The organism is Micromonospora sp. NBC_01412 (assembly GCF_045040215.1).
In the GTDB taxonomy this organism is placed as follows: domain Bacteria; phylum Actinomycetota; class Actinomycetes; order Mycobacteriales; family Micromonosporaceae; genus Micromonospora; species Micromonospora rubida.
The window spans coordinates 4,571,565-5,032,937 of record NZ_CP109528.1 but is presented as its reverse complement, the minus strand read 5'-3'; the positions used below and the strand labels follow the sequence as shown (position 1 = coordinate 5,032,937).

The following is a 461,373-nucleotide window of genomic DNA, read 5'->3' as shown; positions in this document are numbered from 1 at the left end:
CCCACTGCGCCAATCGCCCGCGGGCAGCCGGACCGGACATGCCGGGGCCGGCGGCGGTCGGCCCCGACGGGGCGGATCGCGAGCGGACGACGGGATTCGAACCCGCGACCCTCACCTTGGCAAGGTGATGCGCTACCAGCTGCGCTACGTCCGCGTGTCGCCGATACTCTCGGCGACGGGTGAACTGTACCCGACGACAAGATCGCCGGCGGCACCGGCCCACCGGCGTCCGACCGCCACCAGAAGGTACCGCCGCGGGAAGAGCTGCGCGGACCACCTCCCGGGTGGCCGGTTACGCGGTCCACCCACGGGGTACTTCCCTCCATCGACAGCACACTGCATCCCCCGAAGGAGGCTGTCGTGGGTATCGGTACAAGCATCTTCCTGATCGCGGTCGGCGCGATCCTCACGTTCGCGCTCGACGCCAACCTCGGCGGCGTCAACCTGGACGTCGTCGGCTGGATCCTGATGGCCGCCGGCGTGCTCGGCCTCGTCATGACCACGCTGGTCTGGGGCCGCCGCCGCGAGGTGGTCACCACCACCGAGCCGGTGGAGTACCGCCGGGTCGAGGAGCGCCGGGACGTCACCCCGCCGCTGTAGGTGGCGACCGGGCCCGCCCTCCGATGGCGCTTCTGCTCCCCATCGGACAACAGCTACCCCGAACAACCGCCCAGCTCAGGTGGGCAGGCAGGAGCTATCGCTACATCGCCGCAGGTGGATACAGGCTCCGTACAAGGTCGGTACAGGCCACTCCCAGGCCCGGCCGGCAGCCACCTTGGCCGCGCCACAGAGAGGCATTCCGGCGGGCCAGGACGACGGTCAGCGGCCTGCCGCCAGCAGGTCCCGGAGGCGCTCGCCCAGCACCTGCGCGCCGGCAGCCCGGTACGCGGCGACGGCCGCCGCGACCGTCGCCGGCGCCTCGTCGGCGTCGGTCGCGGCCAGGCAGCGGGCGAGCGCCGCCAGCGCATCCGCCTCGACCATCCGGAAGTCGTGCGTCGTCGCCAGCTCACGGGCCTCCGCCGCGCAGCCTCGGGCGAGCCCGTGCGCTCCCAGGCCCAGGTGCACGACGGCCAGCCCCACCTGTGCGCGCGCGGCGAAGTAGGGATAGCCGTTCTGGCGTGCCATGTCCAGCGCCTGCCGAAGGAAGCGCAGCGCCCCGGCGGGGTCGTCGCCGGCCCGACGTGCCTCCCCCAGCGTGCACAACAGCGCCGCCTGCGCCCGCTGGTCCCGGACGATCACCGCGAGGTCGTACCCCTGCTGGGCGGCGCTCAGTGCCCGCGCCGCGTCACCGCGCTGCGCGTAGAGCTGGCTCAGCTCGTCCAGGGTGGACAGCTCACCGTGCATGTTGGACCGGCGCCGGTAGCCGGCCAGCGCAGCCGTCAGGTGTTTCTCGGCCGCGCGTTCCTGACCGAGCTGGCGCAACACCATGCCCAGGTTGCCTCGGGTGGACAGCACCGACGCCGTCCGACCGGCGGCCGCGTTGATCCGCAGGGCGTCGCGCAGGCACTCCGCCGCCTCCGCCAGCTGGCCCTGGTCGGCGTACATGGCGCCGAGCCCGTTGAGCGCCAGCGCCCGCACCGCCGCCAGCTCGGTACGATCGCCGCACAGCCGCAGCGCCTCCCGGTACCCGCGTTCCGCCTCGTCCAGGCGCCCCTGCTCGGCCCGCACCACGCCGATGTTGTGCCACAGGTACGGGGCCGCCGCCGGCCAGTCCGAGCCCTGGGACAGCCGCTCGCCGGCCCGGTAGTCGGCCAACGCCTGCGCGTGCCGGCCCAACGCCCACATCGCCTGACCGCGACTGAGCAGCATCGCCGCCCGGCCGGCCCGGTCGGCCGCCGCGGTGGCCGCCCGCAGCCCGGCTTCGGCGGTACGCAGCCAGCGGTCGACGTGTCGACGGATCAGGAAGTACCCGCGTAGCTGGTCGGCGAGCAGCCAGCTCAGCTGCGGCCGAGCCCCGTCGGCCGCCTGCTCGACCAGCGCCAGCAGCGCCCCGGCCTCCGCGTCCAACCAGCGCAGCGCCGCCTCCTGGTCGGCGAAGGGTCCGCCGCCGGAGCTGGCGACCAGCCGCACCATGCCCGGGTTGAGCAGTTCGACCGCCTCCGTGGCCGTCCGCAGCGACCAGGAGTGCAGCCGGTTCCGGGCGGCGTCGGCGTCGGCCGGGTCCTCCTCCCCCAGCAGCCGCGCCGCGTACAGCCCGAGCAGGTCGTGGAAGCGGAATCGCTCGGCGGTGTACTGCAGCAGCATGTTGGCGTCCAGCAACTCGCCCAGCACCAGGTCAGCTTCCACCTGGTCCACGCCGAGCAGTTCCGCGGTGGCTTCGACGCCGAAGTCGTCCCCGGGATGCAGGGCACACAGCCGGAACGCCCGACGGACCGACTCGCTCAGGTCCTGGTAGCTGAGCTGGAAGCTGGCCAGCACGCTGGTATCACCCGCGCTCAGCTGGGTCAGCCGGTGGTTCTCGTCGCGCAGCCGGTGGGCCAGCTCCGACGTGGTCCAGGCCGGTCGGCTGGCCAGCCTTCCGGCGGCGATGCGCAGCGCCAGCGGCAACTGGCCGCAGGCGGCCGCCAACTCGCGGGCGGACTCCGGATCGGCCGACACCCGGCCCGCGCCCACGGTCGAGTCCATCAGCCGGACGGCGTCCGCCGTGGACAGGGTCGCCAGGTCGACGATCAGCCAGGGCGACAGGTCGGGCAGCCTGCGCCGGCTCGCCACCAGCGCGTCGCTGCCGCCCGGGCCCGGCAGGAGCGCCCGCACCTGCGCCGCATCGCGGGCGTTGTCCAGCACCAGCAGCATCCGGCGATCGGCCAGGGCGCTGCGCAGCAGCGCCGACGCCTCCTCCTCGTCCGGCCCTATCCGGCCGGCCGGCACCCCGAGCGCGCGCAGGAAGCGTCCCAGCACCTCCATCGGCGTCGCCGGCCCGCTGGTGCCGCTGCGCAGGTCGGCGTACAGCTGACCGTCCGGATACTCGTCGCGCAGCCGATGCGCCAGGGTCAGCGCCAGCGCCGTCTTGCCGACCCCGGCCGAGCCGCTGATCAGCACCACCCGCATCGACGCCGGGACGGAACGGGCCAGCGCCGCGCCGATCCGATCCAGTTCCCGCTCGCGGCCGACGAAATCGGACGGCCCCGCCGGCACCTGCCGGATCGGGGTCGGCCGAGGCGACGGGGCGACGGCCGGTGGCCACTGCTGCCGGAGCACCGCCTCGTACGCGTAGCGGAGCTGCGGCCCCGGATCGACGCCAAGCTGTTCGATCAGTGCCCGGCGGACCCGGTCGTACGCGGCCAGCGCCTCGGCCTGCCGTCCGGACGCCACCGCCGCCATGATCAGTTCAGCGTGCAACGGCTCGTGCAGCTCCAGCCGCTCCGCCAGCTCTCGCAGCAGCGGCAACACCTGCTCCTGCTCGCCCAGTTGGCGGCCGAGCGCGGCGGCCTGACACAGCAGCGTCGCGTACTGCTCGAACAGGGCGGCGACCAGCGGGGTGCCGCGCAGCTGCTCCACATCGGTCTCGCCGCGCCACAACCGGGCCGCCGCGAGCAGCTGCCCCAGCGCCCGCGCGGGATCGTCGGCGGTGTGGCCGGCCTCGGCCAGCTCACGGAAGCGCAGCAGGTCGAGATGGTCGGCGTCGAGCGCCAGCCGGTATCCGCTGCCGGCAGCGACCAGGACGCCTGTCCCCTCCGCCCCCCACAGGCGGCGCAGCCGGCCGACGTAGCTGTGCAGCAGGTTCAACGCGGACGGCGGGCGGTCCTCGCCCCACAGCAGGCCCATCAACTCGTCGCGTCCCACCACCTCACCCCCGGCCAGGGCCAGCCGGGCCAGCAGACAGCGGTGTCTCGCCGAACCGAGCCGCAGCTCGGTGCCGCCGTGCCGAAGGATCAGCGGGCCGAGCGCCGCCACGGTCAGGGGCCGGGCACCGGCCGGTTGTGGGGGCTGCGCCCTCCGCGACCGCGCCGCCGGGGCCGCCTGCCTCAGCGTGGCGGCGTCGTCCGCCCCCGCCGCGCTGAGGTAGTGGGCGAGCGCGTGCAGGGTGGCGGCGCGGGGCACCCGGGTGCGCCCCTGCTCCAGGTCACGGATCGCCGCGATGCTGACCTTCGCGGCCACCGCCAGGTCCCGCTGGGTGAGACCGAGTTGCTCGCGTAGACGGCGCAGTTGCGCCGAAACGGGCTCGGGCGCGTCGCCGCTCCCCTGACCAGCCATGTCGGACACCGGATCAGCGTCTGCGCCAGGCCGGATGGAGCGTTTCATCGAACACAGTGCAGACGGTACTTCAATCTGGCTGTCCCCATACCCGGCCGCCACGGCACCGGTGGTACGACGGGCCGCCGCCCCCGCCGACTTGGTTCACCGCTGGCACGCCGGGGTGCCGCTCGGCTCCGGAAAGCAGCGGCAGCTGCTGGCCACCCTGCTGCTGATGCCCAACGAGGTCATCGGGGCGGCGCAGCAGATCGCGGCGCTGTGGGTCGACGAGCCACCGGCCTCGGCCCTGGCCAACCTACGCACCTACGTGCTCGGCCTTCGCCGCCTGCTGGACGCCCCCGACACGCCACCGCGGATCGTCGCCGACGCGGGCGGTTACCTGCTGCGGGTGCGCCAGCAGGAGCGCGACGTGGATCGGTTCGATGCCGCCGCCTCCCGGGGACGAGCCTGCCTGGCCGTCGGAGACGCCGCGATGGCGCAGGCCGAGCTGACCGTGGCGGTCGACATGTGGCGCGGTGACCCGCTGGCCGACGTGCCGCTGTCCCCGCTGACGGCGGGTCGGGTCGCCGCGCTGACCGAGCGATACCTGCTGGCCGAGGAGGACCTGGCGGAGGCGACGTTGCAGCTCGGCACCCCGGCCGAGACGGTACGGCGGCTGCGCGCCCTGCTGCCCGTCCGGGTAGGTGACCAGCACGTTGCCGGCTCGCGGTCACACGCCGCGGTCGTCGCGCCCGCGATCCGCGAGGTGATCTCCGGCTGCGGCACGGAGGTGAGCAGCGTCGAGCCCGGCGACGACACCTCGTTGCCGCCGTTCTTGACGATCACCCGCCACTGGTAGGCCTTGCTCCAGTACAACCGGCCAGCTGGCACCGTCCAGGCCGTCCCGGCCCGGCGTGATCCTCCCGGCGGCGCGCCAGGAAGCGCTCCACCGGAGCGGGAGCGGGAAGCCCGGCTGGCGGGGGCGCTCACTCCCGGGAAACGACCACGAGCCCCGGGCCACGCCCTCGCGTAAACGACCCGGACAGCAAACGACCCGCTACCGGAACTCCAGTAACGGGTCGCACAGCCTGTCAACTACTGGTGGGCGATACTGGGTTTGAACCAGTGACCTCTTCCGTGTCAAGGAAGCGCGCTCCCACTGCGCCAATCGCCCTCGTCAACTTGCCGAGGTGGAGACGGGATTTGAACCCGTGTACACGGCTTTGCAGGCCGTTGCCTCGCCTCTCGGCCACTCCACCGAGGTTGCCTCCGACATGCATGGCGGCAGCTCCGAGCGGACGACGGGATTCGAACCCGCGACCCTCACCTTGGCAAGGTGATGCGCTACCAGCTGCGCTACGTCCGCTTGTCTCCGGCGTTAACCGGTGACGGATGAGAACTTTAGCCGAGTCCGCGAACGGTTGCCAACTCGGGGCCCACCCGGCGCGCCCCCGCAGCCCACCGCCCCACCCCGCACCCCGACCCCACGTCCTGCGCAGATTCCGGGAATTAGTGGCCTCGGCCAGTTGCGAGGCCACTAATTCCCGGAATCTGCACTCACCGCCCTAGGCCAGGGGCAGTGCGCAGGGGTGAGGCGAGAGTCCTGGTGCGTGAGCTTCCTAGGAGCCTGGACAGGAGTACTTGGGGCATGCCTGGCAAGAGGGAAAAACTGTCCGTCTTCCGACTCTCTTGGTGTGAATCAGCCGCAGCGGTAACTGTTTGTGCACGAACGGATAGGTTACGGTAGCGGCGTGACGAGACGTGCCGCCGAGATCCGCCTGGATGCCCTGTTGCGCACGGCCTGTGACGTGATCACGGAACGAGGGCTGGCCAACACCCGCACGGCCGACGTGGCACAGGCCGCCGGGGTCAGCCAGGCCCTGGTCTTCTACCACTTCGCCACCAAGGAACGGCTCCTCGCCCAGGCCTTCGAGTACGCGGTGGAACAGGACCTCGCCCGGCTCGACGCCGTGATCCGATCGTCCGGCTCCCCCCTGGTCAAGCTCCGCAGGATGCTCAAGCTCTACACCCCGACCGGCCGGTCGACCTCCTGGCCGATGTGGATCGACGGCTGGTCGGAGTCCCTGCGTGCCCCGGAGCTGGAGAAGCTCTCCCGCCGGCTGGACCTGCGCTGGCGGGAGGATCTCGCGGCGGTGATCAGCGACGGGGTGCGCGAGGGCACCTTCGAGTGCGCCGACCCGGCCGGCGCGGCCTGGCGGATCAACGCGGTGATGGACGGCCTCGCCGTTCAGCTCGCGGTCCACGAACGGGTGATCTCCCGCCGCCAGTTCGCCGAGTGGATCCGGCTGGTGACCGCCCGCGAGCTGGGGCTGGACCCGACCCAGCTCGACTGGTCCGCCCCGGCACAGGAGCGTTCCCGCCGGGCCGAGCAGCCCCAACCACAGCCCGACGGCGTGGGCTGACCGCACGCCGCAGCCCGACGGCCGAGGACCGCCGACGAAACCGCCGGACCGGCCGGCGCATCGCCCGGCCCTACCGGGCCCGCCCCGTGGCGGCCACCGGGTCGTACCAGGAGGCTGTCGGACCGACCGGCGTAGCCCGCCCGGACAGCGCCACGCGGCGGTCAGCGGGAGGCCGGCGCGGGCCCGGAGGTGCCAGGAGCACCGGGGGTACCGGGAGTGCCGGGGGTACCGGGAGTGCCGGGGGTACCGGGAGTGCCGGGGGTGCCAGAAGGTGGCCGGCCCAGGCGTTCCCGCAGCGGGGCCCGGGCCGGCGGGTGGACGTTGGTCAGGTCCAGGTCGCCGCCGTAGTGGGCGAGGACCCGGTGGTCCATCACCCGCCGCCACACGGGCGGCACCAGGGCGGCGACGACCATGGTGGCGTACCCGGCGGGGAGCTGCGGCGAGGAGTCGAAGCTGCGCAGCGTCTGGTAGCGGCGCAGCGGGTTGGCGTGGTGGTCGCTGTGCCGCTGGAGCTGGAAGAGGAAGACGTTGGTGACCGTCCGGTCGCTGTTCCAGCTGTGCCGGGGGTCGACCTTTTCGTACCGGCCGGCCCGGGTGCGCCGCTGGGCCAGACCGTAGTGCTCCAGGTAGTTGACCACCTCCAGCAGGGAGAACCCGAGGACGCCCTGGAACAGCAGGAAGGGCAGCACGCCCGGCCCGAACGCGGCGACCAGGACGGCGAACAGAACGAGGGTCATCGCCCAGGCGTTGAGGATGTCGTTGCGGTACGTCCACGGGCTGCGGCCCCGGATGCGGAACCGGGCCGTCTCCAGCCGCCAGGCCGACCGCAGGCCGCCCCAGACGGTACGCGGCCAGAACGCGTAGAAGCTCTCCCCGAGCCGGGAGCTGGCCGGGTCCGGCGGGGTGGCGACCCGGACGTGGTGGCCCCGGTTGTGCTCGACGTAGAAGTGCCCGTACCCGGTCGGGGCGAGGGCCACCTTGGACAGCCAGCGCTCCAACCGCTCCCGCTTGTGGCCCAGCTCGTGTGCGGTGTTGATGGCAATGCCGTCGACCACGCCGAGGGTGGCGACCAGCCCGGCCGCGCCGAGCGGGCGCAGGTCACCCGAGACCCAGAGCGCGCAGCCGAGAACCAGTCCGGCGTACTGGGCGGGAAGGTAGAGGAAGGTGAGCCAACGGTAGTAGCCGTCCCGGGCCAGGTCCGGCACCGCCTCCTCCGGCGGGTTGCGCCGGTCGTCGCCGATCAGCAGGTCGACCACGGGGATCACGCCGAAGACCGCCACCGGGGTGAGCCACCAGGCCCACGATCCAGCCCCGCCCCGCCAGGTCAGCCAGGCCAGGAAGGGCAGCGCCGGCACCACCAGCGCGAGCGGCCAGAGCGGCCTGCGCGGGTCGCGCCAGGCACCGGAGGGGGCTGGCGCCGCAGACGGGACTGTCGATTCGGCATGCGCGGCCATCGCCGACCTCCGATCTCCCGGGTACGCCCCGACTGTGGCACGGGCCATGACGTTTTACAAGAGAGGAGCTTTTGTAAAATCGATAGCCATCGCTTGATCGGTCCGATCGGCGGCCCGGCGGCCATCGAGCAAGGGGGCAGTCGAGCACGGGCGGCCGTGCGGCTGCTGGCCCCGACCGGGCGGCGGCCGGGCCGGCCCGGGACAATCGGCCCGTGTCCGAACTCTCCACGGCCTTCGTGAAGCTGCACGCGCGGCTCACCCCGGTGACCTTCGTCCCCGAGGTCCGCCTGCACCAGGCCGACGAGCCGATCGGGCTGTGGGAGCTCACCGAGGGTGAGTTCCGCAGCTCCCAACCGCCGCCGTTCTGGGCGTTCGCCTGGGCCGGTGGGCAGGGGCTCGCCCGGTACGTGACCGACCACCCCGAGCTGGTCGCCGGCCGCCGGGTGCTCGACCTCGCGTCCGGCTCCGGCCTGGTCGCCATCGCCGCCGCCCGCGCCGGCGCGGCGGCCGTGCGCGCCGTCGAGGTCGACGAGCGCGCGGTGGCCGCGGTCGCCCTCAACGCCAGCGCCAACGGGGTACGCGTCGACGCCGAGCTGGGCGACATCCTCGACGGCGACGCCGCCGACGCCGAGGTGGTGCTCGCCGGGGACGTCTTCTACAGCGAGGCGATGGCCCGGCGGATGCTGCGCTTCCTGCTCCGGGCCGCCCGGGCCGGTGCCCTGGTGCTGGTCGGCGACCCGGGCCGGGCGTTCCTGCCCCGGGAGCGGTTCCGCGAGCTGGCCGCCTACGACGTGCCGGTGCCGGAGGCCCTGGAGAGCGTACGGGTGAAGCGCACCACCGTGTGGGAGCTGAACCCGGCGCCGCCGGGGGCCGCCCGCTAGGTTGACGCCGTGCTGTTCCGGGGGTGGGGGGACGCCGTCGGCGGGCGGTGGCCGGACGTGGCGACGGTCGTCGACCACGTCGGCGTCGTACACCTGGTGGTGACCCGGCACTCGCTGGTCCGCCAGGTGCTCGCCGACCCGGTGACCTTCCGGCCCGACAACGCCCTGGACGCGGTCACCCCGCTGCCGGTGGCCGCGCTGCGGGTGCTCGCCGGGCACCGGTTCAGGCTGCCGCCGACCCTGGCCAACAACGGCGGGGCGAGCCACCCGGAGATCCGTGGCATCGTCGCCGACGCGCTGCACCCGACCCGGGTCGCCGCGCAGCAGCCCTGGCTGACCGGGCTGGTCCGCGAGCGGGTCGCCCGGCTGCGCGCGGCGCTCGACGCGGGCGTACCGGTCGACCTGCACGCCGACCTGGCCGCGGACCTGCCGCTGCTGGTGCTGGCCCGGCTGGTCGAGCTGCCGGACGCCCCGGTCGGCGCGGTGAAGGAGTTCGCCCGCGCGGCGCTGGAGCTGTTCTGGGCCCCGCTCGACGAGGCGCGGCAACGGGCGCTCGCCGCCGAGGTGGGCCGCTTCCACACCGTGCTGCGGGGGTTCGCCGCAACCGGGGGCGGCCTCGCCGCCCGGCTGCGGGCCGCCGGGCACTCGCCCGACGTGGTCGTCGGGGCGCTGTTCTTCCTGCTGGTCGCCGGCCAGGAGACCACCTCGCAGTTCCTCACCCTGCTGCTGCACCGGCTGATCGGCGAACCGACGGTGCGCGCCGGGCTGCGCGACGGCAGCGTCGCGGTCGCCGACGTGGTCGAGGAAGGGCTGCGGCTGGAGCCGCCCATCGTCACCTGGCGGCGGGTCGCCGCCGTGGACGCCACGCTGGGCGGGACGGCGGTGCCGGCGGGGACCGGCGTGGTGCTCTGGCTGGCCCGCGCCGGCCGGGACCCGGACGTGGTGCCCGCCCCGGACGAGTTCCGCCCGGGGCAGCGCGGCTCCCGCCGGCACCTGGCGTTCGGGGCGGGGGCGCACCGCTGCGTCGGCGCCCAGTTGGCCCGGCTGGAGGCCGCCGTGGTGGTCGCCGAGGCCGTGCCGCTGCTCGACGGGGTACGCGTCGTCCGCCCGCCCTGGTACCCGGACAACCTGACCTTCCGGATGCCGGACGCCTTCGTGATCGCCCGCCCCTGACCGCCCCGACCGCACTGACCGCACTGACCGCCCCGACCGCTCCTGACCGCTCCTGACCGCCCCCGCGAGCCGCCCCACCCACGCGCCGGGCTGGCCGGGGCCGGCCGGCGGACGCCCGGAGGCCGGCGCGGCGGGGCGGACCTGACGCGGGGTCGGGGCGGCGGACCTCACTGAGGTCGGGCGGGCGGACCTGACGAAGGTGGGGGTGGGTCGTCGCCGATCGGCAGCAGCGGGCGGGCCGCCCGGATCCCTACCGTCGATCCATGATCACACTACGTGGCCTGACGAAACGGTTCGGCCCGACGACCGCCGTCGACGACCTGACCGTCGACATCGCACCCGGCCGGGTCACCGGGTTCCTCGGCCCGAACGGCGCGGGCAAGTCCACCACCATGCGAATGATCCTCGGCCTGGACCGGCCCACCGCCGGCCGTGCCCTGGTCGACGGCCGGCCGTACCGGGAGCTGCGGCACCCGCTGCACACCGTCGGCGCGCTGCTCGACGCCGGGGCGATCCACCCGGCCCGGCCCGGGCGTGCCCACCTGCTGGCCACCGCGCGCAGCAACGGCATCGGCCGCCGCCGGGTCGACGAGGTGCTGGCCCTGGTCGGCCTGGACGACCGGGCCGCCGCGAAGCCCGGCCGGACCCTCTCCCTCGGCATGGGTCAGCGGCTCGGCATCGCCGGGGCGTTGCTCGGCGACCCGCCGGTCCTGCTGTTCGACGAGCCGGTCAACGGCCTCGACCCGGACGGGGTGCGCTGGATCCGGCAGCTCACCCGCTCGCTCGCCGCGCAGGGCCGGACGGTGCTGGTCTCCAGCCACCTGATGAGCGAGATGCAGCAGACCGCCGACCACCTCGTGGTGATCGGCCGGGGCCGGCTCATCGCCGACGCGCCCACCGCCGAGGTGATCGCGGGCGGCTCCGCCGCCGCCTCGGTGCGGGTACGCGGCCCGCAGCCGGCCGGCCTGGCGACGCTGGCCCGGCGGCTGGCCGGCGACGGAGGCGTCGTCGAGGCCGACGGACCGCACGGGCTGACCGTCACCGGGCTGACCGCCGACCGGGTCGGCGACCTCGCGTACGAGCTGGGGGTGGCCCTGCACGAGCTGACCCCGGTGGCCGCGTCGCTGGAGCAGGCGTTCATGGCGCTCACCGACGGCAGCGTCGAGTACGCCGCCGCCCCGGCCGACTCCCCCACCACCCACCACCGGATCGAGGCCCGATGAACGCGCAGCCCGCCACCCGCACCACACCGGCTGCCGGCCCGCTCGCCGGGGCGGTCGCCGCCGAGTGGACCAAGCTGTGGTCGGTGCGGTCCACCTGGTGGACCCTGCTGTCGGCGGTGCTGCTGTCGGCCGCCGCCGCCGGCCAGCTCGCCATCTACGCCGCCAACGACAACACCAACGACGACCCGACCGACGACCGGGGGATGGTCACCCTCGGCAGCGTCGTCATCGGCTCCCTGGAACTCACCCAGTACGCCGTGCTGGCCATCGGCCTGCTCGCGGTCACCGCCGAGTTCGGCACCGGCACGCTGCGGACCACCCTGCGCTGCACGCCGTCGCGCGGTCGCGTACTGCTGGCGAAGGCCGTGGTGAGCGGGGCGGTGACCTTCGGGTCGGGGCTGCTGCTCGGCGGGGTCGGCGCGTTGGTCGCTGGCGCGGTGCTCGGCGAGTGGGGCGACGCCCCGCTCGGCGGCACGGTCCGCGACGTGCTGGCCTCGGCGGCCTACCTGGCGCTGGTCGGGGTGCTGGCGCTCGGCCTCGGCGCGGTGCTGCGCAGCGCGGTGCTGACGGTGATCGTCCTGATCGCGGTGCTGATGATCGTGCCGCTGTCGCTCCAGGAACCGGGCATCGCCGTGCTGACCCGGATCGCCGACGGCTTCCCGGGCGTCGCCGGGGGCCACTTCCTAGCCGGGGACGCCGACCCGTACCCGCCGGTGGTGGGGCTGCTGCTGCTCGCCGGCTGGGCCGCCGCCGCGCTGGCCGCCGGCCGGGCCGCCCTGCGCCGCCGCGACGCCTGAGGATCACGGCCCGCCGCCGCGACGCCTGAGGGTCACGTCTCGACGAGGCCGGCCTCGTGGGCGAGGATCGCCGCCTGCACCCGGTTGCGCACCTCCAGGCGGGTGAAGATGCTGGTCAGATAGCTCTTCACGGTGCCCTCGACGAGGTGCAGGCGGCGGGCGATCTCGGCGTTGGACAGGCCCGCGCCGACCAGGGCGAGCACCTCCCGCTCCCGGTCGGTCAGCCCGGCGGCGCGTTCCCGGGCCGCCGGGCGGCGGGCCAGCCGGGCGCCGTTCAGTTCGATCACCCGCCGGGCGATCTGCGGCGACAGGTACGCCCCGCCGCCGGCCACCGCCCGTACCCCGGCGATCAGCTCCCGCGGGTCGCCGGCCTTGAGCAGGAAGCCGCTCGCGCCGTGCCCGAGGGCCCGGGCCACATGGTCGTCCTCGCCGAACGTGGTGAGCATGACCGTGGCCGTGCCCGGCGCCAGCCGGCGGATCTCGGCGGCGGCGGCCAGCCCGTCCAGGCGGGGCATCCGGATGTCCAGCAGCGCCACGTCCGGCCGGTGCGCCCGGACCAACTCGACGGCCGCCACGCCGTCGCCGGCCTCGCCGACCACCTCGATGCCGGGGTCCGCGCCGAGGATCGCCCGGATCCCGGCCCGGATCATCGCCTCGTCGTCGGCGAGCACCACCCGCACCGGCCGGGCCGCCCCCGGCCCGTCGTCCCATCGGTCCATCATCCGTCGATCCGCTCCTTGCCCACGAGTCGCCCGTCCGAGAAGCAGAGCCGCCAGGTGGCCTGCGCGAGCGGGAAGTTGCCGTCGGTGTAGTACTCGCAGCCGGGGCGCGCCCTGGCCGGCGGCTCCACCTGGCGGCGCGGCAGGCCGGTCAGCTCCTGCCGGGCGGCGCCCAGCGGCAGCCGGTCGAAAGTCACGGCGTCGAGGACCGCGCCCGCCGTGGCGAACGGGTAGTAGACCAGGGTCAGCACCAGCCCGAGGACCAGCGGGGCGCCGAGCGCCGCGGCCAGGCTGCGCCGGACCCGGCGACGGGCCTCGCGCAGCCGCCGCTCCGCATCCGCCGACCGTCCCTCGCCCGACCGTCCCTCCGCCAGCCGCCCATCGACCGGCCATTCCTCGACCGGCTGTGCCGGCGGGGGGTCGAGCGGCGCGGTGGGCGCGAGTGGGAGGCGGGCCAGCACGGTGAAGCCGCCGGCCGCCCCCGGGCCCGCGGTCAACGTGCCGCCGGCCAGGCGTACCCGCTCCCGGAGGGCGAGCAGGCCCGAGCCGCTGGACGGCGGACCGGGCAGCGGGCCGGCCGGCGGCGGGGCGTTGGCCACACCGACCTCGACCCGGCCGCCGAGGCGGGCCAGGGTGACGGTGACCGGTGCGCCGGGGGCGTACCGGGCTGCGTTGGTCAACGCCTCCCGGACCACCCGGTGCGCCGCGTGCCCGGCCATCGCGGGCAGGTCGAGGGGGTCGCCGTCCAGCCGCACCGCCATCCCCGCCTCCCGGGCCCGGTCGACCAGCTCCGCGACGCTCTCCCCGGCCGGCAGGGTGGACGCCGGGCCGGCGCCCTCCTCCCGGAGCACCCCGATGATCTCGTGCAGCCGCTCGGTGGCCCCGGCGACGCTGACGCGCAGCTCCCCGGCCGCCGTCCGGTGCCGGGCCGGCAGGTCGTCGGCCAGTTCGAGGGCGGCGGCGCGCAGCGCGATCAGGCTCAGCTCGTGGCCGAGGGAGTCGTGCATCTCCTGGGCGATCCGGGCCCGCTCCCGCAGCCGGATCCGCTCGGCCGCGCCGCGACGTTCCCGGGCCACCGCCTCGGCGTGCCGGTCCCCCGCCACCACCAGCTCCCGCTGCTGCCGCCAGTACCGGCCGACCAGCCAGGGGAACACCCCGGCGAAGGGCAGCACCGAGGCGAGCAGGAACCAGGTGGTGGCGTCGGTGCCGAGCAGTCCCAGGTTCAGGATGGTGCCCCCGACGGCGATCACCCCGAACACCGCCGCGGCGGGGGCCGTCCCAGGGCTGCGCCGTCCGGCCAGGTAGCTGAACACCGGGATGGCGAAGACGAAGTTGCCGTCGAACAGGGAACCGAGCACCACCAGCATCAGCGCGGTCAGCGGCCGGCGGTGGCCCAGCCGGACGGCGACGGCGAGCAGCAGCAGGGCGCCGAGCCCCAGCGGGACGGTGTGCCTGTCGTACGGCGGCGTGAGCTGGGCGAAGCCGATCGGCGCCGCTACCACCGCCCAGAGCAGCCCGTCCCGCAGGAGCCCGCGCCCCAGGAGCCCGTCCCGCAACAGCCCACCGCGCAACAGTCCGCCCCCCGGCGGCCGGAACCGTGCCGGCCCGCCCGGTGAGGGTCGGGACCGCGCCGGCCCGCCCCGGACGCCGCCACGCCATCGCTCCCATCGCTCCCACCGCACGTCGGCCAGGCTACCGACGGTGGTCGGGCCCGGGCACCGACGAAAGTCAGGTGGCCGCCGACGGACCGTGCGTGCCCGTCAGGCGGCGGTCAGCTGCTGTCCTCGGCCCAGGCGCGCCAGTCGTCGAGCACCCCGTACAGCGCCGGGGTGAGCCAGCCCGAGGCGGACCGGCGGAACACCCCCGGGTCCATCGCCCCGGCGCCCGCCGGAAGCGCGCCGAACAGGTTGGGCACCAGGTCGGTCAGGTTCGCCCAGTGCACCAGCTCCGGCGTCGCCGGCCAGGCGCCGATCACCACTCCGGCCGGCACCGCACGCCGCTGGAGCGCCTCGAGGGTCAGCGCGGTGTGGTTGAGGGTGCCCAGCCCGGCGCGGGCCACCACCACGGCGGGGGCGCCGAGCGCCACCGCCAGGTCGGCCACCGTCCAGGGCTCCCCCGAGGGTCGCAGCCCCATCGGTACGAGCAGCCCGCCGGCCCCCTCGATCAGCACCAGGTCGTGCTTGTCGGCCTCCTCGCGGACGGCGTCGACGACGTCGTACAGCTCCAGCGGCTCCAGCCGCGCCACCCGGGCGGCGGCGAGCGGGGCGAGCGGGTCGGGGAAACTGGCCAGGGTCCGGCCGGTGAGCGGGGCGGCCAGCCGGGTCACCGAGTCGATGTCGCCCGGGTCGCCGGTGGCCGTACCCGTCTGACCGGGTTTGACCACGGCGACCCGCAGGCCGGCGGCCTGCGCGGCGGCCGTCACCGCCGCGGTCACCACCGTCTTGCCGACCCCGGTGTCGGTGCCGGTGACCAGCACCGGCCCGGTCCACGCCCCGCTCACGACGTCACCTCCACCCGTTCCGGCGGGGCGTGCCGGCCCCGCCCCCTGTCCCGTGCCCCCGGCGCCGCGCCGCCCGCCACGGCGGCCCCGGCGCGGCGCGGCCCACCGGCGACGGGACGGCCCCCAAACCCACCGGTCACGGGGCGGCGCGGCCCACCGCGACCGGGGCGGCCGGTCACGGGGCGCACTCCACGATCACGTCGAGGGCCCGCTCGAATTCCGCCCGGGGCACCCCGGCGCTGATCGTCAGCCGCAGCCGGGACCGGCTGTCCGGGGTGGACGGCGGGCGGAAGCAGCCGACGGCCACCCCCCGGTCGGCGCAGCCGGCGGCCCAGGCGGTCGCCGCCTCCGGGCCCGGGGCGGTCACCGACACCACGGCGGCGTCCGGCGCGGAGACGGTCAGCCCGGCGGCGCGCAGCCGGCGTACGGTCTCCGCGGCCCGCTCGGCCAGCTCGGCGCGCAGGTGGTCGCCGGCGCGGGCCAGGTCCAGCGCGGCGCGGACCCCGGCGGCCACGGCCGGCGGCAGGGCGGTGTCGAAGATAAAGGTCCGGCCGGTCTCCACCAGGTGCCGGACGAACTCGGCCGGCCCGGCGACCACGCCCCCCGCGCCGCCCAGCGCCTTGGACAGGGTCGCGGTGACCACCACGTCCGGCTCGCCGGCGAGCCCCGCGGCGGCCACCCCGCCCGCGCCGGACGGGCCGGTGACGCCGAGCGCGTGCGCGTCGTCGACCAGCAGCAGGGCGCCGTGCCGGCGGGCCACGGCGTGCAGCTCCGCCAGCGGGGCGAGGTCACCGTCGACGGAGAAGACCGACTCGGTGATCACCACGGCCGGACGGCCGGGCGCGGCGGACAGCGCGGCGGCCACCGCCGCCGGGTCGGCGTGCGGGGTGACCACGGTCTCCGCGCCGGAGATCCGGCAGCCGTCGATCAGCGAGGCATGGTTGTGGGCGTCCGAGACGAGCAGGGTACGCGGCTGCGCCAGCGCCCGGACCGCGCCGAGGTTCGCCAGATAGCCGGAGGAGAAGACCAGGCTGCCGTCGGTGCCGAGCCAGTCCGCGAGGGCGGCCTCCAGCCCGTGGTGGACGTCGGTGGACCCGCGTACCAGCCGGGAGCCGGTCGCGCCCAGCCCGTACGCCGCGAGGGCCCGTCCGGCCGCGGCGGTGACCTCGGGGTGGGTGGCCAGGCCGAGGTAGTCGTTGCCCGCGAGGTCGACCACGGCGTCCTCGGCGGCCCGGGGGCGCAGCCGGCGGGTCAGTCCCGCCTTCGCCCGCAGCTCGGCACGGCGGTGCAGCGCCGCCAGCCAGTCCGCCACGCCACGCTCCCCACGTCCGCCGGTCCCGGCCGTCCGCCACGGCCGCCTACGCCCGGGCGAAGTTACCACCCGCGGCCCGCGGCCCGGCGTGGCGCGGCCCGGCGCGCGGGACCGCCAGTGGTCCCAGGCGGGGCGGATCCGGAGGCACATACGGGGGGCGGGTACGGGGGACATACGGGAGCGGGCAGGGGCTGGTCGGGGCCCACCCGGGCGGGCGGGCTCGGGCGCTTCTCCAGGCCGGGGTGGCCTTGTAGGGTACGAGCCATGCCAGAGATCCTCGACCAGGCCCGGAAGCAGGTGCTGGAGAACGGCGTCGGCCTCGACGAGGCCGGTGTCCTCGCCGTGCTGAACCTGCCCGACGAGCACCTCCCCGCCGCCCTCCAGCTCGCGCACGAGGTGCGGATGCGCTGGTGCGGGCCGGAGGTCGAGGTCGAGGGCATCGTCTCGCTCAAGACCGGCGGCTGTCCGGAGGACTGCCACTTCTGCTCGCAGTCCGGGCTGTTCACCTCGCCGGTCCGCTCGGTCCTGCTGGACATCCCCTCCCTGGTGAAGGCTGCGAAGCAGACCGCGGCGACCGGGGCGACCGAGTTCTGCATCGTGGCCGCCGTGCGCGGCCCCGACGCCCGGCTGATGAAGCAGCTGCGCGAGGGCGTCGCCGCGATCAGGGCGGAGGTCGACATCCAGATCGCCGCGTCGCTCGGCATGCTGAGCCAGGAGCAGGTCGACGAGCTGGTCGACATGGGCGTGCACCGCTACAACCACAACCTGGAGACCTGCCGCTCCTACTTCCCGAACGTCGTCACCACCCACTCCTGGGAGGAGCGGTGGGAGACGCTGAGGATGGTCCGCGAGTCCGGCATGGAGGTCTGCTGCGGCGGCATCCTCGGCCTCGGCGAGACGGTGGAGCAGCGCGCGGAGTTCGCCGCGCAGCTCGCCGCGCTGGACCCGCACGAGGTCCCGCTGAACTTCCTCAACCCGCGCCCGGGCACCCCGCTGGGCGACCAACCGGTGGTCGAGGGCAAGGACGCGCTGCGCGCCATCGCCGCGTTCCGGCTGGCCATGCCGCGCACCATCCTCCGGTACGCGGGCGGCCGGGAGCTCACTCTCGGCGACCTGGGCACCCGGGAAGGCCTGCTCGGCGGCATCAACGCGGTCATCGTCGGCAACTACCTGACCACGCTGGGCCGGCCGGCGACCGACGACCTGGCGCTGCTGGACGATCTGAAGATGCCGGTCAAGGCGCTCTCCGCGACGCTGTGACGCCGACGCCGATGACCACGACGCAGGTGTGGTGCGACCGGTGCGGGGAGCCGGCGGACGCCGGGGGCCACTCGGCGTGCCGGGCGGCGCGGGAGCTGGAACCGCCCCGGTTCTGCGCGGGCTGCCGGCGGCGGATGAAGGTGCAGGTGCTGCCGGTGGGTTGGGCGGCGGTCTGCGTCGAGCACGGCGAGCTGCGGGGCTGAGCGCGGTGCCGACGCTACGGGGCAGGGCGGTCACGCTTCGACCGGCGACGGACGCCGACGTTCCGGTCCTCGCGGCGATCCGGTCCACGCCCGAGGTGCGGCGCTGGTGGCGCGGCGGCGACGACCTGACCGGGGCCGTCCGCGCCGACCTGGCCGACGACGTGCTGACCGTGTACGCGATCGAGCACGACGGCCGGGTCGTCGGCGCCATCCAGTGGTACGCCGAGGTCGACCCCGACTACCGGCACGCCAGCCTCGACCTCTTCCTCGACCCGGAGGTACGCGGCAGCGGGCTGGGCGGGGACGCCGTCCGCACCCTGGCCCGGCACCTGATCGACGACCACGGCCACCACCGGCTCACCATCGACCCGGCGGCGGCCAACACCGCCGCGATCCGCGCGTACGCGAAGGTGGGCTTCCGCCCGGTCGGGGTGCTGCGCCGCTACGAGCGCGGCGAGGACGGCCGCTGGCACGACGGCCTGCTGATGGACCTGCTCGCCGACGACCTGGCCGACTGACGCCCGGCCGCCGTTCGTCCCGCCACCGGGATCGGTGCCGGCCGCCGGTGCCGGCCGCCGGTGCGACGGAGCGCCCGACCAAACCCCGGTAGCGGCAGGACCCGCCGCGCCGCCCCGGGGACACGCCGTTCTTGGACACCTACCGTCGCCGGGGAACAGCAGGTGTCCAAGAATCGGACGGGAACACCCAGCACGGCCGGACGGGGCGGACGGTTGGGCGCGGGGCGGGCAGGGTCACGGGATGGTGCTCACGATTCCCGACGACGGCGAGGATCCGCTCGGCTGGCTGGCGTTCGCGCAGTCCGGCGTCCTCACCACCGCCCAGGCGACGGGCCTGCTCGGCCCCGGCGTCGTCCGGGGGCGGGTCCGATCCGGCCGGTGGCGCTCGGTCTGCCGGGGCGTCCTGCTCACCGGCAACGGCCGGCTGACCCGGGACCAGCAACTGTGGGTGGCGGTGCTCGCCACCGGTCCCCACGCGGTGCTGGCCGAGCCACCGCGGCGGCCGAGGCCGGTGTCCGGGGGCTGCGACGGGAGCCGTTGCACGTCCTGGTGCCGGCGACCCGTCGGGCCGGCCGGACGGTGCTGCGGCGGTTGCCGGTCGACATGGCGGCGGTGACGGTGCACCGCACGTCGGTGCTGCCGCGGGCGCATCTCCAGCTCGCCCGGCCACCCCGGACGACGACAGCCCGCGCCCTGGTCGACGCCGCCGGCTGGGCGCGTACCGTCGACGAGGCCCAGGCGGTGCTGGCCGCCGGCTGTCAGCAGCGGCGGGTGTCGCCGGAGGAGATTCGGGCGGTGGTCGACGCGCTCCCCCGGGCGCACCGGCGTCACCTCGTCCGCCGGACCGTCGACGACATCGCCGGGGGCGCGGAGGCCCTGTCGGAGATCAGTTTTCTGGGGCTGTGCCGGCGGCACGGCCTGCCCCGACCGGATCTCCAGCACCGGCGCACCGACGCGGGCGGGCGGACCCGCTGGCTGGACGCGTACTGGCGGGAGTGGGGGGTGCACGTGGAGATCGACGGCGCGCACCACACGGACGTACGCGAGTGGGCGGCCGACATGCGGCGGCAGAACGACGTGTGGACGGCGGGCGACCGGATCCTGCGCTTCCCCGCCTGGCTCGTCCGCGCCCGCCCCGACGAGGTCGCGGCCACCCTCCGCCGCGCTCTGCTGGCGGCGGGCTGGCACCCCGCAGCATGAATCTTGGACGGTTACCGTCCCGTGGGAACGGTAACCGTCCAAGGTCTCAATGGGGCGGGAGCGGCGTCAGGCGACCGTGCAGGGGGAGCCGTTCAGGGTGAACGCGGTGGGCTTCGGGTTGGTGCCGGTGTGGGTGCCGTTGAAGCCGAAGCTGGTGGACGCCCCCGGCGCGAGCGCCCCGTTGTAGGAGAGGTTCGAGGCGGTCACGGCGGTGCCGGTCTGGGTGACGTTCGCCGACCACGCCTGGCCCGCCTGCTGCCCGGCGTTGGGGAAGGCGAACGCCAGGCTCCAGCCGGTGAGCGCCGTCGTGCCGGTGTTGGTGATCGTGATGTTGGCGGTGAACCCCGTGCTCCAGTCGCTGGTCGCGTACCCGACCCTGCAGGAACCGGTCGGCGTGGGCGTCGGGGTGGGCGTCCCCGTGGTGGTCACCGTGACGGTGGGCGACGGGGTCGACGGGTTGCCGGCGGCGTCCAGCGCGACGACGTAGAACCCGTGGGCGGTGCCGGCGGTCAGGCCGGTCACCGCGTACGTGGTGCCGGTGACCGTGGCGAGAGCGGTGTCCACCGGCCACGTCTTCTTGTAGACGCGGTAGCCGGTGACCCCGACGTCGTCCGTGGACGGGCCCCAGGTGAGGGTGAGCCCGTTGGGGCCGACGGCCGATGCGGTCGGGGCGCCGGGCGCGGTCGGCGGGGTGGTGTCCGGGCCGCCCCCGGCGGGGGTGGCCACCGCGATCGTCGGCGAGGATGTCGAGCGGTTGCCGGCGCCGTCGCGGGCGTTCACCCAGAACCGGTAGTTGCGGGCCGGGGCGAGCGACGAGACGGTCAGGCTGTTGGTGCCGCTGCGGTGCAGCACCAGCGCGTCGCTGCCGACGGTCTCCTGGGTGATCTCGTAGCCGGCCAGGCCGCTGCCCCCGGTGTCGGTCGACGCGGGCCAGGTCAGGGTGACGCCGGTGGGGGTGAGCGCGGACGCGACCGGCGTGCCGGGCGCGGTGGGCGGGGTGGTGTCCGTGGGCGTCGAGGTCGGCTCCTCGCCCCAGACCCGGGTGGTTCCGGCGTACAGCGGCACCTTGCGGTTCGGCCCGGCGGTCACCTGGTACGACGGGTCGTTGGTCGGGTCCCAGGTGCCGCCCTCCGGCACGCCGACCTTGAACTGGACCTCCATCCGGTGCTGCGACTGGCCGGCCGGGGCGATGGTGTGCCCGGTGCAGTCGACCTCGACGTACCAGATGTCGCCGCTGTACTGCTTGGCCGTGGCCGGCGACGGGCAGCCCTGGGTGTAGCCGGGGGTGACCTGCACCGGGCCGGTGCCGTCGGGACGGAAGTAGTAGCGGAACTTCCCGTTGGTCAGCGCCCGGGCCGGGAACGCCGATTTGTTGTAGATCATCGCCTTCAGCCCGGTGGCCCGGGGCTCGGCCTGCATCACCGTGGTCTCCACGGTCAGCTCGTCGAGGTCGGGCGTCTCGGTGCCCGGGAAGCCGGCGAGCGGGCTGCCGCCGTATTCGGAGGAGAGCCGGGCCAGCGCGGAGGTGAAGCCGGCGTTGTAGTCGGTGGCGACCTCGTTCATCACGTAGTCGGACCGGCTGTCGGTGTACGCGTCGTTGGCCGAGGACGGGCCGCCGACCAGCGCGCCGTGGAGCACGTGCCGGGTCTCGGTGGGCACGGTCTGGCTGTCCCACCAGGAGCCGTGCGCGGTGCGGTGGTGCGGGTTGCGCGGCGGGTTGGCCCCGAACCCGATCACGTAGCTGGAGTTGCGCGGGTTGTCGCCGAGCGCGTAGTTGATCTGCCGGACGGCGAAGTCGTGGTAGCGCGCCTTGCGGGTGGCGTCGGTGGTCCTGTCGCTGTAGACCAGCGCGGCGAAGGAGGTGTTCGCGGCGTAGCGCAGCGCCCCCCAGGAGTCCAGCACGGCCATCCCGCCGGGCGAGTAGCTGACCTTGGACCCGTTCACCCCGACGGTCCACCAGTCCAGCCAGCGGTTGGCGTCGTCGACGTACTTCTGCTTGCCGGTCAGGTTGGCCAGCAGCACGTACGCCCCGAACTGCTTGTTGTCCCAGGCGATGGTCCACTTGTAGGACCGGGTGGTGGTCTGGTTCTCGGTGCCGAGCTTGTCGTACTCGCTCTCGGCCTTGGCCAGGTAGCTCGCGTCGCCGGTGGCCCGGTGGAGCCAGATCGCGCCCCAGACCAGCTCGTCCTGGTAGCCGCTCCACGAGCGGTAGAAGCTGGTCGCATCGGTGATGCACTCGTGGTAGCTCCTACGCACCGTGTCGGCGAACGTGTAGAGCTGCTTCGCGTGCGCGAGCAGCTTGTCGGCGTAGGCGGCGTCGGTGGGCCGGAACACCATCGACGACGCGGCCATCGCAGCCGCCGTCTCCCCCGCCAGGTCCGCGCCGCCGCAGCTGGCGTCGATCTTGTACGCGGGCCGCGCCATCGGCATGACCTCGGCCGGACCCCACCACTTGTGGTCGTCGTCGCCCTTGCCGACCTGCCCGTAGAGGACGTTCGGGGCGGGGTGCGCCTTGACGAGGTAGTCGTTGACGAAGCGCAGGTTGTTGAGCAGGTGGCTGAGCTGCCCGGAGGCGACGTACCCGGCGCGGTACTCGACCGCGCCCCAGGCCAGCATGGTGGTGCTGAACGCCATCGGGAAGCCGAACTTCACGTGGTCGCCGGCGTCGTACCAGCCGCCGGTGAGGTCCACGCCGACGTCGGAGCCGTCGGTGAGCGCGGAGTCGCCACGCCAGGAGACCCGGTTCCATGCCGGCTTCCTCCCGGACTGCTGGGCCTCGTAGAAGAACAGCGACTTCTGCAACGCCTCGGCGTAGTTGAAGGCGGGCGCGGCGGCGACGGGGGCGGCCTGCGGCGCGGCTACGCCCATGGTGAGGCCGCTGGCCAGGGCGGCGGCGGCAGCGAGCAGTCGACGCAGCCGGGGTCGGGCGCGGCGGGTGCGCCTCGGCGGCTCGTCGGCGGGGCACGGCGGCCGGGACGGCGGGATCGGGTGGCGCATGTGGATGCTCCTGACGGGAGGTGCCCCGGCGGACCCCGACCGGACGCGGGGACGGCGTCGGGTGGGTCGGAGCCGCCGGCGGCGGGTGGTGGGGTGCCCGAGGAGGCGCGGGAGCGCTCCCATGGATGCTCGACAATGTATCCAGCGGATTGCGTCGTTGGGAAGACCCGGCGACGTGGCGAGCGTCGGCGGGGCCGAAAGCGCTACCCCGACACGCCGCCCGGCGACGGCAATCTCCCCCTGAGAGTGGGATTCGACGCGGCGTCGCCGCAGCTCAGACCATTCGCCCGATGCCCGCGGCCGGCACGCCGCATGCGATCATGTGACGACCCCTCGTCTTTCACCGGAGGAATCCCCATGCCTCAGCGTCGGCGCCTGGCGCGCGCGGCCCTGTCCACGACCGCCGCCGCGGCCTGCCTCGCCCTCGCCACCCCGGCGTGGGCGTCGAGCACCATCGGCCTCAACCCGGCCCACGAGGGACGGACGGCGGCCCACTTCAACCAGGTCTGCGACGACGAGCGCTTCGCCGGCCTCCCGGCCGGCGACGACGGCTGGCACTTCGTGCTGCCGGGCAAGGAGTACGGTGACTTCGAGAGCCTGACGCTGACCTTCAACGACGGCACGGCCGCCGTCACGGTCACGATCCCGGACGGCTCGGATGCGTACCCCGACTTCTTCTACTCCACCGGCGGCCGCAACCCCCGGCAGATCCACGCCTACCTGTTCACCCCGGCGGGGTGGACGCTGGTCGGCGGGTCCGCCACGGTCAGCGGGACCGGCACCAAGTTCAACGTGAGCCACACCTGCGCCGGCGAGGCGCCGACGAAGTCCCCCTCGCCGTCGCCGTCCCCGTCCACCTCGGAGTCGCCGCAGCCGTCGGAGTCGCCGTCGGCCTCGGAGTCGCCGTCGGGCTCCCCGTCGGCGTCGGAGTCGCCCGTGCCGTCGGGCTCGGCGTCCCCCTCGGAGTCGGCGACCGTCCCCGCCTCCCCGTCGGGCGGCGAGGACCTGCCGCTGACCGGCGTGGCCGTCACCGGCATGGCGCTCACCGGCGTCGCGCTGGTCGGTGGCGGCGCCGCCCTGATGGTGCTGCGGCGCCGCCGGGACCGGATCACCTTCACCAGCTGACCCTCGGGCAGCGCCCGCGACCGGCCGCCGGACCTCCGTCCGGCGGCCGGTCCGCGTGCCCGGGAGTGCCAGGGTCGCCCCTGGGCCCGCCGCGCCGGGTCGCCCCGCGCGGCCACCCCAGGCCGTCCAGGCATCGATCCGCCGAGGCGCAAGAGCGACCAACGCCACTCCGAACGGGATCACATTATCGATTAGTCTCGATTCCCTGGCCGCGTACCCGCTGTTCAGGGCCGGTTGGCACGGCCCGGCGGGCGCGCGGCCGGCGGCCGGGAGGCCGACTCGCGTCCTGAGATACGAACGTACTGTTGCCGCCCGCGCATCGGCACGAGACAGTACGGCCATCAGCGGTGCCGTCGACGCCGCCGCTCCCCGGTTCACCCTGAGGAGACCCGATGGCTCTACGACTCGCCGACGGAACCGCCTGGACCGAGACCCTCGCCCGCGCGGTGGCCGCCACGCCCGAGGCCTTCGGGCCCGAGGCGGACGGCGTGACCACCCTGCGCAACCTCGTCGAGGGCGACTGGCGGGCGGTCGGCATGCCGCACCCCGTTCGCACTCCGGTCGACAACACGGTCCTGGTCAACCTGCCCCGGCTGGACGCCGACGCCGCCCGCGCCGCCGTCGCCTTCGCCGCCGTCGCGCACCGCGACTGGGCACGGACCCCCCTCACCGAACGCAAGGCCCGGGTCGCCGACGCCCTGGACGCCCTCACCGCCCACCGCGACCTGCTCGCCCTGCTGCTGGTCTGGGAGATCGGCAAGCCGTGGCGGCTGGCCTGCGCCGACGTGGACCGGGCCCTCGACGGGGTCCGCTGGTACGTCGGTGAGATCGACCGAATGCTGGCCGACGGCCGGGAGCCGCTGCCCGGCCCGGTCAGCAACATCGCCAGCTGGAACTACCCGATGAGCGTGCTGGTGCACGCCGAGCTGGTGCAGCTGCTCGCCGGGAACGCGGTGATCGCGAAGACCCCGTCCCAGGGCGGCGCCGTCTGCCTCACCGTCGCGCACGCGCTGATGCGCCGCGCCGGGCTGCCCGCCACCCTGGTCTCCGGCGGCGGCGAGGAGCTGTCCGAAGTGCTGGTGCGCGCCCCGGAGATCGGCGCGGTGGCGTTCGTCGGCGGGCGGTCCAACGGCGGGAAGGTCGCCGCCGCGCTGCTCGACTCCGACAAGCGGCACTTCATCGAGCAGGAGGGCCTCAACGCCTGGGGCATCTGGGACTTCTCCCAGTGGGACCTGCTCGCCGGGCACCTGCGCAAGGGCTTCGAGTACGGCAAGCAGCGGTGCACGGCGTACCCCCGGTTCGTGGTCCAGCGCGACCTGGTCGACGAGTTCCTCGACATGTACCTGCCGGTGGTCCGCTCGATCCGGTTCGGCCATCCACTCGCGGTGGACGAGAACTGGCGGGCCGGCGACCCGCTGCCCGAGCTGGACTTCGGCCCGCTGATCAGCGGGGCGAAGGCCGACGAGCTGCGCCGCAAGGTAGACGAGGCGGTCCGCGGCGGCGCGGTCCCGCTGCACCGGGGCAAGCTGGCCGGGGCGCCGTTCCTCGACGGCCAGGACACCTCGGCGTACGTCGCCCCGTCGGTGCTGCTCGCCCCGCCCGGCCGGTCCCGGCTGATGCACGCCGAGCCGTTCGGCCCGGTCGACACCATCGTGGTGGTGGACACCACCGACGAACTGCTGGCCGCGATGAACGCCTCCAACGGCGCGCTGGTCGCCAGCCTCGCCTGCGACGACGAGGAGCTGGCCGGCAAGCTCGCGGTCGACCTCCAAGCGTTCAAGGTCGGCATCAACAGGCCGCGCTCGCGCGGCGACCGGGACGAGCCGTTCGGCGGCCGGGGCGCCTCCTGGAAGGGCGCCTTCGTCGGCGGCGACCTGCTGGTGCAGGCGGTCACCCAGGGCGGGGACAGCCGACTCTACGGCAACTTCCCCGACTGGACGGCACTACCGCCGAACGTCTAGTGCCTCGTCCTTGGACGTTGATCGGGCAGTCCGCCCTCTGGCGCCACAGCGGCCCTGGGCTCGCAGTACGCGGCTCGGAACACCGGCGCGCGGCTACCGAGCGAGGCCGGGAGATCCCCTTGCTCGGCACCGCCGCCGCGAAGGCGTGCGCCCGATCCCATGAGGTGGCATGGGAGCCACGGCATCCGGATTCCGGCACCACCCACCTGGTCGCGGGACGCTGATCTGCTCCAACCGCCTCATTTCCGACCCTCGGGCCGCAGGCCGTGGACAAGTAGGCACAGCAGACCTCATGCTATGCACGCAGAGAGAGCAACACATCACCATGCGTATGCCCGGCCTGACATCAGACGCATGCCGGTCAGACCCCTAAAAGGATCCCCATGCCGCCAGTTCTGTTCTACGCAGCTGACCTCGTAGCGATTGGGCTACTGACCTTCGGCGTCTACCTTCCCCGTCACCGTCGTCGCGACCTGGCAGTCGCGTACCTGGGGGTCAACGTCGGAGTGCTCGCTGTCGCCGCCTCGCTGGCGACCAGCACCGTAGGTGCCGGCCTGGGCCTGGGACTCTTTGGCGTGCTGTCCATCATCCGGCTTCGCTCTGCCGAACTGGACCAGGAGGAGGTGGCCTACTACTTCTCCGCGTTGGCGCTGGGTCTGCTCGGCGGACTGGGCGCGGAGGTCGGCACGTTGGCCTTCGTGCTGATGGGCCTGGTCATCGCCGTCATGTACCTCGCCGGGCACCCGCGACTGCTTCGTCGCCACCGCCAGCAGACGATGATGCTCGACTCGGCGTTCACCGATGAACCAACACTCATTCGGCACCTCGAAGGCCTGCTCGGCGCTGCCGTGCGAAAAGTGACCGTCCAACGCGTCGACCTCGTCAACGACACCACCCTGGTCGACGTACGGTTCACAGTGGCCAAGGGCCAGCGGACCGCGACCGGCGACCACGACAAGGTGGCTGATGCCACCGTGCCCGGCGCGCTGCGTGGTGCTCGACCGTGAGCGGCATCGACGCAGCCACCGCGTTCCCTGCGCTTGCCACGCTCCACCCGATCGACCTCGAAGAACTCCTTTGCCGAGCGACGCTGCAGACGCGGGTCGACCGCAAGTACGTGCTACCCCTGGCATCGGCCGGGGTGCTCCTTGCCGGGATGGCTCGTACGGCTCGCATCCTTGAAATCGACAAGCAACGCTGCTTCGGGTATGAGTCGCTCTACTACGACACCCCGGAGCTGACCACCTATCTTCTGGCTACGCAAGGGCGACGGAGACGGTTCAAGGTCCGACGACGCGTCTACCTGGACTCCGGCGTCTCCTACCTTGAGGTGAAGACCTGCGGCATCCGTGGCAACACGGTGAAGCAGCGACGGCCGTACGATGCCACCGCCTCGGACGAGCTGACGGGCGAGGACCGCTCCTTCGTCGCTGAGGTGCTGCGCAAGGCGGGCATCAAGGACGCGCGCTACGACGCGTTCTGCCCGACCCTCAGGACCAGCTATCGCCGCAGCACGCTCTATCTGCCCGACTCGAACAGCCGGATCACCGTCGACACCGACGTGACATGGGCGCTGCGCGACGGCACGCGACTGAATCTCGAGGGGGTTTCGATCATCGAGACCAAAGCCGCAGGCTCCGCCTCGGTAGCCGACCGCCAACTGTGGGCCCTTGGGCATCGCCCCTGCCGGATATCCAAGTACTGCACCGGGCTCGCCGCGTTCCGTGACGACCTGCCATCGAACAAGTGGCGGGCCATCATGCGCCGACACCCGGCCCTTCGCCCGCCTGACGGATAGACCCCATGCTGACGAACGCCCCACGCACGCCACAGCTGAGCAGGCCTCAACCGGCCGCACTCGCGCGAGTACAGCAGCTACCCCGCCACCTGAGCGCGGTCACGGCCACCCGTCGGGCCGGTCGCGGGCTACCGAACCGGGGCCGGCACCACGGGCGACACCGTCCCGGCCCGGCCACGCTCCCGCCGGCCCGGGGTCAGCGGCGCTGGGCGGGCACCACCCCGGGCACCTGGGCGGCGACGAGCGGCACGGTGACGGTGACCACGCAGCCGTCCCGCTCCGCCGTCGTCGGGCGGGCGAGCCGGGCCAGCGTACGCAGCATCGGCGTGTTCTCCGCCTGGACGTGCAGTTGCAGGGCCGCGAGGCCGGCCCGCTCGGCGTGGCCCACCAGCCGGCGCAGCAGGGCCGTGCCGAGCCCCCGCCGCTGCCAGTCGTCGCGGACCAGCAGCGCCACCTCGGCCTCGTCCCCTTCGGCGAGCAGGTTCGCCATCGCGACTACCGGCTCCGCCGCCCCGCCCGAGCCGGTCGTGGTCGCGACGAGGGTCAGGCCCTGGGCCGGCTCCAGCAGCCGGCGCAGCCAGGACGGCGCGGGAAGTGCCGCCCCGCTGAGATACCGGCGCTGCCGGGTCCGCGCCGAGCAGCGCTGGTGCAGCTCCAGCACGCCGGCCAGGTCGTCGGCGCCAGCCGGGCGGACGACCAGCTCGGCGCCGTCCGGCAGGACCAGGGTGACCTGGTCGGCGGTCCGGCGGGCCGCGGTCGCCGCGAGTTCGGCGAGCGCCTGGGCCCGGGCGTACTCGGCCGGGGTGAAGATCGGCGCGACCCGGCTCAGCTCGTACGACCCACCGGTCGGGTCGGGCAGCGCCATCGTGGTGCCGGTGACGCCGCCGCTGACCGGAGTGGGTCGCCAGGTGACCTCGTCGGCGCCGAGCAGGGTGCGCAGCACCTCCCCCGTCGCGTCCGGGTCCCGGACCAGCCGGGTGGCCAAACCGAGCACCCGGGTGGGCTGGTCGGCCAGGCCACGCGCCTCGCTGCGCGCCACCCAGCAGTCCCGCCCCCGGCCCCGTTCCACGGCGGCGACCAGCTCCGCCTCGTCGAGCGAGTCGGGTGCGTCGACGAGAAAGTCGTCGACCGCGCCCACCTCGGTGGTGTGCACCTGCACGGTGAGGATGTTGACCCCACGCAACGCGAGGCTCGCCGTGAGCACCGACAGGTAACCCGGCCGGTCGTCCACGGTGGCTCGAATCCGCCACAGCGCCATGATTGTCTCCCTTCCCCGTCCACGACGATCCCGGGCCGCTGTTGCCGGGCCGTTGCCCGGCGGTGACGACCCGGGAACCGCCGCATGACCCTCACCACAGGCCGTGACCACCGCCACGGGAGCGGCTGGTCGCCGGCCCCGACGCGGTGCGGACCCGGCCGGCTCGGCCGGGTCCGCACCGTTTCCGCCGGATCCGCGTCCCGCATCGGGACCCGGAACGGCCGACGGGCCCCCCACCGGGGCCCGGTCGCTCAACCGCCGGCCACCACCGGCGGGGCATCCACCAGGTCCAGCCGGTCGCCGAGGATCACCGCGCTGGCCCGGACCAGTTGGGCGAGGCGGTCCACCTCGGTGGAGTGGAACGCGGCGGGGTTCAACATCCCGGTCTGGTCCCGGGCCACCACGAGCACCAGGCCGGCCCGGCCGAACGGCGCGATCGCGTAGTGGGTGCCGTCGGTGCTGGTCAGCGCGCGGGCCCGCAACGGGGTGACCTCGGGCAGCGCGGGCGGCACGGGCGTCCGCCAGCTCGCGTGCGCAACGGTGGCGTCGCCGCTGCCGGCGCCGCTGCCGGCACCGGTGCGCGACGCCCAGTCCAGCGGGACCACCGCCGCCACCGCCCAGTCCGCGGCGAGCAGCCCGGGCCCGGCGTCGACCAGGGTGGCCAGCCCGTCGGCCGGGTTGCCGGCGACCTGGGCCAGCAGCTCGGCGTCCTGCCCGGTGGTGGTCGGCGCGCCGATCGCCCGCCAGACGCCGTCGACCCGGACCCCCGGGATGGCGGCCAGGCCGGCCAGCAGCCGCTCCACCCGGGCGGCCCCCGGCCAGACCACGGTGAAGTCGTCGACCGCCCGCCCGCCGAGCCGTTCCAGGACGACGACCTGGACGATGTCGGCACCGGAGACGCCGAGTGTGCGGGCCACCTGGCCGAGTGTGCCGGGACGGTCCGGCAGGGTCACCCGAACTCTCAGCAACATGGTCGTCCCTCCGCTGGACGGGCCGGCACGTGACGGCCGGCAGGCTGGGCACCAGCCTGCCTGTTGACCATTTCGCCCCTGTTGCCGCAGCATGTCCCCGGGGAAAAACCCGCCTTGACAGGACGGCTGAGGTGCCATCAACTATTCGGATGACCGACCCGGCCGACGCCGACGCGGGCGGCGGTGCCGGCGCGGGAGCTCCGAGAGGGCTTGACCTCGACCGGCTCGCCGCGTACCTGGCCGCGCGCCGGCCCGAGCTGGCCGCCGCGCCGTTGCGGGCCCGGCTGATCGCCGGCGGCAAGTCCAACCTGACCTACCTGCTCCGCTCCGGCGGGCACGAGGTGGTGCTGCGCCGGCCCCCGCTCGGGCACGTGCTGGCCACCGCGCACGACATGGCCCGGGAACATCGGATCATCTCCGCGCTCGCACCGACCGCCGTGCCGGTCCCCGAGGCGCTGCTGTTCTGCCCCGACACCGACGTGATCGGCGCGCCCTTCTACCTGATGGAGAAGGTCGACGGGGAGGTGTTCCGCAGCCGGTCGCAGACCGACCCGCTGACCGACGGGCAGCGGCGCGACCTGGCGACGGCGATGATGGACACCCTGGCCGCCCTGCACGCGGTCGAGCCCGCCGCGGTCGGGCTGGCCGACTTCGGCCGCCCCGAGGGCTTCCTGGGCCGGCAGGTCCGGCGCTGGGCCGGCCAGCTCGACCAGTCCCGCAGCCGCCCGCTGCCGGGCGTCGACGAGCTGCGCGACGCGCTCGCCGGCTCCGTCCCCGAGGGCGCGAACGCGGGCCGGATCGTGCACGGCGACTACCGGCTGGACAACCTCCTCGCCACCGTCGGAACCGGCGCGACCGCACCCCGCCCGGCCGCACCCGGCGCGACCGCACCCGGCCAGGGAGCCCCCGGGGCCGCGACCGGCACAGACCCCGCCGGGGCCGCGACCGGCACCCTCGGGGCCACCGGGGCCGGGGTGTCGGTGCGGGCCGTGCTGGACTGGGAGATGGCCACCCTCGGCGACCCGCTGGCCGACCTCGGGCTCCTGCTGACGTACTGGTCCGTGCTCGGCGACAGCGACGCGGCCGTCGACAATCCGGTCGCCGACGGGCTCGGCCCGCGCGCCGGCTTCCCCTCAGGGGCCGAGCTGATCGACCGGTACGCCGGGCGCAGCGACGTCGACGTCGGCCCGCTGCACTGGCACGTCGCCCTGGGCTGCTTCAAGCTCGCGGTGATCTGCGAGGGTATCCACTACCGGCACACCCTCGGGCAGACGCTCGGCGGGGGCTTCGACCGGATCGGCGAGTTGGTGGCGCCGCTGGTCGAGCACGGGCTGCGCGCAGTCAGGGAGAAGTGATGAACTTCCAGTTCGACGCCCGCACCGAGAAGCTGCGCGCGCGGCTGACCGCGTTCCTCGATGAGTGCGTGTACCCGGCCGAGGCGGTGCACGCCGAGCAGGTCGCGGCGGCCGGCGACCCGTGGTCGCGGTCGCCCGTGCTGGAGGAGCTGAAGGCCGAGGCGCGCCGGCGCGACCTGTGGAACCTCTTCCTCCCCGACCCGCGCTACGGCGCCGGGCTGACCAACCTCCAGTACGCGCCGCTGGCGGAGCTGACCGGGCGCAGCCCGCACCTGGCCCCGGAGGCGGTCAACTGCGCCGCCCCGGACACCGGCAACATGGAGCTGCTGGCAGAGTTCGGCTCCGAGGCGCAGCGGGAGCGCTGGCTGAGGCCGCTGCTCGACGGCGAGATCCGCTCGGCGTTCTGCATGACCGAGCCGGAGGTGGCCTCCTCCGACGCCACCAACATCGCCACCCGGATCACCCGCGACGGCGAGGAGTACCTGGTCGACGGCCGCAAGTGGTGGTCGTCCGGGGCGATGGACCCGCGCTGCGAGCTTCTCATCGTGATGGGCAAGACCGACCCCGACGCCGACCGGCACCGCCAGCAGAGCATGATCCTGGTGCCCCGGGACACCCCGGGGGTGACCGTGCGGCGCGGGATGACGGTGTTCGGCTACAGCGACGCGTCGCACGGCGGGCACGCGGAGATCGACTTCACGGGCGTCCGGGTGCCGGCGGAGAACCTGGTCGGGGCCGAGGGCACCGGCTTCGCCATCGCCCAGGCCCGCCTCGGCCCGGGCCGCATCCACCACTGCATGCGGCTGATCGGCATGGCCGAGCGGGCCCTGGAGCTGCTGTGCCGCCGGGCCAACCAGCGGATCGCGTTCGGCCGGCCGCTGGCCGAGCAGGGCGTGGTCCGGGAGTGGATCGCCGAGTCCCGGGTCCGCATCGAACAGGCCCGGCTGCTGGTGCTCAAGACCGCCTGGCTGATGGACACCGTCGGCAACAAGGGCGCGCACACCGAGATCCAGGCCATCAAGATCGCCACTCCGGCGATGGCGGAGTGGGTGATCGACAAGGCCATTCAGGGGTACGGCGGCGCGGGCGTCAGCCAGGACACCCCGCTCGCCGCCCTCTGGGCCCAGGCCCGCACCCTGCGCCTGGCCGACGGCCCCGACGAGGTCCACCGCTCGTCCCTGGCCAAGCACGAACTCCGCCGCTGGCTCTGAACCCCAACACCCGCCCAGGGAGGGCGGGTGGCGAGGCGAGGGGTCAGGCCGAGGCGCGGCGGACCATGTGGGTGTCGAGGAGGATGTGGTTGGCCGGCAGCTCGTCGCCGCGGATGCGGGCCACCAGCAGGCGGGCCATCTGCCGGCCCATCTCCTCGACCGGCTGGAAGACCGTGGTCAGCGGCGGATCGGCCTGCCGGGCCACCGGGGCGTCGTCGAAGCCGATCACCGCCACGTCCTCCGGCACCCGCCGGCCGGCCTCGCGCAGCGTCCGCAGCGCGCCGAAGGCCATCAGGTCGGAGGCGACGAAGACCGCGTCGAGGTCAGGGCAGACCTCCAGCAGCCGGCGCATGCAGGCCGCCCCGCTGCCCTCGCTGAAGTCGCCGTACGAGATCAGGTCAGGGTTGAGCCCGGCCCCGGTGGCCTGGACCGCCTCCCGGTAACCGGTCAGGCGGGCCAAGCCGGCGCCCATGTCCTGGGTGCCGGCGATGGTGGCGATCCGCCGCCGCCCACAGGCGAAGAGGTATTCCACGGCGTGCCGGGCGCCGCCGACGTTGTCCACGTCGACGTAGTGCGCCGGCTGCGCGCCCGGTTGCAGCATCCGGGCCGGCCGGCCGCCGAGCACGGTCGGCAGGCCGCGCTCCTCCAGCAGGGTGGGCAGCGGGTCGGCGTCGTGCAGGGAGAGCAGCAGTACGCCGTCGACGTGCTGGTTGGTCAGGTGGTGCTCGACCCGCTCCCGCTCGATCGGGGACTGCACCATGGCCAGCCAGAGCTGCAGGGGCGTCTCCAGCAGGCCGGAGCTGACCCCCCGGACGATTCCGGCGAAGAAGGGCTCGGTGAAGACCCGGTCACCGGACTCGGAGACGACCAGCGCCACCGAGTCGGTCCGCTGGGTGACCAGTGCCCGGGCCGCCCGGTTGGGCACGTACCCCAGTTCCGCGATGGCCTGCTGCACCGCGGCCCGGGCCTCGGGGCTCACCTGGGGCGAGCCGTTCACCACCCGGGAGACCGTGCCGCGCCCGACGCCGGCGCGGGCGGCCACCGCGTCCAGGGTCGGACGCCCGAGCGACCGCGTGCGCTGCGTTGTCATTTCTGCTCCTCCGACATCGGGCGACCCGACGCGCCCCGCCGTCGGGGGTGCGCCGGGTCCGCCCGTCACTGGCTGGCCCCGCCTATTGTGCGGCCAGACCGTTGCGTCGGATCACCTCGGCGTACCACCTGGCGCTGGACTTGGGGATGCGGGTCTGGCTGTCGTAGTCCACGTACACCATGCCGAAGCGCTTGGTGTACCCCCAGGCCCACTCGAAATTATCCAACAGCGACCAGGCGAAGTAGCCCCGCAGGGGCACCCCGGAGTCGATCGCGGCGTGCGCCGCCCGCAGGTGGGAGTCGAAGTAGGCCAACCGGTCGGCGTCGTCGACCCGACCGTCGACCACCGCGTCGACGAACGCCGACCCGTTCTCGGTCACGTAGAGCGGCAGGTCGGTGTACTCGCGGTGCACCCGCTCCAGGGTCTCCAGCAGCCCGGGGGCGTCGATCTCCCAGTCCATGTCGGTCACCGGGACCCCCCGGGTGACGAACCGGACGTCCTCGCTGCCCGGCCAGCAGGTCGACGCCCGCCAGTAGTCCTGCGGCGGCTCCCCCTCGACCGGGGCGGCCACCACGTGGCGGCTGTAGTAGTTGATCCCGACCAGGTCGAGCGGGGTCGAGATGGTCGCCAGGTCGCCGTCGCGCACGTGACCGAAGTCGGTGACCGCCGCCAGGTCCGCCCGCAGATCTTCGGGGTACGCCCCGCGCAGCACCGGGTCGAGGAAGAACCGGTTGGCCAGCCCGTCGATCCGCCGGGCCGCGTCCACGTCGGCGGGCGCGGTGCTGGCGGGGTCGACCGGGTAGAGGTTCACCGTGATGCCGAGCTGGGCGTCGGGGCGGGTCGCCCGCAGCGCCTGGACGGCCAGCCCGTGCCCGAGCATCAGGTGGTGCCCGGCCCGGACCGCGTCCGCCCCGTCGGTGCGCCCGGGCGCGTGCACGCCCGAGCCGTACCCGAGGAACGCCGAGCACCACGGCTCGTTGAGGGTGGTCCAGTAGCGCACCCGGTCGCCGAGCGCGTCCGCGACGAGCCGCGCGTAGTCGGCGAACCGGGCCGCGGTGTCCCGGGCCGGCCAGCCGCCGGCGTCCTCCAGCGGCTGGGGCAGGTCCCAGTGGTAGAGGGTCAGCCAGGGCTCGATGCCGTGGCCCAGCAGCTCGTCGACCAGCCGCCGGTAGAAGTCCAGCCCTTCGGGGTTGGCCGCCCCCGAGCCGCCGGGCTGCACCCGGGGCCAGGACACCGAGAACCGGTACGACTTCAGGCCGAGGTCGGCCATCAGGCGCACGTCGTCGGGCATCCGGTGGTAGTGGTCGCAGGCGACGTCGCCGGTGTGCCCCGCAACGGTCCGCCCCTGGGTGTGGCTGAAGGTGTCCCAGATCGACGGGGCGCGTCCGCCCTCGGTGGCCGCGCCCTCGATCTGGTAAGCGGCGGTCGCGGCCCCCCACAGGAAGCCGGGCGGGAAGGTCGGCGCCGGGCCCTGGTCGAGGACGCCGACGGCGGGCGGACGGATCGGATCGTTCACGACTTGACGGCACCTTCCATGATCCCGCCGATGATCTGGCGGCCGAACAGGACGAACACGATGAACAGCGGGAGCGTGGCGATCAACGTACCCGCGAAGATCTGCGAGTTGTCGGCGAAGTACGCCGTGTTGAGGCTGCGCAGCGAGATCTGCACGGTCGGGTTGGCCGGGTCGGCGAGCACCACGAACGGCCAGAAGAACTGGTTCCACTGCTCCATGAAGGTGAGCAGGCCGAGCACGGCCGCCGCCGGCCGCAGCGCGGGGACGACGACGTGCCAGTAGACCCGCCAGGTCGAGCAGCCGTCCACCCGGGCCGCCTCGATCAGCTCGTTCGGGACGGCCTGCTCGGCGTACTGGCGCATCATGAAGATGCCGAAGCCGCCGATGAGGAACGGCACGGTGACCGACGGCATGGTGTTCAGCCAGTCGAGCTTGGCCATCAGGATGTACAGCGGCAGCACGCCGAGCTGGATCGGCACCATCATCGAGGCGAGGATGACCAGCAGCATCGCGTTCTTGCCTCGGAAGCGCAGCTTGGCGAACGCGAAGCCGGCCAGGGAGCCGAAGAAGACCGTGGCGATGGTGATCGTCCCGGAGACCAGGAACGAGTTCATCAGCCCCTTGACGATGTTGGCGTCACCGTTCTCCAGCACCCGCTGGATGTTCTCGCCGAGCTTGCCGCCGGGCAGGAACGGCGGCGGCCAGGAGTTGGCGGCGTCGTTCGTCCGGGACGCGATGACGATCATCCAGTAGAACGGGAAGAGGGAGAGGATCACGCCGAGGACCAGCCCGACCCAGGTCAGCGGGGTGGCCTTCCAGAGCCGGTCGGCCTTGTGGGTGTCGCGCGGCGTCTTGGGGGTCCGGCGTACGGGTGGGCGGAGCGTCGTGGTCGTCATCTGGCGCAACCCTCACTTGTCGGAACTGATGCGACGGGCGAGCAGGTAGTTCACCAGCGACACCAGCGCGATGAGCAGGAACAGCACGAGCGCCACGGCGCCGGCGTACCCCCAGCGGAACCGGGTGTTCATCACGTCGAGCAGGTACATGGTGATGGTCTGGAACTGCCCCTCGGAGCCGCCGGAGATGCCCCCGGAGCCGCTGGTGAACAGCAGCGGCTCGGTGAAGAGCTGCAACCCGCCGATGGTCGAGACGATCAGCGTGAAGATGATCGTCGGGCGGAGCTGCGGGATGGTGATCGACCAGAACTGGCGGCGGCGGGACGCGCCGTCCAGCGCCGCGGCCTCGTACATGTCCTTGCTGATCGACTGCATGGCGGCCAGGTAGATCAGGGCGTTGTAGCCGACCCAGCGCCAGTCGACCATGGTCGAGATGGCGAACCAGGAGGCGAGGCGGTTCGCCCGCCAGTCGATCGGGCCGAGGCCGACCAGGTCGAGCAGCCAGTTGACCAGGCCGAATTCCTTCGCGTAGAGCATCGAGAAGATCAGCGCCACCACGGCGGTGGAGGTGATGATCGGCATCGCGATGGCCATCCGGAAGAAGGTCTGCGCGCGCAGCTTCCGGTTCAGCGCGTTGGCCAGCACCAGTGCCAGCAGCAGCTGCGGCACGGTGGAGAGCACGAACATGCCGAACGTGTTGACCACCGCGTTCCAGAACTGCGGGTCCTCGGTCAACAGCTCGACGAAGTTGTCCAGGCCGACGAAGCTGATCGTGGCGTTCAGCGGCGACCGGTCGGTGAGCGCGATCCAGACGGTGTAGCCGATCGGGTACGCGCTGAAGACGGCGAAGATCGCGAAGAACGGCAGGACGTACAGGTACGGGGAGTACTTCAGGTCCAGCCGGGTGAGGGAGGCCTTGCGACGGTGCGCGGCACGGGCCGGGTGGGCGGGGTCACCGCCCCCGCCGGGGGGCGCTGCGGTGTGGAGGTCCAGGCTCATCGACGGTCCTTCTCGTCGGTCGGCGCGACCCGTCGCGCGGGCGGCGCCGGGGCTTACCGGGCACCGCGGGCGGCGCCGACAGTCGCACTGCCGGCGCCCCCCGTGGTCGGTTCGGCCGGTCACTTACCGGCGGCCGCGCCGTTCTTCAGCGCCGACTGCCACTGCTCGTCGGCGGACTTGCCCTGCTCGACGGCGCGCAGGGTGTTCTCCACGGCCGTGCGGACCGCGTTGTTCTTCGGGCCGAGGTAGACCGGCTTCAGGTCGGTCGCGCCGGCGGCGAAGATCTTGCCGACCGGGGCCTTGCTGAAGTACTCGTTGGTCGAGTCGGCCACGGCCGGGTCGGCTAGGGCCTGCGGCGACGAGGGCAGGTTGCCGACCTTCTTGAACGCCTCGGTCTGGCCCTTGGCGCTGGTAAGGAACTTCGCCAGCTCGGCGGCCTCCTTGGCGTGCTTGCTGGACTTCGGCACGGCCAGGAAGGAGCCGCCCCAGTTGCCGCCGTTGCCCGGGGCCTTGGCGACGTCCCACTTGCCGGCCGCCGCGTCACCGGCCTGGCCCTTGATGACACCGGTCATCCAGGCGGGGCAGGCGATGGTGGCGAAGGTGCCGTTCTTGAAGCCGGCGTTCCACTCGTTCGAGAACGACTGGAGGTTGTTCGACAGGCCGGCGGAGATCATCTTGGTGGTCAGGTCGTACGCGGTCCTGACGTCCGCGTTCTCGCCGACGACCAGCTTGTTGCTCTTGTCGTAGTAGGTGTAGCCGGTGCCGGAGCCGGCGATCTGCATCAGCACGACGTTGTAGAAGTTGGTCGCCGAGTCGACGAACTTGTGCTTCTTGTCGGCGGCGGAGAACTTCTGGCCGGTGGCGATGAACTCGTCCCAGGTCGGCCAGAGGGCGGCGACCTGCTCGCGGTCGGTCGGCAGGCCGGCGGCCTTGAACAGGTCGCTGCGGTAGCACAGCGCCATCGAGCCGACGTCGGTGCCGAGGCCGAGGACCTTGCCGTCCGGGGTGGTGCCCTGCTCCCACTTCCACGGCAGGAAGTTGCCCTTGAGGTCGTTCGCGCCGTGGTCGGCCAGGTTCACGAACTTGTCGGACTGGGCGTAGAACTGCACGATCGTGCCCTCTTCGAGGGCGACCACGTCGCCGGCGCCGGAGCCCGCGGTGATCTGCTGGGTCAGCCGGGTGTTGTAGTCACCGAGGCCGAGGCCCTTGCCTCGCTCCTGGATCTTGACGTTCGGGTGCTCCGCTTCGTACTGCTTGTAGAGCTCGTCGTAGCCGAAGCCCTGGTCGCCGAAGACGTCGACGACCAGGGTGACCGGGCCGTCGCCGCTGCTCGTTTCCGACGAGTCGTCGCCGCAGGCGGAGGCGGTGGCGATCACCGCGACGGACGCGAGCGCGATGGCCGCGAGCCGCCGACGACGGATTGGGACGCTCATCCGAGACCCCTCTTTCAGTGGTGAGGCTGTGTCGTGTGGTGGGGGTGCTGTGCACTCGCGCGCCGCCGGGGACTGGGCCCGCGGAGGACACCCGGCGTGCTCGGGAAGGAGATCCGCGACACATACCGGGAGCGCTCCCATGAGATTGCCGGCGGGCCCCAGAGGTGTCAATAACTCTATGGGAGCGTTCCCATATCGTTACCGCCGTGTGTCGAACCCCCACCGCTGGGTCGCCGGCACGCCCTGCCCGGTTGTCGGCGCCGCCCCTTCGTCCACCTACTGGGACGGTTGGAGGATCTGCCGGGCCAGGCGCTGTCCCGTCCTTCCCCGGCATAGGCTGCCGGCATGATCTGCCGAGCCTGCCGGGAGCGGCGGCACGACGACTGCCCGGGCCGGAAATGGTGCGACTGCCAGCACCGCACCCCCGAGCCCACCCCTCCGGCCACCGGTCCGGCCGGCGAATGAGCGCCGGAAGCCCGATCTCCCGGCTGTGGCCGGCCCCGTCGCCGACGCCGCTGGACGACACGGAACTGGCCGCCCTCTACGGCCGGGCCGTCGGCCCCCACCTGCGGGTGAACTTCGTGACCAGCGTCGACGGCGCGGTCACCGTGGACGGCTACTCCGCCGGGCTCTCCGGCGAGCCGGACAAGCGGGTGTTCGGCCTGCTGCGGATGCTCTGCGACAGCCTGTTGGTGGGCGCCGGCACCCTGCGCCACGAGGGCTACAACGCGGTACGGCTCAGCGGGCCACGCCGGGCCTGGCGCCGCGCGCAGGGGCTGGCCGAGTACCCGACCCTGGTCGTGGTCTCCGGCTCGCTGGCCCTGGACCCGGCGCAGGCCGCGTTCGCCGACGCGCCGGTGCGGCCGGTCGTGCTCACCCATGCCGCCGCCGAGGCGCCCCCCGGCCTGGCCGAGGTCGCCGACCTGGTGCGCTGCGGGACCGACCGGGTGGACCTGGCCGCCGGTCTCGCCGAGCTGCGCCGGCGAGGCCTCGGCCAACTCCTCTGCGAGGGCGGGCCGCACCTGTTCGGCGCGCTCACCGCCGCCGACCTGGTCGACGAGGTCTGTCTCACCATCGCGCCGCTGCTCGCCGGGGCGGGCCCGGGTCGGATCACCGCGGGGGACCCCGGCCCGCACCGGGAGCTGCCGCTGCGGCACGTGCTGGCCGCCGCGGACGGCGCGCTGATGCTCCGGTACGCCCGGGACGGCGCACCCGCCCCCGCCGCGTAGCCCCGGCGGTGTCCACGGTGCCTCGGCGGCGTCCGGCGCGCAGCCCGGCGGTACCGGCGGTGTCGGCGGGGGTGGTGCCTCAGCCGGGGCGCTGGTTGCCGGGTCGGCGGCCACGCTGGGCGGGGGTGGGCCCGGTCGGGCGGTTCATCCTCCGGATGCACTCCCTGAGGACGAACAGTTCCCGCCCCTCGCCGCCGACCCGCGCCACCCGTGGGAACGACCGGCCCCACCCGGACGGCTCACCCCAGCCCGCATCCGCCGCGGATTCCGTCACCTCCGCAGGACAACCACCTGCCCCGCCGGCGCACCGAAACCCACCCAGCCAGGCCCGGGACGGCCACCCGGACGACCCAACCGCCAACCCACCCGCCGCCACGACGTCCACATCGTCACCAGCAGCGACACCACGAACCCGAAATCCAGCAAGAAGAAATCAACGAATCCCCGACCACGCCGCACAGGTTAAAGATCAAGCTAGGGCCTGGGTTGAAGTCATCGACGCAGCCACCCTTTGGTGGCGACGATGTGCACGGTGGCGTCGGGGTGCAGGGCAGCCTGTGGTCGCGTGATCGTTTGCTGATTTGTGAGACGACACGCCGGGCGGGTTCTCCAAAATCAGCAGACGATCGTGAAGTCCGTCCCACCCATGGGCAGGGCGGGAACGTCGACGCTGACGTCGACGCCGACCGGCGGGCAACCCCGCAGCGCCCCCTTTGCTCTGCTGCCCCCGGTGCAACGCTCGCGGAGCGTGACGGTTCTGCCGACCTCTCGTGCCGGCACCCGACGCGAAGCGGCTGCGCGGTGCTGGTGCTGGTGCTGGTGCTGCGCGGCGGTGCTGGTCGTTGCACGGCGGTACTGGTGTTGCGGTGGCGGCAGCAGTGCAAAGGGACGAGGTGGCATTACCCGCCTGGCACCCCGGCCGCTTGGACGGCCGGCCCGCTGTCCCACCTCACGCCCACCCACATCGGCCAGGGCCTACAACCTGGTCAGGGTTTTCGCCGCAATCTATCGATCAAACCGCAGCTACCGCACTTACCCCCACGACGGTGGATGTCGCTACGGGGCCCGAGACCCACTTGCCTGCTCCCTACAGTCGACCCGTGGACGCGTCGACAGCGCAACTGGCAGCGGCAGGCATCGCGGCCAACCTCGGCAGCGGACGGCTCGTTCGCCACCATCCGTGCCTGGACGGACGCGGTGCGCCACGATGTCGGGGGTGATGGGTGTCGTCCGACGCGTCGCATGGCAACCTGTCGCATCCCTCGGGCAGGATGCACCCCGTGGGCCCTGACCGAGACGACCAGCTGACCGGAGCGCGCGGATGACCGACGACGAGTTCGACGGCCCCGGCGAGGGGGTCGGCCGGGTGCTCGGCACCGCCGACGCCACCCCGCTGACGTTCTGGACAGCCGTGGCCCCCGGCAGCTACCTCCAGCTCGACGACGTGGTGGTGACCCGCCGGGAGCTGCCCGACCGGGAGCCGGTGACCATCGCCGGGGTGGTGACCCAGGTGCGGGCCCGGCACGAGGGCGCCCAGTTCGACTCGGACGTGTTCGCCATCGCCGACGGCACCCTGCCGGCGATGGTGCAGGAGGCGGCCGAGATCACCACCACCCGGGTCGACCCGGAGCTCTACGTCCCGCCGACCCCGGGCGCGGTCGTGCACCGGGCCGAGGGCGCGGCCCGAGACCGGGCGCTGCACTTCGACCGGATGGAGCGGCGGATCCCGATGGGGATGGGCCGCGACGGGGTGCCGGTCTACCTCAACGCCGACTTCCTCGACGGCAGCCGGGGCGCGCACGTCTCCATCTCCGGCATCTCCGGGGTGGCCACCAAGACCAGCTTCGCCACCTTCCTGCTCTACTCGGTCTTCCGGTCCGGGGTGCTCGGCGGGGACGCCGTCAACGCCAAGGCGCTGATCTTCAACGTCAAGGGCGAGGACCTGCTGTTCCTCGACCACCCCAACACCCGCCTCGACGATGCCACCCGGGCCGGCTACGCGAAGCTCGGGCTGGACGCCGGCGCCTTCCCCGACGTGCGGGTCTACGCCCCGCCCCGGGCCGGCGACTCCTCCGGCACGCCGGACGTGAGCAGCCGGCTGACCGGGGTGGACAGCTTCTACTGGACGCTGAGCGAGTTCTGCGCCGACCGCCTCCTGCCGTACGTCTTCGCCGACGCCGACGACGAGCGCCAGCAGTACACGATGGTGGTCCACTCGGTCGCCGCCCACCTGGCCCGCTACGCCCAGCCCGCCGACGGCGGGGTGAGCGTCGACGGGGTCCGGCTCGGCTCGTACACCGACCTGGTCGACCACATCGTCGAGCAGCTCAACGACGACGAGACCCGGGGCGACTGGGCGGGCAGCGCGGTCGGCCTGGGCACGGTCAACGCGTTCGCCCGGCGGCTGATCGGCAGCAAGAAGGACCTGGGCCGGCTGATCCGGGGCGACCTGGCCACCCGCCGCCCGCACTCGATCAACACCACGGAGAGCGCCCAGGTCACCGTCGTCGACCTGCACAACCTGCCCGACCGGGCGCAGCGGTTCGTGGTCGGCGTGACGCTCAAGAGCGAGTTCGAGCGCAAGGAGAAGGCCGGCACGGCCAAGCCGCTGCTCTTCGTCGTCCTCGACGAGCTGAACAAGTACGCCCCCCGGGAGGGTTCCTCCCCGATCAAGGAGGTGCTGCTGGACATCGCCGAGCGGGGCCGCTCGCTCGGGGTGATCCTGATCGGCGCGCAGCAGACGGCGAGCGAGGTGGAACGGCGGATCGTCACCAACTCGGCGATCCGGGTGGTCGGCCGGCTCGACCCGGCCGAGGCGTCCCGCCCGGAGTACGGCTTCCTCCCGCCCGCCCAGCGGCAGCGGGCGCTGCTGGCCAAGCCGGGCACCATGTTCGTCAACCAGCCGGACATCCCGGTCCCGCTCTGCCTGGAGTTCCCGTTCCCGGCGTGGGCCACCCGCGTCTCCGAGGCAGGCCGGGCGCCCTCGGAGACGCTACGGTCGATCACCGGGACGGTCGATCCGTTCGCGGTGGTCGGCTCAGGCGGCGGCGCCGACGACGACATCCCGTTCTAGGGGGGCGAAAGACCCGTGAGCGCGAGGAACGCCCGAGCGAAGCGAGGAAGTCCCGCAGTCGCGAACGAAGGGCCCGCACGGTGAAGATCCTGCACACCTCGGACTGGCACGTCGGCAAGGTGCTCAAGGGGCAGTCCCGGGCCGAGGAGCACAAGCAGGTCCTCGCCGGGGTGATCGACGTCGCCCGGGAGGAGCAGCCGGACCTGGTGATCGTCGCCGGGGACCTGTACGACACGGCCGCCCCCACCCCGGAGGCGACCCGGCTGGTCACCCGGGCGCTGACCGCGCTGCGCCGCACCGGCGCGGACGTGGTGGCCATCGGCGGAAACCACGACAACGGCCAGGCCCTCGACGCGCTGCGGCCGTGGGCCGAGGCGGCCGGCATCACCCTGCGCGGCGGGGTCCGGGAGAACCCGGACGAGCACGTGATCGACGGGGTCACCGCGAGCGGCGAGCGGTGGCGGGTGGCCGCGCTGCCGTTCCTGTCCCAGCGGTACGCCGTCCGCGCCGTGGAGATGTACGAGCTGACCGCCGCCGAGGCCACCCAGACGTACGCCGACCACCTCGGCCGGGTGCTCGGCCGGCTGACCGAGGGCTTCGCCGAGCCGGACCGGGTGCACCTGGTCACCGCCCACCTCACCGTGGTCGGGGCGACCACCGGCGGCGGCGAGCGGGACGCGCACACCGTCCTCGGGTACGCCGTACCGGCGACGGTGTTCCCGGGCACCGCGCACTACGTGGCGCTGGGCCACCTGCACCGGTCGCAGCGGGTGTCCGGCCCCTGCCCTATTCGCTACAGCGGCAGCCCCCTCGCCGTGGACTTCGGCGAGCAGGAGAACATCCCGTCGGTCACCATGGTCGAGGTGACGGCGACGAGCGCGGCGCGCATCCGCGAGGTGCCGGTCCCGGCGGCCGTGCCGCTGCGCACGGTGCGCGGCACCCTGGCCCAGCTCGCCGAGGCCACCCCGCCGGAGGGCTGGCTGCGGGTGTTCGTCCGGGAGCAGCCCCGGGCCGGGCTGCGCGAGGAGGTGCAGGAGCTGCTTCCCCGGGCCCTGGAGATCCGAATCGACCCGGAGCTGGTGCCGGCCCCCGGCAGCGGGACACGCACCGCCCAGCGGGCCGGCCGGTCGCCCCGCGACCTGTTCGCCGACTACCTGGACAGCCGGGGGCACGCCGACTCCGACGTCCGGGAGCTGTTCGACGAGCTGTTCGAGGAGGCGGACCGCTGATGCGCCCGATGCGGCTGGACATGGCGGGCTTCACCGTCTTCCGCGACGAGACGACCGTGGACTTCACCGACGCCGACTTCTTCGCCCTGGTCGGCCCGACCGGCTCCGGCAAGTCGACGGTGCTGGACGCGATCTGCTTCGCCCTCTACGGCACGGTGCCCCGGTGGGGCGGGACGCGGGGGCTGGCCAACGCGCTCGCCCCGTCGGCCACCGAGGCCCGGGTCCGGCTGGTCTTCGAGTCGGCCGGGGATCGCTACGTGGCGACCCGGGTGGTCCGCCGGGACGGCCGGGGCAACGTCAAGACGGCCAACGCCGGGTTGCAGCTCATGCCGGCCGGGTTCGACGTCACCAAGCTGGACACCGGGCTCAGCCCGGAGGATCTCGGCGAGGTGGTGGCCGGCACCCCGGCCGAGATGGAGCGGGCGGTGCTGGAGGCGGTCGGGCTGCCGTACGAGCAGTTCACCAGCTGCGTGGTGCTGCCGCAGGGGCAGTTCGCCGATTTCCTGCACGCCCGGCCGGCGACCCGGCAGCAGATCCTGGTCAACCTGCTCGGCCTCGGCGTCTACGAGAACGTGCAGAAGCGGGCCACCGAGCGGGCCGGGCAGGCCGAGGCGAGGCTGGAGGCGGTCGACCGGATGCTCGGCGGGCTCGCCGACATCGACGACGCGGCGCTGGCCGACGCGCAGGCCCAGGTCGGCCGGGCGCACGAGCTGGCCGGGGCGGTCGCGACGGCCGTACCGGAGCGGGAGCGGGCCCGGGCGGCGGCGCGGGACGCGCACGCGGCGCTGGCCGCCCTCGACGCCGAGCTGGCCGGGCTCGGCGCGGTGCGGGCGCCCGACGGGGTGGCCGAGGTGGCCCGGGCGGTGGCCGCCGCGCGGTCCGGCGCCGACGAGGCTGCGGCCGGGGTGGCGCTGGCCGAGGAACGCGAGGAGAAGCTGCGCGGGGAGCTGGCCGGCGCGAGCGACGAGAGCGCCCTGCGGCTGCTGCTCAAGGCGCACGCCGACCGGGACCGGCTGGCCGGCGAGGTCGGGTCGGTGGCCACGGCGGTGACCGTGGCGCAGCGCGAGCACGACGCGGCGGTGGCCGCGCTGGTCGCGGCGCGGGCGGCGGCCGGGCGGGCCGAGGTCGAGCTGGAGGCCGCGTTCCGGGCGCACGAGGAGGCGAAGGCCACCGACCAGGCGGTGGCGCTGCGGGCGCACCTGGTCGACGGGGCGGCCTGCCCGGTCTGCGAGCAGGTGGTGCCCCGGGTGCCGGCGGTGCCCGCCGGGTCGGCGGTGGCCAGGGCCACCGCCGCCGGGAAGGCGGCCCGGGCGGCGACCCAGGAGGCGCAGCAGGCGGTGCAGGAGCGCGACGCGGCGGCCCGGGACCTGGAGCGGGTGCTGCTGCGCGCCCGGGCCCAGCACGACCAGCTCCGGGGCCGGCTGGCCGAGCTGGACGACCAGCTCACCGGGGCCGCCGCCCCGGAGGCGCTGAGGCACGACCTGGCCGAGCACACCCGGCTGCGCCGGGAGCTGGACGAGGCGGCGGGCGGGGTGCGGGCCGGCCGGGACGCCGCCCGGCGGGCCCGGGCCGCGCTGGAGGCAGCCGAGGAGCGGCTGCGCGCCGCGTGGCGGGACTTCGACGCGACCCGGGACGGGCTGGCCCGGTTCGGCCCGCCGGCCGCCGACCGCGACGACGTGGCCGCGGCCTGGACGACGCTGACCGGGTGGGCCGATGCGGAGGCGCGGCGACGGCGGGCGGACCGGGTGGGGCTGGCCGAGGCGGTCGCCGGGGCGGAGGCCGCCGCCTCGGCCGTGGAGGAGCGGATCGGCGGGGTCTTCGCCGCCGCCGGGCTGGCCGCCGGGGACGACCCGGTGCGGGCGGCCACCGTCGCCGTGGAACGCGCCGAGGCGGCCCACCGGCGGCTGGTGGAGCGCCGCGAGCAGGCCGCCGAGCTGCGCGGGCAGCGGGCCGGCCACGAGCAGCAGGCCCGGGTGGCCCGGGCCCTCGCCGGGCACCTGCGGGCCAACAACTTCGAGCGCTGGCTGCTGGCCGAGGCGCTGGACCTGCTGGTCGACGGCGCGTCGGGGATTCTGCGCGAGCTGTCCAGCGGCCAGTATGACCTGGTCCACGACAAGGGCGAGTTCTTCGTGATCGACCACCACGACGCGGGGCTGCGGCGCGGGGTGCGCACGCTGTCCGGCGGGGAGACGTTCCAGGCGTCGCTGGCCCTGGCCCTGGCCCTGTCGGAGCAGCTCGCCGGGATGTCCACCACGGCGGCGAGCCTGGAGTCGATCGTCCTGGACGAGGGGTTCGGCACCCTGGACGCGGCCACCCTGGACACGGTGGCGGCCACCCTGGAGAGCCTGGCCGCCCGGGGCGACCGGATGGTCGGGGTGGTCACCCACGTGCCGGCCCTCGCCGAGCGCATCCCGGTCCGGTACGAGGTACGCAAGGACGCCCGCTCCGCCCGCGTGGAACGGACCGGCCTGTGACGGGGCCGGCGGGGCCGGCCGGGGCGGGGCCGGGCGGGCCGGCGGCCCAGGGCCCGGCCCCGGAGCTGTTCGTCGACGCCTGGGACCCGGGCTACGGCGCGTCCTTCGAGGCGGTGCCGGGCGGGCCGGCCGCGCCGAGCCGCCAGCAGGTCGACGCCGAGGTGGAGCTGCCGGCGGTGGACTGGCGGGCCATCGACGTCCGGCCCGGGGTCCAGGCGCCGGACGTGGTGCTACTGGTCGACGGGGTCCGCCGGATCGACGCCAGCGTGTGGACGGCCGAGTCCGACGGGGCGTCGTTCCCCGGCGTGGCCGCCTCGTACGCCGCCGGGGTGGTCCGCTGCGACCTGGTGCGGGGCGCGGCGCGGCTCGCCGGCACCCAGGTGCGGCGGGGGCTGTTCACCGCCAGCCCGTCCGCCCGGGAGGTGCGGGCCGGGACGGTGCGCTACCCGGTGCACCGGGTCAGCGGCACCGGCGAGCTGAACAAGCTCCAGGCGGCCGTGCAGGGGCCGCTGACCGCGCTGGAGGTGGAGGTCTCCGGGGCGGCCCGGATCGACGGGGACCTGCTGGTGGTCGACGGCCCGCTGCGCAGCCGCCGGCAGCTCCCCCGCACCCTCGGCTACGTCAAGACCCAGCACAGCCAGTACCTCGACGCCCGACTGACCGCCGTGGTGACCGGGCTGCGGGCCGGCCAGCGCTCCCCCGTGTTCCGGCTCGTCACCGCCTGGGGCGGATACTCCTGGTACCTGCGGCTGCCGATCTCCGGCGGCGCGCCGTGGGCCGGCATCGTCCGGGTGGAATGCTCGGCCGAGCTGCCCGAGTCCGAGGCGATCGCGCTGGCCGACCTGTCGCTGGTCACCCTCCCCCGGTTCGCGTCCACCCCGTACAAGGACCCGCGCGCCCCGCAGAACCTCATTCCGATCGCCGGCCTGGAGCGCCGCCTGCGGGCGCTGCTCGGCGACGCCCGCCTGCTGCACCGGGCGCTGACCGCCGCGGCCCGGGGCCGCCGCCCCCTCCGCTGATGGGGCGCCGCCGGGGCACCGACCGGGTCGTCGCGCGGGTGGACACCGGCGAGGCCGAGCTGGTCCCGGACGCGGACCGGCCGCGCTCGTTCACCCTGCTGCTCGACGGCGCGCCGCAGTCGCACGTAGACCTCGCCGACCCCACCCACCTGGAGTTCGAGTACGTCCGGCGGCTCGCCGCCGCCCTCGACCTGATCGCGCCGGCCAGCGCGCCGCTGCGGGTGCTGCACCTGGGCGGGGGCGCGCTGACCCTGCCCCGGTACGTGCAGGCCACCCGGCCGGGCTCCACCCAGCGGGTCTGCGAGGTGGACGCCGCCCTGGTCGACCTGGTCCGCCGGGAGCTGCCCTGGCCGGCCGACCCCCGGCTGCGGGTGCGGGTCGCCGACGCCCGCGCCACCCTGGAGTCGACCCGGGACGGCAGCTACGACGTGGTGGTCGCCGACGTCTTCGCCGGTGCCCGCACCCCGGCCCACTTGACCAGCGTCGAGTACGCGGCGGAGGTGGCCCGGGTGCTCCACCCCGGCGGCTGGTACCTGGCCAACGTCGCCGACGGCCCGCCGCTGCGGCACGCCCGCGCGCAGGTCGCCACGGTCCGCGCGGTGCTGCCCCGGGCCTGCCTGATCGGCGACGCGGCGGTGCTGCGCGGGCGGCGCTACGGCAACCTGGTGCTGGTCGCGGGCCGGGTCGAGCCGCCCGTGCCGGAGCTGACCCGCCGGGCGGCCGGGGACTGGTTCCCCGGCCGGGTGCTGGCCGGCGACGAGCTGGACCGGTTCGCCTCGGGGGCGGCCGTGGTCCGCGACGCCGACGCCACCGACTCCACCCCGCCGCCGCCGGGAATCTTCTCGGTCCGCCGCTGAGCCGGTGACGCGGTGGCTCCGTACCATCGGGCGGCCTGGCCCGTGAGAGGGCGGGCTGGTGTCGTCGGACACCCGGAGGCCTGCGTGCATGCGGTGGCGTCCGTCCCGGCCGGGTGCCGTGGCAGAGTGTCGGGGGTGACCGAACCCGCCGCCCGCCGGACGCTGCGCCCGCCGGCCGGCTACCGGCTGGCCGCGTCGGTCCGGTCACTCACGTTCAGCACGTACGACCCGTGCGCCCGGATCGCCGCCGGCACGTTCTGGTGGGCCACCCGCACCCCCGCCGGCCCGGCCACCCTGGCGCTGCGCCCGGCCGGCGGCGGGGACCTGATCGCCGAGGGGTACGGTCCCGGCGCCGACTGGGCGGTCCAGCAGGCCGAGGCGGTCGCCGGGCTGCGCGACGACCTCACCGGCTTCGCCGAGTTGGCTGGCGCGCACCCGCTGGTGGCCCGGCTGGCCGCGCGGCACGCCGGGCTGCGGATGCCGGCCACCGGCCAACTCTTCCCGCGCGTGCTGCGGGCGATCCTGGAGCAGAAGGTCACCGGCACGGAGGCGTACCGGGCGTACTCGGCGACCGTGCGCCACTTCGGCGAGCCGGCGCCGGGTCCGTTGCAGCCGCTGCTGCTGCCGCCCGAGCCGGCGGCGGTGGCCGCCGCGCCGTACTGGGTCTTCCACCCGTTCGGGGTGGAGCAGAAGCGGGCCGACACGCTGCGCCGGGCCGCCGCCGAGGCCGCTCGGCTGGAACGCTGTGTCGACTCCGCCGAGGCCACCCGCCGGCTCACCGCGATCCCGGGCATCGGCTTGTGGACGGCCGCCGAGGTGGTGCGGATCGTGTACGGGGACCCGGACGCGGTCAGCGTCGGCGACTACCACGTGCCGAACACGGTGGCCTGGGCGCTGGCCGGGGAGCCGCGCGGCGACGACGCCCGGATGCTGGCGCTGCTGGAGCCGTTCCGGGGCCACCGCGGCCGGGTCTGCCTGCTGCTCGCCGCCGAGGGCGTGCACGCCCCGAGGTACGGGCCGAGGATGCCGATCCGCTCCTTCGCCCGGTACTGACACGCCTCCTGCGGCCCGCCGCCCCGGTCGGCGCGCGCCGCAGGTCCGGGTCAGGGTCTGGCGCAGAGCCGGCGCAGGGTCCGGCCGAGCCACCAGGCGTACCCGCGTTGGAAGGCCCGGCCCGCCGGCCCGGCCGCGCGCATGAACCAGCGGTCCGGCCGGCTGAACGCGCGCACCTCGAACCAGACGGCTCCGGTGTCGTCCCGGCTCACCACGAACGCCTCCTCGCCCCGGGCCGGATGGCCGGGCAGCGTGCCGTACCCGAAGCCGGCTCGGCGGGCGTCGTCGGCGGCCCAGACCACCGCGCACGGCGCGGCCAGCCGCAGCGGGCCGACGCCCAACCGGGAGACGACGGTGACCCCGGGCGCGGCCCGGGACGCGTCGGCGTCGATCCGGACCCCGGCTGCCCGGTGCAGCCGCCAGCCGAGCACCGCCGCGCCGGCCGTGGCGAAGCAGCCGTCCGGCAGCCGCACCCGGTGCCGGACGTGCCGCCAGCCCGCAGGCAGCTCGCCGGTGCCGGTGGCTCCGACGTGCGGGTAGGTCAGCTCGGGCACGATCGCCGCCTCTCCTGGGGGTCCGCGACACCGCCAGGGTACGGCCCCGCGCGCCGGCTGCCGGCGGTGTGGTGAGCTGGGGTCGTGACCACGCCACCACTGATCATCCCGGCCACCCCCGCCGACGCAGGCGAGATCCTCACCGTGCAGCGGGCCGCCTACGTGACCGAGGCCCAGCAGTACGCCGACCCGTTGCTGCCGCCGCTCACCGAGACTCTCGAAGAGATCCTGGCCGCGCTGGCCGGCCCGGAGACGGTGCTGGTCGCCCGGGCCGGTCACCGGCTGATCGGCTCGGTCCGGGCGCGGGTCGCCGACGACACCGCCCATGTCGGTCGGCTGGCCGTGGCCCCGGACCAGCAGGGCCGGGGGATCGGGCCCCTGCTGCTGCGCGCGGTGGAGGCGGCCTGCGCCGACCGGGTGTCCCGCTTCGTGCTGTTCACCGGGGCCGCCAGCGAACGGAATCTGCGGCTGTACCGGCGGCACGGCTACGAGATCGTCGGCAACCGGCCGGACGCCAACGGCATCTCCCTCGCAGTGCTGGAGAAGCGGCTGGTCAAGGCCGCTCACAGCGGCGCCTGAGGCCGTCGGCCTCCAGCCGGAGGTACCGGCGGGTCAGCCCGCCGTAGAGCCGGCCCACGACGGCGGCGAGCGGGCCCGACTGCTCCAGCGTCAGCTCGACCCGGGCCCGGCCGTCCGGCAGTGGGACGATCCGGTGGTCACCCCGGCTGCGGACGCCCGGGGCGTGCGACACCCAGACGAAGCGGTACGGGGCCTCGACCTCGATGACCCGCCACACCGCGGGACGTAGCCGCGGCTGCTCCAGCCGCGCGGTCGAGCCGACCGTCAACGGCCCCGGTTCCAGCCGCCGGGCGCGGGACACCGAGGCGGTCCACTCGGGCCACCGGTCGATGTCGGACTGCACCCTCCAGACCCGCTCGACGTCGGCGTCGATCTCCGTGACTGCCTCGAAGCGCATGGTCCCTCCCCCGTCGTCGAACCTACCGCCCGACGGTCCTCGTCGGCGGCCCCCGGCGGCCCGCACCACGACGACTGGCCTCCGTCCCTTCGGCCACCGACGCGCCGCACAGCTTCACCGGACCGGTGTGGTCCCACGCCCGGGACACCGCGCCTCGGCGACCCGGTGCGACGGGCCGCCGCCACGACGCGCCGCCGCCACGACGACGAGCCGGTGCACCCAATCGTGACCGGACACGACGGCCCGGCCGGCCTCGATGCAAACCCTGGACAGTTTCCGCTCCGCACGAACGGAAACTGTCCAAGGTCCGGTGCCGCGCGGCAGAGCACGACGCCGCGGCGCGGCGCGCAGCAGGACCGTTGAACAGGGAGCGCGGGGTAACCCAGCAGGGCCGCGCGGCGCAACAGGGCAGAGCGACGCGCGGTGGGGAGCGACGCGGCGCGGTAGGGAGCGACGCGGCGCGGGTGGCGGGGTGGGTCAGGCCGGGTTGGTCTCGTGCAGGTCGGCGAGGGTGAGCGGGGTGCGGCGGCGCAGCAGGTCGTCCAGCTCGGCGACCGTGCCGACCTCGCCGAGCACGTCCTTGCCGCCGCCGAACCGGGCCGGGTAGCGGCGCACCAGGCGGTAGCGGTACCGGCCGTGGATCAGCTCGACGCTGACCCGCCAGCGCCCGCAGCACCCGCAGATCCACTCCCGCATCCGGCGAAACTAGCTCCGAGCTGCGGAAACACCATCCGGCCCCCGGGGCACGATCGGGACGGCCCGGGACAGGTCACCCCCTCACCCCCGGTGATCCGCCTCACGACTGTCGGTGGCGTCTGGTTGACTGTCGCCGTGGACCTGCCGATCAACCCGCCGGTCGAACCGATGCTGGCCAAGGCCGTGTCGCGATTGCCCACCGACCCCGGCACGACGTACGAGCCGAAGTGGGACGGCTTCCGCTGCATCGTGTTCCGCGACGGCGACGAGGTGGAGCTGGCCAGCCGGGGCGGCAAGACGATGACGCGCTACTTCCCCGAGGTGGTCGAGCAGGCGCTGCGGCAGCTCCCCGAGCGCTGCGCCGTCGACGGCGAGCTGATCGTGATCCGGCGCGACGGCCCTGACGGCCAGCCCCGGCTCGACTTCGAGCTGCTCGCCCAGCGCATCCACCCCGCCGCGTCCCGGGTGAAGCTGCTGGCCGAGACCACCCCGGCCGACTTCGTCGCCTTCGACCTGCTCGCCCTCGACGACGAGCTGCTGACCGACCGGCCGTACCCGCAGCGCCGGGCCCGGCTGGAGCAGGCCCTGGCCGGGGTCCACCCGCCGGTGCACGTCACCCAGGTCACCACGGACCCGGAGACGGCCCGCCGCTGGTTCGACGTGTTCGAGGGCGCGGGGCTCGACGGGCTCATCGTCAAGCCGGCCGACCTGCCGTACGAGCCGGGCAAACGGCTCATGTTCAAGGTCAAGCACGCCCGCACGGCCGACGTGGTGGTGGCCGGCTTCCGCTGGCACAAGACCGGGCCGGTGGTCGGCTCGCTGCTGCTCGGCCTCTACGACGAGGCCGGCGTCCTGCACCACATCGGGGTCAGCTCCTCGTTCACGGCGGCCCGCCGCGAGGAGCTGCTGGACGAGCTGGCCCCGTACCGGGACGTCGGCGACGAGCACCCCTGGGCGCACGGCGACCACGAGCGCGGCCAGCGCATCCCCGGCGGGGTGAGCCGGTGGACGGGGACGAAGAACCTGGAGTGGGAGCCGCTGCGCCCGGAGCTGGTGGCCGAGGTGGGCTACGACGCGATGGAGGGCGACCGGCTCCGGCACACCGCCCGGTTCGTCCGCTGGCGGCCCGACCGCGACCCCCGGTCCTGCGGCTACGACCAGCTCGACCGCCCGATCAGGTACGACGTCGACCAGGTCCTGCGCGGCGATCCGGCAGCGACCGCCGAGGCCGTCCCCGGCCGGGCGTAGCCTGAGCCGTCGACCCGACCACGAGAGGCGCGCCGGTGACCCGCTTTCCCGACCGGATCCGCCGGGTCCGGCTGACCCTCGCCGGGCTCGTCTCGGCAGCGGTGGTCGCCGCCGGCTGCACGATGCCGGCATTCGCCCCGCGCACCGAGACCGAGGGCGAGGCCGCGCCGACGGGTGTCGCGCCGACCTGGCGGGCCTGCCCGGAGGTGGCCGACGAGCTGGTGGGCCAGGGCGCACCGGACATGCGGTACGAGTGCACGCGGATCGCCGTGCCGCGCAACTGGGGTTCCGGCACCGGCGCCACGGCCGGCCCGGGCACCGGGGAGACCTTCGAGATCGCCCTGCTACGGGCCCGGTCCACGAAGCAGCGGGACCGGATCGGCTCGCTCGTGATCAACCCGGGCGGCCCCGGTGGCTCCGGGGTGGACACGGCCGTCTACCTCTCCTTCGGCCCGGCGTTCGGGGGGCTTCCCCCGTCGGTCACCGAGCGGTTCGACATCGTCGGGTTCGACCCACGCGGGGTGGCCCGGTCCAGCCCGGTGAAGTGCATCCCCGACGCCGACCTGGACGCCAGCTTCGGCTACGACCCGGACCCGGAGTCCCAGGCGTCCTTCGACGGGTTCGTCACGCTGAACCAGCGGATCGGGCGCGGCTGCGGCGACAAGTACGGCGATCAGCTCCCGCTCTACGGCACCGAGCAGGCCGCCCGGGACATGGACGCGGTGCGCGCGGCGGTCGGCGACGAGAAGCTGACCTACCTCGGCTACTCCTACGGCACCCTGCTCGGGGCGACGTACGCCCAGCTCTACCCGCAGCGGGTCCGGGCCCTGGTGCTCGACGGCGCGGTGGACCCGACGCAGGACCTGGTGGCGGGCTCGGAGAGCCAGGCGAAGGGCTTCGAGCGGGCGTTCGACAACTTCACCCGGTGGTGCACGGCCAACACCGGGCGCTGCCCGCTCGCCCCGGACGCCCGGGCCGCGGTGACCTCGGCGATCGACAAGGCCAAGGTCTCCCCGGTGAAGGCGGCGGACGGCCGGGAGGCCACCGCGGGCTGGGTCTTCTACGCGGTCATCTCCTCGCTCTACACCGAGTCGGGCTGGCAGGAGCTGGCCCAGGCGATCGACCGGCTCGACGGCGGCGACCCGGCCGAGGTGTTCAAGCTGGCCGACGCGTACGCGGGGCGGGAGGACGACGGGCGCTACTCGAACCTGTTCGACGCCAACCTCGCGGTCAACTGCACCGACGAGTCGGAGAAGCCGACCCTGCAGCGGGTCCGTCAGCTCCAGTCGCAGTGGCGGGAGAAGTACCCGCTGTTCGGCCCGGCGTTGGCCGTGGGCATGCTCGGCTGCGTCGAGTGGCCGGGTGGGCGGGACCCGTACCCGACCGGCAAGGCCGTCGGCGCGCCGCCCATCGTGGTGGTGGGCACGACCGGCGACCCGGCGACGCCGTACGAGCAGACTCCGAAGCTGGCCTCGATGCTGGGCGTGGGCCGGGTGCTGACCTGGGAGGGCGAGGGGCACACGGCGTACCCGCAGACGAGCTGCGTGACGGACGCGGTGGACGCGTACCTGATCTCGCTGACGGTGCCCCGGGAGGGGCTGCGCTGCCCGGCCCGCTGACGGCTCACCCGAAGCGGCGGCCCCGGCCACGCCTTCCGGCCGCCTGCGGCGGGGCGGGCGAGGGGGCCGGCTCGGCCGGCAGGACGATCCCGTGCCGGGTCGCCAACTCCTCCAACAGCGCCCGCATCCGCCGCACGTCGGCCTTCAGCTCCTCCTGCTCGGCGTGCTCGAAGGCGTCGTCGTCCACGATCAACTGGCTGGCGAAGTGCGCGGTGATCAGCGGGATGACCAGCAGCACCATGGTCGAGATGAGCAGAGCCGCGAGGACGCGTCCCGCGCCGGTGGTCGGCGAGATGTCGCCGTACCCGACGGTGGAGGCGGTCACCACCGCCCACCACACTGAGTCGGTGGCGCTCTTGTGCTCCACGTGGCTGTAGATGACCCCGGCCACCATGATCATCAACAGGTACGACGCGATCAGCGTCCGGGGCGAGTTGGCGAACCAGACCAGCCCCCGGTAGACCCAGCGGAACGGCAGCAGCAGGACGTCCATGCCGCATCATGTTGCCCCCTGCCGGCAACCGGTACGCCGGGGCATCGCCCCGGGTCGCTGTGCCAGGCTGACGCCATGCGTACTGTGATCTTCCGGGAGGCGGTCCGGGCCGACCTGCCGGCCGTCATCGCCCTGCTGGCCGACGACATGCTGGGCAAGGCCCGCGACTTCACCGAGGTCGACGAGGCGTACGAGAGGGCGTTCGCGGACATCTCCGCCGACCCCCGCAACCACCTCGTGGTGGCCGACGAGGAGGGAGCGCTGGTGGGCTGCATGCAGATCACCTACATCCCCGGGCTCGGCCGGCACGGGGCCGAGCGGTCGCTCATCGAGGCGGTGCGGGTGCGCTCGGACCGCCGCGGGCAGGGGCTGGGGCGGGAGATGATGCGCTGGGCGATCGACCAGGCCGAGCGGCGCGGCTGCGCGCTGGTGCAGCTCACCACGGACAAGAGCCGCACGGACGCGCACCGTTTCTACCGCGACCTCGGCTTCACCGCCACCCACGAGGGCATGAAACTCGCCCTCTGACCCCAAACCCAAACCCCACCCCACAGCTCCCGCGATCTTGCAGTTAGGGCCGGGAAAAACCGGGCAAAGCGTCCGTCCGGGGGGCCGGAAGTGCAAGATCGCGGGGTGCCGAGGGGGTGGGGTCAGGTGGGGAGGAGGTGACCGTCGCGGAGGGTCAGGGTGCGGTCGGCCAGCTCGATGAGGGCCGGGTCGTGGGTGGCGACCAGGGCCGTCATGCCGCGCGCGTGCACCAGCGCCCGGAGCAGGTCCATGATCGACCGGCCGGTCTCCGAGTCGAGCTGGCCGGTGGGTTCGTCGGCGATCAGCAGGTCCGGCTCGTTGGCCAGGGCCCGGGCCAGCGCCACCCGCTGCTGCTGCCCGCCGGAGAGCTCGTACGGGCGCTGCGCGGCGTGCCCGCCCAGCCCGACCAGTTCCAGCAGCACCGACACCCGCTCCTCCCGCTCTGCGGCGGGCACCTTCGCCAGCCGCAGCGGCACCCCGACGTTCTCGGCGGCGGAGAGGATCGGGATCAGCCCGAAGGTCTGGAAGACGAAGCCGACGGTGCCCCGGCGCAGCCGCAGCAGCTCCCGCTCGCCGGCCGCGCCGAGGTCGTGCCCGGCCACCCGGACCTGCCCGGAGTCCGGCCGGTCCAGGCCGCCGACCAGGTTCAGCAGGGTGGTCTTGCCGGCCCCCGACCTCCCCTGCACGGCGACCAGCTCGCCCTTGCCGGCGGTGAACGAGACGTCCCGGACGGCGTGCACGGCACGCTCGCCCCGGCCGAAGGTGCGGCTCAACCCGGTCACCCGCACCACCTCCTCGGTGGTGACGGTGGCCGTCGGACGTGAAAACGGCTGCTCGGTCATGCATCACTCCGTTCGGCGTCGGCCCGGTCGCCCGGCCGCACCTCGACGTGGTCGGGTTCCAGGTTGAGTCGTACCCGGTCGCGCAGGGCCAGCGTGTCCACGAAGGACGCCGGAAGCTGCATCCGGCCGGCGCGGTCGAGCACCGCGTACTCCTCGCTGACCAGCTCGGTGGCACCGTCCGCGCCGATTCGGGCGGTGCGGCGTACCTCGGAGGAGGTCCGGCCGTCGCGGATCGCGACGGTCCGGCGGACCTGGGTGGCCACGGCGTGGTCGTGGGTCACCACCACCACCGTCACCCCCAGCTCCGCGTTGATCTGCCGCAGCGCGGCGAAGACCTCGGCGCCGGTGGCCTCGTCCAGCTCCCCGGTCGGCTCGTCGGCGAAGAGCACCTCCGGGTCGTTGGCCACCGCCACCGCGATCGCGCAGCGCTGCTGCTCCCCGCCGCTGAGCTGCCCCGGCCGCCGGTCGGCGAGGTGGCCCACGCCGACCAGGTCGAGCAGCTCCCGGGCCCGACCCCGGCGGACCCGCCGCCCGCGCCGCCCGGCCAGCTTCATCGGCAGCTCGACGTTCTCCAGGGCGGTCAGGTACGGCAGTAGGTTGCGCCCGGTCTGCTGCCAGACGAAACCGGCCATCTCCCGCCGGTAGCTGAGCCTGCGGCGCGCGGAGAGGGCGAGCAGGTCGTACTCGGCGACCCGGGCGATGCCGGCGGTCGGGGTGTCCAGCCCGGACAGGATGTTCAGCAGGGTCGACTTGCCCGACCCGGACGCCCCGACGATCGCGACCAGCTCGCCCCGGTCGATGACCAGGTCGAGGCCCTGCAACGCGACCACCTCGATGCCGTCGGACTTGAAGATCCGTACCAGGCCGTCGCAGACGATGTGCCCGCGCAGCCGGTCCTGTCCGCCGGCCCGCTCGGCCGCGCGTTGCGCGGCCCGCTGCTGCAGGGCGGCCAGGTCCGGTACGGCGGACGCCTCCACGGTGGCTGTCATCTCAGCTCTCCTCTCCGAGCCGCAGCACCTCACCGAGGCGCAGCCGGCGGTTGTTCAGCGTCTCCACGGTCACCGCGAGGGCCAGCGCCACCGCGCCGACCACGAGCACGGCGCCGACCAGCCCGGGTGAGAACGCGACCCGGACCGGTGTGCCCCCGGTGAACGCGGCCAGCCCGAGCACCGGGGTGAGTAGCAGGGGCAGCAGCGCGCCCGTCACCGCGCCGGTGAGCAGCGCGACGGCGACCAGCGGCGTCAACTCGACCAGCAGCAGCGCGCGCCACTGGCGACGGGACAGGCCGAGGGTGCGCAGCCGGGACAGCACCTGCCCCCGGGCGCGCGCCCCGGCGAGCACCGCGAAGGCGATCGCCAGCAGGCCGAGGACGGCCCCGCCGCCCGCGCCGGCGGCGAACCCGAAGAACAGCAGGCCGTTCGCGCCGCCCCCGCCGAGGGAGTCGCGGGCGCCCCGCCAGGTGGTCACCTCGGCGCCGCGAGGTCGCTCCCCCGCGACGACGGTGCCGTCGGTCTGGTAGCGGCGCTGCCCCTCGTCGCCCGCCTGCCGCAGCGCCTCCACGTCGAACCCGTCGCCGGAGACCAGGAAGGCCGTCGGCACCGGGCCGGTCGGCACCTGGGCGGGCAGCGCCTGCCAGGGCAGCACCACGAACCGGTCGGTGGCGGACGGGACGAGCGGAAAGCCGTCCGCAGTGCCGGCCACCCGGAACAGGTAGCCGCGTCCCTGCACGGACACCAGGGCCGAGCCGTCGAGACCCTTGCGGGCCAGGTCGGCGGCGAGCGCCGGGGAGACCAGCGCGGGTGCCGGCCCCTGGGCGGGGCCGCCCCGAAGCTGCGGGGGCACCGACACCGTCAGCCCGGCGTCCCGGGCCGCCTCGGCGAGCCCGGGCCCGTCGACCAGCAACACGGTGACGGCGGCGAGCCCCGCGTCGGCGCCGCGCGGGTGGGCGATCCGCAGCGCGGTGTCCCGCACGACCGGGGTGGCCCGCCGGACGCCGGGCAGCGCCCGGAGCGCGGCACCGGTGTCGGGGGCGAGCCGCTCGCCGTCGACCAGCGCGGACGCCGGCACGGCCAGTGTCGCCGTCCGGTCCCGACCGGCCTCGATACCGGTGGCCACCACGGCGCAGAACGCCGCCGTCGCGATCGCCACCACCACGACGACCACCGGCGCGGTGGCGGCCGACCGGCTCGCCCGGGCGGCGCCGAGGAACGTCACGCTGCCCCGCAGCCGGGCGGCGACCCGGCTCAGCAGCCGCAGCGGCCAGGGATAGAGCCGCAGCGTGAGCACCGCCGCCGCGACGGCCAGCAGCACCGGCACCGAGATCAGCAGCGGATCGACCGACCCCGGGGTCAGGCCCCGGCGCCGCAGCAGCACGACGGCCAGCACGGCCAGCACCACGACCAGCAGTTCCACGGTCAGCCGGCGGCCACCCGGGCGGGCGGTCACCAGGTCGCGCCGGCCGCCCGGGACGGCTGAAGCGGCCGAGACGCCCAGCGTGGCCAGCGGCAGGGCCAGGGTGGCCAGGGCCGCCGTGGCCAGGGCCAGCCAGACCACCCCGCCGCCGGAGCCGGGCAGCAGCCGGCCGAGCAGCCAGCCCAGCGCCGCGGCCGGCGGGACGACCAGCAGCGACTCGGCGAGGCTGCGCAGCGCGCCGCTGGCCGGTGCGGCGCCCCGGGCGACCAGCAGGGCGAACTCGGTCTCCCGGCGGCGGGCCGCGAGCCGGGCGGCGAGCCCGATCAACCCGGCCAGGGTGGCGAGCACCCCGGCGGCGATCACCGCGAGCAGCGTCCGCGCGGCGGAGACGGCGTCGAGGAACTGCTGCAACGGGACGTCCACCGCCTGGGTGACGCTCAGCCCCGGCGGGGACTCGCGGACCAGCCGCCGCACGCCGTCGATGACGCCGCGCAGATCGGCGACGTCCATGCCGTCGCCGCCCAGCCGGTACCGCCAGGAGAACCGGACCGGCCCGCCGGTGGCGGCCACCGCGTCCAGGCCGGCGTCGCCGGTCACCGCCACCATCTCGTACGGCTGCCCGTCGCCGGCCGGTTCGGTCACCCGTAGGACCGGCGGCAGCCCGTCCCAGATCCCGTCCGCCGGTCGGGTCGGCTCGAAGACCCCGACCACGAGCAGCGACAGCGGTGTGGCCCCCTGCTCCTCGGCCCAGCCCAGGCGGCTGCCGGCACGCAGGTTCACCTTCCGCGCCGTGTCGGCGGCCAGCGCGACCTCGACCGGCCGGCCCGGCCCGGGCGCCTCGGCCGGCCAGCGCCCCTCGACCAGGGTCGCCGCCTCCGCGACGCCGGGCATCACGCGCAGCCGGGAGACGACGAAGAGATTCTTCGCCGCCAGATCCGGCCCCCTCAGCCTGCCGAACGCGGTCTCCGCGACGTACCAGCGGCTCTCCACGGCGGCCCGGACCGGGGGCGGCATGGCCGCCTCGAACGCGTCGAGGTCGCGGCCCCACGCCGCGCTGATCGGCCCCTGGCCCCCCTCGATCGATACCTCCGCGGTGCTCCGAGTCAGGTCCCGCTCGGCGACCGGACGGCCGGCCACATACTCCCGAAGGCCCTGTTGCACGAGCCGGTCGGCGACGCGGGGGATCCCGGTGACCAACAGCACGGCCACCAGGGCCAGCACGCCCAGCAGCAGGAACTGCCCGCCGAAGGCCCGCACCCGGCGGGCGGCCCCGGTCATCGGCTGCCCGCCCCGGGACGCACGGTCACTGCACTCACTGCTCTCCCCCGATCCGTGGCCGCGCCGCCGCGGCCCACCGGCCCGCGCCGGACCGCCACCGCGCCGACGCCGTTGACTGATCTCCGCCGGCCGGCGACCACGCCGGCGCCCTCCACCGGCACACGCCGGACCGCGACCACGCCCTCCACCGGACCACGCCGGACCACGCCGACGCACTCCGCCGGCCAACGCCAGACCGCGACCATGCCGCCGACGTCCGCCACCGGCACACGCCGGACGGCGACCACGCCGATGCTCCTCACTGGTCACCGCCGAACCGCAGTTGCGCCGCCGCCAGCCGCTGGCGGATGCCGGTGGCGATCGCCGTGCTGAACGCGAGCGCCGCCAGCAGCAGGCCGAGGGCGGTGCCGACGACCGGCAGCCAGGGCAGCGCGAAGGCCGCCTCCGGCACCGGTCGGTCCGCCGCCCGGGTGAGCACCACGAGCGGGGCCATGGTGGCGCTCACCCCGGCGCCGACCAGCAGCCCGACGGCGACGCCGATCCCGGCCAGGAAGGCCTGTTCGGCGAGCAGGGCGCGGGCCAGCAGCCGTGGCGTGGCGCCCAGCGTGTGCAGGACGGTCAGCTCCCCGATCCGTCGACGCGCGGTGGCCCAGACGTCCACGCCCAGCCCGACCAGGGCGAGCAGGAGGGAGCCCAGCGCCGCCGCGAGCAGGCCGGTGCGGGTGCCGAGCCAGTACGGGTCGCGGTCGGCCTCCGCCGCCGTCGCCCGCCGGTCCAGCACGGTGACCCCGGGCAGGTCGGCGACCGCCCGTGCCGCCTCCGGGTACCCGCCGGGGTCGGTGCGCACCCACCACTCCGAGACCGGCCGGACCGCGCCCTTGGCGCGGATCAGCCAGTCGACCGCGGCGGGCAGGTCCAGCAGCATGCCGGCGGCCGATCCGGTGGCCGGCACCGCCTCGACCTCGCCCACCACCTGGACCGACAGGGTGGCCCCGGAGAGGCTGACCTGCATCGTGTCGCCCCGGCCGACGCTCAGCGCCCGGGCCACCTGCGGGGTGATCAACGCCGGCACCGGCGGATTGTCCCCGACCGGCACGACGGCGAAGCGGCTGGACGGCTGCGACGCGAACCGGCCGCCCTCGACGATCGCGACCCACCGGCCGGTGCGCAGCCCGCCGTCGTCGTCGAGCCGGACCGGCTCCGCCTGCTCCGGCTCGTCCACCCGGGTCACCCAGTCGCCGGTGAGCCGCACCGGGCTCGTCGTCCCGGCGGCATCCACCGCGCGCAGCCCGGTCACCTCCAGCCCGTAGTTGGAGCCCAGCGCCGGGCCGCCGGTGGCCTCGAAGCCGGCCAGCCGGTAGACCCGGCCACCGGTGTCGGGCAGGTCCACCGCCACCGGGACCGGCCGGCCGTCGCTGCCCCCGGTGGCCAGCGGCAGCGTCCAGGCGCCGCCGTCGGCGGTGGTGAGCAGCACGGACACCGCGACCCGGTGCGGGCGCAGGAGCCCGGTGACCGGGGTGCGGACGGTGCCGGTGAGCCGTCGGGTGCCGGCGGGCAGCTCGACGCCGGCGGGCGCGACCCGGCCGCGTACCTGCCGGTCGAACAGTGCCCGGGCCGGCTCGTCGAGGAGCCGATCATCGAACCGGACCACGCCCGGCGCCGCCGCCGCGTCGACGCTCAGCACGCTGACCGGCAGGTCCTCGCGCCCCACCCGGATGTCGTCGCGCCAGGCGGGCAGCGCCCGGTCGACGCCGGGTGCCCCGGCCAGCCGGCCCGCCCGGTCGGCCGGGGCGGCCCCGGAGCGCTCGACCAGCCGCAGGTCGGCGCCGACGCTGTGGTCGGCCTGGTCGACGTGCGACCGTTCCCCGGTGGTGACCAGCGACCAGGCCAGGGTGCTGCCGCCCACGGCGAGCGCGAGCAGCAGCACCGGGCCGGCGTGCGGGCGCCGGCCGGCCTGCCACATGCCCAGCATCGTGGCGGTCCAGGGCCGGGCGTCCACGAACCGCTCGGCGAACCGGGTGGCCGGCGGCAGCAGGCGCAACGCGAGCACGGCGCCGGCCAGCACGCCCAGCGTCGGCGCCGCCACCAGCAGCGGGTCGATGCCGAGCCGGCCGCCCGCGCCGGCCAGCGGGGAGGAGTACTGCCGCAGCTGGACCCAGGCGAGCACGGCCAGGCCGACCAGGGCCAGGTCGGCGCTGGCCCGCTGGGCCGTGGCGGCCCGGCTCGGCCGGGACAGGGCCGCCAGGTCGGCGACGTACGTGCCGGCCCGGCGCATCGCCGGCAGCACCATGGCCACCAGGCAACCGGCGGCAGTGGCGGCGGCGACCGCCCAGGTGAGCGTGCTGCCCGCAACCGACGGGTCGGACCACGCCTGGTCCCGGCCGACGTGGCGCAGGGCCTCGGCGGCGAGCGGCGGCCCGAGCAGCGCGGCCGGGAGGACCACCAGGGCCGCCTCCCGGGCTGCCAGGCCGGCGATCTGCCGTCGGGCCGCACCCCGGGCGCGCAGCAGCGCCGTCTGCGCGCGGCGATCCTCGTTCAACAGGGCGGCCACCAGCACCAGCGCGTAGCCGCCGAGAACCAGGATGAGCAGCAGCGGGGTGAGCAGCGAGGAACGGCCTACCAGGTCGGCGCGACTGAGCCGGTCGATCAGCCGGTCCATCGTGGTGACGCTCCGGGCGGACGAGCCGAGCCCGGTCGCCTCGGGCAGCTCCGCGACCTCGGCGGCGACGGCCCGCTTCACGGCCCCCAGCCGGCTCGGCTCGACGGCGGCCAGATCGGGTTCGACCAGCCAGGACGCCGACGTGGTGGCGGGAAAGGTCCGGTCGAAGTCGGCCGGGTCGAGCAGGAACGGCCCGTACGACGTGGCGGAGCCGGCGGCGACGGCGCCCGGCGCGAGCCTCCAGTACGAACCGGCCGGGTCCCGGGGCCGGAAGATCCCGACCACCTCCACCTGGCTGGTCCGTTCGGTGGCCCGGTCCCGCAGCGGCACCCGCTCGCCGACGGTCAGGCCGAGCAGTCCGGCGACCCGTTCGGGCAGCAGCGCCTGCATCGGCTCGGCCCCGCGCTCGGGCTGCCGCCCGGCGACCAGGTCGGCGTGGCCGGTCAGGTCCTCCAGGGTGGTCAGCTCGGCGAAGACCGGATCGGTGCCGACCCGGGCCGCCCCGAGGTCGCCGGTCAGCTCGCGTCCGGTTCCGTAGCGGGCCCCGCGCACCGCAACGGACGCCCCGCCGAGCCCGTCGGCGAAGCGGGCCCGGACGGCCCGGTCCCGGGCGGCGTGGGCGGCCCGGTCCGCGCCACCGGAGCCGCTGACCAGCAGGCTCCGCTCCTGCGCGGGGGACGCGGCGAGCACCGCCCGCTGCCCCGCGTCGACGGCCCGCCTGTTGTAGTCGGCCAACCCGGTGACTAGGGCGATCGCCACCAGGGCCGCCGCCACCGCGGCGAGCAGCAGCCCTCGGGCCGCCCGGGCCCGCCTCCACACCATCGCCATCGCGCCGCCTTCCTGGGCCCAGCGGGCCGACGATCACAATGACTCGCTGCGGGTCCGGAAAGGTTCGCGCCCGTTATCCGACCGTTATGGCGGCCGCCCGGATCGTCGGCCCGCCCTGCCCCGTCCGTGGCCGCCGGTCAGGGCGTCGACATGCTTGGATGGCGGTCATGGACATCATCCTCACCGTGCTGACCATCGTTGTCGTGCTGCTGTTGGTCGCCCAGCTCGCCGGGCCGCGGCAGGACCGGAACACGCCACGACGGCTGGCCGAGATCGAGCGGCGCCTGCAACTGGTGATGGACCACCTCGGGGTGGTGGACGAGCGGCCGATGCCGCCCGGGGTCCGCGAGCACCTGGCCCGGGGCGAGAAGCTCAAGGCGATCAGGGCGTACCGGGATGCGACTGGCGTGGACCTGCGGACGGCCACGGAGGCCGTGGCGGCGATGATGGGCCCGCGCCGCTGAGCCGGAGGGCCGGGCGACGCGAGCGCCGGGCGACCGGCCGGGCGACGTGAACGGCCCGGCTGCTCAGCGCGGGCGGTCAGCGCAGGCGGTCAGCGCAGGCGGTCGCGGTCCTTTGAGGGCTGGACCCGCTTCGGCTCGCCCGGCATCTTGGGGTGGTCCGGCGGGTACGGCATGTCACCCTGGCCCGCGGCGGCGTCCCGGTCGGCCCACTCCAGCAGCGGCGTGATGTCCCACGGGGCGTCGTCGATGCCGGCGTGCGGGTCGCCCCGCTCGGCCAGTCGGGCCGGGACGCTGCCCAGGTGGAACTCGTCCGGGTCCACGTCGGGCAGCTCGTCCCAGGTGACCGGGGTGGACACGGTGGCCCGGGCGTTGGCCCGCAGCGAGTACGCGCAGGCGATCGTGCGGTCCCGGGCCATCTGGTTGTAGTCGACGAAGACCCGCTCGCCCCGCTGTTCCTTCCACCAGGCGGTGGTGACCAGGTCGGGGCGGCGGCGCTCCAGCTCCCGGGCCAGCGCGATGGTGGCCCGGCGCACCTCGGTGAACGTCCACCGGGGCGCGATCCGCAGGTAGACGTGCACGCCCCGGCCGCCGGAGGTCTTCGGCCAGCCGGTCGCGCCCAGCTCGTCGAGCAGGGCCCGCACCTCGCCGGCGGCCGTCGCCGCGTCGGCGAAGTCGGTGCCCGGCTGCGGGTCGAGGTCGATCCGCAGCTCGTCGGGATGGTCGACGTGGTCGGCGCGCACCGGCCACGGGTGGAACACGACGGTGCCCATCTGGGCGGCCCAGGCCACGTGGGCGAGGTTGGCCGGGCAGAGCTCGTCGGCCGTCCGGCCGCTGGGGAAGCTGATCCGGGCGGTGCGCACCCACGGCGGCACGCCCCGGGTGGGCACCCGCTTCTGGAAGAACATCTCCCCGGCGATGCCGTCGGGGAAGCGTTGCAGCGTGGTCGGGCGGTCCCGCAGGGCGCGCAGGATGCCCTCGCCCACGGCGGCGTAATAGCCGAAGACATGCGCCTTGGTGAAGCCCCGCTCCGGGAAGATCACCCGGTCCGGGCTGGTCAGTCGAACCATGTGGCCGGCCACCTCGATCTCCGTGGCCGTTGCCTTCGTGGTGCCGCCCATCCCGAGACCATATGCCACGGCACCGACACCCGACGTACCGTTGTGGGGTGAGTCTTGACGAGAACGAACTGCCCCGCACCGAGGACGAGTGGCGGGTCCGGCTGAGCCCGGAGGAGTTCCGGGTGCTGCGCGAGGCCGGCACCGAGCCCGCATGGACCGGCGAGTACGTGGACACGAAGACGCCCGGCGTCTACCACTGCCGCGCCTGCGGGGCGCAGCTGTACCCCAGTGACACGAAGTTCGACTCGCACTGCGGCTGGCCGAGCTTCGACGACGCGATCCCGGGCGCGGTGCGGGAGATCGAGGACAACAGCCACGGCATGCGGCGTACGGAGATCCGCTGCGCGCGCTGCGACAGTCACCTCGGCCACGTCTTCCGGGGCGAGGGGTTCACCCCGAAGGACGCCCGGCACTGCGTGAACTCGATCTCCGTCCGGCTGGAGCCGGCACAGGGCTGAGGCGCGGGGCGCCCGACACGCCGGCCCGACACGCCGCCGCGACGGTCGGCTTCGGCCGTTCCGGCCTCCCGGATCGGGCCGCTGCCGCACGCTGTGGGGCACGTGTTCCTTTTCTCGGGGGGTCCGGCCATGGCGACGTGCGAGGTCTGCGGCAACGACTACTGGATGGCGTTCGAGGTGCGCACGGTCAGCGGAGACGTGCACACCTTCGACTGCTTCGAATGCGCGGCGCACCGGCTGGCGCCGATCTGCGAGCACTGCCAGGTCAAGATCGTCGGCCACGGGGTCGAGGTCTCGGGGCGCTTCTTCTGTTGCGCCCACTGCGCCCGGCAGGAGGCGGGCGACCGGGGCGCGGAGATCCGCGACGCCGTCGGCGCCCGCCCTCGCTGATCGGTGACAGCGGACGCCCCCGCCGCCGAGCGGGGACGGTAGGCGTCCGCGCCCGCCGACACCGAGGACGCCGGCCGCTCGGAAGGGCCACCGCGTCCCGGCTGGCGCGGGCGCCTACCATCGCCGGATGTCGCCACAGACCGTCGAGGCCCGACTCGCCTCCTTTGCCGAGCTGGACGTTCGCACCTTCCACGACCTGCTCCGACTCCGCATCGACGTGTTCGTGGTGGAGCAGGCGTGTCCGTACCCGGAACTGGACGGCCGGGACGTCGAACCGGGCACCCGGCATCTCTGGCTGACCCGCGACGGCACCGTCCTGGCGTACCTGCGAATTCTGGCCGACCCCGGCGGCGTGGCGCGGATCGGCCGGGTGGTGGTGGCGCCGGACGCCCGGCGCGGCGGGTACGCCGGCTGGCTGATGGCCGAGGCCCTGGCCGTGGTGGGCGACCGGCCGTGCGTGCTGGAGGCGCAGTCCCACCTGGCCGGCTTCTACGCCCGGCACGGCTTCGCCGTCAGCGGGCCCGAGTACGTCGAGGACGGCATCCCGCACACCCCGATGCGCCGGGAAAGCGCTGTCCATTGACATAGGCGAATGGGTGTGGAAATCTGCGCAGGCAGGAGCCGCCGCGGGATCAGCACGAGCCGGCACGGGAGGGGCAACTCCCGCCGTCCGGGCGTCGTCGCAGTCCGACCTCTCACCCGGAGGCTCCCATGTCCACCCTCATCCGCAGGCGTTCCACGCCGCGCCTGGCAGCCTGGCTGCTCGCCGTCGGCGCGGTCGTCGCGCTGCTGCTCACCACCGCCCTGGCGAACTCCGTCTCCGCCCACGGCTCGGTCGTCGACCCCGCGTCCCGCAACTACGGCTGCTGGCAGCGCTGGGGCAGCGACTTCCAGAACCCGAACATGGCCACCCTGGACCCGATGTGCTGGCAGGCCTGGCAGGCCGACCCGAACGCCATGTGGAACTGGAACGGCCTGTTCCGCGAGGGCGTCGCCGGCAACCACCAGGCCGCCATCCCGGACGGCCAGCTGTGCAGCGCCGGCCACACTTCCAGCGGCCGGTACAACGCGCTCGACACCGTCGGCGCGTGGAAGACCTCGCCGGTGACGAACAGTTTCCGCATCAAATTCTACGACCAGGCCAGCCACGGCGCCGACTACATCCGGGTGTACGTGACGAAGCAGGGCTTCAACGCGCTCACCAAGCCGCTCGCCTGGAGCGACCTGGAACTGGCCGGCCAGATCGGCAACACCCCGGCGTCACAGTGGACGCCGGAGGCGCAGGGCGTGTCGATCCAGGTGCCGGCGAACGCGCCGGGCCGCACCGGCCGGCACATCGTCTACACCATCTGGCAGGCCAGCCACCTGGACCAGTCGTACTACCTGTGCAGCGACGTGGACTTCGGCGGTGGTGGCCCGACCACGCCGCCGACCACCACCCCGCCCACCACGCCCCCGCCGACCACCACCCCGCCGACGACGACCCCGCCCACCACGCCCCCGGCGACGGGTGGCTGCGCGGCGACCTACCGGGTCACCAATTCCTGGACCGGCGGGTTCCAGGGCGAGGTCGAGGTGACCGCCGGCGCGTCGGCGATCAAGAGCTGGACGGTGACCTGGACGTACGCCAACGGCCAGCAGGTCAGCTCGTCGTGGAACGCCACCGTGACCAGCAGCGGATCCACGGTGACCGCCCGCAACGTCGCGTACAACGGGACGCTGGCCGCCGGGGCGAAGACCGCCTTCGGCTTCCTCGGCTCCTCGACCGGCACCAACACCGCGCCGACGCCGACCTGCACGGCGACCGTCTGACCCCCATCGGAACCGGTCAAGGTGAACTCGCGCAGCTCTTCTGAGCGCTGCGCATACCCGCCGACCTCATGAGCTTGCCCGTACCGCTCGGCAAGCTGCGTGGCGGCCGAGCACGGAGACGCGCACGGCACTGATCATCCATGCGCGTGGGTTGGCGGGCGCGGCGACGAGGCCGCCCCACCCTTCTCGGGTGGGGCGGCCTCGTTGCAGGTGCAGTCAGGCCCGGTCTCGTCTATGAAACAAACGTGTCCTCGCAACCGGCCTGCCACCGCTTGCGCCAGCCGACGGCTTCCGTGTTTCCAGAAGCTGCCGCAGTACCATCCAATGCGGCCAACCACGTGTCTCCGCGATGACAGGCGAAAGCACAGGCCAAGGTCAGATTTGCAATTAAGCCGACTAAAGATCCTTCAAGCTGATCCCAAATCCTGACACCCCATCACACGGAAGCGCAAAATAGGAATCACTGACAATCCTCCAGATCGAACCAACCAGGCTCCAGTCTGCAAAATGCCCAGTCAAGGTAATTGTTACGACGGCGTCAGACTGCCCAACTCGCCCAGAGCTGTCCTCCGGGATAACCTCCGCAACCATCTCCCGCATCAACTCGGAGTCGGTGCGAACTTCGACCAGCATCGACCCGTCCTGGTCCCCGGGCGTAGCAACCCAACCGGCGATCCAGGAGTCACCACGGCTCTCATCTACGATTCGAGCGCCGGGTACTCGGGACCGAACCCCTTGGAAGATCGAGGACGCCAACTCCTCGACACCGACACCGCCAGTCTGAACGAATAGATTAATTCCGTAAGTCACAAATGAGCACCCCGCACTGTCACTCGTCGCTTCACCTTCAACGACGCCTGACGCCGCCACCGCCAAGCAGCTCACGGTCGACGCCGAGCCCCGCCCCGGGCAAGATCGCGCCTAAAACACGGAATTAGTGGCCTCCCTCGGCCGGGAGGCCACTAATTCCGTGTTTTTGCGCCGACCGCGACGGGGCGCGACGGGGGCGGGGCGGCACGGCGGGGGCGGCGTCAGGCGGCGGGATGGGGGCCGTCCGCTCAGAGCAGGCAGCGGGCAGCGGGCCAAGGTTCTTCGCTCAGACCAGGCAGGAGACGATGTCGGCGATCGGACGGCGGCGGCCGGTGTAGAAGGGGATCTCCTCCCGGACGTGCCGGCGGGCCCGGGATGCCCGCAGGTCGCGCATCAGGTCGACGATCCGGTGCAGTTCGTCGGCCTCGAAGGCGAGCATCCACTCGTAGTCGCCGAGGGCGAACGAGGCGACCGTGTTGGCCCGCACGTCCGGGTAGCCCCGGGCCATCTTGCCGTGCTCGGCCAGCAACTCGCGCCGCTCGGCGTCCGGCAGCAGGTACCACTCGTACGAGCGGACGAACGGGTAGACGCACGTGTACGCCCGGGCCTCCTCGCCGGCCAGGAACGCCGGGATGTGGCTCTTGTTGAACTCCGCCGGCCGGTGCAGCGCCATCTGCGACCAGACCGGGGTCATCGCCCGACCCAGCGTCGTGCGGCGGAACCGCAGGTACGCGTCCTGGAGCGCGTCGCTGGACGACGAGTGCCACCAGATCATCAGGTCGGCGTCGGCGCGCAGCCCGGCCACGTCGTACGTGCCGCGGACCGTCACGTCCTTGCCGGCCAGCTCCTCGAAGAGGGCCTCGACCTCGCCGGTGACGTTCTCGCGCAGCGACGGCAGCGGGCTGGTGGCCCGGTACACCGACCACATCGTGTAGCGGATGCTGTCGTTGAGCTCCCGCAGCCGGGTCGCGTTGCTCTGCTCGGTCATGCTGCCGATCCTCCCAGTGCTGTGATGATCTCTTCGGCCGCCGTCGCGCCGGAGCGGACGCAGACCGGGATGCCGACGCCGTCGTAGCCGGCGCCGGCCAGGGCCAGCGTCGGGTGCGCGCCGCGCAGCGCCGCCCGGGCGGCGGCCACCCGGTCGAGGTGCCCCGGGGTGTACTGCGGCAGCGCCCCGCCCCACCGCTGCACGTGGCTGGCCACCGGCGCTGGCAGCGGCGCGGCCAGCACCTTCGACAGCTCCCGGTGCACCGCCGCCACCAGGTCGGCGTCGGTGACCTGGAGGGACGCCTCCTCGCCGTACCGGCCGACCGAGGCGCGCACCAGGGCCAGCCCGTCCGGCCGGGCCAGGTGCCCCCACTTGGTGGTGAAGAACGTCGACGCCTTGATCAGCAGCCCTTCGGTGGCCGGCACCAGGAACCCGGACAGCGCCGGCAGCTCCGGCTCGGGCAGGGCCAGGGTGACCAGCGCGACGCTGGCGTAGTCCAGCGCGCCGACGGTCGCGGCGGCCTCCGGCGCGATCCCGGCCAGCAGCCGGGCTGCGGGGCGGGCCGGCACGGCCAGCACCACGGCGTCCACCTCCACCGACTCCGGGTCGCGGGTCGGGCCGACGGTCAGCCGCCAGCCGGTCGCCGTCGGGGTCAGCTCGCGTACCGCCGCGTCCCGGCGGATCGTCGCCCCGCTGGCCGTGGCGGCGGCCTCGACCAGCCGGCTCAGCCCGCCGGCCAGGGTGCCGAAGACCGGGGCGCCGGGGGCGCGCGGCGCGGCGGCCTGCGCGGCCCGGACCGCGCCGACCAGGGTGTGCTCGGTGCGGGCCGCGCGGGCCAGCGCCGGCATCGTGGTGACCAGGGACAGGTCGTCGGCCCGGCCGGCGTAGACGCCGCCGAGCATCGGGTCCACCAGCCGGTCCACCACCTGGTCGCCGAGCCGGGAGCGGACCAGCGCCCCGACGGAGACGTCCGCGCCGGGGGCCAGCAGCGGCCGGCCGGCGTCGCGGTCGGCGTCCGCGGCCGGCTGCGCGACCGTCGTCACCTTCGCCAGATCCCCGGGTACGCCCACCAGCGTCCCGCCCGGGATCGGGCGCAGCCCGCCGTCGACCGCGAGGGCGGCCTGCCCGACGGTGGGGTGCACGATCTCGTCGGCCAGCCCGAGCCGGCGGGCCAGGGCTACGGCGGCGGACTCCCCGCCGGCCGGGTCGCGCATCAGGAACGACTCGGCGCCGAACTCCACCGGCTGCCCGGCCAGCTCGCCGGTGCGCAGCTTGCCGCCGAGGGCACCGGACTGTTCGTACACGGTGATCTCGGTGCCGGCGGGCGCGCGGTCCCGCAGCCGGACGGCGGCGGCCAGCCCGGTGATCCCGCCCCCGACGATCGCCACCCGCCACGGTTGCCGCACGGTCACTCCCTCACTCCGCCGGACGCGCGGACACCTCGTGCACCAGCGCGACCACCCTGGTCAACACGTCCGGATCGGTCTCCGGCAGCACGCCGTGACCGAGGTTGAACACGTGGCCGGGGGTGGCCCGGCCCTCGGCGAGGATCCGCCGCACCTCGGCCTCCACCACCGGCCACGGCGCGAGCAGCACCGCCGGGTCCAGGTTGCCCTGCACGGCCCGGTCGGCGCCGATCCGGCGGGTCGCCACGTCCAGCGGGGTACGCCAGTCCACCCCGACCACGTCGGCCCCGGCCTCGCCCATCGCGCCGAGCAGCTCGGCGGTGCCCACCCCGAAGTGGATCCGGGGCACCCCGGCGTCGGCCACCCCGGCCAGCACCTTCGTCGAGTGCGGCAGGACGTACCGCCGGTAGTCGGCCTCGGACAGCGCGCCGGCCCACGAGTCGAACAGCTGCACCGCGGACACCCCGGCGTCGACCTGAATCCGCAGGAACGCGCATGCCACGTCGGCCAGCCGGTCGCAGAGCGCGTGCCACAGCTCCGGCTCGCCGTACATCAGGGCCTTGGTCTTCGCGTGGGTCCGCGACGGGCCGCCCTCGACCAGGTAGCTGGCCAGGGTGAACGGGGCGCCGGCGAAGCCGATCAGCGGGGTGTCGCCCAGCTCCGCGACGAGCAGCCGGACCGCGGAGTCCACGTAGGAGACGTCGTCGCGGGTGATCGGCCGGATCCGCTCGACGTCGGCGGCGGTGCGCACCGGCTCGGCCACCACCGGCCCGGTGCCCGGGACGATGTCCAGGTCCACCCCGGCGGCGGCGACCGGGACCACGATGTCGCTGAACAGGATCGCCGCGTCGACCCGGTGTCGGCGCACCGGCTGGAGGGTGATCTCGGCGACCAGCTCGGGGCGACGGCAGGACTCCAGCATCCCCACGTTCTTGCGGATCTCGCGGTACTCCGGCAGCGACCGGCCGGCCTGGCGCATGAACCAGACCGGGGTGCGCGGGCCGTCCTCGCGCCGGCACGCCCGGACGAACGGGGAGTCGGCCGGCCCGCCGCGGCGGGGTTCTCCGTCTCGGGCGGCAGTGCCCGTGGTGTCGGTGCTCATCGCGGCAATCGTGCCACGCCCCCGACGCCCGTCTCCCACCCCCGCCACCTTTTGTGACCCACCCCCGCCCGACGGGGCGGGCTGTCGGCGTGCCGTTTCCGGCAGCCGGGCGGCAGGCGGCATAGGCTGCCCTCATGGCCCCCCCGATCGCGCTCCCGGAGACCTTCGCCCGCGCGGTCGCCGGGCTGCGGTCGGCCGCGCCCCGGTCGGAGATCGTCCTGGAGGAGGTCGGCGCGCCGCAGCGGCTCGCGCCGTACGCGTTCGCGCTCTCCGCGACGGTGTTGCGCGACGACGACGAGGTCGCCACCGGGCGGTTGATCCTGCTGCACGACCCGGCTGGGCACGAGGCCTGGCAGGGCACCCTGCGGCTGGTCACCTACGTCACGGCGGAGCTGGAGTCCGACCTGGCCACCGACCCGTTGCTGCCCGGGGTGGGCTGGACCTGGCTGACTGACGCGCTGGACGCGCAGGACGCCCCGCACCGGGCGATCGGGGGCACGATCACCCAGACGATGTCGACCCGGTTCGGTGGCCTGGCCGGGTCGCCGACCGTCGCCGACATCGAGATCCGGGCCTCCTGGACGCCGCTCGGCGAGGACCTGACCCCGCACCTGCTGGCCTGGTGCGCGCTGCTCGCCTCGACGGCGGGCCTGCCGCCGCCCGGGGTGACCGCCCTCCCGGAGCGCCGCCCGGCCGGCGCCGCCTGACCCGCCGATTCGGCACGGCGGGCCCGTCCCGCGGCAGGGACGGCAACGGAGACGACGCAGGCCGCGTCCACCGGACCGGAATCCGGTGGACGCGGCCCGGACGGGCGCATCCGTCAGAGGTAGTCCTCGGCCTCGTCGCAGACCTTGTTCATCCCCTGGGTGGCCTTGTCGTACGCGGCCTTGTTGTTCGCCGCCGCCGCGGTCAGCGCACTGGTGAGCTTGTCCAGGCAGGTGGCGATGACCTTCTTCTGCCGGGCCTGCTCGTCGCGGTCGTTGCGGGTGCCGGTGAGGTCCTGCTCGGTGTTCGAGAGCTTGTCCCGCACGCCCTGCAGGTCCTTCTTGAGCTTCTCGATCTCGGTCTTGTTCGCCGTGATCGCCCCGTCGCGCTCGCTGACCTGGGCGGTCAGCCGCTTCTCCGTGCGGTCCAGCTCGTTGCCTTTGGTCACGTAGAGGCCGGTCATCACGCCGCCGAGGACGAAGAGCAACCCGGCCACCAGGGCCAGCACCAGCACGCTGCGCCGGCCCTTGCCGGCGGCGGGCGCCGCCGGGCCGTACGGCGGCACGCCGGGCGGGCCGGACATCGGGTGGCCGAAGCCCGGACCGGAGGCCGGGGGCACCGACATCGGCTGGGCGTACCCCGGGGCGGAGACCGGCGGGGTGGAGACCGGCTGCCCGAACGGCGGGGCCGACTGGGGCGGCTGCTGACCGTACGCCGGGGCGGGCGGGCCCGACTGCAGCGGCTGCTGGCCGTACGCCGGCGCAGGCGGAGCCGACTGCGGCGGCTGCTGGCCGTAGGTCGGGGCGGGCGGAGCCGACTGCGGCGGCTGCTGACCATAGGCCGACGCGGGCGGGGCCGACTGCGGCTGCTGGCCGTAGGTTGGGGCGGGCGGGGCGGACTGGGGGGCGCCGTACTGGCCCGGCTGCGGGGCGCCGTACTGGCCGAACTGCTGCGTCGGCTCCGCCGGGGGCTGCGGGCTGCCGTACTGGCCGGGGGCGAACTGCCGGGTCGGCTCGACCGGCTGACCGGTCGGGCCGTACTGCTGGGGCACGGGCTGGCCGGGGTCGGCCGGCGGCGGGTAGGGCGGCTGGCCCCCGGACCCGCTCGGTGGCTGGGACATGTTTCTCATCCTCCAGATGACTGGCCCGCGGTCGGACGACGGCGACGGACCGGGCTGGTACGAGGCAGCAACGGCCGGTTCAGCAGATCCGGAAGCCGTCGCAGGCGACCTTGATGGGTACGGCGAGGCCGATGCCCTCGGCATCGCGGGCCTTGGCGGTGGCGATCCCGACGACCTGCTTCTGGCCGTTGATCACGGGACCACCCGAGTTTCCGGGGTTGATCGGTGCGTCGAACTGGATGACGGGCCCCGAGCCCTGCTCGGCCTCGCGGAAGGCGCTGACCACGCCGGTGGTGACGCTGTCCTGGAGGCCGAGCGGCGCGCCGACCACGACGATCTGCTGGCCGGACTTGACCGCGGCGGACGCCGTCACCAGGCCGGTGAACTTGCTGTTGGTGCGCAGCTGTGCGACGTCGTTCGCCTCGTCGACCTTGACGATGGTGGCCGGGTACCGCTGGTCGGTGCGTTCCAGGAAGACCTCCCTACCGCCGCCCTGCCAGACCGACTCCACCACGTGGAAGTTGGTGAACAGGTTCGTCCCGCCGCCGGTGGCCGGCTTGCCGACCGCGAAGGCGGTGCCGGTGAACTGCCCGGCCCGGACCCGGAACACGCTGGGCAGCACGGCGCTGGCCACCGCCTCGGGGTTGAACTGGGCCCCCGCCTGCTTCTCCAGGACCTGGGCCCGCTGGTCGAGGTCGTCGAGCCGGGTGCCGTCGCCCTGCTGCGCGGCGGCCAGCCGTTGGTCGGTCGCGGCGAGCCGGCCGGAGAGCTGGTGGATCTGGTACGCCTGCACGCCCGCCACCAGGGCCAGCACCACGGCCAACCCGAGCGCGACCATGGTGAGCGCGCGGCCCCGGGCGCGTGGGGTCGGGGCGGCGGCCGGGGCCGGCGCGGCGGGCCAGGCCGGCCCGGGAGACGACATGCCCTGCGGCGGGTACGCCGCGCCGGGGGCCGGGGGCTGCCCGGCCGGACCGCCGGACGGGGCCGGCTGCTGCCCGTGCGCCGGCGGGTACTGCCCGGCGGCCGGCGCCGGCCCGGCCCACTGGCCGGCGTTCGGCGGCGGAGCCCAGGCGGCCTGACCGGGAACAGGGGCCTGGCCGGGGAAGGGGGCCTGACCAGGGACGGGGGCCTGGCCGGGAACAGGGGCCTGACCAGAGACAGGCGCCTGACCAGGGACGGGGGCCTGACCAGGGACGGGGGCCTGACCGGGAACGGGGGCCTGACCCGGGATTGCGGGCGGCGGGTACGGGGCGACGGCGCCCCGGGGCGGGACGATCCGTGGCGGCAGCGGGCCGGGCCGGGCCTGGCCTGGCCACGCCTCGGTGGTGCGGGCCGGGTCTTGCCAGCCGTCCCCGGAACCCTCGTCGGGTCCCTGCCCCGTGCCTGTCGGGCCGTACCCAGCCGTCGTCATCGCCACGTCCTCCCCGTAGACGCCCCCGATGCCCCCGCCGACGCGGGTTCGTCACCGGTCGGCGGCCCGAAGGACCGTACCTGCGCTGTCGCGCTTTGTCTCCCCCGGTGTCCGACCCTGCCATGGCGGGTCAAGTCGCCGGCGCCGTCGCCGACACACGCCGTACCCGGCTGCGCGCGCCGGATCCTCCGGCGCACTAGGGTTGTCAGGTGACCGACGAACCACCCCTGCGCCGTCGGGCCGCCGAAAGCCGTATCGGAGACGCGCCGCACCACCCGCCGTCGGCCGCGCCGGAGCCGGTGGACGCGGTGCCCGAACCGACCGGCAGCGAGCCCGTGCCGCTGACCGCCCCCCGCGACGGCACCCCCCTGCCTGCGGCCACCGAGGCCGAGCTCGCCGAGGTGGTGGCCCGGTTCGCGGCCGGCACCGGCCCGGTGGCCCTCGACGCCGAGCGCGCCTCGGGGTACCGCTACAGCCAGCGCGCCTATCTCGTCCAGCTACGGCGGGCCGGTGCGGGCACAGCGCTGATCGACCCACTGCCGCTGCCCGACCTGAGCACCCTGGACGCGGCGATCGCCGACGTCGAGTGGGTGCTGCACGCCGCCAGCCAGGACCTGCCCTGCCTGGCCGAGGTGGGGCTGCGCCCACGGCGGCTGTTCGACACGGAACTGGCCGCTCGGCTGGCCGGATTCGAGCGGGTCGGCCTGGCCGCGCTGACCGAGCAGCTACTCGGGTTCACCCTGGAGAAGCACCACTCGGCCGCGGACTGGTCGAGCCGGCCGCTGCCGGAGTCGTGGCTCACCTACGCCGCCCTTGACGTGGAGATGCTGACCGACCTGCGCGACGCCCTCGACGCGGAGCTGGCCCGGCAGGGCAAGTCGGCGTGGGCGGCGGAGGAGTTCGCCGCCCTGGTGCGCAACGGCGCCCGCCCGCCCCGGGTCCGCGCGGAGCCGTGGCGGCGCACCTCGGGCATCCACCGGGTGCGTGGCGCCCGTGCCCAGGCCCGCGTCCGTTCCCTCTGGTACGCCCGGGACCAGATCGCCGCCCGCCGGGACGCCGCGCCTGGCCGGGTGCTGCCGGACTCGGCGATCGTGGCCGCCGCGGAGCTGGACCCGGGGGACGAGAAGACCCTGCTCACCCTGCCAGGGTTCGGTGGCCGGTCGGTGCGCCGACTGGCCCGCACCTGGCTGGCGGCCCTCGACGACGCCCGGCAGCTGCCGGAGGACGCGCTGCCGGTCACCCCGGCGGTGGAGGGGCCTCCCCCGCCGCACCGTTGGGCGGAGCGGGATCCGGTGGCCGCCGGCCGGCTGGCCCGGTGCCGGGAGGTGGTGGTCCGCATCGCCGGCGCGCACGCCCTGCCACCGGAGAACCTGATCACCCCGGACTCGGTCCGCCGCCTCGCCTGGACCCCGCCGGACGAGGTCACCGAGGACACGGTGGCCGAGACGCTGCGCGGCTTCGGCGCCCGCGAGTGGCAGATCACCCTCCTGACCAACGACCTGACCCCGGCCCTAACCTCCCCAACCCCCTGACCCCCCAACCCCACCCCGCTGCCCCCACCCTTTCCCCGTTGATCAAGAAGTTTGCGTCAGGGGTAGCCACTCCACAGACACAAACTTCTTGATCAACGCGGCGGGGGCCGGTGGGGGTGGGGCAGGGGCGGGTGTGGGGTGGGACACAGTGGGGTGGGTGCCGGGGGTGGTTACTGGCGAGTAGCATCCGAGAGGCCACGCCCGTGCCGGCGACCTTCATCCGGTCTGAAGTGCCGCCTGTCGGCGCGGAGGCCGAATTTTGGTCGATAAGGAGGCTCCAGTGCCCCGTGAAGTCCGGGATGTCGTCTTCGTCGACGGCGTCCGCACCCCGTTCGGCAAGGCGGGTGGCATGTACGCCAACACCCGCGCCGACGACCTCGTGATCCGCTGCATCCGCGAGCTGCTGCGCCGCAACCCGCAGCTTCCGCCGGAGCGGGTCGAGGAGGTCGCCATCGCCGCCACCACCCAGATCGGCGACCAGGGCCTGACCATCGGCCGCACCGCGGCCCTGCTGGCCGGCCTGCCCAAGACCGTCCCCGGCTTCGCCATCGACCGGATGTGCGCCGGGGCAATGACCGCCGTCACCACCGTGGCCGGCGGCATCGCCATGGGCGCGTACGACATCGCGATCGCCGGCGGCGTCGAGCACATGGGCCGGCACCCGATGGGCGAGGGCGTCGACCCCAACCCGCGGATCGTCGCGGAGAAGCTGGTCGACCCGTCCGCGCTGGTCATGGGTGCCACCGCGGAGAACCTGCACGACCGGGTCCCGCAGGTCACCAAGGACCGCGCCGACGCGTTCGCGCTCGCCTCGCAGCAGAAGACGGCGAAGGCGTACGCCAACGACAAGCTCCAGGGCGACCTGGTGCCGATGGCGATCCGCGACGCCGACGGCGGCTGGGGGCTGGCCACCGTCGACGAGGCTCCCCGGGACACCTCGCTGGAGAAGCTCGCCACCCTCAAGACCCCGTTCCGCCCGCACGGCAAGGTCACCGCGGGCAACGCCGCCGGCCTCAACGACGGCGCCACCGCGAGCCTGATCGCCGCCGAGGACACCGCCCGCGAGCTTGGCCTGCCGATCGCCATGCGGCTGGTGTCGTACGGCTTCGTCGGCGTCGAGCCCGAGGTGATGGGCGTCGGCCCGATCCCGTCGACCGAGAAGGCGCTGCGCATCGCCGGCCTGAGCATCGACGACATCGGCCTGTTCGAGCTGAACGAGGCGTTCGCCGTGCAGGTGCTCGCCTTCCTCGACCACTTCGGCATCGCCGACGACGACTCCCGGGTCAACCCGTGGGGCGGCGCGATCGCCGTCGGCCACCCGCTCGCCTCCTCGGGCGTGCGGCTGATGACCCAGCTCGCCCGGCAGTTCGCCGAGCATCCCGAGGTCCGCTACGGCCTCACCGCCATGTGCATCGGCATCGGCATGGGTGGCACGGTCATCTGGGAGAACCCGAACTGGACCGGTTCCGCCGCCGAGGCTGGACAGGAGGGCAACAAGTGAGCGCGCTCGCCGCACCGAACGAGGTGGTCACCAGGGCGCTGCTGCGTCAGGTGAACGTGCCGGGGCTGGACCGGCCGGCCGCCCTGATCACCCTGGACAACGGCTTCGACCACACCAAGCCGAACAGCTTCGGCCCGGGCGGGCTGACCAGCCTGGACGAGGCGATCACCGCCGCCCTCGCCGCCGACCCGGCGTTCGTCGCGGTCACCGGGAAGCCGTACATCTTCTGCGTCGGGGCGGACCTCACCAGCCTGCCGCAGCTCGCCGACCGGAAGCAGGCCCTGGAGATCGGCCGGCTCGGCCACCGGGTCTTCGCCCGGCTCAAGGACAGCCAGGTCCCGACGTTCGCCTTCGTCAACGGCGCGGCGATGGGCGGTGGCCTGGAGCTGGCCCTGCACTGCCACTACCGGACCCTGTCCGGCGGGGCCTCCGCGCTCGCGCTGCCCGAGGTCTCCCTCGGGCTGGTCCCCGGCTGGGGCGGCACCCAGCTCCTGCCGAACCTGATCGGCATCCCGGCCGCGACCCAGGTGATCCTGCAGAACCCGCTGATGCAGAACAAGATGCTCAGGCCGAAGCAGGCCGCCGAGCTGGGCATCGCCGACGTGCTGCTGGAGCCGGCGGACTTCCTGGAGCGGTCCCTGGAGTGGGCCGCCGGCGTGGTCCGCGGCGAGGTCACCGTGACCCGGCCCGAGGTCGACAAGGACATGTGGGCCGGCGTGCTGTACTTCGCCCGGCAGACGCTGGACCAGCGGCTGCACGGCGCGGTCCCGGCCGCGTACCGGGCGCTGGACCTGCTGGAGACAGCGAAGGACGCGGACTTCGCGACCGGCACCGCCGCCGAGGACGAGGCGCTGGCGGACCTGATCTTCTCGGAGGAGCTGCGCAGCGGGCTGTACGCGTTCGACCTGGTACAGCGGCGGGCCAAGCGGCCGGCCGGCGCGCCGGACAAGGGCCTGGCCCGCCCGGTCACCAAGGTCGGCATCGTCGGCGCCGGCCTGATGGCCAGCCAGCTCGCGCTGCTGTTCGCCCGCCGCCTCCAGGTGCCGGTCGTCATGACCGACCTGGACCAGGGCCGGGTCGACAAGGGCGTCGCCTACGTGCACACCCAGATCGAGAAGGCCGTCAGCAAGGGCCGGATGGACAAGGGCACGGCCGCCAAGCTGTACGGCCTGGTCAGCGGATCGGTCGACAAGGCCGCGTTCGCCGACGCCGACTTCGTCATCGAGGCCGTGTTCGAGGACCTGAACGTCAAGAAGCAGGTCTGGGCCGAGCTGGAGAAGATCGTCTCCCCGGAGGCGGTGCTCGCCACCAACACCTCCAGCCTGTCGATCAGCGCGATGGCCGCGGAGCTGGAGCACCCGGAGCGGGTGGTCGGCTTCCACTTCTTCAACCCGGTCGCCGTGCTGCCGCTGCTGGAGATCGTCCGGGGCGAACGTACCGACGACGCCACCCTGGCCACCGCGTTCGCGGTCGGCAAGCAGCTGAAGAAGTCGTCGGTGCTGGTCTCCGACGCCCCGGCGTTCGTGGTGAACCGGCTGCTCACCCGCTTCCTCGGCACCGTCTTCGCCGCCGTGGACGCGGGCACCCCGCTGGACGTGGCGAACGCCGCGCTGGACCCGCTGGGCCTGCCGATGCGCCCGCTCGCCCTGCTCCAGCTCGTCGGCCCGGCCGTGGCGCACCACGTGGGCGGCACGCTGCACGCGGCGTTCCCGGACCGGTTCGTCGTCAGCGAGAACCTGAAGCGGATCGCCGAGGCGGGCCAGCCGATCGTGGTCGACGACCAGATCAACGACGAGGTGGCCAGGCTGCTGGTGGTCGGCGACGCGCCGCTGACCGCCGAGCAACTGCGGCAGAACGCGCTCGACGCGCTGGCGCAGGAGATCCGGCTCATGCTCGACGAGGGCGTCGTCGCCGAGGCGCAGGACATCGACCTGTGCATGATCCTCGGCGCCGGCTGGCCGTTCCACCTGGGCGGCGTCACGCCGTACCTGGACCGGACCGGCACCAGCGAGCGGGTCACCGGCCGGCGGTTCCTGCCGCGCGGCGCGGCGAGCCTGCCCGCCTGACCCACCCCGCTCCCCCGCGACCGCGGTGGCACGGGCGTCCCCCGGGGCGCTCCGGCCACCGCGGTCGTCGTTTCAGCCGGCGGGCAGGGCAGCGGCTGTCGGACCGGCTGGCTACGATCACCGCTCCTGATCGACTATCTGGAGCTGACTGAACATGTCCCAGCCGGGCAACCCTTACCCGAACCAGCCGCAGCAGCCGTACGGCGAGCAGCCCGCCCCGCAGCAGGGCGGCCACGCGCCGTACGGCCAGCCATACGGCCAGCCGTACGGCGCGCCGGAGGCCGCGCCGCTGCCGCCGGCGCCGAAGAAGTCCAAGACCGGCAAGATCGTGCTGATCGTCCTGGCCGTGGTACTGGTGCTCTGCTGCGGCGGCGGGGCGATCACCTGGTTCGCCGTCAAGGACGACGTGAGCGACGCGGTCGAGGCCACCAACACCCGGGTGACCGCCCCGGCCACGCTCGCCGGCCGACCGAAGGCCACCCAGCCCGAGCTCCAAGCGGCGGTGCAGGGGATGATCGCCGAGATGAAGTCCACGGTGCAGAACGAGACCAGCACCGCCGGGGCGGTCTACGGCGACCCGGCCAAGAAGGACCTGGTGATGATCGCCGCAGCGTCCGGCCTGCTGACCGACCCGAAGAAGGAGCTGGACGACGCGTTCAGCGGCACCGAGCTGACCATGAGCAACGTCGCCGTGGTAGACGCGGGTCCGCTGGGCGGCGAGGCGCGCTGCGCCGACGGCAAGAGCGAGGGCGTCAAGCTGGGCATCTGCGCCTGGGCCGACAAGGGCAGCGTCGGCATGATCGTGATGTACTTCAAGACCGGCGCCCAGGCGAAGGCCGAGTTCGTCACCATGCGCGGCCAGATCGAGCAGCGCTCCTGAGCCACGCGTGACACGGGCCCCCTCCGCCGTCGCGGCGGAGGGGGCCCGTCCCGTCGGGCGGGTTACACCGTCGCGGCCCGCTCGCTCCGGGTTCCATACACCCACTCGTTCACGGAAAGAGTGGTCATTCCGGCGGGAATGGCCACTCTTTCCGTGAAATGCCGTCAGGCCGTCATGCCGTCGCGGCCCGCTCGGCGGCGCTGCGCAGCACGCAGAACTCGTTGCCCTCCGGGTCGGCGAGCACCACCCAGCCGGTGCCGTCCGGCCGCCGCCGGTCGTCGACCTGGGTGGCGCCGAGGGCGAGCAGCCGCTCGACCTCGGTATCCCGGTCCCGGTCGGCGGGCTCCAGGCACAGGTGGACCCGGTTCTTCACCGTCTTGTCCTCCGGCACCTGGAGGAACAGCACGGTCGATCCGTCCGGGGTGAGCACCATCGCCTCCGGGTCACCGGGGAAGTCGTCGGGCTGCCGCTCGGAGCCGAACACCTCCGCCCAGAAGCCGGCCAGCGTGTAGGTGTCGTGGCAGTCGAAGCTGATGTTCCTGATCCGTGCGCTCACGGTGTTCCTCCATGAAGGAGTGGAGCGCCCCGCGTGATCGGCAGAGGTCAGCGGCGGGTGAGGCGGGGCGCGGGACTGGTCGTGGACATCAACCGCACCTCCCTCCGGTCGTCGGGCTGACAGGGCTGATCTTGTCAGCCTCCGCCGGTCCGGGCAACGCCTTTTCGGCGTACCCGGGAACGGGCCCGGCCCGGCCCCGCGCGGACGCGGAACCGGGCCGGGACACCCCGTGGTGCGACGGGGGTCTACGGGCCGACGAAGACGGCCTTGGCGCGCCAGTCGACCCCGTCCACGGCGGGGCCGCTGACGGTGGTGAACACGCCGGTGGGCACGCCGCCGGCCCACGCGGTCGAGGCGAGCGCGCCGGTCGAGCGGCTGACCCGGTACAGGGTGCCGCCGGCCAGGAAGACCGATCCGGTGTCGGCGAATCCGGTCACCCCCGCGACGGTGAACTTGTCGGCGCCGACCGCGCCGCTGTCCGGGGTGAACCAGCGCCAGTACAGCCCGCCCTGGCCGGCGAGGGTGTAGTAGAGCCGGCCCGCGGTGTAGAACATGCCGGTGACGTTCGCGATCTCGGGGTAGAAGCTGCTGTTCACCCCGACGTAGGTCTGGCCGGCCGGCCCGGAGTCGGTCTCCACCGTGTCCCAGTACACGTCGTGGTACGGGTCGACGAGGCTGGTCGCGCCAAAGGTGGTCCCGTCGAAGGTACGCCGCTGGAGCGCGCCGTTCATCCCGTAGAACAGGGTGCCGCCCACCCAGAACGCGCCCTTGGCCGTGGACCACGTGGTGTTGTCCGGGTTGGCCACCGGCGTCGCCGCGCCGACCGTGACCGCCCCGTCGTACGAACGGGTCTGCACCTCGTCGCCCGTGCCGGTTGGCGGCGGACCGGTCTTGACGATCTCGATCGCGTTGACGAGCGGGTTCTCCACCACGTGCCCGAAGTCGATGTCGACGCTGCCGTCGCTGACGATCGTGAACGACCGCATGGTGCCGATGTCGTGCCCGGGCGTGGCCGACAGGTCGAGGTTGTCCAGGACGAGCGTGCCGTCGAGGGTCACGTCGAACACCCGCTGGCCGGGGGCCGAGGTGCCGGCGTACCGGTTGGCGAGGTAGAGACGGACCTCCACCTCGGTGCCGGCCGGCACCGGGAGGTCCCACTGCATCTCCGGGGCGGACGCGGAGTCGTACCGCTCGGTGTTGAACAGCCCGGCCGGAGTGCCGACCGGGACGGTGGCGTCCAGGCTGCCGACGGCGGCGAAGCCCGAGGTGCTGCTGCCGGCGTTGTGGTACGGGCTGGGGTTGCCGGAGTCGTCGGCGCTCCAGTCCGGCCCGCCGGTGGTGGACGCGACGGCGGGGCCGCCGGCGTTCACCCGGTGCAGCACGTTGGTGGGCACCGGAATCCCGGCCTGGTACACGCTGCCGGGCAGGCCGGCGGTGGTGGTCGGGTGCGGGGCGTTGCCGCCGGTCAGCGGGAAGAACGCGATCCGTTCCCGGCGGTAGGAGAAGTTGCCGATCCAGGACTGGTCGGACCCGAGCCAGATGCCCTCCGGGGTGACCAGCAGCTCGGCCACGCCGTAGCCGCGCGGGTGCCGGCCGGGGTTCCAGGACAGCGGCAGCCCGTTGCCCGGGTCGAGGGCGGCGATGCTGGCCCGGCCGATGGCCCCGGCCTGCGCGGAGTCGCCGCCGAAGCTGTTGTTCAGCCAGCGCAGGTGCCCGCCGACGTAGACGGCCTGCTCGCTGATCCCGACGGAGAGGAAGGTGTCGCCGCCGGAGTAGTCGGTCCAGGTGGGCTGCTGGGCGTCGCCGGTCGCGGCGGCCTCCCAGCGGGCGGCGCTGTCGCACAGCGATCCGCCGTGCGTCCCGCCGGTGGTGACCACCACGAAGTAGCTGCCGTCCGGGGAGAAGGCCACGTCCCGCATGTACGAGTCGAATGCCCCGTACGAGCAGCGCGGGGTGTAGCGGCTGGTGTTCCAGTCGGCGACGGTGGCGGCGGTGGCGCCGAGGTCCAGCCTCAGGATCTGGTCGTGCAGCACCCCGTCGGCCTTTTTGAAGTTGCCGATCACCACGAGCTGGGTGCCGTCCGGGGAGAGCGCGAGCTTCTCCGCGCCGACGCCGGCCTTGGCGCCGCTCACCCCGTCGTAGTTGTGGTTCTCGGTGAGGGTGGTGGTGAGGTAGCCGTCCAGCGCGCCGGTGGTGGCGTTGAGTGAGGCGAGCCCGCCGCGCGGGTTGGCGTTGCCGGCGGTGGTGAAGATGCCGCCGACGAGCAGCCGGTTGCCGGTCAGGGCGACGTCGTCGACGAGGCCGTTGAACGCCGGCCCGGCGAAGCTGGTGACCGTGGCCCCGGTGGAGACGTCGACGAGGGCCAGCTTGCGCCGGGTGACGCCGTTGACCGTGTTGAACTTGCCGGCCAGGTAGACGGTGCCGGCGGTCGGGCCGGCCGCCACGGCGCTCACCTCGTTGTCGACGGTCGGCGCGAACGCGGTGTCGACCGCTCCGGTGGCCTTGTCGAAGGCGAGCACGTAGTTGCGGGTAATGTCCACGTCGGAGTTGCGGTTGCGCACCTTGCTGAACGACCCCGCCGCGATGATCTTCGTACCGGCGTCGTGGATGGCGAACACCGTGCCGTCCTGGATGTTCGGCGACGCGGCCGACGGGACGGTGGAGACCACGGTGGGGTGGCCGGGCGCGGCGCTCGCCGGGCCGGCGACGGCGAGGCCGGCGGCGGTCAGTGCGGCGGCGGTGAGCGCCGCCAGGGTTCGGCGGGCCAGGGCCGAGGGGTGGGTCACGGGCAACTCCCGGAGCACGTCGGACGGGGGGCCGCGGGCGCCGGACGGCCTGAGGCGCGGCCGGTCCTGGGCGCACCGCGTGGGACATGGCGCCACCACACCTTGGCCTATCGTCCGGCGGCCGTCCAGCACGGACGACGCATTGTGCCCGACCGCACGGCGGCTCTGCCCGACCGCGTGGCCCCGCCGGCCGAGCGCCCGGCGCGGCCCGGCCACCTGACCTGCCCGGCCCCGCCCACCCGGCACGCGCCACGCCGGGTCAGCCAGGCCGGGCACACGAAAAGCTGAGCGCCGGGCGGGCCCGGCGACGTGCCGCCGTCCTGGCGGGACGTGGTGTGGACCGGCGCGCGGGGCGCCGGCCCCCGCCGGCCCGCCGGCGTGCCGCCCGGGCGGGGCGTCACCGGTCGGTCGTGAGCCGCCCGTTGCCGTGGGCCGGGCCGGTCAGCACCGGCGTGACGTCGGCGGCGGGCAGGGTCACCGTGACCTCAAGGCCGCCGCCGGGCTGGGCGACGACCCGCACGGTCCCGCCGTGCGCGTCGCAGACCGCCCGGACGATGGACAGTCCCAGCCCGGAACCCCGGGCCCCGGTGCGTTCCTGTCCGCCCCGGCGGAACGGCTCGAACAGCCCCGGCACGTCGGCCTGGCTGACCTCGAACCCGGTGTTGGCGACGACCAGCCAGGACGAGTGGCCGTCCGTGCCGGTGCGCACCCGGATCAGGCCGTGCAGGTGGTTGTAGCGGACCGCGTTCTCGATCAGGTTGCCGGCCAGCCGGTCCAGCAGCCCGGGGTCGCCGACGACCGGGGCCGGCTCCAGGGACGTCTGCACCCGCAGCCCGATCCGCTCCACCTCCCGGCGCACGGCCGAAAGCGCGTTCACGGTGCCGGTGGCCAGGTCGCACTCGGCGCGCCGGCCCAGCCGCCGGCCGGCCTGGGCCTCGCTGCGGGCGAGCACCAGCAGCGCGTCGACCAGCCCGTTGGCCCGCTCGGAGGCGTCCCGGACCACGGTGGCCATCCGGCGGTACTCGGCGGCGTCCGCCTCGTCGTCGCTGAGCGTCACGTCGATCTCGGTCCGCATCACCGCCAACGGGGTGCGCAGCTCGTGCGAGGCGTTGGCCACGAAGCGCTTCTGCGCCTCGAACGCGGCGGCGATCCGGTCCAGCATGGCGTCGAACGTCTTGGCCAGCTCGGCCACCTCGTCGTCCGCCCCGGACCAGCCGATCCGCTGGTCGAGGGTGGCCTCGCCGAGCCGCTGGGCGGTCGCGGTGACCTGGTGCAGCGGGCGCAGCGCCCGCCCGGCCACCGCGTACGCGCCGGCCACCCCGACCACGCTGATCGCCAGGAGCGCCACCAGGCCCTTGGCCAGCAGCTCGTTCGACGCCGCGTCGACGAGTTGCTGCTGCCACTGCCCGGCGTCGAGCAGCCGGCCGTCGGCCAGCAGCACGGTGGTGCCGGGCACCAACTCGTCGGTGGGGCGCAGCGCGTCGCGGACCAGCAGCCAGGCCAGCAGCACCAGGATCGCCCCGGCGCCCACCAGCAGCACCCCGTTGAGCAGGGTGAGCCGCAGCCGCAGGGTGGGCCGCAGCCGGACGACCGGGCGGCGCAGCGCCGGCCAGGGCAGGGTGCGGCGGCGGGCGGCGGGCCGGGTCGGGGCGCTCACGCCGACCCCTCGGCGGTGCGGTAGCCGGCACCGACGACCGTCTCGATCAGCGGTGGGTCGCCCAGCTTCTTGCGCAGGGTCATCACGGTGACCCGGACGATGGTGGTGAACGGGTCCGTGTTGGCGTCCCAGACCCGTTCCAGCAGCTCCTCGCTGGAGACCACCGCCCCGCGCGCCTTGAGCAGCTCGGCCAGCACCCCGAACTCCTTGTTCGTCAGGTCGACCGGCACGCCGCCCCGGGTCACCAGCCGGCGGGCCGGGTCGAGCTCCAGGTCGGCGACGACGAGCACCGGCGGGGCCGCCGGCGTGGCCCGCCGGCCGAGCGCCTGCACCCGGGCCACCAGCTCGTCGAAGGCGAACGGCTTCGGCAGGTAGTCGTCCGCGCCGAGCTGCAACCCCTCGACCCGGTCGGCGACCGTGCCGCTGGCGGTGAGCATGAGCACCCGGGTCAGGGTGCCGGAGGCGGCCAGCTCGGCGCAGATCTGGTCGCCGTGCATGCCGGGCAGGTCCCGGTCCAGCACCACCACGTCGTACCGGGTGACGAAGGCCATCTCGTGGCCCGAGTTCCCGTCGTAGGTGACGTCGACCGCCATGCCGCGCTTGCGCAGCCCGCGCGCGATCGCGTCGGCGAGGTTGCGCTCGTCCTCGACCACCAGTACCCGCATGCCCGACCTCCTCGCCGCCTGACCTGCCGACAAACCTAGTGCCGGCCACCAAACCGGTGTCGCGCCGCCCGCACCGCCGACCGTCGGCCCCGGTGGCGTTGCAAAAAACCTTCGGGTACGGGATGCTTCCCGGCGCTGATCTGCGGCGGAAGGAGCGGCGATGACCGGACCGGCCCCGACCACCCTGCGGGACGTCGTCCACCGGCGCTTCCGGCTCCCGGCCGACCTGGCCGCCGGGGCCGGCAACGGGGTCCGCGCGGACGCCGCCGGCGCGGTGCTCGCCGCCCCCACCGGCCAGCTCGCCCACCCCGACGACCCCACCCGCCGGTACGACGCGGCGAGCTGGACCTCGCCGCCGGTGTCCACCGGGTTCGCCGTCGCCGATGTGGTCCCCTCCTGGGCCGCCGACACCCCCGACGGCTGCGGCGTCCTCGTCGAGCTGCGCGGCTGGCACGCCGACGCCCCGGCCACCGGCTGGTACGCGCTGGCCCGCTGGGCCGCCGACGACGAGCCCTTCGGCCGCACCTCCGTGCCCGGCCAGCAGGACGCCGACGCCCGGGTGGACACGGACACCCTGGTCTTCACCGGCGCGACGGTCACCGGCTGGCAGGCCCGGGTGACGCTGCTGCGCCCGGCCGGTGGCACCGCCACCCCGGTGCTGCGCGCGCTCGGCGCGGTCGCCTCCGGCCCGCGGCCGGCCACCCCGGTCGGCACGCACCGGGCCACCGAGGGCGACCGGGCCGGCTGGGGCCGGGTGCTGGACGTGCCCCGGTACTCGCAGCGGCTGCACGGCGGGCACGAGGGGCGCTGGGGCGGCGGCGGGGACTCCTGGTGCAGCCCGACCAGCGTCTCGATGGTGCTGGACCACTGGGGTGCCGGCCCGGCCCCCGACCGGTACGCCTGGGTCGCGCCACCCGGCCCTCGGCCGGCGGTGGTGCACGCCGCCCGGCACTGCTACGACCCGGCCTTCGACGGGGCGGGCAACTGGTCGTTCAACACGGCGTACGCCGGCGGGCACGGGATGGACGCGTTCGTCACCCGGCTGCGGTCGCTGGCCGAGGCCGGCGCGTTCGTGGCCGCCGGGCTGCCGCTGGTGCTCGCCGCCGCGTACCGCCGGGGCGACGTGCCGGGGCTGGACTACGACACCAAGGGGCACCTCGTGGTGCTGGTCGGGTTCACCGCCGACGGCGACCCGGTGCTCAACGACCCGTACGCCCCGGACGACGCGGGCGTGCGCCGGACCGTGGACCGGCACCGGTTCGAGGCGGCCTGGCTGGGCAGCAGCGGCGGGATCGTCTACGTCATCCGGCCGCCCGACGTGCCGCTGCCCCCGCCGCCCGCCCAGCCCAACTGGTGACCCGGGCCCCGCGCCGGGGCGTCACCGGGGCAGCCGCCACCAGCCGTACGCCCCGCTCTGGCGGCGGCAGAGCAGGTCCCGGCCGCTGGAGAGGCATTCCCCCATCACGTCGGGCAGCACGTCGAGCCACCGGGCCACCGCCCGCGCCGGGTCCAGCTCGGCGACGAGCAGCCCGCCCTCCCGGGTGCGCCGGGTGCCGAACAGCGGCTCGTCCGGGCCCTGGTTGAGCACCGGCTCCCAACCCCCCAGCTCGGCGACCGTCCGCCCGGTGGCGGCGTCCAGCACGGCGAGCTCCATGCCCCCCACGCGGGCTCTGCTGGCCACGAGGAGCCGGTCGCCCCGGGCCGCGAAGATCCACTGCCAGCGCGGGTTGACCCACCTGGGCCGGTGCGTCGCCGGGTCGAGCGCCGACAGCCCGGCTTCCCGGCCTCCGACGCAGAGCAGGTGGCCGCACTCCTCCAGGTACTCGTTCGGGGACAGGTCGAGTTCCCAGCGCCGGTCCAGCGCGTCCAGCCCGTACGCGGTGACCCGGTGGCCGCCCGCCACCCCGTTGGCGGCACTCACCAGCAGCAGGTCCCCGGCAAGGCCGGCGCCCTGGTACCCCGGCGCTCCGCCGGGACGCGAATCGCCGGTGAGAAGGACCGCCCCGGACCCGGCGTCCCGCACCTCGATCCGCCCGGACTCGGGGATCAGCACGATCTGGTCAATCTCCGCGCCCCGGTGGCGGTAGGCCATCCGGCCCCGGTCCACCGGCGCCGACCACCGGGGCCGCCCCGACGACAGGTCGACCACGCGCACGGGGTCCGTCGTCTCGTCGCCGCCCCCGAAAAGAAGCAGCCCGCCGCCGACGGTGGGAACCGGGTAGCCGGGAAGCCGCCACCGTTGCCGCCCGGTCGCCGTATCCAGTGCGACCGTCTCGGCCCAGCCGTCCCGGCGCCCGATGATCAGCACGAACCCGCCCTGCTCCAGCACCTCGATCTGACCCTCCCCGCCGGGTCCCGAGGCGCGCCACAGCGGTCGCAGGGCGCCACCCGCGCCGCTCGGGGTCGCGTAGGCGGTCACCTCGCGCGTCCCGCCCGAGGACGTCTCCGGGTCCGCCACGTACAGCCGGCCGCCGGCGACTCGGACCTCGGCGCCGGGCCGGCCGGCGACGACCGCCGAGGCCGGCCGCGCGACCGGCGTGGACGAGGCCAGGGTGAGCAGGGCGACGGCCCCGGCCAGCGCCACCCGCAGCGGCCGGCCCACCGCCAGGGGCGGGCGGGGCGGCGGGTCCGGCGCGACGTCACCGCGCAGCTCGCCGAGGTCGATGACGGTCACTGGTGTCCCTCCCCGAGCTGGGTGCCGGCCCGCCCGGGCGGCGCCGGGCACACCGGCCGGCCGGCACCACACGGCGGCGTCTGTACGATGGCCCGTCGTGGCTGTGCCGGTGGTAGACCCCTCGCTGAACTCCGACTCCGTACCCGTCGCGGCGCAGGCCGCCCCGGCCGGACCCGACGGGGCGGGCACAGGCACACCGCGCCGGCCCCGGCGGCGACCGACCCGCGCCGACGCCCTGGCCATCGGAGCCTATGTGCTGCTCGGCGTTCTCGTGTGCCTGAACTACTGGGGGGACGTCCAGCACCGGGTGTCGTCGCACCTGCCGACCGACCACAGCTGGTTCGAGTGGCTCTTCTCGCACGGCGCGTACTCGCTGCGCCACCTGGAGAACCCGCTGTTCTCCATGCGGCAGAACGCCCCGGACGGGGTGAACATGATGGCGAACACGTCGGTGCTCGGCGCCACCCTGCCGCTGGCACCGGTGACGTGGCTGTTCGGGCCGCAGGTGACGTACGCCCTCTACCTCGGCGGGGCGCTCGCGGCGACGGCCGGCACGTCGTACTGGATGCTGTCGCGGCATCTGGTGCGCTCGCGCGCGGCGGCGTTCGTCGGCGGCGCGTTCCTCGGCTTCGCGCCCGGCATCGTGCACCACGCCAACGGGCAGCCGAACTTCGTCTCGAACTACCTGCTGCCGGTGATCGTGGCCCGGGTGCTGCGGCTCGGCGAGCCGGGGCGGAGCTGGCGGCGCGACGGGGTGGTGCTCGGCCTGCTGGTGGCGTACCAGATCTTCATCAACGAGGAGATGCTGCTGCTGACCGCGCTGGGCTTGCTGGTGGTGGTGGCCGCGTACGCGGTGCAGCGTCCCCGGGCGGCGTGGCAGCGGGTCGGCGGCTTCCTGGCCGCGCTCGGCCTCGGCGGCGGGCTGACGCTGCTGCTCACGGCGTACCCGATCTGGTTCCAGTTCAATGGCCCGCAGTCCTACCGGGGCCTGCAGGGCGGGGTGTTCCACAACTGGGGCGAGGACCTGATGGCCTTCGTGACGTTCGCCCGGGACACCGCCGCCGGGGACGAGGCGGTGGAGAAGACCATCGGCCTGACCGAGCAGAACACCTGGTTCGGCTGGCCGCTGGTGCTGGTGGCGCTGGTCGCCCTGGTGCTGCTAGTCCGCCGGTCGCTGGCGGCCCGGATCGTCGCCGTGCTGGTGGTGGTCTTCACCGTCGCCTCGATCGGCCCGGTGGTGCGCTTCGACGGCGCGGAGACCACGGTCGACGGCCCCTGGGCGTACATCCCGGACGACCTGCCGCTGGTGGAGATGATGATGCCCACCCGGCTGGCCCTGGTGGTGGCCGCCGCCCTCGGCGTGCTGCTCGCCCTGGCCTGGGACGCCCTGGCCCGCACCGCGCAGGCCCCCGCGCCGGTGGTGCCGGCCCCCCGTTCGTCCGCTGGCACCACCGGCGCGGCGGCCCCGCCGCAGGCCGCCGGGGCCCGGACCGGCTCCACGGCCGGCCCCACCGCCGGGCAGGCCCGGGCGCGCCGCTGGCTCCGCCCGGTCGGGTACGCCGCCGTCGCGCTCGCCGTGCTGCCGCTGGTGCCCCGGCCGCTGCCGGCCCAGCAGATCGACCCGCCGCCGCGCTTCATCACGGCCGGCGGTTGGCGGCCCTACGTGCCGGCGGGCCGGACCCTGGTGCCGGTGCCGATCCCCAGCAACGTGCACGGCCTGCCCACCCTGCGGTGGAGCGCGCTGACCGGGCACGCGTTCCCGATCCCCGGCGGCTACTTCATCGGCCCGAACGCCGACGGCGAGGGCGTCTTCGGCGCCCCGAACCGACCGACCAGCACCCTGGTCTACTCCACGATGGACGCCGGCACGCTGCCGCCGCTCACCGACGAGAACCGTCGCCAGGCGGTCGAGGACCTGCGCTACTGGAAGGCGTCGGTGGTCGTCCTCGGCGCGCACCCCCGCGAGGCGGTCCTGCGCGACCTGATGACCGCCCTGCTCGGCCCGGCGCGGCGGGTCGACGACGTCTGGCTCTGGGACGTCCGCCCGCTGGTCGGGTGAGCCGCCCACCGACGGCCGGCGGTCCGTGCCCCGGATGGGGGACGGGTCGCCGGCCGGGTGAGGCGTGAGCTCAGCCGCAGTGGTCGTCCCACTCGATCATGCGGATGTACTTGTCGCCGACGATGCCGCCCCAGTCGACGCAGTCGTTCGGGGCGTACGCGTAGACCGGGCCGGCGTACTGGCTGTAGGTGCCCTCGTCCCTGACCCAGTTCGCGCCGGAGCGCTCCACCATCGCCGACATGAACTGCTTGGTGCCGGGGGTGTTGGTGACGGTGACGACGCAGTTCCAGCCGCTGTTGTACGTCAGGAAGATGGTTCCCCGGCCGTTGCCGGCGTCCATCTTGTCGATCACGGTGTAGCCGCTGCCGCAGGCGCCGTTGTAGGCGGCGGCCTGGGCCGGGGCGCCGGTGACGGCGACCGCGGTGGCGGCCAGCGCGGCGACCGTGCCGACGCTCGCCAGCCTGTGGGTGACGCTCATGAAGTCCTCTCGTCGGATCAGGGTGCGGGGGCGGGCCGGGGCGCGGTCGGGCGCGCCCCGGCCGGGGACGACGTCAGCAGACCGTGCTGGTCGAGCCGCCCGTGGAGTTGAGGTAGCCGGTCACGTGCGTGCAGTGCGCGGCGGTGTTGGCCGGCGCGCCCCACAGCTCCGACCGGGTGGTGTTGTTGACCTCGCCCACCCCGTAGTCCGAGCCGCTGTCCGTGTGGTCGATCACGTGGACGTACAGGTCCCAGTTCGAGTGGGTGTTGCGGTACTGCTCCCACACGTAGATGTAGGCGTAGTTGTAGCCGCAGCCGTAGTACTGCTTGACCGACGCGGCCTGCATGCCGCCCACCGTCAGCACCCGGGTGGTGCCGATCTGGCGGACGCTGGAGCAGCTGGCCGGAGTGCTGGCCAGCGCCGGCGACGCGTTGACCAGCACCCCGGCGCCCGCGGCGGCGATCGCGGCGGAGACGGCGAGGGCTCGGCGGAGGATAGCCATCATGTCCTGCTTTCTCTGGTGGACCATCGTCGTCCGCCAGGTAACCAGGTGCCGGGCCGCGCTGACAGGTGGCGAAGGGGTCACCTTTTCCTCCCCCCACGCCCCGGGAGGCGGCCCCGCCGGGGGGCGTCAGCCCACCAGGCGGCGCACGTCCCACACCCAGGCGCCGTCGATCTCGCGGCCGGGGCCGACGAGCTGGTCGACGGTGCGGCGGACCGGGTCGCCCCGGTCCAGGCCGCCCTGCACCAGCACGGCGGCCCGCCAGTGCCGCAGGTCCACCGCCGCCTGCCGGCGGTCCTCGTCGGTCAGCACCGGCACCTGTCCGGTCTCGGCCACCCGGCGCAGCAGCAGGGCCGTCGGACGGTCCGGGGCGCCCCAGCGGGCGGTCGGGTCGTCGGCGGCGCGGGGGCCGATGAAGTAACCGCCCGGGGCGGTGAACGCCAGCCGGGTCCGGGCCGACCAGAACGTCGCCGGGCTGACCCCGGCCCCGGTGACCGGCGGCACGGGCACCAGCGTCCGGCCGGCCGGCACGTACGCCCGCCAGCCGCCGTCGGCCACGAAGGCCGGCACCGGCCACACCGGCACGGTGCGGATCGGGGTGGGCGCGAGCGGGAGCAGCGCGGCGGCCACCGCGCCGCCCCAGAGCAGCCGCACCGGCACCGCCGGCCCGCCGGCCCGGCCGTCGCCTGGGGCGACGGCTGCCGACCGGATCCGGTCCAGGGACAGGGCGACCAGCACCCCCAGCACCGGTACGCAGACCAGCGCGAACCGGGCCGGCACCACCAGGTCGAGCAGCGGCACCCCGGCGACGAGCCGGTACGGCCCGGGCAACCCGGTCGACACCCCGTCCACCCGGACGACCGTGCCGAGGGAGAACAGGGCGGCCCCGAGCCCGACCACCGCCAGCGCCCGGACCAGCGGACGACGCCACAGCCAGATCACGATCACCACGGCGAGCACCAGCAGGCCCGGCCCGAAGAACGAGTTCTCCTCGGTCGGGTTCGGAGCCAGCAGGCCGGGCAGGTGATCGTCGCCGAGCACCGTCTGCCGGGCCGAGGCGGTGAACGAGGCGGCGTCGAGCCGGAACCCCGGCGCGTCGAACGGCATCCCCCGGTAGTGGCCCGGCCCGGCGAACTGGAACCACAGCGGGTACGCCAGCAGCGCCCCCGCCACCAGCGCGCCCACCCCGATCCGGCCGAGGAATGCTGGCGCCAGCCGGCGGGCCGCCGCCCGGTCGGCGAGACCGTACGCGACGGCCAGCACGCCGGCGGCGAGCGCCAGGAACACCAGCACCTCCTCGCCGAGGAAGACCTGGTACGCCACCAGCAGCCCGAGCGCCACCCCGCGCCGGCCGACCCGGCCGGAGTCCGGCCGGAACACCAGCGCCAGGATCGGCGGCACCAGGAACTGAGCGGCCATGTGCAGGTGCGCCCCGGCCTGGGCCACCATGCCGGGGGCGAAGCCGCAGACCAGGCCGCCGACGGCGGCGGCGACCCGGGAGCCGACGAGCCGGCGGGCCAGCAGGACGTACCAGGCGGTGGCGGTGCCGGCGAGGCAGGCGACCACCGCCACCAGGAACGCCGGCTGGGTGCCGAGCAGGAGCGTCACCGGGGTCAGCGGCACGCCCAGCCCGAGCACCGAGGTGTTGGCCATCAGGTTGACCCCGTCCGGCGCGTTCAGGGCCGTGCTGTGCAGCGGGTTCTCCGGCCCGGTGACGGCACGGGCCGCCCGGGCCAGCATCCACTCGAACAGCATCTGGTCGTTGTCCTGGTGGAACAGCCGATCGGGGCGCCCCCACTGCCCGCCGGTGAGCAGCACCGCCAGGCCGAGGTAGCCGGCGATCACCGCGACGTCGAAGCCCCGCACCCGCCGGGGACGGCGGCCGGCCGACGCGCCGCCGGGGATGGGCCCACCGGCCGGCTTCGCGTTCCGGGCCGGCTTCGCGTTCCGGGCCGGCTTCGGCCCGCCGGCCCCCTCCGGGTCGCCGGCGGCGGGCGCGACCGGGGCTGCCATCAGGCCGTCGGGGCCGTCAGCGTCCGGACGTCCCAGACCCACACGTCCAGCTCACGGCGCCCGGGGCCGACCAGCTCCTCGACGGTACGCCGCAGCGGCTCCGCGTTGTGCTGGCCGACGGGGAGCACCAGGACGGCGGCCCGCCAGTGCCGCAGCTCGTCGAGGGAGCGGCGGCGCTGCCGGTCGTCCAGCTCCGGCGTCCGGCCTGTGGTGGCCACCTCCTCCAGCAGCTTGCCGACCCCGCTGGGCCGGCCGCCGAAGCGTCCCGGGTCGCCCGTGTTGCCGTTGCGCGGGGCGAGGAAGTAGCCCCCGGGGATCTTGAAGTCGAGGTTGGTGGACGCGGCCCACCGCATCCCGTGGGTGTTGCCCATGCTGGGCACCGGGATCGGCACCAGGGTCTGGTCCGCCCCGACGTACTCCCGCCACCGGTCGGCGGTGATGAACTTCGGCACCGCCGGGCGCGAGGTGACCTTCAGCGGCATCGGCGTGATCGGCAGCAGCGCCAGCGCCAGCGCGCCGACGCCGAGGGTACGCACGGTCCGGGCCTCGGCCGGCCGCAGCGACCAGATCCGCTCGACGGCGAGCGCCAGCAGTACGCCGATCACCGCCGTGGTGATCATCCCGAACCGGGTCGGCACCACCGCGTCCAGCAGCGGCACCCCCACCAGCAGCTCCCACGGGCCGGTGAACAGCTCCCGGTCCCACCAGGAGACCCGCTCGCCGAGGGAGAGCACCGCGAAGAACGCCCCGGTCGCGGCGAGCGCCCGGACCACCGGCTCGCGGCGCAGCCAGAACACGATGCCGACGGACAGCAGCGCGAGGCTCCAGCCGAAGAAGGCGTTCTCCTCGGAGTAGTTCGGGGCCAGGTTGACGTTGGCCCGCTCGTTGCCGCCGAGGGTGGGCGAGCCCGGGGCGAAGAAGGCGGCGATGTCGTTGCCGTAGTCCCGGACCGCGTCGCTGAGCCCGTGGTACGCCATCGGCCCGGCGAACTGCACGTAGAGCGGGTACGCCAGCAGCGCCCCGGCCAGCACGGCGCACACCGCCACCGCGACGCCCAACGGCCGCCACGCCGCCGACCAGAGCGCGGGCCGCTGCACCAGCATGGCGATCAGGAACACCCCGCAGGCCATCGCGGTGAAGAGCAGGATCTCCTCGTTGATGAACGCCTGCACGGCCACCAGCAGGGCCAGCAGCGCCCCGTCCCGGACCGGCCGGCGCGACCGGGTGATCACCAGCACCCGCCAGACGATGAACGGCAGCAGGAACTGGCTGATGATGTTCGGGTGCCAGCTGGCGTGCGAGAGCATCGCCGGGGAGAAGCCGCAGAACCAGCCGCCGACGGCGGCGGCCAGCGGGGTGCGCACCACGTGCCGGGAGAGCACCCGGTACCAGGCCGCGGCGGTGCCGGCGAGGCCGAGGGTGACCAGCACCACGAATGACACGGCCGGCCCGAAGAGCAGGGTCACCGGCACCATCGGGATGCCGAGCGCCAGGATGGCCGTGTTGGCCATCAGGTTGACCCCGTCGGGGAAGTTGAACTGGTCGGTGTAGAACGGGAACTCCCCGTGCAGCACCACCCGCACGCTGTGGGCGAGGAAGAACTGCACCTGCGCCGGGTCGCTGCTGTACAGCGACGCGACCCGGCCCGCCGGGTCGACCCAGATCCGGCCGGTCACCCAGAGCGCGGCGAGCAGGAAGAGGCCGTACACGGCGAGGTCCCGCCGCCGGGTCGTCCACCGCCGGCCCCGCTTGCGGGCCCCGCCCGGCTCCGCCGTGACCCGGGCCACATCCTCGGGCACGGCATCGGCATCTGCATCGGCGGCGGCCGGGGCGGCCGGCGCATCGGCGGGGGCCGGCTGGTCGGTGGCCACCGGCCGCGGGGCGGCCGACGGCTCGGCGGTCCCCACCGTTGTCCGGGCGGCGGGCCCCACGGGAGCGTCGGGAACCGGGGGGAAGTCTCCACGGGGCTCGGCAGGGGTCACAGTCGGCGGAGTCTACCGGAGCCGGCGAAGGCCCCGAAATCACCGGGCGGTCCTATGTGGTCGGTCCCGCCGCAGCTCACGGGACAGCGCGAGGTGCCGGTCCGCGCGGTCCGGGCGTCTCGTACCATGTGGGGCGCGAACACGACCGGGCGACGCGATCGGGGGCGTACAGGTGGCTTCAGCCCGCCGGCGCGGCATGACGGCCACCGCACTGCTCACCCTGCTGCTGGCCGGCACGGCCTGCGGGCCGGTGGCCGAGCGGAAACCGGACGTCCTCCCCGTCGGCTACGACAGCCTGGACGGGACGCTGCGGGTGTGGCCCGCGCGGGGACGGCTGGCCGGCGACAGCGCCGCGACGGCTGCGGTCACCGAGGCGGTCCGGTCCTGGCGGACGCCGGCCGACGACCGCGCGCACCTACCCTCGTCCGGGATCCTGTGGTCCGGTGAGGTGGACGGCGCCCCGCTGGCCCTGGTGGCCGCCGACGTTCCCGGCGAGAGCGCCTCCTGGCTGCTCCAGCTGACCCGCGACGGCGACCGGTACGTGGTCGACCGGGCCAGCGAGTACACCGAGCCCGGCTACCTCGTCTACTCCGACGTGCTGCCCGTGCAGACCGACGACGGGCGTCGCTACCTGCTCTCCGGGCGGGTGGAACGGCTGCTCGGCCCCAAGGGCCGGGCGCTGTCCAGCCGCGACGGGCTGACCGACCCGGTGGACGTGCCGGCCTGCCGGGCCGTGGCGCTGACCGCGACGCTGCGGGTCACCCGGTCGCTGCCGCGCGGCCGGGCCGCCGACCGCCTGCTCGACCTCGGTACGGCCACCACGGACCCGCGGTACCCCCTGGTCCGGGACGAGACCGGCTCGGGCCGGCGGGCGCTGGACGGCCTGGACACCTGCGTGCTCGCCGACGAGCAGGGCCCGTTCGGCAGCGTCCCCCGCCGGATCGGCGACCGGGACGCGCCCCGCTCGGTGCCGGAGTCCTGGCCGATGGCGAAGGTGAGCGTCCGCGCCCTGGGCGAGGTGGCGCTGGGCGGGGGTGACCCGGCCGACCTGGAGCAGCTGAGCTGGGAGACCGACGCGGGCACCATGACCGCGGTGGTGTACCGGCCGGCCGACGGCGGCGACCCGGTGTTCTCGCCGGCCGACCGGGCCAACACCCTGCAGGCGTACGTGCTGCCCGTGCCGGGCCAGCCGCTGGTGGTGCTGAGCTGGCGGTCCAGCCGGTACAGCTCGCTGTCGGTGCCGCCGGGCACCCCCCGGCTGGTCAACCGCCCCGGGCTGGTGGTGGTGCCACAGCCGGTGAGCAAGGCCACCTTCAGCCTGGCCGGCGCGGAGAAGACCTACTACCGCTCGGTCGGCGGTCGCTGACGCCGGCCCGCAGCGGGGCCGGCGCCGGCGCGGCCGGTCAGGCGGCGGACGCCGCCGGCAGCTCGCCGAGGAGCGGGGCCCGGTCGTGGGGGTGGGCGTTCATGGTCGGTGCTCTCCAGTCGGTGCGGTGCGGCTCGACGGGCTCGGGGTCGCCGGTCACGACTCGCGGTACAGCACGAGGTGCTCGTGGTAGAGAACCCCGTCGCGGATGTCGCCGGTGGCGGTGAAGCCGGTGTCGTCGACGTAGTCGAGGTGGTTGCCGGTCACCGTGTAGCGGCCGGTGTACGCGCTGGTCCGGCGGCGCCCGCGTTCGTGGCCAACCGGACGCTCGACGTGCTGGCCACGAACACGCTGGCCGACGCCCTGTTCGCGCCGTTCGGCGCGGTGGACAACCTGGCCAGGATGGCCTTCCTCGACCCGGGCCCCGGCGCCGAGCCCCGCCCCGCCCCGGCGAGCTTCGGCACCGGGACGGGTGAGCAGGGGCCCTTCTTTCAGTTTCCGCCGGTCGGCAGGTGCACCGGCTCGACCTGCTGGTCGTCCAGGCGGGAGATCCACCCGGTGACGTCCCGGGCGATGTCCTGGGCGGTGAGGCCCAGGTCGGCGAGGATCTGCGCGCGGGTGCCGTGCGGGTGCCAGTCGGCCGGCACGCCCAGGTCGCGCAGCGGCACCCGGACGTCGGCGTCCCGCATCGCCTGGGCGAGGGCGTCGCCGACCCCGCCGACCCGGACCCCGTCCTCGACGGTGACGACGAGGCGGTGGGCGGCGGCCAGCTCGACCAGCTCGGCGGGGATGGGCCGGACCCAGCGCGGGTCGACCACGGTCACCCCGTAGCCCTGCTCGGCGAGCCGGGTGGCGACCTCCATGCCGAGGTGCCCGAAGGAGCCGATCGCGACCAGCAGCACATCGGCGCGGGCCGACTCGGTCAGCACGTCGACCGGGCCCACCCGGCGCACGGCCGGCAGGGCGGCGGCGACGGTGCCGGTCGGGAACCGGACGATGGTCGGGCCGTCGTCCACGGCGACCGCCTCGCGCAGTTCCTCGCGCAGGGTCGCGGCGTCCCGGGGTGCGGCGATGCGCAGGCCCGGCACCACCCCGAAGACGGCCATGTCCCACATGCCGTAGTGGCTCGGCCCGTCCGGGCCGGTGATCCCGGCCCGGTCCAGCACGAACGTCACCGGCAGCTTGTGCATCGCCACGTCGAGCAGGACCTGGTCGAAGGCCCGGTTGAGGAAGGTCGCGTAGACCGCCACCACCGGGTGCAGCCCGCCCAGGGCCAGCCCGGCGGCCGAGGTGACGGCGTGCTGCTCGGCGATGCCGACGTCGTACACCCGCCCGGGGTGCTTGCGGGCCAGCTTGGCGATGCCGGTGGGCTCGGCCATCGCGGCGGTGATGCCCACCACGTCGGGCCGGGAGTCGGCGATCGCGACCAGCTCGTCGGCGAAGACGTGGGTCCACTTCACCGAGGGGGCGGCGACCAGCTTGCCGGTCTCCACGTCGAACGCGCCGCCGGGGCCGTGCAGGCGGTCCGCCTCGTCCTCCTCGGCGGGGCGGTAGCCGTAGCCCTTGCGGGTGACCGCGTGCACGATCACCGGGCCGCCGAAGTTCTTCGCGGCCCGCAGCGCGGACTCGACCGCCTCCAGGTCGTGGCCGTCGACCGGGCCGACGTACTTGATGCCCAGGTCCTCGAACATCGCCTGCGGGGCGACCGCGTCCTTGATGCCCTTCTTGACCGCGTGCAGCACCTCGTACATCGGCCGGCCGACCAGCGGGGTCGAGCCGAGGGCGTCCTTGACGGTGTCGAGGATCCTCTCGTAGCCGGGGTTGAGCCGCAGCGAGGAGAGGTGGTCGGCCAGGCCGCCGATGGTCGGCGCGTACGACCGGCCGTTGTCGTTGACCACGATGACGAGGGGGTTGCCGGCGGTGGCGATGTTGTTCAGCGCCTCCCAGCACATGCCGCCGGTCAGCGCGCCGTCGCCGACCATGGCGACCACGCTGCGCTGCTCGCCCCGCAGCGCGTACGCCTTGGCCAGGCCGTCGGCGTAGGACAGGGCGGTGGAGGCGTGCGAGTTCTCGACCAGGTCGTGCTCGCTCTCGGCCTGGCTCGGGTAGCCGGAGAGGCCGCCGCGCTGGCGCAGCTTGTCGAAGCCGTCCTGCCGGCCGGTGAGGATCTTGTGCACGTACGCCTGGTGGCCGGTGTCGAACAGGAGCCGGTCCCGGGGGGAGTCGAAGACCCGGTGCATCGCCAGGGTCAGCTCCACCACGCCCAGGTTGGGCCCGACGTGTCCACCGGTGCGGGAGACCTTGGCGATCAGGAAGTCGCGGATCTCGGCGGCGAGGATGTCCAGCTGCTCGGCGGTCATCCGCTTCACGTCCTGCGGACCCCGCACCGTGCCCAGCAGCCGGCCGTGGTTGGCCGTGTCCTCTTCAACGCTCATGAGCGAAGAGTCTATCGGCCGTCCGGTAGTCCGCAGCCCGGCCGGCGACCACCCCCCTGACCGGGGGGACAGTCAGCCCGTGATCACCAGCCGCCGGGGCGGGGCGACCGGTGGCGCGGAGCGGGCCGGCCCGGACGGCGTCCAGGAGCCCAGCACGGCCGCCTCCCGGGCCCCGGTGACCGACGGGATCGCCCCTGGCAGGCCGTGCCAGGAGAGCCAACCGAGCAGGGCGAAGGCGTACGCCTCCTTGGCCTGGGTCGGCACCCCCAGCTCGTCGCTGGCGCGCAGCCGCCACCGGCCCTCGCCGAGCGCGGCCAGCCGGCCCCGGAGTGTGGGATTGCGCACCCCGCCCCCGGCGGCCACCACCTCGGCCACCCCGTGCCGGTCGCACTCGGCGGCGACCGTCCGGGCGGTCAGCTCGGTCAGCGTGGCGAGCACGTCGTCGGCGGCCACCGGCCCGTCGAGCGCGGCGAGCCGGTCGTCCAGGTAGCCGGCGTGGAACAGCTCCTTGCCGGTGGACTTCGGCGGCGGCGCGGCGTAGTACGGCTCGGCGAGCAGCAGCTCCAGCAGCCCGGGATGCACCCGGCCGGCCGCCGCCCGGGCCCCGTCGAGGTCGCAGGGGCGGCCGAGGAACCGCCGGGCCGCCGCGTCGAGCAGGGCGTTGGCCGGGCCCACGTCGTACCCGAGGACCGGGGCGCCCGGCGCGACCACGGTGAGGTTGGCGATGCCGCCCAGGTTCAGCGCCGCCCGGGGCGGCCCGGCACGGCCGCCCAGCAGCAGCGCGTCGAAGGCCGGCACCAGGGGCGCGCCCTGCCCGCCGGCCGCGACGTCCGCCGACCGCAGGTCCGACAGCACCGGTACGCCCACCCGCGCGGCCACCCGGGCCGGCGTGCCGAGTTGGAGGGTGCCCCGCGCCCGGCCCCCGTCGACCCAGTGGAACACGGTCTGCCCGGGCGAGACGACCGCGTCGACCCGCCCGCCGGCCAGCTCCACCCCGTGCGCCGCCGCCTCGGCGAACACCTCGCCGAGGCGGTTGTCCAGCCGGCAGACCGCCTCGATCGTGGTCGGGTTCGGCGGCAGCAGCGCCCCGATCTCCGCCCGCAGCCCGTCGTCGAGGTCCAGGCTGGCGAACCCCAACGGACGCAGCCGCAGGGTGTCCCCGTCGACCGTGAACTCCGCCGCGGCCACGTCCACCCCGTCGTACGACGTTCCCGACATCAGCCCGACGATCCGCACGACCGGCTACCTCCCGGCGGCCGGCGGCAGCAGCAGCCCGACCACCTCGACGTGCTGGGTCATCGGGAACAGGTCGAAGCCGCGCAGTTCCGCCAGCCGCCACCCCGCCTCGGCGAACGTCCGCACGTCCCGGGCGAAGGCGGCCGGGTCGCAGGACACATACGCCACGGCGCGCGGGGAGGCGGTCACCACGTCCCGCACCACCTGCGCGCCCGCCCCGGTGCGCGGCGGGTCCAGCACCACCAGGTCCACCGGCCCGATGATCCGGCGGCGGGCCAGCGCGGTCTCCACCCGGGCCGCCACCACCTCGACCCGGGGCAGGTCCCGCAGGTTCTCCCGGGCGGCGGCGACGCTCGGCGCGGCGGACTCGACGACGGTGACCCGGGAGTCCGGGCCGACCCGCCCGACAAGCGCGGCGGCGAACAGCCCCGACCCGCCGTAGAGGTCCCAGGCCGACTCGCCCGGCTTCGGGTCGAGCAGGTCGAGCACGGCGTCGACCAGGGTGTCCGCCGCGGCCGGGTGCACCTGCCAGAAGCCGGACGCGGGCAGCGTCCAGTCCCGGCCGGCGGCCACCTCACGGACCGTCGGCGGCCCGTCGACCGGGGTGGGCACCCCGTCGGCCAGGGCGGTGACGGTGACGTCGCCGCCGGTGGAGGCCACGGTCTCCACCGCGTCCGCCTCGGGCCAGCGGGCCCCACTCGGGGTGAGCACCGGCAGCTCCTGGATCGCCGGGTGGGCGATCAGGCAGCGGTCGATCGGCACCACCTCGTGCGAGCGGTGCTTGAGCAGCCCGGCCCGGCCGGCGGCGTCGACCGCGTAGCGGACCCGGGAGCGCCAGCCGAGCGGCCCGCCGGGCAGCGCCACGACCGCAACGCCGAGCCGGTCGATCTCGGAGTCGGTGAGGCCGGCGAGGCGGCTGAGCTGCTCGCGCACCACCGACGTCTTCCAGCCGAGCTGGGCCTGGGGCGCGACGTGCTGGAGGTCGCAGCCGCCGCAACGGCCGGGCCCCGCGTACGGGCAGGGCGGCTCGACGCGCTCCGGGGCGGCGTCGAGCACCGTTACCGCGTCGGCCCGGACGAACCCCCGGTGCACCTCGGTGACCTCGGCGACCACCCGCTCGCCGGGCAGCGCGTGCCGGACGAAGACCACCTGGCCGTCCACCCGGGCCACGCAGTGCCCGCCGGGGGCGACCGCGTCGACGGTCAGCTCGACCCGCTCGGCCTCCTCCAGCCCGCGCCGCTCCCCGTCGCCAGGCTCGGCGTCCGGTAGCCCGGCGTCCGGCAGCCCGGCGTCCGGCAGCCCGGCGTCCGGCGGCCCGTGCCGGTCGCCGTCGCCCACGTCCACTGCGGTCATCGTTGATCTCCCTCGATCGGGGTGCTCTCGGCGGGCGGGGTGGAGGCCACCGGCGGGGCCGGCGGCGGCAGGGTGCTGCGCGGGGCGACCCGGGGGCCCCGGGCGGGGCCCCGGCTCAGGGTCGCGTCCAGCCGGTCGAGGTTCTTGCCTGCGGTCGAGGCGAGCTGCCACGGCACGCTGGTCACCATCACACCCGGCTCGAACAGCAGCCGCCCCTTCAGGCGCAGCGCGCTCTGGTTGTGCAACAGGTTCTCCCACCAGCGCCCGACGACGTACTCGGGGATGAAGACCGTGACCACGTCGCGCGGCGACTCCCGGCGGGTGTTGGCCACGAAGTCGAGGATCGGCCGGGTGATCTCCCGGTACGGCGAGTCGATCACGGTCAGCGGCACCGGCAGCTCCCGGCGCTCCCAGTCGGCCTGAAGGTACCGGGTGTCCTTCTCGTCGACGTTCACCGTCACCGCCGTCAGCGTGTCCGGCCGGGTGGCCCGGGCGTACGCGATAGCCCGCAGGGTCGGCTGGTGCAGCTTGCTGACCAGCACGATGGCGTGGTTGCGGGCGGGCAGCACACCTCGGGCCTCGGTCGGCTCCAGCTCGGCGGCGACCCGGTCGTAGTGCCGCCGGATGGCCAGCATCAGCACGTAGAGCAGCGCCATCGCGACGATGGCGATCCAGGCCCCGAGCAGGAACTTGGTGATCAGCACGACGACCAGCACCGCGCCCGTCATCGCCATGCCGAAGGTGTTGATCGCCCGGGACCGGATCATGCGGCGCCGGGCCTGGACGTCCCGCTCGGTGCGCAGGTGCCGGTTCCAGTGCCGGATCATGCCGGCCTGGGAGAGCGTGAACGAGACGAAGACGCCGACGATGTAGAGCTGGATCAGCCTCGTCACCTCGGCCTGGAAGCCGACGATCAGCACCACCGCGAAGACGCCCAGCAGGATGATTCCGTTGGAGAACGCCAGCCGGTCGCCCCGGGTGTGCAACTGCCGGGGCAGGTAGCGGTCCTGGGCGAGGATCGAACCGAGCACCGGGAAACCGTTGAACGCGGTGTTCGCGGCCAGGAAGAGGATCAGCGCGGTCACCCCGGCGACCACGTACAGCAGGATCGACCCGGAGCCGAACACCGTCTCGCCGAGCTGGGCGGTGACGGTCTTCTGCACGTACCCGTCGGGGCCGGAGAGGATCTGCCGCGCCGGGTCCTCGACGAACTGGAGCCCGGTCAGCCGGGCCAGCCAGATGATGCCGACCAGCATGCTCACCGAGATGGTGCCGAGCAGCAGCAGGGTGGTGGCGGCGTTGCGGCTCTTCGGCGTCTTGAACGCCGGCACCCCGTTGGAGATCGCCTCCACCCCGGTGAGCGCGGCGCAGCCGGAGGAAAAGGTGCGCAGCAGCAGGAAGACCAGGGCGAACCCGGTGACGCTGTGCTCGGCCTGGATCTCCAGTCCGGCGCTCGGGGCGTTCAGGTCGTGGCCGAGGATGAACACCCGGATCAGACCGGTGAGGATCATCCCGCCCATCACGATCACGAAGCCGTACGTCGGGATGGCGAAAGCGGTGCCGGACTCGCGCAGGCCGCGCAGGTTCACCGCGGTGAGCAACGCCACCGCGGTGACCGCGATGAGCACCTTGTGGGTGGCCACGAACGGCACCACCGAGCCCAGGTTGGCCACCCCGGAGGAGACCGACACGGCGACGGTGAGCACGTAGTCGACCAGCAGGGCGCTGGCCACCGCGACGCCGGCCCGGGGGCCGAGGTTGACCGTGGCCACCTCGTAGTCGCCGCCGCCGGAGGGGTAGGCGTGCACGTTCTGCCGGTAGCTGGCCACCACCGTCAGCATCACCACGACCACCGCCAGGGCGATCCACGGCGAGAAGAAGAACGCCGACGCGCCCGCGATGGACAGCGTCAGCAGGATCTCGTCCGGGGCGTACGCGACGCTGGACAGCGCGTCGGAGGCGAAGACGGGCAGCGCGATGCGCTTCGGCAAGAGGGTGTGCTCGAGCCGGTCGGACCGGAACGGTCGACCGACGAGCAGCCGCTTCAGCAGCGAGGTGGGACTGGCCACAAGCGCTAAGGGTACGACCACCGCCCCGCGGTCGCCGGGGGTGGCGGAGCGTGGGGTCGTGGGGAGGCGCGGTACCGTCGTCCCCCGCCGGCGACCAGGACGTGGCAGGCTCGCAGTCGAACAGGTCACCGGCGAGGCCGGGCGGGTGCGCGCACCTTTGGGAGGGACACCGTGCATGTCGTGATCATGGGCTGCGGCCGGGTCGGCTCGACGCTGGCCCAGACTCTGGAGTCCCGGGGGCACTCGGTGGCGGTCATCGACCAGGACGCCGACGCGTTCCGCCGGCTCAGCCCGCACTTCGCCGGCGTCACCGTCACCGGCGCCGGCTTCGACGGCGAGGTGCTGCGACAGGCCGGCATCGAGCGGGCGGACGCCTTCGCCGCGGTCTCCAGCGGCGACAACTCGAACATCATCTCGGCCCGGCTGGCCCGCGAGACCTTCGGCGTCTCCCGGGTGGCCGCCCGGATCTACGACCAGCGCCGGGCGCAGGTCTACGAGCGGCTGGGCATCCCCACCGTGGCCACCGTCCGGTGGACAGCCGACCGGATGCTGCGGCACCTGGTCCCCGAGGGCAACGTCGAGATCTTCCGGGACCCGACCAGCACCGTGTCGATCATCGAGGTGCCGGTGCACAAGGACTGGATCGGCCGGCCGCTGCGGGCCGTCGAGGCGGCGGCCGGCGCCCGGGTGGCGTACCTGTCCCGCTTCGGCATCGGCACGCTGCCCACCGGGTCCACCGTCGTGCAGGAGGGCGACCAGGTCTTCATGCTGGTCACCGACGACATCATGGCGTCGGTCACGTCGGCGGCGGGGAGCCCGCCGGAAGGAGCGCACTGAAGATGCGGATCGCCATCGCCGGCGCCGGCAACGTGGGCCGCTCGATCGCCCAGGAGTTGATCGACAACGGCCACCAGGTGATGCTGATCGAGCGTCAGCCCCGGATGCTGCGGCCGGACCGGGTGCCCGCCGCCGACTGGGTGCTCGCCGACGCGTGCGAGCTGGCCAGCCTGGAGGAGGCCAACATCGCCGGCTGCGACGTGGTGGTCGCGGCAACCGGGGACGACAAGGTCAACCTGGTGGTGTCGCTGCTGGCCAAGACCGAGTTCGCGGTGCCCCGGGTGGTGGCCCGGGTCAACCGGGCCGAGAACGAGTGGCTGTTCACCGAGCAGTGGGGCGTCGACGTCTCGGTGAGCAAGCCACGGGTGATGGCGGCCCTGGTCGAGGAGGCGGTCACCGTCGGCGATCTGGTGCGGCTCATGACGTTCCGTCAGGGCGAGGCGAACCTGGTGGAGATCACCCTGCCGCCGACCGCCCCGTACGTGGGGCAGCCGATCCACGCGGTGCCACTCCCCCGGGACGCCGCCCTGGTGGCGATCCTGCGTGGCAAGCGGGTGCTGGTGCCCAGCCCGGACGACCCGATCGAGGCCGGCGACGAGCTGGTCTTCGTCTGCACCGCCGAGGTGGAGGACGAGGTCCGCACGGTGATCCTGGGCCCGGACAGCGTCGAGCGGACCCGCGGCGCACGCTGAGCAGGCTTCCCCGGCCGGGCGAGGGCCGGGCGGGGGGCGCCGGGCAGCGGGGCGCACGCCGGTCGCGGGCGTGGGCGGCTCAGGCCCCGGGCAGCGGCTCCGGGGCGGCGGCCTCGCGGGTCACCCGGCGCACCGTCCACACCGTGATCAGCAGCAGCAGCGCGTACGGCGGGTAGCCCAGGGCCAGCCGGGCGACGCCGAGGGCGGTGTCCTGGTGGGCGAGGTAGAGCCCGGCCTGCACGCCGACCTTCGCCAGCCACACCACGCCCCAGAGCACGGTCAGCTGGGTGAAGGTGCGCACCAGGCGCGGGTCGTCCCGCCACTCCGAGCGCCCCTTGGCCACCAGCACCGACCAGATCCAGCCCACCAGGGGCTGCCGGATCGCCGCCGACACGAGCAGGGCCAGCCCGTACCCGATGCCGTAGAGGATGCCCGGGAGGTAGAAGTCGCGTTCGTCGCCGGTGCGCCAGGCGATCGCCGCGCCGAAGCCGATGCCGACCAGGCCGTTGACCGCGTGCCGCACCGGCCGGCGCTGGGCCAGCCGCAGCCCGGCGATGAGCAGGCCCACGGCCACCGAGGCGATCACCGCAGGTCGCAGCTCGCCGAGGATGTTGGCGATCACGAAGACGACCACCGGGATGCTGGACTCGACCAACCCGCGCCAGCCGCCGAGCTGGTCGGCCATCTGCTCGGCGAGGCTCGGCAGCCGCTCGGAGTCCTCCGGGCCGGTCCCCGGTTCGGTCGTCCGGTGCTGTCCGGTGGTCATCGCGTCTCTTCTCCCGTTCCCGGCGTTCGCGCCGTCACTTCGGCGACTCCAGCTCGTAGTACGGGTTGTAGATGACCTTGCGGTCGTCCCGCACCGCCACCCGTCCTCGGGCCGTCAGGTGACGCCCCGGCTCGATGCCGGCGATGTGCCGCCGGCCGAGCCAGACCAGGGTCACCACGTCGCTGCCGTCGTACAGGTCGGCCTCCAGCGTGGGAAGGTTGGTTCGAGGAGTGTAGACCACGGTACGCAACCTTCCGGTGACCGAGACCACCTGGCCGCGCATGCACTGCCGTGCCGGCGTGCCGCCGGACTGCGCGCTCTCCCGGCGCAGCTCCTGCGCCTCGATCTCGGCCTCGCTCGCGGTGAGCCGGTGCAGGAGTCGCCGCAGCGACACCCTGCTGCCCTCGTCGGTCGTCATGACCTCCGCGTCACCCTCTCCTCCGCCGGCCGGCCGCGCCGGCGGCCGGTGCGGCCCCGCGCGTGCCGGGCCGTCCCGCCAGCGTACGCCGAGCGGCGGACAGGGCAGGCCACCCGGCCGCCCGGCCGCCCGGCCGCCCGGCCGCCCGGCCGCCCGGCCGCCCGGCCGCCCGGCCGCCCGGGACGGGCCGTTGGCGCGGAGCGCCGACGGCCCGTCCCGGGCCACGGGCGGATGCCGGGTCAGACCTCGATCGGGCCCGGGGCCTCGGAGGCACCCTCGCCGGCCTGATCGGCGACCTCGCGGGGCAGCCGCAGCGGCAGCGGCTCGCGCACCGGCTTGGCCTCCTGGCCACGGTCGACGACCAGCCCGTCCAGGCACTCGGCCAGCGGGCCGGCGGCGGCCGGGTCGGTGGCGGCGGCGCCCTGGAAGACGCCGCGGACCATCCAGCGGGGGCCGTCGACGCCGACGAACCGCAGGTCGGTCAGGCCGTCCGGGGTGCGCACCCGAGCGCGCAGCTCGGGGCCGTACTCGCCCTGCACCTCCTGGGCGGCGACGCCGTCGTTGAACAGGGACTGGCGGATCTCCTCGCGCACCTCGTCCCAGATGCCGTCGGAGCGGGGCGCGGCGAAGACGCCGAGCTGCAACGCGCTCTCGCCGTGCACGAGGACGACCTGCTGGATCACGCCCTGCGGGTCGGCCTGCACGCGCACCTCGACGTCGGCCACCGCCGGGATGTGGAGGCTGCCCAGGTCGAGCCGCTGCACCCCGTCAGGGGCCGCGTCGACGTCGTACGGGCCGCGCTCCGGCCCCTCGTCGACCTGCCCGTCCAGGACCTCGGTGGCCCGCTCGTCACGGTCCTGCCGACCGCCACCGGCCCGCTTTCGGGAGAAGATCACTGCGCCCACCCTCCGCTGTTCGCGCTCACCCTGCCACCTCTTCCGACTGGCCGCTGGCCCGGTCCGCCGACGGCGGGACGAGCCCGGCGTGTCCACCGGTCGAGCCGTGCCCGCCGGCGCCCCGCCGGGACGGCGGCAGCTCGGCCACCGGCCGGAAATCGACCCGCTCCACCCGCTGGACAACGAGCTGCGCGATCCGATCGCCACGGGAGATCTTCGCCTGCGCCTCCCGATCATGGTTGATCAGGTTGACGAGGATCTCACCCCGGTAGCCGGCGTCGACCGTACCGGGCGCGTTGAGCACCGTCACGCCGAGCCTGGCCGCCAGACCGGACCGGGGGTGCACCAGGCCGACGTACCCCTCCGGGAGGGCGATCGCCACGCCGGTGGGGACCAGGGCCCGCCCGCCGGGGGGCAGTTCCACGTCCGCGGCGGCCATCAGGTCGGCCCCGGCGTCGCCGGGATGGGCGTACGCCGGCAGCGGCAGCCCATGGTCAAGCAGCCGTACGGGCACGGGTACGTCGTCGGTCACGGTCTTCCTCTTCCGTCCGGTTCACGGGGTGACCCTGCCATCCTGCCGGGTCGACCGCCCGTCGTGCGCCGTACCCTTGCAGGAGTGAGCAGATCGCCGTCCTCGCCGCCCGCCACCGCCGTGACCACCGCCTACGCGGAGCGGCTCAGCCTGCCCTGGTGGGCCTGGCTGGCCGGCCTGGCGCTCGGCGGCTTCTTCGCCGTGGAGCTGTGGATGGGCGCCGAGGGGGTGCGCGGCTGGCTGCCGTTCGTGGTGCTGCCGCCGGCGGCGGTCGCCGCCCTGTGGTGGCTGGGACGGATCCGGGTCGCGGTGGCCGACGGGGAGCTGCGGGTCGACGACGCCCGGCTGCCGGTGCGGTTCGTGGCCGACGCCGTCCCGCTGGACGCCGCGGGCCGCCGCGAGGTGCTCGGCGTCGGGGCCGACCCGCTCGCCTTCGTGGTCCAGCGTCCGTGGATCGCCGGGGCGGTGCAGGTGGTGCTCGACGACCCCGCCGACCCCACCCCGTTCTGGGTGGTCAGCACCCGTGACCCGGTACGCCTCGCCGCGGCGCTCCTCGCCGCCCGGTGCCCAGGCCACCACGAGGCCGGCCAGCGCCAGCACGACGCCGCCTCCTGACCCTGCCGGGGCCGGCTCAGGGCAGCGCGGGCGGGTTGCCGCCGCCGGGCAACGTCCGGCGCTGCCTGCGCAGGTCGGCACGGAGCTGGTCGGCGAGGGACCGGGTGGCCCGCCGGTTGAGGTAGCTGGCCACCGCCGCCCCGGTCAGGAACGGGCCGAGGGTGGTCAGGTTTCGACCGAAGCGCTTGAGCAGGGTGTCCCGCAGTTCCTTGCGAGCCGCCGTGCCGAGCACCGCGCCGACGCCCACCCCCGGCAGCATCGGATTGATCCCGCGCTGGCCGGCCCAGGACTGGACCACGGCCACGGTCCGCTGGCTGCCGCCGGTGGGCAGCGGGGCGCCGTACACCTCGTGCAGCTCGCCGATCATCTTCAGCTCGACGGCCACGACCGCGACCGTCTCGGCGGCCAACAGCACCGGCGCGGAGAGGAGCGTGGGGGCGACCGTCCACTCCACGGCCGCGACCCCACCGCCGGCCGCGCCGATCCCGGCGGTCGTCCGGGCGGCGTTACGGATCAGCCGGTCGGCCAGCGCCTCGTCGTCCAAGCCCGGGAAGTGCCGGCGCAGGGTGGCCAGGTCACGGACGGGCACGTGCGGGGCGACCTCGGCGACGGCGTCGGTCATCCAGCGCACGGCGGCCCTCGGCTTGAACAGGTCGGCGAGCCCTCGGACGCGCACCTGCCCGACGAGCCGGGTCAGCAACTGCCGCCGCCGGGCCGGCTCGATGTCGTCGGCGGTCAGCGCGATCACGGTGGCGCCGAGCTCGGTCCGGCCGTCGTCCGGCACGCCGCTCCCGGCCCCGTCGCCCCGGTCGGCACCGGGCGTCGTCCCGCCGGACCTGACCGCATCGTGCTCGGCCCCGGCGCGCTCAGCGGCGTCGGGCATGGTCGGACCGCCGGTGACCGGGCATCCGCCCGTGCCGTCGTCGCTGCGCTCGCCCATGCGCCGACCTCCCCGATGGGTGTGGGTGGAAGCTGCTGTGACGAGTCAAGCAGCTCCCCGCCACCGGCGCACGGCGGCGCCACGGGTCGGTGAGGCTCCGGCGGGGTCGGCGCCGGCAGGCTGGCGGGAATTGCCAGCTCCCGGAGCGGCGGCCTCGTCTGAGAGGCCGCCGCCATTGTCCCGAGTCAGGGTCAGACGCACTCTCGGCAGATCAGCTCGCCATTGCGCTCGACCGCCAACTGGCTACGGTGGTGGACGAGGAAGCAGCGGGCACACCTGAACTCGTCCTGCTGCATCGGCAGCACCTTGACCGTGAGTTCCTCGTCGGCCAGGTCAGCGCCGGGCAGCTCGAAGCTCTCGGCGACCTCGGCCTCGTCGACGTCCACGGCGCCCGACTGTGAATCGACGCGTCGGGCCTTGAGTTCTTCCAGGCTGTCCTCGCCGAGGTCGACCTCGTCGCGACGCGGGGCGTCGTAGTCGGTGGCCATCGGTTTCACTCTCCCATATCGATATGGTCGCTTCCGGGTGTAACGCCGGGCGACGCTGTTTCGGTTCCGCTGGCCGGCCACCATTTTGTGTCGGTCACCCGACCCGACGGCCGGTCAGGTCAGGGCCGCCAGAGAAGCACCCCAGCGAGCGCGGTACCTTACCCCCCTCTGGCGAGGCATGTATACCGCCCTCGTGGCTCAGATGTACGCCCCAGCCGTCGAAGTTGGTCCCAATGTGACTCAGGCGACACGAAGATAGGGGTAGTAGTACCCGCTTCCCGGTTGGCGCGCCGGCATGTCGGACTGTTTCCACGCGACGGCCGGACAACCGTTAACCTCAGCGGCGTACTCGACGGCCGGCGGGGCGGCCTGACCGCCGACGGCCGCCGCCACCCACCCATCGTCCGGGGAGCGCCCAGATGAGTTTTGCGCGAGTGCGAGCACTCGTTGTCGTCGGTCTGCTGGCGGTCGTCGCCCTGGTCTTCGTGGTCGTCGCCCTGGTTCGCGACACCCAGGGCGAGGCCGGGCTGGCCGGCGGCTGCCCCGAGGACGCCCCGCTGGCGGACGTGAAGCTGCGCGAACGCAAGGACGTGAAGATCAACGTGCTCAACAGCACGGACCGGCCCGGCCTCGCCTCCCAGGTCGCCGACGAGTTCAGCAACCGGCAGTTCCAGGTCAAGAAGACCGCCAACGAGAAGAAGCAGATCGACGACGTCGCGGTGCTGCGGTACGGCCCGAAGGGCGTCGGCTCCGCGCACCTGCTGCGCGCGTACTTCCTCAACAACGCCAAGGACGGGTACGACGCCAAACGCAAGGACGACACCGTCGACGTGGTGTTGGGCAACAGCTTCCAGCAGTTGGCCACCACCACCGAGGTGAATCAGGCCCTCGGCGACCTGGGCGCCCCGGTCGCGCCGCCCGGCTCGTGCCCGATGCCCATCGACAAGTGACCCGGCGGCCGGGGCGCTGACCCGGTGACCCCGGCGACCTGGTGACCCCGGCCGGCCCAGATGGGTCCGGCCGGGTCTGCCCACCCGGCGCCCACCGGCCACCCGACACGGACCGGACGGGCCGTCCGGATGGCCCGTCGGGGTGCCGGGAGCGGCCCGGCGGTCAGGGCCCGCCCGAGGCGTCCAGGTCGGCCAGCCGGTCGTGCAGTGGCGCGAACAGGGCCGACGGTGCGGCGATCACCAGGTCGGGCCCGGCCGGCCGGCCGCCCAGCCCGCCGACCCGCAGCCCGGCCTCGGCGGCGACCAGCGCCCCGGCCGCCTGGTCCCAGGCGGCCAGCCCCTTCTCGTAGTACGCGTCCACCCGGCCCTCGGCGGCCAGGCAGAGGTCCAGCGCGGCGGCGCCCTGCCGGCGGATGTCCCGCACGTGCGGGATCAGCTCGGCGAGCACCCGGGCCTGGTGCGCCCGCCGCCCCGGGGCGTAGCCGAACCCGGTGGCGACCAGCGCCTGGCCGAGGTCGGTCTCGGTCGAGCAGCGCAGCCGCTCCCCCGCACGCCAGGCGCCGCCGCCGACGGTGGCCGTCCACTCCTCGCCGGTGAAGAGGTTGCGCACCACCCCGGCGACCACCTCGCCGTCGACCTCGGCTGCCAGCGAGACCGCGCAGTACGGCAGTCCGTACAGGTAGTTGACGGTGCCGTCGATCGGGTCGAGGATCCATCGCACCCCGCTGCCCGCCTCGCCGGCCGCGTCCCCGCCGTATTCCTCGCCGAGCACCGAGTCCTCGGGGCGGAGCGTGGCCAGCGCGTCGAGGACCTGCCGCTCGACCGCCCGGTCGGCGGCGGTGACCACGTCGGTGACGGTGGTCTTGGTCGCGGCGACGAAGACCCCCTCGGCGCGCATCCGGTACGCGGTGTCCGCCGCGTCCCGGGCCACGTCGATCGCGATCTTGAGAAGTTCCTGCGGCGTCAGCGCCGAGCTGGTCATGGTTCGCTCTCTTCCCGCACGCCGGCTCATCATTGACCATTCCCGCCGTGACGCCGAACGCCGGCCCGGCGGGACTGGACGACGACACGGTCTTGAGTCTCACGCGGTTGGCGACGCGGCGACACCCGGTCACTCTGCTCGCCGGGACCGACGAACAATAGGCGGACCACCCCCCATGCCAGCGTCGAGCTGCGACCACGGTCGGACCGAACACCGTTCCGGGTGCCTGACCACCGCCACCGACATGGACTTGCCCACGCCGCAATGACACCGATTCGCGCACCGACGCACTCAAGTGTTAACAGTACGGTCTCGATCATCTCCTGTTGATGCCTGACTCCGCGGGGAAGAGGACTGCTCTCGGCGCCGGAGTGGCCCTGGCTGCGGCCCTCGGAACGTGGTCCGCCGCACCCGCCGCCACAACGCACCAGTACGCGTACTACGGCAGCCAGACCAGGATTGATGGTGAGGCGTGGTTCAACAGCGGCGCTTGCTGCATCCCCCGGCGCGGCTCCTTCACCGTCAAGGACCGGGGCGCGAATGGCACCCGGATCAGGGTCCACCGGAGTGGTGCCCGGACCGGAAATCACACTCTGCCGGGCGGGCGGGAAGCGATGAGACCACCTTCAGCATCGATTCCGACAACGTCGCAAGCGCCGTTGTCCATTCATTGGAAGGCCTGCAGCCTGGCGAGCGGTGGCGTCGAATGGTGCAACAGCCTGATGAAGTGATCGTCGGCGCGGTCACTGTCCTGGGAACGGGTGCAGTGGCCGCGCCGTCGCCCTTCCGCGCAACCTTGAGGGCAGAGTTTGACCGGCACGTCCGGTTGCAGTTGGTATTGTCCGCTAAGTGCCCAGCTCCCCGTCCGTGGCGTCCGCGCCCGCCGCCGCCACCGCGGCCCACCCGCGACCGTCGCGCCGACCTGCCGGACGGGGTCACCTTCGCGATCACCACGTCTGCCGCCCCCTGCGCACCGCAGACGTACCTGATCGGGCCGCCGGCGACCCTCCTGGCGATCCTCGCCGCCACCATGCTGGCCTGATGCGGGCTGCCCAACCGGCGGTTCGGGCGCAGCCCGCTCGCCGGCGGCCCCGGCAGGCGGGATCCCCCGCTTCGCGCGCCGGTATCATCGTTACAAAGTCCACATCTACGCTGAATCGGCGGTCCCAACCGCCGGTACGCAGTGCGGCGCAGAGTGATCGTCGCAGACGGCGTTACAATTCACCCCTGCCCACGCGCCACGGACCGCCGACGACCGGCCGGCCCGGGACACGGGGGTCCCTCAACCACATCGTCCGGCACCGTGCCCCACGCTGTGCCGGACAACCCGGCCGTGCTCGCTCTTCGCCTCCGGAAGGTCATTCGTGACAGAACCCCGCCAGCCCGGCGCCGACGTTCGCTCGCTCACCGACACCCTGATCGCCCACGCGCAGAGCGCCGGTGGCCAGCTCACGTCGGCCCAGCTCGCGCGTACCGTCGAGTCCGCCGAGGTGACTCCGGCCCAGGCCAAGAAGATCCTGCGGGCGCTCGCGGAAGCGGGGGTGACCGTGGTCGTGGACGGCTCGGTCCCCCGCCGCCGGGTCGCCGCCGCCCGGTCGGCCACCCCGGCGTCCAGGGCCACCACCGCCAAGACCACGAAGAAGGCCGCCGCGCCGGCCCAGAAGCAGGCCTCCGCCGCCGACGAGGCCGCCCCGGCGCCCCGCAAGGTCGCCGCGCGCAAGGCCACCACCGAGGCGGTCGCCAAGGCGGCCGTCCCGGCGAAGGCCACGAAGTCCACCCGGGCCACCAAGGCGACCGTCGCCGCGGCCGGCGGCAAGCCCGCCGGCAAGGCCAAGGGCGAGGGCGAGATCGACCCGGAGGAACTCGCCGCCGCAATCGAGGACGTGGTGGTCGAGGAGCCGGTCGAGCTGGCCCGGGCCGCCGCCTCCGACGCCGCGAGCTCCGCCACCGACAACGACTTCGAGTGGGACGACGAGGAGTCCGAGGCGCTCAAGCAGGCGCGCCGCGACGCCGAGCTGACCGCCTCCGCCGACTCCGTCCGGGCGTACCTCAAGCAGATCGGCAAGGTGCCCCTGCTCAACGCCGAGCAGGAGGTGGAGCTCGCCAAGCGGATCGAGGCGGGCCTCTACGCCGCCGAGCGGCTGCGCGCCGCCGAGGAGGGCGAGGAGAAGCTCGTCCGCGACATGGTCCGCGACCTCGGCTGGATCTCCCGGGACGGCGAGCGGGCGAAGAACCACCTGCTGGAGGCCAACCTCCGGCTGGTGGTGTCGCTGGCCAAGCGCTACACGGGCCGCGGAATGGCGTTCCTGGACCTGATCCAGGAGGGCAACCTGGGTCTGATCCGGGCGGTCGAGAAGTTCGACTACACCAAGGGCTACAAGTTCTCCACGTACGCCACCTGGTGGATCCGGCAGGCGATCACCCGGGCGATGGCCGACCAGGCCCGCACCATCCGCATCCCGGTGCACATGGTCGAGGTCATCAACAAACTCGGCCGCATCCAGCGCGAACTGCTCCAGGACCTGGGCCGCGAGCCCACCCCGGAGGAGCTGGCCAAGGAGATGGACATCACACCGGAAAAAGTGCTGGAGATCCAGCAGTACGCCCGGGAGCCCATCTCGCTCGACCAGACCATCGGTGACGAGGGCGACAGCCAGCTCGGCGACTTCATCGAGGACTCGGAGGCTGTCGTCGCGGTCGACGCCGTCTCCTTCTCACTGCTGCAGGACCAGCTCCAGCAGGTGCTCCAGACGCTCTCCGAACGCGAGGCGGGCGTGGTCCGGCTCCGCTTCGGCCTGACCGACGGCCAGCCGCGCACGCTGGACGAGATCGGCCAGGTCTACGGGGTGACCCGGGAGCGGATCCGGCAGATCGAGTCCAAGACGATGTCGAAGCTGCGTCACCCGTCCCGTTCACAGGTGCTCCGTGACTACCTGGACTGAGCCCGCTTCGTCAACCAACCGTGTCGGTTTGATCACCAGACGTACAACACCTGATGGTGATCGTCCGGTTGCACGATTGTGATCGTTGACGTGGCACCCTTGGTGCACGGCACACTGTTGCCGCCATGTGTGACCTCGGTCCCCCGCGGGCACACAGGGAAGGCAAGGCCCGAGTTGGGTGTTGCACGATAGGTGAGCAACGACCGAAGAGATTGTTCATCGGTGACGACCAGAGGAGGAAGGCGATGACCCCGACCCTCACGCCGCCGCACGAGACGGTGGCTCCCCCAGCCGCCGATGAACGGTGCGACCGCTGCAACGCTGCCGGCAAGCTCCGTATCACTCTGGCGGGCGGGAGCGAGCTGGTGTTCTGTGGGCACCACGCGAACAAGTACGCGGAGGATCTCGTGAAGATCACCGTGCGGTTCGCGACGGACCCCGAGTTCACCTGGCGTGGCGCCGATCTTATGGCGAACTGAGACCGTGTAGACCCCATAACGACATCGCCGGCCGGAGGCGCCCCACAGGGGCCCTCCGGCCGGCTTTTCGGCACTTCGGGCACCGCTTCCGCCCAGCCCACCCACCGGCCCCACCGGCACGAAGCCCACCGACCGGTTCATCGGCCCCACCGGCACCATCCGCGCCGGGCCCATCGGCACCGGCCACCAACCGACGAACCCGGCCCGCGCCCACCGGCGCTCCGGCGTGACGAAGGTGTTCGTGTTCGGCGCCGGGCGTCGCGAACCTCTTGGTCGCGGCGAAGCCCCTGTGCTGGCCGGGGTCGGTCAGAGGGTCTGGACCGTGGCTATGCGTTCCTCCAGCTGCTCGATGGTGGCCTGGGCACTCGGAGGGCCGCCGCAGAGGCGGCGCAGCTCGGCGTGGATCTTGCCGTGCGGCAGGCCCGTGCGGTGGTGCCGGGCGGCCACCAGGGCGTTCAGCTGCCGTCGTAGCGCCACCCGACGCTGGGCCGCACTCATCGGCGGCGGGGGCGCCACCGTGGCCACAGAGGCCGGCTCAGCGGCCCGGTCGGCGGCCCGGCGGCGCTGGGCGGCCAGCTGGTCGGCCTGCCGCTTGGTGAGCAGCAGGGAGACCTGGTCGGCGGTGAGCAGCCCGGGCAGGCCCAGGTACTCCTCCTCCTCGGGGGTGCCGGCCTGGGCGGCGGTGCCGAAGGACGCGCCGTCGAAGATCACCTGGTCCAGCTCGGCCGTGGCGGACAGGGCGGCGAAGCGCTTCTCCAACTCCCCACTGGCCTGGTCGTCGCGCTGCGCGCGCTCCAGCAGGTCGTCGTCGAAGCCCTCGCGGTCCTTCGGCTTGCCGAGCACGTGGTCCCGCTCGGCCTCCATCTCGCTGGCCAGCCCGAGCAGGTGCGGCACGCTGGGCAGGAAGACCGATGCGGTCTCCCCGGGGCGACGGGCCCGGACAAACCGCCCGATGGCCTGCGCGAAGTAGAGCGGCGTGCTGGCGCTGGTGGCGTAGACACCGACCGCCAGCCGGGGGATGTCGACGCCCTCGGAGACCATCCGGACCGCGACCATCCACCGCTGCCCGGACTCCGCGAACGTCGCGATCCGGGCGGACGCGCCCTGGTCGTCGGAGAGCACCACCGTGGCCTTCTCGCCGGTCGTCTTCTCGATGAGGCGCGCGTACGAGCGGGCGGTCTGCTGGTCACTGGCGATGATCAAACCGCCGGCGTCGGTCATTCCGGCGCTGCGCAGCACGGTCAGCCGGGCATCGGCGGCCCGCAGCACCTGCGGCATCCAGTCGCCGGCCGGGTCCAGGGCGGTGCGCCAGGCCTGCGCGATCAGGTCCTGGGTCATCGGCTCGCCCAGCCGGGCGGACAGTTCGTCGCCCGCGTTCGTCCGCCACCGGGTCTCGCCCGAGTACGCCAGGAAGAGCACCGGCCGGACCACGCTGTCACGCAGCGCGTCGGAGTAGCCGTACACGACGTCGGCGCGGGAGCGGAGCAGGCCGTCGCCGCCCCGCTCGTAGGTGACGAAGGGGATCGGGTTGTCGTCGGAGCGGAACGGCGTGCCGGTCAGCATCAGCCGGCGTACGGCGGGCTCGAACGACGCCTTCACGCCGTCGCCCCAGGTCCGGGAATCGCCTGCGTGGTGGATCTCGTCCAGGATGACCAGGGTGCGGCGGGTCATGGTGCGCCGCCGGTGCACCTGGGGCGCCATCCCGACCTGCGCATACGTGACGACGGCCCCGTGGAAGTCGGCGGAGGAGTGCAGATCGGCGTTGCGGAACGCCGCGTCGAGCTGGATGCCGACCCTGGCCGCGGCCTCGGACCACTGGCTCTTCAGGTGCTCGGTGGGAGCGACCACGGTGACCGCCTCGACGGTGCCGTCGGCGAGCAGTTCGGCGGCGATCCGCAGGGCGAAGGTGGTCTTACCGGCCCCGGGGGTGGCGACCGCCGTGAAGTCCTCGGTGCGTCGTCGCAGGTACTCCACCAGCGCCTTGCGCTGCCAGGCGCGCAGTGGTGGAAACGTCTCGAGCGCTGGCGTCCGGGCTGCCACGCGTCAGGCTCCTCTCCGACTGCTACGACGGCGGACCCCGGCCGAGGGCCACGGGTACCGCCGCCCATGAAAAAGGCCCTCGCGCATCGTTGCCGCGAAGGCCGAGTCAGCATAACCAGCGCGCGCCGGTCCGCCCAGGCGACACCACGCTGGTGACATCCACACCGCCCGGCACCCCCACCGACGGCACCCACACCATCGCCGTGAGTCAGGGGTGGGTGCCGCGGATGCCGGCGCGGGGCGGGCGGAGCGTGGCCACCGGGGCGGACCAGCGCCGCCGCAGCGCCACCAGGCGCAGCGCGAAGACGAACACCGCCGCTGCGGTCAGCCCCGCGGCGCCGGCGTGCCCGGACGCGTCGAGCGCCGCCACGGCGATCGAGCCGGCGAGGGCTGCCACCGCGTAGATCTCCCGGCGCAGCACCACGGGGATCTCGCCGGTGAGCAGGTCCCGGGCGAGCCCACCGCCGATGGCGGTGAGCATGCCGATGAGGCAGGCCCCGACCGGCGGCACCTGGGCGTCGAGCGCCTTGAGCGTGCCGGTGACGGTGAACAGCCCGAGGCCGGCGGCGTCGAGGACCAGCACGGTGGTACGCAGCCGGGCGAGCTGGGGGTGCAGCCAGAACACGGCGGCGGCGGTGACCGCGGCGGTGGCGGCGTACCGCCAGTCGGCGAAGGCCAGCGGGGGCACCTCGTCGATGACCAGGTCGCGGAAGATCCCGCCGCCGAGCGCGGCGACGAAGCCGACAAAGGCGACGCCGAACAGGTCGAGCCGCTTGACCACCGCTGCGGAGGCGCCGGAGGCGGCGAAGACCGCCACCCCGGTCAGGTCGGCGAGGAGCAGAGGGGTGGAGGTGGTCACCGACGAAAGGTTACGCGGGCGGCCGTCCCGGCCGCCCACGGTCACTCACGCCAGGACTCGTAGATCTCCTTGCACTTCGGGCAGACCGGCGAGCCCGGTTTGGCCGCTTTGGTCACCGGAAACTTCTCCCCGCACAGTGCGACGACGAAGGTGCCCATGACGGCACTTTCGGCGATCTTCTCCTTGCGGACGTAGTGGAACATCTCGGGACCGGTGTCGGCGTCCTTCAGTTCCGGACGCTCAAGAACCTCTGTGCTCACGACTGCACCTCCAACTTTTCAGTCTGACAGGTCGCCCTGACGGGGTCCACCGCAGGCCACCCGCGCGAGGGCCGTAACGTAGCGGACGTGAATAACTTCCACGTCCGTCTCGGCACCGAGGTGGCAGACGCCCTGCGTGAGCACCGCCCGGTGGTCGCCCTGGAGAGCACCATTGTGTCGCACGGCCTTCCCCGGCCGGACAACCTGCGGGTGGCCCGCGAGATCGAGCAGACGGTACGCGACGCCGGCGCGGTCCCGGCGACCATCGGCATGGTCAGCGGCCAGCTGGTGGTGGGGCTGGACGACGCGGAGCTGACCCGGCTCGCCACCGTCGACGGGGTGAGCAAGCTCTCCGTCCGCGATCTGGCGGTGGCCGCCGCGACCGGGGCGGACGGAGCCACCACGGTCGCCGCCACCAGCGCGGTGGCCGCCGCCGCGGGAATCGGGGTCTTCGCCACCGGCGGGCTGGGCGGGGTGCACCGGGAGGCCGCGCACACCTTCGACGAGTCCGCCGACCTGGGCACCCTGGCCCGGACTCCGATCGCGGTGGTCTGCGCCGGGGTCAAGTCGATCCTCGACGTGGGGGCCACCCTGGAGCGGCTGGAGACCCTCGGCGTCGCCTTCGTCGGCTACCGCACCCGGCGATTCCCCGGCTTCTACCTCACCGACGCCGGGTTCGACCTGGACTGGTCGGTCGACTCCCCGGAGCAGGTCGCCGACGTGCTGGCCGCCCGGGCCGGGCACGGCGTGCACCCCGGCGGGCTGCTCGTGGCCAACCCGCTCCCGATCGACGAGCAGCTCGACCCGGCCCTGCACGACCGGACGCTCACCGAGGGCCTGGCCCGGCTGGAGCGCGACGGGGTGACCGGCAAGGCCGTGACGCCGTACCTGCTGGCCCACTTCCACTCCGCCACCGCCGGCGCCAGCCTCGCGGTGAACGTGCGGATCATCCTGCGCAACGCCGACCTCGCCGCCCGGATCGCGGTCGCCGCCGCACGCCGCGGCGACTCCGCCGCATGACCGCTCCGGCCCGCGTCGTCGTCGTCGGCGACCTGATCACCGACGTGGTCGCGGTGCTCGGCGGGCCGCTGGCGACCGGCTCGGACACCCCGGCCGCCATCCAGATCGGCGGCGGCGGGCAGGCGGCCAACTCCGCCGCCTGGCTCGCCGCCCAGGGCGTCCCGGTGACCATGGTCGGCGCGGTCGGGGACGACGACGCGGGACGCGACCGGGTGGCCGAACTGGAGCGCGCCGGCGTGGACTGCGCGGTCGAGCGGCACCCGGGCCGCGCCACCGGCACCGTCATCGTGCTCACCGGCGACGGGGAGCGCACGATGATCACCGAGCGGGGCGCGAACCTGTGGCTCACCGCCGGGCACGTGGAGCGGGCCCTGGCCGGGGCGCCGGACGCGCGGCACCTGCACCTGTCCGCGTACTCCCTGCTCGACGACGGATCGCGCGGGGCCGGGTTGCGCGCGCTGGCCGCGGCGCGCGAGCGCGGGCTCAGCACCAGCGTCGACGCGGCGTCCGCGGCGCCGCTACGACGGGTCGGCGCGTCGGCCTTCCTGGCCTGGGTACGCGACGTCGACCTGCTCCTGGTCAACGCCGACGAGGCGGCCGTGCTGGCCGGCGGGCTGGACCCGGCGGCACAGGCCAGAGCGCTGTCGGCGACGGCGAGGCGGGTGGTCGTCAAGCGGGGCGCGGCCGGGGCGGTCTGGGCCGACCGGACGGCGACGGTCAGCGTCGCCCCGGCGCGGCGGGTGGCCGTGGCCGACGTCACCGGGGCCGGGGATGCCTTCGCCGCCGGGCTGCTGTCCGCCTGGCTGGCCGGGGCCCGGCCCCGGGAGGCGCTGGACCGGGCCGGCGACCTCGGCGCGCTGGCCGTCTCCACGGTCGGCGCCCGCCCCGCCTCCTGAGCCGCACCCTGGCCGGCCCCGCCTCGTGACCCGGACGCGGCCGGCCCCGCCTCGTGACCCGCACCCTGGCCAGCCCTGCCTCGTGACCCGGACGCGGCCGGCCCCGACGGGACGGGTCCCGGCCGGCCCGGTCAGGGCTCGGCGTCGATGACCTTGTACGGCCGCTCCTCGGCGGTCAGGCTCATCGGCGGGGTCTCGTCCCGGTTGCGAGGGTGGAACCGGTTGGCCAGCCGGTGCTGCTCCTTCGGCGGCCGGTCGTTGGCCAGCAGCACCGCCAGCCACGGGATGAGCACCATCCCGAGGCCGCACAGCGGCAGCCAGAGCCAGAGCATGGGGGCCTGCGCGCCGACCAGGATCGCGCCGACGATCACGCACGCCACCCGGACCGCCATCATCACGATGTAGCGCCGCTGCCGGCTGTTGAGCTGATCGCCCTGGCTGCGGGCCGCGTCGGTGATCAGGATCGGTTCGTACGCCTGACGCTTCACCAGGACCTCCAAGAGGGACTGCCCCCATCCTGTCACTCCCAGCCGCTGATCAGCGAAAATCGACTCATTCCGGTGCGTGTTACGCACGTGGTACGCTCCGCCTCGTGGGCAGCCGGTTCAGCTTCACCGACGAGGCGCTGGCCAACCTGCGCGTCTACGGCGTCACGCCTGGCGAGGTCTGGGAGGCGCTGCACAGCCCGCGCCGGGTCATCCGGCACCTCGGCGACGACGTGATGGTGGTCTACGCCGCGGCCCGCCACGGGCGGCGGCTGGCGGTACTGCTCGCCGAGGCCGACGGCGCCGACAACGACTGGGACGTCCTGTCCGCCCGGGAGTTGAGCGACATTGAGGCCAAGCGCTACGACGAGGCCGTTCGCAGATCCCGTCGATGAGGAGGCGTGACGATGAACCGCAACGACGCGACCAAGCAGTTCCACAGCGGCGACGACCGGCTCGCCGAGCTGATCGACTCCAGCCAGCCGGTGGAACTGCCCACCCCCGACACCGACGTGCCGATGGTCAGCCGCTCGGTGCGGCTGCCGCTGGAGACGTACGAGCGGGTTCGGGCCGCCGCCGACGCCCGCGGCATCGGGGTGACCACCCTGATGCGGCAGTGGATCGAGGCCGGCCTGACCGAGTTGGACGACTCGGCGACGGTCTCGCTGGCCGATGTCCGGCGCGCCCTCGCCGCGCTCTCCCGACCCACCGCCGCCTGAGTCGTCCGTCGCCGCGCCTCAGCCCATGAGCTGCCCGAAGGCGGCCCGCTCCGCGTCGCGCACGTACGTCCGCCCGGACGGGTACGTCAGCGTGGCGTGCAGGTCGCAGTCGCCCCGGTAGAACCATTCGACGTACGGCACGTCGGGCTGCGCCCGCAGGTGGGCCATGTTGTCCCGCATGGCCTGCGCGCAGACGGCCCCGTCCGGGTCGTACGGCGTCCCGTCGTCGAGGGTGGGCTTGCGCCTGATCCCCCACTCCGGGACCACCAGCGGCCTGCCGGCCCGCCTCGCCTGGGCGAGCGCGAACTCGTTGCGCTCGACCGGGGTGCGGTACCGCTCGTAGCCGGTGTCGTAGATGTCGAACCCCACCGCGTCCACCCCTGGGTAGCCGGCGACCACCCCGAAGTCTGCCCACCAGGACGCCTGCCGTCGGGCGGCGTACTCGGTGAACACCGGCACCAGCCAGACCTCGCGGCGGCGGGGGTGCCCGGCGAGCGCGCCGACCAGTTCCTGCCACTGCTGCCGGAACGCCGCCGGAGCCGGATCGCCCCCGGACTGCTGCTCCGGCTCGTGGTCGAGCGTCACCAGGTCCACCACCCGGCGACGGCTGGCCGGCCGGGCCGAGAGCCAGTCGCGGACGGCCGCCGCCGAGGTGCCGGCGGCCCAGTCCTTGAAGCTGTAGTGCAGCGCGCAGTCGACGGGTACCTGGGCGAGGAGCCCCGACCAGGACTCCAGGCCGACGCCGGGGCCGGAGTAGAGCCGCACCATCCTCGGGCGCGGGTACCGGGCGAGCATCGCCTGGATCGCGGCGACCGAGCTCTCCGGAGGTGTCCAGCCCAGGGCCGTCGGCGCCTCCACCCTGACCGCCGTGCTGACGGTGGTGGTGTTGCCCGCCGCGTCCGCCACCCGCGCGGTCAGGGCGACCGTACGGGTGAACATCAGACCCGGACCGAGAAGCGACCGGGCGCCGCCGGGTCGGCGACGATCGTCACGGCCGGATCGGTCGCGGTCAGCTCGAACTTCAGCGGGTCGCCGACGGTCAGCGTGGTGGTGGCGGTCGCCACGTGCCCGGCCACGTCGGTGACCTTCCCGGTCACGGTGACCGTACGGGCGTCCGGGTCGTAGGCGTCGATCACCACCTGGGCGGTCTGGCCGGGCTGAAGCGTGCTGGGGGTTGCGGTGATGGACCGGATGACGGGATTGGCCATGATGCCCTCCGGGGGCGGCTGCGGGCCTGAGCCCAGGCGATCGGGATCAGCCGCGGGCCGCCCACCATTCCCGGTGGACGCACCCGATCGGCAGGCCCGTGCCGTCGCGCGCCGGACGACCACCCGCTGCGCCGTTGCGGCGGGATGGGCGTCGCCCGATGCCCGCTGCTCTGGTTGCAGAATGCCACGTCAGCGCCCCTACGGGTAGCCACCGACGGGACGGGCCCACCCGGCCCCGCCCCGCCCACGCCCGGCCCCGCCCGTCGCCGCCATCGCACGGGCCGACGAGCCGGCGGCGGGGTTGCGTCAACCCTTCGCAGCCTTCGCCTCCGCCTTCATCCGCTGCTTGTACTCCCGCACCCGGCGCAGCGACTCCGGGTCGGTGACGTCGGCGACCGACCGGTACGCGTCGGCGTCGCCGTACCCGCCGGCCGCCTCTCGCCAGCCGTCCGGGGTGACGCCGAACCGCTTGCCGAGCAGGGCGAGGAAGATCTGCGCCTTCTGCCGGCCGAACCCGGGCAGCCCGGCGATCCGGGCCAGCAGCTCCCGCCCGTCGGTGGCGTCGGCCCAGAGCCGGGCGGCGTCCCCGTCGTACCGGTCCACCAGGGTTCGGCACACCTCCTGCACCCGGGCCGCCATCGCCTTCGGGAACCGGTGCAGGGCCGGTGGCCGGGCGAAGAGCGCCACCAGCTCGTCCGGGTCGTACCCGGCCAGCTCGCGGGCGTCCGGCTCGTGCCCGAGCCGCTGCACCAGCACGTACGGCGAGGAGAACGCCTTCTCCATGGGGACCTGCTGGTCGAGCACCATGCCGAGCAGCAGGGCCAGCGGGCTGCGCTCCAGCAGCCGGTTGGCCTCGGGGTCGATGGGGAGCGAAACCGTCATGCCGTCCATCCTCCCCGCTGCGGGCCCGGGGACGACGGCGACTCCCCGGGACGCGTCGCGAGGCCGGCGCCCGAGCCGCGCCCGCTCCACTGCGGGCGGATTTGCGGGCGGCGGTGACGGGTCGCCCGGGCGCGGAGGGCAGGATGGGCAACGTGGACGAACACGACATGCTGCTCTCCCCCGCCGGCGTCGAGGCGCTCCGGACGGCGCTGACCCGCGCCGCGTACACCTCGAACGGGATCGCCGACCGGCTCGGCCCGCAGGCCACCGGCGGGGCGGCCCGAAACGACTTCCGGGCCGCGCTGCGGGCCACCGAGGACCGCGACCCGCTCAGCACGCTGATCCGGGTGTTCATCTGCGACCAGACGGAGCCGGAGGCCGCGGTGGCCGCCGCGCTCGCCCCGCTGACCGTCGCGGAGGCGCTGACCGGGGGCCTGGTCGAGCGGCACGGCGACGGCCTGCGCGCCGGCGTGGACCTGGAGCCGTACGGGGACGACTGGTGGGTCCTCGCCGACCTGCCGGCCAGTTCCCGGCCGGGCCGGCCGCTGCACTCCGAGCACGTGCTCGGCATCGGCGGGGCGACCCAGACGCTGATCGGGGCGGCCGTGCGGCGGCCGGTGGAGACCGCGCTCGACCTGGGCACCGGCTCCGGGGTGCAGGCGCTGCACCTGTCGACCCACGCCCGCCGGGTCACCGCCACCGACCTCTCGCGGCGGGCGCTGCGCTTCGCCGCCACCACCGCCGCGCTCAACGGCCAGGACTGGGAGCTGCTGCGCGGCGACATGGTCGCCCCGGTCGCCGGGCGCCGGTTCGACCTGGTGGTCAGCAACCCGCCGTTCGTGGTCGGCCCCGGCACCACCACCCACATCTACCGGGACTCCGGCCGGGCCGGCGACGCGATCGGGTCCGAGCTGGCCGCCGCCGCCCCGGGCCTGCTCACCGAGGGCGGCACCATGCAGTACCTCGCCAACTGGGTGCACGTGACGGGCGAGGACTGGGGCGAGCGGGTGTCCGGCTGGTTCGCCGGCACCGGCCTGGACGCCTGGGTCGTCCAGCGCGAGGTCGCCGACCCGATGGCGTACGTGAACCTGTGGCTGACCGACGTGGGCGAGGCGGCCGACCCGCACCGGATGGCAGCCTGGCTGGACTGGTTCGACGCGCACAAGGTGGAGGCGGTCGGCTTCGGCATCGTCTCGCTGCGCCGCGCCGGGCACGCCGACCCGGTGGTCCGGGTCGAAGACCTGCGGCAGCGGGTGGAGCCGCCGATGGGCGACCGGATCGCCGCCTGGTTCGACCGCCAGGACTGGCTGCGGACACGCGACACCGAAGGGCTGCTCGCCGAGCGCTACCGGGCCGCCGAAGGGCTCCAGCTCCGCCAGGAGGCCACCATGGGCGACGAGGGCTGGGCCGTGGACCGGCAGGTCCTCGCCATGCCGCACGGGCTGCGCTGGACCGAGGAGATCGACCCGTTGGTGCTGGCCCTGGTCGGCGGCGCGAACGGCCGGTTGTCGCTGCGTGACCAGCTCGCGCTGCTCGCCGCCGCGCACGACGTGGCGGCGGAGGAACTGGCCGAGGCTGCCGGCCCGATCGTGGCACACCTGGTGGAGCGCGGCATCATCGAGCCGGTCACCGCCTGATGCGGGCGGTGGTGCAGACGGTCGGCCGGGCCAGCGTCACGGTCGACGGCGAGGTCGTCGGCGAGGTCACCGACGGGCTGCTGGTGCTGCTCGGGGTGACCCACACCGACACCCCGGAGACCGCGCGGACCATGGCCCGAAAGGTCCACGAACTGCGCATCCTGGACGACGAGCGCAGCGCGGCGGACACCGGTGCCGGCATCCTGGTGGTCAGCCAGTTCACCCTCTACGGCGACGCCCGCCGGGGCCGCCGGCCGAGCTGGACCGCCGCCGCCCCGGCAGAGGTGGCGGAACCCCTGGTAACGGCGGTCGTCGAGGCGCTACGCGAGCGCGGCGCCCCGGTAGCAACGGGCCGCTTCCGCACCCACATGCTGGTGGAAAGCCTCAACATAGGCCCCCGCACCCTCCTCCTAGACCTCTAACCCACCCAACCCTCACCCCACCCAACCCTCACCCCACCCACCCCGCTCCCACCCCGCCCACCCCGTTGATCAAGAGGTTTGCGTCGTCCGGAGCCCGGAGCCTGACGTAAACCTCTTGATCAACTGTGCGCCAGGGCGGGTCCGGGGGTGGGGGTGGGGGTGGGGGTCAGAAGAATAGGCCGCGGCGTTGGATGGACTGGCGGAGCCAGCCGTCGAGCTGGGCGGCCCAGTCCGTGTTGTGTGCCGTGGCGTGGGGGACGGTGAAGCGGCCGAAGGCATCCCGGCCCTCGGTGAGGACGCCGCCCCGCTTGTCGATCTCCAGCACCACCTGCACCTGCTGCGGGTCGGTGACGAAGGTGACCTCCAGCTGGTTGATCGCCCGGGCGTACTGCGGCGCCGGGTAGAACTCGATCTCCTGGTAGAACGGCAGGGTCTGCCGTACCCCGTAGATGTGGCCCCGCTCGTTGTCGGCGCGGGCGAACCGGAAGCCCAGCCGCAGCAACGCCTCCAGCAGCGCCTCCTGGGCCGGCAGCGGGTGCACCGCCACCGCGTCCAGGTCGCCCTTGTCCACCGCGCGGGCCACCTCCAGCTCGGTGCGCAGGCCCATCGTCATCCCGTGCAGGTGCTGCCCGTACAGCTCGGTCAGCGGCGTCTCCCACGGCACGTCGAAGCGGAAGGGCACGTCGTAGCGCTGCCCCGGCTCCAGCCGGAACGCCCCCGTCAGTTGGCGGCGCTGGAACTCCTGGGTGGTCTCGTAGTCGTTGTCACCGCTCTCCACCTCGACCCGGGTGACCAGGCCCAGCGCGACATACTCGACGTCCACCGGGTGCTCGCCGCCGGCCACGTGGACGGTGCCCTCCAACTGCCCGCCGGGGCGGCAGTTCGGGTTCGCCAGGATCGTCTCCACCGACGGGCCGCCCACACCCATCGCCTGCATGAGCCGCTTGAAGACCACGACACCCTCCAGTCTCTCGGCGGTCGGTCGCCGCAGCGACCGACCGTGTGACCGGCCAGGACGGCCGACCGCTGGCACGGTAACCGGGGTCGGCAAGCCGCAGGCGCGCGGACACCCCTATTATCCGTGTCGGTTCCCCGATCGCCTCACTCCCGTTTCACGCCCGACTTGCCAGAGTGTGTGTCACCGGCGCCACTGGGCCGGCAAGACGGCACCGACGTGGACACGGGAGAACAGAGATGGTCCTGCAGATGACCGAGAACCAGATCGGCCCGGCCGTCACCACCGACGCCGAGTTCGGCACCGACACCCTGACCGACCTGGACGCCACCGACGAGCGCGGCATCTCCACGGACCTGGTCCGGGCCTACCTCAACGGCATCGGGCGCACCAAGCTGCTCACCGCCGCGCAGGAGGTCGAGCTGTCCCGCCGGATCGAGGCCGGGCTCTTCGCCGAGGAGAAGCTGGCAACCTGCACGCCGGTGTCCACCGAGCTGCGGTCCGACCTGGAGCTGATCGTCTCCGAGGGCCGCGCGGCCAAGGACCACCTGCTCGAGGCGAACCTGCGCCTCGTCGTCAGCATCGCCAAGCGGTACACCGGCCGGGGGATGGCGTTCCTGGACCTGATCCAGGAGGGCAACCTGGGCCTGATCCGGGCGGTCGAGAAGTTCGACTACACCAAGGGTTTCAAGTTCTCCACGTACGCCACCTGGTGGATCCGGCAGGCGATCACCCGGGCGATGGCCGACCAGGCCCGCACCATCCGCATCCCGGTGCACATGGTCGAGCAGGTCAACCGGATGGTCCGGGCCCGCCGCGAGTTGGCCGTCACGCTGGGCCGCGAGCCCACCGTCGCCGAGGTCGCCAGGGCCATGGGCGTCCCCGAGTTCCAGGTCATCGAGCTGATCTCGTACGACCGGGAGCCGGTCAGCCTCGACCAGGCCGTCGGCGAGGACGGCGAGAGTGCCCTCGGCGACTTCGTCGCCGCCGTGGACCCGTCCGCCCGGCCGGGTGAGGCCGCCGCCGACGGCGAGCTGCGCAACGAGGTCCGGATCGTGCTGGCCACCCTGTCCCAGCGGGAGCAGGCCGTGATCCGGCTCCGGTTCGGCCTGGACGACGGTCGGCAGCGCACCCTGGACGAGGTGGGCAGGGAGTTCGGCCTGTCCCGGGAGCGGATCCGGCAGATCGAGAAGGTGACGCTGCTGAAGCTGCGCGCCCCGGAGCGGGCACAGCGCCTGGAGGCGTTCGCCTGCTGAGCGGTCGCGTCGCAAGGAGGGGCCCTGGCGGTTCGCCGGGGCCCCTCGCGCGTGGGCGGCGCCGCCGATTCCCCACCTGACGGCCCGTCATGCTCAACCGGCCCCTCGCGTATGGCCGGCGCCCGCCCGGACCCCGGCGACGCTGCCCCTCACAGCCGGCGGGGGCCGGTGTCGGGGCGGGCGCCGGCGGTGCCGGTACGGACGGTGGCGTGCAGCACGGAGACTCCGTCCGGGCGGGCCAGCACCGGGTTGAGGGTGAGGGAGCGGACCCGGGGCTGCTCGTCGGCGAGCCGACCGACCCGCAGCAGCAGCTCCGCCAGGGCCGCCCGGTCCACCGGGGCCGCCCCGCGGTACCCGCGCAGCAGCGGCGCGGCCCGGGGCGCGTCGACCAGCTCGGCGGCGTCGGAGTCGGTCAGCGGCACCGCCCGCCAGGCCCGGTCGCCGAGCAGCTCGGTGGCGACGCCGCCGAGGCCGAACCCGACCACCGGCCCGAACGCCGGGTCCTCCACCAGCTCCACCACACAGGGCACTCCGGACGGGACCATCGCCTGCACCAGGACGTCCGCGCCGAAGGCCGCCGCCATCTCCGCGTACGCCCGGCGGAGGGCCGGCTCGTCGGCCAGGTCGAGGCGGACCGCGCCCAGGTCGAGGCGGTGCCGCAGCCCGGCGGCGGCGGCCTTCAGCGCCACCGGCCAGCCGAGCGTCCCGGCGGCGGCCACCGCCTCGTCGGCCGAGCGCGCCGGCGCGGAGGGCACCACGTCGATCCCGTACGCGCCGAGCAGGCCTGCCGGGTCGGCGCCGTCGGCCCGCAGCGCGGCCTGGGCGGCGGCGGGATCGATCCGGGGCAGCTCGGGCAACACGCCGGGCGGGCGACGCAGCCACTCGGCGTACGTCGTGACCCGGCCCAGGGCACGCACCGCCTCCTCCACGCTCGGGTACGCCGGCACCCCGGACGGGGGCCGACCGGTGAGGAACGTGGCCACCACCGGCCGGCCTGCGCCGAGCGCGCCGGGCAGGGCGGCTGCGAAGTCGGCCTCGGGGTCGGTGAGCTGCCCGGGCAGCGGCGGGGCGAAGACCACGACGAGGGCGTCCACGCCGTCGTCGGCGGCGGCGACGCCGAGCGCTGCGGCGAACTCGGCCGCCCCGGCCTGGGGCCCCACGTCGGACGGATAGCCGGCGGCCACGGTCAGCCCCTGCGCGGCGCACGCCGTGGCGGCCAGGCCGGTCAGCGCCGAGGAGTTGCCCACCACACCGACCCGCCGGCCGGCCGGCAGCGGCTGGTGGGCCAGCAGCACGCCGACGTCGAGCAGCTCGGCGACGGTGTCCACCCGGATCACCCCGGACTGGGTGAACAGGGCGCTGACCGCGACCGCGTCCGGGCCGGGGGCGTCGGCGTTCAGCCCGGGCGGGCGGGCCGGGGAGGCCAGCGCCACCACCGGCTTGTCCCGGCCGATCCGCCGGGCCAGCCGGGCGAACTTGCGCGGGTTGCCGAACGTCTCCAGGTACAACATGATCACGTCGGTGCCGGAGTCGTCCTGCCAGTACTGGAGCAGGTCGTTGCCGGAGACGTCGGCCCGGTTGCCGGCCGAGACGAAGCTCGAAACGCCCAGGCCCCGCCGGTGCGCCTCGGCTAGCAGGGCCACCCCGAACGCCCCGGACTGGCTGAAGATGCCCACCCGGCCGGGCGCCGGCAGCGCCGGGGCGAGGGTCGCGTTGAGGCGCACCGCCTCGTCGGTGTTGGCCACGCCGAGGCAGTTCGGGCCGATGACCCGCATGCCGGCGGCGTGCGCCGCGCGGACCAGGGCCCGCTGGGCCGCCGCGCCAGCCGCGCCTGCCTCGGCGAAGCCGGCGGAGATCACCACCAGGCCGTGCGCGCCGGCCGCCGCCGCGTCGGCCACCACCGCGCCGACCGCCTCCGGGGCCACCGCGACCACCGCCAGGTCGATCGCCGGGCCGGCGTCGACCGCCGAGGGGTACGCGGGCAGCCCCGCGACCGTCGCCGCGCTCGGGTGCACGGGCACCACCGCCCCGGTGAACCCGCCGTCGCGCAGGTGCCCGAGCAGCGCCGCGCCGACACCCTGGCCGGTGGCGCTGGCCCCGTACACGGCGACGCCCCGGGGGGCGAGCAGCCGGGCGATGGAACGCGCCTCGGTGCGGTGCTCCCGGCCGCGCTGCACCTCCAGCGTCTGTTCCGTCGGGGCGATCGGGAAGCTCAGGTGCACAACGCCGTCGGCGTACTGGCGCTGGACCTGGTAGCCGAAGTCGGCGAAGACCCTCAGCATCGCCCCGTTGGCCGGGAGCACCTCAGCGACGAAGCGCACGATCCCGGCCCGCCGGGCGGCGTCGGCCAGGTGCTCCAGCAGCACCGAGCCGATCCCCCGGCCCTGGTAGGCGTCCTCCACCACGAACGCCACCTCGGCCTCGGGGGCCTGCGGGCCGAGCCGCTCGTACCGGCCGACGGCGACGATCCGGTCGGCGGCCAGCACCACGAACGCCTCCCGGTCCCGGTGGTCGACCACCACGAACCGCCGCAGGTCCCGCTCCGGGATCCGCGGGTACGGCGAGAAGTAGCGCAGGTAGCGGGTGCGCTCGGAGAACCGCGAGTGCATCGCCACGATGCCCGGCGCGTCGTCCGGGCGGATCGGCCGCAGCCCGACGGTCGCGCCGTCGCTGAGCAGCACGTCCACCGGCTGGTCGACAGTGGTCACGCCTTCGGTCCCTCCCCGGGTGCGTCGGCTCAGTCGCGCGGGTCGTACGGATCGAGCCCGAGCAACGGGAACACCGCCTTGCGGGTCGCCGCGACGGCCCGGTCCACCGAGTTCGGCTCGCCCGTCGGCTGCCACGGCTCGTACGCCGGGTCGACGTCGTCGGTCATCCGCAGCGGCACCTCCCGCCCGGGGCGGCGCTCGGCGGCCAGCCGCCGCCAGCCCGGCGGGGTCGGCGTGGCCGGGTCGACCGGGTCGCCGGTGGCCACCGCCAACAGGTGGGTCCACGCCCGTGGCACCACCTCGACCAGGGCGTACCCGCCGCCGCCGGTGGCCACCCAGCGGCCCTCGCACAGCTCGTCGGCGAGCGCCCGCAGGGCGACGTAGGTGGCCCGCTGCCCGTCGACGGAGAGGAGCAGGTCGGCGAGGGGGTCGATCCGGTGCCCGTCGGCGCCGCACTGGGTCACCAGGATCTGCGGCCGGAACGCGCGCAGCACCGACGGCACGATCGCGTGGAACGCGCGCTGCCAGCCGGTGTCGTCGACGCCGGGCGGCAGCGGCACGTTGACGGCGCTGCCCTCCGCGCCAGGGCCGCCGGTCTCGTCGGGGAAGCCGGTGCCGGGGAACAGGGCCAGCGGGGTCTCGTGCAGGCTGACCGTGAGCACCCGGGGATCGTGGTAGAAGATCTCCTGCACGCCGTCGCCGTGGTGCACGTCCACGTCCACGTACGCGACCCGCTGCGCACCGAGGTCGAGCAGTCGGGCGATCGCGACCGCGGGGTCGTTGTAGACGCAGAAGCCGGCGGCCCGGTCCGGCATGGCGTGGTGCAGCCCCCCGGCCACGTTGACCGCGCGTCGTGCCTCGCCCCGCCAGACCGCCTCGGCGGCGGCAACGGTGGCCCCGGCGATCAGCGCGCTGGACTCGTGCATCCCGGCGAAGACCGGGTTGTCGGAGGTGCCCAGCCCGTAGCCGGCGAAGAGCGGGTCGCGGGGGGCGATCCGCACCGCGTCCAGGTAGCGCGGGTCGTGCACCCGGGTCAGCAGGGCGTCGTCGGCCGGCTGGGGGGCGACCAGTCGAACCCCTGGCCGGTCGAGGACGCCCAGCTCACGGGCGAGCGCGACGGTCAGCTCCACCCGGACCGGATCGAGCGGATGGTCACCCATGTCGTAGGCGAGCAGGGCCTCATCCCACACCACCACAGTGTCCTCGGACATGGGCCCATCGTCGCACGAGCACCGGCGGTCGCCCATCGAACGCGCTGCCCCTGCGGCCGGTGTCGGCCGAGGTGGGAGCGACGACCCGGGGCGGGCAGACAGCCCGGGCGGTCAGCCGCCGGTGGCGACGGGGCGGGACGGGTCGGCGACCCAGTTGCTCCACGACCCCACGTAGAGCGCGGCGTCCGGGCGGCCGGCGAGGTGCAGGGCGAGCACGGCCTGCGCGGCGGTCACCCCGGACCCGCAGTACGCCCCGACCGGTGCGGCGTCGGTGACCCCGGCTGCGGCGAACCGGTCCCGCAGCACGGCTGCGGCGGGGAACCGCCCGTCCGGGTCGACGTATCCGCCGGCGGGCAGGCTCACCGCGCCCGGGACGTGCCCGGCGACGGGGTCGATCGGCTCGGTCTCGCCCCGGTAGCGCGCCGCGGCCCGCACGTCGAGCAACACCCCGGAGCCGGCGGCGGCGAGCGCGGCGGCGGCGCCGGTGTCCAGCACCGGCAGCTCCCCCGGCCGGACCGGCACGTCGCCGGGCGACGGGGCGGGGACCTCCGTGGACACGGGCAGGCCGGCGGCCACCCAGGCCGGGAAGCCGCCGTGCAGCAGCCGCACCGGCCGGTGCCCGGCCCAGCGGAGCGTCCACCACGCCCGGGCGGCGGCCACCCCGTCGCCGCCGTCGTACACCACGACGGGGTGACCGGCGCGGACCCCGGCGGCCCGCAGCGCGGCCTGGAGGGCGGCGGGGTCGGGCAGCGGGTGCCGACCGGCGGCGCCGGGCGGCCCGCACAGGTCGGTGTCGAGGTCGACGAAGACGGCACCGGGAAGGTGACCGGCGGCGTAGTCGTCGCGGCCGGGCGGGCCGGCGAGCCGCCAGCGGACGTCGAGCAGGGTGGGCGGATCGGCGTGATCGAGCTCGGCGGCGAGCCGGTCGGCCTCGACCAGCGGTTCCTCGGTACCGGACATGACGTCCAGTCAACACCATCCGGGCGGCCACCTCGCGATTCGCCGGAGAGCGTTGTCCACGGCGCGGGGTAGCATCGACCTCCTGGAGGTCCGCTGACGTGAATGACCTGGTCGACACGACCGAGATGTACCTTCGCACCATCCTTGAACTCGAAGAGGAGGGTGTGCCGCCGCTGCGTGCCCGCATTGCCGAACGGTTGAGCCAGAGCGGCCCCACCGTCAGCCAGACCGTCGCGCGGATGGAGCGCGACGGGCTGCTCACCGTCGAGGGTGACCGGCACCTGACGCTGACCGCGCTGGGCCGCAACGCCGCCGTTTCCGTGATGCGCAAGCACCGGCTCGCCGAGCTGCTGCTGGTCAACGTCATCGGGATGCCCTACGAGGAGGCCCACGAGGAGGCCTGCCGGTGGGAGCACGTGATGAGCGACGCGGTGGAGAAGCGGGTCTACGACCTGCTCAACCGACCGACCCGCTCGCCGTACGGCAACCCCATCCCGGGCCTGGAGGAGCTGGGCACCCCGGAGACGCCGGCCGACGGCACCGAGGGCGAGCGCAACCTGGCCTTCCCCGGGCTGTCCGGCCCGGTGGTGGTGCGGCGCATCTGCGAGAGTGTGCAGACCGACTCCGACGTGCTGCGCCAGCTGCACGCCGCCGGGGTCGACCCGGGCGCCACGGTGACCGTGGCCCAGGAGCGCGACGGCGTCTTCATCAACCGCTCCGGCGATCGGATCCGGCTGCCCCGCGAGGTCGCCTCCCGGGTGTTCGTCGCCGGTCGCTGACGCCCCAGCCCCAGCCCTGACCCTGACGCGCCCGGTCGGTGTCCGGTCGGCCCCACGCCGCCGGCCCGCCCGGGCTCACAGCGCCCGGGTGTCGACCGTCTGCGCCAGGCCGACGAGCCGTTCCGCCAGCTCGTCGGCGGCGGCGCGGTCGGTGCCCTTCGGCAGCGTCCAGCGCAACGTGGCGAGCCGGTCGTCGGCGGCCAGCCAGCCGACCTCGGCGACCGGCCCGTGGCCGTCGGCGGCGGAGGCGGTCCGCCGGTAGCCGGCCTGGCCCAGCTTGCTGACCTTCCGGGCCCCGCCCGGCCGCACGTCGGCGGTGAAGCCCGCCACGTCGATCGAGGTGTCGCTGACGGTGAGCGCCAGCTCGGGCAGCAGCGCGCGCTCCGCCCGGACCACGCAGGTGTGCGTGTCGCCGCGCGAGCTGGACGCCGCCACGTCGAACCGTTCCCCGGTGTGCTCCTCGATCACCGCGAAGTCGAGCAGCCGGCACGCGCCGCCCGAGGAGGCCGCCGGCACGTCGAGCACGACCGGCTCGACCCGGGGCACCGCCACCGGCTCGGGATCCTGGGCGGCGCACCCCGACACCACCAGCGCCGCAACGCCCGCGAGGCAGATCCGACCGCGCACGCCCCACCTCCACCATCCCCGGCGGGCTCCCGCCGGTTGTCGTCGGACACCGTACGGGCTGCCCGCGTCGGACGGAAGCCCTCAGTCGGTCACGTACGGGCAGTGTCGGCAGCCGCGCCCGCAACAGGTGCCCCGGCGGGCCAGGAAGCCGGCGGTGAGCACGAACAGCCCGGTGTCCGGGTCGGGGTAGCCGGCCTCCCCCGTGGCCAGCGCGGCGGCGTGCGCGGCGAGGATCCGCTCCCGGTGCGGGTGCTCCGGCGACAGCCGCGACGGGTGCGGCTCGGTCAACGGCCGGGCCGCCAACGGCCGCCGCTCTGCACTCACCGCGCCAGTGTAGGTACGTCGCCTACCGACCGACCCCCTACGGACCGCCCCGGCCTCCCGGCCGCCCGGCCAGCCGGCGGTCGGGTTCAGCCGGCCACCCGCCGGTCCGGGTTCAGCCGCGCCGGGCGAACTCGGCGGCGATCCCCGCCCGGTCCGCGCCCGCCGCGAGCAGCACCCGCAGCAGCACCTTCGCCTTGTACGGGTCGAGCAGCCCGCCGTTGACCAGCCCACGCCGCTGGAGGTCGGTCTCCGACCCCACCGCCCCGTACGTGTGCCGCAGCACCGCCCCGGCCCCGGTGCGCGAGGTGAGTACCACCGGCACCCGCTCCGCCAGTTCTCCGAGCACCGGGGCGAGCGCAGGCGGGACGTGTCCGACGCCGAACCCGGCCACGACCACCCCGTCCCGGCCCCGGAACAGGTTGGTGACGAGGTCGGTGTCCTCGTCGAGGGTGACGGTGTGCAGGGCCACCCGGACCGCGTCGAGCCGGTCGGCTTCCACCCCGGGCACCGGGGGCAGCCGACGCGGCCGGGTCAGCACCCGCACCTCCCCCTCGACGACGTGCCCGAGCGGCCCGGTGTTCGGCGAGACGAATGCCCCGGTGCTGGTGCTGTGCGTCTTGCGGACCCAGCGGGCGGCGTGCACCTCGTCGTGACACACGACCAGTGCCCCCAGGTCGCGGGCGGCCGGGGCGGCGGCCACCCGGGCTGCCGCGAGCAGATTCGCCGGGCCGTCCGCACCGGCGAGGGTGGGGTTGCGCATCGCGCCGGTGAAGACGAGCGGCTCCGGGTGTGGCCAGAGCAGGTCGGCCAGGAACACCGTCTCCTCCAGCGTATCGGTGCCCTGGGTCACCACCACCCCGGCCGCGCCGCCGGCCACCGCCGACGATGCCGCGTCGACCAGGTCCAGGATCTGCCGGTACGTGAGGTCCGCGCTGGGCACCGCCCGCGCGTCGCGTACGTCGATCGGATGGCCGAGGTCGGCGAGGCCCGGCACGGCGGCGACCAGGTCGGCCCCGACGAGCCGGGCGACCACCCCGCCCTCGGCGGACCCGGCCATCGCGATGGTTCCGCCGAGGGTGAACAGGACGACGGTCACCGCCCGGCCTCCCCACCGGGCCGGCGGACCAGCAGGTACGCCTGCGGGCCGCGCTCGTACCCCTCGGGCTCGCGGAGCAGGCGGGCGTGCACGGCGAACCCGGCCTCGGCGAGCTGCGCGGCGACCCGGTCCGGCGGCAGCCAGTGCACATCGTAGGAGACGGTGTGGCCGTACGCCTGCTCAAGGCGGATGCGCTCGTCGCCGGCCTTGAACGCGAGCAGCAGCTCACCGCCCGGGGCGAGCACCCGGTGGAACTCGGCGAAGACGCCGGGGAGCAGCTCCGGCGGCAGGTGGATGATCGAGTACCAGGCGACCAGGCCGGCGAGGCTGCCATCGGGCAACGGCAGGTCGGTCATCGACCCGACGGCGAAGCGCAGCCCAGGCCAGGTGTCCCGGGCGACCGCGACCATCCCCGGGGAGAGGTCGAGCCCCGCGACGTCCAGCCCCAGGTCGCGCAGGTGGGCGGTGATCCGGCCGGTGCCGCAGCCGACCTCGACGACCGGCCCCGCGTTGCCGACCAGCTCGGCGAAGGTGTCCAGCAGCGCCCGTTCCAGCGGCTTGCCCGCCAGCTCGCCGTGCACCAGTCGGGCGTAGTCGACGGCCACCGTGTCGTACGCGGCGCGGGTCTCCCGCAGCCATCCCGGTTCCCCCATGACCGGCCACCCTAGCGCGGCGGAACCGCCGTGGGGGCACCGGCGCGGGTCAGTCGGTCAGCACCAGCCACGTCCGGCCGTCGATCAGCTCCCGGGCGGCGTCGAGGTGCCCGGCGTGGCAGGCGGTCTCGGTGATCACGTGCAGGACCGTCCGGCGCAGGGTGTGCGGCGGCAGGCCCGGGAAGACCTCCTCCGGCCACCAGGCCGGGTCGGCGTCCAGGTCGGTGCCGGCGATCACCGCGTCGGCCAGCTCCGCCTCCCGCCGGTACAGGTCGAACACCGCTGCGGCCGGCGTCTCCGCGTCGACCCGCCAGGCGTCGGCCCCGGACTCCAGGTCGACGCGCTCGCCGGCGACGACGGCCCGGAACCAGAACCGCTCGACGTCGAGGGCGAGGTGGCGGACCAGCCCCAGACAGGACCAGCCGGACGGCAGCACCGGCCGGCGCAGGGCCTCCTCGGGAAGACCGTCCAGGGTGCCGAGCACGTGGTGACGCTGGGAGCGAAGCGCCGCCAGCAGCGCCGCCCGTTCCTCACCGTGGGACATCCGGGGCCTCCGTTTCCGCGGGTACGCGCGCCGTCAGCTCGACGAACGGGCCGGACCGCCCAGCCTGGGCGAACCAGGTGATCGCCTGCCCGTGCGAGCGGGTCCAGGCCAGCGGCGTGCCGTCCAGCGCGAGCACGTTGTGCAGCGCGCCGTCCGGCGGGTCGGGCAGGCCGTCGTACCCCAGCACGTCCGGCGCCTCGTTCGAGATCCAGTGCCCGGGCAGCCCGCGTACCACCTCGACGAACGCCTCCCGGCGCGGCGGCGACACCTGGTAGAGCACGGAGGTGTGGAACACCACCAGCGTCGCGCCGGCCGGCGCCCGCGCGGCCAGGGCCGGCAGGTCGTCCACCAGGTCGCCGCGTACCAGCAGCGGCGGGTCGGACGCGGCGACGGACGCGGCGGCCCGCAGCCGGGCGCGGCGGTGCGTGTGCTCCGGCCAGACGAGCGCGTCCAGCCAGGCGACGTCGGCCGGGTCGGTGACGTCGAGCGGGTTCAGGTCCAGGCCGGCCCGCCACACCACCTCGGGCCGGCGGTCGGGCGGCATCGTCCCGGTGAGCGCGCAGTCGAGGACCGGCTCGCCCGCGCCGAGCAAATGGTCGCCGTAGCGGTAGGCGTACCGGTCCGGGTGGAGGCAGAGCCCGGCGGACGCTCCGACCTCCAGCAGGGCGAGCGGCTGCGGCAGCGCGGCGAGCACCGGCAGCAGCACGGCGCACCGCCCGGCCTCGTTGGTCTGGGTGGCTCGGATGCGCAGCTCCGCCTCGATCGCCGGCCAGTGCGCCACCGCGAAGTCGCGGAACGCGGCCGGGTCCTCGACCGGGCCGCCGAGGAACCGTACGACGCCGAACAGCAGGTTGGGCTGCCGCCTGGCCGGCGGGAGCGTGTCGAGCAGCGCGAGCACCCCGACGTCACGGGAGACCGCCAGGGCCAGGCGCTCGTACGCGGGCGACACGCCGTGCGCCTCGCGGGCGGCGAACTCGGCGTAGCCGGCGGCGGTCGATGGGGCTTCCTGGATCACCGGGACAGCGTAGGGATGCGCGATGCCATTGACATGGCGCCTTCGTTCCCTCCGGTCTGATCCCGGCTCACGAGCCCCGGGCGCGTCAACGCCCGGGGCTCGTTGCCTTCTGTCAGCTGCAGCCGCTGGTGGAGCCGCAGCCCTCGCAGACGTAGCAGCTGCCGGCCGGGCGCATCTTCGTACCGCAGGTGAAGCAGAGCGGCGCGTCGGCGGCCTTGCCGATCACGGCCTCCAGCAGCTCAGTGCTGGAGCCGACCGACGGGGCCGGCCTGGCGGCGGCGACGTCGGCGGTCTCCGGCGCCTCGACCGGGGCGGAGGAGGCCATCGCGGTCAGCTCCGCACCGCTGACCAACGCGCTCTCCGCCTCCGCCTCGGCCCGCAGCTGGGCGGCCCGCTCCTTGGCGGTGAAGATGCCCAGCTCGGCGCGGCCCTCGTACGGCAGGAAGTCCAGGGCCAGGCGACGGAAGATGTAGTCCATCACCGAGGCGGCCATCCGCACGTCCGGGTCGTCGGTCATGCCGGCCGGCTCGAAGCGCATGTTGGTGAACTTGCTGACGTACGTCTCCAGCGGAACTCCGTACTGGAGGCCGATGGAGATGGCCACCGAGAAGGCATCCATCACGCCGGCCAGGGTCGAGCCCTGCTTCGACATCTTGAGGAAGACCTCGCCGAGGCCGTCGTCCGGGTAGGACGACGCGGTGAGGTACCCCTCGGCGCCGCCGACGGAGAAGCTGACCGTCTGCGACGGGCGCTTCTTCGGCAGCCGCTTGCGCACCGGGCGGTACTCGACGACCTTCTCCACCACCGGCGCGACGGCGGTGGTCGCGGCCGGGGCCGCGGTCTTGTTCGGCTTGGCCACGGACAGCGGCTGGCCGACCTTGCAGTTGTCCCGGTAGATGGCCAGCGCCTTGAGGCCGAGCTTCCAGCCCTCGAAGTAGATCTTCTCGACGTCGGCGACGGTGGCCTGCTCCGGCATGTTGACCGTCTTGGAGATCGCGCCGGAGATGAACGGCTGGACGGCCGCCATCATCCGCACGTGCCCCATCGGCGCGATGGACCGCTCGCCCATGGCGCAGTCGAAGACCGGGTAGTGCTCCGGCTTGAGGCCGGGGGCGTCCACCACGTGGCCGTGGTCGGCGATGTGCTCGACGATCGCCTCGACCTGCTCCTCGGGGTAGCCGAGGCTGCGCAGGGCGCGCGGGACGGTCTGGTTGACGATCTGCATCGACCCGCCGCCGACCAGCTTCTTGAACTTGACCAGCGCCAGGTCCGGCTCGACGCCGGTGGTGTCGCAGTCCATCATCAGGCCGATGGTGCCGGTCGGAGCCAACACTGCGGCCTGCGAGTTGCGCCAGCCGAACTTGTCGCCGATCTTGTTGCCCTGGGTCCACTGCTTGGTCGCCTCGCGGACGATCGCGGTGGCCACCGTGCTGGTGGGCTTGATCTCGTCGTTGGCGGCGGCGTGCTTGCGCATGACCCGCTTGTGCGGCTCGGCGTTGCGGGCGTAGCCGTCGTACGGGCCGACGATGCCGGCCAGCTCGGCCGAGCGGCGGTACGCCGTGCCGGTCATCAGCGAGGTGATCGAGGCGGCGACCGAGCGGCCCTGCTCCGAGTCGTACGGCTGACCGGTGGCCATCAGCAGGGCGCCGAGGTTGGCGTACCCGATGCCGAGCTGCCGGTAGGCGCGGGTGGTCTCGCCGATCTTCTCGGTCGGGAAGTCGGCGAAGCAGATCGAGATGTCCATCGCGGTGATGACGAACTCGACGGACCTGACGAACTTCTCCACCTCGAAGCCACCGTCCGCGCGGAGGAACTTCATCAGGTTGAGCGAGGCCAGGTTGCACGAGGAGTTGTCCAGGTGCAGGTACTCCGAGCACGGGTTCGACGCGGTGATCCGGCCGGTCTCCGGGCAGGTGTGCCAGTCGTTGATGGTGTCGTCGTACTGCAGGCCGGGGTCGGCGCACTCCCAGGCGGCGGTCGAGATGGCACGGAACAGCTTCTTCGCGTTGATCGTCTCGATCGTCGCCCCGTCGAGTCGACCCCGCAGGTCGAAACCGCCGTCGTTCTCCACCGCCGTCATGAACTCGTCGGAGACCCGGACCGAGTTGTTGGCGTTCTGGTACTGCACGCTGACGATGTCGGCTCCGCCGAGGTCCATGTCGAACCCGGCGTCGCGCAGCGCGCGGATCTTGTCCTCCTCGCGCGCCTTGGTGACCACGAACTCCTGGATGTCCGGGTGGTCCACGTCGAGGATGACCATCTTGGCCGCGCGCCGGGTGGCGCCGCCGGACTTGATGGTGCCGGCGGAGGCGTCCGCGCCGCGCATGAAGCTGACCGGGCCGGAGGCGTTGCCGCCGGAGGAGAGCAACTCCCGGGAGGAACGGATCCGGGACAGGTTGACCCCGGAGCCGGAGCCGCCCTTGAAGATCAGCCCCTCCTCCTTGTACCAGTCGAGGATCGAGTCCATCGAATCATCCACAGAAAGGATGAAACACGCCGATACCTGCTGGGGCGACGGCGTGCCGACGTTGAACCAGACCGGCGAGTTGAAGCTGAACACCTGGTGCAGCAGCATCCAGGTCAGCTCGTGGGCGAACACCTCGGCGTCGGCCGGGGTGGCGAAGTAGCCGTGCTCCTCGCCCGCCTTGCGGTAGGTGCTGACCACCCGGTCGATGAGCTGCCGCAGCGACCACTCCCGATCCGGGGTACCCACCGCGCCCCGGAAGTACTTGGTGGTCACGATGTTGGCCGCGTTCACGCTCCAGGACACGGGGAACTCGACCCCGCGCTGCTCGAAGTTGATCGAGCCGTCCCGCCAGTTCGTCATCACGACGTCGCGACGCTCCCACGCCACCTCGTCGTAGGGGTGGACCCCGTCGGTCGTCCACACCCGCTCGATCTTGAGGCCCGCGCCGGCCTTCGTCCGCGTCCGGCTGGCTGTCACGCCGTCCCCCGCCATCTCATCCGCCCCCTCGTCTGCGCGGTCACCCGCCGCGCGTCGCACTGTCAGCAATTCAGGAAAAGCTCAAACGGTACGGTCGGCGGCCCCCGCCGCCGCCCCGGCGTCGCCGTCCGCCCCGACGCCCCTCCGGGCGCGGGCGGCGGCGCGCAGCGTCTCGATCTCGCGCTCGAAGTCGGTCAGCGAGTCGAACGAGCGGTAGACGCTGGCGAAGCGGAGGTACGCCACCTCGTCCAGGTCCCGCAGCGGGCCGAGGATCGCCAGCCCCACGTCGTGGCTGGGGATCTCGGCGGCCCCCTTGGCCCGGATGGCCTCCTCGACCTTCTGGGCGAGCAGGGCGATGGAGTCCTCGTCGACCGGCCGCCCCTGGCACGCCTTGCGCACCCCACCGCCGATCTTGGTACGACTGAACGGCTCGGTCACCCCGCTGCGCTTGACCACCGCGAGCACCGCCTCCTCGACGGTGGTGAACCGCTTGCCGCACTCCGGGCAGGACCGCCGTCGGCGGATCAACTGGCCGTCGTCGGCCTCCCGCGAGTCGACGACCCGGGAGTCGGCGTGCCGGCAGTACGGGCACCGCATCGCCTGACCTCCTTCGTCAACGGCGGGCACACCGGGCACCCCACCCCCGGACGCGCACACAACCGCGGCGCCGGCCCCGCAGGGGGCCGCCACCGGGTGCGGCAGCTGAGAGTGCGGTCGGTAGTTGAACCCAACCTGTAGGCGACTTACGCCCATGTGACTACTACATCTAGGGGTCGACCGTATGCGCCCGGCGGACCGAAATCAAGTTCGCCGACCCGCCCGGCGCGTCATCAGGATCACGTCCCGCACTCCCCCTCCCCGGCTCGCCGAAAGCCCCAACGCGGGACCGCTCCCCCCGGTCACGGCCGACCGGCCGAGGGCGGGAAACCGCGGGCAGGGAACGCCGGAACTCGAACTGGTGTTCGAGGGCCGCGTACCATTTACCAGAACAGGCGTTCGGATTTCCCGCTTTCTCGCTCCGACACGCCGGCGAAGGTCGTACAGATGTTTGAAAATGACCGATCCCACCTATACGGTCAAGAACAACCGGACGTGGCGGGTTCCGCCCCGCCCCGGTTGCCACACGCACCACGAGCCGCCGAGGCACCCAGCGCCGACCAGGGAGGACGGACGTGACCGAGGACCGGGCCAGCCGGCCGAAGAACCCGCAGCAGATCGCCGAGGCGGGTCCACCGGCCACTCGGCGCCCCCGCGCCGCGCGCAGCCGGACCGGGCAGCCGGCCGTGCGAGCGGTCACCCCGGTGGTCAGCAGCTTCCCCGACCCGGCCACGGTCGACCTCACCGCCCGGCAGCGTCGCATCCTGGAGTTCATCCGCACCTGGGTCGATCGGCACGGATACCCGCCGAGCGTGCGGGAGATCGGCGAGGCCGTCGGTCTCGTCTCCCCGTCCAGCGTCGCCTACCAGCTCAAGGAGCTGGAGAAGAAGGGCTTCCTGCGCCGCGACCCGAACCGGCCGCGCGCGGTGGACGTCCGGGCCCCCAGCGACATGATCGACGATGAGGCGTCCCGCTCGCAGCGGCCCACCCCGGCGTACGTGCCGATGCTGGGCCGGATCGCCGCCGGTGGGCCGATCCTCGCCGAGCAGGCGGTGGAGGACATCTTCCCCCTCCCCCGCGAGCTGGTGGGCGAGGGCGAGGTCTTCATGCTCCAGGTCAAGGGCGACTCGATGCTCGACGCCGCGATCTGCGACGGGGACTGGGTGGTGGTCCGGCAGCAGCCGACCGCCGACTCCGGCGAGATCGTCGCGGCGATGCTCGACGGCGAGGCGACGGTGAAGACCTACCGCCACCGGGACGGCCACGTCTGGCTGATGCCGCAGAACCCAGCCTTCGACCCGATCCCCGGCGACGACGCCACCATCATGGGCCGGGTCGTCGCCGTCCTGCGCCGGATCTGACCGCTGGCGGGCAGCGGTCGCCACGGCGGCCGTTGCCCGGGGGATCACCGCCCCGGCGAGGGATCGTCGACCACGCCGCTGGTGACCGGTGCCCAGTCGGGACCGGTAGCAGGTCGATCGGTCAGTACGCCGATCGGTCAGTAGCGGTCGCCGCGGTACTCACGACCGCTGCCGGGCCCCTGGCCGCCGTAGCCGCCCCGCCCGTCGTCGGGCCCGCCCTCGCCGCGCCGGCCCGCGCGGGGGTCGCGCGGGTCCCGGGTGTCCCGCCCCCGTCGGGGCGGCTCGGCCCGCCCGCCGCCGTACACCCCGCCGCGCACCGGCCGGCTGTCCCTGCCGGGCTGGCCCCCGCCCGGAGGCTGCCCGCCGGCGGGCTGGTCGCCGCCGTACCCGCCACCGGCCGGTCGGCCACCGCCGTAGACCTCGCCGCCCTGAGGACGGGCACCGCGACCGCCGGGACGGCCACCGCCGCCACCGCCGTAGACCTCACGGGAAGGGGCCTGGGGCGGGCCGCCGGCCGCCGGCCCCTCGCCGTACACACCGCCGGCTGCCGGCACGCCGCCGTAGACCCCGCCGCGCGAACGGTCCCCGCCCGGCGGTGGGCCCTCGGCGGGGCGGCCGTGGCCGGGCTCGCCCGGGCCGTCGTCCAGCGGGAACTCGTCCCGCTCCGGCACGTCCGGGCCGAACTTCGGGGCGCCGGCCGGCGCTGGGCGCTTCCGCGCCCGCACGATGCCGAGGATGCCCGCGCCGACCATCAGCGCGCCGATCACGCCGACCGCGGCGATCAGGTACGTGATCTGGTCGAGGCTCAGCCCATCCATCCAGGACTTCCCCGCCGCAGGCTTGGGCGAGCCGGCGGCGTCACCGGTCAGCGCCTCGGCGCCGGTGGTGGAGGGGGCGTAGCCCAGGATGTCGATCGGATCGTCCGGGGCCAGCTCACCGCCGTCGGAGACCGTGACGAACGACTTGCCGTCCGGGGTGTAGGAGATCGCCTCGCCGAACGGGTCCGTCAGCGGGGTCACCCGGGGCTTGCCGCCGGTCAGCGCCCCGACGATGTCGCCGTTCGACACGTCGTACTCGAAGGCGTCCGCGTACGTGCGCAGCACCACCTTCGTGCCGTCGGGCGAGCGGGCGGCACCGGTGACGGCGACCCGGCCGATCGTGTTCAGCACGTTCGGGGTGTTCGTCTTCGGCAGCGACACCTCGCCGGCCCTGGTCATCGGCACCGGTTCGGTGTCGCCGGTCTTGAGCTTGCCCGACGGGGTGAAGATCTCGGCCTTGCCGCTGGCCACCTTGGTGATGATCAGCGGCTTGCCGTCGTCGCCGATCAGCAGCGCCTCGGCGTCGTGCGGCTTGCCCTCGGGGTAGGAGAGCCGGTGCAGCACCGGCTTGGCCGACCCATCGGCCGGCATGCTCCACACCGCCACCCGCTCGCGCCGCTGGGCGCTGGTGATGTTGTCGCCGATGTCGGCGATCCACAGCTTCTCGCCGTCCGGCGAGAGCGCCAGGTCCTCGGTGTCGAGCGGACCCTTCCCCGAGTAGCGCACCGGCTCCCCCGCCAGCTTGCACTTGGTGTCGAGGAAGAACACCCGCTTGTGGCTCTCGACGTCGGTGCCGTCGTTGATCACCACGTACCCGCTCTTCGTGGCCACCAGGCCGGAGAGCTCCCGCAGCCGCTCGTCGACGACGGTGCAGCGTTTCTTGCCGGGAGTCGGCTGAGGTGCGGCGGCCCCGGGGGCGGGCGCGGCCAGGGCGGCTCCGGAGAGCGCCACGGTCGCCCCGAGCAGGCCGAGGGCAACCGTGACCGAGGAAACAGCGCGGCGCATGGGGTCAGTGTCGCATGCCCGCATGTATGCCAGGGTGACGCCGGCACGCTGACGTTGAGTCGCCACTCACGACCGGACGGCACGGACCCGTGCCAGCAGGCGCCGCCCGGCGACGCCGATCCGGCACACACCGGCTGGGACGTCGCCCCGCCGGAAGCGCCGCGATCCCCGGGGCCGGCGTACCGGCCCCGGGGTGTCACTCACCGGGCGCGGGCGGCGACGGGTGCCTCCTCCGCCGCGTACGGGGTGAGCTCGGCGGCGAGCGCCTCACCGACCCGCACGTGCAGCAGCGTGCCCTCGGGCAGGTGGGCGGTGCTGAGCACCTCGCCCTGCCGGTGCACCCGGGCCACCAGGTCGCCCCGGTCGTACGGGAGCACCGCTCGGACCTCCACCGCCGGGCTGGGCAGCCGCTGCTCGATGGCAGCCCGGACCTCGTCGATCCCCCGCCCCGAGCGGGCCGAGGCGAAGATGGCGTCCGGCCAGAGCCGCTTGAGCCGCAGCAGCGTCTCCTCGTCGGCCGCGTCGGTCTTGTTGACCACCAGCAGCTCGGGCAGCCGGTCGGCGCCCACCTCGGCGAGCACCTCGCGGACCGCCCGGACCTGCTCCTCCGGGTCCGGATGGGCGCCGTCGACGACGTGCACCACCAGATCGGACTCGGCGACCTCCTCCAGGGTCGAGCGGAACGCCTCGACGATCTGGTGCGGCAGGTGCCGGACGAAGCCGACCGTGTCGGAGAGGGTGTAGAGCCGCCCGTCGGCGGCGGTGGCCTTGCGGGTGGTCGGGTCCAGGGTGGCGAACAGCGCGTTCTCCACCAGCACTCCGGCCCCGGTCAGCCGGTTGAGCAGGCTGGACTTGCCGGCGTTGGTGTAGCCGGCGATCGCCACGGCCGGGACGGCGTTGCGGGAGCGACGGGCGCGCTTGGTCTGGCGTACCGTCTTCATGGCCTTGATCTCCCGACGCAGCCGGGAGATGCGGTGCCGGATGCGCCGCCGGTCGGTCTCCAGCTTGGTCTCACCGGGACCGCGCACGCCCACGCCGCCGCCCGCGCCGCCGCCGCGACCGGAACCACCGGTCTGCCGGGACAGCGTCTCGCCCCAACCGCGCAGCCGGGGCAGCAGGTATTCGAGCTGGGCCAGCTCGACCTGCGCCCGGCCCTCCTTGCTCTTGGCGTGCTGGGCGAAGATGTCCAGGATCAGCGCGGTGCGGTCGACCACCTTGACCTTGGTGCGCTGCTCCAGGTTGCGGAGCTGGGACGGGGACAGCTCGCCGTCGCAGATCACCGTGTCGGCGCCGGAGGAGAGCACCATCGACCCGAGGTCGTCGACCTTGCCCCGGCCGATGTACGTCGCCGGGTCGGGGCGGTGGCGACGCTGGATCAACCCCTCGAGCACCTGCGAGCCGGCCGTCTCGGCCAGCGCCGCCAGCTCGGTGAGGGAGTTCTCGGCGTCGGTCTGGCTGCCCTCGGTCCAGACCCCGACGAGGACGACCCGCTCCAGCCGGAGCTGGCGGTACTCGACCTCGGTGACGTCGGTGAGCTCGGTGGAGAGGCCAGGGACCCGCCGCAGCGCCTGCCGCTCCGACAGCTCGAACCCCCCGGTGGTGGCGTCGATCTCGTCGTCTGAGAGGGGTACGTAGGTCTCCTGGTCGCGCAAGTGCGCCTCCCTGTCCGTTCTGTAGCGAAGCGACGGCTTTCTGTCGCGTACGAGCAATCCTGACATGTGACAACGCCGGACGCACCCGCTATATGCCCGTCGCCTGGACCACCAAAAGTGGGGGCGAATGCGACGCGACCGGCGCGGGCGAGTAGAAATGCGGGGCGACATACGTTCGGCCGATCAGCGTTGACGGAGGCATTCCCGTGGCCATCACCCGACTTCCGAGTGCCGGGTTCTCGATCACCATCCGGATCGCCGTGCCCGCGGACGCCTCCTCGATCGGCCGGCTGACCACCTCGGTCGGCGAGGCCGGGGCGATCGTCACCGCGCTGGACGTGGTCGACTCCGACCCGACCAGCGTGCTCGTCGACCTGACCTGCGACACCGCCGACGCCGGCCACGCCGACCAGGTGGTCGACGCGCTCACCGCGCTCGACGGAGTGGACGTCCGCAAGGTCTCCGACCGCACGTTCCTCCTGCACCTCGGTGGCAAGATCGAGGTCAGCTCGAAGGTGGCGCTGCGCAACCGTGACGAGCTGTCCCGGGCGTACACCCCGGGGGTGGCCCGGGTCTGCATGGCGATCGCCGAGAACCCGGCGGACGCCCGCCGGCTGACCATCAAGCGCAACACGGTCGCGGTGGTCAGCGACGGCTCGGCCGTGCTCGGCCTGGGCAACCTCGGGCCGGCCGCGTCGCTGCCCGTGATGGAGGGCAAGGCGGCGCTGTTCAAGCGCTTCGGCGGGGTGGACGCGTGGCCGGTGGTGCTGGACACCCAGGACACCGACGAGATCGTGGCGATCGTCAAGGCGATCGCGCCCGCGTACGGCGGGATCAACCTGGAGGACATCGCCGCACCGCGCTGCTTCGAGATCGAGGCCCGGCTGCGCGAACTGCTCGACATCCCGGTCTTCCACGACGACCAGCACGGCACCGCGATCTGCGTGCTGGCCGCGCTGACCAACGCGCTGCGCGTGGTGGGCAAGCAGCTCGCGGACGTCCGGGTGGTCGTCTCTGGGGCCGGCGCGGCCGGCACCGCGATCATGAAGCTGCTGCTGCGCCAGGGCGTCGGCGACATCGTCGCGTGCGACCGGCAGGGCGCCCTGCACCCCGGCCTGGCCGGGCTCAACCCGGCCTGGCAGTGGCTGGCGGATAACACCAACAAGGAGAACTACTCCGGCGACCTGGCCGGGGCGATCCGCGGCGCGGACGTCTTCATCGGGGTGAGCGCGCCGAACCTGCTCACCGGCGACGACATCGCCACCATGGCCAAGGACTCGATCGTCTTCGCGCTGGCCAACCCGGACCCGGAAGTCGACCCCCGGGAGGCGCGCAAGCACGCTGCGGTCGTCGCCACCGGCCGGTCCGACCAGCCGAACCAGATCAACAACGTGCTCGCCTTCCCGGGCGTGTTCCGGGGCATGCTGGACGCGCACGCCGAGGCGTTCACCGAGGAGATGGCGATCGCCGCCGCCCGGGCGATCGCGGACGTGGTCGGCGAGGACAAGATCAACCCGACGGTCATCGTCCCCAGCGTCTTCGACTCCCGGGTCGCCCCGGCGGTCGCCGCCGCCGTCCGCGCCGCCGCCCAGTCCCCGGCCCCACCCCCGGCCGCCGACCCGGGCCCGCCCGACCTCCCAGAGATCGCCGCCACCGCCAGCGCCACCCCCTAACGCCCGGCTCTCCCCCTGAGGGCGGCTTGATCAAGGAGTTTGCGTCGGCCGGGTTGCCGGATCTGACGCAAACCTCTTGATCAACCCGGGTTTTCCCCGGGGTGAGGGCACCCGGGGGTCAGGGGGTGGGGAGGGTTACCGTGCCGGTGGCGATCAGGAGGGCTGGGCCGGCGAGCCAGCAGGAGTCGTCCGTCACCGTGACCGTGAGGCGGCCGCCGGGGACGTCGACCGTCGCCGTGCCGGTGTCCCGGCCGGCGTCGCGCAGGGCGACCGCGGCGACCGCGCACGCGCCGGTTCCGCAGGACAGCGTCTCGGCGGAACCCCGCTCGTAGACCCGCATGAGCACGTGGACGTCGGTGTCGCTGACCGGGTCGCCGGGCGCGGTGAACTCGACGTTCACCCCGGAGGGGAAGACCCCGGTGTCGAACACCGGTGCCCTGGTCAGGTCCAGGCCGGCCAGGTCCAGGCTGCCGGGGAGGGCGCAGACCAGGTGCGGGTTGCCGACGTCCACGGCGGTGCCCGACAGGGTCAGCCCGCCCAGGGCGGCGGTCGCCACGTCGTACAGCTGGGGGCGGCGCATCTCGACCGAGACCGTGTCGCCCTCGACCAGCGCGCGCACGACGCCGGCCCGGGTGGCCACCGGCAGCGCCGCACCGGACGGCGTGGCCAGCCCGGTCTCCAGCAGGTAGCGGACGAAGACGCGGGCACCGTTGCCGCACATCTCGGCCACCGACCCGTCGGCGTTGCGGTAGTCCATGAACCACTCGGCGTCTCCGGCCAGGGCGGCGCCCTCGGGGTGCTTGGCGGCCCGCACCACCCGCAGGACGCCGTCCGCGCCGAGGCCCCGCCGCCGGTCGCACAGCGCGGCGACCAGCCCCGGGGTCAGGTCGAGCGCGCCGTCCGGGTCGGGGAGGATGACGAAGTCGTTGCCGGTGCCGTGCCCCTTGGTGAACTCCACGCCCCCCATCATCGCGCAGCGGCGGGGACGAGACGCAGGGCGTCGGCGACCAGCCCCGGGGCGGCGGAGTCCAGCCAGTGGATCCGTTGGTCGCGGCGGAACCAGGAGCGCTGCCGGCGGACGAAACGGCGGGTGGCCCGGACCGTCTCGTCGTGCGCCCCGGTCTCGGTCAGCTCCCCGGCGAACAGGCGCAGCACCTGCTGGTAGCCGAGCGCCCGGCTGGCCGTGCGGCCCTCGGGCAGACCGCGCCCGACCAGGGCCCGGGTCTCGGCGACCAGGCCGTCGGCCCACATCCGGTCCACCCGCAGCGCGATCCGCTCGTCCAGCGTCGTGGTGTCCAGGTCCACCCCGAGCTGCACGGACGGGTAGTGCGGGGTGGGCTCGGGCAGGGACGCGGTGAACGGCGCCCCGGTCAGCTCGATCACCTCCAGGGCGCGGACGATCCGCCGGCCGTTGCCGGGCAGGATGCCCTCGGCCGCGGCCGGGTCCGCCGCGCGCAGCCGCGCGTGCAGGGGGGCGGGGCCGGCCTCGGCCAGCTCCGCCTCCAGCCGCTCCCGCACGGCCGGGTCGGTGCCGGGGAACTCGAACCGCTCCAGCACCGCCCGCACGTACAGGCCGGAGCCGCCGACCAGCAGCGGCACCCGGCCCCGGGCCAGGACGTCGTCGACCGCCGCGCGGGCCAGCCGCTGGTACTCGGCGACGCTGGCCGGCTCGGTCACCTCCCAGATGTCGAGCAGGTGGTGCGGCACGCCCTCCCGCTCGGCCGGCGTGAGCTTCGCGGTGCCGATGTCCATCCCCCGGTAGAGCTGCATCGAGTCGGCGTTGACCACCTCCCCGCCCAGGGCGTGCGCGAGGGCGATGCTCAGCGCCGACTTTCCGGCGGCGGTCGGCCCGACCACCGCCACCACCGTGCCGGGCGGGACGCCGCCCGCGTCCGCCGCGCTCACGCCGGCTCCCAGTTCGCCACGAAGTAGGAGACCCCGTAGGGAGCCTGGTGGTAGCCCAGCGCGCCGCGCCAGTCCCCGCCCGCCGCCCGGGCCGCGCCGGCCAGCACCTGCCAGGGCGCCCGCCCGGCGACCCGCAGCTCGGCCGACAACACCGGGTCGAGGCCGAGCAGGGCGTCGGCGTCCGCGTCGGCCAGGGCCCGGGCCACCCCGTCGTCGTACGCCTGCGCGCGCGGGTCGTCGTAGCCGGGCGCCTTCGTCCCCCGGCAGGCCGACCCGTCCCCCATCACCAGCAGCGCCCACGGCTGGTCCGACCCGATCCGGGCCCCTCCGGCGGCGCAGCTCTCGACCGGCTCGTCGTATGCGACGCTCACCATGCGCCAGCTGATCGGGCCCGACCTCGGCCCCACCCGATTCAGCAGCCAGGCACCCATGAGCAGGCTCAACGGGAGGCCGTCCGTACCGATGGCACCGCTCGGCGCCCGACCGAGCCGGACCTCCAGCGACAGCCCCCACGGCACGAAGCTGCCCCGGTACGGATAGTCCAGGTCGGCAGTGCGGTCGCCGGCGCCGAGCACCACGAGCCTGCGGGCGCCGGCGGCGAGCAACCGGGCCACGGCGGCGTCACAGGCCGTACGGAGTTCGTCCAGCTCAGCGGCAGCGGCACCGGCCAGCTCGGGCACGATCAGGGGCGGGTGGGGGCAGACGGCGGCGGCGACCAGAGGCACCCGTCCACCGTAGCCGGACCCGCCGGTGCGTCCCCGCGCCGATCCGGTCATCCGGGCTCTAGGACACCGTATGGTCACGGTCGACGACAGGCGCTCGACGCGGACGGGGGCGGACCTGTGACAATGCCGGGAGTAACCTGCTGCGCCGTGGCGGCGATCACGGGCTTGTCCCGTCGACGCCGGGAGAACGAGGATGGGCACATGAGCGACTGGACGGCCTTCGGACGGGTGGACGCTGACGGCACCGTGTACGTCAAGACCGCCGAGGGCGAGCGGGTGGTCGGATCCTGGCAGGCGGGAGCCCCGGAGGAGGGGCTGGCCCATTTCGCCCGCCGCTTCGCGGACCTGGTAACCGAGGTGGACCTGACCGAAGCACGGCTCAAGTCGGGCGCGGCTGACGCCGGCGGATCGCTGACCACCATCCGCCGGATCCGCGCCTCGCTCGCCGAGGCGCACGTCGTCGGCGACATCGACGCGCTGGTCGCGCGGCTGGACAAGCTCGCGGCGGTCGCCGAGGAGAAGGCGGGCGAGGCCCGCGCCGCCAAGGACGCGGCCCGGGTCGAGGCGCTGGCCCGCAAGACCGCCCTGGTGGAGGAGGCGGAGAAGCTGGCCGCCGAGTCAACCGGCTGGAAGACCGCCGGCGACCGGCTCAAGGAGATCCTCGACGAGTGGAAGACCGTCCGCGGGGTCGACAAGAAGGCCGACGGTGAGCTGTGGAAACGCTTCGCCGCCGCGCGGGACGCCTTCACCCGCCGCCGGGGCGCCCACTTCGCCACCCTGGATGCCGAGCGCAAGCAGGCGCAGCAGGTCAAGGAGGATCTGGTCGCCGAGGCTGACAAGCTGAAGGAGTCCACCGACTGGGCGGCCACAGCCAACCAGCTCAAGGACCTGATGACCCAGTGGAAGGCGGCCCCGCGCGCCTCCAAGGAAGCCGAGCAGAAGCTCTGGGAACGGTTCCGGGCGGCTCAGGACGCCTTCTTCACCCGGCGCAGCGAGGTCTTCTCGGCCCGGGACGACGAGCAGCGGTCCAACCTGGAGCGCAAGCAGGCGCTGCTCGCCGAGGCGGAGGCGCTGAACGTCGACAGCGACCCGAAGAGTGCCCAGGCCAGGCTGCGGGACATCCAGGCGCAGTGGCACGAGGCCGGCCGGGTGCCTCGGGAGGCGGCGGCCGGGCTGGAGCGCCGGCTGCGTGTGATCGACGACAAGGTCCGCGAGGTGATGGACTCCGCGTGGCGGCGGACCACCAAGGAGGACAACCCGCTGCTGGCCCAGATGCGGGTGCAGGTCACCGAGGCCGAGGAGCGGCTGGCCCGGGCCCAGGCCGCCGGCGACGCCCGCCGGATCAAGGACGCCGAACAGGCGCTCGCCTCGAAGCGCCAGTTCCTCCAGCTCGCCGAGCGGGCCGGCTGAGCCCAGCAACTCCGGGAGCCCCCGGTCCCACCACGGGACCGGGGGCTCCCGCCTGTCCGCGCTCCCGTCTGTCCGCCACCCCGCGCCCGCGCCCGCCGCCCCGCGCCCGGCTCCCGGCGGCCGTCGGCCCTTCCGGGCAGCTCGGGGACATTGCCGGGCCCGAACTTTACATCGATGGACATCTGTGTTTACATCAGGAAAGCGCTTACCTACATCGATGGTGGCGCCAGCACGGGAGCCGCTTCTCACTCCAGGGGCAGTCCACACCGGCGGGGCACGGGTCACCGTCCCCGGCCGACCCCGGCGCCACCGGGTAGGCGCCAGGCGATCGGCCGACGGCCCGCGCACCCCGAACCACCGAAGGGAAGCACCATGCGCATCACGTCACGACGTCGCACGACACTGCTCGCCGCAGCCGCCACCGCCTCGGTCCTCGTCGCCGGAGCCCTCGCCGCCGCCACCGCGCCGGCCTCGGCCGCACCGACCGACCTGGTCGGCTGGGCCACTCAGAACGGGGGCACCACCGGCGGCGGCAGCGCCGCGACCACCACGGTCACCAGCGCCTCCGCGCTGACCGCCGCAGTCGGCTCCAGCAGTGCGGCGGTGATCCGGGTCTCCGGCACCATCACCTGCTCCGGCATGCTGCGGGTCCGGTCGAACAAGACCATCCTCGGCAACCCGGCGGCGACCATCTCCGGCTGCGGATTCAACATCAACGGCGACCGCAACGTCATCATCCGGAACATCACGTTCAAGAACTGGAACGACGACGCGATCAACGTTCAGGAGTCGGCGACCAACCTCTGGATCGACCACAACACCTTCACCGGCGGCTACGACGGCGCGGTCGACATCAAGCGGGGCTCGGACTTCATCACCGTGTCGTGGAACCGGGTCTACAACCACGACAAGTCGATGCTGCTCGGCCACAGCGACGACAACGCCAGCCAGGACACCGGCCACCTGCGGGTGACCTACCACCACAACTGGTTCGACGCGAGCACCCAGCGCCACCCCCGGGTCCGCTTCGGCAACCCGGTGCACGTCTACAACAACTACTACTACAAGAACAGCGGCTACGGCGTGGCCTCCACGGAGGGCGCCGGCGTGCTCGTCGAGGGCAACTACTTCGACGGCGTCAGCGACCCGTACCACCTGGGTGAGGGCAGCTCCGGGCCGGGCACCCTGGTCGCCCGGAACAACCACCTCGTGGGCTCCGGCAGCGGCCAGACCGGCGGCAGCGTGAAGAGCATCCCGTACTCGTACACCCTCGACAGCGCGAGCAGCGTCAAGTCGATCGTGACGGGCGGCGCGGGCGCCGGCAAGATCTCGGTCTGACCGTCGAAGGCCGGTCGGGGCCCGCCGGTGCGGCGGGCCCCGATCGCGTCAGTGGGCGGCGCAGCCGCCCGTCGGCGCGGGGGCCGCGGCCGGCGCGCCGATCGTGGGCAGGCCGAGCAACACCCCGGGGGTACGCGGGGAGCGGCCCGCCTCGGCGGCGTCGCCGGCCCGGGTGCGGCGGTGCGACAGCGGCTCGCCGTCTGCGTTGAGGTGGTGCGGGGCGGCGTACGTGACCGTGGTGTGCACGATGTCCCCGGGGCGGATCCGCCCGGCGAGGGCCCCCGCGTCGCCGGACTGGCTGTTCGCTCCGGCCGAGCCCGTCGCACCGAGCTGGCCGTTCGCTCCGGCCACGCCCGTCGCACCGAGCTGGCTGTTCGCTCCGGCCACGCCCGTCGCACCGAGCTGGCTGTTCGCTCCGGCCACGCCCGTCGCGAAGTGCACGAGGCGGCCGTCGCGGGCCCGGCCGGACATCCGGCCGGTGCGCTCGTCCTTGCGGCCCTCGCCGACGGCGACCAGCACTTCGAGGGTCTCGCCGACCAGCCGCTTGTTCTCCGCCCAGGTGATCTCCTCGACCGTGGCGATCAGCCGCTCGTACCGCTCCTGGACCACCTGCTTGGGGAGCTGGCCGTCCATCGTCGCGGCCGGGGTGCCGGGGCGCTTGGAGTACTGGAAGGTGAACGCCGAGGAGAACCGGGCCTCGCGGACCACGTCCAGGGTGCGCTGGAAGTCCGCCTCCGTCTCGCCGGGGAAGCCGACGATGATGTCGGTGGTGATCGCCGCGTCCGGCATGGCCGCCCGGACCTTGGAGATGATCCCCAGGTACTTCTCCGACCGGTACGACCGGCGCATCGCCTTCAGCACGTCGTCCGAGCCGGACTGCAACGGCATGTGCAGCGAGGGGCAGACGTTCGGGGTCTCGGCCATCGCGGCGATCACGTCGTCGGTGAAGTCCTTCGGGTGCGGGCTGGTGAACCGGACCCGCTCCAGCCCGTCGATGTCCCCGCAGGCCCGCAGCAGCTTGCCGAACGCGTACCGGTCGCCGAACTCGACGCCGTAGGAGTTGACGTTCTGCCCGAGCAGGGTCACCTCCAGCACGCCCTCGTCGACCAGGGCGCGGACCTCGGAGAGGACGTCGCCGGGGCGGCGGTCCTTCTCCTTGCCGCGCAGGGAGGGCACGATGCAGAACGTGCACGTGTTGTTGCAGCCCACCGAGATCGACACCCAGCCGGCGTACGTCGACTCGCGCCGCGCCGGCAACGTCGAGGGGAAGACGTCGAGGGATTCGAGGATCTCCACCTCGGCGGCGGCGTTGTGCCGGGCCCGCTCCAGCAGCACCGGCAGCGAGCCGATGTTGTGCGTGCCGAACACCACGTCCACCCAGGGGGCCTTGCGGACGATGTCGCTGCGGTCCTTCTGGGCGAGGCAGCCGCCGACGGCGATCTGCATCCCGGGATGCCTGTCCTTCACGGGGCGCAGGTGACCCAGGTTGCCGTAGAGCCGGTTGTCGGCGTTCTCCCGGACGGCGCAGGTGTTGAACACCACCACGTCGGGGTTGTCGTCAGCCTCGGCGGCGCGCAGGTAGCCGGCCTGTTCCAGCAGGCCGGAGATGCGCTCGGAGTCGTGCACGTTCATCTGGCAGCCGTACGTGCGCACCTGGTAGGTGCGCGGGCTGCCCACGGCTGCGGTAGTCATGACCCGGACAGCGTATCCGGGCGAGCCGATCAACTCGAATCTCGAATGAGGAGGAGCCGTGTGCCGAAGCATCAAGACCTTGCGTGAGCCGTACGTGCCGGAGGTGACCCGGGCCGACGTCGAGGCGGCGGCGTTGCAGTATGTCCGGAAGATCTCCGGATTCCGGGCGCCGGCCGCGCACAACGCGGCGGCGTTCGACGCGGCGGTGGCCGCCGTCGCCGAAGCCACCGCGACCCTGCTGGACCAGCTGGTGGTCCGCGGCGGGGGCCAGCAGCCGGCCGCCCGGACCTGAGCCGTACGCCCGGACCCGAGCCGGGCCGGGCCGGGCCGGGCCGGGCCGGAGTGGCGACACAGCGTCGTCTCCCGGCACACGCGGGACCCGGCAACCCGCCCCACCCTCCTCTCCCCCTGCGCGGTCCCGGCGTTCCGGTGCGCGCACTTTCACGGAATGTGTGGTCATGGCGCGCGCCGACGCCACGCATTCCGTGAAAGTGCCCGCAGGGGTGGGGTGGGGTGGGGTGGTCGTGTGGGGTCACCAGCCGCACTGGGAGGGCCAGCCGGGTCAGGCTGCGGCCAGGGCCGGGACGATCGAGTCCGGGGCCCACCTGGAGCGGTGGCACCGGGACCAGCCCCGGCAGCCGGGGTGGGCCAGCGTGCAGAGACGCTGGTTGCCCAGCACCTCGCCGTCGTCGGTCTCGGCGACGTCGAAGTGCACCGGACGGATCGTGCCGTCGGGCGCGACCAGCAGGTGCCGGCCGGCGTCGAGGGTGTCGTCGCGCAGCAGGCAGTTGCGGCCGAGCAGCCGGGCCAGCGCGGCGATGCCGGGCAGCTCGGGCAGGCTCTCGGGCACCCCGTAACAGTCCACGATCGTGCCGAACTCCCCCGGCGCCTGCCAGACGTCGCAGATCACCGCGTGCGTGGGCAGCCGTGCGGGGTCAGCCACCGCGAGCGGCATCACCACCCGCCCCAGGGCCTCGGCCAGCGCCGGGTAGACCTCCACCGGGGGTACCCCGTCGATTCTCCAGTTCCACAGCTCGGTCATGCCGCCTCCTCGCTGCGTTCGTCCCACCGGCCTCCGGATCGGGCCTTAATGACGATGGTGGGGGGCATTTGACCTCAGCCGGGCGCAAGTTACCGGTCTGTGACCATTCCGGGCAAAATTTCCTGACCCGGCGTTGCGGTGAGTGACGGAAAGATGACAGTTTATCGGGTATGGTGGTCCATCCGGTGCCCTGACACCCGCCCGGTCGGCGGGTCGACTCAAGGCCTCGGCTCGGCGCAAGGCCACGACTCGGCTCGACTCAAGGCCATGGGCCGGGTCGGGTCGGGTCCGCTCGGCGCCACGACCCGGCTCAGCGCAGCACGACGAGGTGCTCGCCGCGCGGCAGCAGCTCGCCGATCACCGTGGCCCCCGGCAGCTCGCCGGCGACCAGCAGCCCGCCCGAGGTCTGGGCGTCGGCCAGCAGGAGCCGCTCCGCCTCGCCCGCCGCGCCGAAGTCGGTCCACGGGGTGACCCAGTCCAGGTTGCGGCGGGTGCCACCGCTGACGTACCCGTCGCGGACGGCCTCCCGCGCGCCCGGAAGGTACGGCACCCGGGCCGCGTCGATCGCCACCGTCAGCCGGCTGGCCCGGGCCAGCTTCGAGGCGTGCCCGAGCAGCCCGAAGCCGGTCACGTCGGTGCCGCAGCGGACCCCGGCGGCGACCGCCGCGCGGGCCGCGTCCCGGTTCAGCGCCGCCATCGAGGCGACCACCTCGGCGAACCACTCCCCGGTGGCCTTGTGCCGGGTGTTGAGCACCCCCACGCCGAGCGGCTTGGTCAGCGACAACGGCAGCCCGGCCCGCCCGGCGTCCAGTGTGATCAGCTCCTCCGGCCGGACGACGCCGGTGACCGCGAGGCCGTACTTCGGGCCGTCGTCGTCGACGCTGTGCCCGCCGGACAGGTGGCAGCCGGCCTCGCGGGCCACGTCCTGGCCTCCACGCAGCACCTCCCGGGCCAGCTCCAGCGGAAGCTTCTCGCGGGGCCAGCAGAGCAGGTTGAGCCCGACGAGGGGGGTGCCGCCCATGGCGTACACGTCGGAGAGCGCGTTCGCGGCGGCGATCCGCCCCCAGTCGTACGCGTCGTCGACGACCGGGGTGAAGAAGTCGGCGGTGCTGACCAGGCCGGTGCGCTCGTCGAGGCGGACCACCGCGGCGTCGTCGCCGTGGTCGAGGCCGACCAGCAGCTCGGCCGTGCCGCTGGCGGGGCCGAGGCCGGCGACCAGCGCCTCCAGCTCGCCGGGCGGGATCTTGCATGCGCATCCGCCACCGCGGGCGTATTCGGTCAGGCGCACCGGTTCGGTCATCCCCCCATGGTCTCGGAAGGGGATGGACCTCGCCACCCCACCGGCCGGCCGGCCCCGGAATTCGGACTCCTGGAGCGGATCGTTACCGGTGTTACCGCACCGTGACCAGATGAGTTGCGTTCCGCCATGACAGCCCGCCTAAAGTTGCCAAACCGGGGGTCATCCGACTCCCTGGCGTACACGACGACAGGGACGGTGGACGACGTGACGACGGGCGAACCGCTCATCGTGCTGGACTCGGTCAACAAGTGGTTCGGGCCGCTGCACGTGCTGGACGACGTCTCGCTCTCCGTCGGCAAGGGCGAGGTGGTCGTGGTGATCGGCCCGTCCGGCTCCGGGAAGTCGACCCTCTGCCGCACGATCAACCGGCTGGAGCCGATCAGCTCCGGCAGCATCACCTTCGACGGCCAGCCGTTGCCGGCCGAGGGGAAGGCACTGGCGAAGCTGCGCAGCGAGGTCGGCATGGTGTTCCAGTCGTTCAACCTCTTCGCGCACAAGACCATCCTGGAGAACGTCACCCTGGGGCCTGTCAAGGTCCGCAAGGAGAAGGCTGCGAGCGCGCGCGAGCGCGGGCTGGCCCTGCTGGACCGGGTGGGCATCGCCAACCAGGCCGACAAGTTCCCCGCCCAGCTCTCCGGCGGCCAGCAGCAGCGGGTGGCGATCGCCCGCGCGCTGGCCATGCAGCCCAAGGCGATGCTCTTCGACGAGCCGACCAGCGCGCTGGACCCGGAGATGGTGGGCGAGGTGCTGGACGTGATGACCTCGCTGGCCAGCGAGGGCATGACCATGGTCGTGGTCACCCACGAGATGGGCTTCGCCCGACACGCGGCCAAACGGGTCATCTTCATGGCCGACGGCAAGCTGGTCGAGGACGCTTCCCCGACGGAGTTCTTCGGCAACCCGCGCAGCGAGCGGGCCAGGGACTTCCTCTCCAAGATCCTCACGCACTAGGCGACCGTACCGGAGCACTCCGCCCCCGGGCGGGCTCCGTCGAGAAGGAGATGAGTATGCGTATCAAGCGCGTGGCGGCAGTAGCTGCGGCGGCCGCCCTTGCACTGGGAATGACCGCCTGCGGAGGCGACGACGGCGGCGACAGCGGCTCGGGCAGCAAGGGCCTTGTCGGCAAGGCGCAGAGCCAGAAGAAGCTGGTCATCGGCGTCAAGGCCGACCAGCCGGGGCTGGGCCTGCAGACCGGCAGCACCTACGAGGGCTTCGACGTCGAGATCGCCAAGATCGTCGCCAAGGGCCTGGGCGTCGAGGCCGCCAACATCGAGTGGAAGACCACGGTCTCCGCCAACCGCGAGCCCTTCATCCAGCAGGGCACCGTGGACCTGGTCATCGCGACGTACACGATCAACGACGAGCGCAAGCAGAAGATCAACTTCGCCGGGCCGTACTTCATCGCCGGCCAGGACCTGCTGGTCAAGGCGGACTCGACCCTCGCTGGTCCGGAGGCGCTGGACGGCAAGACGGTCTGCTCGGTGACCGGGTCCACCCCGGCCAAGCGGATCCAGCAGGAGCACCCGAAGGCCAAGCTGCAGCAGTTCGACTCGTACTCGAAGTGCCTGCCGCTGCTGGAGAACGGCAAGGTCGACGCCGTCACCACCGACGACATCATCCTCGCCGGCTACGCCGCGCAGACCCAGTACGCCGGCAAGTTCAAGGTGGTGGGTAAGCCCTTCTCCTCCGAGCCCTACGGCATCGGCCTGAAGAAGGACGACAAGGAAGGCTGCGAGAAGGTCAACGAGATCCTCAAGGCCGCCGCCTCGGACGGCACCTACAAGACCGCCTGGGACGCCACGCTGGGCAAGAGCGGCAAGGCCGCGCCCGAGCTGGACACCACCAAGCTGACCAACTGCGGCAGCGTCTGACTGGTTCCGGGGCCGGCACCGGTGACGGTGTCGGCCCCGGTCTGTCACGACGCCGACAACGTGCCCCGGGAGTCGACGCATGCACGTATTCGCTGACCAGGCCAACTTCGACGCGTATGTGTCGGGCTTTCTCTGGATCCTCAAGCTGACCGGTGCGGCAGCGGTCCTCGCGTTGCTGCTCGGCGTGCTGCTCGCCGCGTTCCGGGTCTCCCCCGTACCGGTGCTGCGCGGCCTCGGCACGGCCTGGGTCAACATCTTCCGCAACACCCCGCTGACCCTGATCATCTTCTTCTGCTACTTCGGCCTCTTCTCCACCCTGGGGCTCAGCCTGGCCGAGGACCTGGACCTGAACAACTACTGGCTCGGTGTCGTCGGCCTCTCCGTCTACACCGCGTCGTTCGTCTGTGAAGCCGTTCGTTCCGGCATCAACACGGTGCCGAACGGACAGGCGGAGGCCGCCCGAGCGATCGGGCTCAGCTTCTTCCAAACCCTGCGGATCGTGGTGCTGCCCCAGGCCGGCCGGGCCGTCGTGGCCCCGCTGGGCAGCGTCCTCATCGCGCTCTGCAAGAACGCCACGATCGTCGGCACGATCGGGCTGATGGAGTCCTCCAGCGTGATGAAGGACCTGATCAACAGCAACGGTGACGCGGTCATCGCGATCTTCGCGGTCTTCGCCGGCACGTTCGCCGCGCTCCTGATTCCCACCGGCTACTTCTTCGGCTGGCTGGCCAACCGACTGGCGGTGAAGCGCTGATGAGCGCCAGCAACGTCCTCTACGACCACCCGGGGCCGCGGGCCCGCGCCCGCAACGCGGTCCTCAGCGTGGTCTTCGGCGTCGGTCTGGTCGCGCTGCTCTGGTGGATCTACCGCAAGTTCGACGAGGCCGGCCAGTGGGAAGCCCACCTCTGGAAGCCGTTCACCGAGGCGTCGACCTGGACCGAGTTCATCGTCCCGGGCCTCCAGCAGACCCTGCTCGCGGCCAGCACCGGAATGGTCCTGTCCCTCGCCTTCGGCATCGTCTTCGCCGTGGGCCGGCTCTCCGACCACCGGTGGATCCGGGTGCCCTCGGGTGCGGTCGTGGAGTTCTTCCGCGCCGTGCCGCTGCTTCTGATGATCTTCTTCATCTTCTACGGCGTACCGTTCCTCATCCAGGGCCCGGTCTCGGCGTTCTGGTCCGTGGTCATCGGTCTGACGTTGTACAACGGATCGGTCCTCGCCGAGGCGTTCCGCGCCGGCATCCGGTCGATCCCAGGGGGCCAGGCCGAGGCGGCGTACGCGGTGGGTATGCGCAAGGCCCAGGTGATGCGCCTGATCCTGATTCCCCAGGCGGCCCGGGCGATGCTGCCGGTGATCGTCAGCCAGCTCGTGGTGCTGCTGAAGGACACCGCGCTCGGCTACATCGTGGCCTTCCCCGAGCTGCTGCAACGCGGCGTGAACGACCTCTCCGCCAACTACGGCAACGTGGTCGCCGCCGCGATGGTTGTCGCCGCGATCTACATCGTGATCAATACGCTGCTCACCCTGCTGGCGAACTGGCTGGACGGGCGGACCCGGCGACGGGCGTCCCGGGCGCCGAAGCGGGCAGCCCCGAGCTCGAACCAGATGGGCGGACCAGCCGTGGTCGAGCCGCAGGGCTGAGGGACATCTTCAGCAGCACGAGGGCGACGCGGCAGGACTCGCGTCGCCCTCGTTGCCCCGGAGGCTGGTCGGCCCAGGCGCGCTCGGGGCACCCCCTGACTGCACAGGGGTGCCCCGAGTAACTCCACCCCGCCGAGGCCGCCGCACGGATCAGCGGACGGGGCAGCGAAGCCTGAGGGCAGGAGTCCCTCGCCGTTCCGCTCTCAGCGGGCGATCTCGGTGACCCGGGACTCGCGCACCACGGTCACCCGGATCTGACCCGGATAGGTCAGTTCCTCCTCGATCTGCTTGGCCACATCCCGGGCCAGGACCGCCGCGCCGATGTCGTCGACGTCGTCGGGCTTGACCATCACCCGGACCTCCCGGCCCGCCTGCATGGCGAAGACCTTCTCGACGCCGATCTTCCCGGCCGCGATCTCCTCGATCCGCTCCAGCCGCTTGACGTACGCCTCCAGGCTCTCCCGCCGCGCCCCCGGCCGGCCGCCGGAGCAGGCGTCGGACGCCTGGGTGAGGACGGCCTCGATGGTCTGCGGCGGCACCTCGTTGTGGTGCGCCTCGATGGCGTGGACGACGTCCTCGCTCTCGCCGTACTTGCGGGCGAGGTCGGCGCCGATGATGGCGTGGCTGCCCTCCACCTCGTGGGTGAGAGCTTTGCCGATGTCGTGCAGGAACGCCGACCGCTTGATCGTCGGCACGTCCAGCCGCAGCTCGGCGGCCATGATCCCGGCGATGTGCGCGGTCTCGACGAGGTGCTTCAGCACGTTCTGGCCGTACGAGGTGCGGTAGCGCAGCCGGCCGAGCAGGGTGACCATCTCGTCGTGGATCTCGGTGATGCCGACCTCGACGAGGGCGTCCTCGGCGGCCCGGCGGCAGAGCTGCTCCACCTCCTGCCGGGCCAGGTCATAGACCTCCTCGATCCGGTGCGGGTGGATCCGGCCGTCGAGCACCAGCTTCTCCAGGGTGACCCGGCCGACCTCGCGCCGCACCGGGTCGAAGCAGGAGAGCAGCACCGCCTCGGGGGTGTCGTCGATGATCAGGTTGACCCCGGTGACCGACTCGAAGGCGCGGATGTTGCGCCCCTCCCGGCCGATGATCCGCCCCTTCATCTCGTCCCCGGGCAGGTGCAGGACGCTGACCACGCTCTCTGCGGTCTGCTCGCTGGCCACCCGCTGGATGGCGTCCACCACGATGTGCCGGGCGCGCTGCTCGGCGGTGCTGCGGGCGTCCGACTCGATGTCCCGGACCAGCAGCGCGGCCTCCCGCTTGGCCTGCGTCTCGATCGCCTCGATCAGCTCCGTGCGGGCGGCGTCGGCGGTCAGCCCGGCGACGCGCTCCAGCTCCCGCCGGCCCTGCTCCTCCGCCTCGGTAAGGGCCCGTTCCCGCTCGACCAGCCCGGACTCCCGGACGGCCAGGGCGGCGCTGGCGGCGGTGAGCTGCCGCTCCCGGCCGGCGAACCGCTCCACCTCCTCGGTGTGCAACCGCTCCCGCTCGTCCATCCGGGCGGCCCGCCGCTCCACCTCGGCGGCCTGTTCCCGGGTGGTCGCGGCGAGCACCGCCACCTCGCGTTCGCCGCTGCGCCGGGCCGCCGTGCGCAGTTGCTCGGCGTCCGCCTCGGCCTGCTTGTGGGCCCGCTCCAGAACGGTGTCCGCCTCGGCGCGGGCGCCGTCGAGCACCCGGCCGGCCTCCGAACGGGCCGCCTTCGCCTCGGCCTTCGCGGCGGCGGCCTCGGTGCGCGCCGCAGCGGCGGCGGACTTGGCGACGTCGATGGTGCTGTTCGCCTCGTCGGCGGCGGTCCGCAGCGCGGCCAGGGACTGTTCCTGGCGGTCCTTCTCGGCCATGAAGGCCGGGTCCTCGGGGCGGGGGGCGGTGCTGATCCGGCGCATCGTGCGCAGCCCCACCAGCACCGCGCCGACGACCACAACGGCCAGCACCAGGACCACGGCGAGGATGACGACGTCGAAGGCGGTCACGGCCGCACCGCCACGGCGACGCGAGCCGAAACGAGCCGGCGGACCGAAACGAGGCAGCGGGTCGGAACGAGCGGGCCGGCCGGGACAAGCGAGCGGGTCCGGCCGCCGCCGGTGGCGGTGGCGGTGGCGGTGGCGGTGGCGGAACTGCGGCGTGCCACCCGGGAGTCTTCCGGGCAGGAGCCAGGGCCTCCGGCTCGGGCGCCGCCGGGTCGGAGGCCACGGTGCGCGTCACCGCAGCCGATCCCGTCGCCCGTCGGTGCGCCGCGACCGACGACCGTCCCGCCGGGACCACCGGTGTACCTGTGCCACCCCGCCATGGCCGCCTCCCCTGAACGTCGGCGCCGCAGTGCTCGTGCCATGGGCACGCGCGCTGCGGCTCTGAGACGCCCGACCTGAGCGGCTGGCCATGGGTAGCTCTCACCACCGGCGGTGCCCGCGGGCACCGTCGGCAGCCGGGTGCAGTTGTCGCACCAGCTCCGGACCGGCCGGTCCGGAGCTGGCACCGCAGGCCGGCGAGCCGGCCAAAGTGATGCCGTTCTGTTACGCGATCTATGTTGTGCGCACAGCCTGCGCTGGTCGGGCAATGTGAGCCTGTATGGCGAGGCTAGGTCTCCGGGGGCCGTCTGGTCAAGGACTCATGATCAAACCCCCCGAACGGAGCGAAGTTGGAGGGTCACCGAACGCCGATCCGACGCCGGACACCGCCGGACAAAGGAGGCGTGGCGCGTCCGCCGTCGGGGCATCGGCGCTGCTCGGCTCAGTCGGCTCCACCCGCGAGAGCCACGGCGACCAGCGCGGCGTTGTCGGCGGCCGGCGCGCCGCCCGGCAGCACGAGGGTGTCCTCCAGCCCGATCCTGGTGTCGAGCCCGCGACCGACTGCCTCGGCGAGCACCGACCACACCGCCGGGCCCTCGGCGTGCAGCAGCACCGGCGGGCCGCCGGACGGCAGTGCGGCGAGGATGCCGGCAGCGTCGACCAGCGCGTCCGCCGGATCGGGGGCCATGCACTCGACGAGGACCCGCAGGACCGGCACCCGCCAGCCCCGGTACGCCCGGACGGCGTCCAGGGTCCAGACGCCGGCCTCGACGGCCACGCCCCGCTCGACCAGCGCCGCCGCCACCTGCTCCGCGCCGATCTCGTGCGCGTTGACCGACGCGAAGTCGGGCGGCACCCGCCAGGCCCGCACGGCGGCCACCCGGGCGGCCGGGTCCGGCTCGATCCACGCGCCGGTGCTCACGCCGACCGGCAGCCCGGGGCAGGCGGCGCGCAGCGCGGCGACCGCCGCGTCCACCGCCGCCGGGTCGAGCGACTCCGCGCCGTCGGCGTCGCGTGGGTGGACGTGTACCGCCGTGACCCCGAGGGCGGCACAGCGGGCCGCGTCGGCGGCCAACTCGGCCGGGGTGACCGGCACGGCGGGGTGTTCGGCCCGGCTCCGGCCGCCGTTGAGACACGCCTTCAACATCGATGCCGCCTCCCCGCCGATCACCTCTTGACGGACCCCACCCCACGGGGGCACCCGCCTTCTCCGCCGAACATCCCGCACGGCCGGCCGCGCCGGTCAGTCGAGGCTACGGCTGTCCCGGTCGATGTCGCCCTCCGCGTCGGCGAGCGCGTCGGCGTCGATCCGGTCGGCGAACTCCGCCGCCTCGGCGCTCTGCGCGGCGAGCGCGTCCTTCACCGCCCGGATCGCCACGCCGGGCGGGTAGCCCTTGCGGGCGAGCATGCCGACCAGCCGACGGAACACCGCGTCGGGCTCCCCCCGGGCGGTGCGCAGCTTCCGCTCGACCAGCACCCGGGCCGTCTCGGCCTCGGTCTCCTCGTCGAGCTCGCCGAGCGCCTCGCTGGCCACCTCGCCGTCCACGCCGCGCCGGCGCAGCTCGTTGGCGAGCGCCCGACGGGCCAGCCCCCGGCCGGTGTGCCGGCTGGACACCCAGGCCCGGGCGAAGGCCGCGTCGTCGATGATGCCGACCTCGTCGTACCGGTCGAGCACTCCGGCGGAGACCTCCTCGGGGATTCCCCGCTTGGCGAGCGCGGCGGCCAGCTCCGCCCGGGTGCGCGGGCGCAGGGCGAGCTGGCGCAGGCAGATCTCCCGCGCCACCTCGGCCTCGTCCCGGGGCGGGGACTGCCCGCCGGCCTCCGGGTCGGTCGCCGGATCGGGGCGGCCACGCCGGGGACGGGGCGGAGTGTCGGCGTCGCCCGACCGGGGCGGGCTGGCATCCCAGCCACGCCCCGTGCGAGCGCGTCGTCCTGCCACTGGTCAGCTACCGGTCAGAAGTCGACCGGCGGCAGCTCCGGGCCGCCGGCGGCATCGCCCACGCCGACCCCGACGCCGAGCTTTTCCAGGATCTTCTTCTCGATCTCGGCCGCCACGTCCGGGTTTTCCTTGAGGAACTCCCGGGCCTTCTCCTTGCCCTGGCCGAGCTGGTCGCCGTCGTACGTGTACCAGGCGCCGGACTTGCGGATGATCGCCTGCTCCACGCCGACGTCGATCAGCGAGCCCTCGCGGGAGATGCCCTTGCCGTACATGATGTCGAACTCGGCCTGCTTGAACGGCGCGGCGACCTTGTTCTTCACGACCTTGACCCGGGTGCGGTTACCGACCACGTCGGTGCCGTCCTTGAGGCTCTCGATGCGACGCACGTCGAGCCGGACCGAGGCGTAGAACTTCAGCGCCCGGCCGCCGGTGGTGGTCTCGGGCGAACCGAACATGACCCCGATCTTCTCGCGGAGCTGGTTGATGAAGATCGCCGTGGTGCCGGTGTTGCTGAGCACACCGGTGATCTTCCGCAGCGCCTGGCTCATCAGCCGGGCCTGGAGGCCCACGTGGCTGTCGCCCATCTCACCCTCGATCTCGGCGCGCGGCACCAGGGCCGCCACCGAGTCGATCACGATGACGTCGATCGCGCCGGAGCGGATCAGCATGTCCGCGATCTCCAGCGCCTGCTCGCCGGTGTCCGGCTGGGACACCAGCATCGCGTCGGTGTCGACCCCGAGGGCCTTCGCGTAATCCGGGTCGAGCGCGTGCTCGGCGTCGATGAAGGCCGCGATGCCGCCGAGCCGCTGGGCGTTGGCCACCGCGTGCAGGGCCACCGTCGTCTTACCACTGGATTCCGGGCCGTAGATCTCGACGACCCGGCCGCGCGGCAGACCGCCCACGCCGAGTGCCACGTCGAGGGCGATGGACCCGGTCGGAATGACCGAGGTCTGGACGACCGGCCGATCCCCCAGCCGCATCACCGAGCCCTTGCCGAACTGCTTGTCGATCTGGGCGAGAGCAAGGTCGAGCGCCTTCTCCCGGTCAGGACCTGTCGCCATCGTTGCCATCCCTGCCTTCGCCGGCGTCTTTGCTGCTGAGCTTCTCGTCACGCGGACACGCTAGGCGCTGGGTCCGACAGAACACCAGCCGACCGGCCGTGACCTGTGGACGAGCCCCCCGCTGTGGACAATAGCCGAACAGGTGTACGACTCGGCAGGCGACACGCGGACCGGAAGAAATGGCTGCTCAGCGTAGACGCGCAGGCACCCGGTCGGGGTACGCGGCGACCACCGCCCGCCACACCACGTGGGTCTGCTCACCCGATCTCAGCGCCTGCTCGATGGTCCGCCCGTCGAGCTGGGACAGCACCTGGTCCGAGGCGATGCTGGCCGCGTAGCCCGACCCGAACACCTCCTCCAGCCGCGTCCAGAAGTCGGTCAGCCGCACTGTCGGTCCTCCTCGTCCGGCGCCGGTACGGACGCCGGACGCAACGCTAGCGCCAGCAGGGGCACCGTCGCGATCGCCGCCAGCAGGGTGAGCGTCGGATACCCGGCCACCTGCATGACGAACCCGCTCAGCGCGCCGGCGGCGGCCCCGGCCAGGCCCATCGTCAGGTCGGAGAGCCCCTGCACGCTGGGCCGCACGGCGGCCGGCACCGACTCCGACAGCAGGGTGGAGCCGGCCACCATCGTCCCGGACCAGCCCAGCCCCAGCAGGACCAGACCGACCGAGAGCCCCGGCGTGTGGTGCCCGGAGACGCCCGCCACCGCGCAGGCGGCCAGCAGCACCGCCAGGCCGCCGAGGATCACCGGGCGTCGGCCGAGCCGGTCGGTGAGCCAGCCGACCACCGGGGAGAGGGCGTACATCCCGGCGATGTGCAGGCTGAGCACGACCCCGACCACCCCGAGCACGGCGGCGTCGGAGTGGTACTCGCCGAGGCGTACCGGGGTCATCGACATCACCGCGACCATCACCAGGTGGCCGACCGCGACGGCGGCGATGCCCAGCCTGGCCGCCGGCCGCGCGCGGACCACCCGCCAGGCCACCCGCATGCCCGCCCCGCGCCCGCCGGTCGCCGCCGGCCCTCCCGCAGCCTCGGGGGCCTCGGCCGCTGCGAGCCGGCGCGCGGTGAGCAGCGGGTCGGGCCGCAACAGCGCCAGCAGTACGCCGGCGGCGAGCGTGAACGCCACGGCGCTGAACGCGAACGGGCCGGCCAGCGGCGGCAGCCCCCAGCCGCGGGTGGTCCGGTCGGCGAGCGCGGCGAAGTTCGGCGCGGCCACCGCCCCGACCGTGGTGGCCCAGACGACCACGGAGAGTTGGCGGCCCCGACGGGCTGGCTCTGCGAGGTCGACGGCCGTGTAGCGGGCCTGGAGGTTGGCGGCCGTACCGCCGCCGAACAGCAGCATGCCGAGGAAGAGCAGGGGCACCTGGCGGGTCACCGCGGCGAGCACCACCAACACGCCCCCGGCCGCCCCGACCAGGTACGCGGTGACCAGGCCGGGCCGGCGGCCGTATCCCATCATGATTCGGGTGACCGGGACGGCGAGCAGCGCGCCGCCCACCACCCCGGCGCTCTGCGCCAGTCCGGCGACCGCCGTGCCGGCGATCCGGGCGGCGAGCAGCGCCCCGACCGTGACACCGATGGTGACGCCGACGCCCCCGATGATCTGGGTCACGAAGAGCAGCCGCACCGTCCGGCGCTGGATCGGGGCGACGTCGATCCGGCTCGGGGCCGGCGCGGTGAGGTCGGTGGCCATCGAGGCTCCTCGGGAAGGGGCGGTGGGCTGCCGGGTAAGGGGCGGTGGGCTGCCCCATCCTTGCGCAGCCCTGCCCACGCCGGCACCCGGGTCTGCCACAGGCCGAACGTCCGATCGCCGTCACCAAGTCGCCGTCACCAGGTCGCCGTCACCAGGTCGCCGGGGCAGAAGCTGGGCGGCCACCGCTCACGCCGGGCGGCGGCGGTCGGCTTGGTGACGTACGGGAGCCTCCGCCGCTCCACCACCTACGGCTTCGCCCCCGCTCCCCCGACCGGGTCTCGGCGGACGACACCGCTCACGCCCAGCGGCACCAGCTGCCGCGTCAGCCGGCGGGCCCGGGCCAGGCCCAGCCCGCCGACAACGAGGACAGCGGCCAGCACCAGCCCGAACCAGGCCCCCGCAGCTCCTCGGCGTCGGCGACGAGCCGCTGGTGGTGGCGGTGGCAGGGCGCTGGTGGTGGCGGTGGCAGGGCGCTGGTGGTGGCGGTGGCAGGGCGCTGGTGGTGGCGGTGGCGGGGCCCACGACCGGGGCGAGCGCCGCCGGCCGTGCCGACCAGCGCGCCCCGGCGCACCACCCGCAGGCACGCCGCCGGCGCGGACCGGGCGCGCCGAGCCGGATCAACGGGAACGCCCCGGACGCGCTCGCGTGTCATGGCCGTCCCGATACCCAGCCCGTCGACAATCCCGGATGGACAGTCGCCGGATCTTGGACAGCTACCGGTCCCCGAGAACGACAACTGTCCACGATCGACCCGAAGAACCGCCTGGGTGGGTGGGTTGGTCAGGCGGAGAGGGCGTCGGCGGCGATGGTGAGGTCGGCGACCAGGCCGGCGTACGCGGTGTCCTGGTCGTCGGCGCGCAGCACGGCCGACGGGTGGATGGTGGCCAGCATCCGGGCCGCCGGGGCGTCGGCCACCTTCCCGGCGGAGTCGACCGGCACCCGGGCGAAGTCCTCCGGGCGCTGGGCCGAGGCTGGCCACGGCATCAACGTGCCCCGCTGCCGGGTGACCCGGAACGCGGGGCCGAGCAGCGCCTTCGCGGCGGTCGCGCCGAGCACCACCACGACCTCCGGGCGCAGCCGGGCGAACTCGGCCACCAGCCAGGGCCGGCACGCGGTGACGTGCACCCGGTCCGGGGTCTGGTGGATACGCCGCCTGCCGCGCAGCTCGAAACGGAAGTGCTTGACGGCGTTCGTCAGGTAGAGCTGGCTCGGGTCGAGCCCGGCGTCGTCGACCGCCCGGCGCAGCAGCCGGCCGGCCGGCCCGACGAACGGTAGCCCTCTCTGGTCCTCCATGTCGCCGGGCTGTTCGCCGACCAGCACCACCCGGGCGTCCTCGCCGCCGCGACCGAAGACGGTCTGGGTGGCGTCCCGGTACAGCTCACAGCCCCGGCAGCCGCCCGCGGCGGCGCGCAGTTCGTCGATGGTGTCGGCCTGCGGCGGGATGAACTGCTGGGCCCCGGGCGCGGCCTCGGTCTCGGACATGACGATCTTCCTACCCGCCCCCACCCACCCAAGCGAACACCCCACCCCGGCGTGTCCCCAACCCCAACCCCCACCCCGTCCCCACGCCCACGCCCACCCCCACCCCTCTCGCGGTTGATCAAGAGGTTTGCGTCATGGATCCGGCCTGACGTGACGCAAACCTCTTGATCAACCGGGCTGGCGGGGCGGGCGGGGCGGGTGGGGTGGGGTGGGTGGGGGTGGGGGTGGGCGTGGGCGTGGGGACGGGGTGGGGGGTTGGGGGTGGGGGTTAGGCGGTGAAGGTGGGGGGGTGGGTGGGGTGGGTGGCGGTGGTCAGGGCGGCGGCCAGCATCGGGATGTCGGCGGTGGTGAGCGGGCCGACCGTGATCCGCAGACCGGGCTCGGCGGCGATCCGGAACAACGCACCGGGGGCCACTGCCCAGCCGGCGTCGCGCAGCGCGGTGATGGCGCTGGTCTCGTCCGGCACGGGGAGCCAGACGTTGAGGCCGGTGCGGCCGTGGCCGGTCAGGCCGTGGGCGGCCAGGGCGGCGAGCAGGTCGCCCCGGCGGCGTTCGTAGCTCTCGCCGGCCCGGTCCACCAGCGCGGCGGTGGCCGGGTCGCGCCAGAGCGCCAGCACGAGGCGTTGCAGCACGGTGGATACCCAGCCGGCGCCGACCTGGGCCCGGCCGGCGACCCGGGCCACGGTGGCCTCGTCGCCGGCCAGCACCGCGAGCCGCAGGTCGGGGCCGTACGGCTTGCTGACCGACCGGACGAAGGCCCAGGTCGGGGTGCCCCCGGCGAGCGGGTGCAGCGGCACCCGGGCCAGCTCGGCGGCGTGGTCGTCCTCGATCAGCAGCAGGTCGTCGCGGCCGGTGAGCAGGGCGCGCAGCGCGGCGGCCCGGTCGGCGGAGACGGCCGCCCCGGTCGGGTTCTGCGCCCGGCTGGTCACCACCAGGGCCCGGGCCCCGGCGGCCAGGGCGGCCCGCACCCCGGCCTCGACCGGCCCGTCGTCGTCCACGGGGACCCCGATGGGGCGCAGCCCGAGCGCGGCGACCAGGTCCAGCAGGTTGGCCCAGCCCGGGTCCTCCACGGCTACCGCGTCGCCGGGGCGCAGGTGGGCGGCGAGCAGCCGTTCGATGCCGTCGAGCGCACCCCCGGTCACGGTGACCTCGTCGGCGGGCACCCCGTCGGCGGCGAGCCGTTCCCGGGCCGCGTCGGCCAGCTCGGGCAGGACGCCGACCGAGGCGTACCCGACGGGGGCGGCGAACTCGGCGGCGAGGGCGGCCAGGTGCGGGCCGAGCGGTGGGAGCAGCCGGGTGTCGGGCTCGCCGCGGGACAGGTCGCGGGCGCCGAGGGCGGGGCTCGGACGCAACGCCCGGCGGGTGGCCACCGGCGGCCGGGGGCGTACCCGGGTGCCGTGCCGGCCGGCGGTGGCGAGCAGGCCGCGCCGGGACAGCTCCTGGTACGCGCGGGCGACCGTGGCCGGGCTGACCGCCAGCTCGGCGGCGAGGGCTCGCACCGGCGGCAGCGCGGCCCCGGCCGACAGCTCGCCCGACCTGATGCCCGATTCCACGCTGGCCGAGATCTCGGCGGCCGTCCCGCCGCTCACCTGATAATGTGCTGACACAATTTTTCTATTGTACTAGAACAAAGGCGGGCTGCCGCATGTACCCACCCACGCCCCGGACCACCGCCACCCGCACCCCCGACCGGATGAGCTACGACCGGGACGCCGCGCACGCGGTGCTCGACGAGGCGTACCACTGCGTGCTCGGGTTCACCGTGGACGGCGGGCCCCGGCTGCTGCCCACCCTGCACGTCCGGGTCGGCGACACCCTCTACCTGCACGGCTCCACCGGCAGCCGGCCGCTGCTCGCCGCCCGGGGCGACGGCCTGCCGATCTGTGTCGCGGTGACCCTGCTCGACGGGCTGGTCTACGCCCGCTCGCAGTTCCACCACAGCGCCAACTACCGGTCCGTGGTCGCGCACGGCACCGCGCACCTGGTCACCGACGCCGGGGAGAAGGCCGCCGCGATGACCGCCCTGGTGGAGAAGGCCGCCCCCGGGCGCAGCGGGGACGCCCGCCCGCCGAGCCGCCGGGAGATGGCCGAGACGGCCGTGCTGGCGCTGCCGCTGCGCGAGGTGTCCGTCCGGTCCCGCGCCGGCGGGGTACGCGACGACGAGGCCGACCTGCACCTGCCGCACTGGGCCGGGGTGGTGCCGCTGGCGCTGACCGCCGGGCCGGCCGAGCCGGACGCCGGGGTGACCGCGCCGTTGCCGGCGTACCTGCGGGCTGAGCGGTCACCGTGGCTGGAGCCGGTGGTGCTGCGGGGCGCGCACGTCGTGCTCGAACCGCTCGACCTCGCGCACGCCGACGAGCTGCACGCCGCCACCGCCGATCCGGAGGTGTGGCGGAACCTGGGCAGCCCGCAGCCGGCCGACCCCACCGGGACGGCCGAGCTGATCCGGGTGGCGCTCGCGGCCCACCACCAGGGCGAGCGGGTGCCCTGGGTCCAGCGGTGCGCGGTCACCGGGGCGGTGGTCGGCACCACCTCGTTCTACGAGGTCGACCCGGCGCTGCGGGCGGTGGCGATCGGGTACACGTACCTGGGCCAGCCCTGGTGGCGGACCGGGATCAACACCGAGGCGAAGCTGCTGCTGCTCGCCCGCGCCTTCGAGGAGTTGGGCGCGGAGCGGGTGGTGTGGCACACCGACCTGCGCAACGAACGCTCGCAGCGGGCCATCGAGCGGCTGGGCGCCACCCGGGAGGGGGTGCTGCGCCGGCACCGCATCCGGCCCGACGGCTCCTGGCGGGACACCGTCCAGTACTCGCTGATCGCCGACGAGTGGCCGAACGCACAGGCCATGCTGCGGGAACGGCTTCCCCCCGCGCCGGCCCCGGCGCGATGATGTCGGGCGTGCTGGGCATCACCGACATCTGGACGTACCTGCTGGGGACCGTGGCGATCGTCCTGCTCCCCGGCCCGAACTCACTCTTCGTGCTCTCCACCGCCGCCAAACGCGGGGTACGGACCGGCTACCGGGCCGCCGCCGGGGTGTTCGTCGGCGACTCGGTGCTGATGGTCCTCTCCGCCGCCGGGGTGGCGTCGCTGCTCCAGGCGTACCCGCCGCTGTTCCTGGTGGTGAAGTACGTCGGCGCGGCGTACCTGGGCTGGGTCGGGCTGGCGATGCTGCGCGGCGCGGTGCGGCGCTGGCGGGACCGCAACGACCCGGCCGCGCCGCGCCTGATCGACGCCGCCGAGCCGGCGGAGCTGCGCAGCCCGTTCCGGCGGGCGCTGGTGATCAGCCTGCTCAACCCGAAGGCGATCCTGTTCTTCATCTCGTTCTTCATCCAGTTCGTCGACCCCGGGTACGCCTGGCCGGCGCTGTCGTTCCTGCTGCTCGGGCTGATCGCCCAGGCTGCCAGCGTGCTGTACCTGACGATGCTGATCTTCGCGGGGACGTACCTGGCCGCCCAGTTCCGTCAACGCCGCCGGCTGGCCGCCGGGGCGACCACCGGGGTGGCCGCGCTCTTCCTCGGCTTCAGCATCAAGCTCGCCACCGCCTCGGTGTAGGAAGACAAGCCCCTGCGGCGGGCGGCGGCGACACCACCCGGGGCGGCGCTCCGGCTCAGGTGCCGTCGCCGCCGCCCCCACCCCCGCCGATGCCCGCGCCGCCGGCGGTGCCGCCCAGGCCGTAGCCCGGCCGGACCGGCTGGTCCGGCCGGCGGCTCACGTGCGCCGACTCGCTGATCCGGGCCGACCAGTGGCCGTGCGCCGCCGCCGCGGCGTGCCGGTTGATCGCGTGGCGCAGCCAGCCGTCCACCACGGCGACCCAGTCGGCCCGGTCCGCGCCGGCATGCCAGACCCGGAACCGGCTGATGCTCTGGTGGGTGACCCCGGCCAGGGAGAGTCGACGGTCGGCCCAGAGGATCACCTCCAGGCCGGCGGAGTTGGCCACGAAGATCACCTCCAGCTCGGTGATCGGGCCGGCGTAGAGCGGCGCGACCCACCAGCCGAGCCGCTGGTGCAGCGGCAGCGCCTGCTCCACCCCGGGCAGCCGGTCGGCGGCCAGGCCGGCCTGGCGCAGGCTGAACCCGAGCGTGTCCAGGGCGGCGAGGATGTGCTGCTGGGTCGGCAGGGGGTGCACGAAGATCGGGACCATCGCGCCCTGCTCCAGGTCGACGTCGACCGACGCCTCGGTGCGCAGGCCCATCCGCAGGCTCATCAGCGGCACCCCGCCGAAGATCGTGACCGGGGTCTCCCAGGGCAGCGGCAGCGCGAAGTCCACCGCCCGCCGCCGCCCGGCCGGCACCACGAACGCCCCGGCGATCGACACCTGGTGGAACTGCACGAGCCGGCGGGGGGCACCCGGGTCGTCCGGCTCGACCTGGGTGACCAGGCCGAGCCGGAGCCGCCGGACGGGGACGTCGTCGCGGCCGGCGTGCAGCGTCACCCGCCCGGGCAGCCGCAGCCCGGGGCGGGTGCTCGGGTTCGCCAGCGTGGTGTGCACCGCGAGCCCGGTCCGCCCGGACTCCGGCGACACCCCGGTCAGCCGCACGCCGCTCCCCCCGTACCCCCTCGGTGGTGGCACGGCTTTCCCGGTCGGTGGCCGGACAGTCCTGCCGGAGCGGCGCGGACGCCGGGGGCCGGCCCGGCTGGTCGCCGGACCGGCCCCCGGTCGGACCTCAGCGCAGCCGGCGGCCCCGGGCGCTCCTCAACGCAGCCGGCGGCCCCGGCCGGCCCTCAACGCAGCCGGCGGCCCCTGGGCACCGGGTCGGTCTCGTCGTCGAACTCGCCGATGACCTCCTCCAGCAGGTCCTCCAGCGCCACGAAACCGATCGGGCGGGTCGGGCCGCCGCCGTTGCGGACCAGGGCGAGCTGGGCCTGTTGGCCCTGCATCGCGGCCACCGCCTCCGTCACCGACGCCGTCCCCGGCAGCGTGAACGCGGCGCTCATCAGCTCGCCGGCGGTGGCCGCCCGGCCGGCGGTGGTGGCCCGCACGGCCTCCCGGACGTGCACCAGGCCGCACACCTCGCCGCCGGAGTCCAGCACCGCCAGCCGGGACCGGCCGCTGTCCCGGGAGACCTGCTCGATCTGCTCCGCCGGATCGTCCCGGCGAACCGTGACGATCTGGTCGAACGGCTCCATCACCTGGGCGACCGTGGTGCCCTGGAGCTCCAGCATGCTGGTGAGCAACTGGTGCTGCTCGGCGCCGAGCAGCCCGTGCTCGCGGGACTGTTCCAGCAGGATGCGCAGCTCGGCCGGGCCGTGCACCTGGGCGAGCTGGTCCTGCGGGTTCACCCGGACCAGCCGCAGGATCGCGTTGGCCAGGGCGTTGAGCAGCGACAGCACCGGCCGGGCCACCCGGGCGAAGGCCCGGAACGGCAGCGCCAGCAGGGTTGCCGAGCGCTCCGCGTCGGTGATCGCCCAGGACTTCGGGGCCATCTCGCCGACCACCAGGTGCAGGAAGGTGACCAGGGTCAGGGCGAACACCAGGGCGACGATGTGACTGGCCGCCGCAGGCAGGCCCACGGCGTGCAGCAGCGGGCTGAGCAGGCCCTCGATCGCCGGCTCGGCCAGCGCGCCCAGGCCCAGCGTGCACAGCGTGATGCCGAGCTGTGCGCCGGCCAGCATCAGGGACAGCTCGCGTACGCCGTCCAGGGCCGCACGGGCCCCCCGGCCGCCACCACCGGCGACGGCCTGTTCCAGCCGGTACCGCTTGCTGGCCACCAGCGCGAACTCGGCGGCCACGAAGAACGCGTTCAGCGCCAGCAGCACCACGGAGACGAGGAGCGCCACTACCGGGCTCATGCCGCCTCCCCCTTGCCGCGCCGGCCGCCCGCCGCGCCGGCGGTGGCCTCGGTGAGCCGGAGCCGCACCGAGTCGGCGACGTGCCGGTCCACCGCGAGAACCTCGACCAGGGCGCGCCGCTCGGTCTGGGCGTCGCCGTCGGCCACCAGGGCGATCTCCAGCCGGTCGCCCACCTCGGGCACCCGGCCCAGCTCGCGCATGACGAGCCCGGAGAGGGTGTCGTACTCGGGGGCCTCGGGCAGGGCGATGCCGGTGCTGTCGGCGACCTCGTCGATCCGCCAGCGGGCCGGCACCACCCAGGAGCCGTCGTCCTGCCGGGCGGGGGCGCGATCCGGCGGATCGTCCTCGTCCCGGATCGGGCCGACCAGCTCCTCGGCGATGTCCTCCAGCGTGATCACGCCGGCGAAGCCGCCGTACTCGTCGACCACGCAGGCGAGCTGCCGGTGCCCGACCCGGAGCCGGTCCAGCACCGTCGGCAGGGGCAGCGTCTCCGGCACCAGCAGCGGGGGCCCGACCACCGCGCTGACCGGGGTGGTCGCGCGCTCGGCCGGGGGCACGGCCAGTACGTCGGCGATGCCGACGACGCCGACCAGGTCGTCGACGCCCTCGGTGCCGCGGACGGGGAACCGGGAGTGCCCGGTGTCGAGCAGCTCCACCACCCGGCTCAGCGGCTCGTGCGCCCGGACGGTGTGCACGTCGACCCGGGGCACCATGGCCTCCCCGGCGGTCAGCGTCCGGAAGTCGAGCCCCCGGTCGAGCAGGTCGGACATCTCGGCGTTCAGGTGCCCCTCTTCCCGGGACTCGGCGATGATCTGTTCCAGGTCCTTCGGGGTGGCGCCGCTGGGCAGCTCCTCGATCGGCTCGATGCCGACCCGGCGCAGCAGCCGGACGGCGGCCTTGTCGAAGAGCGTGATCACCGGCCCGGCGACCTTCAGGTACATCAGGGTGGACCGGCTCAACGCCAGGGCCAGTTGCTCGGCACGGGCGATGGCCAGGTTCTTCGGGGCCAGCTCGCCGAGGACCATCTGCACGACGGTCGCGATGAGCAGGGCCAGCGCGAGGGACAGCGGCAGGGCGACGGTGGTGGGCACCCCGGCCACGTCGAGCAGCTCGGCAAGCCCCGCGCCCAGGTAGGGCTCGGCGGCGTAACCGACCAGCAGGGCGGTCACCGTGATGCCGAGCTGCGCGCCGGAGAGCATGAAGGAGAGCCGGCCGGTCACCTCAAGGGCCCGGGCGGCGGCCTGGTCGCCGTTGGTGGCGAGCTGTTTGAGCCGCCCCCGGTCCACGGCGACGTAACCGAACTCCTGGGCCACGAAGTAACCCGTGGCGGCGGTGAGAACGATGATGAGGACGAGTCCTACGACGATCAGCACGGGTCGCTCAGGGCTCCCGGGATCGTCGGGACGGGGAGATGCCGGGCACGACCCGGCTGGGTACTACTGCCCTCCTGGGCAGAAGAGTCGATCATGTGGCCCATTTTATCGGCGTCGGCTGAGTGCCCGCTGAGGGATGTCCTCACCGCTCCTCGGCGAGTTCGTCGACGTCGAGCAGGGAGCGGTCGACCCGGCCCGAGCGGTACGCGGCCCGGCCGATCATCTGGGCGGCGACCGGCGCGGTGGTCAACTGGAAGACCGCGACCAGGACGATCATGCCGATGTCGGACGTCGTGCGCAGCCGCAACGCCACCCCGGCGAGCATCAGCAGCACGCCGAGCACCTGCGGCTTGGTGGCCGCGTGCATCCGGTCGAGCACGTCCGGGAAGCGCAGCACACCGATCCCGGCGGCGAGGCTGAGCAGTCCGCCGGCGACCAGGCAGGCCGCGCCCAGCCAGTCGGCGACCGCGCCCGCGCTCACGACTCCTCCCGGACGGCGAAGCGGACCAGGGCCACCGCGCCGACGAAGCCGAGCAGGGACAGCACCACGAGCACGGGCAGGGTGGTGGCGTGCCGGTTGACCGCCGCCTCCGCCCCGACCGCCCCGGCCATCGTATTGAGCAGCACGTCAGCCGCGACCACGCGGTCCAGCAGCGAGGGGCCGCGGTACAGCCGGGTCAGCGCGAGCAGCGCGGTCACCGAGAAGAGCACGGTGAGCACGGCAGCGAGCAGCAAGGTCACTGGTCTGGCCCCCTGTCGGTGGGAGGGTCGGGATCTGCGGCGGCGGGGACGGGAATGTCCGGGGCCGGGGTGTCCAGCAGGCGGAGTTCGGCGGCGGAACCGATCGCGCGGACGATCCGGGCCTCGGTGGCGAGGGTCCGTTCCCGGCTGGCGGTCAGGTCCGCCGGGCCGCGTACGTCGAGCACGTGCACGTAGAGCAGGCCGCGCTCCCGGTCGACATCGATGATCAGGGTGCCGGGGACCAGCGAGATCGCCTCTGCGGTCAGCGCCAGGTTCAGGTCGGTGCGCACCCGCAGGCGTACCGCGATGATGGCGCCCCGGGGCAGGTAGCCGGGCTGCACGGCGACGCGGGCCACGTGGATGCTGGCGCTGACCAGTTCCGTGACGAACCGGCCCGCCAGCACGAGCAGCGCCCGGGGCCGCAGCCGGCCGCCGAAGGTGACCGGCGGCAACGGGAAGAACACCAGCACGGCCAGGCCGACCAGCAGCCCGCCCAGCAGGTTGCCCCAGGAGATCCGGCCCCAGAGCAGGTTCCAGACCCCGACCATCCAGGCGAGGGCCGTCAGCCGGTCCCGCCACCGCACGGCCCGGTTCCGGCCCCGGGCCGCCGGCCCGTCGGGGCGGTCGGGGCGGTCGGGGCCGGGGGCCGGCCGCGGGTCGCCGGGGGAGGCCGGGCTGCGGGCCCCGGTCACGGGGAGCCGCCGGGGAAGACGGCCCGCACGTACGGGGTGCGGGCCCGCAGGTCGGTGGCCGCGTCGGTGCTGACCCCGAACAGCGGACCGGCGGCGACGGTGAACACGAGGCCCAGCACCACCAGGGCGGCGGTGGCGCCGACCATCAGGGCGGGCAGCTGGACCGTCGGCTCGGTGGTGGCCAGCCGGGGCTCCCGCCAGAACGCGATGCTCCACACCCGGGACGCGGCGTAGAGGGTGACCAGGCTGGTGGCGGTGCCGGCGGCGACCAGCACCCAGGGCAGCGGGCCGCCGACCGCCACCCCGGCCTGGAGCAGGCCCAGCTTGCCGAGGAACCCGGAGAACGGCGGGATGCCGGCGAGGTTCATCGCGGGCACGAAGAAGAGCACCGCGAGCAGCGGGGCGACCCGGGCCAGCCCGCCGAGCCGGCGCAGGTCGGTGCTGCCGGCCCGCTCCTCGACCAGCCCGGCGACCAGGAACAGGGTGGTCTGGATGGTGATGTGGTGCGCCACGTAGAAGATCGCCCCGGCCAGCCCGGCGACGGTGCTCAGCGCCACCCCGAAGATCATGTAGCCGATGTGGCTGACCAGCGTGAACGAGAAGATCCGCTTGATGTCCGACTGGGCGACCGCGCCGAGGATGCCGACCACCATGGACAGCCCGGCCACCACCATCAGCAGCCCGGAGACCTGGCCACCGGGGAAGAGCAGGGTCTCGGTGCGGATGATCGCGTACACGCCGACCTTGGTGAGCAGGCCGGCGAAGACCGCGGTGACCGGCGCGGGCGCGGTCGGGTAGCTGTCCGGCAGCCAGGCCGACAGCGGGAACACCGCCGCCTTGATCCCGAACGCCAGCAGCAGCATGAGCTGGAGGCAGAGCCGTACGTTGTCCGGCAGAGCGTCAAGCCGCTGGGCGAGCTGGGCCATGTTGAGGGTGCCGGTGGCCGCGTACACCAGGCCCACCCCGGCCAAGAAGATCATCGAGGACAGAATGCTGACCACCACGTACATCGACCCGGTCCGGATCCGGACCTCCGTGCCGCCGAGCGTGATCAGCACGAAGCTCGCGGCCAGCAGGATCTCGAAGCCGACGAAGAGGTTGAACAGGTCGCCGGCGAGGAAGGCGTTGGTCACGCCGGCGGTGAGCACCAGGTAGGTGGGGTGGTAGATGGTCAACGGGGCCGACTCGCCGGTCTCCCCCTGCCCCTGGCCGATCGAGTAGAGCAGCACGCACAGCGTCACCGCCGAGGAGACCACCACCATCAGCGCGGCGAGTTGGTCGGCCACCAGCACGATCCCCACCGGTGGGGGCCACCCGCCGATCCGCACCACCACCGGCCCATGCTGGTACGCCTCGACCAGCAGCACCACGGCGACCACCAGGCTGGTGCTCAGCCCGATCACGCTGACGTCGCGTTGCAGCCGGGGCCGGTTGGCCAGCAGCAGGGTGAGCGCGGCGCCCAACAGGGGCACCACCACCGGCAGCGGCACGAGCGCCTGGTGACCCGTCACGGCTCCTCCGTCCGCCTCAGGCGGCGCAGGTGCGGCTCCGGGGCGACCTGCTCCGGGTCCTCGTCCGGCCCCTCGCCGCCGAGGTCGGGCGCGGGCAGCTCCTTGCGAGCGGCCAGCTCGGCGACCTGGCGGTCCTCCAGGTCGTCCTGCACCTCGTCGTTGCCCTCCAGGTACCAGCTGCGGTACGCGACCGCGAGCAGGAACGCGGTGAGCCCGAAGGTGATCACGATGGCCGTGAGCACCATCGCCTGCGTCAGCGAGTCGCTCATCCGGTCGACCGGGCCCGTGCCGACCACCGGGGCCCCACCGGACCGGCCACCGAGCAGGACCAGCAGGTTCACCCCGTTGCCGAGCAGGATGACGCCGAGCAGGATGCGGGTCAGGCTGCGTTCCAGCAGCAGGGTGACGCCGGCGCCGGCGAGCACACCGACGACCACCACCAGCACCACGGTCGTCCCGGTTCCGTTCACGGCCGTTTCCCCTCCGGGTCGACGACCAGCCCGCCCTCGCGCTTGCCGGCCGCCTCGATGTGCCGGTCGATCTCCGCGCCGAGGCTGCGCAGGATGTCCAGCATCAGGCCGACCACGACCAGATAGACGCCGATGTCGAAGAGGAGCGACGAGACGACGTGGAGGTCTCCGACGCCGGGCAGCGCGAGGTCGACCTTCACGCTCTCCAGCACGGACCGGCCGGCGACGAGGGCGGCCACGCCGGTGCCCACCGACACCGCCAGGCCCGCGCCGAGGATCGTGCCGGCGGAGACGGGGGCCGCCTCGGCCAGCTCGTACCGGCCACCGGCCAGGTAGCGCACGACCAGGGCGAGGCTGGCCACCAGGCCGCCGGAGAAGCCGCCGCCCGGCGCGTTGTGGCCGGAGAAGAGCAGGAACAGGGAGAACAGCACGATGGTGTGGAAGAGCAGCCGGGTGACCACCTCGAAGACGATCGACCGGCGGTGCTCCCGCAGGGTCGGCCCGCCGCGCAGCCAGACCGGCCGCTGCGGCCCCGGGTGGCGGGGCACCTCGGGGCGTCGGGGGCGGCGCGGGCGGGGACCGGTCCGGGAGCGCTCGAAGATCAGGCTGGCCACCCCGGTCGCGGCCACCACCAGCACCGAGATCTCGCCCATGGTGTCCCAGGCCCGGATGTCGACCAGGGTCACGTCGACGACGTTGCGCCCGTACCCGGCGGCGACCGCCAGGTCCGGGAAGGCCAGCGAGATCGGCGGCGCGGTCCGGGCCCCGGCCGCGACCAGGGAGAACCCGCCGAGCACCACGCCGACGGCCACGCCGATCGAGCGGCGTACCCAGCGACTGCGGCGCAGCGGACGGGCGGAGAACCGCTCGGGCAGCCGGCGCAGCACCAGCACGAAGACCGCGATGGTGGCGCTCTCCACCAGGAACTGGGTCAGCGCCAGGTCCGGCGCGCCGTGCAGGACGAACAGCATCGCGATGCCGTAGCCGGTGACCCCGACCAGCAGCATCGCGGTGAGCCGGCGGCGGGCGCCGACGGCCACCAGCGCGGCCACCGCGATGACCAGCCCCACCACCAGTTGCAACGGGTTGTCCCAGAGGGCGATCCCCTGCCGCCAGGGGCGGACGGTCAGCATCGCCCCGCCGGGAACGACCACCAGGATGATCAGGATGGTGCCGAGGTACTGGGGCAGGGACCCGCGCTGGGTGACGCTGGTGACCTCGATGGCGAGCCGGTCGAACTGGTGGGTCAGCCATTCGTACCCCCGGGCGCCGTCCACCGGCGCGCGGACCCGCTCCACCACGGGGGCGAGCGGGCCGCGCAGCGCGAACAGCACCGCGCCGCCGCCGAGGGCCAGGGCGGAGAGGCCGAGCGCGGCGGTCGGGCCGTGCCACAGCGCGAGGCTCTCGTCGACCGGGCCGAGCAGTTCGGCGTACGGGCGCAGCAGGCCGCCCAGCGGGCCGGCGAGCAGCCCGACGACGAGCCCGGCGACGGCCAGCAGGGCCGGCGGCCCCAGCATGGCGGCGGGGACCGGGTCCGGTTCGACGGGCGCGACGGGCGGCCGGTCGGCGAACGCGCCCCAGACGAAGCGCGCGCTGTAGGCGACGGTCAGCACGGTCCCGGCGACCAGCCCGGCGAGGACCAGCGGATGGTCGGTGAACGCCGCGAGCACCGCCTCCTTGGCGACGAAGCCGACCAGCGGGGGCACGCCGGCCATCGAGGCCGCGGCGAGCGTCCCGACCGTGGCCAGCAGTGGGGCGTGCCTGCGGAGCCCGGACAGCTCCCGCAGGTCCCGGGTGCCGGTGGTGTGGTCGATCGCGCCGACGACGAGGAAGAGCGCCGCCTTGAACAGCGCGTGGGCGAACAGCATGGCCGTGCCGGCGAGCGCGGCCTGCGGGGTGCCCGCCCCGAGGACCACGGTGAGCAGTCCGAGCTGGCTGACCGTGCCGTACGCCAGCAGCAGCTTCAGGTCGGTCTGGCGCAGCGCCGCCCACCCGCCGGCCAGCATGGTGAGCAGCCCGGCGGTGACCACCACGGGGCGCCACGGGCCGACCGCCGCGAGCACCGGGGCGAGCAGCCCGAGCAGGTAGACGCCGGCCTTCACCATCGCCGCCGCGTGCAGGTACGCGCTGACCGGCGTGGGCGCGGCCATCGCCGCCGGCAGCCAGGAGCTGAACGGCAGCACCGCCGACTTGGTCAGCGCCCCGGCCAGCACCAGCAGCACTGCCGTGGCCAGGTAGCCGCCGTGCGGCAGGTCGGCCGCCGTGAGGGCGGACCAGCGGTACCCGTCGGCGTGCCGGCCGAGCATCAGGAATCCGACCAGCATGGCCAGCCCGCCGAGGGTGGTCACCATGAGCGCCTGGGCGGCGGCCCAGCGGCTGGGCCGCCGCTCGGTGCTGTGCCCGATCAGCAGGTAGGAGAAGATCGTGGTCAGCTCCCAGCAGACGTAGAGCAGCAGCAGGTCGTCGGAGAGCACCAGGCCGAGCATCGCGCCGGCGAACGCGACCAGCACGGCGGCGAACCGGGCCAGCCCCGCCGACCTGGCGGAGAAGTACCGGGCGGAGTAGACCAGCACCAGCGCCCCCACGCCGCCGACGAGCAGGGTCATCAGCCAGGACAGGGTGGTCATCCGGAAGGCCAGCTCCAGCCGTAGCTGCGGCACCCAGGGGTACGTCTCGACCACCGCGCCGCCGTCGCGCACCGCGGGCGTGCGGGCCAGCGCCCAGCCGAACGCGGCGGCCGGCGCGAGCGCCAGCGGATAGCAGGCCCGCGGCCCCCACCACCGGACCAGCAGCGGCGCGACGAGCGCCGCCACGAGGTGGAGGATCAGCAGTACGAGCACCCGCGCTCCCGGTCGAGGTGGCAGCCGTGCGCGCCGAGGGAAGCGCCTATGAGCGATCAGACGCCAGTTCACGGCCCTATGGGCGGTTTTGCCGGAATTCAGGGAGCGTTGGCGGGCGTTCGGTGCCGCGTGACTGGCGCGTCGGGGACAGCCAGCCGAGGAACCGGGCGTGCATCGCGGCGGGGTCGGGGCGTCCGCCGAGCCGGTACATGTCGTCCATGGCCTCGTGCATCAGGGCGGCCAGGTAGAAGGCGAGCGCGACGGTGTGGCCGTGGAACTCGGTGGGCAGGTCGAGCTGCGCCGCCGGGCAGGGCCACTGCGCGGCGCAGACCCGGCACAGCCAGGCGGGCCGCATCGGCAGGTGTCGGCGGGGCATCAGGACACCCGGATGGGGCTCGCACCCCGGGCCGGCGCGGCTTGCCGCAGGGTCGCGGCGAGCCGGTGCAGCCCTTCGCGCAGCACGAACAGCTCGCGTTTCGCGACCGCGTCACCTGCGGCGTTCAGCTCGTACGCCTCGACCCATGTCCAGCCGTGGTACGTGTGCTGGTTCTTCATCTCGCGGATGACCCGCACGGTGATCGGCCTGACGAACTGCGGGCTCGCGGCGCGGGTCAGGCGCAGCACGTCGCCCGGGTGGATCGGTCGGGCGCTCACCGCGATCCTCCGGGGCGACGTCCTTCTCGGTGCGGCATGACGGCCCCCTGTCCGTGGAGATTGGAGAGGGGGCCACCCGCTCGGGTGTGTCGGAAGGACCGGGCGACCCCCTCGACGAACGCGGGCCGGGGCACACTCCTCGCCTGCCAACCCACGCTGTCCTGACGACAGCCTGCCGAGGGTTGCCAAACAATCACACAGCGTTAGATTATTTCCTTCGGACGTTCTGTTTGCTCTTGAAGGGACTCAGGCATGAACCATGCGTTCGTCGCAGCCCTCGCCGAGGCGTGCGAGACCTCCGAAAGCTTGGCCGGTCGCATAGGGATTCACCCGAAGACCGTCGCCCGCTGGGCCAACCCGGGGCGCATTCCACAGACCCGGCACCGTGCCGAGATCGCGAAGATACTCGGAAAGGACGTTGCCGAGCTGTGGCCGGATGCTCTGCGCCGCGAACCGGTGTGGTTCCGGCCGTGGGTCGACATCGAGCGCGAGGCGGTCGCCCTGCGTGCCTTCCAACTGGCCTGGGTGCCGGGCCTGCTACAGACCGAAGCGTACGCACGCGCCACGTTCCATGGGCAGCCACTATCGCCGGCCGAGGTCGACGACCTGGTCGGGGCCCGTATCGACCGGCAGGCGATCCTCACCTGCGACCGGGCGCCCATGACCGTCGTTGTCATCGACGAGCAGGTGATCCGCCGGGCGGCGGCCGGAGAGCGGGCGATCATGACGGCCCAGCTCGCCCACCTGGTGACCTGCGCGGAGCTTCCGACCGTCCAACTGCACATCGTTCCCCGCGATGCCCCGACCTATCCGGGGCTCGACGGCCCCTTCACGATCGCCGAGCTTCCCGGCGGGGCGCGGGTGGCACATGTGGACAGCCAGGCCCAGGCGCACATCATCGATCAGGCGTCCCAACTTGCTACGCTCGAACGACGGTGGGAACGCATCCGAGGCGAGGCCCTGTCTCGGTCGCAGTCCCTTGACCTCCTGAGGGAAGCGGCAGCAGCATGGACATGACCGGCGCGCAGTGGCGCAAGAGCACCAAGAGCGGCGGCAACGGCGGCGACTGCGTCGAGGTCGCCGACAATCTGCCCGGCGTCGTCCTCGTCCGTGACACGAAGGACCGCGACGGCGGAACCCTCTCCTTCTCGCCGGCCGCGTGGCGCGGCCTCGTCGACCTGGCGAAGAGCGTCGGCTGACCTCGCTCGACCCGCAGGCCCTCGGCATACGCCGGGGGCCTGTTTCGTGGCCGACGCGGGACGGCCGGCGGGTTCGGCGGCGGGTTCGGCGGCGGGTTCGCTGACGCGGCGGGCGGGCCACATCGCGGAGGCGGCCTTACCCGCTCCCCGACCGGCTTACCGTTAGAGCCTGTGTCGAAGTCGGCCTGCCTCGGCTCGGCCCGGCGCTGGCGGCTCGGCTCGGCCCGGCGCTGGCGGCTCGGCGTGGGTGAGAGCGGAATGGGGCTCGCCGGGCCCGCCGCTCCAGGGCGATTGCGAAGTCGGGCGGGAGCGCTTCGATCAGGAGGTCTGGGGTTCCTGGCGTGGGCGCCGCTCCACGGCAGGTATGCCTCTCGGCGCCTATGGAGCTGAGTCGGATACGACATCAGCCACGCTCGACGCGCTCGACGCGCTCGACGACCGTAAGCGACGATCCGACGGGGGTGGGTAACCCGACGGGGCGTTGGGTAACGCGACGGCGGTGGCCCGACCGGCGGTGATGACGTAAACGACTCAGCTCCATAGGCGCCGCCCCACGGCATCGACCGCCCCGCCCACAGCTCCGCCCCGGGCCACGATCCCCGGGCCACGGTCCCCGGGCCAGCCAGAGACCGCACCCCCGACAACGCAACGACCCTGCCTCTTACTCCGGCGTCCAGGCTTGCTCCCTGAGCGGGCGAGCCCCTGGCGTGGTCCGGGCCCGTACGAGCACACAAGAGCGCACACGATCGCGCTGGATCGCGCCGGGTCAGGGAACAAGGTCGTGCTCGATCAGGGAAAGTGTGGCTTCGTTACGAGTAGGAGGCCACACTTTCCGGGATCGAGCACGATCTTGCACGCCTGGCCGATCAACGGCGGTTCCCGGGAGCCGCCCGGCCCCGGAACGCTCCGGAACTGGTGGATCTCCGCTGATCGTCAGGACAGCGGTCGGTTTCGGTTGGCGGCGATCGCGCTTGCCTGCCGCCGGAGACGTGGCCGTGTGTCTCCCGCACCTCGACACATGCCTTAGGCGCCGGCTGGCCCGGTTGGGAACCACTTTTCCTGCACGGCCGCGAAGCCGTCGTGAGGTTGCCCATCCGCGATGGGCTCAGAGAACTCCCAGACATACCCAAACGGATCGATGCATTCGAACACGCGATCGCCCCATGCCTCATCCATCGGTTCACAGGTGATGGTGCATCCGGAGCTTCGGCAGTACTCGTAACTCGCCTCAAGGTCATCCACGCCAAGACCGATCGCCACGCCGAGACCTCGTGGCCCGGCCTGGGTCTGCCGCTCTCGCTCGCTATCGGCAAACGGCATACCCCGCAGGGCGTCGACGATCAGGTGAACCTCTCCTCGTTGAAGGATCGTCATCACCGGACGGCCCTGCGGGTCTGGCACGGTCCCTACCTCGCCAAACCCGAAGCCGCGGTAGAACCGCGCGGCGCTCTCAACGTCGGTTACCCGCAGGCCCACCCGGAATGCTGCTGCGACCATGTCGCCCTCCCGTCTCATGACAGGTGTGGGGGGGTCACACCCAAACCACTTTGGGTACGCCGTACGCAAAGTGGTTTGGGTACGGTATACGCAAACAGGGGAGATGTCCATGACCGCTGCACCCCGGGACCGCAGCAACCTGCTACGGACCTTCGAACTGCTGTGGGACCTGCGAACGCACTCCGGCCTCGGCCGCAAGCCGGGGCTCAGCGCCGACCAGATCACGTCGGCCGCGATCGAGGTCGCCGATGCACAAGGGCTGGACGGCCTGTCGATGCGAAGCGTCGCGGATCGACTCGGCGTCGGCACCATGTCGCTGTATCGGCATGTGCCCGGCAAGGAGGAACTGCTCGACATCATGGTCGACCGGACCAGCGCCGAGGTCCACCACGACAACAGTCACGGCGACTGGCGCTCACGCCTGGAGCAGGTCGCCCGATCCAACCGCTCGATGTTCGAACGTCACCCCTGGCTACTGAAACTCTTTCCCAGGCGACCGCCGCAGGGGCCAGGCGTGATCGCGAAGTACGACGCCGAACTGCGAACCATCGAGGGGATCGGGCTGACCGACGTCGAGATGGACTCAGCCCTCGCCCTCGTCCTCGGATATGTCCGGGACGCGACCGCGAGCCTCCTGGAGTGGAAGACAATCTCCGAGCGGACCGGGCAGAGCGACGACGAGTGGTGGACCACACTCGCGCCCCTCCTGGACCGGGTGCTCGACCGAGAGCGTTACTCCATCGCCGTGCGGGTCGGCACCTCGGCCACCACGCACTACAACGCGGTCCACGACCCCGAGCACGCATTCGAGTTTGGCCTCCAACGCGTTCTCGACGGGATCGAGGCATTCGTGAATAGCAGCGGCCGCCACTCCAGCTAACCACTTTGGACGCCAACTCGACCCAGCCTGGCGATGTGCTCGACCATCACATCGAAGAGTTCACCAGTTCGCACAATGGTGCGGTCGGTGCTCGGGGCGGGTCTCGAACCGCAGGCGGGGGCTGCCCTCCAGCAGCGGGTCGCGGCGGGTCTCCACCAGCAGGTCTGGGCGGCCGAGCTGGAGCACCACCTTGTTGACCACGCGCTGGGCGGCGGCGAGGGACCGCACGGGAAGCAGCCGCCCACGGCTCTCCCGGCGCAGGACGAAGTAGTGCACGGCGGCGCGGACCTGCCCCCGGTCGGCCGCGCTGGACTGGGCGGTCTGCCGGACCAGCTCCCGAAGGCAGCTCGCGAGCTGCTCGGCCAGCTCCAGCTCGGGGCCGTGCAGGCCGGCGCGGAGTGCGGCAAGATGGCTGTCGACCTTGCGAATGAGCACGTCGGTGCCGAACTCGGCGCCTCGTTCCTCGACGGCCATCCGCTCTCCTCACCCCTAGCACTGTGAGTGAAGTTACTTTAGGTTGCGGCTCACAAGCAAGCAGTTAAGTAAGACTTAACAGAAGAAAGCGCACTTTCTGCACGCATTTCGCCGCACTCAAACAGCCACCCGGACTGGTCGGGCGTGGGCCGCCTCTCTGGGCCGGGGCGGATGTCCCACCTCCGGGGCAGGATGGGGGCGTGGCGAAGGTGACGGCCGGCTTCGGCGCGGTGGAGGCGCAACGGGTTCTCGCGGGCTTCGGCCCGGCGACCCGGGAGTGGTTCACCGCGGCCTTCGCCGCGCCCACCGCCGCCCAGGTCGGCGCCTGGCGTTCCGTGTCGGCAGGCCGAAACGCCCTGGTCGTCGCGCCCACCGGCTCCGGCAAGACCCTCGCGGCGTTCCTCTGGTCGCTGGACCGGCTCGCCGGGTCACCGCCGCCGGCCGAGGCCCGGCAGCGCTGCCGGGTGCTCTACGTCAGCCCGCTCAAGGCGCTCGCCGTCGACGTCGAGCGCAACCTGCGCGCCCCGCTCGCGGGCATCCGGCAGGCCGCCACCCGGCTGGGCGTGGCCCCGCCGGAGATCACCGTGGGGATGCGCACCGGGGACACCCCCGCCGACGAGCGGCGGGCCTTCGCCCGCACCCCGCCGGACATCCTCATCACCACCCCCGAGTCGCTGTTCCTGCTGCTCACCTCCGCCGCGCGGGACTCGCTGCGCGGCGTGCAGACGGTCATCGTGGACGAGGTTCACGCGGTCGCCGGGTCCAAGCGCGGCGCGCACCTCGCGCTCTCCCTGGAACGCCTCGACGAGCTGCTGCCCGCCCCCGCCCAGCGGATCGGCCTGTCCGCCACCGTCCGGCCGGTCGACGCCTGCGCCCGGTTCCTCGGCGGGGCCCGCCCGGTCGACGTGGTGCAGCCGCCCAGCGCCAAGACCATCGAGGTGAGCGTCCAGGTCCCGGTGGAGGACATGACCCGCCTCGACGAGCGGGAACAGCCCGCCGACGACCTCGGCGGCCCCGGCCCGCGCCGGGCCTCGATCTGGCCGGCCGTGGAGGAGCGGGTCTTCGCCCTCATCCGGGCGCACCGCTCGACGATCGTCTTCACCAACTCCCGGCGCAGCGCCGAGCGGCTCTGCGCCCGGCTCAACGAGCTGGCCGCCGAGGAGCTGGGCCTCGTACCCCCGGAGAGATCCCCCGCCCGGCCGCCGGCCGAGGTGATGGCCCAGTCCGGCGCGGCGGCCGGGGCGGCCCCGGTGATCGCCCGCGCCCACCACGGCAGCGTCTCCCGGGAGGAGCGCAAGCACATCGAGGAGGCGCTCAAGTCCGGCCAGCTCCCCGCAGTGGTGGCCACCTCCAGCCTTGAGCTGGGCATCGACATGGGCGCGGTCGACCTGGTGGTGCAGATCGAGGCCCCGCCCAGCGTCGCCGCCGGCCTGCAACGCGTCGGCCGGGCCGGGCACCAGGTCGGCGCGGTCTCCCGGGGCGTGGTCTTCCCGAAGCACCGGGGCGACCTGCTGTCCTGCGCGGTGGTCGCCGGGCGGATGGCCGACGGCGCCATCGAGGAGCTGCACCACCCGCGCAACCCCCTCGACGTGCTGGCCCAGCAGATCGTCGCGATGGTCGCCCTCGATCCGTGGCGGGTCGGCGACCTCGCCGTCCTGGTCCGCCGGGCCGCACCCTTCGCCGAGCTGCCCGACTCCGCGCTGCACGCCGTGCTGGACATGCTCTCCGGCCGGTACCCGTCGACCGCGTTCGCGGAGCTGCGGCCCCGGCTGGTCTGGGACCGGGCCGCCGACGTGCTCACCGGCCGGCCCGGCGCGCAGCGACTCGCCGTCACCAGCGGCGGCACCATCCCCGACCGGGGCCTGTTCGGGGTCTTCCTCGCCGGCGCGGAGCGGGCCGCCCGGGTGGGCGAGCTGGACGAGGAGATGGTCTACGAGTCGCGCATCGGCGACGTGTTCCTGCTCGGCTCGTCGTCGTGGCGGATCGAGGAGATCACCCCCGACCGGGTGCTGGTGTCGCCCGCCCCCGGGCAGGCCGCGCGGATGCCGTTCTGGAAGGGCGACCAGCTCGGCCGGCCCGTGGAGCTGGGCCGGGCCATCGGCGCCCGGGTGCGCGCCCTGGTGCGCCACGGCGACGAGGAGGCGGTGGCCGCGCTGCGCGCCGGAGGGCTGGACGACTGGGCCGCCGGCAACCTGATGGCGTACCTGCGGGAGCAGCAGGCCGCCACCCGGTCCCTGCCGGACGACCGGACGGTGCTGGTCGAGCGGTTCCGCGACGAGCTGGGCGACTGGCGGCTCGCCGTGCACTCGGTGCTCGGCGCCCGGGTCAACGGCCCCTGGGCGCTGGCCATCGGCCGCCGGCTGGCCGAACGGTACGGCGTCGACGCCCAGGTCATGCCGTCGGACGACGGGATCGTGGTGCGGCTGCCGGACACCGCCGAGGAGCCGCCCGGCGCCGATGTGGTCGTCTTCGAGCCCGACGAGATCACCCAGCTCGTCGAGGAGTCGGTCGGCACGTCCACGCTGTTCGCGTCCCGGTTCCGGGAGTGCGCGGCCCGGTCGCTGCTGCTGCCCCGCCGCGACCCGCGCCGCCGGCAGCCGCTGTGGCAGCAGCGCCAGCGCGCCGCCCAACTCCTCGACGTGGCCCGCGAGTACGCCGACTTCCCGGTCACCCTGGAGGCCGCCCGGGAATGCCTCCAGGACGTCTTCGACCAGCCCGCGCTGGCCGGGCTGATGCGCGACCTGGCCACCCGCAAGGTCCGCCTGGTGGAGGTGGAGACGACCCAGCCGTCGCCGTTCGCCCGGTCACTGCTGTTCGGGTACGTCGGCGCGTTCCTCTACGAGGGCGACGCCCCCCTCGCCGAGCGGCGGGCCGCCGCCCTGGCGCTGGACTCGACGCTGCTCGGCGAGCTGCTCGGCCGGGTCGACCTGCGCGAGCTTCTCGACCCGGCGGTGCTCGCCGAGACCGAGCGGCAACTGCGCTGGCGCACTGAGCAGCGCCGGCCCCGCGACGCCGAGGACGTCGTCGAGCTGCTGCGCACCCTCGGCGACCTGTCCGAGCCGGAGCTGGCCGAGCGCGGGGCGCCCGTCGACTGGCTCACCGAGCTGGCGGCAGCCCGCCGGGTGCTGCGGGTGCGCGTCGCCGGCGAGGACCGCTGGGTGATCGTCGAGGACGCCGCCCGGCTGCGCGACGCGCTGGGCGTGGCGCTGCCGGTCGGGGTGGCCGAGGCGTACCTCGCCCCGGTGGCCGACCCGCTCGGCGACCTGGTCGCCCGGTACGCCCGCACCCACGGCCCGTTCGCCACGGCCACCTGCGCCGCCCGGTTCGGCCTCGGGGCGTTCGTGGTGGAGCAGGCGCTGCGCCGGCTCGCCGCGACCGGGCGGGTGGTGTCCGGCGAGTTCGCCCCCGACAGCGTGGGCACCCAATGGTGCGACGCCGAGGTGCTGCGGCTGCTGCGCCGCCGGTCCCTGGCCGCGCTGCGCCGGGAGATCGAGCCGGTGCCGCCCCGGGCGCTCGCGGCGTTCCTGCCCCGCTGGCAGCAGGTCGGCTCGTCGGCCCGGGGGGTGGAGGCCCTCGCCGCCGCCGTCGAGCAGTTGCAGGGGGCGGCGGTGCCGGCGTCCGCGCTGGAACGCCTGGTGCTGCCCGGCCGGGTCGCCGACTACTCCCCCGCCCAGCTCGACGAGCTGTGCGCCAGCGGCGAGGTGCTGTGGGCCGGCTCCGGGGCGATCTCCGGCGGCGACGGCTGGGTCACCCTCGCGTACGCCGACGCCGCGCCGCTGCTGCTCCCGCCGCCCGACGACGCGTTGACCCGTACCCCGCTGCACGACGCCGTGCTGGACGCGCTCGCCGACGGGCAGGCGCTGTTCTTCCGGTCGCTGTCCGACCGGGTGGAATCCACCGACGACGCCGCGCTGACGGCCGCGCTCTGGGACCTGGTGTGGGCCGGGTACCTCACCAACGACACGCTCGCCCCGCTGCGGGCGGCGCTCGGCGGCGGCGGGGCGCACCGGTCCCGGCCGACCGCGCCGCGCACCCGGTACCGCCGTCCGGGCCGGGTCGCGCTGCCCAGCCGCACCGGGCCGCCCACCGTCGCCGGCCGCTGGTCCCGGCTGCCGGAACGGGACCTCGACCCCACCCGGCGGGCCGCCGCCCTGGCCGACGTGCTGCTGGAGCGGCACGGCGTGGTCACCCGGGGGGCGGTCGTCGCCGAGCAGGTGACCGGCGGCTTCGCCGCGGTGTACCCGGTGCTGTCGGCGCTGGAGGAGCGCGGGGCGGCCCGGCGGGGCTACTTCGTGGAGGGGCTGGGCGCGGCCCAGTTCGCGGTGCCCGGCGCGGTGGACCGGATCCGCGCCCTCGCCGACCCGGCCGGGCCTGACCGGGGCCGGGGCGGGGCGGCCCTCGTGCTCGCCGCCACCGACCCCGCCAACCCGTACGGCGCGGCGCTGCCCTGGCCCGAGCGCGTGGTCGACTCGGGCGACGGGGCGGCCCCGGCCACCGGGCACCGGGCCGGCCGCAAGGCGGGCGCGGTGGTCGTGCTGGTCGGCGGCGACCTGGTGCTCTACGTCGAGCGGGGCGGGCGGACGATCCTCTCCTTCGCCGACGACCTGGACGCCCTCGCTGCAGCCGGCAAGGCGCTGGCCGACGCGGTGCACTCCGGGGCGCTCGGCGCGATGTCGGTGGAGCGGGCCGACGGGGAGGCGGTGGGCTCGTCCCCGCTGAGCGAGACGCTGACCGCCGCCGGTTTCCGGGCCACCCCCCGCGGCCTGCGCCTGCGCGGCTGACCCCGGCGGTGCCAGACAATCCGCACTCAGATGGTGAAGTCCCGAGGTGCATTCTCGCCCACCCGGCCGTCCACCGCCTCGCGGAGGAGATCCGCGTGGCCCGTGTGTCGCGCGTACTCCTCGACCATGTCCAAGAGCATGGCCCGAACGCTGGGTGTGCGGCCGTCCGGCCAGGTGAAGGACGCGGGTCCGTCGAGACCGCGCTCCTCGATGACTTCAGCCACGGCCTTGCGCGACCGCTCGACGGCGTTCCGCCACAGGGCGTAGACATCTTCCGGAGAGTCCCGGGCCCCGGTGCGCCAGTCCCAGTCAGGGTCGGTGTCGAAATCCATGGTGTCCCACGGGGCGCCGTGCTCCTGCCCGGCGAGCTTGACTGCCAACCAGTCCGCCTCGACCAGGGCCATGTGCTTCACGAGGCCGCCGAGCGTCATCGCGCTGGCCGCCGTGGTCGCGCGCAGACCCTTATCGTCGAGCCCTTCTGTCTTCCAGGCGAAGGTGCGCCGGTTACGCTCGAGCACTGACAGCAGGGAGTCGACCTCGGCGGAAGCCGCCAGCGGGAAAGGTTGCGCGGCTGTTTCGCTCATCACCGAAGCATAGTCAGCCACCTTTATCGATTACTGTCCTGTGCCTGCACTTACGTCCGCCCCGGCATTCCGGTTCGGATCTGGGCCAGGCTGAGAAACGGCACGGGCGGCGGCTTAGGCGGGGAGCTTGTAGAGCTGATCATCTCTAGCATGGCGGCATGCTGGTTGAGTTGGCGTCATCCTGGTGTGCGACAGATCTCGGGGTTCACCGCCCATGCCGGGCCACCTACGAGCGGTACCCGCTCGACAGCGTGCCACCTGTGCTCGACGCTCTCGACGGCTTCCGGTGGCTCGGCGATCGGGGCAACGCCACGCCGGCAACATCGACCTGCTGACTCGCCTCGGCACCAGCCTCAACGCCGTCGGTGTGACGCTGCCGGAGGACTTCGTCGAGTTCTACTCCTGGGACGGTTGGGCCGACGAGCTGGACCGCGGGTCCGTGACCGGATGCTGGACCAGCCTCGGCCCGCTGCCCACGTTCAGTCCCGTCGAACCCGGCGCGTTCCTGGTTAGGTTCCTCTCCGACCAACAGGACTGCGTCGTCTGGTACCTATACCTGCGCCAGGGGGAACCGGCATGCGTCGTGCACGCGTTCGACCTCGAATCCGACTACGGGCACGACCAGGAATCCGGGGTGATCTACCAGTGCGCGTCCACGTTCGAGGAGTTCGCCTACCGGTTCTGGGCAGAGAACCGCATCTGGCATCACCTGCATGATTCAAACCCCGGAGAGCTACCGCCGCGGTTCGCTTCGTACCTAGCGCACTATCCGCAGCCGTCGGCGCCAAATCCGGCCCTCTAACACCTCCCCTACCCACCCCGAGCACCCTCTGCCGCCGCCGCACGCCACCCCCTCCTCCGCGATCTTGCACTTGAGGCCCGGACCAATGCGGTAAACCGGTCATCTTTGGGGCCGTAACTGCAAGATCGCGGGGGGAAGTGGGGGGAGGGTGAGTCGCTGTCCCCATCTTGGGGTCCAGACGTCGGTGTCGGGTTCCTAGGGAGTCGAGGTAACAGGCGGTGGTGGATCGCCGCCGGTCCGGTTGTTTGATTCGCCTTCCCCGGCCCTGCTTTGCTCAACGCGATCAACGGCGGGAGGGGAGCGTGCGGGCCAGACAATCCCTGGGTCGGCAGTTCGGGTGGCTGTGGACGGCCTACGCGGTCAGCGCCTACGGCACCGGGCTGGGGTTTGGTGCGTTGCCGCTGATCGCCGTGCTGGTGTTGGATGCCAGCCCCGCTCAGGTGTCCGCGTTGTCCGCGGTGGGGCCGGCGGTGGGCGCGCTGATCGCGTTGCCGCTCGGGCCGTGGGTGGAGTTCCGGCGCAAGCGGCCGGTGATGATCGCGATGGACCTGGCCCGGTTCGCGGCGCTGATGACGATCCCGATCGCGTACGCCTTCGGCCGGCTCAGCTTCGTCCAACTGCTGGCCGTCTCGGCCGTGGTCGCCGCCCCAAGATCGCCTTCAACGGGGCCGCCGGCGCCTACCTCAAGGCCCTCGTCCGGCCGGACGACCTGCTCGTGGCCAACGCGAGGTTCGAGTCGACGACGTGGAGTTCCATCGCGGTCGGGCCGCCACTGGGCGGGGCTACGATCGGCCTGTTCGGGCCGATCACCACCGTGCTGGCCGATGCGCTCAGCTATCTGCTCTCCGCGTTGGCGGTCACCGCCATCCGTAGCCGGGAGGAACCCCTGCGGCGCACCGACAAAGGCCGGGTCCGGGCCGGCGAGTTGCTCGACGGCTGGCGGCACCTCCTGACCCATCCCGGCCTGCGGGCGCTCTACCTCAACCAGCTGGTCGTCAATGGACTGATCATGGCCACCGAACCGCTGTTGGTCATGTTGCTGCTCCGCCAGCTCGGATTCCCGCCCCGGCAGTACGGCCTCGCCTTCGCCGTACCCTGCCTCGGCGGGCTGCTCGGCTCACGGCTGGCCAACCGGGTCGTCGCGCGGTACGGCCAACACCGGATCCTGCGTACGGTCGGCACGCTGCGCGCGATCTGGCTGATCGGCCTCGCCTTCGTCCAGCCCGGTGTCGCCGGCCTCGCCGCCGTGATCGCCGTCGAGTTCGCGATCATCATCAGCATGAGCCTGTACAACCCGGTGCTGGCCACCTATCGACTGGAGCACACGCCCGGCGACCGCGTCGTGCGTACCCTGTTGGCCTGGTCGATCGGCAGCGGCGCCGCCATCGCCATCCTCAGCGCGCGGCGGGCCGCTAGTCGGCGCCACCAGCCCTCGCACGGCCATCACGGTCGCGGGGCTGCTGATCCTCGCCAGCCCGCTGCTGCTTTCCCGCCGCCCGGGTTCCGCTCCGACTCCGCCAGCTCGGACATGCGATCCAGCGCCGCGGTGTAATGGGTCACGGCCGACCGCTGCTCTGCGATCTCCTCGGCGATGACGTTCTGGGCTCGGATCTCGGCTTCGCGCCGCTTAGTCCTCCCCCTCATCGCCGCCTGCACGGCAACCGCGCGGGCCCCCGAGGTGCTGGCGGCATAGGTGGGTGCCACCTGCTCCGCCTGCTCCCGGAGCTCCCGCGCCCGTTGCTGCTGCGCGGCCTTCATGGCCTCGGCCCGCTTGAGTCTCAGTTGCGAGACCGAAAGGAGCGGCTCCCGATCCGAGTCGCACCAGGAGTTCAACCGCTGCCGCAGCCAGGAATGGACGCGATCCGCGGGATCGTGCGGCTGCGGCCCCACTCCGGGAAACGCGCCGTCCGGCTCGTGACCCAGCGCGTAGGTGATGTCATTCGGCGACCAGCCCGAGTTGAAGAACTTCCGGGTCAGCTCACGGACCGCCTTCGCGTCGACCTTCCTCAGCCCGAGGTTCGAATAACGCAGCCAGTCGATCGCCTCGATCTGGTCGATACGCCCCTCCGGGGCGGCCGCCGGGTTGACGTCGAAGGGCTTCTGATTCCAGAAGGGGTGGCAGTTCCGACACCGTTCCACATATTTTCCGCGATCGATTAGACGTGTGCGCGAGTCACAGTTCCGACACCAGGAGGGGAGGAGATCCTCATCCATCATTTCGTGAGGCCACCCACACCCTCGACCAGATCTTCGTCTCGACACGTGGCACCACAGTGCGAACCAGCACCTCTCTGGGCAACGCTCGCTCTCCGTCGAGGTTGACGACAGCAGCGTACCGCCGCCGCACCGCACCGCGCTCCGCCACCGGGGCCTCGCCGGATCGCAGGGCTCCAGGGACGGAAGCTCCGGCAGCACCCACCGCCGGCCGCGTCGCCGTGCCGGGCGTGACGGGCATTGCAGTAATGCCGCTCGCTGCGCTGATGCCCGCTGCATCACCCGCAGCGTCCGGTTTCTCAGCCGACCCGAGGTGTGAGCATGAACAAAATCGACGCCGCAGTGCCTCATGGCGTAGCCTCCCCCTCCGGACAGTCAGGGTGCCGGCCGAGCGCCGCCCCGGCGGGTCGCGAGCGCGGTGAGCGCGAGCGCCACCGCAGCCGTGCCGACCGCGCACCACAGGATCGCCGTGAAGGTGTGCGGCACCACCCACTCGGCGACCACGATCAGGCCGACCGTCGCCGCCCAGAGCGGCGCCGACGGCCACCGCGCACCCGCCGCCACCTGGGCGTTGACCAGCACGAACACCAGCGCGTACAAGGCACCGGTGGCGGCGAAGACCGGCGCGTAGCGGCCGAGGCCGACGTAGTCCGCGCCGCCCGCCAGGCGGAACGCGAGCCCACCGGCGAACGCCGACGCCGCCACCAGCACCGCACCGCAGCCGGCCACCAGGCCGAGGGCGACCATGAGCGCCCGCCGGTTGCCCTGCGCCAGGCGCGGGAGCGCCAGCACCGTGACCACCTGCGGCGCCCACAGCGCCCCCTTGGTGAGCACGGCCCCGACCGCGTACCCGCCCGAGGCGTCCGCGGGCAGCAGGTGGCGGACCAGGATCAGGTCGGCGTACGAGACGACGAGCATCGCGAGCGTCGCCGAGCAGGCGGTGAGGACCTGCCGGGCGGTGATGCCATGGCCGCCCGGCGCGTCGACCCGTGAACGGGCCAGGTGGGCCAGGACCGGCGGGATCAGCAGCGCGACGGCCGTACCCGCCAGGACCGACCCGGTCAGGCCGGCGCCGAGCAACAGGCCCGCGATCAGGCCCCCGTACCGGCAGACGGCCAGCACCGCCATGCCGAGTGCCAGGCGCAGGAAGCGCTCGTCACCCTGCAGCTCGCCCAGCCACCTGCCGGCCACCACCACGGCACCGGTGTAGACCGCGAGCAGTAACGTCACGGCCGGCGGAAGGTCCAGCAGCGCGCTCGCCACCGGCGTCAGGACGACCATGGCGCCGGCACAGACGGCCGCGGTCAGCCAGCCGATCCGACCGCTCGCCGCGCCGGGTGTGCGGGCCCGGTGGATCGCGACCGCGATCTGCAGCCCCACCCCGGGAACGCCGGCGATCGCCGCGATCGCGAGGACGGTGGCCAGCGCGCCCAGGTCGCCGGGGCCGAGCTGTCGGGCGCCGAGGACGGGCACGAGGTAGCCGAGCCCGTTGGTCAGCGCGCCCGCCACGGCCACCGCCGCCCCCGACATTCCGATCCGCCGCCGGGCGGAGGTCGTCACGGTCATCGCACCAACTGTCTAGGAGAGGGCTCGCGGTGCCCGAGACCGGCGACTTCCTGGTGCTGACCCGCCGCGCCGGGCCAGGCGCCGTCGGGCGCGACTCAGAGACGGCCGTCATGCGCCGCTCAGAGGCGGCCGTCGTGCACGGCCCGGGTCACCCATGGGATCACCTCGTCGAGCATGGCGTCGAGGCCGGTCGTCGCGGTGAAGCCGAGCACCTCGCGGGCCTTCGCGACGTCCGGCACCCGCTTGGTCACGTCGTGCTCGAACGGCTCGTCGCTGACGTACCGGAACGGCACGTCCGGGCCCTTGATCTTGCGCCAGATCAGCTCGGCCAGCTCCAGCACCGTGGTCGAATCGGCGGTCGAGAGGTTGAAGTCCTCGTTGCGCGCCGCCTCGTGCTCGATGGCCACCGCGATCCCGCGCGCCAGGTCGCCGCCGTAGGTGTAGTGGCGCACCTGCTCGCCGGTGCCGAGGATGTGCAGCGGGTCCTGCCCCTTGACGATCTTCTGCACCAGGTCGGGGACCACATGCGACATCGCCAGCTTGACGTTGCCGGAGAGCACCTCCGCCTCGCCGAGCGCGCGCCCCTCGCCGACACCGACGCAGTTGAACGGCCGCACGATCGTGTACGGCAGCCGGTACTGGTCCCAGGCCGCCCGCGCGTAGTACTCGACCGCCAGCTTCTGGAAGCCGTACGAGGACAGCGGCGGCGGGATCCGCCGCTCGTCGCCCTCCCGGCTCGGCCAGCGGTCGGTCGACTCGTACACCATCGACGACGAGATGTAGGTGACCTTGCGCAGCCGGCCGGCCCGGTGCGCCGCGATCGCCGCGTCGCAGGACGCCGCCATGATCCGCTCGTTGGTGGCGAGGAGGTCGTACGCGTACGCGTGGAAGTAGGAGATCCCGCCGATCATCGCGGCACCGGCGACGAAGTGATCGCAGCCGGCGAGCAGGTCGGCGAGGAGCGCGGCGTCGCGGGCGTCGCCCTCGACGAACCGGTAGCGGGGATGATCGTCGTAGCTGTGCGCCACCGGGCCGTACTTCGAGTGGTTGTCGAGCCCGACCACCTCGTGCCCGCGGCCGAGCAGCTCCTCCACCAGGTATCCGCCGATGAACCCCGCCGAGCCGGTGACCAACACCGTCGCCATCCGTGCCTCCTCTACCGCGCCACGTCGTCGGTCGCCACGTCTTCGGTCGCCACAGCCGGCGCGGGTGCGGCCGGCGCCGGGCGCCGGGCCTCCCACCGCGCGGCGAGCTGCTGCGCGGTCAGCCGCCGACCGAACGCGAAAAAGTACCAGCGCAGATAGCTGGGCAGGAACCGACCCACGTCGAAGTGCGACTCGCCGAGCTGCCGATCCAGCCAGATCGTCGGGATCTCGGCGACCGGGCGGCGCAGCCGGGTCGCCTTCGCGGTCAGCTCGATGCCGATCTCGAACCCGGTCCGGGACTCGATGCCGACCTCGCGGACGAAGTCGGTGTCGTACGCCTTGAAGCTGTTGGTCGCGTCGCGGGTGCCGACCCTCGCCAGCAGCCGCAGGCTGCGCCCGGCCCACCGGGAGGCCATCCGCTTGAATCGCGGCCCACCGACCTGCTGCCCACCGGGCATGTAGCGGGACGCGGCGGCGACCACCACGCCACGGTCGACGAGCCGGGCCAGGTCGTCGATCTGCCGTGGGTCGTCACAACCGTCGGCCATGGTCACCACGGCGACCGGCGCCTGCGCCGCGTCGATGCCGAACCGGATCGCGTTGGCCGGCCCGGGCCCGTACGTGTTGAGCACCGGGCGGACCCGCGGATCGCGGCGGGCGACCTCCCAGGCGTACGGGACGGTGGTGTCCTCCGGCATGTCGTGCACGATGAGCACCTCGGCCGGCAGCAGCACCTCACGCAGGATGCGGTCGAGGCAGCGGACGACGTCCGCGCCCTCGTTGTAGACCGGGATGACCACCGTGACCCGGGGGCTCACACCAGCACGCCCCGCCCGGTCAGGCCCCACATGTCGATCAGCGGCTGGTCGGTGTCGAGGTCGGCGTAGTCGGCGTGCGGCGCGGCGATCACCAGCAGGTCGGCACGCCGGAGCACCTCGTCGAGCGGGATGAGCCGGTCGTCGACCACGTACGGGTCGGTGCAGAGAGTCTCCCCCGCCTTGAGCGTCAGGATCTTGCGCAGCTTGTACGCCAGGCTGCTGCGGGTGTCGTCGCTGCCGCCCTTGAACGCCATGCCCAGGATGCCGACGGTCATCGTGGCGAGGTCGAACCGGTCCTCCAGCCGGGAGACCAGGTACAGCGGCAGGCCCTCGTTGATCAACATCGCCGAGTGGCCGAGCACGAAGTTGTTCCGGTTGAACGCGGCCAGCTGCATGGTGTCCTTGAGCAGGCACGGCCCGGCGGCGAAGCCGGGCATCGGCAGGTCGGCCGCGCGCGGGTAGTCGAACGCGACGGCGTGCCGGATGCGGGCGAAGTCGAGGCCGAAGTCGTTGGCCATCATCCAGAACTGGTTGGCGGTGGCGAACTTGACGTACCGCCAGGTGTTGGTGAACAGCTTCGCGAGCTCGGCCTCCTCCGGCTCCAGCGCGACGATCGAGTCGGTGAGCCGGCGGAAGAGCCGCTCCGCCCGTTCCATGGCCTGCGGCGTCCGGGCCGCGACGATCTGCGGCAGGGTGAACAACTCGGTCATCGCCCGGCCCTCGGCGATCCGCTCCGGGCAGAACGCCACGTCGACCGTGAGGCCCCTGCTCGCCAGCAGCTTCTCGGTCAGCGCCGTCACGCCCGGGTAGACCGTGCTGCGCAGGACCACCAGCTGCCCGTCGTGCAGGTGCTCGGCGCAGCGTTCCAGCGCCCGGGGCACCGCGCTGAGGTCGGGGTTGAGGTGTTCGTCGACCGGGGTGCCGACGACCACGACCAGGGTGTCGGCCAGGCCGACGCTCGTCGCCTCGGTGCTCGCGCGCAACCGGCCGGCGGCCAGCGCCGAGGTCAGCAGCTCCGCGGCGCCCTCCTCGGCGAAGGGCAGCGCACCGGAGTTGACCCGGTCGACCGCGGCGGCGTCGATGTCGTACAGCACGACGCTCAGGCCGCGGGAGGCCAGCGCGATGCCCAGCGGCAGGCCGACCCGCCCGCAGCCGCCCACGACGCAGACGTCGACCGTCGCCGCACCGTCCGCCTGTGTCATCGCCGCACCCTTCCGCCGGCCCGGCGGGGAAATCGCCCGCCGGCCAGTGCAGGTTACTGGCGAGGAAACCTCGGGTCTACCCATCCGTAGGTAAGGGACTAAGGTTCCACACCATGGCCGGCACGCTGTCCACGGAACTGAGTTCGCGGTTCGCCGCCAGGCTCCCGCCCCGCGCCGTCGGGGCCGCCGTTCGGCTCGCCTATCCGCGGGTCGAACCGGAACTCGCCCGGCTGCCCTCCTACGCGCCACGCGGCGGCACCGCGCTGGACGTCGGCGCCTGGTACGGACCGTGGACCCGTGGCCTGCGGCGGCTGGCCGACCGGGTCGTGTCGGTGGAGCCGGCGGCCGAGCTGGCGCGGTGCGTGGCCGCCGCCTACCCGGACGTGCGGGTCATCGAGGCGGTGGCCTCCGACCGGCCGGGTACGGCGGAGCTGTTCGTTCCCGCCGGTGGTCCCGGTATCGGCACCTCGTCGGTGGAGCATGGCGACGGCCCGTCGGTCACCGTCGACCGGATCACCGTGGACGGTCTCGGGCTCACCGACGTGCGGTTCGTCAAGCTCGACGTCGAGGGCCACGAGCTGCCGGCGCTACGCGGCGCCGAACGCACCATCCGGCGGGACGGCCCCCTTCTGCTCATCGAGCTCGAGGAGCGGATCCAGCCGATCGACCCGGTGCTCGCGCTGCTCGACGGGTGGGGTTACCGGCCGCACGTCATGCCGGACGACCGCTGGGTGCCGCTGGCCGGCTTCGACCTGATCGCGCACCAGCGGGCGGCGGTCGGCCGGGTGGCGCAGAGCTTCGCCCGGCGGGTCGTCAACCCGCGGCCGCGCTACGTCAACATGGTTCTGTTCCGACGCGAGGAGCCGCCCCGATGACGAAGCCTGGCAGCACGGCCGAGCAGGGCAACACGGCCTCGCCGAACACCACGGCCGCCAGGCCCGTCGACCCGATCCACCTCGCCGCCGTCGTGCTGATCACCGCGAGCGTGCTCTGGCGGGCGTCGATCACCACGCGTGGGTACCTCACCAGCGACGACTTCCCGATCATCGGCCAGGCCGACGCCGGTGGCCTGGATCCGGGGCACCTGTTCGGGCTCTACAACAACCACTTCATGCCGGCCGCCCGGCTGCTCACCTGGGTCACCCACCGGCTGACCGAGTACGAGTACTGGCCGTACGCCACGCTCATGGTGATCGGTCAGGTGGCCGTCAGCGTCGCCTTCTACCGGCTGCTGCGCCTCCTGCTCCCGGCGGGCTGGGCGTTGCTGGTGCCGCTGTGCCTGTTCGTGTTCAACCCGCTGACGCTGGAGGACAGCGCGTGGTGGGCGGTGGCGATCAACCTGCTGCCGATGCAGCTGGCCATGATCGTGGCCATCGGGGCCCAGGTGCGTTACATCCGTACCCGTCGGTGCCGCCACCTGGTCACGCTCGGCACGTCGGTCGTCGTCGCCCTGCTCTTCTTCGAGAAGGCGCTGCTGGTGGTCGCGGCGGTTTTCCTGCTGACGCTCTGCCTCTACGCACCGGGTGGGCCGCTGCGGGCGGTGGTGACGACGATCCGCCGCTGGTGGCCCGCCTGGCTGGTGCTCGGCGGGATCTCCGTGGTGTACCTGGCCGGCTACCTGTCGGTGTCGACGTCGACGCTACGCGCGCCGATCTCGGCGGGTGAGGTGGGCGCGTTCCTCCAGCAGTTCTACGGGCAGTCCCTCCCCGCCGGCCTGGTGGGCGGCCCGTGGACCTGGCTCGACGCCTCGGACGGCCCCGCCGTCGTCGCCCTGACCCGGACCGCCCAGTGGGTCTCGTGGGCGATCGTGGCGGCGTTCATCGGTTGCACGGTGTGGCTGCGCCGCGTGGTGGCGGTCCGGGCGTGGATCCTGCTGGCGCTCTACTCCGGACTGGGCGCCGGGCTGATCGGCGCCACCCGGCTCGGGTCCGGGTTCAGCGGGGTGGCCGGCCTGGTGCCGCGCTACTTCGGCGACGTGCTGCTGGTCGCGGCCCTCTGCGCCGGCGTGGCGCTCTGCGGCCTGCGCCGGGCGGAGCCCGCCGACGCCACAGAGCCCGCCGACGCCACAGAGCCGGGGCCGGTCCGCCGGCACCCCCAGCAGTTCGCCACCGCGCTCGCCGCCGGCCTGGTCGTGCTGATCGCCAGCAGCGTCTACAGCGGCGTCGACTTCGGCACCGACTGGCGGTCCAAGGCCGGGCGCGACTACCTGAACACGGCCCGCGCCGGCCTGGCCACCGCCGAGCCGGGAACCGTGTTCATGGACCAGCCGGTGCCCGACGCGGTGGTCCCCGCGTTGTCCAACCCGTGGAACCTGCAGTCGCGGTTCTTCGCGCCGCTCGACGACGAACCGGTCTTCGTGACCAAGGCCCGCAAGCTGTGGGTCTTCGACTCCTCCGGCCACGTCCGCCCGGCCTGGGTCAAGGGCGTCAGTGCGGCGCCCGGGCCGGCACCGGGCTGCGGCTACCAGGTCACGGGTGGACGGACGGCGCGGATCCCGCTGAAGGCCACGGTCGTCAACTACTGGCAGGCTGTGCGGATCGGGTACATCAGCGACCGGGACACCACCGCCACGTTCCGGCTCGGCGACGGCGAGGCGGTGCCGTTCGACGTGCACCGCGGGCTCAACGCGATGTTCCTGCTCGTGTCCGGGGGCGGCGACGAGGCCCAGCTCGCGGTGAGCGACCCGGCTGCCACGTTCTGCACCGACGAGATCAAGATCGGCGCGCTGGTGCCACAGCCGGTCGGGTAGCCGGTGCGCCATCGGCTGATCCCGCACGCCGCGCCGCACGCCGTCGCGGCGGCGATCACCGCCGTGGTGCTCGCCCCGCTGGCCCTGCCCGGTTACGTGCTGCGCTACGACATGGTCTTCGTGCCCCGTCAGCCGCTGAGCTGGGAGATGGTCGCGCCGGCCGACGCGCTGCCCCGCGCCGTGCCGCTGGACGCGCTGGTGTCGGCCGCCAACCTCGTCGCGCCGGGCTGGTTGGTGCAGCGGATCGCGCTGGTCGCGATCGTCTACCTGGCGGCGCTCGGCATGGCCCGGCTGATGCCGACCGGACGGACGCTCACCCGCGTGGCCGGCGCGTTCGCCTATGCCTGGACGCCGTACCTCGCCGAGCGGCTGCTGCTCGGGCAGTGGGGCCTCCTGCTGGCGTACGCGGCCCTGCCCTGGCTGGTCGCCGCGGTGCGGGACGTGCGCACCGGCCGGCCCGGCGGGCTGGCCCGCCTGGTGCTGGCGGCGGCGCCGGCCGCGGTGACCCCGACCGGCGGCGTGATCGCGCTGTGCACCGTGGCCGTGCTCCTGCCCGGTGGCTTCGCGGGCTGGCGCCGGGCGACGGCCACCGCCCTCGGCGCGGTCGCCGCGCTCAACGCGCCCTGGCTCGTCGCGGCCGCGACGAGTGCCGCCGACGGCCGGTCGGACCCGGAAGGCGTCGCCGCGTTCGCCGCGCGGGCCGAGAACTGGGGCGGCGCGTGGACCGCGCTGGCCGGCACCGGCGGCATCTGGAACGCGCAGACCGTTCCCGGCAGCCGGTCCTCGCCGCTCGTGCCGGTCGCGACGCTGGTGCTGCTCGCGGTTGCCGTGGTGGGTGTGCGGGAACTGCGTCGGCGGTGGCCGGGCGGGACCGGGCGACTGGGGCTGCTCGCGGCCGGCGCGTTCCTGCTCGCGGCGGCGGGCACCGCGCCCGGTGCGCCGGCCCTGGAACGGCTCATCGACACGGTTCCGGGCGCCGGGCTGCTGCGCGACGGCCAGAAGCTCCTGATCCCGTACGCGGTCCTGCTGGCCCTGGGGGTGGCCCTCGGCGCCGAGGTGCTCGCGGGCAGGTTGGCTCGCCGTTTCGACGCCGGGGCGGGCCGGGTCGTGCTTGTCGCGGCCGCGCTGCTGCCGGTGGCGATCCTGCCCGACCTGGCCTTCGGCGCCGCCGGGCAGCTCCGGCCGGTGCGCTACCCGGCCGACTGGGACGCGGTGGCGGCGCGGGTGGCCGCCACGCCCGGCGAGGTGCTCTCGCTGCCGTTCGAGGGCTACCAGCGTTACGGCTGGGCCCACGACACTGTGGTGCGTGACCCCGCGCCGCGCTACCTGGACGCGCCGGTGTTGATGAACGACGCGCTGCGGGTCGGCGACGTGACGGTCGACGGCGAGAACCCACGGGCGGCGCGGGTCCGCGCCGTTCTCGACGCGGACGGCCCGCTCGCCGAGTTGGGGGTCCGGTGGGTGCTGGTCCGGCGTGAACCCGGCGTCGAGCCGCCCGCGACGGCCCTCGCCGGACTGCGTCCGGTCTTCGCCGGTCCGCACCTTGAGCTGTGGGAGAACCCGGCCGCCGCCCCGCCGCCATCCGCCGCCCGGCGGTGGCCCGCAGCCGCCGCGCACCTGGTCGCCGCAGCGATCGTGGTTCTCGCTCTCCTGGCCCTGCTGCTCAGCGGACAAAGATCGTGGTATATTCCGCGCACTCACGAACCCGGGGAGGTAGAACCATGGCCAAGCTGGCCACGTTCGCCGTCGCTGCTGTCCTCGGCGCGGCGCTGGGCATCATCGGCCTCGTCGCGACGGTCGGAGCGGTGAGTCCGTCCGCCGACCACGTCGCCGAAGAGACCACCGACACCCCTGTCACCAAGGTCTACGGCAACCGCTGATCCGCTAGCTGCGGCGTGGTCGCCGGCAACTGCCCGGCGACCACATCGGCGAACGCCGTCCCCGACACCAACCAGGTGAAGCGCCGCGCATAGGCCGCGGCAGCCGTGCCCATCTCCGCGCGCCGGTCCGGGTCCAGCAGCAACGCCCGGACCGCCTGGAAGAACTGGAACTCGTCGTCGACCAGCATGCCGGTCTGCCCGTCGGCCATCGCCTCGGCGACCCCGCCGGCGGCGCGGAACGCGACGGACGGGGTGCCCCGGGCACCGGCTTCCACGATGGTCAGCCCCCAGCCCTCCTTGAGCGACGGCACCAACGACACCCACGAGCTGCACAGCAACTCGTGCTTGCGCTCCTCCGGGACGAACCCGGTGAACCGGACGCGGTCGGTGATGTCGAGGTCGGCGGCGAGCCGCCGCAGCGGCTCGTCCCACCAGCCCTGGCCGGCCACCACCAGCTCGAGCTCCGGCAGCTCCGTGGCGAGCAGTGCGGTGGCGCGCAGCGCCAGCTCCACCCGCTTGTGCGGAACGAGCCGGCCGAGCACCACCAGGCTCGGGTGGGCGGTACGCGGCACCGGCGGGCCGACGACGGCCGGCGTCCCGTTGTGGATGACCGCGATCCGGACCGGGTCGACGCCGAGCCCGGCGAGCTCACTGCGGGTCGACTCGGACACCGTCACGTACCGGCAGGTCCGGTAGACCCGGACCGCCAGCCGCGACTCGATCCACCAGCCGATCCGGGCCATCCACGGGCCGAAGACCACCGGCCACTGCTCACGGTGCACGTGGTGGACCAGCGCGATGACCGGGCGGCGGGCGTAGACCCGGCTGAGGAACGGCATGCCGTTGCACACGTCGACGATCACGTCCGGCCGGCCGAGCCGCCGACGGGCGAGCGGACCGATGCCGAAGGCGCCGGCCAGGTAGACCAGGGCCGCGTACAGGTAGACCGTGTGGCGGCCGCCGCGGCGCAGGATGCGGATCCCCTCGGGCATCGTCTCCAGGGCGGGACCGTCGGCGTGTGCCTGGCAGAACAGGGTCACCCGGTAGCCGCGCGTGACCAACTCGGCGCCGACCCGTTCGAGGAAGACCTCCGAGCCGCCGCCCTCCGGGTGGCGGGTGTCCCGCCAGCTGAGGAAGAGGACATGAGGACCAGAGCTATGGGTCATGGCCTACTCATCCACCCCTACTTGCGAGTACGGTTCGCGGTTGCGTCACACTAGGACGCTTCTGCAGAGTTCCGCAACGGTGACGTCACAGAGGAGGAAGTGTGGCGAACGGCGGCCTGCGGACCCGGCCGGAGTTCTGGCCGGTCCTGCTGCTCAGCGTCGCGCTGGTCGCGGTGCTCGGCGGTTGGGGTGCGACCAGCTACCTCGATCGGACTCGGCATGAGCCGCCGTGTACACAACGGATCGAGCTGCGGATCGCGGTGGCGCCGAGCGTCGAACCGCCCGCCCGGCAGGTCGCGCGCGACCTGGCCGCCCGGGAACGCTGCCTCGACGTGGTGATGGAGGCGCGCGAGTCCGCGGACGTGCTGCGCGACCTCACCCGTCCGGTGGCCAGCGGCGCGGGGGCCAGCACGGCGACGGGTCCGCCGCCCGCGACAACGGCTACGACCGCGGCTCCCACCGCTCCCCCCGACGCCTGGTTGCCGGAGTCGACGCTGTGGCTGCGCCGTGCCCGCGCCGCCGGCGCCTTCCAGGTGCCGGCGGAGGGCGTCTCCGTGGCGAGCACCCCGGTCGTGTTGTCGCTCGACGAGCGGTCGGCCGCGCGGCTGAGGCGCGACGGCACCCTCGGGTGGACCGGTCTGGTCGCCGACGAACGACCACCGCTGCCCGTCGTGCTGCCCGACCCGACGGCCAGCCCGCTCGGCTTCGGCGCGCTGGTGGGCATCCGGGCGCTCGCCGACTCCGCCCAACCGGCGGCGGGTGCGGCCGGTGCGGCGGCGATCATGCGTCGACTGGCGGCCCGCACGTCGCCGCTCTCCGGTGCGGCCCCCGCACCCACCGGCCCCGGTGCGGCCGAATCCGCGGTCGTCAGCACCGAGCAGGCGATCCTCCTGGCCGCCGTCGGCGGCGGTACGCGCCAGGTCGCCGTCTACCCGCCGGCGCCCGTACCCGGCCCGGACTACCCGTACGCGATCCTCGCCTCCGATGCGCGCCGCGAGGGTGCCGCCGCCTTCCTGCGCGGGATGCTCGCCGCCGAGGGCGCGGTGGCGTTGACCGGCCATGGCCTGCGTACCCCGAGCGGCGGGCCGCCCGCCGGCATCCCCGCCGGCAGCGGGATCCGCACCGGGGGATACCCGCCGGCGTCCCTACCCGCCGAGACGGACGCGACCGCGCTGCTCAACGCGTGGGGCGGGGTGCACATCAGCGCCCGGATGCTCGCGGTCCTGGACATCTCCGGATCGATGGCCGCGCAGTTGCCGGGATCGACGGAGACCCGGCTCTCCGCCATGATCAAGGCCGCCCAGGGCGGCGCGGAGCTGCTCCTGGGCACCACCGAGCTCGGCATCTGGGAGTTCTCCACCGACCTGGACGGCGAGCGTGACTACCGCGAGGTGATACCGGTGGGTCCGGTCGGCCCGCGCCGCGCGGAGATCGTGGACGCGCTCGACCGGGTACGGGTCAAGCCGAACGGCGCGACCGGGCTCTACGACACCACGCTCGCCGCGTACCGCGACGCGACCCGGAACTGGACCGTCGGGCGGATCAACATGGTGCTGGTCCTGACCGACGGCAAGGACGACAACGCCAGCGGGATCAGCCGCGCGAAGCTGCTGGACGAGCTGGCCGAGTTGCGCGACAAGCGCCGTCCGGTGCCGATCCTGTTCATCGGCGTCGGCCCGGACATCGATCCGGACGAGCTCAAACAGATCGCCCGGGCCACCGGCGGACGGGTCGCGCTGACCCCACGACCGTCCGGCATCCAGCGGATCTTCTTCTCCGCGCTGGCCGAGTTCAGCTGCCTGCCGCCGAAGTGCCGCCGATGACGGCCACCACGCGGGACCGCGTTTCCGGGCCGACCGCCGCCCGGCCGGTGGGCGCGGCCGGCGGCACCGATGCGGTGGACCGTCGGCGGCGGCGCCTCGCCACCTGGGCGGGCGCGCTCCTGCTCGTGGTGGCCGCCGTGCTGCAGCGCCCCGGACGGACCACCTTCGACACCAAGCTGGACCTGGCCGTCGACCCGATCGGGTTCATGGCCCGGGCGCTGCACCTGTGGAACCCGGAGGCGGCCTCGGGGGAACTGCAGCAGCAGGCGTACGGCTATCTGTTCCCGATGGGCCCGTTCTTCGCCGTCGGTGACCTGCTCGGCCTGCCCCCGTGGGTGACCCAGCGAGCCTGGAGCGCGCTCCTGCTCTGCGTCGGGTACCTCGGCGTGGTGCTGCTCGCCCGGGCGCTGCGGATCGGCGCCGAGCCCGGGCGGCTGCTGGCCGGGCTGGCCTACGCGCTCGCGCCCCGGATGCTGACCGAGATCGGCCCGCTCTCCGCGGAGATGCTGCCCGTGGTCGTGCTGCCGTGGGTGCTGCTGCCGTTGGCTGCGGTGCGCCGCATCGGCTCGGCCCGGCGCGCGGCGGCCCTCTCCGGGCTCGCCGTGCTCTTCATGGGCGGGATCAACGCCGCCGCCACCGTGATGGCGCTGGTGCTGCCCGCGCTCTGGCTGGCGACCCGGCGCTGGGACCGGCAACTGGCCGTGCTCGCCGCCTGGTGGTGCGTCTTCGTGGCGGGCGCGACCCTCTGGTGGGTCGCGCCGCTGCTGCTCTTCGGGCAGTACAGCCTGCCGTTCCTGGACTACATCGAGTCGTCGGCGACGACCACTGCGGTGACCTCGCTCTTCCAGGCCGTACGCGGCACCAACCAGTGGGTCGGCTACGTCGTCCAGGGCGAACCATGGTGGCCGGCCGGCTGGGTGCTCATCGACAACCCGGCGCTGATGGCCGCGACCGCGCTGGTCGCGTTGGTCGGCCTGGTGGGGCTCGCGCTGCGCGACCTGCCCGAGCGCCGGTTTCTCGTACTCGGGGTGCTGACCGGGCTGACCCTGCTGACCACCGGCTATCTCGGCACGCTGGACAGCCCGCTCGCCCCGTTCGTCCGCGACCTGCTCGACGGGCCACTCGCGCCGCTGCGCAACGTGCACAAGTTCGAGCCGGTGCTGCGGCTGCCGCTCCTACTCGGCCTCGCCCACGCGGCCAGCCGCCTGGTCGCCCGGCGCCGGGTGCGGATCCACGCGGCACCGGTCGTGGCGGGCCTGCTGCTCGTCGCGTCCGCGCCCGCGTGGTTGCTCATGCTGCGGCCGGGTCCGGGGTGGACGGACCTGCCCACACACTGGCGGCAGGCGGCCGGCTGGCTCGCCGCGCAGGATCCGCAGGCCCGCACTCTGGTCGTCCCCGGGTCCGGGTTCGCGCAGCACACCTGGGGCCGGACGGTGGACGAGCCGCTTCAGCCGCTGGCCGGCGCCCCCTGGGCCACCCGGCACCAGATCCCGCTCGGCTCCGAAGGCAACATCCGGGTGATGGACACCGTCGAGACGATCCTGGCGCAGGGCCGTGGCTCACCGGCTCTCGCCGACTTCCTCGCCCGCTCCGGCTACCGCTACCTGCTGGTCCGCCACGACATCGACCGGACGGCCAGCGGCGCCCCACCGGTCGCGGTCATCCGGCAGGCGATCGCGGGCTCCCCGGGGCTGCGGCCGGCCGCGTCGTTCGGTCCCGAGGTGAGCGTCGACGATCCGCAGCGCAGCCCGGTCGACGCGGCGGAGTCCGTACCGGCGATCGAGATCTTCGCGGTCGACCGCGTGGTGCCCACCGTGTCGGCGTCTGCCCGCGCCGACGTGCCGGTGGTCAGCGGCGGACCGGAGTCGCTGCTCGGGGTGCTCGAGCAGGGCCTGCTCGACCCTCGGCAGCCGGTCCTGCTGACCGGCGACGCGGAACCGGCCGACGCGGCCGGTCCGCGGATCGTCACCGACGGGCTGCGTCGGCGCGAGCTGAACGTGGGCCGGATGCGCGACAACGTCAGCCACACCCTGACCTCCGACGAGGCGACCCGGCAGGGACGGATCCGCAGCGACCTGCTCCCGTTCGCCGCCGATGGGCATCAGACCGTCGCCGCGTACCAGGGCATCCGATCGGTGGACGCGTCCAGCGGCGCCAGCTTCGCCGACTCCGGCAGCGGCACCGAGCCGTCCTACCTCCCGTTCGCCGCGCTCGACGGCGACCCGGCCACCGCCTGGCGCTCCGACCCGTTCCAACCGGCCTCGGGCCAGTGGCTGGAGGTCACCCTCGACACGCCGCGCCGCGTCACCGAGGTCACCGTGGACTTCTCCGACGACCTGCGGGTGGCGCTCCCGGTCGGGCTGGTGCGGATCAGCACCGACCAGGGTGCGGTCGACCGGGCAGTGCCCGACACTCCCGGGCCGCACCGGCTCGAGACGCTCCCCGGCCTGACCACGACCGTACGGGTGACGGTGCTCGCCCTCCGCCAGGGCTACAGCGGCGGCGCGGTGGCGCTACGCGAGCTCGACGTTCCGGGGCTGGCCGCCCAGCGCGGGCTGCGCGCGCCGGCGGACCTGAGCGGGGGGCCGGCGCCGGCGTACGCGTTCAGCCGCGCCCCGCAGGACCGCGGTGCCTGCTTCACCGGCCCGGACGGACTCCGCTGCGACCAGTTCCTGGCCCGTACGGGCGAGGAGCCGCTGGGCGTGGACCGGTTCTTCGCGACGCCGGTGGACGCGACGTACAACCTGCGCCTGACCGCGCGACCCCGCACGGGCGGGTCGATGCCGGTGGACCGCCCGGTGACCGCCTCGGCGTCGTCGGTGCTCGCCGGGGACCTCACGGTCGCCGCCGACGCGGCGGTGGACGGCGATCCGGCCACGGCATGGCTCGCGGAACCGATCGACGACCGTCCGACGCTGCGCCTGCGGTGGGGGCAGCGCCGGACGATCGACCGGGTACGACTGGTCGCGCCGACGGCGCCGCTCTCCGCCCGGCCACGGCAGGTCGTGCTGCGAACCCGGTCCGGTTCGACCACCGCGCCGGTCGACGCGGACGGCTGGATCCGCTTCCCGAAGCTGACCACCGACCGGCTGGACATCGCGGTGACCGCGTTCGACCGCGCGGTGGCCGACCCGCGCGGCAACGCGTGGCCGGCGCCGGTCGGCGTCGCCGAGGTCGAGGTCCCCGCGCTCGCCGACCTCCTGCGGCCGGCCGGTGCCGGCACGCCGGTGGCGGTGCCGTGCGGCAGTGGGCCGACGGTGACGCTCGACGGCGTCGGGTACCCGACCGCGGTCTCCGGAACCCTGGCGGACCTGCGCGCCGGCCGGTCGTTGGCGGTGACCGTGTGCGACGACTTCGCGAGCGAGGGGGTGCAGCTCCCCGCGGGCGAACACCGCCTGCGCACGGTGCCGTCGACCGCGTTCGTCGTGGACTCGGCAGCGCTCGTGCCGGACGGGACCAGCCCGGCGGCGCCGACGCGGTCGCGCGACGTGAAGGTCGACCGGTGGGCCGCCACCGACCGGACGGTCACGATCGGCGCGGGCGAGGCGGCGCTGCTCGTCGTGACGGAGAACTTCAACGCCGGCTGGACCGCGACGCTGGGCGGCCAGCAACTGCGGGCCGAGCGGGTCGACGGATGGCAGCAGGCGTTCGAGGTGCCGGCCGGCAGCGGCGGCACCGTGACGCTCCGCTTCACCCCTGACCAGCCCTATCGGACCGGGCTGGTGGCGGGCGCTGTCGCCGTTTTCGTCGTCGGAATCGCCGCGCTCGTGCCGGCTCGGCGCCGCCGACCGGTCGAGGGCCCGGCGACGGACCAGCCGTCCCGTACCGGCGGCGAGTGGTGGGTCGTGGTGCCGCTGATGGCGCTCGCGGTCGCCCTCGGCGGCGTGGCCGCGGCCGCGCTGCTGCTCGCCGCCATGCTGATGCGCCTGCTGCGGCCGGGTGCACTGCCGGGGATCGCCTTCGTCGCCGGTGCCGGCGGCATCTCGGTGGCCGTCCTGGGCCGCCTGCTGGGGCACGGGCAGGAATGGGTGTACGGGGCCGTCGTGCAAGCGGCGATGCTCGCGGCGGTGTGCGCCGTCGCGGCGACCGTGGTGCCGGCCGCCCGCCGCCCGCCCGAGGCCGAGGCCGACACGGAGCAGTCGCCGGAGCCGTCGCCCACGCCACCGCACGAGGAGCGGTACCGGGCGACGCTCGGTCGGTCGGTCGCGCTGTTCCGTGGCTTCCTGCACGAACAGTCCGACCCCGACCGGTTCTACTCGCTGCTCGCCGACGACTCCGTACGCCAACTGCGGTCCTACGTGGACCTCGCCGGTGCGCGGGTCCTCGACGTGGGTGGCGGCCCCGGCTACTTCGCCACCGAGTTCCGGGAGTCCGGCGCGACGTACATCGGTCTGGACCCGGCCGTCGGTGACTTCGCCGCGGCCGGTGCCGCGGTGTCGGGCATGGTGCGGGGCAGCGGGACCGCGCTGCCCGTACGGTCCGGTGGGGTGGAGGTCTGCTATTCGTCCAACGTGCTCGAACACGTCGCCGAACCCGAGGCGATGCTGGACGAGATGGTCCGGGTGACCCGCGCCGGCGGCACCGTGTTCGTGTCGTTCACCCCGTGGCTGTCCCCGTGGGGCGGCCACGAGACCTCCCCGTGGCACTTCCTGGGTGGCGAGCGGGCCCGGCGGCGCTACCTGCGCCGTAACGGCCGAGAGCCGAAGAACCGGTTCGGGCACACCCTGTTCCCGGTCAGCGCCGCGCGGGCGATGCGGTGGGCCAGGGCGGCCCGGCGCGCCGGCGCCATCGACATCGTTGACGTGCTGCCCCGGTACCACCCGGGGTGGGCGCGGTGGGTGGCCCGGGTCCCGGCGCTACGGGAAACGCTCACCTGGAACTTCACAATGGTTCTCCGGAAAACGGCGGAACCCGATGATTGAGCGTATGAAGATGCGGCTCAGGGGTCGCTTCCGGATGTAACTCGGTAGTAACCTCTGGCAGCCGGCAGCAGTCCGCCTGCCGAACTACCCGTCCCTCAATACGTGGAGGCACTATGAGGTCTCGCGTCATCGGCGCCGCGCTGTTCGGCGTCGGTGTCCTCGCGTTGGTCTTCGCCGGCGGTCTCGCGTTCGTCGTGGCACCCCAGGCGGAACGTCTGCCGTACGACCTGGAGCGTACCCAGTCAGTCGCCGAGGCACCCAACGCCCGCTTCATGCAGATCACCAACGGCAAGGCGGAGGTGAACCAGGCCACCCTGCGTTCGACCATCACCGTGCAGCCGGACGCCAAGGAAACCGCCAAGCTGGACGGCTCGCTCGACGGCAACGCCGTCGTGTGGCTGGTCGGGCAGGAGGTCATCCGCACCGACACCAAGGCCCTGATCAGCGCCTACAGCACGTCGCTGGCACTCGACCGGAAGTCCGGCGCCGCCCAGCAGTGGGACAAGCAGTGGCTCGACACCGGCAGCAACCGGCAGAGCGTCAACTACTCGGGCCAGATCTACAAGTTCCCGTTCGGCACCGAGAAGAAGACCTACGAGATCTTCGACCGGGACATCAACACCACCCAGCCGGCGCGCTTCGTCAAGACCGAGCAGATCAACGGGCTGGAGACCTACCAGTTCACCCAGGAGATCCGCGACGCGACGCAGCCGTTGCCGGCCGACCGCCTGCAGCTCCTGGTGGGCCAGCTCGTGCCCGGTGCCACCACCGGCCGGGTCAGCTACAGCAACACCCGCAAGGTGTGGGTCGAGCCGACCACCGGCCAGTTCGTCAAGGTGGAGGAGACCCAGAGCAAGAAGCTCGTCGGCGACAACGGGCAGGAGACCGTCATCCTCGACGCGGTCTTCACCTACACCGACGACGCGATCGCGCGCAGCGCCGACACGGCAGGCTCCAACCGGCAGTTGCTCCAGATGGTCAACCTGTGGGGTCCGCTCGCACTCGCGGTCATCGGCCTGGTGCTGGTGATCGTCGGTCTCCTCATGGCACTGCGCCGTCCCCGCGTGGCGACGGTCGGCGGCAGCGTCCCGGAGCCCCGCCGGGGCTCCGGCCGCCACGCCGACACGGGTCCGGCGGGGGACGCGGACCCGGGACGCGACGGGCCGCAGAAGGCCGACAGGTAGGCCGACCAGCTCGGCGGATGTGACCTGAGGTGCCGGCCGGTCGGGCCGGCACCTCAGGTCAGCCCCGATCTTCGGGACGTGCCGGTATCAGTTCGCCGCCACGCGCTCCGCCAACGCCGCGAGGAGCACATCCCGATGCTCGTCACCGGTGAGAGCCGGTTCTGAGTCCAGCGGACCAGCGCGCGCACAACGGACCATTCCGCGCAGCGGAAGAGCATGGCCGAGGCGATCGTGGGCCGCTACGCGCCGGACCGGCGCTATCCGACCGTCAGGTGCCGCTCGGCGAGACGTTTTCCGTGCAGATGGCGCCGGACCGCGATGACCACCGTCAACACGGCACCGACCAGCACGCTGAGGGATGCCAGAGCCGAGGCGGCCAGCGCCGCCAGCGCCCTCGAACGCGCATCGTGGAACCGGGGAGGATCCCCGATCGAGAAGGACGAGGTGACGTGCTCGTCCGAGACCGTGCAGGTCAGCGTGTACGTGCCGACCGGTTTGACGTACATCATCTGTAGGCCGCGCCAACGCTCGCCGTCCACCTCCAAGGTGAGACCGTCGGAGAGCATCGAAACCAGAACCGACTCTCCGAGCTTCTGGGTGTCCGCCTCGGAGTATTGGCAGGCTGGGACATACTGCTCGCCCTTGACCCACACCATCTTCCCGGCCTCGGGCATATGCACGGTGAGCGGCTGCCCGGGCGTGACGCGCTGCCCGAGGTCACCCCCGAAGGGAACCAGGAACAGCATCGCGGCGGCGGCCAGCACGCCGCCGGCGGCGATCAGCGCCGCGACGACGTACCAGATCCGGCGGGGCAGTAGCGGGTCGGCAGCGACGGACGCCGGAGCAGGATCCATGGAGGCATGATCGCTTGCGGCCTGTGGCCGTGCCAGTACCCGTTCGGCCACGGGACCGGTGGGCCCTCCAGCCGCGACGCGCGGCACCTTGCGTTCTCGCGCGCAACCAACATCGCCGCCGCCAGCCGCCACCACGCCCGCGACAGCAGCCGCTGGCACTACCGGGCATCACCTGACGACAGAGATGATGTTCGTGAGCGCCTCCCGGCGGGGTCTGACCCACCTGACGACTGACTTCGGGTCCTTCAAAGATTTGTCGGCCCTGTCCGGAAGGCGCTCGTGCACGCACCGGACGTGGCGTTGTGACTTCATAGGAGCCTGGCCAGAGGCCCCATCTCTGTCTTGTCCGCGTTGCCCGGCTGGTGCGTGCCGCCCTGCCCCACTGCGACGAGCGACAGGACGACGATGTCTCCCATTACACGTGATGAAGCCGAGATCGAGGTCGTCGGTGGGGTCGACACTCACCAGGACACCCACACCGCGGCGGTGATCGACCTGGTCGGGCGGGTGCTGGGCACCGAGCAGTTCCCCGCGACGGCGTCCGGCTACGCCGCCCTGCTGGCCTGGATGCACGGACACGGCCGGCTAAGCCGGGTCGGAGTCGAGGGCACCGGCGCCTACGGCGCGGGACTGGTCCGCCTGCTGCGTGACGAGCAGATGCAGGTGATCGAGGTCGATCGGCCGGACCGCAAGACCCGCCGGTTCCAGGGCAAGTCCGATCCGATCGACGCGATCCAGGCCGCCCGGGCCGCGCTGGCAGGCGAACGCACCGGCACCCCCAAGCAGCGCGACGGCCGGGTCGAGGCCCTGCGCAACCTGCGGGTGGCCCGACGCAGCGCCGTTGACCAGCGCGCCGAGACCCAACGGCAGATGAAGGCCCTGATCGTCACCGCCCCCGACGAACTACGCGCCCGGTTGCGCGGCCTGAACATCACGAAACTGATCGCCACCTGCGCGAATCTGCAACCCGACCAAGCCGACGCGTCCATCCCAGCCGTCGCCGTCGCCGTCGCGCTTCGCTCGCTGGCCCGCCGCCACCAGAACCTATCCACCGAGATCGCCAACCTCGGCGAACTACTCGAACCACTGGTCGCCGCCATCAACCCGGCCCTGCTGGCCGCGAACGGCGTCGGACCCGACGTTGCCGGGCAGCTGTTGGTTAGCGCCGGCGAGAACCACGACCGGCTCGCCTCCGAAGCCGCGTTCGCCATGCTCTGCGGGGCCGCTCCGATCCCGGCCAGCTCCGGCAAGACCACCCGGCACCGGCTCAACCGCGGCGGCGACAGACAGGCCAACGCCGCGCTCTACCGCGTCGTACTCGTCCGGCTGCGATGGGACCCACGCACCCGTGACTACATGCAGCGACGCACCAAGGAAGGCATGTCCAAGAAAGAAATCATCCGCTGCCTCAAGCGCTACGTCGCCCGCGAGCTCTACCAGCTCATCACAGCAAACGATCTTCAACTCGCGGCTTGACATCTATAGGAGCATCTTTGCCGGGCCCTCGCCCCGGCCAACCGGGAGGGCCGGCCGCTGTCGCATCGCTGTCAGAGCCACCAATCAAATAGATGAATCTCTATAGTTTTCATTGTTACCGGCACCGTCGCCCATGCCTGCCGTTCCGCCACGGAGGTGGCCCGTGTCCCCCACCCACGCCCTGCCCACGTTCCGCCGCCGTCGTCCGTCGACCCTGCTCCTGGTGCTCGGCCTGGCGCTGAGCCTGGTCGCCCCCACGCTGGTCACGACACCCGCGTCGGCTCGGCTCGCCCCGCAGGCTGCCCACATCCTCTGCTACGCCGGCGGGTTCAGCGAGCCGCCGGGCCCCGGTCGCCCGGTCGCCCTGACCTGGTCGCACATCGGCAGCCGGTCCAACGGCAGCTACACCTACCGATACTGGATGGTGCAGGAGGTGAGCGGGTCGACGCTGTACTACCGGAACAGCTACGTGGCCAAATGCTCCGGCGACTCGCTGGTCTCCACCACGGAGATCACGCCGACCGACGGATTCGGCACTGCGGCCTGCACCAGCACCGTCGACCGCTACCCGACGTCGTCGGACGCCGAGCGGTTCGCCGGGCAACGCACCTCCTGGGAGCGGCCGTTCCTCACGACCCGCACGTTCCGGTACTGGCACCGGGAGTGGCTCTCGGTCAGCACCCTGCAGTGGGTCTACGGGTCCAGTTACGCGGTGAGGTGCTGAGGCACCGTTTCGCCCTCGACGTCGGCGACCATCCCCAGCCTGCCGCCGAGTGCCACGACGTACCGTTTCTCTCCTCCGCGAGGAGGGTCGATGGCGGTGGGCATTACACCTAGGGGACGGTCAATCGGGCGATCAGGTCCTCCGCCAGCGGCCACGGGCCGTACCCGTCGGCGGTGGTCACGTGCCCGGCGTCGCCGAGGTCGACCAGCTCCGCGTCCCACCGCCCGGCGTAGTGCGCCGCCCGCTCGTAAGCCATCATCGGGTCGCTGCGACTCGCGGCCAGGATCGACGGGAACGGCAGCGGGTCGTCGGGCAGCGCCGGCATCGAGGATTCGCCATCCGTCCACGGCTCGGCGATGTCGGGCGGGGCGACCAGCAGCGCCCCCCGCACCGGGCCGGGGCCGCCACGCGCCCAGAGCGCCACGGTGAGGCAACCGGCGCTGTGCGCCACCAGCACGGTCGGCTCGGCCGTCTCGCCCAGCGCGGCGGTGAGGGCGGCCAGCCGGTCCTCGGCCACGTACCGGCCGCGCCGCGCGTGGCGGACCCAGCGGTGCTCCGGGTTCCGGCCGCGCAGCCACTCCTGCCAGTGCTCGGGCAGCGGCTCGTTCCGGCCGGGCACCAGCAGCACACGGGTCACGGCCGAGAGACTAGCGTCGAGCCGGCAGCCGCGCCGCCCCCGCGCCGCGGGTGGCATGGGAGACACCCGAGTACGAGGAGGATGCCCGTGGCGTGGATCTCGCTGACCACCGACTACGGCCTCGGCGACGGGTTCGTGGCCGCCTGCCACGGGGTGATCGGGCGGCTCGCCCCGGCCGCCCGGGTGATCGACGTTACCCACCTGGTCCCGCCGGCCGACGTGCGCCGGGGTGCCGCCGTGCTCGCCCAGACGGTGCCGTACCTACCGGTCGGGGTGCACGTCGCGGTGGTCGACCCGGGGGTGGGCACCGCCCGGCGCGGGATCGCCCTGGCCACCCCGGGCGGGCTGCTGGTCGGGCCGGACAACGGGCTGCTGTTGGACGCCGCCGAGGCGCTGGGCGGCGTCACTGCCGCCGTCGAGCTGACCAACCCGGGGTGGCTGGCTCCCGAGGTCTCCCGCACCTTCCACGGCCGGGACGTCTTCGCCCCGGTCGCGGCCCGGCTGGCGCTGGGCGCCCCGCTTTCCGACGCCGGCCCGGCCGTCGACCCCGCCGACCTGGTCCGGCTTCCCGAGCCGGTGGTCCGGCCGGAGCCGGACGGCTTCACCGCCGAGGTGTTGACCGTGGACCACTTCGGCAACGTGCAGCTCGCCGCGCCGGGCGACCTGCTGGCCACGCTGCCGGCCCGGGTGTGGGTGGCCGGGCGGGCGGCGGCACACGGGCGGGCCTTCGGCGACGCCCCTCCCGGCGAGCTGGTGGTCCACGTGGACTCCGCCGGCCTGGTCGCGGCGGCGGTGAACGGCGGCCGGGCCGTCGACGTGCTCGCGGTCGGCCCGGGTGACCTGGTGTCCGTCACCGCGTACGCCTGAGCCGTCGGGAACCGTTCGGTGGGTGACGAAATCGGACCACCGCCGGACTGATGCCCGGTGGCCGCTTGTGGAATGCTCTTCCGGTGGGTGAACAATGGGTTCCGTCGGCATGCCCCTGCTGCGTATCCAAAACCGGGGGCGGCACCTGCCCGGTCTGCTTCTGGACCGACGACGGCCAGGGTGACGCCGACGCGGACGTGGTGCGGGGCGGCCCGAACGGCGACCTGAGCCTGTCCCTCGCGCGGCTCAACTTCGCCATCTACGGCGCCAGCCACCCCCGCTACCAGGACATCGTGCGCCCGGCGCGCCCCGAGGAACGCCCCTGACCCGCCCCCGGTCGTGGGGACGGGCCGGGGCGACGCCGGGCGCAGCGCCGACGCGGGACCGGGCGAGGGGCCAGGACACGAACGCCCCGGCCCCGGCGGGTGGCGGTCAGCAGCGCGGGGCGGCGCCGCCGTACACGGCGGAGATGTACGCGTGGCTGACGTACTGCCCGCTGGCGAGGCGGTTCCACCGGTTCGTGGTCCGGTAGGGGCCGCTGACGGTCTGACCGGTGACGTAGCACTGGATCGGCACGTGGGCGTGCGTGGCGGCGAGGCCACGGACGGCGTACCCGGTGCCGGGGCCGGTGCGGAGGTTGAGCGGGCCGGAGCCGATCACGCCGTGCGGGCCGGTGCCGGTCCACAGGTACGCGACGTCCACCCAGGCGTTGTCGGTGAGTTGGAGGCCGTCCCAGAAGGTGCCGTCGGCGAGGTCGACGCCGCCCGGGTTCAGCACGGTCCGGCCGAACTGGTCCCGCCCGCCGTTGTAGCCGGACTGGTACGCCGCCTGCGCCTCGGGCCTGCCCTGGGGGAGGTCCTTCCAGTTCTCCCGGACGGCGGCGGGGTTCCAGTAGTCGTCCCGGGTGTTCCACGGCCCGACGTCCCAGACCGGGGCGTACTCGCAGCGGCTGCCGCTGGTGGTGCAGACCCGGACGGTGTAGTCGCCGGTGCCGAGTGGGGAGAGCGAGCGCCGGGTCGGCAGCGCCGCGAAGTGGTCGCGGGACGTGACGACGTGCCCGTTGGCAGTGGTCCCGCCGACCAGGCCGATCCGGGTGGCGTAGACCCGGTAGACCCGGCCGGGGGTGGACGCGGCGGCGACGGCCACCCGGTCGGCGGTGAGCCGGACGGCGCGTACCGCCGGGGTGGTTCCGGCGGCGCGGGCGGTGAGCAGCACCCGGGCCTGGACCCGGGTGACCGGCTGGTCGAAGAGGGCGGCCGGGCCGGCCGTGCGCCACTCGGTCCAGCCGGCGGCGTGCCAGCCGCGCACCTGGACCTCCACTGCGGCGTCCGGGCCGGCGTCCGCGTCCACCTCGGCGCGGACCCGGGTGGCGGGTCGGGTCAGGGCGTGCTCCGGGCTCAGGTACGCGCCCTCGGCGACCGGCGTGTGCCGGTCCAGGGCGGCGGAGGTGACGGCGTGCGGGGTCCGGTCGGCCAGCCGGAGCCCGCCGTCGGCCCAGCGGGCGTTGAGGCCGCCGGCGCGGGAGAGGTCGGCGTCCCACCGCTCGGCCGGCGCGACCGCGTCGGCGGCGCGGGGAGACGCGGCGACGGCCGCCGGCAGCAGGGCGGGGGCGGGCGGGACGGGGGCGGCGGCCGGGTGGAGCGCGACGACGAAGGCGACTGCGACGGCGAGCAGCGGGGAGAGGACGAGGCGACGGGTGCGAGTACGTGGACGATTCACGTTGTTCCTCCTCAGAACCCCCTGATCGTTGCGTTTTATCAGATAGATGGGAACCTCCATACAAATGGCGATACATACGAATCCCGCTCGGGGAGGGAGAATGGCGGGGTGCCCGAAGGCGACACCGTCTGGAACACCGCCCGCGTCCTGCACCGCGCCCTCGGCGGGGCCCGGCTCACCGGCTCCGACCTGCGGGTGCCCCGGCTGGCCACCACCGACCTGACCGGCTGGACGGTGCGCGAGTCGGCCAGCCGGGGCAAGCACCTGCTGCTCCGGCTCGCCGCCCCGGAGCCGGTCGACACCCCGGCCCCGGGTGACGATCGGGCCGGCGGGACGACCCACTGGACGTTGCACTCACACCTGCGGATGGACGGGGCCTGGCGGGCGTACGCGCCGGGCGAACGCTGGACGGCCCGGCCCGCGCACCTGATCCGGGCGGTGCTGCGCGGCGCCGAGGCGGTGGCCGTCGGGTACCACCTGCACGAGCTGGCGCTGGTGCCGACGGCCGAGGAGGGTGCGCTGGTGGGGCACCTCGGGCCGGACCTGCTCGGCACCGACTGGGACCCGGCCGAGGCGGTCCGCCGGCTCGCCGCGCACCCTGAGGCGGCGATCGGGGAGGCGCTACTCGACCAGCGCAACCTGGCCGGCGTGGGCAACCTGTACAAGTGCGAGGTGCTGTTCCTGCGCGGGATCTCGCCGTGGACCCCGGCCGGCGCGGTGCCCGACCTGGCCGGCACGGTGACGCTCGCGCAGAAGCTGCTGGCGGCCAACCGGGGGCGGTGGACCCAGAGCACCACCGGCTCGCTGCACCGGGGGCGGACCAGCTACGTGTACGGCCGGCGGGCCCAGCCCTGCCGCCGCTGCGGCACCGCGATCCGCAAGGAGGAGCTGGGCGAACGGGTCACCTACTGGTGCCCGGCCTGCCAACCCGCCCCGCCGGGCGCCGCGCCGCCCCGACCGGCGCCTTCCTGACCCCGGCAGACGGGCCGGTCGACACCACTGACCTGCCCAGACGCGCCCGTCCCAGGGTCCGGGACATCCGCAGATACGGACGATTGGGTAATTCCTAACCCGGGGTCCGGCGTCGCATGCTGCGGTTGAATGCTCACCGATCGTCAACAGGCGCAGCCGGCCGCCCCGAGGGAGTGGCGGTCGGCCCGCCTCGATCCCGGGGAGAGCCATCGTGCTGTTCCGCAGACTGCGCCCCAACCTCACCGGCCGGGCCGTCCGCACCGGCCGGGAGGGCGGGCCGACCGTGCCGGCGGCCCGGGCCGCCGAGGAGGCCGCCCCCGCCCCGGCCAGCCTCGACCCGGCCGCGGTCCCCCGCTGCTTCGGGCCGGTGCCCAACTTCGCCGCCAGCCCGCTTCCGGTCCCCGACGGGCGGGGCGGGACGATCCCCGGCACCGGCCTGCGCAAGTTCGTCGACGCGCTGCCGGGCCCGGGCGAGGCGGGCCGCACCGAGCTGGGCGGGTACCTGCCGGTGGCCGTACCCGACACCATCACCTGGCCGGGCTGCGACTACTACGAGATCGGCCTCCAGGAGTACGCCCAGCGCCTGCACCGCGACCTGCCCGCCACCCGGCTGCGCGGCTACCGGCAGCTCAACCTGGGCACCGACGGCTCCGGGCACAACACGGTCGCCCCGCCCGACCGGCCGTACCTGCTCGGGCCGGTGATCGTGGCCCGGCGGGGCCGGCCGGTACGGATCAAGTTCATCAACCAGCTCCCCACCGGGCGGGCCGGCGACCTGTTCCTGCCCGTCGATCCGACCCTCGACGGGGCGGGGGCCGGGCCGCTGGACGGGCCGGCGCCGTACCCGCAGAACCGGGCCGTGCCGCACCTGTACGGCGGGCAGACCGGCTGGATCAGCGCCGGCAACCCGTGGCAGTGGGTGACCCCGGCCGGCGAGATCACCCCGTACCCGACGGGGGTGGGGCTGACCCACGTGCCGGACATGCCGCCGCCCGGCCACGGGGCGACGACCCTGTACTACCCGAACGAGCAGAGCGGCCGGCTGATGTGGCTGCACGACAACACGCTCGGCCTGTCCCGGCTCACCGTCCACTCCGGTCAGCTCGCGCTCTACCTGCTCACCGACCCGGCCGAGGAGCGCCTCGTCGCCGACGGGGTGCTGCCCGCCGAGCAGTTGCCGCTGGTGATCCAGGACCGCACCTTCGTGCCGGACGACACCCAGCTCGCCGCCCAGGACCCGACCTGGGACCGGGACCGCTGGGGGGCCCGGGGCAGCCTGTGGCACCCGCACGTCTACCAGCCCCGGCAGAACCCGTACCGGGCCTCGGGCGGCAACCCGACCGGCCGCTGGGACTACGGCCCGTGGACCGGCCCGCCGCCGGGCCGGGAGGCGGCGGCCCGACCGGGGCCGGACCCGGAGACCGACGGCCGTCCGGCCGGGCCGGCGCCGAACCCGCACCACGACCCGGTCGCCGCCCCCGACGAGCCGCCGCTGGCCCCGGGCGTGCCGCACCCGTCGGCGGTGCCGGAGGCGTACGGCGACACCCCGCTGGTCAACGGCCTCGCCTACCCGTACCTGACGGTGGCGCCGAGGGCGTACCGGTTCCGGATCCTCAACGCCTGCGCGGACCGCGGCCTGAACCTCCAGCTCTACCGGGCCCGCTCGGACGGCCCGATGTGGGGCCCGGACGGCGAGCTGAGCGACGCGGGCGCGGGCGAGGTGCCGATGGTGGAGGCGGTCCGCTCCCCCGGCCGCCCGGCGCACTGGCCCACGGACGGCCGCGACGGCGGGGTGCCGGATCCCGCCGCGGCCGGGCCGGAGTTCGTCCAGGTCGGCAACGAGTGCGGGTTGCTGCCCGCCCCCGTGGTGCTGCCCAACCGCCCGGTGGGCTACCGGTACGACCGGCAGGACCCGACTGTGCTGAACGTCGACGGGCACACCCTGCTGCTCGCCCCCGGGGAACGGGCCGACGTGGTGGTCGACTTCTCCGCCGTCCCGCCCGGGGCCACGGTGATCCTGTACAACGACTGCCCGGCCCCGCTGCCCCGGTTCGACCCCCGCTACGACCACCACACCGACGCGCCGGACCGCACCGCCGTCGGCGGGATCGACGGCACCCGCCCCGGGTACGGGCCGAACACCCGAACCCTGCTCCAGTTCCGGGTGGCCGGCGAGCCCGCCGAGCCGTTCGACCTGGCCCGGCTCGCCGACCGGCTGCCCGCCGCGTACGCGGCCAGCCAGCGCCCGCCGATCGTGCCCCAGCCGGCGTACGACGCCGCGTTCGGCACCCGCACGGCCGGGGACACCGTGGTCACGGCGCACGCCACCTCGGTCAGCTTCACCCCGGCCGGGGCCGCCGTCCCGGTGACCCTGCCGCTGGCGGTCAAGGCGGTGGGGCAGGTGTTCGAGCCGGCGTACGGGCGGGTGGCCGGCCGGCTCGGGGTCGCCCACCCGAACGCCGGCCCGCTCGGCCCGGTGACCCTGCCGCTCGGGCCGGTCGACCCGGCCACCGAGACCCTGGTGATCGCCGACCCGACGGTCCCGATCGGCGCCCCCGCCGACGGCACCCAGCTCTGGCGGATCATCGGGGACGCCGGGCAGACCCACCCCGTGCACGTCGCCGGCTGCGACGTGCAGCTCGTCAACCGTGTCGGCCGGGACGGCACGATCCGCCTGCCGGAGGCCAACGAGCTGGGCTGGAAGGAGACGGTCCGGGTCAACCCCCGGGAGGACGTGATCGTGGCGCTGCGCCCCGTCGCACCCGTCCTGCCGTTCAAGCTCGGCGACAGCGTCCGGCTGCTCGACCCGACGCGCCCGGCCGGCGCCCGGATCGGCTCGACCCCGGTCAGCCCGCTCGACGGCCGGCCGGCGGCGGTGGTGAACCAGCTGGTCAACATGGGCTGGGAGTACCGCTGGCACAGCCAGCTCGGCGGCCACCGGGATCAGGGCATGAGCCGCCCGCTGGTGCTGCGGGTCGCCCCGAAGGCCCCGACCGGGCTGACGGCCACGCCGGTGGCCGGATCGGCGACCGTGCTGCCGGCGATCGCGCTGACCTGGACCGGCAACGGCAGCCACCCGCAGGCCCGCAGCCACCTGCTCCAGCGGGCCACCGACATCGCGTTCACCGAGGGGGTCACCGCGATAACGGTGGCCGCCGCCGCCAGCCGGTACACCGACGCGACGGTCACCCCGGGGGTGACGTACCACTACCGGATCCGGGCGGAGAACGAGGTGAGCTGCTCGGCCTGGTCCAACGGGGTGCCGGCGACGGTCCGGCTCGCCGCCCCGGCCGGGCTGGTCGCGGCGATCCCGCCGGCAGCGCCGCCGCGGGTGGCGCTGCGCTGGGCGAACCGCTCCTTCGCCACCGGCGTGGACGTGCAGCGGGCCACCAACCCCACGTTCACCAGCGGGCCGGTGACCACCGCGATCGGGGTGGACGGGCAGCACGTGGACGCCGTGGTCGCCCCGGAGACCACCTACTACTACCGGGTGCGGACCACCTACCTGGGGACGGCGTCGCCGTGGTCGACGGTCGCCACCGTCACCACCCCGCCCCGCCCCGCGCCGCCCACGGCGCTGGCCGGCGCCGCGAGCGCCCCCGCACCCGACACGGCGGCGGTGGCGCTGACCTGGGCGGCGGGGCCGCCGGGCGGGCCGGGGGCGGGTTTCGTGGTGCAGCGGGCCCTCGACCCGGCGTTCGAGCGGGAGGTCGTCGCGTTCACGGTGCACGGGCGGGGGTTCACCAACACCGGGCTGGCCCGGGGCGTGACGTATCACTACCGGGTGCGGTCGTTCAACGTGGTCGGCAGCTCGCCGTTCACCCCGGCGGTGGCGGTGAGCACCCCCAAGTGAACGGTCAGCGGGTGGGGGCGCGCAGGGGGTCGCCGACCGCGCGCAGCTCGGCCAGTGCCGAGGCCACCCCGTGCAGCAGGTCGGTCGCCTCGGCGAGCCGGGACGCGGCGGCGTGCTCGCTGGTGGGGCGGGCGTCCTCGGCCAGGTAGCCGGCGGCGGCCACCACCAGCCGCTCGTACGCGGCCACCCCGCTCTCGAGCTGCCCGGACAGTTCCCGGTGGGCCTCGGCGAGCGGGGCCCGGGCGTCGGCCGGGGCGAGCCGCAGGGCCCGCTCGACGCTGGCCGTCCGCCCGGCCAGCTCGCGCAGCGAGCGGTCGGCGGCGGCGGCCTCCAGCACGGCCGGCTCGGCCAGCCCGGTCAGCCGGCCGGTCATCCCGCCGAGGGTCAGCGCGGCCCGGTCCAGCCGGGCCCACGGCTCGGCCACGCTGGTGCCCCGCAGGGCCAGCCGGGACCGGGCCCGGCGCACCTCGGCCACTATCCCCTGCCCGGCCGGGAGCCGTTCCACGGCGGCGACCAGCCGGGCCCGGGACCGGGCGGCGGCCTCGGCGGGGTCGAGTGCCGGGGGCGCGGGGCGGGCCGCGAGGGCCCGCAGGTCGATCCAGCGCCAGGCGGCCAGGGCCACCGCGCTGCCCGCGGCGCCGGCCCAGGCCGCGTCGGGCAGCCCGAGCCCGGCGTACGGGGTCAGCACGGCCGCCGCCCCGGTCAGACCGCCGCCCAGGACGCTCCACCGGCGCGCGGCCCGCCGCAGCCGGCGCAGCTCGCGGAAGTAGCGTGCTCGCTCGTCTGCCATGCGTGCCTCCTCACTCCGGCCGCCCGGCCGACGACGCTGACGCCGCCCGGCCCGACCGCCCCTGGTGCCGCCCGACCAGCGGCGCTGGTGCCGCTCAGCTGGCGGCGGTGGTGTCCCCGGTGCCGCGCTCCTGGCCCATGCTGGCCCGGATCTGGTCGAGCCGGGCCGCGGCGGCCGGGTCGGCGGTCGGAGCGGCCTGCCCCTGCCCCGCCGCCGAGCCGTCCTGCCGGCCGGCGAGCTGCTCGCCGGCCATGCTGGAACGGATCTGCTCCAGCCGGGACGAGCCGGCCGAGTCCAGGGACGCCTTCTGGATCTCCAGCATCCGACCCTCGACGGAGTTGCCGGCCAGCTCGGCGCGGCCCATCGCGGTGGCGTAGCGCTGCTCGATCCGGTCCCGCACCTCGTCCAGCGAGGGGGTGCTGCCGGAGGCCGTCAGCGAGGACATCGACTCCAGCGAGCGCGCCACGCTCTCCTGCATCTTGGCCTGCTCCAGCTGGCTGAGCAGCTTGGTGCGCTCGGCCAGCTTCTGCTGGAGGATCATGGAGTTGTTCTCCACCGCCCGGCGGGCCTGCGCGGCGGCGCCGAGCGCCTGGTCGTGCAGGGTCTTCAGGTCCTCCGTGGCCTGCTCGGCCGAGACGAGCTGGGTGGCCAGCATCTGGGCGGTCTGCTCGTACTTGCCGGCCTCCGCCTCGTCGCCGCGGGCCCGGGCCTGGTCGGCGAGGACCAGGGCCTGCCGGGCGTTGCCCTGGAGCCGCTCGACCTCGGACATCTGCCGGGACAGCTTCAGCTCCAGCTGACGCTGGTTGCCGATCACCGCCGCCGCCTGCTGGACCAGCGCCTGGTGCTGACGCTGCGCCTCCTCGACGGCCTGCTGAATCTGCACCTTGGGGTCGGCGTGCTCGTCGATCCGGGCACCGAAGAGCGCCATCAGGTATTTCCAGCCCTTGACGAACGGGTTCGCCATCTCCGCGGTATCCCCTCAGTAGAGTCGCGCCGCCCCGACCGTGCCGGGCGGTCCGGCCGGCGGTCGCACGCGGCAGTGAAGCCATGGTCCCAGCCGGGCGCCAGCCCGGCATCCGTACAGCCACGAGCGGCACGCGCCGCCGTCTGATCAACAGTACGCGGCGCGGGAAAGCCCGGCCACGTCGTCGGGTGGCCGGGGTCGCACCTGCCGCGCGGGCGGGCGGGTGGCGTCGGGGCCCCGCAACGAGGCGATCCTGGGCGCGGTCGGCGTCCGGGGTGGGCCGCGCGGCGGGCTGTCGATCAGGCGGTGGGCCGGATCAGGCGGCGCAGACGACGTCGCGGTCGCGGTCGCGGTCGGCGGGGCGCACCCGCGTGCTGCGCAGGGTGGCCTTCAGCGGCGAGTCCTGGTGCACCGCGACCGACACCGAGCCGCCCGTGGAGACCTGGCGCATCCCTCGGCCGGCGGCGTTGCGGACGGAAGCGCGGCCCACCGGTGTCTGCTCGACGGGCTCGTCCTGCACCGGCATCAGCACCCCCGGGAGCTGCTCGGCGAGCGCCACCGTGTCGCTGACCTCGCGGAGCAGCTCGGAGAGGCGGGCACCGAGGGCGGCGCAGATGGCGGCCAGCAGCTCGCTGGAGGGCTCCTTCTGGCCGCGCTCGATCTCGGACAGGTAGCCCAGGCTCACGTTCGCTGCGGAGGAGACCTCGCGCAGGGTGCGCTGCTGCCCCTGCCGGCGCGCCCGCAGTGCGTCACCGATCACCCGGCGTAGCAGGACCATCGCACCTCCCCTGACTGGTCTCACCCCTCCGACGGCGGTCGTTCCCGGCGCGGTGTACCGCGCCGGTGCCGACGACACGCGTCGGAGCCTTCCCGCAACCGTACCCGCTGCCGGCCCCGGTGACATCCCACCCCGCCCCACCATCTCCAGCGGCGGCCGCTCAGCGCCCACCCGTCGCGGCGGTCGCGGGATCGCCGTCGGCGGCGGCCTGCGTGCCTGGCACCGTCGCCGCATCCGCCGCGTGGATCCGCTGGGCGAGCAGCCGCAGCGCCTCGATCACCGTGGCGGAGCGGATGTGGTCCCGGCCGCCGTCCAGGTCGAGCCGGGTGACCTCGGCGCCGCCCGGCCCGGCGACGGCGACGTAGACCAGCCCGACCGGCTTGCCGCCCTGCGGCTGCGGCCCGGCCACGCCGGTGGTGGCCAGCCCCCAGTCGGCCCCGCAGCGCCGCCGGCCGCCCTCGGCCAGGGCGAGGGCCACGTCCGGGTCGACCGGTCCGCGGTCGGCCAGCAGGTCCTCCGGTACGCCGGCCAGCCACGCCTTCAGTTCGGTGGCGTACACGATCAACCCGCCCCGGTAGACGCCGCTCACCCCGGCGATCTCCACGATCGAGGCGGAGAGCAGCCCGCCGGTGAGCGACTCCACGGTCGCCAGCGTCTCGTGCCGCTGGGCGAGGCGGTGCACCACCCCGGCCGCCGGGCTGCCGACCGGCCGCCGCCCGTTCGCATCCGTCCCCATGCCCACGTTCCTTTCCCCGCCGCTGCCGCCCTACGCCACCCCGTCCACGCATCCTCCCGCCCACCACCGTGATCATGTGGTGGTCGCCCGGACACGCCGGGCGGGCCGCCGGCCACCCGGTGACCAACGGGCTCCGGGAAGGCCGGGGCCGGCTGGCTGGGTCAGGGGCGGGGCCGACGGAGCCGGAGGGCCTGGGCGATGTAGTCGAAGCCGGTGACCACCGTGACGACCACCGCAGCGGCCATGATCCAGGGGCCGACGGCGGCGAGGGCCAACGGCATCGGCCAGAGGTACCAGGTGATCGCGAGGATCTGGAGCGCGGTCTTGATCTTGCCGCCTCGGCTGGCCGCGATGACGCCGTGCCGGATCACCCAGAACCGCAAGGCCGTGATGCCCAGCTCGCGGACCAGGATCAGCGCGGTCACCCACCAGGGCAGCAGGTCGTACCAGGACAGCAGCACCAGGGCCGCGCCGGTGAGCGCCTTGTCGGCGATCGGGTCGGCAACCTGGCCCACGGAGGTGACCAGGCCGAAGCGGCGGGCGATCCAGCCGTCCACCAGGTCGGTGGCCGAGGCGAAGACGAAGATCAGGCAGGCCACGATCCGCCACCCGGAGTGGCTCATCGCCGACACCACGACCATCGCCACGAAGACCGGCACCAGCACCAGCCGCAGCAGGGTCAGCAGGTTGGCCGCGTTGAGCACCGGCACCCGGGCGACCACCGGCGACGGCGTCGACTCCGCCGCCGGAGTCACCGGCGTGCCCCGACCGGGCCGCCGTGGCGTACCTGGCACCGCACCACGTGGCTCCCCCGCTCTCTCAGGGCCCGCCGTCACCGTGCCGCGCCGGGCGCCGCCGAGATCATCTCATCCGGGACGGCGACCAGGTCCACCCCTTCGGTGGCGGTGACCGTCGCCCGCACCAGGTCGCCGGGGCGCAGCGCGGCCAGGTCCACGCCACCCTCGCCCGGGGCGACCAGGGTGGTCGAGCCGTCGACCTCGGGGGCCTGGTGCGCCGCCCGGCCCTCGATCACGCCGTCGTCGACCGAGTCGACCAGCACCTCGACCGTGGAGCCGAGCCGCTCCTCGGCGCGCTGCGAGCACAGCTCGTCGGCGAGCGCGCTGAGCCTGTCGTACCGGCGCTTGATCGTGGCGGCGGAGACCTTGCCGGGCAGGCCGGCGGCCTCGGTGCCATCCTCGTCGCTGTAGTCGAACATGCCGATCGCGTCGAGCCGGGCCTCGGTGAAGAACCGGACCAGCTCGTCGATGTCGGCGCGGGTCTCGCCGGGGAAGCCGACGATGAAGTTGCTCCGCGCACCGGCCTGCGGGGCCAGGGCGCGGGCGGAGGCCAGCAGCTCCAGGAACCGGTCGGTGGAGCCGAAACGGCGCATCCGGCGCAGCACCGACTCGCTGGAGTGCTGGAACGACAGGTCGAAGTACGGCGCGACGCCCGGCGTGCCGGCGATCGCCTCGACCAGCCCGGGCCGGGTCTCGGCGGGCTGGAGGTAGCTCACCCGGACCCGGACGATGCCGGACACGGCGGCGAGCTGCGGCAGAAGCTTCTCCAGCGCCCGGGGGTCGCCCAGGTCCTTGCCGTACGACGTCGAGTTCTCGCTGACCAGCACCAGCTCCCGGACGCCGCTGCGGGCCAACCACTCCGCCTCGGCGAGCAGCTCGTCGGGCGTACGCGAGACGAAGGCGCCCCGGAAGGCCGGGATGGCGCAGAACGCGCAGCGCCGGTCGCAGCCGCTGGCCAGCTTCAGCGACGCCACCGGGCCGGTGTCGAGCCGGTGTCGCAGCACCTGGCGCAGGTGGGCCGGGGTGTGCTCGTCGGTCTGCACGACCGCCCGCGGGGTGCCGTGGCCGGGCAGCGAGACCGCGCTGTCCCGCCGGGCGACCGGGGTCAGCGGCAGCAGCTCGCGCCGGTCGCGCGGGGTGTGCGCGTCGAACGCCTCGCCGGCCACGACCGCGTCGAGCCGGGCGGCGATGTCCGGGTAGTCGTCGAAGCTCAGCACCGCCTGCGCCTCGGGCAGGCTGTCGGCCAGCTCCCGGCCGTACCGCTCGGCCATGCAGCCGGCGGCGACCACCTTCGCGCCGGTGTCGGCGGCGGCCAGCAGCGTCTGGATCGAGTCCTGCTTGGCCTTCTCCACGAAGCCGCAGGTGTTGACGACCACCACGTCGGCGCCCTCGCCGTCGGTGGTCACCTCCCAGCCGTCGGCGTGCAGCCGGGCAGCCAACTCCTCCGAGTCGACCTCGTTACGGGCGCAGCCCAGCGTCAGCAGGGCGACGCGGCGGCCGGTGGCGGCGGACGACGGCTCCAGGTCGCGGCGCGGCGCCAGGCGCGCCGAGCTGGAGTGGTCGGAAGGGGAGGTGGCAGACACCCTCCGAGGGTACCGGGCGTGCGGAGGCCGCCCGGCAACGGCGGTCGCCACCCACGGCGCCGACTGCCGGGGGCCGGGGGCCGGCCCGCCGTCAGAGCCGGGCCGCGCCGACCCGGACCAGGCGGTCGAGCAGGAAGACCTCCGTGCCGGCCAGGCCGGTGGAGCAGAACACCGACACCTGGTCCGCGCCGGTCCGCCCCGGGGCCGCCCCGGCCAGCACCGCGCCCAGGTCGGCCAGCCGCCCCACGTACGGGGGCAGCGCGGCGAGCATCGGCGGGTCGTACGCCATCGCCTGGGCCGGCGAGTCCGTGACCAGGACGTCGGCGGCGGCCAGCAGATCGGTGCCGAACTCGGCCCGGCCGCGCTGCTTGAAGCCGACCGCGTTGACGTGCGCGCCCGGGGCCAGGTCGGCGGCGGCCAGCACCGGCGTGTGGCTGGTGGTGGCGAGCACCACGACGTCCCTGCCGGCCACGGCGGCCCGGGCAGTGGCCACGGCGCGGGCCGGGATGCCCAGCTCGGCGCGGACCCGGGCGGCGAACGCCTCCCGGCGGGCCGCCGAGCGGCTGTGCACGGTCACCTCGCGCAGCGGGCGCACGGCGGCGGCGGCCCAGACCTGGGTCCACGCCTGCCCGCCTGAGCCGATCACGCCGAGGGTGGCCGCGTCCGGTCGGGCCAGCGCGTCGACCGCCACCCCGCCCAGCCCTCCGGTGCGCCGGGAGCCCAGCTCCTCGCCGACGGCGACCGCCCGCACGGCCCCGGTCCGCCCGTCGTGCAGGACGACGAGCTGCTCACCCTGCGGATGGCCGAACGTGTCGTACGTGCGGTAGCCGTACCACTCGTCGGTGAGCTGCCCGGCGGTGAGGACCATCCGGCCGCCGCCCAGCGGGGCGGACGCCCGGGGCGGCGCGACCAGCCGGCCGGCGTGGGCGGCGAGCAGGGCGTCCCGCATCGCGGCCACGGTGGTGGACGCGTCGAGGACGGCGGCGACCTCCCGGTCGGAGACGAGCAGAGCCATGCCGGCAATACTGATACTTGAACTCAACTTCATGTCAATCGCCGTGCCCGACCTCACCCCCTACCCGCCGATACATGAGGGGGTGACCCGCGCAACGGGCATTGTCACCCTCTCGCCTGTCACGACTGCGTGATCGGCGGGGTGGGCGGGACATGGTGCTAGCGTCGGGGGCGGTGGCCGAGGCACGACAACGGCCGTCCCGGACGAGGGTGGGCGTACCCGGTAAGGCCAAGACGCCCGCGAGTTGTGCCCACTCGTCCCGGTCCCCGGCGGTCCGGGCCCCCGCAAAGGTGACGTCTCATGGCCTGGATCGTGTTGGTGGTCTCCGGAATCCTGGAGACGGCGTGGGCGATCGCCCTCGACCGCAGCGCCGGCTTCAGCCGCCCCCTCCCCTCGCTCGTCTTCGCCGTCACGCTGGTGCTCAGCATGCTGGGGCTGGCGTACGCGCTGCGGGAGATCCCCGTCGGCACCGGCTACGCGGTCTGGGTCGGCATCGGCGCGGTCGGCACCGCGCTGGTCGGGATGCTGGCGCTGGGCGAGTCGACCAACCTGCCCCGGATCCTCTGCCTGCTGCTGGTGGTGGCCGGGGTGGTCGGCCTGAAGGTCTTCCACTGACGCCGTGGGATCCCCGTCCCGTCGGCGCGGTCAGTCCCCCGCGCCGCGCAGGCCGGCCAGGACCTCCTCCAGCTCGTCCGGCTTGACCAGCACGTCACGGGCCTTGGAACCCTCCGACGGGCCGACCACGCCCCGGGTCTCCATCAGATCCATCAGCCGGCCCGCCTTGGCGAAGCCGACCCGCAGCTTGCGCTGGAGCATCGAGGTCGAGCCGAACTGCGAGGTGACCACCAGCTCGACCGCCTGCACCAGCAGGTCCAGGTCGTCGCCGATCTCCTCGTCGACCTTCTTCCGGGTGTCCTGCGCCGGGGCCAGCACGTCCGGGCGGAACTCCGGCTCGCGCTGGTCCTTGCAGAACTTCACCACGTCGGCGATCTCGCGCTCCGTGACCCAGGCGCCCTGGATCCGGACCGGCTTCGACGCGCCCATCGGCAGGAACAGGCCGTCGCCTCGGCCGAGCAGCTTCTCCGCGCCCGGCTGGTCCAGGATGACCCGCGAGTCGGCCAGCGACGAGGTGGCGAACGCCAGCCGGGACGGCACGTTGGCCTTGATCAGGCCGGTCACCACGTCGACCGAGGGGCGCTGGGTGGCCAGCACCAGGTGGATGCCGGCCGCGCGGGCGAGCTGGGTGATCCGGACGACCGAGTCCTCCACGTCCCGAGGGGCGACCATCATCAGGTCGGCCAGCTCGTCGACGATCACCAGCAGGTACGGGTACGGCCGCATCTCCCGCTCGCTGCCCGGCGGGGCTGTGATCTCCCCACTGCGCACCTTGCGGTTAAAGTCGTCGAGGTGCCGGACCCCGTTGGCGGCGAGGTCGTCGTAGCGCATGTCCATCTCGCGGACGACCCACTCCAGCGAGTCGGCCGCCTTCTTCGCGTTGGTCACGATCGGGGTGACCAGGTGCGGGATGCCCTCGTAGCCGGTCATCTCGACCCGCTTCGGGTCGATCAGCAGCAGCCGCACCTCGTCCGGAGTCGCCCGGGTGAGGATGGACACCAGCAGGGTGTTGAGGCATGAGGATTTCCCGGCCCCGGTGGCGCCCGCGATCAGAATGTGAGGCATCTTCGCGAGGTTGGCCACCACGTACCCGCCCTCGATGTCCTTGCCGAGGGCCACCACCATCGGATGGTGGTCGCTGGTGGCCACCCGCGAGCGCAGCACGTCACCGAGGGCCACGTTCTCCGGGTCGGTGTTCGGGATCTCCACGCCGACCGCGCTCTTGCCCGGGATCGGGCTGAGGATCCGCACGTCCGGCGACTTCACCGCGTACGCGATGTTGCGGGAGAGCTGGGTGATCCGCTCGACCTTGACGCCCGACCCCAGCTCGACCTCGTACCGGGTGACCGTCGGGCCCCGGGTGAAGCCGGTGACCGCGGCGTCCACCCCGAACTGGTCGAACACCCCGGTCAGCGCCGCGATCACCTCGTCGTTGGCCTTGCTCCGGGTCTTCGGCGCGGCACCGCCGCTGAGGATGTTGGCCGGCGGCAGCATGTAGTCGCCGGACAGGCCGCTGAGCGCGAGCTGCTCGGCCCGGGTGGGCGCGGGCGAGTGCTCCGGCGGCTCGACCGGCTTACGGGTGGCGGGCACCTTCGCCGGGGGCTTGCGGGGCAGCACCACCGTCTCCTGGAGGTCGACCCCCTCGTACCCCTCCTCGAAGTCGTCCGGGTCAGGCAGCGGCGGCGCGGCGCGCTTGGCCGGGCGGCGGCGGGCCGGCTTCTTCTCGACCACCTCCACCACCTCGACCTCGTCGACGGCCGGCGGCGTGCCGACCACCGCCCCGGCGAGCAGCCCGAGCCGCTCCGGGATCTTGTTGATCGGGGTGGCGGTGACCACCAGCAGGCCGAAGACCAGCAGGAGGAGCAGCAGCGGCACGGCCACCCAGGCGGTGACGGCGCTCTCCAGCAGGTCGCCGATGCCCGCGCCGATCAGGCCGCCGGCGTAGTCGCGCTGGACCGAGTCCACCGGGTTCTGTCCGATGTGCAGCATCGCCGCCGTGGCGACCAGCATGGACCCCCAGCCGACCAGGCCCCGACCGCGGTGCTCCGGATCGGCCTGCGTGCGCATCAACCGCCACGCGCCGATCGACAGCAGCACCGGCACGACGACCGAGATCGCCCCGAGGAAGAGCCGGACCGAGTCCGCGAGCCGGGCGCCCAGCGGACCGGCCCCGGAGAACCAGATGGCCACCGCGCTGAGCAGGGCGAGGCCGAGCAGCAGCAGGCCGCCACCGTCGCGGCGGTGTTCCGGGTCGAGGTCGCGGGCCGAGGCGGCCTGCCGGCCGGCGGCCCGCACCGCCCAGCCGACGCCGTGCGCCAGCCCCATCCACACCGTGCCGATCGCGCGGCCCACGTGGTGTGCCCGGCCGGGCCGCGCGGCGGTGCGCCGCCGGGGCGCCGCCTTGGTGGTCTTCTTCGCCGGCTGACGGGCACGACTGTTCGTGGTGCCACGCGGCGACGCGCCGCGTCGCCGACTCGCCTGAGAGGTACGGCCCGCCATAGAGTCACCGTAACGGCGGGACCCGGCGGATCGCCGCTTTTCCGGGTCGTGTCCGCGCGTCGCAGCACTGACGGCGCCGCCTGTTGTGTTATTCGCCTCAGAAGGGATGCCCGATGGCGTCGCCGGATTTCGAGGACGGCCCGGACGGCCCCCTGGCCGGGCCTGGCCGGGAGCTGCGCCCGTTGACCGGCGAGCTGATCGCCGCCGTGCTGCGCACCCGGGGGTACGCGGTCTCGGTGGACCCGCAGGGCCGGCTGCTCGGCCGCTGGGACGACAGTCTCATCTGGTTCCTGCGGATGGGCGCCGCCGGTGAGATCCTCCAGGTGCGCACCGTCGCCGGGCCGACCTTCCCCATCGAGTACGTGTCGACCCTGCACGCCTTCTGCAACTCCTGGAACCACGACCGCTACTGGCCCAAGGCGTTCGTGCACGTCGACGACGACGGACGCGCCCTGGTCTGCGGCGAGGTGATCACCGACCTGGAACGCGGGGTGACCCCCCACCAGCTCGACCAGCTGCTCGACTGCGGCATCTCGACCGGCTGCCAGCTCGCCGCCGCCGTCGGGCAGCTGGCGAGCGGGGCCCGGCAGTGACCGCAACGCCAGGGCAGCCACGCCCCTGGGAAGGCCGACTCGGGGGCCGCGGGGAGGGCCGGTCCCGGGGGCCGGCGGGCGGCGACCGAAGCCCGGCCGAGGCGCTGGCCGCCGCGCGGGACCTGCCCGACTCCGAGCCGCACGCCGCCGAACTGGAACGGGTCGCCGCCGACGCCGAGGCTGCCGGCGACCTGCGCACCGGCCTGGACGCCCGGTTCGCGCTGATCGACGCGTACCTGCGGCAGGGCGAGCGGTGGCGGCTGTTCGAGCCGGTCCGGCGCTGCCGGCAGCTCCTCGACCGGGTGCCCGGGCCGGCCGGCGAGCGGGGCGTCGAGCTGCGCCGCTACCAGCGCTTCGCGGTGGAGGCGGTGTTCGCCACCCCCCGGGTCGGGCTGGACCAGGCCCGGGCCGAGCTGGACGACCTCGCCCGCTCCCCCGGCGGGCCGGGCGACGCGGGTAACGCGGGTGACCTGGGCGACGCGGATGACGCGCCGGGCGACCTGGTGGCCGAGCTGCGCTGCCGGCTCGCCGACCACCTCGGCGACGAGCCGGCGGCCCGCCGCTGGTACGACCGCTGGCGCACCGCCCCCGCCGACCCGGCCGCCGGCTGTCCGGGCTGCGCCCCATCCCGCCGGGCCGAACTGCTCACCGGCTGGGGCGACTGGGCGGCGGCCCTGGCCGAGCTGCGCCCGCTGTTCGACGAGCCGGCGCGGGGCTCGGCGTACTGCACCGACCAGCCCGAGCGGGCGCTGGCCGGGGCGCTGCTGCCGCTGCTACGCGCCGGTGAGCCGGAGCGGGCCGGCCGGGCGCACGTCGAGGCGTACCGGCGGCACCGGCGGGAACGGGCGGCCTTCCCGTACCTCGCCGCGCACCTGCGGTTCTGCGCGCTGGGCGGGCACCTGGACCGGGGCCTGGACATCCTCGCCGAGCAGGTGTCCCGGCTGGGCCACCCGGCCGACGACATGGCGACGATGGAGTTCGCCGCCGCCGGGGCGCTGCTGTGCGCCCTCGCCACCGAGGCCGGGCGGGGCGACCGGCGGATGCCCGAACCGCCCCCCACGGGCCGGGCGGGCGGGGACGTCGACGTGGCCCGGCTCGGCGGGCTGCTGGCCGAGCTGGCGACCGGGCTCGCGGGCAGCTTTGACGCCCGCAACGGCACGGGTCACCAGTCCGGCCGGATCGCCGCCCGGCTGGCCGAACGGCCGGTCGCCGGCCCGGTCCCGCTGCCCGCCGAGGAGACGGACGGCGACGGCACGGACGGCGACGGCACGGACGACGGACACGACGGGCTGGCCGAGGACGAGCCCCAGGCGCTGACCGTCGCCCTCGTCACGGCCGCCCTGGACCGGCGCGGGGACGCCTGGACGGTGCGGGCCGGCGGGGCCGTGGTCGGGCGGTGGGACCCGGCGGTGATCGAGTTCCGGCAGGCCGGGGAGCGGGGCGAGATCCTGCACGTACGGGTGCTGGCCACCCGGCGCCTGCCGGCGGACCGACGTGCCGAGGCGTACGCGTTCTGCAACGTCTGGAACCACGACCGGCTGCTGCCCAAGGCGTACGCGCACGACGACGGCGGGGAGCTGGTGCTGGCCGGCGACGTCACCACCGACCTGGCCCACGGGGTGGCCCCGGCGCAGCTCGACGTGCTGGTCACCGCAGCGGTCGCCACCGGCGTCGCGTACGCGGAGGCGGTCGCCGCGCTCCCCTGACCCGGGACGGGTGTCCGAGTGCCCCGGATGGGCGGGGACGCCGACGCCGGCCCGCCCCGAGGGGCTGGCCGGCGTCGGAACGCGCGGTGAGGCGCAGGCCGTCAGACCTCGACGACCGTCGGGACGATCATCGGCCGGCGCCGGTACTTGTCGTTGACCCAGCGCCCGACGGTGCGCCGGACGATCTGCTGGAGCTGGTGCGGGTCGGTGATGCCGTCCGCCGCGGCCCGGTTCAGCGCCTCGGTGACCAGCGGGACCACCGGGTTGAACGCCTCCGGGTCCTCGGAGAAGCCCTTCGCCGAGAGGGTCGGGCCGCCGACCACCTTGCCGGTGACCGAGTCGACCACCACGGTGGTGGCGATGAACCCGCCGTCGCCGAGGATCCGCCGCTCGGTGAGCAGCGACTCGCTGACGTCGCCGACGGCCAGGCCGTCGACGTAGACGTACCGGCTCTTCACGTGACCGACCAGGGTGGCGCGGCCCTCGACGAGGTCGACCACGTCGCCGTCCTCGCAGAGCACCACCCGGTCCGGGGCGACCCCGGACTCGATGCCGAGCCGGGCGTGCGCCCGCAGGTGCCGCCACTCGCCGTGCACCGGCATGAGGTTGCTCGGGCGGACCACGTTGAGCAGGTAGAGCAGCTCGCCGGCGGGGGCGTGGCCGGAGACGTGCACCTTCGCCACGTCCTTGTGCACCACCACCGCGCCGGCCCGGGCCAGCCGGTTGATCACCCGGTACACCGAGGTCTCGTTGCCGGGCACCAGCGAGGACGCCAGCACCACCGTGTCGCCGGGGGCGATGGTGATGTGCCGGTGGTCGCCGCTGGCCATCCGACCCAGCGCGCTCATCGGCTCACCCTGCGAGCCGGTGGACATCAGCAGAAGCTGCTCGGGCGGCAGCGTGGTCGCCTCCTCGATGCCGACCACGAGGCCGGCCGGGATGTTGAGCAGGCCGAGGTCCCGGGCGATGCCCATGTTGCGGACCATCGAGCGGCCGATCAGCGCGACCTTGCGGCCGTGCTCGGCGGCCGAGTCGAAGACCTGCTGCACCCGGTGCACGTGCGAGGCGAACGAGGCGACGATGATCCGCCCCTTCGCCTTCGCGAAGATCGAGTCGAGCACCGGCCCGATCTCCCGCTCCGGGGTGACGAAGCCGGGGATCTCCGCGTTGGTGGAGTCCGACAGCAGCAGGTCGACGCCCTCGGCGCCGAGCCGGGCGAAGCCGGCCAGGTCGGTGATCCGGCCGTCCAGCGGGAGCTGGTCCATCTTGAAGTCGCCGGTGTGCAGCACCAGGCCGGCCGGGGTGCGGATGGCCACCGCGAGTGCGTCCGGGATCGAGTGGTTGACCGCGAAGAACTCGCACTCGAACGGGCCGAGCCGCTCCCGACCGCCCTCCCGCACGGTCAGCGTGTAGGGCTGGATCCGCCGCTCGGCCAGCTTCGCCTCGACCAAGGCGAGGGTGAACTGGGAGCCGACGAGTGGAATGTCTGGTTTGTGGGCGAGCAGGTACGGCACCGCGCCGATGTGGTCCTCGTGGCCGTGGGTGAGCACGATCGCCTGCACGTCGGCGAGCCGGTCCAGGATCGGGCCGAAGTCGGGCAGGATCAGGTCCACGCCCGGCTGCTCGACGTCGGGGAAGAGCACCCCGCAGTCGACGATCAGCAGCTTGCCGTCGTATTCGAAGACGGTCATGTTCCGACCGATGGCACCGAGCCCGCCGAGCGGGATGATCCGCAGGCCGCCCTCCGGCAGCGGCGGGGGCAGCTCCCCCTCGTTGTGCGCCTCGGTCACGCGTCCACCTCATTCTGCGACGCCGTAACTCGGCGTCCGTCGTGTCGTTCGTTCATCAGGGGAGCTCCAGACCCGCCGCCGCGCAGTCCGCGCGCAGCTGGGCGATCTCGTCGTCGGTGGCATCCACCAGCGGGGGTCGTACCGGGCCGGCCGGCAGGCCCTTGGCTGCCAGGCCCGCCTTGACCAGGATGGTGCCCTGGGTACGGAAAATGCCGGTGAACAGGGGCAGCAGCCGCCGGTGCAGCGCCAACGCGGTGCCGGTGTCGCCCGCGTCGTACGCCTCGATCATCCGCTTCGTCAGCGCGCCGGTGAAGTGGGTCGAGGTGCCGACCACGCCGACGCAGCCGACCGCCAGGGCGGGCAGCGTGAGCGAGTCCTCGCCACTGTAGTACGCCAGTTCGGTGCGGCTGGTCACCCACGAGGTGGCGGTGAGGTCGCCCTTGGCGTCCTTGACCGCGACGATGCGGCCGTGTTCGGCGAGGCACACGAGGGTCTCGGTGGCGATCGGCACCCCGGCGCGGTGCGGGATGTCGTAGAGCATGATCGGCAGTCCGGTGGCGTCCGCGACTGCGGTGAAGTGCCGGATCAGCCCGCTCTGCGGCGGCTTGTTGTAGTACGGGGTCACCACGAGCAGGCCGTGCGCGCCGGCTTTCTCGGCCGCCGCGGCCAGCTCGATGGTGTGCCGGGTGTCGTTGGTGCCGACCCCGGCGACCACCCTGGCCCGGTCGCCGATCGCCTCCGCCACCGCCCGGATCAGGCGTTCCTTCTCCGCGTCGGTGGTGGTGGGCGATTCACCGGTGGTGCCGTTGAGCACGAGCGCGTCGTTGCCCTGCTCGTCGACAAGGTGGTTCGCGAGCCGTACGGCGCCGTCGAGGTCGAGGGAGCCGTCGGCGTTGAACGGGGTCACCATGGCCGTAAGCAGTCGGCCGAACGGGCGAGACACCGCCCGCTCGGTGGCAACTGGGTGGTCGTGCGTCATGTTCACAACCTAGCGGACGACCACCGGGGGGCCGGCGGGGAAGGGCTCAGGACTCACTCGCCGTGCGGGCTCACCGCGACCTGCGTACCGTCTGGCAGGGTGGTGACGACGAAGTCGGCGAAGACGTTCGGGGCGACCCCCTGCAACTGGCGCAGGCACTCCACCGCCACCTCCCGGATCTCCACATCAGCGTGCTCGGTGGCCCGCATCGCGATGAAGTGCCGCCAGGCCCGGTAGTTGCCGGTGACCACGATCCGGGTCTCGGTGGCGTTGGGCAGCACCGCGCGGGCCGCCTGCCGGGCCTGCTTGCGGCGCAGCGTCGGGTTGGGCTCGTCGGCGAACCGCTCCTCGAGGCCCTCCAGCAGCTCCGTGTACGCCCGCACGCCGGCCTCGGCGGCCTCGACGAACCGCTTGTGCAGCTCCGGGTCCTCGGCGATCGCCCGGGGCTCGACCATGGCGGCGTCACGCTCCGGGACGTACCGCTGGGAGAGCTGGGAGTACGAGAAGTGCCGGTGCCGGATCAGCTCGTGGGTGAAGGAGCGGGACACCCCGGTGAAGTAGAAACTCACCGAGCCGTGCTCCAGCACCGACAGGTGCCCGACCTCCAGGATGTGCGCCAGGTAGCCGGCGTTGGTGGCGGTGACCGGGTTCGGCTTCTTCCAGCTCTGGTAGCAGGCCCGGCCGGCGAACTCGGCGAGCGCCTGGCCACCGTCGGCGTCGGTCGACCACGGCACGTCGTCCGGGGCCTGGAACTGGGTCCACGCGATCAGCTTGACCTGGGGCTGCACCATCTCCGGCATTCCTGGGACTGTAGTGGCCACCCGCCGGGGCGCCCAAGCCAGGCTCGCCCGGTGCAACATCGGTCACCCAGCCGGGGTGCCGCCGGCGGCGACGGTGCAGGGGTGCCAGCCAGATGGAGATGACGCGAACGATTCAGCTCCAAAGGACCCAGGGAACCCGACCCGAGGCGTCCGCCGGCCGGGCCCGGTCTGCGGGCGTCAGACGTAGAGGGAGGTGAAGGGGGCCCAGGGGAGGTTGCGAGCCACCGAGAAGACCAGCCATAGGGCCAGGAACCCGCCGATCAGCTTCGAGCTGATCTGCGGCTCCGGCAGCCGCCAGCCGAACGCCTGCTTCCCGGCCCAGGCCACGAAGAGGTACGTCAGGAAGGGCAGCGCGAAGACGAAGAGGAAGTGGTGCCGGGCGGCGGCCGGCACGTCGCCGTGCAGCACGTACCAGAGCGCGCGGGTGCCGCCGCAGCCCGGGCAGTCCAGCCCCGTGGTGAGCTTCAGCAGGCAGCTCGGGGCGGCGTCCGGCGCGGCCCGGGTCGGGTCGCTGAGCAGCGCGTACGCCACGCCGAGGCCGACGCAGCCGAGCGCGGCCAGGGGCACCGCCCAACGCGGCGAGCGGTCGTAGACCCGCATGACGAAGCGGGTCAACCGGTCCGGCTCGGCCACCGGGTACGCCCCCGGCTGCCACTCGCCCGGCGCTACCGGAGGCTGCTGCGGATCCGGCTCCGGATGCTGCTGCTGCGGATGCGGATGCGGATGCGGACCGGCCGGGCCGTCAACGCTCGTCACGCCGATCACGGTACACCGGGCCCGCTCCTCAGCGCGGCGGCCAGCGGGACGGCGAGGTCGCCGGCGGCGGGCGGGGCGACCGCGTCCAGCCCGAGCCAGCCGGCCAGCCGGTACAGCTCGGCGGCCAGGGCGACCGCCGTCTCCCCCGGGTCGATGCCCGGCTCCGCCCAGGCGGCCGGGACCAGCAGCACGCGGGCCCTCCGATCGGCCTTCAGGTCGACCCGGGCGGTGAACCGCTCGCCCTGGAGGAACGGCAGCACGTAGTAGCCGTACACCCGCTGCGGGACTGGCACGTAGATCTCGATGCGGTAGCTGAGGCCGAACAGCCGCTCGGTGCGACCACGCTCCCAGACCAGCGGGTCGAACGGGCTGACCAGCGTGTTTCCCCGCGCCCAGCGGGGCAGCCGGGCGGTGGCGTGCAGCCAGGCCGGCTGTCGCCAGCCGCGCACCGTCACCGGGGTCAGCTCGCCGGCCTCGGCCAGCTCGGCGATCGCCTGCCGGGCGCCGAGCACCGGGAGGCGGAAGTAGTCGCGCAGCTCCGGCTCGGCGGCCACCCCGAGCGACCGGGCGGCGATCCCGACCAGCGCCCGGTACGCCTCCGCGTCGGTCGGGGTGGGCGCGGCCAGCACGGCCGGGGGCAGCACCCGCTCCGCCAGGTCGTAACGGCGGGCGAAGGAGGTGGTGCGGTCGGCGGCGGCCACCTCGCCGGCCCAGAACAGGAACTCCAGGGCCATCTTCACGGCCGACCAGTTCCACCCCCAGTTGCCGGTCTCCCGGGGAGCGTCGTGCTCGATCTCGGCGGCGGTCAGCGGCCCCCGGGCGGCCACCTCGTCGCGCACCCAGGCGACCAGGCCCGGCTGCTCCCGGGCGATGCGGCGCATCCCGCCCCAGGCGTCGTCGTGCGCCCGGGCCATCCGCCAGCGCAGCGCGGGGTGCAGCCCGACCGGGACCAGCGACGCCTCGTGCCCCCAGTATTCGAACAACTCCCGGGGGCGGTGGTAGGTCGCCGCGTCGAGCAGCGTCGTCGGGTACGACCCGAGCCGGCTGTAGAGCGGCAGGTAGTGCGCGCGTTGCAGCACGTTGACCGAGTCCATCTGGATCAGCCCGACCCGGTCAAGCACCCGGCGCAGGTGCCGGCGGGTGGGCACCCCGGCGGGCGCCGGGTCGGCGAAGCCCTGGGCGGCCAGCGCCACCCGCCGGGCCTGGGCGAGCGAGAGTGCTTCCGGTGTGACCATCGTGGGCACCCTAATCGAGGTGTACGACACCGGTGCGGCTCGCTGGACGACGCGCCTACCGGGGCATAGAACGGACGCATGCTGATCATCCGCCCCGAAGAGCCGGACGACGCCGAGGCGGTCGCCCGGGTGCACGTGCACGGCTGGCAGGACGGCTACGTCGGGTTCATGCCGGACGAGGTGCTGGACCGGCTCAACGTGGCCGCCTGGGCGCAACGGCGGCGGGACACCGGCACGGCCGACCCGGAGCACCCGTTCACCACCCTGCTGGCCGAGCGGGACGGGGCGGTCGTCGGGTTCACCACGTTCGGGCCGTACCGGAACAACCAGGACCGGGCCGACCTGGACCACACCCTCGGCGAGGTGCTGACCATGTACGTCGAGAAGGCGTACTGGGGAGACGGGACGAGCGGGCGGCTGCTGACCGCGGCGAAGGAGCGGCTGGCCGGGCAGGGCTGGGGCGCGTACCGGCTCTGGGTGCTCCGGGACAACCGGCGGGCCCGCCGCTTCTACGAGCGGGCCGGGTTGTCACCGGACGGCGAGCGGACGACCTACCGCGTGCCGCTGGCCGGCGGAGCGCCCCCGCTCGGTCTGGTCGAGCTGCGCTACGCCGGACGCCTCGACGGCTGACCCGGCCGGCGGCGGCCCCCCGGCCGACCCGAGCCCGGACGGCGCGGCCCACCTCCGGACCGGCAGGAACAGCAGCAGGGCCAGGCTGATCCAGACGTAGGTGTTGCTGCCAAGGAAGCCGTCCACGCCGGTGAAGTCCTTCTCCCAGGCCCAGACGATCCGGCTGATCAGGAAGCCGTACCCGATCGCGGCGAAGGCCAGCAGGACACGGCGTCGGCGGCTGCGGGCGGGGGCCGCCACGCCGTTGTCGACCAGCAGGATCAGCCCCGGCAGCAGCCAGACCAGGTGGTGCACCCAGGTGACGGGGCTGATCAGGCACATCACCGCACCGGTCAGCGCCAGGCCGGTGGCCTCGTCGCCGGCCGCCGCGGCGGCCCGGGACCGCCACGCCCAGACCGCGAGGGTGGCGAGCACCAGCACCGCCCAGGCCAGGGTGCTGGGATGTTCGGGGTTCAGCCGGGCCACCACGCCGCGCAACGACTGGTTGGACACGAACGCCAGCTCGCCGACCCGGCCGGTGTTCCACAGCGCCGAGGTCCAGAACTCCCGGGACGCGTCGGGGAAGAGCGCGGCAGCGACCAGGGTGGCCGTGGCGGCGGTGCCGACGGCGGTCAGCGCGGCCCGCCAGCGCCCGGTGACCAGCAGGTAGACGACGAAGATCCCCGGCGTCAGCTTGATCGCGGCGGCCAGGCCGATGCCCACCCCGGCCCACCGGTTGCCGGCCGGCAGCAGCCGCAGCAGGTCCACCGCGACCAGGAACAGCAGCAGCATGTTGACCTGGCCGAAGTTGACCGTCTCACGCATCGGCTCGAACGCGGCGGCCAGCAGGAGCGCCAGGGCGAGGGCGTACCAGCGGGTCCAGCCGCCGCGGCGGGCGATCGGGTCGACCAGCCACCAGATCAGCACGGCGCTGACCAGCACGGACGCGGCCACGCTCACCACGATCGCCGCCGTCCAGGGCAGCGCCGCCATCGGCAGCATCGCCAGGGCGGCGAACGGCGGGTAGGTGAAGCCGTACTGGGTGCCGGGCTTGAGGAAGTCGTAGATCTCCCCGCCGTCGTGCACCCAGAAGTTCAGCGCGCCGTAGTAGACCTTGAGGTCGAAGAAGCCGTGCCGCACGGCCGCCACCGACAGGAACAGGGCCACCGCGACGGCGAGGCAGCAGACGCTGACGACTTGGCCGATCGTCCGTTTGGCACCCTGCGCCACCATCGCCTCCCTCGCCCTGCGTAGGCTCACGTCCCATGGCTCTCGGGTACGTCCGCCCGGCGCGTCCGGAAGACGCCGGCGAGATCGCACACATCCAGCTCGCGACCTGGCGGGTCGCCTATCGCCGGATCCTGCCCCGGCACGTGCTCGACAACCTGGACGAGGCGTACCTCGCCCGGCGGTGGAGCGCGGCCGTGCAGGAGCCGCCCTCGGGCGCGCACCGGGTGCTGGTCGCCGTCGAACAGGCTGAGCAATCGTATCTGGTGGGGTTCGTCGCCTCGGGTCCGGCCGACGCCGAGTCACTCGCCCCGAACGAGCCGGCCGAGGCGCTCGGGCCCGACGTGGTGGCGGTGACGGACCTGCTGGTCGAACCGCGCTGGGGCCGACGCGGGCACGGCAGCCGGCTGCTCGCCGCCAGCGTGGACCTGTGGCGGGAGGACGGTTTCGGCCGCGCGGTGGCGTGGGCGTTCGATGCCGATCCGGCGACCCGGAAGTTCCTCACCACCGCCGGCTGGGAGCCCGACGGGGCGGCCCGGGCCCTCGACGTGGACGACATGCTGGTCAACCAGCTTCGACTGCACGTCGCGGTGCCCCCCGACGCCCCCTCCGCCGGCTGACCGGCCCGCCGGCCCGCCACCCCGGGGCAGCGGGCGGTGGCGTCACTGCCGTCGGGGCGGGTCGGCGAGTTCGGCGACCAGTTCGTCGTCCTCCACCGCACCCGTCGGGGCGAAGCCCAGGCGGGGGTAGAGGGCGACGGCGGCCAGGTTCTCCGGGTGGTACGACAGGCGGACGGCCGGGCGGCCCGGCTGGGCGCGCAGCCAGGTGGCCAGAGTCGTCACGGTGGCGGCACCCACCCCCCGGCCCTGCTCGGCGGCGTCGACGACCATGCCGCCGATCCACCGCGAGCCGTCGTCGTCGGCGCCCCACATGACGTGCCCGACGACGACCTCGTCGGCGTACACCGCCAGGGAGGTCCAGACGTCGCCGCGCGCGCTGAGCAGCAGGTAGCGGGCCGCCATCGGGTACACCCAGGCCCGCTGGTCGTCGCGGGGCACCACGTCGGCGACGGCCCGCCAGTTGTCGTCGTCGACCGGGCGCAGGGTGACGTGCCGCCCGGCGCGGTCACGGAGGTTCGAGTCGATCATCCGGCGAGCCTAGGGCCGACCCGCCCGCCCGGCGACCGCTTTCCGGACGCTCCTATGGCGCGTCAAGTGGCTGGGGTGGGTTTTCAAGGCGTCGGTAGAGGTCTCGGGCGACGTAACGTTTGAGGCAGCGTTTGATCTCCCGGTCGGTCTTGCCTTGGGTTCGGCGGCGGTCGGCGTAGGCGCGGGTGTGTTCGTCGCGTTGTAGCCGGGTCAGGACGACGGTGTGTAGGGCGTGGTTGAGTTGGCGGTCGCCTGAGCGGTTGAGGCGGTAGCGGACGGTTTTGCCCGATGATGCGGGGATCGGGGCCACGCCGGCGAGCATGGCGAACGCGGCGTCGTCGCGGCAGCGTCCGGGGTGGGACCATGCGGTGAGCACGGTGGCCGCGACGATCGGGCCGACGCCGGTGAGGTCGAGCAGGTCCGGTCGCCAGGAGCGCACGATCGTCCGGATCGCCTTCTCGTGGGCGGTGGCTTCGGCTTCGAGGAAGCGGACGCGGCGGTCGAGGTCCCGCAACACGGTCAGGCAGGTGAACACCTCTACGCCGGCGTTGGTGGTGGGGCGTAGCCGGGTGGCGGTGGTGAGCATGGTCCGGGTGCTGTGACCACGGAACCGGGCCCGCACCACCTCCGGAGCGATGATCACCATGGCGTGCAGTTGCCGCTGGGCATCGGCGCTGGCTTCCACGGCCGCACGGCGGGCGGTCAGGCGCATCTGCAGCGCGGCCCGCTCGGGTCCGGTCTTGGGCTGCGCCAGCCTGGTGCGGGCCAGAGCATCGCGGGCGGCACGTTCGGCATCGATCGCATCGGACTTCGCCCCGCCACGGCGGGCCGGGCGTGACGGCCGGTCCAGCTCGACGACCATCTCACCCGCGTCGGCCAGGTGCCGGGCCAGGCCGGCGCCGTAGCCGCCGGAGCCCTCCAGCGCCCAGGCCCGCAGCCCCGAGTGCTGCTCGGCCAGGGCCACCAACTCGACATAACCGTCGGGATCGGTACTCACCGTGATTCTGGCCAGGACTCCGCCTGTGCGGGTGTCGAGCACCGCGGCGGTGTGGGTGTCCTTGTGCGTGTCGACGCCGATGACGACTTCGACCAGTTCTGCCAGCATGGACATGCGTTCTCTCCTCACCGTGGGGACGCAAGGGTCCGGTCCGGTGCGGAGATGGCAGGACTGTGATGAGACACGCCAGCCGCTAACTGGCGGTCAAGCTCCTGATCAGGCCAAACGTCTCCCGCCGGGCCGGCGCCGGCAGCAGCGGACGGACAAGTCCACACAAAGGCACGAAGCCAGTCAGACGAAGAGTCACACCCACTGCTGCCGACATCAGCCCATCACCTGCGGACCGACCAGGCCAGCCTCACAGTCAGACGAGCAGCGGGTCCAGGCCGATGGTGAGGCCGGGGCGGTTGCGCACCGCGCGGACGGCCAGCAGCACGCCCGGCATGAACGACGCCCGGTCGTACGAGTCGTGCCGGATGGTCAGCGTCTCGCCGGTGGTGCCGAACAGCACCTCCTGGTGGGCGACCAGGCCGGTGGCGCGCACGGCGTGCACACGTACCCCGTCGATGTCGGCGCCCCGGGCGCCCGCCACCTCGTCCTTCGTGGCGTCCGGAACCGGGCCGAGGCCGGCCTCGGCCCGCGCCTGCGCGATCCGCCGGGCGGTGTGGGTGGCGGTGCCGCTGGGGGCGTCGAGCTTGCGCGGGTGGTGCTGCTCGATGATCTCGACGGACTCGAAGTGCCGGGCCGCCCGGGCCGCGAACTGCATCATCAGCACCGCGCCGATGCCGAAGTTGGGGGCGATCACCACGCCGACCCCGGGATTGTCGGCCAGCCAGCCGCGCACCCGCTCGATCCGCTGCTCGGTGAAGCCGGTGGTGCCGACCACGGCGCTGATCCCATGGTCGATGCACCAGTGCAGGTTGTCCATGACGACGTCGGGGGTGGTGAAGTCGACGACCACCTCGGCACCGGCGTCGGCGGCGGCAAACAGGCCGTCGCCCTGGTCGACCGTCGCCACCAGCTCCAGGTCGGACGCCGCGTCGACCGCCTTGCACACCTCGATGCCCATCCGGCCCCGCGCGCCCAGCACACCGACCCGGATCAGCTCCCCGGGGTCCTTCTCCAGCTCGTCAGTCACGGGGCACAACCTATCCCAGCCGGGACGCCCACACCGGGCCGACCGCCGGGCGTCCCACGTGCCGCCGCCGGCGGGGCGTCGCGGCGGTCAGGAGGTGAAGTCGCGCTCGCCGAACGGGCCGACGACCGCGAGGGACATCGGCCGGGCGAGCAGCTCGGCGGCGAGGGTGTTCACGTCGTCCACGGTCACCGCGTCGACCCGGGCCAGCAGCTCGTCCACCGGCATCAGGTCGCCGTAGAGCAGCTCCCCCTTGGCGAGCCGGCTCATCCGGGAGCCGGTGTCCTCCAGGCCGAGCACGAACGACCCCTTGCTCATCCCCTTGCCCCGGGCCACCTCGGCCTCGGTCAGCCCGTCGGCGGCCACCCGGGCCAACTCGGCGCGGGTCAGCTTCAGCACCTCGTCCACCTTCCCGGGGGCGCAGCCGGCGTAGACGGCGAACAGGCCGCTGTCGGCGTACTGGCTGGCGTAGGAGTAGACCGAGTAGGCCAGGCCGCGCCGCTCCCGGATCTCCTGGAACAGCCGGCTGGACATGCCGCCGCCGAGTACGTTGTTGAGCACCCCGAGGGCGAAGCGCCGCTCGTCGATGCGGTCGATGCCGGGGCAGCCGAGGATGATGTGCGCCTGCTCGGTCTCCTTCGGCTCGACCAGGGTGGTGGCCGGCTTCACGCGTACCGCCGGGGTGTCCGGACGGTGCGGGGCCGGCACGGCCGGGTCGGTGTCCAGCGGGGTCCCGGCCAGCACCTGGCGGACCAGCTTGACCACGGTGGCGTGGTCGAGGTTGCCGGCGGCGGCGATGACGATCTGCGCCGGGGTGTAGTGGCGGCGGTAGAAGCCCTGGATCTGCCGCCGCGTCATCGGGGTGACCGTCTCCTCGGTGCCGGAGATCAGCCGGCCGAGGGGGTGTTCGCCGTAGACGGCGCGGGCGAACAGGTCGTGCACCTCGTCGCCGGGCTCGTCGTCGTGCATGGCGATCTCTTCGAGGATGACGCCGCGCTCGGTCTCCACGTCGGCCGGCTCCAGCAGCGAGTCGGCTACCGCGTCACACATCACGTCGATGGCCAGCGGCAGGTCCTCGTCCAGCACGCGGGCGTAGTAGCAGGTGTATTCCTTCGTGGTGAAGGCGTTCGTCTCGCCGCCCACCGCCTCGATCTCAGAGGAGATCTCCAGCGCGGTGCGCTTGTGGGTGCCCTTGAAGAGCAGGTGCTCCAGGAAGTGCGCGGCCCCGGCCTGCGGGCCGGTCTCGTCCCGGGAGCCGACGGAGACCCAGATGCCGAACGAGACGCTGCGCATCGCCGGGATCGCCTCGGTGAGCACGCGAAGCCCGCTGGGCAGCACGGTACGGCGTACCGTGCCGCCCAGCGGGTCGTCACTCAGCGTGCGGGTGACCGCCCGGGTCGACCCGCCGGCTCGCCCGGGCTGTGCCCCGGTGGCGTGCCGGACGGCCCCGGACGGCGCCACCCCCCGTCGACCCGCAGGAAAAGACGCGCGCTGGGCCCGACTCACGGAAACCTGCTCTCAGTTCGACGAGGGGTGGGTGGTGCTGGGGTGAACGTCAGCTGTGCCGGGTGCGGCGGCGCGGACGCTCGCCGCCCTCGCCACCTTCGCCGCCCTCGCCGCCGCCCTCGCTGCCGCCCGGGGCGCCGCCGCCCGGGCCACGACCGCCCCGGTCGCCGCCGCGCTCGCGGTCACCGCGGTCACGCGGGCCCCGGTCGCCGCCCCGGCTGGCCGGACGCTCGCCGCCGGCGACCTCGCCGGTGGCGGCCGGCGCCTCGGTGCCCTCCGGGCGGACCTTGTCGAGGTAGATCTTGCCGCGGGCGTCGATGTCCGCGATCTCCACCTCGACCCTGTCGCCGACGTTGAGGAAGTCCTCGACCCGCTCGACCCGCTTGCCGTCGCCCACCTTGGAGATGTGCAGCAGGCCGTCGCGGCCCGGCAGCAGGGAGACGAACGCGCCGAACGCGGCCGTCTTGACCACCGTGCCGAGGAACCGCTCCCCCGCCTTCGGCAGGGTCGGGTTGGCGATGCCGTTGATCCGGTCCACCGCGGCCTGGGCCGACGGGCCGTTGGTCGCGCCGACGTAGATGGTGCCGTCGTCCTCGATGGAGATCTCGGCGCCGGTCTCGTCCTGGATGGCGTTGATGGTCTGGCCCTTCGGGCCGATCACCATGCCGATCTTGTCGACCGGGATCTTCACGGTGGTGACCCGCGGGGCGTACTCCGACATCTCGGCCGGCCCCTCGATGGCCCGCTGCATCACGCCGAGGATGGTCTGCCGGGCCTCGTACGCCTGCTGGAGCGCGGCGGCCAGCACGTCCGACGGGATGCCGTTGAGCTTGGTGTCGAGCTGGAGGGCGGTGACGAACTCCGGCGTGCCGGCGACCTTGAAGTCCATGTCGCCGAACGCGTCCTCGGCGCCGAGGATGTCGGTCAGCGTCACGTACCGGGTCTTGCCGTCGACCTCGTCCGAGATGAGGCCCATGGCGATGCCGGCGACCGGCGCCTTCAGCGGCACACCGGCCGACAGCAGGCCCAGCGTCGAGGCGCAGACCGAGCCCATCGAGGTGGAGCCGTTGGAGCTGAGCGCCTCGGAGACCTGCCGGATGGCGTAGGGGAACTCCTCGCGCGACGGCAGCACCGGGAGCAGGGCCCGCTCGGCGAGCGCGCCGTGGCCGATCTCGCGCCGCTTCGGCGAGCCGACCCGGCCGGTCTCACCGGTCGAGTACGGCGGGAAGTTGTAGTTGTGCATGTAGCGCTTGCGGTTCTCCGGCGAGAGGGTGTCCACCATCTGCTCCATGCGCAGCATGTTCAGGGTGGTCACGCCCAGGATCTGGGTCTCGCCCCGCTCGAACAGCGCCGAGCCGTGGACCCGGGGCAGCACGCCGACCTCGGCGGTCAGCGCGCGGATGTCGCGCGGGCCGCGGCCGTCCATGCGGACCTGCTCGCGCAGCACCCGGTTGCGGACCTCGGACTTGGTCAGCGACCGGAAGGCTGCGGACAGCTCCTTCTCCCGGCCCTCGAACCGACCGCCCAGCTCCTCGGCGACCCGGGCCTTGACCCGGTCCAGGGCCTCCTCGCGGTCTGCCTTGCCGGCGATGGTGATCGCCTCGGCCACCTCGGTGCGGACCAGCTCGGCCACCGCGTCGTACACGTCGGCCTGGTAGTCCAGGAAGACCGGGAACTCGGCGACCGGCTTGGCGGCCACCTCGGCCAGCTCGCTCTGGGCGCGGCACAGCTCGCGGATGGCGGGCTTGGCGGCCTCCAGGCCGCTGGCGACGATCTCCTCGGTCGGGGCGGTGGCGCCGCCCGCGATCAGGGCCACGGCGTTCGGGGTGGCCTCGGCCTCGACCATCATGATCGCGACGTCACCGTCGGCGAGGGTGCGGCCGGCCACGACCATGTCGAAGGTGGCCCGGGCCAGCTCCTCCAGGGTCGGGAAGGCGACCCACTGGCCGTCGATGTGCGCGACCCGGGTCGCCCCGATCGGGCCGGAGAACGGCAGGCCGGAGAGCTTGGTCGACATCGACGCGGCGTTGATCGCGACCACGTCGTACGGGTGCTGCGGGTCGAGCGCGAGGATGGTCTCGACGACCTGGACCTCGTTGCGCAGGCCCTTGACGAACGACGGGCGCAGCGGCCGGTCGATCAGCCGGCAGGTGAGGATCGCGTCCTCGCTGGGGCGGCCCTCGCGGCGGAAGAACGAGCCGGGGATCCGGCCCGCGGCGTACATCCGCTCCTCGACGTCGACGGTCAGCGGGAAGAAGTCGAACTGCTCCTTCGGGTGCTTGCCGGCGGTGGTGGCGGACAGGACGACCGTCTCGCCGAGCTGGGCGACGACGGAGCCGGCGGCCTGACGGGCCAGCCGGCCGGTGGAGAAGGTGATCTCACGGGTGCCGAAGGACCCGTTGTCGATCACGGCGGTGCGGGATTCGGTGCCGAGGTTTTGCCCGGTCATGGTTCGGTGGTGCTCCTTCGCATCGGGGGGCCCACGACGCGGGGAGCTGCTCAGACGGCCGGTCTTCGATCGAAGCGCCCGGGGTGCCGGCGAGCTGCCGGGGTTCCCGGGGGCCACTACCGGAGACCGGTACGCTGACCGGCTCCCTGTCGGGTGGTCGCGCGGCCCCTGTTTTTCGTCAGGTGGTGGACGCCGATCGGGGGAGCGACCCGCTGGGTCGCTCCCCCGTCACGTCAACGGCGCAGGCCGAGCCGCTCGATGAGCGACCGGTAGCGGCTGATGTCCTTCTTCTGGACGTAGTTGAGCAGCCGACGGCGACGGCCGACCAGCAGCAGCAGCCCACGACGGCTGTGGTGGTCGTGCTTGTGCACCTTCAGGTGCTCGGTGAGCTCGGCGATCCGCTTCGTGAGGACCGCGACCTGCACCTCCGGCGAACCGGTGTCGCCCTCGGCGGTCGCGTACTCCGCGCGGATCTTGGCCTTGGCTTCCTGGTCGAGCGCCATGTTCTCCCTGTTTCGATGGGTTGATCACTGATGCCCGTCGTGTCGGTCGGTGGACCGGGACGGACCGGCACCTCGCACCCGCGGCGTCGTGCAGGCACGCGAGGCCCCACGTCGGTCAGTCGACGTCCCCGCCAGACTACCAGCCCTAGCCGGAACCACCCGCCAAGGGCGTCCGACGAGGCGATCCGACGTTGCGCCCGACGAGGCGGCCAGGGTGGCGGCCGGGGTGGCGGGCCAGGGTGACGGGCCGGCTCAGTCGAGGGCTCGGCGGGTCCGCTCGACGTCCTCGGCGATCTGGGCGATCAGCGGCTCGACCGCGTCGTAGCGCACCTGGCCGCGCAGGTGGGTGACGAAGTCCAGGGCCAGCCGCTCGCCGTACAGGTCCCCGGAGAAGTCCAGCGCGTACGCCTCGACCCGCCGCTCCAGGCCGGAGAACGTCGGGTTGGTGCCGACCGAGACGGCCGCGGCCAGCCACTTCCGGTGCCCCCGACGGACCAGCCGGGCGGCGTAGACGCCGTCGGCGGGCACCGCCACGTACCGGTGGCAGAGCAGGTTGGCGGTGGGAAAGCCCAGCTCCCGGCCGCGCTGGTCGCCCCGGACCACCACCCCCTCGACCCGGTGCGGACGGCCCAGCGCGGCGGCCGCCGCGGCGACGTCACCGGCGTCGACGCACGCCCGGATATAGGTGGAGGAGAACACGGTGCTGTCCTCGGCGACCAGCGGCGCCCCCTCGACCGAGAAACCGAAGGTCCGGCCGAGCCGCTCCAGCAGCGCCACGTCGCCGGCCGCCCGGTGCCCGAACCGGAAGTTCTCCCCCACCACGACCAGGGCGGCGTGCAGGTGCTGGACCAGGATGTCGTGCACGAACGCCTCGGCCGGCACCCGGGAGAACTCCGGGGTGAACGGCACCACGCAGAGCACGTCGACGCCGAGCGCCTCGATCAGCTCGGCCTTGCGGGCGGGCTCGGTGAGCACCGCCGGATGGGAACCGGGGCGCACCACCTCGGCCGGGTGCGGGTCGAAGGTCACCACCACCGACTGCACGCCCAGCTCCCGCGCCCGGGCCACGGCGTGCCCGATGGTCGCCTGGTGCCCCTTGTGCACGCCGTCGAAGACGCCGATGGTGACGACCGAACGGCCCCAGCCGCCGGGCGCCGCGTCGTACCCCCGCCACCGCTGCATGACGATCCTCCCCTGCCTTCCGCGACCGGCCGCGCCGGCGGCCGTACCCCCGCCCGCCGTCAGGCAGGGGCGAGCACGATCTCCGCGCGGGCCCGGCCGTCCCGCTCGCTGACGATAGCGATCAGGCCGCCGTCGGGGCCGAAGACGGCGTACGGCCCGGCGAGGCCGGCCGGATCGAGCGGGCCCCCGTGGGAGAGCACCTTCGCCTCGTCGGCGGTGGCCTCCCGGCGCGGGAAGAACCGGTCGGCCGCCGCGTCGAGCGGCAGGTTCACCACCTCGGGCGCGCGCTGCTCCAGCTCGTCGAGGGTCGCCGCCTCGGCCAGGGCGAAGCCGCCGACCGCGGTGCGGCGCAGCGCGGTCAGGTGGCCGCCGACCGAGAGCGTCAGGCCCGCGTCCCGGGCCAGCGCCCGGATGTACGTCCCGGACGAGCAGGTCACGTCGACGTCCACGTCCACCACGTCGGGGGTGTCCCGGCGGATGGCCAGCACGTCGAGGCGGCTCACGGTGACCCGGCGGGCGGGCAGCTCGACGCTCTCCCCCTCGCGCACCCGCTTGTACGCCCGCTGGCCGTCGATCTTGATGGCGCTGACCGCGCTCGGCACCTGGTCGATCTCGCCGGTCAGCGCCGCGAACGCCGACCGGATCGCCTCGTCGGTGACCGTCCCGGCCGGGGTGGTGGCCAGCACGTCGCCCTCGGCGTCGTCGGTGACGGTGGCCTGCCCGAGCCGGACGGTGGCCGCGTAGCTCTTGCCGGCGCCGATGACGTAGGTCAGCAGCCGGGTGGCCCGGCCGACGCCGATCACCAGCACGCCGGTGGCCATCGGATCGAGCGTGCCGCCGTGCCCGACCCGGCGGGTCCGGGCCAGCCGGCGGATCCGCGCCACCACGTCGTGCGACGTCATGCCGCCGGGCTTGTCGACCACGATCAGACCGTCTGTGCTCACGACCGCCAAGCCTGCCAGACGGGCTCGCGCCGCCCGCCACCGCACGGCACAATGCGGCACGCCCCTCCTCAGACCTCCCCCGGAGCCCCCATGAGCACCCCGCCCCCGCAGGAGCACCACGCCCGGGTCGACCTGCCCGAGTGGATGCGCAACCCCGAGCCGCCCCGGCGGACCCTCGGCCGACGCCTGTCCGAGCTGGTGGACGCCACACCGGGCCTGCGGGAGGCGCGGCGGGCGCTGTGGCGCTGGTGGGAACGGAGCCGGTTCAGCGAGCCACCATGGGGTGAGCGGGAAGCCCTTCTCCACTAGGGCGTGCCCTTCCGTTCCGCTCAGCGGACGGCGCCGACCACGGCCCAGCCGCCGGAGCGCAGCCGCAGCAGCAGGGCCGCCAGCCGGAGCAGCACGAACAGGAACAGACCGGCCCAGATGCCGCCGAGGCCCAGGTCGAACGCGTACGACAGCCAGATCGCCGGCAGGAAGCCGCCGAACGCCGCGACGATCGTGAGATTGCGCAGGTAGCGGACGTCACCCGCGCCGATCAGCACCCCGTCGAGGGCGAACACCACGCCGCCGACCGGCTGCAACGCCACCAGCCAGGGCCAGGCGACCATGGCCTGGTCGCGTACCTGCTCGTCGGAGCTGAACAGCGCCGGCACGACGCCGGCCCCGACGGCGATGAGCACCGCGAACGCCACGCCGCAGCCGGCGCCGAGCAGCGCGACCCGCCGGGCCAGGGCGCGGGCGCCGGCGTCGTCGCCGGCACCGAGCGCCGCGCCGATCAGCGCCTGCGCGGCGATCGCGAGGGCGTCGAGCACCAGGGCGGTGAAGAACCACAGTTGTACGGCGATCTGATGCGCGCCGACCGCAGCCGCCCCGAACCGGGCCGCGACGGCGGTGGCGGACAGGAAGCTGGCCTGGAAGGCGACGCCCCGGACCAGCAGGTCCCGGCTGAGCACGAGCTGCTGGCGGATCACCCCCGGGCGGGGGCGCAGCGCCACCCGCTCGCTCACCAGCGCGGCGGCGAACAGCCCGCCGGAGATGGTCTGGGCCACCACGTTGGCCACCGCCGAGCCGGTGAGTCCCCACCCGACGGGGTAGACCAGCAACGGGCAGAGCAGCGCGGAGAGCAGGTTGGGGCCGAGCACGAACCACAGCGGCCGACGGGTGTTCTGCACGCCGCGCAGCCAGCCGTTGCCCGCCGCGGCGAGCAGCAGCCCGGGGGCCCCGAGCGCCGCGACCCGCAGCCACCGCCCGGCCGCGTCGGCGACCTCGCCGGGCCCGGCGAGCGCTTCGACCAGCGGGCCGGCGCCGAGCTGCATGGCGAGCGCGACCAGCACCCCGACCCCGAGCGCCAGCCAGGACGCCTGCACGCCCTCGGCCACGGCGGCGGCCCGGTCGCCGGAGCCGAACCGGCGGGCGGCCCGCCCGGTGATCCCGTACGCCAGCACGGTGCCCAGCCACGCGATCAGGGTCATCACGGTGCCGGCGACGGCCAGCGCGGCGAGCGGCAGCCGGCCGAGGTGCCCGACCACAGCCGTGTCGACCAGGACGTAGAGCGGCTCGGCGGCGAGCACCACGAGTGCCGGCAGGGCCAGGGTGGCGATCCGTCGCGGCGAGGCGACGGCGGACGGGGCGAGGGAGGACCGGATCATCGCCACCGATCCTGACACGGCAAAGGTAAGGACTGCAAGAATGACTATTCCTTACCCGCCACGTGGGCACCGGTGGCGGCACCTCCCAGCGGAGCCCTGCGGGGCGGACCCGCACGGGTGCAGGGCCGGTCCCCCAGGTGACAACCAGCCCGCGCCGGATCGCCCTCCCTGCGCCGACCGAGGCCGGCACACCGACCGACGGCCCGCCCCCAGAGCACGACCTGGACCAGAACACAACACACGCGCCAAGCCGCGTCGACAGCCCCAAGAACGCGCATTTTCAGAGAAAGAGTGGCCTCCCGGGCTGCCTGAGGCACTCTTTCTCTGAAAATGCACCAGCGTTGGGCTCGGGGTGCGGGTGGGGGGCATCAACGCCGGGGGGCTGGGTTACTGGCGGGTGTCCATCGACGTTTGGAGCGCCCGGCGGGCCTGCTCGCGCGCCTCGTCGGCGTTCTCAGTCTTGGGCTTGCTCGACATGATTCGGTCCTTCCAGGGTGCGGGCCACGGCGACGTGGTGGCCCGGCGGCCGGTCGTGCTGGCGCCCGACGGGCGGCCCGGGGTCACCGGAGCGGCCGGTCTGGGTGTGCGCCCGGGTCGGTCGGACCCTGGAGGGAGGCGATGCCGGGTGCGGCGCCACCACCGTCGACCAGCACCGCGGGACACGACACCGGTCGATTCCCAAGTTATCGTTCAGGTCCACATGTTGCCCACTCTTCCCGCCATCTGGACAGGGTGAGATTCCCGCCAGGGCCGGCCGGAGGGTCAGGGACCGAGGTGGGTGCCTTTCAGCGGGCCAGGAAGTGCCAGCCGAGCCACCACCAGAAGCCGAACAGGCCGATCCGGCCGACGGGCACCGGGCCCACCTCGTAGCGCATCACGTAGGCGCAGACGTCGGCCAGCGACGGGATCCGGGAGCCCGGGCGGCGGGCGGCCCACTCGACCGCGACGAAGAGCGCCAGGGCGGTGACGAAGCCACCGATGGCGAGTGCCCGCATCATCGCCGCACCAGCCCCCAGAACGCGGCGAGCCAGGCGAACCATGCCGCCGAGCGGACCAGTTCGTCCTCCAGCAACGGATCGGCCAGCCGGGAGAGGGTGGGGAAATCGTCGCCGGCGTGCAGGACGAAGGTGGTCCCCTCGAACACGCCGAACACGGCCACCGGGACCAGCCACCAGACCGCGCCCACGCCGAGCCGGCGGGGCGCCGGCCGGCGCGGCACCCGGGCACCCAGGCCCAGCCAGATCAACGCGCCCCCGGTGCCGAGCGTGTAGAGGTTCGCCGCGGCGGAGAACGAGGGCAGTTGCCCGCCGACGAGGGAGAGACAGACCAGCACCGGCACGGAGACCACGGGACGGTCCCAGACCCGGGGCTCCGTGACGATGAGCTCGCGCGGGTGATCCATCCCGCAATTCTCCCCGCCGCGACGGAGCGCGGGAAGACCAACACCCCCCGGAGTCGTCCCTGATCTATGCCTCGATCAACGCCTTGTCCAGCTCGGTGCGGATGCCGGCCACCACGTCCTCGACGGTGCCGCGACCGGTGAAACCGGCCGCGAGCCGATGACCGCCACCGCCGAGGGCGACCGCGACGCGGCTCACGTCCACCGCACCCTTGCTGCGCATCGACACCGCCCACTCCGCCGGGCGGACCTGCTTGACCACGCAGCTCACGTCGGCCTCGGCGGTGCACCGGACCGAGTCGATCAGGGCCTCCAGCACGTACGGTCGCTGGTCGTGCCGGGCCAGGTCGTCGAGCGTGGCGTACGTCCAGACGAGGCCGTGGCCGCCGGCCGCCAGCGGCTCCAGGCGGGCCCGGCAGAGCACCTCGCCGAACAGCCGCACCGCGCCGAAGGGCCGGGTGTCGAAGACCCGGCGGGAGATGTCACCGGGCCGGATTCCGGTGGCCAGCAGCCGGGCCGCCAGCTCGTGCACCGCCGGGGTGGTCGCCTCGAACCGGAACGACCCGGTGTCGGTGGTCAGCGCGACGTAGAGGCACTCGGCGATCGCCGCGTCCAGGGTCACCCCGAGCCGGGTCAGCAGCTCCTCGGCCAGCACCGAGGTGGCCGCCGCCCGGGGGTCGACCAGGTTGATCCCGCCGAACCGGGTGTTCGAGGCGTGGTGGTCGAGCACCAGCGCGGCCCCGGCGGTCTCCAGCCGGTCCACCAGGCCGCCGAGCCGCGACTCGCTCGCCGCGTCGAAGCAGACGACCAGCTCCGGCGCCGGGTCGGCGTCCGCCTCCGGGACCAGCAGGTCCATCCCGGGCAGGCCGCGGATCGGCTCCGGCACCTCCGGCGGGCCGGGGAAGGTCGCCTGCAACCGGCGTACGCCGAGCTGCCGCAGGCCCAGCCCGAAGCCGAGCATGCTGCCCAGCGCGTCCCCGTCGGGGTTGACGTGGCAGATCAGCAGGACCCGGGCGTCGGCCGGCAGGCCGCGCACCGCCGCGACGGCGGCGGCCCAGTCGGCCTCGCCCGGGCCGGGCCCGACGGCGGGCAGGGCGACGGCAGGGCCGGTGTCGGCGGGCCCGGCGGCGACCCCTGTCATGGCCGGTCCGCGCCGCGCGGGGTCTGCTCGTCGGCGGCCCCCTCGTCGGCGGAGTCCCCGTCCTCGTCCTCGTCGTCCACCCGGTACGGCTGGGCCTCGCCCGCGTACCGGGCGCCGGCGGCGAGGCGCTGCACCTCGGCGTCGGCGGTGCGGGCCTGGACCAGCAGGTCGTCGATCTGCTTGACCTGGTCCTGCACGTCGTCGAGGACGAAGGTCAGCGACGGCGAGTGGCGCAGCCCGAGAGCCTTGCCGACCGTGCTGCGCAGCATCCCCTTGGCGCTCTCCAGCGCCGCCGCCGTGCTGGTCTGCTCCGCCGCGTCGCCGAGGACGGTGTAGAAGACCGTCGCGTCGCGCAGATCGGCGGTGATCCGGGCGTCTGTGATAGTGATCATGCCGAGCCGGGGGTCCTTGATCTGGCTCCGCACCACCGACGCGACCAGTTCGCGAATCCGCTCCGCGTGCCGGCGTACCTTGGCCGGATCCGTCATCTCGCCCACCTCCACGGCGTCCTACTCCCGGCCGGTCCGGGGGCACGGTGCGCCGCCGGATCCGACCAGCCAACAATTCGAACACTACCTTCACAGGCGGGTCGACCGCCGGGCACGGGCGTCACCGCCCGGCGCCGGTCAGTCGTCGCCGTCGCCGTACAGGTGGCGACGCACCGAGAGCAGCTCGACCTCGGGACGGCCCGCGACCAGGTGCTCGCACGAGTCGAGCACATCGCGCACGTGCGCGCCTTCCGCAGCCACCACGGCCACGGCTATCTCCGCCCGACCGTGCAGGTCGAGCGCTCCCACCTCGGCGGCCGACACCTCGAAGCGGCGCAGCGCCGCCACGATCGGCCGTACATATGATCTCTTGGCTTTGAGCGACCGGGAGTCGCCCGGCAGCAGCAGGTCGAAGACCGCGGTTCCGGTGAACATCGCCTCGGACGATACCCGCAGTGACCCCCACATGATCAAGGGGTTTACGCCCGCAACGGCGTAAACCCCTTGATCACTGTGTCGAACGGGTCAGGCGCGCGGCTTCTCCCGCATCTCGAAGGTCTCGATGATGTCGCCGACCTGAACGTTGTTGTACCCGGTCAGGGTCAGACCGCACTCGAAGCCCTCGCGGACCTCCGTCGCGTCGTCCTTGAACCGCTTGAGCGAGCTGATGGTGAGGTTGTCCGCCACCACCTGCCCGTCCCGCAGCAGCCGCGCCTTGGCGTTGCGGCGCAGGATCCCGGACCGGACGATACAGCCGGAGATGTTGCCGACCTTGGACGAGCGGAACACGTCGCGGATCTCCGCGCTGCCCAGCTCGACCTCCTCGTACTCCGGCTTGAGCAGCCCCTTGAGCGCGGCGTCGATCTCCTCGATGGCCTGGTAGATGACCGTGTAGTACCGGATCTCCACGCCCTCGCGGTCGGCGATCTCGCGGACCTTGTTGGCGGCCCGCACGTTGAAGCCGATGATCGTGACCGCCTCGGACGAGGCACTCGCGAGCATGACGTCGCTCTCGGTGATCGCACCCACGCCCCGGTGGATGATCCTGAGCTGGACCTCCTCCGGGATGTCCAGGTTGAACAGGGCGTCCTCGAGGGCCTCCACGGAACCGGAGACGTCGCCCTTGAGCACCAGGTTGAGCGAGGTCTTCTCGCCCTCCTTGAGCTGCTCCATGAGCGTCTCGAGGGTGGCCCGGCCACGGGAGTTGGCGAAGGACGCCGCCCGCCGCCGTGCCTGCCGCTGCTCGGCGATCTGACGCACCGTGCGGTCGTCCGCCGCAGCGAGGAAGGTGTCGCCCGCCCCGGGGACCGCGGTGAGACCGAGCACCAGCACCGGACGGGCCGGACCCGCCTCGGCGACCTGGTTGCCGTTCTCGTCGAGCATCGCCCGGACCCGGCCGTGCGCCCCGCCGGCGACGATGGAGTCGCCCGCCCGCAGGGTGCCCTTCTGCACCAGCACCGTCGCCACCGCACCGCGACCCTTGTCGAGGTGCGCCTCGATGGCCACACCCTGCGCCGGCCCGTCGATCGGAGCGGTCAGCTCCAGCGACGCGTCGGCGGTCAGCAGGACCGCCTCCAGCAGCTCCTCGATGCCGATGCCCGGCTTCGCGGCCACGTTGACGAACATCGTCTCGCCGCCATACTCCTCGGCGACGAGCCCGTACTCGGTCAGCTGCTGGCGGACCTTGTCCGGGTTGGCGTCCGGCTTGTCGATCTTGTTGACCGCGACCACGATCGGCACGTCGGCCGCCTTGGCGTGGTTCAACGCCTCGATCGTCTGCGGCATCACGCCGTCGTCGGCCGCGACCACCAGCACCACGATGTCGGTGACCTGGGCGCCACGGGCACGCATGGCGGTGAACGCCTCGTGGCCCGGGGTGTCGATGAAGGTCACCGCCCGGTCCACGCCGTCGTGCGGGACGTGGACCTGGTAGGCACCGATGTGCTGGGTGATGCCACCCGCCTCGCCGGCCACGACGTTCGCCTTGCGGATCGCGTCGAGCAGCTTGGTCTTACCGTGGTCGACGTGACCCATGACGGTCACGACCGGCGCACGACTGACCAGGCGGTCCTCCGCGACCTCGGCGTCGAGGTCGATGTTGAACTGCGCGAGCAGCTCGCGGTCCTCGTCCTCCGGGCTGACGATCTGCACGTCGAAGCCGAGGTGCTCACCCAGCAGCAGCAGGGTCTCGTCAGAGCAGGACTGGGTCGCCGTGACCATCTCGCCCAGGTTGAACATCTCCTGGACCAGCGAACCCGGGTTGGCGTTGATCCTGTCGGCGAAGTCCGACAGCGAGGCGCCACGGGAGAGCCTGACGACCTGACCCTGACCCCGGGGGGCACCCGAGCTCATGGTCGGGGCCGACAGGTTGTCGAACTCCTGTCTGCGCTGCTTCTTGGACTTGCGGCCACGGGTCGGCCTACCGCCCGGACGCCCGAAGGCACCCGCGGCGCCGCCGCCACGGCCACGGCCGCCACCACCCGGACGACCACCGCCACCGGCCGGGGCACCCGGGCGGAAACCGCCGCCGGGAGCACCACCGCCGCCACCGGGACCGCCACGGTAGCCGCCGCCACCAGCACCGGCACCGGCACCGCCGGGACCGCCGCGGAAGCCACCGCCACCGCCGCCGCCACCGGGACCGCCACGGAAGCCACCGCCGCCACCGGCGGGACGACCCGCGCCACCGCCGCCACCGGGACGACCCGCGCCAGGGCCGCCAGCGGGACGACCGGGGCGCTGGCTCGGCATGGAGGCCGGGCTGGGCCGAGGCGGCATGGAGGCCGGACTCGGCCGAGGCGGCATCGCCGACGGGTTCGGGCGGGGACCGCCACCACCGGCGGCCGGGGGCCGCTGCTGCTGACCGCCCTGGATACCGAACGGGTTGTTACCAGCGCTGCGCGCCGGCGGACGACCGCCCGGACGGGCACCCGGGCCCGGGGCCGGCGTGCCGGGGCGACCGGCGGCCGGGGAGCCCGGCCGGGGCGGCATCGCACCCGGACCCGTGCCCGGACCCGTGTTCGGGCGCGGGCCGGGACGGGGACCACCCTCGGCGGGTGGCTCCCGACGGACGTTCTCTCGCTGCTGCTGCCGGGCGGCCTGGGCGGCCTTGACCGCGGCCTCCTGCTCGGCCTTCAGCGCGGCGGCGCGCGCCTCGGCGGCCGCCACCTCGATGTCGTGGGCACTCGCCGGCTTGGCGACCGGGGTCGCCGGCTGCGGCAGGCCGGGAACTGGCCCCTTGGGCTTCGGGCCGGGGGTCGGCGGGCCGGGCCGCCGCGGCGGCATCGGCTTCGCCGCGACCCGGGGTGCACCCGGGGACGGGGACGGGGAAGGAGTCGGGGTCGACGTCGCACTCGGGGCGGCCGCCGGAGGGGCGGACGGCGCCGGGGAACCGGCGGAGGCGACAAATGCGTTGCGCAGCCGCCGGGCGACGGGCGCCTCGACGGTGCTGGACGCGGACTTCACGAACTCGCCCATTTCCTTCAGCTTGGCGAGAACGGTCTTGCTTTCGACCCCGAGCTCTTTAGCAAGCTCGTGTACGCGGGCCTTACCTGCCACTGCACTCCTCACTCCGAGGTCGTGCGGGCAGCACCCGCAACAACCTCACTCGTGCACTTGAAGCCTGGTCATTTCAGGAACTTCATCGTGTGCTCATGTCGGTCGTCCTACCTTGCTAGCGACCCTCGCCTGGTCGGGATGACCTGACGTAGTGGTTGGCGCATCGAGATGCTCGGCCAGCTCACCGTGATCGACGACCCCGGTGACCCGCAGCGCACGCCCGAAGGCACGCCGCCGCACCGCCAGCGCGAAGCAGGCCGGATCCGGGTGCATGTTCGCTCCCCGACCCGGCAGCCTGCGAGCCGGGTCGGGACGGAGGCTGTGACCAGCCTCGTTGCCGACCGCGACCATTCGCAGCAATTCGCTGGCCGGCGCACGTCGCCGGCAACCCACACAGGTGCGCTCCGGCAGCGCGCGTCGTACCACCGGAAGAAGTCTACCCCTAGCTTCCCGAGATCGCTCCGCCCGGCTCCCGGACGTGATCAGCCCCGCTCCGCGCGGACGTGGTGGCCTGCTCCGCATCCGACCGGATGTCGATCCGCCAACCGGTCATTCGGGCCGCAAGTCGGGCGTTCTGCCCCTCCCGGCCGATCGCCAGCGAGAGCTGGAAGTCCGGCACGGTCACCCGGGCGGTGCGGGTGGCCAGGTCGACCACCTCGACCCGCAGCGCCTTGGCCGGCGACAGCGCGTTGCCGACGAAGGTGGCCGGGTCGTCCGACCAGTCGATGATGTCGATCTTCTCACCGTGCAGCTCGCTCATCACCGCGCGGACGCGCTGGCCCATCGGGCCGATGCAGGCGCCCTTGGCGTTCACGCCCGGTGTGGTGGAACGCACCGCGATCTTCGTGCGGTGGCCGGCCTCGCGGGCGATGGCGCCGATCTCCACGGTGCCGTCGGCAATCTCCGGGACCTCCAGCGCGAACAGCTTCTTCACCAGCGCCGGGTGGGACCGGGAGAGGGTGATCTGCGGGCCGCGCATCCCCTTGGCGACGTGCACCACGACGCAGCGGATCCGCTCGCCGTGCGTGTACCGCTCGCCGGGGACCTGCTCGGACTGCGGCAGCACGCCCTCCAGCTTGCCGAGGTCGACGCTGACGATGCCCTTCTCGGAACGCGCCTCGTGCGCCTGCACCACGCCGGTGACCAGGTCACCGTCGCGGCCGACGTACTCGCCGAAGTGCACCTCGTCGGTGGCCTCCCGCAGCCGCTGGAGGATCACCTGTTTGGCGGTCATGGCCGCGATCCGGCCGAAGTCGTGCGGGGTGTCGTCCCGCTCCCGCACCACGCTGCCGTCTTCGTCCAGCTCCTGGGCGTAGACCAGCGCCGCGCCGGTCTTCCGGTCGATCTCCACCCGGGCGTGCGATTCGGCCCCGTCGGTGTGCCGGTAGGCGGTCAGCAGCGCGGTCTCGATCGCCGCGAGAATCGTGTCGAACGGGATCTCCCGCTCGCGCTCGAGTGCGCGCAGCGCCGCGAGGTCGATGTTCACCTCTCCTCGTCCTCCACATCATCTTCGTCGTCGATGTCGTCAATGTCCTCGTTGTCGCCGAGCTCGTCGTCGCCCACCTCGTCGAGGCGGCTGAACTCGACCTGAACCCGGCCGGGGCCGAGCTCCGCGTGGCGGAACTCCGCGCGGCCGGAGTCGGTCTCCAGCACCACGCGCTCGTCGTCGGCCTCGACCACCCGGCCGGTGACCTGGCGGTCGCCGGCGGGCTGCTCGGCGGGTTGGTCGGCGCGCTGCCCGGGCAGCCCGCCCCGGGCGGTCACCTTCACCAGCCGGCCGACGTTACGCCGCCAGTGCCGGGGCAGGGTGAGCGGCCGGTCCACCCCGGGGGAGCTGACCTCCAGCTGGTACTCGCCGGCCAGGATGTCGCCGCCGGCCTCCTCGGCCGCGTCGAGCGCGGCGGAGACGGCCCGGGAGACGTCCGCCACCGCGTCCAGGCTGATCCCGCCGTCTGCGTCCACGATCACCCGCACCACGTGCCGGCGGCCGGCTGGGGAGACGGTGACGTCCTCCAGGTCGTACCCGGCCTCGTTGACGACCGGCTCGATCACCGCGCGCAACCGGGCCCGCCGGGCCGCGAGGTCGCCCCGGGGGCTGCCGACGCGGTCACCGCCCCGGGGGCCGTCGGCGCGTCGGGGTTTCCCCGTCGGCCCCGTCGACCTGGTGGCACGGCCACGCTGCGTCATCTGGCGCACCTTTCGTGATCGACGGCGCCCGGTCGGACGCCATGCCGGCGCACCACCGGGGCAGAGCACCGGTGGTTGCGCAGAGCGTAACGCGCTCACCGCGCGGCGGGCCGGGCGGCGCACCGACGTCGGTCGCCCACGTCCGCGCTCGAATAGTGTTGACTTGCCCGGTGGCGAAGGGCAGAACGACACAGCGCGACCGGGGACCAGGACATTCCCGGCGAAACCTGCTGCGGGTCAGCGCGCTGCTGACACTCGGCGGTGCCACCGGGGTGCTGACCGGCTGTGATCTTTTCGACGGTGACGAGCCGGACCCGGCCCCCGACCCGCTCGAACCCCTCGCCGCCGAGGCACGCGAGCTGGCCGCCCGGCACCGCGCCGCGCTGGCCGCCGACCCGGGCCTGGCCGGAATGCTCACCCCGATCGCCGAGGCCCACGAGGCGCACGCCGCCGAACTGGCGAAGCTGTTCGGCCGCCCGGTGTCCGCGTCCTCGGGCCCGCCGTCGGCCGGGGCCAGCGCCGGCGGCGACCGGACGGCGACGCTGACCGGCCTGCGCCAGGCGGAGCAGCGCGGGCGCGAGTCGGCCGCGAAGCTCTGCGCCGGGGCGCCGGCCGAGCGGGCGGCGCTGCTCGGCTCGATCGCCGCCGCCCGGGCCACCCACGTGGAGGCGCTGAAGTGATCCGCCGACAGACACCGTCCGGGCCGGCCCAGGCGCTCGCCGACGCGCTCGCCGCCGAATACGCCGCGATCTTCGCGTACGCGCCGATCGGGGTCCGGCTCACCGACGCCGCCCGCACGGCCGCCCGCCGGGCCGAGGCGGCGCACCGGGCCCGGCGCGACGCGCTGGTGCTCCAGCTCAGCGCGGCCGGCGACCCGGTCCCAGCCGACAAGGCCGGGTACGCGCTGCCCTTCCCGGTCACCGACGCGGCCAGCGCGCTGCGGCTGGCGGTCGAGGTGGAGGAACGCACCGCCGCGTTCTGGCGGGCGGCGCTGCCGCACACCACCGGCGCGGACCGTAACCGGGCCCTCGCGGCGCTGACCGACTGCGCGGTGCGGGCCACCCGCTGGCGGCGCACCGCGGGGGTGACTCCGGTCACCGTCGCGTTCCCCGGTCGGCCCGACTGACCGGCCACGAGCGTTTCGCCGCTCACCGTGCGACCGCCGGCCGCCGTCCCCGGTTGCGGGTGGCATACCAGGTATGCATACTCCGGAGCCATGTCCATCCGTCACGGCCTGCTCGCGCTGCTCGAACGCGGCCAGATGTACGGCTACCAGCTCCGGGCCGCGTTCGAGGAGTCGACCGGCTCGACGTGGCCGCTGAACATCGGGCAGGTCTACACCACCCTGTCCCGGCTGGAACGGGACGGGCTGGTGCGCCCGCTGCCGGAGAACGAGGGCGGGCAGCGGCCGTACGAGATCACCGACGCCGGGCGGACGGACCTCGCGCTGTGGTTCGCGACCCCGCTCAGCCGGACCGACCGGCCCCGCGACGAGCTGGCCATCAAGCTGGCCCTCGCGCTGACCACGCCGGGCGTGGACGTGCGATCGGTGGTGCAGACCCAGCGCACCGCCACCATGCGGACCTTGCAGGAGTTGACCCGGTTGAAGTACGCCAGCGACCGCCCCGAGGACCTGCCCTGGCGGCTGGTGCTGGACGCGATGGTGTTCCAGGCCGAGGCGGAGGTCCGCTGGCTGGACCACTGCGAGACGAGCCTCGTGCGGTACCGGCCGGCAGCGGGGCCCGGCAGCCGGTCGACGGACACAGCGGGTCGGGACGGCGAGGAGGCACGGCGGTGAGCGGACCGGACGACGCGCCGGGAGCCCGCCCCACCGCACCCGGAGCGGCGGTGCTGGACCTGCGCGACGTCCACCGCACCCACGGCAGCGGCGAGGCCGCCGTGCACGCCCTGCGCGGGGTCAGCCTCACCGTCGGCCCCGGCGAACTGGTCGCGGTGATGGGGCCCTCCGGCTCCGGCAAGTCCACCCTGCTCGCCCTGGCCGGCGGGCTCGACGGGCCGACCGCGGGCGAGATCCTCGTCGAGGGGCAGCCGCTGGGCGCGCTCGACCGCCGCGCGCTGGCCCGGGTACGCCGCCGGCGGATCGGCTACATCTTCCAGAACCTCAACCTGCTGGGCAGCCTCACCGCCGCCGAGAACGTCGCGCTCCCCCTCGAACTGGACGGCGTCGGCGTCCGCCAGTCGCGGCGGGCGGCCCAGGTCGCGCTCGACGAGGTGGGGCTGACCGAGCTGGGCGGACGCTTCCCGGACCAGTTGTCCGGCGGGCAGCAGCAGCGGGTGGCCATCGCCCGGGCCCTGGTCGGCGAGCGGCGCCTCGTCCTCGCCGACGAGCCGACCGGCGCGCTGGACTCGCAGACCGGCGAGGCGGTGCTGCGCCTGCTGCGCCGCCGGGTCGACGCGGGTGCCGCCGCCGTGCTGGTCACCCACGAGGCCCGGCACGCCGCCTGGGCCGACCGGGTGGTGTTCCTGCGCGACGGAGTCATGGTGGACTCGACGGCGCCGCTGGGCGGCGTCGAGCAGTTCCTGGCCGGCAGCGGCCGGTGAGCCCGAAGCGGGCGGCCACCGTCCCGCCGCGGCGGGACCGGCGCCCGGCCGACGTGCCGCGGCCGGCCCCGGCGGGCGGGACCGACGACAGCGCCCGGCAGCGGCGGATCGTGGCGGCGCTGCGCTCCTGGCGGGCCGCGCTGCGCATCGCGCGGCGGGAGGCCGGGCGGGCCCGGGGTCGCACCGCTCTGGTGCTCGCGATGATCACCCTGCCCGTGCTGGCGCTGGCCTTCGCCGCCGTCAGCTACGACATGTCCCGGCTGACCCGGGCCGAGCGGATCGACCGCCAGCTCGGCACCGCCGACGCGGAGCTGCGCTGGCTGGCCGACGGCCCACTGGTGCAGGACGCCTGGGGCGACAACGGCTACCCGCGCGAGGGCGTCCGGCACCGGAACCGGCCGGTCACCGCCGCCGAGCTGACCGCCCAACTCCCGGCCGGCACCCGGGTCGGCAAGGTGCAGTGGTGGGTGCCGTTCGAGGCGCGCGTCGGCAACCGGCGCAAGACGTTCGACGGCCGGCAGCTCGACCTCACCGACCCGCTGCTGCGCGGGCAGGCCCGGCAGCTCGCCGGCCGCCCGCCGACGGCCGCCGACGAGATCGGGCTGAACCAGGCGGCGCTGCGCCAGCTGCACGTCCGGCTCGGCGACCGGGTCGCCCCGGCCGACGGCTCGGGCGACCGGACCGTGGTCGGGGTGGTGGAGTTCCCCGACGGACTGGGCCCCACGGTGGCCCTGCCACCGGCGCCCGGCACCCCGGTCGAGTCGCGGGGCCAGACGAGGTGGTTCGTCGACCTGCCGGACGGCGTCGACCCCGGCCTGACCGACCGGCTCAACGCGCGCGGGATCGTGGTGGTCGCCCGCACCCCGGCGCCCCACCCCGGCGTCGACGCCGGGCTGCTCGACGCGCCGGTGAGCGCCGAGGAGGCCGGCAACGCGGTGTTGATCGGCGGCCTCGGCCTGCTGGAGGTCGTGCTGCTGGTGGGGCCGGCGTTCGCCGTCGGGGTACGCCGCCGACGCCGGGACCTCGCCCTGGTCGCCGTGGCCGGCGGGGACGCCGCCCACCTGCGCCGCATCGTGCTGGCCGGCGGGGTGGTGCTGGGCTGCGCCGGGGCCGCCGCCGGGCTGGCGCTGGGCGTCGCCGCCGCGCTCGCCGCCCGGCCCCTGACCGAGGAGTACGTCTTCCAGGCGCGCTTCGGGGCGTACCGGATCTTTCCGGCCGCGCTGGCGGCGATCGCCGCGGTCGCGGTGCTGGCCGGGGTGCTCGCGGCGCTCGCGCCGGCCTGGACCGCCGCCCGGCAGGACGTGGTGGCCGGGCTGGCGGGCCGGCGCACCACGCCACCGCACCGGCGGCGCTGGCCGCTGATCGGGGCGGTGCTGACGGTGGGCGGCGCGGCGGTGGCCGCGCTCGGCGCCGCCCAGAGCACGACGGTGCTCTTCGCCGGCCTGGTGCTCGGCGAGCTGGGGCTGGTCTTCGCCACCCCGACGCTGGTCGGGTTGCTCGCCCGGGCCGGCCGATGGCTGCCGCTGGCCCCCCGGGTCGCGCTGCGGGACGCGAGCCGCAACCGCGCCTCGGCCGCACCGGCCATCTCGGCGGTGATGGCCGCGGTCGCCGGCAGCGTCGCCCTCGGCGTGTACGTGGCCAGCGACGACGCGCGGACGACAGCCACCTACCGGCCGGGCCTGCCGTACGGCCACGTCCTGGTCGTCGGCTCCGGCGCCGCGACCGGGACGCTGCCGCCGGTGGCCCGGGTCGCCGAGGTCGCGGCCGCCGAGCTGCCGCCCAACGCGGTGGCCCGGATCGACACACCGGCCTGCGCCACGCCCGCCACGCCAGCCGCCCCCGCCCCCGCCCCCGCCGGAGAATGGTGCGACGTCCAGGCGGAGCTGCCGCCCGGACAGCTCTGCCCGTACGAGGCGCCGCAGCTCCAGGACGCCGCCGTCCGGCTGCGCGTCCGGGCCGACCCACGCTGCTCCGAATGGCTGTCGGGCGTACGCAACGGCTACTCGCTGTCGTCGGTGGTGGACGAGGGTGACGCGTTGCCCGCGCTCACCGGCGCCGCCCCGCAGGAGATCGCCGCTGCCCGCCGGGTGCTGCGGGCCGGCGGTGCCGTGGTGACCGACCCGCGCTACGTCCTCGACGGCCGGGTCACCCTCGTGGCGACGCGGGCACGCGACGAACCGGAGTCGACGGGAACCGTCCGGGCCACCGTGCCCGGGTACGTGCTGCGCGGCGAGGTCGAGGTGGACCAGCTCGTGCTGTCCCACGCCGCCGCCGCCCGGGTCGGGCTCGCCGCGCGCCAGCACGGCTACATCCTGGCCACCGACGCGGCGCCGGCCCCCGACCAGCAGGACCGCTTCGACGCCGAGCTGCAGCGCCTCGCCCCGCTGCAGGTGGTCGTCGAGCGCGGGCACCCGGAAACCGACCAGCGGCCGGTCCTGCTGCTGCTGGCCATCGCCTCCGGCCTGATCACCGTCGGCGCGGCGGCCGTCGCCACCGGCCTCGCCGCGGCCGAGGGACGGGCCGACCTGTCCACCCTGGCGGCCGTGGGCGCCAGCCCCCGGGTACGCCGGGTGCTGTCGCTCTGCCAGGCCGGGGTGATCGCCGGGCTCGGCTCGGCCCTGGGCATCACGGCCGGGCTGGGCACCGCCGTGATCGTCCTGGTCGCCACGAACCGCCGGTACGCCGAGTCCTGGCCGGTGGAGGAGCCGTACCCGATCGTGGTGCCCTGGCTCACCCTGGGGGTGCTGGTGGTGGTGCCGCTGGTGGCGATGCTCGGCGCGGGTCTGTTCACCCGGTCCCGGCTGGCCGTCGAGCGCCGCCTCGACTGACGCCCGGGACGGCGTTCGGGCTGACGGCCGGGGCGTTCCCGCGCCCACCTCGGGTCTCGGGGGTGCCGCCCCCGGGCCGGAGGCCGCAGACTGGTCGGGTGCCCGCTCTCGGAAACCTCACCCGTCGCCTCGGCCACCACCGCTGGTTCGGCGCGGCGGCCCGGCTGCTCGTCCCCGCCGACCGGGTGGTCGGCCGGCTCACCCGGGGCCGGGTGGTCGCGCTCGGCCTGATCCCCTCGCTCGTCATCACCACCACCGGCCGCCGCTCCGGCGTGCCGCGCAGCAACCCCCTGCTGTACGTCCCGGACGGCGACGCCTACGTGGTGATCGGCTCCAACTGGGGGCAGCAGCACCAGCCCGGCTGGGCGATGAACCTGCTCGCGCGCCCCGAGGCGGAGGTGGACGTCAAGGGCCGGCGGGTGGCGGTCCGGGCCGAGATGGCCACCGGCGCGGAACGCGACCGGCTCTGGACGCTGCTGGTCACCGAGTGGCCGGCGTACCGGACGTATGTGGAGCGGGCCGGCGGGCGGGAGATCCGCGTTTTCCGGCTGGTGCCGGCCGGGCGCGGCGGTCCGGGCGGCACCGGCGACCGGTGACTAGGGTGGAGCCGACGTCGCGGCGGCCCTCCCGGCGGCCGGTCGCCGGACGGTCGGCGAGGCAGAGGTGGGTTCGTGGACTCGTACCAGGACGATCCCAGGTGGTCGGTGGCGGAGCGGGTCGCGGACGCCGCGAGGCGGCGCTTCCCGGCCGATGTCCTCGCGGTCGCGGTGCACGGCCCGCTGGCCCACGGTGACGACGACGGCGGCGGGGACGGCGAGGTCGGGCTGCTGATCGCCACGTACCGGCCCGGCGCCGGCCCGGCCTCGGCGACCCGCCGGGTAGACGGCGTCCTGGTCGACCTGAGCGTCGCCGCTGCCGACGAGCACCTCCGCCGGGCTCGGGCGATCACCGCGCTGTGGCCGCTCACCGCGGACCGGTACGTCACCACCCGGCCGCTGCACGACCCGACCGGCTGGCTTCCGGCGCTGCGCGACGAGCACCTGGCCCGGCTGGCCCGGGCCCGGCCGGCGGAGTTCACCGATCCCGCCCGCCAGGCGTGGTACCGGGGCTGCGCCGCGCACTCCCGGGCCGCCCGGCTCGCCGGGTGGTACGAGACGGACCAGGCGCTGCTGATGCTCGGCGAGGCCCGGCTGTCCGCGGCCACGGTGAACGGGCTGCTCAGCCGCACCTACTTCCGCGACCCGGGGGACGCGGTCCGGCGTACCGGCCTGGCCGGGGCGGACATGACCGAGGTCGGCGCGGTGCTGGCCCGGCAGGCCGAGGAGCTGACCGCCCGGGGCCGGCCCGTCGACGGCACGATCGACGACCTGTTCGCCGGCTGACCCGCCGCTGCCCGAAGTGGCCGGCGGGCCGGTGGGGCCGCCGGTTACAGGCCGCCGCCCTGGATGCCGATCAGGCTGCCGACCAGGTACGTCGCGCCGGCCGCCGCCGCGCCGAGCAGGAGCTGCCGCAGGCCGCTGGACCACCAGGGACGCTTGGTGAACCGGGCCACGACCGCGCCGGCCACGAACAGCCCGACCCCGCCGACGGCCAGCGCCAGCGCCAGGCTGGTCGAGCCGAACAGGTATGTCAGCAGCGGGACCAGCGCCCCGACCGAGAAGAACAGGAACGACGAGATCGCCGCCGCCCACGGGCTCGGCTGCTCGTCCGGGTCGACGCCCAGTTCCTCCTGGACGTGCACCCGCAGCGCCTCCTCCGGGTTGCGCCGCACCGCCTCGGCGACCTGGGTGGCCAGGTCGCGGGGCAGGCCCCGGGCCACCCACGCGTCGGCCAGCTCGCGGGCCTCCGCCTCCGGATGCCGTTCCAGCTCCCGGCGTTCCTTGGCCACCTCGGCCGCCACCTGCTCGTTGGCCGACCGGACGCTGGTGTACTCGCCGAGGCCCATCGAGATGGCCCCGGCGACCAGGCCGGCGGTGCCGGTGAGCACGATGCTGCGCGGCGACACCCCGCCACCGCCGACGCCCGCGATCAGGGCGATGTTGGTGACCAGGCCGTCCATCGCGCCGAACACGGCCGGCCGCAGCCAGCCGCCGGACACGTCCGCGTGGTGCGCCTCGCGCAGGGCCGCGGGGACGTCGGTCACGGCAGGGTCAGGATCTCGTGACCGTCCTCGGTCACGAGGATCGTGTGCTCGAACTGGGCCGTCCACCTGCGGTCCTTGGTGACCACCGTCCAGCCGTCGTCCCACATGTCGTACTGGTACGTGCCGAGGGTGATCATCGGCTCGATGGTGAAGGTCATCCCCGGCTCCATCACGTCCGTGGGGCGGGGGCTGTCGTAGTGCGGCACGTAGAGCCCGCTGTGGAAGGACTCCCCGATGCCGTGGCCGGTGAAGTCGCGGACCACGCCGTAGCCGAACCGCTTGGCGTACGACTCGATGACCCGGCCGATCACGTTGATCTGCCGGCCCGGAACGACCGCCTTGATCCCCCGCATCGTCGCCTGGTGGGTCCGCTCGACCAGCAGCCGGGCCTCCTCGCTGACCTCCCCCACGCAGAAGGTCGCGTCGGTGTCGCCGTGCACCCCGTCGAGATACGCGGTGACGTCGACGTTGATGATGTCGCCGTCGGCCAGGACCGTCGAGTCCGGGATGCCGTGGCAGATCACCTCGTTGAGGCTGGTGCAGCAGGATTTCGGGAAGCCCTTGTAGCCGAGCGTCGACGGGTAGGCCCCGTGGTCGCAGAGGAACTCGTGCACCACCCGGTCGATCTCGTCGGTGGTGACGCCGGGCTTGCAGTGCTCCCCGGCGAGCTGGGTGGCCTGGGCGGCGAGCCGGCCGGCGACCCGCATCCTCTCGATGGTCTCCGGGGTCTGCACGTGCGAGCCGCGCCACTCCTGGGGACGCTGCTTGCCGACGTACTCCGGTCGGACGATGTGACCCGGCACCGGTCGCATCGGGGAGAGCGTGCCGGGGGTCAGCGGCGCACGGACGGTCATGGCGCAAGCCTATCGCCGGCCCGGCTCGCGGCACGCCGGCGCGGTGCCCGGCGGCGGCGGTGACCTCCACCACGGCGCCGGCCGGGCGGTTGTTGCCGGGCAACCTCCGCTGTGCCATCGTGTTCTCCGTGGATCAAGGGGGAGCGACTCCCGTCTTCTCCGCCCGGGCGGAGACAGACGGCGACCACGTCCGCGTGGTGGTCTCCGGCGAGGTGGACATGGCCACGGCCGACACGATGCTCCAGACCGTTCTGCGCGAGCCGGCCGGGCGGGTCACCCTCGACCTGCTGGCGGTCACCTTCTTCGATTCCGCCGCGATCCACGCCGTGGCCCAGCTCTCCCGGCGGTACCCGGACGCGCTGACCGTGCTGCCGTCCCGTCAGGTCCGGCGGGTGCTGGAGATCTCCGGCCTGGCCGACCAGGCCTGGGTCGCGCCGGCCTGAGCCCACCGGGCCCCACCGTCCCACCTGGCCCATCGGGCACCCATCCGGGCACACCGGGCACCCATCCGGGCCGACATCTGGGCACACATCCCGGCACCTATCCGGGCACATCGGGGCCGAGCCATCGGTCCGCCCGCCCGACGGGCCGGGTCGGTCAGTCCTGGAGTCGCCGGCGCAGCGTCACCGCTGTCCCCTCGGCGGTCCGGCTGACCGTCAGGTCGCCCAGCGCCTTGATCAGCTCCAGCCCTCGGCCACGGAAGCCCGCGCCGGTCGACTCCCGCCACTGCCCGCTGTCCAGGACGGTGGCCACCACGGTGCGGTCGGCGATCGTCACCTCCACGCCGATGGTCGGCTCGGCCGGCTCGACCGGGTGCTCGATGGCGTTGGCGGCGGCCTCCGAGACCGCCACGGTCAGGTCGAACAGGTCGGTCTCGCCGACCCGGTGGGCGACGAGGAAGTCCTCCAGCCGCCGGCGCAGCACGCTGAGCCGGGTCGGGTCGGCCGGCAGCCGCAGCTCGAACCGGTGCGGCTCGGTCACCTCCAGCGCGAGGACCGCGACGTCGTCGCGGCGCGGCTGGGAGGCCACCCGCTCGACGACCGCGTCGACCAGGTCGGCGACGTGCCCGGCGTGCCGGGCGGCGTCCTCGCGCAACTGCCCGAGGGCGGCGTCGATGCCGAGCTGGCGGTCCTCGATCAGGCCGTCGGTGTAGAGCAGCAGCCGGGCCCCGGGGGCCAGCTCGTCCTCCACCGTCCGATATGACGCGCCGGGAATGGCGCCGACCGGTGGCCCGAGCGCGCCGTCGTGCAGGAAACCCACGTCGTCTCCTCTGATCAGCAGCGGGGACGGATGCCCGGCACTGGCGTAACGCAGCCGCCCCGTGCGGGGGGAGAACCGGAGGCAGACCACCGTCGCGAAGGAGGGTTCCTCGGTCGAGCCGACCAGCCGGTTGAGCCGGGTCAGCGCCTTGCCCGGGTCGTAGCCCTCCAGGACGTACGCCCGCAGCGCGTTGCGGAGCTGGCCCATCGCGGCGGCGGCCCGGACGCCCTTGCCGACCACGTCGCCGATGACCAGGACGAGTTCGTCGTCGTCGAGCTCGATGACGTCGTACCAGTCGCCGCCGACCTCCACCTCGGCGCTGCCGGGCAGGTAGCGGCTCGCCACCACCGCGCCGGGCAGCCGGGGCAGCGTGCGGGGCAGCAGGCTGTGCTGGAGGGTGGTGGCGATGCGGTGCTCGGCCTCGTAGAGCTGGGCGTTCTCCAGCCGTACGCCGATCAGCCGGGCGAGCTGGGTCAGCGCGGCCTGGACGGTGTCGGTGGCGCCCTTCCCGCGCCCCCAGACCCGCAGCTCGCCGAGCTGCTCCCCGGCGGTGCCGGTCAGCGGCAGCACGACGGACGGTTCGACGGCGGCCGTGCCGCCGCCGTCGGCCTCGGAGCGGGCCCCGGTTGCGGTGACCACCACCCGGACGGCCTCGGCGAGGCCGAGCGCGTGCCGGGCGGCCACCTGGAGCACCTCGGCGGTGGTGCGGGCGGTGTTCACCGCGACGGCGGCGTCGGCCAGCGCGCGCAGCCGCCGGATGATCTGCCCGCGAAGCTGACCCAGCTCGACGTTCGCCCGGACCCGGGCGATCAGCTCCTCGCTGGAGAACGGCTTGGTCAGGTAGTCGTCCGCGCCGACCGACAGGCCGGCGACCGCCTCGGCCGAGCCGGCCCGGGCGGAGAGCAACACGATCGGCACATGCCGGGTACGCGGGTCCGCGCGCAGCGCGGTGACCAGGCCGAACCCGTCCAGCCGGGGCATCATCACGTCGGTCAGCACCAGGTCGAACGGGGTCCGCACGGCCTGGCGCAGCGCCTCGACGCCGTCCGGCACGGCCACCACCTCCCAGGACGGGGAGAGCAGCCGGGCGACGTGTTCGCGCAGGTCCGCGTTGTCGTCGGCGAGCAGGATGCGGCCGGCCGGCACCCGGTCGGCGGGCACGGCGGACGAGGTGACCGGGGCCGGCGCCGCGGACGAGGTGACCGGGGCCGGCGCCGCGGACGAGGTGACCGGGGCCGCGTCGGCGAACAGTACGTTCTCGGCGGCGAAGAGCCGGGCCTGCGCCGGCTCGACAGGAGCGCCAAGGGCGGCCGGGACCTCGGTCGAGACCCGGTCGGTGGGCAGGTGGGCGGAGCCGAACGGGAGAGTCACGGTGAAGGTGCTGCCCGCATCGACCCGGCTGCGTGCCTCGACCCGCCCGCCGTGCATCTCCACCAGCTCGCGGACCAGCGCGAGCCCGATCCCGGTGCCCTCGTGGCTGCGGGAGCGGACGTCGGGAACCCGGTGGAACCGCTCGAAGACGCGCGACAGCTCCTCCGGTGGGATGCCGACGCCGGTGTCGGTGACCTCCAGCCGGGCCGCGCCGTCGACCGCCCGGATCCGGACCCGGACCTCGCCGTAGAAGGTGAACTTCACCGCGTTGGCCACCAGGTTGAGGACGATCTTCTCCCACATGTCCCGGTCGACGAAGACCGGACCGGGCAGCGGCGGGCAGTCGACCGCCAGGCGCAGGCCGACGCGTTCGGCGGCCGAGCGAAAGGTGCTGGCCAGCCGGGAGGTGTAGTCGGCCAGGTCGGTGGGCTCGTAGCGGGCGGCCAGCCGGCCGGACTCCAGCCGGGAGAAGTCCAGCACCGTGTTGACCAGCTTGAGCAGGCGCAGCGTGTTCCGGTGCATCATGGTGAGCTGGTCGGTGTAGGGCGCCGGCAGCGCCGGGTCGGCGAGCAGGTCCTCCAGGGGCCCCAGCACCAGGGTCAGCGGGGTGCGGAACTCGTGGCTGATGTTGGCGAAGAAGTCGGTCTTGGCCCGGTCCAGCGCGGCCAGCTCGGCGGCCCGGGCCCGTTCCTGCTCGTGCGCCCGCTGCCGGCCCAGCGTGCGGGAGAGCTGGGCGGCGATCAGGTCGAAGAACGTGCGGTACTCGTCGGTGAGCGGCAGCCGGGCGGACACCCCCACCACGAGGGCCCCCGCGGGCTCGTTGGTGGCGGTGAGCGGCAGCACCAGCGCCTGCCCGGCGACCCTGTCGGGCACCTCGGCCAGCAGGTCGGCGACGTCGACCGTGGCGGCGACCCCACTGTCGGCGACCCGGCTCACCGCGGCCGGGGCGGCCCCGCCGAGCGGCGGCGCGTCGGCCGCCGCGACACCGCTGGGGCCGCTGCGCCCGGCGAGGGTGAGCCGGCCGGCGGCGTCGCGCAGGTAGACCAGGCCGAACGGGACGTCGGCCCGGTGCCGGTCGAGCATCCGGGCGACGGCCGTCGCCAGCTCGCCGGACTGCTCCGCCTCGGCCAGGCCGGCCCCCAGCTCGGCCAGGGCCCGCAGCCGGCGTTCGCCGAGCACCCGGCCGGTGGTCTCGCTCACGATGCAGAAGATCCCGTTGATGCCGCCGTCGGCGTCCAGGATCGGGTCGTAGGAGACGTCGAAGTAGACGTCCTCCAGGAAGCCGTGCCGATCGAGCACGAAGGGGTGGTTCTCACCCCGGTAGGGCTCGCCGGTCTCCCGGACCGAGGCGAGCAGCGGCCCGAGCACGTCCCAGGTCTCCACCCAGTGCTCCCGGCCGGGCTGGCCGATCGCGTGCGGGTGCTTGGCCCCGATGGTCGGCAGGTAGGCGTCGTTGTAGAAGGCGCGGTGCTCCGGCCCCCAGAACATGACGATCTGCGCCCGGGAGGAGAGCATCGTGGCGACCGCGTGGCACAGCGCCGCCGGCCAGCCGGCAGGGAGGCCGAGCGGACTGGTGGCCCAGTCGAACCCGCCCAGCCGCTCCCCCATCTCGCCACCGGCGGCGAACGCGGCCGTGAGCAGCGGCGGGATCGTCTCGTCGACGGTCCCGACGGACGGGCGCAGCCCGTCCTCGCCCCCCTGGGCCGAGCTCATGCACCCTCCTGCACCGGCCGTTCCCGCGACGACCGCAATGATCGTCCCGCCGTGCCCCGCCTTCTACCCAGACGGACCAGCAACGTAACGCATCCGCTCGCGGCGACGCTGGTAACCCGGGTCTCACCCACCCGGGGCAGGGGTCAGAAGACCGGCAGGCCGTCGATGCTCGCGGCGTTCTTCGTGGCCCGGTAGGTGACCAGGTCCTCGGCGGTGCGCCGGGAGTGTGACCTGACCAACAGGTCCCGGTCACCCTGATAGTCCATGAGGGGCACCGCGTACCCGCAGGAGTCGCTGACCCGGTCGACCTCGACGGTGATCACCGCGCGGGCGGAGTGCAGGTCCGGCGGGTCGGGGAAGTCACCGAGCCGGTCGGCGAAGCCGGCGTCCTCCACCGTCACCGCCGTGCCCCGCCCGTGCAGCCGGACGATGTTCGGCGGGCCGGTGAAGGCGCAGAACATCAGCGTGATCCGGCCGTTCTGCCGCAGGTGGGCGATGGTCTCCGCGCCGCTGCCATGGAAGTCGAGCCAGGCCACCCGGTGCGGGCCGAGAATGACGAAGGTGCCCCGCATCCCCTTCGGCGAGAGGTTGACGTGCCCGTCGGCGCCGGAGGGCGCGGTGGCCACGAAGAAGACGGACTGCTCCTCGATGAAGTCGCGCAGCCGCCCGTCGATGGCCGGATAGACCTTCCCCATGCCGCCATCCTCGCACCATCTCCCGGAAGGTGGCATGGCCCTCCCGTCAGCCGGAACGGGCGGCGGCCCGGACCCGGGCGGTCACCTGGCCCCGATCAGCGGCCGCGTCACAGCGGGGTGACGTACGCGCCGGTGATCCCGCCGTCGACGACGAACTGCGCGGCGGTCATGAACGAGGAGTCGTCGCTGGCCAGGAAGGCCACCGCCGCGGCGATCTCCTCCGGCTGGCCGAACCGCCCCATCGGCACGTGCACCAGCCGGCGGGCGGCCCGCTCCGGGTCGGCGGCGAACAGCTCCAGCAGCAGCGGGGTGGCCACCGGGCCGGGGCAGAGCGCGTTGACCCGGATGCCCTCCCGGGCGAACTGCACGCCCAGCTCCCGGGTCATCGCCAGCACCCCGCCCTTGCTCGCCGTGTACGCGATCTGCGAGGTGGCCGCCCCCATCAGCGCCACGAACGACGCGGTGTTGATGATCGACCCCTTGCCCTGCCGGCGCATGTGCGGGATGACGTGTTTGCAGCACAGGTAGACGCTGGTCGTGTTGACCCGCAGCACCCGCTCCCAGGCGTCCAGGCCGGTCTCCAGGATCGAGTCGTCCTCGGGCGGGGAGATGCCGGCGTTGTTGAACGCCACATCCACCCGGCCGTGCCGGTCGACCACCCCGTCGAACAGGTCCCGCACCGCCGCCTCGTCGGCCACGTCGCAGGCGACGAACTCCCCGCCGACCTCCTCGGCGGCCTTCCCGCCCGCCGCCGCGTCGATGTCGACGCAGACCACCCGCGCCCCCTCGGCGGCGAACCGCCGCACCGTGGCCAACCCGATCCCGCTGCCCGCCCCGGTGACCACCGCGACGCGCCCCTCCAACCGACCCTGCACCTTGTCACTCCTCCGTGGCGATGAAGACGTTCTTGACGTCGGTGAAGGCGTGCAGCGCGTCGGGGCCCAGCTCGCGGCCGAGCCCGGAACGCTTCATCCCACCGAACGGGGTCCAGTACCGCACCGAGGAGTGCGAGTTGACGCTCAGGTTGCCCGCCTCCACCGCCCGGGCCACCCGGATCGCCCGGCCGACGTCCCGGGTCCAGACCGAGCCGGACAGGCCGTACTCGGTGTCGTTGGCCAGCCGGACCGCGTCCGCCTCGTCGTCGAACGGGAGCACCGACACCACCGGCCCGAAGACCTCCTCCCGCCAGTGCCGGTCGGCCGGCGAGTCGGCGAGCAGCACCGTCGGGGCGTACCAGAAGCCGGGGCCCTCCGGGCAGGAGCCGGTGAAGGCCACCTTCGCCCCGTCGACGTACCCGGCGACCCGGTCGCGCTGGCCGGCGGAGATCAGCGGGCCCATCTCGGCGGTGTCCAGCGCCGGGTCCTCCACCCGGAACCCGCGCACTGCCGGCTCCAGCAGCTCCAGGAACCGGTCGTACACCGGGCGCTGGACCAGGATCCGGGACCGGGCGCAGCAGTCCTGGCCGGCGTTGTCGAAGACCGCGTACGGCGCGGTGGCCGCCGCCTTCTCCAGGTCGGCGTCGGCGAAGACCACGTTGGCGCTCTTGCCGCCCAACTCCAGGGTGACCCGCTTCACCTGCGCGGCGCAGCCGGCCATGATCCGGGTGCCGACCTCGGTGGAGCCGGTGAAGCAGACCTTGCGTACGGCCGGGTGGGTGACGAACCGCTCCCCCACCACCGACCCTTCGCCGGGCAGCACGGTGAACACGTCTTCGGGCAGCCCGGCCTCGCGGCCCAGCTCGGCCAGGCGCAGCGCGGTCAGCGGGGTCAGCTCGGCCGGTTTGAGCAGCACCGTGTTGCCGGCGGCGAGCGCCGGGGCGAAGCCCCACGCGGCGATCGGCATCGGGAAGTTCCACGGCACGATCACCCCGACCACGCCCAGCGGCTCGTGGAAGGTGACGTCCAGTCCGCCGGGCACGGGGATCTGCCGGCCGGTCAGCCGCTCGGGCGCGCCCGCGTAGTAGTCGAGCACGTCCCGGACGTTGCCCGCCTCCCACCGCGCGTTACCGATGGTGTGCCCGGAGTTGCGCACCTCCAGCGACGCCAACTCCTCCAGGTGCGCGTCGACGAGGCCGGCGAGCCGCCGCAACACCCGCGCCCGCTCCCCCGGTCCCACCTTCCGCCACGACTCGAACGCCCGCTCCGCCCGCCCAACGGCCGCATCGACCTCCGCCAGCGAGGTGGCCGCCACCTCCCCCACCACAACCCCGCTAGCGGGATTCACCACCTGCGTCACGCCACCCACCCACCCTCCCTCGGACGTCCCTTCCCACTCCCCCGCCACTCCCTACTCCCCGCACTCCCTACTCCCCGCACTCCCTACTCCCCGCACTCCCTGCCCCCCGCACCGCCCCGCGCCCGCTCCCGCCGCACCCCGCGCCGCGCACCCCGCGCCCACCCACACCCCGCCCCCGCCCCCGCGATCATGGACTTTCGGCCCCGACGAATGCCGCATAAGGTCCACATCGAGGGCCCAAAGTGCAAGATCGCGGAGGTGACGGGGGACGGCGGGGGCGGGGCGGGTGGGGGGCGTGGGGGTCAGAGGCGTTCGAAGCCACGGGTCAGCTCCCAGTCCGTGACTGCGGCGTCGAAGGCTTTCAGCTCCACGCGGGCCTGGTTGGCGTAGTGGGCGTGGACCTCGTCGCCGAAGACGGCCCTCGCGATCGTCGAGGACTCCCAGAGGGACAGGGCGTCGCGCAGGGTGGCCGGCACCCGCTCGGCGGCCGGATCGTCGTACGCGTTGCCGGTGCACTCCGCGCCCAGCTCCAGCTCCCGCTCGATGCCGTGCACCGCGCCGGCCACCAGCGCGGCGATCGCCAGGTACGGGTTGACGTCCGCGCCCGGCACCCGGTTCTCCACCCGCATCCCCTCCCCGTGGCCGACCAGCCGCAGCGCGCAGGTGCGGTTGTCGGTGCCCCAGCGCAGCGCGGTCGGGGCGAACGAGCCGGGCTGGTACCGCTTGTACGAGTTGATGTTCGGCGCGAACAGCAGGCTGAACTCGCGCATGGTGTCCAGCAGCCCGGCCAGCACCCGCTGCCCGGTGACGCTGAGGTGCGCCGGGCCGTCGCCGAGCATGGCGGAACGGCCGTCGGCGTCACGCAGCGAGAAGTGGATGTGGCAGGAGTTGCCCTCCCGCTCGTTCGGCTTGGCCATGAAGGTGATCGACATGCCCTCCTGGGCGGCGATCTCCTTCGCCCCGTTCTTGTAGATCACGTGGTGGTCGGCGCAGGCCACCGCCTCGTCGTAGCGGAAGGCGATCTCGTGCTGGCCGAGGTTGCACTCGCCCTTGGCGCTCTCCGGGGTCAGGCCCGCGCCGGCCATCTCGTTGCGGATGCGGCGCAGCAGCGGCTCGACCCGGGCGGTGCCGAGCAGCGAATAATCCACGTTGTACTGGTTCGCCGGGGTCAGCTCGCGGTAGCCGCGCCGCCAGGCGTCCTCGTACGAGTCGCGGTAGAGGACGAACTCCAGCTCCGTGCCCGCGTACGCGGTCAGCCCGTGCTCGGCGAGCCGGTCGAGCTGGCGGCGCAGGATCTGCCGGGGCGAGGCGACCACCGGCCCGGACCCGTCCGGCCACGCCAGGTCTGCCAGCAGCATCGCCGTCCCCGGCTGCCACGGCACCCGGCGCAGGGTCTCCATGTCGGGCACCATGGCGAGGTCGCCGTAGCCGCGCTCCCAGCTCGACATCGCGTACCCGTCGACGGTGTTCATGTCGACGTCCACGGCGAGCAGGTAGTTGCACCCCTCGCTGCCGTTCTCGACCACCTGGTCGAGGAAGAACGGCGCGTGGAGCCGCTTGCCCTGCAACCGGCCCTGCATGTCGACCAGGGCGAGCACCACCGTGTCGAGCTTGCCGGCGGCGACGGCGGCCCGTAACTCTTCGAGGGACAGGGGTGCTCTGCTCATGCGCGGGCCTCCATCACCAAGGTCTACTGCCTGACCGGATCACCGTCAATGCCCCGCCGCGACGCGCCGGCAAACACCGCGCGGCGGTTCACCCGTCGCGGCCCCGGCCGTACACCAGGGTGGCGAGCAACCGGGCGAGTTGCTCGCGTTCCGGCGGGGTCAGGGATGCGAGCACCTCGTCCTCCACGTCGGCGAGCAACCCGTCCAGCTTGCGGAGCTGACGGAGGCCCGGCCCGGTGAGGGTGACGACGTTGCGGCGACGGTCGGCGGCATCGGGCGCGCGTTCCACCAGGCCTCGGTCGGCCAACTCGTTGAGCACCGCGACCATGTCGCTGCGATAGATGCCGGTGCGGCTGCTCAGCTCCGCCTGGCTCGCGGGGCCGGCCTCGTCCAGGGCCGCGAGCACCGCGTAGTGCCACTTGCGGGCGTCCACGCGGGCCAACTCCTCGTTCACCCGACGGTCGGAGTGGATCGCCGCCAGGGACAGCAGCCGCGTCGGCAGGTTGCGCAGCCGCGCCGGGGCGGCCGGCCGGTCGTCGGCGCGCGTCGGCTCGGATCGACTGTCGCTCACGCCACGAGCATACCCCTTGCGTTAGTCAGACTAACGAATTAGCTTGGCGGGCAGAACCGTTAGTGAGACGAACGATTGAGAGGGCCCGCCATGCCGGAGACGACCGTCCTGGACTCGACGATGTACCACGAGGAGGCCGGCAGCGGCCCGGCCTTCGTGTTCCTGCACGGCAACCCCGGCTCGTCCCGGCTGTGGCGCAACGTGCTGCCCGCGCTCGACCTGCCCGCCCGGCTGCTCGCCCCCGATCTGATCGGGATGGGCCGCTCCGGCAAGCCCGACCTGCCGTACCGCTTCGCCGACCACGCCCGCTACCTCGACGCCTGGTTCGACCGGCTGGGCCTGGACGAGGTGGTGCTCGTCGGCCACGACTGGGGCGGCTCGCTCGCCTTCGACCGGGCGGCCCGGCACCCCGACCGGGTGCGCGGCGTGGCCTTCCTGGAGACGATCGTGCGGCCGATGTCCTGGGCCGAGCTGGGCGAGGGGCCCCGGGCGCGCGCCGAGGCCATGCGCGGGCCGCAGGGCGAGGCCCTGGTGCTCGACAGCGACTTCTTCCTGGACTCGGCCTACACCGGCGGCGTGCTGCACCCGCTGGCCGAGGCGGACCTGGACGCCTACCGGGCGCCGTACCCGACCCGGAAGAGCCGCCGCCCGCTGCTGGAGTGGGCCCGCTCGCTGCCGCTCGACGGCGAGCCGGCCGACGTCGCCGAGCGGGTGTCCGGGTACGGAAACTGGCTGGCCACGAGCGACGTGCCGAAGCTGTTGCTCACCTTCGACTCCTCGCCCACCCTGCTGATCGGACCGGAGCAGGCCGAGTGGTGCGCGGCGCACCTGGCGGCCCTGGAGACGGAGCACTGCGGCCCGGCCGGCCACCACGCGCCCGAGGACCGGCCCGACGCCATCGCCTCGGCGATCACCCGGTGGGCACGACGGCACGCACTGGGGGGCGACCCGGCGCGCTGACCACGCCCCGGCGGCTGGCGGCTTCCTCAATGCCTGCCGGTCACGCTGGGCCGCCGGGCGGCACCAGGAGCGCCCGGAGACGCTGCCGGTGGGCTCGGAGCGGAGGTCAGCCACCGCAGTCCCGCCGGCTGGACGTAGATCGAACGGCGGGCCACGGCATCGCCCTTGGCGTCGACCTCGTAGCCGTCCAACCACAGCCACCCGTGGTAGGTGTGCCAGTCGTCGTGGACGCGGATGACGCGGAAGACGATGGGCCGGACGAACTGGACACTGGCGGCCCGGGTGACATGCAGGAGATCCCCGCACCGCGGCTTCCTGGGCCCGGCCTCAGGCATCGCCGTTCCGCTGCTCGCCCTGCGCCGGCAGGACCATGTCGAGCCACCCCAGGTGCCGCAGCTCCATGCCCGGGTCGGGCGACAGGCCACGTCGCTTCCGCTCATCAACCCCCAGGCGGTACCAGTCACCCAGGTACGCAACGAGCAGTTCCCCCCGGCCGGCGAACTCGACGAGACTCGCCAACTGACGCTCGAAGCACGGCCACGGCCTACCGCAGGTGAGACACGGGCCGCCGGCATGCCTCGGCGGGTGGCGGCCCGTCACAGCTCCCGAGCCCCCGGCTCCAGCCGGGCCGGCGGATCGTCGATGATCGCCTGCACCCGGACCATGACGACGCGCTCCCGCCACGGCGTGCCGTCGGGGCGCAGCTCCAACCCCTCCAGCCGCACCCACCGAGATGCCAGGAAGTTCGCGTACCGGGGGACGTACGTGACCTTCAGCCACAGCACCGTCTGCCCGATGCAGTAGTCGCATGGCTGAAGGATCAGCACGTCGCCCGTGACCACCAGCGGGTTCACTCCCAACCCCCGCCGATCCTCGGAAAGATCGGGGGCGGCACCAGCGGCCCGATAGGGCCGGGGATGTACGGCGCGGGCTCGGATGGCTGACCCGGCTTCGGCCTCGTGTCCGGCTTCGGCTTCGGCCTCGGTTGGCGGGACTGGTGCCAACCTCCATGGTGTCCGCTCATTCTCTCCCCCTCCTCGCCGCACAAGGTGGGGGTCGCCGGCTCTTGGAAGGACCGGGCGACCCCCCGGCGCAGAACCCGCCTCCGCCTTAGGGCCAGAAGCGGGTCCGCGTAGTGACAGTCTGGTGAGGACGCCGTTACTGTCGATACGCGCTCACCCGGTCCGCGCAGGTCAAAGGGCTGGTCGAGCGACCAAGCGAGACACACCCGACGAGGCTGAGCAAAAATTGGGGGACTGATGGGTACGGCCACAAACTATGTGCTCGGAGAGCTACGACTGTTCCGCGCGTCGCTCGGGGCCAGCCAGGAGGAATTCGGCCGGGCCATCGGCTACTCCGGCTCCCATGTCAGTTCCGTCGAGACGGGCGGTCGCCCGCCGACGAAGGAGTACATGAAGGCGATCGACAGCCATTACCACCTCGATGACCGGTTCGGCCGGATGCTCCGCGAGCTGGCCAAGCTGGACGCCGAGCCGGCCTGGCTGCGGGAGTGGATCGAGTTCGAGCGCGAGGCGACCACGCTGCGGTGGTTCGAGCTGTCGTACCTCCCCGGTTTGCTCCAGACCGAGCGGTACGCGCGGGCGACGCTGGCGGGCGGCCGGTTCACCGCCGACGAGGTCGAGCGGATCGTGGCATCCAGGCTGGAGCGGCAGGAGGTCCTGGAGCGCGACCGCCCGCCGCAGCTCATCGCCGTCCTGGACGAGAGCGTGCTGCGCCGGCCGGTGCTCGATCAGCCGGGGCTCATGGCGGAGCAGCTCGACCACCTCGCCGGGCAGGCGCTGCGGGAACACGTCCAGGTGCACGTCGTGCCCGTGGACGCCGGGATGTACCTGGGGCTGGCCGGGCAGTTCATCATCGCCGAGTTGCCCGACGGCGCACGGGTGGCGTACGCGGACAACCAGCTCAGCGCGCAGATCGTCGATGCGCCCGCCGATGTTGCTAGGCTGGCGAAGACGTGGGAGATCGTGCGGAACGAGGCGCTCCCCCGCCGCCAGTCCATCGAGCTGATCAAGGAAGTGGCGAAGTCATGGAATCGATGACCCCACAGTGGCGGAAGTCGACCAGGTCCGGCGGCAACGGCGGGGCCTGCGTCGAGGTCGCGGACAACATGCCGGGCGTCGTGCTGGTACGCGACACCAAGGACCGAGACGGCGGCACCCTCCACCTCACCCCCGGAATCTGGCAGTCCTTCGTCGACCTGGCGAAGAAAATCGGCCCCGTGGGCTGATCCTCCAAACGCAGAGAAATCCCCCAGCGCGAAGCGAAGCTGGGGGACTTCTTCGTTCGAGGCCCCCGGCGCAACGAGTGGCTGCGCCGGGGTCGCCGGCCTTGAAGTACCTACGGGCCGATCACCTCGACCCAGGTCGCATGGTCACCGGTCGATTCCGAAGTAGCGGGCGACATGCACGATGATCTCTTGGGTGTACGGGGTGAGCCGGTACAGCTTCTTGGTGAGCACCTCGGTGGTGGCGGCGGTCAGATTGGCGAGGTTGGCGACGTTCGCCGGGCTGCTCTTGATGTCGGATTCGAGGGTCTGGATCAGGTCGTAGATGCTGCTGAAGCCTTCGCCCTGCAGGGCCTTGGCCAGGGATGGCGGGGCGCTGGGAGAGGCGGTGGCGGGGTCGAGCAGGCGGCTGACGAAGGTGACCCGGTGGAAGACCCGCCAGCAGGGTGGTTTCTGGTCGGCCTGATTGGCTTGGCGTAGGGCGGCTGCCTGGGGCGAGGTGGCGAGCCAGAGCGGGTCGACGATCTTGCCGTAGAAGTCTTCGAAGTTGTCCTTGGTGACGTCGAGGTAGAAGGTCATGAACCGGTAGGCGTCGACCCTGCCGGGGCTGGTGACGGGCTGGTTGGTGGTGGGGTCGTAAACGGGGGTCTCGCCGTTGGTGTAGCGCTGGAGGTCCCGGCCGCCGGTGCAGGCGACATCGAGCCCGAACGTCCTGCTGGAGGACTTGGACCTGGTGCGGGTGACGCTGGTGCCGCCGGCGATGCTGGCTTCGAAGCCCATCTTCGTGCCGCCGGCGGCTCCGGAGAGTTCGAACATGCCGCCGCCGCTGAGGGTGCCCTTGATCGAGTAGGAGCCGCCGGTGGTTTCGGTCACCGAATCGGTGGATTCGGTGGATTCGGCGAAGAAGCCGCCGCCGGCGGTCCAGACGTAGGTGTTGGCCAGGTTGCGGCGGGCCGACGACCTGTTGGCGACTTCCTTGGCCTTCTCTGCGGTCCGGTCCGGAGCGTGGGTCTCCGTGGACACCGAGTCGTAGTAGCTCTGCAACTGTTGGGCCTGGCGCTCGACGCGGCGTTTGAGGGCGTACGCCTCGCGGGGTTTGAAGTAGCTGTATTCGGCGCCGTCACCGGCGGTCGGGTAGTGGGCGGGGTCGGGGAAGGGGCCGGCCAGCCCGTAGCCGACCAGCCCGTCGAGGGTGCCCTGCTTCGTGTACAGGGGGTTGATCTGGAACTCGATGATGTTCCAGTCTCGGGGGATGTCGGGGTTGGGCATCATCCGGTAGGCGACCAGCGCCCCGGTGTGTTCGAGGCGCAGCGCGAAGACGTCTGCGGTCTCGGACTGGACCAGGGCGTAGCCGGTGTTGGCCGGTACCCATCGCTGGCCGGCGGCCGGGTTGAGCGGGCGGTTCGGGTCCTCCCACGCGCCGCTGAGCGCGACGGTGCTCGTGCGGGTGGTGTTGCTGCCTTCGGACACCTCGGCGTCGCTGGTCCAGCCGTTGGAGTAGTCGAGGCCGAACTCCAGGTTTCCCTCCATGGAGAGTTTGGCGAGCGGTTGAGCCGTGCCGACACCGAGGGGGGCGGTGATCGACAGGATGTCGGCCGAGACCTCCCAGGAGAACTTCAGCTTCGCCGAGACGTCCATGCTGGTCTCTTTGCTGGACGACAGCGTGTTGGTGACCTCCTCGGCCTGGACGAAGGAGACGGTGGCGGCGTCGATGTAGTCGTCGGTGCCCGGACGCTTGACGAGGTTCTCCGAGGGCACCGGCGGTGCCCCCTCGATGTAGCCGACGAGTTGCGGGTCGAACTGGGCCTGACCGACCCACTTGCTGACCAGGTTGCCGACCTTGTAACCGGTGATGAGGTACCAGCGTCCGGCCTGCTGGTAGGTGTAGGAGCGTTTCATCACGCCCTGCATGCCGCAGTGCGGGATCCGTTGGACGTCGGCGTATTCGGCGACGGCGGGAGAGTTGCCGATGAAATCGTGGAAGGCGGTCCGGATGCCGGTCAGCGCCGAGCGGACCTCCGCGGTGTCGGTGGAGACGGGTGCCGTGGAGAGCACGATGGTGGGCTCGCTGCCGGTGGCGGTGATCAGGTTGTTCCCGCGCGGTCCGGCGTCGAGGATCGGTGCGCCGGTGGCGGTGGAGGCGGCGTCGAACGGGTAGTAGCAGACGAGGTCCTCGGTCTCGCCGCGCAGTCGGGTGAAGGCGTTGTCGAGGATCTGTTCGCCGGTCCGTGGGGTCTGCCACACCCGGATCTCGTCGAGGGTGCCGGCGTAGGCGTCGCGCAGGATGTTGCCGGTGGTCGTGTAGCCGCCGATGGTGAACTGTTCGGGTCCGTAGCCGGCGGTGACGAGGGCGTCGGTGGCCGGGATCGGGTCGGCGGGGGTCGCGTCGCCGTTGCAGTAGAGCCGGAACCGGTTGCCGTTCGGGTCCGGTGTCTTGACCCAGGCGGCGCCGTGCAGCCTGCCGGGGTAGGCGCCGGTGACGTCGGCGGTGGTGTTCCCGGCGTCCTCCGGGAACGTCCACTGGGCGACCAATCCGGGCGTGCTCTCGCTGACCGCCACACCGATCTTCGCCGCCTCCCGGGCGATGTTCCACAGCCGTGCCTCGCTGAGCACGCCGCGCAGCCCGTACCCGGTCTGGCCGCTGCGGTAGCGGCCGATTTCGAGGAGCCCGTCGTTGCCCGTCGGCGTCGGGCCGGTGAGGGTGGTGCCGCCCGCGTGCACGCCGTTGACGTAGAACGCGATGTCCTGCGCGTTCGAGTTGCCCGGGGCGGTTTTGCGGACGACCGCGACCCGGGTGAACACGCCTGCCTGCAGCTTGGTCGTGGAGACGGCGGTGCCCGGCTGGGTGGCCGCGGTGTTCTCGTAGGTGAAGGCCAGCGCCCCGTCGGGCTGCACGTAGAAGGCGTACGGCACCGTGCCGCCGGCGCCGTCGGCGAGCCCGCCCTTGCAGACGAGTCCGTGGGTGTGGCCCAACGCGTCGAGCTGAAGGGACAACTCGATCGTCAGGTCGCCCGTGACGTCGAGGGCGTCGGCCCGGCCGGTGTCGAGCCACGCGGCGCCGTCGAAGCGCAGCGCCCAGTCCTGCTCGAAGACCGCCGCCAGGTGGCCCCACTGACCGGCCGGGTAGACGTCCCGGCTGCGCACGAGCTGATCGCCCACTCCGGCGAGGATCTTGTAGCCGGGGAACTGGGAGCCGACCACCCTGGGGTTTCCGGCGATGGTGGCGTCGTTACCCCGTCCGGTCAGGTCCGTGGTCCGGCGGCCGGTGAAGTTCCAGTAGCCGAGCAGGCCGGTCTCCCGCCCGGTCAGCCGACGGTCCTTGTCCGCCGTCAACTCCTCCGCGGTACGGACGCGACCCCAGATCCGCACCTCGTCGAACTGGGCGTACGCCCTGACGTCCCAGTACTGGGTGACGATCCGGCCGAGCATGAGTTTGCCGGTGCCGGTGAAGTGCCCGCTGGCGGTGCGGCGTCCGACTTCCACGCCGTCCCGGTAGATGATCTGGAGACGGTTGGTGCCCTCCCGGTCGTACACGCAGGCCCAGTGGTGCCAGTTCAGATCGCTGTAGGAGGAAGGGAGGTTCAGGCTGTCGGAGTAGAAATCCATCGCGAAGGTGTTGTTGGAGCGGAACCCGATGTGCAGGTACTGGTCCGTCGCGCCCGAGGAGCCGAGGCCGACGACGAAGTCGTCCCGGCCGGTTGTCAGGCGCTTGGCCCAGAACTCCACGGTGAAGGAGGTGCCGGTCAGGTCGATGCCGGTGCCGCAGTCCAGGTAGTCGCCGCTCCCGTTGAACTCCAGCGCCGAGGGGTAGGACGCGCCGGACACGCCGAGGGTGTACCGGGTGGTGGGGCTGCCGGGCAGGTTGGCGTGCACGATGCGGCTCTGCGTGCCGGCCGGGTTGGCCCAGGCTTCCAGGGTGAGATCGCCGGCCATCGCCGCCCGAGGCTGTTGGGCGGCCGGGAGAGCGAGCCGCTTGGTGCCGTCGAACGCGAACGCACGCCCGGGGGCGTGGCCCTGCCAGCGGTTGCCCCGCCCCGCTACGACATCGGCGGCCGTGCCGTTGGGCACCGCGCCGGTGGCCGCACCGGCGTCGACCGCGACGATCAGCGAGCCGCCGCCCAGCCGCGTCCCGGGGCGGCTGGACGTGGCCGAGGCGTAGTCGTAGACGACCGTCCGCACCTGTGCGCCCGCCGCCACCGGGCCCGGGCTCGTGGTCAAAGTGAAGGTGGAGACGGCGGGCACGGAGTCCCGCAGCTGGTAGACCGACCCGGCCACGCTGACCTTGGTGCCCGCCGCCAGTGCTGCGGCCAGCGGTGCGGTGAGGGTGACGGTGCTGGCCTGGACCGAGGCCACCGTCCCCAGCAGGTCCCCGGTCGGGGTGCCGTTGAGGACGGCCGCGAACTGATCAGCGCGCCGGGGCACCGCGTTGAACGTCTCGGTGTGGGTCGTGTTGTTCGCCGTACGGGTGACCACCACCGCGCAGTGATCGGCGTCCGAACCCGCCGACACGGTGAAACCCAGCTCGGGCAGAGCGACCCCGGTGTCCCGGCTGGTCAGCGCCAGCCGACCGGACGGGAGCGTGATCTGCTTGGCCGCCCGGGAAGCGGTGACGTCGTAGTAGACGGAGAAGAACTGCCCGTCTACACCGCGGAAGTACAGCACCACCTCGCCGGTCGCGCTGTCGAGCAGAACCGGGGCGTTCCGGCTCCACGCGAACGCCAGCACCGCGCCGAAGATGCTCAGCCCGGCGTTGTCGACGGCAACCGTCGGCATCGCCAACACCACGTCGTCGCCGCCCTGCAACCCTCCGCTCAGCGCGGCCAGCGCGGCCTGCCGGTCCGCCAGCAGCGTCTGGTCCCGGGCCAGTTGCGCCTTCGCGTCCTCCTGTGACCGGAGGGCGGCGTTGTGGACCGAGGATGCCGAATTCAGCGACGCCAGCAGGCTGTTCGCCCGACCCGAACGATCGTGGGGCCAGACGAACCCTCCCTCGTCGTAGCAGTAGCCGGAGTTCACGAAGGCCCAGTACCTGTCGTTCCAGTACCGGTACCCCGGGTACGCGTCCCGTACTGCCTGGTCTGCCTGGTCAAGGAGATGCTGGTCGAGAACCAGCTTCGCCTGCGTGGCCGTGACCGCGTCCTGGGCCGCGCTGAGCACGTCCATGTCCTTGGTCGGGTCGGGACGCCCGATGGTGGACAGCGTGACCGACCGGGGCACCTGCGCCAGCCGGCCGTCCGCGGCGAGGGCGAGGTCGAGGGTCGCGAGCAGCGGATTGCCGCCCGGGGCGGCGTCGTCGACCGTCGGGCACGCCAACAGGACCCGCGCCTGCCTCTTCGCCGGGCTGGGCTGCTCGGCGTAGCCGGCGGCGGTCTCTTCCTGCTGGAAGTACAGTGCTGCGGCCACCCCGGCGGTGAGCGACCGGCCCGCGAACCCGAACGTCTCCCGGGACAGCCCCGGGCTGTCGCCCACCGGCGCGCCCGAGGTCACCCACGCCGCGCTGCCCCTCACGGTGCCGTTGAACCCGTTGTCGGTGTGGTCGGCGACGCTGGTCCCACCGCCCTCGTCGAAGCGGTAGTAGGCGACGAGGCCGGGCTCGACGCCGGCGAGGCGGCGGCGGAAATTACGGGCCAGGTCGGCGGCCGTCCGCGCCTGGCTCCAGATACGCACCTCGTCGACATCACCACGGAAGAACTCGGCGGCGTTGGTCCCCGACCGCCGGGCACCGACATACGTCACCACCCCGGCGGTCGGGGAGGGAGTGAACGACATCGAGCCGTTGGCCACCTCGACGCCGTCGACGTACAACCGGCCCTTGGCCCCGGTGCCGCCGGTGAACACCGCCGCGACGTGAGCGAAGCGACTGGTCGACACCACCGCATCCGGCGAGGTGACCGTGTTGCCCGTACCGGGATGGGTCAACACCAGCGCCCTGGCGGAAGTCAGACGCAGCGTGAACGACCCCGCCTGCGTCCCGTCCCCGGCGGCCACGATGACCCCACCGGCGGCGGCCGGATTGACCCACGCCTCCACCGTGTACGCGCCCTGCAGCCGCGCACTCGCCGCGCTCCCCAGGTCGAGGTAGTCGTCCTGGCCGTCCAGCCGCAGCGCGGTCCCCGCCCGGTCGGTCGGCAGCGGAACCGGCACCAGCGGCTTCTTCGTGAACGGGTCCGCCCCGGGCTCACGCTCAAGCACCGAGGCCGCGTACCTCGGGTCCGGGCTGGTGTAGAACTGGGTTCCCGCCAGGTTGAACAGCCCGTCGTCGGCCCGCTCGACGTTGAACCCGTCGATGCGGCCGGTCACCGCGTTCACGGCGAACAGTTGCCACCGCGACACATCGTTGACCTGGGTCGGCAGCAGCATCACCGCGAACTCGCCATCGGCGACGTTACGGACGAACGACAACTGCCGGGTGGGCTCGTAGAACGGGTTGCCGTCCAGGTCCCTGGTCCCCAGGGTGTCGCCGCTGGATGCGGGCGAGGTCTTGGTCCGGCTGCGCCGGTAGCGCACCTCAAGCACCGGCTTGACCGTCGCGCCCACCTGCACGAAGCGGTCGCACAGGACCGTGCGGGACACCACCGGCACCCTGGCCCCGCCTGCCTGGGCGTAGTCCGTCCGGCTTCCATCCGCAGAAGCACCGCCGCCGGCCAGCCGGAACAGCGCGTCCGGGTGCGTCTCGTCGACCGACTGGCGGAATAGCATCAGGTACCGGCCGTCCGAGACGACCTGGAACGGCGCCTGGCCGCTCAGCCGGGCCGTCGTGGACAGGAACGCGTCCAGGTCCTCGGGCTGGAGCTGCGTCCCGGCGCCCACCTCGGCCCGCCCGCCCAGCCGCACCGCCGGCACCCCGACCGTCTCGCCGCCACCGAAGCCAACCTCGGTGATCTCGTTCGGGAATGTGAGCAGTGGCGGGTTGTCGTTCCAGTACGAACTGTCGATCTCGCCTCGCTCGCGGCTGCCCAGGTCCAGGTTCAACACGTTGTAGTAGATGCGCCGGGAGTCATCCATCGCGAACGCCACCGTCGTGCCCTGGTGACGCACCATCGTCGTATACACGTAATTCCTGTCGCTGTAAACCCTGACCAGATTCTTGTTCGGCATTCACTCCCCCAAGTCGATGAATCACACATTGGGCGCAAGAAACTGCGGAATCGGCCCGGACGCGCACCGGGCCGATCCCTTTCGGAGCATGGTCTACCTCGGATTCCATATCACCTATCCGGAACCCGTGAAGTTACGACGAATCGACGCCGGCATCGACGCCGGGGACCTGCGCGGTGACACGTCCCGCCCACCCGGAGAACACCCCGGCAGCTCAACCACCGGATTCCACCGAGACAACCCGGAGGTGCTTACCTCTGCACGTACGACCGCAGATGTCTCCCACTGAACCCGGAATGCACCGACGGACCCGGTGACATCCAGAGCAACGGCGCCACCAAGCGGGCCAGACGGCAACGATACGCAGGCGTTCCAGCCCCCATTCTTCGAGCGAACAGAGGGCGCTGTGAGGTTATTCAGGCGGCCGGCACGGTGCCGTCGGCACTGCCATGGCTGCGAATTGCGGCGCTGACCGGCACCACTGTCTTCAATGGCGTCGTTCGCCACCTTCCTCCGTAGTCGGCCCTGATTTCACCCCTTCCCCGCAGTGGCATTCCTGATTCTCGGATGCCGCGTTGTATACGTCAAGGGGTGGCTCGCATTCCCGACTCGGCGTCAGCCATAATGTCAGGAATAGAGCATGTCGGGAGATGTCCGGCCGATAGCGACTCCAACAAATCGGACGCAGCAGTGAAAACTCCGGCAAGGGCTTCAGCCTTTAGATTCGCTTAACGATCAAGCTGCTTCTCGTGCCGATCAAACGTGAGAACACGGCATTCCCGCCGCTGGGAATATCGGCAGTCGGGCGAAACGCTCGGACCTCCGTACCGCCGGACCAGCGCAACTGAAGTATCGCCTCGACCAAGAGCAGACCCCTTCCCGCGGGTGATCAAGAGGTTTTGGTCAGGCTCAGTGCCGATCCTGACGTAAACCTCTTGATCACCACGGGAAGGGGGCGTGGCGACATGAGCGGGGTGGGGGTCCTTCAGGGTCGCGGGTGCGGTCCCTGGTTTGCCCGGGGACCGTGGCCCGGGGCGGGGCTGTGGGCGGGGCGGTCGATGTCGTGGGGCGGTGCCTATGGAGCTGAGTCAGGGCGATTGCATAGTCGGCCAGCGGGCCGTTGACCAGGAGTTTCGAGACGAGTTCGGCCTCTGTGGAGGCGTAAGGAGCGGGTGAGGCCGCATCGGTGATCATGGAGTTGCGACGCTTCACGACTCCGAGGAAGACCCCACCCGCCGATGACATCATCTCTCATCCCTGCACTGGCCGTAGCAGCACCCACCTCCATCGCCGAGGCCGTGCCAGTCACCGACGGTGAACACCGCGGTCTGCTGCACGCGCTCGCCGCTGTTCCTGATCCACGCGACCCACGAGGCGTGCGTTACCCGCTGACCGCGCTGCTGGCGGTGGCGGTCTGCGCCGTCATGGCCGGGGCGTCGTCGTTCGCCGCGATCACGGATTGGCTGCACGACCTGGACGAACGCGCCCAGGAACGGCTCGGGTTCACCGCAGGAGTGCCGGTCGGCAGCACTGTCTGGCGGACCCTGACGCGCCTCGACGACACGCTGCTCGGCAACGTCCTGGCCGGCTGGCTGCGCACCCGCAATCCCGTCGAGGTGACCAGGCCGAGGCGGTACCGCACGGTGATCGCCATCGACGGCAAGACACTGCGCGGCGCCCGAACGGGCGACGGCCGCCAGGTGCATCTGCTGTCCGCGCTGGACACCACCACCGGGATCGTGCTCGCCCAGGTCACCGTGGACGCCAAGAGCAATGAGATCCCGGCGTTCGCCCCGCTGCTCGACGCCGTCGAGACGGTGCTCGGCACCCTGGCCGGGGTGCTGTTCATCGCCGACGCCCTGCACACCCAGACCGGGCACGCCGACGAGGTCACCGCCCGCCGAGCGCACCTGCTCGTACAGGTGAAGGCCAACCAGCCTACCCTGTTCAAGCAGCTCAAACGGCTGCCCTGGGCGCAGATCCCGGTCGGTGACCGGACCCGCGACCGCGGTCACGGCCGCCGCGAGACCCGCACCGTCAAAGCCGTCACCGTCGCCACGCCCGGCGGCATCGCCTTCCCGCACGCCCAGCAAGCCGTGCGGATCACCCGCACCCGCATCGTCGCTGGCAAGACCAGCCGCGAGACCGCCTACCTGACCGTGTCACTGCCCGCAGGCCAGGCACTGCCCCGTGACCTGCAGACCTGGATCCGCCGGCACTGGCACATCGAGAACCGCCTCCATCACGTACGCGACGTGACGTTCCATGAAGACCTCCACCAGGCCCGGACAGGCAACGGACCCGCCGTCATCGCAACGCTGCGTAACACCGCGATCGGCTGGCACCGCATCACCGGCGCGACCAACATCGCCCGCGCCACCCGCCAAGCCAACCGCCGATCACACGACCTGATCACCGCCGTGACCAGCAGTTACCCCAGAATGCAATGACCCTGGGAGCTGAGTCGTTTACGTCATCACCGCCGGTCGGGCCGCCGCCCTCGCGTCACTCACCGCCCCGTCGGGTCGTCGCTTGCGGTCGCCCCCGCGCCCTGCACGCCACCGCCCACGGCTTCGACCAGCACGGCGAGCGTGGCTGATGTCGTATCCGACTCAGCTCCATAGGCGCCGGAAGTCATGCCTGCCGTGGAGCGGCACCCACGTCAGGGCCCCCAGGCCTCCTGATCGAAGCGCTCCCGACCGACTTCGCAAACGCCCTGGGGGTTCCCTACCGTCTAAATGCCTTGCCCCCGAGAGATGGCGACACGCATCCTTGAGCCTGTGACCAGGCCCGATCCGGACGGGCCACCGGCCGGGCGCTCGGCAACGCCCGGTCCGCACGGCGGCGTGGGGCGTTCACCTCTCTCTCACGTACGGCGATCCGCCCCACGCCGCCACCCCGAACGCACCCGGCCACACCGGGCGCACCCGACGACCGCCGATGCTCACGCGAACAGCAGGCCGGCGACCCAGAGCACGCCGATCACCAGGCCGGCGAGGAACTCGACCAGCATCGACAGCCCGGCGGCCTTGAGCGCCTGCACCGTCGACGGCCAGGCGAGCTGGTTGCTGCCCAGCCGGAGCCGCTCGGCACCCCACACTCCGCCGACGAAGCCGACCACCAGGCCGACCACCGGGATCACGAAGAACCCGACCAGCCCCAGCACGCCGCCGGCCAGCAGGGACGACGTCGGAACCCCGGCGCTCTTCAGGTTGCGCCCCGGCCACAGGTACTTGACCACGGCACCACCGACGGCGACCACGGTGGCGGCGGCCAGCACCAGCCAGCGGCCCGCCCCGGCGTCGCCGAACAGCGCCCACACCAGCACGCCGCCCCAGCACAGCGGCAGTGCGGGCAGCCCCGGCACCACCACCCCGGCCAGCCCGGCCACGATGGCCAGCGCGGCCACCACCGAGACGACCGCCTGCGAGTCCGTGAGGCTCATGCCACTCCCTCTGGGGAATCGTCGCCGCGCAGCCGGGCGGTGATCACGTCGGCCGGGGCCGGGCCGCCGAACCAGCACCCCTGCCCGGTGTCGCAGTGCAACGCACGCAGCCGCTCGGCCTGCTCCTGGGTCTCCACCGCCTCGGCGGTGACCCACAATTCAAGGGCGTGCGCCAGCCGGACCAGCGCGTCCACGATCCGCTCGTCGCGGCGGTCGGCCGGGTCCAGTGGGTCGTCCACCCGGATCCCCTCCACGAACGGCCCGGCCAGCTTGAGGCAGTGGATCGGCAGCCGCCGCAGGTACGCCAGGTTCGAGTATCCGGTGCCGAAGTCGTCGATCGCCAGTCGTACGCCGAGGTCGGCGAGCTGGCGCAGCGACCGCAACGGCTCCCCCGTGGTGCCCATCACGGCGCTCTCGGTCAGCTCCAGCTGAAGCAGGCCGGCGGGCAGCCGGGTGCGGCTCAGCGTGCTCGCCACCGTGTCGACGATGCCCGGGGCATTGACCTGCCGCGCGGCCAGGTTGACGCTGACCACCAGGTTCGCCTCGGGGAACTCCCGGTGCCACGCCTCGGCGTCGCGGCATGCCTGCCGGAGCACCCACTCGCCGAGCCGGACGATCAGGCCGGTCTCCTCGGCCAGCCCGATGAACCGGTCCGGCCCGACCAGCCCCAACTCCGGGTGCTGCCAGCGGACCAGCGCCTCGACGGCCACCATCGAGGAGTCCCGCAGCGACACGATCGGCTGGTAGTGGACGACGAACTCGCCCCGGTCGAGCGCCGCGGGCAGGCCGGCGACGAGCGCGGAGCGGGCGATGTCCCGGGCGCTGCGTTCGGGGTCGTAGACCGCCCACCGGCCGCGCCCCTCCGCCTTCGCCCAGTACAGGGTGGTGTCGGCGGCCTTCATCAGCTCCGACGCGCTGGTCTCGGCGCAGGGGCACTCCACGATGCCGATGCTGGCCGACACCGCGAGCTGCTGGTCGCCGACGTGCACCGGGGCGGAGACCGCCGCGAGGGCCATCTCCGCGACGCCCACCGCGTCGTCGATGCCGTCGCCGCCGTCGACGAGGATGACGAACTCGTCGCCGCCCATCCGGGCGACCAGGTGGCCGTGGCCGGCGACGCACTCGGCCAGCCGGCGGGCGATCACGACCAGCAGCCGGTCGCCGAGGTCGTGGCCGAGGCTGTCGTTGACCGCCTTGAAGCCGTCCAGGTCGAGGAAGCAGACCCCGATCCGGTGGTCCGGGCCGGCGTCGCCGAGCATCTGGCCGAGGGTCTCGAAGAACAGCGTCCGGTTGGGCAGGCCGGTGAGCGGGTCGTGCAGCGCCTGGAAGCGGAGCCGCTGTTGCAGCTCGTACCGCTCGGTGATGTCCTCGATCATCGCCACGGTGAAGCGCGGCCGGCCGTCGTCGTACCGGATCAGCGAGACGGCCAGGTCCGTCCACACCACGCTGCCGTCCTTGCGGTGGTAGCGCTTCTCCACCCGGGCCGAGTCGTGCTTGCCCTCGATCAGCTCCTGGTACAGCTCCCACATCCCGGCGGCGTCCTCGGCGTGGGCCAGCGACGCCACGTTGATCTGCCGCAGCTCCTCGATCGAGTAGCCGAGCATGTCGGCGAAGGACTGGTTGACGTCGGTGATCTGCCCGTCTACGCCGGCGATGCCGATCCCGATCGCCGCCCCGGTGAAAACGGCCCGGAAGCGCGCCTCGCTGTCCCGCAGGGCCTGCTCGACGGAGTCCCGGGCCTGCCAGGCACTGCGGGCGATGCGTTCCTGCTGGGTGAAGGTGCGGGCGCGCAGCGCCCGGGCGAACCCGCCGGCGAGCGCGCCCTGCAGTGCGGCGACCCGGTCGGCCATGCCGGGCCGGGCCTCGTGGCCCGGCAGTACCTGGGCCGCGAACCGCTCCCCGAGCGCGGTGACCGACCAGTCCAGAAGCCCGGGCTCGGTCAGGTGCGTCTCGACCAGCGCCCGGCCGACGTCCTCGGCGGGCTGGGCGGAGAACGCCTCGGCGAGCAGTGCCTGGGCCAGCCGTACCGTGTGCACGAACAGGAGCCGCTCGGTCTCGTCGGCGCTCAGCGGCACGAACCCGACACGGCGGGCCTCCCGGGCCCACCCGGCGGCGTACGCCTGGGCGCCGGCCCGGCTGAGCTGCTCGCCGCCGGGCTCCGGCACGGCTGTCATGCCCGCCTAGCCGGCGGGCTGGTCGTACCGGGCGACACCGCCGAACGCGCCGAACCGCTCAGGGTGGTCGTCCACGTCGGACGGCGAGTCGGGTCGCCACAGCGGCATGTGCACCACGCCCGGCTCCAGGATCGTCCAGTCGCCGAAGAAGCCGGTGACCTCGGCCCGGGAGCGCAGGGTGATCTCGGTGTCGGTGCGCGCCGACAGCCGCTGCGCGTCCAGCATCTCCTGCGGCTGGTCCTCGAACGTGGAGTGGGAGACGACCAGGAAGCTGCCGGGGGCGGCGGCGGCCCGCAGGGTGGCCAGGACGTCGGCGGGACGGTCGGTGTCCGGGACGAAGTGCACCACCCCGGCGAGCAGGACGCCGACCCGGCGGCCGAAGTCGAGCAGACCCGTGGCCCGGCACTCGGCGAGGATGCGCTCCGGCTCCCGCAGGTCGGCATGGATCACGCCGGTCAGGTCGTTGCCGGCCAGCAGCTCCCGGCTGTGCGCCACGGCCACCGGGTCGATGTCGACGTAGACCACCCGGGCCTTCGGGTTCGCGCCCTGGGCCACCTCGTGGACATTGCCCACGGTGGGAATCCCCGAGCCGATGTCGAGGAACTGGTCGATGCCGGCGTCGAGCAGCACGCGGACCGCGCGGCGCAGGAACTCCCGGCCGGAGCGCATCGTGGCGGGCAGGTTCGGCGTCATGCCGGCGATCTGCTCGGCCAGCTTCCGGTCGATCTCGAAGTTGTGCGCGCCGCCGAGGAAGTAGTCGTAGACCCGGGCCGCGCTCGGCCGGCTCAGGTCGATCTCGGTGGGAAGTCCGTCCGGCATGTGTGTCGCTCCCGCCAATCGTCGCCGCGCCACGGGCCGCGCCGGCCGCCGGGTGCGCCCGGGCGCACCCCGACTGTGGCCGGCCGACCCGCAGGTCTGTGGTGTTCCACACTCTAGGCCGCAGGCTCCACGGTAGGCGAGATCCGATTCGGCCGCCGGGCACCGGGCAGCGCGCACCGGTCAGCCGGCTGACTCCAGCATCAGCGAAATGCCCTGCCCCACCCCGACGCACATGGTGGCAAGCGCCCGTCGGGCACCCCGGTGCCGCAGCTCCAGCGCGGCGGTGAGCGCCAGCCGGGCGCCGCTGGCCCCCAACGGGTGCCCCAGGGCGATCGCGCCGCCGTTGGGGTTGACGTGCTCGGCGTCCTCGGGCAGGCCCAGCTCGCGCAGCACCGCCACCGACTGGGCGGCGAACGCCTCGTTCAGCTCGATCACGTCGACCTGGTCGAGGCCGACGCCGAGTCGGTCGAGCAGCCGGCGGGTGGCCGGCACCGGCCCGATCCCCATGATCCGGGGCGGCACCCCGGCAGCGGCGGCACCGGTGACCCGGGCCAGTGGGGTCAACCCGTACCGGGCCACCGCCGCCTCGCTCGCCACCAGCAGGGCGACCGCGCCGTCGTTGATGCCGGAGGAGTTGCCGGCGGTCACCGTGCCGCCGGGCCGGAACGGGGTGGGCAGCGCGGCCAGCTTCTCCAGCGAGGTCTCCCGGGGGTGCTCGTCGACCTCGACCAGCTTCGTCTCGCGCCGCCCGGCCGGCACGGTCACCGGCACGATCTCCTCGGCGAACCGGCCGTCGGCCTGCGCCCTGGCGGCCCGCCGCTGCGACCGGTACGCGAACGCGTCCTGCGCGGCACGGTCGACGCCGTACTCGGCGGCCACGTTCTCGGCGGTCTCGGGCATCGAGTCGATGCCCCACTCCTTCTCCATCAGCGGGTTGACCAGCCGCCAGCCGATCGTGGTGTCGTACACCTCGGGGGCCCGGGCGAACGCCGAGGTGGCCTTCGGCATGACGAACGGCGCGCGGCTCATGCTCTCCACCCCGCCGGCCACGACCAGCTCCGCCTCCCCGGCGACGACCTGCCGGGCGGCGGTGGCCAGCGCGTCCAGGCCGGAGCCGCAGAGCCGGTTCACGGTGCTGCCGGGCACCTCGCCGGGCAGCCCGGCCAGCAGCGCGGCCATCCGGGCCACGTTGCGGTTGTCCTCGCCGGCCTGGTTGGCGCAGCCGAGCACCACGTCGTCGACCCGGGCCCAGTCGACCGACGGGTGCCGGGCGACCAACTCGCGGATCGCGTGCGCGGCCAGGTCGTCGGGGCGCACCCCGGACAGCGCGCCGGCGTACCGGCCGATCGGGGTGCGGACACCGGCCACGAGATATGCCACGGTCATCGACGTAAGTCCTTCGGGGTGGAAAGGCCGGCACGGAGCCGCCGGTCACGGCGACGCGGGCCAGGATATCCGCGCGGCGAGCGGATAGGTTGTCGGCATGGCCCGGGCCCAGTTCAGCGCAGAGACCTCCGGCAGCGGGGAGTTCGTCCGCCAACCCAACCGGTTCACCGGGCGGGTCACCCCCGACTCCGACTCCCCGCCCGGCGGCGGGCCGGACGCCCACGGCCGGTGGCCCCTCGAAGCCGGCCGGTACCGCCTCGTCTGGTGCCGGGCCTGCCCATGGGCGCACCGGGCCCGGATCGTGCTCGGCCTGCTCGGCCTGGACGACGCGATCTCGCTCGCCACGGTCGACCCGATCCGCGACGAGCGTGGCTGGCGGTTCACCCTCGACCCCGGCGGGCGGGACCCGGCGCTCGGCATCTCGTACCTGTCGGAGGCGTACCTGGCGACCGACCCGGGGTACACCGGCCGGGTGACCGTGCCGGCCCTGGTCGACACGCTCACCGGGCGGGTGGTCAGCAACGACTACCCGCAGCTCACCCTGGACCTGTCCACGCAGTGGCGGAGCCTGCACCGACCCGGCGCCCCGGACCTCTACCCCGTCGGGCTGCGCGACGAGCTGGACGCGCTGATGGCCGAGATCCACCGCGACGTCAACAACGGCGTCTACCGGTGCGGCTTCGCCACCTCCCAGGCCGCGTACGACGAGGCGTTCACCGCGCTGTTCGCCCGGCTCGACGCGCTGTCGGACCGGCTGGCGGACCGGCGCTACCTGATGGGCGACGCGATCACCGAGGCCGACGTGCGGCTGTTCACCACGCTGGTCCGGTTCGACGCCGCGTACCACGGGCACTTCAAGTGCAACCGGCACAAGCTGACCGAACTGCCGGTGCTGTGGGCGTACGTCCGGGATCTGTTCCAGACCCCCGGGTTCGGCGACACGGTTGACTTCGACCACATCAAACGGCACTACTACGGCACCCACCCGGCGATCAACCCGACCGGGATCGTGCCGCTGGGTCCGGACACCTCCGGCTGGGCCGCGCCGCACGGGCGTGGCTGACCGGCGCCGACCGGCACCGACCGGGCCGCCGGGCTCCGGGCGTCGACCCGGCCGCCCCGCGCTCCGGGTCGCCGCCGCGTCGGCCGCCGCCGGCTGCGTCCTGGTGGGCGCGGTCGCGGTGACCGTCGCCGTGGTCGCCGGTCCGGGCCCGGGCCTGACCGGGTACGTCAGCGAGGCCGGCGTCGCCGACAGCGGGTACGCCGCGACGTACCGGATCGGGGTGTTCGCCCTGGCCGGTGGGCTGCTGCTGCTCGCCGCGGCGCTGCCGTCGGCGGTGCGGGTCGCGGCCGGTCTGCTCGCCGCCGGCGGCGTGTGCGCGGCACTCTCCGGCATGGTGACGTGCAGCGCCGGCTGCCCGCTGCCGCCGTTCGAGCGGGCCACGGTGGCCGACCTGGTGCACGGCGGGGCGAGCATCGCGGCGACGGCGTCCGTGGTGTTCGCGATGCTGGCGGTGCTGTTCACCCCGGCCGCGGCGCCCCGGCTACGGCGGCTCGCCGCCTGCGGCGCGGCGGTGTCGCTGCCGCTGGCCGGGGCGGTGGGGCTGGCGATGCTCGTCGTCGGCCGGGGCACCCTGGTCGGCGTGCTGGAGCGGGTGCTGCTCGCGGTCTGCGCCGTCTGGGGCCTGGCCACCGCCACCGCCCTCGCCCGGCGCCGCCGCTAAGGGCCGCCGGGCCGGGCCACCGCCCTCTCCCGGCTGGCCGCCGAGGTCCTCCGGGCCTGGCGCCACCGCCACCGCCCAGCGCGGTCGCTGAGGGCCGCCGGTCGGCGCCGGCCCTCCCTGTAAGGAGCCTCACCACCGACGCTCCTTCCACCTGCGGCGGGGGCGGCGTACCGTCGGCAGGCGATGACCAACGTCTGGCACCTCACCGTGCGCCTGTACGTCGACCTCCGACGGCAGGCCAGCGGCATCTGTCCGGCGCGGCCCGTCTCCTGACGCCCGCCCGACCGACCGCCCCCAGACCCTTGGACGCATCCTCATGGCTTCCGCCCTGCGCAAGTTCCCCTTCTCCGTGCAGATCCTGCTCGGCCTCGTCCTCGGCGTCGCGCTGGGCTTCCTCGCCCGCGCCAACGACCTGAGCTGGCTGGCCAGCACCCTCGACACCGTCGGCGGGCTCTTCGTCCAACTACTCAAGCTGGCCGTGCCGCCGCTGGTCTTCACCGCCATCGTGGTCAGCGTGGTCAGCCTGCGCGGCGTGGCCAACGCCGCCCGGCTGGCGCTGAAGACGCTGCTCTGGTTCGGCGTCACCGCCCTGATCGCGGTCGGCATCGGCATCGGCATCGGCCTGCTCACCGACCCCGGTCGGGGCGTCACCCTGGACGTCGGCGGGGCCGCCCCGCCGAAGGCCACCGGCTCGTGGACGGACTTCCTCACCGGCATCGTGCCGACCAACCCGATCGGCGCGTTCGTCGAGGGCAACGTGCTCCAGATCGTCTTCCTGGCCCTGGTGGTGGGTGCCGCCGCCCTGCTGGTCGGCGACGCCGCCGAGCCGTTCGTGGCGCTCAACCGGTCGCTGCTGGCCATCGTGCAGAAGGCGCTGTGGTGGGTGATCCGGCTCGCCCCGATCGGCACCCTCGGCCTGATCGGCCACGCCGTCGCCTCGTACGGCTGGGACCTGCTGGCCCCGCTCGCGAAGTTCACCACCGCCGTGTACGTCGGCTGCGCGATCGTGCTGTTCGTGGTCTACCCGCTGCTGCTGGCCGTCGCCGGCCGGCTCAACCCGCTGCGCTTCTTCGCCGGTGCCTGGCCGGCCATCGAGCTGGCCTTCGTCTCCCGCTCCTCGGTCGGCACGATGCCGGTGACCCAGCGTTCCGTCGAGCGCCTCGGCGTCCCCCGCGAGTACGCCTCGTTCGCGGTGCCGTTCGGGGCCACCACGAAGATGGACGGCTGCGCGGCGATCTACCCGGCCCTCGCGGCGATCTTCGTCGCGCAGGTCTTCGGGGTGGACCTCGGCGTCGGCGACTACCTGCTGATCGCGTTCGTCTCCGTGGTCGGCTCGGCGGCCACCGCCGGCCTGACCGGCGCGATCGTGATGCTCACGCTGACCCTGAGCACGCTGGGCCTGCCGCTGGCCGGCGCCGGCCTGCTGCTGGCCATCGACCCGATCCTGGACATGATCCGCACCGCCACCAACGTGGCCGGTCAGGCCGTCGTCCCGACCATCGTCGCCGCCCGCGAGGGCACCCTCGACCGGGCCGCGTACGACTCGGCCGGCCGACGCGACCTGATCGAGCCGGACGCCCCAACCCACACCAACACCCCAACCCCCATCCCCGCCTAACCCCGCCCTGCCCCCGCCGGCCCCGCCCTGCCCCCGGCCTGCCCCCTGCCTGCCCCCCCGGTCCGACCCCCGTGTTGATCAAGAGGTTTGCGTCACTGCGGAGATCGTTCCTGACGTAAACCTCTTGATCACGCGTCCCTGAAAAGCCTGCGCCTGCGTTTGGGCGGAGAGGATTTCTTCATGAGCATCCTGTTTACCCCGTTGGAGCTGCGGGGCGTCACCCTGTCCAACCGGGTTGCCCTGGCTCCGATGTGCCAGTACAGCGCCGGCCCTGACGGCCTGCCGACCGACTGGCACCGGGTGCACCTTGGGGCCCGCGCGGTCGGCGGCGCTGGCCTGGTGATGACCGAGGCGACCGCAGTGGTGCCCGAGGGCCGGATCAGCCCCCAGGACACCGGGCTCTGGTCCGGGGCGCACGTCGACGCCTGGCGGCCGGTCACGGAGTTCATCGCCGCGCAGGGCGCGGTGCCGGCCGTCCAACTCGCGCACGCCGGGTTCAAGGCGTCGACGTACCGGCCGTGGGCGGAGCATCGCGGCGGGGTGCCGGACGCCGACGGCGGCTGGGCACCCGTCGGCCCCGGCGCGGAGCCGTTCGTGCCCGGGTACCGGGTGCCGACCGCGCTCGACGAGGCGGGCATCGCGGGCGTGGTCGAGGCGTTCGCCACGGCCGCCGGGCGGGCGGTGGACGCCGGGTTCGCCGCCGTGGAGATCCACGCCGCGCACGGCTACCTGCTGCACGAGTTCCTGTCCCCGCTGACCAACCACCGCGCCGATGCCTGGGGCGGGGACCGGGCAGGCCGGATGCGGCTGCCCCTAGCGGTGGCCCGCGCGGTCCGCGCGGCGGTCGGTGAGGAGGTGGCGGTGCTCACCCGGATCTCCGCCACCGACTGGACCGAGGGCGGCTGGACCGTCGAGGACAGCGTGGTGCTCGCCGGTGAGCTCGCGGCGGCCGGCGTCGACCTGGTGGACGCCTCCTCCGGCGGTGCCGCCGCCCGGGCCGCCATCCCGGTCGGCCCCGGCTACCAGGTGCCACTGGCCGCGCGGATCCGCCGCGAGGCCGGGATCCCGACCGGCGCGGTCGGCCTGATCGTCGAGCCCGAGCAGGCCGAGCAGATCGTGGCCGGCGGGGAGGCCGACCTGGTCCTGCTCGGCCGGGAGCTGCTGCGCGACCCGTACTGGCCCCGACGGGCAGCAGCCAAGCTCGCCGCCGTACCGTCCTGGCCGGCCCAGTACTCCCGAGCCGTCTGACATCGGGAACCTTGGACAGTTGCCGTCCGCACGCAACGGCAACCGTCCAAGATCCAGCGGGGGCGTGGGGCGCGGGGGACGCGCGGAGGCCCAGGGCACGCGGGCGCGCGGGGACGGGCCGGTCAGCCCGCCAGGTGACCCCAGTCGTCCTCCAGGTCCCGCCACGGGCCCCGGGCCGCCACCGTCCCGCCGACCAGCACCACCACCTGGTCGGCCCGGACCAGCGCCGCCCGCTTCGACGTCGAGCCGACCACCGTCACCCCGTGCTCCCGCAGCGCCGCCCACAGCTCCAGCTCCGTCGTGACGTCCAGCGCCGACGACACGTCGTCGGCGACCAGCAGCTCGGTACGCGGAGCCAGCGCCCGGGCCAGCGCCAGCCGCTGGAGCTGGCCGCCGGAGAGCCGGGTCCCCTTGTGCCCGATGAGCAGCCCGAGCCCGCCCCCGGCTGCGGCCAGGTCGTGGTCGAGCTGGGCGGTCGACACCGCGCCGGCCGCGTCCACGTCGTGGCCGAGCGCGACGTTGTCGCGGACCGTGCCGGAGAGCACCCGGGGGAGCTGGCCGACGTAGCCGACCTGCTGGGGGCGCAGGAACAGCTCCGGTGAGGTGACCGGCTCGGAGTTCCAGCGCAGCGTGCCGGTGTGGTGCACGATCCCGGCCAGGGCACGCAGCAGCGAGGACTTGCCGGAGCCGACCGGCCCGACGACGAGCACGAGCTGGCCGCGTTCGACGGTCAGGTCGACGTCGCGGACGGCGAGCGTCCCGTCGGTGTGCAGCGCGCCGAAGCCGACCAGGTCCAGCCGGCGCAGCGGGTGCCGGGGCGGAGGCTCGGGCGCGGACGCGGTCCCGGCGGCCAGGTCCACCCCGTCCACCGGCGCCGAGTACGTCCCCACCCCGGCCATCGCCACCGTCCGGCGCGTCCACACCCGGGCCGACGGGAGCTGGGAGACCAGGGACGCCGTGGTCCACGCGAACCAGCGGGCCGCGCCGAGGGTGGACACCGCGACCAGGGTGGCCCCGGCGGACAGCTCGCCACCGAGGTAGAGCGCCCAGGCACCGATCGGCAGCAGGCCGCTGACCAGGGCCGGCGTGGAACGAGACCAGACCTGCACGGAGATCTCCCGGCGCTGCCGCTCGCTGCGGGTCGCATCGAGGTCGGCGAGGTGGCCCAGCACCGGTCGGGTGGCGCCGGCGAGCTTCACCGTGCGGGCGGCCGACAGGGACGACACCAGCGAGGTGGCGAACGCCGCCCGGGCTGCGACGGTGGCCTGGGCGGACCGTTCCAGGCGCGGCCCGAACAGCGTCGCCGCCAGCCCGGAGACGACCATCGTCCCGGCGAAGAACGCGGCCGGCACCAGGCTGCCGGAGACCAGCGTCATGGAGACCACGATGAGCAGGGCGATGGCCTGGTCGAGCAGGTTGTCGGCGAGGATCACCACCCGTTCGGTGTCGCCGCCCTGGGCGACCACCTCGGCCGGGGTGTGCCCGCTGATCCGGCGCGGGCCGGTCTGCCCGTGCACCAGCCGCAGGCTGATCCGCAGCATCTGGCGGACCCACCAGTTGGGGAACCAGAAGCTGGTGAGGTAGGGCACCGGCGTGGTCACCAGCAGCGCGGTCACGATCCCGACCGCCGGCCACCACGGCCCGCCGGAGCCGTCCACCAGGTCGGCCCAGAGCCAGGGCAGCACCGAGCCGTCCAGGCCGAGCAGCCCTCCGAACCCGAACAGCGCGATCGCGGTCAGGCCGTACCGGGGATCGTTGGTGGTCAGGCGCAGGATCTCCCGCATCGTCCGGACGGGCGGCGTCGGCGGAAGCGGAGGCGGCTCGACCTTCGTCCGGGCCACGCCGACCGAGGCGCTCGCCCCGCCGGGACCGGCATCCGACGCGCTCGCCCCGGCAGGACCGGCACCCGACGCGCTCACCCCGGCAGGACCGGCAACCGGGGCCGGGGCCAGCGGCGGATCGGTAAACAGCGCCGTGCCGCCGCTCCGCCCGGCCACCCCCGCCTCGGCGTACGCGGCGGCGTGGCTGACGGCCAGCAACTCGGCGAACCGCTCCGAGGAGCGCAGCGGGCCGGCCTCGACCACCGCCCCGTCGGCCAGCACCACCACCTCGTCGCAGCCGCGGACCGAGGAGAGCCGGTGGGCGATGACGATGCCGATCCGGTCGGTGAGCAGCCGCTCGGTGGCCCGCTGCACCAGCGTCTCGGTGACCGGGTCCAGCCGGGCGGTGGCCTCGTCGAGGATCACCACGTGCGGGTCGCGGACCAGGATCCGGGCGAACGCGACGAGCTGCTCCTGCCCAGCGGACAGCACGTGCCCACCCTCACCGAGCCGGGTGTCCAGGCCGTCGGGCAGCTCGGCGATCCAACCGGCCAGACCCAGCTCGTGCAGCGCCCGGGCGGCGTTGTCGAGCAGGTCCGGGTCGAACAGGGCGACGTTCTCGGCGAGCGTGCCGGCCAGGATCTCGGTGCGCTGCGGCACCACGGCCACCCACCGGCGCAGCCGCTCGACGTCCAGGTCGAGCAGGTCCGCCCCGCCGAGCAGGACGGTGCCGCGCGGCAGGTCCACCGCCCGGGTGAGCACCTTGGCCAGGGTGGACTTGCCGGACCCGGTCCGCCCGACCAGGGCGTACGACCGGCCCCGGACGAAGGTCAGCGAGACGTCGCGCAACGCCGGCGCGCGGTCGCCCTCCGCCCCACCCTCCGGGTAGCGGAAGGTGAGGTTCCGGACGACCAGGTCGCCCTCGACGGGCTCCCGGCCGCCGGTCGGTTCCTGCCGGGCGTCCTGGAGAAGCTGCACCCGCCCCCAGGCGCCGAGCGCGTACTGCAGCTCGGGCACCATCCGGCTGATGTGCTCGACGGTCGCGCCGAAGGCGAGCACCAGCAGCCAGACGGCGGTCAGCCGGGCCGCGTCGATCCGGCCGGAGGCCAGCGCCCAGGCCCCGCCGAGGACCACCCCGACGATGCCGACCCGGATGATCCCGGCGCCGACCGCGGTGACCTCCGCCGACATTCGCCACACCAACCGCCCCCGGGCCAGCACCTCGGCCGCCCGCCGGGCGTAGAGCCGCAGCACGTACGGCCGGGCCAGGCTGGTGCGCACGTCGTCCTGGCCGTGGACGGCCTCCTCCATCACGGCGGCGAGGTCCGTCCAGGCCTCCTCCTCGGCCATCCGGGCCGGGGCGATCCGCCGGGTCGGTCGGCGCAGCACGACCACGAGCAACGCCGTCAGCGCGAGCATGCTCACCCCGGCCGGCCACCAGACCACCAGGGCGACGACCGTGGAGAGCAGGCCCGTGGCGGACATCTGGGCGATCCGTACGCCGTGCCCGCGCACCTCGGAGGCCACCTGGTAGACGTCCCCGTCGATCCGGTCCAGCAGCTCGCCGACCGGGGTCCCCTCCAGGGTGGGCAGGTCCTGCCCGAACGCCACCCGGCACAGCCGCCGCCGGACGTCGGCGGACCAGTCCGCGGTCAGCCCGGCCATCAGCAGCCCGATGGCGAGGTCGGTGACGACCGCGGCGCAGAGCGCCACCGCGAGGACGGCGAACAGCGCCCCCGAGCGGTGCACCAGCACCGGGCCGGCGAGCGCCGCCGCGGCGGCCTGGCCGGCGGCGCCGAGGACGATCAGCACGGCGACGACCGTCATCCGGCGGGCCGAGGTGGCCCACAGGTCACGGAAAAGGCGCATGTCGGTCCCTCCGGACTCCGGGGCGGCGGTGCCTCCACCCTGCGTGATCCGGCCGGGCGGTTCAACGCATTTACCCCATCGGGGTACGCCGCCGAGGCCATGCCCGGGGCGCCGAAGGACCGCCGGGAGGGCCGCCGGACGGACCGCCGGGGGGCCGGTCAGGCATGGACGTCAGCGAGGGGAGCTTCCCCGCACACTCAGAACAGCACGGTGGCGAGGGTGCCGACCGGGCGGAAGCCGCAGCGCTCGTAGACGCGGCGGGCGGGCAGGTTGAAGTCGTTGACGTACAGGCTGACCGTCGGGGCGACCCGCAGTAGGGCTTCCCGGGTCACCGCCGCCATCGCCGCCGTGGCGAGCCCTCGGCCGCGCCACTCCGGCGACACCCAGACCCCCTGGACCTGCGCGGTACGCCGGGTCACCACCGCCAGCTCGGCCTTGAACACCACCTGGCCGTCGACGAACCGGGCGTACGCCCGACCGGCCCGGACCAGGTCGGTGACCCGCCTCCGGTAGCCGTGCCCGCCGTCCTCGGCCAGCGGCGAGACGCCGACCTCCTCGGTGTACATGGCCACTGCCGCCGGGAAGAGCCGGTCGATCTCGTTGGGTCGTACCAGTCGCACGTCGGGGTCGACGACCACCGACGGCAGCTCGTCGGCTGCCAGCAGCGGCTGGTTGGGACGGACGTCGCGGGCCGGCCCCCAGTGCCCGCAGAGCCGGTCCCAGAGCCCGAGCACCGCGTCGGCCCGGCCGACGATGGAGGAGCAGAGGCGCTCCTCGGCGGCGAGCAGGTCGGCGTAGGCGTCGACGGCGGACTCCGAGGCGAGCACGGGGGTGAGGTTGCCGCCGAGCCAGCAGATCGACTCCAGGCTGCGGCGGGCGCCGTACCCCAGGATCCGGCCCTCGGCCCGCCACCAGGCCAGCCCGCGCGCGGCGACCCGCTCGGCGACCTGCGCGCCCGCGAACGGGTCGAGGTCGAGCAGCCGCTCGACCGCGCGCCGCTCCGATTCCCCGAGTTGCCGCACCGGCATCGTCAGCACGGTTACCAGCCTGCCAGATCACCCCGCCGCCTCGCCGGCCGAGTGCCGAGCCCCACCGGGACCGGTACGCCAGACGTCGAGCCGCGCCGACCCCGATGCATGCCCAACAGCACGAAGACTTGTCGCCGACACATTGGCGATATATCGTTGATGCATCAGCGACAGAACATGGGAAGGAGAACCCTGATGGGTTTCCACCAACGAATGCACGTACATGAGCACGAGGCCCGGATGCGCGGCTTCGGCTTCCCGCCGGTCCCGCCCGGTCCCCCCGGGCCGCCGTTCCCACCCGGCCCGCACGGGCACGGCGGCGGCCGGGGCGGTCACCGGGGCCGCGGCCGAGGACGCCGGCCCAACGTGCGGGCCGCCGTGCTGGCCCTGCTCACCGAGCGGCCGATGCACGGGTACGAGATGATTCAGGAACTCGACTCCCGCACCGGCGGGGCCTGGCGGCCCAGCCCCGGGTCGATCTACCCGACGCTCCAGCTCCTGGAGGACGAGGGCGTCGTCACCGTCGCGACCGAGGAGGCCGGCGGCGGCCGGAAGCGGTTCACGGTCACCGAGGCGGGCCGCGCCGAGGCCGATGAGGCGGCACAGGCCCCGCCGTGGGGCGAGTTCGCCGAGGACACGGTCAACAGTTGGCACGACATCCGCGACGCCGGCAACCAGGCGATGCAGGCGCTGCGCCAGGTGATGACGACCGGCACCGACGACCAGCGGGAACGGGCCGCCCAGGTCCTCGCCGAGACCCGCCGCAAGCTCTATGCCATCCTCGCCGAATCCGACTAACCCCCCGTCCCCGTCCCACCCCGCGTCACCGCTCCGGCGCTCCGGCGCTCCGGCGCAAATTCAGAGAAAGAGTGGCCACTCCACGTGGAGTGGCCACTCTTTCTTCGAATATGTGCGGCGTGCCCGGGTGGGGGTGGGTCAGTGGACCGTGACCGTGGCGCCTGGGAGTAGGTCGCGGAGGTCGTCGGGGAGTTCCGCGCCCATTTCGTCGGCGAGTCGGAGCGCCTCGAAGATCAGGGTCTCCACGATCTGCGCCTCCGGGACGGTCTTGACGACCTTGCCCTTGACGAAGATCTGCCCCTTGCCGTTGCCGGAGGCGACGCCGAGGTCGGCCTCGCGGGCCTCACCCGGGCCGTTGACGACGCAGCCCATCACGGCCACCCGCAGCGGCACCGGCAGCCCTTCCAGGCCGGCCGTGACCTCCTCGGCCAGCTTGTAGACGTCGACCTGCGCCCGGCCGCAGGACGGGCAGGAAACGATCTCCAGGCCCCGCTCGCGCAGCCCCAGCGACTCCAGGATCTGGTTGCCGACCTTGATCTCCTCCACGGGCGGGGCCGACAGCGAGACCCGGATCGTGTCGCCGATCCCCTCGGCCAGCAGCGCGCCGAACGCGACCGCCGACTTGATGGTGCCCTGGAACGACGGCCCGGCCTCGGTCACGCCGAGGTGCAGCGGGTAGTCGCACTTCTCGGCGAGCTGCCGGTACGCCCGGATCATCACCACCGGGTCGTTGTGCTTCACCGAGATCTTGATGTCCCGGAAGCCGTGCTCCTCGAACAGCGAGCACTCCCACAGCGCCGACTCGACCAGCGCCTCGGCGGTGGCCTTGCCGTACTTGGCGAGCAGCCGCTTGTCCAGCGAGCCGGCGTTCACGCCGATCCGGATCGGCACCCCGGCGTCGCCGGCCGCCTTGGCGATCTCCTTCACCTTGTCGTCGAACTGCCGGATGTTGCCCGGGTTCACCCGCACGGCGGCGCAGCCGGCGTCGATCGCGGCGAAGACGTACTTGGGCTGGAAGTGGATGTCGGCGATGACCGGGATCTGCGACTTGCGGGCGATCGCCGGCAGCGCCTCGACGTCGTCCTGGCTCGGCACGGCCACCCGGACGATCTGGCACCCGGATGCGGTCAGCTCGGCGATCTGCTGAAGGGTGGCGTTGACGTCGGAGGTGAGGGTGGTGGTCATCGACTGCACCGACACGGGTGCACCCCCACCGACCGGCACGGAGCCGACCATGATCTGGCGGCTGAGCCGCCGTGGTGCGAGCGCGATGGGCGGCGCGACGGGCATACCGAGACTGACAGCGGTCACTTCAGGCACTCACCTTGAGAAGAGCGTGATCGGGTTGACGACGTCCGCGGTGATGGTCAGCAGCGTGAACGCGCCGCCGATCAAAATCACCGCGTACGTGATGGGCATGAGTTTGAGGTAGTCGACGCGGCCCGGGTCCGGCTTGCCGAAGCGGGCGAACAGCCAGGACCGGGCCCGCTCGAACCAGGCGATGGCGATGTGCCCGCCGTCGAGCGGGAGCAGCGGCAGCAGGTTGAACACGCCGATGAAGAAGTTCAGCGAGATGAACAGCATGAAGAACACCAGCCAGGCGTTGTTCTCCACCGCCTCGCCGCCGAGCCGGCTCGCGCCGACCACGCTGATCGGGGTGTCCATGTCCCGCTCGCCGCCGGTGATCGCCGTCCACAGGGCGGGCACCTTCTGCGGGATGCGCTTCATCGCCTCGTACGTGCCGACGGCCATGTCGCCGGTGAAGTGGGCGGTGCCGCCGAGCGCGGAGACCGGCCCGTACTCGACCCGGGTGGGGGTGCTGAACTGGAGGCCGATGCCGAGTGCGGACACCGGGCCGATCTGGCCCTTCGGGTCGTCCAGCGGCGGGCGCTGGGTCTGGGCGAGCACGGTGCGCGTGCTGCCCGGCTGGCCGTCACGGACGTACCCGATCTCGGCGTTGTCGCCGGGCTTGGTGGCCCGCAGCGCGACCAGCAGGTCGCCGTAGTTGTTGACCGGGGTGCCGTTGAGCGAGGTGATCCGGTCGCCGTCGCGCAGGTTGGCCGCAGTGGCCGGGCTGGCCGGGTCGCCGGCCGCGCACGCCCGGGCGATGCTGTCCGGCACCACGCAGTCGGCCAGCGCGATCACCGCCGGCTCCTGGCGGGCCTCGGCGTCGGTGGTCGGGAAGTCGGGGTTGGGCAGGCCGGCGGACATCGCGACGATCCAGGTCGCCACGAGGGCGAGCGCGAAGTGGGTGATGGAGCCGGCGGACATCACGATCGTCCGCTTCCAGACCGGGTAACGCCACATCGCCCGGGGCTCGTCGGCCGGGTCGATGTCGTCGTCCTGCGGCGTCATGCCGACGATCTTGCAGAAGCCGCCGAGCGGGATGCCCTTGACGCCGTACTCGGTCTCACCGCGCTTGAAGGACCAGAGGGTCGGGCCGAAGCCGACGAAGTACTTGGTGACCTTCATCCCGAACGCCTTGGCGGTGAGCATGTGCCCCGCCTCGTGCAGGCTGACCGAGACGAGGATGGCCAGGGCGAAGAGCACCACCCCGAGCAGGTACGCCATCAAGATCCTTCCACCGACGCCACAATGATCTCCTGCGCGTGCGCGCGTGCCCACGACTCGGCGGTGAGCACGTCCTCGACGGTACCTGGTTCGGGAAAGTCGGGAGTGTCCTCCAGCACCCGCCGGAGGGTGTCGACGATGCCGAGGAACGGCAGCCGGCCGGCGACGAACGCCGCCACGCACTCCTCGTTGGCCGCGTTGTAGATCGCCGGGCGGCAGCGCCCGGCCTCTCCGGCGGCCTTGGCCAGCGCCACCGCCGGGAACGCCTCGTCGTCCAGCGGGGCGAACTCCCAGGTGTGGGCCGTCGTCCAGTCGACGGCGGCGGCGGCGTCGGGCACCCGGTCGGGCCAGCCGAGGGCCACCGCGATCGGCAGCCGCATGTCCGGCGGGCTGGCCTGGGCGATCGTGGAGCCGTCGACGAACTCGACCATCGAGTGGATCACCGAGGTCGGGTGCACCATCACGGTGATGTCGGCGTACGGCACGTCGAACAGCTCGTGCGCCTCGATCACCTCAAGCGCCTTGTTGACCATGGTGGCCGAGTTGATCGTGACGACGGGCCCCATGTTCCAGGTGGGGTGAGCGAGGGCCTGCTCCGGCGTGACCTCGGTCAACTCGTCGCGCCGCCTGCCCCGGAAGGGGCCGCCGCTGGCCGTGACGATCAGCCGCCGCACCTCGGGACGCGATCCGGAGCGCAGGCACTGGGCCAGCGCCGTGTGCTCCGAGTCGACCGGGACGATCTGCCCCGGCCGCGTCACCGCGGCCCTCACGAGGGGGCCGCCGGCGACCAGCGACTCCTTGTTGGCCAGGGCGAGGGTACGACCGGAGCGCAGCGCCGCCAGCGTCGGCGCGAGCCCCAACGAGCCGACCACCCCGTTGAGCACCACGTCGCAGGGCCACTGCGCCAGCTCGGTCATCGCGTCCGGGCCGGCCACGATCTTGGGCAGCTTGAAGTCGCCGCTGGACCAGCCGCGCCGGCTCGCCTCGGCGTAGAAGGCGAGCTGGAGGTCCTGCGCGGCGGACGCCTTGGCCACCCCGACCGCCTCGACGCCCAGTTCGAGGGCCTGGGCGGCGAGCAGCGCCACGTTGCCGCCCCCGGCTCCGAGCGCCACCACCCGGAACCGGTCGGGGTTGCGCCGAACGATGTCGATGGCCTGTGTGCCGATCGAACCGGTCGACCCGAGCAGGACGAGATCGCGGGGAGAGTTCACCCGCCCATTCTTCCCCAGCCCCGCTGAACACCCGCTGGGAGCCTCACCCCGCCCCGCCGGATCGCCGTCAGGGTGCCTCGTCGTCGAGGAGATCGGCCGGGTCGATGGAGAACTCGAACGGCTCCCTCATCACGAAACGGGTGCCGGCGGCAGCCGCTGCCACCGGCCGGTACTCCCCCTCGACCAGCTCGAACAATGCCAGCGTGGGCACCCGGTTGCGCAGGTCGACGCGGAGGAAGAAGGGCACTCCGGCGGCGGCGTACTCCCAGGTCCGGTCGATGACGTCCTTGCGCCGGTTGCCCGGAGACACGATTTCCCCGAGCAGCACCGCGTCACTGATCTTCATGGTCGTCCGGCCGCCACCGGGACTGGTCAACACAGCGATGTCGGGGATGAAAAGATCCTCGCCCGAGAGGATGTTGATTTCGGGGTAGACCCAGAGCCCGACCCGCCGTGCGGCACGGTGGAGAAGGTACGGCAACTCCCGCTCGACCGCCTGATGGTCGATTCCTGCATGTGGTGTCACGATCACGCTTCCGCTCAGGACCTCAACCTTGGGGCCGTTGGTCTCCGGCAACAGGTCGAGGGCAAGCTGGGCGGTCCACGGCTCGTCGTGCCACCGCAACACGTCGAACGACGGTTCGGCGGCCGGCGGTGCCGGCTCGACTTGACGCGGCGCCGGCTCGGGCGCGAATGCGGCCTGGGCCATCCGGGCTCACCCCCTCAGCGGGACATTCTGCTCAGACCAGCCTAACCGCCGCAGCCCTCGCCACCCGACATCGCACAACCTGTGCGCCCCTTCGATACGTCCCGAAGGACGATGCCGGCACTCGCTGCCCGAACAAGCCGCCCGCGAAGCTGTTCTCGGCGAGGTATCCGACGCGCTACTCAACATCGAACAGGCCATCGAACGAAACAGCCGGCGGCTGGCTGCCTGCGTTCCGGTGCGCCGCAGGGCGACTGCCAAGTCAGGCGGGAGCGCTTCGATCAGGGAGTCTTCCGGATTTTTGGCGTGCCAGGTACTGGATGAAGGTGCGAACGATCCTTGAGGGTGTGGGCAACCTCGTCACCGACTTCGGGCCGATCGCCTACCCGACACCATCGGTGTGTGGCGTTCCTGTCGCAATTGGAGGATCATCGTTAGATGCGCGCAAACATCACACTCGTTGACGGCACGGCTCACGATCTGGCGTCGCTCTACGCGTGGCTCCAACGCAATGACGAGTTGCGCGGCCGAATCAAGGCGGTCACAGCGGAGTTGAAGCCGGGCGATATGGGTAGCGTCACGGAGATGTTGACCGTGGCGCTCGGCAGCGGCGGGGTGGCAGCCGCGCTCGGCGGGGCGCTAAACGTTTGGCTGTCAGCCCGTCGGGCCAAAGTCAATATCGAGATCACTGAGGGGGACAGCAGCCGGCGCATCGAGGTCGACTCGGCAAACGCGGACACCACCGCCCGACTGTTGCAAGAGGCGAGCAAGGCGATCAACGAGCACTCATGACCATCCGCCTGCCGGATCCTCGGCTCTCCAACGCCCTGCTGATCGGAACGGCGCGCTTCACGAACGAGGCAATCAGCGACATGCCGTCCGTCGCCAACAACGTGTCCGCACTAGCGGAAGCACTTACTGACCCGAACGCCGGAGTGGTAGATCCCGCCCGATGCCTCCAGCTGATCAACCCACGCTCCTCGTACGAATTCGGTGCCGCGCTTGGCAAGACCGTCGAAGCCGCTGCCGACACCCTGATCATCTACTACGCGGGACACGGATTCCTTACCCCTCGCCTCGAATTACACCTCGCCCTGGCCGACACCCACCCGGACCAGATTCCCTTCAGCGCCGTGTCCTTCGAGTTGTTACGCCGGGCCTTGGCTGACAGCTCAGCAAAGAACCGGATCCTGATCCTCGACTGCTGCTTTTCCGGCCATGCGGCGATCGCGATGACCTCCGTCTCCTCAGCAGTCACCGCTGCCATCGACATCAGCGGCACCTACACCCTCACCTCCGCGCCAGCCGACTCGCCCTCCATCGCACCCCCCGGTGAAAAATTCACTGCCTTCACTGGGGAACTGCTCAGGGTTCTCCACGAAGGCATCCCCGACGCGGGCGAACTAATCTCACTGGAGGACATCTACCTCGCCCTCATTCATGGACTGCGCGCCCGCAGCATGCCGCGCCCGCAAAAACTCGGCAGCGGCCTCGCCGACAAAATCGCACTCGGCAGGAACGCAGCTAGCGGCAACAGGGGAACTGTCGTACGGACGGCGCCACCCACCAACGCGGAACTCGGCGCGCCGCCGGTCGAGCTGCGGCGTCTGGCTGTCAGCGAGACCGCCGACGACCGGGTTGGAAGTGCGGAGCGACCGAAGCCCTTGCTGATCGATGCCGATCCCGAGGCGACCGGCACCACCCGTGACCTACTGACCCAGGTGGGCAAGGACGACAGCCGACAGGTCAGCTCAAGCGCTCATGCCGTGCCCGGTCTCCGGCAGGACCCTGTCTCCCCGCCGCAACCGGAGCCTCCTGAACTGACACCGGAGCCTCTGCCCGATCTGGCTTTCGAGCCTCCGGAGCCTGTCGAGCCCAAAGAGTTCCGGTGGAGGATGCGGTGGGTCGGCCTGGCCGCGCTCCTGGCGATAGCACTGATCGTGGGCCCGCTCTGGTTGATTGATTATCGCAGATATGGCCTATGGGAAACACCATGGACGGGAACCGAGCCGTCGCAGGGATCGACGGACTACCTGTGTCGCCAGAGCTCGTGTCTAGAAAACGTGACGCTCTTCTACGAGTTGCCCGAGGGAAGCCACTCGGTGGACACCAGCTTCAGCCTACACGGCATCGACAGCACTAACTGGAACTTCAATTTTGAGCCCGAACTTCACGATCTCACGTCGCGGTGCGCCCCGGACCTAGCCGTGCCATACCAGGTTTACGTAGATGGCGAGCGGGTTCACTCCGGCGTCGCCAAGCCAGCGCAGCAGTCCTGGCAGCATCCGGAGGTCTCCCTTAAACTGCCCGCCGGGGCCACCACTGTGCGCTTCACCGCCACAACCACCCTGCCCGAGGGCTGCACCACACGTCTACACCTGGTCGCCCCATACATCGACGACGAAGGCCCGCTATTCTGACGCACTCCGGATAAACTTTTCGACGTGGCGTCGTCAGATGATGCCCAAGGGGTCGCACTCTCGACAACGCAATGCCCCTGCGGTGCCCCGCACGACGCGGGGCACCGGGGAGCCGTCCGCTACGGGCGGTCGAGGGCTCCCGACCGGGTCGCCCGGACGAAGCCGGCCCAGGCCGCCGGCTCGAAGCTCAGCGCCGGCCCCTGCCGGTCCTTGCTGTCCCGGACCCCAACCGCGTCGGCGAACGCCGCCACCTCGACGCAGTTACCCTCTCCGCCGGATCGGGAGGACGTGCGCCACACACCGTCACGCTGCACTGGACATCTCCTTCGCTATCGACTTGATCAGCTCGCGGGACTCGGCCCCGCTCAGCGCCCGCTCGGCGAGCGAGCGCCAGGCATCGTCGTAGGTCTCGATCTCGTGCGGCTTGTCCAGGTAGACCGCGCCGCACGGCCCGTCCATGTAGATCGTGGTCGGCTCCGGCTCCCTGACGTCGGTCGGGAAGTCGAGCATGGTGAACGTGCCCGCCTGCGACCAGCGGAACAGCCCCGCCTCCAGCGGCAGCACCCGGACACTCACGTTGTGCTGCTCGCTCATCACCACCAGGGCGTCGAGCTGCCGGGCCATCGCCGCCCGGTCCCGCAGCGGCCGGCGCAGCACCGCCTCGCTGAGGATCACGTCGAGCTGCGGAGCCCTGGGGACCGCTCTGGCGAGTAGCCGCTGCCGGCGCAGCCGGACGTCCACCTTCGCCTTACGCTCCGCCTCGCTGAACTGTGGGCAGTCGATGGCGATCACCTCGGTCATGTACTCGACCGTCTGCAACAGGCCGGGCACGAGGTTGACCTCATGATGCCGGATGCTGGTCGCGGCGGCCTCCAGGCCGACGTACAGCTTGAACCAGTCCTTGATCGCCTCCCCGTAGCTGTGCCACCAGCCGTGCGCCTTGGTCTCCCGGGCCAGGGCGCGCATGGTGTCGACGGTTTCCCGCGATGCGCCGTACACGCGGCACATGGCCTCCACGTCGTTCGGGTGCATGGGGACCTGGCCGGTCTCGTACCGCCAGATCCGGGGCGCCGACCATTCGAGTTCCTTGGCCGCCGCCGTCACCGTGACGTACGCGTTCTCGCGAAGTTCTCTCAGATATCTGCCGAGTTGCCTACGCGGGACGGTGCTCCCCGAGTCATCCACGTCAGCTCCTTTTCTGCGGTCGCGTAAGGCACCTCATCCCTTGGTCCGCATTCTTCTCCGAATGATTGCTCACCACCAGCTACGAAACGACCATCGTGAGTGACCACGCTTGGCGGCGTCGGTCACGCCGGGGGCGGGAGTCACCTCCCGAACCTCATCTCGACTCCCGCCCCCGGCCTCGTCCCGATCACCATCGGAGGTCCCCGTGGGAATTCTCGGCAACCGACGAGCCGACCGACCCGTGCCGCTGGGCCCGCGACACCGCCGCGACTGGTCCCGCTGGGGGCGGCACTGCGTGTGCGGGCTGCGCTGGCCCTGCCCGGACCTGCTGGCGGGCGTACCGATGGAGGAGCCCGCCCCGGCTCCCCCGCCGAGCCGGCGAACGGACCGCGCGCACCGGTGGGCCGGGCCGACGGTGGTCGCCCGGGTCGACGCGGCGACCCCGGCGTCGCCGACCCACCGGGCCACCGGGCCCCTGCGGCGGGTCGGGCGACGGCGGTGAGCGGGTACGGGGTGTCGCTGGCCGAGCTGCGTCGACACGTGGCGGCCCGCCCGACGTGGCGGTGCCGGGTCTGCGCCGCACCGTGGCCGTGCCAGCCGGCGAAGCTGGGCCTGCGAACGGAGTACGCCCGGGACCGGGTCGCGCTGGCGATCTACCTCTGCGTGCTGATGCACGACGCGATCGCGGACCGGCTGCGCACCCACCCGGACCAGGTCGACCCGACGGGTTACTTCGACCGATTCATCGCTTGGACCCGCCCGTGGCCGCCCCCCGCACCGTCCCCACCCGCCGACGACCGGCCCGATCTGCACCAGACCTTGGACACTTACCGTTCGCAGGCGCCGGTAAGTGTCCAAGATTCCGCACGGGTTCCGCCGGGGACCGGCGGGCGCGCAGACGGGGCAGCTCCGTAGGGCCGCGAAAGGTCACTGGGCTGCCCCGCCGTCGGTGTTGTCGGACGGCAACGCGGGCAGGCGGCGGCCCGTTCAGGCAGCGGCGCGGGCAGGCGGCGGCCCGTTCAGGCAGCGGCGCGGAGCACGAAGGCCTCCACCTCCTCGCCGCCGTACCAGTCCGTGCGCCGGCCCACGTGGGTCATGCCGAGCCGGCGGGCCACCGCCATCGACGCGGCGTTGCCCGGCGATACGACCGCCCAGACCCTCGGGGTGCCGGTCGCCAACTCCCGGGCCACCAGCGACCGGGCCGCCTCGGTGGCGTACCCGTGGCCCCACTCCTCGGGGTGCAGGTGCCAGCCCACCTCGATGTCCTCCGTCAGCACACCCTCGTCCCGGCCGGGCAGCGGCTTGAGCAGCGCCGTGCCGACCACCACGCCGGTGTCGCGGACCTCGATCGCCCAGGTGCCGTACCGGTCGCCGTGGCCCGCGTGCCGCTCCCGCCACGTCGCGAGCCGGTCGGCCGCCCGCGCCGGGTCGGTGAGCGGCAGGCCGGGCGCGTTCAGCCAGCGGGCGACCTCGGGCCGGGAGTAGATGTCGAAGATCCGGGCCAGGTCGGCCGGGTCGGCGGTCCAGTCCCGCAGGAGCAGGCGTTCCGTGGTGAGGATTCCCATGGCGGCGAGCCTAGTGAGCGGCGAAAACGTCCACCGGCACCGATCCATGTAGATCTCTTTCAATCATCGATCGATGTTGGTTGAATACCTTCACCCGCCGCTCTCGTACCCCATTGACCCTCGGAGGCCCTTCGTGAAACTCGCCGCCGTCGCGCGTGCCCTGGTCGCCGGGCTGACCGGGGCCGCCATGGTGCTGCTCGGCCCGGCCGGGTCCGCGTCCGCGGCAACCACCACCGTGGACAACGCGACCGCCGGGCGCTTCACCGCCAGCGCGAACTGGGGCACATCGTCGTGGGCCGGCCAGAAGTACGGCACCGACTACCGGTTCGCGACGCCCTACACCGGGGGCAGCGACGCCGCCTGGTTCACCGCGTCGGTCCCGGCGGCCGGCGCGCACCTCGTCGAGGTGTGGTACCCGGCGGACGCCGGATACAACAGCGCCACCCCGTTCATCGTCGCGACCAGCGGCGGTAGCCAGACCGTGATCGTGGATCAGCGCTCCAGCGGGGGCCGCTGGGTCAGCCTCGGCACCTTCACGCTGGCGGCCGGCGACTACCCCGTCGTCGGGGTCAGCCGCTGGACCACCGCCACGGGCTACGTCGTCGCGGACGCCGTCCGGGTCACCTCCACCACCGGCGGCTCCGGCTTCTCCCTGCCGCTGGCGAAGAGCGCGCTGCCGCGCAGCGAGTACGACGACCCGCACCACGACTACGCCGCCATCGACCTGCCCGTCGGCACCGGCACCAGGGCGTACGCCGTGCGGGCCGGCACCGTGACCATCATCGACGACAGCTCCTGCGGCCAGGGCGTCAACCTCACCGGTGCCGACGGGGCGATCTACACCTACTGCCACTTCTCCGCGTGGTCGGTCAGCAACGGCGCGTCGGTCGCGCCCGGGCAGCAGCTCGGCCTGACCGGCAACACCGGCAACTCCACCGGGCCGCACCTGCACTTCGGCATCCGCACCGGCAGCACCCGGCGGTGTCCGCAGAACTTCCTGCTGGCGCTCTACGACGGGGTGACCCCGCCGGCCGCGACGAGCCTGCCCACGAGCGGCTGCTCCTACGTCAGCTTCGGCGCGAGCAAGATCGCGCCGCTGGGCTGACCACCGTTCCACCCGCACCCCGCACCCCGCACCCCGGAGCCGCCGGACCGACCTGTCCGGCGGCTCCGGCGTACGCCACGACCGGGCCCGGTGGCCCCGGCCGGGCCGACGGCCGCCGGGAGCCACCGGGCGTCGAATCCGTTGCGGCCCGTGCTGTCGTGACGCTCACCCGCCGCACCCGCCGACCGGGCTGAGGGTCAGGGTCGGAAGGGGCCGGAGACCTCGTAGGTGATCCCGCCGCTGCCGGTGGAGCTGCCGGAGGTGCCGCGCTGGGACGAGAAGTAGAGGCGTGACCCGTCCGGGGAGAACGCCGGGCCGGTGATCTCCGAAGCGGAGTGGCCGAGAAGGCGCAGGAACGGGGTGACCACGCCGGCCGAGGTGATCACGTTGATCTCCATGTTGCCGCCGTTCTCGGCGACGTAGAGGTCCCCGCCGACGGTGCCGGTGATGTTGTCCACGCCGGTCAGCGGCGCGGCCCCCGCCGGCACCAGCGAGTCGTCGTACGCCAGGTCGAGACGCTGGTTGACCGCGTCGTACGCCCAGACCCGGTTGTCTCCCTTGGTGGTGAACCAGCAGGTGTCCCGGTCGTACCAGCACCCCTCGCCGCCGTCGAAGTGCTTCGCCGCGTCGACCTGCCGGCGGGTCGGTACCGGGAAGCCGTCCCGGTCCGGCAGGTCCCGCCAGGTCACCGGCCCGGTCACCTGGTCGGCCGGGGCGCAGAGCACCTGCACCTTCCCGGTGCGCAGGTCGCCCCAGGTGTCGGGGACGAAGCGGTAGAAGCAGCCGTCGTCCTCGTCCTCGGTCAGGTAGACCACCCGCCGGTCCGGGTCGCAGGCGGCGGCCTCGTGGGTGAACCGGCCCATCCTGGTCCGGTCCTCGGCCGCCCGGCTGCCGTCCGGCCAGGTCTCGAAGACCCGGCCCAGCGGCACCTCCTCGCAGGAGAGCCAGGTTCCCCAGGGGGTGGGCCCGCCGGCGCAGTTGACGTTGGTCCCCCCGAGGATCCGGTACGCGGCCGCGATCGAGCCGTCGGCCCGGAAGCGCACCGCCGAGGCGCCACCGACCAGCGGCACCTCGGAGTTGGAGACGTAGATCCAGCCGTCACCGGCGGGGAAGCAGGCACCGCCGTCGGGCGCCCAGTGCCACAGGTACGACGTGCCGGCCACCCGCTGCCCGGCACGGGCGACGACCCTGCTGTTGAAGCCGGCCGGCAGTTGGATGCCGTTGCCGTCGGCGGCGAGCAGCTCGCCGTACGGGCCGGGCCGGGCTGGGCGGGGGCGGCGAGCGCGGCGCCGGCCCAGAGGCTGCCGGCGAAGGCGGCGCCGCCGGCGACGGTGGCGCGCAGCAGCGTACGACGGTCCATCGGTTACCTCCCGGTAGGTTTCGATGCCCCGCCGACGGTAGGCCCAACTTCGCATCGACGCTAGTCACTGGATGGTGAACGCCGGGTGACGGGTCTCCCCGGCGCCCCCGGCCCGCACGGGACCCGCGACGGCCTCCCGCCGGGGGCGGCGCGGCACTAGGCTGCCCGAGCATGAGCGAGCGCAGCGGTGATGACCGCATGAGCGGGGCGAGTGCAGCGGTGATGGCCTCATGAGCGCGGCAGGCGAGCTGCCGACCCGGGCCGACGTGGTGATCGTCGGGTCCGGGCACAACGGGCTGGTCTCGGCGATCCTGCTGGCCCGCGCCGGCCTGGACGTGCTGGTGCTGGAGGCCGCCGACGTGATCGGCGGGGCGACCCGCACCGAGAACCCGTTCCCGAGGGTGCCGGGGCTGCGCCACTCCACCGGGTCGTACCTGCTGGGGCTGATGCCGCCGGAGCTGCTCGCCACGCTCGACGTGCGCATCCCGGTGCTGCGCCGCGACCCGCACTACTTCCTGCCCACCCCGGGCGGCGCCGGATCGCCGTACCTGCTGATGGGCAGCGACCACGCGGCGACCCGGCGGCAGCTCACGGAGTTCTTCTCCCCCGCCGACGTGGCCGCCGACGACGCCATGCAGGCCGAGCTGTCGGCCCTGCGCGACGACCTGGCCCCCGCCTGGCTGGCCGAGCCGCTGCCGGTCGAGGAGACCGCCGAGCGACACGTCCGGCCCGAGCTGCGGCAGGTCTTCGTCGACCTGGTGCGCGGCTCGGTCGCCGACCACCTGGCCCGCTTCGACTTCCGCTCCGAGCTGCTGGTCAGCATGTACGCGGTCACCGACGGCCTGTCCGGGCTGAACGCCGGCCCGGACGACCCGGGCACCGGACACAACTTCCTCGTGCACAACATGTGCCGGCTGCCCGGCTCCGACGGCACCTGGATGATCGCCGAGGGCGGCATGGGGACGGTGTCGCGCACCTTCGCCGAGGCCGCCCGCGCCGCCGGGGCCCGCATCCTCACCGGGACGCCGGTCGCCGCGATCACCCTCGACGGCGGCACGGCCAGCGGAGTGGTCCTCGCCGACGGCCGGGAGGTGGCCGCCCCGGTGGTGCTCGGGGCCTGTGACCCGTACCGGCTGATCGACCTGCTGCCCGACGGCGCGCTGCCGGCGCCGCTGGCGCAGCGGATGGCGGCGGTCCGCCGCCCCGGCACCACCCTCAAGCTCAACCTGGCGCTGACCGGGCTGCCCCGCTTCTCCTGCCTGCCCGAGGACGCGCCGAGCCCGTTCGGCTCCACCATCCACCTGCTGCCCGGCTCGGCGTCGCTGGTCGGCGGCGGGGGCGAGCCGCCGATGGCGGCGCTGCGGGCGATGTGGGCGGACGTCCAGGCCGGCCGGCTGCCCGACGAGCCGACCATCGAGTGGTACCTGCACACCACCGTCGACCCGTCGCTGTCCGACGCCGCCGGCCACCACTCCTCGGCGCTGTTCGTCCAGTCGGTCCCCTACGAGCTGGCCGGCACCACCTGGGACGAGGCCCTGCCCGGGTACGTGTCACGGCTGGTGGAGATCTGCGAGCGGTACGCCCCCGGCACCGCCGACCTGATCGCCGACGCCGTCCCGCTCCCCCCGCCCGGCATCGAGGCCCACTTCGGCATCACCGGCGGCCACATCCACCACGTCGACAACACGGTCTCCTTCACCGACCGGATGCCCTACGCCACCGGCATCGACGGCGTGTACGCGGGCAGCGCCGGCTGCCACCCGGCCGGCAGCGTCATCGGCGCCGCCGGCCACAACGCCGCCCGCCGCATCCTGGCCGACCTGGGTCGCTGACCCGTCCACCCCGCCGCCCACCCACCCCGTCGATCATGAACGGGTGGGCGGTGGGGCGGTGGCGGGTCAGGGGATGGGGGTTTCGGCGGTGGCGCGGTGGGCGCGGATCTTGTGGCCGACGCTGGTCAGGCACCGGCCGCTGGGCAGGTCGAACTTCCAGCCGTGCAGCTGGCAGGTGAGCTGGTCGCCCTCGACGATGCCGAACCGGGTCAGGTCCGCCTTCAGGTGCGGGCAGCGTCGCTGCACCACCCAGTCGTCGAGGGTGACGTCCTCGGCGTCGGTGCTCCGCTCGTGCTCGTCGTACCAGCCCTCGGCGTACTGGAGGCGCTCGGTGGACAGGCACTTGAAGAAGGCGTACACGAACTCGTTGTACTGGCCGATCCGGGCGGCGGAGAACCGGCAGGACAGGAAGAGCGAGTTGACCCAGTCCACCTCGCCGATGTGCAGCAGGTGCTCGATGAGCGCCCGGTCGGTGCGGAACCGGTAGCGGACCTTCTCGTCGGCGTACGGGCGCACCTCCTTGCCCGGGAAGTCCACCACGATCGACTCGACGCTCTCGCCGTCGTAGCCGACCAGGTCGAAACGGACCGGGCCGCCGACCCCCTTGGCCAGGTAGATCGACTCCTCCAGCAGCGGCTCGATCCGGCGCTTCATCCCGGCCAGCACGTCGACCTCGGGGTGCCGCCAGGACGCCTTCTCCGCCTCGATGACGCCGCGCTTGCGCTCCCGCATCTCCTCCAGGTGGGCCACCTTGTTCGCGAAGTACTCCGCCACCGGCACCGGGTGGGTGGTCGTCGCGCCGCCGGTGGTGACCTCGGCGACGCTGCCGGGCAGCAGCACGATGCCGTTGGTGCCACCGACCTTGGCGTACTCGGACAGGAACACCGACTGGTCGGGGAAGATGTTGCCCTCGTCGCCGTGGATGTCGTTGAACTGCCACAGCGCGTCGTCGAGGAAGCACGGCGGGCCGGCGATCGGGAAGACGTGGTCGGCCTTCAGGTCGGCGATGTAGCGCCAGGTGCGGTCGAACTGCCGCTCCCGCTTCTGCTTGCCGAACGCGGTCTTCGCCGACTGCGGCAGCTCGTAGACCATCGGATACCAGATCGCGCCCGAGAACTGGAGCATGTGCGCGTGCACGTGGCCCAGCTCGGTGAAGACGCTCAGGTCCGTCGGGCGGGCGTCGTTCTGGTTGAGCAGCCGGACCCCGTCGTACTCGACCCAGAGGGAGGAGTCGCCGATCGGGCCATCGGTGGGGCTGGTCAGCGCCTGGATCATGATCTTGAGACCGCCGTCGAGCTCGACGACCTGCTCGTTCGGCGCCCGGAGGAACTTCGTGAAGCCCAGCTCCCGCAGCTCGTCCTCCATCTCCGAGGTGGGGAACTCGGGCAGCAGGACGGTGGCGTCCTTCGACACGTACTGCTTGAGGTGCGCCGCGTCGAAGTGGTCCCGGTGCAGGTGCGACACGTACAGGTAGTCGACCTGGCCGAGGGCTTCCCAGTCGAGCAGGGAGTTGTCGGGAAACGGGAACCAGGACGCGAAGTAGGCGGGATTGACCCACGGGTCGCACAGGATGCTGCCCGCGGCCGTGTCGATCCGCATACTGGCATGTCCCGTACCGGTCACTCGCACCGCAGTCTCCCTCAAAAAGGCAATCAAGGTGTACGTCAGAACGCTACCGGAGGCAGTGTCGTCGGCAACCCGCGACGCCGGTAGTGCCGTCCGGCCCGGGCCGGACGGCACCCGAAGCGGACGGCGAACGGCACCCGACGGTGGACGGCATCCGACGGTGGACGGCATCCGACGGCCGATGGTGGACGGGATCCCGGCCCTGTGGCCGACGCGGCCCGGCCCAGGCGGGCCGGCCAGAGACGGGCCTGGGTTCCGGACACCGGGAAACCCCCACCGGACGAGGCCAGGCGCGGGGCGTGCCAGACTAACCGGAGATCCGATCGCGAGGGAAGGACCGACAGTGGCAGGAAGCGAGCCGGTGACGTCGCCAGATCAGCACAAGCCCGGGCACCGGAAGGCGGGGCGGATCGGCGCGGTGCTCTCCGCCCTGGCGTTGCTGGCGATGCTGTGCGGCAACCACGAGGGCAAGGTCGAGGACATCTGGCTGGTCGGCCTGGCCGTGCTGCTGCTGGCCGTTGTCATCGGCGACGCGGTGCTGCGGCGCAACGGCCTGCGCTCCTGACCGCAACCGGCCGCCCGCCGACCCCGTCAGGCACCGAGGGCCCGTCACCCTGCTGAGCAGGGGGCGGGCCCTCGTCGTACGTCGTCGTCGGAACCCGCCGGCTGCCGGTCAGCGGCCGAAGAGGATGTCCTGGACATCCTTCAGCGCCGCGTCGACCTCCGCCTCGAAGTAGCCGCCGGGCACCAGGCCGAACCGCAGGGTGTCCAGGTCCTTCGGATTGACCGGCATCGGGCCTCGGCCGGTCATGCCGCCGAGGATGCCGTCGAAGAGCCGGTCGACCTGCTCCGGGTCGTACCCGCTGCCGAAGCGGCGCACCTCGAAGCTGCGGCGGATCTGGTCCACGCGGTGGAGATCGCTGCCGGGGGGGCCGGCCATCGGCGGGCCCGCCATCGGCGGCGGGCCACCAACAGGCGGGCCATCGATCGGGGGCGGGCCGCCCATCGGCGGGCCACCGAACGGCTGCTGCGGCAGGGACGGCGGCCCGGCCGGGCCGCGACCGCGCAGCTCACGCAGGTCCCGCTCGGGCATCCGGATCTCGGCGGTCATGTCGGCCCGACCGTGCCGGCCCGCCTCGAAGCCGTCGAACCGGCCGTCCGGGCCGTAGCCGCCCGACCCGGCGGGCAGGCCCCGCTGCGGGGGGCCGCCGTGGCCGGGGCCAGGGCCGCCCGGACCCATCGGGCCGGGGCCACCGGGGCCCATCGGGCCGGGGCCGCCCGGACCGCGTGGGGTGTCGTACCCGCCGCGCGGGGCGTCGTAGCCGCCGGCGGCGAAGGCGCCGCTCGGCTCGTCGTAGCGGCCGTACCGGTCAGCGGGCGGGCCGGCCTGCGCGGGCATCGGTCGGGGCGGCACCGGCCCGGGGCCACGGTCATCGCGCATCGGCACCGGACCACGATCGTCATGCATCGGGACGGGGCCACGGTCGCCACGCATCGGGACAGGGCCACGATCGTCACGCATCGGGACAGGGCCACGATCGTCACGCATCGGCACCGGGCCGCGATCGTCATGCATCGGGACGGGGCCACGGTCGCCACGCATCGGGACAGGGCCACGGTCGCCACGCATCGGCACCGGACCACGATCGTCATGCATCGGGACAGGGCCACGATCGTCATGCATCGGGACAGGGCCACGGTCATCATGCATCGGGACAGGGCCACGGTCATCGCGCATCGGCGGGCCCATTCGGTTCGGCGCGCCGAGTCGGTCGGACATCCCGGAGTCGGTGCCACGGCTGACCACGCCCCCGCGCTCCTCCAGCTCGGCCAGCTGCCGCTCGACCCGGTCGAGGTGCAGGTCGACCTGCCACTCGTCGTAGCCGTTGAAGCGGACCCGGAAGACGACGTCGTGGACCTCCTGGGAGGCCACGGGCGCGCCGACCGGCTGTCCGGCGAGTGTCGCCTCGACCCGGTCCAGGAAGGCGTCCACCTCGTCGACCTTGTAGCCCCGACGGAGCGCCTTACGCCGGAAACGCTGACCCTGACTCGCCACTATGTCTCCTGGTCTCGTTCGCTACGCCCGGTCACGCCGTCGCCTCCTGCGGCGCGTCGGTGTCGTTGTCCTCGGCTGCGGCGAGCTGCCCGCAGGCGCCGTCGATCTCGCGCCCCCGGGTGTCCCGCACCGTCGTGGACACTCCGGCGGCGCGCAGGCGCCGAACGAACTCCCGCTCGACCGGCTTGGGACTCGCGTCCCACCGGCTGCCCGGGGTCGGGTTGAGCGGGATGAGGTTGACGTGGGTCAGCTTGCCGGCCAGCAACCGGCCGAGGAGGTCGGCCCGCCACGGCTGGTCGTTCACGTCCTTGATCATCGCGTACTCGATGGACACCCGGCGCCCCGTCTGGGCGGCGTAGTCCCACGCTGCGTCCAGCACCTCGGCCACCTTCCAGCGCTGGTTGACCGGCACGAGCTCGTCGCGCAGCTCATCATCGGGCGCGTGCAGGGACAACGCAAGGGTCACCGACAGGTCTTCGCTGGCCAGGCGGCGCATGGCCGGGACCAGGCCGACCGTGGAGACGGTGATGTGCCGCTGGGACAACCCGAGCCCGTCCGGGGCGGGGGCGACCAGCCGGCGGATCGCCGCGATCACCCGCGAGTAGTTGGCCAGCGGCTCGCCCATCCCCATGAACACGACGTGGGACAGCCGCGGCGGAGATCCGGCGACCGCGCCGGAGGCGGCCACGCCGGCCAGGTAGACCGCCTGGTCGACGATCTCGGCGGTGGAGAGGTTACGGGTCAGACCGGCCTGGCCGGTCGCGCAGAACGGGCAGGCCATCCCGCAGCCGGCCTGGCTGGAGATGCAGACGGTGACCCGGTCCGGGTAGCCCATCAGCACGCTCTCCACCAGCGAGCCGTCGTGCAGCCGCCAGAGCGCCTTGCGGGTGGCCCCGTCGTCGCAGGCCAGCTCGCGGACCGGGGTGAGCAGGGTCGGCAACAGCGCACCGGCCAGCCGGTCCCGGGTGGCGGCGGGCAGGTCGGTCATCCCCGCAGGGTCGCGGACCAGCCGGCCGAAGTAGTGGGTGGAGATCTGCTTCGCGCGGAACGCCGGCTCGCCCAGCTCGGTGACCAGCGCCTGCCGACCGGCCAGGTCGAGGTCAGCGAGGTGGCGGGGCGGCATGGCCGCGCGGCGTGCGGCGGGGGCGTCCGGGGCGACGGGAATCAGCGGAAGGCTCGTCATGGCGCTCCCAGTCTCCCACGCCGAACGGACGACACACCTGGCCGGAGGTGCCGAATCGCCCCTGACCTGGCGGTCGGCGCGGGCTGCCCGGCGTGATCCATGCCTCAGCCCACCACCGGCACGAACACGGCCAGCAGCAGGTACGCGGTGGGAACCGCGAACAGAATCGAGTCGAGGCGGTCCATCAGGCCGCCGTGGCCGGGCAGCAGGTTGCTCATGTCCTTCACGCCGAGGTCCCGCTTGATCATGGACTCCGCCAGGTCGCCGAGGACCGCCGCACAGGAGACGGCCACCCCGAACAGCGCGCCCCACCAGGGGGCCACGTCGAACAGCAGCCAGATCAGCAGGGCGCTGCCGAGGGCAGCGGCGGTGACCGACCCGGCGAAGCCCTCCCAGGACTTCTTCGGGCTGATCGAGGGGGCCATCGGGTGCTTGCCGAAGTTCGCCCCCGCGGCGTACCCGCCGGTGTCGGAGAGCACCACCGCGACCAGGGTGACCAGCACCCGCAGGTGCCCGTCGCCGGGCGCCGCGGCGAGCATCGCCGCGAACCCGCCGAGGAACGGCACGTAGACCGCGATCAGGGTGGCCGCCGTCAGGTCACGCTGGTAGTTGCCCGGGCCGTCGCCCAGCCGCCAGATCATCGTGCCCAGCACGGTCACCAGCAGGCCGAGGCTGAGCGCGTCGGGGCCGGCGAACCAGGCCAGCCCGACCGTGAGCACGCCGCCGGTGAGCAGCGGCACCAGCGGCGGGTGTGCCCCGCCACGACGAACCGCCCGGGCCATCTCCCAGGTGCCGATCGCGATGGCGGCGGCGAGCACGAACAGGAAGGCGGGCAGGTAGAAGAAGAGTGGCACCAGCACGGCCGTGCCGAGACCGAGGCCCACCCCGATCGCGGCGGGCAGGTTGCGACCCGCGCGGCTGGGCGGCGCCTGCCGGGTGGGCGGACGGTGCGCGCTGGCCCGTCGGCGCCCGGGCTGCCGGCGGCCCCGGGGCCGCTCCGGCTCCGCGTCGCCCCCGGCCACCGTCGCGGAGGGCTCCTCCGGAAGGTACGGCGGTGGGGCCGGCTCGGGTCCGGCGACGGGCTCGTCGACCAGGCCGGCGGGGTACCCAGGGCCGGTCGGCCGGTCCCGGTCGGTGCGATCCAGGTCCCCGACATCGGGGAGGCCGGGCCAGACCGGCTCGTCGTCGCCGGGCAACGGGCGGATGCCGTACGGGTCGGTGGGGTCCGCGTCGAGCGGCCCCAGCCGGCGCGGCTCGATTCGGCCCCCCGGCTCGAACGCGCCGGTCGCGGCAGTCGCGATCGGATCGGTCTCGGAGGCGCCGAACGTGCCGGGGGCCGAGGGCGCGTACGCGTCGGTGGCGGCGCTGTGGGCCCACTGCCCTGGTTCGGGGTCACGGTCGGGCCAGGGAAGCGCGGCAGGGGCGTCCGGCCGGTCCCAGCTTCGGGGATCGGCGCTGCGGTAGGGGTCGAGGTGGGACATCACGCACCGAACGGACGCGGTACGGGGTTCACCACATGACGTACGACCAAGACCATCCCCTACGACGACTGTTCCGTTTGGTTGGCCGGCCCGACGGCCGGCCGGTTCCGGCCGTTAACCGCGTGGTGGCCGGAATCGTGCCGAGCCTACTGCACCGCCCGCCCCGACCGGGCGGACGATGGGCCACCCGCACCGGCGGCGACGGTGCACGGGACTCCCCGCCCGGCGAAGCCCGGAGCTGGCCCGGTGGCCGCCCCACCGGGGGCGCGGCGGCGGCCCGCGACGACGAAGGCACCGGCGTCCCGCCGCCCGACGGCGGCGGCACACCGGTGCCACGGCAGGTCACGCGACCGGCCAGGGCCGGTCGCGGATCAGACCTCCAGGAGCTCGGTCTCCTTGTGCTTGACCAGCTCGTCGACGCTTGCGACGTACTTCTGGGTCAGGTCGTCGAGGTCCTTCTCGGCGCGGCGGCCGTCGTCCTCGCCGACCTCGCCGTCCTTGACGAGCCGGTCCAGCTCTTCCTTGCCCTTGCGGCGAATGTTGCGGATGGCCACCTTGGCCTCCTCGCCCTTGTGCCGGGCGACCTTGATCATCTCGCGGCGCCGCTCCTCGGTCATCTGCGGGAGCAGGATGCGCAGCTGGTTGCCCTCGTTGTTCGGGTTCAAGCCGAGGTCGGAGTCGCGGATCGCCCTCTCCATGGCGTTGATCTGCGAGTTGTCGTACGGCTTGATGATCGCCATGCGCGGCTCGGGGACCCCGATGGACGCCATCTGGGGCAGCGGCGTCGGGGTGCCGTAGTAGTCGATGATGACCTTGGAGAACATGGCGGCGTTGGCGCGACCGGTGCGGATGGCGCCGAACTCCTCCTTGGCGTGCTCGATCGCACGCTCCATCTTCTCCTCAGCCTCGAGGAGGGTGTCGTCGATCACCGGTCTCCTCGCCTCCTTCTTGTGTTCGTGGTGGGCTGTGCTGTCGTGTCGGAGGACCGTCGCTCGCCGGCCGCCGGCCCCTCAGGCGGTGATCAGGGTGCCGATCTTGTCGCCACCCACCGCACGGATGATCGTGTCCTCGCCCTGCGCGCCGAAGACCAGCATCGGCAGGCCGTTCTCCATGCACAGGCTGAACGCGGCGGCGTCGGCCACCCGCAGGTTGCGGCGCAGCACCTCGGAGAAGGTGATCGAGTCGAACTTGCTGGCGGTCGGGTCGATCCGGGGGTCGGCGGAGTAGACGCCGTCCACACCGTTCTTGCTCATCAGCACCACATCGGCGCGGATCTCCAGCGCGCGCTGGGCGGCCACGGTGTCAGTGGAGAAGTACGGCATGCCCGCGCCGGCGCCGAAGATGACCACACGGCCCTTCTCCAGGTGCCGGATGGCGCGCAGCGGGATGTACGGCTCGGCGACCTGGGCCATCGTGATCGCGCTCTGCACCCGGGTCTCGATGCCCTCCTTCTCCAGGAAGTCCTGGAGGGCGAGGCAGTTCATCACGGTGCCCAGCATGCCCATGTAGTCGGCGCGGGCCCGGTCCATCCCGCGCTTCTGCAGCTCCGCGCCGCGGAAGAAGTTGCCGCCGCCGACCACCACCGAGACCTGCACGCCGCGGCGGACCACGGTGGCGATCTGCCGGGCGATGGCCTGCACGACGTCCGGGTCGACGCCGATCGCCCCGCCGCCGAAGACCTCGCCGGAGAGCTTCAGCACCACCCGACGGGCCCGGCCGGGCGGTGGGGCGGTCGGATCGTCCGCCCCCAGGCTCTGGTCACCAACAACCTGCGTCATCCGCCCCGTCCCTCCCCATGCGCACCCCACGTGCGCCGGTTACCGCGTACCTGCCGTCGCTGACCCTATGCGACAAGGAGGCCGCGGTGCCTGTCACGTACACCAGCGACCTCCCCGTCGACGTTCCCTGCCCGCGGGCGCGTCACGCCCGACCGGCGGCTCAGGCCTGGCCGACCTCGAACCGCAGGAAGCGGGTCACCTCGATGCCGGCCTCGGCCAGCAGCTGCTTCACGGCCTTCTTGTTGTCGGCGACCGACGCCTGCTCGACCAGGACGTAGTCCTTGAAGAAGGCGTTGACCCGACCCTCGATGATCTTCGGAAGCGCCGCCGCGGGCTTGTTCTCCTCGCGGGCGGTCTGCTCGGCGATGCGCCGCTCGGCCTCGACGACGTCGGCCGGGACCTCGTCGCGGGTGAGGTACTTCGGCCGCATCGCGGCGATCTGCATGGCCACGCCACGGGCGTCGGCGTCACCGGCCTCGTCGGTCTTGCCGGCGTACTCCACCAGCACGCCGACGGCCGGCGGCAGGTCCTGGCTCTTGCGGTGCAGGTAGACCGCGACGGTGCCGTCCAGCTTGGCGAAGCGGTTCAGCACCAGCTTCTCGCCGATCTTGGCGGACTGCTCCTGGATCAGGTCGGCGACCGGCTTGCCGTCGATCGTGCTGGCGAGCAGCTCCTCGGCGGTGCTCGCGCCGCTGCCCTCGCCGTGCTCGACGAGCTGCTGGGCCAGCGTGATGAAGGCGTCGTTCTTGGCGACGAAGTCGGTCTCGCAGTTGAGCTCCAGCAGCGCCTTGCCCGAGTGCGCGACCAGGCCGTTGGCGGCCGTCCGGCCGGCCCGCTTGCCGACGTCCTTCGCGCCCTTGACGCGCAGGATCTCGATGGCCTTGTCGAAGTCGCCCTCGGCCTCGGTCAGCGCCTTCTTGGAGTCCATCATGCCGGCGCCGGTGAGGTCGCGGAGCTTCTTGACGTCCGCAGCGGTGAAGTTGGACATGACTCTCTCTTCGGTCTTGAGACAGCGGGTGGGATGTTCTGGGGCCCGGTTACCCGGATCCGGGCCGGCTGTGCCCGGTGTACCCGCCGTTCCCCGCCGTCCGGTTTCCCGGGCGGCGGGGAACGGCGGTGCGGTCACTCCGCGGCGGCGGCGGCCGGCTGCTCGGCGGGCTGCTCGACCGGCTGCGCCGGCTGCTCGACCGGCTGGGCGGGCTGCTCGACCGGCTGGGCGGGCTGCTCGACCGGCTGGGCGGGCTGCTCGACCGGCTGGGCGGGCTGCTCGGCCTGCTGCACCGGCTGCTCGTCGGCCTTCTTCGGCTCCTCGAGCAGGTCGCGCTCCCACTCGGTCAGCGGCTCGTCGGCGCCGACCTGGCCCGGCTCCGGCTTCTCGTCGCCGCCCCGGCGACGGCCGGAACGGGCGATCAGGCCGTCGGCGACGGCGGCAGCCACGACCCGGGTCAGCAGCTCGGCCGAGCGGATCGCGTCGTCGTTGCCCGGGATCGGGAAGTCGACCTCGTCCGGGTCGCAGTTGGTGTCGAGTACCGCGATCACCGGGATGCCCAGCTTGCGGGCCTCGTCGACGGCGATGTGCTCCTTCTTGGTGTCGACGATCCAGACCGCGGCCGGGAGCTTCTGCATGTCCCGCAGCCCACCGAGGGTCTTGGTGAGCTTGATCTTCTCGCGGGAGAGCTGCAGGGTCTCCTTCTTGGTGTAACCGGCGGCGGTGCCGCTCAGGTCACCCAGCGCCTCCAGCTCCTTCATCCGCTGCAGCCGCTTGTACACCGTCTGGAAGTTGGTCAGCATGCCACCGAGCCAGCGGTGGTTGACGAACGGCTGGCCGACCCGGGTCGCCTGCTCGGCGATGGCCTCCTGCGCCTGCTTCTTGGTGCCGACGAAGAGGATGCTGCCGCCCTCGGCGACGGTGTTGCGAACGAACTCGAACGCCTTCTCGATGTATTCGAGGGTCTGGCGCAGGTCGATGATGTAGATGCCGTTGCGCTCGGTCATGATGAAGCGCTTCATCTTCGGGTTCCAGCGCCGGGTCTGGTGCCCGAAGTGGACACCGCTCTCCAGCAGCTGGCGCATGGTCACGACGGCCATGGTGGGGTACTCCTCAAGATCCCTGGTTGTCACGCCCGGCCGGTGGCCGGGCGTCCTGGCGCCTGGTCGCCGGCCATGGCGGGCCCGACCGAGATCGGGACCAGGGAGGCCGTCGCCCCACGACGGACGTGGGGAGGGCGCGCGAGGTCGACCGCGTGCGGCGGTCGCCAGTCGACCAGTGTACGCGCCTGCGCGGCCCGCCGGTCAGCGGGCGGCGAGGGCCGCGGCGACGAAGAGCACCAAGCCGACCGTGAGGTACGCCGTCGGCGGGCGCAGCCAGCCCCGGCTGCCGTCGGCGAGCGCGAGGCCGCCCGTGCGCAGCCCGTAGAGCCCGACGCCGAAGATCGGCATCCCGGCGACCAGGAAGATGCCCACCACGACGTCGGCGGCGGAAAGCGGGTCGCCGAGGACACCGTGCCGCAGCACCCGCAGGGCCGGAACCTCGAAGACCGCCACCAGCAGCGCGATCAGCACCGCCAGCGCCGGGCGGCGGGTCCGGTAGACGCCGTCGGACGGCGGCGGGCCGGGGCGGCGCAGCCCGTCCGGGGCGTACGCCGGGTCCAGGCTCGGCAGGGGCAGATCCGGTCGGGCGGCCACGGAGGGCATCGGTCCGGTCGGCATCTCCAGCGAGTGCGGCGACCCGGCCACCGGTCCCGCCTCGGCCCCGCGTCCGGGCTCGGCCCCACGTCCGGGCTCGGCCCCACGTCCCGCCTCGACCGAGCGCCCCGCCTCAGCCGCCGGGCCGAGGCCCGCGCCCCGGGCCGCCCCGCCCGGGTGGTCCGGCTCCCCGGGGCGGTTCGGGTCGACGATCGGGTAGCCACCGAGCGGCAGGGGACGGCTGGGCTCCGACCTGCGCCCGGCCGGGTCGGCGCCGAGCGGGTCCGGCTCGGGCGGGGTGTCCCGGGGGACCGCGTCGTACGGGGCACCGGAGACCGGTGTGGGACGCTGGCCGACGGTCAGCGGGAACTCGACGGCGCGCTCGCCGGCAGGCGGCGGGAACGCGACGGAGTGCTGGCTGGCCGGCGGGGCGGGGTCCGCGACCCGCGACCCGGCGGACAGCCCCGCCTCGGCCGCCCGGGCCGCCCGGCGCGCCTCCCGCTCTGCGGCGAGATCGTCCACCGACACCCCGAACGAGCCGGCGTCTGCCCTCCTCGACCGTGACGGTCGGTAACCGTCCGTGTCGGTGTTGGTGAGCCCGAAGGCATCGTCCGCCCCGTGCCGCCCAGCCTCGGCGTACCGGCCGACGGGCGGGTCTGTCAGCTCGTCATAGCGTCGCTCACCGGTGTCCCCGCGCTGGTCCGCGACGCGGAACTCGTCCGCTGGATAGCGGTCGTCGCCCGGCGGGCGCCAGTCCGGCTCGCCGTACCCGCGCTCGCCGGGGTACCAGCTCGACTCCTGATCATCGGGAAAGCTCCGTCGTGCGTTCACGACGGGCACCGTATGTGACAGTCGTACCCCCGCGCCATCCGGATGCCGGCTTCCCCCGAACGGCACCCGCCGCCCCGGGTCGGCGGGTCGGACGTTCCGGGAGGCCGGGCCTGCGCGACGCCGTCCGGCGCGGCGTGCGCGACGGCCAGTGACGTCACCGCGGCGGTGGCTGTCACGTGGGCACGTGCCGAACCTCGCGCGGGACCCGCGTCCTCGCCCCGTCACGGACACCGACGACAGGGTCGCCCATAGCACGCAAGGGGCATGATCGTCCGGTTGTCCACAGCGGCCCCGTCGTCCACAGGCTCCCCCCGGGCGGGCTGCCGGGCCCGGCATGGTGCGACGCATGACGAAGCGGAACCAGGCGGTCGGCGCGTACGGGGAACGGTGCGCCGTCCGACACCTGATCGGGGCGGGGCTACGCCCGGTCGCCCGGAACTGGCGCTGCCCGGCCGGCGAGATCGACATCATCGCCTGGGACGGCGCGGTGCTCGCCTTCTGCGAGGTGAAGACGAGACGCACCGCCGACTTCGGCACGCCGGCCGAGGCCGTCGTACCGGCGAAGGCTCGACGGCTGCGAGGGCTGGCCGCCCGCTGGCTCGCGGAGACCCGCACCACCGCTGACGAGGTGCGGTTCGACGTGCTGTCGGTCGAGCTGCCCGACGCGGGCGCGGCCCGGGTCGAGCACCTCAAGGGGGCGTTCTGAGATGGGCGGCCAGGCGTGAGCTACGCGAAGGTGCTCTGCGTCGGCCTGGTCGGGGTGGCCGGGCACGTGGTGGAGGTGGAGGCTGACCTCGCGCCGGGGCTGCCGGCCGTGGTCATCTCCGGGCTGCCCGACACCGCCCTGCACGAGGCGCGCGACCGGGTCCGCGCCGCGGTCGTCAACTCCGGCCAACGGTGGCCGAACCGGCGGATCACGCTCAACCTGCTTCCGGCCACGATGCCGAAGTTCGGCTCGGCCTTCGACCTGGCGATCGCCGTGGCGCTGCTCGGCGGCTCCGGGGAGCTGCCGCTGCTGGCGCTGGACCGGGTGGTGGTCCTCGGCGAACTGGGCCTCGACGGCACCGTCCGGCCGGTGCGTGGGGTGCTGCCCATGGTGGCCGCCGCGGCGCGGGCCGGCCTGGAACGGGTGATCGTCCCGGCCGACAACGCCGCCGAGGCGGCAGTCGTCCCGGGCATCCGGGTCCGCGCCGTGGACACGCTGCACCGGTTGGTCGAGTTCGTCCGGGACGGCACGCCGCTGATCGAGCCGCCCGCCCCGGCGCCGTCCGACGGCCCCGACGGGCCGGACCTGGCCGACGTGGCCGGGCAGGCGCTGGGCCGACGTGCCCTGGAGGTGGCCGCCGCCGGCGGGCACCACCTGGCGCTGTTCGGGCCGCCCGGGGCCGGCAAGACCATGCTCGCCGAGCGACTGCCGTCCATCCTGCCCGAGCTGGACGACGAGGCAGCGCTGGAGGTCACCGCGCTGCACTCGATCGCCGGGCTGCTGCCGGCGGGCGGCCGGCTGCTGCGCCGGCCGCCGTTCCAGGCGCCGCACCACACCGCTACGGTGGCCTCGCTGGTCGGCGGCGGGTCGGGGCTGGCCCGCCCCGGCGCGGTGTCGCTGGCCCACCGCGGGGTGCTCTTCCTCGACGAGGCGCCCGAGTTCGGCAGGGGTTCGCTGGAAGCGCTGCGCCAGCCGCTGGAGCACGGGCGGGTGCTGCTCGCCCGCAGCCGGGGTGGCACCGAGTACCCGGCCCGGACGCAACTGGTGCTCGCCGCCAACCCTTGCCCCTGCGCGAAGCCGGCCGGGGACATCTACTGCGAGTGTTCCCCGCTGGCCCGCCGGCGCTATCTCGGCCGGCTCTCCGGCCCGCTGCTGGACCGGATCGACGTGCAGGTCACCCTGCCGCCGCTGCGGGCGGCGGAGCTGATGGAGGCGACGATGGCCGAGGAGCCGTCGGCCGCCGTCGCGACCCGGGTGGCCGCCGCCCGCCGGGCCGGCGCCGAGCGTTGGGCGGGTACCGGCTGCCGGGTCAACGCGGAGGTCCCCGGTCCCCGGCTGCGCCGTCCACCCTGGCGGCTGCCCGAACGGGACACCCGCGAGCTGCGCGGCCGGCTCGACTCCGGCTCGCTGTCGGCGCGCGGCTTCGACCGGATCATCCGGATGGCATGGACCGTCGCCGACCTCGACGGGCGGGACCGGCCGCACTCCGACGACGTCCGGGAGGCCATTCAGCTCAGGACAGGGGACGCGGCGTGAACACCGAGGAGGACCTGCTGGCCCGGGTGGCGTTGACCTGGCTCGCCGAGCCCGGCACCCGGTCGGTGCACCGGCTGGTCGGCGAGCTGGGCCCGGCGGCCACGCTGGACCTGCTGCTCGACGGCGGGGCGCCCGAGGAGTGGCTGCGCGCCGCCGTGGCGGCCCGGTCCCGGGAGGGGGACGCCCGGGCCGTGGCGGCCGACGCCCTGGCCCGTACGCAACGGCTGGGTGCCCGGATCGTCACCCCCGACGACGAGGAGGAATGGCCGCCCCGAGTCGAGGACCTGCGCCGGATGGTCCTGCCGGGCGGCCACCGGCGGGTGGACCGCGAGACCGCTCCCCCGCTCTGCCTCTGGACGCGCGGCGGTTGGCCGCTCCGGGAGGCGCTGGACCGGTCGGTCGCGGTGGTCGGCGCCCGGGCCGCCACCGGCTACGGCATGCACGTGGCCACCGAGCTCGGCTACGGGCTGGCCGACCGGGACTGGACGGTGGTCTCCGGAGGCGCCTTCGGCATCGACGCCGCGGCGCACCGGGGCGCGCTCAACGCCGGCGGGCTGACGGTGGCGGTGCTCGCCTGCGGGATAGACCAGCCCTACCCGATGGGCAACGCGGCCCTGTTCGACCGGATCGCCGAGACCGGGCTGCTGGTCAGCGAGTGGATGCCGGGCGCCGAGCCGTTCCGTCCCCGGTTTCTCATCCGCAACCGGGTGATCGCGGCGGCGACGCTGGGCACGGTGCTGGTGGAGGCGGCGGCGCGCAGCGGCGCGACCCAGACGTTCAATCGGGCCCTCGCGGTCGGCCGGCGCCCGATGGTGGTGCCCGGTCCGGTCACCTCCGCCATGTCGGTGGGCGCCCACGAACTGCTGCGCGAGCAGCCGTCGGCGAGGCTGGTCACCGGCGTGCCGCACGTGCTGGAGGAGGTGGGCCGCATCGGCGCCGACCTGGCACCACCGGCCCGCGCACCGCAACGCCCCCGGGACCTGCTCGACGACGAGGCGACGCTGGTGCTGGAGTCGATGCCCCGGCGCGGCGCGGTCGACGTGGACCGACTGGCCGCCCGCGCCGGTGTGGACCTCCGGACCGCCCTGCGCAAGCTCTCCCTGCTGGAGGAGTTGGGCATGGTGCGCCGCCGCGACGACGGGTACGCGCTGGTCACCCACCCGGCTGGCGCTCCCGGCACCTCTCCGGCCCGCGTCTCCGGTTCCATCGCGGACCCGCCGCCGTGACGGACCGGCCGGGCCGGTCCGCGCGTCGGCTCCTGGCGCGACCGGTCGGCGTCGTCGCGGACGTGGGGCCAGCCGCACCGCTCAGTCGCCCTCGAAGCGGAGCTGCACGTCGTGGTCGCGCAGGCAGCGCCGCGCGCCGGGTCGCCCCGTCGGCCCGCCGTGCTGTCTGGGTGGCGGGGCGCTCGTAAGCTGAGCTGGTGCGAGGCGACGGAGGGGCACGGCCCGGTTGGTCGCCTGCGGCGGGCAGGCCGGAAGGTGCCCGGTGAACCGCGCCGAGCGCGGCACGAGGGAGACGCACGCGGCCCTTCCGGTGGCACTGCGGGAGGCGGTGGACGACTTCGCCGACCACCTGTCCCGGGTGCGCAACCGCTCGGCGCACACCGTCCGGGCGTACGTCGGCGACCTGGTCTCCCTGCTCGACCACGCCGCCCGGATGGGCTGCGTCGGGGTGGCCGACCTCGACCTCGGCGTGCTGCGCAGCTGGCTGGCGAAGCAGCGGACGACCGGGGCCGCGCGGACCACGATGGCCCGGCGGGCCGCCTCGGCGCGCACGTTCAGCGCGTGGGCCCACCGCGCCGGCCTGCTGCCCACCGACGTGGCCGCCCCGCTGGCGAGCCCTCGGGCCCACCGGGACCTGCCGACCGTGCTCCGCGCCGACCAGGTGACCGCCCTGATCGAGGCCCCGGCCGCCCGCCCGACGACCCCGGCCCCTGCCGCGAGGGCGGAAGGGGTTGGCGGCGAACGGTCCATGGCGGGGCCGGACCCTTCCAACGCCTCACCGCCGGCTCCCGCCGACGGGGAGGCGGCGCGGGCCGTGGTGCTGCGGGACCGGGTTCTGCTCGAGCTGCTCTACGCGACCGGGGCGCGGATCAGTGAGGTGTGCGGCCTGGACACCGCCGATGTGGACGACGCCCGCCGGGTGGTCCGGGTGCTCGGCAAGGGCTCCCGGGAGCGGTCCGTGCCGTACGGGGTGCCGGCGCAACGGGCTCTCGACGAGTGGCTGCGGGCCGGGCGGCCCGTCCTCGCCGGCCCGGAGTCCGGCGGAGCCCTACTGCTCGGGGCGCGGGGCGGCCGACTCCACCCGACCATCGCCCGACGGGTCGTCGCCGGGTACGCGGAGGCGGCGGGGCTGCCCCGGACCAGCCCGCACGGCCTGCGCCACTCGGCCGCCACCCACCTGCTGGAGGGCGGCGCGGACCTGCGGGCGGTGCAGGAGCTGCTGGGCCACTCGTCGCTGGCCAGCACGCAGATCTACACCCACGTCTCGGTCGAGCGCCTGCGGGCCGTGTACCGGCAGGCGCACCCCCGCGCCTGAGCCGGGTGGTTCCGCACCCCACGCGTCTGCGCCGGCCCTGCCCCGCGCCCATGGGCCCCTCGGACCGACCGCCGCATGGGTCGACCGGTGCGCGGCCGGGGAAGCCGGCCGCCGCCGTCGCGTGGTCGTTGGAGGGCACCGTCGATGGATGTCGGGCTACGATCATGGGATGAGCGCGCCGCAGCCGCCCGAGCCCATCCCCGGCGCCCGGCTGCTCTTCTCCCTCGACCCGGCGGTGAGCCACCTCAACCACGGCTCGTTCGGCGCGGTGCCGATCGGCGTGCAGCGCGCCCAGCAGCGGCTGCGCGACGAGATGGAGGCCAACCCGCTGCGCTTCTTCGGGCCGAGCCTGGTGGACCGGATCGCCCACACCCGCCGGCACCTGGCCGCCTTCCTCGGCGCCGACCCCGACGGCACCGCGCTGGTCGGCAACGCCACCACCGGCGTCGCCGTGGTGCTCCAGTCGCTCGGCCTGCGCCCCGGCGACGAGGTGCTCACCACCGACCACGGCTACGGCGCGGTCCGCTTCTCCGTCGACCGCGAGTGTCGGCGCACCGGGGCGACCCACCGCATCCTGCACGTGCCGTTGACCGCGACGGACGAGCAGGTCGTCCAGCTCGTCCGGGCGGGGCTGCGGCCCGGTCGGACGAAGCTGCTCGTCGTCGACCAGCTCACCTCGGCCACCGCCCGCCTCTTCCCGGCCGCGGCGATCGCCGGGGCCGCCCACGAGCACGAGGTGCCGGTGCTCGTCGACGCCGCCCACGCGCCGGGCATGCTGCCGACCCCGGTCGGGGGCATCGGCGCGGACTTCTGGGTGGGCAACCTGCACAAGTGGGGGTACGCCCCGCGCGGCACCGCCGCGCTGGTGGTGGCCCCGTCGTGGCGGGACCGGATGGAACCCCTGGTGGTCTCCTGGGAGCAGGGGGCCGGCTTCCCGGGCAACGTCGAGTGGCAGGCGACCCTGGACTACACCTCGTGGCTGGCCGCGCCGGCCGGCGTCTGGACCCTGCGCACCCTCGGCGTCGACCGGGTGCGGGCGCACAACGCCGCGCTGGCCGCGTACGGGCAGCGGGTGGTGGGGGACGCCCTGGGGGTGGCGCCGGCCGACCTGCCGGATCCGGGCGGGCCGACGGTGGCGATGCGGATCCTCCCGCTGCCGGCCGGGCTGGCCGCCACGACCGACGACGCCCTCGCCCTGCGGGGCCGGATCGCCGAGGAGCTGTCCGCCGAGGTGGCGGTGATGTCCTGGAACGACCGTGGCTGGCTACGGCTGTGCGGTCAGGTCTACAACGCGCCCCACGAGTACGAGCGGCTCGCCGCGCGACTGCCGGCGCTGCTCGCCCGGCGCTGACCGACGACCACACCGGCGACCGTGCGCCGAGCACGTCGCGCGCCGCCCCACCCAGGTCAATGGCGGCTGTGTGCAGGCGGCACCATGGCGGCGGGGCCGGTCAGGTGGGCAGGAGCCGGACGGGGCCGAGCCCGAGCAGGGCCAGCGGGTCCAGGTACTCCTCTCCCCGGCGCAGCCCCCAGTGCAGGCAGGCCGCCTCGGGGCAGCCCGTGTGCCCGGGCCGCAACCGGCCCAGCGGCACCCCAACGGCCACCCGGTCCCCGGCGCGGACGCCCGGCCGCACCGGCTCGTACGTGGTCCGCAGCCCCGCGTCATGCCCGACCGTGACCACGGGACGACCCGCGACCGGGCCGGCGAACAGCACCACCCCTGGCCCAGCGGCCCGGACCACGGCGCCCGGCGCGGCGACCAGGTCGACGCCCCGGTGGCCGGGCAGCCACGGCTGCGGGGGCGGCACGAAGCGGCGGGTCGGTCGCGGGACGCCGTCGAGCGGCCACCGGAACCTCGCGTCCGGCGCGGGAGGCTGCGCCCGGGCCGCTGCGTCGGGCGCTGCCGCCGACCCGGCACCGGACGGCCCGGGCGGGACAGCGCCAGGCGGGACAGGGCCAGGGCGCACGGCGGACACGATCACCACACCGGCAGCATCGGATTGCGGCGGAGCCACGGGACCGGCCCCGACGGCGATGGCCATCGCGCAGAGCGCCGCTGCGGACAGCACCGCCGTGGCCGGTCGCGCCGGCCGTCGGGCGGCCCCGCCCCGGGCCCGCCGCCCGCCGGCACCGGCCCCGCCCCATCCTGGGCCACCGGCCCCGATCCTCGTCCACATGCCCGGCAGCGTGCCGGAATCCCGGGACGCGCGCCACCGTAGGTCGCTCGCCTGTGGACGGCCGGACGGGCTGTGGACAGCCCCCGTCCGGACCGATGATCTGCTATGGCCCGGCCGGTCGGGCCCGGCCCCACGCAGCCCGGGGCGTCGCGGCCGGCGCCCCGGCCCGCCGCCGGGCCAGCACCGCCGGCCAGACCAGAGAGCGCATGACGACCATTGTGGACGACGTCGACCCGGCGGACGAACCAGAGCCCAGCGCCCTGGTCCGGCCGGCTGGACTCCCGAACCGCATGCCCTGCGCCCGGGTGCTGTGGCCAGGGCGGTGCACGGTGGACGGTCGGGCGTGGCCCGGGACGCGCCGATGAACTCGGTGGAGGTGACCACCGACGGTGGGGCGCCCTGGGCGCGGCGGCGCCGGCCGCGCCGACCGGCGGAGAGTGAGCGTGGCGACCGGCGGAGTGGGCGTCAGACCAGCCGAGTGAGCGTCAGGCCAGTCGAGTGGGCGACAGGCCAGTCGAGTGGGCGTCAGACCAGCCGAGTGAGCGTCAGGCCAGTCGAGTGGGCGTCAGACCAGCCAGATCAGGCCGGAACGGGGACCGGGAACAGGGACCCGTAACAGGGGCCGGGATCGGCGGAGTCGACCGGGACCGCCGCGAGCGCGGTGCCGTCGGGCTCGGGCCGACGCGGTGTCGACGGAGTGCGGCGGGGCCGGACGGTGGGGACGCGCGGCAGGCGCCCGCCCGGTCGACGTGGGTGGGCTGCCGGAGGGGCCGTCAGCCGCCGAAGCCGGAGTCGGCCGGCAGGGAGATGTCGGGCTTCTCCAGCTCCTCGACGTTGACGTCCTTGAACGTCATCACCCGGACGTTCTTGACGAACCGGGCGGGACGGTACATGTCCCACACCCAGGCGTCGTGCATCTCGACCTCGAAGTAGACCTCGCCATCGGAGTTACGCACGTGCAGGTCCACCTGGTTGGCCAGGTAGAAGCGGCGCTCCGTCTCCACGACGTAGGAGAACTGGCGGACGATGTCGCGGTACTCCCGGTAGAGCTGGAGCTCCATCTCGGTCTCGTACTTCTCGAGATCTTCCGCGCTCATCGCACTCCGCCTTCCATGACCACATCTTCCCCCACCGGCGCGGGAGGTCGGGGCTGCTCGCCCAACGCCACGCCGACGGTACCTCCTGACGCGCCGAAGCGCTCCATCGGCTCGTCCGGGCGCGCACCCACCGGTCGACGGGACCTGGGTGGCCGCCCGTCCAGGCCGGACACGGCGGCCACATTCACGTACGAGAAGCGGTGTTCCCGGCACGGTCCGTGCTCCCGAAGGGCGGCGGTGTGCTCCGCCGTGATGTAGCCCTTGTGCTCGGCGAAGCCGTAGTCGGGGAACGTCCCGTCCAGCTCGACCATGATCCGGTCCCGGGTGACCTTGGCCAGCACGCTCGCCGCCGCCACGCAGGCGGCCACCCGGTCGCCCTTCCAGACCGCCAGCCCCGGCACGTCCAGCCCGTCAACGCCGAAGCCGTCGGTCAGCACGTAGTCCGGGCGGGTGTCCAGCGACGCCAGCGCCCGGCGCATCGCGGCGAGGTTGCACACGTGCAGGCCTCGGGCGTCCACCTCGTCGGCCGGGATCACCACCACCGCGTACGCCAGGGCGCGGGTGACCACCTGCCCGTAGATGCGCTCCCGGCTGGCCGGGGTGAGCAGCTTGGAGTCGGCCAGCCCGTCGATCTCGCCGCGCCGCCCCTCGGGCAGCACCGCCGCCGCCGCGACCAGCGGGCCGGCGCAGGCGCCCCGGCCGGCCTCGTCGGCGCCCGCCACGTGCCGGAAGCCGCGGCGTTGCAGGGCGCGCTCCAACGCGTACAGCCCGGCCTCCCGGCGCACCACGGTGCGCGGCGGGGTCAGCACGGCGTACCGTCGGCCGTGGGGACGACCCCGGCGGCCCCGGCGGGCGGGGTCGGCGCGTCGGGCCGTGCGGCCAGCACCCGGCGCAGCAGGGCCGGCAGGTCGGGCGGGTAGTACCGCTCGGTGGTGGCGGCCAGTTCGTCGGCCGGCCACCAGCGGTGCCCGGAGACGCTGGCCCGCTCGACGGCGTCGAAGCCGGCGGTGTCCACCTCCCAGGACGGCACCCGGAACAGGAAGAACTCCTGCTCCTGCCGGTATTGCACGCCGTCGAAGGGGAACCGGACCGTCTCCCGCCACACCGGCTCGCCGAGCTCGGCCGGGGCGAGCCGCAGGCCGGTCTCCTCGGCCAACTCCCGGGCGGCACCGGCCGCCGGGGACTCACCCGGCTCCAGGCCGCCGCCGGGGGTGAGCCAGTACCGGTGCTCGGGTCGCGCCGGGTCGCAACCAGCGAAGAGCAGCACCCGGTCGGCGGCGTCGACAAGCAGCACGCGCGCCGCGCGTCGAGGGGTGTAGACCGTCACCTTCCCAGCCTGCCAGACCCGGCCCGCATCGCCCACGCCCACCCGGGGGTCGACGGGCGGATCAGGGGTTGGGGATGGCGTCGAACGACTTCGGGACGGTGAGCCAGGTGGCCCGGCTGACCGGCCAGAAGACGGTGAAGGCGCGGCCGACCACCTGGTCCTCGGGGATGGTGGCGCTCTGGATGTTCTGGCCGGACTGCTGCCAGTGCTCCAGCGAGTCGCCGGAGGCCGAACGGTGATCGCCCATCACCCACAGCCGCCCCTTCGGGACGGTGATGTCGAACTCCTGGTCGGCCGGCTTGTCCTGCTGTCCGTTCGCCGAGTAGATGTACGGCTCGTCTAGCGACTTGCCGTTGATCACCAATCGCTCCTGCGGGTCGCAGCAGACCACATGGTCGCCACCGACGCCGATCACCCGCTTGATGAAGTCCTCGCCGTCGGGGTTGCCGCTCCACTCGGTGGGCGCCTTGAAGACGATCACCTCGCCCCGGTGCGGTGCCCGGAAGTCGTACACCAGCTTGTTGACCAGCACCCGATCGTTGATCTGGAGGGTGTTCTCCATGGACGGCGACGGGATGTAGAAGGTCTGCAGCACGAAGGCCCGCACCAGCACCGCGACCAGGATCGCCACGCCCAGGAGGATGGGTAGCTCCTTCCAGAAGGAGCCGCTCTTCTTGTCGGTCTGCTCGTCAATCACGGGTGGAGCCTACGTCGCCGCGACCACGCGGACCGCCCGGAACGCGCGAGGACGGACACCGTGGCCGAGACCGGGAGGAGCAGCAGCACACCGCCCGATCCGGTGGGGCGTACCGGGGCCGGGGAGTCGCCGGCAGCGGTGACGGGCCTGGTGACCCCGGCGAAGGTCTCCGGCACCGACAGCGACGCCCACCGGGAGGACGGCCAGACCACGACGAACGCCCGCCCGATGACGTTGTCGATCGGCACCGGGCCCTGGCAGCGGGCGTCCTGGGAGACCAGCCGGTGGTCGCCCATCACGAAGATCTGGCCGGGCGGGACCACCACCTCGGCGAAGCGCCGCGACCGGCACTCACGGGGGTTCGGCGGCAGGTCCAGCGGGGAGTTCCGGATCACGTACGGCTCGTCGAGCGGGATGTCGTTGACGGTGACCCGGCCCTGGGCGTCGCAGCACTTCACCCGGTCGCCGGGGAGGCCGATGACCCGCTTGATGAAGTCCTTCTCGCCGGGACGGCCGACCCCGACCAGACCGCCGATCGTGCGGGCGAACTTCCCGGCGATCCCGGGCTCGGGCTCCGGGACCTGCTGGGCGACCCACCCGTCGGTGCCCCGGAAGACCACCACCTCGCCGCGCAGCGGGTCCCGCACGTCGTAGACGACCTTGTTGACGAGCACCCGGTCGCCGATGAGCAGGGTGTCCTCCATCGACCCGGAGGGGATGAAGAACGCCTGGAGCAGGAAGGTGCGGATCAGCACCGCCAGGCAGAAGGCGACGATCAGCAGCAGGGGCAGCTCCTGCCAGAGCGGCATCTGCCGGCGGATGCGCCGGGGGCGCCGGCGCCAGGGGTCGACGGCGCCGTCCTCGTCAAGCGTCCGCACCTGGCCACTCCCCGGTCCGCAGAAATGCCACTACCGCCCGGGAGCCTCGTCGAGGCCCCACGGGCGGTAGTGGGACGATCTGTGGCCGCGGCTGCCGCCGCGACGCGCCGATGCCCGCCGCGCCCGTGCGAACAGCGTAACCGGGGCTGACCCGTACGACATCCGCGCAGCTCAGGCGGCGTGGCTAGCGAGCAGTCAGCTCGACTGCTTCTCGCGGCGCTCCTTGATCTTGGCCTTCTTGCCCCGCAGCTCGCGCAGGTAGTAGAGCTTGGCGCGACGGACGGCACCGCGGGTCACGATCTCGATCCGGTCGATCCCCGGGCTGTTCACCGGGTAGGTCCGCTCGACACCCACGCCGAAGCTGACCTTGCGGACCGAGAAGGTCTCGCGCAGGCCGTCACCCTGGCGGCGGATGACGACGCCCTGGAAGATCTGGACACGGGACCGGTTGCCCTCGACGACCCGCGCGTGCACCTTGACGGTGTCACCGGCGCGGAACTGGGGAATGTCGACCCGCTTCGACTGGGCGTCAAGGGCGTCCAGGATATTCATCGCTGTGTCCTCGTGAGGCTCACGGCGCACCGTCAATCGGTGCGCGGATGGGTGATTCTGATCCCCGGGTGGCGACCGACGGGCGGCCCCGGTCGGGAATCCTCGCAGCTGTCCACGGCGCGGACGGTTGCGGCAACCCCCCTACTTTGCCACATGTCCCGGCGGCGCCTGAAATCCGGCCCGGTCCAGGGCCGCTCTGTCCCGCTTGTCCAGGCTCGCCGGGTCGAGCGCGGCGAACATGTCGGGCCGGCGGGTCGCGGTGCGCGCCAGCGCCTCGTCGCGCCGCCAGCGGGCGATCCGACCGTGGTCGCCGGAGCGGAGCACCTCCGGCACCTCGTGCCCCCGCCAGGCCGCCGGCTTGGTGTACATCGGCGCCTCCAGCAGCCCGTGGGCGTGCGACTCCTCGTCCAGCGACCCGGCGTTGCCGAGCACCCCGGGCAGCAGCCGGGTGACCGCCTCCAGGATCACCAGCACCGCCACCTCGCCGCCGAAGAGCACGTAGTCGCCGAGCGACACCTCGGTCACCCGCATCCGGGTGGCGGCGTGGTCGAGCACGCGCTGGTCGATGCCCTCGTACCGGCCGCAGGCGAACAGCAGGTGCGACTCGCCGGCCAACTCGTGCGCCATGGCCTGGGTGAACGGCTCCCCGGCCGGGGAGGGAACCAGCAGCCGGGGCAGGGCCAGCCCGTCGGGGGCCAGCCCGTCGGGGGCCAGCCCGTCGGGGGCCAGCCCGTCAGGGGCCAGCCCGTCAGGGGCCAGCCCGTCAGGGGCCAGCCCGTCAGGGGCCAGCCCGTCAGGGGCCAGCCCGTCGGGGGCCAGCCCGTCAGGGCTCAGCCCGCCGGGGGTCAGCTCCGCCGGGGCGAGGGCGTCGAGCGCGTCCCCCCACGGCTCGGGCCGCATCACCATGCCGGGTCCGCCGCCGTAGGGGGTGTCGTCGACGGTGCGGTGCACGTCGTGGGTCCAGCTCCGCAGGTCGTGTACGGCCAGCCGCAGCACGCCGTTGGCCCGGGCCCTGCCGACCAGGGAGAGGTCCAGCGGCGTGAAGTACTCGGGGAAGATCGACACGACGTCGACGCGCATGCGCGGGTGCTCCAGCGGTCTAGAGATCGAACAGACCGGCGGGCGGGTCGGCGACGACACGTCCGCCGGCGACATCCACCTCAAGGACGATCGCCTTGACGAACGGGATGAGCGCGGTCCGCCCCTCGGGGCGGCGCAGCACCAACAGGTCGGACGCGGGTGCGTGGTCGATCCGGGCCACCTCGCCGAGGTGCTCGCCGCCCGGGGTGACCACGGCGAGGCCGACGAGCTGGTGGTCGTGGAACTCCTCCGGATCCTCCGGCGGTGCGACGCCGGCGCTGTCCACCCCGAGCAGGGTGCCGCGCAGCGCCTCGGCGACGTCGCGTTCGAGGATGCCCTCGAACACGACCAGCATCCGCCCCTGGTGCCAGCGGGCGGACTCCACGGTCAGCTCGGCCGGGACCCGGAACGGCACGCCGGGGCCGGGGGCGGGGTTGGCCGGGGGCGCCGCGCCCGGCTCGGTACTGAGTACCGAGCCGGGCGCGAAGCGTGCCTCGGGCTCATCGGTGCGCACCTCCACGGTGACCTCACCGCGGAGGCCGTGCGGCTTACCGATCCTGCCGACGATGAGCCGCATCAGTACGAGTCGACGATGTCGACGCGCACGCCACGCCCACCGATGGAGCCGATCACCTGGCGCAGCGCCTTGGCGGTCCGGCCGGACCGCCCGATCACCGTGCCAAGGTCCTCCGGGTGCACGCGGATTTCCAGCCGCTTGCCCCGACGGGAGTCGGCCATCCGGACCCGGACGTCGTCCGGGTGATCGACGATGCCCTTGACCAGGTGCTCGAGCGCCGGACGCAGTTCCATGTCAGGCCTGCTCGCCAGCGTTCGCGGCGGGCTGCTCATCAGCCTTCGGTGCCTCAGCCTTCGGTGCCTCGACCTTCGGCGCCTCAGCCTTGGCGGCCTTCTTGGCCGGCTTCGCCGGGGCCTCGGTCAGGCCGGCGGCGGCCTTCGCCTCGGCCTCGTACGCCACCTTGCGGTCGACGCGCTCGGCGGCGACCAGCAGCGGCGGCGGGGCCGGCAGGCCCTTGAACTTCTGCCAGTCCCCGGTCAGCTCAAGCAGACGCTGCACGGCCTCGCTCGGCTGCGCGCCGACGGACAGCCAGTACTGGACCCGCTCCGACTTGACCTCGATCACCGAAGGGTGCTCCTTCGGCTGGTACACGCCGACGAACTCGATCGCGCGACCGTCACGCTTGGTGCGCGAGTCGGCGATGACGATGCGGTACTGCGGGTTGCGGATCTTGCCCATCCGCAGGAGCCGGATCTTTACGGCCACAGTTGTTTCGCTCCTGTTGCGATCTCACCGACCCAACACGGGCGGTGCACGGGTGAGCGCCGACCGGCACAGTGGGGTTTGAGCCGGAGACTGCTCGGTGGACTGGCGACGCGCCCGGGTTAGAGGGCGCCGAACGCGTGCCGGATACCAGCGACCTATTCTGCCAGACCGGGCCGGGATCCTTCACACCGGCGGGCCAGGTCACTCGCCCGGCCGCCGGATGACGCCCCTCCGCGCCCTTTGTCCGGCTTTTCGGGCAGTCGCGGCGGCGCTCAGCGGGCCGGCGGACGATCCCAGCCGTCCGGCAGCTTCTCCGGCACCTCCCACCCGGGCGGCGGGGTGAAGTCGCACCAGGTCCCGTCGAACGGGAACTCGCCGGCCTCGGCGCGGGCGATCACCCGCAGCCCTTCGGCGCGCACCGCCGCCTCGTCGGCCACCCAGTAGTCGTCGGGGAAGGCCAGCCGCTCGGCGAACTCCTCCTCGTCCTTCCACTCCCAGCTGTGGTCCGGCCGGATCACCACGTCGAGGTCCTGGTCGACCATGTCCACCCCGGCCACGTCGCCGTCGTCCCAGCGGACGCCCGGCTCCTCCAGGTTGACGTACCAGTTGGCGAAGCGCCCGTCGGCGTCGGAGAACCACCAGACCGAGTGGGCCGCGTCCACGGGCAGGAACTTGAGCACCGACGGCCCGTTCCACCGCCCGGACGCCAGCCGGTACGACGAGGTGACCCACTCGGTGAACGGCATCGCCCGCATCCCGAGGCCGGCCTCGGTGACCTCGTGGGCCACGGGCGAGTCACGGGCGACGAAGATGAGCAGCCCGCGCTCGTCGTCGCTGACCACCCGGCCCGCCCGGACCCAACCGATCCGGCCGTGTCGCACGTTGCGATGCATGATCAACCGGCCTGGCGCAAACGTCATGGGCACCGACCCTACCGGGGCCCGGCCGGGCGGCGGTGCGCCGGTGTTCCGACACCCGGGCTTCGGTGGCCGGGAACGCGTCGAGGGGCGGCCGGGGGTGCCGGCCGCCCCTCGCAGGCGGTGGGTCAGTAGGCGCGGGCCAGGATGGCGACCAGGTCGGGCTCGTCCTCGGAGTCCGGCACCGAACCGTCGGCGCGCAGCAGGCAGCGCACGGTGACGCCCTGGCCGTTCGCCTCGGCCTCGCCGGCCACGCCGACCGCCGACCACGGCACCCGGGCCCAGCCGGTGGCCGCGGCCTCGATCGCCTCGGCGAGCGTGGCAACCTCGACGGTGCGGGACTGGCGGTGCGCGAGAGCCTGGTCGTGCAGCACCCGCTGGTCGGCCTCCAGCGCGGCCAGCACCGCGCCGACCACGTCGGCCACCGGGGTGGGCGACTTCGAGCCGTCCGTACGACGGACCACGACCGCGTTGCCGGCGGCCAGGTCGCGGGGGCCGACCTCGACGCGTACCGGATAGCCGCGCAGCTCGGCGTCGACGGCCCGGCGGCCGAACGGGGTGTCGGTGCGGTCGTCGAGCGCGACCCGGACCCCGGCGTCGCGCAGCGCGTCGAGCAGCTTGGCCGCCGCCTCGCCGACGCCCTCGCCGGCCTTGACCACCATCACGTACGCCTGGACCGGCGCCAGCCTCGGCGGCACCCGCAGCCCGTTGTCGTCGCCGTGGGCCATGATCAGCCCGCCCAGCATCCGCGTCGAGGTGCCCCAGGAGGTCGTCCAGGCATGCTCCCGGCCGCCCTCGGCGGAGGAGTAGCTGATGTCGAACGCCTTGGCGAAGTTTTGCCCCAGCTCGTGGCTGGTGCCGAGCTGGAGGGCCTTCCCGTCGCCCATCATGCCCTCGCACGTGAACGTGGCGGTGGCCCCGGCGAAGCGCTCACGGGTGGTCTTCAGGCCCACCACCACGGGGATGGCGAGCACGTTGACCATCAGGTCCTCGTACGCCTCGTGCAGGATCTTCCGGGCGTACGCCTGGGCGTCGGAACGGGTCGCGTGGGCGGTGTGCCCCTCCTGCCAGAGGAACTCGCTGGTGCGCAGGAAGATCCGGGGGCGCAGCTCCCAGCGGACCACGTTCGCCCACTGGTTGAGCAGCAACGGCAGGTCCCGGTACGAGTCGATCCACTTGGCCATGAACTCGCCGATCACCGTCTCGCTGGTGGGGCGCACCACCACCGGCTCGGCGAGCTGCTTGCCGCCGCCGTGGGTGACCACCGCCAGCTCCGGCGAGAAGCCCTCGACGTGCTCGGCCTCGCGCTTGAGGTAGCTCTCGGGGATGAACAGCGGGAAGTACGCGTTCTCCGCGCCGGCCGCCTTGATCCGAGCGTCCATCTCGGCCTGCATCCGCTCCCAGATGGCGTAGCCGGCCGGTCGAATGACCATGGTCCCCCGGACCGGGCCGTTGTCTGCCAGCTTCGCCTTGGCGATCAGGTCCTGGTACCAGCGGGGAAAGTCCTCCGCTCGGGGAGTGAGCACGCGTGCCATGACCGCATATCCTATGCGTCCCCCACCGAGCGGCCGTCATCGGGCGCGACGTACCGCTCCCAGGCCACCCGCCGAGCGGCCGTCATCGGGCGCGACGTGCCACTCCCAGGCCACCCGCCGAGCGGCCGTCATCGGGTCGCCCGTGGCGGCGGGCCGGGCCGCCCCGGCCGTAGACTTCGACCATTATGGGTGAGTTCAGGGACGCCGCCCGGCAGCGACTGAGGGACAGCATCGTCGACGCCGCCCGGGCGCAGACCGTGGCCGGCGGCTGGGACGGCGTTCGGATGGGCGAGGTGGCCAGCGGGGCCGGGGTGAGCCGGCAGACCGTCTACAACGAGTTCGGCAGCAAGGCGGGGCTGGCCGAGGCCCTCGCCCGGCGCGAGGTGGACCGGTTCGTCACCGACGTGCGGGCCAACCTGGACGCGCACGGCGACGACGTCCGGGCCGGGGCGTACGCGGCGATCTCACACACCCTCGCCACCGCGGCGGACAACCCGCTGCTCAAGGCGATCCTGACCAGCGCCCGGGGCGGTTCGGACGAGTTGCTGCCGTACCTGACCACCCGCGCCGAGCTGGTGCTCACCGAGGCGGCCGGAGCGCTGGTGGACTGGGCCACCGTCCGCCTCCCGACGGCCGACCCGGCCGCCCTGGCGTTCGCCGCCGACACCATCGTCCGCCTGGTGGTCAGCCACATCGTGCTCCCCCGCTCCCCAGTCGACCGAACCGCCCAGTCCCTAACCGACCTAACCCTCACCCTCTTCCCCACCCCACCCCACCCCACCTCTCCCCTCCCCCGCCGTCCCCCACCCCCGCCACACGAGTTGATCAAGAGATTTGCGTCGGCCAACCCCGAAAAGCCGACACAAACCTCTTGATCACCGGGGCGGGGACGGGGACGGCGACGGGGGTGGGGGTGGGGGTGGGGCAGGGGGGCGGGGGTGGGTGGGGTCAGTGGAGGGGGTGGCCGCGGAGGATGATGCGGGTGGGGGTTCGGACCACGGAGAGGTTCCGGCGAGGGTCCTCCGGGTAGACGGTGAGGTCCGCCAGGCCGCCCTCGACCAGGCCCGGGAAGCCCAGCCACTCCCGCGCCTTCCAGGAGGCGGCTGCCAGGACGTCCACCGCCGACATGCCGGCCTGCTCGTGCAGGAGCAGCATCTCCTCGGCGGCCAGTCCGTGGTCGATGCCGCCGCCCGCGTCGGTGCCGACGTAGATGGGCACCCCCGCCTCGTACGCGGACCGGACCACCTCGGGGAACCGGTCGCGCAGGGCGAGCATGTGGTCGGCGTACCCGGGGAACTTCGAGCGGGCCTGCTCGGCGATCCCGCCGAACGTCGCGATGTTGATCATCGTGGGGACGAGGGCGGTGCCCTGCCGGGCCATCAGGTCGATCAGGTCGAGGCTGAGCCCGGTGCCGTGCTCGACCGAGTCCACCCCGGCCCGCACCATGATCTCGACAGCGGACTCGGAGAAGGTGTGCACCGCCGCCCGCGCCCCGACGGCGTGCGCGGCGGCCACGGCGGCGGTCATCGTGTCGGCGTCCCAGGCGGGGGCGAGGTCGCCGACCCCCCGGTCGATCCAGTCGCCGACCAGCTTGACCCAGCCGTTGCCGGCGGCGGCCTGGGCGGCGACGGCGGTGGCCACCTCCGCCGCGTCGACCTCCACGCCGATGTCGCGCAGGTAGCGCTTTGGCGGGGCGACGTGCCGGCCCGCGCGGGCCAGTCGCGGCAGCTCCGGGTCGTCGTCGAGTTCCGGGTACGGGTACGGCGAGCCGGCGTCCCGGATGGCGAGGACCCCGGCGTCCCGGTCGGCGCGGGCCAGCGCGCGGGCCTGGTCGAGGGAGGTGATCGGGGCGCCGCCCCGGGCGATGCCGAGGTGACAGTGGGCGTCGGTCAGCCCGGGCAGGATGAAGCCGCCGTCGACGACCGTCTCCGCCCCGGGCACCGGGTCGAAGGTGACCCGGTCGCCGACCAGCCAGAGATCCCGGGCCTCGTCGTCGGGGAGCAGCACACCACGCACATGCAGAGCCATGCGCACAGTCCTACCCGATCACTCCCCGTCGCTGGCGAGCAGGCCGTTCCGGCGGGTGGTGAGCGCCGGCAGGTCGACGGAGACCTTCCAGGGGCGCTCGGTGACGAACAGGTCCTCGGTGTGGGCGACCTGCTCGTACTCGCGGCCGGCGCCGAGCACGTACTCGGTCAGCGTGACGCGCTCCTGGAGCGGGTCCAGCACCCAGTAGGACCGCACCCCGGCGTGCGCGTAGACCTTCGCCTTGTCGTACATGTCGCGGAAGGTGGAGGTCGGCGAGACGACCTCCACCGCGAGCAGCGCCTCCTCGACCGGCAGCGGGCTGCGGTCGGCGTTGCCCCGGCGGACCGCGACGACGTCCGGCCGGGGCTCGTTACGGCGGTCGACCCGCATCGACAGGTCGATCCCGACCTGGTATTCCGTCGGGCAGTTCATCCGAAGCGCGAGCAACAACTCGACGCACATGTCCTGGTGCAGCAGAGTGGGCGACGGCACGATCAACCTTCCGTCGATCAGTTCGTACGGAAGGTCCTTCGGCAGGTCGCCGAGGTCGTCGACCGTCCACTCATGCCGCTCGGGCAGGATCGGCGCTGCGGTCATGACATCTCCTTCCAGGGGGCGACATCACCTTAAGCACTGACAGCGTCGCCCACCGTCACCGACACGCGTCAGCGGGGGTGGTTGTCGCCGCCCTTGCCGAGCTTGTTGAAGTCGATCTTCGGAAGCTTGAAGCCGGGCGGGAGGCCCTGCCCACCGGCCAGGTCGTTCGGGTCCAGGCCCGGCGGGAGCTGCGGCATGCCGCCCGGCATCCCGGCGCCCGCCCCGGTGCGCGGCCGGTTGCCGCCCTTGGTGCCCTTGCGCTTGTTCTTCGGCGACTTGGTCGCCTTGCGCCGGCCACCGCCGGGCAGGCCCATCATGCCGCCCATCTGCTTCATCATCTTCTGCGCGTCGGCGAAGCGGTTGAGCAGCTGGTTGACGTCCATCACCGTGACGCCCGAGCCGCCCGCGATCCGGGCCCGACGGGAACCGTTGATGATCTTCGGGTTGGTGCGCTCGCCCGGGGTCATCGACCGGATGATCGCGGTGACCCGGTCGAAGTGCTTGTCGTCCAGCTCGGCGAGCTGGTCCTTCATCTGCCCCATGCCGGGCATCATGGCCAGCACGTTGGCGATCGGGCCCATCCGGCGGACCGCGATGAGCTGGTCGAGGAAGTCATCCAGGGTGAACTGCTCGCCGCCCATCAGCTTGGCGGTCATCTTCTCCTTCTGATCGGAGTCGAAGGCCTGCTCGGCCTGCTCGATCAGAGTGAGGACGTCGCCCATGCCGAGGATCCGGCTGGCCATCCGGTCGGGGTGGAAGACATCGAAGTCCTCCAGCTTCTCGCCGGTGGAGGCGAACAGGATCGGCTGCCCGGTCACCTCGCGGACCGAGAGCGCGGCGCCGCCCCGGGCGTCGCCGTCGAGCTTGGAAAGCACGACGCCGGTGATGCCGACGCCGTCGCGGAACGCCTCGGCGGTGCGTACGGCGTCCTGGCCGACCATCGCGTCGATGACGAAGATTACCTCGTCCGGGTTGACCGCGTCGCGGATGTCGGCGGCCTGGCGCATCATCTCGGCGTCGATGCCGAGCCGGCCGGCGGTGTCGACGATGACGATGTCCCGGGCGGCCCGCTTCGCGTGCTCGATCGAGGCGCGCGCGACCTCCACCGGGTCGCCGGTGCCGTTGCCGGGCTCCGGGGCGTACACCTCGACGCCTGCGCGGCCACCGAGCACCTGGAGCTGCCCGACGGCGTTGGGGCGCTGGAGGTCGGCGGCGACCAGCAGCGGCTGGTGGCCCTGGGCCTTGAGCCAGCGGGCGAGCTTGCCGGCCAGGGTGGTCTTGCCGGAACCCTGGAGGCCGGCGAGCATGATCACCGTCGGCGACTGCTTGGCGAACTGGAGCCGCCGCCCCTCGCCGCCGAGGACCTTGATCAGCTCCTCGTTGACGATCTTGACGATCATCTGCGCCGGGTTCAGCGCCTGAGAGACCTCCGCGCCGCGCGCCCGCTCCTTGACGTTCGCGATGAAGCCCTTGACCACCGGCAGGGCGACGTCTGCCTCCAGCAGCGCCATGCGGATCTCGCGCGCGGTGGCGTCGATGTCGGCGTCGGTGAGCCGACCCTTGCCACGGAGCTTGGTGAAGATCCCGGAGAGGCGGTCACTCAAGGTGTCAAACACGCGAACATCCCGTTTGTCAGTGTTCCGGCTGGCACAACGCGGCCGGGCTCAGGTGTCCGGCCATGGCTAGGGTAGCCCGCCGCCCGCGCCCGCGCTTCGGCCCCGCCGTCGAGCAGCGGGATCGCGGCGGCGGGGGGCGGGCCCCAGGGCGGGGACGGCTGTTCCCGCCTCACCCGGCGGCCAGGACGGCCCTTCACCCGGCGGCCAGGACGGCCCTTCACGCACCGGCCAGGACGGCCCCTCACACGGCGGCCAGGACGGCGGCCTCCAGGCGGGCCCGCTCGTCGTCGGAGGGCCAGCCGCCGACCAGGTAGAAGGCATCCACCACGTCGCCGCCGAGGGTGGAGATCCGGGCCGCGCGGACCTGGGCGCCGGCCTCGTCGAGGGCGCAGGTCACCCGGTACAGCAGCCCGGCCGCGTCGGCGGCACGCAGCTCCAGCAGCACCGCGTCGGTTGCCGCCTCCCGGTGCCAGACCACCCGGGGCGCCGCCCCGCAGCCGCGCGCCGCGAGGGCCCGGCCGCGCAGCCGCTGGGTGACCGAGACGTCCCCGGCGACCGCCCGGCGCAGGTCGCCGCCGAGCGCGATCGGGTCGGGCGGCAGGCCGTACCGGGGTTGCACCCGGCACTCGACCAGGGCCCGGCCGTCGACCGTGGCGGCGTCCGCGGCGAGCACCTCCAGCCGGTGCAGGGCCAGGCAGCCGGCCACCGTCGCGAGCAGGCCCCGCCGGTCCGCCGCGGCCACCGCCACCCGGTCTCCGGTCAGGTGTACGACCGGCAGTGGCCCGGCGACCAGCGCCGGGTCCGGGGCGGGCGGGGCGGGCAGCACGCCGGTGTCCAGCGCCGTGCGGACCCGGGTGACCAGCTCGGCGACGAGGCGGCCCTTCCAGTCCGACCAGGCGGCCGGGCCGGTGGCCGCCGCGTCGGCGCGGACCAGGGCGTGCAGCAGGTCCAGCGTGGTCGGGTCGCCGACCTGCTCGGCGACCCGGGCGATGGTCACCGGGTCGGACAGGTCGCGGCGGGTGGCCACGTCGGGCAGGAGCAGGTGCAGCCGGACCAGCGTGCCGATCAGCGCCACCTCGGGCCCGGGCAGGCCGATCCGGGCTGCCACCGCCTCGGCCAGCGGCGCGCCGATGATGCTGTGGTCTGCGAAGGTGCCGGCGGGCTCATGCCCGGCGACACCTACGCCCGGCAGCCCCTTGCCGATGTCGTGCAGGAACGCGCCGAGCAGCAGCAGGTCCGGCCGGTCCACCTCGCGGGTGTGCCGGCCGGCCTCGTACGCGGTCTGCACGAGGTGCCGGTCGAGGGTGTACCGGTGCACCGGGTTGTGCTGGGGCAGGCTGCGCAACCGGGGCCACTCGGGCAGCCAGCCGTCGATCAGCCCGTACCGGTCGCAGGTCTCCCAGGCGGGCACCAGGCCGGGACCGGCCCCGAGCAGGGTGATCAGCGCGGCGCGCGCCTCGGCGGGCCACGGCGACGGCAGCGGTGGGCAGTACGCGGCCAGCCACTCGCAGGTGGCCCGGGCGATTGGCAGCCGAGTGGTGGCCGCCGCCGCGGCCATCCGCAGCGACAGGCTCGGGTCGGGGCGGGCGCCGATGGCGGTACGGGCCAGCACCAGCTCACCGTCGTGCTCGACGACGTCCCGAGCGACCGGGCGACGCACCGGCCGGGAGTCGACGCCCCGGCGGCGGCCGGAGCGCAGCCGGTCGGCGGCCCGCCAGGCGTCGTCGAGAGCGTGGCTGACGGTGCGGGCGTCCCCGGCGACCCGGCGCAGCAGCGCGTCGCCGTCGCGCACGAAGGCCCCCGGCCCCTGCCCGGGATCGGGCTGGAACTGCCCCACGACGGCCCCCGGCCCCTGCCCGGCGTCAGGCTGGAACTGCCCCACGACGGCTTCAGGCCACTGCGCGGCGTCAGGCTGGAGCTGTCGTAGTCCGAGCCGGGCGGCGACCCCGTCGCGTTCCTGGGCGACCAGCCGGTCGACCCGGCGGCCGGCCTGCTCGTGCAGGGCGTCGCGGGTGTCCAGCAGTCGCAGGTGGGCGGCCCGGACGGCGGGGCGCAGCGCGTCGGTGATGCCGGCGGTGGCGATGGCCCGCAGGATGCCCACGTCGCGCAGCCCGCCGGCGGCCTCCTTGAGGTCGCCCTCCAGCAGAAAGGCCAGCTCGCCGTGGGCCTGCCAGCGGGCGGTGGTGATCTCCCGCAGGCCCGGGAGCTGACGGACGGCGGTGCGCCGCCAGTGGTCGGTGGCGGTCCGGACCAGCGTGTCGGCCAGTTCCCGATCCCCGGCGACGAACCGGGCGTCGAGCAGGCCGAGGGCGACCTTGACGTCGTCCTGGGCCACCGAGAGCGCCTCGGCGACCGTACGTACCGAGTGGTCCAGCCGCAGCCCGGCATCCCAGATCGGGTACCAGACCTTCGGGGCCAGCTCGTCCATCCCGCCCACCCCGGCATGCAGCAACACCAGGTCAAGGTCCCCGTACGGCGCACACTCCCGCCGCCCAAGCCCTCCCACGGCAACCAACGCCACCCCACCCGGCCACGAAAGCAGTCCCCCCAACCACCGCTCGAACGCCTCCGCCCGAACCCTCCGAGCCCTCTCCCCCACCCCTCCAACAACGCCAACGACCTCGTTGATCAAGAGGTTTGCGTCACCGTCGCCGGCACTTTCCGACGCATTCCTCTTGATCAACGAGGTCATCTTCCGCACTCCGGCCTAGAGGGCGTCCAGGCCGCGTTCGCCTGTGCGGACCCGGACCACTTCCTCGACGCCCGTCACCCACACCTTGCCGTCGCCGATCTTGCCGGTCCGGGCGGCCCCGACGATGGCGTCGACGATCTTGTCGACGTCGATCTCGTCGGTGAGCACCTCCACCCGGATCTTGGGCAGGAACTCGACCGTGTACTCGGCACCCCGGTAGACCTCGGTGTGCCCCTTCTGCCGGCCGTACCCCTGGACCTCACTGACGGTCAGCCCGGCCACCCCGAGGGCGTGCAGAGCCTCCTTCACCGCGTCCAGCTGGTACGGCTTGATGACTGCGGTCACCAGCTTCATGTCCAACCCCTCCATCCCACGAACGTTAACCGGCGACCTTCTCGCTGACCGGCTCGGCAGGTTCCTCCGAGGCCGGCTTGGTGCCGGCGGTACCGCCCGGCGTCCCGATCCCGGCGAGCGCGAACGCGCTGCCGCTGCCGCTGCCACCGGCCGGGGAGAGGTCGTAGCCGCTCTCGGCGTGCTCGGCGATGTCGATGCCCTCGACCTCGGCCTCGGGCTTGACCCGGAAACCGATGGTCTTCTCGATCACGAAGGCGAGCACCCAGGCGACCGCGAACGACCAGACGGTCACGATCAGGCCGGCGATCGCCTGGCGGCCGAGCTGGGTGACGCCGCCGCCGTAGAACAGGCCGTCGGAGGCACCGACCACGTCGCTGATCGCGGCGTTGACCGAGTTGGTGGCGAACAGGCCGAGCCACAGGGACCCGATCCAGCCGCCGACGAAGTGCACGCCGACCACGTCGAGGGAGTCGTCGTAGCCGAGCTTGTACTTCAGGCTGATGGCGAGCGCGCAGACCACGCCGGCGACGATGCCGAGGAGGACAGCGGCCCAGGGCGCGATGAAGCCACAGGCCGGGGTGATGGCGACCAGGCCGGCGACGGCACCGGAGGACGCGCCGACCATGGTCGGCCTCTTGTCCTTGATCCACTCCACCGCGAGCCAGCCGAGCACCGCCGCGGCGGTGGCGAGCTGGGTGTTGATGAACGCGAGCCCGGCGACCGAGTCGACGGTCAGCTCCGAGCCGGCGTTGAACCCGAACCAGCCGAACCAGAGCAGGCCGGCGCCGAGCGCGACCAGCGGGATGTTGTGCGGCTTCATGCCCTCGCGGGGCCAGCCGAGCCGCTTGCCGAGCACCAGCGCCACGGCCAGGGCCGCCGCGCCGGCGTTGATGTGCACCGCCGTGCCACCGGCGAAGTCCAGCGCGTGGATGTCGCCGCCGATGATGCCGCCGCCCCACACCCAGTGCGCGACCGGGAAGTAGACCAGCGTCGCCCAGCCGAAGGCGAACAGCAGCCAGCCACCGAACTTGGCCCGGTCGGAGATGGCGCCGCTGATCAGCGCGACGGTGATCACCGCGAAGACCATCTGGAACGCCATGAACACGTACAGCGGGACCCCGATGCCGCTGGGGTTCTCCGCAGTGGCGCCCCACAGGTCCGTCTCGGCCAGGAAGGTCTTGGTGCCGAGGTACGCGCCCGGGTCGCCCCAGAATCCGTTCACGTCGGCCCCGAAGGCGACGCTGAAGCCGTAAAACCACCACAGAACAGAGATGAGCCCGATGGCGGAGAAGCTCATCATCATCATGTTGAGCACGCCCTTGGCCCGGTTGAGCCCGCCATAGAACAGCGCGAGCCCGGGCGTCATGAGCAGGACGAGCGCGGTCGAAACCAGCAGCCAAACGGTGTTGGCGCCGTCGATCGTCGGTGCTTCAGGCACGCTGGCCTCCTAAAGGTGAAGTTCCCTCCTTCACGGCTTCCGGGGCAGCGTCGCCCGTACGCCGGATGCGCGGAAGCTTGGTCGCCTCCTGTTTCCTTCACCGTCACCCGTCGATTTCCAACCCGTGACGCTGTGTTTCATACGTGTGAAGAACCCCTCACCGCCTCACCACCGTGTGCCGCCCACCCCCTCCCCTCCCCCACCCCCTCTTTCACGGAAAGAGTGGCCATCCCCGCCGGAATGACCACTCTTTCCGTGAAAATGCGCGCGCAGACGGGGCGGGTGGGGGTGTGGGGCGGGCGTGGGGGCGCGCGGGCGCGGACGGGGCGACGCGCAGGTGGGGTGGAGTGGGGTGGGTGGGTTTAGCGGAGGGCGTATTCCAGGGCGTGGCGTTCGTAGTCGAGCAGGCGCAGGTCGCGCATGGGGCGCCGGAGGTGACCCTTGTGCACGATCCGGACGAACGCCGGCTCGCCCGCGGCGGCCATCCGGCGGATGCCCTCGACGTGGTCGACGACACGCTTACGGATGGTCCGGATCAGCCGGTGCCGGTCGCGCGGAATCAGCCCGTACGCGTCGGCGAACAGCCGCAGCCGGCGCGGCCGGTCCGGGCGATTCCAGCCCAGCGTGATCGAGTCCCGGTCGGAGAAGATCGGCACCCAGGTCCAAGCCGCGTACGCCACGTCGTAGATCCGCGCGCCCGGCGAGGCGAGGTCGAAGTCGATCAGCCCGAGGGTGCCGTCCGGCCGCCAGATGACGTTGTGCGGGGCGGCGTCGTGGTGGCAGATCACCTCGGTGTCCGGCGGCGGCGGCCCGAAGGAGCGCCACACCGCGCCGGGCGGCGGGGCGAAGCCGTACTGGGCGTCGTGGAACATCCGCAGCATGGTGGCGACCGTGACCAGCGCCTCGTCGGTGACCCAGTGCGGGGCCAGCGGGTACTCCCCGCACTCCCCCTCCAGGTACGACAGCACCTCGCGGTTGCGCTCGTCCATCCCGAGCGCCCGGGGGGCGCCGGTGAACCCGACGTACTCCAGGTGGCGCAGCAGGGCATGCACGGACGGGGTCCACGGCCCGGCGTTGCGCCGGACGGTGTCGCCCACCCGGACCACGGTGCTCACGTTCCCGCCGTGCAGCGGGATCTCCTGCGAAGTCACGTACGGTCTCCCGAGGCCCGGCGCCGGGTGGCGGTCCTCGCGCCATCCGGCATGGGCGCGATCGTCACTGGTCACTGCGAGGTTACGCGTCGCGGGCGAGCGGCTCGGTGCCGAGCAGCGCGTCGACGAACTGCGCCGGGTCGAACGGGGCCAGGTCGTCCTTGCCCTCGCCGAGGCCGACCAGCTTGACCGGAATGCCGAGCTTGCGCTGCACGGCGATCACGATGCCGCCCTTGGCGGTGCCGTCGAGCTTGGTCAGCACCACACCGGTCACGTTGACCACCTCGGTGAAGACCCGGGCCTGCTCCAGGCCGTTCTGGCCGGTGGTGGCGTCGAGGATGAGCAGGGTCTCGTCGATCGGGCCGTGCTTTTCGACCACCCGCTTGACCTTGCCCAGCTCGTCCATCAGGCCGACCTTGTTCTGCAGCCGACCGGCGGTGTCGATCAGCACGGTGTCCACGCCGGTGTCGATGCCCCGCTTGACCGCGTCGAAGGCCACGCTGGCGGGGTCGGCGGCCTCCGGGCCGCGGACGGTCTCCGCGCCGACCCGGCCGCCCCAGGTCTCCAGCTGGTCGGCGGCGGCGGCACGGAAGGTGTCGGCCGCGCCGAGCAGCACGGTACGGCCGTCGGCGACCAGCACCCGGGCGATCTTGCCGCAGGTGGTGGTCTTGCCGGCGCCGTTGACCCCGACCACCAGCAGCACCGCCGGGACGCCCTCCTTCGGGGCGGTCCGCAGCGACCGGTCCAGGCTCGGGTCGAGGGCGTTGACCAGTTCGGCGGCGAGCAGGGCGCGCAGCTCGGTGGCGGACCGGGTGCCGAGCACCCGGGTCCGCTCCCGGAGCCGGTCGACGATGTCCCGGGTGGCGTCGATGCCGACGTCGGCGGTGATCAGGCTGTCCTCGATCTCCTCCCAGGCGTCCTCGTCGAGGTGGTCGCGGGAGAGCAGCCCGAGCAGGCCCTTGCCGAAGGCGTTCTGCGAGCGGGACAGCCGGGAGCGCAGCCGGACCAGCCGGCCGGCGGTCGGCTCGGGCACCTCGACGGTGGGCGCGGGCGCCTCCACCACCGGCGGCGGCTCGACCAGGATCCCGGTGGAGAGGTCGGACTCGGGGGCTTCGACGGGCGGCCCGGCGAGGTCCTCCTCGGCCCGGGTGTCCACCTCCGTCTCCGGCAGCGGCGGTTCGGGGCGCCGGCGCAGCCGTGGCACCACCAGCCCGAGGCCGCCGAGGATCAGCACTCCGAGCAGGGCGAGCGCGATGAGGAGGTATTCCTTCATGCCGAAATCCTGTCAGATGCCGGCGGCGGCGTCCCAGCCACCGCACCTGGCCGGCGTGCGAGCTGCGAGTACGCTCGCCCAGCCGTGGCTGGCGCAGCCGCCGACCGGGTAGAAATGATGAGATCGGCTCACCCTGGAGGTCATTCATGCCGGCTCCCCGCCTGCTCATCGGCCCGCTGCTGCGCCGGGTCGTCGGCACGCGGGCCACGGTCTGGGTGGAGACCAGCGCGCCCGCGACGGTCCGGGTCCGCACGGCCGACGGCGCCGAGGGCACCGCGGCCACCTTCTCGGCGTACGACCACCACTACGCGCTCGTGGTGGTGGAGGGGCTGGCCCCGGGCAGCACGACGGCGTACGAGGTGCTGGTCGACGACGAGGTGGCCTGGCCGGAGCCGGACGGCGGCTTCCCGCCCAGCCTGATCCGCACCCGGGCAGCCGACGACCGGGACCAGCCGGTGCGGCTGGTGTTCGGCTCCTGCCGGGAGACCACCCAGCACTCGACCGCCCGCAAGCTGCCCCCGGACGCGCTCGACGCGTACGCCCGGCGGTTGATGGCCGAGCCGGACCAGGCCGCCGGCCAGCCCGACCTGCTGGTGCTGCTCGGCGACCAGGTCTACGCCGACGTGACCTCCCCCACGGTCCGGCGGCTGCTGAAGCGGCGCCGTCGGCGGCCCAAGGACGCGCCGGGCGACCAGGTGGTCAGCTTCGACGAGTACACGAAGCTCTACCTGGAGTCGTGGCGGGATCCGGAGATCCGCTGGCTGTTCTCCACCGTCCCGAGCGTGATGATCTTCGACGACCACGAGATCATCGACGACTGGAACACCTCGGCCGCGTGGCGGGCCGCCATGCGCGACCAGCCCTGGTGGGCGGAGCGGATCAGCAGCGGCCTCGCCTCGTACTGGGTCTACCAGCACCTGGGCAACCTCTCCCCCGACGAGATCGCCGCCGACCCGGTCTTCGCCAGGGTCAACGCGGCGGGGGACGCCACCGGCGTGCTGCGCGAGTTCGGGCAGCGGGTCGACACCGAGGCCGACCTCGCCCACGACACGGAGCGGTGGCGGGCCGTGCAGTACCAGTGGAGCTACGCGCTGGACCTGGGCCGGACCCGGCTGGTCATGCTGGACAACCGGTGCAGCCGGGTGTTGGAGCCCGACCAGCGGGCGATGCTGCCCCCGGGCGAGTGGTCGTGGTTCCTCGACCGGGCCCACGGCGTCTACGACCATCTCGTGGTCGGCGCGTCCCTGCCCTGGCTGCTGCCGCCGGGCATCCACCACGTGGAGGCGTGGAACGAGAAGCTCGCCGACTCCCGACAGCGCCGGGTCGCCCGGCTGTCGGAGAAGCTGCGCCGGGCGCTGGACCTGGAGCACTGGGCCGCGTTCCGCCGCTCGTTCGACGCGCTCGGCGCCCTCTTCGCCCGCATCGGCACCGGCACCCCCGGCGAGCCCGGCGAGCGGGTCGGGGCCGGGCCGGCGTACGCGCCACCGGCGTCGATCAGCGTGCTCTCCGGCGACGTGCACCACTCGTACGTGGCGCGGGCGCGGTTCGACGACCCGGACGTGGTCACCCCGGTGCACCAGCTCACCTGCTCGCCCATCCACAACCAGGTGCCCGCCGGGATGCGCCCGCTGATGAAGCTGGGCTGGTCGTCCGGACCGGCCGGGGCCACCCGGGCCCTCGCCCGCACCGCCGGGGTTCGCCGCCCACCGTTGCGGTGGAAGCGGCTGGCCGGGCCGTACTTCGGCAACGCGGTCGCCACGCTGGTGCACGCGGGGCGAACGGCCGAGGTGACCATCGAGGGCACCACCAGCGCGGGCCACCTGCGTGAGGTGATGCGGCAGCGCCTCACGCCCGCCGACTGAACTCCGCCGTACCGCGTGGGGTTTCGGCAGCCGAGCGGCCACGTGAGGCATCGAACCGCGACTTTGCCCCGTTCCGCTCCGTGCGTGGTCGGCCTGCCCGTACTCGCGGCGGCTGCGCAGTTGATGCCGAAACGAGACATTCAACAGCGATGATCTTCCCGTGTTCCGTCAGGACACTCTTGCCCTTGCCGTGTGAGGGCACGGTCACCCCTTGGGGGGAAGGAAGAATTGCATGGGGATTCCCTGGCTTGCCGATGTTCTGCGAGCGGCCGGCGTCGCGGTTGTCGAGGAAGGGGACTGGCGTTCGCGGGGTGTCAGCGGCTCGTTCGCCCCGATCGGGGTGCTGTGGCATCACACCGCCGCCACATCCAGCCCGAGCAGACCGGCACCGGCACTGGGCGTCTGCATCAGCGGCCGATCCGACCTGCCCGGTCCGCTGTGTCATGCGCTGGTTGACTACAACGGCGTGTTCCACCTGATCTCCGCCAACCGCGCCAACCACGCCGGCAACAGCCGGGGCAGCGGGCCCATCCCCGTGGGCAGCGGCAACACGATGCTGATCGGGTGGGAGATCGACTACAACGGCGTCAACCAGTCGATGACCGCAGCCCAGTACTCCGCGTCCGTCGCCGCCACCGCCGCGGTGCTCCGCAGACTGGGCCGCGACGCCAGCTATGCCCGGGGCCACCGCGAGACCAGCACCACCGGAAAGATCGACCCCTCCTTCATCGACCTCGACGCGATGCGCCGCGACGTCGCAGCCGCCATGGCCGGCGGCCCGGCCCCCAACCCGAACAACGGCCCGATGTTCCACCAGGCGCGCTACCCGGACGGGTCGTGGACGGGGTTCCAACCGTTGGCCGGCTACGGGACGACAGCCCCCGGCCAGGCACGCGACATGGCGATCGCCGGGATGCCGGACGGCTCTGCCCACGTCCTCATCGTCGGCGCCGACAGCGGCGTCTACCACGAGATCCGCAAAGTCAACGGCGTCTGGACCGGGCTCCAGCCACTGACCGGCATGGGCACACCCACCACCGCCGCCGGCAACCGCGTCAGCATCGCCGGAATGCCCGACGGCTCCGCCCAGATCCTCATCGTCGGCGCCGACAGCGGCATCTACCACCAGATCCGCAACCCCAACGGCACCTGGACCGGATTCCAGACCGTCAGCGGCTACAACACGTCATCCCCCGCAGCCGGCAAGGACGTCGCCATCACCGCAATGCCCAACGGCTCCGCCCAGATGCTCATGGTCGGCGCCGACAACGCCATCTACCACCAGACCCGCAACCCCAACGGCACCTGGACCGGACTCCAGCCACTGACCGGCATGGGCACACCCACCACCGCCGCCGGCAACCGCGTCAGCATCGCCGGAATGCCCGACGGCTCCGCCCAGATCCTCATCGTCGGCGCCGACAGCGGCATCTACCACCAGATCCGCAACCCCAACGGCACCTGGACCGGATTCCAGACCGTCAGCGGCTACAACACGTCATCCCCCGCAGCCGGCAAGGACGTCGCCATCACCGCAATGCCCAACGGCTCCGCCCAGATGCTCATGGTCGGCGCCGACAACGCCATCTACCACCAGACCCGCAACCCCAACGGCACCTGGACCGGACTCCAACCCCTGACCGGCGTCGGCACACCCACCACCGCCGCCGGCAGCAACGTCAGCATCACCGGCACGCCCGACGGCTCCGCCCAGGTGACCATCGTCGGCAGGAATTGACGAAGCACCTCAGGAATCGCTCCGAGCGGCCCGCCGGGTGAAGGCGGGAAAGCGCCTCCCCGCCAGTGAACCGCGATCGAGGTGTCGCGGGCCCGCCGCGGGGGGAGGCACGGCGGATGGGCCGCCCGCGGCGGCGGGATGACACCGGCACCCGAGCACGATCGGGACACTCCGCGTACGTCGGGAGCCGGCCCTCCGACGTACGCACGCTCACCATCGCCGCCGTGAGGCGGGTCACCGTACGCCGTACCCTGGCACCGTGGACGAGCATCAGCCGGAGACCCTGCGGGCCGTGGAGCACGAACTGACCGCGCTGCTGCGCCGTGGGCGGACGCTCTCCTGGGAGGTCGCCAAGGAGGTGCACCCCGACCTGGATCCGAACGCGTACGGGCTGCTGCTCTGGCTGCGCCGGTGCGACTCCATCCGGCTGACCGACCTGGCCGCCCGGCTGGGGGTGGGCAAGGGGACGCTGAGCCGGCAGATCAACAGCCTGGAGGCGCTGGGGCTGGTGCGCCGGGAATCGGACCCGGACGACCGGCGTGCGTCCCCGCTCAGCCTGACCGCGGAGGGGCAGCGCCGGTTCGACGCCGCCCGGTCGTCCCGGCTGGCGGAGTTCCGGCGCATTCTGGAGCGCTGGGAGAGGCAGGACGTGGAGGACTTCGCCCAGCTCCTGCGGCGGTTCAACGACGCCCTCGACTGATCCGAGACCGGCGCCGCCGGGAATGGATCCTCCTCGCGCCTGGTTGTTGCTTCAGGCAACCAAACCAGATGGTTGCTCCAGGCAACTACTTTCCTCTCCCCACCGGAGGCAACCACGATGTCCTCAACGGCAGCGCCCAGCCAGGCGACCGGCGTCGCCATGTCCCACCGGCAGATCCTGGAGGCCCTCTCCGGACTGCTGCTGGGCATGTTCGTCGCGATCCTCTCCTCCACGGTCGTCTCGAACGCGCTGCCGCGGATCATCACCGAGCTACGCGGCGGCCAGTCCGCGTACACGTGGGTGGTCACCTCGACGCTCCTGGCGACCACCGCGACCATCCCGCTGTGGGGCAAGCTCTCCGACCTGATCAGCAAGAAGGCCCTGGTCCAGCTCTCCCTGGTGATCTACGTGCTGGGCTCGGTGCTGGCCGGGTTGTCCCAGTCGACCGAGTGGCTGATCGCCTGCCGGGTGCTCCAGGGCATCGGCGCCGGCGGCCTCACCGCGCTGGCCCAGGTGATCATGGCTTCGATGATCTCGCCGCGCGAGCGGGGCCGCTACAGCGGCTACCTCGGCGCGGTGATGGCCGTCGGCACCATCGGCGGCCCGCTGATCGGCGGCGTGATCGTCGACACCTCCTGGCTCGGCTGGCGCTGGTGCTTCTACGTCGGCGTGCCGTTCGCCCTTGCCGCCCTCGTCGTGCTCCAGAAGACCCTGCACCTGCCGGTGGTCAGGCGCCAGGTGAAGATCGACTGGTGGGGCGCCACCCTGATCACCTCCGCCGTGTCGCTGCTGCTGATCTGGGTTTCCCTCGCCGGCGACAAGTACGACTGGATGTCCTGGCAGAGCGCCGTGATGGTGGTCGGGGCGCTGCTGATCGGCGCGCTGGCGATCCGGGTCGAGACCCGCGCCGCCGAGCCGGTCATCCCGCCGCGGCTGTTCCGCAACCGCACCATCACCCTGGCCACCGTCGCCAGCATCGCGGTCGGCGTCGGCATGTTCGGCGCGTCGGTCTTCCTCAGCCAGTACTTCCAGATCAGCCGCGGTCAGAGCCCGACCATGTCCGGCCTGATGACCCTGCCGATGATCCTCGGCCTGCTGGTCTCCTCCACGGTGACCGGACGGGTGATCACGAAGACCGGGCGCTGGAAGCGGTACCTGGTCGCCGGCTCGGCGCTGCTCACCATCGGCTTCGCCCTCATGGGCACGCTCCGCTACGACACCGACTTCTGGCTGCTCAGCTGCTACATGGCCATCATCGGGGTCGGGCTGGGCATGACCATGCAGAACCTGGTGCTCGCCGTGCAGAACACCGTCGGCGCGCAAGACCTGGGCGCGGCCAGCTCGGTGGTGGCCTTCTTCCGCAGCCTCGGCGGCGCGGTGGGCGTCTCCGCCCTCGGCGCGGTCCTGGGCCACCGGGTCAAGGACTTCATCGCCGACGGGCTCACCGGCCTGGGCCTTCCGGCCTCCGCCTCGGGCGGCAGCGGCCTGCCTGACGTGCATGCTCTGCCCGGCCCGATCCGCACGGTCGTGGAAAGCGCGTACGGCCACGGCGCCGGCGACGTCTTCCTGGCCGCCGCACCGTTCGCGCTGATCGCGCTGATCGCGGTGAGCTTCATCAAGGAGGTCCCGCTGCGGCGGCACAACGGGCCGACGATTGATGAGGCCGAGCGCGAGTCGGCGGTCGCCGACGGGGCCGAGCGGCAGCCGGCGGCTGCCGGCGAGGTCGGCGCGGCGGCGGTCCGCAGCAGCGGCGGAAGCTGAGGGACGACATGAGCGTGGGAGCACCTCTCGACCGGGAGGACTACGGCCCGGCGGCCCGTCCGCTGCCCTTCGAGCGCGGCACGGACGGGCCCCGGGTGGTACTGGTCGGCATCGACGGCACCCGGACCTCGCTGCGGGCCAGCTCGTACGCGGCGGGGCTGGCCCGCCGGCAGGGCGCAGGACTGGTCGTGGTCTTCGTCAGCACACCGGCCCCCTACACGGCGATGATGCCGGGCCTGGTGGCGGAGTCCGTCCAGCAGACCCACGACGAGCTGGCCGCCGAGCTGCGCGAGGAGTGCCGCCGCGCCGCCGAGGAGCTGGGCCTGCCGGTCACGTTCCTGTGCCGGCGCGGGGACGCGTACGCCGAGCTGTGCGCGGCGGCCGACGAGACCCGGGCGGACCTGGTGGTGGTCGGCTCCTCCGAGCAGGCCGGCCACCGGCTGGTCGGCTCCGTCGCGACCCGCCTGGTCCGCACCGGCCGCTGGCCCGTGGTCGTCGTTCCCTGATCGGAGGGCGTGCCACCCCTCCCCCGGCTAGTCCCGCAGCCGAATGTCGGGGGCATCGGCCAGGATGACCCGATGACCTGGCGAGCACCGGAGATCACCCGGACCCCCGAGCCCTACGTCGGCGACGAGCGCACCATGCTGGAGGGTTGGCTGGATTACCAGCGGCAGACCCTGCTGCTCAAGTGCGCCGGGCTGACCTCGGAGCAGCTACGGACGCCGAGCGTCGAGCCCTCAGGGCTCACCCTGCTCGGCCTGGTCCGGCATCTGGCCGAGGGGGAGGCCTCGTGGTTCCGGGAGAACTTCGCCGGTGAGCGGGTCGACTACCCCTACTCCACCCCCGACGACCCGGACGCCGACCACGACGTCAGCGCCGCCGACGCCGAGGCCGACTTCGCCACCTACCACCGGGAGGTGGCGCTGGCCCGCGCCGCCACCGCCGGCCGGTCCCTCGACGAGACCTTCACCGAGGTCGGCCCGAAGTCCCGGATCTTCAACCTGCGCTGGGTCTACGTGCACCTGATCGAGGAGTACGCCCGGCACAACGGCCACGCCGACCTGATCCGCGAACGCATCGACGGCCGCACCGGCGAGTGACCGACCCGGCCATCGCCTCGCGCCTTCAGTACGCCAGCGCGGCCCGCAGGTAGCGCAGGTCAGCCGGGTCGCTCCAGCGCAGCGCCGACAGCCCGGCGACGCGGGCGCCCCGGATCGCCCGGTCCTCGTCGTCGACGAAGAGCACTCGGGCCGGCGGGGTCTCCAGCGCCTCGCAGGCGGCCTGGAAGTACTCCTTCGCCGGCTTGTGCACCCCGATCTTCGAGGAGTTGACCACCACGTCGAGCTCGCCGACCAGGCCGAGCGCGTCGAGGTCGGCGTCGAGCAGGTCGGTGGCGTTCGTGCCGAGCCCGACCCGGATACCGCCGGCCCGCGCCTCGCGGACGAAGTCGAGCACCTCGGGGTCCACCTCGCCCCGGTAGCGCTGCCACTGCTCGACGGCGGCCCGGGCCCGCTCGGGGTCGCCCAAGGAGTCGGTCAGCGCGTCGGAGACGCTGGTCATCCAGTCGGCGTGGCTGACCCTGCCGGTCAGCACCGGCTGGAGCCGCCCCCAGTGCATGGCGATCTCGGTGAGCACGCCCTCGGACAGGCCGTACTCCCGCTCCACCCCGGCGGCCACCGTCGGGTCCCACCGCCGCAGGACGCCGTCGAAATCCACCAGGAGCGCCGTCGCCCGTTCCCGACCCACTACTCGTTCTCCTCGCCGCGGCCACGCCGCTCGTCCCCATCGGCCCGGTTGAGCCGTTGGCTGATCACCTGGGTCACCCCGTTGCGCATGGTCACGCCGTACAGGGCGTCGGCGATCTCCATCGTCCGCTTCTGGTGGGTGATGACGATCAGCTGACTCTTCTCCCGCAACTGTGCCAGCAACGTGATCAACCTGCCCAGGTTGACGTCGTCGAGGGCCGCCTCCACCTCGTCCATGATGTAGAACGGGCTGGGCCTGGCCCGGAAGATCGCCACCAGCATGGCCACCGCGGTCAGCGACCGCTCGCCGCCGGAGAGCAGGGAGAGCCGCTTGATCTTCTTACCCGGCGGACGGGCCTCCACCTCCACACCGGTGATGAGCAGGTCGTCGGGTTCGGTGAGGATCAGCCGGCCCTCGCCGCCGGGGAAGAGCACCGTGAAGACCTGCTCGAACTCCCGGGCGGTGTCGGCGAACGCGCTGGCGAAGACCTCCAGGATCCGGTTGTCGACGTCCTTGACCACGGTGAGCAGGTCCCGGCGGGTGGCCTTGAGGTCCTCCAGCTGCTCGGTGAGGAACTTGAAGCGTTCCTCCAGTGCGGCGAACTCCTCCAGCGCGAGCGGGTTCACCTTGCCGAGCAGGGCCAGCTCGCGTTCCGCCTTGGCGGCCCGCTTCTCCTGCACCGGGCGCTCGTAGCGGACCGGCTCGGGCACGGGCAGCCCGTCCCGCTCGGCCGCCACCACGTCCGCCTGCGTCGGCGGTACGGGCTGGTGTGGGCCGTACTCGGCGACCAGGGTCTCCACGTCCAGGCCGAAGTCCTCGGCGGCCTTCGCCTCCAGCTGCTCGATGCGCAGCCGCTGCTCGGCGCGGGCCACCTCATCCCGGTGCACCTGGCTGGTCAGCCGCTCCAGCTCCGCGCCGAGGCGCTTGGCCGCACCGCGTACCTCGGACAGCTCGGCCTCCCGGGTGGCGCGCTCGCGCGCCACGGCGTCCCGGTGCTCCTCGGCCCGCGCGATCGAGGTGGCCAGCCGGGCCAGCGCCTCTCGGGCGCCGCCGGTCACGGCGCGGGCGATGTCCGCGCCCCGGGCCCGGGCGGCCCGACGGGCCGCAGCGCGCTCCCGCGCGGCCCGCTCGGCGGTGGCCTGCCGGCGCAGCGAGTCGGCCCGGCCGGCGATCGAGGAGACCCGCTCCTCGGCGGTACGCACCGCGAGCCGGACCTCCATCTCGTTCTGCCGGGCCCGCGGCACCATGGCGGCGAGCTGGTCGCGTTCCTCGCTGGACGGCTCGGCGTCGAGCGGGGTGGCCTCGGCGAGCCGGAGCCGTTCCGCCAGCTCGGCCAGCGCGGTCAGGTCACGTTCCCGGGCCGCCTCGGCGCGGGACCGGGAGTCGCCGAGCCGGTCGGTCTCCGCCTTCGCCGACCGGGCGGCGGCACCCAGTTCGGCGAGCCTGCGGGCGGCGGCGTTGCGGTGGCTCTCGGCCTCCCGCTTCGCGGCGGCGGCGTGCTGCACCAGCTCCTTCGCGGCGGCCACCTCGGCGCGCGCCTCGCCGAGCTGGTCGCGCAGCTCGGCGGCGGCCCGCTCGGCGGCCGTCCGGTTGGTCCGGGCCTCCTCCACGGCGGCCTGCACCTCGATGAAGCTGGGTGCCTTGGCCGACCCGCCGGCTGCCGCGTACGCCCCGACCACGTCGCCGTCCCCGGTGACCGCGCGCAGCTCGGGGTTGCCGGCGACCAGCTCGGACGCGGCGGCGAGGTCGTCGACCAGCACCACGTCGCGCAGCGCGCGGTGCACGGCCGGGCGCAGCTCGGCGGAGCATTCGACCAGGTCGGGGGCCCAGCGGGCGTGCTCGGGCAGCTTCGGGCGCAGCGTGTCGGCCGGCCCGGTCATGCCCGGCCCGGCGGGGCTGCCCACCAGCAGGCCGGCCCGGCCGGCGTCGGCGATCTTCAGCAGCCGCATCGCCTCGACGGCCTCGTCGACGCCGCTGACGGCGACCGCGTCGGCGAGCCCACCGAGCGCGGCGGCGATCGCCGCGGAGTGGCCGGGGGCGATGGTGAGCAGCCCGGCCAGGCTGCCGAGCAGGCCGGGCACCTCGTCGGCGCGGGCGAGCAGCGCGCCCGCGCCGTCCTTGCGGCGCAGCCCGATGGCGAGCGCCTCCTCGCGGGCCTTCTGCGTCGCGGCGTCCTTCTCGGCGGCCCGCTCGGCGTCGGCGAGGGACCGGACGGCGGCCTGTGCCTTCTCCTGCACCGCGACCGCCTCGGCGTGCCGGGCGTCGAGGTCGGCGTTGTCCCGGTCGGCCTCGGTGGACTGCTCGGCCACCGCGTCGAGGTCGGCCTGCGCCTGCTCGGCGCGGCCCAGGGCGTCGGTGTGCGCGGCGGCGAGCCGGTCGATCTCCTCACCGGCGCTGGTGGTTCGGGCCCGCGCCGAGTTCACCTGCCCGGTGAGCCTGGCCAGCCCCTCCCGCCGGTCGGCGATGGCCTTGGCCGCCGCGACCAGTTCCCGCTCGGCGGCGGCGAGCTGCCGTTCCAGCTCCTGCCGGTGCTCGACGGCCTCGGCGAGCCGGATCTGGTCGTCGGTGAGCGCCTCGCGCAGCTCCTCCTCCTGCTCGTGGACCCGCTCGGCCTCGGCCTCCAGCTGGTCGGGGTCGCGGCCGGGGCGCTCGTCGTCGCTGGTGGCGCTGAGGTGGCGCAGCCGCTCCCGGGCGAGCTGCTCGATGGAGCGGAACCGCTCGGACAGCGCGGAGAGCTTGTACCAGGTGTCCTGGGCGGCGGCCAGCAGCGGGGCGTCCTCGGCCAGCGCCGCCTCCAGCTCACCGAGCCGGCCCTGCACCTCGACGTGCTCCGCCTCGGCCTGCTCGCGCCGCTCGCGCAGGGCGCTCTCGTCGGCGATCTCCTTGTTCAGGGTGGCGCGCAGGGTGGCCAGGTCGTCGGCGAGCAGCCGCAGCCGGGCGTCGCGCAGGTTGGCCTGGATCGCGGCGGCCCGCCGGGCCACCTCGGCCTGCCGGCCCAGCGGCTTGAGCTGGCGGCGCAGCTCGGCGGTGAGGTCGGTGAGCCGGTTGAGGTTGGTCTGCATCGCGTCGAGCTTCCGCAGCGCCTTCTCCTTGCGCTTGCGGTGCTTGAGGACGCCGGCCGCCTCCTCGATGAACGCCCGCCGATCCTCCGGCTTGGCGTGCAGCATGCCGTCGAGCCGACCCTGCCCGACGATGATGTGCATCTCCCGGCCGATGCCAGAGTCCGACAGCAGCTCCTGGATGTCGAGCAGGCGGCAGGAGTCGCCGTTGATCTCGTACTCGCTCTCGCCGGAGCGGAACATCCGGCGGGTGATGGAGACCTCGGTGTACTCGATCGGCAGCGCGCCGTCGGTGTTGTCGATGGTGAGGGTGACCTCGGCCCGGCCCAGCGGCGCCCGGCCGGCGGTGCCGGCGAAGATGACGTCCTCCATCTTGCCGCCGCGCAGCGCCTTGGCGCCCTGCTCGCCGAGCACCCAGGCGATGGCGTCGACGACGTTGGACTTGCCGGAGCCGTTCGGGCCCACCACGCAGGTGATCCCGGGCTCCAGCTTCAGCGTCGTCGCGGAGGCGAAGGACTTGAACCCCTTCACCGTCAGGCTCTTGAGATACACCTTCTCGATCCTCGTCCGGTGGTCGCCGACCGTCGTGGGCTGCGCGGACCTGGTGAACCCGCAGACTAACCCGGCGTCGCCGGAGGCGGCGCACACGACCCGCCCCGGGCGTCCGTCCGCCACCGGCGCGTCGCGATCGGCGCGGGCATCCGCAGTACGGATCGGACGGATCGCCGGACCGAACCTTGATCAATTATTCAAGATCAGGAAATGGCGCCGGGAAATGGCCCGGACATGGCTGCGCGCCGGCACATAAGTGTCGGCGCGCGATTTTGCGTAGTGCGATTCAGTTGTCCGACAACCGAAGATCAGGTCAGCGCCGGCTCGGCCAGACGGAGCAGATCGTCCGCCTCCGCCGCAGCCGCCGCGAGCCGATCATTCTCGGCACGCAGGCGCGTGATCTCGAACTCCAGTGCCTGAACCCTGGACCGCAGTCGGGTGACCTCGTCGAGCAGACGCCGATCGGGCGCTGCACCTACGTGGCCGTAGAGGGCCTTCGCCATACTGACTCCTTGATATGCGCTGCCGGAAAGGCCGGCCAACGCGCGCCCACTCGTTCGCGGCTGTCATTCCCAGCGATTCTGGGCATGACCGGGCGCGACTGGCGACACCTACATATTGAGCCGACAACCGCCATTCGTCAAGTTCCCGCAGGCCGTAGATCATCTCCACGTCTGCCGGTCCACTTGTTGGGGGCTGCCACCAGGCACGGACACGCTCTGTCCGGACGCGTTAACTGTACGCCTCGGATCACCGGAAGTGGCCGTCCGTGCGAGTCGGATTCGCTTAACTCTTCCTTAGCCACGTTGCCGCAGCTCGCACCGCACCCGTAGGTTCAGCCCGCAACCGACCCGTGGAGGCGACAGGCGTGTATGGCTCGAACGACCCGAACGACCCGGAGGGCGCCCGCCGGCACCAGGAACCCCCGGCCGGCCAGCCCGCCTGGCTGACCGACCGGCCCGAGCCGCGGTCGGCGTACCTGTTCGGGGACGAGCCGGACCAGCCGGGTGACCGGTGGGCCGCCGATCCGTACCGCGCGGAGCCCACCGACCGGCCGTGGGCGCGGCAGCCCACCGCCCGGCCGGAGCGGCCGGGCGACGAGCCCTGGCGGGAGGAGCCCACCGGCCGGTGGCAGCCGGCGAGCGAGCCGCGACGGCCGGAAGGCGAGCCGTGGCAGCCCGGTGCCGAGCCGTGGCACAACCAGCCGACCGGGCAGTGGCACGACCAGCCGACCGAGCCGTGGCACGACGAACCGACCGGGCAGTGGCACGAGCGGCCCGCCGGCCGGCCGGGGGACGCGGAGCGCACCCGGATCGTGCCGGTCGTCGGGGCCGCCGCGTCGGCTGCCGGCGGGCCGCGGGCGGGCCTCACGGCGTACCGGGGAGGCCAGGCCGGGGACGCCCCGGCCGACGGCGAGGGGCGGCACCGGCCGGCCCGCCGGTTCCCGCGCCCGCTGCTGATCGGCGGGGCCGCCGCGGCGGCCACCCTGGTCGTCAGCCTCGGCATCGGCGCCCTGGCCCTGCCGGGCGGGGAAGACCCGCGGACCGACCCGGCCGCCGCCGACGGCCCGGTCGCCGCCGCGCCGGCCGACCCCGACGCGACGTCCGCTCCGGCCGCCCCCTCGCCGAGCGCCTCACCCACCACCGCCCGCCCGTCGGCCACGCCGAGCCGGACCACCATGCCGACGCCGAAGCCCAGCCGGTCCACCGCCGCGTCGCGGAGCAACCAGCGCAGCACCCCGGCGACGACGTCCCGCAGCGTCGCCGGGACGGGCGTCACAAGCCAGGCCCGGCAGGTCGTCGACCTGGTCAACGCCGAACGGGCCAAGGCCGGCTGCGGCGCACTGAAGATCAACAGCAAGCTGACCACCGCCGCCCAGGCGCACAGCCAGGACCAGGCCGACCACCGGAAGATGTCGCACGACGGCAGCGACGGCAGCGGCGTCGGCGAGCGGCTCGACCGGGTCGGGTACGCGTGGCGCGCGTACGGCGAGAACGTCGCCTGGAACCAGCAGACCCCGGCCGCGGTGATGAACGCCTGGATGAACAGCTCCGGGCACCGGGCCAACATCCTGAACTGCTCGTTCACCGAGATCGGCGTCGGCGTGGCCACCAGCGACGGGCCGTACTGGACGCAGGACTTCGGCACCCCGCGCTGAGGCGGCGGTCGTGACCCCTGCGGCCCGGGCGAGTCGTCGCAGGGGCCCCGCTCGTTGCACCGGATGAGGCCCGCCGAGGCGGTACGTGGGGGCGGTGGGCCCGACCGGGCGGCCGGGGGCCGCCAGCTACCCGGGAGCTGCCGATGCGGATCCGGCTGCGCTCGCCCGGCGTCCGGCGTGGGCCGCGCCGGCTGCTGCGGTCACTCGTCGCGGTGATGCTGCTCACGGCGGCGTACGGCTGCCGGGCGGACCTGCTCCCACCGGGAGCGCCCACCCCGTGGCCGGCCGACTCGGCCCGGCACTGGCGCTGGCAGTGGCAGCTCACCGGGCCGCTCGACACCACGGTCGACGCGGACGTGTTCCTGCTCGACCCGGTGCGTACCACCGCCACCGAGACCGCGGCGCTGCGCGCCCGGGACCGCCGGCTGATCTGTCAGGTCGCCGTCGGCTCGTACGCCCGGACGGACCCGGACGCCGACCGGTACCCGGCGGCGGTGCGCGGCGGGGCGGGCCCCCGGCCGGACACCCGCTGGGTGGACGTCCGGCGGTGGGACATGCTGGAACCGATCCTCGCCGACCGGTTCCGGCTCTGCCGGGGCAAGGGCTTCGGCGCGGTGGCGCTGGCCGACTCCGACGGGTACGCCCACCGACCCGGCCTCCCCCTGGGCTTCGACGACCAGTTGCTGTTCAACCGGCGGGTCGCCGCGCTGGCCCGCACGCTGAGCCTCTCCCCCGGCCTGCTGGGCGACGTGCCGCAGGTGGCCGCGCTGGCGCCGGACTTCGACTTCGCGGTCGACGAGGAGTGCGTCCGGCTGCGCCGGTGCGCCAAGCTGCTGCCGTTCGCCGAGGCCGGAAAGCCGGTGTTCCACGTCGAGTACACCGGCGACCCCGCCGAGTTCTGCGTGACCACGGTCGGGTACGGCTTCGCCTCGATGCGCAAGGACCGCCAGCTCGACGCATGGCGGACACCGTGCCCGGCCGCTCCCTGACCACCCGGCCCAGCAGCAGCGGACCGGGCGGTCGATCCTGCCGTCACATCGACGGGACGCACCCCGGGCGGCGGGGCCGGTCGGGGTGCTCCGGGGCGCCCAGGGTCAGCCCCGGAGCGCCCCCCGGGGCCTGGGCTGGCAGCGGGGACAGCTGTACGAGGAGCGGTTCATGAACGCCTCGCGGCGCATCGGCGTCCCGCACCGCCGGCACGGCTCACCCTCCCGGCCGTACGCGTTGAGGGCGCGGTCGAAGTAGCCGCTCTCGCCGTTGACGTTGACGTACAGGGCGTCGAAGCTGGTGCCGCCCTCGGTGATCGCCTCGCCGAGGACGTTGCGGACGTGGCCGAGCAGCCGCAGCGTGGTCGGCCCGGTCAGCGCGTCGGTCGGCCGGGCGCCGTGCAGCCGGGCCCGCCACAGCGCCTCGTCGGCGTAGATGTTGCCGACCCCGGAGATCAGGGTCTGGTCGAGCAGCGCCCGCTTCACCTCGGTGCGCCGGCGGCGCAGGGTGGTGACGAACGCGTCGTCGGAGAACTCCGGGTCCATCGGGTCCCGGGCGATGTGGGCGATCTCCCCCGGCAGTTCCGCCCCGCCCTCGGAGACCGACAGCCCGCCGAACGTACGCTGGTCGACGAAGCGCAGCTCGGGGCCGTCGTCGGCGAACCGGAACCGGACCCGCAGGTGCAGCTCGTCGGCCGCCGTGGCCGGCTGGAGCAGCAGCTGGCCGGACATGCCGAGGTGCCCGACGATGGCGTCACCGCTGTCCAGCGGCAGCCACAGGTACTTGCCGCGCCGCCGCACGTCGCGCACCGTCCGCCCGGCCAGCACGTCGGCGAAGTGCGCCGGGCCGGCCAGGTGGCGGCGGACCGCCCGGGGGTGGCGCACCTCGACGGCGGCGATCCGCCGGCCGATGACCCACTGGGCCAGGCCCTGCCGGACGGTCTCGACCTCGGGCAGCTCAGGCATGGCCCGCCTCGTCGGCCGCCCGGGCGTCCGGCGCGCTGCCGCCGGCCGGGGCAGTGGCGGAGCCGTTCGCCCCGCCGGGCGCGCTCGCCCCCACCGCCGCCGGCATCCCGGCCTCTCCAGGCCCTCCAGGCCCTCCAGGCTCTCCGGACCCTCGGGGCTCTCCGGGCTCTCCGGGCTCTCCGGGCAATGACTGTTCGGCCGCCGCCCGCTCGGCGGCAGCACGCTCGGCCTGGGCGGTCAGCTCGGCGGCGTCCCGCTCGGCCTGGTCCCGCTCGGCCTGGGCGGTCAGCTCCCGCCAGGCGGACTCGGCGGCCCGCTGCTCGGCCTCCTTCTTGCTGCGCCCCTCCGCCCCGCCGTAGCGGTTGCCGGCGACCACCACCCAGGCGGTGAACGTCTTGAGGTGGTCGGGGCCGGTGCCCTCGATCCGGTACTCCGGGACGCCCAGCCCCAGCGCGGCGGTCAGCTCCTGCAAGCTGGTCTTCCAGTCCAGCGCGGCGCCCCGCCCGGCCGACTCCGCCATCAGCGGGTCGAACAGCCGGTGGATCACGAGGGCCGCGGTGTCGAGGCCGTACTGGAGGTAGATCGCGCCGAGCAGGGCCTCCAGGGTGTCGGCGAGGATGCTCGCCTTGTCCCGGCCGCCGGTGCTCTCCTCGCCCTTGCCCAGCAGCAGGTAGGCGCCCAGCCCGTCCGCGCCCAGCCCGCGCGCCACGTCGGCGAGCGCGCGCATGTTCACCACGCTCGCCCGCAGCTTCGCGAGCTGCCCCTCGGGCAGGTCGGGATGGTTGTGGAAGAGCGCGGCGGTGATCACCACGCCGAGTACCGAGTCGCCGAGGAACTCCAGCCGCTCGTTGGTGGGCAGGCCGCCGTTCTCATACGCGTATGAGCGGTGGGTCAGGGCCCGCTCCAGCAGTTCCGGGTCCAGCGAGACCCCGAAGGCGGACTCCAGGTGGCCGACGGGGGCCCGCCGCCGCTTGTCGTTGATCATGATGCGGTTACCTCTTCGTTCGCGACCGGGCGGGCCGCGCGCGGCAGGCCCCCCGGGTCGGCGCGGAGCGCGCGGCCGGTCGGGCCGGGACGGGACGGGAGGTCACAGGCTCACCTCGGTATCGGTGGTGCGATCGGCGTGGTCACCGGGCTGGGAGGGGGTTTGCGGAGCACGATCGAGCAGCGCGGAGACCGTTTCGGTGGCCCGCCGACGCCACAGGTGGGCGGCGAGGGCGATGCCGGAGGCGACGTCGTCCTCGCGGGCCGCGCCGTGGCAGACGACCACCGTCCCGGCCACCCCCAGCAGGGCCGCCGCCCGGGGGACGCCGCCGCTGGCGGGCGGTCCGCCGGCCATCGCGTACGCGCCCTCGATCGCCTTGAGCAGCACGTTGCCGGTGAAGCCGTCGGTCACCACCACATCGGCGCGCGCGCCGGAGGCGATGTCGTACCCCTCGACGAGGCCGACGTAGCGCGCTCCGTGGGGCAGCGGCACGGCGGCGAGCATCGGATCGGCGGTGCGCCGCAGCCGGTCCCCCTTGCCGGCCTCGGTCCCCACGGACAGCAGCCCGACCCGGGGCTCGGCCACCCCGTGCGCCACGGCCGCATAGGCCGCACCGAGCACGGCGTGCCGGACCAGCGTGGCGGGGCCGGGTTCCAGGGAGCCACCGACGTCGAGCAGCACCACCGGGCCGGCGACCGCCGGCAGGGTGGCCACCAGCGCCGGCCGTCGCACGTGTGGCCAGCGGCCGAGGCCCAGGGCGGCGGCGGTGACGGTGGCACCGGTGGCACCGGCGGAGACCACCGCGTCGGCGATCCCGTCGCGGACGGCGGTGACCGCCGCCCGCACGGTGCTGTCGGCGCGGGCGGCGACGGGGTGGTCGGCCATGCCGACGGCGGCCCGCACCGGCCGGACCGTGACCCGGATGCGCTGCACCGGGTCGAGGGCACCGATCAGCCCGTCGGCGACCTCGGCGGGGCCGACAAGCAGGAGGTGCAGGTCCGGGTCGGCGCGCATGGCCCGCAGAGCGCCGTCAACCACGACGGCGGGAGCTTCGTCCCCGCCGAGGAGGTCAACGGCGATCCGCGCGGTGCCCGGCTCCACCGGGACGCCAGCCGGAACGGGCCGGCCGGCGACGGCGGAAGCCGGGGCACCGGGCGATCGCCAGGATGCGCGCGCCACCCGACCTGGGGTCGGGGGCGTCACTCGGCGTCCAGGTCAGACCTCGATGACCTGGCGGCCGTTGTACGTACCGCAGACGGAACAGGCGGTGTGCGGCAGCTTCGCCGACTTGCACTGCGGGCAGGCCACGGTCGCGACCACGGTCGCCTTCCAGTTCGCCCGGCGGGACCGGGTGTTGCTGCGCGACATCTTGCGCTTCGGGACGGCCACGGTTCTTACTCCTCTGTACGGGTCAGTTGCGACAGGCCCGCCCAACGCGGGTCGATCTGCTGGTGACTGTGGTCGGCCGGCAGATCGTCCCGCTGCACCCCGCACTCGGGGCACAAGCCTGGGCAGTCCTCCCGGCAGAGCGGGTTGGTCGGCAGCGCGAGCACCACCGCGTCCCGCAGCGCCGGCTCCAGGTCGATCAGATCGTCCTGCATCCGGCCCACCTCGTCCTCGTCGGTCGTCTCGTCCGTGGTGCTGTCCTCGTACGCGTACAGCTCCTGGACGTTCACGGCCACCGAGTCGTTGATCTCGCGCAGGCACCGGCCGCACTCGCCCCGGACGAGACCGCTGACGGTCCCCGAGACGAGCACGCCCTCGGACACCGACTGCAGCCTCAGGTCGAGGTCGAGGTCGGTGCCCTCCGGCACGCCGATCAACTCCCCGCCGAGGTCCGCCGGTGCCGGGACGACCCGCTTGACCGTACGCAACGCGCCAGGGCGACGCGGCAGCTCCCTCGTGTCGAGGACCAGCGGCGCCTTGGGGTTGAGTGATGAAGACGAGTGTTTGGGCATAGTCAGACTCCGGCCGGTGAGAGGCCGACAAAAAAGGTTACCTGGGCGACCGCCGGACCGTCGAACCGGGGGCGACGCCTGACCCGCCTGTCGGCTGCTGAGGTGCCGCTCAGAAGGGTAGCGGGCGATCCGCCTCGTCCCCACCGAAGGTCCCGATCTCCCGCAGCGCGTGCATCTTGTCCCGGCCGCGCTCTATCGAGGCGAGCGCCCGGGTGAGGAACTGCTCGAAGTTCGCCAGCGCGGTGTCGACGTAGTCGTCGACCTCCTCGCGCAGCCGTTGCGCCTCGGCCCGGGCCTCGCCGATGATCCGGGCCCCCTCGTGCTCGGCCGAGACGGTGATCTCGTTCACCGACACCAGGCGGGCGTGTTCCGCCTCACCCTCGCTGATGATCCGGTCGGCCTCGCGCTTGCCGGCGTCCATGATCTTGTCCCGCTCCCCGAGCAGGGCGGCTGCCCGGCGCAGGTCGGCGGGGAGCTCGGCGCGCATCTCGTCGAGGATGGCGATCATCTCGCCCCGGTCGACCATGCAGTTGTTCCGCGACATCGGGACGGAGCGGGCCTGCTCCACCATGGCGATCAGTTCGTCGATGCGATCGAGCGGGTCCACCGGTACCTCACTCCTGTCGTTCGTCGGCCGACCTACATGATGCGGGCTACGGCCGGATTCCCGCTCGACCCATCATGTCGCGCCAGGGCCACCGCCCGCAGGTCCGCCCCGTCCGGCGCGCGTCGTGTCGCGCCCGGCGGGGCCGATCGGGCACGCGCGGGCCCGACGAATCGCCCGCAACGGGGCGATCCGGTGGCCGTCGCACGAGATCGGACGTACGGGTCAGGGGTGCGGGGTGAGGCGGGACCGGAGGGCGTCGCGGACCAGGTCCGGGACGTGGGAGGAGATGTCGCCGCCCCACTTGGCCACGTCCTTGACGAGGCTGGAGGAGAGGAAGGAGTAGAGCGGGTTGGTCGGCATGAACAACGTCTCCACCCCGGCCAGGCCCATGTTCATCTGGGCCATCTGGAGCTCGTAGTCGAAGTCGCTGACCGCCCGCAGGCCCTTGATCAGGACGCTGGCCTGCTGCGCCCGGCAGAAATCGACCAGCAGGCCGCGGAAGGACGCGACCCGCACATTGTCGTACGAGGACGTCACCTCCCGGAGCATGTCGATCCGCTCCTCGACAGTGAACAGGCCACTCTTCGACTGGTTCACCAGCACGCCGACGATCACCTCGTCGAAGAGCCGGGCGGCCCGCCCGATGATGTCGAGGTGTCCATTGGTGACCGGGTCGAACGAGCCGGGGCACACCGCACGTCTCATGAGCGGCGACCGTACCAAAGGGTGGTTTCCCCGTATCGGCGGCTGCGCTCCCCGGTGACGCCTTGCACCCAGGCGACCGGGCCGGTCCGGCTGGACCGCTCCACCACCACCAGGGCGTCCGCCGCCAGCCAGTCGCCGTCGACCAGCGCGGCCAGCAGCGCGGTGACCTCGGCGTCGGGCACGGCGTACGGCGGGTCGGCGAACACCACGTCGTACGGCCCGCCGTCCGGCCCGGCCGCCAGCACCGTGGCGACCCGGCCGGTGACCAGCCGGGCGGCCGGGGCGGCCCGCAGCGCGGCGATGTTCTCCCGGACCACGCGGGCGGCCCGGGGATCGGACTCGACCAGCAGCACGTGCGCCGCGCCCCGGGACAGCGCCTCCAGCCCGACCGCGCCGGACCCGGCGTACAGGTCAGCGAAGCGCGCACCGGCCAGGTCGACGTCGGCCTGCACCGCGCTGAACAGCGCCTCCCGCACCCGGTCGGAGGTGGGTCGGGTGCCGGCGCCGGGCGGCGCGGCGATCCGCCGGCCGCCGAGCGTCCCGGCCACGATCCGGGTCACCGCCTGCTCCTGCTCATGCCCCGACGCTACGCGACCCCGCAGGGCGCCACGGTGCGTGCCGCGGGCGTCGCGCCGCGATCACCGGGCGTGCATCAATGATCTCGAATCGATAACATCATTCTCGGAGGTTTCTGTGCGCTGTGCCGGCCGGTCCGTTCTCGCTAGGGTCTGCCGGTGCCGGCCGCGTCCCGCCGGCCCACCGGCGCCGGGAGGCGTCGTCGCGGGCGCGCCGAACCCGGCCGCGACCGCTGACCGCCGTTGCCCCGCGCCGCACCCCTGACGTTTCTTCACCCCGGGAGTACGCGTGATCCGTCCCAAGCTGTCGCCGCGGCGGCCGATCGTCGTGGCCGCCGCCGCCCTGGCCGGCCTCGCCACGGCGTTCGCGGCGTCGTCTCCGGCGCTGGCTACCAGCCCGTCCCCGCAGCCGTCGTCGTCGCCGACCACGCCCGCGCCGACGCCGGCCGCGAGCGAGACGCCGGCCACGCCCGCCCCGGAGGGACCGAGCTGCGTCAGCGCCGCCGACGCGCGGTACACGCACATCTTCCGCGGCAAGCGCGGCGAGGCCAGCATCACGCTGGTCAACGGCCCGCTCTGCGCGGGCGAAGAGCAGTCCTTCGCGCTGGTCTCGTACGTCGCCCCGTCGGCGAAGTTCGCCCTGCCGCAGTACGTACTCAGCAAGTCGGTGGACAAGTTCACCTCGGTCGCCAAGGACGAGGTGGGCACCCGGACGACGCTGAAGTTCAAGGTCGAGGTCCCCACCTGCTACACCCAGGTCGACTTCGTCTTCGGTGACAAGATCATCGACCCGCTGACCGAGGACGGCCCGACCTATGGCAACCGCAAGGTCGGCAGCCCCAAGGGCATCGGCTCCCATTCGACGGGCGACGCGGCGTTCTACAAGGGCAAGAACGACGACGCCTGGTACAACGGCGGCGGCGAAACCTGCCAGGCCGCGCCCGAGGTGGTCGTCGAGTCCGACTGCGTCGGCAAGGTCACGTTCAACCTGATCAACCGCAACGGCAACGCTGCCGCGAACTTCGTGATCACCACCGACAAGGGCTACAACAAGGCCGTCACGGTCCCCCTGCGCAGCATCGAGAAGGTCGAGCTGGACGCCGCCGCCGTGGACGGCCAGATCACCGTCACCGCGAACGAGAAGAGCCTCTGGACCGGCACCCAGCAGCCCCCGGCCGAATGCCAGGAGCCCGAGGTCGGCGAGCCGGAGACCTCCTACGAGTCCACCTGCGACGAGCTGGTCCTGCTGGTCCAGAACCCGAAGAACGGCGCCAGCCTGACCTCGACCTTCACCCCGAGCACCGGCAAGCCGCAGACCGTCACCATCGAGCCGGGCACCAACAAGCCCGTGCGCTTCCCGGCCTCCAAGGGGCTGACCGTCGCCGTCACCGGCGACCTGGAGTCCGCCGAGCCGATCAAGTGGACCGCCCCGCTGAACGGCTGCGACGAGGGCGGCACCGGTGGCGGCGACCAGGACGGTGGCCTGCCGGTGACCGGCGCGGCGGCCGGTGGCATTGCCGCGGGCGCGGTGGCCCTGCTGGCGGCCGGCGCGATGCTCTTCGTCGTCGCCCGGCGTCGACGGATCCGCTTCACCTCCTGACCCACTGAGCCGGCCTGACCCGCCAGCCGACCTGACCCGCTGAGCTGATCGGGTTCACCCCGAACCGCACGACCCGAGGGCGCGTCGACCACCCGGCCGACGCGCCCTCGCCACGTCCCACCACCCCACCCCACCCTCGCCCCGCCCCGCCCCGCCCCGCAGAATCGCGCTCTTTCACGGAATTAGTGGCGTCGTGCTCGCCGGAGGCCACTAATTCCGTGAAAGAGCGCAACCTCGCGTGGGACGCGGCGGGGGTGGGGGCCAGGGTCATTGCGTTGTCGCGGGTGCGGTCCCTGGTCGGCCCGGGGACCGTGGCCGGGGCAGAGTTGTGCGCGCGGCGGTCGATGCCGTGGGCGGTTTCGGCAGGCCGGGCGCTGATGTTCAGACCCAGCCAGGGCCGCTGCGCCTATGGAGCTGAGTCGTCCACGTCATCACCGCCGGTCGGGCCACCGCCGTCGCATCACCCACCGCCGTCGCGTTACCCACCACCGTCGGGTCGTCGCTCACGGTCGCCGAGCGCGGCTGATGTCGTATCCGACTCAGCTCCATAGGCACCGGGAGACACACCTGCCGTGGAGCGACACCCACGCCAGGGACTCCCAGACATCCTGATCAAAGCGCTCCCACCCGACTTCGCAATCGCCCTGGAGTGGGGTGGGTGGGGTGGTCAGTTGGTGAGGAGGAGTCGGTCGATCAGGGTTAGGTAGGCTGGGTTCTCATCGTCGTTGGTCAGCAGGACCAGCCGGCGGTCGGAGCCCGGCAACCAGGCGACGAACGCCTTGAAGCCGAGGTTGTGCCCGGAGTGGCTGATCGACCGCTCCCCCGCCAGCGGGCCGACGAAGCAGCCGTACCCGTACGCCTGCGGCCCGGAGCCGGCCTGCACGTGAGCGGTGATCATCCGCGCGACCGAGGCGGGGGCGAGCAGCCGGGCGTCCCGCAGCCCGTCGAACCAGGCCAGTAGGTCGTCGGCGGTGCACCAGACGTCACCTGCGCCCATGTTCACCGTGTCCAGGTCCCAGGAGTGCACCGGACGGCCACCGGAGTGGCCCGTCGCCACGTCGGCGCGTCCCGCGCCGGAGCCGGCGAAGCTGCCGGTCATGCCCAGCGGCGCGAAGACCTCCTCCGCCAGGAAGTCCCGGTACGGCCGGTCGGCGGCCCGCTCGACGGCCCGGGCGAGCAGGACGTAACCCGGGCTGCTGTAGTGCCAGCCCGCACCGGGGGCGAACAGCGGTGGGACCGCGCGGAACCCGGCCAGCAGCTCGTCGGGGTCGACCGCGCCGGCCAGGTCGAGCAGCGGGTACTCCTCCCAGTGTCCGAGCCCCGAGGTGTGGGTGAGCAGGTGGTGCAGGGTGATGGGCCGCCAGGCGTGCGGGCAGTTCGACACCCACCGATCGACGGGGTCGTGCACGTCGAGCCTTCCCCGCTCGGCGAGGAGCAGGACGGCTGCGGCGGCCATGTTCTTGCTGATCGAGGCGATCTGGAACCGGGTCCGGGCGGAGCAGGGCCGACCGGTGGTGTCGTCGGCGAGGCCGGAGACCTGCTCGACGGCGCGCCGGCCGCCCTGGGCCAGCAGCACAGCTCCACGGTGGAGGGACGGGGTGGACATCGACCGAGTCTAGGAGCGGAAGCGCCCCCGGTGGGGACCGCCGATGACCCTCGCGGCCGGCGAAACCGCTCCTTGGTCGACTCGGTGTGCGGCACAACGCTCCGCCCGACAGGAGGCCGCCCGGCGCCCCGCCGGGAGTCGATCACCCCACCCGGAGTCGATCCCCACCCAGGGCGGGATCAGCCCTTCTCCAGGTACTCCGCGCGTTCCTCGTCGACCAGGGCGGCCACCGAGGCGGCCAGCGCTGGGTGACGTTCCAGCTCCGGGTCCTCCTCGACCAGGGCGATCGCCTCGGCCCGGGCGTCCCGGATCAGGTCGGCGTCGCGTCTCAGCGACAGCAGCCGCAGGTGCGAGCGCCGGCCGGACTGGGTGGCCCCGAGCACGTCGCCCTCGCGGCGCTGTTCCAGGTCCAGCTCGGCGAGCTTGAAACCGTCCGTGGTGGACGCCACCGCGTCGAGGCGCTCCCGGGCCGAGGAGCCCTCGGCCGCCTCGCTGACCAGCAGGCAGAGCCCGGCCGCCGAGCCCCGGCCCACCCGGCCGCGCAGCTGGTGCAGCTGGGAGACGCCGAACCGGTCGGCGTCCAGCACGATCATCACGGTGGCGTTGGGCACGTCGACGCCGACCTCGACGACCGTGGTGGCGACCAGCACGTCCAGGTCACCGGAGGCGAAGGAGCGCATCACGGCGTCCTTCTCGTCGGCGGGCAGCTTCCCGTGCAGGACGCCGATCCGCAGCCCGTGCAGCGGCCCCTCGGCGAGCAGTGGGGCGACCTCGGTCACCGCGAGCGGGGGCCTGCGGCCGTTGTCGTCCTCGCGGGGCGGCTCCTCCTCGCTCTGCGGACCTTGTTCGAGGTCCGGCGCCTCCGCGTTGGCTGCTCCGGCCCCGGACCCCGAATCGCCGATCCGCGGGCACACCACGTACGCCTGGTGGCCGGCGGCGACCTCCTCGCGGAGCCGGCGCCAGGCCCGGTCCAGGAAGGCGGGCTTCTCGGCGACCGGCACCACGTGGGAGGCGATCGGCGAGCGCCCCTGCGGGAGCTGGGACAGCGTGGACGTCTCCAGGTCGCCGTAGACGGTCATCGCCACCGTGCGCGGGATCGGGGTGGCCGTCATCACCAGCACGTGCGGCGGCTGGTCGGCCTTGGAGCGCAACGCGTCGCGCTGCTCCACGCCGAACCGGTGCTGCTCGTCGACCACGACGAGGCCCAGGTCGGCGAAGTCCACCCCCTCGTAGAGCAGGGCGTGGGTGCCGAGCACGATCCCGGCCCGGCCGCCGGCCACCTCGGCGAGGGCCTGCCGGCGGGCTGCCGCGCCGAGCGAGCCGGTGACCAGCTCGACCCGGGTGGCGTCGTCGGCGGCACCCAGCTCGCCGGCCCGGGCGAGCGGGCCGAGCAGGTCGAGCATCCCCCGGTGGTGCTGGGCGGCGAGCACCTCGGTCGGGGCGAGCAGCGCGGCCTGCCCACCGGCGTCGACCACCTGGAGCATCGCCCGCAGCGCCACCACCGTCTTGCCGGAGCCGACCTCGCCCTGGAGCAGCCGGTGCATCGGGTGCGCGACGGTCAGGTCGGCGGCGATCTCCGCGCCGACCGTCCGCTGGCCGGGGGTCAGCTCGTACGGCAGCCGGGCGTCGAACGCGTCGAGCAGCCCACCGGCGCGCGGCGGCCGGGCCTTCGCCGGCCAGGCGGCGGCCCGGAGCTTGCGCTGCACGAGGGTGAGCTGCACGGCGAACGCCTCGTCCCACTTGAGCCGGCGGCGGGCCCGGTACAGGTTCTCCTTGCTGGACGGCCGGTGGATCTCGCGCAGCGCGGTGCCGATCCCGACCAGTTTGCGGTCGGCCCGGACGGTGGCGGGCTGCGGGTCCTCCGGCGGGGTGAGGGTGTCCAGCACCACCCGCACGCAGCGGGCGATCACCCAGGTCGGCACCGCCGCCGCGGCCGGGTACACCGGGATCAGCGCACCGGCGAACTCCTCGACCTCCTCGCCGACCGCGGCCTCGCCGTCGTCACCGTCGCCGAGCATGACGTACTCCGGGCCGTTGAGCTGCCGCTTGCCCCGGAACTCGGTGACCTTGCCGGCGAACAGGCCCCACCGGCCGGGGCGCAGCTCCCGCTCCCGCCACGCCTGGTTGCCGAAGAAGGTCAGGGTGAGCACGCCGCCGGAGTCGTCCCCGACGGTCACCTCCAGCAGGTTGCCCCGGCGCTGGCGCATCGGCCGCACGGCGGTTCTCTGCACCTGGGCCAGGACGGTGACCTGCTCGCCGACGTCCAGAGAGCGGATGTCGGTGTGCTCGCCGCGCTCGTCGTACCGACGGGGGAAGTGGTAGACCAGGTCACCGGCGGTGTGCAGGTCGAGGTGCGCGGCCAGGGCCTTGGCCGTCTTGTCCCCGACCAGCGTCTTCAGCGGCGTGTCGACCGTGGCCGGCTCGGACGTCGTCATTCGACCCCCACCAGGAGCGGATAGTGCGGTTGGCCGCCCGGGTACGTCTGGACCTCGACGAACGGCCAGCGCCGGGCGATGTGCTCGCGGACGGCCTCGGCCAGCCCGTCGGGGGCGTCCGCGCCGGAGAGCAGGGTGACCAGCTCGCCGCCGCCGCCGAGCATCCGGTCGACCACGGCGGCGCAGGTGTCGGCCAGGTCGACGCCGATCAGATGCACCTCCCCCTCGACCAGGGCGAGCACGTCGCCGGGGCGGCACGGGCCGGCGACCGTCAGCGCCTCCCGGCTGGCCCAGCAGACCTCGGCGTACCGGCACGCGCCCGCGGCCTCGGCCATCGCGATCACGTCGTCGGCGAAGCGGCGCTCCGGGTCGCGCACGGCGAGGGCTGCCAGCGCCTGCACCGGCGACCGGGTCGGCACCACGCTGACCTTCACCCCCAGCGCGTGCGCCTCCCGCGCGGCGGCGCTCGCCACGGCCTGGGTGTTCGGGTCGTTGGGCAGCACCACCACCCGGGCCGCCGCCGTGGCCCGGATGGCGTCGAGCAGCTCACCGATGGACGGGTTGCCCGGCACCACCGTCGCCCCCTCGCCCTCGAACAGCTCCGCCATGCCGACGCCGGAGGCGACCACCACGGCCGCCCGGCCGTCCCGGGCCGGGGCAGGCGTGGCCACCTGGTCCGCGAAGCGGGTCACCGAGATCCGGTACGGCCGGCCGGCCTCCACCCCCGCCTCCACGGCCGCTCCCACGTCGTTGACGTGCACGTGCACGTTCCAGGTGGTCGACGCCGCATCGGTGGCCCCGTCGCCGACCACCACCAGCGAGTCGCCGAGCCCGGCCAGGGTCTCCCGCAGCCCGGCGACCGCCTCGGGCCCGGCGTCGAGCAGGAACTGCACCTCGTACGCGTACTCCGCCGAGCCGGTCTCCCGGGCGGCGGTGGCCGGCTGGCGGGCCTCGCGCGGGGCGAACGCCGGCCGGGCCGGGCTCTCCCCTGTGATCACCTCGACCAGCGCGTCGAGCAGCAGGCACAGGCCCCGACCACCTGCGTCGACCACTCCGGCGCGGGCCAGGGCCGGCAACTGCTCGGGGGTGCGCGCCAGGGCCCGGGCCGCGGCCCCGGCCGCCTCTCGGGCGACGGTGCGCAGGTCGTCGCTGTCCGCCGACTCGGCCGCCCCGGCCGCCGCCGCGACCACGCTGAGCAGGGTGCCCTCAACCGGGCGGGCGACGGCGGCGTACGCCGCCGCGGTGGCGTCGCGCAGCGCGGCGGCCAACTGGCGGCCCCGCACCACCGGCACGGCGGCCAGGGCTTCGGCGAAGCCGCGCAGGATCTGCGAGAGGATCACCCCGGAGTTGCCCCGGGCGCCGAGCAACGCGCCGCGCGCCATCAGCCGCAGCGCGTGCCCGTGCGGGGTGGACCCGCCGTCGCCGACGGTGGCCAGGTCCATCGCCAGGGCCTGCTGGGCCGAGGTGAGGGTGAGCACGAGGTTGGTGCCGGTGTCGCCGTCGGGGACCGGGTAGACGTTGAGGTCGTCGATCTCCCCCTGGTGCCGGCGGAGCGCGGCCAACCCGCCCGCGCACCAGCGGCGCACCGCGGCGGCGTCGAGGGTGTCCAGCACGGCGAGAAGCCTACTGGCGCGCACCGACACGCGCCCGGGCCGACCGTCCCGTCCCGGCGTGTCCGCTCGACAGGGGCCGGTTGGCCAGGCACGGGAGCATCGGGTAACCTGACCAGGTTGCCCGGGCAGCGCCTGGTGGTGACCTCATGAACGTTTTTCAAGACCCAGGAGTATCCCGTGGCTAGCGTTTGCGACGTCTGTGGCAAGGGACCGGGCTTCGGCCACAACGTGTCCCACTCGCACCGGCGGACCAACCGCCGCTGGAACCCGAACATCCAGTCGGTGCGCACCCCGGCCGGTGGCGGCAACACCAAGAAGTTGCAGGTCTGCACCTCCTGCATCAAGGCCGGCAAGGTCACCCGCGCCTGACGCGGTAGCGCCGACCCACCTTTCGCCGAAAAACCGGCGGGCCCTAGGGCCCGCCGGTTTTTCGTGTCCGCTTGCGGGCGGAGCGAGGGCGGGGCGTCAGAGGGTACGGCCGAAGGAGAGGCAGCCCGGGGCGTCCTTGTAGTACCCGAAGTTCGGGATGCGCTCGTACCCGGCCGAGGTGTACATGGCGATCGCCTCGGGCTGCTTGTCCCCGCACTCCAGGATGAGCCGCTTGCGCCCGTGCTCGCGCGCCGACCGCTCGACGGCCACGAGCACCGCCCGCGCCACGCCCCGTCCGCGCGCCACGGGGCTGGTGTACATCCGCTTCAGCTCCGCGGTGTCCCCGGCGTCGCCGTGGCTGCGCCAGCCGCCGCACCCCACCGGCTCCCCGGCCAGGTAAGCGACCAGGAACGCCCCGCCCGGCGGCTCGAACTCGACGGCGTCGACCGGGGTGTCGTCCCCGCTGCCCCCGTACCGCTGGCCCAGGTCCGTCAGGGCGGCCCGGACGAGCCGCTGCGACTCCGGCGAGTCGAAGCGGGCCGCGCGGATCTCGATCTCACTCACCGGTAAAGGGTACGTCCCTGACCAGCCGTTACCGGAAGTGGTCCCAGCCGGCCGGCCCGGCGTACGGTGCGCCGTCGACGGTCACGCCACCGCCCTCGACCACCCGGCCGACCGGCCGCCACGGCGTGGGCAGCGCCACCGCCGGGGGGAAGGTCGCGGCCAGCGCATGATCGTCGCCACCGCTGAGGATCCACGAGTACGGGTCGACCCCGAGCGCCTGGGCGGTGTCGCGCATCTGCCGGGGCACCTCGAAGGCGTCCCGGCGCACGTCGATGCCGACCCCACTGGCCCGGGCCACGTGTCCGAGGTCGGCCAGCAGCCCGTCCGACACGTCGATCATGGCGGTGGCGCCGAGCCGGGCGGCGTGCGGGCCGGCCGGGTACGGCACCTCGGGCCGCCGGTACGCCTCGACCAGCAGCTTCGGGGTGCGGAAGCCCCGGGACAGCACGGTGTACCCGGCGGCGGCGTACCCGCTGCGGCCGGCCAGGGCCAGCACGTCCCCCGCTCGGGCGCCCGAGCGGAGCACCGGGGCCAGCCCGCCCAGGTCACCGAGGGCGGTGACCGCGATCGTCAGCGTCGGGCTGGCGGACATGTCTCCGCCGACCACGCTCGCCCCCACCGTGGCAGCCTCGGCGGCCAGCCCGTCGGCCAGCTCCTCGGCCCAGGCCGGGTCGAGGTCCGCCGGCAGGCACAACGCCACCAGCAGGGCGGTCGGGGTGCCGCCCATCGCCGCGATGTCGGCCAGGTTGGCCGCCGCAGCCCGGTGCCCCACGTCCCGGGCGCTGGACCAGTCCCGCCGGAAGTGCCGCCCCTCGACCAACACATCGGTGGACGCGACGACGCGGGCGTCCGGCGCGACCAGCACCGCCGCGTCGTCGCCGGGCCCCAGCAGGCAGGCCGCCCCCTGGGGCAGCCGGGCGGTGACCCGGTCGATCAACCCGAACTCGCCGATCCCGGCCACACTCATGCCCGTCCCCCGTCGCGCCCGTACCCGCCGGGGGCCTGGAACCGTTCCGCGGCCCACCCGCTGTCGCGCCCGTCGCGCTCGCTCACCGCTTCTCCTTGGCCACCGATAGGGATCAGACCTGGTCCGTAGGGTAGTTTCACCCTTCGGGCCGCCCTCGGGCGGCGACGGACGGAGGTCGAGACGTGGTACAGGCGTACATCCTCATCCAGACCGAGGTCGGGCGGGCGCGTGACGTGGCCGATCTGATCGCGGACCTTGCCGGCGTGGTGCGCGTCGACGCCGTCACCGGCCCGTACGACGTGGTCGTGCTCACCGAGGCGAACACGGTCGACGAGCTCGGCAAACTCATCGTCAGCAACGTGCAGATGGTGCCCGGCATCACCCGCACCCTCACATGTTCGGTGGTGCGCCTGTAAGTGGACGAGATCACTTCCTCCTCCGACAAGACCGACAGTTCCGGCAGGACCGACGGGGCTGACGGGCGGACCCAGGGACCGCCGCGCCGGGACCGGGCCAACCGGCGCGCGGCGCTGGTGGCCACGCTGATCGCCGTTCCGGTGACCGTGGCCGTCGCCGGGTTCACCCTCGCCAAGCTCGCCCCGGGCACCCCGGCCGCCGAGCCGGCCCCGTCGGCGACCAGCGCCCGGCCGCAGTCCACCGCGCCGGTCGAGATGGCCGCCCCGAAGCTGCCCGACCGGCCCGAGATCGTGTGTCGCGCCCTGACGTCGCAGCTCCCGTCGACCGTGCGGGGCCTGGGCCAGCGGCCGGTCACCGCCGGCCCCGAGCAGAACGCCGCATACGGCGACCCGGCGCTCACCGTCGCCTGCGGCGGCGACGAGCCCACCCCCGGGTCCACCGACGACGTCTGGGTGGTCAACAAGGTCTGCTGGTACGCGGTCGAGGGGCCGGACGCGACCGTGCTCACCACCCTCGACCGGGAGACCGCCGTGCGGGTCACCGTCCCCCACGCGCACGGGTCGGCCCTGCAGTGGGTGAGCCCGATCTCCGACGTGGTGGTCGCCTCGGTGCCCTCCGGCGGCACCGTCCCGGCCGGCTGCACGGGCTGAGCGCGGGCCGGGCCCACCCGGCGAAGCGGGCCGGATGTGGGGTTCAGTGCAGGCCTACGCCGCGCCGCTGGGCGGTGCGGATCAGGCGGTTGACCAGCTTCGGGTACTCCAGCCCCGAGGCGGCCCACATCAGCGGGAACATCGACGTCGGGGTGAACCCCGGCATGGTGTTGATCTCGTTGAGGTAGACGTCCAGCTCGGGGGTGACGAAGAAGTCGACCCGGGCCAGCCCGGCGCAGTCCAGTGCGGCGAACGCGCGGACGGCGCACTCCTGGACCTGGCGGGTGACGTGCTCGGGCAGGGGTGCCGGGAGGTCGTACTCGGGCTCGGAGAGGTACTTCGCCTCGAAGTCGTACCAGTCGTGCTCGCCGCCGGCGCGCACCTCGGCCAGCAGGGACGCCTCGGCCCCGCCGCCGGCCTCGTCCTCCAGCACGCCGCACTCGATCTCCCGGCCGACGATCGCGCCCTCGACCAGCACCTTCGGGTCGATCTCCCGGGCGACTGCGACGGCGGCCTCCAGGTCGGCCCAGTCGTCGACCTTGGTGATGCCGAACGACGAACCGGCCCGGGACGGCTTGACGAAGACCGGCAGGCCGAGCCGTTGCTTGTCCTCCTCGGAGAGGGTCACCCCGTTGCGCAGCACGGCGTACGGCCCGACCGGGATGCCCTCGGCGGCGCAGAGCTTCTTGGTGAACTCCTTGTCCATGGCGGCGGCGGAGGCGAAGACGTTCGCCCCGACGTACGGGATGCCGGCCATCTCCAGCATGCCCTGGATGGTGCCGTCCTCGCCGTATGCGCCGTGCAGCACGGGGAAGACCACGTCGACGTCGGCGAGCGCCCGGGGGCCCTGAGTCGGGTCGAGCACCATCAGCCCGTTGCCCGTCGGGTCGGCGCGCAGCACGATGTCGACGCCGGCCTCGGCGGTGATCTCCGGCAGCCGCCGGGCGCTGATCGCCAGGTCGCGATGGTCACCGCTGGTCAGCACCCACTTGCCGGCCCTGGTGATGCCCACGGGGACCACCTCGAACTCGTCCGGGTCGAGCGCGCCGAGCACGCTGCCGGCGCTGACGCAGGAGATGCCGTGCTCGGGGCTTCGGCCACCGAAGACGATGGCCACACGGGTCTTGCCTGGGGTGGTCACTCGGTCACCCTTTCGTCCGCGACTGCAAGGCTGGTGGCGCTCACCGGTTGACCTTACTGTGGGTGGCGAGACATGGATGCCGATACCCGGGGAGAGCGGCAATACACCGCAACCGGTCAACATCGCCTACACGCAGCGTAATTGCACCAGCTCGCCCCGCGCCTACTCGCCCGCACGGCTCGCCCGCACGCCTCTTGCGCATCTTGCGCACGCCCGACTCCTGCCCACGCCCGACTCCTGGCGAGGATGCGCATTCGGGAGCCTTTGGAGCTGATGTCGCAGACGACTCACCCCATCGGCCGCCCCGGACCGAAGACCCGAGGGCAACGAGTGAGGACTCGGGCCGGACGGACGGCCGAGAGCAGCGCATCCCCTGGCCGGGACGTGATGTCGCAGACGACTCAGCTCCAAAGGACGCTCGGGACGCTCGGCACTCGGCGGTCGGCGGTGGGCGGTGGCGGTCGTCGGTCGGCCGGCGGTCAGAGGCCGTAACGGCGGCCGACCGCGATCACCTTCACCCGCTGCCGGCCGGCCCGCACCATGCCCAGCGCCATGAACGCGCCGGCGATCCGGTCGGCCGCCTCCCGGCTGCTCGCGCCGACCACCTGACGGCGCCGCTCCGGCGCGCGCCGCTCGTCCCGGACGGGCCCGTCAACGGGCCGGACGTCGGTCAGCACCACCAAAAACCGGGTCATCGCAGCCCTCCAGCCCCGCCCCGACCCGACCGGGCCGACGCCTGCTCCGGCTCCGCCGTGGTCGCCGCCAGGCCGCCCGAGCGATCTCGGCACACGTAGGCCAGGCTCGCGTGGATCCACGCGTTGTCGTTGTCGCGGAGCACCGGGTGCGCGCACCAGCGGCACCGCGACACCCTGGGCCAGGAGGCGGTCACCGTCATGCGACTCCCTTCCGGTGCGTCCCGGGTGGCGGCACGCGGCGATCGGGTACGGGGGAGAAAACCCGATCGCCACGCGCCCCATCCCCTCCGGTCACTCACCACCGCCGTCGCCACGACAACCGGCGGTGAGGAACTGGTCACACATTGACATGTGGATGGGCGTGAATGCAACTCTCATCGCCGTTCTCTCATGTACACGTTCCCGAAGATGTGTGTCACCATCAATGGCATGGCACCGAAGACCGCCAGGGCCCGACGGCTCGGCATCGCGCTGCGCACCCACCGGGAGGCCGCCGGCCTCACCCTCGAGGCCGCCGCCGACGAGATCAACAGCACCCGGAGCACCCTGTCCCGGTACGAGAACGCCCAGACGTTAATCAGCCCGGCCACGGTGCGCGCCCTGCTCACCCTCTACGGCGTGGGCGCCGACGAACTCGCCGCGGCCATCCAGCTCGCCAAGGACGCCCGCAAGCCGGGCTGGTGGGTGTCCTACTCGTACCTGCTGGACCGGCGGACCATCGACTTCATCGCGCTGGAGGCGGAGGCGACCGGCATCGCCAACTTCGAGCCGTCCGTGGTGCCCGGCCTGTTGCAGACGGCGGACTACATCCGGGCGGTGATGCGGGGCGGCCCGCACACCCTCAGCGACGACCAGGTGGAACAGCGGGTCCACCTGCGACTCGACCGCCAGCAGCGGCTCACCGACGAGAATCCACCGATCCTCGACGCGATCATCGACGAGGGCGCGCTGCTGCGCCCGGTGGGCGGTGGGAGCGTGATGGAGGAGCAACTGCGCCACCTGCTCAAGACGTCCGAGTTGCCCAACATCACCGTCCAGGTGATCCCGCTGGCCGCGGGCTACCACCGGGGCACCCGGGGCTCGCTGCACATTCTGGAGTTCCCCGACCCGGAGGATCCGATCATCGCGTCGGTGGAGACGGTGGCCGGGCAGATGGTCCTGGACCGGCCCGGTGACCTGCGCACCTGCACCAAGATCATGGAGCATCTACGGACGGTCGCGCTCAGCCCCGAGGCCAGCCGGGAACAGCTTTTCCGCATCCTGAAAGGACGGTAGGACCATGACCCCGACGACGAGCGCGGCACTGGCTGCGGCGCGATGGCGCAAGAGCAGCCGCAGCGGCGACGAGGGTGCCTGCGTGGAGATGGCGGTCGTGCCCGGCGCGATCGCGGTCCGCGACTCCAAGGACCCGGCCGGCCCGGCGCTAATCTTCCCGCCGACAGCCTGGACCGCCTTCGCCGCGGCCCCGCCCCGCCCCTGACCGCCGTGCCGGCTGGCCGGGGGGTCCCGCCCCGGCCGGCCGGCACGGCCACCACGGCCACCATCGCCACCACCGCCACCACCACCGCCGGCACCCGCCGGCCCCTCGTCGTGGTCCACCCGCCGCCCGGTCCGCACCGCCGGCCGGCGGGTGGGCCACCACCACACCTGTTCGCCGGGCGCAGCGGGCCACCACCACACCCCGCGCCCCGGCAACCGCAACGCCCGGCCCGACGGGGTCGGCACCGACGGGCCGTCGTCGAAGGGCCGGGTCAGCCGGGGCGGCGGGCCGTCACCGCGGTGGCGTCGAGGTCGTCGTCGTGCACCACGGCGGGAACCAGGCCCAGACCGGTCAGCGTCGCGCACAGCGCGTCGACCTGGTCGACGCTCACCTCCACGGCCAGGTGCCCGCCCGGGGCGAGCCAGTCCGCCGCCGCCTCGGCCACCCGGCGCAGCACGGCCAGCCCGTCGGACCCGCCGTCGAGCGCCACCGGGGCCTCGTGCAGCCGTGCCTCGGGCGGCATCAGCGCCACCCCGTCCGTCGGCACGTACGGGGCGTTGGCCACGACCAGGTCGAGCTCGCCCCGCCACCGCACCGGCACCGGCTCGAACAGGTCGCCCTGGTAGACCGGCACGCCGAGGTGGGCGAGGTTGCGCCGGGCGCAGGCCACGGCGGCCGGATCCAGGTCGGCGGCGGCCAGCCAGCGGGGGGCCAGCCGGCCGGCGAGGACCAGCGCGGCTGCGCCGGACCCGCAGCACAGGTCGAGCACGGCCGCGCCCGGTCGGGTGACCGCCGCCGCGGCCGAGACCAGCAGCGCGGTACGCGTCCTCGGGACGAAGACTCCGGGGTCGACACCGACCCGCAGGCCGCAGAACTCAGCCCAGCCGAGCAGGTGCTCCAGCGGCAGGCCGGTGACCCGCTGGTCTACCAGATCGGTGAGCCGCTCGGCCGAGTCGGCGGCGGCGATGAGCAGTTCCGCCTCGTCCTCGGCGAAGACGCAGCCGGCGGCGCGCAGCCGGGACACGAGGGCGGGACGGTCGGGATGGAACTGGATGGACGTCATGTGAAGCCTCCGGGGAACGCTCGTCGGCGCTCCCGTGGGCGGCCTACCGTTGCGACGGCACGAACCCGGGGCGGAGCGCCGGTCCTACTTGCTGGGGGATCGGACTCACCTCCTCCGGTCGGGGCCCGCTGCGGGCGTGCTGGGCGAGGGCCTTCCGCTCAGGCGTCCAGGGCGGCGGTGACGTCGGCGAGCAGGTCGGCGGTGTCCTCCACCCCGCAGGAGAGCCGGACGAAGCCGGGGGCCGTGTCGTCGCCCCACTGGGCCCGACGGTCCGCCGTGGTGTGCAGGCCGCCGAACGAGGTGGCCGCGACCACCAGCCGGGCCGCGTCGACGAACCGGCCGACCCGCTCGGCGTCGCCCAGGTCGAACGCGAGCACCCCGGGCACCCGGCGCATCTGCGCCGCCGCCACCGGGTACGCGGGGTCGTCGGGCAGGCCCGGCCAGCGCAGGCCCGTCACGTCGGGGCGTCCGGCGAGCAGCCGGGCCAGCGCCTCGGCGTTGGCGGACTGCCGGGCCAGCCGCAGGTCGAGGGTGGCCAGCGAGCGGTGCGCCAGCCACGCGTCGAACGCCCCGGGCACCGCGCCCGTGACGGTACGCCAGGCGGTGACCGGGTCGAGCAGCTCCGGCGTACGGGTCGCCACGTAGCCGAGCAGCAGGTCGGAGTGCCCGGTCAGGGCCTTGGTGCCGGAGGCGACCACCAGGTCCGCGCCGAGGTCCAGCGGGCGCTGGCCGAGCGGCGTGGCGGTGGTGTTGTCGACCGCGACGAGGGCGCCGGCGGCGTGCGCGTCCCGGGCCAGGGCGGCGATGTCGGCGACGTCCAGGCCGGGGTTGGCCGGGGTCTCCAGCAGCACCAGCCGGACCCCGTCGAACGACGGGTACGGCCCGGCGGTCGGCGCGAACAGCACCCGCACGCCGATCCCGGCGAGGGTGTCGGTGGCGAACGCCCGCATCGGGTAGTACCCGTCGGCGGGGAGCAGCACGGTGTCACCGGGGCGCAGCAGCGCCAGCAGCAGGCCGGTGATGGCCGCCTGCCCGCTGGCGAAGGCCCGGACGTCGCCGCCCTCCAGCTCTCCGATGGCCGCCTCCAGCAGCCGGCGGGTCGGGTTGTCCGGCCGGCCGTACCCGTTCGGGGTCGCCGCCGGCCCCTGCCACGGGTCGAGGTGGTACGTCGCGGCGAAGACCGGCCCGGGCAGGAACGGCTGCCCCGGGGTCGGCTCGGGCAGGCCGGCCCGCACGCAGCGGGTGCCGTCGCCGTCGCTGGTCGGTGCGCTCATGCGGGCCTCACTCGTACGACTCGGGCTTGGCGGTGCGGCTCATCAGCACGTCCACGGCGAGCCGGGGGTCCATCCCCTCGTGGCAGATCCGCTCGATCTGCTCGGTGATCGGCATCTCCACCCCGTGCGAGCGGGCCAGGTCCCGGATGGCGAGGCAGCTCTTCACGCCCTCGGCGGTCTGCCGGGTGGCCGCCTGTGCCTGCTCCAGGGTCTCCCCCCGGCCCAGGTGCTCGCCGAAGGTCCGGTTGCGGGCCAGCGGCGACGAGCAGGACGCCACGAGGTCGCCCATCCCGGCCAGTCCGGCGAAGGTGATCGGGTCCGCGCCGAGCGCCACCCCGAGGCGGGCGGTCTCGGCCAGCCCACGGGTCATCAACATCGCCCGGGTGTTGTCGCCGAAACCCATCGCGGTGGCGATGCCGTACGAGAGGGCGATCACGTTCTTCACGGCCCCGCCCAGCTCGCAGCCGATCACATCGTCGTTGGTGTACGGCCGGAAGTACGGCGTCCGGATCGACGACTGGACGAGCTGGGCGCGGCGGTCGTCGGTGCCGGCGACCACGGTGGCGGCGGGCTGCTCGGCGGCGATCTCGGGGGCGAGGTTCGGGCCGGAGACCACCACCACCCGGTCCGGGGTGACCCGGGCGGTCTCCACGATCACCTCGCTCATCCGCTTGGTGGTGCCCAGCTCGATGCCCTTCATCAGGGACACCAGCGTCGAGTCCGGGTGCAGGTGGCCGGTCCACTCGGCGAGGTTGCCGCGCAACGTCTGCGACGGCACGGCCAGCACCACGATCTCCGCGCCGGTGATCGCCTCGGCGGCGTCGGCCGTGCCGGTGATCCGCTCCGGCAGGCGCAGGTCCGGCAGGTACTCCGGGTTGTGCCGACGTAACCGGATCGCCTCGGCCACCGGTGGCCGTCGGGCCCAGATCGTCACGTCCCGGCCGGCGTCGGCGAGGATCTTGGCGAACGCCGTCCCCCACGAGCCGGCCCCCAGCACGGCCACGTGGCCGGTCACGCCGCACCCCCCTCGTCCGGCAGGGAGCGGGTGACGGCGGGGCTGGCCGGCCGTTCCCACAGCGGTGGCGGCGTCCCGCCGCGGATCTCGGCGAGCTGGTCACGCAGGCGCAGCATGATGGCCTCGGTCATCTCTTCCAGGGTGGCCTTGGTTGGCGTCGAGCCGGCCCACCGGCTCAGGTCGACCGGCGGACCGGCGACCACCGTCACCGGGATGCGGGGCCGCAGGCTGAACCGGTTGGTCCGCGGGTCGAAGAGCTTCTCCGGGCCCCACATGACGACGGGGACGACCGGGGCGCCGGTGGCCAGCGCCAGCCGGGCGGCGCCGGTCTTGCCCTTCATCGGCCACAGCTCCGGCTCGCGGGTGGTGGTCCCCTCCGGGTAGATCACCACCGCGCCCCCCTCGGAGAGCGCGGCGACCAGGGTGTCCAGCGACTTGACGGCGTCCGCCGTGCCCCGCTCCACCGGAATCTGCCGGCACCTGTGGAGGATCCAGCCCACCACCGGCACCCGGAAGACGCTGGCCTTGCCGAGGAACCGCGGCCAGCGCCCGGCGTCGTAGACGAAGTGCGCGGAGACCAGCGGGTCGGCGTGCGAGAGGTGGTTCGGCACGATGATGATTCCGCCGGGGCCGCGCAGATGCTCCATGCCCCGCCAGGTGCGCCGGGTCCAGACCATCATCACGGGCTTCACCAGCACCACGGCGAACCGTTGCCAGAACCCCAGCCTGCGCCGTGTCACCCTGCCTCCTCGTAGCCCCGACCCGCGCCGCACCCGCCCGCGCCGCCCGCAGCGAAATCATGCCTGCTCGCCCCGGGTACGGCCAGTGCGGGTACTGCCGCCCGGCTGGCAGGATTGTGCCGTGCGGCAACGGACCTGGACTGTGGTGGTGCCGGTGAAGCGCCTCGGCGCGGCGAAGAGCCGGCTGCGCGGGGCGCTGTCCGGCGTACCCCACGAGGAGCTGGCGCTGGCCCTGGCGGCCGACACGGTCGCCGCGGTGCGGGCGTGCCCGGCGGTGGCCGCCGTGGTGGTGGTCACCGACGACCCGCTGGTGGCGGCGATGGCCGGCGCGGCGGGCGCGCGGGCCGTGCCGGACGCGCCGGGCGCCGGCCTGAACGCCGCCTTCCGGCACGGTGCCGAGGTCGCGACCGCCGGCGGCTGGGCGTGGGTGGCCGGGCTCACCGCGGACCTGCCGGCGCTGCGCCCGGCCGAGCTGGACGCCGCGCTGGACGCGGCCACCGCAGGCCTTCCCGGGGTACGCCGGTTCGTGGCCGACGCCCCGGGGAGCGGCACCGTGCTGCTCGCCGCGCCGCCCGGCGTGCCACTGGACCCCCGGTTCGGGGTCGGCTCGGCGGCGGCTCACCTGGCCAGCGGCGCGCTGCCGCTGACCGGCGACTGGCTGACCCTGCGCCAGGACGTCGACACGGCCGCCGACCTGGCCGCCGCCGCCCGGCTGGGGCTCGGACCGCGCACCGCAGCCCTGGCCTGCGTCGACCGGCCGGCCGCCCACCCGGGCTGACCCGACCGGCCCGGCGCGGGGTGTACGGTGCTGCCATGCAGGGCACGGTGGCCACCTACGACGCGGCGACGCGCAGCGGCGCGCTGCTCCTCGACGACGGCACCGAGCTGGCTTTCCCGGCCCGGGCGTTCGACGCCTCCGGGCTGCGGCTGCTCCGGCTGGGCCAGCGGGTCCGGATCGAGACCGACGCCGCCGGGGAGATCGTCCGGGTGACGTTGCCGACGATGCCGTGAGCTAGCCGCCCAAGTTCATTTTGCGTTAACCCGTTCCGGGACATTATGAGCGGGTGAGCACCCCTCGCGAGCATCCCACCGGCCCGTCCACCGACGACCACCCACCCGTCGACGACCGCCCCACCGGTGGGCGGGAACCCATCGACCCCACGCCCGCCCGCAACGGGTCCCGCCAGCGCGGCGTCGACGGCCGCTTCCGTCCCCGGGAGACCGCCGAGGACGAGCTGGCGGTGCCCGGCCCGGCCGCCGGGGCGGCCTCCACCGGGCTGGAGGAGGTGCTCGACGCGCCCAGGGAGCAGCCGACGGCGGCGGTACGGCCCGCGTCCGCGCCCGACTCCGACTCCGACTCCGACTCCGATGAGCCGACGCCGCCGGAGCCGCTGCCCGAGGACCGGTTCCTCAACCGGGAGCTGTCCTGGCTCGACTTCAACGCCCGGGTGCTGGCCCTGGCCGAGGACCCTCGCACCCCGCTGCTGGAACGGGCGAAGTTCCTGGCCATCTTCGCCAGCAACCTCGACGAGTTCTACATGGTCCGGGTGGCCGGGCTGAAGCGCCGGCTGTCGGCGGGGCTGCCGGTGCGTGGCGGGGACCGGCTGCCGCTGCGCACCCAGCTTGAGCTGATCACCGAGCGGACCGCCGACCTGGTCGGCCGGCACGCCGCCTGCTCCGTCGACGACGTGCTGCCGAAGCTCGCCGCCGAGGGCATCCGCATCCTGCGCTGGTCGGACCTGGGTGCGCCCGAGCGGGAGCGGCTGCGCACCTACTTCCGCAAGCACATCTTCCCGGTGCTCACCCCGCTCGCGGTCGACCCCGCGCACCCGTTCCCGTACATCTCCGGGCGGTCGCTGAACCTGGCCGTCGCCGTCCGCGACCCCGACGGCGGCTCGGAGCTGTTCGCCCGGGTCAAGGTGCCGAACAACGTGCCCCGGTTCGTCCGGGTCGACCGGGACTCCCCCGGGGTTCGGGTGCTCCCGGTCGAGGAGCTGATCTCGGTGCACCTGGAGCAGCTCTTCTCCGGCATGCAGGTGGTCGAGTGCCACCTGTTCCGGGTCACCCGCAACGCCGAGGTGGAGGTCGACGAGGACCGCGACGAAGACCTGCTCCAGGCCCTGGAGCGGGAGCTGGCCCGCCGCCGGTTCGGCCCGCCGGTACGGCTGGAGGTGGCCGCCTCCATCTCCGACCACATGCTGGAGCTGCTGGTCCGCGAGCTGGACATGGACGGCCACGACGTGCTGCGGGTCCGCGGCCTGCTCGACCTGTCCGCCCTGTGGCAGCTCTACGGCGACGCCGACCGCCCCGACCTGAAGGACCCGCCGTTCGTGCCGGCCACCCACCCCCGGCTCACCGAGGGCGAGGTGCCGCGCAGCGTCTTCGCCACCCTGCGGGACGGGGACGTGCTGGTGCACCACCCGTACCACTCGTTCGCGACGAGCGTGCAGCGCTTCGTCGAGCAGGCGGCGGCCGACCCGGACGTGCTGGCCATCAAGCAGACCCTCTACCGCACCAGCGGCGACTCCCCGATGGTCGACGCGCTGGTCGACGCGGCCGCCGCCGGCAAGCAGGTGGTGGTGCTGGTGGAGCTGAAGGCCCGGTTCGACGAGGTGGCCAACATCGGCTGGGCGCGCACGCTGGAGCGCGCCGGCTGCCACGTGGTGTACGGCCTGGTCGGCCTCAAGACGCACTGCAAGACCGCCCTGGTGGTACGCCAGGAGGGCAACCAGATCCGCCGCTACTGCCACATCGGCACCGGGAACTACCACCCGAAGACCGCCCGGCTGTACGAGGACTTCGGCATGCTGACCGCCGACCCGGAGATCGGCGCCGACCTCACCGACCTGTTCAACGTGCTCACCGGCTACAGCCGGCAGACCGCGTACCGGCGGCTGCTGGTGGCCCCGCAGGGGATCCGGCGAGGGCTGATCGAGCGGATCGAGCGGGAGATCACCCACGTCCGGCTCGGCATGCCGGGGCTGGTGCAGTTCAAGGTGAACTCGCTGGTCGACGAGAAGGTCACCGACGCGCTCTACCGGGCGTCCCGGGCCGGGGTGCACGTGGATCTGCTGATCCGGGGCATGTGCACGCTGCGCCCGGGGGTGCCGGGGCTGTCGGAGAACATCCGGGTCCGGTCGATCCTCGGCCGGTTCCTGGAGCACTCCCGGATCTTCCGGTTCGGCAACAACGGGGCAGCGGAGTTCTGGATGGGCTCGGCCGACCTGATGCACCGCAACCTGGACCGCCGGGTGGAGGCTCTGGTGCAGGTGAGCGACCCGGTGGCCCGGGCCGAGCTGGACCACGTGCTGGCTGCGGCGTTCAGCCCCGACGTGGAGGCGTTCGAGCTGGCCGGGGACGGCTCCTGGACCCGGCGGACGGGGACGCCGGACGGTCCGCTGACCCATCTGCAGGACCTGCTGCTGCGCCGCGTCGGCGGCACTCCCGGTTGAGCCTAGGCTGAGCGGATGTCGGAGGGGGAACGGATGATCCGGGCGGCGGGCGGGGTCGTCTGGCGCCCGGACGGAGACGACGTGCTGGTCTGCCTGGTGCACCGCCCCCGGTACGGCGACTGGTCGCTGCCCAAGGGCAAGCTGGAGGCGGGCGAGCACCCGCTGTCCGCCGCCGTCCGGGAGGTCGCCGAGGAGGCCGACGTGCGGGCGGTGCCCCAGGTCCGGCTGCCCACCATGCGGTACCGCAGCGAGGGCCGGCCGAAGGCGGTCGACTACTGGTCGATGCTGGCGGTCGCCGACGGGGGTTTCCAACCCGACACCGAGGTCGACGGGATCCGCTGGCTCCCCGCCGGGGAGGCGACGAGCCTGGTCAGCTACCCGCACGACGCCGAGGTGCTGGCCGCGTTCGCCGCCCTGCCGCCGGTCACCGCGACGGTGGCGCTGGTCCGGCACGCCCACGCCGGCAGGCGCGGCACCTGGTCCGGCCCGGACGCTTGCCGACCGCTCGACGACACCGGCTGGGCGCAGGCGCACGCCCTGGCGCCCCTGGTGGCCCTGGTCCGCCCGGTTCGGCTGCTGTCGGCCTCGGCCCGCCGCTGCGTGCAGACCCTGGACCCGGCTGCGGCCCTGCTGGACCTGCCGATCGAGGTGGCCGGCGACCTCGACGAGCCGCAGCCCGGCCAGGACCCGGACGAGCGGGCACTGGCCGTCGCGGCCTGCCTCACCGAGCTGGCCGCCGAGGGGGCCATGGCCGGGGTGTGCACCCAGGGCAAGGTGATCCCCGGGGCCCTGGAACGCCTCACCGGCCGCGCCGACGACTTCACCACCCCGAAGGGCGGCGGCTGGCTGCTCGCGTTCGCCGCCGACCGCCTCCTCGCCGCCGATCCCCTGTGATGGCGCCAGCCGACCGCCTCTGACGGAAGGGCGCGGCCGGCGGCATTCGGCTCGGGCGTCAGTCGGTGGCCCTCTGACGGAAGGGCGCGGCCGGCGGCATTCGGCTCGGGCGTCAGCCGGTGGCGGTGGGCGGCAGGGTGAGGGTGACTGCCACCGGCAGGTGGTCGCTGGCGGTGCTGCGCGGCGCCACAGGTCCACCGGCCACCATGCCCGGCGAGACCAGGACGTGGTCGATCTGCTCGCGCGGGTCGTCGGCCGGGCTGGTGAACAGGGGACGGGCCGTGGCGAGCGCGTCCACCAGCCCGGCGCGGGTGAACTCCGCGTATGCCGGGGCGCCCGGCTCGGTGTTCAGGTCACCGGCGACGACGAGCGGCCGGCCGTCGGCGTACCCCAGGGCGAACTGCGCCACGGCGCGGGCCTGCGCCACCGGCTCCCGGCCGGGCGGCGGTTGCAGGTGGGTGGCGACCACCGCGAGGCGCGCGTCGCCGCCGAGGTCGAGGGTGACGCCGAGCGCCTGGGCGCCGGTGGGCGCGCCGAGGGCCGCCAGCCGCTCGCTGCGGGCCGACTCCACCGGGAACCGGCTGAGCACCGCGTCGCCCCACAGCGGGTCGGCGGCGGGCGCGAAGACGTACGGCATGCGCAGCCGCGCCGAGAGCAGGGTGAGGGTGTCGTGGCCGCCGTTGAGCAGCCAGCCCCGGTCCACCTCGCTCAGCAGCACCACGTCGGGCCGCTCGGCGGCGACCACCCTGGCCAGCCCGTCCGGGTCGAACCGTCCGTCCAGCCCGAACCCCATCCGCACGTTGTACGCCACCACCCGCACGTCGGCGGGCGGGCTGCCGGGCCGGAGCGGGGCGACCTCGGCTGCCGGCAGGTTCGTCGCGAGGAGGGCGACCAGGCCGGAGACCGCGGCGACGGGTCTCGTCCACGCCCACGACGCCGCCCTGGCCGGCGCGGCCGTCCCGCCCCGGAGGGCCGGGGCGAGCGCCACGACGGCGACGAGGCCGGCCACGGCGACCGGCACCGCCGCGTTCGGGTAGCCGAGGTCGTACGCGGCGTAGTAGCCGACGGCGGCGACGGCGAAGAGCAACATGCCCAGCACCGCCGCGAGCGGCGACCGGGCGGGCCGGCCCGGGGCCCCGGCGGAGGCCGAGACGGCGGGGGCCGAGACACCGGCGGGGGCTGACTCGGCGGAGGCTGCGGCCCCGGCAGGGGCCGGGGGCTCGACGGAGGCGGAGGCGTCCGAGGCGCCGGCAGGATCGGGAACGGCGGTGGCGGCGATCGGGGCGGCGGCCCCGGCGAGACTCAGGCACGCGCCGACGCCGGCGGCGGTCAGCAGGACCGCCGGCCCCAGCCAGCCCGGCTCCCCGGCGGCGAACAGCACCGCCCCGAGCACAAGCGCGAGCGGGCCGAGCAGCCGCGCATGCCCGCGCGGCGGCCGGGCCAGCGCGGCGAACAGGAAGACGGCCACGGCCCAACTGAACAGGGCGGAGACGTCACCGGCCGCCGCCGAGCTGGCGAGGCCGTCGCCGGGGCCACGCCGGTAGGAGGACCCCGTCTCCGCCAGCGCCGGGGAGAGCGCCACCATCCCGGTCAGCAGCAGCGCCGGGCCGGCGAGCAGCCACGCGCGGGCACCGCCGCCCGGTTCCACCGGCGGCGCGGGGCGGGCCGTCCCGGCCAGGAAGAGTCCCACGAGGACGACGCTGCCGGCCCACCCGGCCCAGCCACCCCGCCAGACCAGGTCGTACGTGCCGAGCCCCGCGTGCACGACCGCGCCGAGGGCCAGCCCCGACGCCAGCCCCGGTACCGGCCGGTCGGTGCCGGCCGCGGTGCCGGCCAGCCAGAGCAGCCCGGCCACCAGGCCTGCGGTGGCCAGCCAGAGCTGTGCCCGGCCGCCCGGGGCGGCGGTGAGGGCGAGCCGGAGGCCGGCCAGCGCCACGGCGGCGACCAGCGTGACCGGGCGGGTGCCCAGCCGGCGCAGCAGCGCGGGAAAGGCCAGGGCGAGCACGAACCAGCCGAGCGCGAACGCTCCCAGCAGTTCGGCGGGGGTGGTGGCGGCCTGCCCGAAGATGGTGATGACCGAGGGGAGGAAGACCCGCAGCACGTCGATCAGGACGACGATGCCCAGGGCGAGCGTGGCGGTGTGGAGGTGGCGGTAGCGCACGGGCTGCCTTTCGCCGACCGGTGGGGGTCCGGCGATTCTGCGCGCGCCGCATGCCATCGGTCAACGGGCCGAAACCCGTACCCGGACAAGTGGAAGGGGCGCCCACCGGTTCGATGGGCGCCCCTTCCGACGGTTCGGCCGGTCAGCGCTTGGTAGCCGCCTTCTTGGCCGGGGACTTCTTCGCCGGCGCCTTCTTGGCCGCCGCGCTCTTGGTCGACGCCGCGGTGGTCTTCTTCCCCGCGGTCGACTTGGTCGCCGCCGCGGTCTTCTTCGCGGGGGCGGCCTTCTTGGTGGCGGCCTTGGACGCCGTCGTCTTGGTCGCCTTGGCCGGGGCCGCCTTCTTCGTCGCGGCGGTGGCCTTGGCTCCCGTGGCCTTCGTACCCGCCGCCTTGGCCGTCGTGGCCTTCGCCCCGGTCGCCTTCGCACCGGTGGCCTTGGCGCCCGCCGCCTTGGCCGTCGTGGCCTTCGCGGTCGTCGGCTTGGCCCCGGTTGCCTTGGCGGCCGTGGTCTTGGTGGCGGCCGTGGCGGTCTTCTTCGCCGCCGCCGTGGCCTTCGGCACCTTGCCGCTGGCCACCATCTCCTTGAACCCGGCACCAGGCCGGAAGGTCGGGACGGCTGTCTTCTTGACCTTCACCGCCTCGCCGGTTCGCGGGTTGCGCGCTGTTCGGGCTCCCCGGACGCGCTTCTCGAACGCTCCGAATCCGGTGATCGCCACCTTCTCGCCCTTGGTGACCGCCGCCTGGACCTCAGCGAGAACCGCGTCGAGCGCGGCCGTCGCCGTTTTCCGGTCCCCCAGGCGAACGGCGAGCGCCTCGATGAGCTCGGCCTTGTTCACGACTTCCTCCCGATTGTGCAACTGACTCGACGCGAGCCATTCTGCGCGCACGGTATGCCCTGTGCTGCCTGGACACAAACATTCGGTGGAAAAAAGGCCTTGTGTCGTAACGGATTCGCCCCCACCGGGCGGGCCGGTGGGGGCGGAAAGCGATGCTGGATCGGGCGTACGGCTATGCCACGGCGGGCAGGAACGGCCGCCGGCCGCGCTCGTACGAGGTGATGTCGGCTTCGTGGCGGAGCGTGAGTCCAATGTCATCCAACCCCTCCAGCAGCCGCCAGCGGCTGAAGTCGTCGAGGGGGAACGACCAGGCGGCGTCCCCCGCCCGGACCTCGCGGGAGGCCAGGTCGACGGTGACGGCGGTGGTGGGGTCGGACTCGACGAGGCGCCACAACTCCTCGACGGATTTCAATTCCAACTCAACCGGCAGCAGACCCTCCTTGAGGGCGTTGCCGCGGAAGATGTCGCCGAACCGGGGCGAGATCACCGCCCGGAACCCCCAGTCCCGCAGCGCCCAGACGGCGTGCTCCCGAGACGACCCCGTACCGAACTCGGGGCCGGCCACAAGAATCGACCCGCCCGAATACACCGGATCGTTGAACACGAATGCCGGGTCCTCCCGCCACGCGCTGAAGAGCCCGTCGGCGAATCCGGTCCGGGTCACCCGCTTGAGGTACACGGCGGGGATGATCTGATCGGTGTCCACGTTGGAACGGCGCAGCGGCACGGCGGTGCCGGTGTGCACGGTGAACTTGTCCATCTGTCGCGGCTGCCCTTCTACAGGTCGGCGGGGGCGGCCAGCCGGCCGACCACGGCGGTGGCGGCGGCGACCGGCGGCGACACCAGGTGGGTGCGGCCACCCCTGCCCTGGCGCCCCTCGAAGTTGCGGTTGGAGGTCGAGGCGGAACGCTGCCCCGGGGAGAGCGTGTCCGGGTTCATGCCCAGGCACATCGAGCAGCCGGCGAACCGCCACTCGGCGCCGGCGTCGGTGAACACCTTGTCCAGCCCTTCGGCCTCGGCGACCTCCCGGACGGCGGCGGAGCCGGGGACCACGAGCATCCGTACGCCGTCGGCGACCTTCTGCCCGCGCAGCACGTCGGCCGCGGCGCGGAGGTCCTCCAGCCGGCCGTTGGTGCAGGAGCCGACGAAGACCACGTCGACGGAGAGGTCGCGCAGCGGGGTGCCCGGCACGAGGTCCATGTATTCCAGGGCCCGGCGGGCGGCGGCCCGCTCGGAGTCGGTTTCGAACTCCTCCGGGTCCGGCACGGCCGCGCCCAGCGGGGCGCCCTGACCAGGGTTGGTGCCCCAGGTGACGAACGGGGTGATCCGGCTCGCGTCGAGGGTCACCTCGGCGTCGAAGGTCGCCCCCTCGTCGGTGGGCAGCGTCCGCCAGTGGTCGACCGCCGCGTCCCAGTCGGCCCCCTGCGGCGCGTTCGGCCGCCCCTTGAGGTACGCGAAGGTGGTCTCGTCCGGCGCGATCATGCCGGCCTTGGCGCCCCACTCGATGGACATGTTGGCGACGGTCATCCGCCCCTCCATGGACAGCGCGCGGATCGCCTCGCCCCGGTACTCCACGATGTGCCCGCGCCCGCCACCGGTGCCGACCTGGGTGATCAGGGCGAGCACCAGGTCCTTGGCCGTGATGCCGGGGCCGAGCTGGCCGGTGACGTTCACGGCCATCGTCTTCGGGCGGGCCTGTGGCAGCGTCTGGGTGGCCAGCACGTGCTCGACCTCGCTGGTGCCGATGCCGAACGCGAGGGCGCCGAACGCCCCGTGGGTGGCGGTGTGCGAATCGCCACAGACGATCGTCATGCCGGGCTGGGTGACGCCGAGCTGCGGGCCGATGACGTGCACGATGCCCTGGTTGGCGTCGCCGAGCGGGTGCAGCCGGACACCGAACTCGGCGCAGTTGCGGCGCAGCGTCTCGATCTGGGTGCGGGAGGTGGGGTCCGCGATCGTGAGCAGGTCGCCGCGCCGCTGCTGGAACGCTGGATCCGCGTACCCCGTCGGGGTGTTGTGGTCCTCGGTCGCGAGCGTGAGGTCGGTGCGGCGCACGCGGCGGCCGGCGAGCCGCAGCCCGTCGAAGGCCTGCGGGCTGGTGACCTCGTGCAGCAGGTGCAGGTCGATGTAGAGCAGGTCCGGTTCGCCCTCGGCGGACCGGACGACGTGCGTGTCCCAGACCTTCTCGGCCAGGGTCCTCGGTTGAGTGACTCCCACCATCTGGACATCCTAAATTCTGGGAGGTAAGTTTCGGCTTGTGGGACACAGTATGAGCGGTGTCGGCGTTCTCGACAAGGCGGTGGTCATCCTGGCCGCCTGCGTCGACGGCGCCAGCCTGGCCGAACTCGTTGAACGCACCAAGCTGCCCCGGGCCACCGCGCACCGGCTGGCGCAGGCGCTGGAGATCCACCGGATGCTGGTCCGGGACACCCAGGGCCGCTGGCGCCCTGGCCCTCGACTCGGTGAGCTCGCCAACGCCGCGCCGGACGTGCTGCTGACAGCGGCGGAGCCGCTGCTGGCCGCGCTGCGCGACGCCACCGGGGAGAGCGCCCAGCTCTACCTGCGCCGCGCGGACGAGCGGATCTGCGTGGCCGCCGCCGAGCGGGCCAGCGGCCTGCGGGACACCGTGCCGGTGGGCTCGGTGCTGCCGATGACCGCAGGGTCGGCGGCGCAGATCCTGCTGGCCTGGGAGCCGCCGGAGGCGGTGATGCCGCTGTTGCCCCGGTCGAAGTTCACCGGCCGCACGCTGGCCGAGGTGCGCCGGCGGGGCTGGGCGCAGAGCGTCGCCGAGCGGGAGGCCGGTGTGGCGAGCGTCTCGGCCCCGATCCGCGACCGCACTGGCCGGGTGATCGCCTCGGTCAGCATCTCCGGCCCGATCGAGCGCCTCGGCCGCCGCCCCGGCGAACGCCACGCCATGGCCGTGGTCAGAGCCGGCCAACGCCTCTCCGGCCTCTAGCCCCCCACCGGGCTCACCCCCCACCCCACCGGGCTCACCCCCCACCCTGCCGGGCCCACCCCGCCCCGCCTCACCCCGGTGATCAAGAGGTTTACGTCTCGATCCGAGCTGAGGCCGACGTAAACCTCTTGATCACCGGAGCGGGGTGGGGCGGGGGCGGGGGTGGGATGGGGGTGGGGTGGGGACCCGGGGGCCGTGCCGGAACGCGAAACGGCCCGTCTCACCGAAGTGAGACGGGCCGAGTGGAGTTGTAGCCCCGACCGGATTCGAACCGGCGCTACCGCCTTGAGAGGGCGGCGTCCTGGGCCACTAGACGACGGGGCCAAGACTTTTCCTGCATCACCGGCCTGCTGGACGGTGCCGCTGTAGTCTAGCGACGGGTCCCTCGCCAGCGCGCAGGGGGTGGGTGACGGGGTCGAGCGCAACGCCGCCACCAGGGCCCGGCGGCGGATACCTCGCGGCCGGCCAACGGCCGGGACCCGGGGGCCGTACCGGAACGCGAAACAGCCCGCCTCACCGAAGTGAGACGGGCTGACCGGAACTGTAGCCCCGACCGGATTCGAACCGGCGCTACCGCCTTGAGAGGGCGGCGTCCTGGGCCACTAGACGACGGGGCCAGAACCTTCTCCTGCACCGCCCTGCCGGGCGGTTCCGCCGAACTCTACCAGAGATTCTTCCGGCCCCTTGCGGGCGACCGGAGCGCTCTCCAGCGGGATCCAGCGACCGGCGCTCTCGCGAACACCGATTGCTGGGGTACCAGGACTCGAACCTAGACTAACTGAACCAGAATCAGTTGGGCTGCCAATTACCCCATACCCCATTGGCACCTCACGGTGCCGTTCGGTGCCTTGCGGCACCGGAGAGAAACTTTACCCTCCCGGCCCCGGCTAGGCCAAATCGGGGGCCCGAAACCCATGCTGTACTGCGGTTTCGGGCCCCGACGAGTCAGCCGACCGGGACGACCGGGTTGGTCAGCTCCCCGATCCCCTCGATACGCACGGTGACGGTATCCCCCTCCACGAGCGGGCTAACCCCCGCCGGGGTGCCGGTGAGCACCACGTCGCCGGGGAGCAGCGTCATCACGTGCGAGACGTACGACACCAGGGCCGGGACGTCGAAGACCATGTCCCGCGTCCGGCCGAGCTGCCGCACCTCCATCTCCTCCGGGTTGCGGCCCACCTCGCACCGGACCTCCAGATCGGTGACGTCCAGGTCCGTGGTGATCCAGGGTCCGATAGGGCAGAACGAGTCGAAGCCCTTGGCCCGGGTCCACTGCCCGTCGGAGCGCTGGAGGTCCCGGGCGGTCACGTCGTTGGCGCAGGTGTAGCCGAAGATGGCCCGCTCGGCGGCGGCCCGATCGGCCCGGCGGGCCCCCGGGGCACCGATCACCACGGCCAGCTCGGCCTCGTGCTCGACCCGCTTGGAGAAGATCGGCAGCCGGATGGCGTCGCGCGGGCCGATCACCGAGGTGGACGGTTTGAGGAAGAGCAGCGGCTCCTTCGGCACCGGGCTGCCCTGCTCGGCGGCGTGCTCGGCGTAGTTGCGGCCGACGCAGACCACCTTGCTGGGCAGGATCGGGGAGAGCAGTCGGACGTCGGAGAGCGCCCACCGGGCGCCGCTGAACTGGATCTGACCGAACGGGTGACCCTCGATCTCGGCGATGGTCAGGCCCTGAGGGCCCGCCTCCGGCTCGCCCTCGACGGCCCCGAACGACATTCCCTTGGCATGAGCGAAACGAGCGATACGCACCAGGCCAATCTAGCCCCGGGACGACGTCCGGCCGCGCCGACGGCACGTCAGGGCGGCGAGGACCTCCTGCTACGCACGAGGGGCACCCCGGGCGGCGGGCCGCGGTGTCGGGCGAGAGGACCTCGGGGCGGCCACCCTACGTCGTCCGTCGCCGGTGCGGGCCGGGTTCGCCACTTCGTACCCGCACGACGTGGCGCCGCACCTAGCGTCGGCTACCGGAGGTTCGTTCGTATGCCTGCATCGACACGACACCACAGGGCCCTCGCAGTGTTCGTACACTGCCTCGGCATTCTCGCCGCCGTGCCGGCACTGCCCACGGTGACCCCGGAGGCGGCGGCCACGCCGGCAGCGGCAGCCCGCCCGGCGGCGGCCGTCGCCACGCCGACGGAGACCCCGACACCCACCGACTCGGCGACGGCGCCGACGCCGGCGGCTCCCGCGCCGCCGCCACTGGTCTCGCCGTCCGTGGTGGTGCCGACCCAGGGCGCACCGTCACCGGTGACGGTGGCGGTCACGCCGGCCGGCACACCCGCGCCGGGCTACCAGGTCCAGGTCCGCAACACCGGGAGCCTGCCGCTGGCCACCACGGTGCGCCAGGAGCTGCCGGCCGGGACGTCCGCGACCTGGATCACCCCCGGCGGGCGGGCCACCCGCTCGGCGGCGAGCACCGAGGTGACCTGGCAGCTCAACCTGCCCGCCCGCAGCACCACCACGCTGCACACGGCGCTCTCCGCCGCCGCGCCGGGCCGGCCGCTCACCGCGCCGGCCTGCGCCTTCACCAGTGACGGGAACCGGCCGTACGACTGCGCGACCGCGACCTGGAGCGGCGCGGCGGTGCCGGCGGCCGAGGTCACCGCTGCCCCACCGTGGCGCCGGCCCCCGGTGCTGCTCGCCGCGCTGGCCGTGGTCATCCTGGCCGGACTCGGCGGGCTGTGGTGGTGGCAGCGGCGCCGGCGCGTGCGCTCCGGTGCCCGGCAGCCCGGGGCCACCGCGCCGGCCGGGACCGCCGGGGCGACCGTGCCGGCGGCCGGCGACCGGGGAACCGTGTATCCCCGGCCCGCCACACCGACGGCCGTGGCCCGCCGCCGCCGGCCCCCGGTCTGGCTGCTGGTGGGGGCGGCCCTCGTGATCCTGGCCGGGGTGGTCCTCGCGGCCACGCTGACCGCCACCCGGCGGGTCGCCGCGATCGACACGGCCAAGCAGCCGACCAGCGGCGCCTGGGTGGGGCGCAGCGCGACGGGGGTGGTCGGCGTGCCGCTGCGCGAGCAGGCGCTGGAGTTCACCGTCTACCGGATCGCCTGCCCGAACAGGCCGATCGCCGGCGGGCAGTGCCAGGCCACCGTCGGGGTCCACAACGTCAGCCCGCAGCAGCAGACCTGGCACGGTCAGATGCAGCGGGCATACCTGCCGGACGGCACCTGGGTCAGCACCGACGAGGCGGCGACCCGGCTGGCCAACCAGGGGCGGGACGTTTTCGCCCAGCCGCTCGCCGCGGGCAGCCGGCTGGTGCTGCCGCTGGTGTTCACGGTCGACGGCCCGGGCCGGCCGAAGCAGCTCGAGCTGCGCAGCGGGGTGTTCTCCGCAGGGGTCCGGGTGGACGTGCCCTGACCCGGGCCGGGGGCCGGTGGCGCCGCCCCGGGCCAGGCCGGGGCGTCGGCAGGGGTGGGCGGGCGGCGGTCGTACGCTGGGGTGGTGACCGCCGCCCTCGCCGCACCGCTGCACCTGACCGACTGGCAGGCCCTGCGGCGCGCCCATGAGGAACGCGTCGACGGGTGGCTGGCCCCGCACCTGGCCCGCCGCCGCACCGGCGCGAAGCACCCGGTGGAGGACTTCCTCTTCACCTACTACTCGCACCGCCCCGCCCAGCTCCGCCGCTGGCATCCCGGGGCGGGCGTGGTGCTGCGCGGCGCGGACCCGGCCGAGTTCGGCCCGGACTACCGGGCCACCGCCGCCGGGCTCACCCTCGACACCGAGGGGGTACGCGCCCGGCGGGCCGGCTCGGTGGACTGGATCCGCGCCCTGCTCGCGGCGACCGCCGGCCGGCCGGCGCACCTGGGCTGCTTCGGGATGCACGAGTGGGCGATGGTCTACCGGCAGACCCAGGAGGAGGTACGCCACAACGCGTGGCCGCTGCGGCTCAGCCCGGCGGAGACGGCAGCCGTGGTCGAGGAGCGGGGCGTGCGGTGCAGCCACTTCGACGCGTACCGGTTCTTCACCGCGCCGGCCCGGCCGCTGAACCTGCTCGCCCCGACCCGGGAGGGCCAGCACGATCTGGAGCAGCCGGGCTGCCTGCACGCCAACATGGACCTCTACAAGTGGGCGTACAAGCTCTCCCCGCTGGTCTGTTCGGAGCTGGTGGCCGACGGCTTCGCCCTGGCCCGGGAGATACGCGCGCTGGACATGCGGGCCAGCCCGTACGACCTGGCCGCGCTCGGGTACCCGCCGGTGCGGGTGGAGACGCCGGAGGGCCGCGCCGAGTACGCCACCGCGCAGCGCGGGTTCGCCGAGCGGGCCGCCGTTCTGCGCGCCCGGCTGCTCGCCGCGCTCGGCTGAGCGGAGGGGCCCCTCCCGACGCCCGTGGCGCGGCAGGGGCCCCTCCTCAGCCTCCCGGCCTCAGCTCGACGCGCAGCTCAGGGTGGGGACGGTGGGCGCTGCGGTGCTGCTGCCGAGGAAGCCGAAGGTGGCCTCCGCGCCCGGGGCGAGCGCCCCGTTCCAGCTCACGTTGCGGGCGGTGACCGCGCCGCCGGTCTGGGTCAGCTCGGCGTTCCACGTCTGGCTGATCCGCTGGCCGTCGGGGAGGGTGAAGCCGACCGTCCAGCCGGCGGTCCGGGCGGCCCCGGTGTTGCGGACGGTCACCTCGCCCTGGAAGCCGCCCTGCCACTGCCCGACGATCCGGTAGCCGGCCGTGCAGCCGCCCCCCAGGGTGGGCGTCGCCGTCGGCGTGGCGGTGGGCGTCGGCGTGGCGGTGGGCGTCGCCGTCGGCGTGCTCGTCGGGGTCGGGGTGGGGGTGGTGCCGGAGAGCGCGGCGGCCAGCGCCGGGTACCAGCGGTCCGACATCTTCTGGTCGCCGGCGGCGTTGGGATGCACCCCGTCGTACGTGTCGGTGGCGGTGCTGAAACCCGTCCACTGGTCGACGACCACGATCGGGGACTGCGCGGTGGTCTTCCCCGCCGCCCAGCCGTCGATCGCGCTGTTGAACGCGACCACCCGCTGCCCGCACTCGGCGCAGCTGGCCGGGGCCATCGGAATGATCTTCGCGACGATCACCCGCGTCGCCGGGTTGCTCGCCCGCATCTGGTCCACCAGCTTCGAGTGGGCGGCCAGGATGGTCGCCGGCGCGATGTTGCTCCACACGTCGTTGGTGGCGAAGTGCATGAGCACGATGTCGGGGTGCGTGGCGGAGAGCCAACCGGGGAGCAGGTTCTGGTTGGCGACGTTCGTCACCAGGTAACCGCCGTGGCCCTCGTTGTCGCCGTCGTACGGCTGCCCGCAGCCCTGCGGGCCGAGGGTGCCGACGAAGTCGATGTTCGTGTGGCCGGTGGACTGGAGGCGGTTCCAGAGGATGGACCGCCAACAGCCGGGCGAGCCGGTGATCGAGTCGCCGAGCGGCATGATCCGCACCGGCGCGGCGGCGGGCGGCGCGGCGACGGCGGGACGGGTGGGCGTGGTGGCGACCAGGCCGAGCAGCAGGGTGAGGGGGACCGCCGCGAGGGCGGCGAGCAGGGCCGGAACGATTGGCCTTCGGAGCATGGTGAAGGGACTCCTGTCACGTGACGTCGTGCGGTCGGTGACGGCCCGGTTGCTCCCGGAGCCATTCGACCAGATCGACGGCTCCCCCTCAATGCCCTCCCGCATGCCGGCACCCAGCCGGCCCGGCTCGCGCCGGGAACGGTCATCGCCGATCTACGCGACGCCGACGACTCGCGCGGGGACGGTCAGTCGTCGTCGGCCCGGCGGTCGCGTTTGCGCTGGGACTGGCGCTTCTTGTCGGTGAGGCGGCGCTCCTTGGCGCGCCGCGACGGGCGGGTCGGACGACGCGGCGGGGGCGGCGGGGCCACCGCCTCGCGCAGCAGCGCCGTCATCCGCTCCCGGGCGGCCTCCCGGTTGGCGAGTTGGGCCCGGTGCTCGCTCGCGGCCACGGTGAGCACCCCGTCGACGAGCCGGCCGGCCAGGCGTTCCAGCGCCCGGGCGCGCAGCGGCTCCGGCAGGCTCGGCGAGCCGGCCACGTCGAAGCTCAGCTCCACCCGCGAGTCGGTGGTGTTGACGCCCTGCCCGCCCGGGCCCGACGAGCGGGAGAACCGCTCCCGCAGCTCGGCGTCCGGCACGACCAGTCGGTCGGTCACCCGCAGTCCGTCGTCCACGCCCCGAGGCTAGCGCCCCGCCCGTGCCCGTGGTCGGGCATGGGTCCCCGAGGGGCCGGGGGGCGGTCAGCTCAGCCGCCCTTGCCGATGATGGTGTCGGCCGTCTGCTGCACCTGGTCGATCGGGATGGCGAAGCCGATGCCGATCGAGCCGCTGCCGTCGATGGTGGCGATGGCGGTGTTCACCCCGACCACCTCGCCCCGGGCGTTGACCAGCGGGCCGCCGGAGTTGCCCGGGTTGATCGACGCGTCGGTCTGCACCGCCCGGTGCCGGTTGGTGCCGAGCCGCACCTGGCGGTCGAGCGCGCTGACGATGCCCGCGGTGACGGTGCCGGCCAGCCCGAGCGGGGAACCGACGGCGAGCACCGGCTCGCCGACCCGGGTGGCGCCCGGCTTGGCCAGTGGCAGCGGGGCCAGGCCGGCGTCCGGGGGCACCCGGAGCACGGCGAGGTCGCTGCCCGGCTCCCGGCCGACCACCTCGGCGGGGAACCGCCGGCCGTCCGGCAGCTCCACCGTGACCGCTGTCCCGCCGCCCTTGGCCAGGATGTGGTCGTTGGTGATCAGGTGCTGCTGGTCGTCGATGGCGAACCCGGAGCCGGTCGCCCCGGCGCCGGAGCCGCCCCCGACCAGCACCGACACCACGCCCGGCACGGTCCGTTCGGCGGCGGTGACCAGCTCGGCGGGCACCGGCGCCGCCGAGGCCGCCGCCGGGCCCGGCGCACCGGCCTGGTCGGCGACCCACATGCCGGCCGCCGCGCCGGACAGGGTGGACAGGGCCACCACCCCGGCCGCGGCCAGCAGCCGGTCCAGCCAGCCGCGCCGCCGGCCGCCCCCCTCCTGACCGGGTACGTCCCACCGGCCCCGTCCGTCCGGGTCGAGTTCGGGCGAGACGAACCACGGTCCGCTCGGCTCGCCCAGTCCGGTCTGCACTGCCATGCGTGCGCTCCTCACGTCCTTGTCACCGCGGATGTCCGTCTCGGGAACCCGGAGGGGTCGGCGTGCCGACGCGCCGGGACCGGCGCCCGACCGGTTCAGGGCAGCCGGGAGAACCACCGCATCGACCCCGCCGCGGCCCCCATCGCCAGGACCAGCCCGAGCCCGATGAACCGGGCGGAGACGTCCTGCTGTTCCCGGCGGTAGCCGACCGAGGTGCCGATGTCGTCGTACACCGCCCGCAGCTCCGCGCTGTTGGTCGCCTCGTGGAAGCCGCCCCCGGTGGAGTCGGCGACCGCCTTGAGGGTCTGCCCGTCCACCGGCACCTGGATGGGTCGGCCGCCCCGGTCGACGAACCCGGACGGGGTGCCGAACGAGATGGTGTGCACCGGCACCTTCGCCCCGACCGCCTCGGCGGCGGCCTCCATCGGGTCCATGCCGGAGGTGTTCGCCCCGTCGGAGAGCAGGATGATCCGGGCCGGCGGTGGCTGCTTGGCCGCCTCGCTGTCCAGCCCCTTCACCGCGCCGAGCGAGGTGTTGATCGCCTCCCCGATGGCGGTGCCCTGCACGCCGGTGGCACCCTCGGCAAGGCGGTCGATCCCCTCGTGCAGGGCCTCCCGGTCGGTGCCGGGCGGCACCAGCACCGCCGCGCTGCCGGCGAACGCGACCAGCCCCACGTTGAACTCGTCGGGCAGGCCGTCGACGAACCGCCGAGCGGCGTGCTTGGCCGCGCTGAGCCGGTCCGGTTCGACGTCGGAGGCGAGCATCGAGGTGGACACGTCCACGGCCACCATGACGGTGGCCCGTTCCCGGGGCACCCGCACCTCGTCGTGGGGGCGGGCGAAGCCCACCACCAGCAGCGCCAGCATGGCCAGGAAGAGGCCGGCCGGCAGGTGCCGGCGCCACGCGGGGCGGTGCGGGGCGACCCGGTCGAGCAGCCGCAGGTTGGTGAAGCGGACGGCGTACCGGCTGCGGCGGCGCTGGGCCAGCAGGTAGCCGGCGGCCAGGGCGACGACCCCGAGCAGCAGCCAGAGCCGGGCGGGTGACTGCCAGCTCACGCGGCACCTCCCCGCGCCGCGCCCGGCCCTCGTGCCGGGCCGCCTCCACTCGCCGCCGGCGCCAGGGCGAGCCGGCGCTGGGCGTGCACGTGCCGGACGATGTCGGCGCACCAGTCCCGGTCGGTGCGCAGCGGCAGGTGGCCCGCCCCGCACCGGCGCAGCGCCTGGCTGATCTGGTCGCGTTGGGCGGCGGCGGCCTCGGCGTACCGCTCGCGCAGCCGGGGGTCGCCGGTCCACACCTCCCGCCCCCGGCCGGTCTCCGGGTCGACCAGGGTGATCAGGCCGACGTCCGGCAGCTCCAGCTCACGCGGGTCGGTCACCTGCACGGCGAGCACCTGGTGCCGCACGGCGAGCCGGCGCAGCGGCGCCTCCCAGGGTGGCGGGGCCGCCGGGTCGTCGGGCAGCCCGTCGAGGAAGTCGGAGACCACCACGACCAGGCCCCGTCGGGCGGCGACCCGCCCCACCGCGGCCAGCCCGTCGGTCAGGTCCGGGGGCGCCAGCGGCGCGGTGTCCGGTTCGTACCCGCCGACGCGCGGCGCGGACAGCAGCGCCCGGAGCAGCCCGAGCAGGTGGGTCCGGCCGCTGCGGGCGGGGAACCGGCGCAGCCCGTCCGGGGCCAGCAGTTGGGCGCCGAGCCGGTTGCCGGAGCCGGCGGTGAGGAAGCCGACCGCCGCCACCGCGGCGACCGCCAGCTCGCGCTTGTCCAGTTCGGCGGTGCCGTACTCCATGCTGGGGCTGGCGTCCACCAGCAGCCAGGTGGTCAGTTCCCGGTCGGCGTCGACCTCGCGGACGTGCGGGACGGTGGTCCGGGCGGTGACGGCCCAGTCCATCCGGCGCACCTCGTCCTCGCCCGGCCGGTACTCGCGGCTGCCGGCGATCTCGCTGCCCGGGCCGGGCAGCAGCCCGCGGTGCTGGCCGTGCAGCAGCCCGTCCAGGCGGCGGGTGACGGTCAGCTCCAGCCGGCGCAGCCGCCCGCCGGGCGCGAGGTCGGCGAGGGTCGGGTCGGCCGGGGTCGGGTCGGCCGGGGGCGCCCCGCTCCACGCCCGTGTGGCCCCGGTCGACGCCCGTGTGGTCCCGGCCCGCGCGGGCGGGACGGCGGGGCCCCTCACGCCGCCGCCAGGTCGGTGGCGTACCCGGTGTGGTGGGTGGCGATCCTGGGCGGCGGCACCGCCTCGACCAGCCGGCGTACCACCGCCTCGGCGGAGACCCCGTCGGCGACCGCGTCGAAGGAGAGCACCAGCCGGTGGGCGAGGACGTCCACCGCCAGTTCCCGGACGTCCTCGGGCAGCACGTGGTCCCGGCCGCGCAGCAGCGCCTGGGCCCGGGCGGCGGCGACCAGGCCCAGGGTGGCCCGGGGGCTGGCCCCGTACGCCAGCAACGGCGCGATCTCGGGCAGCCCGAACCGGCCCGGGTCCCTGGTGGCCAGGATCAGCCGGACGACGTACTCGGCGAGGGCGTGGTGCACGAAGACGTCGCCGGCCCGGCGCTGGAGCGCGCGCAGCCGGCCGGGGTCGAGGACCGGGCGTGGGCTCGGCCGACCGGCGCTCATCCGGTAGAGGATGGCCAGTTCGTCGGCGTCACCCGGGTAGTCCACGACGATCTTGAGGAGGAACCGGTCGCGCTGCGCCTCGGGGAGCTGGTACACCCCCTCGGACTCGATCGGGTTCTGGGTGGCGAGCACCAGGAACGGGTCGGGGACGGGCCAGCTCCGCCCGCCGATGGAGACCTGCCGCTCGGCCATCGCCTCGAGCAGCGCGGACTGCACCTTGGCCGGGGCTCGGTTGATCTCGTCGGCGAGCAGCAGGTTGGCCATGATCGGGCCGAGCTCGACGTCGAAGCTCTCCTTCGAGGCCCGGTAGATGCGGGTGCCGACGATGTCGGAGGGCACCAGGTCCGGGGTGAACTGGATCCGGGAGAAGGTTCCGCCGACCACGGTGGCGAGGGTGTGCGCGGCGAGCGTCTTGGCCACGCCGGGGACGCCCTCCAGCAGGCAGTGACCGTTCGCGAGCAGCGCGGTGAGCAGGCGTTCGACGAGCCGATCCTGCCCGACGATCACGCGTTTGACCTCGAAGAGCGTCTGTTGCAGCTCGGCGCCGGTCGGATCGGGATCGACCGGGCTGGGCAGGCTGGCCAGGGTGTCCGAGATGTCCGTCACGGTGCTTGCTTCCCGGGGCGACGTCCGGCAAACGTCGGAAATTACGCCCCTCGGGGCCCCTTTGCCTCCCGGACCGGGACGACCGTCGCCATCCGGCGGGAAGCTCGCCGGGGGTCCGGTAGCGGACGCGACGACGCCGGCCCACCGGGGCCGGCGTCGTCGGGTGGCACGGGATCAGGGGGTGAACACCGCCAGGTGGAAGGGCCGGTCCGACGGGGCGCCGGTCGAGTCGACCGTCTGCACGAACACCCCGTTCGGCGTGCCGAGCCGCGGCGCGACCGAGACCTCGCCGGTCGGCGGGACGCAGCAGTCGGCGGCGTCGCCGATGTTGGCCACGTACCCGCCCCGGACCAGGCTGTGGTTGAAGATGACCTGGTACTGGCCGGGGCCGTACCTGGTCGCGGAGACCGAGTCGCGCCCGCGGAGCAGCACGCCGGCGCTGCTGACCGCCGCGAAGGAGGTGGAGCCGGCCACGAACGACGGGCTCACGCCTTCCCGCAGCGCCGCCTTGGCCTGGGCCGCCTCGGCCGGCGTCACCGTCGGCTGGCCCACCGACGCGACGGGGCGGGCACCCGGCTGCCCGGTCTGGGCCACGGGCTTCGCCGTCGTCGCCTGGGCGGCGGCGAAGCCGCCGCCGGCCAGCGTCAGCGCCAGCACGCCGAACGTGACCGCGACCGCCCTACCGGAAATGAATCTCGCCATGACAGGTTCCCCTTTTGTTGACCGTGTCGAAACGACCGGCTCGTCAGGCGACGAGTCGGATTGCTTCCGAGCCCGATCGGCGCTCCGGAAAAGCGTCGACACAGCCGCCTGCGACACATTGACGATGCCGGAATGGCGGCCCGCCAGACAACCTCTGAGCAGCCATTACTACCGAGAGCATCAGGGCTGGAACCAGGTGGAAAGTAGCACCGGGAAAAGCGCCGGGTCAATAGACTGCGGCGGCGTTTCAGATTTGTTCAGGCGATCGGGAAATTGCGAAACGTGAAGGCTGGGCAATTCACGAAAGGGGCCGGGACGCCGGGCGTTCGGCGAAAGCGCTAGCGTGTCGCCGTGAACACGTCCGAGAAAGCCCCGCCCGGATTCGGCCGGGGCATCCGGACCCGCGCGTGGCTCTGCTGGCTGGCGGTGGCGCCCGGGCTGGCCTGGGCGGCGGTCCGGCTGACCGGCCTGGAACGGGGCCCGCTCGTGCAGGCGGTCGCCTTCACCCCGTACGTGGCGGCCTGGTCACCCGTGCCGCTGCTGCTCGCGCTCGCCCTGCGGCGCCGCTGGCCGGCGGCGGTCGCGGCCCTGGTCGCGGTGACGCTGATCGGGACGGTCGCGCCCCGGGCGCTGCCCGGTGGGCAGCCCGCCGCGCAGGGGCCGGAGCTGCGGCTGCTCACCGCCAACCTGCTGGCCGGCGCGGCCGACGCCCGCACCGTGGTGGACCTGGTCCGCGCGCACCGGGTCGACGTGCTGACCGTGCAGGAGTTCACCCCGGACGCGGCGACCGAGCTGGACCGGCTGGGCCTGGCCGACCTGCTGCCCCACCGGCAGCTCAACCCGCAGGTGGGCACCACCGGCTCGGGCCTCTACGCCCGCTTCCCGATCACCGGGGGCGGGATCCGGCAGAACCGCGGCGGCTGGGGCTTCAGCCAGGCGTACGGCACGGTGAGGCCGCCGGGCGGGCCGCCGGTGCGGATCGAGTCGGCCCACCCGGCGGCCCCGTACGCGATCGACCAGGTCGGGCCCTGGCGTGCCGACCTGGAGACACAGCCGGCGGCCACCCCGGCGGCGGGGCTGTCGATCCTGGCCGGGGACTTCAACGCCACCCTCGACCACGCCCCGCTGCGCGCCCTGCTGGCGACCGGGTACGCCGACGCGGCCGACGCCCCAGGTGCCGGGCTCACCGGCACCTGGGGCCCCTATGACGGTGACCTGATCCCGCCGGTGACGATCGACCACGTGCTGGTGGACCGGCGGATCGCCGTCCGGTCGGTGGCGGTGCACCCCGTGCCGGGCAGCGACCACCGCGCGGTTCTGGCGGGGCTACGGGTGCCCGCGGGTGGGTGAGCGGGCGACCCCTGCGCGTCGGCGCGGTGCCCCGCTCAGACGTGGGCGCGGTCCAGGCCGTAGGTGAGCGCGTCCACGAGGGCACGCCAGGACGCCTCGACCACGTTGGGGTGCACGCCGACGGTCGTCCAGTCCCGGCCCGTCCCGTCGGCGGTCTCCACCAGCACCCGGGTGACCGCGCCGGTGCCGTGGCTGCCCTCCAGGATGCGCACCTTGTAGTCGGCCAGCTCGAAGTCGCGCAGCTCCGGGTAGTGCCGGCACAGGCCGACCCGCAGCGCCTCGTCGAGGGCGTTGATCGGGCCGTTGCCCTCGGCCGTGGCGATCACCCGCTCACCGCGCACCCGGATCTTGACGGTGGCCTCGGACACCACCGCGCCGTCCTCCCGGTGCTCGACGAGCACCCGGTACGACTCCAGGGCGAACGGCCGGGTCGGCGCGGCGCCGGGCAGCTCGGAGCGGACCAGCAGCTCGAAGGAGGCATCGGCGGCCTCGAACGACCAGCCCCCGGCCTCCAGTTCCTTCACCCGGCTGGTCACCCTCGACAGGGTCTCCGGATGGCCGGCCAGGTCCAGGCCCAGCTCGCGGCTCTTGAGCTCGACGCTGGCCCGGCCGGCCATCTCAGTGATCAGGATCCGCATGCCGTTGCCCACCACGAGTGGGTCCACGTGGTTGTAGAGCAGCGGATCCACTTTGATCGCGCTCGCGTGCAGCCCTGCCTTGTGGGCGAAGGCGGCGGCCCCGGCGTACGCCTGGTGGGTGTCGGGGGCGATGTTGGCGATCTCGGCGATGGCGTGGGAGACCCGCACCATCTGCTCCAGGCAGCCCTCCGGTAGGACCGGCAGCCCGAGCTTGAGCTGGAGGTTGGCGACGACGGCGAAGATGTCGGCGTTGCCGGGGCGCTCGCCGTACCCGTTGGCGGTGCCCTGCACGTGACGGACGCCGGCCTCGACGGCCGCGATGGTGTTGGCCACCGCGCAGGCGGTGTCGTTCTGGGCGTGCATGCCGAGCCGCCCGGGATCGACGCCGGTCCGCGCGACCAGGTCGGCGATCGCGGCGGTCACCTGGGAGGGCAGCATCCCGCCGTTGGTGTCGCAGAGCACCATCACCTCGGCGCCGGCGGCCAGCGCGGTCTCCACCACCGCCGCCCCGTACGCCGGGTCGTGCCGGTAGCCGTCGAAGAAGTGCTCGCCGTCGACGAAGACCCGCCGCCCCTCGGCGACGAGGTGCGTCACGGTGTCCCGGATCATCGCCAGGTTCTCGGCGGCGGTGGTGCGCAGCGCCCGCTCGACGTGCCGCAGGTCGGCCTTGGCGACCAGCGCGACGGCCGGGGTCCGCGCGTCCAGCAGCGCCCGGACCTGCGGGTCGGCGGCCACCGCGACGCCGGCCTTGCGGGTCGCCCCGAACGCGACGAGCTGGGCGTGCTTCAGGTCCAGCTCGGTGCGGGCCCGGCGGAAGAACTCGGTGTCCTTCGGCACGGCGCCCGGCCAGCCCCCCTCGATGAAGCCGACCCCGAACTCGTCGAGCAGCCGGGCGACGGCCAGCTTGTCGACCACCGAGTAGGTGAGCCCCTCTCGCTGGGCGCCGTCGCGCAGCGTCGTGTCGTAGACCTGGAACGTCATGGGGAGTCCTCTCGGGCGCGGGCGGGACGGGGCGGCTGGGCGGGACGAGACGGGGCGGGACCAACAAAAAGACCTCCCGCGGATGCGGGAGGTCTGCGCGCTCGGCGGAGGGAAGGCCGGGCGCGCTAGGTGCCGATAATGACGACGCTGCTGGTCACGGTCACCACTGTGCCACCCGCCCCACGGTTTTGGGAGGCGCAATCCACATGGCGGGACGGTGACGCAGGGTTGCGATACCTCATCCGCCCCCACCTGCGGGGCGGAACCCGCCGCCGGTGATCGGGTTCACAAGTCACCTGGCCGCCACCAAGCCGAAACACCTCTGCGGAAGTATCTGGAACAGATCCAGTTACCGGCCTCGTGCCGCTGCCAAGGAGGACCCCGTGCTCACTGTCGGTGACCGCTTTCCCGAGTACGAACTCACCGCCTGCGTGTCCCTCGACGCCGACAACGCGTTCGAGTCGATCAACCACAAGTCGCACCAGGGCAAGTGGCGGGTGGTCTTCTTCTGGCCGAAGGACTTCACCTTCATCTGCCCGACGGAGATCGCTGAGTTCGGCCGGCTGAACGGCGAGTTCGCCGACCGGGACGCCCAGGTGCTCGGCGTGTCGGTGGACAACGAGTTCGTCCACTACGCCTGGCGCAAGGACCACCCGGACCTGCGTGAGCTGCCCTTCCCCATGCTCAGCGACATCAAGCGCGAGCTGACCGCCGACTGCGGCGTGCTCGGCGAGGACGGCGTGGCCCAGCGCGCCACCTTCATCGTCGACCCGGACAACGAGATCCAGTTCGCCATGGTGACCGCCGGCTCGGTCGGCCGGAACGTCTCCGAGGTGCTGCGGGTGCTCGACGCGCTGCAGACCGACGAGCTGTGCCCGTGCAACTGGAACAAGGGCGGCGACACCCTCGACGCCACCAAGCTGCTCGCCGGCGCCGGGGTCTGACGATGGGCCTCGACGCGGTCAAGGCAGCCCTGCCGGAGTACGCCAAGGACATCAAGCTCAACCTCGGCTCCACCGTCAGCGCCTCGACGCTGAAGCCGGAGCAGGCCTGGGGCACCGCGCTGGCCTGCGCCGTCGCGGCGCGCAACCCGGTGGTGCTTCGGGAGATCGCCGCCGAGGCGGTCGCCCACCTCAGCCCCGAGGCGATCGAGGCGGCCAAGGGCGCCGCCACGATCATGGCGATGAACAACGTCTACTACCGGGCCAAGCACCTCATCGGCGACGACCAGTACGCGTCGATGCCGGCGCGGCTGCGGATGCAGATCATCGCCCGGCCGGGCGTGGAGAAGGGCGACTTCGAGCTCTGGTGCCTCGCCGTCTCGGCGATCACCGGCTGCGGCGTCTGCCTGGAGTCCCACGAGAAGACGCTGCGCGGGGCCGGCTTCACCCGCGAGCAGGTGCACGAGGGGCTGCGGATCGCCGCCGTGGTGCACGCCGCCGCGGTGGCGCTCGACGCGCAGGCCGCGCTGGCCTGAGCCCGCCTCAAACTCCGCCGGCACTGCGGTCACGGTGCCGGCGGAGTCTGCGTTTCCGGCGGTACGCGTGTAGGGGCTGACCGGGCTGGGTAGGTGTAATTCGGACACGAGAACACCCTCTCTCCGAGACGACTACGACAGTCGAGGCAGGAGCACCCCATGGACAGGCTCGATCCGCACACCACACCCGGCACGCCGGAGCCCCCGATCCACGGCGGGCAGGGCTTGATCGCCGGCGGCGCCCCCGCCGGCGCGTTCGACCCGTGGAGCTACCGCGACCGGGCGTCGGCGGCCGACGCCGACCTGGTCGGCTACAAGGTCGAGGCCACCGACGGCAGCATCGGCAAGATCGACAGCGCGAGTCACGAGGTCGGCGGCAGCTACCTCGTGGTCGACACCGGCCCGTGGATCTTCGGCAAGAAGGTCATGCTCCCGGCCGGCACGGTCAACCACGTCGACCACGACGAGCGCAAGGTGTACGTCGACCGCGACAAGGACCAGATCAAGGCCGCGCCCGAGTACGACGAGGACAGCCACAGCGACCCGGCGTACCGGGACAAGCTCGGCGGCTACTACGACGAGAGCTACGGCAGCCTGCCCCCGGGCACCGCCCGCTGAGCGGGGCCGCCGGCCCGGCCGGCGGGACTCGGTTCACCGTCACGGCCGGTGGGGTTCGCCCCCACCGGCCGTTACCGTGTCAGGGTGGACGCGATCGAGGTAAACCGCAGGATTCCCTTCTCCGCGATGTTCAACTTCCGTGATGTCGGCGGCTACCCGGCCGCCGACGGGCGCGCCGTCGCCTGGGGCCGGCTCTACCGCTCGGACTCACCACACCGCATCGGCGGCGCCGACCGGGACGCCTTCGTCGCCCTCGGCGTCCGCACCGTGATCGACCTGCGCCGCCCGTACGAGGTGGCCCGGGACGGCCGGGTGCCGGAGCTGGACGGGCTCACCTACCGGCACATCAACCCGGAGCACACCTCGTGGACGGAGTCGCAGTACGAGCCCGGCTCAAGCCTGGCCCGCTACCTCGCCGACCGGTACGCCGCCCTCGCCGGGACCGGCGCCGCCGGGCTGGCCGAGGCGGTCGGGCTGATCGCCGACAGCGCCGCCGCCCCGATCGTCGTGCACTGCGTGGCCGGCAAGGACCGCACCGGCATCACCTGCGCGCTGACCCTCTCGGTGCTCGGGGTGAGCGACGCCGACATCGCCGCCGACTACGCGCTGAGCACGGAGGCGTCGGCGCGGTTCAGCGCCTGGGTGGCCGCCACCACCCCCGAGGCCGCGGAACTCCCCGCGCCGTTCCTGGCGTCCCCGGCCGAGGCGATGTCGCTGTTCCTGACCGAGCTGCGCGCGGGACACGGCTCCGTCGAGGGGTACCTACGGCACGCCGGCGTCACCGACGCCCAGCTCACCGCCCTCCGCGACCACATGCTGGACTGACCTCCGTCCCGGCCGCTCTTCCGGCCCGGCGAGATGACGACGGGCGCCGGGCGCGGTGGGGGAAGCCGAAACGCCCGGGGCGACTGGCGCCCCGGGCGCGGTGGAGCCGGTGCTCAGAGGACCCGGGTGACCCAGCCGTGCGGGTCGGCGGCCCGGCCGCGCTGGACGTCCACCAGCCGCCGGTGCAGGTCGGTGGTCACCCGGCCCGGCTCGCCGCCGCCGACGAGGAACTCGCCGTCGGAGAAGCGGACCCGGCCGATCGGCGTGACCACGGCCGCGGTGCCGCAGGCGAAGGCCTCGCGCAGCCGACCGCTGGCCGCGTCGGCCTGCCAGTCGGCGAAGCTGACCGGCCGCTCCTCGACCCGGTGGCCGGCCTCGGCAGCCAGGGTGAGGATCGCGTCGCGGGTGATGCCCGGCAGGATGGTGCCGGTCAGCGGCGGGGTGACCAGGGTGCCGTCGTCGTAGACGAAGAAGACGTTCATCCCGCCCAACTCGTCGACGAAGCGGCGCTCCACGGCGTCGAGGAAGACCACCTGGTCGCAGCCGGCCTCGATCGCCTCTGCCTGGGCGGCCAGCGAGGCGGCGTAGTTGCCGCCGCACTTGGCCGCGCCGGTGCCGCCCGGGGCCGCCCGGGTGTAGTCCGGCGACACCCACACCGTCACCGGCTTGACCCCGCCGGAGAAGTACGCCCCCGCCGGGGAGGCGATGACCACGTACAGGTACTCGTTGGCCGGACGGACGCCGAGGAAGACCTCGCTGGCGAACATGAACGGACGCAGGTAGAGGCTGCTCCCGTCGCCCTCGGGAATCCACTCCCGGTCGATCTCGACCAGCTGGCGCAGCGACTCGACGAACGTCTCCGGCGGCAGCTGCGGCATCGCCATCCGGCGGGCCGAGTCGGCGAATCGGGCGGCGTTGGCCTCCGGCCGGAACATGGTCACCGCGCCGTCGCCGGTGCGGTAGGCCTTCAGGCCCTCGAAGATCTCCTGCGCGTAGTGCAGCACCGCAGCGGCCGGGTCCATCGGGATCGGCGCGCGCGCCTCGATCCGGGCGTCGTACCAGCCCTTGCCGTCCGCGTACCGGATGGTGACCATGTGGTCGGTGAAGACCCGGCCGAAGCCCGGGTTCGCGAGCAGGGCGGCCCGGTCCACGGCGGATACCGGCGTGGAATTCGGACGGATCTCGAAGTCGAGCATGTCACCACCGCTCATCGCGCGGACCTCCCTGGGACGACGGCGGCCGGGACCGCACGCCGGATTCACTGGTGCCAGCAACTTACCCCGAACGGTCGTTCAGCGGGTAGCCGCGTGCCGGCGGGACGGACGCCCCGAACGGGCGTTCCGGCTGGTCGGATGCCCTTTCCCTGGGGCCTCGGGGCGGGGCGGGGCCGCCGTCAGGCCGCCGCGTGCGCGGCGAGGCGGTCGCCCACCTCGGCGGTGCGCAGCGGTACGCCCTGGGCGCGGCCGGCCAGCTCCGCGCCGACGGCGGCGGTCACCCGGGCCGCGGCGTCGGCGTGCCCGAGCTGGTCGAGCAGCAGGGCGGCGGAGAGCACGGCGGCCACCGGGTCGGCGACGCCCTGGCCGGCGATGTCCGGCGCGGAGCCGTGCACCGGCTCGAACATCGACGGGTACGCCCCGGTGGGGTTGATGCAGCCGCTGGCGGCCAGACCGATGCCACCGGTGACTGCGGCGGCGATGTCGGTGAGGATGTCGCCGAAGAGGTTGTCGGTGACCACCACGTCGTACCGCTGGGGCTGGGTGACCAGGAACATCGCGGCGGCGTCGACGTGCTGGTACTCCGTCGCCACGTCCGGGTGCTCGGCGGCCACGGCCGCGAAGGCACGGGCCCACAGCGACCCGGCGTGGGTCAGCACGTTGGTCTTGTGCACCAGGGTGACCTTGCGCCGCTCGCGGCGGGACGCCCGGGCGAACGCGTCGCGGATGACCCGCTCCACCCCGTGCCGGGTATTCAGGCTCTCCTCGGTGGCCACCTCGGCCGGGGTGTCCCGGTGCAGCGAGCCGCCCGCGCCGGCGTAGAGCCCCTCGGTGCCCTCCCGGACCACGACCAGGTCGACCTCGCCGGGCTTGACCGTGGCCAGCGGGCCGGCCACGCCGGGCCACAGCCGCGACGGGCGCAGGTTGACGTACTGGTCGAAGGCGAACCGGAGCTTGAGCAGCAGGCCACGCTCCAGCACGCCCGGCGGGACGGTCGGGTCGCCGACCGCGCCGAGCAGGATCGCGTCGTGCCCGGCCAGCTCGGTCAGGACGGAGTCCGGCAGCACCTCGCCGGTGCGGTGGTAGCGGGCCGCGCCGAGGTCGTACGCGGTGGTCTCCACCCCGGGGAGCACGGCGTCGACGACCTTGAGGGCCTGAGCAACCACCTCGGGTCCGATCCCGTCCCCGGCCACCACCGCGATCCGTGCCACGTCGTGAGCTCCCTACCTCGTCGTCTTCGGCAACGGTACGACTCCGTCCCGCCTCCCGGTACGGCGCTTCCGCATGCTGGGAAATCGAACGCACAGCAGGCTCCCAGGTGGGATTCATGGTGTGGTCAACTTCGCTGCTTAGGGTCTATGGCGAACGGGTCACGGGGGCCCGGACGAAATTCGTCGCGGCGCTGGGTCGCCGTCAGCGAAGGAGCAACTGTGATGCGGATCGACGAGCAGCCTCGGCACCGGTGGGTCGACGAGCAGCCCCGCGCCCGCTGGGTGGACCAGTCGACCTTCGCCAACCGCCGCCCCGACCTGCGCCTGGGCAGCCGCAGCCACCGCCTCGACCGGGCCGGTGGCACCGCCGCCGACCGGATCGCCGTGCAGCACACCGTCGGCACCAGCACGGCCGAGTACTCGCTGCTGCTCAACGCCCCGAGCTGGCTGGGCCGGCGGGGGGTGGGCGAGGCGCTCGCCGACGCCGTCGCCGAGCTGCGCGCCATCGACCTCACCTACGGCCCGAACCGGCGCGACAGCCTCGTCTCCCGGCTGCGCCGGGGGGAGATCAGCCCCGAGTCGTACCCGCCGCTGGCCGACCTCGTGGACCGGTGCGCCGCCATGCGGGCGGCGACCGACGGCTGGTTCGACGCGTGGGCGGTGCCCGGCGGCTTCGACCCGGGCGGCCTGCTCGGCGGCTGGGCGGTGGAGCGGGCCGCGGCCCGGCTGCGCGCCGCCGGCATCCACGACTACGCCGTGCTCACCGGCGCCGACCTGGTGGTACGCGGGCACGCCGCGCACGGCGGCCCGTGGCGGGTGGCCGTGCACCACCCGACCGACACCCGCCGGGCGCCGCTCGTGCTGGAGATGACGGCCGGCGCGGTGGGCACCTCCGGGGTGACCGGGCGGCGAGGGCACGTGGTCGACCCGCACACCGGGGAGCCCGCCGACCAGCTCGACGCCGCCACGGTGATCGGGCCGGACCTGGCGGTGGCCGACGCCTACGCCACCGCGCTCTACGCCGCGGGCCCGACGGGGCTGGACTGGTTCCGCAACGGGTCGGACTACCGGGCGCTGTTCGCGCACCGCCACCGCTGAGGCCCCTGGGCCACCCTCGGCGGCCGGCCTTCGCATCCCGGCCGTGGGTGCCCCGCGATCGGCCCCCACGGTCTCGGCAACGGCCGTGGGGGCCGGTCAGCGACGAGTGCGCGTGGCTCGCGCAATCGAGGGGTGCGGACCCGGGCCGGGGCGGACCTCGACCGCGCCACCCGAAGACGGGCCGACGCCGAACTCAACCAGTGACCGCACGAGTACGCTAGCGAATCGACGCAACTCGACGCAAGAGTCTCCACAGCGGACCGTCCCCGAAGGACGATCGGAAGTTTCGCGACTGACCTGCGGCGGGGTCGCGGTGACTTCCCCGCCCCGGGATGGCACGCTGTCCGCCGTGAGTTTCGATCTGAGCGTGTGGGCCCTTCCAGACGGGGCCACGCCCATGAACGTGCGGGCAGCGGTGCAACGGTGCCGACAGGGGCAGCACGACGACCGCTACCCGGACCCGCGGGTCGTCGCCTTCTACCGGGCGATCACCGCCCGCTATCCGGACCGGCCGGCGGGCCCGGGTTCCCCGTGGGAGGTCGCACCCCTGCACGCGGCCAACGACCACATCGAGATGAACCTCAACCCGGCCTGCGAGGACCAGGTGCTGCTCGACATCGAGCGGCTGGCCGGCGAGTGCAACCTGATGCTGTTCGACTACCAGGACGGCTCGGTCTACCCGCCGCCCGCCCCGGCGCGCCGCTGACCCGTCGACGGCGAGGGGCCCGGCCTTTCGGCCGGGCCCCCGATCCGTCCTGCGTGGACGCCGCGTCGCGCGGGTCCTGGACGGACCTATTCGTCGCGCAGGTCGGCGGCGCTGGCCGAGGTCGCGCCGATCGACTCGGCCGCCGAGGTGAGCAGGTCGGCGCCGAGCGCCTGGTCGACCGTGAGGGTCATCAGCGTCTCGCCCCCGGCCTCCCGGCGGGCCACCTGCATCGCCGCGATGTTGATACCGGCCTCACCGAGCAGGGTGCCGACGGTGCCGACCACGCCCGGCCGGTCCGCGTAGCGCAGGAAGAGCAGGATGCCCTCCGCGCCGATCTCCAGGTCGAAGCCGTCGACCTCGGTGAGCTTGAGAACGTCGCGGGCGCCGGCGTGGACGACCGTGCCGGAGACGCTGACCGTGCGGCCGTCCGGCAGCGCGCCACGGACGGTCACCAGGGTCTGGTGCTCGGCGGTCTCGGCCAGGCTGGCGAGGTTGACCTCGACGCCACGCTCGGCGGCCAGGTGCGGCGCGTTGACGTAGGTGACCTGCTCCTCGACCACGGAGCTGAACAGCCCCTTGGTGGCCGCGAGCTTGAGCACCGAGACGTCGTGGTTGACGACCCCCCCGCGCACCTCGACGGTGACGCTGGCGGCCACCCCGCCGGCCACGGCGGTGAACGCCCGGCCGAGCTTCTCGGCCAGCGGCAGCAGCGGGCGGACGTCCTCGGCGACGACGCCGCCGGCCTGCACGTTGACCGCGTCCGGCACGAACTCGCCCTGCAACGCCAGCTTCACGCTCCTGGCCACGGCCAGGCCGGCCTTGTCCTGCGCCTCGGCGGTGGAGGCGCCCAGGTGCGGGGTGGCCACCACGTTGTCGAAGGCGAACAGCGGCGAGGAGGTGCACGGCTCCTTGACGTACACGTCGACGCCGACACCACCCACCCGGCCCTCGGCGAGCGCGTCGGCGAGGGCCTGCTCGTCGATGAGTCCACCGCGGGCGGCGTTGATGATCCGCACGCCCGGCTTGACGATCGCCAACTCCTTCTCGCCGATCAGGCCCACGGTCTCCGGGGTCTTCGGCAGGTGGATCGAGATGAAGTCGCTCTCCCGCAGCAGCTCCTCCAGCCCGACCAGGCGCACCCCGAGCTGCGCCGCGCGGGCCGGCTGGATGTACGGGTCGTACGCGATCAGCCGGGTGCCGAAGGCGGCGATCCGAGACGCGAAGAGCACCCCGATCCGGCCGAGGCCGACCACGCCCACGGTCTTGCCCTGCACCTCGACGCCGGTGTACTTGGACCGCTTCCACTCGCCGGCCTTCAGCGCGGCGCTGGCGCTGGCGGTGTTGCGGGCCACGGCCAGCAGCAGCGCGACGGCCTGCTCGGCGGCGGAGACGATGTTGGAGGTGGGGGCGTTGACGACCATGACGCCCCGCGCGGTGGCGGCCGGAACCTCGACGTTGTCCAGACCCACGCCGGCCCGGGCGACCACCTTCAGCCGCGGGGCGGCGGCGATCGCCTCGGCGTCGATCTGCGTGGCGCTGCGCACGATCACCGCGTCGGCCTCGGAGAGCGCGGAGAGCAGGGCCTGGCGGTCGGTGCCGTCGACGTGACGGACGTCGAAGTCGTGGGCGAGCACCTCGATGGCGGCGGGGGCGAGTTCTTCGGCGATCAGTACGACAGGAGTCATCGGTCCTCGTAGACGTTGTGTGGCGGTCGGCCGGGACGTCGGGACGCCGCGCTGCGCCCTGCGCCGAGTCGTGCCATGGCCGTCAGGTGCCGGCTACGCACCTATCCGCGATCGTAGGGCGCGGGCCGGCCGGCGTGCCCCGGACCATGGGGTGAGGGCCCTCACAAACCCGACATGTCAGTGGGGTTCCGGGCGGGAAAACACCAGCGGCGACCCGCCCGACGCCGGGTGGGCGTCGGACGGGTCGCCGCGTGCGGCAGGGCTCAGGCGGTCTCGGTGATCGGCCGGTCGACCCAGCTCATCATGGACCGCAGCTTCTGACCGGTCTCCTCGATCGGGTGCGCCGCGCCCTCGGCCTGCCACTTGGTGAAGTTGGGCCGGCCCGCCTCGTCCTCGGCCACCCACTCGCGGGCGAACTCGCCGGACTGGATCTCGGAGAGGATCTTGCGCATCTCCTCCTTGGTCCGGGCGTCGACGACACGCGGGCCGCGGGACAGGTCGCCGTACTCGGCGGTGTCGGAGATGCTGTAGCGCATCTTGGCGATGCCGCCCTCGTACATCAGGTCGACGATGAGCTTCAGCTCGTGCAGGCACTCGAAGTAGGCCACCTCCGGGGCGTAGCCCGCCTCGGTGAGCACCTCGAAGCCGGTCTGCACCAGCGCCGCCGCGCCGCCGCAGAGCACCGCCTGCTCGCCGAACAGGTCGGTCTCCGTCTCCTCCTTGAACGTGGTCCGGATCGCGCCGGCCCGGGTGCCGCCGATGCCCTTGGCGTACGACAGGGCCAGCGCGAGGGCGGTGCCGCTGGCGTCCTGCTCGACGGCGACCAGGCAGGGCACGCCCTTGCCGTCGACGTACTGGCGGCGGACCAGGTGACCCGGGCCCTTCGGGGCGACCATCGCGACGTCCACGTCGGCCGGCGGCTTGATCAGGTCGTACCGGATGTTGAAGCCGTGGCCGAAGAGGATGGCCTTGCCGGGCGCCAGGTTCGGCGCGATCGCGTCCGTGTAGAGGGCACGCTGCGCGGTGTCCGGGGCCAGGATCATGATCACGTCGGCCTCGGCCGCGGCCTCGGCCGGGGTGAGCACCCGCAGGCCCTGCTCCTCGGCCTTGGGCCGGCTCTTCGAGCCCACCGGCAGGCCGATCACCACGTCGACGCCGGAGTCGCGCAGCGACAGCGCGTGGGCGTGGCCCTGGCTGCCGTACCCGATCACCGCCACCTTCTTGGCCTGGATCAGGCCCAGGTCGGCATCGTCGTCGTAGTACACCTCAACGCTCATTGACTTCCCTTTCGTACGGCGGCCCGGTGCGGCCCGTCGTGGCTTGTGCGGGGTGGTGTGGCGGGCAAGGGACTCAGGCGGCCCGCAGGGCCGGGCCGGCGGTGATCGAACGCGAGCCGCGCCCGATCGCCACCGTGCCGGACTGGACCATCTCCTTGATCCCGAACGATTCGAGGTCGCGCAGCAGCGCGTCCAGCTTGTCGGGGGTGCCGGTGGCCTCGATCGTCAGCGTGTCGGGCGCGACGTCGACCACCCGGGCGCGGAACAGGTTGACCGTCTCCAGCACCTGGCCACGGGTGGCCCGGTCGGCGCGGACCTTGACCAGCAGCAGTTCCCGGGCGACCGAGACCTGCGGGTCCAGCTCAACGATCTTGAGCACGTTGACCAGCTTGTTGAGCTGCTTGGTGACCTGCTCCAGGGGGGACGACTCGGCGTTGACCACGATGGTGATCCGGGAGACGTCCGGGTTCTCGGTCTCGCCGACGGCGAGGCTGTCGATGTTGAAGCCGCGCCGGGAGAACAGCCCGGAGACCCGGGCCAGGACGCCCGGCTTGTTCTCCACCAGGACCGAAAGCGTGTGCAGGTTCATCAGATATCGTCCTCGTCGAAGGTCGGGCGGACGCCGCGAGCGAACATGATCTCGTCGTTGCTGGTGCCGGCGGCCACCATCGGCCAGACCATCGCGTCCTTGCCGACCACGAAGTCGATCACAACGGGGGCGTCGTTGATCGCCATCGCCGCCTCGATAGTGGAGTCCACGTCGGCCGCGCTCTCGCAGCGCAGGCCGATGCAGCCGAGCGCCTCGGCGAGCTTGACGAAATCCGGGATGCGGTGCTTGTGGGTGCCCAGCTCGGTGTTCGAGTACCGCTCGTTGTAGAACAGCGTCTGCCACTGCCGGACCATGCCGAGGTTGCCGTTGTTGATCACGGCGATCTTGACCGGGATGCCCTCCAGCGCGCAGGTGGCCAGCTCCTGGTTGGTCATCTGGAAGCAGCCGTCGCCGTCCACCGCCCAGACCACCGTGTCCGGCCTGCCCACCTTGGCCCCCATGGCGGCCGGGACCGCGTAGCCCATGGTGCCGAGGCCGCCGGAGTTGAGCCAGGTGCCCGGCCGCTCGTACGAGATGAACTGCGACGCCCACATCTGGTGCTGGCCGACGCCGGCGACGTAGACGGCGTCCGGCCCGACGATCTTCCCGAGCCGCTCGATCACATACTGCGGGGAGAGGGTGCCGTCGGCCGACTCCTCGTAGCCCAGCGGGTACCGCTTGCGCAGATCGTCGAGCTGGGTCCACCAGTCGCCGAGGTCGGCCGGGTGGACGGCGGACCGCTCGGTGGTGACCGCGACGATCAGCTCGTCGATCACGTGCCGGGCGTCGCCGACGATCGGCACGTCCGCGTGCCGGTTCTTGCCGATCTCGGCCGGGTCGATGTCGGCGTGCACGACGGCCGCGTCCGGGGCGAACGAGTCCAGCTTGCCGGTGACCCGGTCGTCGAACCGGGCGCCGAGCGCCACGATCAGGTCCGCCTTCTGCAGGCCGTAGACCGCCGACACGGTGCCGTGCATGCCCGGCATACCCAGGTGCTGCGGGTGCGAGTCGGGGAACGCCCCGAGCGCCATCAGCGTGGTGACCACCGGGATGCCGGTCAGCTCGGCCAGCCGGCGCAGCCCGTCCGTGGCGCCGGCCTTGAGCACCCCGCCGCCGACGTAGAGCACCGGCCGGCGGGCCGAGTTCATCAGCCGGGCGGCCTCCCGGATCTGCTTGCCGTGCGGGTGCAGGGTCGGCCGGTACCCGGGCAGGTCCAGCGTCGGCGGCCAGGAGAAGGTGGTCTGCGCCTGGAGGACGTCCTTCGGGATGTCCACCAGCACCGGGCCGGGGCGGCCGGTCGAGGCCAGGTGGAACGCCTCGGCGAGCACCTGCGGGATCTCCTCCGGCGTCTGCACCAGGAAGTTGTGCTTGGTGATCGGCAGAGTGATGCCCTGGATGTCGGCCTCCTGGAAGGCGTCCGTGCCGATCGACGGCCGGGCCACCTGACCGGTGATCGCCACCATGGCCACCGAGTCCATGTACGCGTCGGCGATCGGGGTGACCAGGTTCGTCGCGCCCGGGCCGGAGGTGGCCATGCAGACCCCGACCTTGCCGGTGGCCTGGGCGTACCCGGTGGCGGCGTGCCCGGCGCCCTGCTCGTGCCGGACCAGGATGTGCCGGACGGTGGAGTCGTAGAGCGGGTCGTACGCCGGGAGGATCGCCCCGCCCGGGATGCCGAAGACAACGTCGACGCCGAGCGCCTCCAGGGACCGCACGAGCGAACCGGCGCCGGAGATCTGCGCGGGCTGCCGTACCCCCGGGGCGGCCGGGCCGGCGGCGGCGCGGGCGGCCGGCGGAACCTGGTCGGCGGTCGCCGGCTCGGCGCCGGCCCGGGTCCGGCGGGCTGAGTGGGCGAGGGTCTCTGGCGTGGGTCTCGTCATGGCGGTTCAGGCCTTCGGCTGGAGTGGCTGATGCTCTTCAGGCGGTGCAACGCGGGCAGGGCCCGCGCCGATGGGTCCGACGGCAATAAAAACGGCCCTCGTGCAGATGCACGGGGCCAGCGCACTCTCGACGACGGAGAGTGCGCTCAGGTAAGTACTCGAAGAGAGGTCGACGACATGCGGTCAAGCCTGCCGCATCTCACGCGATGAGTCAACTGATCCCACATTTTGGTTCACGGACGTCGGCGCGACGCTCTCCGGCACGCTTGTTCCGACCGCCCCGAGCTGCGCAGACGCCTCCCCGCCGGGGCGCTGGGCGGGCGCCGTCGGCAGCCGTCGCGGACGCGCCGCCGCGGGCGGGGCCGGCACGGCTGCGGGGTGCCCGGCGGGCGGCGCCGACACCGGGGCGGGACGCGCGCCGGCGGACGTGGCGGCCTCCAGCATCGCCTCCAGGTGCTCGCCCGGCACCCCCCAGCCGAAGAGCGCGCCCTGCCCCCACCGGCAACCGGCGGCGACCACCGCGGCCAGCTCGGTGGGAGTGGTCACCCCCTCGGCGATCACCTCCATCCCGAGCTGGTGGCCCAGCCGCATGACGATGTCGACCATCGGGGCGAAGGCCGGGCCGTCGGTGCCCACCGGGCGGACCGGCTCGTGCTCGGCGACCAGGCTGTGGTCGATCTTGAGGATGTCGATCGGCAGCCGGCGTAGCTGCCCGAGCGACGAGTACCCCGCGCCGAAGTCGTCCAGGGCGATCCGGACACCGGTGCGCCGCAGCGCGGTCAGCCGCCGGACGAGCTCGTCGAGGTCGGTCGCGACGGCGTGCTCGGTGACCTCCAGCACCAGCCGCTGCGGCGGCACGTGGTGGGCGCGCAGCGCCTCGGCGACCTGGACCACGTACTCGGGGGCGTGCAGCTCCCGGGGGGAGACGTTCACCGAGACCCACACGTCGTGCCCGTCGGCCAGCCAGCGGGAGAGCTGGTAGCACGCCTGGTGCAGCACCCACGCCCCGAGCTTGGCGATCATCCCGCACTCCTCGGCCAGCGGGATGAACTCGTCCGGGCGGACGTTGCCCAGCTCCGGGTGGCGCCAGCGCAGCAGCGCCTCCGCACCCACCGGGCGCACCGACGGCAGCGACGCCACCGGCTGGAACACCAGACGCAGCTCGTCGCGCTCGATCGCGCCGCGCAGCTCGTGCTCCAGCGTCGTGCGGCGGCGCAGCAGCTCGTCGTAGGCGACGTCGTAGTGCTCGATCCGGTTCTTGCCGCGCTGCTTGGCGTAGCGCAGGGCCAGGTCGGCGTGGCGCAGCAGCAGCTCGGTGTCCGGCTCGTCGGGCTGCCCGGCCACCCCGATGCTGACCGAGAGGAAGACCGGCCCGCCCGGCTGCTCGTACGGGCTGCCGAGCAGCCCGAGCAGCCGCTCGGCGACCCGGCCCGCGTCGGGCGGGCGGCCGGGCATCAGCACCGCGAACTCGTCGCCGCCCAGCCGGGCGGCCAGGTCGCCGGGGCGCAGGTTGCCGCGCAACCGCCGGCCCACCTCGGCCAACACCTCGTCGCCCACGTCGTGCCCGCGCATGTCGTTGACGTTCTTGAAGCCGTCCAGGTCCAGGCCGAGCAGCACGCACGGGACGCCGGCGCCGGTGCTGTCGTGCAGGGCGCGCAGCAGCCCTCGCCGGTTGGCCAGGCCGGTCAGCGGGTCGGTGTGGGCCAGCTCCCGGAAGTGCGCCTCGCGCTCGGCCAGCCGGCCCGCGTACCGGCGCACGTCGTGCAGGGCGAGGTACTGCCGGGCCACCAGCGCGAACCCCTCGACGCTGCCGGCGACGATGCCCAGCGCGTCGAACCGGCCGCCCTGGAGCAGGTGGTACATCGCGGAGGCGGCCATCGCGCCCATCGGGACGAAGGCGTACGCGCCGTCCCGGCGGATCAGGTCGACGTCGAGCTGCCCGGGCGGGGCGGCCCGGTGCACGGCCCGGTGCACGGCCAGCGCGGCGGTCAGCAGCCCGGCCGCGAGCAGGACCACGCCGGCCAGCAGCATGCCGGGCACGGCCTGGCAGAGCCCGCCGGCGATGCCCAGGCCGCCGCAGGTCACCGCCGTGATCCCGGCACCGAGCCAGGCCAGCCGGCGGCGGGGCGCGGCGGCCCGCATGAGCACGATCAGGGTGAGCCCGGCGGTGAGCGCCACGCTGACGCTGGCCAGCAGGATCGGCGCGCAGGCCGCCGGGATGGCGGCGGCGAGCAGCCGGGTCGGCTCGGAGAGGAGCACCCAGCCGACGAACCAGAGCGCGGTCGCCATGATCAGGCCGTCGAGCACCAGCCGGGCCGTCGCCGCCCGGGTGGCCCCCGCGCCGGGCAGCCGGAGCAGGCCCGCGCCGAAGGCGAACGCGCTCACCGCGGTGCCGACGGAGACCAGGGTGGCCCAGCCGGTGCGCAGCCCCTGCTGATCGGCCAGGTGCGCGCCGCCGACGAGCGGCACCGCCGACCCGATCAGCAGGCTGAGCAGCGCGAACACCCCGGCTGTGGCGACCAGCGCGACGGCCTGCCCGGGCCCCCGCCCCGCCCGACGGGCGAGGACGACCAGCAGTGCGGTGGCGCCGGCGGCGACGAGGCCGCTCAGCACCGCGACGGCGATCATGCCCGGAGGGAAGTACACGTCCTCAACTGTGCCGGATGCCCGCTTCACGTGGGGGGCCGGGTGCGCAACTGTTGGGACACGGCGCTCGCCCCCTGGGAGCGCCCCCGCCGACGGTGCAAGACTGGTACGCATGCCTGAGCTGCGGTCGAAGACCTCCACGCACGGCCGGATGATGGCCGGTGCCAGGGCCCTGTGGCGGGCCACCGGGATGACCGACGACGACTTCGGCAAGCCGATCGTCGCCATCGCCAACAGTTTCACCCAGTTCGTGCCCGGCCACGTGCATCTCAAGGACATGGGCGGCCTCGTCGCCGACGCGGTGGCCGAGGCCGGCGGGGTGGGCCGGGAGTTCAACACGATCGCGGTCGACGACGGCATCGCCATGGGCCACGGCGGGATGCTCTACTCCCTGCCCAGCCGGGAGCTGATCGCCGACGCGGTGGAGTACATGGTCAACGCGCACTGCGCGGACGCCCTGGTCTGCATCTCGAACTGCGACAAGATCACCCCCGGCATGCTGCTGGCCGCGCTGCGGCTGAACATCCCCACCGTCTTCGTCTCCGGCGGGCCGATGGAGGCCGGCAAGACGATGGCGATCGAGGGCATCGTGCACTCCAAGATCGACCTGATCGACGCGATGGTCGCCTCGTCCAACGACGCGGTCACCGACGACCAGCTCGGCGAGATCGAGCGGTCGGCCTGCCCGACCTGCGGCTCCTGCTCCGGCATGTTCACCGCCAACTCGATGAACTGCCTCACCGAGGCGATCGGCCTGGCGCTGCCCGGCAACGGCTCGACGCTGGCCACCCACGCCGCGCGCCGGTCGCTCTTCGTCGAGGCCGGCCGCACCGTCGTGGAGATCTCCAAGCGCTGGTACGACGGCGACGACGCCTCGGTGCTGCCCCGGCAGGTCGCCGACCGGGCCGCGTTCGAGAACGCGGTCGCCATGGACGTGGCGATGGGCGGGTCGACCAACACGATCCTGCACCTGCTCGCCGCCGCCCGGGAGGCCGAGATGGACTTCTCGGTGGCCGACATCGACGCGATCTCCCGCCGGGTGCCCTGCCTGGCCAAGGTCGCCCCGAACTCGCCGCAGTACCACATGGAGGACGTGCACCGGGCCGGCGGCATCCCGGCCATCCTCGGCGAGCTGGACCGCGCCGGCCTGCTGCACCGGGACGTGCACGCCGTGCACTCCCCCAGCCTTGCACGGTGGCTCGCCGACTGGGACGTCCGGGGCGGTTCGGCCACCGAGGAGGCGGTCGAGCTGTTCCACGCCGCCCCCGGCGGGGTGCGCACCACCGAGCCGTTCTCCACCACCAACCGCTGGTCGTCGCTGGACACCGACGCGGCCGGCGGCTGCGTGCGGGACCTCGCCCACGCCTACAGCGCCGACGGCGGGCTGGCCATCCTGCACGGCAACATCGCCCCGGACGGCTGCGTGGTGAAGACCGCCGGGGTGCCCGAGGAGTGCCTGACCTTCCGCGGCCCGGCGAAGGTGTACGAGTCCCAGGACGACGCGGTGACGGCGATCCTGGCCAAGGAGATCGTGGCCGGCGACGTGGTGGTGATCCGGTACGAGGGCCCCAGAGGCGGCCCCGGCATGCAGGAGATGCTCTACCCCACGTCGTTCCTCAAGGGCCGAGGGCTGGGCAAGTCCTGCGCGCTGCTCACCGATGGCCGGTTCTCCGGCGGCACCTCGGGGCTGTCCATCGGGCACGCCTCCCCCGAGGCGGCCTCCGGCGGCCTGATCGCCCTGGTCGAGCCCGGCGACGAAATCGTCATCGACATCCCGGCCCGGTCCATCTCACTCAACGTCGCCGAGGACGCTCTGGAGGCCCGCCGGGTCGCCCAGGAGAAGCGCGACAAGCCGTACACCCCGGTCGACCGGCAGCGCCCGGTCTCCGCTGCCCTCCGCGCGTACGCCTCGATGGCCACCTCGGCCAGCGACGGTGCCTACCGCCGCGTCCCGGAGTAAGAGGCAGGGTCGTGGCGTTGTCGCGGGTGCGGTCCCCGGTCGGCCCGGGGACCGTGGCCCGGGGCGGAGCTGTGGGCGGGGCGGTCGATGCCGTGGGGCGACGCCTATGGAGCTGAGTCGTTTACGTCATCACCGCCGGTCGGGCCACCACCGTCACGTCACCCACCGCCCCGTCGGGCCGTCGCTCACGGTCGCCGAGCACGGCGAACGCGGCTGATGTCGTATCCGACTCAGCTCCATAGGCACCGGGAGACATACCCACCGTGGAGCGGCGCCCACGCCAGGAACCCATCGAGTTGGCGGAGAGCTTCACCCACTGCCTGCTGAATCGAGAGGCTCACCGGCGCGCCCGGAAACGGACAATATCGCTGAAACCTTGTGAGCGGCACCGATGCTACGGTGGCTGACCAGGTCAGTACCCGACCAGGGCCATGACAAGCGACGACGCCGCGGCGGCCAGCAGCACTCCGCCCGCGCCGATCCCGACCGCCGCGCTCACCGGCACGGCGCGGGCCCGGGCCACCGGAACCGCCGCCAGCGCCGCCACCGTCACCAGGGCGGCGACCACGTGGATCAACGGATAGTCGAGCAGCGCCGCGGCCGGGAACAGGTGCACCCCCACCACGAGCGCGACCCAGACGGGGATCAACTCCCGGCGGCCTCGCAGGGCGAGCAGCCCGGCACCGAGTGCCGCGACGCCGAACTCGATGCCGACTACCAGGCCGAAGGTGCGGCTGGTGTCGGCGTCGAAGGCCGTCGGGTCGGACCAGCGGTGCCAGGTGAGAACCCCGCCGGCGATGGCGGTGAGCAGCGAGAGCACCGATCCGACGGCGAGCACCGGACGCCAGCTCCTGGGCGGCGCCTCCTGGGCCCAGCCGAACCAACTCGATGCGAAGAAGCCGAACACGACTGCTGTGGCCGACGCGTCCCGCACGTGCTCCGCGATCATGGCTCCCCCTCGGTGGTGCGGCGTCGGCGATGCCGTCCCCGGATCGGTCTCCCGGCACGACGGCCCGCCCGATCTTGGTAGATCCTTGCCGACGATCGGTGCCGGGCGGGCATCGGGGGCGGACACGAGCTGCTCAGGGTGCATCAGCCGATGTCCGGCAGTCGCGGGAAGCGATCAACTTGTCAGGGCGACGAACCGGACCGGTTCCTCCAGGACGGCCACCGCTCCGGACACGTCCGTGAGGCGTGCCGCGAGGGTCGCGCGGGCGAGCCGCTCGGGCAACGCGACGCTGAACTTCAGGCCGGCCAGGGCCCGCATGCTGACCTCGGGCAGGCAGATCCGCTGTGCCGCGTCGGCGACCAGGGTTCGCCACTCCACCCGGTTCAGGTCCGCACGGAGCCGGATCGTGTAGTCGTCGAACCGGTGCATCGGATCGACGACCTCGCTCAGGGTCGCCGTCAGGGTCGCGTTCGCCCGCAGTCCCGCCCACGTCCACCAGCTCAGGTCGCCGTTCGGCGCCCGGACGACGAGGCTTCCACCCGGGTGGACCACGGCGCTCCGATCGACGCGTTCGGCCGCCAACCGGTCCGTCGCCCTAGTGGTCAGCCGGACCGGCGGGTCCGCCCCGAGGAGGACGTCCCGCATCGCGCGGGTGAGCACATGACTCGAGCCCAACCAGCCCGTTGAGGTCCACCTGGCTCGGCCACCGCCGTCGGCCGGTTCCACGAAACAGCGCCGTCTACGCCAGTCGACATACGTGACCTTCCAGCTCCGCCCGCCGAGCAGCAGACGCCGGTCTCCCCGTGCCTCCTCGGTGAGGAGGCTGGGGTCGATCCGGCCCAGTTCCTGACGGCCGTGCAGGACGGTGAACTCGGGCGGTCCGGTGAAGACCGCCGTCATGTCCATGAAGTGCCGCCGGCCGAATCGTCGCTCCGCTTCCGGCCCGATGAACAGCATCCCGCCGTCGCTGTCGAGGTAGCCGTGGTCGAGAAGGTGACGGACGATCGGCTCGGCACCAGGGCCGAAGGGTGGGAGGGCGTTCCACGCCTGCGGCCAGAGCCGGTCACCGACCCGGTGCTCCTGCAGGCAGAGCGCGAGCATCTGCTGGGCGACGATGTGCCGGGGCTCGGGCGGTGGGACGACCGGCTCGACCCAGCCACGCCCCCAGAGCGACAGCAGGGCCGCCGCCCGGGTCAGCTCCTGCCCCGTACGACACAGGAACAGGCAGTTCCGGGTGCTGCCCGCGCGACGGCCGGTGCGACCGAGCCGCTGCAGGAACGACGCCACGGTGGCGGGCGCGTCGATTTGGATGACCCGGTCCAGGTCGCCGACGTCGATGCCGAGCTCGAGTGTGCTGGTGGAGACGATGACGCAGTCCCTCGCCTCCGCGAACGCCTGCTCGGAGCGGCGTCGCTCGTCGGCGGAGAGCGAGGCATGCGAAAGGAAGGTGGTCACCCCGCGCTCCCGCAGCAGCTGGCCGAGTTCCTCGACTGTCTGCCGGGACTCGCAGAAGACCAGGCGCTTCTCGCCTCCGTGCAGGGCGGTGATGACCTTCGCCGCGTTGACAAGTGAGCCGACGTAGTCGAGTTCGACCTGCCCCGGCGGCGGATCACCGACGACTCGGGGCCTCGCGGGCGCGACCATGTCGGGGGCGACGACCTGCCCCGGGCGGCTACCCGCCGCCGCTCCCTGCATCCAGGCAAGCAGGTCGTCCGGGTTCCCGACGGTCGCGGAGAGCCCGACTCGTTGCAGCGGCCGTCCGGTCACCCGGGTCAGCCTCTCCAGCACCGCGAGCAGGTGCCAGCCGCGGTCGTCCCCGGCGAAGGCGTGGACCTCGTCGACCACCACCGCCCGCAGCCCGGCGAAAAAGTCCCGGTGGTCGACGTTGACACTCACCAGCATGGCTTCCAGGGACTCGGGCGTGGTGAGCAGAATGTCGGGACGCTGCCAGAGCACCGCGCGCCGGGCTGCGGTGTGGACGTCGCCGTGCCAGAGCGCGACGGCGCGGCCCAGCCAGCCGGCGTACCGCTCGAGTCGGGGGTGCAGGTTGTTGAGCAGTGCCTTGAGCGGGCACAGGTAGAGCACCGAGGTGCCGGTCCAGCCCTCCCGCGCCATCCGCGACAGCAGGGGAAACGTGGCCGCCTCGGTCTTCCCGCCCGCCGTCGGGGCAAGCAACAGCGCGTCGTTCCCGTCGAGCAGCGGCCCGATCGCGGCCCGCTGCAGCGGGCGCAGCTCCGGCCAGCCGAGGCTGTTGACGACGTGGTGCAGCACCACCGGGTCGAGCAGGGCCTCTTCGTTCACAGGGTCAGGTCGACGTCGTCGGCCGAGGCGGCGTTCCGCTCGACCTCCGTCAGTTCGTCGGAGCGCAGCGTCAGCGCGTAGTGCTCCCGGGGACTCCAGTCGGCGAACTGGTCCACCCGGTCGAAGACATCGGCGACGAGCTTCTTGAGATAGACCCGGGGAGCGACCCCGACCTGACCACCCAGCCGGCCGGCGACGGCCCGGGCGAGTTCAGCGAGATAGTCGTCGCCGACCACGCCGGTGACCCGGTCGCTGCCGTAGATCTCGCGTACCCGTATTCCGAGTTGGACCAGGGCGGCCTCGGTGAACCCGGGGAGGCGGAGCTGGGTGGCGCGGGGGTTGTCCCAGCGCGGTTCCGGGCCGAAGTCGGTGGCGAGCCGCTGGGCCAGCGGCGCGAGCCGCTGCACGCCCTGTTGGCCGTCGAAGAACGCCGGGGTGCCGGTGATCAGCAGGAACAGGCCCGGGAAGCGCCCGGCGTAGATGTCGTCGACCAGTTGCCGCAACGCGTTGAGCGCCTTGTCGCGGGCGTCCGACCGCACCCGCTGCAGGGTTTCGACCTCGTCGAGGACCAGGAGCAGGCCGGGATGCCCGCTGTCGCGGAGCACCGTCAGCAGGCCCTGTAGGAAGCTGAGCGCCCCGAAGTGGTCGAGGTCACCCTTGACCCCGGCAGCCCGTCGCACCGAGGCCGCGACGTGGGGCTGACCGCCCAGCCAGGCGGCCAGCCCTCCGGCGGTCACCTGGTCGCCGGAGGCGATGGCCGCCCGGTAGCCGCGCAGCGCGGCGGCGAAGCCGGGTGTGCTCCGGGAGATGTCCGCCAGCCGGCGCTCGAGCAGATCACCGACTGCCCGGTCGAGCCCGTCCGCGTCGGCTTCGGCGGCCGTGCCGGCGGCCAGCACGTCCTCCTCAAGAGCGAAGATCCACCCATCGAGGACCGGACGCAGCGCGCTCGGGGCGAACTGCTCGGTCGTCAACTGTTCGACGAGCCGGCGATAGACGGTCTCCATCCGGTGCAGCGGCGTCTCCAACTCCGAGACCTGCACCTCGGCCACCGCGAATCCCCGGCGCTTCGCCCGCTCCCCCAGCCACCGGGTGAGAAAGGTCTTCCCGGCGCCATACTCGCCCCGCACGGCCTTGAACACGCTGCCGCCACCGGCGACCCGGTCCAGTTCCTCGTCGAGGGTGGAGGTGAAACGGTCCAGTCCGACGGCGAGTGCGTCCAGACCGTTGGCGGGCACCGCGCCCCGGCGGAGGGCGTCGACGATGTCCCTGCGCCGCCGGGCGCTGACCTCTACCGCCACAGGGTCTCCAGCCCGAACTGCTCGATCATCAGGGCGATGTCGAGCTTGGCGGTCTGCCCGTCCGGGTCAAGGGTGAGCACGGGATACCCCTCGACCTGCAGCAGGCGGCGCAGGGCGGTGAACGTGCCGGAAACCCGGTGCACGGGGACGCCGGCCCGGGTCGCCAGCGTCTCCAGGGTCGCCCGCCCGTTGCCGGCGAGCAGGGCGACGACCATCGCGGCCACCCGCTCGTCGGGCAGTGGCGCCCGGGTGCCCCGGCGGTCGGCGTACACCGGGCTGGCCAGCAACGCGTCGACGAGGGCCTTCGCGGGGTCGGCAGGGGCCACCGGTTCCGCCGGGGGCGGTGCGGCCGCCGTGACCGGCACGGGCAGGTCGAACAGGCCCTCGTCCTGCACAACGGGCTGGACAGGGCGGCGGGCGGACCGCCTGGTCTCCAACCGGGCGGGTTCACGGGACGCGGCTTCCGCAGCCGCCGGCCGCAGTGACTCCCGCCACCACTCGGGGCTGGACACCGGCGCTCCCGCCCACCCCGGGACGGCGGCCTCGTCGTGGGCGGCGAAGAGCAGCAACGGAATGACAGCCTCGGCGGGAGCCGCCCCGCCGTGGTACCCGGCCTTGCGCGGGCCGTATCGCAGCCCCTCCCGCCACGGCAGGATCACCTCCCCGGGGGAGAGCGCCACCCGGCTGCCCCGGAAGAGCAACTCGCCGTCGCCGGGCTGACCGGTCGCCGGTCGCCACCTGTTCTCGCTGGAGTCGGACGGCCGGAGGACCGCCTCCGAACCGCGGTCGACGACGTGGCCGTGGTCCGAGACCAGCACCACGATCCGGTCCTGGGCGACCGCGAGCAGGTCCCGCAGCCCGTTCACCGTGTCCGTGCTCCACTCGGTGGTACCGGGGTCGCTACGGTCCAAGGCGTCGTCGATGGTGTTGATGACGGCCGCGACCAGCGGGACGGCGGGGTCACCGATCGCGGCGGCCACCTCCGGGTCGACGGCCAACCCGGCCGGGGTCCGCAGGTCGGACTTGTGCAGCAGGACGCTTCCCGGGAAGTGGTCGCGGAACGCCCTCGACTCGGCGTTGCGGTCGCCCACGGCGAGCCGCCCGCTGAACAGGCTGCACCGGTTGACCATGGTGACCGTCGGCAGGGCCGCGAGGACAGCGGTCCGTGGACCGCCGCCCGGGGTCAGCTCCGTCCAGGCGCCACCACGGCCGAGGGAGTCGGCGATCTCGATCCCGGCGGCCGTCCCCATGCCGTCGAGGACGAGCAGCAGGACCCGGCGGTCGTTGTCCAGGATCGGGCGGACCACCCGGTCCAGGACGTCCTCCACCCGCAGCAGCGAACCGGGTTCCCGCTCGGCGCCGGTCATGTCCTGCAGCAGTTCCGCGAACTCCCGGTCGTGGCGGGCACGGCGGGCGTCGACCGCCGCGTGGAGGAGCCGGTACGCCTGCGCGACCTGCTGGTCGACGTCACCGGCGAAGACGTCCAGCCGGGCGCGGTCCACCCACCCGTCGTCCCGGACCTGCCGGTGCACGGCGTCGAGCATGGTCGCCGGGGCGGGCCCGTCGGGCGTGGCCAGCCAGCGCAGGAGCCGGACGGCCATCCGGGCGGTCTCCACCCGGGCGCGTTCCGCAGACCGGTGGGCCTCGACCTCGGCGAGCCGATCCTGTGCCTTCTCGATCAGGTCACCAGCGGGCGCGGCGGCCCCGGCGACCGGGACGGCGAGCCGTACCACGGCCCCGAACGCCCGCATCCGCTGGGCGAAGCCGGCCGGGAGCAGCGCCGAGGCGGCGAGGCGGCCGGCCACGTCGACATCTGCCGCGATCTCCTCCGCCCGGCGCAGCAGCCGGCGCGCGTCGTGTCGCACGGCGTCGTCACCGTCGAGGGCTCGGTAGATCCACGCCTCGGCGGCTTCTCCGAAGGCCGTCGCCTGGCCCTCCGTGAGTCGGGTGCCGCCGAAGCGCGGTTCCAGCCGGGTCCGGGCGACCGCCAGTTCCACGTCCGCTGACTGCTTCGCGCTCCGGGGCCACAGGACCCCGGCGAGCAGGCCGAGCGGGATGGCGTCGACCCCGTGACCGGCACGGACGGCGGCCAGCACCGGTACGGCGACCGGCCCGGCCACCTCGGCGAGGAATCCGGCGATCCCCTCGGCCCAATCGGTGGGCAGCTCGACGAACCGCAGTTGCGTGGGCGCGTCGGTGCTCCACTGCAGGAGCCCGGCGCCGTCCAGCTCGTCGGGGTCCAGGCCGAGGACCGCCCCGGCCAGGTGCCGCAGCGCGTGGTCCCGGGTCAGGATCAGGCCGGCCGGTGGGGCCCAGCCCTCGGCCGGTGCGAGGTCGGCGAGCGCGTCCGCCACCCAGCGACCGGTGCGCACCAGGGTGGAGTCGAGCCGGACCTGACCGCCGAACACCTGGGTGACCAGGTCCCACGCGTCAACGCTGCGGCCCTTCTGCATGCTCACGTGGGCCAGCAGGCCGTCGCCCAGCTCCATGTCGGTGAGGTCGGTGAGCAGCACGAGCTTCTCGTGGACGGCCCGGTCGGCCAGCGCGGCCCGCGCCGCGATCGGCGTCCGGCAGGGTACGACCCGCACCCGGGTGTCCCCGACGGTGAGCACCGGTTCGTCGGTCCACTCGGGACGGGCGTGCAGCACGATGGCGTCAGCGTCGTCGTCCCGTTCGGCGAGCCACGACTCGACCTTGCGGCGTACGGCCGCCGGACGGACGGCGGCCCGGGTGACGCTCACGGCCGCCGCTCCGACTCCTCGGTCTGCCAGGTGACGGTGACCCGACGCCCGGCTGTGACCTCGGCCCGCAGCTCGCCGACGAGCCGGCCGAGGCCCGCATCGTCGGCGACGACGGTTTGGCGGGCGGCGGGCGGCGGGGTGACCCGGTTGTTGGGGTCACGCGGGGGCGGGATGACGACCTTCGGGTCGGCGGGCGGCGTGACGATGACCGGCACCGGGTCCACGGGCGGCGTGACGATGACCGGCATCGGATCCGGCGGCACCACCCGGTTGATCTCGGACAACAGCGCGGCGGCGGATCCGACCGCGTTCTGCAACGCCGTGACCAGGTCCGATCCGTGGTGCTCGTCCCGGGCGGAGGTGCCCAGTTGGTCGATGATGGCCCGGGCGCGGCTGTCGGAGTCGACCCGCAGCTTGACCGCGCTGATCAGGGGCCACTGGGCGGCGGCGAGGGCCGCACTGAGCCTCTGCGCCTGCTTGAAGACGCTGCTCGCGGCCTGCCCGTCCAGGCCGGCGAGGCGCTCCTGCCCCTCGGCGACCACGCCGACGAGCACGACGTCGTCGCGTTCCTGGACGACCTCGGCGAGAAGCCGGGCGACCCTTCGGGCGGTGGCGAGCCGGCCGGTCTGCGCGCCCACGTCCAGGCCGAGCAGCTCGGCGTGCTCCTCCAGTTTCGTGACGAGGTCCCGGGCGGAACTCTTGTACGTGGTGGCGACCTGGCGGATCTCCGTCGCCAGGGTGCCGAGGTTCGCCGGGTTGCGGAACCTCGGCAGGACCAGCCCGAAGAAGGGCTGCCCGAACTGCACGGCGGCCTTCCACGTCTCGTCGTCCGGCATCGGCGGGTGCCGCAGCTCGAAGCGGTCCTCGACCCCGTTGGCCGCGATGACCTTGATCTTCCCGCCGTGGTCGTACCAGCTGAGCTGCTGCTCGAACGCGAAGACGGCGATGATCAGGTTCTGCAGCTCGCGGTCGAAGCCGCGCCGCTTCGGCACGTCGAGCCATTCCCGGAGCCGGTGCACCGGGAAGTGGTCGCGGTAGCCCTCCTTCGCCGCCTCCTGCAGCAGGTGCCGGCTCCAGTGGCAGGTGCTGATCGTGAGCACGTACCGGTGGTCGACCAGCTCGCCGAGCTGCAGCGGGTTGCAGATCCGGCGGAGAACCTTCTGGTCGGCGGGCGTGTCGACGGAGACGCCGTGGGTGGGGTCGGCGGCGGCCCGCTCGGCGTACTGGAACACCTTGGTCAGGTCGACGCGGGTGAGCGGCTTCTCGTCCACGGGCAGGGCCGGCGCGCCGGGGTACGACCAGTCGAGCAGCTCGGCGGTCAGGTTCTTGAACGCGTCGACGAGCGTCCCGCCCCGGGGGTCGCCGACGCGCAGCCCTTCGGCGAGGGTGTGCAGCACCCCGACGGTGTCGTCGTGCACGTCGGAGGGCTGCGGGTTGGCCGCCCCGTACGCCTGCTTGAGCGCGGTGATCAGGCCGTCGCGGAGCTGGGTCTGCCGCTGCAGCAGGTAGATGCGGCCCTGCTGCCGGTCGGCCTTGGGCCAGTCGGCGGCCAGGGTGTTGAGCCGCTCCCCCGCGCCGCCGACCCCGAGCAGGTAGTTGATCTTCGCAAGCTGGGCGACCCGGCCCATCATGTCGTCGGTCAGGTAGAGCGGCAGCCAGAACACGGTGTTGGAGCCCCGGGGCAGTTCCTCGATCCGGGCCCGGTCGGCGCTGCGCGGGTAGTCCTGCGGGTCGAACGGGTAGTCGATGACGATCCGCCATGACTCACCGGGGGCGAGCAGCGCGGCGACCGGCATGGCGTCGGGGTCGCGGACGTTGCCGAACTTCACCTGGACGATGTGCCGCCGCCCCCGCCAGTCGCGCGGCTGCTGCAGCTCGCCGTGGCTTCCCTCGCTGCCGGCCAGGCCCATCTCGGCGCTGATCAGCTCGCGGAGCAACTGCTGCCGTACCCCGGTCGAGGTCTCGTTGAGCGGAACCAGGTCCAGCAGCTTGTCGAAGTCGACGGTGTGCAGCTTGAGCGACACCACCGGGTCGGAGCCGTCGGCCAGGTGCAGCTCGCCGGCGTCCTGCTCGATCTTGCGCAGCCGGTTCAGCACCATGGTGTTCTCGTAGCCGGGGATCGGCGAGGCGATCGAGCCGAAGTTCAGCGCGTGCAGCTTGGCGGCGGTCAGGTTGTGCAGCGCCGGCACCTCGGGCACCAGGGCGCCGAGCAGGATCGTCTTGACCAGCTTTTCGTCGAGCTGGAACTGGGTGTTGGTGGCCGCCTTCCCCTCGTCGATGCCGTTGAGGGTGAGCAGGATCGGGCGCAGCTTGCGCAGGTAGAGGGTGCGGGCGGCGTCGAACTGCTGGCGCAGCTTCGGCCGGTCGGGCAGCTCGCCGTGCAGCACCAGCGGGTCGAAGAGCGCGGCCACGCCGATCAGGTCGTTGACCCGCAGGGTGTCCCGTCGGTCGACCAGCAGCTCGGTCATCACCTTCAGCGCGGTCCGCTCGCGCTGCAGCGCCTGGGACAGGGCGACCAGGGTGGCCACCAGGGCCGGCGAGAAGGGGTAGAGCTGGCGGAAGGCAGTGGCGTCGGACCCGATGCCGGCGTCGCCGTACTGCGCGCCGAGCAGCAGCGTGTCCCACACCTCAGAGTTGTGCCGCACGGCGGCGAACGCGTTGTCGATGACCGCGCGGGCCGCGTCATCGTTCGGCTTGAGCAGCCGCCCCTCGGTGATCTCGGGCAGGTTCGTGTCGGCGAGGAGGATCTCCCCGAAGCGACCCTGCACGCTGCGCATGACGTGCGCGAGCGCCTCCCGCTCGGTGCCGCCGACCTGCGGGCCGAGGAACTCCTCCAGGTTGCGCTGGCGGGCCACGAAGGAGACCAGCGGCAGCGGCCGGGACGCGTCGGCGGACTCGACCAGCTTGTTGAGCTTGGCGCCCTCGGTGTTGACGAAGGTGTAGTCGGCGATCCGGCCGGAGAGCCAGAGGATCAACTCGTCCAGGAAGAGCACGATCGCGTCGTACCCGAGGGCCTTCGCGTGCCGGGTGATGACGGCGAGGCCGGTGTCGAGGTCGAGGTACTCGGCGCTGTGCACCGCGCCGCTGAAGAAGGTCTCGGTGAGCGCGCTGACCAGGGCGTCGCGGCCCCGGGTGCCGGGCGGCTGCGCGGCGGCCTCCGCGTACCGCTGCGGGGTCCAGCCCTCCGCGCGGGCCCGCAGCGCGGCCAGGCCGCCCCCACCGCCCGCGCCGGGCCCGGAGCCGCCGCCCAGCGCCGCGAAGAACTTGTCGTCACCCATCGCCTCGCGCAGGCCGGCCGCGTCCTTCAGCAGCGCGTCCGACCGGTGTACGGCGGGAACCGGCGCGTCCGGGTGAGCCGCGGTGACGTGACGCAGGTAGCCCTCGAGGATCGCCTGTTCCACGGAACGCGCGTCGAGCATGTGCATTGTCAGGGTGAGAAACTTCCGCCCGGGGAGCCAGGAGTCGGCGGCGACCACCGGGCCCTCCAGTCCACTGATCTGCCGGGCCTTCGGGGTGTGCGCCAGGATCTCCCGCAGCACCGCCATGAAGTGCGACTTGCCGGAGCCGAACGAGCCGTGCAGGAACATCGCCTGGGACCGGCCGGTGGTGACCGCGTGGCCGATCCGGCGCAGCGCCTCGGCGAAGTTCTCCCGGAGCTGGTCGGTGACGACGTAGTGGTCCAGGTCGGCACCCTCGGCCGCCTTCACCACGAAGTCGCCCTCACCGACCGACGTCGGAATCTTGATCAGGTCGCGCAGCAGCGTCACCGGTGTTGCCTCCAGCCTCCCCAGGGTGCCCGACAGGTTACTCATCGACCCGAATGCTCGGGTACCGCCCCGGATGGCCAGATTGCGGTCCGGTTGACGGGATCTCAGGGACCCGATGACGGGCATGCCCGCCGATCGTCCGAGAAGGCGCAGCTCAGCGCGGCGACAGTGGGCAGCACAGTCAGCAGCAACCACGAGAAGAGTCAGATTCTGGACAGACCTAGCCTCCGGACATCAGGCCCGGGTCAGAGGCTGGCGAACTCAGGAAATCCTTCCAGCTCGGTCGCGGCCGGCATCCTGTCGAGGATGGCGTCGATGGCCTCCACCAGCTCGGCCGTGCCATGCGCCACGTGAACCCCGGGCCGGTCGGCGAACGAACGCGCCCAATCGTGTCGCATCACCTGGCTGGTCAGCACCACCGGACGGCCGTGCTGGAGGGCGAGTCGAGCCTGGATCCGGGCACCGCTGCGCTCGCCGGCCTCGACGACGACGGTGGCGGCGGCGTAGCCGCTCATCACCGCGTTGCGCATCGGGAAGCTCTGCTTCGTCGGGGCTGCGTCCGGCCAGAACTGGCTGATCACCAGGCCGACCTCAGCGATGTGCTCCTGCAGTGCCCGGTTGACGGCCGGGTAGTGGCGACGGATGCCGGTGCCGATGACCGCGACGGTGCGCCCCCCGGCGGCCAGCGCCGCCTGGTGGGCGGCGGTGTCGATGCCCTTCGCCAGGCCGCTGACCACCGTCACGCCCCGAACTGCCAGCGAGGTCGCCACGGAACGGGCGATCGCCACCCCCCGGTCGCTCGCCTCGCGGCTGCCGACCACCGCGATGGCTCGGGCGTCGGGCCGGAGATCTCCCCGCGTGAACAGCAGCGGCGGCATCTCCCGGATGTCGCGGAGCTGGGCGGGATAGTCGTCTTCGAAAAAGGCCCGCACCGTGATGCCCTCGGACTGCCATGCGGCCAGATCGGCGGCGGCAACCTCGACCAGCGAGTCGACGGAGCGCTCGTCGGGGAAAAGGGTGTCCGCCTGCCCGACGACCCGCCCGAGCACGCCGAGCGCGCTGCCGGTCTCCTGAACGTCGTGGGCGGCGTCGGACCAGCCCATGTCGGGCTGCCACAGCAGCGCTACCAGCGCCGCCCGCTCCGCCATCGCCCGGTCCATGGCCCCCGCGTGGCCCGTCAATCGGGGATCCGCAGGTCGGGGCCTACGGCGACAAGGCGGACTCCCCCGTCGTCGTGGCGGTGGACGGCGCACCCGGCCCTGGTGAACCGGGCGGTCACCGTTTGCCCGGCGTGCTGGGCGGCCAGCCGCAGCAGGGCCGGCACCGGGTCGGCCGGCAGTGGGCGGGGAGCCGACTGCGGCAACGGGACCGCCGCCTCCGGGTCGGTCGGACCGGTCTCGGGGAGGGAGGCGTCGAGGCCGTCCAGGCAGTCCACCACGGCCGCCTCCAGGCTGGGCCGGCACGGCAGGTCGTCGGGGCGGACCGGGGCGGCCAGCGATCGCAGGTCGACCGACCAGAGCAGCCCGTGCGCCCGCAGCGGGTCGGCCGGGTGCCCCCGCAGGTCGAGCATGCCCACCACCAGGGCCAGGTCGAGGCCGTGGGCGAGCCGGAGCAGCTCGGCCAGCGGGGGCGCGTCGGGGCGTACCGCGGCCACCAGCAGGCGCGCGGCGGGCAGCCCAGGGCGGACGCTCCCCCACCGGGTCCGCGCCCGCCCAGGGCAGGGTGACGTAGCCCTCGCGCACGTCCGGCGGGATCTCGTGGCCACCGTCGGCCTCGGTGAGGTCCTCCGGGCGTACCCCGAAGCCGGTCGCCCACGCGCCCAGCCGGTAGCGGCCGGACAGCCGCACCGACGCGCGCCCGTCCGACTTGTTACCGGCCAGCGTCGCCACGTCCGGCGCTCCCGCGTGCCAGGCCAGGTGCACCACCCGGTGCCGCAGGTCGGTGATGGTCACCAGCACTGTCCGGTGGAGGCGGCGGGTGCCGCCGCAGGTGACGCAGGACAGCCCGGACGGGCGGCAGTCCGGACAGGGTCGCCACGACACCGGCTCGCCGAGCCAGGTCGGGTCCGGCGGCTCGGCGAGCCGGCGCAGCGGCACCCGCACCCGGCGGACGACCTGGCCGGTGGGCTGCCCGACCAGGGTCTCGACCGCCTCGCCGTGGCCCAGGCCGGTGTGCCACCAGCGCCCGTCCCGCCAGACGGCCTGCGCACCGGGCAGCCCGCCGCCATCCGCCGGGCCGGCGCAGTCGGCGTGGACCCGGCGCTCGATCCCGGCCACGTCGGTCGCCGTCGGGTGAAGGGGGCGGGGCAGGTCGGGGCGGAGCATCCGGGCGGGGGCGCTGCGGCCTCGCTCACCGAGCCCGGCCAGCGCGCCGGCCATGTCGGTGGCGGCCAGGGCTGCCGACAGGTCCGCGTGGGGCTCCGTCGGCCCGGTGGGCACGGGCGAGCCGGGCACCTCGTACCGGACGTCCCAGCGGAGGGCGTCGCCGTGCCGGCGGGCCTCGACGACCAGGTCGAGCAGGAGCAGGTCGGCCAGCGCGCAGAGCCGGGCCAGCCGGGCGGCGGGGTCGAGCGGGGGCGGCGCGGTCGACCGGCCCACCAGCACCCGCCACGCCGGCCGGGCGGCCTCGGCGACGGCCCGGCCCTCCAGCTCGTGCCGCTCGTCCGCCGGCAGGTCGGGCCGCCAGGCCGGCGGCAGCCGTACGGCCAGCGGGTCGACGGCGGCGGCCACGCCGGTCGCGGCGGCCAGCTCGTGTACCCGAGGGGTCAGGTCGGCCACCCAGTCACCCGCCGGGTCCGGGCGGGGGTCGAGGATGCCGGGCGCGACCAGGTGGGACGCGACCGCGCCCGTGTCCAGGTTGGCCACGGTCAGCACGAGCTGCGCAGAGCGGCGACCGCGCCGGCCGCAGCCCGGGCAGGCGATCGCGATGGTGCCGGCGCCCCGGCACAGCTCGCACTTCCGGTACGGCACCCGGAGGGCGTCCGCGCCGCCGGGCGGACCGTCGTCGGCCAGGAACCGGTCGCCGTAGCGGGTGCAGCGGCAGGGGTCGAGGCGGAAGGTCACGCCGTCGCAGTCGGGGCAGGCGACGGTGGGTGCGCCGGTCACCGGGGCGGCCGGCCCGTGCAGGGCCCGTCGTGGTCGGTGCGGCGCACGCAGCGCGTACGGTCCGGCAGCGGCAGGTCGCAGAAGACCCGATGGCGTACGCCCTGGTCGTCCTCGGCGGAGACGGTCGTCTCCCCGGCGTCCACGTCGGGCAGGAAGGTCACCGACCGGGCCAGTGCCCCGGCGAACCGGCGGGCGGCGGGCAGGTCGGCGGCGGTGAACGGCAGGTGCGCCACCCAGCGCGGGCTCACCGGCCGGCCGCCGGACTCACCGACCCGACCGAACACGGTTGACGAAAAAGCGCGCGCACGACAGACCCACTCCCTCTCGGACGGCTGACTGGATTAGCAATTGATGAATGGTGGAAATTCCACGGTCATCGCCTTTGTCAGAGCCATCTTGTAAGGTCTGAAGCGCTATAACAACGAAGGCCCGCTCACACTGTTCAGCCAATTGTCTGCAACATTCCGGTGTTTCAGGACGGGCGTCGAGATGTTGCAAAACGCAACCGGGAAGGAGGCCGGATGGCCGAGGACATGGGATCGACGGTGCCCCGACGCAGGCTCGGCAGGGCGCTGCGTGACCTGCGCAACGAGGCGGGGATAACCCTCGACGCCGCCGCCGAGGCGCTGGAGTGCAGCAGGCAGAAGGTGTGGCGGATCGAGAGCGGGCTCGGTTCGGCGCGCAGCGTGGACGTCCGGGCCATGTGCGAGCTGTACCGGACGAAGGGCGATCTGACCCGCGCACTCCTCGCCCTGGCCGGCGAGACCAGGGCGAAGGGCTGGTGGCACGCCTACGGCGACGCCATCCCAGACTGGTTCGAGTTATACGTCGGCCTCGAATCCGCCGCCTGCCGGATTCGGCGATACGACGAATCGCTGATTCCTGGTCTGTTACAAACCCGAAGCTATGCGCTCGCCGTGTATCAGCACCGTTCCGAGGTGACCGAGGATGAGCGGGAACGCCTGGTTCAGGTGCGGCTACAGCGACAGGCGCTGCTGACACGTCGGCTGCCGGCAGCGCCAAGGATGGATGTCGTGATCTCGGAGGGCGTGCTCCTGCGGATCGTGGGCGATCGACCGGCGATGGCTGAGCAATTGCGCCACCTGCTTGATGTTGGCGAGCGGGGATCCGTGAGCATCCGGATCCTGCCACTCTCGGTCGGCTTGCACCGAGGCGTTGAGGCGGGCACCTTCGTGATGCTGGAGTTTCCCCTGGGCAACCGCGCCACCCCAGAGCCCCCGGTGATCTACAGCGAGTCGTGGACCGGAGCGCTCTACCTCGACCGGCCGGAGGAGTTCGCCGCCTACGAGAAGGTCTGGGTGAGCCTGGAGCAACTCGCCCTTGATGAAGGACAATCAAGGCACCTCATCAACAAGATCATCGAGGAGGTCCACCATGGTTGATCTGACCGGCGCGCATTGGCGCAAGAGCACCCGCAGCGGCAGCAACGGCGGCGACTGCGTCGAGGTGGCCAACAACCTGCCTGGCATCGTCGCCGTACGCGACAGCAAGAACCCGGAAGGGCCGTCGCTCACCTTCGACCCCGCCGCTTGGAGCACGTTCGTCGGCGCACTCCGCCGCTGACTCCGTACCGAGACCGCCCCCGGCAGACCCGCCGGGGGCGGTGTGTGCCCACCCAGAGCCTTGAGCCCGTGTGGGCAGCCTGAAATGCGTAGGCTAGTCAGAAATCCGACAATTCTTCGCCGGAGAACTCTTCCATCATCGCAGCCTGAGAGGCAGCCGAGACTATCGTGGAGTAAACGATCTGACCAGGCTCAGGCTCGATCCCAAACTCGCCCTGCGGCTCGGGAAGCCAATCACTGTGTGCGACGTGCGGCACGGAACCGAGAATCACAGCAAGCAGGCGAGGGTCAATGAATCCCTCAGCAGTGACCGCAAGGTAGGCTTCGCCGTCACGGGCCCTGACTAGGGCGGCGATCCTATGATGGCTGAAGGTCGCTGTGCACACTTTGCCGGTTTTTATCGAAGCCGCGATGGCCTTCCTGACTACCGTATTGATGCCCAGAGTTACCTGCACAGCCAACTCGGCTCTCAGCCGGCGGATGTCCACCTCAGCAGGCAGAAGATGCCCGGAACTCGTGGAGCCCGTACCCCGGCCGGCGCGCGTCACCTCTGCCTT

At 73.6% G+C, this 461,373-nt stretch carries 398 protein-coding genes, 8 tRNA genes, 8 pseudogenes and 1 riboswitch (2 of these 415 running past the window's edge); of the genes and pseudogenes, 155 read left to right on the top strand and 259 right to left on the bottom strand.

Annotated elements, in window-relative coordinates; translation table 11 throughout:
• Together OG617_RS23010 and OG617_RS23005 are read right to left on the bottom strand one after the other, a co-directional pair.
• Positions 1-19 (bottom strand) — tRNA-Val (locus OG617_RS23010); it reaches 56 nt to the left of the window's first position.
• Positions 20-81: 62 nt separating this feature from the next.
• Positions 82-154: transfer RNA gene (locus OG617_RS23005), tRNA-Gly, on the bottom strand.
• A gap of 206 nt (positions 155-360) precedes the next feature.
• Here OG617_RS23005 and OG617_RS23000 point away from each other — a divergent pair.
• Complete coding sequence (locus tag OG617_RS23000; RefSeq protein ID WP_161692301.1) at positions 361-600, top strand: DUF6458 family protein; 240 nt, start codon at positions 361-363, stop codon at positions 598-600.
• Positions 601-819: 219 nt separating this feature from the next.
• On the opposite strand, the gene OG617_RS22995 is transcribed toward OG617_RS23000, so the two are convergent.
• Positions 820-4,194, bottom strand: a complete 3,375-nt coding sequence (locus OG617_RS22995) for a BTAD domain-containing putative transcriptional regulator (protein WP_405103903.1) — start codon at positions 4,192-4,194, stop codon at positions 820-822.
• Positions 4,195-4,228: 34 nt separating this feature from the next.
• Here OG617_RS22995 and OG617_RS22990 point away from each other — a divergent pair, with 34 nt between their 5' ends.
• The gene (locus OG617_RS22990; protein WP_405095065.1) at positions 4,229-5,032 is read left to right on the top strand and encodes a BTAD domain-containing putative transcriptional regulator; all 804 of its coding nucleotides are present in this window, start codon (positions 4,229-4,231) and stop codon (positions 5,030-5,032) included.
• Between the two features lie 240 nt (positions 5,033-5,272).
• Here OG617_RS22990 and OG617_RS22985 read toward each other — a convergent pair.
• The 3 genes from OG617_RS22985 to OG617_RS22975 all read right to left on the bottom strand — a co-directional run bounded on the left by OG617_RS22985 (position 5,273) and on the right by OG617_RS22975 (position 5,539).
• Positions 5,273-5,347, bottom strand: a tRNA-Val gene (locus tag OG617_RS22985).
• A gap of 14 nt (positions 5,348-5,361) precedes the next feature.
• Positions 5,362-5,432: transfer RNA gene (locus OG617_RS22980), tRNA-Cys, on the bottom strand.
• 34 nt (positions 5,433-5,466) lie between these two features.
• Positions 5,467-5,539, bottom strand: a tRNA-Gly gene (locus OG617_RS22975).
• Positions 5,540-5,924: 385 nt separating this feature from the next.
• Here OG617_RS22975 and OG617_RS22970 point away from each other — a divergent pair.
• On the top strand, positions 5,925-6,596 hold the full coding sequence (locus OG617_RS22970) for a TetR/AcrR family transcriptional regulator (protein WP_405095064.1): 672 nt from the start codon (positions 5,925-5,927) through the stop codon (positions 6,594-6,596).
• A 161-nt stretch (positions 6,597-6,757) separates the two neighbouring features.
• Here the strand turns inward: OG617_RS22970 and OG617_RS22965 are convergent, their stop codons facing one another.
• Complete coding sequence (locus OG617_RS22965) at positions 6,758-8,050, bottom strand: alkane 1-monooxygenase (protein ID WP_405095063.1); 1,293 nt, start codon at positions 8,048-8,050, stop codon at positions 6,758-6,760.
• A 212-nt stretch (positions 8,051-8,262) separates the two neighbouring features.
• On the opposite strand from OG617_RS22965, the gene OG617_RS22960 reads away from it, so the two are divergent.
• The 4 genes from OG617_RS22960 (at position 8,263) to OG617_RS22945 (ending at position 12,124) form a co-directional block, all read left to right on the top strand.
• On the top strand, positions 8,263-8,931 hold the full coding sequence (locus OG617_RS22960) for a class I SAM-dependent methyltransferase (protein WP_405095062.1): 669 nt from the start codon (positions 8,263-8,265) through the stop codon (positions 8,929-8,931).
• Positions 8,932-8,940: 9 nt separating this feature from the next.
• The gene (locus OG617_RS22955; protein WP_405095061.1) at positions 8,941-10,104 is read left to right on the top strand and encodes a cytochrome P450; all 1,164 of its coding nucleotides are present in this window, start codon (positions 8,941-8,943) and stop codon (positions 10,102-10,104) included.
• 263 nt (positions 10,105-10,367) lie between these two features.
• Positions 10,368-11,327 carry an ABC transporter ATP-binding protein gene (locus OG617_RS22950; RefSeq protein WP_405095060.1) on the top strand — a complete coding sequence of 320 codons (960 nt, stop codon included), beginning with the start codon at positions 10,368-10,370 and terminating at the stop codon, positions 11,325-11,327.
• A complete protein-coding gene (locus OG617_RS22945) occupies positions 11,324-12,124 on the top strand; it encodes an ABC transporter permease subunit (protein WP_405095059.1) in 801 nt (266 codons plus the stop codon). The genes OG617_RS22950 and OG617_RS22945 overlap by 4 nt, the downstream gene beginning before the upstream one ends.
• Before the next feature lie 32 nt (positions 12,125-12,156).
• Here the strand turns inward: OG617_RS22945 and OG617_RS22940 are convergent, their stop codons facing one another.
• From OG617_RS22940 to OG617_RS22925, 4 genes are all read right to left on the bottom strand, one after another.
• Positions 12,157-12,846 (bottom strand): response regulator, encoded by a 690-nt coding sequence (locus OG617_RS22940; protein WP_405095058.1) that lies wholly within the window; start codon positions 12,844-12,846, stop codon positions 12,157-12,159.
• Positions 12,843-14,399 carry a sensor histidine kinase gene (locus OG617_RS22935; RefSeq protein ID WP_405095057.1) on the bottom strand — a complete coding sequence of 519 codons (1,557 nt, stop codon included), beginning with the start codon at positions 14,397-14,399 and terminating at the stop codon, positions 12,843-12,845. Before OG617_RS22935 ends, OG617_RS22940 begins: the two co-directional genes overlap by 4 nt.
• A 215-nt stretch (positions 14,400-14,614) precedes the next feature.
• Positions 14,615-15,319, bottom strand: coding sequence for a dethiobiotin synthase (gene bioD / locus OG617_RS22930; protein WP_396680272.1), 705 nt, complete (start codon positions 15,317-15,319; stop codon positions 14,615-14,617).
• A 199-nt stretch (positions 15,320-15,518) separates the two neighbouring features.
• Positions 15,519-16,655 (bottom strand): 8-amino-7-oxononanoate synthase, encoded by a 1,137-nt coding sequence (locus tag OG617_RS22925; protein ID WP_405095056.1) that lies wholly within the window; start codon positions 16,653-16,655, stop codon positions 15,519-15,521.
• Between the two features lie 264 nt (positions 16,656-16,919).
• Here OG617_RS22925 and bioB point away from each other — a divergent pair, with 264 nt between their 5' ends.
• The 5 genes from bioB to OG617_RS22900 all read left to right on the top strand — a co-directional run bounded on the left by bioB (position 16,920) and on the right by OG617_RS22900 (position 19,836).
• A complete protein-coding gene (bioB, locus tag OG617_RS22920; protein ID WP_396680153.1) occupies positions 16,920-17,915 on the top strand; it encodes a biotin synthase BioB in 996 nt (331 codons plus the stop codon).
• An 11-nt stretch (positions 17,916-17,926) separates the two neighbouring features.
• Positions 17,927-18,118: a hypothetical protein gene (locus OG617_RS22915; RefSeq protein WP_405095055.1), complete on the top strand. Its 192-nt coding sequence runs from the start codon at positions 17,927-17,929 to the stop codon at positions 18,116-18,118.
• Positions 18,119-18,123: 5 nt separating this feature from the next.
• Positions 18,124-18,636, top strand: a complete 513-nt coding sequence (locus OG617_RS22910) for a GNAT family N-acetyltransferase (protein ID WP_405095054.1) — start codon at positions 18,124-18,126, stop codon at positions 18,634-18,636.
• 241 nt (positions 18,637-18,877) lie between these two features.
• Positions 18,878-19,252, top strand: coding sequence for a hypothetical protein (locus OG617_RS22905; RefSeq protein WP_405095053.1), 375 nt, complete (start codon positions 18,878-18,880; stop codon positions 19,250-19,252).
• Positions 19,186-19,836, top strand: coding sequence for a hypothetical protein (locus OG617_RS22900; RefSeq protein WP_405095052.1), 651 nt, complete (start codon positions 19,186-19,188; stop codon positions 19,834-19,836). The genes OG617_RS22905 and OG617_RS22900 overlap by 67 nt, the downstream gene beginning before the upstream one ends.
• A 66-nt stretch (positions 19,837-19,902) precedes the next feature.
• On the opposite strand, the gene OG617_RS22895 is transcribed toward OG617_RS22900, so the two are convergent.
• Positions 19,903-22,833, bottom strand: coding sequence for a glycoside hydrolase family 9 protein (locus OG617_RS22895; RefSeq protein WP_405095051.1), 2,931 nt, complete (start codon positions 22,831-22,833; stop codon positions 19,903-19,905).
• Positions 22,834-23,190: 357 nt separating this feature from the next.
• Between OG617_RS22895 and OG617_RS22890 the strand changes: the two genes are divergently transcribed.
• The 4 genes from OG617_RS22890 to OG617_RS22875 all read left to right on the top strand — a co-directional run bounded on the left by OG617_RS22890 (position 23,191) and on the right by OG617_RS22875 (position 27,717).
• Complete coding sequence (locus OG617_RS22890) at positions 23,191-23,958, top strand: LPXTG cell wall anchor domain-containing protein (RefSeq protein WP_405095050.1); 768 nt, start codon at positions 23,191-23,193, stop codon at positions 23,956-23,958.
• A gap of 392 nt (positions 23,959-24,350) precedes the next feature.
• A complete protein-coding gene (locus tag OG617_RS22885; protein ID WP_405095049.1) occupies positions 24,351-25,919 on the top strand; it encodes an aldehyde dehydrogenase family protein in 1,569 nt (522 codons plus the stop codon).
• Positions 25,920-26,302: 383 nt separating this feature from the next.
• On the top strand, positions 26,303-26,926 hold the full coding sequence (locus OG617_RS22880) for a DUF4956 domain-containing protein (RefSeq protein WP_405095048.1): 624 nt from the start codon (positions 26,303-26,305) through the stop codon (positions 26,924-26,926).
• Positions 26,923-27,717: a polyphosphate polymerase domain-containing protein gene (locus OG617_RS22875; protein WP_405095047.1), complete on the top strand. Its 795-nt coding sequence runs from the start codon at positions 26,923-26,925 to the stop codon at positions 27,715-27,717. The genes OG617_RS22880 and OG617_RS22875 overlap by 4 nt, the downstream gene beginning before the upstream one ends.
• A gap of 196 nt (positions 27,718-27,913) precedes the next feature.
• Here the strand turns inward: OG617_RS22875 and OG617_RS22870 are convergent, their stop codons facing one another.
• Complete coding sequence (locus OG617_RS22870) at positions 27,914-28,975, bottom strand: GNAT family N-acetyltransferase (protein WP_405095046.1); 1,062 nt, start codon at positions 28,973-28,975, stop codon at positions 27,914-27,916.
• Positions 28,976-29,226: 251 nt separating this feature from the next.
• Positions 29,227-29,946 (bottom strand): amino acid-binding protein, encoded by a 720-nt coding sequence (locus tag OG617_RS22865; protein ID WP_405095045.1) that lies wholly within the window; start codon positions 29,944-29,946, stop codon positions 29,227-29,229.
• A gap of 149 nt (positions 29,947-30,095) precedes the next feature.
• On the opposite strand from OG617_RS22865, the gene OG617_RS22860 reads away from it, so the two are divergent.
• Together OG617_RS22860 and OG617_RS22855 are read left to right on the top strand one after the other, a co-directional pair.
• Positions 30,096-31,301 (top strand): phosphotransferase family protein, encoded by a 1,206-nt coding sequence (locus OG617_RS22860; protein ID WP_405095044.1) that lies wholly within the window; start codon positions 30,096-30,098, stop codon positions 31,299-31,301.
• Positions 31,301-32,512: an acyl-CoA dehydrogenase family protein gene (locus OG617_RS22855; RefSeq protein WP_405095043.1), complete on the top strand. Its 1,212-nt coding sequence runs from the start codon at positions 31,301-31,303 to the stop codon at positions 32,510-32,512. The genes OG617_RS22860 and OG617_RS22855 overlap by 1 nt, the downstream gene beginning before the upstream one ends.
• Before the next feature lie 43 nt (positions 32,513-32,555).
• Here the strand turns inward: OG617_RS22855 and OG617_RS22850 are convergent, their stop codons facing one another.
• The 5 genes from OG617_RS22850 to OG617_RS22830 form a co-directional block, all read right to left on the bottom strand.
• Positions 32,556-33,602 (bottom strand): LacI family DNA-binding transcriptional regulator, encoded by a 1,047-nt coding sequence (locus OG617_RS22850; protein WP_405095042.1) that lies wholly within the window; start codon positions 33,600-33,602, stop codon positions 32,556-32,558.
• Positions 33,603-33,684: 82 nt separating this feature from the next.
• A complete protein-coding gene (locus OG617_RS22845; protein WP_405095041.1) occupies positions 33,685-35,118 on the bottom strand; it encodes a GH1 family beta-glucosidase in 1,434 nt (477 codons plus the stop codon).
• Positions 35,115-36,014: a carbohydrate ABC transporter permease gene (locus OG617_RS22840; RefSeq protein ID WP_405095040.1), complete on the bottom strand. Its 900-nt coding sequence runs from the start codon at positions 36,012-36,014 to the stop codon at positions 35,115-35,117. The genes OG617_RS22845 and OG617_RS22840 overlap by 4 nt, the downstream gene beginning before the upstream one ends.
• Positions 36,015-36,026: 12 nt before the next feature.
• Entirely contained in the window at positions 36,027-37,013 is a 987-nt protein-coding gene (locus OG617_RS22835; protein ID WP_405095039.1) for a carbohydrate ABC transporter permease, read from the bottom strand.
• A 119-nt stretch (positions 37,014-37,132) separates the two neighbouring features.
• On the bottom strand, positions 37,133-38,446 hold the full coding sequence (locus OG617_RS22830) for an ABC transporter substrate-binding protein (RefSeq protein WP_405095038.1): 1,314 nt from the start codon (positions 38,444-38,446) through the stop codon (positions 37,133-37,135).
• Positions 38,447-38,907: 461 nt separating this feature from the next.
• On the opposite strand from OG617_RS22830, the gene OG617_RS22825 reads away from it, so the two are divergent.
• Positions 38,908-39,675 (top strand): pyrimidine reductase family protein, encoded by a 768-nt coding sequence (locus tag OG617_RS22825; RefSeq protein ID WP_405095037.1) that lies wholly within the window; start codon positions 38,908-38,910, stop codon positions 39,673-39,675.
• Between the two features lie 79 nt (positions 39,676-39,754).
• On the opposite strand, the gene OG617_RS22820 is transcribed toward OG617_RS22825, so the two are convergent.
• Complete coding sequence (locus OG617_RS22820; protein WP_405095036.1) at positions 39,755-39,949, bottom strand: hypothetical protein; 195 nt, start codon at positions 39,947-39,949, stop codon at positions 39,755-39,757.
• On the opposite strand from OG617_RS22820, the pseudogene OG617_RS22815 reads away from it, so the two are divergent.
• The 7 genes and pseudogenes from OG617_RS22815 to OG617_RS22785 all read left to right on the top strand — a co-directional run.
• Positions 39,860-40,141, top strand: a pseudogene (locus OG617_RS22815) (transposase); the annotation flags it as partial. The gene OG617_RS22820 and the pseudogene OG617_RS22815 overlap by 90 nt on opposite strands.
• 855 nt (positions 40,142-40,996) lie before the next feature.
• A complete protein-coding gene (locus OG617_RS22810) occupies positions 40,997-42,748 on the top strand; it encodes an ATP-binding protein (RefSeq protein ID WP_405095035.1) in 1,752 nt (583 codons plus the stop codon).
• An 80-nt stretch (positions 42,749-42,828) separates the two neighbouring features.
• A complete protein-coding gene (locus OG617_RS22805; RefSeq protein ID WP_396680193.1) occupies positions 42,829-43,977 on the top strand; it encodes an exonuclease SbcCD subunit D in 1,149 nt (382 codons plus the stop codon).
• A complete protein-coding gene (locus tag OG617_RS22800; RefSeq protein WP_405095034.1) occupies positions 43,977-46,451 on the top strand; it encodes an AAA family ATPase in 2,475 nt (824 codons plus the stop codon). Before OG617_RS22805 ends, OG617_RS22800 begins: the two co-directional genes overlap by 1 nt.
• Before the next feature lie 65 nt (positions 46,452-46,516).
• Entirely contained in the window at positions 46,517-47,470 is a 954-nt protein-coding gene (locus OG617_RS22795) for a hypothetical protein (protein ID WP_405103901.1), read from the top strand.
• Positions 47,470-48,327 carry a spermidine synthase gene (locus OG617_RS22790; protein ID WP_405095033.1) on the top strand — a complete coding sequence of 286 codons (858 nt, stop codon included), beginning with the start codon at positions 47,470-47,472 and terminating at the stop codon, positions 48,325-48,327. The genes OG617_RS22795 and OG617_RS22790 overlap by 1 nt, the downstream gene beginning before the upstream one ends.
• 126 nt (positions 48,328-48,453) lie before the next feature.
• Positions 48,454-49,380: a DNA-3-methyladenine glycosylase family protein gene (locus OG617_RS22785; RefSeq protein WP_405095032.1), complete on the top strand. Its 927-nt coding sequence runs from the start codon at positions 48,454-48,456 to the stop codon at positions 49,378-49,380.
• A gap of 50 nt (positions 49,381-49,430) precedes the next feature.
• Here OG617_RS22785 and OG617_RS22780 read toward each other — a convergent pair whose 3' ends face one another.
• Positions 49,431-49,934, bottom strand: coding sequence for a DUF1990 family protein (locus OG617_RS22780; protein ID WP_405095031.1), 504 nt, complete (start codon positions 49,932-49,934; stop codon positions 49,431-49,433).
• Between the two features lie 84 nt (positions 49,935-50,018).
• Between OG617_RS22780 and OG617_RS22775 the strand changes: the two genes are divergently transcribed.
• The gene (locus OG617_RS22775) at positions 50,019-50,513 is read left to right on the top strand and encodes a GNAT family N-acetyltransferase (protein ID WP_405095030.1); all 495 of its coding nucleotides are present in this window, start codon (positions 50,019-50,021) and stop codon (positions 50,511-50,513) included.
• Here the strand turns inward: OG617_RS22775 and OG617_RS22770 are convergent.
• Both OG617_RS22770 and OG617_RS22765 read right to left on the bottom strand, forming a co-directional pair.
• Positions 50,488-50,910: an SRPBCC family protein gene (locus OG617_RS22770; RefSeq protein ID WP_405095029.1), complete on the bottom strand. Its 423-nt coding sequence runs from the start codon at positions 50,908-50,910 to the stop codon at positions 50,488-50,490. The genes OG617_RS22775 and OG617_RS22770 overlap by 26 nt on opposite strands.
• A 477-nt stretch (positions 50,911-51,387) precedes the next feature.
• A complete protein-coding gene (locus OG617_RS22765; protein ID WP_405095028.1) occupies positions 51,388-51,606 on the bottom strand; it encodes a hypothetical protein in 219 nt (72 codons plus the stop codon).
• Positions 51,607-51,741: 135 nt separating this feature from the next.
• On the opposite strand from OG617_RS22765, the gene OG617_RS22760 reads away from it, so the two are divergent.
• Positions 51,742-52,854: an ATP-dependent DNA ligase gene (locus OG617_RS22760; RefSeq protein WP_405095027.1), complete on the top strand. Its 1,113-nt coding sequence runs from the start codon at positions 51,742-51,744 to the stop codon at positions 52,852-52,854.
• 56 nt (positions 52,855-52,910) lie between these two features.
• A complete protein-coding gene (locus OG617_RS22755; RefSeq protein WP_405103899.1) occupies positions 52,911-54,473 on the top strand; it encodes an alpha/beta hydrolase in 1,563 nt (520 codons plus the stop codon).
• A 4-nt stretch (positions 54,474-54,477) separates the two neighbouring features.
• On the opposite strand, the gene OG617_RS22750 is transcribed toward OG617_RS22755, so the two are convergent.
• Positions 54,478-54,966: a potassium channel family protein gene (locus OG617_RS22750; RefSeq protein ID WP_405095026.1), complete on the bottom strand. Its 489-nt coding sequence runs from the start codon at positions 54,964-54,966 to the stop codon at positions 54,478-54,480.
• Positions 54,967-55,041: 75 nt separating this feature from the next.
• On the opposite strand from OG617_RS22750, the gene OG617_RS22745 reads away from it, so the two are divergent.
• A complete protein-coding gene (locus tag OG617_RS22745; protein ID WP_405095025.1) occupies positions 55,042-55,494 on the top strand; it encodes a GNAT family N-acetyltransferase in 453 nt (150 codons plus the stop codon).
• A gap of 122 nt (positions 55,495-55,616) precedes the next feature.
• Here the strand turns inward: OG617_RS22745 and OG617_RS22740 are convergent, their stop codons facing one another.
• The 5 genes from OG617_RS22740 to OG617_RS22720 are packed head-to-tail and all read right to left on the bottom strand — an operon-like array spanning position 55,617 to position 63,513.
• Positions 55,617-56,336 (bottom strand): ABC transporter ATP-binding protein, encoded by a 720-nt coding sequence (locus OG617_RS22740; RefSeq protein WP_405095024.1) that lies wholly within the window; start codon positions 56,334-56,336, stop codon positions 55,617-55,619.
• Positions 56,333-57,325: an ABC transporter ATP-binding protein gene (locus OG617_RS22735; RefSeq protein ID WP_405095023.1), complete on the bottom strand. Its 993-nt coding sequence runs from the start codon at positions 57,323-57,325 to the stop codon at positions 56,333-56,335. The genes OG617_RS22740 and OG617_RS22735 overlap by 4 nt, the downstream gene beginning before the upstream one ends.
• Before the next feature lies 1 nt (position 57,326).
• Complete coding sequence (locus OG617_RS22730; RefSeq protein ID WP_405095022.1) at positions 57,327-60,026, bottom strand: FtsX-like permease family protein; 2,700 nt, start codon at positions 60,024-60,026, stop codon at positions 57,327-57,329.
• Positions 60,023-60,313 carry a hypothetical protein gene (locus OG617_RS22725; protein WP_405095021.1) on the bottom strand — a complete coding sequence of 97 codons (291 nt, stop codon included), beginning with the start codon at positions 60,311-60,313 and terminating at the stop codon, positions 60,023-60,025. The genes OG617_RS22730 and OG617_RS22725 overlap by 4 nt, the downstream gene beginning before the upstream one ends.
• Before the next feature lie 11 nt (positions 60,314-60,324).
• Positions 60,325-63,513: an FtsX-like permease family protein gene (locus OG617_RS22720; RefSeq protein WP_405095020.1), complete on the bottom strand. Its 3,189-nt coding sequence runs from the start codon at positions 63,511-63,513 to the stop codon at positions 60,325-60,327.
• 167 nt (positions 63,514-63,680) lie between these two features.
• On the opposite strand from OG617_RS22720, the gene OG617_RS22715 reads away from it, so the two are divergent.
• Complete coding sequence (locus tag OG617_RS22715; RefSeq protein WP_405095019.1) at positions 63,681-63,977, top strand: hypothetical protein; 297 nt, start codon at positions 63,681-63,683, stop codon at positions 63,975-63,977.
• An 89-nt stretch (positions 63,978-64,066) separates the two neighbouring features.
• Here OG617_RS22715 and ligD read toward each other — a convergent pair whose 3' ends face one another.
• Positions 64,067-65,095, bottom strand: a complete 1,029-nt coding sequence (gene ligD / locus OG617_RS22710) for a non-homologous end-joining DNA ligase (RefSeq protein WP_405095018.1) — start codon at positions 65,093-65,095, stop codon at positions 64,067-64,069.
• Between the two features lie 47 nt (positions 65,096-65,142).
• Between ligD and msrB the strand changes: the two genes are divergently transcribed.
• From msrB to OG617_RS22690, 4 genes are all read left to right on the top strand, one after another.
• A complete protein-coding gene (gene msrB, locus OG617_RS22705) occupies positions 65,143-65,553 on the top strand; it encodes a peptide-methionine (R)-S-oxide reductase MsrB (RefSeq protein ID WP_396680229.1) in 411 nt (136 codons plus the stop codon).
• Positions 65,554-65,682: 129 nt separating this feature from the next.
• Entirely contained in the window at positions 65,683-65,943 is a 261-nt protein-coding gene (locus OG617_RS22700) for a Prokaryotic metallothionein (RefSeq protein WP_396680231.1), read from the top strand.
• 127 nt (positions 65,944-66,070) lie between these two features.
• Positions 66,071-66,526, top strand: a complete 456-nt coding sequence (locus OG617_RS22695; protein ID WP_405095017.1) for a GNAT family N-acetyltransferase — start codon at positions 66,071-66,073, stop codon at positions 66,524-66,526.
• Between the two features lie 128 nt (positions 66,527-66,654).
• Positions 66,655-67,755: a lytic polysaccharide monooxygenase gene (locus OG617_RS22690; protein WP_405095016.1), complete on the top strand. Its 1,101-nt coding sequence runs from the start codon at positions 66,655-66,657 to the stop codon at positions 67,753-67,755.
• A 1,096-nt stretch (positions 67,756-68,851) separates the two neighbouring features.
• On the opposite strand, the gene hemQ is transcribed toward OG617_RS22690, so the two are convergent.
• The 3 genes from hemQ to hemE are packed head-to-tail and all read right to left on the bottom strand — an operon-like array spanning position 68,852 to position 72,061.
• Complete coding sequence (gene hemQ, locus OG617_RS22685; RefSeq protein WP_396680237.1) at positions 68,852-69,553, bottom strand: hydrogen peroxide-dependent heme synthase; 702 nt, start codon at positions 69,551-69,553, stop codon at positions 68,852-68,854.
• A complete protein-coding gene (hemG, locus tag OG617_RS22680) occupies positions 69,550-70,959 on the bottom strand; it encodes a protoporphyrinogen oxidase (protein ID WP_405095015.1) in 1,410 nt (469 codons plus the stop codon). The genes hemQ and hemG overlap by 4 nt, the downstream gene beginning before the upstream one ends.
• Before the next feature lie 10 nt (positions 70,960-70,969).
• Entirely contained in the window at positions 70,970-72,061 is a 1,092-nt protein-coding gene (gene hemE / locus OG617_RS22675) for a uroporphyrinogen decarboxylase (RefSeq protein ID WP_405095014.1), read from the bottom strand.
• A 134-nt stretch (positions 72,062-72,195) separates the two neighbouring features.
• Here hemE and OG617_RS22670 point away from each other — a divergent pair, with 134 nt between their 5' ends.
• Positions 72,196-72,768 (top strand): DUF3000 domain-containing protein, encoded by a 573-nt coding sequence (locus OG617_RS22670; protein ID WP_405095013.1) that lies wholly within the window; start codon positions 72,196-72,198, stop codon positions 72,766-72,768.
• A gap of 113 nt (positions 72,769-72,881) precedes the next feature.
• On the opposite strand, the gene OG617_RS22665 is transcribed toward OG617_RS22670, so the two are convergent.
• Together OG617_RS22665 and OG617_RS22660 are read right to left on the bottom strand one after the other, a co-directional pair.
• Positions 72,882-73,886 (bottom strand): hypothetical protein, encoded by a 1,005-nt coding sequence (locus tag OG617_RS22665; protein ID WP_405095012.1) that lies wholly within the window; start codon positions 73,884-73,886, stop codon positions 72,882-72,884.
• Between the two features lie 79 nt (positions 73,887-73,965).
• The gene (locus OG617_RS22660) at positions 73,966-74,808 is read right to left on the bottom strand and encodes a S1C family serine protease (RefSeq protein ID WP_405095011.1); all 843 of its coding nucleotides are present in this window, start codon (positions 74,806-74,808) and stop codon (positions 73,966-73,968) included.
• Between the two features lie 698 nt (positions 74,809-75,506).
• On the opposite strand from OG617_RS22660, the gene OG617_RS22655 reads away from it, so the two are divergent.
• From OG617_RS22655 to OG617_RS22640, 4 genes are all read left to right on the top strand, one after another.
• Positions 75,507-76,829: a ribonuclease D gene (locus OG617_RS22655; protein WP_405095010.1), complete on the top strand. Its 1,323-nt coding sequence runs from the start codon at positions 75,507-75,509 to the stop codon at positions 76,827-76,829.
• A gap of 280 nt (positions 76,830-77,109) precedes the next feature.
• Positions 77,110-78,330: a thiolase family protein gene (locus OG617_RS22650; RefSeq protein WP_405095009.1), complete on the top strand. Its 1,221-nt coding sequence runs from the start codon at positions 77,110-77,112 to the stop codon at positions 78,328-78,330.
• Positions 78,327-80,396, top strand: coding sequence for a 3-hydroxyacyl-CoA dehydrogenase NAD-binding domain-containing protein (locus OG617_RS22645; RefSeq protein WP_405095008.1), 2,070 nt, complete (start codon positions 78,327-78,329; stop codon positions 80,394-80,396). The genes OG617_RS22650 and OG617_RS22645 overlap by 4 nt, the downstream gene beginning before the upstream one ends.
• Positions 80,397-80,550: 154 nt before the next feature.
• A complete protein-coding gene (locus tag OG617_RS22640; RefSeq protein ID WP_405095007.1) occupies positions 80,551-81,276 on the top strand; it encodes a hypothetical protein in 726 nt (241 codons plus the stop codon).
• A 172-nt stretch (positions 81,277-81,448) separates the two neighbouring features.
• Here OG617_RS22640 and OG617_RS22635 read toward each other — a convergent pair whose 3' ends face one another.
• From OG617_RS22635 to OG617_RS22620, 4 genes are all read right to left on the bottom strand, one after another.
• On the bottom strand, positions 81,449-81,832 hold the full coding sequence (locus tag OG617_RS22635; protein WP_405095006.1) for a VOC family protein: 384 nt from the start codon (positions 81,830-81,832) through the stop codon (positions 81,449-81,451).
• Between the two features lie 245 nt (positions 81,833-82,077).
• Complete coding sequence (locus OG617_RS22630; protein ID WP_405095005.1) at positions 82,078-84,618, bottom strand: malectin domain-containing carbohydrate-binding protein; 2,541 nt, start codon at positions 84,616-84,618, stop codon at positions 82,078-82,080.
• A gap of 397 nt (positions 84,619-85,015) precedes the next feature.
• The gene (locus OG617_RS22625; protein WP_405103897.1) at positions 85,016-86,200 is read right to left on the bottom strand and encodes a sensor histidine kinase; all 1,185 of its coding nucleotides are present in this window, start codon (positions 86,198-86,200) and stop codon (positions 85,016-85,018) included.
• A gap of 71 nt (positions 86,201-86,271) precedes the next feature.
• Entirely contained in the window at positions 86,272-86,940 is a 669-nt protein-coding gene (locus tag OG617_RS22620) for a response regulator transcription factor (protein ID WP_396684676.1), read from the bottom strand.
• Positions 86,941-87,100: 160 nt separating this feature from the next.
• Between OG617_RS22620 and OG617_RS22615 the strand changes: the two genes are divergently transcribed.
• The gene (locus tag OG617_RS22615; protein WP_405095004.1) at positions 87,101-88,297 is read left to right on the top strand and encodes a C39 family peptidase; all 1,197 of its coding nucleotides are present in this window, start codon (positions 87,101-87,103) and stop codon (positions 88,295-88,297) included.
• Positions 88,298-88,318: 21 nt separating this feature from the next.
• Here the strand turns inward: OG617_RS22615 and OG617_RS22610 are convergent, their stop codons facing one another.
• The gene (locus OG617_RS22610) at positions 88,319-89,614 is read right to left on the bottom strand and encodes a PQQ-binding-like beta-propeller repeat protein (protein WP_405095003.1); all 1,296 of its coding nucleotides are present in this window, start codon (positions 89,612-89,614) and stop codon (positions 88,319-88,321) included.
• Between the two features lie 97 nt (positions 89,615-89,711).
• Between OG617_RS22610 and OG617_RS22605 the strand changes: the two genes are divergently transcribed.
• Positions 89,712-91,673 carry a hypothetical protein gene (locus OG617_RS22605; protein ID WP_405095002.1) on the top strand — a complete coding sequence of 654 codons (1,962 nt, stop codon included), beginning with the start codon at positions 89,712-89,714 and terminating at the stop codon, positions 91,671-91,673.
• A gap of 70 nt (positions 91,674-91,743) precedes the next feature.
• Here OG617_RS22605 and OG617_RS22600 read toward each other — a convergent pair whose 3' ends face one another.
• The 4 genes from OG617_RS22600 to OG617_RS22585 form a co-directional block, all read right to left on the bottom strand.
• Positions 91,744-92,151, bottom strand: a complete 408-nt coding sequence (locus OG617_RS22600; RefSeq protein ID WP_405095001.1) for a spore-associated protein A — start codon at positions 92,149-92,151, stop codon at positions 91,744-91,746.
• 73 nt (positions 92,152-92,224) lie between these two features.
• Positions 92,225-92,653 carry a hypothetical protein gene (locus tag OG617_RS22595; RefSeq protein ID WP_405095000.1) on the bottom strand — a complete coding sequence of 143 codons (429 nt, stop codon included), beginning with the start codon at positions 92,651-92,653 and terminating at the stop codon, positions 92,225-92,227.
• Positions 92,654-92,782: 129 nt separating this feature from the next.
• Positions 92,783-94,708 (bottom strand): hypothetical protein, encoded by a 1,926-nt coding sequence (locus OG617_RS22590; protein ID WP_405094999.1) that lies wholly within the window; start codon positions 94,706-94,708, stop codon positions 92,783-92,785.
• Positions 94,666-96,453, bottom strand: coding sequence for a hypothetical protein (locus OG617_RS22585; protein WP_405103895.1), 1,788 nt, complete (start codon positions 96,451-96,453; stop codon positions 94,666-94,668). Before OG617_RS22585 ends, OG617_RS22590 begins: the two co-directional genes overlap by 43 nt.
• A 367-nt stretch (positions 96,454-96,820) precedes the next feature.
• Between OG617_RS22585 and OG617_RS22580 the strand changes: the two genes are divergently transcribed.
• Positions 96,821-98,014, top strand: a complete 1,194-nt coding sequence (locus tag OG617_RS22580; protein ID WP_405094998.1) for a hypothetical protein — start codon at positions 96,821-96,823, stop codon at positions 98,012-98,014.
• A 37-nt stretch (positions 98,015-98,051) separates the two neighbouring features.
• Here the strand turns inward: OG617_RS22580 and OG617_RS22575 are convergent, their stop codons facing one another.
• A complete protein-coding gene (locus OG617_RS22575) occupies positions 98,052-98,174 on the bottom strand; it encodes a hypothetical protein (RefSeq protein ID WP_405094997.1) in 123 nt (40 codons plus the stop codon).
• Positions 98,171-98,281: an Atu4866 domain-containing protein gene (locus tag OG617_RS22570; protein WP_405094996.1), complete on the bottom strand. Its 111-nt coding sequence runs from the start codon at positions 98,279-98,281 to the stop codon at positions 98,171-98,173. The genes OG617_RS22575 and OG617_RS22570 overlap by 4 nt, the downstream gene beginning before the upstream one ends.
• Here OG617_RS22570 and OG617_RS22565 point away from each other — a divergent pair.
• Positions 98,267-98,425 (top strand): annotated as a pseudogene (locus tag OG617_RS22565) (hypothetical protein); the annotation flags it as partial. The gene OG617_RS22570 and the pseudogene OG617_RS22565 overlap by 15 nt on opposite strands.
• Positions 98,426-98,505: 80 nt before the next feature.
• Here the strand turns inward: OG617_RS22565 and dxs are convergent.
• From dxs to OG617_RS22545, 4 genes are all read right to left on the bottom strand, one after another.
• Positions 98,506-100,449 (bottom strand): 1-deoxy-D-xylulose-5-phosphate synthase, encoded by a 1,944-nt coding sequence (gene dxs / locus OG617_RS22560; protein WP_405094995.1) that lies wholly within the window; start codon positions 100,447-100,449, stop codon positions 98,506-98,508.
• A gap of 72 nt (positions 100,450-100,521) precedes the next feature.
• Complete coding sequence (locus OG617_RS22555; protein WP_405094994.1) at positions 100,522-101,685, bottom strand: anhydro-N-acetylmuramic acid kinase; 1,164 nt, start codon at positions 101,683-101,685, stop codon at positions 100,522-100,524.
• A 6-nt stretch (positions 101,686-101,691) separates the two neighbouring features.
• Positions 101,692-103,038 (bottom strand): class I SAM-dependent RNA methyltransferase, encoded by a 1,347-nt coding sequence (locus OG617_RS22550; protein WP_405094993.1) that lies wholly within the window; start codon positions 103,036-103,038, stop codon positions 101,692-101,694.
• Entirely contained in the window at positions 103,035-105,107 is a 2,073-nt protein-coding gene (locus OG617_RS22545) for an APC family permease (protein ID WP_405094992.1), read from the bottom strand. Before OG617_RS22545 ends, OG617_RS22550 begins: the two co-directional genes overlap by 4 nt.
• A gap of 171 nt (positions 105,108-105,278) precedes the next feature.
• Here OG617_RS22545 and OG617_RS22540 point away from each other — a divergent pair, with 171 nt between their 5' ends.
• Both OG617_RS22540 and OG617_RS22535 read left to right on the top strand, forming a co-directional pair.
• A complete protein-coding gene (locus OG617_RS22540; protein WP_405094991.1) occupies positions 105,279-105,944 on the top strand; it encodes a potassium channel family protein in 666 nt (221 codons plus the stop codon).
• 2 nt (positions 105,945-105,946) lie between these two features.
• The gene (locus OG617_RS22535) at positions 105,947-106,636 is read left to right on the top strand and encodes a TrkA family potassium uptake protein (protein ID WP_161688239.1); all 690 of its coding nucleotides are present in this window, start codon (positions 105,947-105,949) and stop codon (positions 106,634-106,636) included.
• 79 nt (positions 106,637-106,715) lie between these two features.
• Here OG617_RS22535 and OG617_RS22530 read toward each other — a convergent pair whose 3' ends face one another.
• The 4 genes from OG617_RS22530 to dut all read right to left on the bottom strand — a co-directional run bounded on the left by OG617_RS22530 (position 106,716) and on the right by dut (position 109,248).
• Positions 106,716-107,402 (bottom strand): DUF3159 domain-containing protein, encoded by a 687-nt coding sequence (locus OG617_RS22530; RefSeq protein WP_405094989.1) that lies wholly within the window; start codon positions 107,400-107,402, stop codon positions 106,716-106,718.
• A 34-nt stretch (positions 107,403-107,436) separates the two neighbouring features.
• Positions 107,437-107,820 (bottom strand): OB-fold nucleic acid binding domain-containing protein, encoded by a 384-nt coding sequence (locus OG617_RS22525; RefSeq protein ID WP_350885180.1) that lies wholly within the window; start codon positions 107,818-107,820, stop codon positions 107,437-107,439.
• Positions 107,821-108,059: 239 nt separating this feature from the next.
• Entirely contained in the window at positions 108,060-108,716 is a 657-nt protein-coding gene (locus OG617_RS22520; RefSeq protein ID WP_405094988.1) for a DUF3710 domain-containing protein, read from the bottom strand.
• A 25-nt stretch (positions 108,717-108,741) separates the two neighbouring features.
• Positions 108,742-109,248: a dUTP diphosphatase gene (gene dut, locus OG617_RS22515; RefSeq protein WP_405094987.1), complete on the bottom strand. Its 507-nt coding sequence runs from the start codon at positions 109,246-109,248 to the stop codon at positions 108,742-108,744.
• A gap of 84 nt (positions 109,249-109,332) precedes the next feature.
• Between dut and OG617_RS22510 the strand changes: the two genes are divergently transcribed.
• Positions 109,333-109,863, top strand: a complete 531-nt coding sequence (locus OG617_RS22510) for a DUF3093 domain-containing protein (protein WP_405094986.1) — start codon at positions 109,333-109,335, stop codon at positions 109,861-109,863.
• 16 nt (positions 109,864-109,879) lie between these two features.
• On the opposite strand, the gene OG617_RS22505 is transcribed toward OG617_RS22510, so the two are convergent.
• A complete protein-coding gene (locus OG617_RS22505) occupies positions 109,880-110,746 on the bottom strand; it encodes a hypothetical protein (RefSeq protein ID WP_405103893.1) in 867 nt (288 codons plus the stop codon).
• A gap of 248 nt (positions 110,747-110,994) precedes the next feature.
• Entirely contained in the window at positions 110,995-111,291 is a 297-nt protein-coding gene (locus OG617_RS22500; protein ID WP_007075406.1) for a DUF4193 domain-containing protein, read from the bottom strand.
• Between the two features lie 434 nt (positions 111,292-111,725).
• Between OG617_RS22500 and OG617_RS22495 the strand changes: the two genes are divergently transcribed.
• Positions 111,726-112,241: a LytR C-terminal domain-containing protein gene (locus OG617_RS22495; RefSeq protein ID WP_405103891.1), complete on the top strand. Its 516-nt coding sequence runs from the start codon at positions 111,726-111,728 to the stop codon at positions 112,239-112,241.
• Between the two features lie 163 nt (positions 112,242-112,404).
• Here the strand turns inward: OG617_RS22495 and OG617_RS22490 are convergent, their stop codons facing one another.
• On the bottom strand, positions 112,405-113,223 hold the full coding sequence (locus tag OG617_RS22490; RefSeq protein WP_405094985.1) for an inositol monophosphatase family protein: 819 nt from the start codon (positions 113,221-113,223) through the stop codon (positions 112,405-112,407).
• Positions 113,224-113,929: 706 nt separating this feature from the next.
• Between OG617_RS22490 and OG617_RS22485 the strand changes: the two genes are divergently transcribed.
• The 3 genes from OG617_RS22485 (at position 113,930) to OG617_RS22475 (ending at position 116,644) form a co-directional block, all read left to right on the top strand.
• A complete protein-coding gene (locus OG617_RS22485) occupies positions 113,930-114,265 on the top strand; it encodes a hypothetical protein (RefSeq protein WP_405104123.1) in 336 nt (111 codons plus the stop codon).
• 322 nt (positions 114,266-114,587) lie between these two features.
• Positions 114,588-116,165, top strand: coding sequence for an RNA polymerase sigma factor (locus tag OG617_RS22480; protein ID WP_396684723.1), 1,578 nt, complete (start codon positions 114,588-114,590; stop codon positions 116,163-116,165).
• Between the two features lie 245 nt (positions 116,166-116,410).
• Positions 116,411-116,644 carry a hypothetical protein gene (locus tag OG617_RS22475; RefSeq protein ID WP_161688222.1) on the top strand — a complete coding sequence of 78 codons (234 nt, stop codon included), beginning with the start codon at positions 116,411-116,413 and terminating at the stop codon, positions 116,642-116,644.
• A 306-nt stretch (positions 116,645-116,950) separates the two neighbouring features.
• Here OG617_RS22475 and OG617_RS22470 read toward each other — a convergent pair whose 3' ends face one another.
• The 3 genes from OG617_RS22470 to OG617_RS22460 all read right to left on the bottom strand — a co-directional run bounded on the left by OG617_RS22470 (position 116,951) and on the right by OG617_RS22460 (position 119,803).
• Positions 116,951-118,684 (bottom strand): DEAD/DEAH box helicase, encoded by a 1,734-nt coding sequence (locus tag OG617_RS22470; RefSeq protein WP_405094984.1) that lies wholly within the window; start codon positions 118,682-118,684, stop codon positions 116,951-116,953.
• A gap of 208 nt (positions 118,685-118,892) precedes the next feature.
• Complete coding sequence (locus OG617_RS22465; RefSeq protein WP_405094983.1) at positions 118,893-119,543, bottom strand: trimeric intracellular cation channel family protein; 651 nt, start codon at positions 119,541-119,543, stop codon at positions 118,893-118,895.
• Between the two features lie 41 nt (positions 119,544-119,584).
• Positions 119,585-119,803, bottom strand: a complete 219-nt coding sequence (locus OG617_RS22460) for a DUF3039 domain-containing protein (protein WP_161688218.1) — start codon at positions 119,801-119,803, stop codon at positions 119,585-119,587.
• Between the two features lie 87 nt (positions 119,804-119,890).
• Here OG617_RS22460 and OG617_RS22455 point away from each other — a divergent pair, with 87 nt between their 5' ends.
• Positions 119,891-120,823: a pseudouridine-5'-phosphate glycosidase gene (locus OG617_RS22455; RefSeq protein WP_405094982.1), complete on the top strand. Its 933-nt coding sequence runs from the start codon at positions 119,891-119,893 to the stop codon at positions 120,821-120,823.
• Positions 120,820-121,719, top strand: a complete 900-nt coding sequence (locus OG617_RS22450; RefSeq protein ID WP_405094981.1) for a carbohydrate kinase family protein — start codon at positions 120,820-120,822, stop codon at positions 121,717-121,719. The genes OG617_RS22455 and OG617_RS22450 overlap by 4 nt, the downstream gene beginning before the upstream one ends.
• A gap of 131 nt (positions 121,720-121,850) precedes the next feature.
• Here OG617_RS22450 and OG617_RS22445 read toward each other — a convergent pair whose 3' ends face one another.
• Positions 121,851-122,207: a DUF3099 domain-containing protein gene (locus OG617_RS22445; protein WP_396684798.1), complete on the bottom strand. Its 357-nt coding sequence runs from the start codon at positions 122,205-122,207 to the stop codon at positions 121,851-121,853.
• A gap of 104 nt (positions 122,208-122,311) precedes the next feature.
• Between OG617_RS22445 and OG617_RS22440 the strand changes: the two genes are divergently transcribed.
• Both OG617_RS22440 and OG617_RS22435 read left to right on the top strand, forming a co-directional pair.
• On the top strand, positions 122,312-122,599 hold the full coding sequence (locus OG617_RS22440) for a hypothetical protein (protein WP_396673345.1): 288 nt from the start codon (positions 122,312-122,314) through the stop codon (positions 122,597-122,599).
• A gap of 12 nt (positions 122,600-122,611) precedes the next feature.
• A complete protein-coding gene (locus tag OG617_RS22435; RefSeq protein WP_405094980.1) occupies positions 122,612-122,923 on the top strand; it encodes a hypothetical protein in 312 nt (103 codons plus the stop codon).
• 18 nt (positions 122,924-122,941) lie between these two features.
• On the opposite strand, the gene OG617_RS22430 is transcribed toward OG617_RS22435, so the two are convergent.
• The 3 genes from OG617_RS22430 to OG617_RS22420 all read right to left on the bottom strand — a co-directional run bounded on the left by OG617_RS22430 (position 122,942) and on the right by OG617_RS22420 (position 125,022).
• On the bottom strand, positions 122,942-123,862 hold the full coding sequence (locus OG617_RS22430) for a hypothetical protein (RefSeq protein ID WP_405094979.1): 921 nt from the start codon (positions 123,860-123,862) through the stop codon (positions 122,942-122,944).
• Positions 123,862-124,131: a hypothetical protein gene (locus OG617_RS22425; protein ID WP_405094978.1), complete on the bottom strand. Its 270-nt coding sequence runs from the start codon at positions 124,129-124,131 to the stop codon at positions 123,862-123,864. Before OG617_RS22425 ends, OG617_RS22430 begins: the two co-directional genes overlap by 1 nt.
• Positions 124,132-124,437: 306 nt before the next feature.
• Entirely contained in the window at positions 124,438-125,022 is a 585-nt protein-coding gene (locus tag OG617_RS22420) for an HhH-GPD-type base excision DNA repair protein (RefSeq protein WP_405094977.1), read from the bottom strand.
• Between the two features lie 143 nt (positions 125,023-125,165).
• Here OG617_RS22420 and OG617_RS22415 point away from each other — a divergent pair, with 143 nt between their 5' ends.
• Together OG617_RS22415 and dtd are read left to right on the top strand one after the other, a co-directional pair.
• Positions 125,166-126,650 (top strand): methyltransferase, encoded by a 1,485-nt coding sequence (locus OG617_RS22415; RefSeq protein WP_405103889.1) that lies wholly within the window; start codon positions 125,166-125,168, stop codon positions 126,648-126,650.
• Entirely contained in the window at positions 126,650-127,072 is a 423-nt protein-coding gene (dtd, locus tag OG617_RS22410; RefSeq protein WP_405094976.1) for a D-aminoacyl-tRNA deacylase, read from the top strand. Before OG617_RS22415 ends, dtd begins: the two co-directional genes overlap by 1 nt.
• 166 nt (positions 127,073-127,238) lie before the next feature.
• On the opposite strand, the gene OG617_RS22405 is transcribed toward dtd, so the two are convergent.
• Complete coding sequence (locus tag OG617_RS22405; protein WP_405094975.1) at positions 127,239-128,027, bottom strand: sporulation protein; 789 nt, start codon at positions 128,025-128,027, stop codon at positions 127,239-127,241.
• Between the two features lie 251 nt (positions 128,028-128,278).
• On the opposite strand from OG617_RS22405, the gene sigB reads away from it, so the two are divergent.
• Positions 128,279-129,283 carry an RNA polymerase sigma factor SigB gene (gene sigB / locus OG617_RS22400; protein ID WP_405094974.1) on the top strand — a complete coding sequence of 335 codons (1,005 nt, stop codon included), beginning with the start codon at positions 128,279-128,281 and terminating at the stop codon, positions 129,281-129,283.
• Between the two features lie 149 nt (positions 129,284-129,432).
• Here the strand turns inward: sigB and OG617_RS22395 are convergent, their stop codons facing one another.
• The 3 genes from OG617_RS22395 to OG617_RS22385 all read right to left on the bottom strand — a co-directional run bounded on the left by OG617_RS22395 (position 129,433) and on the right by OG617_RS22385 (position 134,162).
• A complete protein-coding gene (locus OG617_RS22395) occupies positions 129,433-131,991 on the bottom strand; it encodes a GNAT family N-acetyltransferase (protein ID WP_405094973.1) in 2,559 nt (852 codons plus the stop codon).
• A gap of 29 nt (positions 131,992-132,020) precedes the next feature.
• On the bottom strand, positions 132,021-133,202 hold the full coding sequence (locus OG617_RS22390; protein WP_405094972.1) for an acetoin utilization protein AcuC: 1,182 nt from the start codon (positions 133,200-133,202) through the stop codon (positions 132,021-132,023).
• Positions 133,203-133,313: 111 nt separating this feature from the next.
• Positions 133,314-134,162, bottom strand: coding sequence for a sulfurtransferase (locus OG617_RS22385; RefSeq protein ID WP_405094971.1), 849 nt, complete (start codon positions 134,160-134,162; stop codon positions 133,314-133,316).
• A 98-nt stretch (positions 134,163-134,260) separates the two neighbouring features.
• On the opposite strand from OG617_RS22385, the gene OG617_RS22380 reads away from it, so the two are divergent.
• On the top strand, positions 134,261-134,941 hold the full coding sequence (locus OG617_RS22380) for a metal-dependent transcriptional regulator (RefSeq protein WP_405094970.1): 681 nt from the start codon (positions 134,261-134,263) through the stop codon (positions 134,939-134,941).
• A gap of 75 nt (positions 134,942-135,016) precedes the next feature.
• Here the strand turns inward: OG617_RS22380 and OG617_RS22375 are convergent, their stop codons facing one another.
• The 8 genes and pseudogenes from OG617_RS22375 to nrdR all read right to left on the bottom strand — a co-directional run bounded on the left by OG617_RS22375 (position 135,017) and on the right by nrdR (position 142,741).
• Positions 135,017-135,568, bottom strand: a complete 552-nt coding sequence (locus OG617_RS22375) for a hypothetical protein (RefSeq protein ID WP_405094969.1) — start codon at positions 135,566-135,568, stop codon at positions 135,017-135,019.
• A gap of 81 nt (positions 135,569-135,649) precedes the next feature.
• Complete coding sequence (locus OG617_RS22370; protein ID WP_405094968.1) at positions 135,650-135,892, bottom strand: DUF5522 domain-containing protein; 243 nt, start codon at positions 135,890-135,892, stop codon at positions 135,650-135,652.
• Positions 135,893-136,004: 112 nt separating this feature from the next.
• On the bottom strand, positions 136,005-136,988 hold the full coding sequence (locus OG617_RS22365) for an asparaginase domain-containing protein (RefSeq protein WP_405094967.1): 984 nt from the start codon (positions 136,986-136,988) through the stop codon (positions 136,005-136,007).
• Positions 136,985-137,641 carry a class I SAM-dependent DNA methyltransferase gene (locus OG617_RS22360; protein ID WP_405094966.1) on the bottom strand — a complete coding sequence of 219 codons (657 nt, stop codon included), beginning with the start codon at positions 137,639-137,641 and terminating at the stop codon, positions 136,985-136,987. The genes OG617_RS22365 and OG617_RS22360 overlap by 4 nt, the downstream gene beginning before the upstream one ends.
• Positions 137,642-137,690: 49 nt before the next feature.
• A complete protein-coding gene (locus OG617_RS22355) occupies positions 137,691-138,185 on the bottom strand; it encodes a DinB family protein (RefSeq protein ID WP_405094965.1) in 495 nt (164 codons plus the stop codon).
• 67 nt (positions 138,186-138,252) lie between these two features.
• A pseudogene (locus OG617_RS22350) lies at positions 138,253-139,197 on the bottom strand (DUF2332 domain-containing protein); the annotation flags it as partial.
• A gap of 115 nt (positions 139,198-139,312) precedes the next feature.
• The gene (locus tag OG617_RS22345; RefSeq protein ID WP_405094964.1) at positions 139,313-142,159 is read right to left on the bottom strand and encodes a vitamin B12-dependent ribonucleotide reductase; all 2,847 of its coding nucleotides are present in this window, start codon (positions 142,157-142,159) and stop codon (positions 139,313-139,315) included.
• Between the two features lie 66 nt (positions 142,160-142,225).
• Complete coding sequence (gene nrdR, locus OG617_RS22340; RefSeq protein WP_405094963.1) at positions 142,226-142,741, bottom strand: transcriptional regulator NrdR; 516 nt, start codon at positions 142,739-142,741, stop codon at positions 142,226-142,228.
• Between the two features lie 575 nt (positions 142,742-143,316).
• On the opposite strand from nrdR, the gene lexA reads away from it, so the two are divergent.
• Positions 143,317-144,102: a transcriptional repressor LexA gene (gene lexA / locus OG617_RS22335; protein ID WP_161688192.1), complete on the top strand. Its 786-nt coding sequence runs from the start codon at positions 143,317-143,319 to the stop codon at positions 144,100-144,102.
• Positions 144,103-144,239: 137 nt separating this feature from the next.
• Here lexA and OG617_RS22330 read toward each other — a convergent pair whose 3' ends face one another.
• Both OG617_RS22330 and hflX read right to left on the bottom strand, forming a co-directional pair.
• The gene (locus OG617_RS22330) at positions 144,240-145,925 is read right to left on the bottom strand and encodes a proline-rich domain-containing protein (RefSeq protein ID WP_405094962.1); all 1,686 of its coding nucleotides are present in this window, start codon (positions 145,923-145,925) and stop codon (positions 144,240-144,242) included.
• 200 nt (positions 145,926-146,125) lie between these two features.
• Entirely contained in the window at positions 146,126-147,577 is a 1,452-nt protein-coding gene (gene hflX / locus OG617_RS22325) for a GTPase HflX (RefSeq protein WP_405094961.1), read from the bottom strand.
• Positions 147,578-147,783: 206 nt separating this feature from the next.
• On the opposite strand from hflX, the gene OG617_RS22320 reads away from it, so the two are divergent.
• The gene (locus tag OG617_RS22320; protein ID WP_405094960.1) at positions 147,784-149,250 is read left to right on the top strand and encodes an NAD-dependent malic enzyme; all 1,467 of its coding nucleotides are present in this window, start codon (positions 147,784-147,786) and stop codon (positions 149,248-149,250) included.
• Between the two features lie 118 nt (positions 149,251-149,368).
• On the opposite strand, the gene dapF is transcribed toward OG617_RS22320, so the two are convergent.
• The 3 genes from dapF to OG617_RS22305 are packed head-to-tail and all read right to left on the bottom strand — an operon-like array spanning position 149,369 to position 151,931.
• Complete coding sequence (gene dapF / locus OG617_RS22315) at positions 149,369-150,208, bottom strand: diaminopimelate epimerase (RefSeq protein ID WP_405094959.1); 840 nt, start codon at positions 150,206-150,208, stop codon at positions 149,369-149,371.
• Positions 150,209-150,216: 8 nt separating this feature from the next.
• A complete protein-coding gene (gene miaA / locus OG617_RS22310) occupies positions 150,217-151,167 on the bottom strand; it encodes a tRNA (adenosine(37)-N6)-dimethylallyltransferase MiaA (protein WP_405103887.1) in 951 nt (316 codons plus the stop codon).
• Positions 151,152-151,931, bottom strand: coding sequence for a hypothetical protein (locus OG617_RS22305; protein WP_405094958.1), 780 nt, complete (start codon positions 151,929-151,931; stop codon positions 151,152-151,154). Before OG617_RS22305 ends, miaA begins: the two co-directional genes overlap by 16 nt.
• A 150-nt stretch (positions 151,932-152,081) precedes the next feature.
• On the opposite strand from OG617_RS22305, the gene OG617_RS22300 reads away from it, so the two are divergent.
• A complete protein-coding gene (locus OG617_RS22300) occupies positions 152,082-153,290 on the top strand; it encodes a DUF349 domain-containing protein (protein WP_405094957.1) in 1,209 nt (402 codons plus the stop codon).
• A gap of 372 nt (positions 153,291-153,662) precedes the next feature.
• Positions 153,663-154,628, top strand: a complete 966-nt coding sequence (locus tag OG617_RS22295) for a polysaccharide lyase family 1 protein (protein WP_405094956.1) — start codon at positions 153,663-153,665, stop codon at positions 154,626-154,628.
• Positions 154,629-154,676: 48 nt separating this feature from the next.
• Here the strand turns inward: OG617_RS22295 and OG617_RS22290 are convergent.
• Both OG617_RS22290 and miaB read right to left on the bottom strand, forming a co-directional pair.
• Positions 154,677-154,916, bottom strand: a pseudogene (locus OG617_RS22290) (tRNA (N6-isopentenyl adenosine(37)-C2)-methylthiotransferase MiaB); the annotation flags it as partial.
• Between the two features lie 144 nt (positions 154,917-155,060).
• A pseudogene (gene miaB / locus OG617_RS22285) lies at positions 155,061-156,320 on the bottom strand (tRNA (N6-isopentenyl adenosine(37)-C2)-methylthiotransferase MiaB); the annotation flags it as partial.
• A 58-nt stretch (positions 156,321-156,378) separates the two neighbouring features.
• Here miaB and OG617_RS22280 point away from each other — a divergent pair.
• Positions 156,379-156,612, top strand: a complete 234-nt coding sequence (locus OG617_RS22280) for a DUF2277 family protein (RefSeq protein ID WP_405094955.1) — start codon at positions 156,379-156,381, stop codon at positions 156,610-156,612.
• Between the two features lie 270 nt (positions 156,613-156,882).
• Here the strand turns inward: OG617_RS22280 and OG617_RS22275 are convergent, their stop codons facing one another.
• Both OG617_RS22275 and selD read right to left on the bottom strand, forming a co-directional pair.
• Positions 156,883-157,362, bottom strand: coding sequence for a hypothetical protein (locus OG617_RS22275; protein ID WP_405094954.1), 480 nt, complete (start codon positions 157,360-157,362; stop codon positions 156,883-156,885).
• A gap of 310 nt (positions 157,363-157,672) precedes the next feature.
• Positions 157,673-158,662, bottom strand: a complete 990-nt coding sequence (gene selD, locus OG617_RS22270; protein ID WP_405094953.1) for a selenide, water dikinase SelD — start codon at positions 158,660-158,662, stop codon at positions 157,673-157,675.
• 195 nt (positions 158,663-158,857) lie between these two features.
• Between selD and OG617_RS22265 the strand changes: the two genes are divergently transcribed.
• The 4 genes from OG617_RS22265 (at position 158,858) to OG617_RS22250 (ending at position 162,171) form a co-directional block, all read left to right on the top strand.
• Entirely contained in the window at positions 158,858-159,613 is a 756-nt protein-coding gene (locus tag OG617_RS22265; RefSeq protein WP_405094952.1) for an amino acid ABC transporter ATP-binding protein, read from the top strand.
• A gap of 56 nt (positions 159,614-159,669) precedes the next feature.
• Entirely contained in the window at positions 159,670-160,533 is an 864-nt protein-coding gene (locus tag OG617_RS22260) for a glutamate ABC transporter substrate-binding protein (RefSeq protein WP_405094951.1), read from the top strand.
• Between the two features lie 79 nt (positions 160,534-160,612).
• On the top strand, positions 160,613-161,287 hold the full coding sequence (locus OG617_RS22255) for an amino acid ABC transporter permease (RefSeq protein WP_405094950.1): 675 nt from the start codon (positions 160,613-160,615) through the stop codon (positions 161,285-161,287).
• Positions 161,287-162,171: an amino acid ABC transporter permease gene (locus tag OG617_RS22250; protein ID WP_405094949.1), complete on the top strand. Its 885-nt coding sequence runs from the start codon at positions 161,287-161,289 to the stop codon at positions 162,169-162,171. The genes OG617_RS22255 and OG617_RS22250 overlap by 1 nt, the downstream gene beginning before the upstream one ends.
• Before the next feature lie 203 nt (positions 162,172-162,374).
• Here OG617_RS22250 and rny read toward each other — a convergent pair whose 3' ends face one another.
• From rny to OG617_RS22205, 9 genes are all read right to left on the bottom strand, one after another.
• Positions 162,375-164,141: a ribonuclease Y gene (rny, locus tag OG617_RS22245; protein ID WP_405094948.1), complete on the bottom strand. Its 1,767-nt coding sequence runs from the start codon at positions 164,139-164,141 to the stop codon at positions 162,375-162,377.
• A 757-nt stretch (positions 164,142-164,898) separates the two neighbouring features.
• Complete coding sequence (locus tag OG617_RS22240; RefSeq protein WP_405094947.1) at positions 164,899-165,603, bottom strand: 3-keto-5-aminohexanoate cleavage protein; 705 nt, start codon at positions 165,601-165,603, stop codon at positions 164,899-164,901.
• A gap of 96 nt (positions 165,604-165,699) precedes the next feature.
• Entirely contained in the window at positions 165,700-166,395 is a 696-nt protein-coding gene (locus tag OG617_RS22235; RefSeq protein ID WP_405094946.1) for a regulatory protein RecX, read from the bottom strand.
• 14 nt (positions 166,396-166,409) lie between these two features.
• On the bottom strand, positions 166,410-167,456 hold the full coding sequence (gene recA / locus OG617_RS22230) for a recombinase RecA (protein ID WP_405094945.1): 1,047 nt from the start codon (positions 167,454-167,456) through the stop codon (positions 166,410-166,412).
• Positions 167,457-167,643: 187 nt separating this feature from the next.
• Positions 167,644-167,844, bottom strand: coding sequence for a DUF3046 domain-containing protein (locus tag OG617_RS22225; protein WP_405094944.1), 201 nt, complete (start codon positions 167,842-167,844; stop codon positions 167,644-167,646).
• Positions 167,835-169,154, bottom strand: coding sequence for an MFS transporter (locus OG617_RS22220; RefSeq protein ID WP_405094943.1), 1,320 nt, complete (start codon positions 169,152-169,154; stop codon positions 167,835-167,837). Before OG617_RS22220 ends, OG617_RS22225 begins: the two co-directional genes overlap by 10 nt.
• Positions 169,155-169,476: 322 nt before the next feature.
• The gene (locus OG617_RS22215) at positions 169,477-169,806 is read right to left on the bottom strand and encodes a hypothetical protein (RefSeq protein WP_405094942.1); all 330 of its coding nucleotides are present in this window, start codon (positions 169,804-169,806) and stop codon (positions 169,477-169,479) included.
• Positions 169,807-169,934: 128 nt separating this feature from the next.
• Entirely contained in the window at positions 169,935-170,636 is a 702-nt protein-coding gene (locus OG617_RS22210) for a UdgX family uracil-DNA binding protein (RefSeq protein WP_405094941.1), read from the bottom strand.
• A 268-nt stretch (positions 170,637-170,904) separates the two neighbouring features.
• Positions 170,905-172,242, bottom strand: coding sequence for an aminotransferase class I/II-fold pyridoxal phosphate-dependent enzyme (locus OG617_RS22205; protein ID WP_405094940.1), 1,338 nt, complete (start codon positions 172,240-172,242; stop codon positions 170,905-170,907).
• A gap of 38 nt (positions 172,243-172,280) precedes the next feature.
• Here OG617_RS22205 and OG617_RS22200 point away from each other — a divergent pair, with 38 nt between their 5' ends.
• Positions 172,281-173,525 carry a bifunctional pyridoxamine 5'-phosphate oxidase family protein/GNAT family N-acetyltransferase gene (locus OG617_RS22200; protein WP_405094939.1) on the top strand — a complete coding sequence of 415 codons (1,245 nt, stop codon included), beginning with the start codon at positions 172,281-172,283 and terminating at the stop codon, positions 173,523-173,525.
• Entirely contained in the window at positions 173,522-174,190 is a 669-nt protein-coding gene (gene leuE, locus OG617_RS22195; protein ID WP_396675588.1) for a leucine efflux protein LeuE, read from the top strand. The genes OG617_RS22200 and leuE overlap by 4 nt, the downstream gene beginning before the upstream one ends.
• Before the next feature lie 55 nt (positions 174,191-174,245).
• Here the strand turns inward: leuE and OG617_RS22190 are convergent, their stop codons facing one another.
• The 11 genes from OG617_RS22190 to OG617_RS22140 form a co-directional block, all read right to left on the bottom strand.
• Positions 174,246-175,175 carry a sporulation protein gene (locus OG617_RS22190; RefSeq protein WP_405094938.1) on the bottom strand — a complete coding sequence of 310 codons (930 nt, stop codon included), beginning with the start codon at positions 175,173-175,175 and terminating at the stop codon, positions 174,246-174,248.
• A 185-nt stretch (positions 175,176-175,360) separates the two neighbouring features.
• Positions 175,361-176,428, bottom strand: coding sequence for a hemolysin family protein (locus OG617_RS22185; protein WP_405094937.1), 1,068 nt, complete (start codon positions 176,426-176,428; stop codon positions 175,361-175,363).
• Positions 176,425-177,801 carry a hemolysin family protein gene (locus OG617_RS22180; protein WP_405094936.1) on the bottom strand — a complete coding sequence of 459 codons (1,377 nt, stop codon included), beginning with the start codon at positions 177,799-177,801 and terminating at the stop codon, positions 176,425-176,427. The genes OG617_RS22185 and OG617_RS22180 overlap by 4 nt, the downstream gene beginning before the upstream one ends.
• Before the next feature lie 142 nt (positions 177,802-177,943).
• Entirely contained in the window at positions 177,944-178,282 is a 339-nt protein-coding gene (gene mnhG / locus OG617_RS22175; protein WP_405094935.1) for a monovalent cation/H(+) antiporter subunit G, read from the bottom strand.
• On the bottom strand, positions 178,279-178,542 hold the full coding sequence (locus tag OG617_RS22170; RefSeq protein ID WP_396675596.1) for a monovalent cation/H+ antiporter complex subunit F: 264 nt from the start codon (positions 178,540-178,542) through the stop codon (positions 178,279-178,281). The genes mnhG and OG617_RS22170 overlap by 4 nt, the downstream gene beginning before the upstream one ends.
• Positions 178,539-179,234, bottom strand: coding sequence for a Na+/H+ antiporter subunit E (locus tag OG617_RS22165; RefSeq protein ID WP_405094934.1), 696 nt, complete (start codon positions 179,232-179,234; stop codon positions 178,539-178,541). The genes OG617_RS22170 and OG617_RS22165 overlap by 4 nt, the downstream gene beginning before the upstream one ends.
• Positions 179,231-180,745 carry a Na+/H+ antiporter subunit D gene (locus OG617_RS22160; protein ID WP_405094933.1) on the bottom strand — a complete coding sequence of 505 codons (1,515 nt, stop codon included), beginning with the start codon at positions 180,743-180,745 and terminating at the stop codon, positions 179,231-179,233. The genes OG617_RS22165 and OG617_RS22160 overlap by 4 nt, the downstream gene beginning before the upstream one ends.
• Positions 180,742-181,215: a Na(+)/H(+) antiporter subunit C gene (locus OG617_RS22155; protein WP_405094932.1), complete on the bottom strand. Its 474-nt coding sequence runs from the start codon at positions 181,213-181,215 to the stop codon at positions 180,742-180,744. Before OG617_RS22155 ends, OG617_RS22160 begins: the two co-directional genes overlap by 4 nt.
• Positions 181,212-184,055, bottom strand: a complete 2,844-nt coding sequence (locus OG617_RS22150; protein ID WP_405094931.1) for a Na+/H+ antiporter subunit A — start codon at positions 184,053-184,055, stop codon at positions 181,212-181,214. Before OG617_RS22150 ends, OG617_RS22155 begins: the two co-directional genes overlap by 4 nt.
• A 76-nt stretch (positions 184,056-184,131) precedes the next feature.
• A complete protein-coding gene (locus OG617_RS22145; protein WP_405094930.1) occupies positions 184,132-184,431 on the bottom strand; it encodes a hypothetical protein in 300 nt (99 codons plus the stop codon).
• Positions 184,431-184,709, bottom strand: coding sequence for a hypothetical protein (locus OG617_RS22140; protein WP_405094929.1), 279 nt, complete (start codon positions 184,707-184,709; stop codon positions 184,431-184,433). The genes OG617_RS22145 and OG617_RS22140 overlap by 1 nt, the downstream gene beginning before the upstream one ends.
• A gap of 252 nt (positions 184,710-184,961) precedes the next feature.
• On the opposite strand from OG617_RS22140, the gene OG617_RS22135 reads away from it, so the two are divergent.
• Complete coding sequence (locus OG617_RS22135; protein WP_405094928.1) at positions 184,962-185,726, top strand: Scr1 family TA system antitoxin-like transcriptional regulator; 765 nt, start codon at positions 184,962-184,964, stop codon at positions 185,724-185,726.
• Entirely contained in the window at positions 185,723-185,908 is a 186-nt protein-coding gene (locus tag OG617_RS22130) for a DUF397 domain-containing protein (RefSeq protein WP_405103885.1), read from the top strand. The genes OG617_RS22135 and OG617_RS22130 overlap by 4 nt, the downstream gene beginning before the upstream one ends.
• Positions 185,909-186,931: 1,023 nt before the next feature.
• On the opposite strand, the gene OG617_RS22125 is transcribed toward OG617_RS22130, so the two are convergent.
• Positions 186,932-187,405 carry a VOC family protein gene (locus OG617_RS22125; RefSeq protein ID WP_405094927.1) on the bottom strand — a complete coding sequence of 158 codons (474 nt, stop codon included), beginning with the start codon at positions 187,403-187,405 and terminating at the stop codon, positions 186,932-186,934.
• A gap of 109 nt (positions 187,406-187,514) precedes the next feature.
• Here OG617_RS22125 and OG617_RS22120 point away from each other — a divergent pair, with 109 nt between their 5' ends.
• A complete protein-coding gene (locus OG617_RS22120; protein ID WP_405094926.1) occupies positions 187,515-188,285 on the top strand; it encodes a TetR/AcrR family transcriptional regulator in 771 nt (256 codons plus the stop codon).
• A 60-nt stretch (positions 188,286-188,345) separates the two neighbouring features.
• On the opposite strand, the gene OG617_RS22115 is transcribed toward OG617_RS22120, so the two are convergent.
• A complete protein-coding gene (locus OG617_RS22115; protein WP_405094925.1) occupies positions 188,346-188,759 on the bottom strand; it encodes a hypothetical protein in 414 nt (137 codons plus the stop codon).
• A 200-nt stretch (positions 188,760-188,959) separates the two neighbouring features.
• Here OG617_RS22115 and OG617_RS22110 point away from each other — a divergent pair, with 200 nt between their 5' ends.
• A complete protein-coding gene (locus OG617_RS22110; RefSeq protein WP_405094924.1) occupies positions 188,960-193,540 on the top strand; it encodes an ATP-dependent helicase in 4,581 nt (1,526 codons plus the stop codon).
• 26 nt (positions 193,541-193,566) lie between these two features.
• Here OG617_RS22110 and OG617_RS22105 read toward each other — a convergent pair whose 3' ends face one another.
• A complete protein-coding gene (locus tag OG617_RS22105) occupies positions 193,567-194,124 on the bottom strand; it encodes a DinB family protein (protein WP_405094923.1) in 558 nt (185 codons plus the stop codon).
• 286 nt (positions 194,125-194,410) lie between these two features.
• On the opposite strand from OG617_RS22105, the gene OG617_RS22100 reads away from it, so the two are divergent.
• Both OG617_RS22100 and OG617_RS22095 read left to right on the top strand, forming a co-directional pair.
• Positions 194,411-194,926 (top strand): hypothetical protein, encoded by a 516-nt coding sequence (locus tag OG617_RS22100; RefSeq protein ID WP_405094922.1) that lies wholly within the window; start codon positions 194,411-194,413, stop codon positions 194,924-194,926.
• A 715-nt stretch (positions 194,927-195,641) separates the two neighbouring features.
• The gene (locus tag OG617_RS22095) at positions 195,642-196,478 is read left to right on the top strand and encodes an MFS transporter (protein ID WP_405094921.1); all 837 of its coding nucleotides are present in this window, start codon (positions 195,642-195,644) and stop codon (positions 196,476-196,478) included.
• Here OG617_RS22095 and OG617_RS22090 read toward each other — a convergent pair.
• From OG617_RS22090 to OG617_RS22070, 5 genes are all read right to left on the bottom strand, one after another.
• Positions 196,370-197,065 (bottom strand): hypothetical protein, encoded by a 696-nt coding sequence (locus OG617_RS22090; RefSeq protein ID WP_405094920.1) that lies wholly within the window; start codon positions 197,063-197,065, stop codon positions 196,370-196,372. The genes OG617_RS22095 and OG617_RS22090 overlap by 109 nt on opposite strands.
• A gap of 450 nt (positions 197,066-197,515) precedes the next feature.
• Positions 197,516-198,706 (bottom strand): lipopolysaccharide biosynthesis protein, encoded by a 1,191-nt coding sequence (locus tag OG617_RS22085; protein WP_405094919.1) that lies wholly within the window; start codon positions 198,704-198,706, stop codon positions 197,516-197,518.
• Positions 198,707-198,825: 119 nt separating this feature from the next.
• Positions 198,826-199,851, bottom strand: coding sequence for an NAD-dependent epimerase/dehydratase family protein (locus OG617_RS22080; RefSeq protein WP_350885326.1), 1,026 nt, complete (start codon positions 199,849-199,851; stop codon positions 198,826-198,828).
• Between the two features lie 11 nt (positions 199,852-199,862).
• Positions 199,863-200,669, bottom strand: a complete 807-nt coding sequence (locus OG617_RS22075) for a glycosyltransferase family 2 protein (RefSeq protein WP_405094918.1) — start codon at positions 200,667-200,669, stop codon at positions 199,863-199,865.
• The gene (locus tag OG617_RS22070; protein ID WP_405094917.1) at positions 200,666-201,871 is read right to left on the bottom strand and encodes a nucleotide sugar dehydrogenase; all 1,206 of its coding nucleotides are present in this window, start codon (positions 201,869-201,871) and stop codon (positions 200,666-200,668) included. The genes OG617_RS22075 and OG617_RS22070 overlap by 4 nt, the downstream gene beginning before the upstream one ends.
• 113 nt (positions 201,872-201,984) lie before the next feature.
• On the opposite strand from OG617_RS22070, the gene OG617_RS22065 reads away from it, so the two are divergent.
• From OG617_RS22065 to OG617_RS22055, 3 genes are read left to right on the top strand one after another with little or no spacing between them, the layout of a single operon-like run.
• Positions 201,985-202,746, top strand: coding sequence for an FkbM family methyltransferase (locus tag OG617_RS22065; RefSeq protein ID WP_405094916.1), 762 nt, complete (start codon positions 201,985-201,987; stop codon positions 202,744-202,746).
• Positions 202,743-204,620 (top strand): hypothetical protein, encoded by a 1,878-nt coding sequence (locus tag OG617_RS22060; RefSeq protein WP_405094915.1) that lies wholly within the window; start codon positions 202,743-202,745, stop codon positions 204,618-204,620. Before OG617_RS22065 ends, OG617_RS22060 begins: the two co-directional genes overlap by 4 nt.
• Before the next feature lie 3 nt (positions 204,621-204,623).
• Positions 204,624-206,429, top strand: coding sequence for a hypothetical protein (locus OG617_RS22055; protein WP_405094914.1), 1,806 nt, complete (start codon positions 204,624-204,626; stop codon positions 206,427-206,429).
• Positions 206,430-206,484: 55 nt separating this feature from the next.
• Here OG617_RS22055 and OG617_RS22050 read toward each other — a convergent pair whose 3' ends face one another.
• On the bottom strand, positions 206,485-207,666 hold the full coding sequence (locus OG617_RS22050; RefSeq protein ID WP_405094913.1) for a glycosyltransferase family 4 protein: 1,182 nt from the start codon (positions 207,664-207,666) through the stop codon (positions 206,485-206,487).
• 101 nt (positions 207,667-207,767) lie between these two features.
• Here OG617_RS22050 and OG617_RS22045 point away from each other — a divergent pair, with 101 nt between their 5' ends.
• The 3 genes from OG617_RS22045 to OG617_RS22035 all read left to right on the top strand — a co-directional run bounded on the left by OG617_RS22045 (position 207,768) and on the right by OG617_RS22035 (position 215,595).
• A complete protein-coding gene (locus tag OG617_RS22045) occupies positions 207,768-209,489 on the top strand; it encodes a substrate-binding domain-containing protein (RefSeq protein WP_405094912.1) in 1,722 nt (573 codons plus the stop codon).
• Positions 209,486-214,411 carry an alpha-(1->3)-arabinofuranosyltransferase family protein gene (locus OG617_RS22040; protein WP_405094911.1) on the top strand — a complete coding sequence of 1,642 codons (4,926 nt, stop codon included), beginning with the start codon at positions 209,486-209,488 and terminating at the stop codon, positions 214,409-214,411. Before OG617_RS22045 ends, OG617_RS22040 begins: the two co-directional genes overlap by 4 nt.
• Positions 214,412-214,524: 113 nt before the next feature.
• Positions 214,525-215,595 carry a DUF3068 domain-containing protein gene (locus tag OG617_RS22035; protein ID WP_405094910.1) on the top strand — a complete coding sequence of 357 codons (1,071 nt, stop codon included), beginning with the start codon at positions 214,525-214,527 and terminating at the stop codon, positions 215,593-215,595.
• A gap of 257 nt (positions 215,596-215,852) precedes the next feature.
• Here OG617_RS22035 and OG617_RS22030 read toward each other — a convergent pair whose 3' ends face one another.
• On the bottom strand, positions 215,853-216,449 hold the full coding sequence (locus OG617_RS22030) for a hypothetical protein (protein ID WP_405094909.1): 597 nt from the start codon (positions 216,447-216,449) through the stop codon (positions 215,853-215,855).
• Between the two features lie 405 nt (positions 216,450-216,854).
• Between OG617_RS22030 and OG617_RS22025 the strand changes: the two genes are divergently transcribed.
• Complete coding sequence (locus OG617_RS22025; protein WP_405094908.1) at positions 216,855-217,925, top strand: IS110 family transposase; 1,071 nt, start codon at positions 216,855-216,857, stop codon at positions 217,923-217,925.
• A 163-nt stretch (positions 217,926-218,088) separates the two neighbouring features.
• Positions 218,089-218,649, top strand: coding sequence for a hypothetical protein (locus OG617_RS22020; protein ID WP_405094907.1), 561 nt, complete (start codon positions 218,089-218,091; stop codon positions 218,647-218,649).
• A 109-nt stretch (positions 218,650-218,758) separates the two neighbouring features.
• Here the strand turns inward: OG617_RS22020 and OG617_RS22015 are convergent, their stop codons facing one another.
• Entirely contained in the window at positions 218,759-219,286 is a 528-nt protein-coding gene (locus OG617_RS22015) for an RBBP9/YdeN family alpha/beta hydrolase (RefSeq protein ID WP_405094906.1), read from the bottom strand.
• Positions 219,287-219,367: 81 nt separating this feature from the next.
• On the opposite strand from OG617_RS22015, the gene OG617_RS22010 reads away from it, so the two are divergent.
• Together OG617_RS22010 and OG617_RS22005 are read left to right on the top strand one after the other, a co-directional pair.
• A complete protein-coding gene (locus tag OG617_RS22010) occupies positions 219,368-220,153 on the top strand; it encodes an S-adenosyl-l-methionine hydroxide adenosyltransferase family protein (protein ID WP_405094905.1) in 786 nt (261 codons plus the stop codon).
• Positions 220,154-220,236: 83 nt separating this feature from the next.
• A complete protein-coding gene (locus OG617_RS22005) occupies positions 220,237-220,479 on the top strand; it encodes a CPCC family cysteine-rich protein (protein WP_405094904.1) in 243 nt (80 codons plus the stop codon).
• Positions 220,480-220,585: 106 nt separating this feature from the next.
• On the opposite strand, the gene OG617_RS22000 is transcribed toward OG617_RS22005, so the two are convergent.
• Positions 220,586-221,872: a hypothetical protein gene (locus tag OG617_RS22000; RefSeq protein WP_405094903.1), complete on the bottom strand. Its 1,287-nt coding sequence runs from the start codon at positions 221,870-221,872 to the stop codon at positions 220,586-220,588.
• Between the two features lie 108 nt (positions 221,873-221,980).
• Between OG617_RS22000 and OG617_RS21995 the strand changes: the two genes are divergently transcribed.
• Together OG617_RS21995 and OG617_RS21990 are read left to right on the top strand one after the other, a co-directional pair.
• Positions 221,981-222,844, top strand: a complete 864-nt coding sequence (locus OG617_RS21995; RefSeq protein WP_405094902.1) for a zinc finger domain-containing protein — start codon at positions 221,981-221,983, stop codon at positions 222,842-222,844.
• A 208-nt stretch (positions 222,845-223,052) separates the two neighbouring features.
• Positions 223,053-226,697, top strand: coding sequence for a multicopper oxidase domain-containing protein (locus tag OG617_RS21990; RefSeq protein ID WP_405103883.1), 3,645 nt, complete (start codon positions 223,053-223,055; stop codon positions 226,695-226,697).
• A 4-nt stretch (positions 226,698-226,701) separates the two neighbouring features.
• Here the strand turns inward: OG617_RS21990 and pspM are convergent, their stop codons facing one another.
• The 7 genes from pspM to OG617_RS21955 all read right to left on the bottom strand — a co-directional run bounded on the left by pspM (position 226,702) and on the right by OG617_RS21955 (position 233,360).
• Complete coding sequence (gene pspM, locus OG617_RS21985; RefSeq protein WP_405094901.1) at positions 226,702-227,487, bottom strand: phage shock envelope stress response protein PspM; 786 nt, start codon at positions 227,485-227,487, stop codon at positions 226,702-226,704.
• A gap of 94 nt (positions 227,488-227,581) precedes the next feature.
• Positions 227,582-228,451: a PspA/IM30 family protein gene (locus OG617_RS21980; RefSeq protein ID WP_405094900.1), complete on the bottom strand. Its 870-nt coding sequence runs from the start codon at positions 228,449-228,451 to the stop codon at positions 227,582-227,584.
• A gap of 316 nt (positions 228,452-228,767) precedes the next feature.
• Entirely contained in the window at positions 228,768-229,229 is a 462-nt protein-coding gene (locus OG617_RS21975) for a helix-turn-helix domain-containing protein (RefSeq protein WP_396675632.1), read from the bottom strand.
• Between the two features lie 160 nt (positions 229,230-229,389).
• Positions 229,390-229,965 carry a CinA family protein gene (locus OG617_RS21970; RefSeq protein WP_396675634.1) on the bottom strand — a complete coding sequence of 192 codons (576 nt, stop codon included), beginning with the start codon at positions 229,963-229,965 and terminating at the stop codon, positions 229,390-229,392.
• A gap of 161 nt (positions 229,966-230,126) precedes the next feature.
• Positions 230,127-230,720 carry a CDP-diacylglycerol--glycerol-3-phosphate 3-phosphatidyltransferase gene (pgsA, locus tag OG617_RS21965; RefSeq protein WP_405094899.1) on the bottom strand — a complete coding sequence of 198 codons (594 nt, stop codon included), beginning with the start codon at positions 230,718-230,720 and terminating at the stop codon, positions 230,127-230,129.
• Positions 230,721-230,797: 77 nt separating this feature from the next.
• Positions 230,798-232,285 carry a 30S ribosomal protein S12 methylthiotransferase RimO gene (gene rimO, locus OG617_RS21960; RefSeq protein ID WP_405103881.1) on the bottom strand — a complete coding sequence of 496 codons (1,488 nt, stop codon included), beginning with the start codon at positions 232,283-232,285 and terminating at the stop codon, positions 230,798-230,800.
• A 151-nt stretch (positions 232,286-232,436) separates the two neighbouring features.
• On the bottom strand, positions 232,437-233,360 hold the full coding sequence (locus OG617_RS21955; RefSeq protein WP_405094898.1) for an ornithine cyclodeaminase family protein: 924 nt from the start codon (positions 233,358-233,360) through the stop codon (positions 232,437-232,439).
• A gap of 170 nt (positions 233,361-233,530) precedes the next feature.
• A riboswitch (guanidine-III (ykkC-III) riboswitch) is annotated at positions 233,531-233,603 on the top strand.
• A gap of 57 nt (positions 233,604-233,660) precedes the next feature.
• Between OG617_RS21955 and OG617_RS21950 the strand changes: the two genes are divergently transcribed.
• Complete coding sequence (locus tag OG617_RS21950; protein WP_405094897.1) at positions 233,661-233,975, top strand: DMT family transporter; 315 nt, start codon at positions 233,661-233,663, stop codon at positions 233,973-233,975.
• 30 nt (positions 233,976-234,005) lie between these two features.
• Here the strand turns inward: OG617_RS21950 and OG617_RS21945 are convergent, their stop codons facing one another.
• Positions 234,006-236,474, bottom strand: a complete 2,469-nt coding sequence (locus OG617_RS21945; protein WP_405094896.1) for a DNA translocase FtsK — start codon at positions 236,472-236,474, stop codon at positions 234,006-234,008.
• 113 nt (positions 236,475-236,587) lie between these two features.
• On the opposite strand from OG617_RS21945, the gene OG617_RS21940 reads away from it, so the two are divergent.
• Both OG617_RS21940 and OG617_RS21935 read left to right on the top strand, forming a co-directional pair.
• Positions 236,588-237,067 (top strand): YbjN domain-containing protein, encoded by a 480-nt coding sequence (locus tag OG617_RS21940; RefSeq protein WP_396675643.1) that lies wholly within the window; start codon positions 236,588-236,590, stop codon positions 237,065-237,067.
• Positions 237,064-238,773, top strand: a complete 1,710-nt coding sequence (locus OG617_RS21935; protein WP_405094895.1) for a YbjN domain-containing protein — start codon at positions 237,064-237,066, stop codon at positions 238,771-238,773. The genes OG617_RS21940 and OG617_RS21935 overlap by 4 nt, the downstream gene beginning before the upstream one ends.
• A gap of 101 nt (positions 238,774-238,874) precedes the next feature.
• On the opposite strand, the gene OG617_RS21930 is transcribed toward OG617_RS21935, so the two are convergent.
• The 5 genes from OG617_RS21930 to OG617_RS21910 form a co-directional block, all read right to left on the bottom strand.
• On the bottom strand, positions 238,875-240,563 hold the full coding sequence (locus OG617_RS21930; RefSeq protein WP_405094894.1) for a ribonuclease J: 1,689 nt from the start codon (positions 240,561-240,563) through the stop codon (positions 238,875-238,877).
• 55 nt (positions 240,564-240,618) lie between these two features.
• Positions 240,619-241,542: a 4-hydroxy-tetrahydrodipicolinate synthase gene (dapA, locus tag OG617_RS21925; protein WP_405094893.1), complete on the bottom strand. Its 924-nt coding sequence runs from the start codon at positions 241,540-241,542 to the stop codon at positions 240,619-240,621.
• A 53-nt stretch (positions 241,543-241,595) separates the two neighbouring features.
• Positions 241,596-242,333 (bottom strand): FAD-dependent thymidylate synthase, encoded by a 738-nt coding sequence (gene thyX / locus OG617_RS21920; protein WP_405103879.1) that lies wholly within the window; start codon positions 242,331-242,333, stop codon positions 241,596-241,598.
• A 207-nt stretch (positions 242,334-242,540) separates the two neighbouring features.
• Positions 242,541-243,128 carry a DUF2752 domain-containing protein gene (locus tag OG617_RS21915; protein ID WP_405094892.1) on the bottom strand — a complete coding sequence of 196 codons (588 nt, stop codon included), beginning with the start codon at positions 243,126-243,128 and terminating at the stop codon, positions 242,541-242,543.
• A complete protein-coding gene (locus OG617_RS21910) occupies positions 243,125-244,354 on the bottom strand; it encodes a winged helix-turn-helix domain-containing protein (RefSeq protein ID WP_405094891.1) in 1,230 nt (409 codons plus the stop codon). Before OG617_RS21910 ends, OG617_RS21915 begins: the two co-directional genes overlap by 4 nt.
• Positions 244,355-244,432: 78 nt before the next feature.
• Between OG617_RS21910 and OG617_RS21905 the strand changes: the two genes are divergently transcribed.
• A complete protein-coding gene (locus OG617_RS21905; protein WP_405094890.1) occupies positions 244,433-244,984 on the top strand; it encodes a GNAT family N-acetyltransferase in 552 nt (183 codons plus the stop codon).
• Here the strand turns inward: OG617_RS21905 and OG617_RS21900 are convergent.
• On the bottom strand, positions 244,883-246,193 hold the full coding sequence (locus tag OG617_RS21900) for a glycosyltransferase family 87 protein (RefSeq protein WP_405094889.1): 1,311 nt from the start codon (positions 246,191-246,193) through the stop codon (positions 244,883-244,885). The two genes, OG617_RS21905 and OG617_RS21900, sit on opposite strands and share 102 nt — an antisense overlap.
• 35 nt (positions 246,194-246,228) lie before the next feature.
• Between OG617_RS21900 and OG617_RS21895 the strand changes: the two genes are divergently transcribed.
• Positions 246,229-246,810, top strand: coding sequence for a GNAT family N-acetyltransferase (locus tag OG617_RS21895; RefSeq protein WP_396675656.1), 582 nt, complete (start codon positions 246,229-246,231; stop codon positions 246,808-246,810).
• Between the two features lie 42 nt (positions 246,811-246,852).
• Here OG617_RS21895 and OG617_RS21890 read toward each other — a convergent pair whose 3' ends face one another.
• The 8 genes from OG617_RS21890 to truB form a co-directional block, all read right to left on the bottom strand.
• Positions 246,853-247,338 (bottom strand): GNAT family N-acetyltransferase, encoded by a 486-nt coding sequence (locus OG617_RS21890; protein WP_405094888.1) that lies wholly within the window; start codon positions 247,336-247,338, stop codon positions 246,853-246,855.
• 52 nt (positions 247,339-247,390) lie between these two features.
• The gene (locus OG617_RS21885; protein ID WP_405094544.1) at positions 247,391-248,449 is read right to left on the bottom strand and encodes an IS110 family transposase; all 1,059 of its coding nucleotides are present in this window, start codon (positions 248,447-248,449) and stop codon (positions 247,391-247,393) included.
• A gap of 250 nt (positions 248,450-248,699) precedes the next feature.
• Positions 248,700-249,473: a 4-hydroxy-tetrahydrodipicolinate reductase gene (dapB, locus tag OG617_RS21880; protein WP_405094887.1), complete on the bottom strand. Its 774-nt coding sequence runs from the start codon at positions 249,471-249,473 to the stop codon at positions 248,700-248,702.
• Positions 249,474-249,560: 87 nt separating this feature from the next.
• A complete protein-coding gene (locus OG617_RS21875; protein ID WP_405094886.1) occupies positions 249,561-250,931 on the bottom strand; it encodes a M16 family metallopeptidase in 1,371 nt (456 codons plus the stop codon).
• A gap of 94 nt (positions 250,932-251,025) precedes the next feature.
• Positions 251,026-253,425, bottom strand: coding sequence for a polyribonucleotide nucleotidyltransferase (locus OG617_RS21870; protein ID WP_405094885.1), 2,400 nt, complete (start codon positions 253,423-253,425; stop codon positions 251,026-251,028).
• Positions 253,426-253,658: 233 nt separating this feature from the next.
• Positions 253,659-253,928: a 30S ribosomal protein S15 gene (gene rpsO / locus OG617_RS21865; RefSeq protein ID WP_007075299.1), complete on the bottom strand. Its 270-nt coding sequence runs from the start codon at positions 253,926-253,928 to the stop codon at positions 253,659-253,661.
• A 252-nt stretch (positions 253,929-254,180) separates the two neighbouring features.
• On the bottom strand, positions 254,181-255,110 hold the full coding sequence (locus OG617_RS21860; protein WP_405094884.1) for a bifunctional riboflavin kinase/FAD synthetase: 930 nt from the start codon (positions 255,108-255,110) through the stop codon (positions 254,181-254,183).
• Between the two features lie 59 nt (positions 255,111-255,169).
• On the bottom strand, positions 255,170-256,054 hold the full coding sequence (gene truB / locus OG617_RS21855) for a tRNA pseudouridine(55) synthase TruB (RefSeq protein ID WP_405094883.1): 885 nt from the start codon (positions 256,052-256,054) through the stop codon (positions 255,170-255,172).
• Positions 256,055-256,144: 90 nt separating this feature from the next.
• On the opposite strand from truB, the gene OG617_RS21850 reads away from it, so the two are divergent.
• Positions 256,145-256,363, top strand: a complete 219-nt coding sequence (locus OG617_RS21850; protein WP_405094882.1) for a hypothetical protein — start codon at positions 256,145-256,147, stop codon at positions 256,361-256,363.
• A gap of 20 nt (positions 256,364-256,383) precedes the next feature.
• Here the strand turns inward: OG617_RS21850 and OG617_RS21845 are convergent, their stop codons facing one another.
• The 10 genes from OG617_RS21845 to rimP all read right to left on the bottom strand — a co-directional run bounded on the left by OG617_RS21845 (position 256,384) and on the right by rimP (position 266,479).
• Positions 256,384-257,706, bottom strand: coding sequence for an MATE family efflux transporter (locus tag OG617_RS21845; protein WP_405094881.1), 1,323 nt, complete (start codon positions 257,704-257,706; stop codon positions 256,384-256,386).
• 785 nt (positions 257,707-258,491) lie between these two features.
• On the bottom strand, positions 258,492-258,701 hold the full coding sequence (locus tag OG617_RS21840; protein ID WP_405103877.1) for a DUF6186 family protein: 210 nt from the start codon (positions 258,699-258,701) through the stop codon (positions 258,492-258,494).
• Complete coding sequence (locus tag OG617_RS21835) at positions 258,701-259,108, bottom strand: hypothetical protein (RefSeq protein WP_405094880.1); 408 nt, start codon at positions 259,106-259,108, stop codon at positions 258,701-258,703. The genes OG617_RS21840 and OG617_RS21835 overlap by 1 nt, the downstream gene beginning before the upstream one ends.
• Before the next feature lie 64 nt (positions 259,109-259,172).
• Positions 259,173-260,246 (bottom strand): bifunctional oligoribonuclease/PAP phosphatase NrnA, encoded by a 1,074-nt coding sequence (locus tag OG617_RS21830; RefSeq protein ID WP_405094879.1) that lies wholly within the window; start codon positions 260,244-260,246, stop codon positions 259,173-259,175.
• Positions 260,243-260,734 carry a 30S ribosome-binding factor RbfA gene (rbfA, locus tag OG617_RS21825; RefSeq protein ID WP_396675672.1) on the bottom strand — a complete coding sequence of 164 codons (492 nt, stop codon included), beginning with the start codon at positions 260,732-260,734 and terminating at the stop codon, positions 260,243-260,245. The genes OG617_RS21830 and rbfA overlap by 4 nt, the downstream gene beginning before the upstream one ends.
• A 138-nt stretch (positions 260,735-260,872) precedes the next feature.
• Positions 260,873-261,169, bottom strand: a complete 297-nt coding sequence (locus OG617_RS21820) for a DUF503 domain-containing protein (RefSeq protein ID WP_405094878.1) — start codon at positions 261,167-261,169, stop codon at positions 260,873-260,875.
• A 90-nt stretch (positions 261,170-261,259) separates the two neighbouring features.
• Complete coding sequence (gene infB / locus OG617_RS21815; protein WP_405094877.1) at positions 261,260-264,292, bottom strand: translation initiation factor IF-2; 3,033 nt, start codon at positions 264,290-264,292, stop codon at positions 261,260-261,262.
• Between the two features lie 93 nt (positions 264,293-264,385).
• Positions 264,386-264,718: a YlxR family protein gene (locus OG617_RS21810; RefSeq protein WP_396675677.1), complete on the bottom strand. Its 333-nt coding sequence runs from the start codon at positions 264,716-264,718 to the stop codon at positions 264,386-264,388.
• Between the two features lie 16 nt (positions 264,719-264,734).
• On the bottom strand, positions 264,735-265,778 hold the full coding sequence (nusA, locus tag OG617_RS21805; RefSeq protein ID WP_405094876.1) for a transcription termination factor NusA: 1,044 nt from the start codon (positions 265,776-265,778) through the stop codon (positions 264,735-264,737).
• On the bottom strand, positions 265,775-266,479 hold the full coding sequence (rimP, locus tag OG617_RS21800; RefSeq protein WP_405094875.1) for a ribosome maturation factor RimP: 705 nt from the start codon (positions 266,477-266,479) through the stop codon (positions 265,775-265,777). Before rimP ends, nusA begins: the two co-directional genes overlap by 4 nt.
• A 227-nt stretch (positions 266,480-266,706) precedes the next feature.
• Between rimP and OG617_RS21795 the strand changes: the two genes are divergently transcribed.
• The 7 genes from OG617_RS21795 to OG617_RS21765 all read left to right on the top strand — a co-directional run bounded on the left by OG617_RS21795 (position 266,707) and on the right by OG617_RS21765 (position 273,251).
• Positions 266,707-267,159: a hypothetical protein gene (locus OG617_RS21795; RefSeq protein ID WP_405103875.1), complete on the top strand. Its 453-nt coding sequence runs from the start codon at positions 266,707-266,709 to the stop codon at positions 267,157-267,159.
• Positions 267,156-267,605: a ferritin-like domain-containing protein gene (locus tag OG617_RS21790; RefSeq protein WP_405094874.1), complete on the top strand. Its 450-nt coding sequence runs from the start codon at positions 267,156-267,158 to the stop codon at positions 267,603-267,605. Before OG617_RS21795 ends, OG617_RS21790 begins: the two co-directional genes overlap by 4 nt.
• Positions 267,606-267,695: 90 nt before the next feature.
• Complete coding sequence (locus OG617_RS21785; RefSeq protein ID WP_405094873.1) at positions 267,696-268,277, top strand: PadR family transcriptional regulator; 582 nt, start codon at positions 267,696-267,698, stop codon at positions 268,275-268,277.
• Positions 268,274-269,041, top strand: a complete 768-nt coding sequence (locus tag OG617_RS21780) for an ABC transporter ATP-binding protein (RefSeq protein WP_405094872.1) — start codon at positions 268,274-268,276, stop codon at positions 269,039-269,041. The genes OG617_RS21785 and OG617_RS21780 overlap by 4 nt, the downstream gene beginning before the upstream one ends.
• The gene (locus tag OG617_RS21775; protein WP_405094871.1) at positions 269,038-271,869 is read left to right on the top strand and encodes an FtsX-like permease family protein; all 2,832 of its coding nucleotides are present in this window, start codon (positions 269,038-269,040) and stop codon (positions 271,867-271,869) included. The genes OG617_RS21780 and OG617_RS21775 overlap by 4 nt, the downstream gene beginning before the upstream one ends.
• Positions 271,870-271,967: 98 nt before the next feature.
• Positions 271,968-272,465, top strand: coding sequence for a nitroreductase family deazaflavin-dependent oxidoreductase (locus OG617_RS21770; RefSeq protein ID WP_405094870.1), 498 nt, complete (start codon positions 271,968-271,970; stop codon positions 272,463-272,465).
• A 75-nt stretch (positions 272,466-272,540) separates the two neighbouring features.
• Positions 272,541-273,251, top strand: a complete 711-nt coding sequence (locus tag OG617_RS21765; RefSeq protein WP_405094869.1) for a nucleotidyltransferase domain-containing protein — start codon at positions 272,541-272,543, stop codon at positions 273,249-273,251.
• Between the two features lie 44 nt (positions 273,252-273,295).
• On the opposite strand, the gene OG617_RS21760 is transcribed toward OG617_RS21765, so the two are convergent.
• Together OG617_RS21760 and map are read right to left on the bottom strand one after the other, a co-directional pair.
• A complete protein-coding gene (locus OG617_RS21760; RefSeq protein ID WP_405094868.1) occupies positions 273,296-274,012 on the bottom strand; it encodes a VIT1/CCC1 transporter family protein in 717 nt (238 codons plus the stop codon).
• Complete coding sequence (map, locus tag OG617_RS21755) at positions 274,009-274,866, bottom strand: type I methionyl aminopeptidase (RefSeq protein ID WP_405094867.1); 858 nt, start codon at positions 274,864-274,866, stop codon at positions 274,009-274,011. Before map ends, OG617_RS21760 begins: the two co-directional genes overlap by 4 nt.
• A 128-nt stretch (positions 274,867-274,994) precedes the next feature.
• Here map and OG617_RS21750 point away from each other — a divergent pair, with 128 nt between their 5' ends.
• The gene (locus tag OG617_RS21750) at positions 274,995-275,309 is read left to right on the top strand and encodes an STAS domain-containing protein (protein ID WP_405094866.1); all 315 of its coding nucleotides are present in this window, start codon (positions 274,995-274,997) and stop codon (positions 275,307-275,309) included.
• Between the two features lie 154 nt (positions 275,310-275,463).
• On the opposite strand, the gene OG617_RS21745 is transcribed toward OG617_RS21750, so the two are convergent.
• From OG617_RS21745 to OG617_RS21720, 6 genes are all read right to left on the bottom strand, one after another.
• Entirely contained in the window at positions 275,464-279,210 is a 3,747-nt protein-coding gene (locus OG617_RS21745; RefSeq protein ID WP_405094865.1) for a SpoIIE family protein phosphatase, read from the bottom strand.
• Between the two features lie 143 nt (positions 279,211-279,353).
• A complete protein-coding gene (locus tag OG617_RS21740; protein WP_405094864.1) occupies positions 279,354-279,905 on the bottom strand; it encodes a pyridoxamine 5'-phosphate oxidase family protein in 552 nt (183 codons plus the stop codon).
• Positions 279,906-280,012: 107 nt separating this feature from the next.
• The gene (locus OG617_RS21735) at positions 280,013-280,780 is read right to left on the bottom strand and encodes a 3-oxoacyl-ACP reductase (protein ID WP_405094863.1); all 768 of its coding nucleotides are present in this window, start codon (positions 280,778-280,780) and stop codon (positions 280,013-280,015) included.
• Positions 280,781-280,784: 4 nt separating this feature from the next.
• Positions 280,785-282,131 (bottom strand): aldehyde dehydrogenase family protein, encoded by a 1,347-nt coding sequence (locus OG617_RS21730; RefSeq protein WP_405103873.1) that lies wholly within the window; start codon positions 282,129-282,131, stop codon positions 280,785-280,787.
• 311 nt (positions 282,132-282,442) lie between these two features.
• A complete protein-coding gene (locus OG617_RS21725) occupies positions 282,443-283,807 on the bottom strand; it encodes a glutamine synthetase family protein (RefSeq protein WP_405094862.1) in 1,365 nt (454 codons plus the stop codon).
• An 88-nt stretch (positions 283,808-283,895) separates the two neighbouring features.
• Positions 283,896-284,378: a MarR family winged helix-turn-helix transcriptional regulator gene (locus tag OG617_RS21720; protein ID WP_405094861.1), complete on the bottom strand. Its 483-nt coding sequence runs from the start codon at positions 284,376-284,378 to the stop codon at positions 283,896-283,898.
• A 90-nt stretch (positions 284,379-284,468) separates the two neighbouring features.
• Here OG617_RS21720 and OG617_RS21715 point away from each other — a divergent pair, with 90 nt between their 5' ends.
• A complete protein-coding gene (locus OG617_RS21715) occupies positions 284,469-285,338 on the top strand; it encodes a haloalkane dehalogenase (RefSeq protein ID WP_405094860.1) in 870 nt (289 codons plus the stop codon).
• A gap of 26 nt (positions 285,339-285,364) precedes the next feature.
• Here the strand turns inward: OG617_RS21715 and OG617_RS21710 are convergent, their stop codons facing one another.
• From OG617_RS21710 to OG617_RS21700, 3 genes are all read right to left on the bottom strand, one after another.
• Positions 285,365-285,673 (bottom strand): hypothetical protein, encoded by a 309-nt coding sequence (locus OG617_RS21710; protein WP_405094859.1) that lies wholly within the window; start codon positions 285,671-285,673, stop codon positions 285,365-285,367.
• Positions 285,666-285,857 carry a hypothetical protein gene (locus tag OG617_RS21705; protein WP_405094858.1) on the bottom strand — a complete coding sequence of 64 codons (192 nt, stop codon included), beginning with the start codon at positions 285,855-285,857 and terminating at the stop codon, positions 285,666-285,668. The genes OG617_RS21710 and OG617_RS21705 overlap by 8 nt, the downstream gene beginning before the upstream one ends.
• Positions 285,858-285,934: 77 nt before the next feature.
• A complete protein-coding gene (locus OG617_RS21700; RefSeq protein ID WP_405094857.1) occupies positions 285,935-286,198 on the bottom strand; it encodes a hypothetical protein in 264 nt (87 codons plus the stop codon).
• Positions 286,199-286,597: 399 nt separating this feature from the next.
• Here OG617_RS21700 and OG617_RS21695 point away from each other — a divergent pair, with 399 nt between their 5' ends.
• Together OG617_RS21695 and OG617_RS21690 are read left to right on the top strand one after the other, a co-directional pair.
• Positions 286,598-287,398, top strand: a complete 801-nt coding sequence (locus tag OG617_RS21695; RefSeq protein WP_405094856.1) for a helix-turn-helix transcriptional regulator — start codon at positions 286,598-286,600, stop codon at positions 287,396-287,398.
• On the top strand, positions 287,395-287,586 hold the full coding sequence (locus tag OG617_RS21690) for a DUF397 domain-containing protein (RefSeq protein WP_405103871.1): 192 nt from the start codon (positions 287,395-287,397) through the stop codon (positions 287,584-287,586). The genes OG617_RS21695 and OG617_RS21690 overlap by 4 nt, the downstream gene beginning before the upstream one ends.
• A 144-nt stretch (positions 287,587-287,730) precedes the next feature.
• Here OG617_RS21690 and OG617_RS21685 read toward each other — a convergent pair whose 3' ends face one another.
• Positions 287,731-294,633: a LamG-like jellyroll fold domain-containing protein gene (locus tag OG617_RS21685; protein ID WP_405094855.1), complete on the bottom strand. Its 6,903-nt coding sequence runs from the start codon at positions 294,631-294,633 to the stop codon at positions 287,731-287,733.
• A 1,343-nt stretch (positions 294,634-295,976) separates the two neighbouring features.
• Here OG617_RS21685 and OG617_RS21680 point away from each other — a divergent pair.
• Complete coding sequence (locus OG617_RS21680; RefSeq protein ID WP_405094854.1) at positions 295,977-297,128, top strand: ISAs1 family transposase; 1,152 nt, start codon at positions 295,977-295,979, stop codon at positions 297,126-297,128.
• 494 nt (positions 297,129-297,622) lie between these two features.
• Here OG617_RS21680 and OG617_RS21675 read toward each other — a convergent pair whose 3' ends face one another.
• The 4 genes from OG617_RS21675 to pcaF all read right to left on the bottom strand — a co-directional run bounded on the left by OG617_RS21675 (position 297,623) and on the right by pcaF (position 302,502).
• Entirely contained in the window at positions 297,623-298,123 is a 501-nt protein-coding gene (locus OG617_RS21675) for a DUF456 domain-containing protein (protein ID WP_405094853.1), read from the bottom strand.
• A complete protein-coding gene (locus tag OG617_RS21670; RefSeq protein ID WP_405094852.1) occupies positions 298,120-300,297 on the bottom strand; it encodes a putative bifunctional diguanylate cyclase/phosphodiesterase in 2,178 nt (725 codons plus the stop codon). The genes OG617_RS21675 and OG617_RS21670 overlap by 4 nt, the downstream gene beginning before the upstream one ends.
• A gap of 6 nt (positions 300,298-300,303) precedes the next feature.
• On the bottom strand, positions 300,304-301,116 hold the full coding sequence (locus OG617_RS21665) for an SAM-dependent methyltransferase (RefSeq protein ID WP_405094851.1): 813 nt from the start codon (positions 301,114-301,116) through the stop codon (positions 300,304-300,306).
• A gap of 180 nt (positions 301,117-301,296) precedes the next feature.
• Positions 301,297-302,502, bottom strand: a complete 1,206-nt coding sequence (gene pcaF / locus OG617_RS21660; protein ID WP_405094850.1) for a 3-oxoadipyl-CoA thiolase — start codon at positions 302,500-302,502, stop codon at positions 301,297-301,299.
• A gap of 97 nt (positions 302,503-302,599) precedes the next feature.
• Here pcaF and OG617_RS21655 point away from each other — a divergent pair, with 97 nt between their 5' ends.
• The 4 genes from OG617_RS21655 to OG617_RS21640 all read left to right on the top strand — a co-directional run bounded on the left by OG617_RS21655 (position 302,600) and on the right by OG617_RS21640 (position 307,092).
• Complete coding sequence (locus tag OG617_RS21655) at positions 302,600-303,565, top strand: glutathione S-transferase family protein (protein ID WP_405094849.1); 966 nt, start codon at positions 302,600-302,602, stop codon at positions 303,563-303,565.
• Positions 303,558-304,226, top strand: a complete 669-nt coding sequence (locus OG617_RS21650) for a DUF998 domain-containing protein (protein WP_405094848.1) — start codon at positions 303,558-303,560, stop codon at positions 304,224-304,226. The genes OG617_RS21655 and OG617_RS21650 overlap by 8 nt, the downstream gene beginning before the upstream one ends.
• A 328-nt stretch (positions 304,227-304,554) precedes the next feature.
• Positions 304,555-305,844, top strand: a complete 1,290-nt coding sequence (locus OG617_RS21645; RefSeq protein WP_405103869.1) for a dicarboxylate/amino acid:cation symporter — start codon at positions 304,555-304,557, stop codon at positions 305,842-305,844.
• A 180-nt stretch (positions 305,845-306,024) separates the two neighbouring features.
• Positions 306,025-307,092: an NADH:flavin oxidoreductase/NADH oxidase gene (locus OG617_RS21640; protein WP_405094847.1), complete on the top strand. Its 1,068-nt coding sequence runs from the start codon at positions 306,025-306,027 to the stop codon at positions 307,090-307,092.
• A gap of 122 nt (positions 307,093-307,214) precedes the next feature.
• On the opposite strand, the gene OG617_RS21635 is transcribed toward OG617_RS21640, so the two are convergent.
• Positions 307,215-310,781 (bottom strand): ATP-binding cassette domain-containing protein, encoded by a 3,567-nt coding sequence (locus OG617_RS21635; protein ID WP_405094846.1) that lies wholly within the window; start codon positions 310,779-310,781, stop codon positions 307,215-307,217.
• A gap of 197 nt (positions 310,782-310,978) precedes the next feature.
• Complete coding sequence (locus OG617_RS21630) at positions 310,979-311,818, bottom strand: GNAT family N-acetyltransferase (RefSeq protein WP_405094845.1); 840 nt, start codon at positions 311,816-311,818, stop codon at positions 310,979-310,981.
• A gap of 186 nt (positions 311,819-312,004) precedes the next feature.
• Between OG617_RS21630 and OG617_RS21625 the strand changes: the two genes are divergently transcribed.
• Positions 312,005-312,607 (top strand): PadR family transcriptional regulator, encoded by a 603-nt coding sequence (locus tag OG617_RS21625; RefSeq protein ID WP_405094844.1) that lies wholly within the window; start codon positions 312,005-312,007, stop codon positions 312,605-312,607.
• Positions 312,608-312,745: 138 nt separating this feature from the next.
• Here the strand turns inward: OG617_RS21625 and ispG are convergent, their stop codons facing one another.
• The 4 genes from ispG to OG617_RS21605 form a co-directional block, all read right to left on the bottom strand.
• Entirely contained in the window at positions 312,746-313,918 is a 1,173-nt protein-coding gene (gene ispG, locus OG617_RS21620; RefSeq protein WP_405094843.1) for a flavodoxin-dependent (E)-4-hydroxy-3-methylbut-2-enyl-diphosphate synthase, read from the bottom strand.
• A gap of 9 nt (positions 313,919-313,927) precedes the next feature.
• The gene (locus OG617_RS21615) at positions 313,928-315,178 is read right to left on the bottom strand and encodes a M50 family metallopeptidase (protein ID WP_405094842.1); all 1,251 of its coding nucleotides are present in this window, start codon (positions 315,176-315,178) and stop codon (positions 313,928-313,930) included.
• A complete protein-coding gene (gene dxr / locus OG617_RS21610; RefSeq protein WP_405094841.1) occupies positions 315,178-316,389 on the bottom strand; it encodes a 1-deoxy-D-xylulose-5-phosphate reductoisomerase in 1,212 nt (403 codons plus the stop codon). The genes OG617_RS21615 and dxr overlap by 1 nt, the downstream gene beginning before the upstream one ends.
• Positions 316,390-316,456: 67 nt before the next feature.
• Positions 316,457-317,098: a Uma2 family endonuclease gene (locus OG617_RS21605; protein WP_405094840.1), complete on the bottom strand. Its 642-nt coding sequence runs from the start codon at positions 317,096-317,098 to the stop codon at positions 316,457-316,459.
• Between the two features lie 435 nt (positions 317,099-317,533).
• Here OG617_RS21605 and OG617_RS21600 point away from each other — a divergent pair, with 435 nt between their 5' ends.
• Together OG617_RS21600 and OG617_RS21595 are read left to right on the top strand one after the other, a co-directional pair.
• On the top strand, positions 317,534-317,887 hold the full coding sequence (locus OG617_RS21600) for an effector-associated constant component EACC1 (protein WP_405094839.1): 354 nt from the start codon (positions 317,534-317,536) through the stop codon (positions 317,885-317,887).
• Entirely contained in the window at positions 317,884-319,515 is a 1,632-nt protein-coding gene (locus tag OG617_RS21595) for a caspase domain-containing protein (RefSeq protein ID WP_405094838.1), read from the top strand. The genes OG617_RS21600 and OG617_RS21595 overlap by 4 nt, the downstream gene beginning before the upstream one ends.
• A gap of 119 nt (positions 319,516-319,634) precedes the next feature.
• On the opposite strand, the gene OG617_RS21590 is transcribed toward OG617_RS21595, so the two are convergent.
• Positions 319,635-319,814 (bottom strand): DUF397 domain-containing protein, encoded by a 180-nt coding sequence (locus tag OG617_RS21590; protein ID WP_405103867.1) that lies wholly within the window; start codon positions 319,812-319,814, stop codon positions 319,635-319,637.
• A 4-nt stretch (positions 319,815-319,818) separates the two neighbouring features.
• Positions 319,819-320,700, bottom strand: coding sequence for a helix-turn-helix domain-containing protein (locus OG617_RS21585; protein WP_405094837.1), 882 nt, complete (start codon positions 320,698-320,700; stop codon positions 319,819-319,821).
• Positions 320,701-320,905: 205 nt separating this feature from the next.
• Here OG617_RS21585 and OG617_RS21580 point away from each other — a divergent pair, with 205 nt between their 5' ends.
• Complete coding sequence (locus OG617_RS21580) at positions 320,906-321,202, top strand: hypothetical protein (protein ID WP_405094836.1); 297 nt, start codon at positions 320,906-320,908, stop codon at positions 321,200-321,202.
• Entirely contained in the window at positions 321,199-321,615 is a 417-nt protein-coding gene (locus tag OG617_RS21575; RefSeq protein ID WP_405094835.1) for a hypothetical protein, read from the top strand. The genes OG617_RS21580 and OG617_RS21575 overlap by 4 nt, the downstream gene beginning before the upstream one ends.
• A gap of 104 nt (positions 321,616-321,719) precedes the next feature.
• On the opposite strand, the gene OG617_RS21570 is transcribed toward OG617_RS21575, so the two are convergent.
• Positions 321,720-322,265 carry a GNAT family N-acetyltransferase gene (locus OG617_RS21570; protein ID WP_405094834.1) on the bottom strand — a complete coding sequence of 182 codons (546 nt, stop codon included), beginning with the start codon at positions 322,263-322,265 and terminating at the stop codon, positions 321,720-321,722.
• A gap of 133 nt (positions 322,266-322,398) precedes the next feature.
• On the opposite strand from OG617_RS21570, the gene OG617_RS21565 reads away from it, so the two are divergent.
• Complete coding sequence (locus tag OG617_RS21565; protein WP_405094833.1) at positions 322,399-323,370, top strand: peptidoglycan DD-metalloendopeptidase family protein; 972 nt, start codon at positions 322,399-322,401, stop codon at positions 323,368-323,370.
• Positions 323,371-323,567: 197 nt separating this feature from the next.
• On the opposite strand, the pseudogene OG617_RS21560 reads toward OG617_RS21565, so the two are convergent.
• Positions 323,568-324,730: pseudogene (locus tag OG617_RS21560) on the bottom strand (alkaline phosphatase PhoX).
• A 230-nt stretch (positions 324,731-324,960) separates the two neighbouring features.
• Here OG617_RS21560 and OG617_RS21555 point away from each other — a divergent pair.
• Positions 324,961-326,562 (top strand): phytoene desaturase family protein, encoded by a 1,602-nt coding sequence (locus OG617_RS21555; protein ID WP_405094832.1) that lies wholly within the window; start codon positions 324,961-324,963, stop codon positions 326,560-326,562.
• Between the two features lie 66 nt (positions 326,563-326,628).
• Here OG617_RS21555 and OG617_RS21550 read toward each other — a convergent pair whose 3' ends face one another.
• Positions 326,629-328,191, bottom strand: a complete 1,563-nt coding sequence (locus OG617_RS21550; RefSeq protein ID WP_405094831.1) for a Rieske 2Fe-2S domain-containing protein — start codon at positions 328,189-328,191, stop codon at positions 326,629-326,631.
• A 340-nt stretch (positions 328,192-328,531) separates the two neighbouring features.
• Between OG617_RS21550 and OG617_RS21545 the strand changes: the two genes are divergently transcribed.
• On the top strand, positions 328,532-328,753 hold the full coding sequence (locus tag OG617_RS21545) for a DUF2631 domain-containing protein (protein WP_396675747.1): 222 nt from the start codon (positions 328,532-328,534) through the stop codon (positions 328,751-328,753).
• A gap of 108 nt (positions 328,754-328,861) precedes the next feature.
• Here the strand turns inward: OG617_RS21545 and OG617_RS21540 are convergent, their stop codons facing one another.
• The 8 genes from OG617_RS21540 to OG617_RS21505 form a co-directional block, all read right to left on the bottom strand.
• Entirely contained in the window at positions 328,862-330,244 is a 1,383-nt protein-coding gene (locus OG617_RS21540) for a DivIVA domain-containing protein (protein WP_405094830.1), read from the bottom strand.
• Between the two features lie 31 nt (positions 330,245-330,275).
• Positions 330,276-331,427 carry a 23S rRNA (adenine(2503)-C(2))-methyltransferase RlmN gene (rlmN, locus tag OG617_RS21535; RefSeq protein ID WP_405094829.1) on the bottom strand — a complete coding sequence of 384 codons (1,152 nt, stop codon included), beginning with the start codon at positions 331,425-331,427 and terminating at the stop codon, positions 330,276-330,278.
• A 104-nt stretch (positions 331,428-331,531) separates the two neighbouring features.
• Positions 331,532-332,908 carry a phosphatidate cytidylyltransferase gene (locus tag OG617_RS21530; protein ID WP_405094828.1) on the bottom strand — a complete coding sequence of 459 codons (1,377 nt, stop codon included), beginning with the start codon at positions 332,906-332,908 and terminating at the stop codon, positions 331,532-331,534.
• A 371-nt stretch (positions 332,909-333,279) separates the two neighbouring features.
• Positions 333,280-333,837 carry a ribosome recycling factor gene (gene frr / locus OG617_RS21525; RefSeq protein WP_396675753.1) on the bottom strand — a complete coding sequence of 186 codons (558 nt, stop codon included), beginning with the start codon at positions 333,835-333,837 and terminating at the stop codon, positions 333,280-333,282.
• A gap of 81 nt (positions 333,838-333,918) precedes the next feature.
• Positions 333,919-334,686 (bottom strand): UMP kinase, encoded by a 768-nt coding sequence (gene pyrH, locus OG617_RS21520; RefSeq protein WP_396675755.1) that lies wholly within the window; start codon positions 334,684-334,686, stop codon positions 333,919-333,921.
• 160 nt (positions 334,687-334,846) lie between these two features.
• A complete protein-coding gene (gene tsf, locus OG617_RS21515) occupies positions 334,847-335,674 on the bottom strand; it encodes a translation elongation factor Ts (protein ID WP_405094827.1) in 828 nt (275 codons plus the stop codon).
• Positions 335,675-335,808: 134 nt separating this feature from the next.
• Positions 335,809-336,774, bottom strand: coding sequence for a 30S ribosomal protein S2 (gene rpsB, locus OG617_RS21510; protein ID WP_405094826.1), 966 nt, complete (start codon positions 336,772-336,774; stop codon positions 335,809-335,811).
• Positions 336,775-336,978: 204 nt separating this feature from the next.
• Positions 336,979-338,202, bottom strand: a complete 1,224-nt coding sequence (locus OG617_RS21505) for a hypothetical protein (RefSeq protein WP_405094825.1) — start codon at positions 338,200-338,202, stop codon at positions 336,979-336,981.
• A gap of 346 nt (positions 338,203-338,548) precedes the next feature.
• On the opposite strand from OG617_RS21505, the gene OG617_RS21500 reads away from it, so the two are divergent.
• From OG617_RS21500 to OG617_RS21480, 5 genes are all read left to right on the top strand, one after another.
• Positions 338,549-338,908 carry a YraN family protein gene (locus tag OG617_RS21500; protein WP_396669834.1) on the top strand — a complete coding sequence of 120 codons (360 nt, stop codon included), beginning with the start codon at positions 338,549-338,551 and terminating at the stop codon, positions 338,906-338,908.
• A gap of 15 nt (positions 338,909-338,923) precedes the next feature.
• Positions 338,924-340,444 (top strand): YifB family Mg chelatase-like AAA ATPase, encoded by a 1,521-nt coding sequence (locus OG617_RS21495; protein ID WP_405094824.1) that lies wholly within the window; start codon positions 338,924-338,926, stop codon positions 340,442-340,444.
• The gene (locus OG617_RS21490; RefSeq protein WP_405094823.1) at positions 340,354-341,670 is read left to right on the top strand and encodes a DNA-processing protein DprA; all 1,317 of its coding nucleotides are present in this window, start codon (positions 340,354-340,356) and stop codon (positions 341,668-341,670) included. Before OG617_RS21495 ends, OG617_RS21490 begins: the two co-directional genes overlap by 91 nt.
• Before the next feature lie 262 nt (positions 341,671-341,932).
• A complete protein-coding gene (locus OG617_RS21485) occupies positions 341,933-342,985 on the top strand; it encodes a tyrosine recombinase XerC (protein ID WP_405094822.1) in 1,053 nt (350 codons plus the stop codon).
• Positions 342,986-343,154: 169 nt separating this feature from the next.
• The gene (locus OG617_RS21480) at positions 343,155-344,336 is read left to right on the top strand and encodes an aminotransferase class V-fold PLP-dependent enzyme (RefSeq protein WP_405094821.1); all 1,182 of its coding nucleotides are present in this window, start codon (positions 343,155-343,157) and stop codon (positions 344,334-344,336) included.
• A 100-nt stretch (positions 344,337-344,436) separates the two neighbouring features.
• On the opposite strand, the gene OG617_RS21475 is transcribed toward OG617_RS21480, so the two are convergent.
• The 13 genes and pseudogenes from OG617_RS21475 to proS form a co-directional block, all read right to left on the bottom strand.
• Positions 344,437-345,027 (bottom strand): murein hydrolase activator EnvC family protein, encoded by a 591-nt coding sequence (locus OG617_RS21475; RefSeq protein ID WP_405103865.1) that lies wholly within the window; start codon positions 345,025-345,027, stop codon positions 344,437-344,439.
• A gap of 908 nt (positions 345,028-345,935) precedes the next feature.
• Positions 345,936-346,259: a DUF2469 domain-containing protein gene (locus OG617_RS21470; protein ID WP_007075222.1), complete on the bottom strand. Its 324-nt coding sequence runs from the start codon at positions 346,257-346,259 to the stop codon at positions 345,936-345,938.
• Positions 346,256-347,068 carry a ribonuclease HII gene (locus OG617_RS21465; protein ID WP_405094820.1) on the bottom strand — a complete coding sequence of 271 codons (813 nt, stop codon included), beginning with the start codon at positions 347,066-347,068 and terminating at the stop codon, positions 346,256-346,258. The genes OG617_RS21470 and OG617_RS21465 overlap by 4 nt, the downstream gene beginning before the upstream one ends.
• A complete protein-coding gene (locus OG617_RS21460) occupies positions 347,062-347,586 on the bottom strand; it encodes an NUDIX hydrolase (RefSeq protein ID WP_405094819.1) in 525 nt (174 codons plus the stop codon). Before OG617_RS21460 ends, OG617_RS21465 begins: the two co-directional genes overlap by 7 nt.
• 61 nt (positions 347,587-347,647) lie before the next feature.
• The gene (gene lepB / locus OG617_RS21455) at positions 347,648-348,283 is read right to left on the bottom strand and encodes a signal peptidase I (protein WP_396675773.1); all 636 of its coding nucleotides are present in this window, start codon (positions 348,281-348,283) and stop codon (positions 347,648-347,650) included.
• Between the two features lie 9 nt (positions 348,284-348,292).
• Positions 348,293-349,161: pseudogene (gene lepB, locus OG617_RS21450) on the bottom strand (signal peptidase I).
• 195 nt (positions 349,162-349,356) lie between these two features.
• Complete coding sequence (gene rplS, locus OG617_RS21445) at positions 349,357-349,713, bottom strand: 50S ribosomal protein L19 (RefSeq protein WP_161687914.1); 357 nt, start codon at positions 349,711-349,713, stop codon at positions 349,357-349,359.
• Between the two features lie 141 nt (positions 349,714-349,854).
• A complete protein-coding gene (trmD, locus tag OG617_RS21440; RefSeq protein WP_405094818.1) occupies positions 349,855-350,793 on the bottom strand; it encodes a tRNA (guanosine(37)-N1)-methyltransferase TrmD in 939 nt (312 codons plus the stop codon).
• Positions 350,794-350,812: 19 nt separating this feature from the next.
• Entirely contained in the window at positions 350,813-351,370 is a 558-nt protein-coding gene (gene rimM, locus OG617_RS21435; protein WP_405094817.1) for a ribosome maturation factor RimM, read from the bottom strand.
• Complete coding sequence (locus OG617_RS21430; RefSeq protein WP_161687908.1) at positions 351,370-351,603, bottom strand: RNA-binding protein; 234 nt, start codon at positions 351,601-351,603, stop codon at positions 351,370-351,372. Before OG617_RS21430 ends, rimM begins: the two co-directional genes overlap by 1 nt.
• 1 nt (position 351,604) lies before the next feature.
• On the bottom strand, positions 351,605-352,075 hold the full coding sequence (gene rpsP / locus OG617_RS21425) for a 30S ribosomal protein S16 (RefSeq protein ID WP_405094816.1): 471 nt from the start codon (positions 352,073-352,075) through the stop codon (positions 351,605-351,607).
• A 272-nt stretch (positions 352,076-352,347) separates the two neighbouring features.
• Positions 352,348-352,995, bottom strand: a complete 648-nt coding sequence (locus tag OG617_RS21420; protein ID WP_405094815.1) for a DUF402 domain-containing protein — start codon at positions 352,993-352,995, stop codon at positions 352,348-352,350.
• Positions 352,996-353,120: 125 nt separating this feature from the next.
• Positions 353,121-354,527, bottom strand: a complete 1,407-nt coding sequence (gene proS, locus OG617_RS21415) for a proline--tRNA ligase (protein ID WP_405094814.1) — start codon at positions 354,525-354,527, stop codon at positions 353,121-353,123.
• Between the two features lie 185 nt (positions 354,528-354,712).
• Here proS and OG617_RS21410 point away from each other — a divergent pair, with 185 nt between their 5' ends.
• Complete coding sequence (locus OG617_RS21410; RefSeq protein ID WP_405094813.1) at positions 354,713-355,402, top strand: TetR family transcriptional regulator; 690 nt, start codon at positions 354,713-354,715, stop codon at positions 355,400-355,402.
• A gap of 73 nt (positions 355,403-355,475) precedes the next feature.
• Here the strand turns inward: OG617_RS21410 and OG617_RS21405 are convergent, their stop codons facing one another.
• The 8 genes from OG617_RS21405 to ftsY form a co-directional block, all read right to left on the bottom strand.
• On the bottom strand, positions 355,476-356,555 hold the full coding sequence (locus OG617_RS21405; RefSeq protein ID WP_405094812.1) for an amidohydrolase family protein: 1,080 nt from the start codon (positions 356,553-356,555) through the stop codon (positions 355,476-355,478).
• A gap of 18 nt (positions 356,556-356,573) precedes the next feature.
• A complete protein-coding gene (locus OG617_RS21400) occupies positions 356,574-357,152 on the bottom strand; it encodes a Uma2 family endonuclease (protein WP_405094811.1) in 579 nt (192 codons plus the stop codon).
• Between the two features lie 68 nt (positions 357,153-357,220).
• The gene (ffh, locus tag OG617_RS21395; protein ID WP_405094810.1) at positions 357,221-358,768 is read right to left on the bottom strand and encodes a signal recognition particle protein; all 1,548 of its coding nucleotides are present in this window, start codon (positions 358,766-358,768) and stop codon (positions 357,221-357,223) included.
• Between the two features lie 241 nt (positions 358,769-359,009).
• Positions 359,010-361,460: a [protein-PII] uridylyltransferase gene (locus tag OG617_RS21390; RefSeq protein WP_405094809.1), complete on the bottom strand. Its 2,451-nt coding sequence runs from the start codon at positions 361,458-361,460 to the stop codon at positions 359,010-359,012.
• Positions 361,461-361,475: 15 nt separating this feature from the next.
• Entirely contained in the window at positions 361,476-361,814 is a 339-nt protein-coding gene (locus OG617_RS21385; RefSeq protein WP_174537509.1) for a P-II family nitrogen regulator, read from the bottom strand.
• Between the two features lie 25 nt (positions 361,815-361,839).
• On the bottom strand, positions 361,840-363,252 hold the full coding sequence (locus tag OG617_RS21380) for an ammonium transporter (protein ID WP_396675791.1): 1,413 nt from the start codon (positions 363,250-363,252) through the stop codon (positions 361,840-361,842).
• A gap of 362 nt (positions 363,253-363,614) precedes the next feature.
• Positions 363,615-364,478 (bottom strand): aminoglycoside phosphotransferase family protein, encoded by an 864-nt coding sequence (locus OG617_RS21375; RefSeq protein ID WP_328822349.1) that lies wholly within the window; start codon positions 364,476-364,478, stop codon positions 363,615-363,617.
• 7 nt (positions 364,479-364,485) lie between these two features.
• Positions 364,486-365,676 (bottom strand): signal recognition particle-docking protein FtsY, encoded by a 1,191-nt coding sequence (gene ftsY, locus OG617_RS21370; RefSeq protein WP_405094808.1) that lies wholly within the window; start codon positions 365,674-365,676, stop codon positions 364,486-364,488.
• Positions 365,677-365,822: 146 nt separating this feature from the next.
• Here ftsY and OG617_RS21365 point away from each other — a divergent pair, with 146 nt between their 5' ends.
• The 6 genes from OG617_RS21365 to OG617_RS21340 all read left to right on the top strand — a co-directional run bounded on the left by OG617_RS21365 (position 365,823) and on the right by OG617_RS21340 (position 372,837).
• Positions 365,823-367,538 (top strand): alkaline phosphatase D family protein, encoded by a 1,716-nt coding sequence (locus OG617_RS21365; RefSeq protein WP_405094807.1) that lies wholly within the window; start codon positions 365,823-365,825, stop codon positions 367,536-367,538.
• Positions 367,539-367,770: 232 nt separating this feature from the next.
• Complete coding sequence (locus OG617_RS21360; RefSeq protein WP_405094806.1) at positions 367,771-369,276, top strand: N-acetylmuramoyl-L-alanine amidase; 1,506 nt, start codon at positions 367,771-367,773, stop codon at positions 369,274-369,276.
• 259 nt (positions 369,277-369,535) lie between these two features.
• The gene (locus OG617_RS21355; protein WP_405094805.1) at positions 369,536-369,976 is read left to right on the top strand and encodes a MarR family winged helix-turn-helix transcriptional regulator; all 441 of its coding nucleotides are present in this window, start codon (positions 369,536-369,538) and stop codon (positions 369,974-369,976) included.
• Positions 369,977-370,093: 117 nt separating this feature from the next.
• The gene (locus OG617_RS21350; RefSeq protein ID WP_405094804.1) at positions 370,094-371,737 is read left to right on the top strand and encodes an MDR family MFS transporter; all 1,644 of its coding nucleotides are present in this window, start codon (positions 370,094-370,096) and stop codon (positions 371,735-371,737) included.
• A gap of 8 nt (positions 371,738-371,745) precedes the next feature.
• Positions 371,746-372,243: a universal stress protein gene (locus OG617_RS21345; RefSeq protein WP_405094803.1), complete on the top strand. Its 498-nt coding sequence runs from the start codon at positions 371,746-371,748 to the stop codon at positions 372,241-372,243.
• Positions 372,244-372,315: 72 nt separating this feature from the next.
• Positions 372,316-372,837 (top strand): DinB family protein, encoded by a 522-nt coding sequence (locus OG617_RS21340; protein WP_405094802.1) that lies wholly within the window; start codon positions 372,316-372,318, stop codon positions 372,835-372,837.
• A 25-nt stretch (positions 372,838-372,862) separates the two neighbouring features.
• On the opposite strand, the gene OG617_RS21335 is transcribed toward OG617_RS21340, so the two are convergent.
• The 3 genes from OG617_RS21335 to OG617_RS21325 form a co-directional block, all read right to left on the bottom strand.
• Positions 372,863-373,483 carry an HAD-IA family hydrolase gene (locus OG617_RS21335; RefSeq protein ID WP_405094801.1) on the bottom strand — a complete coding sequence of 207 codons (621 nt, stop codon included), beginning with the start codon at positions 373,481-373,483 and terminating at the stop codon, positions 372,863-372,865.
• Positions 373,483-377,094, bottom strand: coding sequence for a chromosome segregation protein SMC (gene smc, locus OG617_RS21330; RefSeq protein WP_405094800.1), 3,612 nt, complete (start codon positions 377,092-377,094; stop codon positions 373,483-373,485). The genes OG617_RS21335 and smc overlap by 1 nt, the downstream gene beginning before the upstream one ends.
• A gap of 308 nt (positions 377,095-377,402) precedes the next feature.
• Positions 377,403-377,597 carry a hypothetical protein gene (locus OG617_RS21325; RefSeq protein ID WP_036374707.1) on the bottom strand — a complete coding sequence of 65 codons (195 nt, stop codon included), beginning with the start codon at positions 377,595-377,597 and terminating at the stop codon, positions 377,403-377,405.
• Between the two features lie 350 nt (positions 377,598-377,947).
• On the opposite strand from OG617_RS21325, the gene OG617_RS21320 reads away from it, so the two are divergent.
• Positions 377,948-379,252 carry a CAP domain-containing protein gene (locus tag OG617_RS21320; RefSeq protein WP_405094799.1) on the top strand — a complete coding sequence of 435 codons (1,305 nt, stop codon included), beginning with the start codon at positions 377,948-377,950 and terminating at the stop codon, positions 379,250-379,252.
• Between the two features lie 143 nt (positions 379,253-379,395).
• A complete protein-coding gene (locus OG617_RS21315; RefSeq protein WP_405094798.1) occupies positions 379,396-380,241 on the top strand; it encodes an endo alpha-1,4 polygalactosaminidase in 846 nt (281 codons plus the stop codon).
• 105 nt (positions 380,242-380,346) lie between these two features.
• Here the strand turns inward: OG617_RS21315 and mutM are convergent, their stop codons facing one another.
• From mutM to rsmD, 8 genes and pseudogenes are all read right to left on the bottom strand, one after another.
• On the bottom strand, positions 380,347-381,204 hold the full coding sequence (gene mutM / locus OG617_RS21310; RefSeq protein ID WP_405094797.1) for a bifunctional DNA-formamidopyrimidine glycosylase/DNA-(apurinic or apyrimidinic site) lyase: 858 nt from the start codon (positions 381,202-381,204) through the stop codon (positions 380,347-380,349).
• 259 nt (positions 381,205-381,463) lie between these two features.
• Positions 381,464-382,189: pseudogene (gene rnc, locus OG617_RS21305) on the bottom strand (ribonuclease III); the annotation flags it as partial.
• A gap of 102 nt (positions 382,190-382,291) precedes the next feature.
• Positions 382,292-383,290: a phosphate acyltransferase PlsX gene (locus tag OG617_RS21300; RefSeq protein ID WP_405094796.1), complete on the bottom strand. Its 999-nt coding sequence runs from the start codon at positions 383,288-383,290 to the stop codon at positions 382,292-382,294.
• Positions 383,291-383,404: 114 nt separating this feature from the next.
• Positions 383,405-383,578, bottom strand: a complete 174-nt coding sequence (gene rpmF / locus OG617_RS21295; RefSeq protein WP_396675813.1) for a 50S ribosomal protein L32 — start codon at positions 383,576-383,578, stop codon at positions 383,405-383,407.
• 5 nt (positions 383,579-383,583) lie between these two features.
• Positions 383,584-384,147, bottom strand: a complete 564-nt coding sequence (locus tag OG617_RS21290; RefSeq protein WP_405094795.1) for a YceD family protein — start codon at positions 384,145-384,147, stop codon at positions 383,584-383,586.
• A 109-nt stretch (positions 384,148-384,256) separates the two neighbouring features.
• Positions 384,257-384,754 (bottom strand): hypothetical protein, encoded by a 498-nt coding sequence (locus tag OG617_RS21285; protein WP_396675815.1) that lies wholly within the window; start codon positions 384,752-384,754, stop codon positions 384,257-384,259.
• A 222-nt stretch (positions 384,755-384,976) separates the two neighbouring features.
• Positions 384,977-385,459 (bottom strand): pantetheine-phosphate adenylyltransferase, encoded by a 483-nt coding sequence (gene coaD, locus OG617_RS21280; RefSeq protein WP_161687843.1) that lies wholly within the window; start codon positions 385,457-385,459, stop codon positions 384,977-384,979.
• Positions 385,456-386,019 (bottom strand): 16S rRNA (guanine(966)-N(2))-methyltransferase RsmD, encoded by a 564-nt coding sequence (gene rsmD / locus OG617_RS21275; protein WP_405094794.1) that lies wholly within the window; start codon positions 386,017-386,019, stop codon positions 385,456-385,458. Before rsmD ends, coaD begins: the two co-directional genes overlap by 4 nt.
• 304 nt (positions 386,020-386,323) lie before the next feature.
• On the opposite strand from rsmD, the gene OG617_RS21270 reads away from it, so the two are divergent.
• Positions 386,324-387,634, top strand: a complete 1,311-nt coding sequence (locus OG617_RS21270) for a hypothetical protein (RefSeq protein WP_405094793.1) — start codon at positions 386,324-386,326, stop codon at positions 387,632-387,634.
• 667 nt (positions 387,635-388,301) lie between these two features.
• On the opposite strand, the gene OG617_RS21265 is transcribed toward OG617_RS21270, so the two are convergent.
• The 3 genes from OG617_RS21265 to OG617_RS21255 all read right to left on the bottom strand — a co-directional run bounded on the left by OG617_RS21265 (position 388,302) and on the right by OG617_RS21255 (position 393,288).
• Positions 388,302-389,240 (bottom strand): serine hydrolase domain-containing protein, encoded by a 939-nt coding sequence (locus OG617_RS21265; protein ID WP_405094792.1) that lies wholly within the window; start codon positions 389,238-389,240, stop codon positions 388,302-388,304.
• A gap of 179 nt (positions 389,241-389,419) precedes the next feature.
• Positions 389,420-391,675, bottom strand: coding sequence for an ATP-dependent DNA helicase RecG (gene recG / locus OG617_RS21260; protein ID WP_405094791.1), 2,256 nt, complete (start codon positions 391,673-391,675; stop codon positions 389,420-389,422).
• Positions 391,672-393,288, bottom strand: coding sequence for a DAK2 domain-containing protein (locus OG617_RS21255; RefSeq protein ID WP_405094790.1), 1,617 nt, complete (start codon positions 393,286-393,288; stop codon positions 391,672-391,674). The genes recG and OG617_RS21255 overlap by 4 nt, the downstream gene beginning before the upstream one ends.
• Positions 393,289-393,465: 177 nt before the next feature.
• On the opposite strand from OG617_RS21255, the gene rpmB reads away from it, so the two are divergent.
• On the top strand, positions 393,466-393,657 hold the full coding sequence (gene rpmB, locus OG617_RS21250) for a 50S ribosomal protein L28 (RefSeq protein ID WP_007456456.1): 192 nt from the start codon (positions 393,466-393,468) through the stop codon (positions 393,655-393,657).
• A gap of 96 nt (positions 393,658-393,753) precedes the next feature.
• On the opposite strand, the gene OG617_RS21245 is transcribed toward rpmB, so the two are convergent.
• Complete coding sequence (locus OG617_RS21245) at positions 393,754-394,221, bottom strand: GNAT family N-acetyltransferase (protein WP_405094789.1); 468 nt, start codon at positions 394,219-394,221, stop codon at positions 393,754-393,756.
• Between the two features lie 28 nt (positions 394,222-394,249).
• Positions 394,250-395,188 (bottom strand): thiamine-phosphate kinase, encoded by a 939-nt coding sequence (locus tag OG617_RS21240; RefSeq protein ID WP_405094788.1) that lies wholly within the window; start codon positions 395,186-395,188, stop codon positions 394,250-394,252.
• Between the two features lie 182 nt (positions 395,189-395,370).
• Between OG617_RS21240 and OG617_RS21235 the strand changes: the two genes are divergently transcribed.
• Positions 395,371-395,604, top strand: a complete 234-nt coding sequence (locus tag OG617_RS21235; protein ID WP_161687828.1) for an Lrp/AsnC ligand binding domain-containing protein — start codon at positions 395,371-395,373, stop codon at positions 395,602-395,604.
• Positions 395,605-396,255 carry a DUF3515 family protein gene (locus tag OG617_RS21230; protein ID WP_405094787.1) on the top strand — a complete coding sequence of 217 codons (651 nt, stop codon included), beginning with the start codon at positions 395,605-395,607 and terminating at the stop codon, positions 396,253-396,255.
• Positions 396,256-396,298: 43 nt separating this feature from the next.
• Here OG617_RS21230 and OG617_RS21225 read toward each other — a convergent pair whose 3' ends face one another.
• The 3 genes from OG617_RS21225 to OG617_RS21215 all read right to left on the bottom strand — a co-directional run bounded on the left by OG617_RS21225 (position 396,299) and on the right by OG617_RS21215 (position 398,291).
• Positions 396,299-397,396 (bottom strand): D-alanine--D-alanine ligase family protein, encoded by a 1,098-nt coding sequence (locus OG617_RS21225; protein ID WP_405094786.1) that lies wholly within the window; start codon positions 397,394-397,396, stop codon positions 396,299-396,301.
• A gap of 479 nt (positions 397,397-397,875) precedes the next feature.
• On the bottom strand, positions 397,876-398,091 hold the full coding sequence (locus OG617_RS21220) for a hypothetical protein (protein ID WP_350888482.1): 216 nt from the start codon (positions 398,089-398,091) through the stop codon (positions 397,876-397,878).
• Positions 398,088-398,291: a hypothetical protein gene (locus OG617_RS21215; RefSeq protein WP_405094785.1), complete on the bottom strand. Its 204-nt coding sequence runs from the start codon at positions 398,289-398,291 to the stop codon at positions 398,088-398,090. The genes OG617_RS21220 and OG617_RS21215 overlap by 4 nt, the downstream gene beginning before the upstream one ends.
• Positions 398,292-398,520: 229 nt before the next feature.
• On the opposite strand from OG617_RS21215, the gene OG617_RS21210 reads away from it, so the two are divergent.
• The gene (locus tag OG617_RS21210; RefSeq protein ID WP_405094784.1) at positions 398,521-399,366 is read left to right on the top strand and encodes a helix-turn-helix domain-containing protein; all 846 of its coding nucleotides are present in this window, start codon (positions 398,521-398,523) and stop codon (positions 399,364-399,366) included.
• Between the two features lie 4 nt (positions 399,367-399,370).
• The gene (locus tag OG617_RS21205) at positions 399,371-399,571 is read left to right on the top strand and encodes a DUF397 domain-containing protein (protein ID WP_405094783.1); all 201 of its coding nucleotides are present in this window, start codon (positions 399,371-399,373) and stop codon (positions 399,569-399,571) included.
• A gap of 271 nt (positions 399,572-399,842) precedes the next feature.
• Here OG617_RS21205 and OG617_RS21200 read toward each other — a convergent pair whose 3' ends face one another.
• The 4 genes from OG617_RS21200 to OG617_RS21185 form a co-directional block, all read right to left on the bottom strand.
• On the bottom strand, positions 399,843-400,634 hold the full coding sequence (locus OG617_RS21200; protein WP_405094782.1) for a putative protein N(5)-glutamine methyltransferase: 792 nt from the start codon (positions 400,632-400,634) through the stop codon (positions 399,843-399,845).
• A gap of 158 nt (positions 400,635-400,792) precedes the next feature.
• Positions 400,793-401,908, bottom strand: coding sequence for a cystathionine gamma-lyase (locus tag OG617_RS21195; RefSeq protein WP_405094781.1), 1,116 nt, complete (start codon positions 401,906-401,908; stop codon positions 400,793-400,795).
• Between the two features lie 7 nt (positions 401,909-401,915).
• The gene (locus tag OG617_RS21190) at positions 401,916-402,923 is read right to left on the bottom strand and encodes an NAD(P)H-dependent glycerol-3-phosphate dehydrogenase (protein ID WP_405094780.1); all 1,008 of its coding nucleotides are present in this window, start codon (positions 402,921-402,923) and stop codon (positions 401,916-401,918) included.
• Entirely contained in the window at positions 402,920-403,663 is a 744-nt protein-coding gene (locus tag OG617_RS21185) for a lysophospholipid acyltransferase family protein (protein WP_405094779.1), read from the bottom strand. Before OG617_RS21185 ends, OG617_RS21190 begins: the two co-directional genes overlap by 4 nt.
• A gap of 121 nt (positions 403,664-403,784) precedes the next feature.
• On the opposite strand from OG617_RS21185, the gene cofC reads away from it, so the two are divergent.
• The 4 genes from cofC to OG617_RS21165 all read left to right on the top strand — a co-directional run bounded on the left by cofC (position 403,785) and on the right by OG617_RS21165 (position 408,009).
• The gene (cofC, locus tag OG617_RS21180) at positions 403,785-404,441 is read left to right on the top strand and encodes a 2-phospho-L-lactate guanylyltransferase (RefSeq protein ID WP_405094778.1); all 657 of its coding nucleotides are present in this window, start codon (positions 403,785-403,787) and stop codon (positions 404,439-404,441) included.
• 35 nt (positions 404,442-404,476) lie between these two features.
• Complete coding sequence (locus OG617_RS21175) at positions 404,477-404,674, top strand: cold-shock protein (protein WP_405094777.1); 198 nt, start codon at positions 404,477-404,479, stop codon at positions 404,672-404,674.
• A 224-nt stretch (positions 404,675-404,898) separates the two neighbouring features.
• Complete coding sequence (locus OG617_RS21170; protein ID WP_405103863.1) at positions 404,899-407,115, top strand: RNA degradosome polyphosphate kinase; 2,217 nt, start codon at positions 404,899-404,901, stop codon at positions 407,113-407,115.
• A 15-nt stretch (positions 407,116-407,130) separates the two neighbouring features.
• The gene (locus OG617_RS21165) at positions 407,131-408,009 is read left to right on the top strand and encodes an NUDIX domain-containing protein (protein WP_405094776.1); all 879 of its coding nucleotides are present in this window, start codon (positions 407,131-407,133) and stop codon (positions 408,007-408,009) included.
• 112 nt (positions 408,010-408,121) lie between these two features.
• Here the strand turns inward: OG617_RS21165 and OG617_RS21160 are convergent, their stop codons facing one another.
• From OG617_RS21160 to leuC, 4 genes are all read right to left on the bottom strand, one after another.
• Positions 408,122-410,170: an endonuclease/exonuclease/phosphatase family protein gene (locus OG617_RS21160; protein WP_405094775.1), complete on the bottom strand. Its 2,049-nt coding sequence runs from the start codon at positions 410,168-410,170 to the stop codon at positions 408,122-408,124.
• Positions 410,171-410,312: 142 nt separating this feature from the next.
• Positions 410,313-411,005: an HU family DNA-binding protein gene (locus tag OG617_RS21155; protein ID WP_405094774.1), complete on the bottom strand. Its 693-nt coding sequence runs from the start codon at positions 411,003-411,005 to the stop codon at positions 410,313-410,315.
• Between the two features lie 172 nt (positions 411,006-411,177).
• On the bottom strand, positions 411,178-411,765 hold the full coding sequence (leuD, locus tag OG617_RS21150) for a 3-isopropylmalate dehydratase small subunit (protein WP_405094773.1): 588 nt from the start codon (positions 411,763-411,765) through the stop codon (positions 411,178-411,180).
• A gap of 17 nt (positions 411,766-411,782) precedes the next feature.
• Positions 411,783-413,225, bottom strand: a complete 1,443-nt coding sequence (leuC, locus tag OG617_RS21145; protein ID WP_405094772.1) for a 3-isopropylmalate dehydratase large subunit — start codon at positions 413,223-413,225, stop codon at positions 411,783-411,785.
• A 49-nt stretch (positions 413,226-413,274) separates the two neighbouring features.
• Between leuC and OG617_RS21140 the strand changes: the two genes are divergently transcribed.
• Positions 413,275-413,961: an IclR family transcriptional regulator gene (locus OG617_RS21140; protein ID WP_007456408.1), complete on the top strand. Its 687-nt coding sequence runs from the start codon at positions 413,275-413,277 to the stop codon at positions 413,959-413,961.
• A 251-nt stretch (positions 413,962-414,212) separates the two neighbouring features.
• Here the strand turns inward: OG617_RS21140 and OG617_RS21135 are convergent.
• The 4 genes from OG617_RS21135 to OG617_RS21120 form a co-directional block, all read right to left on the bottom strand.
• Positions 414,213-414,285: transfer RNA gene (locus OG617_RS21135), tRNA-Glu, on the bottom strand.
• A 220-nt stretch (positions 414,286-414,505) separates the two neighbouring features.
• Positions 414,506-414,578: transfer RNA gene (locus OG617_RS21130), tRNA-Glu, on the bottom strand.
• 131 nt (positions 414,579-414,709) lie between these two features.
• Positions 414,710-414,781 (bottom strand) — tRNA-Gln (locus OG617_RS21125).
• A 125-nt stretch (positions 414,782-414,906) separates the two neighbouring features.
• A complete protein-coding gene (locus OG617_RS21120; RefSeq protein ID WP_396675847.1) occupies positions 414,907-415,710 on the bottom strand; it encodes a fumarylacetoacetate hydrolase family protein in 804 nt (267 codons plus the stop codon).
• A 231-nt stretch (positions 415,711-415,941) separates the two neighbouring features.
• Between OG617_RS21120 and OG617_RS21115 the strand changes: the two genes are divergently transcribed.
• Positions 415,942-417,318, top strand: coding sequence for a hypothetical protein (locus tag OG617_RS21115; protein ID WP_405094771.1), 1,377 nt, complete (start codon positions 415,942-415,944; stop codon positions 417,316-417,318).
• Positions 417,319-417,402: 84 nt separating this feature from the next.
• Positions 417,403-418,263, top strand: a complete 861-nt coding sequence (locus OG617_RS21110; protein WP_405094770.1) for a 3-methyladenine DNA glycosylase — start codon at positions 417,403-417,405, stop codon at positions 418,261-418,263.
• 60 nt (positions 418,264-418,323) lie between these two features.
• Here the strand turns inward: OG617_RS21110 and OG617_RS21105 are convergent, their stop codons facing one another.
• The 7 genes from OG617_RS21105 to OG617_RS21075 all read right to left on the bottom strand — a co-directional run bounded on the left by OG617_RS21105 (position 418,324) and on the right by OG617_RS21075 (position 424,918).
• Positions 418,324-419,460: a cellulose binding domain-containing protein gene (locus OG617_RS21105; protein WP_405094769.1), complete on the bottom strand. Its 1,137-nt coding sequence runs from the start codon at positions 419,458-419,460 to the stop codon at positions 418,324-418,326.
• A 185-nt stretch (positions 419,461-419,645) separates the two neighbouring features.
• A complete protein-coding gene (gene arfB, locus OG617_RS21100; RefSeq protein ID WP_405094768.1) occupies positions 419,646-420,071 on the bottom strand; it encodes an alternative ribosome rescue aminoacyl-tRNA hydrolase ArfB in 426 nt (141 codons plus the stop codon).
• Between the two features lie 71 nt (positions 420,072-420,142).
• Positions 420,143-421,006, bottom strand: a complete 864-nt coding sequence (locus OG617_RS21095) for a S1C family serine protease (RefSeq protein WP_405094767.1) — start codon at positions 421,004-421,006, stop codon at positions 420,143-420,145.
• Between the two features lie 95 nt (positions 421,007-421,101).
• The gene (locus OG617_RS21090) at positions 421,102-422,061 is read right to left on the bottom strand and encodes a VWA domain-containing protein (protein ID WP_405094766.1); all 960 of its coding nucleotides are present in this window, start codon (positions 422,059-422,061) and stop codon (positions 421,102-421,104) included.
• Complete coding sequence (locus tag OG617_RS21085) at positions 422,058-423,029, bottom strand: DUF58 domain-containing protein (RefSeq protein ID WP_405103861.1); 972 nt, start codon at positions 423,027-423,029, stop codon at positions 422,058-422,060. Before OG617_RS21085 ends, OG617_RS21090 begins: the two co-directional genes overlap by 4 nt.
• Positions 423,030-423,166: 137 nt before the next feature.
• On the bottom strand, positions 423,167-424,216 hold the full coding sequence (locus tag OG617_RS21080) for an AAA family ATPase (protein ID WP_396675862.1): 1,050 nt from the start codon (positions 424,214-424,216) through the stop codon (positions 423,167-423,169).
• A gap of 174 nt (positions 424,217-424,390) precedes the next feature.
• On the bottom strand, positions 424,391-424,918 hold the full coding sequence (locus OG617_RS21075) for a hypothetical protein (RefSeq protein WP_405094765.1): 528 nt from the start codon (positions 424,916-424,918) through the stop codon (positions 424,391-424,393).
• A 393-nt stretch (positions 424,919-425,311) separates the two neighbouring features.
• Here OG617_RS21075 and OG617_RS21070 point away from each other — a divergent pair, with 393 nt between their 5' ends.
• On the top strand, positions 425,312-426,268 hold the full coding sequence (locus OG617_RS21070) for an endonuclease/exonuclease/phosphatase family protein (protein WP_405103859.1): 957 nt from the start codon (positions 425,312-425,314) through the stop codon (positions 426,266-426,268).
• Between the two features lie 35 nt (positions 426,269-426,303).
• Here OG617_RS21070 and cimA read toward each other — a convergent pair whose 3' ends face one another.
• Positions 426,304-427,887, bottom strand: a complete 1,584-nt coding sequence (gene cimA / locus OG617_RS21065; RefSeq protein ID WP_405094764.1) for a citramalate synthase — start codon at positions 427,885-427,887, stop codon at positions 426,304-426,306.
• A gap of 383 nt (positions 427,888-428,270) precedes the next feature.
• Between cimA and OG617_RS21060 the strand changes: the two genes are divergently transcribed.
• The 4 genes from OG617_RS21060 (at position 428,271) to OG617_RS21045 (ending at position 430,807) form a co-directional block, all read left to right on the top strand.
• Complete coding sequence (locus OG617_RS21060; protein ID WP_387016607.1) at positions 428,271-428,831, top strand: peroxiredoxin; 561 nt, start codon at positions 428,271-428,273, stop codon at positions 428,829-428,831.
• A 2-nt stretch (positions 428,832-428,833) separates the two neighbouring features.
• A complete protein-coding gene (locus OG617_RS21055) occupies positions 428,834-429,364 on the top strand; it encodes a carboxymuconolactone decarboxylase family protein (protein ID WP_405094763.1) in 531 nt (176 codons plus the stop codon).
• Positions 429,365-429,523: 159 nt separating this feature from the next.
• On the top strand, positions 429,524-429,982 hold the full coding sequence (locus OG617_RS21050; protein ID WP_405094762.1) for a PRC-barrel domain-containing protein: 459 nt from the start codon (positions 429,524-429,526) through the stop codon (positions 429,980-429,982).
• An 84-nt stretch (positions 429,983-430,066) separates the two neighbouring features.
• A complete protein-coding gene (locus tag OG617_RS21045) occupies positions 430,067-430,807 on the top strand; it encodes a tyrosine-protein phosphatase (RefSeq protein WP_405094761.1) in 741 nt (246 codons plus the stop codon).
• Positions 430,808-430,920: 113 nt separating this feature from the next.
• Here the strand turns inward: OG617_RS21045 and OG617_RS21040 are convergent, their stop codons facing one another.
• The gene (locus OG617_RS21040; protein ID WP_405094760.1) at positions 430,921-432,018 is read right to left on the bottom strand and encodes a branched-chain amino acid aminotransferase; all 1,098 of its coding nucleotides are present in this window, start codon (positions 432,016-432,018) and stop codon (positions 430,921-430,923) included.
• A 182-nt stretch (positions 432,019-432,200) separates the two neighbouring features.
• Entirely contained in the window at positions 432,201-433,232 is a 1,032-nt protein-coding gene (locus OG617_RS21035) for a 3-isopropylmalate dehydrogenase (protein WP_405094759.1), read from the bottom strand.
• 222 nt (positions 433,233-433,454) lie between these two features.
• Between OG617_RS21035 and OG617_RS21030 the strand changes: the two genes are divergently transcribed.
• Both OG617_RS21030 and OG617_RS21025 read left to right on the top strand, forming a co-directional pair.
• Entirely contained in the window at positions 433,455-434,330 is an 876-nt protein-coding gene (locus OG617_RS21030) for an FAD:protein FMN transferase (protein WP_405094758.1), read from the top strand.
• 349 nt (positions 434,331-434,679) lie between these two features.
• Positions 434,680-435,036, top strand: coding sequence for a hypothetical protein (locus OG617_RS21025; RefSeq protein ID WP_405094757.1), 357 nt, complete (start codon positions 434,680-434,682; stop codon positions 435,034-435,036).
• An 86-nt stretch (positions 435,037-435,122) separates the two neighbouring features.
• Here OG617_RS21025 and serA read toward each other — a convergent pair whose 3' ends face one another.
• From serA to OG617_RS21000, 5 genes are all read right to left on the bottom strand, one after another.
• Positions 435,123-436,721 (bottom strand): phosphoglycerate dehydrogenase, encoded by a 1,599-nt coding sequence (serA, locus tag OG617_RS21020; RefSeq protein ID WP_405094756.1) that lies wholly within the window; start codon positions 436,719-436,721, stop codon positions 435,123-435,125.
• Positions 436,722-436,984: 263 nt separating this feature from the next.
• Positions 436,985-437,998, bottom strand: a complete 1,014-nt coding sequence (gene ilvC, locus OG617_RS21015) for a ketol-acid reductoisomerase (RefSeq protein WP_405094755.1) — start codon at positions 437,996-437,998, stop codon at positions 436,985-436,987.
• A 73-nt stretch (positions 437,999-438,071) separates the two neighbouring features.
• On the bottom strand, positions 438,072-438,587 hold the full coding sequence (gene ilvN, locus OG617_RS21010) for an acetolactate synthase small subunit (RefSeq protein WP_161687755.1): 516 nt from the start codon (positions 438,585-438,587) through the stop codon (positions 438,072-438,074).
• Complete coding sequence (locus OG617_RS21005) at positions 438,587-440,467, bottom strand: acetolactate synthase large subunit (protein ID WP_405094754.1); 1,881 nt, start codon at positions 440,465-440,467, stop codon at positions 438,587-438,589. Before OG617_RS21005 ends, ilvN begins: the two co-directional genes overlap by 1 nt.
• A 183-nt stretch (positions 440,468-440,650) precedes the next feature.
• Entirely contained in the window at positions 440,651-443,113 is a 2,463-nt protein-coding gene (locus tag OG617_RS21000; RefSeq protein WP_405094753.1) for a putative bifunctional diguanylate cyclase/phosphodiesterase, read from the bottom strand.
• 112 nt (positions 443,114-443,225) lie between these two features.
• Here OG617_RS21000 and ilvD point away from each other — a divergent pair, with 112 nt between their 5' ends.
• Positions 443,226-445,073, top strand: a complete 1,848-nt coding sequence (gene ilvD, locus OG617_RS20995) for a dihydroxy-acid dehydratase (protein WP_405094752.1) — start codon at positions 443,226-443,228, stop codon at positions 445,071-445,073.
• A gap of 412 nt (positions 445,074-445,485) precedes the next feature.
• Here ilvD and OG617_RS20990 read toward each other — a convergent pair whose 3' ends face one another.
• The 7 genes from OG617_RS20990 to OG617_RS20960 form a co-directional block, all read right to left on the bottom strand.
• Positions 445,486-446,022, bottom strand: a complete 537-nt coding sequence (locus OG617_RS20990; protein WP_405094751.1) for a hypothetical protein — start codon at positions 446,020-446,022, stop codon at positions 445,486-445,488.
• Between the two features lie 174 nt (positions 446,023-446,196).
• Positions 446,197-448,323 carry a DEAD/DEAH box helicase gene (locus OG617_RS20985; RefSeq protein WP_405094750.1) on the bottom strand — a complete coding sequence of 709 codons (2,127 nt, stop codon included), beginning with the start codon at positions 448,321-448,323 and terminating at the stop codon, positions 446,197-446,199.
• Entirely contained in the window at positions 448,320-449,621 is a 1,302-nt protein-coding gene (gene brxD / locus OG617_RS20980; RefSeq protein WP_405094749.1) for a BREX system ATP-binding protein BrxD, read from the bottom strand. The genes OG617_RS20985 and brxD overlap by 4 nt, the downstream gene beginning before the upstream one ends.
• Positions 449,612-452,362, bottom strand: a complete 2,751-nt coding sequence (gene pglZ / locus OG617_RS20975) for a BREX-2 system phosphatase PglZ (protein ID WP_405094748.1) — start codon at positions 452,360-452,362, stop codon at positions 449,612-449,614. Before pglZ ends, brxD begins: the two co-directional genes overlap by 10 nt.
• Positions 452,359-456,174 (bottom strand): phage resistance protein, encoded by a 3,816-nt coding sequence (locus tag OG617_RS20970; RefSeq protein ID WP_405094747.1) that lies wholly within the window; start codon positions 456,172-456,174, stop codon positions 452,359-452,361. The genes pglZ and OG617_RS20970 overlap by 4 nt, the downstream gene beginning before the upstream one ends.
• Before the next feature lie 200 nt (positions 456,175-456,374).
• Positions 456,375-459,233 carry a DNA-processing protein DprA gene (locus OG617_RS20965; RefSeq protein WP_405094746.1) on the bottom strand — a complete coding sequence of 953 codons (2,859 nt, stop codon included), beginning with the start codon at positions 459,231-459,233 and terminating at the stop codon, positions 456,375-456,377.
• Entirely contained in the window at positions 459,230-459,481 is a 252-nt protein-coding gene (locus OG617_RS20960; protein ID WP_405103857.1) for a hypothetical protein, read from the bottom strand. Before OG617_RS20960 ends, OG617_RS20965 begins: the two co-directional genes overlap by 4 nt.
• Before the next feature lie 273 nt (positions 459,482-459,754).
• On the opposite strand from OG617_RS20960, the gene OG617_RS20955 reads away from it, so the two are divergent.
• Entirely contained in the window at positions 459,755-460,636 is an 882-nt protein-coding gene (locus OG617_RS20955) for a helix-turn-helix domain-containing protein (protein WP_405094745.1), read from the top strand.
• Entirely contained in the window at positions 460,629-460,817 is a 189-nt protein-coding gene (locus OG617_RS20950) for a DUF397 domain-containing protein (protein ID WP_405094744.1), read from the top strand. Before OG617_RS20955 ends, OG617_RS20950 begins: the two co-directional genes overlap by 8 nt.
• A 97-nt stretch (positions 460,818-460,914) precedes the next feature.
• Here the strand turns inward: OG617_RS20950 and OG617_RS20945 are convergent, their stop codons facing one another.
• Positions 460,915-461,373, bottom strand: partial view of a hypothetical protein gene (locus tag OG617_RS20945; protein ID WP_405094743.1) — the 3' portion only. Its footprint extends 348 nt past the window's final position; the window shows 459 of its 807 coding nt (coding positions 349-807); its start codon lies beyond the right edge, outside the window; its stop codon occupies positions 460,915-460,917.

Bases quoted from the DNA above. Each gene is read 5' to 3' on its own strand.
- OG617_RS22995 (WP_405103903.1), bottom strand. From the start codon at position 4,194: ATGGCTGGTCAGGGGAGCGGCGACGCGCCCGAGCCCGTTTCGGCGCAA.
- OG617_RS22990 (WP_405095065.1), top strand. From the start codon at position 4,229: ATGGAGCGTTTCATCGAACACAGTGCAGACGGTACTTCAATCTGGCTG.
- OG617_RS22965 (WP_405095063.1), bottom strand. From the start codon at position 8,050: ATGGCCGCGCATGCCGAATCGACAGTCCCGTCTGCGGCGCCAGCCCCC.
- OG617_RS22950 (WP_405095060.1), top strand. From the start codon at position 10,368: ATGATCACACTACGTGGCCTGACGAAACGGTTCGGCCCGACGACCGCC.
- OG617_RS22945 (WP_405095059.1), top strand. From the start codon at position 11,324: ATGAACGCGCAGCCCGCCACCCGCACCACACCGGCTGCCGGCCCGCTC.
- OG617_RS22940 (WP_405095058.1), bottom strand. From the start codon at position 12,846: ATGATGGACCGATGGGACGACGGGCCGGGGGCGGCCCGGCCGGTGCGG.
- bioB (WP_396680153.1), top strand. From the start codon at position 16,920: ATGCCAGAGATCCTCGACCAGGCCCGGAAGCAGGTGCTGGAGAACGGC.
- OG617_RS22915 (WP_405095055.1), top strand. From the start codon at position 17,927: ATGACCACGACGCAGGTGTGGTGCGACCGGTGCGGGGAGCCGGCGGAC.
- OG617_RS22905 (WP_405095053.1), top strand. From the start codon at position 18,878: ATGGTGCTCACGATTCCCGACGACGGCGAGGATCCGCTCGGCTGGCTG.
- OG617_RS22895 (WP_405095051.1), bottom strand. From the start codon at position 22,833: ATGCGCCACCCGATCCCGCCGTCCCGGCCGCCGTGCCCCGCCGACGAG.
- OG617_RS22890 (WP_405095050.1), top strand. From the start codon at position 23,191: ATGCCTCAGCGTCGGCGCCTGGCGCGCGCGGCCCTGTCCACGACCGCC.
- OG617_RS22885 (WP_405095049.1), top strand. From the start codon at position 24,351: ATGGCTCTACGACTCGCCGACGGAACCGCCTGGACCGAGACCCTCGCC.
- OG617_RS22880 (WP_405095048.1), top strand. From the start codon at position 26,303: ATGCCGCCAGTTCTGTTCTACGCAGCTGACCTCGTAGCGATTGGGCTA.
- OG617_RS22870 (WP_405095046.1), bottom strand. From the start codon at position 28,975: ATGGCGCTGTGGCGGATTCGAGCCACCGTGGACGACCGGCCGGGTTAC.
- OG617_RS22865 (WP_405095045.1), bottom strand. From the start codon at position 29,946: ATGTTGCTGAGAGTTCGGGTGACCCTGCCGGACCGTCCCGGCACACTC.
- OG617_RS22860 (WP_405095044.1), top strand. From the start codon at position 30,096: ATGACCGACCCGGCCGACGCCGACGCGGGCGGCGGTGCCGGCGCGGGA.
- OG617_RS22855 (WP_405095043.1), top strand. From the start codon at position 31,301: ATGAACTTCCAGTTCGACGCCCGCACCGAGAAGCTGCGCGCGCGGCTG.
- OG617_RS22850 (WP_405095042.1), bottom strand. From the start codon at position 33,602: ATGACAACGCAGCGCACGCGGTCGCTCGGGCGTCCGACCCTGGACGCG.
- OG617_RS22840 (WP_405095040.1), bottom strand. From the start codon at position 36,014: ATGACGACCACGACGCTCCGCCCACCCGTACGCCGGACCCCCAAGACG.
- OG617_RS22835 (WP_405095039.1), bottom strand. From the start codon at position 37,013: ATGAGCCTGGACCTCCACACCGCAGCGCCCCCCGGCGGGGGCGGTGAC.
- OG617_RS22830 (WP_405095038.1), bottom strand. From the start codon at position 38,446: ATGAGCGTCCCAATCCGTCGTCGGCGGCTCGCGGCCATCGCGCTCGCG.
- OG617_RS22825 (WP_405095037.1), top strand. From the start codon at position 38,908: ATGAGCGCCGGAAGCCCGATCTCCCGGCTGTGGCCGGCCCCGTCGCCG.
- OG617_RS22810 (WP_405095035.1), top strand. From the start codon at position 40,997: ATGACCGACGACGAGTTCGACGGCCCCGGCGAGGGGGTCGGCCGGGTG.
- OG617_RS22800 (WP_405095034.1), top strand. From the start codon at position 43,977: ATGCGCCCGATGCGGCTGGACATGGCGGGCTTCACCGTCTTCCGCGAC.
- OG617_RS22790 (WP_405095033.1), top strand. From the start codon at position 47,470: ATGGGGCGCCGCCGGGGCACCGACCGGGTCGTCGCGCGGGTGGACACC.
- OG617_RS22770 (WP_405095029.1), bottom strand. From the start codon at position 50,910: ATGCGCTTCGAGGCAGTCACGGAGATCGACGCCGACGTCGAGCGGGTC.
- OG617_RS22765 (WP_405095028.1), bottom strand. From the start codon at position 51,606: ATGCGGGAGTGGATCTGCGGGTGCTGCGGGCGCTGGCGGGTCAGCGTC.
- OG617_RS22750 (WP_405095026.1), bottom strand. From the start codon at position 54,966: ATGGACGTCCTGCTGCTGCCGTTCCGCTGGGTCTACCGGGGGCTGGTC.
- OG617_RS22745 (WP_405095025.1), top strand. From the start codon at position 55,042: ATGCGTACTGTGATCTTCCGGGAGGCGGTCCGGGCCGACCTGCCGGCC.
- OG617_RS22740 (WP_405095024.1), bottom strand. From the start codon at position 56,336: ATGACCGAGCAGCCGTTTTCACGTCCGACGGCCACCGTCACCACCGAG.
- OG617_RS22735 (WP_405095023.1), bottom strand. From the start codon at position 57,325: ATGACAGCCACCGTGGAGGCGTCCGCCGTACCGGACCTGGCCGCCCTG.
- OG617_RS22730 (WP_405095022.1), bottom strand. From the start codon at position 60,026: ATGACCGGGGCCGCCCGCCGGGTGCGGGCCTTCGGCGGGCAGTTCCTG.
- OG617_RS22720 (WP_405095020.1), bottom strand. From the start codon at position 63,513: ATGGCGATGGTGTGGAGGCGGGCCCGGGCGGCCCGAGGGCTGCTGCTC.
- OG617_RS22715 (WP_405095019.1), top strand. From the start codon at position 63,681: ATGGACATCATCCTCACCGTGCTGACCATCGTTGTCGTGCTGCTGTTG.
- ligD (WP_405095018.1), bottom strand. From the start codon at position 65,095: ATGGGCGGCACCACGAAGGCAACGGCCACGGAGATCGAGGTGGCCGGC.
- OG617_RS22700 (WP_396680231.1), top strand. From the start codon at position 65,683: ATGGCGACGTGCGAGGTCTGCGGCAACGACTACTGGATGGCGTTCGAG.
- OG617_RS22695 (WP_405095017.1), top strand. From the start codon at position 66,071: ATGTCGCCACAGACCGTCGAGGCCCGACTCGCCTCCTTTGCCGAGCTG.
- OG617_RS22690 (WP_405095016.1), top strand. From the start codon at position 66,655: ATGTCCACCCTCATCCGCAGGCGTTCCACGCCGCGCCTGGCAGCCTGG.
- hemQ (WP_396680237.1), bottom strand. From the start codon at position 69,553: ATGACCGAGCAGAGCAACGCGACCCGGCTGCGGGAGCTCAACGACAGC.
- hemE (WP_405095014.1), bottom strand. From the start codon at position 72,061: ATGAGCACCGACACCACGGGCACTGCCGCCCGAGACGGAGAACCCCGC.
- OG617_RS22670 (WP_405095013.1), top strand. From the start codon at position 72,196: ATGGCCCCCCCGATCGCGCTCCCGGAGACCTTCGCCCGCGCGGTCGCC.
- OG617_RS22665 (WP_405095012.1), bottom strand. From the start codon at position 73,886: ATGTCCCAGCCACCGAGCGGGTCCGGGGGCCAGCCGCCCTACCCGCCG.
- OG617_RS22660 (WP_405095011.1), bottom strand. From the start codon at position 74,808: ATGTCGTCTCCCGGGCCGGCCTGGCCCGCCGCGCCGGCCCCGGCCGCC.
- OG617_RS22640 (WP_405095007.1), top strand. From the start codon at position 80,551: ATGTCCCAGCCGGGCAACCCTTACCCGAACCAGCCGCAGCAGCCGTAC.
- OG617_RS22620 (WP_396684676.1), bottom strand. From the start codon at position 86,940: ATGCGGGTACTGGTGGTCGAGGACGAGCGCAACCTCGCCGACGCGATC.
- OG617_RS22615 (WP_405095004.1), top strand. From the start codon at position 87,101: ATGACCGGACCGGCCCCGACCACCCTGCGGGACGTCGTCCACCGGCGC.
- OG617_RS22600 (WP_405095001.1), bottom strand. From the start codon at position 92,151: ATGAGCGTCACCCACAGGCTGGCGAGCGTCGGCACGGTCGCCGCGCTG.
- OG617_RS22595 (WP_405095000.1), bottom strand. From the start codon at position 92,653: ATGGCTATCCTCCGCCGAGCCCTCGCCGTCTCCGCCGCGATCGCCGCC.
- dxs (WP_405094995.1), bottom strand. From the start codon at position 100,449: ATGAGCGTTGAAGAGGACACGGCCAACCACGGCCGGCTGCTGGGCACG.
- OG617_RS22550 (WP_405094993.1), bottom strand. From the start codon at position 103,038: ATGACCGCAGTGGACGTGGGCGACGGCGACCGGCACGGGCCGCCGGAC.
- OG617_RS22535 (WP_161688239.1), top strand. From the start codon at position 105,947: ATGCGGATCGCCATCGCCGGCGCCGGCAACGTGGGCCGCTCGATCGCC.
- OG617_RS22530 (WP_405094989.1), bottom strand. From the start codon at position 107,402: ATGACCACCGGACAGCACCGGACGACCGAACCGGGGACCGGCCCGGAG.
- OG617_RS22525 (WP_350885180.1), bottom strand. From the start codon at position 107,820: ATGACGACCGACGAGGGCAGCAGGGTGTCGCTGCGGCGACTCCTGCAC.
- OG617_RS22505 (WP_405103893.1), bottom strand. From the start codon at position 110,746: ATGCCCGACGCCGCTGAGCGCGCCGGGGCCGAGCACGATGCGGTCAGG.
- OG617_RS22500 (WP_007075406.1), bottom strand. From the start codon at position 111,291: ATGGCCACCGACTACGACGCCCCGCGTCGCGACGAGGTCGACCTCGGC.
- OG617_RS22490 (WP_405094985.1), bottom strand. From the start codon at position 113,223: ATGACCAGCTCGGCGCTGACGCCGCAGGAACTTCTCAAGATCGCGATC.
- OG617_RS22485 (WP_405104123.1), top strand. From the start codon at position 113,930: ATGGTGCAACAGCCTGATGAAGTGATCGTCGGCGCGGTCACTGTCCTG.
- OG617_RS22475 (WP_161688222.1), top strand. From the start codon at position 116,411: ATGACCCCGACCCTCACGCCGCCGCACGAGACGGTGGCTCCCCCAGCC.
- OG617_RS22450 (WP_405094981.1), top strand. From the start codon at position 120,820: ATGACCGCTCCGGCCCGCGTCGTCGTCGTCGGCGACCTGATCACCGAC.
- OG617_RS22435 (WP_405094980.1), top strand. From the start codon at position 122,612: ATGAACCGCAACGACGCGACCAAGCAGTTCCACAGCGGCGACGACCGG.
- OG617_RS22430 (WP_405094979.1), bottom strand. From the start codon at position 123,862: ATGTTCACCCGTACGGTCGCCCTGACCGCGCGGGTGGCGGACGCGGCG.
- OG617_RS22425 (WP_405094978.1), bottom strand. From the start codon at position 124,131: ATGGCCAATCCCGTCATCCGGTCCATCACCGCAACCCCCAGCACGCTT.
- OG617_RS22420 (WP_405094977.1), bottom strand. From the start codon at position 125,022: ATGGACGGCATGACGGTTTCGCTCCCCATCGACCCCGAGGCCAACCGG.
- dtd (WP_405094976.1), top strand. From the start codon at position 126,650: ATGCGGGCGGTGGTGCAGACGGTCGGCCGGGCCAGCGTCACGGTCGAC.
- sigB (WP_405094974.1), top strand. From the start codon at position 128,279: ATGACCGAGAACCAGATCGGCCCGGCCGTCACCACCGACGCCGAGTTC.
- OG617_RS22390 (WP_405094972.1), bottom strand. From the start codon at position 133,202: ATGTCCGAGGACACTGTGGTGGTGTGGGATGAGGCCCTGCTCGCCTAC.
- OG617_RS22385 (WP_405094971.1), bottom strand. From the start codon at position 134,162: ATGTCCGGTACCGAGGAACCGCTGGTCGAGGCCGACCGGCTCGCCGCC.
- OG617_RS22360 (WP_405094966.1), bottom strand. From the start codon at position 137,641: ATGGGGGAACCGGGATGGCTGCGGGAGACCCGCGCCGCGTACGACACG.
- OG617_RS22355 (WP_405094965.1), bottom strand. From the start codon at position 138,185: ATGTCCCACGGTGAGGAACGGGCGGCGCTGCTGGCGGCGCTTCGCTCC.
- OG617_RS22345 (WP_405094964.1), bottom strand. From the start codon at position 142,159: ATGGCGGGGGACGGCGTGACAGCCAGCCGGACGCGGACGAAGGCCGGC.
- nrdR (WP_405094963.1), bottom strand. From the start codon at position 142,741: ATGCGGTGCCCGTACTGCCGGCACGCCGACTCCCGGGTCGTCGACTCG.
- OG617_RS22330 (WP_405094962.1), bottom strand. From the start codon at position 145,925: ATGCGCCGCGCTGTTTCCTCGGTCACGGTTGCCCTCGGCCTGCTCGGG.
- OG617_RS22305 (WP_405094958.1), bottom strand. From the start codon at position 151,931: ATGACCGGATCGGCGCGGGGACGCACCGGCGGGTCCGGCTACGGTGGA.
- OG617_RS22300 (WP_405094957.1), top strand. From the start codon at position 152,082: ATGAGCGACTGGACGGCCTTCGGACGGGTGGACGCTGACGGCACCGTG.
- OG617_RS22295 (WP_405094956.1), top strand. From the start codon at position 153,663: ATGCGCATCACGTCACGACGTCGCACGACACTGCTCGCCGCAGCCGCC.
- OG617_RS22275 (WP_405094954.1), bottom strand. From the start codon at position 157,362: ATGACCGAGCTGTGGAACTGGAGAATCGACGGGGTACCCCCGGTGGAG.
- selD (WP_405094953.1), bottom strand. From the start codon at position 158,662: ATGACCGAACCGGTGCGCCTGACCGAATACGCCCGCGGTGGCGGATGC.
- OG617_RS22260 (WP_405094951.1), top strand. From the start codon at position 159,670: ATGCGTATCAAGCGCGTGGCGGCAGTAGCTGCGGCGGCCGCCCTTGCA.
- OG617_RS22255 (WP_405094950.1), top strand. From the start codon at position 160,613: ATGCACGTATTCGCTGACCAGGCCAACTTCGACGCGTATGTGTCGGGC.
- OG617_RS22250 (WP_405094949.1), top strand. From the start codon at position 161,287: ATGAGCGCCAGCAACGTCCTCTACGACCACCCGGGGCCGCGGGCCCGC.
- OG617_RS22240 (WP_405094947.1), bottom strand. From the start codon at position 165,603: ATGTTGAAGGCGTGTCTCAACGGCGGCCGGAGCCGGGCCGAACACCCC.
- recA (WP_405094945.1), bottom strand. From the start codon at position 167,456: ATGGCGACAGGTCCTGACCGGGAGAAGGCGCTCGACCTTGCTCTCGCC.
- OG617_RS22220 (WP_405094943.1), bottom strand. From the start codon at position 169,154: ATGGCCACCGACCTCACCGCGCCGGCCCCGAGCCGGATCGACGTCGCC.
- OG617_RS22215 (WP_405094942.1), bottom strand. From the start codon at position 169,806: ATGACACGCGAGCGCGTCCGGGGCGTTCCCGTTGATCCGGCTCGGCGC.
- OG617_RS22210 (WP_405094941.1), bottom strand. From the start codon at position 170,636: ATGTCCGAGACCGAGGCCGCGCCCGGGGCCCAGCAGTTCATCCCGCCG.
- OG617_RS22200 (WP_405094939.1), top strand. From the start codon at position 172,281: ATGTACCCACCCACGCCCCGGACCACCGCCACCCGCACCCCCGACCGG.
- leuE (WP_396675588.1), top strand. From the start codon at position 173,522: ATGATGTCGGGCGTGCTGGGCATCACCGACATCTGGACGTACCTGCTG.
- OG617_RS22185 (WP_405094937.1), bottom strand. From the start codon at position 176,428: ATGAGCCCGGTAGTGGCGCTCCTCGTCTCCGTGGTGCTGCTGGCGCTG.
- OG617_RS22145 (WP_405094930.1), bottom strand. From the start codon at position 184,431: ATGCCCCGCCGACACCTGCCGATGCGGCCCGCCTGGCTGTGCCGGGTC.
- OG617_RS22135 (WP_405094928.1), top strand. From the start codon at position 184,962: ATGAACCATGCGTTCGTCGCAGCCCTCGCCGAGGCGTGCGAGACCTCC.
- OG617_RS22130 (WP_405103885.1), top strand. From the start codon at position 185,723: ATGACCGGCGCGCAGTGGCGCAAGAGCACCAAGAGCGGCGGCAACGGC.
- OG617_RS22125 (WP_405094927.1), bottom strand. From the start codon at position 187,405: ATGGTCGCAGCAGCATTCCGGGTGGGCCTGCGGGTAACCGACGTTGAG.
- OG617_RS22120 (WP_405094926.1), top strand. From the start codon at position 187,515: ATGACCGCTGCACCCCGGGACCGCAGCAACCTGCTACGGACCTTCGAA.
- OG617_RS22115 (WP_405094925.1), bottom strand. From the start codon at position 188,759: ATGGCCGTCGAGGAACGAGGCGCCGAGTTCGGCACCGACGTGCTCATT.
- OG617_RS22105 (WP_405094923.1), bottom strand. From the start codon at position 194,124: ATGAGCGAAACAGCCGCGCAACCTTTCCCGCTGGCGGCTTCCGCCGAG.
- OG617_RS22085 (WP_405094919.1), bottom strand. From the start codon at position 198,706: ATGACCGTGACGACCTCCGCCCGGCGGCGGATCGGAATGTCGGGGGCG.
- OG617_RS22080 (WP_350885326.1), bottom strand. From the start codon at position 199,851: ATGGCGACGGTGTTGGTCACCGGCTCGGCGGGGTTCATCGGCGGATAC.
- OG617_RS22070 (WP_405094917.1), bottom strand. From the start codon at position 201,871: ATGACACAGGCGGACGGTGCGGCGACGGTCGACGTCTGCGTCGTGGGC.
- OG617_RS22065 (WP_405094916.1), top strand. From the start codon at position 201,985: ATGGCCGGCACGCTGTCCACGGAACTGAGTTCGCGGTTCGCCGCCAGG.
- OG617_RS22060 (WP_405094915.1), top strand. From the start codon at position 202,743: ATGACGAAGCCTGGCAGCACGGCCGAGCAGGGCAACACGGCCTCGCCG.
- OG617_RS22050 (WP_405094913.1), bottom strand. From the start codon at position 207,666: ATGACCCATAGCTCTGGTCCTCATGTCCTCTTCCTCAGCTGGCGGGAC.
- OG617_RS22040 (WP_405094911.1), top strand. From the start codon at position 209,486: ATGACGGCCACCACGCGGGACCGCGTTTCCGGGCCGACCGCCGCCCGG.
- OG617_RS22035 (WP_405094910.1), top strand. From the start codon at position 214,525: ATGAGGTCTCGCGTCATCGGCGCCGCGCTGTTCGGCGTCGGTGTCCTC.
- OG617_RS22030 (WP_405094909.1), bottom strand. From the start codon at position 216,449: ATGGATCCTGCTCCGGCGTCCGTCGCTGCCGACCCGCTACTGCCCCGC.
- OG617_RS22025 (WP_405094908.1), top strand. From the start codon at position 216,855: ATGTCTCCCATTACACGTGATGAAGCCGAGATCGAGGTCGTCGGTGGG.
- OG617_RS22010 (WP_405094905.1), top strand. From the start codon at position 219,368: ATGCCCGTGGCGTGGATCTCGCTGACCACCGACTACGGCCTCGGCGAC.
- pspM (WP_405094901.1), bottom strand. From the start codon at position 227,487: ATGGCAGACGAGCGAGCACGCTACTTCCGCGAGCTGCGCCGGCTGCGG.
- OG617_RS21980 (WP_405094900.1), bottom strand. From the start codon at position 228,451: ATGGCGAACCCGTTCGTCAAGGGCTGGAAATACCTGATGGCGCTCTTC.
- OG617_RS21975 (WP_396675632.1), bottom strand. From the start codon at position 229,229: ATGGTCCTGCTACGCCGGGTGATCGGTGACGCACTGCGGGCGCGCCGG.
- OG617_RS21970 (WP_396675634.1), bottom strand. From the start codon at position 229,965: ATGGGGACGGATGCGAACGGGCGGCGGCCGGTCGGCAGCCCGGCGGCC.
- OG617_RS21955 (WP_405094898.1), bottom strand. From the start codon at position 233,360: ATGGCTCTGCTCGTCTCCGACCGGGAGGTCGCCGCCGTCCTCGACGCG.
- OG617_RS21950 (WP_405094897.1), top strand. From the start codon at position 233,661: ATGGCCTGGATCGTGTTGGTGGTCTCCGGAATCCTGGAGACGGCGTGG.
- OG617_RS21945 (WP_405094896.1), bottom strand. From the start codon at position 236,474: ATGGCGGGCCGTACCTCTCAGGCGAGTCGGCGACGCGGCGCGTCGCCG.
- OG617_RS21940 (WP_396675643.1), top strand. From the start codon at position 236,588: ATGGCGTCGCCGGATTTCGAGGACGGCCCGGACGGCCCCCTGGCCGGG.
- dapA (WP_405094893.1), bottom strand. From the start codon at position 241,542: ATGACGCACGACCACCCAGTTGCCACCGAGCGGGCGGTGTCTCGCCCG.
- thyX (WP_405103879.1), bottom strand. From the start codon at position 242,333: ATGGTGCAGCCCCAGGTCAAGCTGATCGCGTGGACCCAGTTCCAGGCC.
- OG617_RS21910 (WP_405094891.1), bottom strand. From the start codon at position 244,354: ATGGTCACACCGGAAGCACTCTCGCTCGCCCAGGCCCGGCGGGTGGCG.
- OG617_RS21905 (WP_405094890.1), top strand. From the start codon at position 244,433: ATGCTGATCATCCGCCCCGAAGAGCCGGACGACGCCGAGGCGGTCGCC.
- OG617_RS21895 (WP_396675656.1), top strand. From the start codon at position 246,229: ATGGCTCTCGGGTACGTCCGCCCGGCGCGTCCGGAAGACGCCGGCGAG.
- OG617_RS21890 (WP_405094888.1), bottom strand. From the start codon at position 247,338: ATGATCGACTCGAACCTCCGTGACCGCGCCGGGCGGCACGTCACCCTG.
- OG617_RS21885 (WP_405094544.1), bottom strand. From the start codon at position 248,449: ATGTCCATGCTGGCAGAACTGGTCGAAGTCGTCATCGGCGTCGACACG.
- OG617_RS21870 (WP_405094885.1), bottom strand. From the start codon at position 253,425: ATGACCGGGCAAAACCTCGGCACCGAATCCCGCACCGCCGTGATCGAC.
- rpsO (WP_007075299.1), bottom strand. From the start codon at position 253,928: ATGGCGCTCGACCAGGAAGCCAAGGCCAAGATCCGCGCGGAGTACGCG.
- OG617_RS21860 (WP_405094884.1), bottom strand. From the start codon at position 255,110: ATGCAGCGGTGGCGGGGGTACGACGCGGCGCCCGGCGGCTGGGGCCGT.
- OG617_RS21850 (WP_405094882.1), top strand. From the start codon at position 256,145: ATGAGCACCCCGCCCCCGCAGGAGCACCACGCCCGGGTCGACCTGCCC.
- OG617_RS21845 (WP_405094881.1), bottom strand. From the start codon at position 257,706: ATGATCCGGTCCTCCCTCGCCCCGTCCGCCGTCGCCTCGCCGCGACGG.
- OG617_RS21840 (WP_405103877.1), bottom strand. From the start codon at position 258,701: ATGCGGGCACTCGCCATCGGTGGCTTCGTCACCGCCCTGGCGCTCTTC.
- OG617_RS21835 (WP_405094880.1), bottom strand. From the start codon at position 259,108: ATGGATCACCCGCGCGAGCTCATCGTCACGGAGCCCCGGGTCTGGGAC.
- OG617_RS21830 (WP_405094879.1), bottom strand. From the start codon at position 260,246: ATGACAGGGGTCGCCGCCGGGCCCGCCGACACCGGCCCTGCCGTCGCC.
- rbfA (WP_396675672.1), bottom strand. From the start codon at position 260,734: ATGACGGATCCGGCCAAGGTACGCCGGCACGCGGAGCGGATTCGCGAA.
- OG617_RS21820 (WP_405094878.1), bottom strand. From the start codon at position 261,169: ATGTTCACCGGAACCGCGGTCTTCGACCTGCTGCTGCCGGGCGACTCC.
- rimP (WP_405094875.1), bottom strand. From the start codon at position 266,479: ATGACGCAGCGTGGCCGTGCCACCAGGTCGACGGGGCCGACGGGGAAA.
- OG617_RS21785 (WP_405094873.1), top strand. From the start codon at position 267,696: ATGTCCATCCGTCACGGCCTGCTCGCGCTGCTCGAACGCGGCCAGATG.
- map (WP_405094867.1), bottom strand. From the start codon at position 274,866: ATGACCGTCCGTGCGCCGCTGACCCCCGGCACGCTCTCCCCGATGCGA.
- OG617_RS21745 (WP_405094865.1), bottom strand. From the start codon at position 279,210: ATGAGCTCGGCCCAGGGGGGCGAGGACGGGCTGCGCCCGTCCGTCGGG.
- OG617_RS21740 (WP_405094864.1), bottom strand. From the start codon at position 279,905: ATGGGGAAGGTCTATCCGGCCATCGACGGGCGGCTGCGCGACTTCATC.
- OG617_RS21725 (WP_405094862.1), bottom strand. From the start codon at position 283,807: ATGAGCAGAGCACCCCTGTCCCTCGAAGAGTTACGGGCCGCCGTCGCC.
- OG617_RS21715 (WP_405094860.1), top strand. From the start codon at position 284,469: ATGCCGGAGACGACCGTCCTGGACTCGACGATGTACCACGAGGAGGCC.
- OG617_RS21710 (WP_405094859.1), bottom strand. From the start codon at position 285,673: ATGCCTGAGGCCGGGCCCAGGAAGCCGCGGTGCGGGGATCTCCTGCAT.
- OG617_RS21695 (WP_405094856.1), top strand. From the start codon at position 286,598: ATGGGTACGGCCACAAACTATGTGCTCGGAGAGCTACGACTGTTCCGC.
- OG617_RS21690 (WP_405103871.1), top strand. From the start codon at position 287,395: ATGACCCCACAGTGGCGGAAGTCGACCAGGTCCGGCGGCAACGGCGGG.
- OG617_RS21675 (WP_405094853.1), bottom strand. From the start codon at position 298,123: ATGAGCCTCACGGACTCGCAGGCGGTCGTCTCGGTGGTGGCCGCGCTG.
- OG617_RS21670 (WP_405094852.1), bottom strand. From the start codon at position 300,297: ATGACAGCCGTGCCGGAGCCCGGCGGCGAGCAGCTCAGCCGGGCCGGC.
- OG617_RS21665 (WP_405094851.1), bottom strand. From the start codon at position 301,116: ATGCCGGACGGACTTCCCACCGAGATCGACCTGAGCCGGCCGAGCGCG.
- pcaF (WP_405094850.1), bottom strand. From the start codon at position 302,502: ATGACCGTGGCATATCTCGTGGCCGGTGTCCGCACCCCGATCGGCCGG.
- OG617_RS21655 (WP_405094849.1), top strand. From the start codon at position 302,600: ATGGCCCGGGCCCAGTTCAGCGCAGAGACCTCCGGCAGCGGGGAGTTC.
- OG617_RS21640 (WP_405094847.1), top strand. From the start codon at position 306,025: ATGAGCATCCTGTTTACCCCGTTGGAGCTGCGGGGCGTCACCCTGTCC.
- OG617_RS21635 (WP_405094846.1), bottom strand. From the start codon at position 310,781: ATGCGCCTTTTCCGTGACCTGTGGGCCACCTCGGCCCGCCGGATGACG.
- OG617_RS21625 (WP_405094844.1), top strand. From the start codon at position 312,005: ATGGGTTTCCACCAACGAATGCACGTACATGAGCACGAGGCCCGGATG.
- OG617_RS21615 (WP_405094842.1), bottom strand. From the start codon at position 315,178: ATGGCGTACCTGCTCGGGGTGGTGCTCTTCGCCCTGGCCATCCTCGTC.
- OG617_RS21605 (WP_405094840.1), bottom strand. From the start codon at position 317,098: ATGGCCCAGGCCGCATTCGCGCCCGAGCCGGCGCCGCGTCAAGTCGAG.
- OG617_RS21600 (WP_405094839.1), top strand. From the start codon at position 317,534: ATGCGCGCAAACATCACACTCGTTGACGGCACGGCTCACGATCTGGCG.
- OG617_RS21595 (WP_405094838.1), top strand. From the start codon at position 317,884: ATGACCATCCGCCTGCCGGATCCTCGGCTCTCCAACGCCCTGCTGATC.
- OG617_RS21570 (WP_405094834.1), bottom strand. From the start codon at position 322,265: ATGGGAATCCTCACCACGGAACGCCTGCTCCTGCGGGACTGGACCGCC.
- OG617_RS21555 (WP_405094832.1), top strand. From the start codon at position 324,961: ATGAGCGCGGCAGGCGAGCTGCCGACCCGGGCCGACGTGGTGATCGTC.
- rlmN (WP_405094829.1), bottom strand. From the start codon at position 331,427: ATGACGAGCCTTCCGCTGATTCCCGTCGCCCCGGACGCCCCCGCCGCA.
- OG617_RS21530 (WP_405094828.1), bottom strand. From the start codon at position 332,908: ATGTCCCACCTCGACCCCTACCGCAGCGCCGATCCCCGAAGCTGGGAC.
- pyrH (WP_396675755.1), bottom strand. From the start codon at position 334,686: ATGACGCAGGTTGTTGGTGACCAGAGCCTGGGGGCGGACGATCCGACC.
- tsf (WP_405094827.1), bottom strand. From the start codon at position 335,674: ATGTCCAACTTCACCGCTGCGGACGTCAAGAAGCTCCGCGACCTCACC.
- rpsB (WP_405094826.1), bottom strand. From the start codon at position 336,774: ATGGCCGTCGTGACCATGCGCCAGCTGCTGGAGAGCGGTGTCCACTTC.
- OG617_RS21500 (WP_396669834.1), top strand. From the start codon at position 338,549: ATGACGAAGCGGAACCAGGCGGTCGGCGCGTACGGGGAACGGTGCGCC.
- OG617_RS21490 (WP_405094823.1), top strand. From the start codon at position 340,354: ATGGACCGTCGCCGACCTCGACGGGCGGGACCGGCCGCACTCCGACGA.
- OG617_RS21480 (WP_405094821.1), top strand. From the start codon at position 343,155: ATGAGCGCGCCGCAGCCGCCCGAGCCCATCCCCGGCGCCCGGCTGCTC.
- OG617_RS21475 (WP_405103865.1), bottom strand. From the start codon at position 345,027: ATGGCCATCGCCGTCGGGGCCGGTCCCGTGGCTCCGCCGCAATCCGAT.
- OG617_RS21470 (WP_007075222.1), bottom strand. From the start codon at position 346,259: ATGAGCGCGGAAGATCTCGAGAAGTACGAGACCGAGATGGAGCTCCAG.
- rplS (WP_161687914.1), bottom strand. From the start codon at position 349,713: ATGAATATCCTGGACGCCCTTGACGCCCAGTCGAAGCGGGTCGACATT.
- trmD (WP_405094818.1), bottom strand. From the start codon at position 350,793: ATGCGCGTCGACGTCGTGTCGATCTTCCCCGAGTACTTCACGCCGCTG.
- rimM (WP_405094817.1), bottom strand. From the start codon at position 351,370: ATGCGGCTCATCGTCGGCAGGATCGGTAAGCCGCACGGCCTCCGCGGT.
- OG617_RS21430 (WP_161687908.1), bottom strand. From the start codon at position 351,603: ATGGAACTGCGTCCGGCGCTCGAGCACCTGGTCAAGGGCATCGTCGAT.
- OG617_RS21420 (WP_405094815.1), bottom strand. From the start codon at position 352,995: ATGACGTTTGCGCCAGGCCGGTTGATCATGCATCGCAACGTGCGACAC.
- proS (WP_405094814.1), bottom strand. From the start codon at position 354,527: ATGGCACGCGTGCTCACTCCCCGAGCGGAGGACTTTCCCCGCTGGTAC.
- OG617_RS21410 (WP_405094813.1), top strand. From the start codon at position 354,713: ATGGGTGAGTTCAGGGACGCCGCCCGGCAGCGACTGAGGGACAGCATC.
- OG617_RS21405 (WP_405094812.1), bottom strand. From the start codon at position 356,555: ATGGCTCTGCATGTGCGTGGTGTGCTGCTCCCCGACGACGAGGCCCGG.
- OG617_RS21400 (WP_405094811.1), bottom strand. From the start codon at position 357,152: ATGACCGCAGCGCCGATCCTGCCCGAGCGGCATGAGTGGACGGTCGAC.
- OG617_RS21390 (WP_405094809.1), bottom strand. From the start codon at position 361,460: ATGACCTCGTTGATCAAGAGGAATGCGTCGGAAAGTGCCGGCGACGGT.
- OG617_RS21385 (WP_174537509.1), bottom strand. From the start codon at position 361,814: ATGAAGCTGGTGACCGCAGTCATCAAGCCGTACCAGCTGGACGCGGTG.
- ftsY (WP_405094808.1), bottom strand. From the start codon at position 365,676: ATGAAGGAATACCTCCTCATCGCGCTCGCCCTGCTCGGAGTGCTGATC.
- OG617_RS21365 (WP_405094807.1), top strand. From the start codon at position 365,823: ATGCCGGCTCCCCGCCTGCTCATCGGCCCGCTGCTGCGCCGGGTCGTC.
- OG617_RS21360 (WP_405094806.1), top strand. From the start codon at position 367,771: ATGGGGATTCCCTGGCTTGCCGATGTTCTGCGAGCGGCCGGCGTCGCG.
- OG617_RS21350 (WP_405094804.1), top strand. From the start codon at position 370,094: ATGTCCTCAACGGCAGCGCCCAGCCAGGCGACCGGCGTCGCCATGTCC.
- OG617_RS21345 (WP_405094803.1), top strand. From the start codon at position 371,746: ATGAGCGTGGGAGCACCTCTCGACCGGGAGGACTACGGCCCGGCGGCC.
- OG617_RS21340 (WP_405094802.1), top strand. From the start codon at position 372,316: ATGACCTGGCGAGCACCGGAGATCACCCGGACCCCCGAGCCCTACGTC.
- OG617_RS21325 (WP_036374707.1), bottom strand. From the start codon at position 377,597: ATGGCGAAGGCCCTCTACGGCCACGTAGGTGCAGCGCCCGATCGGCGT.
- OG617_RS21315 (WP_405094798.1), top strand. From the start codon at position 379,396: ATGCGGATCCGGCTGCGCTCGCCCGGCGTCCGGCGTGGGCCGCGCCGG.
- mutM (WP_405094797.1), bottom strand. From the start codon at position 381,204: ATGCCTGAGCTGCCCGAGGTCGAGACCGTCCGGCAGGGCCTGGCCCAG.
- OG617_RS21290 (WP_405094795.1), bottom strand. From the start codon at position 384,147: ATGCCCAAACACTCGTCTTCATCACTCAACCCCAAGGCGCCGCTGGTC.
- coaD (WP_161687843.1), bottom strand. From the start codon at position 385,459: ATGAGACGTGCGGTGTGCCCCGGCTCGTTCGACCCGGTCACCAATGGA.
- OG617_RS21265 (WP_405094792.1), bottom strand. From the start codon at position 389,240: ATGTCCACCCCGTCCCTCCACCGTGGAGCTGTGCTGCTGGCCCAGGGC.
- recG (WP_405094791.1), bottom strand. From the start codon at position 391,675: ATGACGACGTCCGAGCCGGCCACGGTCGACACGCCGCTGAAGACGCTG.
- OG617_RS21240 (WP_405094788.1), bottom strand. From the start codon at position 395,188: ATGAGTGTGGCCGGGATCGGCGAGTTCGGGTTGATCGACCGGGTCACC.
- OG617_RS21220 (WP_350888482.1), bottom strand. From the start codon at position 398,091: ATGACCCGGTTTTTGGTGGTGCTGACCGACGTCCGGCCCGTTGACGGG.
- OG617_RS21215 (WP_405094785.1), bottom strand. From the start codon at position 398,291: ATGACGGTGACCGCCTCCTGGCCCAGGGTGTCGCGGTGCCGCTGGTGC.
- OG617_RS21210 (WP_405094784.1), top strand. From the start codon at position 398,521: ATGGCACCGAAGACCGCCAGGGCCCGACGGCTCGGCATCGCGCTGCGC.
- OG617_RS21205 (WP_405094783.1), top strand. From the start codon at position 399,371: ATGACCCCGACGACGAGCGCGGCACTGGCTGCGGCGCGATGGCGCAAG.
- OG617_RS21200 (WP_405094782.1), bottom strand. From the start codon at position 400,634: ATGACGTCCATCCAGTTCCATCCCGACCGTCCCGCCCTCGTGTCCCGG.
- OG617_RS21195 (WP_405094781.1), bottom strand. From the start codon at position 401,908: ATGAGCGCACCGACCAGCGACGGCGACGGCACCCGCTGCGTGCGGGCC.
- OG617_RS21175 (WP_405094777.1), top strand. From the start codon at position 404,477: ATGCAGGGCACGGTGGCCACCTACGACGCGGCGACGCGCAGCGGCGCG.
- OG617_RS21165 (WP_405094776.1), top strand. From the start codon at position 407,131: ATGTCGGAGGGGGAACGGATGATCCGGGCGGCGGGCGGGGTCGTCTGG.
- leuD (WP_405094773.1), bottom strand. From the start codon at position 411,765: ATGGACAAGTTCACCGTGCACACCGGCACCGCCGTGCCGCTGCGCCGT.
- leuC (WP_405094772.1), bottom strand. From the start codon at position 413,225: ATGGTGGGAGTCACTCAACCGAGGACCCTGGCCGAGAAGGTCTGGGAC.
- OG617_RS21140 (WP_007456408.1), top strand. From the start codon at position 413,275: ATGAGCGGTGTCGGCGTTCTCGACAAGGCGGTGGTCATCCTGGCCGCC.
- OG617_RS21115 (WP_405094771.1), top strand. From the start codon at position 415,942: ATGCCTGCATCGACACGACACCACAGGGCCCTCGCAGTGTTCGTACAC.
- OG617_RS21105 (WP_405094769.1), bottom strand. From the start codon at position 419,460: ATGCTCCGAAGGCCAATCGTTCCGGCCCTGCTCGCCGCCCTCGCGGCG.
- OG617_RS21095 (WP_405094767.1), bottom strand. From the start codon at position 421,006: ATGGCAGTGCAGACCGGACTGGGCGAGCCGAGCGGACCGTGGTTCGTC.
- OG617_RS21075 (WP_405094765.1), bottom strand. From the start codon at position 424,918: ATGGCGAGATTCATTTCCGGTAGGGCGGTCGCGGTCACGTTCGGCGTG.
- cimA (WP_405094764.1), bottom strand. From the start codon at position 427,887: ATGACGTTCCAGGTCTACGACACGACGCTGCGCGACGGCGCCCAGCGA.
- OG617_RS21055 (WP_405094763.1), top strand. From the start codon at position 428,834: ATGGGCCTCGACGCGGTCAAGGCAGCCCTGCCGGAGTACGCCAAGGAC.
- OG617_RS21050 (WP_405094762.1), top strand. From the start codon at position 429,524: ATGGACAGGCTCGATCCGCACACCACACCCGGCACGCCGGAGCCCCCG.
- OG617_RS21040 (WP_405094760.1), bottom strand. From the start codon at position 432,018: ATGAGCGGTGGTGACATGCTCGACTTCGAGATCCGTCCGAATTCCACG.
- OG617_RS21030 (WP_405094758.1), top strand. From the start codon at position 433,455: ATGCGGATCGACGAGCAGCCTCGGCACCGGTGGGTCGACGAGCAGCCC.
- serA (WP_405094756.1), bottom strand. From the start codon at position 436,721: ATGACTCCTGTCGTACTGATCGCCGAAGAACTCGCCCCCGCCGCCATC.
- ilvC (WP_405094755.1), bottom strand. From the start codon at position 437,998: ATGAGCGTTGAGGTGTACTACGACGACGATGCCGACCTGGGCCTGATC.
- ilvN (WP_161687755.1), bottom strand. From the start codon at position 438,587: ATGAACCTGCACACGCTTTCGGTCCTGGTGGAGAACAAGCCGGGCGTC.
- OG617_RS21005 (WP_405094754.1), bottom strand. From the start codon at position 440,467: ATGACGAGACCCACGCCAGAGACCCTCGCCCACTCAGCCCGCCGGACC.
- ilvD (WP_405094752.1), top strand. From the start codon at position 443,226: ATGCCTGAGCTGCGGTCGAAGACCTCCACGCACGGCCGGATGATGGCC.
- OG617_RS20990 (WP_405094751.1), bottom strand. From the start codon at position 446,022: ATGATCGCGGAGCACGTGCGGGACGCGTCGGCCACAGCAGTCGTGTTC.
- OG617_RS20970 (WP_405094747.1), bottom strand. From the start codon at position 456,174: ATGAGTAACCTGTCGGGCACCCTGGGGAGGCTGGAGGCAACACCGGTG.
- OG617_RS20955 (WP_405094745.1), top strand. From the start codon at position 459,755: ATGGCCGAGGACATGGGATCGACGGTGCCCCGACGCAGGCTCGGCAGG.
- OG617_RS20950 (WP_405094744.1), top strand. From the start codon at position 460,629: ATGGTTGATCTGACCGGCGCGCATTGGCGCAAGAGCACCCGCAGCGGC.